The organism is Cryocola sp. 340MFSha3.1 (assembly GCF_000383315.1).
Taxonomy (GTDB): domain Bacteria; phylum Actinomycetota; class Actinomycetes; order Actinomycetales; family Microbacteriaceae; genus Leifsonia.
Genome location: NZ_KB911087.1, coordinates 110,999 through 568,780 on the forward strand (window position 1 = coordinate 110,999; position 457,782 = coordinate 568,780).

The 457,782-nt window shown below is 70.2% G+C and carries 415 protein-coding genes, 10 tRNA genes, 2 pseudogenes and 1 riboswitch (2 of these 428 only partly in view); of the genes and pseudogenes, 148 read left to right on the forward strand and 279 right to left on the reverse strand.

The window, feature by feature from the left end; all coding sequences use genetic code 11:
* A protein-coding gene (locus H284_RS0100585; RefSeq protein ID WP_020074780.1) for an FBP domain-containing protein crosses the window boundary here: on the forward strand, positions 1 to 139 show its final stretch. 347 nt of this gene lie to the left of the window's left edge; the window shows 139 of its 486 coding nt (coding positions 348–486); the start codon falls outside the window, past its left edge; it ends in the stop codon at positions 137 to 139.
* Between the two features lie 49 nt (positions 140 to 188).
* Here the strand turns inward: H284_RS0100585 and H284_RS0100590 are convergent, their stop codons facing one another.
* The gene (locus H284_RS0100590; protein ID WP_020074781.1) at positions 189 to 1,076 is read right to left on the reverse strand and encodes a class II glutamine amidotransferase; all 888 of its coding nucleotides are present in this window, start codon (positions 1,074 to 1,076) and stop codon (positions 189 to 191) included.
* 119 nt (positions 1,077 to 1,195) lie between these two features.
* On the opposite strand from H284_RS0100590, the gene H284_RS0100595 reads away from it, so the two are divergent.
* A complete protein-coding gene (locus H284_RS0100595) occupies positions 1,196 to 1,420 on the forward strand; it encodes a hypothetical protein (RefSeq protein ID WP_231371032.1) in 225 nt (74 codons plus the stop codon).
* Here H284_RS0100595 and H284_RS0100600 read toward each other — a convergent pair.
* The 7 genes from H284_RS0100600 to H284_RS0100630 all read right to left on the reverse strand — a co-directional run bounded on the left by H284_RS0100600 (position 1,385) and on the right by H284_RS0100630 (position 8,966).
* Positions 1,385 to 2,071, reverse strand: a complete 687-nt coding sequence (locus tag H284_RS0100600; RefSeq protein WP_020074783.1) for a YrhK family protein — start codon at positions 2,069 to 2,071, stop codon at positions 1,385 to 1,387. The two genes, H284_RS0100595 and H284_RS0100600, sit on opposite strands and share 36 nt — an antisense overlap.
* A gap of 50 nt (positions 2,072 to 2,121) precedes the next feature.
* Positions 2,122 to 2,706 (reverse strand): universal stress protein, encoded by a 585-nt coding sequence (locus H284_RS0100605; RefSeq protein ID WP_231371033.1) that lies wholly within the window; start codon positions 2,704 to 2,706, stop codon positions 2,122 to 2,124.
* A 28-nt stretch (positions 2,707 to 2,734) separates the two neighbouring features.
* A complete protein-coding gene (locus tag H284_RS0100610; RefSeq protein WP_018190973.1) occupies positions 2,735 to 3,163 on the reverse strand; it encodes a VOC family protein in 429 nt (142 codons plus the stop codon).
* Between the two features lie 116 nt (positions 3,164 to 3,279).
* The gene (locus tag H284_RS0100615) at positions 3,280 to 4,347 is read right to left on the reverse strand and encodes a zinc-ribbon domain-containing protein (protein WP_020074785.1); all 1,068 of its coding nucleotides are present in this window, start codon (positions 4,345 to 4,347) and stop codon (positions 3,280 to 3,282) included.
* A 119-nt stretch (positions 4,348 to 4,466) separates the two neighbouring features.
* Positions 4,467 to 5,219: a methyltransferase gene (locus H284_RS0100620; protein WP_020074786.1), complete on the reverse strand. Its 753-nt coding sequence runs from the start codon at positions 5,217 to 5,219 to the stop codon at positions 4,467 to 4,469.
* A gap of 80 nt (positions 5,220 to 5,299) precedes the next feature.
* Entirely contained in the window at positions 5,300 to 7,588 is a 2,289-nt protein-coding gene (locus H284_RS0100625) for a beta-glucosidase (protein WP_020074787.1), read from the reverse strand.
* Between the two features lie 61 nt (positions 7,589 to 7,649).
* Positions 7,650 to 8,966 (reverse strand): MFS transporter, encoded by a 1,317-nt coding sequence (locus H284_RS0100630; RefSeq protein WP_020074788.1) that lies wholly within the window; start codon positions 8,964 to 8,966, stop codon positions 7,650 to 7,652.
* A 99-nt stretch (positions 8,967 to 9,065) separates the two neighbouring features.
* Here H284_RS0100630 and H284_RS0100635 point away from each other — a divergent pair, with 99 nt between their 5' ends.
* Positions 9,066 to 9,668: a TetR/AcrR family transcriptional regulator gene (locus H284_RS0100635; RefSeq protein WP_029042763.1), complete on the forward strand. Its 603-nt coding sequence runs from the start codon at positions 9,066 to 9,068 to the stop codon at positions 9,666 to 9,668.
* On the opposite strand, the gene H284_RS19835 is transcribed toward H284_RS0100635, so the two are convergent.
* From H284_RS19835 to H284_RS0100650, 3 genes are all read right to left on the reverse strand, one after another.
* Positions 9,658 to 10,950 (reverse strand): acyltransferase family protein, encoded by a 1,293-nt coding sequence (locus H284_RS19835; RefSeq protein ID WP_039731158.1) that lies wholly within the window; start codon positions 10,948 to 10,950, stop codon positions 9,658 to 9,660. The genes H284_RS0100635 and H284_RS19835 overlap by 11 nt on opposite strands.
* A 127-nt stretch (positions 10,951 to 11,077) precedes the next feature.
* Positions 11,078 to 11,150 (reverse strand) — tRNA-Val (locus H284_RS0100645).
* A 123-nt stretch (positions 11,151 to 11,273) separates the two neighbouring features.
* Positions 11,274 to 11,744 carry a peroxiredoxin gene (locus tag H284_RS0100650; RefSeq protein ID WP_018190968.1) on the reverse strand — a complete coding sequence of 157 codons (471 nt, stop codon included), beginning with the start codon at positions 11,742 to 11,744 and terminating at the stop codon, positions 11,274 to 11,276.
* Between the two features lie 156 nt (positions 11,745 to 11,900).
* On the opposite strand from H284_RS0100650, the gene aceE reads away from it, so the two are divergent.
* The 6 genes from aceE to H284_RS0100680 all read left to right on the forward strand — a co-directional run bounded on the left by aceE (position 11,901) and on the right by H284_RS0100680 (position 19,524).
* Complete coding sequence (gene aceE / locus H284_RS0100655) at positions 11,901 to 14,627, forward strand: pyruvate dehydrogenase (acetyl-transferring), homodimeric type (protein ID WP_029042764.1); 2,727 nt, start codon at positions 11,901 to 11,903, stop codon at positions 14,625 to 14,627.
* Between the two features lie 23 nt (positions 14,628 to 14,650).
* Complete coding sequence (locus H284_RS0100660; RefSeq protein ID WP_020074792.1) at positions 14,651 to 15,850, forward strand: helix-turn-helix domain-containing protein; 1,200 nt, start codon at positions 14,651 to 14,653, stop codon at positions 15,848 to 15,850.
* A gap of 84 nt (positions 15,851 to 15,934) precedes the next feature.
* Positions 15,935 to 16,855 (forward strand): ACP S-malonyltransferase, encoded by a 921-nt coding sequence (locus H284_RS0100665; RefSeq protein ID WP_020074793.1) that lies wholly within the window; start codon positions 15,935 to 15,937, stop codon positions 16,853 to 16,855.
* A gap of 20 nt (positions 16,856 to 16,875) precedes the next feature.
* The gene (locus tag H284_RS0100670) at positions 16,876 to 17,880 is read left to right on the forward strand and encodes a beta-ketoacyl-ACP synthase III (RefSeq protein ID WP_020074794.1); all 1,005 of its coding nucleotides are present in this window, start codon (positions 16,876 to 16,878) and stop codon (positions 17,878 to 17,880) included.
* A gap of 46 nt (positions 17,881 to 17,926) precedes the next feature.
* On the forward strand, positions 17,927 to 18,178 hold the full coding sequence (locus H284_RS0100675; RefSeq protein WP_018190963.1) for an acyl carrier protein: 252 nt from the start codon (positions 17,927 to 17,929) through the stop codon (positions 18,176 to 18,178).
* A gap of 110 nt (positions 18,179 to 18,288) precedes the next feature.
* Positions 18,289 to 19,524 (forward strand): beta-ketoacyl-[acyl-carrier-protein] synthase family protein, encoded by a 1,236-nt coding sequence (locus tag H284_RS0100680; RefSeq protein WP_020074795.1) that lies wholly within the window; start codon positions 18,289 to 18,291, stop codon positions 19,522 to 19,524.
* A 106-nt stretch (positions 19,525 to 19,630) separates the two neighbouring features.
* On the opposite strand, the gene H284_RS0100685 is transcribed toward H284_RS0100680, so the two are convergent.
* Positions 19,631 to 20,134 carry a DUF3145 domain-containing protein gene (locus H284_RS0100685; RefSeq protein WP_026307170.1) on the reverse strand — a complete coding sequence of 168 codons (504 nt, stop codon included), beginning with the start codon at positions 20,132 to 20,134 and terminating at the stop codon, positions 19,631 to 19,633.
* Between the two features lie 187 nt (positions 20,135 to 20,321).
* Between H284_RS0100685 and H284_RS0100690 the strand changes: the two genes are divergently transcribed.
* Positions 20,322 to 20,933, forward strand: coding sequence for a PadR family transcriptional regulator (locus tag H284_RS0100690; RefSeq protein WP_020074796.1), 612 nt, complete (start codon positions 20,322 to 20,324; stop codon positions 20,931 to 20,933).
* Here H284_RS0100690 and H284_RS0100695 read toward each other — a convergent pair.
* Both H284_RS0100695 and H284_RS0100700 read right to left on the reverse strand, forming a co-directional pair.
* Positions 20,930 to 21,778 carry a DUF1684 domain-containing protein gene (locus tag H284_RS0100695; protein WP_020074797.1) on the reverse strand — a complete coding sequence of 283 codons (849 nt, stop codon included), beginning with the start codon at positions 21,776 to 21,778 and terminating at the stop codon, positions 20,930 to 20,932. The genes H284_RS0100690 and H284_RS0100695 overlap by 4 nt on opposite strands.
* Before the next feature lie 67 nt (positions 21,779 to 21,845).
* Complete coding sequence (locus H284_RS0100700; RefSeq protein ID WP_020074798.1) at positions 21,846 to 23,573, reverse strand: bifunctional 3'-5' exonuclease/DNA polymerase; 1,728 nt, start codon at positions 23,571 to 23,573, stop codon at positions 21,846 to 21,848.
* A gap of 116 nt (positions 23,574 to 23,689) precedes the next feature.
* Between H284_RS0100700 and H284_RS0100705 the strand changes: the two genes are divergently transcribed.
* Positions 23,690 to 24,025: a hypothetical protein gene (locus tag H284_RS0100705; protein ID WP_020074799.1), complete on the forward strand. Its 336-nt coding sequence runs from the start codon at positions 23,690 to 23,692 to the stop codon at positions 24,023 to 24,025.
* Positions 24,026 to 24,145: 120 nt separating this feature from the next.
* Here the strand turns inward: H284_RS0100705 and H284_RS0100710 are convergent, their stop codons facing one another.
* A complete protein-coding gene (locus tag H284_RS0100710) occupies positions 24,146 to 24,604 on the reverse strand; it encodes an NUDIX domain-containing protein (protein ID WP_020074800.1) in 459 nt (152 codons plus the stop codon).
* A 76-nt stretch (positions 24,605 to 24,680) separates the two neighbouring features.
* On the opposite strand from H284_RS0100710, the gene H284_RS0100715 reads away from it, so the two are divergent.
* The 4 genes from H284_RS0100715 to H284_RS0100730 all read left to right on the forward strand — a co-directional run bounded on the left by H284_RS0100715 (position 24,681) and on the right by H284_RS0100730 (position 30,917).
* Positions 24,681 to 25,160 carry an NUDIX hydrolase gene (locus H284_RS0100715; protein ID WP_020074801.1) on the forward strand — a complete coding sequence of 160 codons (480 nt, stop codon included), beginning with the start codon at positions 24,681 to 24,683 and terminating at the stop codon, positions 25,158 to 25,160.
* A gap of 62 nt (positions 25,161 to 25,222) precedes the next feature.
* Positions 25,223 to 25,585, forward strand: a complete 363-nt coding sequence (locus tag H284_RS0100720) for a hypothetical protein (RefSeq protein WP_018190954.1) — start codon at positions 25,223 to 25,225, stop codon at positions 25,583 to 25,585.
* Positions 25,586 to 25,635: 50 nt separating this feature from the next.
* Complete coding sequence (locus H284_RS0100725; protein WP_020074802.1) at positions 25,636 to 29,616, forward strand: Pls/PosA family non-ribosomal peptide synthetase; 3,981 nt, start codon at positions 25,636 to 25,638, stop codon at positions 29,614 to 29,616.
* Complete coding sequence (locus tag H284_RS0100730; RefSeq protein WP_020074803.1) at positions 29,613 to 30,917, forward strand: M1 family metallopeptidase; 1,305 nt, start codon at positions 29,613 to 29,615, stop codon at positions 30,915 to 30,917. Before H284_RS0100725 ends, H284_RS0100730 begins: the two co-directional genes overlap by 4 nt.
* A gap of 11 nt (positions 30,918 to 30,928) precedes the next feature.
* Here the strand turns inward: H284_RS0100730 and H284_RS0100735 are convergent, their stop codons facing one another.
* The 7 genes from H284_RS0100735 to H284_RS0100765 all read right to left on the reverse strand — a co-directional run bounded on the left by H284_RS0100735 (position 30,929) and on the right by H284_RS0100765 (position 38,323).
* Complete coding sequence (locus tag H284_RS0100735) at positions 30,929 to 31,522, reverse strand: 4'-phosphopantetheinyl transferase family protein (protein ID WP_020074804.1); 594 nt, start codon at positions 31,520 to 31,522, stop codon at positions 30,929 to 30,931.
* A 112-nt stretch (positions 31,523 to 31,634) separates the two neighbouring features.
* Positions 31,635 to 32,222, reverse strand: a complete 588-nt coding sequence (locus tag H284_RS0100740) for a hypothetical protein (RefSeq protein WP_020074805.1) — start codon at positions 32,220 to 32,222, stop codon at positions 31,635 to 31,637.
* 33 nt (positions 32,223 to 32,255) lie between these two features.
* Positions 32,256 to 34,481, reverse strand: a complete 2,226-nt coding sequence (locus tag H284_RS20460) for a glycosyltransferase (RefSeq protein WP_020074806.1) — start codon at positions 34,479 to 34,481, stop codon at positions 32,256 to 32,258.
* A gap of 105 nt (positions 34,482 to 34,586) precedes the next feature.
* Complete coding sequence (locus H284_RS0100750) at positions 34,587 to 35,828, reverse strand: MATE family efflux transporter (protein WP_020074807.1); 1,242 nt, start codon at positions 35,826 to 35,828, stop codon at positions 34,587 to 34,589.
* Between the two features lie 89 nt (positions 35,829 to 35,917).
* Positions 35,918 to 35,991, reverse strand: a tRNA-Ile gene (locus H284_RS0100755).
* Positions 35,992 to 36,010: 19 nt separating this feature from the next.
* Positions 36,011 to 37,264, reverse strand: coding sequence for a glycosyltransferase (locus H284_RS0100760; protein WP_020074808.1), 1,254 nt, complete (start codon positions 37,262 to 37,264; stop codon positions 36,011 to 36,013).
* 93 nt (positions 37,265 to 37,357) lie between these two features.
* The gene (locus H284_RS0100765) at positions 37,358 to 38,323 is read right to left on the reverse strand and encodes a DMT family protein (RefSeq protein WP_018190947.1); all 966 of its coding nucleotides are present in this window, start codon (positions 38,321 to 38,323) and stop codon (positions 37,358 to 37,360) included.
* 40 nt (positions 38,324 to 38,363) lie between these two features.
* Between H284_RS0100765 and def the strand changes: the two genes are divergently transcribed.
* Entirely contained in the window at positions 38,364 to 38,930 is a 567-nt protein-coding gene (def, locus tag H284_RS0100770) for a peptide deformylase (RefSeq protein WP_018190946.1), read from the forward strand.
* Positions 38,931 to 38,981: 51 nt separating this feature from the next.
* On the opposite strand, the gene H284_RS0100775 is transcribed toward def, so the two are convergent.
* Positions 38,982 to 39,857, reverse strand: coding sequence for a sensor histidine kinase (locus H284_RS0100775; protein WP_020074809.1), 876 nt, complete (start codon positions 39,855 to 39,857; stop codon positions 38,982 to 38,984).
* A gap of 125 nt (positions 39,858 to 39,982) precedes the next feature.
* Entirely contained in the window at positions 39,983 to 40,294 is a 312-nt protein-coding gene (locus H284_RS0100780) for an SHOCT domain-containing protein (protein ID WP_018190944.1), read from the reverse strand.
* Between the two features lie 186 nt (positions 40,295 to 40,480).
* Between H284_RS0100780 and H284_RS0100785 the strand changes: the two genes are divergently transcribed.
* The 3 genes from H284_RS0100785 to H284_RS0100795 all read left to right on the forward strand — a co-directional run bounded on the left by H284_RS0100785 (position 40,481) and on the right by H284_RS0100795 (position 42,718).
* On the forward strand, positions 40,481 to 40,681 hold the full coding sequence (locus tag H284_RS0100785; RefSeq protein ID WP_039731160.1) for a hypothetical protein: 201 nt from the start codon (positions 40,481 to 40,483) through the stop codon (positions 40,679 to 40,681).
* A gap of 94 nt (positions 40,682 to 40,775) precedes the next feature.
* Positions 40,776 to 42,059 carry a histidine kinase gene (locus H284_RS0100790; protein WP_020074811.1) on the forward strand — a complete coding sequence of 428 codons (1,284 nt, stop codon included), beginning with the start codon at positions 40,776 to 40,778 and terminating at the stop codon, positions 42,057 to 42,059.
* On the forward strand, positions 42,056 to 42,718 hold the full coding sequence (locus H284_RS0100795) for a response regulator transcription factor (protein WP_020074812.1): 663 nt from the start codon (positions 42,056 to 42,058) through the stop codon (positions 42,716 to 42,718). Before H284_RS0100790 ends, H284_RS0100795 begins: the two co-directional genes overlap by 4 nt.
* A 132-nt stretch (positions 42,719 to 42,850) precedes the next feature.
* On the opposite strand, the gene H284_RS0100800 is transcribed toward H284_RS0100795, so the two are convergent.
* The 11 genes from H284_RS0100800 to dusB all read right to left on the reverse strand — a co-directional run bounded on the left by H284_RS0100800 (position 42,851) and on the right by dusB (position 56,715).
* Positions 42,851 to 42,923 (reverse strand) — tRNA-Asn (locus H284_RS0100800).
* A 79-nt stretch (positions 42,924 to 43,002) separates the two neighbouring features.
* Positions 43,003 to 44,019 carry a D-isomer specific 2-hydroxyacid dehydrogenase family protein gene (locus H284_RS0100805; protein WP_020074813.1) on the reverse strand — a complete coding sequence of 339 codons (1,017 nt, stop codon included), beginning with the start codon at positions 44,017 to 44,019 and terminating at the stop codon, positions 43,003 to 43,005.
* A gap of 11 nt (positions 44,020 to 44,030) precedes the next feature.
* Positions 44,031 to 44,951 (reverse strand): ATP-binding cassette domain-containing protein, encoded by a 921-nt coding sequence (locus H284_RS0100810; RefSeq protein WP_020074814.1) that lies wholly within the window; start codon positions 44,949 to 44,951, stop codon positions 44,031 to 44,033.
* A 10-nt stretch (positions 44,952 to 44,961) separates the two neighbouring features.
* Complete coding sequence (locus H284_RS0100815) at positions 44,962 to 46,650, reverse strand: ABC transporter ATP-binding protein (RefSeq protein ID WP_020074815.1); 1,689 nt, start codon at positions 46,648 to 46,650, stop codon at positions 44,962 to 44,964.
* Positions 46,647 to 47,717 carry an ABC transporter permease gene (locus H284_RS0100820; protein ID WP_020074816.1) on the reverse strand — a complete coding sequence of 357 codons (1,071 nt, stop codon included), beginning with the start codon at positions 47,715 to 47,717 and terminating at the stop codon, positions 46,647 to 46,649. The genes H284_RS0100815 and H284_RS0100820 overlap by 4 nt, the downstream gene beginning before the upstream one ends.
* Position 47,718: 1 nt before the next feature.
* Positions 47,719 to 48,816, reverse strand: a complete 1,098-nt coding sequence (locus H284_RS0100825; RefSeq protein ID WP_018190936.1) for an ABC transporter permease — start codon at positions 48,814 to 48,816, stop codon at positions 47,719 to 47,721.
* Between the two features lie 95 nt (positions 48,817 to 48,911).
* On the reverse strand, positions 48,912 to 50,543 hold the full coding sequence (locus H284_RS0100830; RefSeq protein ID WP_018190935.1) for an ABC transporter substrate-binding protein: 1,632 nt from the start codon (positions 50,541 to 50,543) through the stop codon (positions 48,912 to 48,914).
* Between the two features lie 209 nt (positions 50,544 to 50,752).
* Positions 50,753 to 52,624, reverse strand: coding sequence for a DNA primase (dnaG, locus tag H284_RS0100835; protein WP_020074817.1), 1,872 nt, complete (start codon positions 52,622 to 52,624; stop codon positions 50,753 to 50,755).
* A 72-nt stretch (positions 52,625 to 52,696) separates the two neighbouring features.
* Positions 52,697 to 54,103, reverse strand: a complete 1,407-nt coding sequence (locus H284_RS20465) for a DUF4282 domain-containing protein (protein WP_155885432.1) — start codon at positions 54,101 to 54,103, stop codon at positions 52,697 to 52,699.
* Positions 54,104 to 54,224: 121 nt separating this feature from the next.
* On the reverse strand, positions 54,225 to 55,535 hold the full coding sequence (locus H284_RS0100850; protein ID WP_018190932.1) for a deoxyguanosinetriphosphate triphosphohydrolase: 1,311 nt from the start codon (positions 55,533 to 55,535) through the stop codon (positions 54,225 to 54,227).
* Positions 55,525 to 56,715, reverse strand: coding sequence for a tRNA dihydrouridine synthase DusB (gene dusB / locus H284_RS0100855; RefSeq protein WP_020074819.1), 1,191 nt, complete (start codon positions 56,713 to 56,715; stop codon positions 55,525 to 55,527). The genes H284_RS0100850 and dusB overlap by 11 nt, the downstream gene beginning before the upstream one ends.
* Positions 56,716 to 56,748: 33 nt before the next feature.
* On the opposite strand from dusB, the gene H284_RS0100860 reads away from it, so the two are divergent.
* Both H284_RS0100860 and H284_RS0100865 read left to right on the forward strand, forming a co-directional pair.
* Positions 56,749 to 57,267 carry an aminoacyl-tRNA deacylase gene (locus H284_RS0100860; RefSeq protein WP_051092443.1) on the forward strand — a complete coding sequence of 173 codons (519 nt, stop codon included), beginning with the start codon at positions 56,749 to 56,751 and terminating at the stop codon, positions 57,265 to 57,267.
* Between the two features lie 246 nt (positions 57,268 to 57,513).
* Positions 57,514 to 58,305, forward strand: a complete 792-nt coding sequence (locus H284_RS0100865; RefSeq protein WP_020074821.1) for an endonuclease domain-containing protein — start codon at positions 57,514 to 57,516, stop codon at positions 58,303 to 58,305.
* 136 nt (positions 58,306 to 58,441) lie between these two features.
* Here H284_RS0100865 and H284_RS0100875 read toward each other — a convergent pair whose 3' ends face one another.
* The 3 genes from H284_RS0100875 to recO are packed head-to-tail and all read right to left on the reverse strand — an operon-like array spanning position 58,442 to position 60,704.
* Entirely contained in the window at positions 58,442 to 59,113 is a 672-nt protein-coding gene (locus tag H284_RS0100875) for a DsbA family oxidoreductase (RefSeq protein WP_018190927.1), read from the reverse strand.
* Between the two features lie 29 nt (positions 59,114 to 59,142).
* Positions 59,143 to 59,967, reverse strand: coding sequence for an isoprenyl transferase (locus H284_RS0100880; protein WP_020074823.1), 825 nt, complete (start codon positions 59,965 to 59,967; stop codon positions 59,143 to 59,145).
* A complete protein-coding gene (gene recO, locus H284_RS0100885; RefSeq protein WP_020074824.1) occupies positions 59,964 to 60,704 on the reverse strand; it encodes a DNA repair protein RecO in 741 nt (246 codons plus the stop codon). Before recO ends, H284_RS0100880 begins: the two co-directional genes overlap by 4 nt.
* Positions 60,705 to 60,923: 219 nt before the next feature.
* On the opposite strand from recO, the gene H284_RS0100890 reads away from it, so the two are divergent.
* On the forward strand, positions 60,924 to 61,685 hold the full coding sequence (locus H284_RS0100890; protein ID WP_018190924.1) for a trimeric intracellular cation channel family protein: 762 nt from the start codon (positions 60,924 to 60,926) through the stop codon (positions 61,683 to 61,685).
* 215 nt (positions 61,686 to 61,900) lie between these two features.
* Here the strand turns inward: H284_RS0100890 and leuA are convergent, their stop codons facing one another.
* The 15 genes from leuA to hrcA all read right to left on the reverse strand — a co-directional run bounded on the left by leuA (position 61,901) and on the right by hrcA (position 79,999).
* Positions 61,901 to 63,673, reverse strand: coding sequence for a 2-isopropylmalate synthase (gene leuA, locus H284_RS0100895; RefSeq protein WP_020074825.1), 1,773 nt, complete (start codon positions 63,671 to 63,673; stop codon positions 61,901 to 61,903).
* A gap of 138 nt (positions 63,674 to 63,811) precedes the next feature.
* Positions 63,812 to 66,298: a bifunctional lysylphosphatidylglycerol flippase/synthetase MprF gene (locus tag H284_RS0100900; protein WP_020074826.1), complete on the reverse strand. Its 2,487-nt coding sequence runs from the start codon at positions 66,296 to 66,298 to the stop codon at positions 63,812 to 63,814.
* The gene (locus H284_RS0100905; RefSeq protein ID WP_020074827.1) at positions 66,295 to 67,536 is read right to left on the reverse strand and encodes an alpha/beta hydrolase; all 1,242 of its coding nucleotides are present in this window, start codon (positions 67,534 to 67,536) and stop codon (positions 66,295 to 66,297) included. Before H284_RS0100905 ends, H284_RS0100900 begins: the two co-directional genes overlap by 4 nt.
* A gap of 177 nt (positions 67,537 to 67,713) precedes the next feature.
* The gene (locus tag H284_RS0100910; RefSeq protein WP_020074828.1) at positions 67,714 to 69,159 is read right to left on the reverse strand and encodes an ABC transporter permease; all 1,446 of its coding nucleotides are present in this window, start codon (positions 69,157 to 69,159) and stop codon (positions 67,714 to 67,716) included.
* Entirely contained in the window at positions 69,156 to 69,911 is a 756-nt protein-coding gene (locus H284_RS0100915) for an ABC transporter ATP-binding protein (RefSeq protein ID WP_029042766.1), read from the reverse strand. The genes H284_RS0100910 and H284_RS0100915 overlap by 4 nt, the downstream gene beginning before the upstream one ends.
* A gap of 122 nt (positions 69,912 to 70,033) precedes the next feature.
* Positions 70,034 to 70,726: a response regulator gene (locus tag H284_RS0100920; protein ID WP_018190918.1), complete on the reverse strand. Its 693-nt coding sequence runs from the start codon at positions 70,724 to 70,726 to the stop codon at positions 70,034 to 70,036.
* Positions 70,723 to 72,591 (reverse strand): sensor histidine kinase, encoded by a 1,869-nt coding sequence (locus tag H284_RS0100925; protein WP_020074830.1) that lies wholly within the window; start codon positions 72,589 to 72,591, stop codon positions 70,723 to 70,725. Before H284_RS0100925 ends, H284_RS0100920 begins: the two co-directional genes overlap by 4 nt.
* An 80-nt stretch (positions 72,592 to 72,671) precedes the next feature.
* Entirely contained in the window at positions 72,672 to 73,565 is an 894-nt protein-coding gene (gene era / locus H284_RS0100930; RefSeq protein ID WP_018190916.1) for a GTPase Era, read from the reverse strand.
* Positions 73,562 to 74,989 (reverse strand): hemolysin family protein, encoded by a 1,428-nt coding sequence (locus H284_RS0100935; protein WP_018190915.1) that lies wholly within the window; start codon positions 74,987 to 74,989, stop codon positions 73,562 to 73,564. The genes era and H284_RS0100935 overlap by 4 nt, the downstream gene beginning before the upstream one ends.
* Positions 74,990 to 74,997: 8 nt before the next feature.
* Positions 74,998 to 75,459, reverse strand: a complete 462-nt coding sequence (ybeY, locus tag H284_RS0100940) for an rRNA maturation RNase YbeY (protein WP_018190914.1) — start codon at positions 75,457 to 75,459, stop codon at positions 74,998 to 75,000.
* Between the two features lie 7 nt (positions 75,460 to 75,466).
* Positions 75,467 to 76,558 (reverse strand): PhoH family protein, encoded by a 1,092-nt coding sequence (locus tag H284_RS0100945; protein ID WP_020074831.1) that lies wholly within the window; start codon positions 76,556 to 76,558, stop codon positions 75,467 to 75,469.
* Positions 76,548 to 76,916 (reverse strand): histidine triad nucleotide-binding protein, encoded by a 369-nt coding sequence (locus H284_RS0100950; protein WP_020074832.1) that lies wholly within the window; start codon positions 76,914 to 76,916, stop codon positions 76,548 to 76,550. Before H284_RS0100950 ends, H284_RS0100945 begins: the two co-directional genes overlap by 11 nt.
* 152 nt (positions 76,917 to 77,068) lie before the next feature.
* Positions 77,069 to 77,797, reverse strand: a complete 729-nt coding sequence (locus tag H284_RS0100955; protein WP_020074833.1) for a 16S rRNA (uracil(1498)-N(3))-methyltransferase — start codon at positions 77,795 to 77,797, stop codon at positions 77,069 to 77,071.
* Positions 77,798 to 77,803: 6 nt separating this feature from the next.
* Positions 77,804 to 78,919, reverse strand: coding sequence for a molecular chaperone DnaJ (dnaJ, locus tag H284_RS0100960; RefSeq protein WP_018190910.1), 1,116 nt, complete (start codon positions 78,917 to 78,919; stop codon positions 77,804 to 77,806).
* A 57-nt stretch (positions 78,920 to 78,976) separates the two neighbouring features.
* Positions 78,977 to 79,999 (reverse strand): heat-inducible transcriptional repressor HrcA, encoded by a 1,023-nt coding sequence (hrcA, locus tag H284_RS0100965; protein WP_018190909.1) that lies wholly within the window; start codon positions 79,997 to 79,999, stop codon positions 78,977 to 78,979.
* Positions 80,000 to 80,159: 160 nt separating this feature from the next.
* Between hrcA and H284_RS0100970 the strand changes: the two genes are divergently transcribed.
* Together H284_RS0100970 and H284_RS0100975 are read left to right on the forward strand one after the other, a co-directional pair.
* Positions 80,160 to 80,672 carry a DUF4870 domain-containing protein gene (locus H284_RS0100970; RefSeq protein ID WP_018190908.1) on the forward strand — a complete coding sequence of 171 codons (513 nt, stop codon included), beginning with the start codon at positions 80,160 to 80,162 and terminating at the stop codon, positions 80,670 to 80,672.
* 127 nt (positions 80,673 to 80,799) lie between these two features.
* On the forward strand, positions 80,800 to 81,183 hold the full coding sequence (locus H284_RS0100975; protein WP_018190907.1) for a DUF4870 domain-containing protein: 384 nt from the start codon (positions 80,800 to 80,802) through the stop codon (positions 81,181 to 81,183).
* Positions 81,184 to 81,197: 14 nt separating this feature from the next.
* Here the strand turns inward: H284_RS0100975 and hemW are convergent, their stop codons facing one another.
* Together hemW and H284_RS0100985 are read right to left on the reverse strand one after the other, a co-directional pair.
* Positions 81,198 to 82,433 carry a radical SAM family heme chaperone HemW gene (gene hemW, locus H284_RS0100980; protein ID WP_020074834.1) on the reverse strand — a complete coding sequence of 412 codons (1,236 nt, stop codon included), beginning with the start codon at positions 82,431 to 82,433 and terminating at the stop codon, positions 81,198 to 81,200.
* Positions 82,433 to 83,098: a DUF1990 domain-containing protein gene (locus H284_RS0100985; RefSeq protein WP_231371035.1), complete on the reverse strand. Its 666-nt coding sequence runs from the start codon at positions 83,096 to 83,098 to the stop codon at positions 82,433 to 82,435. The genes hemW and H284_RS0100985 overlap by 1 nt, the downstream gene beginning before the upstream one ends.
* A gap of 63 nt (positions 83,099 to 83,161) precedes the next feature.
* Between H284_RS0100985 and H284_RS20625 the strand changes: the two genes are divergently transcribed.
* On the forward strand, positions 83,162 to 85,543 hold the full coding sequence (locus H284_RS20625; RefSeq protein ID WP_081630358.1) for a KAP family P-loop NTPase fold protein: 2,382 nt from the start codon (positions 83,162 to 83,164) through the stop codon (positions 85,541 to 85,543).
* A gap of 172 nt (positions 85,544 to 85,715) precedes the next feature.
* On the opposite strand, the gene lepA is transcribed toward H284_RS20625, so the two are convergent.
* Both lepA and H284_RS0100995 read right to left on the reverse strand, forming a co-directional pair.
* Positions 85,716 to 87,566, reverse strand: coding sequence for a translation elongation factor 4 (gene lepA, locus H284_RS0100990; protein WP_020074835.1), 1,851 nt, complete (start codon positions 87,564 to 87,566; stop codon positions 85,716 to 85,718).
* A 72-nt stretch (positions 87,567 to 87,638) separates the two neighbouring features.
* A complete protein-coding gene (locus H284_RS0100995; RefSeq protein WP_020074836.1) occupies positions 87,639 to 88,859 on the reverse strand; it encodes an amidohydrolase in 1,221 nt (406 codons plus the stop codon).
* A gap of 87 nt (positions 88,860 to 88,946) precedes the next feature.
* On the opposite strand from H284_RS0100995, the gene H284_RS0101000 reads away from it, so the two are divergent.
* Together H284_RS0101000 and rpsT are read left to right on the forward strand one after the other, a co-directional pair.
* Positions 88,947 to 89,828 (forward strand): NAD-dependent epimerase/dehydratase family protein, encoded by an 882-nt coding sequence (locus H284_RS0101000; protein WP_018190902.1) that lies wholly within the window; start codon positions 88,947 to 88,949, stop codon positions 89,826 to 89,828.
* A gap of 150 nt (positions 89,829 to 89,978) precedes the next feature.
* Complete coding sequence (rpsT, locus tag H284_RS0101005) at positions 89,979 to 90,239, forward strand: 30S ribosomal protein S20 (protein WP_018190901.1); 261 nt, start codon at positions 89,979 to 89,981, stop codon at positions 90,237 to 90,239.
* 141 nt (positions 90,240 to 90,380) lie between these two features.
* On the opposite strand, the gene holA is transcribed toward rpsT, so the two are convergent.
* Entirely contained in the window at positions 90,381 to 91,421 is a 1,041-nt protein-coding gene (gene holA, locus H284_RS0101010) for a DNA polymerase III subunit delta (protein ID WP_029042767.1), read from the reverse strand.
* Positions 91,422 to 92,029: 608 nt separating this feature from the next.
* Positions 92,030 to 93,817, reverse strand: a pseudogene (locus H284_RS21240) (ComEC/Rec2 family competence protein); the annotation flags it as partial.
* Positions 93,818 to 94,000: 183 nt separating this feature from the next.
* On the opposite strand from H284_RS21240, the gene H284_RS0101020 reads away from it, so the two are divergent.
* Positions 94,001 to 95,065: a hypothetical protein gene (locus H284_RS0101020; protein ID WP_231371036.1), complete on the forward strand. Its 1,065-nt coding sequence runs from the start codon at positions 94,001 to 94,003 to the stop codon at positions 95,063 to 95,065.
* Between the two features lie 9 nt (positions 95,066 to 95,074).
* On the opposite strand, the gene H284_RS0101025 is transcribed toward H284_RS0101020, so the two are convergent.
* From H284_RS0101025 to pabB, 3 genes are all read right to left on the reverse strand, one after another.
* Entirely contained in the window at positions 95,075 to 95,737 is a 663-nt protein-coding gene (locus tag H284_RS0101025) for a ComEA family DNA-binding protein (RefSeq protein WP_020074840.1), read from the reverse strand.
* 235 nt (positions 95,738 to 95,972) lie between these two features.
* Positions 95,973 to 98,597 (reverse strand): leucine--tRNA ligase, encoded by a 2,625-nt coding sequence (leuS, locus tag H284_RS0101030; protein ID WP_020074841.1) that lies wholly within the window; start codon positions 98,595 to 98,597, stop codon positions 95,973 to 95,975.
* Between the two features lie 129 nt (positions 98,598 to 98,726).
* Positions 98,727 to 100,127 (reverse strand): aminodeoxychorismate synthase component I, encoded by a 1,401-nt coding sequence (gene pabB, locus H284_RS0101035; RefSeq protein ID WP_020074842.1) that lies wholly within the window; start codon positions 100,125 to 100,127, stop codon positions 98,727 to 98,729.
* Positions 100,128 to 100,144: 17 nt separating this feature from the next.
* Here pabB and H284_RS0101040 point away from each other — a divergent pair, with 17 nt between their 5' ends.
* On the forward strand, positions 100,145 to 100,945 hold the full coding sequence (locus tag H284_RS0101040) for an aminotransferase class IV (protein ID WP_020074843.1): 801 nt from the start codon (positions 100,145 to 100,147) through the stop codon (positions 100,943 to 100,945).
* A 25-nt stretch (positions 100,946 to 100,970) separates the two neighbouring features.
* On the opposite strand, the gene cydC is transcribed toward H284_RS0101040, so the two are convergent.
* The 4 genes from cydC to H284_RS0101060 are packed head-to-tail and all read right to left on the reverse strand — an operon-like array spanning position 100,971 to position 106,853.
* Positions 100,971 to 102,701: a thiol reductant ABC exporter subunit CydC gene (gene cydC, locus H284_RS0101045; RefSeq protein WP_020074844.1), complete on the reverse strand. Its 1,731-nt coding sequence runs from the start codon at positions 102,699 to 102,701 to the stop codon at positions 100,971 to 100,973.
* Positions 102,691 to 104,379: a thiol reductant ABC exporter subunit CydD gene (gene cydD, locus H284_RS0101050; RefSeq protein ID WP_020074845.1), complete on the reverse strand. Its 1,689-nt coding sequence runs from the start codon at positions 104,377 to 104,379 to the stop codon at positions 102,691 to 102,693. The genes cydC and cydD overlap by 11 nt, the downstream gene beginning before the upstream one ends.
* Before the next feature lies 1 nt (position 104,380).
* The gene (cydB, locus tag H284_RS0101055; RefSeq protein ID WP_020074846.1) at positions 104,381 to 105,427 is read right to left on the reverse strand and encodes a cytochrome d ubiquinol oxidase subunit II; all 1,047 of its coding nucleotides are present in this window, start codon (positions 105,425 to 105,427) and stop codon (positions 104,381 to 104,383) included.
* 13 nt (positions 105,428 to 105,440) lie between these two features.
* A complete protein-coding gene (locus H284_RS0101060; RefSeq protein WP_020074847.1) occupies positions 105,441 to 106,853 on the reverse strand; it encodes a cytochrome ubiquinol oxidase subunit I in 1,413 nt (470 codons plus the stop codon).
* 90 nt (positions 106,854 to 106,943) lie between these two features.
* On the opposite strand from H284_RS0101060, the gene H284_RS0101065 reads away from it, so the two are divergent.
* The 3 genes from H284_RS0101065 to H284_RS0101075 all read left to right on the forward strand — a co-directional run bounded on the left by H284_RS0101065 (position 106,944) and on the right by H284_RS0101075 (position 109,041).
* The gene (locus H284_RS0101065; protein WP_029042769.1) at positions 106,944 to 107,312 is read left to right on the forward strand and encodes a BlaI/MecI/CopY family transcriptional regulator; all 369 of its coding nucleotides are present in this window, start codon (positions 106,944 to 106,946) and stop codon (positions 107,310 to 107,312) included.
* Positions 107,309 to 108,265 (forward strand): M56 family metallopeptidase, encoded by a 957-nt coding sequence (locus H284_RS0101070; protein WP_018190887.1) that lies wholly within the window; start codon positions 107,309 to 107,311, stop codon positions 108,263 to 108,265. The genes H284_RS0101065 and H284_RS0101070 overlap by 4 nt, the downstream gene beginning before the upstream one ends.
* Positions 108,266 to 108,351: 86 nt before the next feature.
* Entirely contained in the window at positions 108,352 to 109,041 is a 690-nt protein-coding gene (locus H284_RS0101075; protein WP_020074849.1) for a DedA family protein, read from the forward strand.
* Here H284_RS0101075 and H284_RS0101080 read toward each other — a convergent pair.
* The 5 genes from H284_RS0101080 to H284_RS0101100 all read right to left on the reverse strand — a co-directional run bounded on the left by H284_RS0101080 (position 109,034) and on the right by H284_RS0101100 (position 113,282).
* The gene (locus H284_RS0101080; RefSeq protein WP_018190885.1) at positions 109,034 to 109,960 is read right to left on the reverse strand and encodes an ABC transporter substrate-binding protein; all 927 of its coding nucleotides are present in this window, start codon (positions 109,958 to 109,960) and stop codon (positions 109,034 to 109,036) included. The two genes, H284_RS0101075 and H284_RS0101080, sit on opposite strands and share 8 nt — an antisense overlap.
* Positions 109,961 to 110,023: 63 nt before the next feature.
* Positions 110,024 to 110,761 (reverse strand): ABC transporter permease, encoded by a 738-nt coding sequence (locus H284_RS0101085; protein WP_020074850.1) that lies wholly within the window; start codon positions 110,759 to 110,761, stop codon positions 110,024 to 110,026.
* Positions 110,758 to 111,447, reverse strand: a complete 690-nt coding sequence (locus H284_RS0101090; protein ID WP_018190883.1) for an ABC transporter permease — start codon at positions 111,445 to 111,447, stop codon at positions 110,758 to 110,760. The genes H284_RS0101085 and H284_RS0101090 overlap by 4 nt, the downstream gene beginning before the upstream one ends.
* Positions 111,444 to 112,343, reverse strand: a complete 900-nt coding sequence (locus H284_RS0101095) for an ABC transporter ATP-binding protein (protein WP_020074851.1) — start codon at positions 112,341 to 112,343, stop codon at positions 111,444 to 111,446. The genes H284_RS0101090 and H284_RS0101095 overlap by 4 nt, the downstream gene beginning before the upstream one ends.
* Before the next feature lie 282 nt (positions 112,344 to 112,625).
* Positions 112,626 to 113,282, reverse strand: coding sequence for a TetR/AcrR family transcriptional regulator (locus H284_RS0101100; protein ID WP_020074852.1), 657 nt, complete (start codon positions 113,280 to 113,282; stop codon positions 112,626 to 112,628).
* 201 nt (positions 113,283 to 113,483) lie between these two features.
* Here H284_RS0101100 and H284_RS0101105 point away from each other — a divergent pair, with 201 nt between their 5' ends.
* From H284_RS0101105 to H284_RS0101115, 3 genes are all read left to right on the forward strand, one after another.
* Positions 113,484 to 114,584: an App1 family protein phosphatidate phosphatase gene (locus tag H284_RS0101105; protein WP_018190880.1), complete on the forward strand. Its 1,101-nt coding sequence runs from the start codon at positions 113,484 to 113,486 to the stop codon at positions 114,582 to 114,584.
* Positions 114,585 to 114,657: 73 nt separating this feature from the next.
* Complete coding sequence (locus tag H284_RS0101110) at positions 114,658 to 115,749, forward strand: winged helix DNA-binding domain-containing protein (RefSeq protein ID WP_020074853.1); 1,092 nt, start codon at positions 114,658 to 114,660, stop codon at positions 115,747 to 115,749.
* A gap of 9 nt (positions 115,750 to 115,758) precedes the next feature.
* The gene (locus H284_RS0101115; protein ID WP_018190878.1) at positions 115,759 to 116,844 is read left to right on the forward strand and encodes an FUSC family protein; all 1,086 of its coding nucleotides are present in this window, start codon (positions 115,759 to 115,761) and stop codon (positions 116,842 to 116,844) included.
* A 21-nt stretch (positions 116,845 to 116,865) separates the two neighbouring features.
* On the opposite strand, the gene H284_RS0101120 is transcribed toward H284_RS0101115, so the two are convergent.
* Positions 116,866 to 118,632: a proline--tRNA ligase gene (locus tag H284_RS0101120; RefSeq protein WP_029042771.1), complete on the reverse strand. Its 1,767-nt coding sequence runs from the start codon at positions 118,630 to 118,632 to the stop codon at positions 116,866 to 116,868.
* Between the two features lie 58 nt (positions 118,633 to 118,690).
* Between H284_RS0101120 and H284_RS19855 the strand changes: the two genes are divergently transcribed.
* Positions 118,691 to 120,166 carry an RNB domain-containing ribonuclease gene (locus H284_RS19855; protein ID WP_020074855.1) on the forward strand — a complete coding sequence of 492 codons (1,476 nt, stop codon included), beginning with the start codon at positions 118,691 to 118,693 and terminating at the stop codon, positions 120,164 to 120,166.
* A 21-nt stretch (positions 120,167 to 120,187) separates the two neighbouring features.
* Here the strand turns inward: H284_RS19855 and ispG are convergent, their stop codons facing one another.
* From ispG to H284_RS0101145, 4 genes are all read right to left on the reverse strand, one after another.
* Complete coding sequence (gene ispG / locus H284_RS0101130) at positions 120,188 to 121,321, reverse strand: flavodoxin-dependent (E)-4-hydroxy-3-methylbut-2-enyl-diphosphate synthase (protein WP_020074856.1); 1,134 nt, start codon at positions 121,319 to 121,321, stop codon at positions 120,188 to 120,190.
* A gap of 61 nt (positions 121,322 to 121,382) precedes the next feature.
* Positions 121,383 to 122,705 carry a M50 family metallopeptidase gene (locus tag H284_RS0101135; protein WP_020074857.1) on the reverse strand — a complete coding sequence of 441 codons (1,323 nt, stop codon included), beginning with the start codon at positions 122,703 to 122,705 and terminating at the stop codon, positions 121,383 to 121,385.
* A 101-nt stretch (positions 122,706 to 122,806) separates the two neighbouring features.
* Complete coding sequence (locus H284_RS0101140) at positions 122,807 to 123,898, reverse strand: 1-deoxy-D-xylulose-5-phosphate reductoisomerase (RefSeq protein ID WP_020074858.1); 1,092 nt, start codon at positions 123,896 to 123,898, stop codon at positions 122,807 to 122,809.
* A gap of 360 nt (positions 123,899 to 124,258) precedes the next feature.
* Positions 124,259 to 125,605 (reverse strand): aminotransferase class III-fold pyridoxal phosphate-dependent enzyme, encoded by a 1,347-nt coding sequence (locus tag H284_RS0101145; RefSeq protein WP_020074859.1) that lies wholly within the window; start codon positions 125,603 to 125,605, stop codon positions 124,259 to 124,261.
* 75 nt (positions 125,606 to 125,680) lie between these two features.
* Here H284_RS0101145 and H284_RS0101150 point away from each other — a divergent pair, with 75 nt between their 5' ends.
* The 3 genes from H284_RS0101150 (at position 125,681) to H284_RS0101160 (ending at position 128,364) form a co-directional block, all read left to right on the forward strand.
* Positions 125,681 to 126,670 (forward strand): FKBP-type peptidyl-prolyl cis-trans isomerase, encoded by a 990-nt coding sequence (locus H284_RS0101150; protein WP_020074860.1) that lies wholly within the window; start codon positions 125,681 to 125,683, stop codon positions 126,668 to 126,670.
* A gap of 7 nt (positions 126,671 to 126,677) precedes the next feature.
* Positions 126,678 to 127,535, forward strand: coding sequence for a LasA N-terminal domain-containing protein (locus H284_RS0101155; RefSeq protein ID WP_018190870.1), 858 nt, complete (start codon positions 126,678 to 126,680; stop codon positions 127,533 to 127,535).
* 70 nt (positions 127,536 to 127,605) lie between these two features.
* Positions 127,606 to 128,364, forward strand: a complete 759-nt coding sequence (locus tag H284_RS0101160; RefSeq protein ID WP_018190869.1) for a lysophospholipid acyltransferase family protein — start codon at positions 127,606 to 127,608, stop codon at positions 128,362 to 128,364.
* Between the two features lie 6 nt (positions 128,365 to 128,370).
* Here the strand turns inward: H284_RS0101160 and H284_RS0101165 are convergent, their stop codons facing one another.
* A complete protein-coding gene (locus H284_RS0101165) occupies positions 128,371 to 128,850 on the reverse strand; it encodes a CGNR zinc finger domain-containing protein (protein WP_020074861.1) in 480 nt (159 codons plus the stop codon).
* Between the two features lie 67 nt (positions 128,851 to 128,917).
* On the opposite strand from H284_RS0101165, the gene H284_RS0101170 reads away from it, so the two are divergent.
* Positions 128,918 to 129,154 carry a hypothetical protein gene (locus H284_RS0101170; RefSeq protein WP_020074862.1) on the forward strand — a complete coding sequence of 79 codons (237 nt, stop codon included), beginning with the start codon at positions 128,918 to 128,920 and terminating at the stop codon, positions 129,152 to 129,154.
* Between the two features lie 126 nt (positions 129,155 to 129,280).
* On the opposite strand, the gene H284_RS0101175 is transcribed toward H284_RS0101170, so the two are convergent.
* Entirely contained in the window at positions 129,281 to 129,754 is a 474-nt protein-coding gene (locus H284_RS0101175) for an OsmC family protein (protein WP_018190866.1), read from the reverse strand.
* A gap of 37 nt (positions 129,755 to 129,791) precedes the next feature.
* Here H284_RS0101175 and gabT point away from each other — a divergent pair, with 37 nt between their 5' ends.
* Together gabT and H284_RS0101185 are read left to right on the forward strand one after the other, a co-directional pair.
* Positions 129,792 to 131,153 (forward strand): 4-aminobutyrate--2-oxoglutarate transaminase, encoded by a 1,362-nt coding sequence (gene gabT, locus H284_RS0101180; RefSeq protein WP_029042775.1) that lies wholly within the window; start codon positions 129,792 to 129,794, stop codon positions 131,151 to 131,153.
* Positions 131,150 to 132,169, forward strand: coding sequence for an asparaginase (locus tag H284_RS0101185; protein ID WP_020074864.1), 1,020 nt, complete (start codon positions 131,150 to 131,152; stop codon positions 132,167 to 132,169). Before gabT ends, H284_RS0101185 begins: the two co-directional genes overlap by 4 nt.
* A gap of 83 nt (positions 132,170 to 132,252) precedes the next feature.
* On the opposite strand, the gene H284_RS0101190 is transcribed toward H284_RS0101185, so the two are convergent.
* The 4 genes from H284_RS0101190 to H284_RS0101205 are packed head-to-tail and all read right to left on the reverse strand — an operon-like array spanning position 132,253 to position 136,435.
* On the reverse strand, positions 132,253 to 133,104 hold the full coding sequence (locus H284_RS0101190; protein ID WP_018190863.1) for an ABC transporter permease: 852 nt from the start codon (positions 133,102 to 133,104) through the stop codon (positions 132,253 to 132,255).
* A complete protein-coding gene (locus tag H284_RS0101195) occupies positions 133,101 to 134,021 on the reverse strand; it encodes an ABC transporter permease (RefSeq protein ID WP_018190862.1) in 921 nt (306 codons plus the stop codon). The genes H284_RS0101190 and H284_RS0101195 overlap by 4 nt, the downstream gene beginning before the upstream one ends.
* Entirely contained in the window at positions 134,022 to 135,221 is a 1,200-nt protein-coding gene (locus tag H284_RS0101200; RefSeq protein ID WP_018190861.1) for an ABC transporter ATP-binding protein, read from the reverse strand.
* On the reverse strand, positions 135,221 to 136,435 hold the full coding sequence (locus H284_RS0101205) for an ABC transporter substrate-binding protein (RefSeq protein WP_020074865.1): 1,215 nt from the start codon (positions 136,433 to 136,435) through the stop codon (positions 135,221 to 135,223). Before H284_RS0101205 ends, H284_RS0101200 begins: the two co-directional genes overlap by 1 nt.
* A gap of 397 nt (positions 136,436 to 136,832) precedes the next feature.
* Here H284_RS0101205 and ald point away from each other — a divergent pair, with 397 nt between their 5' ends.
* Positions 136,833 to 137,948 (forward strand): alanine dehydrogenase, encoded by a 1,116-nt coding sequence (ald, locus tag H284_RS0101210; protein ID WP_020074866.1) that lies wholly within the window; start codon positions 136,833 to 136,835, stop codon positions 137,946 to 137,948.
* Positions 137,949 to 138,055: 107 nt separating this feature from the next.
* Here ald and H284_RS0101215 read toward each other — a convergent pair whose 3' ends face one another.
* From H284_RS0101215 to H284_RS0101260, 10 genes are all read right to left on the reverse strand, one after another.
* Positions 138,056 to 138,664, reverse strand: a complete 609-nt coding sequence (locus H284_RS0101215) for a zinc-ribbon domain-containing protein (RefSeq protein WP_029042776.1) — start codon at positions 138,662 to 138,664, stop codon at positions 138,056 to 138,058.
* Positions 138,661 to 140,970 (reverse strand): transglutaminase-like domain-containing protein, encoded by a 2,310-nt coding sequence (locus tag H284_RS0101220; RefSeq protein ID WP_020074868.1) that lies wholly within the window; start codon positions 140,968 to 140,970, stop codon positions 138,661 to 138,663. The genes H284_RS0101215 and H284_RS0101220 overlap by 4 nt, the downstream gene beginning before the upstream one ends.
* Entirely contained in the window at positions 140,970 to 142,310 is a 1,341-nt protein-coding gene (locus H284_RS0101225; RefSeq protein WP_018190857.1) for a DUF58 domain-containing protein, read from the reverse strand. Before H284_RS0101225 ends, H284_RS0101220 begins: the two co-directional genes overlap by 1 nt.
* Positions 142,307 to 143,278, reverse strand: a complete 972-nt coding sequence (locus tag H284_RS0101230; protein ID WP_018190856.1) for an AAA family ATPase — start codon at positions 143,276 to 143,278, stop codon at positions 142,307 to 142,309. Before H284_RS0101230 ends, H284_RS0101225 begins: the two co-directional genes overlap by 4 nt.
* A gap of 100 nt (positions 143,279 to 143,378) precedes the next feature.
* Positions 143,379 to 149,291 (reverse strand): Ig-like domain-containing protein, encoded by a 5,913-nt coding sequence (locus H284_RS0101235; RefSeq protein ID WP_020074869.1) that lies wholly within the window; start codon positions 149,289 to 149,291, stop codon positions 143,379 to 143,381.
* On the reverse strand, positions 149,288 to 150,739 hold the full coding sequence (locus H284_RS0101240) for a serine/threonine-protein kinase (protein WP_018190854.1): 1,452 nt from the start codon (positions 150,737 to 150,739) through the stop codon (positions 149,288 to 149,290). Before H284_RS0101240 ends, H284_RS0101235 begins: the two co-directional genes overlap by 4 nt.
* 110 nt (positions 150,740 to 150,849) lie before the next feature.
* A complete protein-coding gene (locus H284_RS0101245; protein WP_018190853.1) occupies positions 150,850 to 151,686 on the reverse strand; it encodes a PP2C family protein-serine/threonine phosphatase in 837 nt (278 codons plus the stop codon).
* Complete coding sequence (locus tag H284_RS0101250) at positions 151,683 to 152,891, reverse strand: FHA domain-containing protein (protein ID WP_020074870.1); 1,209 nt, start codon at positions 152,889 to 152,891, stop codon at positions 151,683 to 151,685. Before H284_RS0101250 ends, H284_RS0101245 begins: the two co-directional genes overlap by 4 nt.
* Positions 152,892 to 152,983: 92 nt before the next feature.
* Positions 152,984 to 153,700: a cache domain-containing protein gene (locus tag H284_RS0101255; RefSeq protein WP_020074871.1), complete on the reverse strand. Its 717-nt coding sequence runs from the start codon at positions 153,698 to 153,700 to the stop codon at positions 152,984 to 152,986.
* Positions 153,693 to 154,478, reverse strand: a complete 786-nt coding sequence (locus H284_RS0101260; protein ID WP_020074872.1) for a FadR/GntR family transcriptional regulator — start codon at positions 154,476 to 154,478, stop codon at positions 153,693 to 153,695. Before H284_RS0101260 ends, H284_RS0101255 begins: the two co-directional genes overlap by 8 nt.
* Before the next feature lie 66 nt (positions 154,479 to 154,544).
* Between H284_RS0101260 and H284_RS0101265 the strand changes: the two genes are divergently transcribed.
* From H284_RS0101265 to H284_RS0101275, 3 genes are read left to right on the forward strand one after another with little or no spacing between them, the layout of a single operon-like run.
* On the forward strand, positions 154,545 to 155,720 hold the full coding sequence (locus H284_RS0101265) for a CaiB/BaiF CoA transferase family protein (protein WP_020074873.1): 1,176 nt from the start codon (positions 154,545 to 154,547) through the stop codon (positions 155,718 to 155,720).
* Positions 155,721 to 155,770: 50 nt separating this feature from the next.
* Entirely contained in the window at positions 155,771 to 156,934 is a 1,164-nt protein-coding gene (locus H284_RS0101270; protein WP_020074874.1) for an acyl-CoA dehydrogenase family protein, read from the forward strand.
* Positions 156,931 to 158,343 (forward strand): aldehyde dehydrogenase (NADP(+)), encoded by a 1,413-nt coding sequence (locus tag H284_RS0101275; RefSeq protein ID WP_020074875.1) that lies wholly within the window; start codon positions 156,931 to 156,933, stop codon positions 158,341 to 158,343. The genes H284_RS0101270 and H284_RS0101275 overlap by 4 nt, the downstream gene beginning before the upstream one ends.
* A gap of 85 nt (positions 158,344 to 158,428) precedes the next feature.
* Here the strand turns inward: H284_RS0101275 and H284_RS0101280 are convergent, their stop codons facing one another.
* Both H284_RS0101280 and H284_RS0101285 read right to left on the reverse strand, forming a co-directional pair.
* Entirely contained in the window at positions 158,429 to 159,130 is a 702-nt protein-coding gene (locus H284_RS0101280; protein ID WP_231371037.1) for a trypsin-like serine protease, read from the reverse strand.
* A 102-nt stretch (positions 159,131 to 159,232) separates the two neighbouring features.
* Entirely contained in the window at positions 159,233 to 160,699 is a 1,467-nt protein-coding gene (locus H284_RS0101285; RefSeq protein ID WP_020074877.1) for a gamma-aminobutyraldehyde dehydrogenase, read from the reverse strand.
* 89 nt (positions 160,700 to 160,788) lie between these two features.
* Between H284_RS0101285 and H284_RS0101290 the strand changes: the two genes are divergently transcribed.
* The 3 genes from H284_RS0101290 (at position 160,789) to H284_RS0101300 (ending at position 164,147) form a co-directional block, all read left to right on the forward strand.
* Entirely contained in the window at positions 160,789 to 161,271 is a 483-nt protein-coding gene (locus H284_RS0101290) for an Lrp/AsnC family transcriptional regulator (protein WP_018190844.1), read from the forward strand.
* A gap of 2 nt (positions 161,272 to 161,273) precedes the next feature.
* A complete protein-coding gene (locus H284_RS0101295; protein WP_018190843.1) occupies positions 161,274 to 162,689 on the forward strand; it encodes an aspartate aminotransferase family protein in 1,416 nt (471 codons plus the stop codon).
* A gap of 69 nt (positions 162,690 to 162,758) precedes the next feature.
* Positions 162,759 to 164,147, forward strand: a complete 1,389-nt coding sequence (locus H284_RS0101300; RefSeq protein ID WP_020074878.1) for an NAD(P)/FAD-dependent oxidoreductase — start codon at positions 162,759 to 162,761, stop codon at positions 164,145 to 164,147.
* Positions 164,148 to 164,290: 143 nt separating this feature from the next.
* Here H284_RS0101300 and H284_RS0101305 read toward each other — a convergent pair whose 3' ends face one another.
* The 7 genes from H284_RS0101305 to H284_RS0101335 all read right to left on the reverse strand — a co-directional run bounded on the left by H284_RS0101305 (position 164,291) and on the right by H284_RS0101335 (position 172,454).
* Complete coding sequence (locus H284_RS0101305; RefSeq protein WP_018190841.1) at positions 164,291 to 164,839, reverse strand: YceI family protein; 549 nt, start codon at positions 164,837 to 164,839, stop codon at positions 164,291 to 164,293.
* Positions 164,840 to 164,947: 108 nt separating this feature from the next.
* Positions 164,948 to 166,135, reverse strand: a complete 1,188-nt coding sequence (locus H284_RS0101310) for a glycoside hydrolase family 3 N-terminal domain-containing protein (protein ID WP_020074879.1) — start codon at positions 166,133 to 166,135, stop codon at positions 164,948 to 164,950.
* 23 nt (positions 166,136 to 166,158) lie between these two features.
* Positions 166,159 to 167,154, reverse strand: a complete 996-nt coding sequence (locus H284_RS0101315) for a carbohydrate ABC transporter permease (RefSeq protein WP_020074880.1) — start codon at positions 167,152 to 167,154, stop codon at positions 166,159 to 166,161.
* Positions 167,151 to 168,080, reverse strand: coding sequence for a carbohydrate ABC transporter permease (locus tag H284_RS0101320; RefSeq protein ID WP_231371038.1), 930 nt, complete (start codon positions 168,078 to 168,080; stop codon positions 167,151 to 167,153). Before H284_RS0101320 ends, H284_RS0101315 begins: the two co-directional genes overlap by 4 nt.
* 30 nt (positions 168,081 to 168,110) lie before the next feature.
* Positions 168,111 to 169,487 carry an ABC transporter substrate-binding protein gene (locus H284_RS0101325; RefSeq protein ID WP_020074881.1) on the reverse strand — a complete coding sequence of 459 codons (1,377 nt, stop codon included), beginning with the start codon at positions 169,485 to 169,487 and terminating at the stop codon, positions 168,111 to 168,113.
* A 61-nt stretch (positions 169,488 to 169,548) separates the two neighbouring features.
* Entirely contained in the window at positions 169,549 to 171,318 is a 1,770-nt protein-coding gene (locus H284_RS0101330; protein ID WP_020074882.1) for a glycoside hydrolase family 13 protein, read from the reverse strand.
* Between the two features lie 122 nt (positions 171,319 to 171,440).
* Positions 171,441 to 172,454: a LacI family DNA-binding transcriptional regulator gene (locus H284_RS0101335; RefSeq protein ID WP_029042779.1), complete on the reverse strand. Its 1,014-nt coding sequence runs from the start codon at positions 172,452 to 172,454 to the stop codon at positions 171,441 to 171,443.
* Between the two features lie 73 nt (positions 172,455 to 172,527).
* Between H284_RS0101335 and H284_RS0101340 the strand changes: the two genes are divergently transcribed.
* Positions 172,528 to 173,361 carry a UbiA family prenyltransferase gene (locus H284_RS0101340; protein WP_020074884.1) on the forward strand — a complete coding sequence of 278 codons (834 nt, stop codon included), beginning with the start codon at positions 172,528 to 172,530 and terminating at the stop codon, positions 173,359 to 173,361.
* Here the strand turns inward: H284_RS0101340 and H284_RS0101345 are convergent.
* Both H284_RS0101345 and H284_RS0101350 read right to left on the reverse strand, forming a co-directional pair.
* On the reverse strand, positions 173,343 to 174,740 hold the full coding sequence (locus H284_RS0101345; protein ID WP_018190833.1) for an MFS transporter: 1,398 nt from the start codon (positions 174,738 to 174,740) through the stop codon (positions 173,343 to 173,345). The genes H284_RS0101340 and H284_RS0101345 overlap by 19 nt on opposite strands.
* Positions 174,741 to 175,013: 273 nt before the next feature.
* Positions 175,014 to 176,330 carry an LCP family protein gene (locus H284_RS0101350; protein WP_231371039.1) on the reverse strand — a complete coding sequence of 439 codons (1,317 nt, stop codon included), beginning with the start codon at positions 176,328 to 176,330 and terminating at the stop codon, positions 175,014 to 175,016.
* Between the two features lie 261 nt (positions 176,331 to 176,591).
* On the opposite strand from H284_RS0101350, the gene H284_RS0101355 reads away from it, so the two are divergent.
* The 3 genes from H284_RS0101355 to H284_RS19865 are packed head-to-tail and all read left to right on the forward strand — an operon-like array spanning position 176,592 to position 179,858.
* Complete coding sequence (locus H284_RS0101355; protein WP_020074885.1) at positions 176,592 to 177,809, forward strand: epoxide hydrolase family protein; 1,218 nt, start codon at positions 176,592 to 176,594, stop codon at positions 177,807 to 177,809.
* 44 nt (positions 177,810 to 177,853) lie between these two features.
* A complete protein-coding gene (locus H284_RS19860) occupies positions 177,854 to 178,825 on the forward strand; it encodes an alpha/beta fold hydrolase (protein WP_051092445.1) in 972 nt (323 codons plus the stop codon).
* On the forward strand, positions 178,815 to 179,858 hold the full coding sequence (locus tag H284_RS19865; protein ID WP_020074887.1) for a redoxin domain-containing protein: 1,044 nt from the start codon (positions 178,815 to 178,817) through the stop codon (positions 179,856 to 179,858). Before H284_RS19860 ends, H284_RS19865 begins: the two co-directional genes overlap by 11 nt.
* 37 nt (positions 179,859 to 179,895) lie before the next feature.
* Here the strand turns inward: H284_RS19865 and H284_RS0101370 are convergent, their stop codons facing one another.
* From H284_RS0101370 to H284_RS0101385, 3 genes are all read right to left on the reverse strand, one after another.
* The gene (locus H284_RS0101370) at positions 179,896 to 180,918 is read right to left on the reverse strand and encodes a helix-turn-helix transcriptional regulator (protein ID WP_020074888.1); all 1,023 of its coding nucleotides are present in this window, start codon (positions 180,916 to 180,918) and stop codon (positions 179,896 to 179,898) included.
* A complete protein-coding gene (locus H284_RS0101375) occupies positions 180,911 to 181,537 on the reverse strand; it encodes an MEDS domain-containing protein (protein WP_020074889.1) in 627 nt (208 codons plus the stop codon). Before H284_RS0101375 ends, H284_RS0101370 begins: the two co-directional genes overlap by 8 nt.
* 209 nt (positions 181,538 to 181,746) lie before the next feature.
* Entirely contained in the window at positions 181,747 to 182,370 is a 624-nt protein-coding gene (locus tag H284_RS0101385) for a GNAT family N-acetyltransferase (protein WP_020074890.1), read from the reverse strand.
* 34 nt (positions 182,371 to 182,404) lie between these two features.
* On the opposite strand from H284_RS0101385, the gene H284_RS20975 reads away from it, so the two are divergent.
* Positions 182,405 to 182,551 carry a hypothetical protein gene (locus H284_RS20975; protein ID WP_020074891.1) on the forward strand — a complete coding sequence of 49 codons (147 nt, stop codon included), beginning with the start codon at positions 182,405 to 182,407 and terminating at the stop codon, positions 182,549 to 182,551.
* A 118-nt stretch (positions 182,552 to 182,669) separates the two neighbouring features.
* Positions 182,670 to 183,845 (forward strand): RtcB family protein, encoded by a 1,176-nt coding sequence (locus H284_RS0101395; RefSeq protein ID WP_020074892.1) that lies wholly within the window; start codon positions 182,670 to 182,672, stop codon positions 183,843 to 183,845.
* Positions 183,846 to 183,919: 74 nt separating this feature from the next.
* Here the strand turns inward: H284_RS0101395 and H284_RS0101400 are convergent.
* The 11 genes from H284_RS0101400 to rplU all read right to left on the reverse strand — a co-directional run bounded on the left by H284_RS0101400 (position 183,920) and on the right by rplU (position 191,692).
* A tRNA-Ala gene (locus H284_RS0101400) sits at positions 183,920 to 183,992 on the reverse strand.
* A 94-nt stretch (positions 183,993 to 184,086) separates the two neighbouring features.
* Entirely contained in the window at positions 184,087 to 184,422 is a 336-nt protein-coding gene (locus H284_RS0101405) for a TFIIB-type zinc ribbon-containing protein (protein WP_018190822.1), read from the reverse strand.
* A 78-nt stretch (positions 184,423 to 184,500) separates the two neighbouring features.
* Positions 184,501 to 184,878: a ribosome silencing factor gene (gene rsfS, locus H284_RS0101410; protein ID WP_018190821.1), complete on the reverse strand. Its 378-nt coding sequence runs from the start codon at positions 184,876 to 184,878 to the stop codon at positions 184,501 to 184,503.
* Positions 184,879 to 184,939: 61 nt separating this feature from the next.
* The gene (locus tag H284_RS0101415; protein WP_231371040.1) at positions 184,940 to 186,382 is read right to left on the reverse strand and encodes a hypothetical protein; all 1,443 of its coding nucleotides are present in this window, start codon (positions 186,380 to 186,382) and stop codon (positions 184,940 to 184,942) included.
* Positions 186,379 to 186,981: a nicotinate-nucleotide adenylyltransferase gene (nadD, locus tag H284_RS0101420; RefSeq protein ID WP_020074894.1), complete on the reverse strand. Its 603-nt coding sequence runs from the start codon at positions 186,979 to 186,981 to the stop codon at positions 186,379 to 186,381. Before nadD ends, H284_RS0101415 begins: the two co-directional genes overlap by 4 nt.
* A gap of 12 nt (positions 186,982 to 186,993) precedes the next feature.
* A complete protein-coding gene (locus tag H284_RS0101425; RefSeq protein WP_018190819.1) occupies positions 186,994 to 187,230 on the reverse strand; it encodes a hypothetical protein in 237 nt (78 codons plus the stop codon).
* Between the two features lie 53 nt (positions 187,231 to 187,283).
* Positions 187,284 to 188,564 (reverse strand): glutamate-5-semialdehyde dehydrogenase, encoded by a 1,281-nt coding sequence (locus H284_RS0101430; RefSeq protein WP_020074895.1) that lies wholly within the window; start codon positions 188,562 to 188,564, stop codon positions 187,284 to 187,286.
* A 9-nt stretch (positions 188,565 to 188,573) separates the two neighbouring features.
* The gene (gene proB / locus H284_RS0101435; RefSeq protein WP_020074896.1) at positions 188,574 to 189,443 is read right to left on the reverse strand and encodes a glutamate 5-kinase; all 870 of its coding nucleotides are present in this window, start codon (positions 189,441 to 189,443) and stop codon (positions 188,574 to 188,576) included.
* Complete coding sequence (gene obgE / locus H284_RS0101440) at positions 189,440 to 191,011, reverse strand: GTPase ObgE (RefSeq protein ID WP_018190816.1); 1,572 nt, start codon at positions 191,009 to 191,011, stop codon at positions 189,440 to 189,442. Before obgE ends, proB begins: the two co-directional genes overlap by 4 nt.
* A gap of 88 nt (positions 191,012 to 191,099) precedes the next feature.
* Positions 191,100 to 191,357, reverse strand: coding sequence for a 50S ribosomal protein L27 (gene rpmA / locus H284_RS0101445; RefSeq protein WP_018190815.1), 258 nt, complete (start codon positions 191,355 to 191,357; stop codon positions 191,100 to 191,102).
* Between the two features lie 26 nt (positions 191,358 to 191,383).
* Positions 191,384 to 191,692, reverse strand: coding sequence for a 50S ribosomal protein L21 (gene rplU / locus H284_RS0101450; RefSeq protein ID WP_029042780.1), 309 nt, complete (start codon positions 191,690 to 191,692; stop codon positions 191,384 to 191,386).
* 288 nt (positions 191,693 to 191,980) lie between these two features.
* Here rplU and H284_RS0101455 point away from each other — a divergent pair, with 288 nt between their 5' ends.
* Positions 191,981 to 192,259, forward strand: coding sequence for a DUF4031 domain-containing protein (locus H284_RS0101455; protein WP_018190813.1), 279 nt, complete (start codon positions 191,981 to 191,983; stop codon positions 192,257 to 192,259).
* Between the two features lie 34 nt (positions 192,260 to 192,293).
* Here H284_RS0101455 and H284_RS19870 read toward each other — a convergent pair whose 3' ends face one another.
* Positions 192,294 to 194,897 (reverse strand): Rne/Rng family ribonuclease, encoded by a 2,604-nt coding sequence (locus H284_RS19870; RefSeq protein WP_020074898.1) that lies wholly within the window; start codon positions 194,895 to 194,897, stop codon positions 192,294 to 192,296.
* Positions 194,898 to 195,206: 309 nt separating this feature from the next.
* On the opposite strand from H284_RS19870, the gene H284_RS0101465 reads away from it, so the two are divergent.
* Entirely contained in the window at positions 195,207 to 195,824 is a 618-nt protein-coding gene (locus H284_RS0101465) for a vitamin K epoxide reductase family protein (RefSeq protein WP_020074899.1), read from the forward strand.
* Between the two features lie 324 nt (positions 195,825 to 196,148).
* On the opposite strand, the gene ndk is transcribed toward H284_RS0101465, so the two are convergent.
* From ndk to H284_RS0101490, 5 genes are all read right to left on the reverse strand, one after another.
* Positions 196,149 to 196,571 (reverse strand): nucleoside-diphosphate kinase, encoded by a 423-nt coding sequence (gene ndk / locus H284_RS0101470; protein ID WP_018190810.1) that lies wholly within the window; start codon positions 196,569 to 196,571, stop codon positions 196,149 to 196,151.
* Positions 196,568 to 197,008: a DUF4233 domain-containing protein gene (locus H284_RS0101475; protein ID WP_018190809.1), complete on the reverse strand. Its 441-nt coding sequence runs from the start codon at positions 197,006 to 197,008 to the stop codon at positions 196,568 to 196,570. Before H284_RS0101475 ends, ndk begins: the two co-directional genes overlap by 4 nt.
* Positions 197,005 to 198,372: a bifunctional folylpolyglutamate synthase/dihydrofolate synthase gene (locus H284_RS0101480; protein WP_020074901.1), complete on the reverse strand. Its 1,368-nt coding sequence runs from the start codon at positions 198,370 to 198,372 to the stop codon at positions 197,005 to 197,007. Before H284_RS0101480 ends, H284_RS0101475 begins: the two co-directional genes overlap by 4 nt.
* Positions 198,369 to 201,716: an isoleucine--tRNA ligase gene (gene ileS, locus H284_RS0101485; RefSeq protein ID WP_020074902.1), complete on the reverse strand. Its 3,348-nt coding sequence runs from the start codon at positions 201,714 to 201,716 to the stop codon at positions 198,369 to 198,371. Before ileS ends, H284_RS0101480 begins: the two co-directional genes overlap by 4 nt.
* Before the next feature lie 349 nt (positions 201,717 to 202,065).
* Entirely contained in the window at positions 202,066 to 202,683 is a 618-nt protein-coding gene (locus H284_RS0101490) for a TetR/AcrR family transcriptional regulator (RefSeq protein WP_020074903.1), read from the reverse strand.
* A gap of 66 nt (positions 202,684 to 202,749) precedes the next feature.
* On the opposite strand from H284_RS0101490, the gene H284_RS0101495 reads away from it, so the two are divergent.
* The 6 genes from H284_RS0101495 (at position 202,750) to H284_RS20470 (ending at position 214,360) form a co-directional block, all read left to right on the forward strand.
* A complete protein-coding gene (locus tag H284_RS0101495) occupies positions 202,750 to 204,072 on the forward strand; it encodes an MFS transporter (RefSeq protein ID WP_020074904.1) in 1,323 nt (440 codons plus the stop codon).
* A gap of 141 nt (positions 204,073 to 204,213) precedes the next feature.
* Positions 204,214 to 206,832, forward strand: coding sequence for a valine--tRNA ligase (valS, locus tag H284_RS0101500; protein ID WP_020074905.1), 2,619 nt, complete (start codon positions 204,214 to 204,216; stop codon positions 206,830 to 206,832).
* Positions 206,829 to 207,275 carry a GNAT family N-acetyltransferase gene (locus H284_RS0101505; protein WP_020074906.1) on the forward strand — a complete coding sequence of 149 codons (447 nt, stop codon included), beginning with the start codon at positions 206,829 to 206,831 and terminating at the stop codon, positions 207,273 to 207,275. Before valS ends, H284_RS0101505 begins: the two co-directional genes overlap by 4 nt.
* Positions 207,276 to 207,345: 70 nt before the next feature.
* Positions 207,346 to 207,819 (forward strand): GNAT family N-acetyltransferase, encoded by a 474-nt coding sequence (locus tag H284_RS0101510; protein WP_039731167.1) that lies wholly within the window; start codon positions 207,346 to 207,348, stop codon positions 207,817 to 207,819.
* Positions 207,819 to 208,085, forward strand: a complete 267-nt coding sequence (locus H284_RS0101515; RefSeq protein ID WP_020074908.1) for a hypothetical protein — start codon at positions 207,819 to 207,821, stop codon at positions 208,083 to 208,085. The genes H284_RS0101510 and H284_RS0101515 overlap by 1 nt, the downstream gene beginning before the upstream one ends.
* A gap of 125 nt (positions 208,086 to 208,210) precedes the next feature.
* The gene (locus H284_RS20470; RefSeq protein WP_020074909.1) at positions 208,211 to 214,360 is read left to right on the forward strand and encodes a CLIPPER-2 domain-containing protein; all 6,150 of its coding nucleotides are present in this window, start codon (positions 208,211 to 208,213) and stop codon (positions 214,358 to 214,360) included.
* A 27-nt stretch (positions 214,361 to 214,387) separates the two neighbouring features.
* Here H284_RS20470 and H284_RS0101525 read toward each other — a convergent pair whose 3' ends face one another.
* Genes H284_RS0101525 through H284_RS0101535 form a run of 3 tightly spaced genes read right to left on the reverse strand, consistent with a single transcriptional unit; the run spans position 214,388 to position 216,506 of the window.
* Positions 214,388 to 214,573, reverse strand: a complete 186-nt coding sequence (locus H284_RS0101525; RefSeq protein ID WP_018190800.1) for a hypothetical protein — start codon at positions 214,571 to 214,573, stop codon at positions 214,388 to 214,390.
* The gene (locus H284_RS0101530; protein ID WP_020074910.1) at positions 214,570 to 215,841 is read right to left on the reverse strand and encodes an MFS transporter; all 1,272 of its coding nucleotides are present in this window, start codon (positions 215,839 to 215,841) and stop codon (positions 214,570 to 214,572) included. Before H284_RS0101530 ends, H284_RS0101525 begins: the two co-directional genes overlap by 4 nt.
* Positions 215,841 to 216,506, reverse strand: a complete 666-nt coding sequence (locus H284_RS0101535; RefSeq protein WP_020074911.1) for a helix-turn-helix domain-containing protein — start codon at positions 216,504 to 216,506, stop codon at positions 215,841 to 215,843. The genes H284_RS0101530 and H284_RS0101535 overlap by 1 nt, the downstream gene beginning before the upstream one ends.
* A gap of 119 nt (positions 216,507 to 216,625) precedes the next feature.
* Here H284_RS0101535 and H284_RS19880 point away from each other — a divergent pair, with 119 nt between their 5' ends.
* Both H284_RS19880 and H284_RS0101545 read left to right on the forward strand, forming a co-directional pair.
* A complete protein-coding gene (locus H284_RS19880; protein WP_020074912.1) occupies positions 216,626 to 218,665 on the forward strand; it encodes a M3 family metallopeptidase in 2,040 nt (679 codons plus the stop codon).
* 141 nt (positions 218,666 to 218,806) lie between these two features.
* Positions 218,807 to 220,108, forward strand: a complete 1,302-nt coding sequence (locus H284_RS0101545) for an ion channel protein (protein WP_018190796.1) — start codon at positions 218,807 to 218,809, stop codon at positions 220,106 to 220,108.
* On the opposite strand, the gene clpX is transcribed toward H284_RS0101545, so the two are convergent.
* The 6 genes from clpX to H284_RS0101575 all read right to left on the reverse strand — a co-directional run bounded on the left by clpX (position 220,065) and on the right by H284_RS0101575 (position 225,094).
* Complete coding sequence (gene clpX / locus H284_RS0101550) at positions 220,065 to 221,339, reverse strand: ATP-dependent Clp protease ATP-binding subunit ClpX (protein WP_018190795.1); 1,275 nt, start codon at positions 221,337 to 221,339, stop codon at positions 220,065 to 220,067. The two genes, H284_RS0101545 and clpX, sit on opposite strands and share 44 nt — an antisense overlap.
* A 177-nt stretch (positions 221,340 to 221,516) precedes the next feature.
* Complete coding sequence (locus tag H284_RS0101555) at positions 221,517 to 222,185, reverse strand: ATP-dependent Clp protease proteolytic subunit (RefSeq protein ID WP_018190794.1); 669 nt, start codon at positions 222,183 to 222,185, stop codon at positions 221,517 to 221,519.
* Between the two features lie 30 nt (positions 222,186 to 222,215).
* Positions 222,216 to 222,809, reverse strand: a complete 594-nt coding sequence (locus H284_RS0101560) for an ATP-dependent Clp protease proteolytic subunit (RefSeq protein ID WP_026307152.1) — start codon at positions 222,807 to 222,809, stop codon at positions 222,216 to 222,218.
* 113 nt (positions 222,810 to 222,922) lie between these two features.
* Positions 222,923 to 223,408: a tetratricopeptide repeat protein gene (locus H284_RS0101565; RefSeq protein WP_020074913.1), complete on the reverse strand. Its 486-nt coding sequence runs from the start codon at positions 223,406 to 223,408 to the stop codon at positions 222,923 to 222,925.
* 138 nt (positions 223,409 to 223,546) lie between these two features.
* Positions 223,547 to 224,959 (reverse strand): trigger factor, encoded by a 1,413-nt coding sequence (gene tig, locus H284_RS0101570; RefSeq protein WP_020074914.1) that lies wholly within the window; start codon positions 224,957 to 224,959, stop codon positions 223,547 to 223,549.
* A gap of 60 nt (positions 224,960 to 225,019) precedes the next feature.
* A tRNA-Pro gene (locus H284_RS0101575) sits at positions 225,020 to 225,094 on the reverse strand.
* A 122-nt stretch (positions 225,095 to 225,216) separates the two neighbouring features.
* Here H284_RS0101575 and H284_RS0101580 point away from each other — a divergent pair.
* Together H284_RS0101580 and H284_RS0101585 are read left to right on the forward strand one after the other, a co-directional pair.
* Positions 225,217 to 225,290, forward strand: a tRNA-Gly gene (locus tag H284_RS0101580).
* Between the two features lie 100 nt (positions 225,291 to 225,390).
* Positions 225,391 to 226,476, forward strand: coding sequence for a restriction endonuclease (locus H284_RS0101585; protein ID WP_196802815.1), 1,086 nt, complete (start codon positions 225,391 to 225,393; stop codon positions 226,474 to 226,476).
* Positions 226,477 to 226,501: 25 nt separating this feature from the next.
* On the opposite strand, the gene H284_RS0101590 is transcribed toward H284_RS0101585, so the two are convergent.
* Positions 226,502 to 227,788, reverse strand: coding sequence for a coiled-coil domain-containing protein (locus tag H284_RS0101590; protein WP_020074916.1), 1,287 nt, complete (start codon positions 227,786 to 227,788; stop codon positions 226,502 to 226,504).
* A gap of 204 nt (positions 227,789 to 227,992) precedes the next feature.
* Between H284_RS0101590 and H284_RS0101595 the strand changes: the two genes are divergently transcribed.
* Positions 227,993 to 228,280, forward strand: a complete 288-nt coding sequence (locus H284_RS0101595) for a DUF3892 domain-containing protein (protein WP_020074917.1) — start codon at positions 227,993 to 227,995, stop codon at positions 228,278 to 228,280.
* A 62-nt stretch (positions 228,281 to 228,342) separates the two neighbouring features.
* Here the strand turns inward: H284_RS0101595 and H284_RS20980 are convergent, their stop codons facing one another.
* Complete coding sequence (locus H284_RS20980; protein ID WP_051092461.1) at positions 228,343 to 228,603, reverse strand: tyrosine-type recombinase/integrase; 261 nt, start codon at positions 228,601 to 228,603, stop codon at positions 228,343 to 228,345.
* A gap of 146 nt (positions 228,604 to 228,749) precedes the next feature.
* On the opposite strand from H284_RS20980, the gene H284_RS21285 reads away from it, so the two are divergent.
* Together H284_RS21285 and H284_RS0101605 are read left to right on the forward strand one after the other, a co-directional pair.
* Positions 228,750 to 229,163, forward strand: coding sequence for a DUF3892 domain-containing protein (locus H284_RS21285; RefSeq protein WP_353597351.1), 414 nt, complete (start codon positions 228,750 to 228,752; stop codon positions 229,161 to 229,163).
* Positions 229,164 to 229,253: 90 nt separating this feature from the next.
* On the forward strand, positions 229,254 to 229,928 hold the full coding sequence (locus H284_RS0101605; protein WP_020074919.1) for a hypothetical protein: 675 nt from the start codon (positions 229,254 to 229,256) through the stop codon (positions 229,926 to 229,928).
* Positions 229,929 to 229,931: 3 nt separating this feature from the next.
* On the opposite strand, the gene H284_RS0101610 is transcribed toward H284_RS0101605, so the two are convergent.
* The 4 genes from H284_RS0101610 to H284_RS0101625 form a co-directional block, all read right to left on the reverse strand.
* Entirely contained in the window at positions 229,932 to 230,144 is a 213-nt protein-coding gene (locus H284_RS0101610; RefSeq protein WP_018190789.1) for an Rv0909 family putative TA system antitoxin, read from the reverse strand.
* Between the two features lie 16 nt (positions 230,145 to 230,160).
* Positions 230,161 to 230,820 carry a response regulator transcription factor gene (locus H284_RS0101615; protein WP_018190788.1) on the reverse strand — a complete coding sequence of 220 codons (660 nt, stop codon included), beginning with the start codon at positions 230,818 to 230,820 and terminating at the stop codon, positions 230,161 to 230,163.
* Positions 230,821 to 230,932: 112 nt separating this feature from the next.
* Complete coding sequence (locus H284_RS0101620; RefSeq protein WP_231371041.1) at positions 230,933 to 232,333, reverse strand: sensor histidine kinase; 1,401 nt, start codon at positions 232,331 to 232,333, stop codon at positions 230,933 to 230,935.
* Positions 232,323 to 233,891 carry a multicopper oxidase family protein gene (locus tag H284_RS0101625; protein WP_020074921.1) on the reverse strand — a complete coding sequence of 523 codons (1,569 nt, stop codon included), beginning with the start codon at positions 233,889 to 233,891 and terminating at the stop codon, positions 232,323 to 232,325. The genes H284_RS0101620 and H284_RS0101625 overlap by 11 nt, the downstream gene beginning before the upstream one ends.
* A 177-nt stretch (positions 233,892 to 234,068) precedes the next feature.
* On the opposite strand from H284_RS0101625, the gene H284_RS0101630 reads away from it, so the two are divergent.
* Positions 234,069 to 234,551 (forward strand): Dps family protein, encoded by a 483-nt coding sequence (locus H284_RS0101630; protein WP_020074922.1) that lies wholly within the window; start codon positions 234,069 to 234,071, stop codon positions 234,549 to 234,551.
* 195 nt (positions 234,552 to 234,746) lie between these two features.
* Here H284_RS0101630 and H284_RS0101635 read toward each other — a convergent pair whose 3' ends face one another.
* Genes H284_RS0101635 through H284_RS0101650 form a run of 4 tightly spaced genes read right to left on the reverse strand, consistent with a single transcriptional unit; the run spans position 234,747 to position 238,334 of the window.
* Positions 234,747 to 236,216 (reverse strand): amidohydrolase, encoded by a 1,470-nt coding sequence (locus tag H284_RS0101635; RefSeq protein WP_020074923.1) that lies wholly within the window; start codon positions 236,214 to 236,216, stop codon positions 234,747 to 234,749.
* Positions 236,213 to 236,851 (reverse strand): FMN-binding negative transcriptional regulator, encoded by a 639-nt coding sequence (locus H284_RS0101640; RefSeq protein ID WP_020074924.1) that lies wholly within the window; start codon positions 236,849 to 236,851, stop codon positions 236,213 to 236,215. The genes H284_RS0101635 and H284_RS0101640 overlap by 4 nt, the downstream gene beginning before the upstream one ends.
* Before the next feature lie 8 nt (positions 236,852 to 236,859).
* On the reverse strand, positions 236,860 to 237,846 hold the full coding sequence (locus H284_RS0101645) for an Fpg/Nei family DNA glycosylase (RefSeq protein WP_020074925.1): 987 nt from the start codon (positions 237,844 to 237,846) through the stop codon (positions 236,860 to 236,862).
* A complete protein-coding gene (locus tag H284_RS0101650; protein WP_018190781.1) occupies positions 237,846 to 238,334 on the reverse strand; it encodes a ribose-5-phosphate isomerase in 489 nt (162 codons plus the stop codon). Before H284_RS0101650 ends, H284_RS0101645 begins: the two co-directional genes overlap by 1 nt.
* A 100-nt stretch (positions 238,335 to 238,434) precedes the next feature.
* Between H284_RS0101650 and pepN the strand changes: the two genes are divergently transcribed.
* The 8 genes from pepN (at position 238,435) to H284_RS0101690 (ending at position 248,344) form a co-directional block, all read left to right on the forward strand.
* Positions 238,435 to 240,978 carry an aminopeptidase N gene (gene pepN, locus H284_RS0101655; RefSeq protein ID WP_020074926.1) on the forward strand — a complete coding sequence of 848 codons (2,544 nt, stop codon included), beginning with the start codon at positions 238,435 to 238,437 and terminating at the stop codon, positions 240,976 to 240,978.
* 146 nt (positions 240,979 to 241,124) lie between these two features.
* Positions 241,125 to 242,036 (forward strand): ATP-binding cassette domain-containing protein, encoded by a 912-nt coding sequence (locus tag H284_RS0101660; RefSeq protein WP_018190779.1) that lies wholly within the window; start codon positions 241,125 to 241,127, stop codon positions 242,034 to 242,036.
* The gene (locus H284_RS0101665; protein WP_020074927.1) at positions 242,033 to 242,899 is read left to right on the forward strand and encodes an ABC transporter permease subunit; all 867 of its coding nucleotides are present in this window, start codon (positions 242,033 to 242,035) and stop codon (positions 242,897 to 242,899) included. Before H284_RS0101660 ends, H284_RS0101665 begins: the two co-directional genes overlap by 4 nt.
* Before the next feature lie 8 nt (positions 242,900 to 242,907).
* Positions 242,908 to 244,281: a sensor histidine kinase gene (locus H284_RS0101670; RefSeq protein WP_020074928.1), complete on the forward strand. Its 1,374-nt coding sequence runs from the start codon at positions 242,908 to 242,910 to the stop codon at positions 244,279 to 244,281.
* Positions 244,278 to 244,952 carry a response regulator gene (locus tag H284_RS0101675; RefSeq protein WP_020074929.1) on the forward strand — a complete coding sequence of 225 codons (675 nt, stop codon included), beginning with the start codon at positions 244,278 to 244,280 and terminating at the stop codon, positions 244,950 to 244,952. Before H284_RS0101670 ends, H284_RS0101675 begins: the two co-directional genes overlap by 4 nt.
* A 59-nt stretch (positions 244,953 to 245,011) precedes the next feature.
* A complete protein-coding gene (locus H284_RS0101680) occupies positions 245,012 to 246,265 on the forward strand; it encodes a mechanosensitive ion channel family protein (RefSeq protein WP_020074930.1) in 1,254 nt (417 codons plus the stop codon).
* Positions 246,262 to 246,660, forward strand: coding sequence for a globin (locus H284_RS0101685; RefSeq protein ID WP_020074931.1), 399 nt, complete (start codon positions 246,262 to 246,264; stop codon positions 246,658 to 246,660). Before H284_RS0101680 ends, H284_RS0101685 begins: the two co-directional genes overlap by 4 nt.
* A gap of 37 nt (positions 246,661 to 246,697) precedes the next feature.
* Complete coding sequence (locus H284_RS0101690; protein WP_020074932.1) at positions 246,698 to 248,344, forward strand: FAD-binding dehydrogenase; 1,647 nt, start codon at positions 246,698 to 246,700, stop codon at positions 248,342 to 248,344.
* Positions 248,345 to 248,471: 127 nt separating this feature from the next.
* On the opposite strand, the gene H284_RS0101695 is transcribed toward H284_RS0101690, so the two are convergent.
* Entirely contained in the window at positions 248,472 to 249,179 is a 708-nt protein-coding gene (locus H284_RS0101695) for a DUF8185 domain-containing protein (RefSeq protein WP_029042783.1), read from the reverse strand.
* A gap of 42 nt (positions 249,180 to 249,221) precedes the next feature.
* Here H284_RS0101695 and H284_RS0101700 point away from each other — a divergent pair, with 42 nt between their 5' ends.
* Positions 249,222 to 250,097: an acyl-CoA thioesterase gene (locus H284_RS0101700; protein ID WP_020074934.1), complete on the forward strand. Its 876-nt coding sequence runs from the start codon at positions 249,222 to 249,224 to the stop codon at positions 250,095 to 250,097.
* Here the strand turns inward: H284_RS0101700 and H284_RS0101705 are convergent.
* Both H284_RS0101705 and H284_RS0101710 read right to left on the reverse strand, forming a co-directional pair.
* Positions 250,094 to 250,813, reverse strand: coding sequence for an anti-sigma factor (locus H284_RS0101705; protein WP_020074935.1), 720 nt, complete (start codon positions 250,811 to 250,813; stop codon positions 250,094 to 250,096). The two genes, H284_RS0101700 and H284_RS0101705, sit on opposite strands and share 4 nt — an antisense overlap.
* Positions 250,810 to 251,367 (reverse strand): sigma-70 family RNA polymerase sigma factor, encoded by a 558-nt coding sequence (locus H284_RS0101710; RefSeq protein WP_020074936.1) that lies wholly within the window; start codon positions 251,365 to 251,367, stop codon positions 250,810 to 250,812. Before H284_RS0101710 ends, H284_RS0101705 begins: the two co-directional genes overlap by 4 nt.
* Before the next feature lie 77 nt (positions 251,368 to 251,444).
* Between H284_RS0101710 and H284_RS0101715 the strand changes: the two genes are divergently transcribed.
* Together H284_RS0101715 and H284_RS0101720 are read left to right on the forward strand one after the other, a co-directional pair.
* Positions 251,445 to 251,897 carry a QcrA and Rieske domain-containing protein gene (locus H284_RS0101715; RefSeq protein WP_018190768.1) on the forward strand — a complete coding sequence of 151 codons (453 nt, stop codon included), beginning with the start codon at positions 251,445 to 251,447 and terminating at the stop codon, positions 251,895 to 251,897.
* Between the two features lie 8 nt (positions 251,898 to 251,905).
* Positions 251,906 to 252,427 (forward strand): hypothetical protein, encoded by a 522-nt coding sequence (locus tag H284_RS0101720; protein WP_018190767.1) that lies wholly within the window; start codon positions 251,906 to 251,908, stop codon positions 252,425 to 252,427.
* A gap of 19 nt (positions 252,428 to 252,446) precedes the next feature.
* Here H284_RS0101720 and H284_RS0101725 read toward each other — a convergent pair whose 3' ends face one another.
* The 5 genes from H284_RS0101725 to msrA form a co-directional block, all read right to left on the reverse strand.
* Positions 252,447 to 252,956 carry an acyl-CoA thioesterase gene (locus H284_RS0101725; protein WP_018190766.1) on the reverse strand — a complete coding sequence of 170 codons (510 nt, stop codon included), beginning with the start codon at positions 252,954 to 252,956 and terminating at the stop codon, positions 252,447 to 252,449.
* Positions 252,957 to 252,967: 11 nt separating this feature from the next.
* Positions 252,968 to 254,650 (reverse strand): energy-dependent translational throttle protein EttA, encoded by a 1,683-nt coding sequence (ettA, locus tag H284_RS0101730; protein WP_029042785.1) that lies wholly within the window; start codon positions 254,648 to 254,650, stop codon positions 252,968 to 252,970.
* Positions 254,651 to 254,733: 83 nt separating this feature from the next.
* Complete coding sequence (locus H284_RS0101735) at positions 254,734 to 255,240, reverse strand: DUF6993 domain-containing protein (protein WP_331272602.1); 507 nt, start codon at positions 255,238 to 255,240, stop codon at positions 254,734 to 254,736.
* 10 nt (positions 255,241 to 255,250) lie between these two features.
* The gene (locus H284_RS0101740; RefSeq protein ID WP_020074938.1) at positions 255,251 to 255,667 is read right to left on the reverse strand and encodes a single-stranded DNA-binding protein; all 417 of its coding nucleotides are present in this window, start codon (positions 255,665 to 255,667) and stop codon (positions 255,251 to 255,253) included.
* Positions 255,668 to 255,793: 126 nt separating this feature from the next.
* The gene (gene msrA / locus H284_RS0101745) at positions 255,794 to 256,318 is read right to left on the reverse strand and encodes a peptide-methionine (S)-S-oxide reductase MsrA (protein ID WP_020074939.1); all 525 of its coding nucleotides are present in this window, start codon (positions 256,316 to 256,318) and stop codon (positions 255,794 to 255,796) included.
* Positions 256,319 to 256,451: 133 nt separating this feature from the next.
* Between msrA and H284_RS0101750 the strand changes: the two genes are divergently transcribed.
* Positions 256,452 to 257,162: a hypothetical protein gene (locus tag H284_RS0101750; protein WP_231371042.1), complete on the forward strand. Its 711-nt coding sequence runs from the start codon at positions 256,452 to 256,454 to the stop codon at positions 257,160 to 257,162.
* Positions 257,163 to 257,248: 86 nt separating this feature from the next.
* Here H284_RS0101750 and nadE read toward each other — a convergent pair whose 3' ends face one another.
* Positions 257,249 to 258,088: an NAD(+) synthase gene (gene nadE / locus H284_RS0101755; protein WP_020074941.1), complete on the reverse strand. Its 840-nt coding sequence runs from the start codon at positions 258,086 to 258,088 to the stop codon at positions 257,249 to 257,251.
* A gap of 99 nt (positions 258,089 to 258,187) precedes the next feature.
* Here nadE and H284_RS0101760 point away from each other — a divergent pair, with 99 nt between their 5' ends.
* Positions 258,188 to 259,405: a cation:proton antiporter gene (locus tag H284_RS0101760; protein ID WP_020074942.1), complete on the forward strand. Its 1,218-nt coding sequence runs from the start codon at positions 258,188 to 258,190 to the stop codon at positions 259,403 to 259,405.
* 6 nt (positions 259,406 to 259,411) lie between these two features.
* Here H284_RS0101760 and H284_RS0101765 read toward each other — a convergent pair whose 3' ends face one another.
* A complete protein-coding gene (locus H284_RS0101765; RefSeq protein ID WP_020074943.1) occupies positions 259,412 to 260,266 on the reverse strand; it encodes a LysR substrate-binding domain-containing protein in 855 nt (284 codons plus the stop codon).
* A 162-nt stretch (positions 260,267 to 260,428) separates the two neighbouring features.
* On the opposite strand from H284_RS0101765, the gene H284_RS0101770 reads away from it, so the two are divergent.
* Complete coding sequence (locus tag H284_RS0101770; protein ID WP_020074944.1) at positions 260,429 to 261,733, forward strand: MFS transporter; 1,305 nt, start codon at positions 260,429 to 260,431, stop codon at positions 261,731 to 261,733.
* A gap of 39 nt (positions 261,734 to 261,772) precedes the next feature.
* Positions 261,773 to 261,845, forward strand: a tRNA-Arg gene (locus tag H284_RS0101775).
* Between the two features lie 144 nt (positions 261,846 to 261,989).
* Here H284_RS0101775 and H284_RS0101780 read toward each other — a convergent pair.
* The 3 genes from H284_RS0101780 to H284_RS0101790 form a co-directional block, all read right to left on the reverse strand.
* Positions 261,990 to 262,065 (reverse strand) — tRNA-His (locus H284_RS0101780).
* A 48-nt stretch (positions 262,066 to 262,113) separates the two neighbouring features.
* A complete protein-coding gene (gene orn / locus H284_RS0101785) occupies positions 262,114 to 262,737 on the reverse strand; it encodes an oligoribonuclease (protein ID WP_029042786.1) in 624 nt (207 codons plus the stop codon).
* A 9-nt stretch (positions 262,738 to 262,746) separates the two neighbouring features.
* Positions 262,747 to 263,610, reverse strand: a complete 864-nt coding sequence (locus tag H284_RS0101790; RefSeq protein ID WP_020074946.1) for an SGNH/GDSL hydrolase family protein — start codon at positions 263,608 to 263,610, stop codon at positions 262,747 to 262,749.
* A gap of 95 nt (positions 263,611 to 263,705) precedes the next feature.
* On the opposite strand from H284_RS0101790, the gene H284_RS0101795 reads away from it, so the two are divergent.
* Positions 263,706 to 264,008, forward strand: a complete 303-nt coding sequence (locus H284_RS0101795; protein ID WP_020074947.1) for a thioredoxin family protein — start codon at positions 263,706 to 263,708, stop codon at positions 264,006 to 264,008.
* Here H284_RS0101795 and H284_RS0101800 read toward each other — a convergent pair.
* A complete protein-coding gene (locus H284_RS0101800; protein ID WP_020074948.1) occupies positions 264,005 to 264,592 on the reverse strand; it encodes an ArsR/SmtB family transcription factor in 588 nt (195 codons plus the stop codon). The two genes, H284_RS0101795 and H284_RS0101800, sit on opposite strands and share 4 nt — an antisense overlap.
* A gap of 73 nt (positions 264,593 to 264,665) precedes the next feature.
* On the opposite strand from H284_RS0101800, the gene H284_RS0101805 reads away from it, so the two are divergent.
* The 4 genes from H284_RS0101805 (at position 264,666) to H284_RS0101820 (ending at position 268,534) form a co-directional block, all read left to right on the forward strand.
* Positions 264,666 to 265,934 carry an MFS transporter gene (locus H284_RS0101805; protein WP_020074949.1) on the forward strand — a complete coding sequence of 423 codons (1,269 nt, stop codon included), beginning with the start codon at positions 264,666 to 264,668 and terminating at the stop codon, positions 265,932 to 265,934.
* A 353-nt stretch (positions 265,935 to 266,287) separates the two neighbouring features.
* A complete protein-coding gene (locus H284_RS0101810; protein ID WP_020074950.1) occupies positions 266,288 to 267,067 on the forward strand; it encodes an aggregation-promoting factor C-terminal-like domain-containing protein in 780 nt (259 codons plus the stop codon).
* A gap of 47 nt (positions 267,068 to 267,114) precedes the next feature.
* On the forward strand, positions 267,115 to 268,173 hold the full coding sequence (locus tag H284_RS0101815) for a hypothetical protein (protein ID WP_020074951.1): 1,059 nt from the start codon (positions 267,115 to 267,117) through the stop codon (positions 268,171 to 268,173).
* A 43-nt stretch (positions 268,174 to 268,216) separates the two neighbouring features.
* The gene (locus H284_RS0101820) at positions 268,217 to 268,534 is read left to right on the forward strand and encodes a metallopeptidase family protein (RefSeq protein ID WP_039731272.1); all 318 of its coding nucleotides are present in this window, start codon (positions 268,217 to 268,219) and stop codon (positions 268,532 to 268,534) included.
* 56 nt (positions 268,535 to 268,590) lie between these two features.
* Here the strand turns inward: H284_RS0101820 and H284_RS0101825 are convergent, their stop codons facing one another.
* The 7 genes from H284_RS0101825 to H284_RS0101855 all read right to left on the reverse strand — a co-directional run bounded on the left by H284_RS0101825 (position 268,591) and on the right by H284_RS0101855 (position 274,216).
* On the reverse strand, positions 268,591 to 268,869 hold the full coding sequence (locus H284_RS0101825; protein WP_018190748.1) for a hypothetical protein: 279 nt from the start codon (positions 268,867 to 268,869) through the stop codon (positions 268,591 to 268,593).
* Positions 268,866 to 269,498 (reverse strand): nucleoside/nucleotide kinase family protein, encoded by a 633-nt coding sequence (locus tag H284_RS0101830; protein ID WP_020074952.1) that lies wholly within the window; start codon positions 269,496 to 269,498, stop codon positions 268,866 to 268,868. Before H284_RS0101830 ends, H284_RS0101825 begins: the two co-directional genes overlap by 4 nt.
* Positions 269,482 to 270,261, reverse strand: a complete 780-nt coding sequence (locus H284_RS0101835) for an energy-coupling factor transporter transmembrane component T family protein (RefSeq protein ID WP_020074953.1) — start codon at positions 270,259 to 270,261, stop codon at positions 269,482 to 269,484. The genes H284_RS0101830 and H284_RS0101835 overlap by 17 nt, the downstream gene beginning before the upstream one ends.
* Entirely contained in the window at positions 270,258 to 271,760 is a 1,503-nt protein-coding gene (locus H284_RS0101840) for an ABC transporter ATP-binding protein (RefSeq protein ID WP_020074954.1), read from the reverse strand. The genes H284_RS0101835 and H284_RS0101840 overlap by 4 nt, the downstream gene beginning before the upstream one ends.
* A 5-nt stretch (positions 271,761 to 271,765) precedes the next feature.
* Positions 271,766 to 272,395: an ECF transporter S component gene (locus tag H284_RS0101845; RefSeq protein WP_018190744.1), complete on the reverse strand. Its 630-nt coding sequence runs from the start codon at positions 272,393 to 272,395 to the stop codon at positions 271,766 to 271,768.
* 33 nt (positions 272,396 to 272,428) lie between these two features.
* Positions 272,429 to 272,539: riboswitch (TPP riboswitch) on the reverse strand.
* Between the two features lie 26 nt (positions 272,540 to 272,565).
* On the reverse strand, positions 272,566 to 272,898 hold the full coding sequence (locus H284_RS0101850; protein WP_018190743.1) for a spore germination protein GerW family protein: 333 nt from the start codon (positions 272,896 to 272,898) through the stop codon (positions 272,566 to 272,568).
* A gap of 43 nt (positions 272,899 to 272,941) precedes the next feature.
* Positions 272,942 to 274,216, reverse strand: a complete 1,275-nt coding sequence (locus tag H284_RS0101855) for a DNA polymerase IV (RefSeq protein WP_231371043.1) — start codon at positions 274,214 to 274,216, stop codon at positions 272,942 to 272,944.
* A 130-nt stretch (positions 274,217 to 274,346) separates the two neighbouring features.
* On the opposite strand from H284_RS0101855, the gene H284_RS0101860 reads away from it, so the two are divergent.
* Positions 274,347 to 275,351 carry an aldo/keto reductase family protein gene (locus tag H284_RS0101860; protein ID WP_018190741.1) on the forward strand — a complete coding sequence of 335 codons (1,005 nt, stop codon included), beginning with the start codon at positions 274,347 to 274,349 and terminating at the stop codon, positions 275,349 to 275,351.
* Between the two features lie 15 nt (positions 275,352 to 275,366).
* Here H284_RS0101860 and H284_RS0101865 read toward each other — a convergent pair whose 3' ends face one another.
* The 4 genes from H284_RS0101865 to H284_RS0101880 form a co-directional block, all read right to left on the reverse strand.
* Positions 275,367 to 276,095: a hypothetical protein gene (locus H284_RS0101865; protein WP_018190740.1), complete on the reverse strand. Its 729-nt coding sequence runs from the start codon at positions 276,093 to 276,095 to the stop codon at positions 275,367 to 275,369.
* A gap of 78 nt (positions 276,096 to 276,173) precedes the next feature.
* Entirely contained in the window at positions 276,174 to 276,386 is a 213-nt protein-coding gene (locus H284_RS0101870; protein ID WP_231371044.1) for a hypothetical protein, read from the reverse strand.
* A gap of 166 nt (positions 276,387 to 276,552) precedes the next feature.
* Positions 276,553 to 277,326: a YidC/Oxa1 family membrane protein insertase gene (locus H284_RS0101875; protein ID WP_020074957.1), complete on the reverse strand. Its 774-nt coding sequence runs from the start codon at positions 277,324 to 277,326 to the stop codon at positions 276,553 to 276,555.
* A 90-nt stretch (positions 277,327 to 277,416) separates the two neighbouring features.
* Positions 277,417 to 277,719 (reverse strand): DUF6412 domain-containing protein, encoded by a 303-nt coding sequence (locus tag H284_RS0101880; protein ID WP_018190737.1) that lies wholly within the window; start codon positions 277,717 to 277,719, stop codon positions 277,417 to 277,419.
* A 98-nt stretch (positions 277,720 to 277,817) separates the two neighbouring features.
* Between H284_RS0101880 and H284_RS0101885 the strand changes: the two genes are divergently transcribed.
* Complete coding sequence (locus H284_RS0101885; protein WP_020074958.1) at positions 277,818 to 278,480, forward strand: SDR family oxidoreductase; 663 nt, start codon at positions 277,818 to 277,820, stop codon at positions 278,478 to 278,480.
* A 10-nt stretch (positions 278,481 to 278,490) separates the two neighbouring features.
* Positions 278,491 to 280,236, forward strand: coding sequence for a long-chain-fatty-acid--CoA ligase (locus tag H284_RS0101890; protein ID WP_020074959.1), 1,746 nt, complete (start codon positions 278,491 to 278,493; stop codon positions 280,234 to 280,236).
* Positions 280,237 to 280,251: 15 nt separating this feature from the next.
* Here H284_RS0101890 and H284_RS0101895 read toward each other — a convergent pair whose 3' ends face one another.
* The 12 genes from H284_RS0101895 to H284_RS0101950 all read right to left on the reverse strand — a co-directional run bounded on the left by H284_RS0101895 (position 280,252) and on the right by H284_RS0101950 (position 294,512).
* Entirely contained in the window at positions 280,252 to 280,788 is a 537-nt protein-coding gene (locus H284_RS0101895; protein ID WP_020074960.1) for a PaaI family thioesterase, read from the reverse strand.
* Positions 280,789 to 280,835: 47 nt separating this feature from the next.
* Positions 280,836 to 281,756 (reverse strand): oxygenase MpaB family protein, encoded by a 921-nt coding sequence (locus H284_RS0101900; protein ID WP_020074961.1) that lies wholly within the window; start codon positions 281,754 to 281,756, stop codon positions 280,836 to 280,838.
* A 10-nt stretch (positions 281,757 to 281,766) separates the two neighbouring features.
* Positions 281,767 to 282,321 (reverse strand): YbaK/EbsC family protein, encoded by a 555-nt coding sequence (locus H284_RS0101905; protein WP_020074962.1) that lies wholly within the window; start codon positions 282,319 to 282,321, stop codon positions 281,767 to 281,769.
* 4 nt (positions 282,322 to 282,325) lie between these two features.
* Entirely contained in the window at positions 282,326 to 282,898 is a 573-nt protein-coding gene (locus H284_RS0101910; protein ID WP_020074963.1) for a GNAT family N-acetyltransferase, read from the reverse strand.
* A gap of 8 nt (positions 282,899 to 282,906) precedes the next feature.
* Positions 282,907 to 284,427: an Asp-tRNA(Asn)/Glu-tRNA(Gln) amidotransferase subunit GatB gene (gene gatB, locus H284_RS0101915; protein ID WP_020074964.1), complete on the reverse strand. Its 1,521-nt coding sequence runs from the start codon at positions 284,425 to 284,427 to the stop codon at positions 282,907 to 282,909.
* Positions 284,427 to 285,974: an Asp-tRNA(Asn)/Glu-tRNA(Gln) amidotransferase subunit GatA gene (gene gatA / locus H284_RS0101920; RefSeq protein WP_020074965.1), complete on the reverse strand. Its 1,548-nt coding sequence runs from the start codon at positions 285,972 to 285,974 to the stop codon at positions 284,427 to 284,429. The genes gatB and gatA overlap by 1 nt, the downstream gene beginning before the upstream one ends.
* A 6-nt stretch (positions 285,975 to 285,980) precedes the next feature.
* The gene (gatC, locus tag H284_RS0101925) at positions 285,981 to 286,292 is read right to left on the reverse strand and encodes an Asp-tRNA(Asn)/Glu-tRNA(Gln) amidotransferase subunit GatC (RefSeq protein WP_018190728.1); all 312 of its coding nucleotides are present in this window, start codon (positions 286,290 to 286,292) and stop codon (positions 285,981 to 285,983) included.
* A 65-nt stretch (positions 286,293 to 286,357) separates the two neighbouring features.
* Positions 286,358 to 288,115, reverse strand: coding sequence for an alkaline phosphatase family protein (locus tag H284_RS0101930; RefSeq protein WP_020074966.1), 1,758 nt, complete (start codon positions 288,113 to 288,115; stop codon positions 286,358 to 286,360).
* Between the two features lie 53 nt (positions 288,116 to 288,168).
* Positions 288,169 to 289,470 carry an alpha/beta hydrolase gene (locus tag H284_RS0101935; RefSeq protein ID WP_020074967.1) on the reverse strand — a complete coding sequence of 434 codons (1,302 nt, stop codon included), beginning with the start codon at positions 289,468 to 289,470 and terminating at the stop codon, positions 288,169 to 288,171.
* 235 nt (positions 289,471 to 289,705) lie between these two features.
* The gene (ligA, locus tag H284_RS0101940) at positions 289,706 to 291,964 is read right to left on the reverse strand and encodes an NAD-dependent DNA ligase LigA (RefSeq protein WP_020074968.1); all 2,259 of its coding nucleotides are present in this window, start codon (positions 291,962 to 291,964) and stop codon (positions 289,706 to 289,708) included.
* A gap of 148 nt (positions 291,965 to 292,112) precedes the next feature.
* Complete coding sequence (gene mnmA, locus H284_RS0101945) at positions 292,113 to 293,213, reverse strand: tRNA 2-thiouridine(34) synthase MnmA (protein WP_026307143.1); 1,101 nt, start codon at positions 293,211 to 293,213, stop codon at positions 292,113 to 292,115.
* A gap of 117 nt (positions 293,214 to 293,330) precedes the next feature.
* On the reverse strand, positions 293,331 to 294,512 hold the full coding sequence (locus H284_RS0101950; protein ID WP_020074969.1) for a cysteine desulfurase family protein: 1,182 nt from the start codon (positions 294,510 to 294,512) through the stop codon (positions 293,331 to 293,333).
* Positions 294,513 to 294,557: 45 nt separating this feature from the next.
* On the opposite strand from H284_RS0101950, the gene glgX reads away from it, so the two are divergent.
* From glgX to H284_RS19890, 3 genes are read left to right on the forward strand one after another with little or no spacing between them, the layout of a single operon-like run.
* Positions 294,558 to 296,636: a glycogen debranching protein GlgX gene (gene glgX / locus H284_RS0101955; protein ID WP_020074970.1), complete on the forward strand. Its 2,079-nt coding sequence runs from the start codon at positions 294,558 to 294,560 to the stop codon at positions 296,634 to 296,636.
* Positions 296,636 to 297,124, forward strand: a complete 489-nt coding sequence (gene ybaK, locus H284_RS0101960) for a Cys-tRNA(Pro) deacylase (protein WP_020074971.1) — start codon at positions 296,636 to 296,638, stop codon at positions 297,122 to 297,124. Before glgX ends, ybaK begins: the two co-directional genes overlap by 1 nt.
* A complete protein-coding gene (locus H284_RS19890; RefSeq protein WP_020074972.1) occupies positions 297,121 to 297,606 on the forward strand; it encodes a GNAT family N-acetyltransferase in 486 nt (161 codons plus the stop codon). The genes ybaK and H284_RS19890 overlap by 4 nt, the downstream gene beginning before the upstream one ends.
* Before the next feature lie 103 nt (positions 297,607 to 297,709).
* Here the strand turns inward: H284_RS19890 and glgP are convergent, their stop codons facing one another.
* The gene (gene glgP, locus H284_RS0101970) at positions 297,710 to 300,283 is read right to left on the reverse strand and encodes an alpha-glucan family phosphorylase (protein WP_020074973.1); all 2,574 of its coding nucleotides are present in this window, start codon (positions 300,281 to 300,283) and stop codon (positions 297,710 to 297,712) included.
* Positions 300,284 to 300,443: 160 nt separating this feature from the next.
* Here glgP and H284_RS0101975 point away from each other — a divergent pair, with 160 nt between their 5' ends.
* Together H284_RS0101975 and glgB are read left to right on the forward strand one after the other, a co-directional pair.
* On the forward strand, positions 300,444 to 302,408 hold the full coding sequence (locus H284_RS0101975; RefSeq protein ID WP_081630395.1) for an alpha-1,4-glucan--maltose-1-phosphate maltosyltransferase: 1,965 nt from the start codon (positions 300,444 to 300,446) through the stop codon (positions 302,406 to 302,408).
* Between the two features lie 31 nt (positions 302,409 to 302,439).
* Positions 302,440 to 304,647 (forward strand): 1,4-alpha-glucan branching protein GlgB, encoded by a 2,208-nt coding sequence (gene glgB / locus H284_RS0101980; protein ID WP_020074975.1) that lies wholly within the window; start codon positions 302,440 to 302,442, stop codon positions 304,645 to 304,647.
* A 22-nt stretch (positions 304,648 to 304,669) separates the two neighbouring features.
* Here glgB and H284_RS0101985 read toward each other — a convergent pair whose 3' ends face one another.
* The 3 genes from H284_RS0101985 to H284_RS0101995 form a co-directional block, all read right to left on the reverse strand.
* Entirely contained in the window at positions 304,670 to 305,455 is a 786-nt protein-coding gene (locus H284_RS0101985; protein ID WP_020074976.1) for an SDR family oxidoreductase, read from the reverse strand.
* Between the two features lie 82 nt (positions 305,456 to 305,537).
* Complete coding sequence (locus tag H284_RS0101990) at positions 305,538 to 306,500, reverse strand: tetratricopeptide repeat protein (RefSeq protein WP_020074977.1); 963 nt, start codon at positions 306,498 to 306,500, stop codon at positions 305,538 to 305,540.
* A gap of 156 nt (positions 306,501 to 306,656) precedes the next feature.
* Positions 306,657 to 308,555: a hypothetical protein gene (locus H284_RS0101995; RefSeq protein WP_020074978.1), complete on the reverse strand. Its 1,899-nt coding sequence runs from the start codon at positions 308,553 to 308,555 to the stop codon at positions 306,657 to 306,659.
* Between the two features lie 189 nt (positions 308,556 to 308,744).
* Between H284_RS0101995 and H284_RS0102000 the strand changes: the two genes are divergently transcribed.
* Positions 308,745 to 311,579, forward strand: coding sequence for a DivIVA domain-containing protein (locus tag H284_RS0102000; RefSeq protein WP_020074979.1), 2,835 nt, complete (start codon positions 308,745 to 308,747; stop codon positions 311,577 to 311,579).
* A 13-nt stretch (positions 311,580 to 311,592) separates the two neighbouring features.
* Positions 311,593 to 312,630 (forward strand): AI-2E family transporter, encoded by a 1,038-nt coding sequence (locus H284_RS0102005; RefSeq protein WP_018190712.1) that lies wholly within the window; start codon positions 311,593 to 311,595, stop codon positions 312,628 to 312,630.
* Positions 312,631 to 312,643: 13 nt separating this feature from the next.
* Here the strand turns inward: H284_RS0102005 and H284_RS0102010 are convergent, their stop codons facing one another.
* The 10 genes from H284_RS0102010 to H284_RS0102055 form a co-directional block, all read right to left on the reverse strand.
* Complete coding sequence (locus H284_RS0102010) at positions 312,644 to 313,408, reverse strand: alpha/beta hydrolase (protein WP_020074980.1); 765 nt, start codon at positions 313,406 to 313,408, stop codon at positions 312,644 to 312,646.
* Positions 313,405 to 313,704, reverse strand: a complete 300-nt coding sequence (locus H284_RS0102015) for an Rv1322 family protein (RefSeq protein ID WP_020074981.1) — start codon at positions 313,702 to 313,704, stop codon at positions 313,405 to 313,407. Before H284_RS0102015 ends, H284_RS0102010 begins: the two co-directional genes overlap by 4 nt.
* An 81-nt stretch (positions 313,705 to 313,785) precedes the next feature.
* On the reverse strand, positions 313,786 to 314,490 hold the full coding sequence (locus H284_RS0102020; RefSeq protein ID WP_231371045.1) for an aggregation-promoting factor C-terminal-like domain-containing protein: 705 nt from the start codon (positions 314,488 to 314,490) through the stop codon (positions 313,786 to 313,788).
* A gap of 54 nt (positions 314,491 to 314,544) precedes the next feature.
* A complete protein-coding gene (locus H284_RS0102025) occupies positions 314,545 to 315,090 on the reverse strand; it encodes a DivIVA domain-containing protein (protein ID WP_018190708.1) in 546 nt (181 codons plus the stop codon).
* A gap of 12 nt (positions 315,091 to 315,102) precedes the next feature.
* The gene (locus H284_RS0102030) at positions 315,103 to 316,158 is read right to left on the reverse strand and encodes a phosphatidate cytidylyltransferase (protein WP_020074983.1); all 1,056 of its coding nucleotides are present in this window, start codon (positions 316,156 to 316,158) and stop codon (positions 315,103 to 315,105) included.
* Between the two features lie 3 nt (positions 316,159 to 316,161).
* Positions 316,162 to 316,716 carry a ribosome recycling factor gene (frr, locus tag H284_RS0102035; protein ID WP_018190706.1) on the reverse strand — a complete coding sequence of 185 codons (555 nt, stop codon included), beginning with the start codon at positions 316,714 to 316,716 and terminating at the stop codon, positions 316,162 to 316,164.
* 102 nt (positions 316,717 to 316,818) lie between these two features.
* A complete protein-coding gene (gene pyrH, locus H284_RS0102040; protein ID WP_018190705.1) occupies positions 316,819 to 317,547 on the reverse strand; it encodes a UMP kinase in 729 nt (242 codons plus the stop codon).
* Between the two features lie 128 nt (positions 317,548 to 317,675).
* Positions 317,676 to 318,506 carry a translation elongation factor Ts gene (gene tsf / locus H284_RS0102045; RefSeq protein ID WP_018190704.1) on the reverse strand — a complete coding sequence of 277 codons (831 nt, stop codon included), beginning with the start codon at positions 318,504 to 318,506 and terminating at the stop codon, positions 317,676 to 317,678.
* A gap of 48 nt (positions 318,507 to 318,554) precedes the next feature.
* Complete coding sequence (rpsB, locus tag H284_RS0102050; protein ID WP_018190703.1) at positions 318,555 to 319,517, reverse strand: 30S ribosomal protein S2; 963 nt, start codon at positions 319,515 to 319,517, stop codon at positions 318,555 to 318,557.
* Between the two features lie 228 nt (positions 319,518 to 319,745).
* Entirely contained in the window at positions 319,746 to 321,248 is a 1,503-nt protein-coding gene (locus tag H284_RS0102055) for a sugar porter family MFS transporter (protein ID WP_081630361.1), read from the reverse strand.
* A 253-nt stretch (positions 321,249 to 321,501) separates the two neighbouring features.
* On the opposite strand from H284_RS0102055, the gene H284_RS0102060 reads away from it, so the two are divergent.
* A complete protein-coding gene (locus H284_RS0102060) occupies positions 321,502 to 322,128 on the forward strand; it encodes a murein hydrolase activator EnvC family protein (protein ID WP_231371046.1) in 627 nt (208 codons plus the stop codon).
* Positions 322,129 to 322,400: 272 nt separating this feature from the next.
* Here H284_RS0102060 and H284_RS0102065 read toward each other — a convergent pair whose 3' ends face one another.
* The 8 genes from H284_RS0102065 to H284_RS0102100 all read right to left on the reverse strand — a co-directional run bounded on the left by H284_RS0102065 (position 322,401) and on the right by H284_RS0102100 (position 329,610).
* Positions 322,401 to 323,519 (reverse strand): tyrosine recombinase XerC, encoded by a 1,119-nt coding sequence (locus H284_RS0102065; protein ID WP_020074986.1) that lies wholly within the window; start codon positions 323,517 to 323,519, stop codon positions 322,401 to 322,403.
* 103 nt (positions 323,520 to 323,622) lie between these two features.
* Positions 323,623 to 325,011: a DNA-processing protein DprA gene (gene dprA / locus H284_RS0102070; protein WP_231371047.1), complete on the reverse strand. Its 1,389-nt coding sequence runs from the start codon at positions 325,009 to 325,011 to the stop codon at positions 323,623 to 323,625.
* A 254-nt stretch (positions 325,012 to 325,265) separates the two neighbouring features.
* The gene (locus H284_RS0102075; protein WP_020074988.1) at positions 325,266 to 326,807 is read right to left on the reverse strand and encodes a YifB family Mg chelatase-like AAA ATPase; all 1,542 of its coding nucleotides are present in this window, start codon (positions 326,805 to 326,807) and stop codon (positions 325,266 to 325,268) included.
* Complete coding sequence (locus H284_RS0102080; protein WP_018190697.1) at positions 326,807 to 327,163, reverse strand: YraN family protein; 357 nt, start codon at positions 327,161 to 327,163, stop codon at positions 326,807 to 326,809. The genes H284_RS0102075 and H284_RS0102080 overlap by 1 nt, the downstream gene beginning before the upstream one ends.
* A gap of 136 nt (positions 327,164 to 327,299) precedes the next feature.
* Entirely contained in the window at positions 327,300 to 327,623 is a 324-nt protein-coding gene (locus tag H284_RS0102085; RefSeq protein ID WP_018190696.1) for a DUF2469 family protein, read from the reverse strand.
* A gap of 85 nt (positions 327,624 to 327,708) precedes the next feature.
* On the reverse strand, positions 327,709 to 328,434 hold the full coding sequence (gene rnhB / locus H284_RS0102090; protein WP_018190695.1) for a ribonuclease HII: 726 nt from the start codon (positions 328,432 to 328,434) through the stop codon (positions 327,709 to 327,711).
* 104 nt (positions 328,435 to 328,538) lie between these two features.
* Positions 328,539 to 328,886: a 50S ribosomal protein L19 gene (gene rplS, locus H284_RS0102095; RefSeq protein ID WP_018190694.1), complete on the reverse strand. Its 348-nt coding sequence runs from the start codon at positions 328,884 to 328,886 to the stop codon at positions 328,539 to 328,541.
* Between the two features lie 226 nt (positions 328,887 to 329,112).
* A complete protein-coding gene (locus H284_RS0102100; RefSeq protein ID WP_020074989.1) occupies positions 329,113 to 329,610 on the reverse strand; it encodes a hypothetical protein in 498 nt (165 codons plus the stop codon).
* 96 nt (positions 329,611 to 329,706) lie between these two features.
* Here H284_RS0102100 and map point away from each other — a divergent pair, with 96 nt between their 5' ends.
* Positions 329,707 to 330,471, forward strand: coding sequence for a type I methionyl aminopeptidase (gene map, locus H284_RS0102105; RefSeq protein ID WP_020074990.1), 765 nt, complete (start codon positions 329,707 to 329,709; stop codon positions 330,469 to 330,471).
* Between the two features lie 83 nt (positions 330,472 to 330,554).
* Here the strand turns inward: map and trmD are convergent, their stop codons facing one another.
* On the reverse strand, positions 330,555 to 331,238 hold the full coding sequence (trmD, locus tag H284_RS0102110) for a tRNA (guanosine(37)-N1)-methyltransferase TrmD (protein WP_018190691.1): 684 nt from the start codon (positions 331,236 to 331,238) through the stop codon (positions 330,555 to 330,557).
* A gap of 27 nt (positions 331,239 to 331,265) precedes the next feature.
* Entirely contained in the window at positions 331,266 to 332,477 is a 1,212-nt protein-coding gene (locus tag H284_RS0102115; RefSeq protein ID WP_020074991.1) for an MFS transporter, read from the reverse strand.
* Between the two features lie 46 nt (positions 332,478 to 332,523).
* Here H284_RS0102115 and H284_RS0102120 point away from each other — a divergent pair, with 46 nt between their 5' ends.
* Positions 332,524 to 333,192: a GntR family transcriptional regulator gene (locus tag H284_RS0102120; protein WP_020074992.1), complete on the forward strand. Its 669-nt coding sequence runs from the start codon at positions 332,524 to 332,526 to the stop codon at positions 333,190 to 333,192.
* Positions 333,193 to 333,195: 3 nt separating this feature from the next.
* Here the strand turns inward: H284_RS0102120 and H284_RS0102125 are convergent, their stop codons facing one another.
* The 4 genes from H284_RS0102125 to rpsP all read right to left on the reverse strand — a co-directional run bounded on the left by H284_RS0102125 (position 333,196) and on the right by rpsP (position 335,044).
* Positions 333,196 to 333,588 carry a PIN domain-containing protein gene (locus tag H284_RS0102125; protein WP_020074993.1) on the reverse strand — a complete coding sequence of 131 codons (393 nt, stop codon included), beginning with the start codon at positions 333,586 to 333,588 and terminating at the stop codon, positions 333,196 to 333,198.
* Between the two features lie 74 nt (positions 333,589 to 333,662).
* Positions 333,663 to 334,364 (reverse strand): ribosome maturation factor RimM, encoded by a 702-nt coding sequence (gene rimM, locus H284_RS0102130; RefSeq protein ID WP_020074994.1) that lies wholly within the window; start codon positions 334,362 to 334,364, stop codon positions 333,663 to 333,665.
* Entirely contained in the window at positions 334,327 to 334,557 is a 231-nt protein-coding gene (locus H284_RS0102135; protein WP_018190686.1) for an RNA-binding protein, read from the reverse strand. Before H284_RS0102135 ends, rimM begins: the two co-directional genes overlap by 38 nt.
* Positions 334,558 to 334,561: 4 nt before the next feature.
* Positions 334,562 to 335,044, reverse strand: coding sequence for a 30S ribosomal protein S16 (rpsP, locus tag H284_RS0102140; RefSeq protein ID WP_018190685.1), 483 nt, complete (start codon positions 335,042 to 335,044; stop codon positions 334,562 to 334,564).
* Between the two features lie 180 nt (positions 335,045 to 335,224).
* Here rpsP and H284_RS0102145 point away from each other — a divergent pair, with 180 nt between their 5' ends.
* From H284_RS0102145 to H284_RS0102160, 4 genes are all read left to right on the forward strand, one after another.
* Positions 335,225 to 336,361: a glutamate--cysteine ligase gene (locus tag H284_RS0102145; protein ID WP_018190684.1), complete on the forward strand. Its 1,137-nt coding sequence runs from the start codon at positions 335,225 to 335,227 to the stop codon at positions 336,359 to 336,361.
* Positions 336,362 to 336,440: 79 nt separating this feature from the next.
* A complete protein-coding gene (locus tag H284_RS0102150; RefSeq protein ID WP_020074995.1) occupies positions 336,441 to 337,127 on the forward strand; it encodes an SGNH/GDSL hydrolase family protein in 687 nt (228 codons plus the stop codon).
* A gap of 35 nt (positions 337,128 to 337,162) precedes the next feature.
* A complete protein-coding gene (locus tag H284_RS19895; protein ID WP_039731172.1) occupies positions 337,163 to 337,852 on the forward strand; it encodes an SGNH/GDSL hydrolase family protein in 690 nt (229 codons plus the stop codon).
* 83 nt (positions 337,853 to 337,935) lie between these two features.
* Complete coding sequence (locus tag H284_RS0102160; protein ID WP_020074997.1) at positions 337,936 to 338,682, forward strand: SGNH/GDSL hydrolase family protein; 747 nt, start codon at positions 337,936 to 337,938, stop codon at positions 338,680 to 338,682.
* Between the two features lie 16 nt (positions 338,683 to 338,698).
* On the opposite strand, the gene ffh is transcribed toward H284_RS0102160, so the two are convergent.
* The 3 genes from ffh to ftsY are packed head-to-tail and all read right to left on the reverse strand — an operon-like array spanning position 338,699 to position 341,716.
* Entirely contained in the window at positions 338,699 to 340,276 is a 1,578-nt protein-coding gene (gene ffh, locus H284_RS0102165; protein WP_018190680.1) for a signal recognition particle protein, read from the reverse strand.
* A 49-nt stretch (positions 340,277 to 340,325) separates the two neighbouring features.
* A complete protein-coding gene (locus H284_RS0102170) occupies positions 340,326 to 340,829 on the reverse strand; it encodes a DUF2004 domain-containing protein (RefSeq protein ID WP_018190679.1) in 504 nt (167 codons plus the stop codon).
* 11 nt (positions 340,830 to 340,840) lie between these two features.
* Entirely contained in the window at positions 340,841 to 341,716 is an 876-nt protein-coding gene (gene ftsY / locus H284_RS0102175; RefSeq protein ID WP_020074998.1) for a signal recognition particle-docking protein FtsY, read from the reverse strand.
* 35 nt (positions 341,717 to 341,751) lie between these two features.
* On the opposite strand from ftsY, the gene H284_RS0102180 reads away from it, so the two are divergent.
* Complete coding sequence (locus H284_RS0102180) at positions 341,752 to 342,558, forward strand: CHAD domain-containing protein (RefSeq protein ID WP_231371048.1); 807 nt, start codon at positions 341,752 to 341,754, stop codon at positions 342,556 to 342,558.
* A 17-nt stretch (positions 342,559 to 342,575) separates the two neighbouring features.
* Here the strand turns inward: H284_RS0102180 and smc are convergent, their stop codons facing one another.
* From smc to H284_RS0102210, 6 genes are all read right to left on the reverse strand, one after another.
* Positions 342,576 to 346,118, reverse strand: coding sequence for a chromosome segregation protein SMC (smc, locus tag H284_RS0102185; protein WP_020075000.1), 3,543 nt, complete (start codon positions 346,116 to 346,118; stop codon positions 342,576 to 342,578).
* 153 nt (positions 346,119 to 346,271) lie between these two features.
* The gene (locus H284_RS0102190; protein WP_018190675.1) at positions 346,272 to 346,985 is read right to left on the reverse strand and encodes an ABC transporter ATP-binding protein; all 714 of its coding nucleotides are present in this window, start codon (positions 346,983 to 346,985) and stop codon (positions 346,272 to 346,274) included.
* On the reverse strand, positions 346,972 to 347,883 hold the full coding sequence (locus H284_RS0102195) for an ABC transporter ATP-binding protein (protein ID WP_018190674.1): 912 nt from the start codon (positions 347,881 to 347,883) through the stop codon (positions 346,972 to 346,974). Before H284_RS0102195 ends, H284_RS0102190 begins: the two co-directional genes overlap by 14 nt.
* Positions 347,880 to 349,115, reverse strand: coding sequence for a branched-chain amino acid ABC transporter permease (locus tag H284_RS0102200; protein ID WP_018190673.1), 1,236 nt, complete (start codon positions 349,113 to 349,115; stop codon positions 347,880 to 347,882). The genes H284_RS0102195 and H284_RS0102200 overlap by 4 nt, the downstream gene beginning before the upstream one ends.
* Positions 349,112 to 350,119: a branched-chain amino acid ABC transporter permease gene (locus H284_RS0102205; protein WP_018190672.1), complete on the reverse strand. Its 1,008-nt coding sequence runs from the start codon at positions 350,117 to 350,119 to the stop codon at positions 349,112 to 349,114. Before H284_RS0102205 ends, H284_RS0102200 begins: the two co-directional genes overlap by 4 nt.
* A gap of 116 nt (positions 350,120 to 350,235) precedes the next feature.
* On the reverse strand, positions 350,236 to 351,459 hold the full coding sequence (locus H284_RS0102210) for a branched-chain amino acid ABC transporter substrate-binding protein (RefSeq protein ID WP_018190671.1): 1,224 nt from the start codon (positions 351,457 to 351,459) through the stop codon (positions 350,236 to 350,238).
* A gap of 192 nt (positions 351,460 to 351,651) precedes the next feature.
* On the opposite strand from H284_RS0102210, the gene H284_RS0102215 reads away from it, so the two are divergent.
* Positions 351,652 to 352,743 (forward strand): GNAT family N-acetyltransferase, encoded by a 1,092-nt coding sequence (locus H284_RS0102215; RefSeq protein ID WP_018190670.1) that lies wholly within the window; start codon positions 351,652 to 351,654, stop codon positions 352,741 to 352,743.
* Between the two features lie 33 nt (positions 352,744 to 352,776).
* On the opposite strand, the gene mutM is transcribed toward H284_RS0102215, so the two are convergent.
* The 10 genes from mutM to H284_RS0102265 all read right to left on the reverse strand — a co-directional run bounded on the left by mutM (position 352,777) and on the right by H284_RS0102265 (position 363,442).
* Complete coding sequence (gene mutM, locus H284_RS0102220) at positions 352,777 to 353,700, reverse strand: bifunctional DNA-formamidopyrimidine glycosylase/DNA-(apurinic or apyrimidinic site) lyase (RefSeq protein WP_020075001.1); 924 nt, start codon at positions 353,698 to 353,700, stop codon at positions 352,777 to 352,779.
* Positions 353,678 to 354,391: a ribonuclease III gene (rnc, locus tag H284_RS0102225; protein WP_018190668.1), complete on the reverse strand. Its 714-nt coding sequence runs from the start codon at positions 354,389 to 354,391 to the stop codon at positions 353,678 to 353,680. Before rnc ends, mutM begins: the two co-directional genes overlap by 23 nt.
* A gap of 25 nt (positions 354,392 to 354,416) precedes the next feature.
* The gene (gene rpmF, locus H284_RS0102230; RefSeq protein WP_018190667.1) at positions 354,417 to 354,620 is read right to left on the reverse strand and encodes a 50S ribosomal protein L32; all 204 of its coding nucleotides are present in this window, start codon (positions 354,618 to 354,620) and stop codon (positions 354,417 to 354,419) included.
* A 2-nt stretch (positions 354,621 to 354,622) separates the two neighbouring features.
* Complete coding sequence (locus H284_RS0102235; protein WP_020075003.1) at positions 354,623 to 355,174, reverse strand: YceD family protein; 552 nt, start codon at positions 355,172 to 355,174, stop codon at positions 354,623 to 354,625.
* A gap of 11 nt (positions 355,175 to 355,185) precedes the next feature.
* A complete protein-coding gene (locus H284_RS0102240) occupies positions 355,186 to 357,453 on the reverse strand; it encodes a transglutaminase TgpA family protein (RefSeq protein WP_020075004.1) in 2,268 nt (755 codons plus the stop codon).
* Complete coding sequence (locus tag H284_RS0102245; protein ID WP_020075005.1) at positions 357,443 to 358,774, reverse strand: DUF58 domain-containing protein; 1,332 nt, start codon at positions 358,772 to 358,774, stop codon at positions 357,443 to 357,445. The genes H284_RS0102240 and H284_RS0102245 overlap by 11 nt, the downstream gene beginning before the upstream one ends.
* 1 nt (position 358,775) lies before the next feature.
* Positions 358,776 to 359,852 (reverse strand): AAA family ATPase, encoded by a 1,077-nt coding sequence (locus tag H284_RS0102250; RefSeq protein WP_020075006.1) that lies wholly within the window; start codon positions 359,850 to 359,852, stop codon positions 358,776 to 358,778.
* 11 nt (positions 359,853 to 359,863) lie between these two features.
* A complete protein-coding gene (gene coaD, locus H284_RS0102255; protein ID WP_018190662.1) occupies positions 359,864 to 360,346 on the reverse strand; it encodes a pantetheine-phosphate adenylyltransferase in 483 nt (160 codons plus the stop codon).
* A 73-nt stretch (positions 360,347 to 360,419) separates the two neighbouring features.
* On the reverse strand, positions 360,420 to 362,651 hold the full coding sequence (locus H284_RS0102260; protein WP_020075007.1) for an ATP-dependent DNA helicase RecG: 2,232 nt from the start codon (positions 362,649 to 362,651) through the stop codon (positions 360,420 to 360,422).
* Positions 362,648 to 363,442 (reverse strand): tetratricopeptide repeat protein, encoded by a 795-nt coding sequence (locus tag H284_RS0102265; protein ID WP_020075008.1) that lies wholly within the window; start codon positions 363,440 to 363,442, stop codon positions 362,648 to 362,650. The genes H284_RS0102260 and H284_RS0102265 overlap by 4 nt, the downstream gene beginning before the upstream one ends.
* A 49-nt stretch (positions 363,443 to 363,491) precedes the next feature.
* On the opposite strand from H284_RS0102265, the gene rsmD reads away from it, so the two are divergent.
* A complete protein-coding gene (gene rsmD, locus H284_RS0102270) occupies positions 363,492 to 364,070 on the forward strand; it encodes a 16S rRNA (guanine(966)-N(2))-methyltransferase RsmD (protein ID WP_020075009.1) in 579 nt (192 codons plus the stop codon).
* Between the two features lie 125 nt (positions 364,071 to 364,195).
* Here rsmD and thiL read toward each other — a convergent pair whose 3' ends face one another.
* Positions 364,196 to 365,197, reverse strand: coding sequence for a thiamine-phosphate kinase (gene thiL / locus H284_RS0102275; protein ID WP_020075010.1), 1,002 nt, complete (start codon positions 365,195 to 365,197; stop codon positions 364,196 to 364,198).
* Positions 365,198 to 365,222: 25 nt separating this feature from the next.
* Here thiL and H284_RS0102280 point away from each other — a divergent pair, with 25 nt between their 5' ends.
* A complete protein-coding gene (locus H284_RS0102280; protein ID WP_018190657.1) occupies positions 365,223 to 365,720 on the forward strand; it encodes a DUF3515 family protein in 498 nt (165 codons plus the stop codon).
* A gap of 33 nt (positions 365,721 to 365,753) precedes the next feature.
* Here the strand turns inward: H284_RS0102280 and H284_RS0102285 are convergent, their stop codons facing one another.
* The 18 genes from H284_RS0102285 to H284_RS0102370 form a co-directional block, all read right to left on the reverse strand.
* On the reverse strand, positions 365,754 to 366,848 hold the full coding sequence (locus tag H284_RS0102285; protein ID WP_018190656.1) for a D-alanine--D-alanine ligase family protein: 1,095 nt from the start codon (positions 366,846 to 366,848) through the stop codon (positions 365,754 to 365,756).
* A complete protein-coding gene (locus H284_RS0102290) occupies positions 366,760 to 367,890 on the reverse strand; it encodes an NAD(P)H-dependent glycerol-3-phosphate dehydrogenase (protein WP_172823204.1) in 1,131 nt (376 codons plus the stop codon). Before H284_RS0102290 ends, H284_RS0102285 begins: the two co-directional genes overlap by 89 nt.
* Positions 367,883 to 368,638, reverse strand: coding sequence for a lysophospholipid acyltransferase family protein (locus tag H284_RS0102295; protein WP_018190654.1), 756 nt, complete (start codon positions 368,636 to 368,638; stop codon positions 367,883 to 367,885). The genes H284_RS0102290 and H284_RS0102295 overlap by 8 nt, the downstream gene beginning before the upstream one ends.
* A 70-nt stretch (positions 368,639 to 368,708) precedes the next feature.
* A complete protein-coding gene (locus tag H284_RS0102300) occupies positions 368,709 to 369,116 on the reverse strand; it encodes a type II toxin-antitoxin system VapC family toxin (RefSeq protein WP_018190653.1) in 408 nt (135 codons plus the stop codon).
* Positions 369,110 to 369,346: a type II toxin-antitoxin system Phd/YefM family antitoxin gene (locus tag H284_RS0102305; protein ID WP_026307139.1), complete on the reverse strand. Its 237-nt coding sequence runs from the start codon at positions 369,344 to 369,346 to the stop codon at positions 369,110 to 369,112. The genes H284_RS0102300 and H284_RS0102305 overlap by 7 nt, the downstream gene beginning before the upstream one ends.
* Positions 369,347 to 369,401: 55 nt before the next feature.
* Positions 369,402 to 370,772 carry a UDP-N-acetylglucosamine 1-carboxyvinyltransferase gene (murA, locus tag H284_RS0102310; RefSeq protein ID WP_166645316.1) on the reverse strand — a complete coding sequence of 457 codons (1,371 nt, stop codon included), beginning with the start codon at positions 370,770 to 370,772 and terminating at the stop codon, positions 369,402 to 369,404.
* Complete coding sequence (gene leuD / locus H284_RS0102315; protein WP_018190650.1) at positions 370,769 to 371,368, reverse strand: 3-isopropylmalate dehydratase small subunit; 600 nt, start codon at positions 371,366 to 371,368, stop codon at positions 370,769 to 370,771. Before leuD ends, murA begins: the two co-directional genes overlap by 4 nt.
* Positions 371,368 to 372,852, reverse strand: coding sequence for a 3-isopropylmalate dehydratase large subunit (gene leuC / locus H284_RS0102320; RefSeq protein ID WP_018190649.1), 1,485 nt, complete (start codon positions 372,850 to 372,852; stop codon positions 371,368 to 371,370). Before leuC ends, leuD begins: the two co-directional genes overlap by 1 nt.
* Positions 372,853 to 373,005: 153 nt before the next feature.
* Positions 373,006 to 373,488, reverse strand: a complete 483-nt coding sequence (locus H284_RS0102325; protein ID WP_018190648.1) for an FHA domain-containing protein — start codon at positions 373,486 to 373,488, stop codon at positions 373,006 to 373,008.
* A gap of 58 nt (positions 373,489 to 373,546) precedes the next feature.
* Positions 373,547 to 375,910, reverse strand: a complete 2,364-nt coding sequence (locus H284_RS0102330; protein WP_018190647.1) for a transglutaminase-like domain-containing protein — start codon at positions 375,908 to 375,910, stop codon at positions 373,547 to 373,549.
* Positions 375,907 to 377,223 (reverse strand): DUF58 domain-containing protein, encoded by a 1,317-nt coding sequence (locus H284_RS0102335; protein ID WP_018190646.1) that lies wholly within the window; start codon positions 377,221 to 377,223, stop codon positions 375,907 to 375,909. Before H284_RS0102335 ends, H284_RS0102330 begins: the two co-directional genes overlap by 4 nt.
* Positions 377,224 to 377,270: 47 nt before the next feature.
* Entirely contained in the window at positions 377,271 to 378,233 is a 963-nt protein-coding gene (locus H284_RS0102340; protein ID WP_020075011.1) for an AAA family ATPase, read from the reverse strand.
* 18 nt (positions 378,234 to 378,251) lie between these two features.
* A complete protein-coding gene (locus H284_RS0102345; protein ID WP_020075012.1) occupies positions 378,252 to 383,525 on the reverse strand; it encodes an Ig-like domain-containing protein in 5,274 nt (1,757 codons plus the stop codon).
* 131 nt (positions 383,526 to 383,656) lie between these two features.
* Positions 383,657 to 384,427 (reverse strand): FHA domain-containing protein, encoded by a 771-nt coding sequence (locus tag H284_RS0102350; protein ID WP_018190644.1) that lies wholly within the window; start codon positions 384,425 to 384,427, stop codon positions 383,657 to 383,659.
* Positions 384,415 to 386,121 (reverse strand): serine/threonine-protein kinase, encoded by a 1,707-nt coding sequence (locus tag H284_RS0102355; RefSeq protein WP_018190643.1) that lies wholly within the window; start codon positions 386,119 to 386,121, stop codon positions 384,415 to 384,417. The genes H284_RS0102350 and H284_RS0102355 overlap by 13 nt, the downstream gene beginning before the upstream one ends.
* A gap of 5 nt (positions 386,122 to 386,126) precedes the next feature.
* The gene (locus tag H284_RS0102360; protein ID WP_018190642.1) at positions 386,127 to 387,422 is read right to left on the reverse strand and encodes an FHA domain-containing protein; all 1,296 of its coding nucleotides are present in this window, start codon (positions 387,420 to 387,422) and stop codon (positions 386,127 to 386,129) included.
* 7 nt (positions 387,423 to 387,429) lie between these two features.
* Complete coding sequence (locus tag H284_RS0102365; protein ID WP_018190641.1) at positions 387,430 to 388,245, reverse strand: PP2C family protein-serine/threonine phosphatase; 816 nt, start codon at positions 388,243 to 388,245, stop codon at positions 387,430 to 387,432.
* Positions 388,242 to 389,309: a TerC family protein gene (locus H284_RS0102370; RefSeq protein WP_018190640.1), complete on the reverse strand. Its 1,068-nt coding sequence runs from the start codon at positions 389,307 to 389,309 to the stop codon at positions 388,242 to 388,244. The genes H284_RS0102365 and H284_RS0102370 overlap by 4 nt, the downstream gene beginning before the upstream one ends.
* A 211-nt stretch (positions 389,310 to 389,520) precedes the next feature.
* On the opposite strand from H284_RS0102370, the gene H284_RS0102375 reads away from it, so the two are divergent.
* The 6 genes from H284_RS0102375 to H284_RS20990 all read left to right on the forward strand — a co-directional run bounded on the left by H284_RS0102375 (position 389,521) and on the right by H284_RS20990 (position 393,246).
* On the forward strand, positions 389,521 to 389,748 hold the full coding sequence (locus H284_RS0102375; RefSeq protein ID WP_020075013.1) for a KTSC domain-containing protein: 228 nt from the start codon (positions 389,521 to 389,523) through the stop codon (positions 389,746 to 389,748).
* A gap of 105 nt (positions 389,749 to 389,853) precedes the next feature.
* Positions 389,854 to 390,669 carry an alpha/beta fold hydrolase gene (locus H284_RS0102380; protein ID WP_018190638.1) on the forward strand — a complete coding sequence of 272 codons (816 nt, stop codon included), beginning with the start codon at positions 389,854 to 389,856 and terminating at the stop codon, positions 390,667 to 390,669.
* Positions 390,666 to 392,066, forward strand: a complete 1,401-nt coding sequence (locus tag H284_RS0102385; protein WP_018190637.1) for a sensor domain-containing diguanylate cyclase — start codon at positions 390,666 to 390,668, stop codon at positions 392,064 to 392,066. Before H284_RS0102380 ends, H284_RS0102385 begins: the two co-directional genes overlap by 4 nt.
* 42 nt (positions 392,067 to 392,108) lie before the next feature.
* Positions 392,109 to 392,681, forward strand: coding sequence for a helix-turn-helix domain-containing protein (locus H284_RS0102390; RefSeq protein ID WP_018190636.1), 573 nt, complete (start codon positions 392,109 to 392,111; stop codon positions 392,679 to 392,681).
* Position 392,682: 1 nt separating this feature from the next.
* Positions 392,683 to 393,051, forward strand: coding sequence for a DUF6036 family nucleotidyltransferase (locus H284_RS0102395; protein WP_018190635.1), 369 nt, complete (start codon positions 392,683 to 392,685; stop codon positions 393,049 to 393,051).
* Between the two features lie 27 nt (positions 393,052 to 393,078).
* Positions 393,079 to 393,246: a hypothetical protein gene (locus H284_RS20990; RefSeq protein WP_166645308.1), complete on the forward strand. Its 168-nt coding sequence runs from the start codon at positions 393,079 to 393,081 to the stop codon at positions 393,244 to 393,246.
* A gap of 98 nt (positions 393,247 to 393,344) precedes the next feature.
* Here the strand turns inward: H284_RS20990 and H284_RS0102405 are convergent.
* From H284_RS0102405 to H284_RS0102415, 3 genes are all read right to left on the reverse strand, one after another.
* Positions 393,345 to 393,420 (reverse strand) — tRNA-Glu (locus H284_RS0102405).
* A gap of 74 nt (positions 393,421 to 393,494) precedes the next feature.
* Entirely contained in the window at positions 393,495 to 394,397 is a 903-nt protein-coding gene (locus H284_RS0102410; protein ID WP_020075014.1) for a diacylglycerol kinase family protein, read from the reverse strand.
* 76 nt (positions 394,398 to 394,473) lie between these two features.
* Positions 394,474 to 396,567, reverse strand: coding sequence for a copper-translocating P-type ATPase (locus H284_RS0102415; protein ID WP_020075015.1), 2,094 nt, complete (start codon positions 396,565 to 396,567; stop codon positions 394,474 to 394,476).
* A gap of 86 nt (positions 396,568 to 396,653) precedes the next feature.
* Here H284_RS0102415 and H284_RS0102420 point away from each other — a divergent pair, with 86 nt between their 5' ends.
* Complete coding sequence (locus tag H284_RS0102420; RefSeq protein ID WP_020075016.1) at positions 396,654 to 397,292, forward strand: MBL fold metallo-hydrolase; 639 nt, start codon at positions 396,654 to 396,656, stop codon at positions 397,290 to 397,292.
* Entirely contained in the window at positions 397,289 to 398,665 is a 1,377-nt protein-coding gene (locus H284_RS0102425; protein ID WP_020075017.1) for a cryptochrome/photolyase family protein, read from the forward strand. Before H284_RS0102420 ends, H284_RS0102425 begins: the two co-directional genes overlap by 4 nt.
* Before the next feature lie 13 nt (positions 398,666 to 398,678).
* Here the strand turns inward: H284_RS0102425 and H284_RS0102430 are convergent, their stop codons facing one another.
* Positions 398,679 to 398,942 carry a hypothetical protein gene (locus H284_RS0102430; RefSeq protein WP_018190629.1) on the reverse strand — a complete coding sequence of 88 codons (264 nt, stop codon included), beginning with the start codon at positions 398,940 to 398,942 and terminating at the stop codon, positions 398,679 to 398,681.
* Positions 398,943 to 399,061: 119 nt separating this feature from the next.
* On the opposite strand from H284_RS0102430, the gene H284_RS0102435 reads away from it, so the two are divergent.
* Both H284_RS0102435 and H284_RS0102440 read left to right on the forward strand, forming a co-directional pair.
* Positions 399,062 to 399,250: a hypothetical protein gene (locus H284_RS0102435; RefSeq protein ID WP_020075019.1), complete on the forward strand. Its 189-nt coding sequence runs from the start codon at positions 399,062 to 399,064 to the stop codon at positions 399,248 to 399,250.
* 63 nt (positions 399,251 to 399,313) lie between these two features.
* Positions 399,314 to 400,093, forward strand: a complete 780-nt coding sequence (locus tag H284_RS0102440) for a nuclease-related domain-containing protein (RefSeq protein ID WP_231371049.1) — start codon at positions 399,314 to 399,316, stop codon at positions 400,091 to 400,093.
* 95 nt (positions 400,094 to 400,188) lie between these two features.
* Here H284_RS0102440 and H284_RS0102445 read toward each other — a convergent pair whose 3' ends face one another.
* A complete protein-coding gene (locus tag H284_RS0102445; protein WP_020075021.1) occupies positions 400,189 to 401,067 on the reverse strand; it encodes an alanyl-tRNA editing protein in 879 nt (292 codons plus the stop codon).
* Positions 401,068 to 401,152: 85 nt separating this feature from the next.
* On the opposite strand from H284_RS0102445, the gene H284_RS0102450 reads away from it, so the two are divergent.
* Positions 401,153 to 402,118 carry a Dyp-type peroxidase gene (locus H284_RS0102450; protein ID WP_020075022.1) on the forward strand — a complete coding sequence of 322 codons (966 nt, stop codon included), beginning with the start codon at positions 401,153 to 401,155 and terminating at the stop codon, positions 402,116 to 402,118.
* A gap of 635 nt (positions 402,119 to 402,753) precedes the next feature.
* Here the strand turns inward: H284_RS0102450 and H284_RS0102460 are convergent.
* Entirely contained in the window at positions 402,754 to 403,665 is a 912-nt protein-coding gene (locus tag H284_RS0102460; protein ID WP_020075024.1) for an EamA family transporter, read from the reverse strand.
* 75 nt (positions 403,666 to 403,740) lie between these two features.
* On the opposite strand from H284_RS0102460, the gene H284_RS0102465 reads away from it, so the two are divergent.
* Entirely contained in the window at positions 403,741 to 404,250 is a 510-nt protein-coding gene (locus H284_RS0102465; RefSeq protein ID WP_020075025.1) for a MarR family winged helix-turn-helix transcriptional regulator, read from the forward strand.
* 125 nt (positions 404,251 to 404,375) lie between these two features.
* Positions 404,376 to 404,657 carry a hypothetical protein gene (locus H284_RS0102470; RefSeq protein WP_018190622.1) on the forward strand — a complete coding sequence of 94 codons (282 nt, stop codon included), beginning with the start codon at positions 404,376 to 404,378 and terminating at the stop codon, positions 404,655 to 404,657.
* Positions 404,658 to 404,672: 15 nt separating this feature from the next.
* Here H284_RS0102470 and sufU read toward each other — a convergent pair whose 3' ends face one another.
* The gene (sufU, locus tag H284_RS0102475) at positions 404,673 to 405,110 is read right to left on the reverse strand and encodes a Fe-S cluster assembly sulfur transfer protein SufU (protein ID WP_018190621.1); all 438 of its coding nucleotides are present in this window, start codon (positions 405,108 to 405,110) and stop codon (positions 404,673 to 404,675) included.
* Entirely contained in the window at positions 405,107 to 406,396 is a 1,290-nt protein-coding gene (locus H284_RS0102480) for a SufS family cysteine desulfurase (protein WP_020075026.1), read from the reverse strand. The genes sufU and H284_RS0102480 overlap by 4 nt, the downstream gene beginning before the upstream one ends.
* Positions 406,397 to 406,576: 180 nt before the next feature.
* On the opposite strand from H284_RS0102480, the gene H284_RS0102485 reads away from it, so the two are divergent.
* The 4 genes from H284_RS0102485 to H284_RS0102500 all read left to right on the forward strand — a co-directional run bounded on the left by H284_RS0102485 (position 406,577) and on the right by H284_RS0102500 (position 411,346).
* The gene (locus tag H284_RS0102485) at positions 406,577 to 408,250 is read left to right on the forward strand and encodes an HAD family acid phosphatase (protein ID WP_020075027.1); all 1,674 of its coding nucleotides are present in this window, start codon (positions 406,577 to 406,579) and stop codon (positions 408,248 to 408,250) included.
* 53 nt (positions 408,251 to 408,303) lie between these two features.
* Complete coding sequence (locus H284_RS0102490; protein ID WP_018190618.1) at positions 408,304 to 408,501, forward strand: hypothetical protein; 198 nt, start codon at positions 408,304 to 408,306, stop codon at positions 408,499 to 408,501.
* Between the two features lie 66 nt (positions 408,502 to 408,567).
* On the forward strand, positions 408,568 to 410,520 hold the full coding sequence (locus H284_RS0102495) for an MSCRAMM family protein (RefSeq protein ID WP_020075028.1): 1,953 nt from the start codon (positions 408,568 to 408,570) through the stop codon (positions 410,518 to 410,520).
* Positions 410,521 to 410,542: 22 nt separating this feature from the next.
* Positions 410,543 to 411,346 (forward strand): alpha/beta fold hydrolase, encoded by an 804-nt coding sequence (locus H284_RS0102500; protein ID WP_020075029.1) that lies wholly within the window; start codon positions 410,543 to 410,545, stop codon positions 411,344 to 411,346.
* Between the two features lie 178 nt (positions 411,347 to 411,524).
* Here H284_RS0102500 and H284_RS0102505 read toward each other — a convergent pair whose 3' ends face one another.
* Both H284_RS0102505 and H284_RS0102510 read right to left on the reverse strand, forming a co-directional pair.
* The gene (locus tag H284_RS0102505; protein WP_020075030.1) at positions 411,525 to 412,925 is read right to left on the reverse strand and encodes an MFS transporter; all 1,401 of its coding nucleotides are present in this window, start codon (positions 412,923 to 412,925) and stop codon (positions 411,525 to 411,527) included.
* A 125-nt stretch (positions 412,926 to 413,050) separates the two neighbouring features.
* A complete protein-coding gene (locus tag H284_RS0102510; RefSeq protein ID WP_020075031.1) occupies positions 413,051 to 413,929 on the reverse strand; it encodes an oxidoreductase in 879 nt (292 codons plus the stop codon).
* A 102-nt stretch (positions 413,930 to 414,031) separates the two neighbouring features.
* Here H284_RS0102510 and H284_RS0102515 point away from each other — a divergent pair, with 102 nt between their 5' ends.
* From H284_RS0102515 to H284_RS0102525, 3 genes are all read left to right on the forward strand, one after another.
* Positions 414,032 to 414,916 (forward strand): helix-turn-helix domain-containing protein, encoded by an 885-nt coding sequence (locus tag H284_RS0102515; protein ID WP_020075032.1) that lies wholly within the window; start codon positions 414,032 to 414,034, stop codon positions 414,914 to 414,916.
* Between the two features lie 69 nt (positions 414,917 to 414,985).
* A complete protein-coding gene (locus H284_RS20475; RefSeq protein WP_020075033.1) occupies positions 414,986 to 417,562 on the forward strand; it encodes a DUF4062 domain-containing protein in 2,577 nt (858 codons plus the stop codon).
* Positions 417,559 to 418,371, forward strand: coding sequence for a hypothetical protein (locus H284_RS0102525; RefSeq protein ID WP_020075034.1), 813 nt, complete (start codon positions 417,559 to 417,561; stop codon positions 418,369 to 418,371). Before H284_RS20475 ends, H284_RS0102525 begins: the two co-directional genes overlap by 4 nt.
* A gap of 71 nt (positions 418,372 to 418,442) precedes the next feature.
* On the opposite strand, the gene H284_RS0102530 is transcribed toward H284_RS0102525, so the two are convergent.
* On the reverse strand, positions 418,443 to 419,279 hold the full coding sequence (locus H284_RS0102530) for an alpha/beta fold hydrolase (RefSeq protein ID WP_018190611.1): 837 nt from the start codon (positions 419,277 to 419,279) through the stop codon (positions 418,443 to 418,445).
* A gap of 99 nt (positions 419,280 to 419,378) precedes the next feature.
* Between H284_RS0102530 and H284_RS0102535 the strand changes: the two genes are divergently transcribed.
* The 8 genes from H284_RS0102535 to H284_RS0102570 all read left to right on the forward strand — a co-directional run bounded on the left by H284_RS0102535 (position 419,379) and on the right by H284_RS0102570 (position 427,497).
* Complete coding sequence (locus tag H284_RS0102535; RefSeq protein ID WP_018190610.1) at positions 419,379 to 419,948, forward strand: TetR/AcrR family transcriptional regulator; 570 nt, start codon at positions 419,379 to 419,381, stop codon at positions 419,946 to 419,948.
* 122 nt (positions 419,949 to 420,070) lie between these two features.
* Positions 420,071 to 420,856 carry a 2-oxo-hept-4-ene-1,7-dioate hydratase gene (hpaH, locus tag H284_RS0102540; protein WP_018190609.1) on the forward strand — a complete coding sequence of 262 codons (786 nt, stop codon included), beginning with the start codon at positions 420,071 to 420,073 and terminating at the stop codon, positions 420,854 to 420,856.
* Positions 420,841 to 421,653: an HpcH/HpaI aldolase family protein gene (locus H284_RS0102545; protein ID WP_018190608.1), complete on the forward strand. Its 813-nt coding sequence runs from the start codon at positions 420,841 to 420,843 to the stop codon at positions 421,651 to 421,653. The genes hpaH and H284_RS0102545 overlap by 16 nt, the downstream gene beginning before the upstream one ends.
* 77 nt (positions 421,654 to 421,730) lie before the next feature.
* Positions 421,731 to 423,164 (forward strand): fumarylacetoacetate hydrolase family protein, encoded by a 1,434-nt coding sequence (locus H284_RS0102550; protein ID WP_018190607.1) that lies wholly within the window; start codon positions 421,731 to 421,733, stop codon positions 423,162 to 423,164.
* Positions 423,146 to 423,841, forward strand: coding sequence for a GntR family transcriptional regulator (locus H284_RS0102555; RefSeq protein ID WP_018190606.1), 696 nt, complete (start codon positions 423,146 to 423,148; stop codon positions 423,839 to 423,841). Before H284_RS0102550 ends, H284_RS0102555 begins: the two co-directional genes overlap by 19 nt.
* Before the next feature lie 26 nt (positions 423,842 to 423,867).
* Entirely contained in the window at positions 423,868 to 425,415 is a 1,548-nt protein-coding gene (gene hpaE / locus H284_RS0102560; RefSeq protein WP_018190605.1) for a 5-carboxymethyl-2-hydroxymuconate semialdehyde dehydrogenase, read from the forward strand.
* A gap of 51 nt (positions 425,416 to 425,466) precedes the next feature.
* Positions 425,467 to 426,600 (forward strand): 3,4-dihydroxyphenylacetate 2,3-dioxygenase, encoded by a 1,134-nt coding sequence (gene hpaD, locus H284_RS0102565; protein ID WP_018190604.1) that lies wholly within the window; start codon positions 425,467 to 425,469, stop codon positions 426,598 to 426,600.
* Between the two features lie 57 nt (positions 426,601 to 426,657).
* Entirely contained in the window at positions 426,658 to 427,497 is an 840-nt protein-coding gene (locus H284_RS0102570; protein WP_231371051.1) for a hypothetical protein, read from the forward strand.
* 18 nt (positions 427,498 to 427,515) lie between these two features.
* Here the strand turns inward: H284_RS0102570 and H284_RS0102575 are convergent, their stop codons facing one another.
* Entirely contained in the window at positions 427,516 to 428,004 is a 489-nt protein-coding gene (locus H284_RS0102575) for a GNAT family N-acetyltransferase (protein ID WP_018190602.1), read from the reverse strand.
* Between the two features lie 47 nt (positions 428,005 to 428,051).
* On the opposite strand from H284_RS0102575, the gene H284_RS0102580 reads away from it, so the two are divergent.
* The 3 genes from H284_RS0102580 to H284_RS0102590 are packed head-to-tail and all read left to right on the forward strand — an operon-like array spanning position 428,052 to position 429,161.
* Positions 428,052 to 428,264, forward strand: a complete 213-nt coding sequence (locus H284_RS0102580; RefSeq protein ID WP_231371052.1) for a hypothetical protein — start codon at positions 428,052 to 428,054, stop codon at positions 428,262 to 428,264.
* Positions 428,264 to 428,542 carry a hypothetical protein gene (locus tag H284_RS0102585; protein ID WP_018190600.1) on the forward strand — a complete coding sequence of 93 codons (279 nt, stop codon included), beginning with the start codon at positions 428,264 to 428,266 and terminating at the stop codon, positions 428,540 to 428,542. Before H284_RS0102580 ends, H284_RS0102585 begins: the two co-directional genes overlap by 1 nt.
* 10 nt (positions 428,543 to 428,552) lie before the next feature.
* Entirely contained in the window at positions 428,553 to 429,161 is a 609-nt protein-coding gene (locus H284_RS0102590; RefSeq protein WP_018190599.1) for a DUF1349 domain-containing protein, read from the forward strand.
* Positions 429,162 to 429,168: 7 nt separating this feature from the next.
* On the opposite strand, the gene H284_RS0102595 is transcribed toward H284_RS0102590, so the two are convergent.
* Entirely contained in the window at positions 429,169 to 429,558 is a 390-nt protein-coding gene (locus H284_RS0102595) for a VOC family protein (RefSeq protein WP_020075036.1), read from the reverse strand.
* A gap of 67 nt (positions 429,559 to 429,625) precedes the next feature.
* Positions 429,626 to 430,753, reverse strand: a complete 1,128-nt coding sequence (locus H284_RS0102600; protein WP_020075037.1) for an FAD-dependent oxidoreductase — start codon at positions 430,751 to 430,753, stop codon at positions 429,626 to 429,628.
* Positions 430,754 to 430,878: 125 nt separating this feature from the next.
* On the opposite strand from H284_RS0102600, the gene H284_RS0102605 reads away from it, so the two are divergent.
* On the forward strand, positions 430,879 to 431,196 hold the full coding sequence (locus H284_RS0102605; protein ID WP_020075038.1) for a ferritin family protein: 318 nt from the start codon (positions 430,879 to 430,881) through the stop codon (positions 431,194 to 431,196).
* A gap of 98 nt (positions 431,197 to 431,294) precedes the next feature.
* Here H284_RS0102605 and H284_RS0102610 read toward each other — a convergent pair whose 3' ends face one another.
* Both H284_RS0102610 and H284_RS0102615 read right to left on the reverse strand, forming a co-directional pair.
* On the reverse strand, positions 431,295 to 431,774 hold the full coding sequence (locus H284_RS0102610) for a hypothetical protein (protein ID WP_231371053.1): 480 nt from the start codon (positions 431,772 to 431,774) through the stop codon (positions 431,295 to 431,297).
* Positions 431,775 to 431,776: 2 nt separating this feature from the next.
* Positions 431,777 to 432,490, reverse strand: a complete 714-nt coding sequence (locus H284_RS0102615; RefSeq protein ID WP_020075040.1) for a DUF1275 family protein — start codon at positions 432,488 to 432,490, stop codon at positions 431,777 to 431,779.
* A gap of 206 nt (positions 432,491 to 432,696) precedes the next feature.
* Here H284_RS0102615 and H284_RS0102620 point away from each other — a divergent pair, with 206 nt between their 5' ends.
* Complete coding sequence (locus tag H284_RS0102620; RefSeq protein WP_020075041.1) at positions 432,697 to 433,386, forward strand: alpha/beta fold hydrolase; 690 nt, start codon at positions 432,697 to 432,699, stop codon at positions 433,384 to 433,386.
* 49 nt (positions 433,387 to 433,435) lie between these two features.
* On the opposite strand, the gene H284_RS0102625 is transcribed toward H284_RS0102620, so the two are convergent.
* The 8 genes from H284_RS0102625 to H284_RS0102660 form a co-directional block, all read right to left on the reverse strand.
* Positions 433,436 to 433,507, reverse strand: a tRNA-Gln gene (locus tag H284_RS0102625).
* 57 nt (positions 433,508 to 433,564) lie between these two features.
* Positions 433,565 to 434,530 carry an NAD(P)/FAD-dependent oxidoreductase gene (locus tag H284_RS0102630; protein ID WP_020075042.1) on the reverse strand — a complete coding sequence of 322 codons (966 nt, stop codon included), beginning with the start codon at positions 434,528 to 434,530 and terminating at the stop codon, positions 433,565 to 433,567.
* A 4-nt stretch (positions 434,531 to 434,534) separates the two neighbouring features.
* Entirely contained in the window at positions 434,535 to 436,052 is a 1,518-nt protein-coding gene (gene gltX / locus H284_RS0102635) for a glutamate--tRNA ligase (protein ID WP_020075043.1), read from the reverse strand.
* Positions 436,053 to 436,076: 24 nt separating this feature from the next.
* Complete coding sequence (locus tag H284_RS0102640; RefSeq protein ID WP_020075044.1) at positions 436,077 to 436,862, reverse strand: fumarylacetoacetate hydrolase family protein; 786 nt, start codon at positions 436,860 to 436,862, stop codon at positions 436,077 to 436,079.
* Positions 436,859 to 437,734 carry a ketopantoate reductase family protein gene (locus tag H284_RS0102645; RefSeq protein WP_020075045.1) on the reverse strand — a complete coding sequence of 292 codons (876 nt, stop codon included), beginning with the start codon at positions 437,732 to 437,734 and terminating at the stop codon, positions 436,859 to 436,861. The genes H284_RS0102640 and H284_RS0102645 overlap by 4 nt, the downstream gene beginning before the upstream one ends.
* 153 nt (positions 437,735 to 437,887) lie before the next feature.
* Positions 437,888 to 439,018: a branched-chain amino acid aminotransferase gene (locus tag H284_RS0102650; RefSeq protein WP_020075046.1), complete on the reverse strand. Its 1,131-nt coding sequence runs from the start codon at positions 439,016 to 439,018 to the stop codon at positions 437,888 to 437,890.
* 25 nt (positions 439,019 to 439,043) lie between these two features.
* Positions 439,044 to 440,099, reverse strand: a complete 1,056-nt coding sequence (locus H284_RS0102655; RefSeq protein ID WP_020075047.1) for a 3-isopropylmalate dehydrogenase — start codon at positions 440,097 to 440,099, stop codon at positions 439,044 to 439,046.
* A gap of 73 nt (positions 440,100 to 440,172) precedes the next feature.
* Positions 440,173 to 441,699 (reverse strand): MFS transporter, encoded by a 1,527-nt coding sequence (locus tag H284_RS0102660; protein WP_020075048.1) that lies wholly within the window; start codon positions 441,697 to 441,699, stop codon positions 440,173 to 440,175.
* 59 nt (positions 441,700 to 441,758) lie between these two features.
* On the opposite strand from H284_RS0102660, the gene H284_RS0102665 reads away from it, so the two are divergent.
* Positions 441,759 to 442,397, forward strand: coding sequence for a TetR family transcriptional regulator (locus tag H284_RS0102665; RefSeq protein ID WP_020075049.1), 639 nt, complete (start codon positions 441,759 to 441,761; stop codon positions 442,395 to 442,397).
* Between the two features lie 74 nt (positions 442,398 to 442,471).
* On the opposite strand, the gene serA is transcribed toward H284_RS0102665, so the two are convergent.
* A complete protein-coding gene (gene serA / locus H284_RS0102670; RefSeq protein ID WP_018190582.1) occupies positions 442,472 to 444,064 on the reverse strand; it encodes a phosphoglycerate dehydrogenase in 1,593 nt (530 codons plus the stop codon).
* Between the two features lie 147 nt (positions 444,065 to 444,211).
* On the opposite strand from serA, the gene H284_RS0102675 reads away from it, so the two are divergent.
* Complete coding sequence (locus H284_RS0102675) at positions 444,212 to 444,595, forward strand: DoxX family protein (RefSeq protein ID WP_020075050.1); 384 nt, start codon at positions 444,212 to 444,214, stop codon at positions 444,593 to 444,595.
* A gap of 21 nt (positions 444,596 to 444,616) precedes the next feature.
* Here the strand turns inward: H284_RS0102675 and H284_RS0102680 are convergent, their stop codons facing one another.
* The 9 genes and pseudogenes from H284_RS0102680 to H284_RS0102720 form a co-directional block, all read right to left on the reverse strand.
* On the reverse strand, positions 444,617 to 445,348 hold the full coding sequence (locus H284_RS0102680) for a copper homeostasis protein CutC (RefSeq protein WP_020075051.1): 732 nt from the start codon (positions 445,346 to 445,348) through the stop codon (positions 444,617 to 444,619).
* Positions 445,349 to 445,432: 84 nt separating this feature from the next.
* Positions 445,433 to 446,476: pseudogene (ilvC, locus tag H284_RS0102685) on the reverse strand (ketol-acid reductoisomerase); the annotation flags it as partial.
* A 45-nt stretch (positions 446,477 to 446,521) separates the two neighbouring features.
* A complete protein-coding gene (gene ilvN, locus H284_RS0102690) occupies positions 446,522 to 447,031 on the reverse strand; it encodes an acetolactate synthase small subunit (protein ID WP_026307135.1) in 510 nt (169 codons plus the stop codon).
* Positions 447,032 to 447,033: 2 nt separating this feature from the next.
* Positions 447,034 to 448,848, reverse strand: a complete 1,815-nt coding sequence (locus H284_RS0102695; protein WP_442911254.1) for an acetolactate synthase large subunit — start codon at positions 448,846 to 448,848, stop codon at positions 447,034 to 447,036.
* A gap of 44 nt (positions 448,849 to 448,892) precedes the next feature.
* Complete coding sequence (gene ilvD, locus H284_RS0102700; RefSeq protein WP_018190576.1) at positions 448,893 to 450,587, reverse strand: dihydroxy-acid dehydratase; 1,695 nt, start codon at positions 450,585 to 450,587, stop codon at positions 448,893 to 448,895.
* A 72-nt stretch (positions 450,588 to 450,659) separates the two neighbouring features.
* Positions 450,660 to 451,484, reverse strand: coding sequence for a trehalose-phosphatase (gene otsB, locus H284_RS0102705; RefSeq protein WP_020075053.1), 825 nt, complete (start codon positions 451,482 to 451,484; stop codon positions 450,660 to 450,662).
* A 52-nt stretch (positions 451,485 to 451,536) separates the two neighbouring features.
* Positions 451,537 to 453,009, reverse strand: coding sequence for an alpha,alpha-trehalose-phosphate synthase (UDP-forming) (otsA, locus tag H284_RS0102710; protein WP_020075054.1), 1,473 nt, complete (start codon positions 453,007 to 453,009; stop codon positions 451,537 to 451,539).
* Between the two features lie 161 nt (positions 453,010 to 453,170).
* Positions 453,171 to 454,088, reverse strand: a complete 918-nt coding sequence (locus H284_RS0102715) for an SGNH/GDSL hydrolase family protein (RefSeq protein ID WP_020075055.1) — start codon at positions 454,086 to 454,088, stop codon at positions 453,171 to 453,173.
* Between the two features lie 35 nt (positions 454,089 to 454,123).
* The gene (locus H284_RS0102720; protein ID WP_020075056.1) at positions 454,124 to 454,810 is read right to left on the reverse strand and encodes a TetR/AcrR family transcriptional regulator; all 687 of its coding nucleotides are present in this window, start codon (positions 454,808 to 454,810) and stop codon (positions 454,124 to 454,126) included.
* 120 nt (positions 454,811 to 454,930) lie between these two features.
* Between H284_RS0102720 and H284_RS0102725 the strand changes: the two genes are divergently transcribed.
* Positions 454,931 to 457,782, forward strand: partial view of an MMPL family transporter gene (locus tag H284_RS0102725; protein WP_020075057.1) — the 5' portion only. The gene runs 67 nt beyond the window's last position; the window shows 2,852 of its 2,919 coding nt (coding positions 1–2,852); the start codon lies at positions 454,931 to 454,933; the stop codon falls past the right edge of the window.

Consider the following 457,782-nt stretch of genomic DNA (forward strand, 5'->3'; position numbering starts at 1 on the left):
GTTCCAGTGCTCGGCCAACGTCCGGAAGCGACCGCCGACCGCTTACGTCGGCTTCGACGTCGAGGCGGCCCGGCTCGCCCGCATCGAGGCTCTGCGGGAGCACGTCGACGCGTTCGTCCGCAGGGTGATGGCCGAGTGAGAGCCGCCCGGTGAGAGCCGGCGAGTAGGACCTGGGTGAGGCGGCCCCGTCAGGCCGCCTCACTCAGGAACGGCTCGTGCCGGTATCCATCGTCGTCCAGCACGGCGACCGTGTTCTCCGGCACCTCCACGAAGGCGCCGGGCATGTCGTTGAGCGGCTCGGAGACGACGACCTTGGCGTGGTCGCCGAACACGTCCAGCCGGGCGGCATCCGGGAACATCTCCCGCAGCTCCGGCACGGCCACCGAGTGGAAAAGCGAGCGGCTGCGCTGGGCGGACGAGTAGCGGAACGCCCACATCCTGGTCCCGTCGGACACCGCGAACGTCCCTTGCACCGGGAACTGGATGCCGTGCTTGTGCCCGGTCTCCTCGACGAATCGCAGCGCCCGCCCGAGGCCGGCGACCGGGTCGTCCATCAGGCCAATCGTGAGGGCCACGTAGAACAGGGTCTCCGTGTCGGTCGTCCCCTGGATGAGCGGGAACAGCTCCGAGTCGACCGAGAATGCCAGGTCGCGCTTCATCTTCGTGAAGCCGTCGAGGAATCCGTTGTGCATGAACAGCCAGTTCTCGTAGCGGAACGGATGGCAGTTCGACTGCTGGATGGGCGGATGCGCCGCGGCCCGCACGTGCCCGAAGAACAGCGGGCTGGCGATGGCGTTGGTGAGCTCGTGCAGGTTCTCGTCGTGCCACGCCGGCTCGATGCTGTGGAACAGCGCGGGGATATTGCCCTCGCTCGTATCCTCCGGGTACCAGCCGAAACCGAAGCCGTCGCCGTTCACGGTCTCCGCGCCGAGCGGCGAGTTGAGCGACTGGGCGACCAGGGAGTGCTGCGCGTCCAGGATGAGGACGGCGGGTTTCAGGGGCTCCCCCGAGTATGCAAGCCAGCGGCACATGACGACCTCCTCGAACGTGGTGGGCCCTGCGGACGGCTTGACCATAACCCCGGTCCGGCAGCCGCGGGAATACACCACTTCCGCCGACGGCGCGGCAGGCGACCACGCCGTCCTGGAGCTGTCAAGGGATGGCCGCGGAACGCTCGGTCTACTTGGCTGGACACATGAAGACGCACGCACGGTTCCTCCGTCAGGGGCTGGAGGTGACGGAGATCTCGAACCGCGAATGGCGGGTGAGTGACACCCGGTTCGCCGAGATCGGTGCTCCGGACGTGGTCGGCTTCATCCTCCAGCTGGAGGGGATGTTCGAGGTGACGCAGATCGGCCGGCCCGGCCAGCGCACCTATTTCCGTTCATTCGACGCCGCTCTGGACGCTCTGCGGGCCTGATCGCCTCCGGTCCCGGCGGCGCGTCCGTACGGGGATCGAGCGACGGCTGAGCACAGCGGCCACCAGGAAGCACGCCGCGCCGAGGAACGTGCCAACGTTCGCCCAGAACAGGCTCACCAGCGACCCCGTCGACGGGATGACGTAGGCGCCGACGGCGGAGAACGCGAACAGCACGGAGCCGAGCATGTTCAGCCAGGTGCCGTGCCAGGTGCGTGCGCGGGGATCCCACAGGCGGTCCCGGTCGACGGTCGCGACGACGGCGAGGGCGCTGGCGACCAGGAAGCAGATCGAGCCGAAAGCGTCCGGCCGCCAGCCGCTCCCCACTCGGGCCGCATCGTTGACCGCGGTGAGGAGCGCCTCGGTGGTGCTGACGTTGAAGAACAGGGTGCCCGCGAACTGGATGGCGGCCGCCCACCAGTCGAACAGGTCGGGGCGCTCGCCTCCGCGTCGTGGCGGCTTTCGGCCGCTCAGCGCCAGCTGTACGAAGGCGGCGGCCGTGAAGAACAACGCGCCGACGAAGAACGTGACGGCGGCGATGACCGGGCCGACCGCCTCCTGGTAGTAGGGCACTGCGCCGATCAGGAAGAACAGCGACCCGATCGCGAACCCCCAGGCCTCCCGCCTGAGTCGGATGGCGCGTTCTGCCGGCATGGTCGAAGACTAGAGCGCGGGATGCGTTCGGCGGCAGTGGGTCGTTCGGCTCACGCGAGCGTCGGACCGTTCCGGTCTTTCGTCACCGGCACGACCACGACCGGGACGGTCTGGTCGTGCGTCAGGTGCGCTCCGACCGATCCGGCCAGCCAGTTCTCCAGGGTGTGCGAGAACCCGCGGCGGTGCGTGCCGACCACGATGATCCGCGCGTCGACCTCGACGGCCAGCCGTGCGAGCGCCTTGGCCGGATCGCCGGCGAGCAGGCGGAGCGCCCAGTTCGAGGGCTTGTCCGCTCTTTCGTCGAGCGCTGATCCGATGGCGGCCGACAGCGCGAGGACCGCTTCGCCCTCGCCGGATCCGACCTCCGTGGGGTGCAGTGACTCCCCCGCGACGTCGGATGGATCCCATTCGGTCAGGTAGCTGTCCTCCGAGACGTACGCGCACAGCAGCGGACGCTCGAACTCGACCGCCAGGCGCGCCGCTTCGTCGAGCACCGCCCGGGCCTGGCCGCGGTGCACCCCGACGATGATCGCGCCGCGGAGGTCCGGGTCGCTCGGGTCCGGGTCGCTCGGGTCCGGGTCGCTCCGGTCCGGGTCGCTCCGGTCCGGAGCAGCATCCGCGGGAGGCTCGTCCATCTCGACCACCGCCCGATCCGGCGCCGGCCTAGGCCTCCGCCGCCTGCGGCGTCCCGGCGATGTTCACCAGCCACTGCACGCCGAAGCGGTCGACCGCCATGCCGAAGCTGTCGCCCCAGGGAGCCTTGTTAAGCGGCTCGACCACGGTTCCGCCGTCGATGAGCTTCTCCCAGTAGCCGGTGAGCTCTGCCTCGTCGTCGCCGCTCAGCGAGATGCTGATCGCGCTGCCCTCGGTGAAGTCCATGTGTGCCGGGACGTCCGCAGCCATGAGCGTGAAGCCGCCCGGTGTCGTCAGCTGCGAGTGCATGATCAGGTCGTTGTCGGCCGGGTCTTGAGCCATCTGGAACTCGGCGAAGGTGCTGCGCTGCACCTCTCCGCCGAAGACCGACTGATAGAAGTCCATCGCTTCGCGCGCGGACGAACGGAAGTTCAGGTACGGGTTGAGTGTCGACGGCATGGTGTCCTCCTTGTGAGAGCTCCGGAGAGCCGGTAGGTGCCGGTTCGCCGCCCAGCGTAGCGAGCACCCGCCGCCCGGGACCAGAGCCTTCACGCACGAGAAGGCATGCGATGCGGTCAGCGCAGGTACGCCGCGACGAACAGGTCGCCGCGGATCTCCCCCAGCCGCGCGACGATCCGGTCCGCCAACGCGTCGGTGATTCCGCCGGCGTGCACGTCGTAGGGGCCGATCGGCTGGAGCTTGCCACACCGGACGCGCACCACCTCCCATCCCGAGGCGCGCAGCAGACGGTCCTTGCGGCGGTCCGAGGTCTCACGCGGACCGACGTGCTCCAGACCGTGCCTCCCGGTGGTGTCGTACTCGATCGCGACGCGGAGTTCGGGCAGCAGGATGTCGGGCCATACCTCCAGATGGGAGTGGAACGGTTTCGCGACCCGGACGGCGTTCTTCGACAAGTCGATGTCCAACCGCTCGGCGAGACGCCGCTTCAGTTCCGGTTCGGCTGCGGAGGCGGGCGTCGGCGCCCAGCGGCTGACGAACGCCTCGCCGACCGGCACTGCGTCCGCCCCGGCACGGGCATGCCGGCAGATCGGGCACCTCCTTCCGCCGAGGATGCGCTCGATGCTCGTCTGGTACGACGGATGCCCTTTCTCGCACTGCCAGGAGAACGTCCCCGCCGTGCTGTTCGCGTTCGACACGGCGACGCGCGATCCGAGGGCGGCCATGCTCACCAGCTGCTCGCGCGTCAGCGCTTCGCGATCGAGCCGGCGGCAGAGATAGCAGCGGTCGTCGCTTGGGTCGTTCTCGATCCTCCGCAGGTCGCGAGCGTGGCCGCACACGTGCAGTCCGGCATCCGGCTCCGCTGCCCGCACCGGTTTCGGCGCCGCAGCCTCGGCGCACCGCGGGCACCACGCCGAGCGGCGTCGCGTCCCGCCTGGCCGAGCCCGCTGCTCCTCCGGGGTCGCGACGAACCGGTGGCCGGAGTCGCACTCCCACACCAGGTAGACGTCGGCCGCGGGCGGCACCTGCGTCAGCGTGATCCCGTGGTTGAGGTCGGGATGGTACTGGCGGACGAGCACGGGATACCGCTCCCAGTCGGTGCGGTACCGCCCGACCTCGTAGGGCACGGCGACGCCCTTCGACCACTGGCGGCGCGCCCACCACTGCTCGACGCTCTCCGGCACGGCATCCCTCCTCATCCCGAGGCTAGAACGCACCACCGTCACTGCACCCCCGCAGATTCGTGCCGAATGTGCGCTTTCGCGGCGCCAGAGCGCACATTCGGCACGAATCTGCGCGCGGCTCAGAGCACGAACGGGAGGAGAGCGCGCCGCTCGGAGGGGTAATCCGGGAACGTCTCCCGGTACCAGCGGTGGTTCGCGAACGCCCGGGGCGCCAGGTTCGCGAACGTGTACAGCGCGAATGCGGTGCCCGCGAGAGACCAGGTGGCGATCGCCCATCCCGTCCACTCGATCATCTCGCCGAGGTAGTTCGGGCTGGAGACGTACCGGAAGCCGCCGCCCTGAGGGATGCGGTACCCGCCTCCCGACCGTCGCAACAGCCGCAGGGTGCGGTCGGAGCGCGCATTCAGCGTCAGCCCGCCCGCGAACAGCACGACGCCCGCCCAGAAGCGCCAGTCCGCCAGCCACGACACGGGATAGCTCCCGTACTCCGAGATCCACCGCGCGTTGACCCACGCGTTCAACAGGTTGAAGCCGATCGCCAGCAGCATCACGAGCACGGGCATGCGCGACCCGGAGCGCATCAGGAACGGGTAGACGAACGCCCGGTAGACGTAGTGCACGAGCCAGAGCGCCAGGAACAGCAGCGGCACCGGGTCGAAGCGGTGCGATCCGAGCAGGTAGAACACCACGAAGAGGATGGACGCGGGCGCCTCCATGACGACCCAGCCGACCCGCGCGGGCACCGTCGGGCCCCATCCACCGCGCCCATGCCGCCCGCCGTACGGCGCGACGATGAACAGCAGCGCGACGAACGTCACGACGGCCAGCGCGATCTCGGCGTAGACGAACCAGCGGTAGGGTCCCTCGGGCATGCGGCCAGCCTATCCACGCGGCAGCCCGGCAGGACGATGCCTCGGTCCGCCGAGCTGGACTCGACGGACCGGGGCCGGCGTCACTGCTGCTGCGCGTTCGCGGCGGCGAGCAGCCCGTCGATCATGTCGGGCGTCACCTGGCCACCCGACATCATGCCGACGCGTCCGATCGGGAACGACGCCATCATCCGCTCCATCGACACGCCTTCCGGCATGATCGACGACGCGCCGTCGAACAGTTCCGACATCCCCGCCAGCGCTCCCTGCACCATGGGACCGGCGACGGGATGCGCGAGCACCTCGCCGAGCGACGACTCGCGCGTGAGCGGCAGCCGCACCTCGTCTCCGTCGACCGCCGCAGCCACCGTGGCCCGCAGGTCACGACTGGAGGCGCCCACCTCGATCGTGTACTCGCCGCCCTCGACCACCCAGCGGTCGGCGCGAACATCCCAGTACGCCAGGTCCTCCCGCCGGACCGTCACCGCGACCTCACCGGAGGCGCCCGGTTCGAGCTCGATCACGCCGAAGCCCTTGAGCTCGCGGGGTGGACGCTGCACGTGCGACCCCGCCAGTGACGTGTACACCTGCACGACCTCGCGACCGGAGCGCTCCCCCGTGTTCGTCACGGTGACGCGAACCTCGATGTCGCCGGATGCGGTCACGGATGCGCTTGCATCGCCGTACGAGAAGGTCGTGTACGAGAGGCCGTGTCCGAACGGGTACTCGACCTCCATCCGGCGCGCGTCGTACCAGCGGTAACCGACGAACAGGCCCTCGCCGTACCGGACGTGTCCCTCCTCGCCCGGGAAGTTGAGGAACGCCGGGGTGTCCTCCAGCCGCAGCGGCACGGTCTCGGTGAGCTTGCCCGACGGGTTGACCGCGCCGAACAGCACGTCCGCGGTCGCGGAGCCGCCTGCCTGGCCGAGCAGCCAGCCCTCCACGATCGCCGGCACGGTCCGCGAGAACGGGAGCGTCACCACGCCGCCGTTGGACAGCACGACGACCGTGCGCGGGTTGGCCGCGACCACTGCATCGATGACGGCCAGCTGGTCCGCCGGCAGGTCGATGTCGTCGCGGTCGTAGCCCTCGGACTCCAGCCGTGCGGGCAGCCCGGCGAAGACCACGGCCACGTCGGCGGCGGATGCGGCCCCGACAGCTTCATCGCGCAGTCGCGACGACTCGTCCGCATCCACCTCGGCCGCGAGCGAGAACCCGGGAGCGTAGACGACATCCCCGGCGACCGCGCGGATGCCCGTGAGGGCGTCGTCGAGCCGGGTGGGGCGGATCATCGACGAGCCGGCGCCCTGGTACCGCGGCTTCTCGGCGAACGCGCCGATGACCGCGATCGACCGGTCGGCGGCGAGCGGGAGAAGCGGGCGGTCATCGGACGCCGGGACGTCATTCTTCAGCAGCACGATGGAGCGGCCGGCTGCCTCCCGGGCCAGCGCGTGGTGGGCGTCCACGTCGAGCGGACCCTCCACGCGCTCCGTGTCGGCCCACCGGGTCGCGAGCTCGGCCACCCGGGCCGCCGACGCATCGAGCACGGACTCGTCGAGCGAGCCGTCGCCCACGGCCGCGACGACCGCGGCATCGCTCAGCCCGGCGTTGCCCGGCATCTCGAGGTCGAGCCCGGCGCGCAGGGCGGCCACGCGGTCGCTGACCGCACCCCAGTCGGAGACGACCAGGCCCTGGAAGCACCACTCATCACGCAGCACGTCGGTGAGCAGCCACCGGTTCTCGGACGCGAACACGCCGTTGATGCGGTTGTACGAACACATCACGGTGTGCGGCTGAGCGTCCTCGACGACGCGCTGGAAGCCGCGGAGGTAGATCTCGCGCAGCGGGCGCGGGTCGACGTCGGAGGAGGAACGCATCCTGTCGTCCTCCTGGTTGTTGGCCGCGAAGTGCTTCAGCGACGCACCGACCCCCTGCGACTGGATGCCGCGCACGAGCGCAGCGCCGAGAACGCCGGAGACGATGGGATCCTCGCTGAGGTACTCGAAGTTGCGGCCGCACAGCGGCGACCGCTTGATGTTGATGCCCGGGCCCAGGAGGACGGCGACATCCTCGATGGACGACTCGACCCCCAGCGCGGTGCCGACGCGCTCGACCAGCTCCACATCCCACGAGGAGCCGAGGGCCACCGCGGGCGGGAAGCAGGTCGCCGGAACGCTGTCGCCGATCCCCAGGTGATCGCCGCCCTCCCGCTGCTTGCGGAGGCCGTGCGGGCCGTCGGTGAGCATGACGGACGGGATCTCGCCGACCGCCTTCGTGCGCCAGAAGCTCTCCCCGCTGGTGAGCGAGGCCTTCTCCTCGACGCTGAGCCCGGAGATGTCGGCGGCGGTGGCCGCCGTGGTCGTGTCTGTCATGTGTTTCCTTCCGTGTGGTGCGTGGAGCAGTGAGACTGAGAAGCGGTGAGGTCGGTCGGGGTCAGCGGGTCGCCTTGATGGGCCAGACGGCCAATGCCCCCAGGATGCCGAGGACGATCCCGATGGGGAAGAGCCCGGCGTATCCGAAGGCGAGAACGATCGCGCCCGCGACACCGGGAGCGAGGGTCTGCGGCAGCGTCGCTGCGATGTTGACGACCCCGAGGTCCTTGGCGAAGGACTTCGCCGACGGCAGCACCTCGCTCATCAGCGCCGTATCCACTGCCTGGAACATCCCGAAGCCGAATCCCGAGATGGCCGTCATGATGAACCAGGCGGTCAGGTCGGGCCAGAGCCACGGCAGCAGGAAGGCGACGCTGACGACGGCGGCGGAGGCGAACACGAAGGGCTTGCGGCGGCCGAAGCGGTCGGAGAGCGGGCCGGAGATCACGGTGGAGATGATGATGCCGGCGAGGCTGATCAGCCCGAGCAGCGGGATGACCTGCTCCGGGTGTGCGACATGGAAGTAGTCGGTGAGCAGGAACAGCTGGTAACCCGTGACGGCGAAGTAGCCGGTGTAGAGCAGCAGCCGTCCCGTGAACGCCCAGAAGAAGTCGGGATGCGCGATCGGGTTGACCCAGAACGTCCGGAGGAACTCGCCCAGGGTGAACGGCTCCCGCTCGAGTGCCCGGCTTGAGTAGTCAGGGTTCGCTAGTACGAAGAGGGTCAGGACGACGAGCGAGAACACGGCGAAGAAGACATACCCGACCGCGATGCTGTTGAAGAACAGCGAACCGACGATCTGGCCGCCGAGCGCGCCGACCATCAGGCCGATCCCGGAGAGCGCGGCGAACGTGCCGCGGCGCTTCAGTGGCACCCGGTCGGGCATGACCGCCGTGAGCGGGCCCTGGGCGAAGTTGTAGCAGATCTGGACGAGGGTCCAAGCGATGATCACGCCGACGAGCGAGTTCGCGAACGCGAGGCCGATCAGCGACAGTCCGCCGGCGAGGGAGCCGAGGAGGATCCACGGCGCTCTGCGCCCGAAGCGCGAACGGGTGCGGTCGGAGATCTGGCCGGCGATCGGCTGCGCGATCATGGCCGCGAACGCGCCGATGGTGGCCACGATCGTGAGGTTGGCGACCTTGTCCTGCTCGCCGAACAGCTGCGTGATCTGCTGCGGGAGGAGGATGCCGGGCAGCGCGCCCCAGATCAGATAGATGCCGAGGTTGGCGGGGATGATCCACACCATCAGGCGGCGGAGGCCCTTGATGGGCGCGGGCGGATCGTCGTTGCCGGAGGCGGTGCCGACGAAAGTGTTGGTCGTGATCGGTGTCGGCTCGGCGGCGGGTTCGCCGAGCGGAACGGAGGTGTCTGACGTCATTGTCGAAGGGGTTCCTCTCACCATCCACCGTGGACGGTGGGAAAACCATACGTCACTCGGTTTTCAGAAAGCAAGCGCTGTTCGGTTTATGGTGGAGGCATGGCACGACGAGGTTCCTACGCGAAAGGCGTGGCGAAGCGGGACGAGATCCTGGAGCGCGCGCTCGAGGTGATCGCCCGCGAGGGCATCCGCGGAGCGTCGGTGAAGGAGCTGGCGGATGCGGTGGGCCTCAGCCAGGCCGGCCTCCTCCACTACTTCGACAGTAAGGAGGAGCTGTTCACGGCGATCCTCCGCAAGCGCGACGAGGTCGACAGCCGCCGCTTCGGCGACGTGGACGAGGAGCCGTCGCTCGACCGCATCCGCGACGGGTATGTCGGAATCGTGCGGCACAACGCCGAGGTTCCGGGCCTGGTCCAGCTGTTCTCACGCCTGGCGGTCGACGCGGGCGACCCGCAGCATCCCGCTCACGACTACTTCGTCGAGCGCAGTGCGGCCCTCCGGCAGACCTTCGCCGCGGCGCTGGAGGAACGGCAGGCTGGCGAGGCCGTCGGGAGCAGGGTGGACCCGGACACGCTCGCGCGCATCCTGCAGGCGGTCTCCGACGGCATGCAGCTGCAGTGGCTGCAGGACCCGTCGGTCGACATGGCCGCGACGGTAGACGCGCTCTTCGAGCTGCTCGCGCCCGCGGCGCCTAAGGCGTAGTCACGGACTGTCGGACGACGACGACCCGGGCAAGCAGCATCACAGCGCCATAGGAGACCAGCGCGAAGACCGCGTTCCAGAGGTCGAGCCCCCAGCACATGATCGCGAACGCCGGGAGGAAGACGCACGCAGAGGCCAGGTGGATGCGCCAGGGGGCGATTCGCGTGACCGTCATGCCAGAGGCGCGTGCCAGCGGCGGAGTGCGCTCGAACCGGACGACGAGGAGGGAGAGGGCTCCGACCAGAACGGCCGCGGCGATCAGCACCAGCGGTCGGCTCGACCACCAGGCCGGGCTGCCCGGCTGCGGCGTCCAACCCGGCACCAGAAGGCACACCCCGATGATGACGACGATGCAGGTCAGGTGCCAGAGGTACACGGTCATCAGGCGACTTCCGACGAGGAACGTCACCGCCTGGGCCGCGCGCCCACGCATGACAGCCGTGAGCGCGGGATGGAGCAACGCGAGTACGCAGAGCTGCGTGACGCCAAGGAGACCGAGGGCGAACAACGGAGGGTACTGGTTGCGCAGCATGTCCGGTGAATAGATATCCGACGCCATTCCGGCGACGAGGAGCGCGGCCGTGACAGTACCCGCGGCCGCGAGCAGCACACGCGGTGCGCGAAGGAGGCGCCCATCGGCGTAGAAGAACCCCAGCTGCTGGGCGAACAACCAGACGAATGCGGTGTTGAGGAGCCCGATCGCCTCGATCCCTGTCGCCGAACGGGCGGCGTCGACCGTGAGCGCGGCGGCGGCCAGCGCGGCCAGTGTTCGATAGGGCGCTCGTTCGTGCAGTGCGATCATGGCCGGCGCCGCCCACTGACACAGCACGAAGGCCGCCAGAAACCAGAGGGGCGTGCCCACGCCCGCGGCGACCGCCCGGACGAGGGCCGTGGGTGCACCGGCAAGCGCGGCGATCGAGAGCGTTGCCGCGAAGAAGGCGAAGAGCGGCAGGCTGGGCCGGGCGAGGCGGAGGACGCGTGCCCGGACGAACTCCGTCCACTCTCCTCCCCGCGAGCGTAGAGACCGCCACCCCGTGTACGCGGTGAACCCCCCGAGCGCGAAGAAGAGCGGCATCACCTGCCCGAGAACGGAGACCACAGGAAACCACGGCTGTTCAGCGAGAGGCTTCGTAATCGTCAGCGAGCCGTCGGCGTCCCGTCCGACGCCGATCAGGAGAAGATGGGCGACGACCACGACCACGACGCTGGCAACACGAGCGCCGTCAACGACGAGGTCACGCCCGCGCAGATCGAGTGGGGCGCTCCCGGGGTCCGATTTCATGCGACGAGCATAAGTGGAGAGCGAAAGCCGCCCGGAAGCGATGGCCGCAATGGCTCGACGACCGGCTTACAAAGTGTGGGCCCTGCCTCCGGGCACAGCATCGAACCGACGATCAATCCGAAAGAAGTGGGCCCTGCCGGGATCGAACCGACGACATCCACGGTGTAAACGTGGCGCTCTACCAGCTGAGCTAAAGGCCCCTAACGCCCCTCCACCCTACCGAACCCCTCACCTCGCGAGAGATTTGCGCCAAATCTCTGTTATGCGTGTCTCATAACCGAGATTTGCGCCAAATCTTCCCCACGCGGAGGGCGTAAGGCGGGTCAGACGTGGGCGGGGAGGCGGTCGAGCGCGGCGCGGTACGACTCGATCGAGCGGGCCTCGCCCGGCGCCGTGATGAAGGACGCGCGGATGATGCCGCGCTCGTCCACCAGGAAGGTCGCGCGGTTCGCGAAGCCCTTCTCGGGCAGGAAGACGCCGTACTCCTTGGCGATGTCGCCGTGCGGCCAGAAGTCCGCGAGCAGCGAGAAGCCGTAGCCCTCCTGCTCCGCCCACGCCCGCAGCGTGAACTTGGAGTCGACCGAGACGCCCAGCAATTCGACCCGGTGATCCTCGAACAGGGAGATGTTGTCGCGCAGAGCGCACAGCTCGCCCGTGCAGGTGCCCGAGAAGGCGAGCGGGAAGAAGACGATCGCGACGGCCTTCCGGCCACGGAAGTCGCTCAGTCGAACCGTCTCCCCGTACTGGTTGAGCAGTTCGAAATCGGGTGCGAGCGTGTCGTTCTCTAGAGCCACGATGACACAGCCTAGACCTCGGTTCTCGCAGCACCAAGTGACGGTCAACGACGGCGTCGGAGTGAGGCTAGGCTGGACGATGGTGCCCGCGCTTGTCGAAACCCGACAGCGCTCCGGCTTGTCCACGATCCATCCGACACAAGAAAGAGGTCGAGGGTGACTGTAAACGACCAGGACCCGTACTCGATGAATAACATCGATTCGGACCCGGAGGAGACCGCCGAGTGGCGCGAATCCCTCGACCAACTGGTTGCGGCCCATGGCCATGAGCGTGCTCGCGAGATCATGCTCAGCCTGCTCAAGCGCTCGAAGGAACTGCACGTCGGCGTGCCGATGGTTCCGACGACGGACTACATCAACACGATCTCCCCGGAGAACGAGCCCGAGTTCCCCGGCGACGAGGAGATCGAGCGCCGCTACCGCGCGTGGATCCGCTGGAACGCCGCCGTGCTCGTCCACCGTGCGCAGCGCCCCGGCATCGCCGTCGGCGGCCACATCTCGACCTACGCGTCGAGCGCCGCCCTCTACGAGGTCGGCTTCAACCACTTCTTCCGCGGCCAGGACCACCCCGGCGGCGGCGACCAGATCTTCGTCCAGGGCCACGCCTCCCCCGGCACCTACGCCCGCGCGTTCCTCGAGGGGCGCCTGAGCGCCGACCAGCTCGACGGCTTCCGCCAGGAGAAGTCGCACGCCGGCGGCGGCCTCTCCAGCTACCCGCACCCGCGCCTCATGCCGGAGTTCTGGCAGTTCCCGACCGTGTCGATGGGCCTCGGGCCGATCAACGCCATCTACCAGGCGCAGCTCAACAAGTACCTCACCAACCGCGGCATCAAGGACGCCTCCGACCAGCACGTCTGGGCGTTCCTCGGCGACGGCGAGATGGATGAGGTCGAGTCGCGCGGTCAGCTCCAGGTCGCGGCGAACGAGAAGCTCGACAACCTCACGTTCGTCATCAACGCCAACCTGCAGCGCCTCGACGGCCCGGTCCGCGGCAACGGCAAGATCATCCAGGAGCTCGAGAGCTTCTTCCGCGGCGCCGGCTGGAACGTCATCAAGGTCATCTGGGGCCGCGAGTGGGACGACCTGCTCGCCCGCGACGCCGACGGTGCGCTCGTCAACCTCATGAACGAGACGCCCGACGGCGACTACCAGACGTACAAGACCGAGAGCGGCGCGTACGTCCGCGAGAACTTCTTCGGCCGCGACCCGCGGACGCTGGAGCTCGTCAAGGACTACAGCGACGACCAGATCTGGAACCTCAAGCGCGGCGGCCACGACTACCGCAAGGTGTACGCGGCCTTCAAGGCGGCCGCGGAGCACAAGGGCCAGCCGACCGTCATCATCGCCAAGACCATCAAGGGCTACGGGCTCGGCCCGTCGTTCGAGGGCCGCAACGCGACCCACCAGATGAAGAAGATGACGCTGGACAACCTGAAGACGTTCCGGGATGCCATGCGCATCCCGATCACTGACGCCCAGCTCGAGGAGAACCCGTACCTCCCGCCGTACTACAACCCCGGCGCGGACGACGAGGCGATCCAGTACCTGCACGACCGCCGCCGCGCACTCGGCGGCTACGTGCCGGAGCGCCGCGCGAAGTACACGCAGCTCAACCTGCCGGACGACTCCGCGTACGCGATCTCGAAGAAGGGATCCGGAACGCAGGAGGTCGCCACGACCATGGCGTTCGTCCGCCTCCTGAAGGACCTGCTCCGCTCGAAGGACTTCGGCCACCGCATCGTCCCGATCATCCCGGACGAGGCGCGCACCTTCGGTATGGACGCCTTCTTCCCGAACGCGAAGATCTACAACCCGAACGGCCAGCACTACACGTCGGTCGACCGCGAGCTGCTCCTCGCCTACAAGGAGAGCCCGCAGGGCCAGATCATCCACGTCGGCATCAACGAGGCCGGCGCGCTGGCCGCGTTCACCAACGTCGGCACGTCGTACTCGACGCAGGGCGAGCCGCTCATCCCGGTCTACGTCTTCTACTCGATGTTCGGCTTCCAGCGCACGGGCGACGCCCTGTGGGCGGCGGGCGACCAGATGGCGCGCGGCTTCCTCGTCGGCGCCACCGCCGGTCGCACCACGCTGACCGGTGAGGGTCTGCAGCACGCGGACGGCCACTCGCCGCTGCTCGCATCCACCAACCCGGCCGTCGTCCAGTACGACCCGGCGTACGGCTACGAGATCGGCCACATCGTGCGCGCCGGCCTCGAGCGGATGTACGGCGGCAACCACCCGGACCCGAACGTCATGTACTACCTCACGGTGTACAACGAGCCGATCGTCCAGCCGGCCGAGCCGGAGGGCGTGGATGTGGACGGCATCGTCCGCGGCGTCTACAAGCTGCGCGCCGGCGAGGGCGACGGGCCGAAGGCCCAGCTGCTCGCGTCGGGCGTCTCGGTGCCGTGGGCCCTGGAGGCCCAGCACCTGCTCGCGCAGGACTGGGGCGTCTCCGCCGATGTGTGGAGCGTCACCTCGTGGGGCGAGCTGCGCCGCGACGGTCTCGCCGCCGAGGAGCACAACTTCCTCTACCCGCAGCAGGAGAAGCAGGTGCCCTACGTCACCCGCAAGCTGCAGGATGCGGAGGGCCCGTTCGTCGCCGTCACCGACTACTCGCACGCCGTGCCGGACATGATCCGTCAGTTCGTCCCGGGCGAGTACGCGACCCTCGGCGCCGACAGCTTCGGCTTCTCGGACACCCGCCCCGCGGCTCGCCGGTTCTTCAAGATCGACGGACCGTCGATGGTGGTGCGGACGCTGGAGCTCCTCGCCGCGCAGGGCAAGGTCGACCCGAACGCCCCCGCCTGGGCGATCGAGAAGTACCTCCTGCACGACGTCAACGCCGGCACCACGGGCAGCGCGGGCGGCGAGGCGTAACGGCTCCCGTGGCTGGCGGCCAGGTGGAGAGGACGAAGCCCGAGACGCTCGCGTGGCTGCGCAAGATCTCGGGTGAGCTGGCGACGACCACGCTCAAGCGGCTCGAGGACACCCTCCCCTGGTACCGCGACATGCCACCGGGCCGGCGCAGCGCCGTCGGCCTGGTGGCCCAGGCGGGCATCTCGTCGTTCATCTCTTGGTACGACGACCCCCGCTCGACGCCGTGGATCGCCGCCGACGTGTTCGGCGCGGCCCCCCGCGAGCTGCTCCGCAGCGTGAGCCTGCAGCAGACGCTGCAGCTCATCAAGATCACCGTCGAGGTGGTCGAGGAGCGCGTGAAGACGGCGGGAAGCGAGGATCTGCGGGAGGCCATCCTGCTGTACTCCCGCGAGATCGCGTTCGCGGCGGCCGACGTCTACGCGCGTGCCGCTGAGGCCCGCGGCCTGTGGGATGCACGCCTCGAAGCCCTGGTCGTCGACAGCATCCTGACCGGCGAGTACGACGACGAGCTCCCCAGCCGCATCGCCGCGCTCGGCTGGCACGGGCACGGCGAGGTCAGCGTCCTCGTCGGCACCGCGCCGAAGATGCTCGACGTCGACCAGCTGCGCCGCACCGCCCGCCACATGTCGGCCGACGTGCTGATCGGCGTGCAGGGCAGCCGGCTGGTGTTGGTGATCGGCCGCGCCTGGCCGAGCAACAGCACGCCGGAGGAGGCGATCGGCGCCGCCCCTGTGGTCTCGTTCATGGAGATCGCACAGCAGCTGGAGCCCGGCTTCGGCCCCGGCCACCTGGTGCTCGGCCACGAGGTCCCGAGCCTGGTGGATGCGTCCAAGAGCGCGAAGGCGGCCCTCGCCGGCTTCGCGGTCGCCCGGGCCTGGCGCAACTGCCCTCGCCCGGTGCACGCGGACGACCTGCTCCCGGAACGCGCTCTCGCCGGCGACGGCCTCGCCCGCGCGACGCTGATCAGCCGCATCTACCGCCCGCTGCAGGGCTACTCCACCGAGCTGCTCACCACCCTGTGGTGCTACCTCGACAACGGCCGGTCGCTGGAGGCGACGGCGCGCGAGCTGTTCGTGCACCCGAACACCGTCCGCTACCGCCTGAAGCGCGTCTCCGAGGTCATCGGCTGGGATGCGACCGGCGCGCGCGAGGCCCTGATCTTGCAGGCGGCGCTGATCGTCGGCTCGATCAACGAGCCCGACTCGCCCCGCCGCGGCGACTGAGTTGTAGACAACCACAAAGCATTCTCGAATAGTTCGTATCCATCCGACACATCCGCCTGGCGGAAGATTGGCAGACTGGAAACCGTGATCGTCATCGTGTGCCCGGGTCAGGGATCCCAGACCCCCGGCTTCCTGGACCCCTGGCTCAGCGAGTCCTCGTTCCGCGACCAGCTCACCGGCATCTCCGACGCGGTCGGCATCGACCTGGTGGCGCACGGCACCGTGAGTGACGCCGACACCATCCGTGACACCGCGATCGCTCAGCCGCTCATCGTCTCGGCCGGACTGCTGACGCTGTCCGCACTCTTCGCCGACGGGCGCCGCGATCGGGTCGGCGGCATCGCCGGCCACTCCGTCGGCGAGCTCACCGCGGCCGCCGGAGCCGGTGTCCTCAGCGAGACCGACGCCGTCGCCTTCGTGCGCGAGCGCGGCGCCGCCATGGCCCGCGCGGCCGCCGAGGCGCAGACCGGCATGAGCGCCGTGATCGGTGCCGACGAGACCGAGCTCCTCACCCGCCTCGACGAGCTGGGCCTCTCCCCCGCCAACTACAACGGCGGCGGCCAGATCGTCGTCGCCGGCGCTCTGGATGCGCTCGCCCAGCTGGCCGAGGACCCGCCGGCCCGCGCGCGTGTCATCCCGCTGCAGGTCGCCGGTGCATTCCACACCCGGTACATGGCGTCCGCCGTCCCGGCGCTCGAGCAGTTCGCCTCCACTCTGACGACGAACGACCCGACGCTGCGCCTCTGGACCAACAAGGACGGCTCCGAGGTGACCGACGGCGCCGAGTTCCTGCGACTCCTCGTCGGCCAGGTCTCGTCGCCGGTGCGCTGGGACCTCGACATGAAGGCCTTCGAGGAGGCCGGCGTCACCGGCCTGATCGAGGTCGCCCCCGCCGGCGCGCTCGTCGGCCTCGCCAAGCGCGGCCTGAAGGGCGTGCCGACCGTCGCCATCAAGACCCCCGACGACCTGCCGGCCGCCTTCGACCTCATCGACCAGGCCGCGTAAGGCCGCAAGGAGCTCCCCCGATGACCCACCCCACCCTGCAGCAGTCGCACGGCCCGCAGTACACCCGCATCCTCTCGATCGGCGCCGCCCGCGGCGAGAACGTCGTGCCGAACGACGACCTGGTCGGCCCGATCAACTCCTCCGACGAGTGGATCCGGCAGCGCACCGGCATCATCACCCGCACCCGCGCCGGCCGTAACGTGCTCGCCGTCGACCTCGCCACCGAGGCGTCGAAGGAGGCCATCGCGAAGTCGGGCGTCGACCCGAAGCTGATCGACGCCGTCATCGTCGCGACCGTCTCGAACGTGCAGCAGACGCCGTCCATCGCCGCCGTGCTCGCCGACCGCGTCGGCGCCAACCCGGCCGCCGCGTACGACATGAACGCCGCCTGCGCCGGGTACGCCTACGCGGTGGCCCAGGCGGATGCGCTCATCCGCACCGGCGCAGCGCACTACGCGCTCGTCGTCGGCGCCGAGAAGCTCTCCGACGTCGTCGACCCGACCGACCGCACCATCTCGTTCCTGCTCGGCGACGGCGCAGGCGCCGTCGTCATCGGCCCGAGCGACTACCCCGGAATCGCCAAGACGGTGTGGGGCTCCGACGGCTCCAAGGCCGACGCGGTCGGGATGGGCAACACGCTCCTCGAGTTCCGCGACGGCGAGAAGCTGTGGCCGACCCTCCGCCAGGAGGGCCAGACGGTCTTCCGCTGGGCGGTCTGGGAGATGGCCAAGGTCGCCAAGCAGGCGCTCGACGAGGCCGGGGTCTCCCCCGACCAGCTGGCCGCGTTCATCCCGCACCAGGCAAACATGCGCATCGTCGACGAATTCGCCAAGCAGCTGAAGCTTCCGGAGACCGTCGCCATCGCCCGCGACATCGAGACGACGGGCAACACGTCCGCCGCATCCATCCCCCTCGCGACCCACCGACTGCTCCAGGAACACCCGGAGTTGAGCGGCGGCCTGGCGCTCCAGATCGGCTTCGGGGCCGGTCTGGTGTTCGGCGCGCAGGTCGTCGTGCTGCCCTAGACTGTTTCCCGGTCACAACGACACCCCCCTCAAGGAGAGAAAAACCATGGCATTGTCCACCGAAGAAGTTCTTGCCGGCCTGGCCGAGCTCATCAACGACGAGACCGGCATCGCGACCGACACGGTTGAGCTGGACAAGTCGTTCACCGACGACCTCGACATCGACTCGATCTCGATGATGACCATCGTGGTCAACGCCGAGGACAAGTTCGACGTGAAGATCCCCGACGAGGAGGTCAAGAACCTCAAGACCGTCGGAGATGCGGTCGAGTTCATCGTCAAGGCGCAGAACGCCTAGGCGCAGAGCCAGGATTCTTCCGCGCGGGCGGCGCGCGACCGTGTCGCCGCCCGCGCGTGCGGCAGCGCTCTGACCGAGCGCCGCCATCCTCATTCAGGAGAGTTGCCGTTATGACCAAGAAGATCGTCGTCACCGGTATGGGCGCGTCCTCGCCCCTCGGTGGCACCGCCCCCGAGAGCTGGAGCGCCCTGCTCGCCGGCGTCTCCGGCGCCCGCACCCTCGAGCACGACTGGGTCGCCCAGTACGAGCTGCCGGTCACCTTCGCCGCAGAGGCCAAGGTGCGCCCGGAGGAGGTGCTGGAGCGTCCCGTCGCCAAGCGTCTTGACCCGTCCAGCCAGTTCGCCCTCATCTCCGCCATGGAGGCCTGGGAGGACGCCGGCCGTCCGGATGTCGCGCCTGAGCGCCTCGGTGTCGACTACGCCACCGGAATCGGCGGCGTGTGGACGCTGCTCGACGCCTGGGACACGCTGCGTGAGCGCGGCCCGCGCCGTGTCCTCCCCATGACCGTCCCGATGCTCATGCCGAACGCGGCATCGGCCGCGGTCTCCATGCACTTCGAGGCGCGTGCCTACGCCCGCACGGTCGCCTCCGCCTGCGCCTCCAGCACCGAGTCGATCGTCAACGCCTACGAGCACCTGCAGCTGGGTCTCGCGGACGTGGTCATCGCCGGTGGCACGGAGTCCGCCATCCACCCGATCACCGTCGCGTCGTTCTCGTCGATGCAGGCGCTCTCGCGCCGCAACGACGACCCGGCGCACGCCTCCCGCCCGTACAGCGTCGACCGCGACGGCTTCGTGATGGGTGAGGGCGCGGCCAGCCTGGTGCTCGAGACCGAGGAGCACGCCCTCGCTCGCGGCGCCCGGATCTACGCCGAGCTCGCGGGCGGTGGAGTGACCGCCGACTCGTATCACATCACCGCGAACGACCCGGAGGGCCGCGGCGCCAGCCGTGCTCTGCGCATCGCCCTCGACCGCGCAGGTGCTGTGCCGGACGACGTCACCCACATCAACGCGCACGCGACCAGCACGCCGGTGGGCGACCCGTCAGAGTACGTGGCGCTGCGCGAGGTGTTCGGTGAGCGCGTCCACGGCATCCCGGTTTCCGCCACCAAGGCGTCCACCGGACACTTGCTCGGCGGCACGGGTGCGCTGGAGGCCGTGTTCAGCATCCTCGCGATTCGCGACCGTCAGGCACCGCCGACGATCAACATCACGGAGATGGACCCGGCGATCCCGCTGCAGGTGAAGAGCGAGCCGCAGCCGCTCGGCGACGAACCCCAGCTCGTCATCAGCAACTCCTTCGGCTTCGGCGGCCACAACGCCGTCGCCGCGTTCCGCAGCTACTGAGTCGACGCACGGACACAGGAAGGCCCCGCTCGTCATGAGCGGGGCCTTCTCTGTTTCACCGCAGGCGGGCGGCCGTGCCAGGCCCGCCGCGGGAGTCGTACGCCGGTCAGCCGACGTTGTGCAGCCAGATGACCGATGTGTCGTCGTGGGCGTGCCTGAAGGGCTCCAGCTCGTCGTCCCACGCCTGACCGAGGGCCAGCCGGAGCTCGCGGTGCAGCTCGAGGGCGTTCGCACCCGCGATCTCCATGGCGTAGCGGATGCGGTCCTCCGGCACGACCATGTTGCCGGCCGTGTCGACCTGGGCGAAGAAGATGCCGAGATCGGGCGTGTGCATCCACCGGCCGCCGTCGGTGCCGTGACCGGCGTCCTCCGTCACCTCGTAGCGCAGGTGCTCCCAACCGCGCAGGGCGGACGCGAGGCGCGCGCCGGTGCCGGGAGGGCCGTCCCAGAAGAACTCCGTGCGCTGGGAGCCCTTGAGCACGGGCTGCGACTCCCAGGTGAAGTTCACTGCACGCCCGAGGGCGCGACCCGCCGCCCACTCGATGTGGGGGCAGAGCGCGCTGGGAGAGGAGTGCACGTAGAGCACCCCTCGAGCGACGTGTGCCGACATGGTTCTCCTCCGTTCGTTGGTGCGTCTTCCCCTACGACCAGGAACGGATGGAAATCTTCGGCGTGTGAAGTTGCGGTAGCGCTCGCGCGCGTTGCCACGATTATGCCCGAGAACCGCGGGGAGTTACAAGATTGTGATTCGGCGATTCGCTCGCCGGGCGAACACCGGACGTAATAGCATACCGAGTATGTCGGTCCAGAACGGTTTCCTCGCACTCCTCACCCAGGGCGCTGCCTACGGCTCGCAGCTCCAGAGCGAGTTCCTCTGCCGTGCCGCACACCGACGGCAGCTCAATCCCGGCCAGGTGTATTCGACGCTCGACCGGATGACGGATCAGGGTCTCGTCGCTTCCGCAGGCGCCACCGACGACGGCCTTCCCCTCTACGAGCTGACCGCGGCGGGACGGGCGGCGGCAGCAGCCTGGCTCGGCGGTGCACCCACCGACGGCCGCCCGGACTGGGACGAGATGCAGGACCAGGTGCTGATCGCCGCCTCCCTGGAGGGGGTGGATGCGCTGGTCGTCATTGACGGCTATCGCGCCGCCTACGCAGAGAAGATCCGCTACCTCACCCACGAAGCGGACTCGCGCGCCCTGCTCGCGGCGAACCGCGCGGCCGAACTGGGCGCGAAAGCGGCCATCGAGTGGCTGGACGAGGTCGCGGCCACCCTGCGGTCACATCCCGGCGCGCTGGTGCAACCGCGCTCCCCCGAGCGTCCGCGGCGCGGCCGTCGGCCGGCCTCCGAGGCGGCTGCTCCGCCGGCAGCCGCACCGCAGGCGGAGAGCCGCAGCGCGCCCTAGTGCAGCAGCTCGCCCTGCGTGTTGAGGACGTTCTTCTCGCCGGCCTCGATCGGCACGGCGAAGCGGTTCTGCGCCGGCGGCAGTGGGCAGTTGAAGTTGTAGCTGAACGCGCACGGCGGCAGGACCGCGAGGTTGAAGTCCAGCGTGACCGTGCCGTCCTCGTTCGGCACCACGAAGAGGAACCGGCCGACCGAGTAGGTGCTGTCGCCGTTCGTGGTGTCCGCGAAGACCAGCTGGAGGGCACGGCCGGCCTTGAACGCGGCGAGGTTGTAGTCGACGCCGTCCTTGGTGAAAGTGATCTCGCCCGGGATGACCATGTCGCGCGTTGCGCCGTCGTCCTTGAGGTGCTCGAAGCCGACGGTCTTGCCGCCCTCGATCGGGGTGAACGCGGCCTGGATGATCCACTCCGGGTTGAACGGGAAGGCGTCGATCGAGCCGAACTCCTGGATCGCCTCGGAGTTCGCATCCCACACGCGGAGCGCGTAGTCGCCGTCCTCGCTGGCGATGACGAATCCGCTGACCGTGTCGCTGAAACGGATCGTGCCGGGGTTGGGGTCATCCTTGCCGCGGACGATCGCCGAGCCGTCGACCAGGACGTCGTCGACGAAGATGTTGTCGGTCGCCGCGGCGGTGACCTTGAGGCCCGACTGGCCCTTCGGCAGCGGAGACCAGAGACCGGGGACGCCCCAGATCGGCTGCTCCGAGTCCGGCTCTCCCGTGATCCACTGGGTGTTCACCAGCGCCAGGTTGCCCTGCGGCGCGGTCACGGCCTGTTCGCGGCGGGCGCGGTAGCGGGCCAGGACGGCGTTCGGGTCGGTGGGAGCGGCAGCGGCGGTGTCGGTCATGGTCTCCATCCTCGGTCAGGTCGGAGGTGACAACCAACTCCGACACTCGGGCATTCCGCGGGCGATGTCATTTCGCCTCAGCGTAGCTGTCGACGATCGCGGCCGTCACCGGGAACTCCACCGGGAATCCGCCGAACAGCAGCCTGCCCGCCTGCTGCGCCGCGGCGTGCACGGCGGCAGCGACCTCGTCCGCCAGCGCCTCCGGGGTGTGGACGATGACCTCGTCGTGCAGGAAGTAAACGAGATGCGGGGATGCGGTGAGGGGTTCATCCGGCGCGAGAGCGGTCAGGCGGTTGCGGAGCTCGGCCATCCAGCACAGCGCCCATTCGGCGGCGCTGGCCTGCACGACGAAGTTGCGGGTGAACCGGCCCCAGTCACGGGACAGGCTGCGGGCGCGCCGTTCGTCGGCCTCGGTCGCATCGGACGCCGACGCCGCCGATTGAGCCGCAGCCCATCGGCCGCCCGGAACCGGCGAACTGCGGCCGAGCCGGGATGTGACCTTCTCGCCGCGCTCCCCCGCCCGCGCCGCCTCCTCCACGAGCCGGACGGCCCGCGGGAAGGCGCGCGTGAGCCGCGGCATCAGTCGGCCGCTCTCCCCCGTCGTCGCCCCGTACATCGCGCCGAGCATGGCGACCTTCGCCTGCGCGCGGGCTTCGACGGCGCCGGACGCGACGATGCCCTCGTAGAGGTCTTTGCCCCGGCCGGCGGCGGCCATCGCCTGGTCGCCGGAGAGTCCGGTGAGGACGCGCGGCTCGAGCTGGGCGGCATCCGCCACCACCAGCTTCCAGCCGGGATCGGCCACGACGGCCCCGCGGACCTGTCGCGGCAGCTGCAACGCGCCGCCGCCGCGGGTCGCCCAGCGGCCGGTGACGACGCCGCCGGGAACGTAGTCAGGCCGGAAGCGGCCGTCGTGCACCCAGGCGTCCAGCCACGTCCATCCGTTCGCGGTCAGCAGCCGCGACAGCTTCTTGTAGCGCAGCAGCGGGTCGATGACGGGGTGCTCGATGCGCCGGAGCTCCCACGACCGCGTCGAGGTCGCCATGATGCCGGCGCGCTGCAGGGCCTTGAGCAGGTCCGGCGGACTGTCGGGGTTCAGATCGGGCGCATCCAACTGGTCGCGGAGTTCCCGCGCGAGGGTCTCCAGTACGGCGGGACGACCGTACGCGGGACGGGGGCCGAGCAGGTCGGTCAGCAGTTCGTCGTGCCGCTCGGCGCTGTAGGGCAGGCCGGCGTGCTGCAGCTCCACTCCGATGAGCGCGCCTGCGGACTCGGCCGCGAGCAGGAGCCGCAGGCGGCGCGGGTCGGCGCTCGCGGCGACGGCCTCCTCCTGCGCTGCGAACTCGTCGCGAATGGATGGCGTGGTCGCGTTCGCCGTCTCGGCCGGCTCCTCAGAATCGAAGAGGGCCTCGTCGAAGTCGAAGAGAGCAGTATGCGCGGTGGGGGCCTCCGCCTCGGGCTCGACCGCCACATCCCAGCGGCCGGGCTCGGCACGCGCCAGAGGTGTGGATGCGGTCAGCGTGGAGTTGCGGAGAATCACGTGGCAGAGCCGCAGGTCGACGCAGCGCTCCACCCGCACCCCGGCGGAGAGGAGCGCGGGATACCAGGCCCGTGTGTCATCCCACACCCAGCGCGGCCGATCGCCGCCGCCTCCCGCGCCCGTCTCCTCCGTGCGCACGAACTCCGGCAGGGCGTCGAGCGCGAGCGTCTCGCTCCGCCCGGCCCCGCCGCCGTGCGACGAATCGAGCCACGTCGCGCGGACGTCGCCGCGCCCGACGCGCTCAAGGAGGATGTGCACCCTCCCATTCTCGCCGCGACCGCCGACACGGACCGACGCCCCAATGCTTGCGTGCGCGCCCGCAGCTGAGGATAATTCACGGAACGACGATGCCGACCCGAAAGGCATGATCGACGATGACCGTCTACCTGCACGACAGCCAGGGGGTCTGGATCGCGTTCCGAAGCGACCTGACCTCCCGCGACCTCTTCAACCCCGATGGCGACTGGATCGGATGGTTCCCCTGGGGCGACGACGACGCCGTCACGCCCGATGGCGACTATCTGGGAACCGTCCGCGGCGACCGGCTGTTCGCCCGCGCCGACGCCCCGTACCGCGGCCGGCCCGGCTATCCCGGGGCACCGGCGTACCCGGGCACGGTGCCGTATCCCGGTGCCGCGTCGTACACGGGTCTGCCCGACGGCTGCGAGGACGTCGCCGGCGCCCTCCTCTGGCCGCGCGTAGCCTCGTAACCCACGCCCCCAGCGAACAGCTCCTGAGTTTTCCGGCCCGATCCCGCGTGTCGACCCGAAAAACTCAGGTGCTGTTGGCTGGGGTGTCAGGTTGGCTGGGGCGTCAGGTTGGCTGGGCGGTCAGTCCGAGAGGGCGGTGAGGCGCGCGCGGAGCTGGGGCCACGACGCCGCGAAGCCGGGATGCAGTGGGAGCGCGTTCACCTCGTCGACCGGCACCCAGCGCAGCTCGATGCTCTCCACGTCCGCCATGTGCGGCTCGAACGGGCGCACGGCCTGACCGACGACGGTGGTGTACGACCAGAAGCCGAGGTCGAGCACGCTCTCGAACAGCACGTGCACCGCGTCGGGCGGTACGGCCGCTTCCTCCGCGGCCTCCCGCAGCGCGCCGTCGACAGCACTCTCACCGGCGTGGCGCGCTCCGCCCGGGAGCCCCCAGGTGCCGCCGAAGTGACTCCAGTCGGCCCGGTGCTGCAGCAGGATGCCGCGCCGCAGGTCGTGCACGAGCAGCCCGGCGGCGCCGAACCGACCCCAGAACCGCTGGCCGTCCGGCCCTTCCACCCACGCGTCTCCCGAGTCCACAGCTCCACGTTAGTCGCCGCCGGCCGCCGCTCTCGCCGCGCTGTCATACGGAGACGCGGCGTGGGAGGCTGGACGCATGCCCGTCCGCAGCGCCGCCCTCCTGCTCTACCGCCGTCGCGCGACCGTCGAGGTGTGGATCGCCCACATGGGCGGGCCGTTCTGGGCGCGCAAGGACGAGGGGGCGTGGTCGCTGCCGAAGGGCATCGTGGAGTCCGACGACCTGGGCGACGAGCTGGCCGCCGCGCGCCGCGAGTTCGCCGAGGAGATGGGCTCCCCCGCGCCGGATGCCGACTACGTTCCGCTCGGCGAGTTCCGTGGTTCGGGCAAGACGATCGTCGTGTTCGCCGCCGAGTCGGAGTTCGAGCCGGACGCGATCGACAGCAACACGTTCGAGCTGGAGTGGCCTCCGCGATCCGGGCGGATGCAGGAGTTCCCGGAGATCGACGACGCCCGGTGGTTCTCCGTGGACGACGCGCGCCTGAAGCTGACGAAAGCCCAGCGGCCCATTCTGGACGCGCTGCTCGGCCGCCTGGAAGAGGACGCGGAAATCCACTAGTCCCCACAGCTTCCCCGCGCCGTAGGGTAAGCCCCAGCAGGGCGGAACCCGAAGGAGGGGCTGTGGCGAAGAGCAAGGCCGAGAAGGCCGCCGAGAAGGCACTCGACGCGGCGCGGGTCGCCGTCGGCGAAGCGGAGCAGGCGGTCAAGAAGCTCGACAAGAAGACACGGCGCGAGGCGGAGGATCTGGCCGACCGCCTCCAGCAGGCCGCGAAGGATGCGAAGAAGGCGGTCCGCCGGGCGAAGAAGACCGCGGACGACGCACGGACCTCGGCGAAGCAGATCGTCGAGCACGTGGCGGCGCCCGCGTCGAGCACCGGCATCCCGACGTTCCGCGAGCTGCGCGACCGGGCGAAGGCTCGCGGCATCCAGGGGTACTCGCGCATGAACAAGGCCCAGCTGCTGCACGCGCTGGGCGAGGGGTGATCGGGGCGTCCGTTCACCGGCGCTTTACCGGGCACCCGTAGCGTGCGGCCGTGGCCGATGCTCCCCTGACCGATGTGTCCGACGGCGACGTGCCGACAGCCGGCAGCCCGCGCGCCGGTCTGCTGCTGCGGTCGGAGGATGCGCCTTCCGCGCGAACGCTGATCGACATCCTGACGGAGACGGCGCGCCGTTTCCCCGACTCGTCGGCACTGGAGGACGCCGCGGGAGCGCTGAGCTATCGCGAACTCCTGGCGCGGGTCGCGGCCGGCGCGGCCCGTCTGCGCGAGCACGGCGTGAGCCGGGGCGACCGGGTCGGCGTGCGGATGAGCTCGGGCAGCAGGGAGCTGTACCTGGCGATCCTCAGCGTGCTCGCGGCCGGCGCGGCGTACGTGCCGGTGGACGCTGACGACCCGCAGGAGCGCGCCGACCTCGTCTTCGGCGAGGCCGCCGTCCGGGCGGTCCTGACCGATGCCGGACTGGTCCTGGCGGGCGAGGACGCGCCGCAGCAGGTGCTCCGCGACGCGCCGCATCCCTCAACGGCTGCGCTCCCCGTCGTCGCCCCTCCGGAGCCGGAGGACGACGCCTGGATCATCTTCACGTCCGGCTCGACGGGAACGCCGAAGGGCGTCGCCGTGCGGCACCGGTCCGCGGCCGCGTTCGTGGACGCCGAATCCCGGCTGTTCCTGCAGGAGGAGCCGATGGGCCCGCAGGATCGCGTGCTCGCCGGGCTCTCGGTCGCGTTCGACGCATCCTGTGAGGAGATGTGGCTGGCCTGGGCGCACGGCGCCTGCCTCGTGCCCGCCCCGCGCGCGCTCGTTCGCACAGGGATGGACCTCGGCCCCTGGCTCTCCGCCCGTCGCATCACCGTGGTCTCCACCGTCCCGACCCTCGCGGCGCTGTGGCCGGTGGATGCGCTGGACAACGTCCGGCTGCTCATCTTCGGCGGGGAGGCGTGCCCGCCGGAGCTGGTGAGCCGGCTCGCCGTACCGGGGCGCGAGGTGTGGAACACGTACGGGCCGACGGAGGCGACCGTCGTCGCGTGCGCGGCACCGCTGGTCGCGGGCGAGCCCGTGCGCATCGGGTTGCCGCTCGACGGTTGGGATCTGGCGGTGGTGGATGCGGAGGGCCGCCCGGTCGCGGACGGCGAGAGCGGCGAGCTCGTCATCGGAGGCGTCGGCCTCGCCCGCTACCTCGATCCGGCGAAGGACGCGGAGAAGTACGCACCGATGCCCACGCTCGGCTGGGAGCGCGCGTACCGGAGCGGCGACCTGGTGCGGTTCGACCCGGCCGGGCTGTTCTACCAGGGCCGCGCCGACGACCAGGTGAAGGTCGGCGGCAGGAGGATCGAGCTGGGCGAGGTGGAGTCGGCGCTGCAGCAGCTCCCCGGCGTCTCCGGCGCCGCGGCCGCGGTTCGCCGATCCACCGCGGGCAACGACATCCTGGTCGGCTACCTGGCCGTGCCGGATGCCGCATCCTTCGACCGCGCGGCCTCGCTTGCCCAGCTGCGCGAGACGCTTCCTGCCGCGCTCGTTCCGCTGCTCGCCGTGGTCGACGAGCTTCCGGTACGTACCTCCGGCAAGGTGGACAAGGCCGCGCTGCCGTGGCCGCTGGAGGACACCGCGTCCGACGGCGCGACCACGGACGACCCCGTCGCGGCCGCACTGGCGGACGACTGGCGCAGTGTTCTCGGGCTGCCGGTCACCGGGCCCGACGACAACTTCTTCGACCTGGGAGGAGGTTCGCTGGCGGCGGCGCAGCTGGTGTCGCTGATCCGCCGGCGGCATCCCGACATCACGGTCGCCGACGTGTACGCGACGCCGCGCTTCGGGGCGATGGCGCAGGCGCTGGCGGAGAGCTCGCCGTCGTCGTCGGCCGCGTCCACGCACGTGGTCCCGCCGACCCCGCTGCGGATGCGTGCACTGCAGACCGTCCTCGGCATCCCGCTGTTCATCCTCGGCGGCATCCGCTGGCTGCTGTACCTGCTGACCGCATCCGCGCTGCTGCGGCCCTTCGGCGGGTTCGACGTGCTGCCCGCGGCCGACCCGGTCTGGCTCATCCTCGGGCTCGTCGTGTTCGTCACACCGTGGGGCCGTATGGCGATCGCGGTGGTCGCCGCCCGGCTGCTCCTGCTCGGGGTGCGGGCGGGCGACCATTCCCGTGGCGGCGGCGTACACCTCCGGCTGTGGCTGGCCGAGCAGGTCGCCCACCAGATCGGCGCCGCCAGCCTCGCGGGAGCCCCGTGGATCCTGTACTACGCCCGAGCGCTCGGTGCGACGATCGACCGCGGCGTCGATCTCCACACGCTGCCGCCGGTGACCGGGATGCTGCGGATCGGCGCCGGCGCATCCATCGAGCCGGAGGTCGACCTGGCCGGCTACTGGATCGACGGTGACGTGGTGCGGATCGGCGAGATCCGCATCGGCGCCGGCAGCTCGGTCGGCGCACGCAGCTCGCTCATGCCCGGTACGAAGATCGGCCGCAACGCGACCGTCGCCCCGGGGTCGGCCGTGTTCGGCCGGGTGCCAGCGGGCCAGAACTGGTCGGGCTCCCCCGCGGTCCGCGTCGGCCGGGCGCACGACTGGTGGCCGCAGGAGCGTCCGCAGCGCCGGACCCGCTGGCTCGCCGCGTACGCGCTGTCGTCGATCGTCGTCTCGCTCGTCCCGGTCGTCGCCCTGGCGGCGGGTGCCGCGGTGGTCGCCGCCTTCCTCCGTGGTGCGGCCGGCTGGGGCGACGTGATCGCCCGCGCTGCCGCCGGCCTGGTTCCCGGCACGCTCGTCGCCGGCGTCGTGCTCGCCGCGCTGGTCGTCGTGTTGGTCCGGCTGCTCGGCATCGGGATGCGCGAGGGCATCTACCCGGTCCGCAGCAGGACGGGGTGGCAGGCATGGTCGACGGAGCGTCTGCTCGACCAGGCCCGCACGATGCTCTTCCCGCTGTACTCGAGCCTGTTCACTCCGGTCTGGCTGCGGATGCTCGGTGCCCGGGTGGGCTCCGATGTCGAGGCGTCGACCGTGCTGCTCCTCCCCCGGATGACGCGCATCCGCGACGGCGCGTTCCTCGCCGACGACACGCTCGTGGCGTCGTACGAGCTCGGTGGCGGATACGTCCGCATCGCCGCGGTCGACATCGGGGCGCGCGCCTTCCTCGGAAACTCGGGGATGGCCGGAGCGGGCAACCGCGTCCCGCGCGACGGGCTGGTCGCCGTGCTGTCGTTCGCTCCGCGCAAGGCGAAGGCCGGCACGTCGTGGCTGGGTTCTCCTCCCGTGAAGCTCCGCCGCCAGACGCAGGACGCCGACCTTTCGCGCACTTTCGAGCCGCCGACGCGCCTGCGGGTCGCCCGCACCGCATGGGAGCTGCTGCGGATCGTGCCCGTCATCGTCACGTGCGCCATCGGCCTGGCCGTCGTCATCGCGCTGGGCGCCGTGGACGTGACCTGGGGGCCGATCTGGGCGATCATCCTGAGCGGGCCCGTCCTCCTGCTCGCGGGCGCCGTCGCCGCAGCGCTCAGTACCGCCGCCAAGTGGGCGCTGATCGGGAGGCTGAAGCCGGGCGAGCATCCCCTCTGGTCGTCGTTCGTGTGGCGCAGCGAGGTGTCCGACACGTTCACCGAGATGGTCGCGGCGCCCTGGTTCGCCTGGGCGGCCTCCGGAACCCCCGCGCTGGTGTGGTGGCTGCGCAGCCTCGGCGCACGGATCGGCTCCGGCGTCTGGATCGACAGCTACTGGCTCCCGGAGGCCGATCTGGTCACGCTGGGCGACGCATCCACCGTCAATTGGGGCTGCGTCGTGCAGACGCACCTGTTCCATGATCGAATCATGAGCATGGACCAGGTCACCATCGAACGCGGCGGAACGCTCGGGCCGCACAGCGTCATCCTGCCCGCAGCCGATATCGGCGCAGACGCGACCGTCGGGCCCGCCTCCCTCGTGATGCGCGGCGAGACCGTCCCCGCGGGCAGCCGCTGGAGCGGCAACCCGATCGGTCCGTGGCGCGAAGTCGTCGTGCGCGAGTACCGGGCGCGGGCCGGCGGATGAGCGACGGAGCACCGCACACCTACCTGCCCCGCTCCGGCACCCACGACTTCTCGGTCCTCCGGTACGACCTCGACCTCGACTACCGGGTGACGACGAACCGGTTGGATGCGACGGCGCTGATCCGCGCGCGGGCGGAGGTCCCGCTGACGTCGATCATGCTCGACCTGGTGCACCTCAAGGCCAAGAAGGTGCGGGTGGACGGGCAGAAGCGCGCCCGGTTCAGCCAGAGCGCGACGCACCTCCGCATCCTTCCAGCGTCGCCCATCCCGGCTGGCGAGGAGTTCGTCGTCGAGATCGCCTACGACGGCTCGCCCGTGCCGCGCAGGACCCGCTGGGGCACGCTCGGCTGGGAAGAGCTGACCGACGGGGTCATCGTGGCCTCGCAGCCCTCCGGAGCGCCCACCTGGTTCCCGTGCAACGACCGGCCCTCCGACCGCGCCGCCTACGGCATCCGCGTGTCGACCGAGCAGGCGTACACGGTGCTCGCGACCGGCGAGCCGACCGGCCACAGCGTCAGCGGAGGTCGCGGGACGTGGACGTTCGAGCGCGAGGAGCCGACGGCGACCTACCTCGCCTCGGTGCAGATCGGCCGCTACACGCTCGAACCGCGGCGGACGGCCGGTGTGGAGTGGATGGTCGCCTATCCGCCCGCTCTCGCACGCCGCGTGCTGCACGACTTCGAACCCGTCGGGCGGATGCTGGAGCGCTTCCAGACGCTGTTCGGGCCATACCCGTTCCCGTCGTACACGGTCGTCGTCACGGAGGATCCGCTGGAGATCCCGCTCGAATCCCAGGCGATGGCGACCTTCGGCTCGTCGCACGCCGACGGACACAACGGTTCGGAGCGCCTTGTCGCGCACGAGCTGGCGCACCAGTGGTTCGGCAACAGCGTCGGGCTGGCTTCCTGGCACGACATCTGGCTGAACGAAGGATTCGCCTGCTACGCCGAGTGGCTGTGGTCGGAGGTCTCCGGCGGGATGTCCGCGGCGGCGCACGCGCGCATCCACCACGCCGCTCTGCGCGTCACGCCCGGCGACCTGTTGCTCGGCGACCCCGGGCCCGACTCGATGTTCGACGACCGCGTGTATAAGCGGGGAGCGTGCCTGCTGCACGCACTCAGGCTGCGGCTGGGCGACGACGTCTTCTTCGAGCTGTTGCGGACCTGGACGCGGGAGAACCGGTTCGGGACGGTCACGAGCGCCGACTTCGAGGCACTCGCGGAACGCTTCTCGGAGGAGCCGCTCGGCGGCTTCTTCGATGCCTGGCTGCGGGAGACGCGGCTGCCGTCGCTCGGGCGCTGAACTCGCAGCGGTCACACGTTGCGACGTAGGCCCGTCGCCACGGTGACCAGGCAGTCGCCCGCGCGCGTGGTGCGCAGCGTGTAGAGGCGGCCGTCGAGGCGCGCGGAGAACCGCCTGACACTCACGGCACCGGGATCCCGTCGCAGCCCCCTCCCGTCGGCTTTGAGCACGGCCTCGACGGCCGTCCACCGACGTCCGGGGTCGCCGTGGCCGGGAGCGAGCTCGTCGATCGCCTGTGCGCGCGCGTGCAGGCCGTCCATCGTCTCCGCGTCGATGCCGACAGGATGCCGGGCAGCGACCGCGAACGCCTGTCCGTCCGCGTGCGAGACCGAGACTGAGAGGCGCCCGGAGCCGTCCACGACCACCGGCCGGCCGTGCGACAGTCCGCAGTCCGGGCAGGTCGCGTCGATGCGCGCATCCGGGGCTCCCGCATCGCTCAGCACGCGCTGGAGGGCTGCCCGCCCCGCGACGAAGGCCGCGAGACCGTCGAGGTCGTGGTGCAGCGACGACAGCCGCGCGAGATCGCCCTCCGAGAGACGGGATGCGACGCGCGCGACGAGGGCGGCATCCACTGAGCGATGCGGGACGATGACGAGGGCGGGCATCGCACCTCCGTCCCGTGTGCCGGTCGTGACGATGCTAGCGCGGTGCGCGCCGACGACAGAGAAGTGCGGGCCGCCGGTCTCGCTTCCGACGGCCCGCAGCTGGGGGCGGGACTCAGCGGGCGGTGCCGTCCGTGCCGTCGTCGAAACGGGGCGCCTCGTGACGTGCGGCACGGCGCGGCGAGTCGTCCACCGCGCCGTTCGGGTCCTGCGGCCGATCGGCGACAGGTGCCGCATCGGGAGCGGGAGCGGCCGGTGCCGCGGTCGTCCCGGGTGCGGCGGCCGGAGCCGCCGTCGTGCCGGGTGCGGCCGCCGGTGCAGCGGTGTCGGCACGCGCGCCGTCGTCGACACGGTTGCCGTGACGGTCGGTGCGCACGTCGGGGTCGACATGGTCGGCGCGGCGCAGGGCCTCCTCCGACTCGGTGCGGGCGTCGGCGGCGGCGCTCTGACGCTCCTCCGCCTCCCGGCGCAGACGTTCGGCGTCGACCTCGGCCTGCTTCGCGTCGGCGGCGGCCCGGGCGGCCTTCGCCTCGCGCTCGCGCGCCTCGAGTTCGGTCTGCGCGGCAGACTGCCGCATCTCCTCCGCCTTACGACGATCCGCCTCGCGCTTGCGGTTGCGGCCCACCGTGGCGGCGATGATGGCGATCACGATGATGACGACCACCACGACGACGATGAGGACGATCCATCCGGTTGTGTTCATGCCGTGTCACGGTACCCCCGGCTCCCGGAATAGCTAGGGGATTGAACCATCCGACCGGACGGATACCGGCGGATGGAGTGGCACGACCCAGTTCTCGTCGCTGTAGTCGTCCTTGTACACGGCCAGTCGGGTGAACCCGACGACCGACCGCCAGGCGTCTCCGAAGCGGAACCGGCTCGAACCGGTCTCGTGCGACTCACTGAGCACGACGGGCACCTCGACGACCCGGAGCCCCTGCTGCTCGGCCGCGAGCACGAGCTCCGTCGTCCACATCAGGCCGGACTCCCGCGACACCACCGCGAGCGAGCGGCACCAGTCGCCGTCGGCCCAGATGGTGCCCTGGCTGTCGCCGACCTTCGACTGCAGCAGCGCCTCACGGAGGAACCGGAAGATGCGCGACTGCACCGAACGCCGCCAGGAGCGGCGCACGCGCGAGTCTGGGTGCGCCTTCGATCCGATGGCGACCACGACGTCGTCCGGCAGCTGCTCGAACTGCTCGTAATCGGACATCCCGAACGGGAGGTCGTCGGCCGTCAGCAGGACGCGGTTCCCACGGCTGTTCATGACTCCGGTGCGCAGGGCCTCGCCCAGGCCCGGCTGGGACTGCCGCAAGACGAGCTGGGGGATGCCGCACCACGACGCCTGCTCACGCTGCAACATCTCCCAGGTGTCGTCGGTGGAGCCGTTCTCGACGACGATGATCTCGTCGCGGGAGGTCAGGGCGGCGCCGAGCGTGGCCAGTGTCCCGCCGAGCACGGCCGAGCCGTTGCGGGTGGGGACGATCACGCTGAGGCGGACGGGCGACTCCGGCCGAGGCTCGCCGGGCAGCGCGCGCGTGCTCAGGCGGTTGCGCTCCGAAGCCCGCACGTGTGCCGGCATCGACGTGAGCGACCAGACGAGGCCGCCGAGGCTGATCGCGACGAGGATGCTCAGGGCCGCGGTGAGCTCGGAGTAGTAGTACAGCAGCGGCATCACGAGCACCGGTGGGATGAGACCGAGCAGGATCGTGGGGATCGTCACGGCGATCGCCGCCCCCAGCGGCCGGCGTTGCGGCGCCCGTCTCATCAGTGCCAGCACGAGTCCGACGAGGATGAAGGCGAGCATCGCCCCGAAGTGCTTGACCACGTAGAGGAACTTCTGCAGGTAGAGCTTCGCGACCGTGAGCGGGTGCTCCTTGACCTGGTCGAGGTAGAGGTCCTTGATGATCAGGTCGTACTTGTCGCTCGCGATCACGACGTCCGGGTCGACGGCGCGCGCCTTGTCCCAGCCGAACTTGTCCGACCACACGATGCCGAGCGGCGACGGCTGGCCGGTGATCGGCTGCGGGTAGGCGAGGCCGAGGTACAGCGGATGCCACGTGCCGTGCGCGTTCGGGAGATCCGCCATGCTCTGGCCCGTCGTCGCGCTGCGTGCGGCGTTCAGGCCCGTCATCGTCGCCGTCTGCAGCCCGAAAGTGAGGACGACCGCGACCACGGCGGCTCCGAGCCCGGCCAGCCAGCGCCACTTCTTCCGCACGTGCAGCCACCACAGCACGCCCACACCGGCCGCGACGCCCATCCCGGACAGCGAGCGGGAGAGGTCGCCGATCGCCGCAAGCACGACGAATCCGCAGCTCACCGCGATGAGGAGGCTGGTTCGGAGCCGGAAGGTGCAGAAAAGCACCAGCAGAGAGAGCGACAGGAAGGCGATGGACGCGGCGATGCCGTACAAGGCGTAGACCCGCGTGGTGCTCACCGAGTCGGACAGGCCGTACTCCGTGCCCGCGAGGATGGTGCCGTTGTTCAGCAGCCACATCAGCGGAGGCAGCAGCACGACGGCGTACCCGGCCCTGGCTCGCTTGAAGATACGAGCGACGGCGGTCGGAAGCCAGAGCAGCGGCAGGGCGACGAGGAGCGCCTCCGCGATGCCCAGCCCCGGGTAGGCCGAGGCGGAGTGCGTGACGAGGCTCATCAGGCTGGCGACGATATACGCGCCGGGGTCGTCATCCCAGGCGGCGGAGACCCACGGGCCGGGCGCCGGGACCTGCGTGTAGTAGGAGCCGGAGTGCACGGCCTTGATGAGCAGCGTCCCGGTCTCGCGGAACGCGTCGTAGGTCGCCTGCAGCTCGTCCGAGCGCGCCGGGTGCCACGGCAGCGCCGGCATGTTGATGACGACGATGAACGAGAGGACGCTCAGCACCACCCCGACGAGGATGAGGAAGATGCTGGTGGATCGTGGCCACAGACGGTTCGCCGAATCGGCTCTGATCTGGAGAGACATGCTGGAGCGGAAATCCTCGCGGTGGTCGTGCCCGATGGGGCGCCTCGGGTGCCGGCCTGTCCGTACACCCCCGCGGAGTCTAACAGCGGGCCGCACGCGCCCTGGTCATCCGCGCGGCGTCTCCACGAGCCCCTGTGTCTCCGCGCCGGACGCGCGGCCCTTTGTCCTCCGCAACTCCACGACGATCCCGACGACGACGAGGACGGCAGCGATCACCGATGTGCAGATGACGATCGCTGAGACCGATTGATGCGCCCACAGGGAGACGACCACCACCTGGCAGATCAGCGCGCAGCCGGTGAGGATGCCCAGAGCGCGCGCCTCCGACGAAAAACCTGCATAGAGGATCACCTGGACGACGGCGAACAGGCTGCCTTCGAGCGCGAACAGCCACGCGAGCGACGCGAACTCCGCGTACTTGTCGCCTCCGATCAGCCACACGAGCGGACCGGCGAGGACGGCGGCTCCGACGGTCGCCACCGCCCCGATCGCGGCCGACAGACCGGTCGCAAGGGCGAACGCGTGGCGCATCGTCCCCGCCGACATCTTCGGGAAGAACACCGTGATCACGGCATACGGGAGGAAGAAGGCGATCTTCGCCACAAGGGAGCCCAGCGCGTACTCCCCCGACCCCGTCCCGTCGAGGAAGATGCGAGCGAGCAGGAGGTCGACGTTGGAGAGGGCGTACAGCGCGACGAGCGAACCCGTTGTCGCGGCGAACTCCCGGGCGAGCCGCGGCGTCAGTCGCAGCCGGGGCCGCGATGGCCCCGCGATGATGACGGCTGCGACGGTGCCCGCGATGCTCCCGACAAGGATCCCCGCGCAGGCCGAGGTCACATCCGGGTGGATGAAGAGGGCGACGATTCCTCCGGCGGCACGGAGGCAGCCGATCGCGGCGTACGCGTACCCGTAGTGGCCGTGGCGCTCGTTCCCCTGCACCAGACCGAGCGCTCCGAACCCCATCACCGACGCAGCCACCGACAGCACAGTGAGGGCGACGGCGGCGAACGGGACGTCGAAGAGGACGGCCAGCGGCCAGCTGAGGGCGAGCCCCACGACAGCGATCAGAGCGGTGAGGCGTAGGCCGAGGGATACGACGGCCGCCCGCTCCTCGTCTGCTCCCGACCCCGAGCTCGCGATGCGGCGTGCCGCGACCGCCTGAATGCCGAGTGCTGCGGTCCCCCCGATGATCGACACGCTGAGCATCGCGCCGAGCGCCCCGTACTCGGGAACGCTCATGAGTCGTGCAGCGAACATCGACAGCAGGTACGACGCCGCGTTCGCGAGCATGGTGGCGACACCGACGAGGAGGATTCCGCCGGCGATGGCACGACGGGTCTGACTCACCCGAGGACTCTACCAGCCCGCCCGTCGTCCCCTCCGCTAAGTGCGCCCGAGCGTCCTGCCGAGTGCCCGCTGCGTCATCACACGAGAAGTAGGGCGGACGGGACTTGAACCCGTGACCGAGGAATTATGAGTTCCCTGCTCTGACCAGCTGAGCTACCGCCCCGATCGTGCGCCGGCTCCGGTCACTCGGGAGCGGGCACGCTGGGGGCCGCGTCCGTCACCGGCTCGGCCACCGGCTCCCCACGATACAGGCTTTCGAAGGTGCTGATCGTGGTCTGGATGTCGTGCGCGGCGACGATGCGGAGGGACGCGCGCTTGAGCACATCCAGCTCCTCCTGGGGCAGCCGCAGCACGCTCTCCAGCTTGTCCGCGAGGTCCTGCGCGTCGCCCGGGCGGAACAGGTGGCCGTTCTCGCCCTCGTGCACCAGGTGCGGCAGCGCCATGGCGTCGGCGGCGACCACCGGGAGGGCGGACGCCATGGCCTCCATCGTCGCGATCGACTGGAGCTCGGCGATCGACGGCATCGCGAAGACCGTTGCGCGCGTGTACGCCTGGCGCAGCTCCTCGTCGCTCACGTAGCCGAGGAACTCGACGCGGTCGGCGATACCGAGCGTCTCGGCCATCGACTGCAGGTTCTTGAGCTGGTCGCCGCCGCCGACGATCTGCAGGCGCGCGTCCAGGTCGTCGGGCAGCAGCTTGACCGCATTGAGCAGCACGTCGATGTGCTTCTCGCCGGTGACACGGCCGACGAACAGGATGCGGTTGCCGGTGCGCGGGGTGAAGTCGGGGGTGTAGTTGTGGGCGTCGATGCCGCACGACACGGCGTGAACGCCGCGGAGTCCGGTGGACGCCTCGAGGAACTCGGCCGCCTTGCGGGTGGGCGTCGTGACCGACTCTGCGCGGTCGAAGCTCTTACGGGCGTCCGCCCAGGCCAGCCTGACGAACGTCTTGCGCAGGAACTTCGGCAGCAGCGTGAACTCGACGATGTTGTCCGCCATGACGTGGTTCGTGGCGACGATGCGGATGCCGCGCTTCTCGGCCTCGGCCGCGAGACCGCGGCCTACCACGATGTGCGACTGGAAGTGCACGACATCCGGCTTCACCTCGTCGAGCACCCGGCGCGCGTTCGCCTTGCTCATCCACGGCAGGGCGAACCGCAGCCAGTCGTGCGGGTACCAGCGCCAGCTGCGGAGCCGGTGCGCCGTCATCTTCTGGCCTTCGTGCTCCTCGATCCAGGTGCCGTGCTTGCGGCTCGCGGCCGGTGCGACGATGTGCACGTCGTGGCCGTGCTCGACCAGGCCGGCGGCGAGGCGCTCGGCGAAACGTGCAGCGCCGTTGACGTCGGGGGCGAAGGTGTCGCACCCCATCACGATGGTCAGCGGCTTCTTCTCAGCCGGGGCGGCAGGGGTGGGATGCGGTCCGCTCGAGTCAGGCACGTGGTTCGTTCCCTCGGTCGTGGGCTTCGGATGGCGAATCCGGCGACGGCGTTCGCGGCCCGGGCGGATGGTCGCGCCCGGTCGTTCAACGGCCTAGTCTAAGCGGGTTTGCTCCGCGGCGTCGGCAATGCGGTCGGCTACCGGCGCGTCCGACGCGCTCTGTGGATGGTACTTCGCCAGCTGGAACACGCCGAGGATGGCGACCGCGCCCGTCAGCGCGAACCCGACCATGGCCCACCAGGGCGCCCCGGCCGCCTCGTTGAGCACCAGGATGCCGATCGTGACGGCGACCAGCGGGTCGATGACCGTGAGGCCGGCGATGACCAGGTCCGGCGGGCCGGACGAGTAGGCGTTCTGCACGAAGTAGGCGCCGAGCACTGCGGCGAGCAGCAGCGCGACGATGCAGGCGACCAGCAGCCAGTCCCACTCCTGATTCGAGATGCGGTCGATTGCGACCTTGGCGAGCGTTGCGACGAAGCCGTAGAGCACGCCGGCGCCGACGATGTAGATGATCGCCTTGAACTTGTGGCGCAGGAACCAGAACAGGGTGCCGAACGCGATCAGCACGACGGCGAGGATGATCAGGATGACGATCAGCGCGCGACTGGTGACCGGCAGATCCCGCGCGAACACGGCAGCAAGCAGCACGAACGCGCCGACGCCGCTGACGCAGAGGGTGACCGCGATCACGGATTGATGGTTCAGCTTCACCCCGCTGACCCGGGCGTTGAGGATGCTCGTGATCACGAGACCGACCACGCCGAGCGGCTGCACCAGGATGATCGGCGACAGCTTCAGGCTGACGAGCTGGAAGACGATGGCGAGGCCGAGCAGCAGCGTCCCGATCACCCAGGACGGGCGGGCGAGCAGACGACCCATCTGACGGCCGCTGAGTCCGCCGTCCGCGTGGCCCGCTGTCGCCTCGACCTTGGCAACGCCGTGGTGCTGCAGCTGAGCGCCGACGGACAGGAAGCAGGCACCGACGAGCGCGACCGGGATGCCCAGGAGCTGGCTGGGCTGATACGACAGGTCGAACGCGTCCATCAGTTCCGTGCCCACCCCACGACCCTACCGGGAATGATCCGGATAGTCTTGCTGAATGGCCGTCATCCCCATCCGAATCACCGGTGACCCCGTCCTCCACTCCCCCGCCCTCCCCGTAGCCGAGATCGATGACGACGTGCGCACCCTGGTCGCCGACATGTTCGAGACGATGGATGAGGCCCCCGGCGTCGGGCTCGCCGCACCCCAGGTGGGTGTGCCGCTCCGCCTGTTCGTCTACGGCTGGACCGACGACGACGGCGTCTCGCACCGCGGTGTCGCGATCAACCCGACGCTGTGGCTGAGCCCGCTGCGCGTCGGCGAGCTGGACGAGGACACCGAGTCGGAGGGATGCCTGTCGTTCCCGGGCGAGCGGTTCCCTCTGCGGCGGGCCGAGCGCGCCATCCTGCAGGCCACCGACCTCGACGGCGCCGAGTACGAGGTTCAGGCCACGGGCTGGCTGGCACGGATCTTCCAGCACGAGTACGACCACCTCGACGGGGTGCTCTACGTGGACCGGCTGACGCATCCCTTCGGGAAGGCGGCCCTCAAGACGCAGAAGAAGAACAGCTGGGGCGTGCCCGGGCTGAGCTGGCTGCCGGGACGCGACCACCTCGAGGACTGACCCGGCCGCGATCGACGGCCCTGGGACCGCTGCTGCTTCGGCGGATTGCGGTCAACGCCGCAGGTCGACCCCGTGGATGCCGTTGTGATGGCGCAGTGCGGGGAACACCGCAGACAGGGTGAAGCCGACCCCGGCGACGGTCTGCGCATTCAGGGTGCCGCCGAATAGGGCGGCACGATCGCGCATCTCGATGATGCCCGCTCCCTCGTAGTGCTCGGTGAGCGCCCGGACGTCGTCGGCGATCGAGTACGCGGTGGCCTGGTCGACGCCCTCGCGGTCGAGACCGAGCCGACGCGCGGCTGCGCGGATGCCGTCGTCCTCGACGCTCACGGCCAGGCCCTCGGGCGTCCAGGCGAAGGCGACCGCCGCGTTCGTGCCGGGACCCCCGTGCTTCAGCGCGTTCTCCAGGCTCGTCTGCAGGATGCGGAAGACGGCGAGCTCGGCACCGGGCCGGAGTTCGAAGCGCTCCCCGCTCTCGGTGAACGTGACCGCGAGCCCGGCGTCGCGCATGACGCGGAACAGGTCGCGTGCCGAGTGGAGACTGGGCTGCGGTGACGAGGCGTCCTGCGCCTCTCGGGCGACTGCCTGCAGCCGGCGGAGGTCGGCCAGAGCATCGCGGGCAGAGGTTTCGAGCACGCCGGCCGATCGCGCGGCCGCTGCGGGGTCGGCGGCAGCGGAGTACCGCACGCCCTCGGCCTGCGCGACGAGCCGCGAGACCGACTGGATGGCCACATCGCCCAGGTCGCCGATGATGCGGAACCGTCCGGCCTGCTCGGCGAGATCGAGCTCGCGGTCGATTCGATCCCACTCCGATTCCTGACGAGTGTCGCGGAGGCGGATGCGGCGGCTGCGCTCCCACAGCCAGAGGCCCAGGAAGACGAGCGCGACGAGGCCGAGCGCGGCGGCCGCGATCACCATGACGTCCATCTTCCGTCTCCTTCCGCCGCATGGCTGTGCGGCCCGGTCAACACTACCGGGCCGCACACGGGGGCGGACGGGACCGGACGCGGCTGTGGATGACTCCGCGTCCGGCCGCCCTGTGGAGAAACCGATCAGGCGCTGTCGCGGTTCGCGCGCAGCACCTCCAGGCGCGCCCGGTACTCCTGCTCGTCGATGTCTCCGTTGGCGTACCGCTGCGCGAGCGTCTTCTCGGCGGAGCGGACGCCGCCGTTCGGGCCCCAGCCGTCGTATCCACCGCGTGCTGCGGCAGCGCGACGCCAACGTCGACCGGCGAATCCGAAGATTGCGACGAAGACGAGGATCCAGAAGATCGGGATGAAGATCCACCACCAGCCGACGAACGGCGGGCCGTACGCGACGGCGCAGGGCGCGGCGGCGACGACGGTGGCCAGTGAGCTGAGCATGATGCGTGTCCAATCGTGAGTGGTCCGCGCCTCTCGCGGACCGACACCCTCAGCCTCGCCGCCGGGCCCCCTCGCCGAATCCGCCCCCGGGTGCGTTCCGCCCTACTCCCCGGGGAGCACATTCGCGACCCCAGCACGAGAAGCGCGCACTGTCGCGTGGGCGGCATGCGGCCGTACGATGCCCGCATGGAGCACGAGGACGGCCGCCACGAGGCCGACGACGAACAGCCGGATGACGCGGTCACCGAGTACGAGAACGATCAGGCGGAGAACCGGGAGTCCCTGGAGCGGGAGGCCGGACTGACGGCGTTCGGCGGCCCGACGTTCGGCCACCTGTTCGGCCAGCAGCAGGACGACGGCGGGTTCGACGCCGAGCACAACCCGTGAGCTCGCCGCACGCCGCCCTCATACTCCCTCGGGAGTAGCCCCGAGACACCCGCCGGGGGACGTGACGCCCAGGTGCCCTGGCTAGCATGAGGAGATGCCCTGGAACGCGCCCCTCGATCAGGGAGCGAACGCGCGCTTCGGAGACACCCCCACCGAGCCGCCCGGCTGGGAGCGAACGCCCTGGACCGAACGCGGACGCCCGCGCGGCGCTCGCTGGTTCGCCGTCATCGTCGCCGCTCTCATCCAGCTGCCCTTCATCGTCATTGCGGCACGGGATGCGTCGCACGACCCGCTGACCCTCGCCTTCTCGCTGCTCGCCTTCGCCTCCTCGTTCGTCCTTCTCGCATCTCCCCGGCATCCCGGCCCCACGGTCGTCGCCGTCGCCGTGCTCTGCGCCCCGGCCATCGCGGTGACCAGCGGACCGCCGTTCTCCGCCGTCCCGCTGGCCTTCGCCGTCGTCACCGCGGTGGTCCGAGGCGCGCGCGTGTGGGCGTGGTGGACGCTCGCCGGATTCGCCATCGCCGCGCCGGTCGCCGCCTACCTGCTGCGCGGGCAGCCGGCCGCCATGCTGCGGCCCCTGATCGTCGCGCTCATCCTCTGCCTTCTGCTGGGCGTCGGCGAGGCCCTGCGCAACCGCCGGGAGCGGTTCCGTGAGGTCGCCCGCCAGGTTGCGGCGCGGCGGGAGGCGGCGGCGGAGGCCGAGCGCCTCCGCATCGCCCGCGAACTCCACGACGTGCTCGCGCACTCGCTCTCGCAGATCAGCGTCCAGGCGGGGGTCGGCCTCCACCTGTTCGACTCCCGTCCGGAGAAGGCCCGCGAGAGTTTGGAGGCGATCAGGACCACCAGCAGCCAGGCACTGGAAGAGGTGCGCGGCGTGCTCGGCTTCCTCCGGGGTACCGAGGAACAGGCCGCTCGCTCCCCCGAACCCGATCTCACGCGCATCCCGGTCCTCGTGGAGACGTACCAGAAGGCCGGCCTGAGCGTCAGCTACGAAACCGACCTGACCTCGACCCCGTCGGCCGCGGCGCAGCTGGCGCTGTACCGGATCGTCCAGGAGTCCCTGACCAACGTCGGCCGGCACGCACAGGCGTCGAGCGTTGCGATCCGCCTCACCGAGATCGACGGCTGGTACGTGCTGACCGTGCGCGACGACGGCCGCGGTCTGCCCACCACCGCGAGCGGAGACGGCCGCACCTCGGCCCAATCCGCCGCCGCGGGCATCGGGCGAGGCGGCCGGGGCATGGTCGGGATGCGCGAGCGCGCCGAGCTGCTCGGTGGCCGCTTCGATGTCCGCCCGGCCGACGGCGGAGGGCTCCTCGTCGAGGCGCGCATCCCGTCGTCGGCGCCGCGGACGGCGCCGAGCAGGGCCGCATCGTGATCCGCGTCCTCCTTGCCGACGACCAGCTCCTGGTCCGCGCCGGCTTCCGTGCTCTCCTGGAGGCGGAGGACGACGTCGAGATCGTCGGGGAGGCCGGGACCGGCCGCGCGGCAGTCGACCTCGTGCGCGAGACGCATCCCGACGTCGTGCTGATGGACATCCGGATGCCCGACGGCGACGGGCTGTGGGCGACCGGCGAGATCGTCGGAGACCCGGCCCTCGCGGGCACCCGTATCGTCATCGTGACGACGTTCGAGCTGGACGAGTACGTCGCGCAGGCGATCATCGCCGGCGCCAGCGGCTTCCTGGTGAAGGACACCGAACCGGTGGAGCTCATCCGCGCTGTCCACGTCGTGGCCGACGGCGACGCGCTGCTCTCCCCCGGTGTGACCCGGCGGCTCATCGAGCGCGTGTCGGGCGGCCTCCGACCGGCTCCGGATGCGGCAGCGCTGCAGCACCTCACCGAGCGCGAACGCGAGGTGCTGACCCTGGTCGCACACGGCCTGACGAACACGGAGATCGGCGAACGGCTCTTCCTCAGCCCGCTCACCGCGAAGACGCACGTGTCGCGGATCATGACGAAGCTGGATGCGCGCGACCGCGTCCACCTCGTCGTCCTGGCCTACGAGACCGGCCTCGTGCAGCCCGGCTGGCAGTAGCTGCGGGCCGCAGATTTGCGCCAAATCGTCGTTCTGCGCGCGCCATAACAGAGATTTGGCGCAAATCGCAGGCCCGAAGGGCGCACAACGAAAACCCCCGGCCTTCCGAAGAAGACCGGGGGTTTCACAACGCTCCCCGACTTGGACTCGAACCAAGAACCTGCCGGTTAACAGCCGGCTGCTCTGCCAATTGAGCTATCGAGGAATGCTTGATCAGCGAAGCTACTCTAGCAAGGTTCGCGGCCACGGGAGAAATCGGGCGTGCATCCCGCGCGCGTCCAGCCTCAGTACCCTGCCGACGGGTCGACCACCCCCACGAACCTGCCGTCGTCGAGGAAGGCGTGGACGTTCAGACGGATGCGCTCGGCGAGCAGCGGGGCCGTCATCTCGGGGGTGTCCGCCTGGTGAGGCGTGATGATCACGTTCGGCTCGTCCCAGAGGGGATGGCCGTCCGGCAGCGGCTCCGGGTCCGTCACATCGATGCCCGCGCCCGCGATCGTGCCGGAGCGCAGCGCCTCCAGCAGGGCATCCGTGTCGACGAGTCCGCCGCGCGCGATGTTCACCAGGTACGCGGTGTCCTTCATCGCCGCGAACTCGTCCGCGCCGAACAGGTGCCGCGTTCCACCGGTGAGCGCGGCGGCGACGACCACGAGGTCGGCCGAGGGCAGCACCTCGCTGAGCCGGTCGGCGGTCACGGTGCGGACGGCACCCTCCACCGGTGATGCGGTGCGCCGGACGATGGTGACGCGCACACCGAACGGCTCCAGCAGCCGCATCAGCTCCAGGGCGATGCCGCCGGCGCCGACGATGACGACGTCGAGGCCGTACAGCGACCGTCCCTCCTGCTCCGTCGCCCACGACCGGGCACGAACGCGCTTCGGGATCACCCGCAGCAGCGCGAGGCTCAGCACCAGGGCGTGCTCGGCCACGGGCTGCGCGTAGGCGCCCTTCGCGCTGGTCCAGATCAACCCGGGGCGATCCTCGGTCGCGAGGACGTCGGCGAACGCATCCACTCCGGCCCACGGAAGCTGCACCCAGCCGATGCCGGGATGCGCGTGAAGCACCGCCGGGAAGTCCGCCGCCTGCGTGTTCGACAGCCAGACGACACCGCGGGTGCGCTCGGAGAGCGGCTCGACCGTCCCGCCGGCCGACTCGACGGCATCCACGAAACGCTGCGACGGCTGCGGCAGGACGGCGATCGGTCCGGGCTCCGGCCGCTGGTCCTCGGGAAGCGCGGTCACCTCGACGGCCAGCACGGCCCGGTGATGCGACGGCGCCCCGGTCTGCTCGGTCTCGTCCATTCCCTCTGCGCTCATCGCGTCTCCACTCCGTGCTGGTCCACCGTTCCCGTGCTCTCCGCCGCCGTGCTCTCCGCCGCCGCGCGCCGGGTCGCCCCGCGCTGGGGTCGCCGCTCCGTGCGCTGCGCCGGCGGCTTCAGCGCTCGCGCGAGGCCCGCGACGAAGGGATGCGTCGGATCGGCGAGCACCTCCTCGATCGGCCCGTAGCCCACCGGCCGGCCGCCCTGCAGCACGAGCGACACATCCGTCGCCCGGCGCAGCACGGCCAGGTCGTGGCTCACGACGACCGCCGAGAAGTCGGGATGCCCGCGCAGCTGGCCGAGCAGGTCGATCACCGCGTCGCGCACGGTCGCGTCGATCCCGGCGGTCGGCTCGTCGGCGACGAGGATGGTGGGGCCGAGCACGAGCGCCCGCGCCAGCGCGACACGCTGCCGCTGTCCCGAGCTCAGCTCGTACGGGTACTTGTTGAGCACGCTCAGCGGCAGGTGAACGGTGTCGAGCATGGTCGCCGCCCGGGCTCCCGCCGTCCGCCGCGGGTAGTGCTCGTCGCGCTCGAAGATCGGCAGCGTGACGTTGTCCTGCACGCTCAGCGACGGCTCCAGGGTCGCGGCGGCCTCTTGAGGCAGGTAGCCGACGTGGAAGGTCACCTCGGCCAGGTCGCGCTTGCGCGCCTTCCGCAGCGGGTGGCCGAGGACGGACGCCTCTCCCCCGCTGATCCGCGGGCCCGGATCGGACGCACGCGGAGGGAGGACCCGTCCGGAGAGCACCTGCGCAAGCGTGCTCTTGCCCGAGCCGGTCTCGCCCAGCACGCCGAGCACCTGGCCCTGCTCGAGGCGGAAACTCACCCCGCGCAGGGCCACGCATGACGCGCTCGGGCCCCGCGCAGGGTATTCGACGGACAGGTCGCTGACGACGATGGCGGGGACGGAACTCACATCTTCGACCCTAGGCGTTCTCCGCCTGCAACTCCCGCAGCGCCTCGCGCCGGTCGGCCTGTTCGACCGGGTCCGGGACGGGCAGGGAGGCGAGAAGCCGCTGGGTGTACGCCTCCCGCGGGTTGCCGAGCACCTCGGCGCCTGTCCCCTCCTCGACGAGCTTTCCGCGGTGAAGCACCGCGATCCGGTCGGCGAGCAGGTCGACCACGGCGAGATCGTGGCTGATGAACAGCGACGCGAAGCCGAACTCCCTCTGCAGGTCGGCGAACAGCTCCAGCACGCGCGCCTGCACCGACACGTCGAGTGCGGAGGTCGGCTCGTCGGCGATCAGGAGGCTGGGCTCCAGCGCGAGCGCACGCGCCAGACTGGCGCGCTGCCGCTGACCGCCGGACAGCTCGTGCGGGTACCGATCGCCGTAGGCGCGCGGCAGCTGAACCGCCTCGAGCAGCTCGTCGACGCGGCGACGGGCCTCGGCGGCCGAGCTCGCGCGCCCGTGCACCACGAGAGGTTCGGCAACGCACTCGGCGATCGTGAGCAGCGGATTGAAGCTCGACGCCGGATCCTGGAACACGAACCCGATGTCGCTCCGCACCTTGCGGAACCGCCGCTCGCGGACGCCGTTCATCTCGATCCCGAGCACTTCGAGCGACCCGCCGGTGACCTTGTTGAGGCCCGCGATGGCCCGCCCGATGGTCGTCTTGCCCGAGCCGGACTCGCCGACCAGGCCGAGCACCTCGCCCGGACGGATCTCGAAGGAGACCCCGTCGACGGCCACGAACCCGGGGCGACCGAGCCGGCCGGGGTACTGGATGCGCAGGTCGCGCGCCTGGACGACCGGCGCCTCGATCGGGCGCTCGGCCCGGGCGATGGCACGATCCTGCGTGGCGATCAGGCCCTGGCCGATCTTCGGCACCGCGGCGAGCAGCTTGCGCGTGTAGTCGGCCTGCGGGGAGGAGAACAGCGTCCGCACATCCGCCTGCTCGACCAGCTTGCCCTGGTACATGACCGCGACGCGGTCCGCCAGGTCGGCGACGACGCCCATGTTGTGCGTGATGAGCACGATGGCGGCCCCGAACTCGTCGCGGCAGCGCCGCAGCAGGTCGAGGATCTCGGCCTGGACCGTCACATCCAGAGCGGTCGTCGGCTCGTCCGCCACGATCAGCCCGGGGTTCAGCACGAGCGCCATCGCGATGACGATGCGCTGCTTCTGGCCGCCGGAGAACTGGTGCGGGTAGTACTTGACCCGCTTCTCGGGCTCCGGGATGCCGACCCGGCCGAGGATCTCGATGGCGCGCTCGCGCGCCTCCTTCTTCGACAGCTTCGCGTGCGCCCGCAGACCTTCCGCGATCTGCCAGCCGACGGGGTAGACCGGGTTCAGCGCCGTCGACGGCTCCTGGAACACCATGGCGACGTCGGTGCCGCGCACCTCGCGCAGCTTGCTCTTGCCGATGGAGACGATGTCCGCCTCGGTCTTGCCGTCGCGGCTGCGCAGGATGACGGCACCGGAAGCGGTCGCCGTCTCGGGCAGCAGCCCGAGGATCGTCTTGGCGGTGACCGTCTTGCCCGACCCGGACTCTCCGACGATGGCGAGCACCTCGCCGGGGGCGACGCTGAGGCTCACTCCGTCGACCGCCTTCACGGCGCCGGCGTCGGTGGAGAAGGAGACCGAGAGGTCCTTGATCTGTACGACGTCGCTCATGGACGCACCTCGATTCCGTGCTCGTCGAACGATTCGCCGCCCTCGAGGCCGTCGACCCCGCCGGGTCCGGCAGTGAGGGTGCCGCCGGGGACCACCGAGGTCTCGGCGACCTCGCCGGACGCCGCAGCCGCACGGCGGCGGCCGCGCAGACGCGGGTCGGCCAGGTCGTTAAGGCTCTCGCCCACCAGGGTGATGCCCAGCACGACCAGCACGATGGCGAGACCCGGGTAGATGGAGGTCCACCAGATCCCGCTGGTCACGTCATCCACGGCCTTGTTCAGGTCGTAGCCCCACTCGGCCGCGGCGGTCGGCTCGATGCCGAAGCCGAGGAAGCCGAGGCCGGCGAGCGTGAGGATGGCCTCCGACGAGTTCAGGGTGAAGATCAGCGGAAGCGTCCTGGTCGAGTTGCGCAGCACGTGCCGGAACATGATCCGGCTATTGCTCGCGCCGACGACCCGCGCCGACTCGACGTACGCCTCCGCCTTGATCCGGACGACCTCCGAACGGATCACGCGGAAGTACTGCGGGATGTAGACGACGGTGATCGAGATCGCCGCCGCCAGGATGCCGCCCCACAGGCTCGACTGGCCGCCGCTGATCGCGATGGCCATGACGATGGCGAGCAGCAGGGAGGGGAAGGCGTAGATCGCGTCGCAGATGACGACGAGCACGCGGTCGAGCCAGCCGCCGAAGTAGCCGGAGACGAGTCCGAGCAGCACACCGAGGAAGATCGACAGGAGGACGGCGATGATGATGACGAGGATCGCGGTCTGCGCTCCCCAGATCACCCGCGAGAACACGTCGTATCCCCCGGACGTGGTGCCCCAGATGTGCGCGGCGCTCGGCGGCTGCTGCGCGCCGAACGACTTCCCGTCGGCCTTCGCCTGCGCGAAGCCGTACGGCGCGATGACCGCGGCGAAGATCGCGGTCAGGATGAACAGGGCGGTGAGCACGAGGCCCACCACGAGCATCCCGCGCTGCAGGCCGACGCTCTGGCGGAGCTGGTGGACGACGGGCAGGCGGTCCCAGAGGGAACGCTTGCGGGAGGTCAGCGATGCGGTCGACATCTCAGTACCTCACTCTCGGGTCGATGAGGGCCGCGATGACGTCGACCACGAAGTTGGTGAGGGTCACGATGACGGCGAGCAGCACGACCATGCCCTGCACGGCCACGAAGTCGCGCGCCTGCAGGTAGTGGACGAGCTGGAAGCCGAGGCCCTTCCACTCGAACGTCGACTCCGTCAGCACGGCACCGCCGAGGAGCAGGGCGATCTGCAGGCCGATGACGGTGATGATCGGGATGAGCGCCGGACGGTAGGCGTGCTTGCGCAGCAGCCGCGATTCGCCGACACCACGCGATCGTGCCGCGTCGACGTAGTCGGTGGACAGCGTCCCGATCACGTTGGTGCGGACCAGCCGGAGGAAGATGCCGGCGGTCAGCAGACCGAGGGCGAGCCCCGGCAGGATGGCGTGCATCAGCACGTCACCGACCACGGCCGGGTCGCCGGTCTGGAACGCGTCGATCAGGTAGATGCCTGTCTTGTTGTCGAGCGTCTGCATCTCCAGTTCGGAGCTCGTCGACGCGCGTCCGGCGACCGGGAGCCAGCCCAGCCAGATGGAGAAGATGAGCTTCAGAACGAGGCCGACGAAGAAGACCGGGGTGGCGTAGAAGAGGATCGCCATGATCCGCAAGCCCGCATCCGGGGCCTTGTCACGGAAGTAGGCGGCGATCAGGCCGAGCGGGATGCCGACGATGAACGCGACGATGAGCGCGTAGAACGCCAGCTCCAGCGTCGCGGCGCCGTACGTCAGCAGCACCTGCGTGACCGGCTGGTTGTCGGTGAACGTCGTCCCGAAGTCGCCGCGCAGCAGCTGGCCCAGGTACTCGAGGTACTGGACGATGATCGGCCGGTCGTATCCGGCCTCGTGCACGCGCTGGGCGAGCTGCGCCGGAGGCAGCTTCCCGCCGAGGGCCGCGGTGATCGGGTCTCCGGTCGACCGCATCAGGAAGAAGACGACGGTGACCAGGATGAAGATGGTCGGGATGATGAGAAGGGCGCGGACGAGGATGTAGCGGCCGAGGCCGCCTCCGGATCGTCGCTTCGCCTTCGTTCGGTCCGGCCCGGGGGCGGTCCCGGCCGCCGGGGCGCTGACAGTCGCTGTCATGGAAGCCAATCGTGGTGGTTCGTGGAAAGGGGGCGGCTCGCTGCGTGAGCGAGCCACCCCCCGGTTCGGCTCAGAGCTGGTGGCTCAGGGCCGGATTACTTCGAGAGTGCCGCGTAGCGGAACTTGAAGGACGGGTCGAGCGTCTTGTCGGCGCCCGAGACACCCTTCGCGACGACCGCGATCTGCGAGCCCTGCAGCAGCGGAAGCGTGCTGAGGTCCGCCCCGACCTTGGCCTGGATCTCCTCGATCAGCTTGGTGCGCTCGGCCTTGTCGGTCGTGCCCGCCTGCTTCGCGATGAGGTCCTGGACCTCCGGGTTGTCGTAGTGGTTCGCGAGGAAGTTGTCCTTGATGAAGAACGGCGACAGGTAGTTGTCGGCGTCCGAGTAGTCCGGGAACCAGCCGAGCTGGTACGCCGGGTAGACGTCCTTCGTGCGGTCCTTCGAGTACTGCACCCACTCGGTCGACTGCAGGTTGACCTTGAACAGGCCGCCGTTCTCCAGCTGCTCCTTGACCAGCGCGTACTCGTCACCGGAGGACGGGCCGTAGTGGTCCGGGTTGTACTGGAGGTTCAGCGAGACCGGGGTGGAGACGCCGGCCGCCTGGAGGGCCTGCTTGGCCTTGTCGAGGCTGGGGCCGCCGTTGCCGTCGCCGTACAGCTCCTTCAGCACCGTGGTGGCGCCGGTCAGGCCGTCCGGGACGAACGAGTACAGCGGGGTGTAGGTGCCCTTGTAGACCTGGTCGGCGATCGCCGAGCGGTCGACGAGGTCGGCCGCCGCCTGACGCACGGCGAGGGCCTTCTTCGCGTCGGCCTCCGGCGTGGTCGCGCCGTACGGCTGGGTGTTGAAGTTGAACACGATGTAGCGGGTCTCGCCACCCGGGCCCTTGACGACCTTGACCTTGTCGTTGTTCTCGAGGCTCGCGACGTCCGTGGCCGAGAGGCTGCGGAAGGCGACGTCGATCGCTGCCTTCTGGATGTCGAGCTTCAGGTTCGACGACTCGGCGTAGTACTTGACGTTGACCTTGTCGGTCGCGGGCTTTCCGAGCAGACCCTTGTATCCCGGGTACGCCTTGTAGGCGATCAGGTTGTTGAAGTCGTAGCTCGTGATGTCGTACTGACCGGCGAACGGGTGGCCCTTGACGATGGTGTTGTCGGGCGTGACCTTGTCGGCCGAGAAGACCTGCTCATCCACGATCGGACCGGCGGGGCTGGAGAGCACCTGCGGGAAGGTCTGGTCGTTCGGCACCTTGAGCTTGAAGACGACCGTGGTCTTGTCCGGCGCGGAGACGCTGTCCAGGTTGGCCAGCAGCGATGCCGGGCCGTTGGGGTCGTTGATCTTGATCTGGCGGTCGAACGTGAACTTGACGTCCGACGAGGTGAGGTCGTGTCCGTTGGCGAACTTCAGTCCCGGCTTGAGCTTGACCGTGTACTCGGTCGGCGAGGTGAAGTCGGCGCTCTCGGCGATGTCCGGCTTGACATCCGGGCTGCCGTACGGGGTGTTCAGAAGGAACGGGTAGACCTGGTTCATGACGGCGAACGAGCCGTTGTCGTACGAGCCGGCGGGGTCGATCGACGTGATCTTGTCGGTGGTGCCGACGGTGATGGCGCCACCGCCGCCGCCGCCCGAGCCGTTGTTGTTCCCGGAGCAGCCGGCGAGCACCAGTGCCGCGGCCGCGAACGCGGCGGATACGGCGAGCAGGCGCCGTCCGCCGTTGTGTGCGGATGTCATATCCGATTACCTCTTCCTGGTGTGGGATGCGCAAGCGGCGTCGTCACGGGCGTGCGGGATCGCCGTTCGCGTGAGAACTTTCCTAGCACGGAATGCTCGTTCTTCCTGCATTCGGATGCGGATCCGGGCGCGATCTTTACACGGACGCAACAAAAGAGCGCATCTGCAGGCATTCGTCTGCGGATTCCACAGGCGGCGCTTCCGGCGTGCTATTCGCCGCGCAGGCGGCGCCGTTCGCTCTCGATCGCGACCATGGCGAGCGAGATCTGGCGACGCAGCTCCGGGTCCTCCGTGCGGCCGAGGCGTGAAGTGAGTTCCGCCTTCTCGCGGAGCAGGTCGCGGTCGATCAGTCCGTCGACGATCGACCGCGCGTACCGCCCGGGATCGCCGCCCTGCGGGAGTTCCGCCACCGCCAGAGCGTTGACCGTCGGCGCGTACGCCTGCGGGACCTCGGCGAGCACGCGATCCACCCAGCCGGGCTGTTGCAGCGTTGCCAGTTGGCTGGCGATCGCGTCGCGGACCACGGCGTGAGTCGGGTTGACGAACGGGACCTGCACGGCGCGCGCGGCCCGCTCCTGACCCACCTCGCCGGGGAGCTGCAACAGCACCATGAGGCTCTCGCGCTCGGTGCGCTGCGTCGGGTCGGCGAGGTCGGCCTGTGCGAGGGGACGCGGCTGCTCGGCGGAGCCGGATTGGCCGTCGCCGCCCGGGTACGAGCGGGTGCGGCCGTCGTCGCGCGAGCCCTCCCGTGAGCCGGAGCCCCGCTGGGCGGCGCGGACGGCGCGGATCGCATCCTGCAGGTCGGCGCCGGAGAGCCGCGCGAGCTCGCGGGTGTAGCCGTTCTGCGACGCGGGGTCGCGGATCGTGGCGACGATGGGGGCTCCCGCGCGCAGGGCCGCCGCCCGGCCCTCGACCGAGTCGAGGTCGAACCGCTCGACGGTCCGGCGGATCATGAACTCGAACATTGGCTTGCGTGCGTCGATCATTCGGCGCACCGCCACATCCCCCTGGGCCAGCCGCAGATCGCACGGGTCGAGGCCGTCCGGTCCGACCGCGACGTAGGTCTGCGCGGAGAACCGCTGCTCCTCGCCGAACGCGCGGGACGCCGCCTTCTGGCCGGCCGCATCCGGGTCGAATGTGAAGATCACCGAACCCTGGCTGTTGTCGTCGCCCATCACCCGGCGGATCACCTTGATGTGGTCGACGCCGAACGAGGTGCCGCAGGTGGCGACGGCGGTCGTGATCCCGGCGAGGTGGCACGCCATGACGTCCGTGTAGCCCTCGACCACGACGACCTGGTCCTGCCGGGAGATGTCGCGCTTGGCCAGATCCAGCCCGTAGAGCACCTGCGCCTTCTTGTACACGGGCGTCTCGGGGGTGTTGAGGTACTTCGGGCCCTTGTCGTCGTCGAGCAGGCGGCGCGCGCCGAAGCCGATGGTCTGGCCGGTGACGTCGCGGATGGGCCAGATCAGCCGGCCGCGGAAGCGGTCGTAGACGCCGCGGTCGCCCTGCGAGACGAGCCCGGCGGCGAGCAGCTCCTCCTGGCTGAAGCCCTTGCCGCGCAGGTGCTTGGTCAGCTCGTCCCAGCTCTTCGGGGCGAACCCGACGCCGAAGTGCGCTGCGGCCGCGGCGTCGAAGCCGCGTTCGCCCAGGAACCGGCGCCCGGGGTCGGCATCGGGAGCGGACAGGCGGTCGCGGAAGAACTCCTCCGCCGCGGCGTTGGCCGCGAGCAGGCGGGCGCGGTTGCCGGAGCTCTCGGAGGGACCGCCACCGCCCTCCTCATAGTGGAGCTGGTAGCCGATGCGCGCGGCGAGCCGCTCGACCGCGTCGGTGAAGGAGACGTGGTCCATCTTGAGCAGGAACTCGTAGACGTCGCCGCCCTCGCCGCAGCCGAAGCAGTGGTAGCGGCCGACGCCGGGGCGCACGTAGAAGCTGGGGCTCTTCTCGTCGTGGAACGGGCAGAGGCCCTTGAGCGCTCCGACGCCGCCGGTCTTGAGGCTGACGTAGTCGCCGACGATGTCGCCGATGTTGGTGCGGGCTTTGACCTCTTCGATGTCGCTCTGTCGAATCCGGCCTGCCATGCTCTCGATTCTAGTGAGCCGGACCGACGCTCCGGCCCGAACGGCGAAACCCGGAGGGCCCGCCGGCCGCGGTCACTCCCCCGGCGGACGGCGGCGGCGCGTGTTCTGGGCGATCTCGATGATGGCGCAGAACACCTCGATGCCGACGCGCAGCAGGAGCACGCTCAACATCGCCCCGACAAGGGTGATGAGGACGCCGAACAGGAACACGAACGCACCGATCGGCGCGTGCGTCGCGATCGCCGAGGTGAGCGAGTTGGCGAAGCCGACGATGATGCCGAGCGCGATCAGGACAAGCCCGACGACGTATACGGGACCGGCGAGCTTGCGCGTGACGTAGTTCGTGAACGTGAAGTCGAACAGGGAGGAGAAGAACCGCGAGTCGTCCAGGCGGTCGGCGAGGTCGCCGACCGTGCGGCCGTGAGCGGCCTGTGCGCCGGGGCCGGTGGTCGCGCCGGCGCCGGTGGTCGCGCCGGCGGCGGGTGTCGCGCCGGTGCCGGCGGTCGGGCCGGTGGCGGCGGGTGCGCCCCGGGTCGCATCCGGAGCGGTTGCCTCGGGTGCAGCGGTGGTGGGCGGTTCGGTGGCGTCGGTGGGCTGGTCGCCCGTCTCGCGCGCCGTCGTCGAGTCCACAGCGGCCTCCTGGTCGGTGTCGGTCGTGTCGGCAGCGAGCCGCTCGGTCGGAGTGTCTGCGGGCGCGGCGGCAGCTGCACCGACGGGAGCCGCGGCGACAGGAGGTGTCGTGTCTGTGGATGCGACGTCAGCCGCTACGGCGGCCGCACCGGCGTCGGTGGACGCGGGTGCGGCGTAGAGCTCCTTGGCCGTCGGGAGACGCTTGGTCGCTGCGACGCCGGTGTCGTCGGACGTCTCGGCGGTTCCCGTGCTCTCCTCGATCAGGGGCTCGGCGGGCGAGGTGGACGTGTCACGGGCCGACGCACTGCGGCCCCGGCTCGACCCGCCGCTGGGCGCGAGCGGCTCGCGGGCGCCGAGGGTCGCATCCATGATGTCGGGCGCTTCCCCCTCCGGTGCGATCGGGGTGGTCTTCGCGGTCGTCCGGCGAGTCCGAGGCGTCGTGGCCTTCTTGGCGGCGGGCTTTCGCGCAGCCCCAGACGCAGACGCAGACGTCTCGCCGGTCGGGGCGGCGGTTTCGGTCGCCTGATCCGTCTCAGAGGTCTGCGCAGTGGTGCTCCTCGTCGCCCGCGGCTTCGTCGTCCGCGCTGCGGGCGTGCCCGCGGTGGACGACGAGGTCGTCTTGGCGCCTGTCGTCGAGGCACCTGTCGTCTTGGCGGCAGTCGTCTTGGCCGTTCGGGTCGTCGAGGAGCCGGTCGTTCGCGGGGTCCGGGTCGTGCCTGAGCCCGCGGTCGCACCGCCGCCCGCCGCCGGCGTGGCGGCTCCGGTCCCCTCCGGTGGGGCGCCGGCCGTCTCCGTCGACTCCCCCTCTGCGGGGCGGTCGCCGTCGGACGGTGGTAGTGCGGTGCTCATTCGTCTCCTCCCGAAGCCTGACTCCCAGCATTCTGCACTGCGCCGCGGTATACAACCCCGGCGCGCGGAGCATGCGGTGCTTCACAGCGGTTCTGCGCCGAAGCCCCCGACCTTTCCGTGCTCAGTGCTGCACGAGACGCTCGTACCAGCTGAGCGCGGACTGATCGGTCAGGCTGGCGACCTGATCGACGACGACGCGTCTCCGCGCATCGTCCGTCGCGGCCGCGCGCCAGTCTTCCGCGAATCCCGGGTCGAGCTCGGCCGGACCGCGCTGGTAGAGCAGGTCGGCCAGCGTCGTCAGGATCTGCCGCTGCTGGGCGTAGATCGGCTGCCGTGTGTTCCGTGACATGACGAACGTGGCGACGATGCCCTTCAGCACAGCGATCTCGGCCTGGATCCCGGCCGGCACGACCACGTCGGCGCCGAAGCGGATGAGGTCCACCCGTCCCGCGGCCTCCTTCGTGGCGTGGACGGCCGCGTGTGCGAAGCGCCCGATCAGCTGGCTCGTGAGGTTCTTCAGGCGCGCCTGGGACCGGCGCGAGCCGTCCCACCCGTCGAGCCAGATGTCCATGCTGTCGAGCCGGTCGAACGCCTCGATGAGCTCTTGGTGGCTGACTTCGCCGCCGATCCACTCGTGCATGGACTCGACGAGGTCTTCGTGGTCGACCCGGCTTCCGAGGGCCGCGACGTCGATGTAGCCGTTCACCACGGCGTCCTCGAAGTCGTGGACGGAGTATGCGATGTCGTCGGAGAGGTCCATGACCTGCGCCTCGATGCAGCGCTGGCGCTCCGGGGCGCCCTGGCGCATCCACTCGAACACGGCGCGGTCGTCGGCGTAGAAGCCGAACTTCGCCCGCCCGCTCGGGTCTGCCACCGACGAGGCCGCAGGCCACGGGTACTTGCAGCTCGCGTCGAGGCTGGCGCGGGTGAGGTTGAGCCCGTACGGCCGGCCGTCGCGGCCGAACACCTTCGGTTCGAGGCGGCTCAGCAACCGCAGTGTCTGCGCGTTGCCCTCGAAGCCGCCGATGTCGTCGGCCCAGGTGTTGAGGGCCCGCTCGCCGTTGTGGCCGAACGGTGGATGCCCGATGTCGTGTGCGAGGCAGGCGGTGTCGACGATGTCCGGGTCGAGTCCGAGGCTGTTGGCCAGCTCGCGGCCGACCTGGGCGACCTCCAGCGAGTGCGTCAGTCGGTTGCGTGCGAAGTCGAGCCCCGCAGTGGGGCTGAGCACCTGCGTCTTCGCCGCGAGACGGCGGAGCGCACTGGAGTGCAGCAGCCGTGCCCGGTCGCGGGCGAAGTCGCTGCGCCGGTTCGAGTGCTGCTCGGGGAGCCAGCGCTCCCGGTCGTGCTCGGAGTACCCGCGCTCGGCGGACGCCTCGGCCGTCTGCACCGCACCGGCACCCGTGCTCGTGGTCGCTGCGATGTCATCCACCACTGTTGTGCACCTCCGCATCGGCGACCTCGGCGCGCTGCACGCCGTCGAGGTCCCGGCTCTCGAGCCAGCCGTCCGGCAGCGCCGGCCGCTTCGGGGAGCCTGCACGACCGCGCTGACCCTCTGCCGCCTCGCCCGGGTACTCCTGGTCGGGGTCGAGCGTGGCGAGCAGCTCGTCGAGGTGCTCGAGCGTGTCGACGGTCGCGAGACTCGCCCGCAGGTCGCCGCCGACCGGATAGCCCTTGAAGTACCAGGCCACGTGCTTGCGGATGTCGCGGCAACCGCGCTCCTCGCTGTCGAAGAACTCGACCAGCAGCTCCGCGTGGCGGCGGAACGTCTGCGCCACCTGCCCGAGCGTCGGATGCGCCTGGGCGGCCTCCGCCTCTGCTGCCGAGATCTCGCCCGCCCGCGCGCGGAAGGCGGCGGCCAGGTCGCCGAACAGCCAGGGACGCCCGAGGCAGCCGCGGCCGACCACGACGCCGTCGCACCCGGTCTCCTCCACCATCCGGATCGCGTCGGCGGCCGACCAGATGTCGCCGTTGCCGAGCACGGGAGTCGAAGTCACCGTCTCCTTCAGCTTGGCGATGGCGGACCAGTCGGCGTGACCCGAGTAGAACTCCGCCGCCGTGCGCGCGTGCAGGGCCATCGAGGCGACGCCGGCGCCCTCGGCGATGCGGCCGGCCTCGAGGTAGGTCAGGTGGTCGCCGTCGATGCCCTTGCGCATCTTGATCGTGAGCGGGATGTCGCCGGCCGCCTGCACAGCGCCTTCGACGATCTCGCGGAACAGCCCGAGCTTCCAGGGAAGCGCCGCTCCCCCGCCCTTGCGGGTGACCTTCGGCACCGGGCATCCGAAGTTGAGGTCGATGTGGTCGGCGCGGTCTTCGGCGACGAGCATCGTCACGGCCTCGCGCACGGTGACGGGGTCGACCCCGTAGAGCTGGATGGACCGCGGCATCTCCGACTCGTGGTGCGTGATGAGGCGCAGCGACTCCGGAGTGCGCTCGACGAGGGCGCGGGACGTGATCATCTCGCTGACGTAGAGACCGGCTCCGAACTCACGGCAGAGCCGACGGAACGCCGTGTTGGTGATCCCGGCCATCGGTGCGAGGACGACCGGCACGTCGAGCCCCAGCGGACCGATGGTCAGCTGAGGCGCGTGGCTTAGGGTGGCAGTGGTAGACATCTCACTCGATTCTCCCAGAAAGCGTGCTGAGCTATGGCCGAGAGCCCGGAATCCGTGGACAACTCCCCTGTTGGCGCACCTGTGAGCACCGGTCGGGAGCGCGTCGCCGCCGACGCGCACGCCCGCGGCATCGAGGTCGACATCGTGGAGCGTCCCGCCGCGCGGAGCCTCGAGGAGGCCGCCGAGCTGCTCGGCATCCAGCCCGGCGACATCGTCAAGACGCTCGTGGTGAAGCGGAGCGATGACACGTTCGTGTTCGCCCTCGTGCCCGGCGGCCGCAAGATCGCCTGGCCGAAGCTGCGCTCGGTGCTGCAGGTGAACAAGCTGCAGCTCCCGGATGCGTCGGTCGCGTTCGCCGCCACCGGCTACGAGCGCGGCACCATCACGCCGTTCGGCAGCACCACCGCGTGGCCGGTCGTCGCCGACGCCACCATCCCGGGCCGTCGCGTGTCGATGGGCGCCGGCGAGCACGGCTACTCCCTCTTCGTCGACGCGGACGCCCTCATCACGGCCTTCGACGCGACCGTCGCCGACATCACCGACCCCGAGTAGCGCGCCTGTGGGTCGCAACACGCCGTTATGCCCTCCGCATAACGGCGTGTTGCGACCCACACATGTGTGGCCTGTGGATAAACACCCAGCGGGAAGGCGCGGTCGGGCAGGGTGTTGGGCATGCGTCACCCAGCAGAGCTCCCCGCCCCGGTCCGATCCGGGCCGTTCTCGACGGCGTCCGCGCGTCGGGAGGGGGTGGGAGCCACGCGACTGGGGCGACGGGATCTCTCCGCGCCCTTTCACGGGATGCGGCAACCGGGGACCGAGCCGGTCACCCTCGAAGAGCGCTGCCGCGCGTACGCCACCGTGATGCCGCACGGGATGTTCTTCAGCCACACGACCGCGGCCGAGCTCTATGGCCTCCCACTTCCGAAGGCGTTGTGCGGCGTCGTCCATGTCGCGGCCGCGCGGCCTCGTCGAGCGCCGCGCGCGGCGGGGATCGTCCGCCACCGCGTCACCCTTGAGCCGGATGCGGTGCGCGACTTGGCCGGTCTGCCCGTTCCTCCACCTGTCGAAGTGCTCTGCGAGCTGGCACCGATGCTCGACCACGACTCCCTCGTCCAACTCGGTGATGCGCTGCTCCGGCGGACCGACCCGTTCACGACCGCAGCGGAACTGCGCGAGACGGTGGACGCAGCTGTGGGGCGGCCGGGCATCCCTCGACTCCGCACAGCGCTCGAGGCGGTCCGGGCTCGAACCGACTCACCGATGGAGACAGTGCTTCGGTTGGCGATCGTCCGAGGTGGGTTGCCCGAGCCGCACGTCAACTACCGTGTCGATCTCGGTGAGCACGCGGCCCACCTGGACCTGGCGTATCCGGACCGCCGTATCGCGATCGAGTACGACGGCGATCATCACCGCACGAACGCGCGACAGTTCCACCTCGACGTGGACCGGCTCTGGCGGATCGAGGCCGGCGGGTGGCGGATCGTCCGGGTGAACCGCTCACACCTGACCGCCGGTGCCACCGAGGCCGTCACGCGAATCCGTCTCGCGCTGGCGACTGTGGGTCGCAACACGCCGTTACCCGGGTGGTGAAACGGCGTGTTGCGACCCACGGATCACGGGAAGGTGCAGGTGTCGCCGTCGCAGACGGCGCCGGCGGCGCCGAGCTGGACGAGCGGCACGACGGGCGCGGGAGTCGCGTCGGCCGCGACGCCAGGCTCCGCGCCGGTCACGCGGTCACCGCCGCGCGCTCCGACCAGACCTGCTCCAGCACCTGGGCGAACGTCTGTGCGTCCTGCGCCCCCGAGACGCCGTACTTGCCGTCGATGACGAAGAACGGGACGCCGTTGATGCCGTACTCTCCGGCCGTCGCCTGGTCGGCGCGCACATCCTGAAGGTACTGCTCCGATTCGAGCGCCTGGAGCGCCGCATCCCGGTCAAGGCCCACCTCTGCGGCCAGGTCGGCGAGGTCCTCGACCCGGCCGACGTGACGGCCCTCGATGAAGTAGGCGCGGAACAGGCGCTCGGCCAGCTCCAGCTGCTTGCCGTTCGCCTTCGCGAAGTGCAGGAGCTCGTGCGCCTTGACGGTGTTGGTGTGCTTGAGGTTGTCGAAGTCGTAGTCGAGCCCGACGGACGAGGCGATCCCGGTCACGCGCTCCAGCATCTGCTGCACCTGCTCGGCCGGAAGGCCCTTGTGGCCGGCCAGGAAGTCGATCTCGCTGCCGTCGAAGTCGACGGGGGTGTCCGGGGACAGTTCGAAGGAGTGGTACTCGACCTCGACCCCGCGTCCGTCGCCCGCGCCGGCGAACAGTCCGCTGCCGGCCTCGAACTTCCTCTTTCCGATGTAGCACCACGGGCACGCGATGTCGGACCAGATGTCGATCTTGATGGGTTCGCTCACCTCAGAGGCAACGCGAGGCACGCCGCGGTCTATTCCGAGGTGGATGCCGTCTCGGCCGTCGGCGCGTCCACCGCACCGCCGAACCGGCGGTTGCGCCGCAGGTACAGCTCCACCGCATCCCACAGGTCGGTGCGGCTGAAGTCCGGCCACAGCGTGTCGAGGAACACCATCTCGGCGTACGCGCTCTGCCACAGCAGGAAGTTGCTCGTGCGCTGCTCCCCCGAGCTCCGCACGAACAGGTCGACGTCCGGCATGTCCGGCAGATAGAGGTGGCGCTGGATGGTCTTCTCGCTCACCGCGGACGGCCGCAGCCGGCCCGCAGCGACGTCGTCGGCGATCGACCGCACGGCGTCGGCGATCTCCGTCCGTCCCCCGTAGTTGACGCACATCGTCAGCGTCAGCACGTCGTTCCCGGCCGTGAGCTGCTCGGCGTACTGCAGCTCCTTGATGACCGACGACCACAGGCGCGGCTTCCGGCCCGCCCAGCGCACCCGCACGCCCCACTCGTTGAGCTGGTCGCGGCGCCGGTGCAGGACGTCCCGGTTGAACCCCATCAGGAACCGCACCTCGTCGGGCGACCGCTTCCAGTTCTCGGTCGAGAACGCGTAGACGCTCAGGTGCTTGACCCCCGCCTGGATGGCCCCCGCCACCACGTCAAGCAGGGCGGCCTCCCCCGCCCGATGACCCTCGATGCGGGTCAGGCCCCGGCGGTTCGCCCACCGGCCGTTGCCGTCCATGACGATCGCCACGTGCGACGGAACGCTCCCCGCCGGGAACGCGGGCGGATACACGCCGGTCCAGTCGAGCGGGCGGTACTCGACCGCATCCTTGTGCGTGTAGGGCTTCGGACTCATCCACTCGCCTTCTGGTCGTGCTGAACGTGCTGGAGCGAGCGCAGCCCGCGCTCAAGATGCCACTGCGTGTACGCCGCCACCACGCCGTTCGCGCGGTTCCGCGTGCCGTCGGGTGCGGCCTCGGCGGCCTCCCAGTCGCCGGACAGCAGCGCCCCGAGCAGGGCGATCGTGTCGGCGTCGACCTTCGGGGCGCCCTGCGGTGCGCAGTCCGCGCAGACGACGCCGCCGAGCTGGACGACGACGGAGGTGTGCGGGCCCGGTGCGCCGCACCGCGAGCAGTCCTGGAAGCTGGGCGCCCATCCCGCCAGCGACAGCGCACGGAGCAGGTACGAGTCGAGCGTCAGGCCGGCCCCGTGCTCGCGCCGCGACAGGGAGCGCAGCGCCCCGACGAGCAAGAGGTACTGCTGGATGGACGGTTCGGCATCCGTCAACCGGTCGGCCGCCTCGACCATCGCGTTGGCCGCGGTGTAGCTAGCGTAGTCATCGGCGATGAGGGCGCCGTATGCGCCGAGAGTCTCGGCCTGCGTGATCACGTCGAGGCTGCGCCCCTCGTAGAGCTGGACGTCGGCGACCATGAACGGCTCGAGCCGCGACCCGAACCGGGAGGCCGTCCGCCGCACACCCTTCGCCACCGCACGGATCTTGCCGTGCTGCCTGCTCAGCATGGTGACGATCCGGTCGGCCTCGCCCAGCTTGTGGGTTCGGAGCACGACGGCTTCATCACGGTAGACAGGCACACTCCAGTATCGCGCGCCCGGCTGACAGTGCGGCGGATGCGGGGTGCGGCACTTACTGTTACCTCGGTCGCAGGCTCTGACCTCGGTCGCAGGCTCCCTCGGCGCTGGGGTCGCGGCATCGCTCCGCGCTGCCCTGAGCTCCACCGCGCGGCGCTGGGGTCGCGGCATCGCTTCGCGCTGCTTCCCAGCTCCACCGCGCGCGCGTGATACACATGGGGGGTGAGCACGACCCCCGTCGACATCGGCGCCCTGTCGATCCCGCTGTGGGGCGACCTCATCGCTGTGGGCGTCGGCAGCCTCCAGGGCGCCATGTTCGCGTCCGGATTCCGCGACCGGCGGCTCGACCTGCTCGGCGTCGCGATCATCGGCGTCGCCACGGGTGTCGGCGGCGGACTCCTCCGCGACCTCCTGCTCAACGTCACGCCTGTCGCCCTGCAGTCGAACTGGTACCTGCCGATCACCGTCGTCGCCGCACTGCTCGGGATGCTGCTGATCCGGCTGTTCCGCCGTCTCGACCCGGTCATCACCTTCCTCGACGCGTTGACGATCGGGCTGTTCGGCGCGATCGGAGCGAGCAAGGCGCTCGCGCTCGGGCTGCCGGAGGTTCCCGCGGTGTTCGTCGGCGTGGTGGCCGCAGTCGGCGGGTCGATCCTGCGGGACGTGCTGCTGAACCTGCCCATCGCGCTCATGCACGTCGGCTCGCTCTACGCGGTCGCGGCGGGCGCGGGCACGATCGTCCTCGTCGTCATGCTCGACTTCGGTGTGCCGTTGACGGTCGCGGCGGTCGTCTGCGTCGTCGTGACCCTCGTCATCCGGCTCCTCGCCGTGCGCTTCGGGTGGAGCCTGCCGGAGCAGCGGGAGCTGGGCCGCATCCCCCGTCCGCGCTGGCCCCGCTTCACGCGCGCGCCCAGCGCCGCCCGCACGGCCGAGCGCACCGACACCGGCGCGATCCCGCGCTACCGCATCGACAAGCCCGAGTAACCCCGCGCACATTCGTGCCGAATGTGCGGAAAGCCGCGGAGATACCGCACATTCGGCACGAATCACGCCGCCCCCGAGACGCAGCGGAGCCGCACATTTGGCGCAAATCTCGGGAATGGCGGCCGCTTTCGCGAGATTTGGCGCAAATCTCGCGCCCCCACACGCAGCGAAGCCCGAAATTCGGCACGAATGTCGGGCTCCGCAAGCGCGCTACGTCAGGCCGAGACGAGCTCCTGCGCCGACTGGCCGGCAGCCGAGCGCACGGCCCGGTTCACCGCCGACACGACCGCCTTGAACGACGCCGTGGTGGTGTCCGCGTCGATGCCGACGCCCCAGCGGCGCTGGCCGTCCACATCCACCTCGACGTACGCCGCGGCGAGAGCGGACTCGCTCGCCGACAGCGTGTGCTGCGAGTAGTCGTAGAGGTGGGCGTCCACCCCGTGCTGGTGCAGGATGTCGAAGAACGCCGCGATCGGACCGTTGCCCTCACCGGTGGCCTTCGAGACGGTGTCCCCGTCGCGCAGCGTCACCGTGAGCACGACGTGCTCGCCCGTCTCGTTGGACGTGGTGGTGCTCCCCAGCTCGAAGCGGCCCCACTTGGCGTCCGGGTCGGAGGCGGGAGCCGGCAGGTACTCGTCCTGGAAGACGGCCCAGATCTGGTCGCTGGTGACCTCGCCGCCCTCGGCGTCGGTCTTGGCCTGAACGACCCCGGAGAACTCGATCTGCAGCTTGCGCGGCAGGTCGAGCGAGTGGTCGGTCTTCAGCAGGTACGCGACGCCGCCCTTGCCCGACTGCGAGTTGACGCGGATGACCGCCTCGTAGCTGCGGCCCAGGTCCTTCGGGTCGACGGGCAGGTACGGGACCGCCCAGACCAGGTCGTCGACCGGGACACCGGTGCGCTCGGCCTCGGCCTCCATGGCCTCGAAGCCCTTCTTGATGGCGTCCTGATGGGAGCCGCTGAAGGCCGTGAACACCAGGTCGCCGCCCCACGGGCTGCGCTCGCCGACGGGGAGCTGGTTGCAGTGCTCGACGGTGCGCTTGATCTGGTCGATGTCGCTGAAGTCGATCTGGGGGTCGATGCCCTGCGTGAACAGGTTGACGCCCAGCGTGACCAGGTCGACGTTGCCGGTGCGCTCGCCGTTGCCGAACAGGCAGCCCTCGATGCGGTCCGCTCCGGCCATGTACCCGAGCTCGGCGGCGGCGACCGCGGTCCCGCGGTCGTTGTGCGGGTGCAGCGACAGGATGACGTTCTCGCGGTGGTTCAGGTGCCGCGACATCCACTCGATGGAGTCGGCGTAGACGTTGGGCGTGGCCATCTCGACCGTCGCGGGCAGGTTGATGATGACCTTCCGCTCCGGCGTCGGCTCGAACACCTCGAGCACCTGGTTGCAGATGTCGGCGGCGAACTCCAGCTCGGTGCCCGTGTAGCTTTCGGGCGAGTACTCGTAGTAGATCGTGGTGCCGGGCACGAGCTCTTCGAACTTCCGGCACAGCCGCGCACCGTTCAGCGCGATGTCGACGATGCCCTGCTGGTCGGTGCGGAACACGACGTCCCGCTGCAGGATGCTGGTCGAGTTGTAGAGGTGCACGATCGCCTGCTTGGCGCCGACCAGCGACTCGTACGTGCGCTTGATCAGGTGCTCGCGCGACTGGGTCAGCACCTGGATTGTGACGTCGTCCGGGATGGCGCCCTCTTCGATCAGGCTGCGCACGAAATCGAAGTCGGTCTGGCTCGCGGACGGGAAGCCGACCTCGATCTCCTTGTAGCCGAGCCGCACCAGCAGGTCGAACATGATGCGCTTGCGCTCGGGGCTCATCGGGTCGATGAGGGCCTGGTTGCCGTCACGCAGATCGACGGCGCACCAGCGGGGCGCCTGGGTGATGTGCTTGGACGGCCAAGTCCGGTCCGGCAGGTCGACGCGGATCTGCTCGTGGAACGGCCGGTAACGGTGGATCGGCATGGCGCTCGGCGCCTGTGTGTTCTTCATGGTCTTCAGGAATTCTCTGCTCGTGTGGTGTGGAGAGCCGACGACGAACTCCGCGACGAGTGAGGCCCGGAACTAGGACTCGTCGCGGCAGCTAAGGAGGAGCAGACCGTACACAGGACCGAGAGTACCACCTCGGCGTCAGCCGCGCCCCCGCACGAACGTCGCCGCCTGCCGCATGGACAACCCCGGCAGGTACGCGCGGACCAGCGCGATGCCGATCGCGGGCAGGGCGACGGGGTCCGGGTAGGCCATGATCAGCGGGTGCAGCTCCGGCTGGAACTTCTGCTTGAACTTGAGCAGCGAGCGGAAGCCGTACACGGGCTCGAGCGACGAACTGAGGTAGCCGAGCAGCCGGTCCATGGTGTCCTTGCCGCCCTCCTGGGCCGCCGCCGTGTGGGCGAGAGGCGCGGCGGAGAGCGACATGAACTCGATGCCGTCGTCCTTCATCCGCGTCGCGGCCTCGGCGATGAGGAACTCCATCACACCGTTGATGCTGTCGGGCCGCCGACGCATGAAGTCGAGCGTCCAGCCGACGACGATCCCGGCGCGGTAGGTGGGCAGCCAGCTCGTGACGGCCTCGATCCGGCCGTCCTCGTCCACGGCCAGCATCAGGCGCACCTCTGGGTCGCGGAGTTCGTCGAGCCCGCCGAGCGTGAACCCCATCTCGGGCAGGTCCTTCTCGGCGACCCACTGCTCCGAGATGTCCGAGAGCTGGACCGCCGAGGTGAGCGGGAGGGCCGCATACGTCGTCCACTCCGAGCGGATGCCGGCGCGCTGCGCACGGTTGATGGACGAGCGGACGTCCTGCCACTTCTTGCCCGTCGTCGCCCACAGCTGCGGACGGATGACGGTCTCCTCCGCGACGGTCATGGTCGACCAGCCGAGACGCTCGAACAGCGACGTGTAGCGAGCCTCCACGCTGTAGAACACCGGGATCCAGCCGTTGTCGTCGCAGAACCGGGCGAATCCCTGGATGGCGCCGTCGTGCGGACCGAGCGCACCGAACGGACCGCCGGTGGTCAGCGCGACCCGCCCCTCGACGCGATACGCGATCGCACCGCCGCCGATCGGGTCGAACCAGTACGAGTTGCCGGGCCAGGTCGCCATGAAGGAGATCGCGTCGCCGCCGCCGCGGTGCAGCAGTTCGCGCACGTGCGCATCCTCCGTGGTGCCTCGCCGCCGGAGTCCGCGACCGAGCATCGGCGGGATGGCCCCGATGATCGCGACGAGCCAGAACACCGTTCCGATGTTGTGGTAGACGATCGTCGCCAGCGGCGTCGTCGGGAGGTACTGCAGGGGCTCGCGCCGCAGGAAGCTGACCGGCACGAACCGCTCGAGCACATCCGCGAACAGGTCACTGATGTCGATCGGGCGCGTGAAGCCCGTGTCGCGCTGCAGCCAGCCGACGAGCACGTAGACCGCGACCAGTCCGACCCCGGTCCCGAGCACCAGGAAGACATACCTCCGAACCGCCTTGGCGGACGGCATCACGGTGAAGTGGCGCCGGAACACGACGAGCAGTATCGCCATCGCGAGCGGCACGAGCGTCGACAGCGCGAGGATGAACGTCACCTCCCAGTACCGCGGGGAGACCGACGGACGGGCGGATGCGATTGGCAGGATGCCGTAGTACAGCGCCGACAGCAGCGCAAGCAGTCCGTTCACGGCCACCGCCAGCCACACCGCGAACCGCCGCCCGCGCAGGAGGCCGTACGCCGCGACCAGCAGGAGGAGAAGCGGGAGGACCGACAGCAGCACCGGCCCGAGCCCGTTGATCCGTTCCAGCGTCAGCTCGCGGAAACAGTTCCGCGTCACGGCGAACGCCTGGCAGCGCTGGATGACCGAGGTCGCGCTGGGCGCCTCGTTGCTGAACAGCAGGCCGACCGGAGAGAGCAGGCCGTAGCGCGTCGACCCGAGGAGCCCGATGACAGGCCCGACGGCGGTGATCGTCAGCGCCGAGGCGAGCAGCACCCGGACCTCGTGATGCGAACTGCGCAGCCATCCGCCCGACACCTTCGCCTGCCGCAGCAGCGGGCCGAGCGCCAGCCCGGTCAGCACGGCGAGCAGCCGGTAGAAATCGGACGGCAGACCCGAGTACAGCAGGTACATGATCGCGACGAGCAGCGTGATCACGCGGATGCGGCGCCGCCAGAGCGTTCCGGCGAAGGCGCTCGCCGTCATGATCGTGCCGCCGATCGCCGTGAATGCGTCGAGCACGAGCAGCCCATGGACATTGCGCGCCCACAGCTCGCCGATGTCGTTCGCCGCCACCTGGATGACAGCGCCCACGACGATGCCGACGACGGCCGTGCCGAAGAACGCCAGCGCCGTGCGCCAGGTGCCCATCAGGCGCTCGGAGGTGCCCACCAGCGCGACGGTGAGGACCAGGACGACGATCAGTTCGAGCAGATCGTCGGTGAAGAGCACGGCCGTGAACGGCGACCACCAGTGCCCGTCCAGCAGCTGGACGGCGCCCGCGCCCAGCCATCCGCGGAGCGGTCGGTGCGGCCCGCGGATCGGCCCCGTGATGAGCGCGAGCACCAGGATGAGCAGCGTCACCCCGGTCGTGAACGGGTGGCTCGCGATGAGCCGCGCGGTCCGCTGCGCGAGAGCGGCCGGCTTCACGACCCGAGCCCCAGCTGCCGCGCGATCGTCGGGAAGCCATGCGCGAGCACGTAGCGCACGGTCTTCCAGTCGTGCGCGGTGCCGGGCGAGCTGAGCAACTCGGCGTGGATACCGGCGCGCTCGGCGTCGGCGTACAGGGTGCGGGCGAAACCGGAGTACTTCGCGTCGTCGGCGCCCGCCCCGAGGACCATCACCGAATCGCGGTACGGCGCGTTCGCCTTCATCATCGCGGCCGGCTGCGCCTTCTCGTACGCCTGCTTGGACTCGCCGAATCCCGTGCTGATGGTCAGCTCCTCATCCCCCAACGTCGGCCCGAGTTCGCTCGACGACGCGAGCGCGGAGCCGAACAGGTCCGGCCGCCCGCTCGCGAACTGCACAGCGCAGGTCGCCCCCTGCGAGTAGCCGAACACGCTCCATCCTGCCGGGTCGCTGCTCACTCGCAGGTGAGAACGCACCCAATTCCGCACATCCGTCAGGAGATACGTCGCCGACTCGCCGTAATCGCGGGAATCGACACACATCGGGTTGCGTCCGGGGCCGCCCAGCTGGTCGGCGGCGACCACGATCGGGGCGTAGCCGTCGTGCTGAGCGGCGAACGCATCCATCGCCGTGGCGACTCCCCCGGCGGTGAACATGTCGACCGGCGCCCCCGGCTGACCCGAGAGCGCGTACATCACCGGAAGCGCGGGAGGGTTCGCCGTCAGCGCGACCGGCGGGAGGTAGACGACAGCCTCGCGCGCCGGGAACCGGGACTCGGTGGCCGGGATGCGGACGGTGCCGACCTCGCCCTTCGCCGGGAGCTCCCCCGCGACCACCGGCGTCGTCGTCGCCTTCCAGTCGGTGCCGGCCACGACCTCGCCGCGCTCCGAGTGCAGCTGGAGCGCCCCGTACGGCACGACACCGAGCACATCGTTCAGGTTGCGGTAGGCGCCGAAGTCGGCGTTGATGCCGCAGAACGCCGCCGCGAGGAACACCGGGATGCTCACGATCGCCACGACCTTCCGCCACCAGCGGGAACGGAACAGGTTCGCCACCGCGAGGCTGACCCCGCCGAACCCGAGGGCGGTCCACAGCGTGGTCACCGGCGTCAGGGCGACGCCGAACACGTCGAAGACGTCGGTGACCAGCCACACCACGAACCAGCCGACCAGACCGCCGACGAGCGCAGCGATCAGCCCGACGAGCGTCCGGCGCCAGGTGGGACGCACGAGGAGGTAGAGCGCGAGGATCGCGGCCACGACATCCAGCGTGATGAGGAACGGCGGCTCGTCGATCCTCAGCGTGTTCAGCCAGTTCAGGGATGGATCCTCTCGGGGGCGGCCCGGTGGACGGGACGCGACGGACGCCTCATTATTCCGGGCTCAGTTCATCGATAGCTGAAGCTCCGTGAGAGTTCAGCCAACATCCAGAGTCCGTCACTCCACGGCGAGGGCGGCGACAGGCGAGACGCGCGTGGCCCGGCGGGTCGGCGCGAGTGCGGCGACGACGGCGAGAAGGGCGGCACCCAAGACGATCGCGGCCAGGAACGGCCAGGGAAGGACCGGGGCGAGGATCCCTCCGCCGGGGATCATCCCGAGCAGTGACTGCGCGCCGATCCAGCCGTAGAGCGTTCCCAGCACGAGCCCAGTCAGCACAGAGGCGACGGTCAGCTGGGCGCTCTCGGCGAGCACCATCCTCCGCACCTGACCGGCCGTGAAGCCCAGTGCGCGCAGGAGTCCGAGCTCGCGGCCGCGCTGCAGCACGCTGAGCGAGAGTGTGTTGACGACGCCGCACGCCGCGATCATCGCCGAGAATCCGACGAGCACCGTGAACACGGCCATCGTGCCGCCGATGATGCCGTCGGCGCCCTCGTACATCCCGGGCTCGCGCGCCTCGGCATCGCGGATCAGCGACTGCCACGTGGATGCGGCCACCACGAACATCGTGATCAGCGTGACCCCGATGACCAGCCCGATCGCGGTACGGGAGCTGCGCTCGGGATTGCGCACGGCGTTGGCGGCGGCCAGCCGGCCCGCGGCGCCCCGGCCGAACAGCAGGCCGACCGCCCGCAGCACGGCGGGCAGGAAGAACGGCGCGGCCAGAACGATCCCCGTGAAGGAGAGGATGCCGCCCGGCAGTGCGATGAGCACCCCATAGGACGACAACTGGGCAAGAGTCGCGCTGACCCGCACGAACGCACCCGTGCCGAGGAGGAGTCCGAGGACCAGCAGCGCGGCGCCCGACAGGATCAGAGCGAGCGAGACCGCCAGCCTGCCGCGGCTCCGCACCGCGGCGGCGGGGCGCTCCTGCGCAGCACCGAGCGCCTGCACCGGCGTCACCGTGAGCACGCGTCGGCTGCCCACCCACGAGGCGAGCCAGGTGGTGAGGACGACGATGATCGCCGGCGGCACCATGAGCACGCTGAGGACGGGATACTGCGCCTCCGGGAGGACGCCCGTCATCATCAGGAGCCGCACCGCGAGGAGCGAGAGCGCGGCGGCAGCGGCTCCCCCGACCGCGGCCCCGATCAGACCGACCGCGAGGCCTTCGCCGGCGACCGATCGGCGCTGTGTCCGCGCGCTGGATCCAATCAGCCGCAGCAGGGCGATCGTGCGGGTTCGCCCGGCGATGACGGTGGCGAAGGTGTTCGTCGTGACGATCGCGCCGACATAGACCGCGACGACGAAGAAGATGCCGGCGACGATCCCCAGCGCGACCTGGACGCTGGCGCGCTCCCCCATCGACGATCCGCCGATGAAGGCGGCCATCACATCCACCCCTCCGACAAGGGCGACACCGAAGGCCGAGCTCAGTGCCGCCACGAGGATCCCAGCGCGGTGGTCGCGCGCGTTCGCTCGGAAGGCCGAGAAGGGCCGGCTCACGCGCGCGCCTCCATCCCGAGCATGAAGGACGAAATCTCCTCGGCCGACGACTGAGGCCGCTCGGCGGCGACCCGCCCGTCGGCGAGGAACACGATGTGGTCGGCGTAGCTCGCCGCCACGGGGTCGTGGGTGACCATGGCGATGCTCTGGCCGAACGTGCGCGCCGCCTCCTGCAGCACACCGAGCACCTCGCGGCCGGTGCGGGAATCCAGGTTGCCGGTCGGCTCGTCCGCGAAGACGAGGTCGGGCCGGGTGGCGAGCGCACGCACGATCGCGGCGCGCTGCTGCTGTCCGCCGGAGAGCTCGTGCGGGCGGTGGGTCAGGCGGCCGCCGAGGCCGAGCGTGTCGACGAGGTGGTCGATCCACTCGTTCTGCTCGCGGGTCGGCCGGCGGCCGTCCAGCTCGAACGGCAGCAGGATATTGCCGCGCACGTCGAGCGTCGGTACCAGGTTGAACGACTGGAACACGAAGCCGATGCGACGACGGCGCAGCAGCGTGAGCTCCGCATCCCCCATGGCTGTGATCTCGGTGTCGCCGAGGAACACGCGACCCCCGGTCACCGAGTCGAGCCCCGCCATGACGTGCATCAGGGTCGACTTGCCCGATCCGCTCGGGCCCATGACGGCCGTGAACCGGCCCGCCGGGATGCCCAGCGTGACGCCGTCCAGCGCGTTCACCCGGCCCGCGCCGGTGCCGTAGGTCTTCGTGGCCGCTTCGACGCGCGCCACCGTTTCTGTGAGAGTCAGCTCCATACCCTCAACGCTAGGGAGGCGGGGCCCGCGCCCGAATCGGGCGGTGGGGCTATCCTGTGTCCTCCCTGAGGATGACGCGGGATGGCACCGGCCGGTCGGCCCCGTCGGCGCCGTCGGCCCCGCTACTCGGCGGCGGTCAGGCCGTGCTCGAAGGCGTAGACCACCATCTGCACGCGGTCGCGCAGTCCCAGCTTCGCGAGGATGCGCGAGATGTGCGTCTTCACGGTCGCCTCGCTGAGGAACTCCGACCCTGCGATCTCCGCGTTGCTCAGCCCGCGCGCGGCGAGAACGAAGATCTCGCGCTCGCGGGAGGTGAGGGAGGCGAACTCCGGCGGCTCCGGCCGCACCGGCTGTGCGGACGAGAAGTACTCGAACAGCTCGCGCGTGGCTCCTGCCGCGATGACCGCGCTGCCCGCGTGCACCGTCCGGATGGCGGCGAGCAGGAACTCGGGCTCCGCATCCTTCAGCACGAACCCGCTCGCCCCGCCGCGGATCGCGCGGGCGGCCGCCTCGTCCAGGTCGAACGTCGTCAGCACCACGATGCGGGGCGCCGTGCGCCCCGCGCGCTCGGCGTCGGCGATGATCGCACTGGTGGCGGCGATGCCGTCCATCACGGGCATCCGGATGTCCATCAGCACGACGTCCGGACGCGTCTCCGCAGCCAGGCGCACACCCTCCTGCCCATTGCCGGCCTCCCCCGCGAACTCGAGGTCGTCCTGCGAGCTGAGCAGCATCCGCACGCCCGCGCGGAACAGCGGCTGGTCGTCGACGAGCAGCACCCGGATCGGCGCCGCCTCGACCGTCGCGCCGCTCACGCGACCGCCCCCGGGAGGAAGGCCGTGACCACGAACTCCCCGTCCTGCGGCCCGGCCGTGAGCGATCCCCCGGCGAGGGAGGCGCGCTCGCGCATCCCGGGCAGCCCATGGCCGATCCGGGGCAGCGAGCCGGTCATGGTGGGTTCGAGGGCGGTGTCTCTCATGGTGTTCCTCACGGTGATGACGATTCCTGGTCCGCGGTGGGTCGGCGCCTCCGCGAGCACGACGCTCGCCGGGCGGCTGGTGTCGCCGTGGCGCAGGGCGTTGGTCAGAGCCTCCTGCACGATGCGGAAGGCGGCGAGCTGCTGCGCAGAGCCCAAGGCGGTGACATCCCCCTGCCGTTCCAGGTCGACGGGAAGACCGGCCGAGCGGATGTGCTCGACCGTCTGATCGAGGTCGGCCAGCGACGGCTGCGGTCCGTCGTGGGCACCCGGTTCGCGGGCGGCGTCGGCGGGATGCGACTGGCGCAGCTCGGCGAGCAGCACACGCACATCGCCGAGCGCGGACCGGGCGGTGGATGCGATGGTCGCGAGCGCCTCATCCACCGCGTCCGGGTCGGTGCGCCGGGCGTACCGCGCCCCGTCCGCCTGGGCGATGACGACCGCGAGCGAGTGGGCGACCACGTCGTGCATGTCGCGCGCGATGCGGGTGCGCTCCTGCTCGACCACGACGTCCTCGACCGCCCGGTTGCGGTCGAGTTCCGCCTCCGCGCGGGCGCGGCGAGCGACGCGGGCGTTGCGCCAAGTCCGCATGAGCAGGCCGAGCACCCACGAGAGGCCGAGCACCGTGACGCTCACGACGAACAGGAACGCGAACTGCAGCGCGACGCTCGCGATCGCGCTCGACAGGAGGTCGTAGTAGCCCTGCGCGACGGCGGCCGTCACCGTCAGGTACAGGGCGGCGACCAGCGCGCCGATCCCGGCCGAGATGAGACCGGCGGCACGGACGATCCGGTCGCCGTAGGCCGCGGTCGCGTACAGCACGATGAGCACGGCGACATTGCTGACCAGGATGCTGTGCCCGGTGGTCATCTGCAGCACGGCCGCCAGCCACGCGACCGAGAGCGCGACCGCCGGCGACATCCGGCGCAGCGCCACGGCCACCGCGAACGCGATGGTCACGAGGAACGCCGAGCGGTCGGCTCCGGCGATGATCAGGGAGAACACGGCCAGCGCGATGGCGCCGGCGACATCGGTGGTCAGCTGCGTCCGGGTCAGCCGTCTGACGAGCTCCGGGCGCGACGGGTCGTCCTCGCCGGACTCGATCCCGCCGTTGGACGCCAGCCAGACCAGGACGGACGGCCCGCGGGAGCCCGAGGCGGTCACGTTGGCCGCACGCTGCCTCGCGACCAGGAACCCGAGGAGCCAGGCGGCGACGAAGATGACCGCGACCAGCAGGCTCATCAGCAGGAACCCGATGCCCTGGCTGGTGTAATACCCGCCGATGACCGGGCCGAACTGCGGGAACTTCAGGTCGCCGCGCACCGTGAACAGGTAGGCGACGGCCGGGGCGAGCAGGATCGCCGACGAGAAGTCCAGCCAGCGGAGCACCCGCCCGCCGTGCGCGGCGACGCCGACCAGCGAGGCGACCACGGCGACCGCCGAGATCACCCGGAAGGCGCCATCCAGCGACTCCTGCTCGGTCAGCTCCAGCAGCACGGCGACCCAGACGAGCCCCAGCGCGACACCGGGGAGGATCCGCGACAGCGCGACGGCGGCGCAGTAGAACACCAGCGCGAGCCCCGCCGCCAGGTCGTACGGCAGGCCGGTCACCAGCCACGCCGCGAATAGCACGACGGCCAGCGCAGGCTCCAGCACCCAGCGGTGCGGAGCGAGCGCGCTCAGCAGTCTGCGGCGGTCGGGCATGCTTCTACCGTACGGTCCGGGTGTGCGCGGCCGGGCATCCAGCGGCCGGAATCATCCTCGGGATGTACGGCCTCCTCCGCCTAGAACCCGAGCCGCCCCAGCTGCTTCGGGTCGCGCTGCCAGTCCTTCGCGACCTTCACCCGGATCGACAGGAACACCTGGCGGCCGAGCAGCTTCTCGATCGGCACCCGCGCCGCGGCGCCCACGTCGCGGATACGGCTGCCGCCCTTTCCGATCACGATCGCCTTCTGGCTGTCGCGCTCGACGAAGAGGTTGGCGTAGACCTCGACGAGGTCCTTGTCGTCGCGCTCGATGATGTCGTCGATCGTCACCGCCAGCGAGTGCGGCAGCTCGTCCTCGACACCCTCCAGGACGGCCTCACGGATGTACTCGGAGATGCGGTCTTCGAGTCCCTCGTCGGTGATGGCCTCGTCCGGGTAGAGCGGTGCCGACGACTCCGGCAGCAGCTTCATCAGCTCCGAGGTCAGGGTCTCCAGCTGGATGTGGCTCACCGCCGACACCGGGATGATCGCCTCCCACTCGCGCAGCGCGGACACCGCGAGCAGCTGCTCGGCGACCTGCGTCTTGCCCGCCGCATCCACCTTGGTCACGATCGCGACCTTCTTGGCGCGCGGGTACTCGTCCAGCTGCTCGTTGATGAAGCGGTCGCCCGGTCCGATCTTCTCGTCGGCGGGGACGCAGAAGCCGATCACGTCGACATCGCCGAGGGTGGACTGGACGAGCGTGTTGAGGCGCTCTCCGAGCAGCGTTCGCGGCCGGTGGATGCCCGGCGTGTCGACCAGGATCAGCTGGCCGTCCTTCTGGTGGACGATCCCGCGGATCGCGCGCCGGGTGGTCTGCGGCTTCGAGCTCGTGATGGCGACCTTCTCGCCGACGAGGGCGTTGGTCAGCGTCGACTTGCCCACGTTGGGGCGGCCGACGAACGAGACGAATCCGGCGTGGTACTCGGTCACGATCTGCTCTCCTGGGTGTGTCGGGTGTCGCGGCGGGAATCGCCGACGTCACCGTGGCGGTTGTCGCCGTGCCGCGTGTCGCCGTGGCGGTCGTGCCGCGCGCCGCGTCGGTCGTCGTCGCGGGAGTCGCGCGAGCCGGCGGTCTCGGCGTCCGCCGCGGGGAGCAGGGCGGCATCCCGCTCGACGATGACCGTCGCGACGTGCTTGTGCCTGCCCTCGATGCGGTCGACCGTGAAGCGCAGCCCGTGCACGGTGACCGCCGAGCCGACCTCAGGCAGGCGCCCGAGCGCCTTGGTGACGAGACCGCCGACACTGTCGACGTCCTCCTCCTCGATCTCGGTGTCGAACAGCTCCGCCAGGTCGTCGATCGGGAGCCGGGTCGCGATGCGGTAGCGGCCCTCCCCGATCGCCTGGATGAGCGCGACCTCGTGATCGTACTCGTCCGAGATGTCGCCGACCAGCTCCTCGATGAGGTCTTCGAGGGTGACCAGTCCGGCGATGCCGCCGTACTCGTCCACGACCATCGCCAGGTGGTTGGACTCGCGCTGCATCTGGGCGAGCAGGGCGTCGGCCTTCTGCGACTCCGGCACGAACAGGGCGGGGCGGGCCAGGTCGCGCACGGTGAGCTCGTCGGCGCCGAGGGGGCGCTCGAAGCTCAGCTTCGCCGCATCCCTCAGGTAAAGGATGCCCACCACCTCGTCCGGGTCGCCGCCGTCGATGACGGGCATGCGCGAGACGCCGGTGCTGAAGAACAGCCCCATCGCTGTGCCGAGACCGGCGGTGGAGTCGACGGTGATCATGTCCGTGCGCGGGATCATCACCTCGCGCACCACGGTCGCGTTGAACTCGAAGATCGAGTGGATGAGCTCGCGGTCGTCCTCCTCGAGCACGTCGAACTCGGTCGCCTCGTCGACGATCGACAGCAGCTGCTCCTCGCTCGTCACCGGCGCCGAACGGGCGCGCGACGGCGTGACGCGGTTGCCGAGGGCGACCAGTCCGCCGGGGATGGGGCCGAGCACCACCCGCACGAAGCGCACGATCGGCGCCGTGAGGCGGAGCAGCAGCGTGGAGTTGGCCCGGCCGACACTGCGCGGGCTGACGCCGACGAGCACGAACGACACCGCCGTCATGATGAGCGCGGCCAGGATGAGCGAGATCCACCACTGCTCGAAGATCTGCTCGAAGGCGAGGGTGACCAGGACCGCCGCCGTCGTCTCCGCGATGATGCGGGTGAAGCTGATGGCGTTGAAGTAGGCGCCCGGGTCCTCCGCGATCGCCCGGAGCGACTTCTTGGCCCGGGAGGTCTCGGCGAGGTCGGCGATGTCGGCGCGCGACTGCACCGCGAGAGCCGAGTCGACGGCGGCCATCAGACCGCCGAAAGCCACCAGCAGGAACGCGACGATGAAGAACAGCGCCTGCAGCATCCCGCCCCCTACCGCTGTCGGTCGTAGCGCGAGAAGCCGACGAGGATGTCGCGCTGGATGGCGAACATCTCGCGCTCCTCGGCCGGCTCCGCGTGATCGAAGCCGAGCAGGTGGAGGATGCCGTGCGTGGTGAGCAGGAGCAGCTCGTCCATCAGCGAGTGGCCGGCCGTCTCGGCTTGCACTTGGGCGACCTGCGGGCACAGCACGACGTCGCCGAGGAGACCCGCGGGCGACGGCTCCTCCTCGGTTCCCGGCCGCAGCTCGTCCATCGGGAAGCTGAGGACATCGGTCGGGCCGGGCTCGTCCATCCACTGCACGTGCAGCTGCTCCATGGCGGCCTCGTCGACCAGAACGATCGCGAGCTCCGCGTCGGGGTGGACGTGGAGGATGTCGAAGGCGTAGCCGGCGAGGCGCTGCAGGGCGGCCTCATCGACCTCGATGGTCGACTCGTTGTTGATCTCGATGCTCACTGCGGCCCTATCGTCGCTTCGGGAGGTGGTCGCGCGGTCCGCCGGAGCGGCGCTCGGCGCGGTTGGCGAACTCCGCCGCCTGCTCGCGCTCGTAGTGCCGCGCCTGCTGACGCGCGTCGTATTCGGTGTACGCGTCGACGATGCGCCCGACCAGGCTGTGGCGCACCACGTCTTCGCTCGTCAGCCGCGCGAAGTGGATGTCGTCGATGTCGTTGAGCACCCGTGTCACGAGCCGCAGCCCGCTGGCCGAGTTCGGCAGGTCGATCTGCGTGATGTCGCCCGTGACGACCATCTTCGAGTTGAAGCCGAGACGGGTCAGGAACATCTTCATCTGCTCGGGCGTGGTGTTCTGCGCCTCGTCGAGCACGATGAAGGAGTCGTTGAGGGTGCGGCCGCGCATGTAGGCGAGCGGGGCGACCTCGATGGTGCCTGCGGCCAGCAGCTTCGGGACGAGCTCCGGATCCATCATCTCGTTGAGCGCGTCGTACAGCGGGCGCAGGTACGGGTCGATCTTGTCGGTCAGCGTGCCGGGCAGGTAGCCGAGCCGCTCGCCCGCCTCGACGGCCGGCCGCGTCAGGATGATCCGGTTGACCTCCTTGCGCTGCAGCGCCTGGACGGCCTTCGCCATCGCGAGGTACGTCTTGCCGGTTCCGGCGGGGCCGATCCCGAAGACGATCGTGTTGTGGTCGATCGCGTCGACGTACTGGCTCTGGCCGAGCGTCTTCGGGCGGATGCTCTTGCCGCGCGCGGTCAGGATGGCCTGGCCGAGCACGTCGGACGGGCTCAGGTTGAGGTCAGTGCCGAGCATCCGGGCGGAGCTCGTCACCTCGGCAGGCGACAGGTCTTGCCCGTTGCGCACCATCTGGAGCAGCTCCTCCACGAGCCGTTGCGCCTCGGCCACCTGGCCGGCGTCGCCGCTCAGGGCGATCTCGTTGCCGCGCACGTGGACGCTGACGAGCGGATACTGCCGTTCCAGCGTGGTGAGCAGGCGATCCTGGGGTCCGAGAAGACGGACCATCTGCACGCCGTCGACGCTCAGGCGCACCTCGGCGCCGTCGCCCGGAGTCGCTCCGGAGGCGGTGGATTCGCTAGAGGGCAAGGCTTCCTTCCTCGAGGCCCGGGCCGTCACCCGGCGCGCTCAGTACGTGTGCGTGGACGTGGAACACGGTCTGACCCGCGCGCTCGCCCGTGTTGAAGACAAGACGGAAATCGCCGTCGCCGAACTCGTCGGCGAGCCGCTTCGCCGTCGCGACCAGTTCGGCCAGCAGCTCGGGGTCGCCGGCCGCCAGCTCGGCGACGTCTCGGTACTGCTCCGTCTTGGGCACGACGAGGAGGTGCACGGGGGCCTTCGGGGCGATGTCGCGGAACGCGATCAGGCGCTCCGAGTCGTACACCACGTCGGCCGGGATCTCGCCCGCGATGATGCGGGAGAAGATCGAACGCTCCGTCTCTGCCATACCCCTATCCTATTCGCCCCCTCCGACGCTCGGCCGAGTCCGTCCCCTTGGCCGTCCGCCCGCCGTCGAGTCCGCAAACTTTGCACACGGAACCCCCTCAGAGCGTGCAAAGTTTGCGGACTCGACGGTGGGGGTGAGTGCGAGGGGTAGGGTCACCAGCGGTGGAGAGACGCGTTGAGGACGGCGAGGGCTGCGGGGCCGGCGGTCGAGGTGCGGAGCACCGTGGAGCCCAGGCGCACGAGTTCGGCGCCCGCGTCGCGGAAGGCGGCCAGCTCTTGCGGCGCGATCCCGCCCTCCGGACCGACGACGAGCACCAGGTCACGGCCGTCCGGCTCGACGGCGGTCAGGGGCTCCGTCGCGTCCGGCTCGAGGACGAGCACCCGCGCCGACGCCGCCAGCGCAGCGATCTGCTTCGTCGTCGCCAGCTCGCCGACCTCGGGCGTCCAGGCCCGGATGGACTGTTTGGCTGCCTCCCGCACGATCGTCGCCCAGCGCTCCCGGCCCTTCGCGACTTTGGTGCCCTCCCAGCGCGAGACCGAACGGGATGCGGCCCACGGCACCACCGCATCCACACCGAGCTCGGTAGCGGCCTGGATCGCGAGCTCATCCCTGTCGCCCTTGGCGAGCGCCTGCACCAGCGTGATCGTCGGGGTCTCGCGCTCGACGCGCGAGACCGACTCGACGTCGATCGTCAGCTCGGTGTTCGTCGAGACGAGCACCTCGCCCGACGCGACGAGCCCGCGTCCGTTGCCGATGAGCACCGACTCCCCCGGTCGCGTGCGGTTCACGGTCGCGGCGTGCTTCGCTTCGGCGCCGGTCAGCGACAGCCGGGAGCCGACCTCGACGTCGTCGAGGTCCTCACGCAGGTAGAGGGACGCCATGACCCGCTAGAGGTTCAGGAACCGGTCGCGCAGCTTCGCGAACAGCCCCTGCTGGAACCGGGCCAGCGACGGCTCCGGACCCTTGTGGGCCGCGGCGAACTTCTTGATCAGGTCCTTCTCCTTGTGGTCGAGCTTCGTCGGAGTGACCACCTGGATGCCGACCCGGAGGTCGCCGCGGCCGGTGCCGCGGAGGTGCGTGATCCCGCGGTCCTTCACCGTGATGATGTCGGCGGACTGCGTGCCGGGCTTGAGCTCGAGCCGGATGTCGCCGTCGAGCGCCTTCACCGTCGCGGTCGTTCCGAGGATCGCATCCGTCATCGACAGCTCCAGCGTGCAGAGCAGGTCGTCGCCGTCGCGGCTGAAGACGTCGTGGTGCTTGACCTTGATCTCGAGGTAGAGGTCGCCGTTGGGGCCGCCGGCCGGGCCGGCCTCGCCGCTGCCCGGCATCTGCAGGCGCAGGCCCGTGTCGACGCCCGCGGGGATGTCGACCGGGACGGTCCGACGCGCGCGCACCCGACCCTGCCCCTGGCAGGTGACGCACGGCGTCGCGATGACGGTGCCGTAGCCGCGGCAGGTGCCGCAGGGGCTCGACGTCATCACGTTGCCGAGCAGCGACCGGACGGAGCGCTGGATGCTGCCGGTGCCGTGGCAGATGTCGCACGTCACCGGCTGCGTGCCCGGCTGGCAGCACGAGCCGTTGCAGGTCTCGCAGACCACGGCCGTGTCGACCTCCAGGTCGCGGTGGGTGCCGAAAATGACCTCGTCGAGGTCGACCTCGACGCGCAACAGGGCGTCCTGTCCGCGCTCCCGGCGGGACCGCGGACCGCGGCTCGCACCGCCGCCTCCGCCGAAGAACGTCTCGAAGATGTCGCTGAAGCCGGCGAAGTCGGCTCCGCCCGCGCCTCCGCCGAAGCCGCCGGAGCCGCCCAGGTCGTACTGCTGCCGTTGCTGCGGGTCGCTGAGCACGTCGTACGCGTGCGTGACGAGCTTGAAGCGCTCCTGCGCCTCGGCGCTGGGATTCACGTCCGGGTGGAGCTCGCGCGCCAGTCGGCGGTACGCCTTCTTGATCTCATCGGGGCTGGCGTCGCGCTCGACGCCGAGGACTTCGTAGTGGTCGGCCACGTGGGGCTGTTCCTTCTTCTTTCGTCGCGTGTGGTGATCGCCGGATGCTGGTGCGGCCTACTGGTCGCCGAGCAGCCGGGAGAGGTAGCGGGCGACCGCGCGGACGGCGGCCATGTTGCCCGAGTAGTCCATGCGGAGCGGTCCGAGGAGCCCGACGCGGGCCACATCCGATCCCGCCGCACTGTAACCGCTGGAGAGCACGGATGCTTCCGTCAGCCCGAAACCGGCGTTCTCGCGGCCGATGCTGACGGCGACGCCGTGCTGGTCGGTGGCCATCTCGTCGAACAGCCGGAGCAGGACGACCTGCTCCTCGATCGCTTCGAGGACCGGGGTGATGGTTCCGGGGAAGTCGAGCTCGGTGCGCACCAGGTTCGCCGCGCCTGCCATGACCAGCTTCTCCTGCCGATTGGCCGCGATCTGGTCGAGGAGTGCGCTCGCCACGGGCTCCACCAGGGCGCGCGTGCGCTCCGTGAGGGCATCGGGCAGTTCGCGCAGCCGCGTGGCGGCCTCCGCCAGGGTCAGCCCCGCCGCCGCGCCGTTGATCGCGCCGCGGATCTCGGCCACATCCTCATCGCTCAGATCGGCCGGGAGCTCGATCACGCGCTGCTCGACGGCGCCGGAATCGGTGATGAGCACGCTCAGCAGGCGGTGCGACGCGAGCGCGACCAGCTCGATGTGCCGGATGCGGGAGCGCGCGACCGACGGATACTGCACCAGCGCGACCTGATTGGTCAGCTGGGAGAGCAGCCGGACGGTCCGCGAGAGTACATCGTCGAGGTCGACCGACTGGCCGAGGAACGTCTCGATCGCGGTGCGCTGGGCCGAGGTGAGCGGACGCATCTCTGCCAGGTGATCGACGAACAGCCGGTAGCCCTTGTCGGTGGGGACGCGCCCGGAGGACGTGTGCGGGGCCGCGATCAGCTCCTCTTCCTCCAGCAGCGCCATGTCGTTGCGGATCGTCGCGGCGGACACACCGAAGGAGTGGCGCTCGACGATGCTCTTCGAACCGACCGGCTCGCGCGACGCCACGTAGTCCTGGACGATGACGCGCAACACTTCGAGGCTGCGTTCCGAGACCATCTCCGCCTCCCGTCGACCGTTTAGCACTCGCTCTTCCTGAGTGCCAATCCTACCGCGTCGAAACGCGGCGCGGATGATTGCTGCCTGTGACACGGCCGCAGTACCGTATGCTCACCGGTTCGACGCACCGTCGCAGCCGATCACGAAAGGGTTCCGCCGAATGACCGACCCGAACCAGCCGACCGACCCTGCGGGTGGGGTCCCCCCGCAGCAGCCCGGCGGCGTTCCGCCCCAGCAGCCCTACTCCAACGTCCCTCCCCAGCAGCCGTACGGCCAGCCCGCCGGGCAGCAGCCGTACGCCGCCGCACCCGCCGCCCCGCTCGACGCCGCGCAGGACAAGCAGTGGGCCGCATTCGCTCACCTCGGCGGCATCCTCTGGATCCTCCCGTCGCTGATCATCTGGCTCGTGTTCAAGGACCGCGGCCGCCTCACCAACCAGGAGGCCAAGGAGGCCCTCAACTGGCAGATCACGTGGATCATCGCCTGGGTGGCCTCGCAGATCATCGGCGTGATCATCGGCAGCTTCACCTACGGGATCGGCTACCTGCTGTTCGGCCTGCTCATCCCGTGGGCGCTGTACATCATCAACCTGGTGTTCTCGATCCTCGGCTTCGTCCGCGTGAACAGCGGAGGCACGTACCGGTACCCGGTGAACTTCCGCTTCATCAAGTAGCTCCAGCCGGGCGGCATTCGGTCCCCAGCCGGGCGTCGGCGCGTTCAGGCTCTTTTCAGCCTGCGCCCCCGCGCCCTAGGCTGGGGGCCGAACACGTCCATCCCCAGCTCTTGAGGAGAACCGCGCCATGTCCGCGACACCCCCGCCGCCGCCACCCCAGCAGCCTTACGGAGGCGGCGCGCAGCAGCTCAGCCCCGCCGACGAGAAGCTCTGGGCGACGCTCGTCCAGATCGGCGGCATCCTGTTCAACTGGATCCCGGCGCTCATCGGCTACCTGGTGCTGAAGGACCGCGGGCCGTTCGTCCGCGCCCACACCGCGACCGCCCTGAACTTCCAGATCACCATCTTCATCGCGTACGTCGTCGGCGGACTGCTCTCGATCGTCTTCATCGGGATCTTCGTCATCCTCGCCGCGTGGGTGCTCAACATCGTGTTCAGCATCATCGCAGCTGTGAAGGCCAACCAGGGCGAGTACTACACGTACCCGATCGCCATCCGGTTCGTCAGCTAGACGCGACGCACCTCTCAGGCGGCCTCGTCCGCCAGCAGCCGCCGCACCACCGCGTCGGCCAGGAGCCGCCCCCGCAGGGTCAGAACGATCGATCCGCGGAGGGCGGCTCTTCCGTCCACCAGACCGTCGGCGATCAGACCGGGCACCTCGTGCCGGCCCGCCTCTCCCAGTTCGGCCGTGCGCAGCCCGTCGCGGATGCGCGAGAGCAGCAGCACCCGCTCCACCCGCCGGGTCTCGGCGTCGAGTGTCTCCCGGCCCGCTGCGGGCGACTCCCCCGCCAGCACGCGCTGTGCGTAGGCCGCGGGGTGCTTCACGTTCCACCAGCGGACGCCGCCGACGTGGCTGTGCGCCCCGGGTCCGACCCCCCACCAGTCGTGGCCGAGCCAGTAGGCGAGATTGTGGCGGGACCGGTGGGATGCGCCGGTCGCCCAGTTGCTGACCTCGTACCACTCGTAGCCGGCGTCGGAGAGGCGCGTGTCCGCCAGCTCGTACATGTCGGCTTCGAGGTCGTCGTCGGGCTCCGGCACCTGCCCGGAGCGGATCTGTCGTGCCAGCTTGGTGCCCTGCTCGACGATCAGCGCGTAGGCGGACAGGTGGTCCGGCTCGCAGGCGAGGGCGGTGTCGAGGCTGCGCGACCAGTCGTCGAGCGACTCCCCCGGCGTCCCATAGATCAGGTCGAGACTGACCTGCAGGCCGGCTTCACGCGCCCAGCCGACCACCAGCGGGATGCGAGCAGGGTCGTGCGTACGCTCCAGCGTCTCCAGCACGTGTGGGACGGCGGACTGCATCCCGAACGACACCCGGGTGAACCCGGCGTCGGCGAGTCGCTGCAGGTCGTCCGCATCCACGGAGTCCGGATTCGCCTCGGTGGTGACCTCGGCGCCGTCGGCCAGACCCCACGCGTCGCGCACGGCGCCGAGCATCGCGGCGAGGTCGCCGGGCGGAAGCAGTGTCGGCGTCCCGCCGCCGAAGAACACCGTCGACACCGTGCGGTCGGGCACGCCGCTCGCGCGCAGGGCATCGGCGGCGAATCCGACCTCACGCACGGCATGACCCGCGTAGTCCGACTGCGAGACTCCGCGGAGCTCGGTCGCCGTGTACGTGTTGAAGTCGCAGTAGCCGCAGCGCACCCGGCAGAACGGCACGTGAAGGTAGACGCCGAAGTCGCGTTCGTGCGCGCCGTCGGCGGCGCTCGCGGGCAGCAGGCCGTCGGCCGGCGCGGGGTCGCCGATGGGGAGGACGCTCGGCATCAGGCAGACCGGACGGGGTGGAGCGCGCGCAGGTACTTCGCCGTGTAGCGGCGCTGGACCATCGCCAGCACCGGCGCGACCAGACGGTAGAACGCGTTGGAGGGCCGCGACAGGGCGCGCAGCACGAACCAGACCGTGCCGTCGTCGCGCTGCTCGACCAAGAACAGCTCCTCGCCGCTCTCGGGATGCCCGTGAAGAGTCCCGTAGGCGAACCCGCGCCGGTGCGGCTCGTCGACGACGTAGACGACGCGGATCGGTGCGGACACGCGGAACGGGCCGAACGGGATCTTGAGCACAGCGGTCATGCCGTTGCGGACGAACGGGGTGCCGTCGTCGGCGAACACGTCCTCCTCCGGACGGTTCTCGCGCATGCGGACGGGCGTGCCGTCCGGACCGAACTCGACGCCCTCGTACTGCACGCCGGTTCCCTCGCGCACATCCGTCACCTGGATCCCGCTGCCCTTCTGCACGCCCCACGCCATGAGCGCGGTCGCCGCGGTCTCGAACCGCTCGTCCCCGCTGCCCAGCCGGATGCTACGCTCCAGCGGCTTGTAGCCCTTCGGCGGGTAGTACAGCAGATCGGCCGCCTGGGTGCCGCCGACCGCCCCGTACGTGACGGGTTGGTCGGTGAACGTCGAGCGGCGCATATATTCATCATCCGCCATGTCGAGCGGGTTCGCGAAACGGGGGTTCGCCAGCCGGAAGGTGTCACAAAGTATCGTGGGCACATGCGCCTGGTAGTCCGCTTAGCAGTTGCTATCTCGGTCTTGTATTTATGTGGTATCGCGATCATCGCGCTTTCCGAATGGGACCATCACTCAGACGGTGCCGTGCATCAATGGATTATCGGCGTGCTGTATGCGAGCAGTCCGTTCGCGCTGGCTCTCATATCCGTGTTAGTCATCGCCGTCGGCTACAGAATCGCGCCGAAGCTCCCTGTCGACCACGCAGAACCAAGTCCTAAAAGACCGCAAGCTTGGGCTGATCAGCCTGTCGACCTCGAAGCCACGGACGATTACGACCGACTTGCGTTCGTGAACTCGCTGGTGCGCGTCCTGAGCGAAGTCCGCGTTAGCCGAGACTCAAGTGTGATTGGTCTCGCCGGCCCGTGGGGTGCCGGAAAGACTTCGGTACTCGTCACTGTTATGAACGAGTTGGCTCGTTCAGGGAAGTCGAGTGAGGCCTGGGCAATTGGCCAGCTGAACCCGTGGCGCTATTCGTCTCTCGATTCCTTGACGGCGGCGTTCTTTGTGCAACTTCGCGCGGCAATCCCGACCGGGCAACGCTGGGACGACTCGCGCGCGGCCCTTGGGAGGCTGCTTGCCTCCTTGGCGCCGTTTGGCTCGCTAACGGCAGCCGCCGGCTTGGACTCATCAAAGGGGCTTGAGGCGCTTGCCCATCAGATGGGAGTCGGCGATTGGTGGCGCACCCAGAGCCAGGCGGAGACAGCGCTCCGCAGGTTAGACACACCAATCTTGATGGTCATCGATGATATAGACAGACTTACGCCCGCCGAGGTATTGGAACTAATGCGGCTAATCCGTCAAGTGGGGCGCCTCCCAAACGTCCACTACCTACTCGCTTACGACGAAACGTCCCTTCTCGATCTCATCGCCGAATCTGGGATCGTTGGAAAGTCAGCTCATCGGGCACGCGAGTATCTCGAAAAGATGGTTCAAGTTCGCGTTGACATGCCGCCGCTGAGGCCGCGACAGCTGAATATGGCGGTGGATAGCGTGCTCGATCCGATAGTTGAGAGCGACCTGACCGGTCGCACCACGCAACGGGGGGCAGAGTTCGCGTTCACTTTCCAGCTATACATGGCGCCCGCGCTGACTACTCCTCGCAAGGTCGAGAGATGGCTGACACACGTTCGACTGCTCTACCCGCCACTCAAGGAGGACGTTGACTTCTTCGATTTTGCAATCATCCGCTGGGCATGCCTGGAATGGCCGCGTCTTGCCGAATTCCTAGTCAGCCATAGATCTCGATTGTTTCCAGACGCCATCTGGTTCGCGGAACATCGTAACGATGACCCGGCGGAAGCGAGTGAATGGTGGAGGGAGCACCTCGACACCGTCGCGGGTTCCCGCGAAGACGGCGAACTCCTGTTCGGAGTCCTGGCGCGAATATTTCCTACCGTAGAGGGTGCCCGGAACGCTCGGGCGGTGAGTTCCAGCTTGGACAGCGTGCGCAATCGACGCGGGATTGGTCACCCAGACTTCTTCGAGCGCTACTTCGCATTGGATGTACCCGTAGAAGAGCTCACCGAACGGGTGCTTGCGACTGGTTTAGAAGAAGTAGTGCTCCACACCGCGGCGCGTGAAGCTATTGAGGCGAGGGCCAAAGTTGAGGCCGCACTGCTCGAACAGTCTTCTCAGATCGCTCCTCGAGTCGAGCGCTGGGTGCAAGAGAACCACTCACGGACACAACCAATCTTGCAGTGGGTCGCGGACAAGTCGCAGCTCGCGGACGACGAGGATCTGCTTTCGAGCAGGCAGACACTCCGTGGGCTCTTGTTCCGTTTGGCGATCGCGGACGATCGAGTTGTCGCGCTCGCGAACGAACTGTGGGACTGCCCGGGAGACCCAGTCGTCGCAGCGCAGCTAACTGCGGATCTACTTTCAGAAGCCAGGCTGAATCAACGGCAACTTGACGACCTCAGGAGTTATGCGAGCGTGCGGATCAGCGATCGCCTGTCCGCAGACGGCCGTCCTGAGCGACTCAGAACTCGCGAGACCCGAAGATTGCTGTGGCTCTGGCTAGCTATCGACCCGCAAGCGTCACGCGAGTGGTACCGCCAGCAAGTCACGTCCGGGGCCTCAGATGTAGTGGACGCACTAGCAGCCCTGGTCGGCTCCGCTCATCCGATAGGCGTGCAGGATCCAGTCTCAAGTCTCACCGGTCTGCCAGATGCGACTATCGAGGCATTCCTAGGGCTCGACTGGTTAGCGACACGAGCTAAGCTCAACCCTCACGAACTTAGCGGACCAAGAATGACCGCCAACGACTTCGATGGCCCTGAGGACACCTGGCAGAACCGCCGGGCTGTGGCTCTCGCAGCACTAGACCAGCTGCGCGGAGCGGCGGAGGACGAGCCGCGTGAATAAGGGCACGGGCGGGCTATTTCGATATTCGTCCCAACTTGGGCGCTCCCGAAGTAAGGGACTCCGTCGTCCAGCAATTTCGGGTGACTCATGTCCCTATTTCCTGGACATTCGCTGGGGTGGGGCCGTCGATCCTGACATCAAAGCCCCTCCTTCACGAATGATTCGGCTCTAGCTACTTCTTGTCCTTCTTCTCCGTGTCGCCGGAGAGCGCCGCGATGAAGGCCTCCTGGGGGACCTCGACGCGGCCCACCATCTTCATGCGCTTCTTGCCCTCCTTCTGCTTCTCGAGGAGCTTGCGCTTGCGGGTGATGTCACCGCCGTAGCACTTGGCAAGAACGTCCTTGCGCATCGCGCGGATGTTCTCGCGCGCGATGATGCGGGCGCCGATGGCGGCCTGGATGGGGACCTCGAACTGCTGGCGCGGGATCAGCTCGCGCAGGCGGGACGCCATCATCGTGCCGTAGGCGTAGGCCTTGTCGCGGTGGACGATGGCGCTGAACGCATCCACCGTCTCTCCCTGCAGCAGGATGTCGACCTTGACGAGGTCGGACTCCTGCTCGCCGAACGGCTCGTAGTCGAGGGAGGCGTAGCCGGCCGTCTTCGACTTCAGCTGGTCGAAGAAGTCGAAGACGATCTCGCCGAGCGGCATCGTGTAGCGGATCTCGACGCGGTCCTCACCGAGGTACTCCATGCCGAGCAGGGAGCCGCGGCGGCTCTGGCAGAGCTCCATGATGACGCCGACGTAGTCCTTCGGCGCGAGGATGGCGGCCTTGACGACCGGCTCCTCCACCTTCTCGATCTTGCCGCCCGGGAACTCGCTCGGGTTGGTCACGGTGACGGTCTTCTTGTCCTCGGTGGTGACCTCGTAGATCACGCTCGGGGCGGTGGTGATGAGGTCGAGGCCGAACTCGCGCGACAGCCGCTCGGTGATGATCTCCAGGTGCAGGAGGCCGAGGAAGCCGCAGCGGAAGCCGAAACCGAGCGCGACCGAGGTCTCCGGTTCGTAGACGAGCGCGGCGTCCGACAGCTTCAGCTTGTCGAGGGCCTCGCGCAGCTCCGGATAGTCGCTGCCGTCGATCGGGTAGAGGCCCGAGAACACCATGGGCTTCGGCTCGGTATAGCCGGGGAGCGCATCGGTGGCGGGCTTCGCGGCGGTCGTGATCGTGTCGCCGACCTTCGACTGGCGGACGTCCTTCACGCCGGTGATCAGGTAGCCGACCTCGCCGACTCCGAGACCCTTCGACGGCGTGGGCTCTGGAGCGGACACGCCGATCTCGAGGATCTCGTGCGTGGCGCGGGTGGACATCATCTGGATGCGCTCGCGCGGCTGGAGCTTGCCGTCCACCATGCGGACGTAGGTCACGACGCCGCGGTAGCTGTCGTAGACGGAGTCGAAGATCATCGCTCGGGCCGGGGCGTTGGCGTCGCCCACCGGGGCCGGGATCTCGGCGACGACGCGGTCGAGGAGCGCCTCGACGCCCATCCCTGTCTTGCCGGACACGCGGAGCACGTCCTCGGGCTTCCCGCCGATGAGGCTCGCCAGCTCTTGCGCGTACTTGTCCGGGTCGGCCGCCGGCAGGTCGATCTTGTTGAGCACGGGGACGATGGTGAGGTCGTTCTCCAGTGCCAGGTACAGGTTCGCGAGCGTCTGCGCCTCGATGCCCTGGGCGGCGTCGACGAGCAGGATGGCTCCCTCGCACGCGGCGAGGGACCGGGAGACCTCGTAGGTGAAGTCGACGTGCCCCGGGGTGTCGATCATGTTGAGCGCGAAGGTGTCGCCGTCGACCTGCCACGGCATGCGCACGGCCTGGCTCTTGATCGTGATGCCGCGCTCACGCTCGATGTCCATGCGGTCGAGGTACTGGGCGCGCATGTCCCGGTCGGACACCACGCCGGTGATCTGCAGCATCCGGTCGGCCAGGGTCGACTTGCCGTGGTCGATGTGCGCGATGATGCAGAAATTGCGGATGGAGGCCGGGTCGGTCGCGGCGGGCTCGAGGGCCTGAAGAGCTCGTGGTGACATCGTCCGGCCATTCTCCCATGAACGTCCGGCCACCGGACGCACCGGTGACCGGACGCACTGCGGGCCGCGTGCTCAGGCGAAGCGCTCATTGCGCTCCACCACCTGCCCGCGACCGTCTTCGAACCGGTAGACCTCCGCGCCGTTGATGTAGACGCGCTCGGCGCGCGAGTTCACGTCCAGCGGATCGCCCGACCAGACGACGACGTCGCCGTCGAGACCCGGCGTGAGCGAGCCGACCCGGTCGTCGAGGCGGAGGAAGGCGGCCGGGTTGACCGTCAGCGCCTCGAGCGCGGTCTGCCGCGGCAGGCCGTCCTTCACCGCGAGGGCCGCCTGGTACACGAGGAAGTTGATCGGGACGACCGGGTGGTCCGTGGTGATAGCGACACGGACTCCCGCCTTGGCCAGGGTCGCCAGATTGGCGATCGCCCGGTCGCGCAGCTCGACCTTGGACCGCGAGGTGAACATCGGGCCGAAGATGACCGGGATGTCGCGCTCGGCCAGCACGTCGGCGATCTTGTGCGCCTCGGTGCCGTGGTTGACCACCAGGCGATAGCCGAACTCGTCGGCGAGGCGCAGCGCCGTGGCGATGTCGTCGTGGCGGTGGGTGTGCTGGTCCCAGGCGAGCTCGCCGTCGAGCACGCGCGCCAGGGTCTCCTTCGCCAGGTCGCGCTCGAACGGCTTGCCCTCGAGCTCGGCGTTCTCGCGCTGCACCCGGTAGTTCTGGGCGGCGACGAACGCCTCGCGGATGATCATCGCGACCCCGAGCCGCGTGCTCGGCGTGGCGTTCTTCGCCCCGTAGACCCGTTTCGGGTTCTCTCCCAGAGCGGACTTGACGCTCACCGCCTCGTGGATCACCTGCTCGTCGATGATCCGGCCGCCCCAGGTCTTGATCGCGACGGTCTGACCGCCGATGGGGTTGCCCGACCCGGGCTTCACGACCACCGAGGTCACTCCGCCGGACAGGGCGTCGCGGAAGCCCTCGTCGTCGATGTTGATGGCGTCGATGGCGCGCACCGCGGCCGTGTTCGGCGTTGTCATCTCGTTGGTGTCGTCGCCCGCGGGACCGTTCGCCTCCTCATGGATGCCCACGTGCCCGTGCGACTCGATGAACCCGGGCAGAACCCACTTGCCTGCCGCATCCACCACCGTCGCGCCGTCCGGCACGGTGACGTCTGACGCGGTTCCGACCGCTTCGATGACCCCGTCCGTGACGAGGACCACGCCGTTCTCGATCGGCTCCTGGGAGACGGGGACGACGTAACCGTTGACGATGGCGATGCTGGAGGTGGTCATGGAACGAGCCTACGCGCGCCCTTCCGCCGGGCCGCGCCGAACAGCGGCCCTGGGGAATGTTCGAAGGACGGTCGTGTTGTGGACGATATGAACATCCTGCTCACCGGCGCGACCGGCTTCATCGGATCCTCTGTCCTCCCCCGGCTCCTCGACGAGGGCCACAGCGTCACAGCGCTCGTGCGCGACGACCAGAAGGCGGACGTCGTGCGGGCTGCCGGCGCGACAGCACTCGTGGGTGACGCGGCCGACGCCGCCCTGGTGGAGCGCGCGGCACGCGAGAGCGACGGCGTGATCCACCTGGCGTCGTCGAAGGATGTCGATGCGGTGCTCGTGCCGGCGGTCCTCGCCGGACTCGCCGGCACCGGCAAGCCGTTCGTGCACACCGGAGGAATCTGGACGTACGGCGACAACGACGACATCACCGAGGAGTCGCCCGCGCAGCCGCCGGCGCTCACGGCATGGCGCGCAACGGCCGAGCAGCTCGTCCGCGACGCGGAGGGTGTGCGGGGCACCGTGGTCGTCCCGTCGATCGTCTACGGACACGGCAAGGGCCTCGCAAACGTGATCGTGGATGCGCCCCGCGGCTCCGGCACGGTACCCGCCCTCCGCCTGATCGGCGACGGATCGCAGCACTGGGCGACGGTGCACGTGGACGACCTCGCCGCCCTATACGTGCTCGCACTGGAACAGGGCGCGGCCGGCGCGACCTACATCGGGGCGGGCGGGCAGAACCCGACCGTTCGGGAGCTCGGGGAGGCCGCCGCACAGGCGGCCGGGATCGCCGGAGGGGTCGCCGCCGAGTCGGTCGACGAGTCGCGCGGCCGCCTGGGCGAGGCGCTCACGGACGCGCTGCTGCTCGACCAGCAGGCGCGCGGAACCCGCCCGCGCATCGACCTGGGCTGGGAGCCGAACGGCCCGAGCCTGCTTGAGGAGCTGCTCGTCGGGTCCTACGCGCCGGCTCGCGTCTGACCGCGATCCGCACCGTTTTGCCGCTGGGCGGTCTGCGCTGGTAATGTTGTTTGTTGGCTTGCGTGTGGATGTGTCCGCACGAAACGCCGCAAGGCGCCCTCTCCGCTGAGCGGCACATCCCTAACTCATCCAGAACGAAAGTGACCATTCGTGGCAAACATCAAGTCGCAGATCAAGCGCAACCGCACCAACAAGAAGGCCCAGGAGCGCAACAAGGCCGTCAAGAGCGAGCTCAAGACCGCCATCCGCGCCACCCGTGAGGCCGTCACGTCGGGCGACAAGGACAAGGCGACCGCGGCGCTGCGCGTCGCCGCCAAGAAGATCGACAAGGCGGCCAGCAAGGGCGTCATCCACAAGAACCAGGCGGCGAACCGCAAGTCGGCCATCGCCAAGCAGGTCGCCGCGCTCTAAGCGACGACCGCCAGCGGGACCTGTCCCGCGCCGCGAGAGAGCCCCCTCCTGGACTTCGGTCCGGGCGGGGGCTCTCTGCATGTGCGGGGCAGGCGCGACAGACTCGCGTACACGAGAGTGCGACCGTGCCCGCCGTCCGCGTCAGCCGCGGCCGCGCGCGCTGATGATGCGGATCATGTGCTCGAGCGCGAACACCGGATCGCGGCCGCCGCCCTTGACGCTGGCATCGGTCTCGGCGAGCAGTTCGATGCAGCGACCGAGCCCGTCCTCCGTCCAGCCCGCCAGGTCACGGCGGGCGCGGTCCACCTGCCACGGCGCCAGGCCGAACTGCTGCGCCAGTTGACCGGAGCCGCCGCGTGCGCCGGAGATCTTGGCCATGGTGCGGATCTTGCTGGCGAAAGCGGCCACCATCGGGACGGGGTCGGCACCTGACGCCAGTGCGTGCCGCATGGTGACCAGAGCCTCGCCGTGCCGGCCGGCGATCGCCGCGTCGGCGACCTGGAAGGCGTTCGTCTCGACGCGACCTCCGTAGTACTTGTCGACGGTGGCTTCGGTGATCTGCTCCGACGAGTCGGAGAGCAGCTGCTGGCAGGCGGCAGCCAGCTCGGCGAGGTCGTCTGAGAAGGCCGATGTGATCGCCCGCAATGCGCCCGGGGTCACCTTGCGACCGGCCGCCGCGAACTCGGCTTGAGCGAAGTCGTACTTCTCGGCGTCCTTCTTGAGCTCGGCGCAGACGATCTCGATTCCGCCGCCGGTACCGGAGCGGATCGCATCGAGCAGCTTCTTGCCCCGGACGCCTCCCCCGTGGCGGAGGGTGACGACGGTGCCGTCGGCCGGAGATTCGAGGTAGGCGAGCATGTCCGAGAGGAACGCGTCGTTGAGCTTCTCGACGGCCTCCACACGGATCAGGCGCGGCTCGCCGAACAGGGAGGGGCTCGCGAGTGTGAGCAGCTCGCCGGGGGCATAGTCGCCCGCGTGGAGGTCGCTGATCTCGAGGCTGGGATCTTCGGCCTTGAGTGCGTCACGGAGCGTGCGGACGGCCCGGTCGGCGAGGAAGGCCTCGGCCCCGGTGACGAGGACGATCGGCGCGGCACGTACCTGGTTCCAGGGAAGCTGCGGGATCGCGCTCGTGGCGGCACGCGTCTTGCCCGCACCGGTTCTGCTGCTGCTTCGGGTGGCCACATTCCTCCTCGTCCGTATCCAGGATACGGGCGGCCACTGTCAGTGCTGTCCGGCGTGCGTTCGCTCCAGAGCCGCACCGCCGGACCCGTGCGGGCCGGAGACGTCGCCGACACCAGGAGCATCCCCTGATCGTCGGTGCGAGCGACGGCCGTTCCGCTGTCTGCCAGCATCCGGAGCGCGGACGCCGTCGGATGCCCGTAGCCGTTGCGGACGCCGACCGACACCAGCCCCAGCCTGGCGTGAAGCCGACGGTAGAGGTTCGGACTCTGGTCCGCGGATCCGTGGTGCGCGACCTTCACGACATCCACCGGGTGCACCGCGCCGGCCGCGATGAGCGTATCCTGCGCTTCCTCGCCGAGGTCGCCCAGGAAGACCGTACGGAGGCCGCGGCCGTCGGTCTCCAGCGTGATGCTTCCCGCATTGCCTGTGTCCTCCTGGCCGCCTGTGGGCTGCGCCGGCGGCCAGAGCACGCGCCAGCTCACGCCTCCTAGCCGTCCCGACAATCCTGCGTAGCCGTGCTCGGTCGGCACTCCCGCCGCCCGGAGGATCGCGAGCGTGCGCTCGTCGGCATCGCGCACCGGGCGCTGAACGATCGCGTGCTCGACGCGACCGGCGACAGCGGACAGCCCGCCGACGTGGTCGGCGTCGAAGTGGCTCAGCACGAGGAGGTCGATCCGGGTGATGCCCAGGCGGTCGAGACATGCCGCCGCGGGCTCCGGCTCCCGCCCGACATCGATCATGGCGACGGCGTCGCCGTCGCGGATCAGTAGGGCGTCCCCTTGGCCGACGTCGCAGGCGGCGAGCTGCCAATCGGGCGGAAGTGCGAGCGCGCGCCCGACGAGCCCCCCGCCCAGCGTCGCGAGGTAGACCACCGCTCCCCCGCACAGGGCGACGACGGCGACGATCGAGACGACCCGGGAGGAGTTCCGCCCGAGAACGATCACGGCGACCGCGACGAGGACCGCCGCACTCAACAGCACTCCGACCAGCCCCGGCGCCCACGGCGCCGCGACACCAGGAAGCCGGCTCGTGAACACCGCGACCTGGGCGATCCAGGCAGAAGGCAGCCACGCTAACCAGATGACCGCCTGACCGAGCCCGGGCGCCAGCGGAAGCAACGCGCACGCGATGCAGCCGAGCATCGTGGCCACCGGTGCCGCCGGCTCGGCGAGCAGGTTCGCCGGCACGCCGTATAACGGCAGCGTCGGCGCGAGCAGGAGCAGCACCGGCTGGCAGGCGAGCTGGGCGGCCGTGGGGACCGCGACGGCGATGGCCAGCGACTGCGGCATCCAGCGAGTGAAGAGTCGGCTCAACGGTCCCGCGAGGACCAGCAGCCCGGCTGTGGCGAGTACCGACAGCACGAAGCCGTAGTCGCGCGCCAGCCAGGGGTCGTGGACCAACAGAACGACCATCGCGAGAGCGAGGGCAGGAATGCCGTCCGCAGGCCGGCCGCGCGCCAATCCGATCAGCAGCACCGCCGCCATGACAGCCGCCCGGATGACGCTCGCTCCCGGTCCGACCAGCGTCACGAAGGCCGCCAAGGCTGCGGCGGCCGCCAGGATGCGCGAGCGGCGTCCGAGCCCCGCCAGACGCGCGAGGCCGAAGACCAGGGCGATGACGAGAGCGCAGTTGGCACCCGAGACGGCCGTGAGGTGGCTGAGCGATGCCGCCTTCATCGCCTCGTCGAGGTCGACCGACACAGCGGTCTCGTCACCGATCGCGAGTCCGGGGAGCAGCGCGCCGCCGTCACCCGGTGTCGACGCCGCGGCTCGCGCGAAGGTCTCGCGCGCGGACGCCGCCCAGCCGAGCCACGGCGGCGGAGCAGTGGCCACGGCCACGTCGTCTCGCGCGCTGACCGTGTATGTCGTCGGCTCTCCAGGCTCCTCACGCCGGACGGTGCCGTGGACGCGGACGACAGCTCCGAACGCGCAAGCACGGGCGTCGTGCGCGCTCGCGCCGAACAACACCGACACCGGGATAGACGCCCCTCCGCCCTCCGTCCGGCCGCGCAGACTCCAGCGTGCGCCCCCGTCGAATCCTGCGGCGACCCGCTGCGGGGCCCGCTCTACCCGCACCAGGATCGAGACCACCTCCGACTCCGACACCGCGGATTCGAGTCCCGGGGACTGCCGTGACGGCGTCTGCGCGGTAACCGCGACGGCACCGACGGCCACCCCGACGAGCGTCAACGCGACGAGCGGGACCCCACCACGCGAGGAGCGTGCCGACGACCGACGTCGAGGACCGACCGCCAACCGGACACGCCATGCGAGAGCACCGATGGCGATCGCGCTGGACGCGAGAGCGACGACCGGGGCGAGCTCCGGTACGCCGATGAGCACCGCTACCGCGATCCAGAGCGCACACGCGGGCAGGGCGAGCCGCAGATCAGGCATCGGACGACTTCTCGCCGCCCACGATCAACCGAACCAGCCCGGTTGCGGCGACGTCTGGTGCGGAAGCGCCGCGGGGTCGGGAAAGGGAGTCAGGTGGGTGTCGCATCCCTTCACGCTAGGAACCGACTGAGGTGCCCCATCCCGACGACCACTGATCAGTGGATAACTGCCAGAGCAATCGGAGTGTGGACGATACAGCCGCTAAGTCTGCGTGAACGAGAACATCACACCGTCATCGATCGGCCCCACACCTCGGACGCTGTGCTCGGTAGTGAGCATATTCGGGTCGTCGATGCGACGCCCGGACCGCACGCGCTTGCTACGCTGACGACGACACAGGGAGGACCATTGGGATTGTTTCGACGCCGCAAGGACGAGCCGCAGCCTGCGGATCGCATCGAATGGGTGACTTCAACAGCCAGACGGATTCTCGCTGAGCGAGGCGTCGAGACGACGATCGAATACGGTGCCGAACCGGAGGACGTCAGGCTGATCGCCGCCGACGGCCAGCTGTATCCGCTCTTCAACGCCTTCGCCAAGACCCACGGTGCGACCGCAGATCAGGCTGTGACGGTGGTCACCCAGCACATCGACAATCTGCTCGACGCACGAAACACCCCGGCAGCCACGCAGCTGTCCGCCGACCAGTTGCGACGGCAGGTGCGAACGCGGATCCTCCCCGGCGGCGTGGGCGGCCCGAACGAACCGACGTTCTACTATGCGCGACCGTTCACCGATGATCTGATTCTCGCCCTCTGCGTCGATTTTCCAACCACGGTGAAGTTCATCGACGACTCTGACATCGACGACCTCGCTCTGAGCGTGGACGAGCTGTACGCGTACGGGCAGCTCAACACCGACCGGGAACCCGTCGACGAGCGCATCGAGCCTGTCGAGGGGATCCACGTCATCGCCGGGGACTCGCTGTTCACGGCGTCGAAGGCCGCGAACCTGCCCGCCGTGCTCGGCGCCGCTCCTCTGGGGACGCTTTTCACCCTGCCACACCGTCACATGATCATCGCTGTCCCCATCACCGGGCCGGAGACGATGGCCGCCGTCGAGCACCTGGTGAGTCTCACCCAGCATGTCCTCAGCGGTGGCCTTCCCCCTGGCGGCGTCATATCCGCCGACGTGCTGTTCTCACGCAATCAGCAGGTCACCCGAGTCTCATCGATGGATGAGAACGGCAAAGTGTCGATCATGGTCGACGACCGCCTTCAGGAAGCACTGGAGGAAGCCCTCGGCTGACCGCGGGCATCAGACGACCACCCGATCCTTGAGGCCGTCGACTAGCTTCTGCCCGATCCCGGAGACCTTCAGGAGGTCCGTGACGGCGCCGAACCGGCCGTTCGCGGCCCGCCAGTCGACGATCCGCTGAGCGAGCGTCGGGCCGATCCGCGGCAGCGTCTCCAACTCCGCCGGCGTCGCCGCGTTGAGATTCACCGGCACGCCAGGCGCACCCGTCGCACCGCCCGCGCCGCCCGTCCCTGCGGCCGGCCCACCGGATGCAGCTCCGCCCACCGGGGGCGGGTCGCCGATCCGCGGCACCACCAGCTGCTCTCCGTCGGCGACGGGCCGCGCGAGGTTCACCGCGGCGATGTCGGCGCCGTCGGCTGCTCCCCCGGCGGCGGCGACCGCATCCACCACCCGGGACCCCGCCGGGAGGTCGACGAGCCCGGGCTCCCGCACCGCGCCCGTGACGTGCAGGAGCAGCCGCCCGCCAGCCGCGGACGGCCCCGACGTCGGCAGGCCGCTCGCGCCGGCGGACGGCGGCAGCGTCGCTCCGAGGTCGATCGACGCCCCCCGCTGCGCGGTCGCCGACACCAGTACGGCGACCACCGCTGCGACGATCGCCAGCACGATCGCCGCGCCCACACCGATACGAACCCGCCGCGAACCCCGGCCGTCGGCCGCCTCCATCGGCTCGAGACTCTCGGCACCGACGTCCGGCTCCGGCCCCGGCTCCGAACCGGACCGCTCGGGTACGCCGGAACCGACGGCTGAGGGCTCGGCACGGTGTCGCATCCCCTCACGCTACGAAGCACCGTCGCCACAGAGCCCCACCACCACCGCATCCGTGGAGAGACGACGGAAGCGCCGGGCTGTGAACAACCCGGCGCTTCCGACGACGTGCCCGCTCAGACGGGCGCTGCGCTCAGCCGCGCGGCTTCGTCGCGATGTTGACCAGTCGCGGTGCGCGCACGATCACGTTGACGATCTCGCGGTCGCCGACCGAGCGCACAACGGCCTCGGAACCGCGCGCCAGGGCCTCGAGCTCGTCCGACGCGATCTTCGGCGAGACCTCCAGGCGGTCGCGCACCTTGCCGTCCACCTGCACCACCGCGGTCACCGACTCCTCGATGAGCAGGGTCGGGTCGGGCTTGCGCCACTGCGCCAGTGCCACCGAGGGCTCGTAGCCGAGCTTCGCCCACATGTCCTCCGCGGTGTACGGGGCGAACAGGTTCAGCGCCATCGCGATGACCTCGGCGGCCTCGCGGACGGCGGCGTCGCCCGCACCGGGCCCGGAGTCGATCGTCTTACGCGTGGCGTTGACCAGCTCCATCAGCCGGGCGACGACCACGTTGAACTTGAACGACTCGACCAGTCCGGGCGCGTCGGCCAGGAAGCGGTGGGTGACGCGGCGCAGGGCCGGGTCGCCCGTCTTCCAGACGACGTCGGGCGCGCTGGTCACGTCGTCCGCGATCCGCCAGGCACGCGCCAGGAACTTCGCGCTTCCCGACGGCGAGACGTCCGCCCAGTCGATGTCGTCCTCCGGCGGGCCGGCGAACGCCATGGTCAGGCGCACCGCATCCACACCGTGCTCGTCCAGCTGCTCGGACAGCTTCACCAGGTTGCCGCGCGACTTCGACATCGCCGAGCCGTCCATCAGCACCAGGCCCTGGTTCAGCAGCGCCGTGAACGGCTCCGTGAAGCTGATGTAGCCCAGGTCGAACAGCACTTTCGTGATGAAGCGCGCGTACAGCAGGTGCAGGATGGCGTGGGTCACGCCTCCGACGTACTGGTCGACCGGCGCCCACTTCTCCGCCTCGCGCGGGTCGAACGCCTGGGTGTCGTCGTTCGCCGACAGGAACCGCAGGAAGTACCAGGAGCTGTCCACGAACGTGTCCATCGTGTCCGTGTCGCGCTTGGCCGGTCCGCCGCAGTTCGGGCAGGAGACGTTGACCCAGTCGGTCGCTCCGCCCAACGGGCTGGTGCCCTTCGGCTGCAGGTCGAGGCCGTCTGCCGGCGGCAGCAGCACGGGCAGCTCCGACTCGGGCACCGGCACCTCGCCGCACTGCTCGCAGTGGATGATCGGGATGGGCGTGCCCCAGTAGCGCTGTCGCGAGATCAGCCAGTCGCGCAGGCGGAAGTTCTTCGCCGGTGCGCCCAGGTTCGACGCCTGCAGCGCCTCCGTCACGCGACGGATCGCGTTGGACTTGCTCAGGCCGTCGAACGGCCCCGAGTTGATCAGGCGCCCCTCTCCGGTCAGCGCGACGCCCGTCTCGGACGGGTTCTCGAGCGCTGCCTCCTCCGGCAGGATCGGCTCTCCGGTCTCCGGATCCGTGTGGATGACCGGGATCGCACCGGTGACCGGCTGCGTCGTGTCGACGACGACCCGCACCGGCAGGTCGAAGGCGCGCGCGAAGTCGAGGTCGCGCTGGTCGTGCGCGGGCACGGCCATGATCGCGCCGTGACCGTAGTCGCTCAGCACGTAGTCGGCGGCCCAGATCGGGATGCGCTCCCCGGTCAGCGGGTTGATCGCGTGACGCTCCAGGAACACGCCGGTCTTCTCGCGCTCCGTGCTCAGGCGGTCCATCTCGGTGGTGCCGCGCACCACATCCAGGTAGTCGTCGAAGCGCTTGCGCACCTCGGGACGCGCGCCCTCGACCAGCTCGCTGGCCAGGTCGGAGTCGGGCGCGACCACCATGAACGTCACGCCGTACAGCGTGTCCGGACGCGTCGTGTAGACGGTCACCGGCTCGTCGCGGCCCTCGATGCGGAACGTGACGTCCGCGCCCGTGGAGCGACCGATCCAGTTGCGCTGCATCGAGATCACCTTGGACGGCCAGGCGCCCTCCAGCTGGTTCAGGTCGTCCAGCAGGCGGTCGGCGTAGTCCGTGATCCGGAAGTACCACTGCGTCAGCTTCTTCTTGGTGACCAGGTTGTCGCATCGCTCGCAGCGGCCGCCGACGACCTGCTCGTTCGCCAGAACCGTCTGGTCGAACGGGCACCAGTTGACCTGGCTCGCCTTGCGGTACGCCAGGCCCTTCTCGTACAGCTTCAGGAACAGCCACTGGTTCCAGCGGTAGTACGCCGGGTCGGAGGTCTGCAGCACGCGGTCCCAGTCGAAGCTGGGCGCGTAGCGGCGCATGCTCGCCTTCTGCTGGGCGATGTTGTCGTTGGTCCAGCCGGCCGGGTCGAGGCCGCGCTTGATGGCGGCGTTCTCGGCGGGCAGGCCGAACGAGTCCCAGCCGATGGGATGCAGCACGTTGAAGCCCTGCTGGCGCCAGTAGCGCGCGATCACGTCGCCCAGGGCGTACGCCTCGGCGTGACCCATGTGCAGGTCGCCCGACGGGTAGGGGAACATGTCGAGGATGTACTTGCGCGGGCGGCTGTCGGCGGGGTCGTCGGTCGCGAACGGCCGCAGTTCTTCCCAGACCGGGAGCCACTTGTCCTGGATGGCGGCGAAATCGTAGGCGGCGCGCTCGTCGTGGGCGCGACCGGTCTGCTGGGGGGTGCTCGCTGCCGTGGTGCCGGCTGCGTCGTGCTCGTGTGCCACGTGACTCTCAATCTCGGTTCCGTCGTGCCGCGTCGGGATTTCTGGCGGCACGGAAGAGGACGGGCGGCGCGCGCCCGGTACTCCAGACTACTAAACGTCGGCGACGTCCAGTCCGTTCCCAGCGCGCCCTCAGTTCGCCGTGGGCGTGCTCCCGCCGCTGAGTCCGGCCGCCGCCAGCAACGCCGCCGCCTTCACGCGCACCTCCGCCAGCTCCTCCGCAGGGACCGAGAGCGCGGTGATGCCGCCTCCCGCGCCGATCACGACGGCGTCGCCGCTGAAGTGGATGCTGCGGATCACCATCGCGAGATGCGCGGTGCCGTCTACTCCCAGGTAGCCGAAGCACCCGGCGAACGCCCCGCGCGGGCCGCCCTCCAGCCGGTGCAGGATGCGCATCGCACTCAGCTTGGGCGCCCCGGTCATCGAGCCGGCCGGGAAGCACGCGGCCACCGCATCCACCGCGCCGAGCCCGGGGCGGAGCCGGCCCTCGACCGTCGAGACCAACTGGTGGACCTGCGCGTAGCTCTCCACCGCGAGCAGGTGGGTGACCTCGACGGAGCCGACCTCGCACACCCGCCCGAGGTCGTTGCGCATCAGGTCGACGATCATCACGTTCTCGGCGCGCTCCTTCTCGCTCGCCTCCAGCTCCGCGCGCAGTTCGACATCGGCGGCGACGGTGGCTCCGCGCGGCCGCGTGCCCTTGATCGGGCGGGTGCGGACGCGACCTCCGTCGACGCGCAGGAACTCCTCCGGTGACGAGCTCACGAGCGTCTCCCCGGCGATCCGCACGAAGCCGGCGAACGGCGCCGGGCTCGCCCGCCGCAGCCGCAGGTGCACGGCGAGCGGGTCGGCGGCGCTGCGCGCGGAGACGCGGTTGGTGAGGCAGAGCTGGTAGGCGTCGCCCGCCCTGATCGCCTCCTGACACGCCTCGATCGCGGCGAGGTAGGCATCGTCGTCGTGGCGCCAGTGAGCGACGGACTGCGGGATGGGGTGCGCGGCCAGGTAGGCGTCGGCGGTACCAGCGGCGGTCGCCAGCGCCCTCACGGTCGCGTCGATCCAGGCCGTTCCCTCGGCGTCGTCCGGGGCGACGATCTCGATCGTCCGGTCGGCGAGGTCGAAGGCGACAACGCGGTCGACGAAGAGCAGGGATGCGTCGGTCGTGCGGCCGTGCTCCGGCACCGCGACCGGCGCACCGGCTGCCGACGCACCGGCCTCGTAGCCGAGACGCCCCCACCAGCCGATCGGAGCGGCGAGGCGCTCGGCCTGCTCGCCGTGCCACAGTCCCAGGTCGGCGCCCAGGGCATCCAGCACGTCCCCGGGCTGCGTCACGCCGTCGACGGTGACCGTGCCGTCGGCGACGGACGCGGTCATCCGCACACGGCCCGTCCCGATGTATGACCGGCCGCTGAGGGCCTCCGGCCCGCTGTCGAGCCAGACCGCATCCACACCGTCCGAGCCGCCGAACAGCGTCGCGAACGCGTCGGCCGAGTCGACCCAGGTGTCGAGCGGCTGCACGCGGAGCGGGGTGAGCACCGGACTAGCCTAGGCGAGTGGACACGCACAGCACCGGACCGGTCAGCTCCCTCGCCGACTGGGCGGGCGGTGAGCTCCGCGTGCGCGACGACTGCGAGGTGACGGAGACCGAGCTGCTCGGCGCCGACTCGTTCCTGGTCCGCGACGGCCGAGTGCTGGCGCTCGGGCTGCACCGCAGCCGGTTCGCCGAGACCGTGCGCGAGCAGGGCTTCGCCGACCGCGCCGAGGTGGACGCCTTCTGGGATGCCGCGATCGGCTCGCTGCCGCGCGAGGGCGACTGGTTTCCACGGTTGGAGCTCGTGCGTACTCGCGACGCCCTGCGCCTGCGGTTCCGGCTTCGGACGGCACCAGAACTGACCTCCGAACTGGTGGTCGCGACCGCCGACGCCGACCCGCGCGTCGTCCCGCACCTGAAGGGGCCGGACCTCGATCGGCTCAGCGCACTCCGTCAGCGGGTGCAGCGCCGAGGGGCGCAGGAGGCGATCATCCTCGACCACGGCCGCGTGTCGGACGGCACGACGACCGCACTGCTCTGGTGGCGCGGTGATGCACTGTTCGCGCCGCCCTTCTCGCTCCCGCGGGTCGACAGCGTCGCCGCGCGCACGGTACGGGGTGTGGCCGCTGCGCTCGGCGTCCCGGTCGAGGATGTGGCCGTCCGGCCGTCGGAGTTGGAGGGCGCGGTGCTGTGGGCCGTGAACGCGCTGCACGGCATCCGCGCCGTCACCGCATGGGTGGGCGGGCCGGCTCTCGCGCAGGATCCCGCGCGGACCGACGCCTGGCGCGCGCGGTTCGCCGCGCTGGCGCGACCGCTGCCCTGATCCGCTCGGCCCGGCAACGACCCCGCTACCCGACCAGCGCGCCATCCTCCAGCCGCACCACCCGATCCACCAGCTCGGTCGGAACGTCCGTGTGCGAGATCAGGAGCACCGTCCGGCCGTCCTCCGCCGCGGTCCGCAGCACATCCCGCACGATCGCATCGGCGACCGCGCTGTCGACGTTCGCGGTTGGCTCGTCGACGACGAGCACCGGAAAGTCGGCGAGGAGCGCGCGGGCGAGCGCGATCCGCTGGGCCTGACCGCCCGACACCAGGGCGCCGCGCTCGCCGACCGGCTCAGACAGTCCGCCGCGGGCGAGAGCCCAGTCGCGCAGTCCCACCCGGTCGAGCGCATCCAGCAGTTCGTCATCGGTCGCCGTGTCGCGTGCGAACAGCAGGTTCTGGCGCAGGTCGGAGTCGAACAGGTAGGGACGCTGCTCGACCAGCCCGATCACGCGTCGCACGTCGTCCTGGCGCAGGTCGCGGGCCGGGACGCCGTCGATGGAGTAGTCCCCGGTGTGATCGATCAGGCGCGTCAGCACGTGGGCGAGAGCCGTCTTGCCTGCACCGGTCGGGCCGGTGAGCAGCACGCGCTCCCCCGGCCGCAGCCGCAGGTCGAGCTCGCGCAGCACGTCGTGATCGTCGTCCGGCCAGTGCGCCGACACACCGTCGAGCAGCACCTCCGGGACGCTGCCGGCAGCACCGCTCACGTCCAGCGCCCGGGCGCCCGGCGCATCCACCGGGACGCCGTCCGGCACCTCGATCGGCGCCGCCGACGCGATCCGCTCCGCGCTCGCGCGCACCCGTCGCCAGGCACCGAACGCCAGCGGCACGGTGCCGAAGACCTCGAAGACAGCGAGCGGGAGCAGGGCCACGACGGCGAGTCCCGGGGCGTCGAGCGAGCCGCCGATCACCGCGGGGATGCCTCCCGAGAGCCCGAGGACGGTCGCCGCGCCCGCGAGGAGCGACACCACGCCCGCGGTCAGGCCGAGACCCACCGCCCGCGTGCGCGACGCCGCCGTCAGCCGCTCTCCGGCCGCGCGCACGCGCTCCTGCGCCGCGGGAAGCGCCCCGTACGCGGTCAGGACATCGAGGTTCGCGACCAGGTCGTGCAGGGCGTCGTTCAGCTCGGCCCGGAGCGGCGCGATGCGACGCTCGGCAGCCCCCGCGACCCACCGGTTCACCAGCATCCCCGCGACCAGGGCCACCGCCAGCGTGACCAGCAGGGCGACGCCCGCCGCCGGGAGGATCAGGAACGCGGCGACGATGCTGCCGACGGCGACCAGACCCGCGCTCACCAGCGGCTGGATCACCCGCAGCGCCAGGTTCTGGAGCTCGTCCACGTCGTCCGCCAGCCGCGCCAGCAGGTCGCCAGAGCGCACACCGCGCAGTCCGTCCGGCGCGAGCGGCTCCAGTCGTGCGTAGAGGCGCGAGCGCACCGTCCCGAGCTGCCGGAAGGCCGCGTCGTGCCCGGCCAGCCGCTCCAGATAGCGGAAGAACGCGCGCCCGAGGGCGAACGCCCGGACGCCGACGACAGCGGCCGACAGGTACATCAGCGCGGGCTGCTCCGAGGCCCGCGTGATCAGCCACGCCGAGACGCCCAACAGCGCGACCGCGCTTCCGCCGCTCAGGAAGCCGAACGCGATGGCGGCCCACAGCCGACCTGCGGAGGGGATGGCCAGCCGGAGGATGCGGCGCACCTCCGCGGGGTCCGCGGCACCCTGCGCCTGCGTCTCTCGGAGCCTCGATTCAGCGGACACCGGACACCTCGCTCTCCTCGGACTGCGTGCTCGCGGCGGCCTCGTCCGACGCATCGCGGGCGGGCAGCGTCAGCACGACGTCCGCCGCCTCCGCCACCGCCGGCCGGTGACTCACGACCAGCACCGCCGCGCCGTCGTCGGCCGCACGCCGCACCGCGCGCAGCAGGCGGGCCTCCGTCTCCGCGTCGAGCGCCGAGGTCGGCTCGTCCAGGATCAGCACAGGGCACCGACGCCACCGCAGGCGATACAGTGCTCGGGCGACCGCGACCCGCTGGGCCTGGCCGCCGGACAGCCCCGACCCGCCGGGGCCGAGCTCCAGAGTCGTGTCGAGCTCGGTGGCGGCGGCATCCCGCAGCGCGTCAGCGACCCATGCATCCGTGCCGGCGGCGTCCGGCGCATCGCCCAGCGCGACGTTCGACGCGATGCTCCCGGCGAGCAGCCCGGGCCGCTGCCCGGCCCATGCGATCGCCTCGCGTCGCCCCACCGCGTCGGTGCGGCCGCCCGCGTGGATGCGGCCCTCGAACGCAGTGAAGCCCAGCACCGCGCTCACCAGACTCGACTTGCCGGCCCCGCTCGGCGCCCGGAGCACGGCGAGCGTCCCCGGCGGCACCGCGGCACTGAAGCCATCGACGATCGTGCGTCCGTCGTACGCGATCCGCACGTCCTCGAACACCAGTCCGGTCCCGGCGGCGACATCCGCATCCGGCGTCACAGCGTCCACGGCTTCCGCCGCCTCGATCACCTCGAACGCGTTCGACGCGGCCTCGATGCCCTCCGCGGCCGCGTGGTAGCTCGCGCCCACGTTGCGCAGCGGCAGGAACGCCTCGGGCGCGAGCAGCAGCACGAACAGTCCGACCGAGAGGTCGAGCGAGCCTCCCAGCAGTCGCAGACCGATCGCGACAGCGATCACCGCGACGGACAGGCTCGCGGCCAGTTCCAGCACGAACCCGGAGAGGAACGACATGCGCAGCACCCGCATGGTGTGAACGCGATACTGCTCGCTCACCTGGCGGATCCGCGCCTCCTGGCGGTGCTGCCGCCCGAACAGCTTCAGCGTCGAGAGCCCGGCGACCACATCCAGGAAGCCGCTCGAGAGGGTGGAGAGCGCCCGCCACTGCCGCTTCTGCGCCGCCTGGGTCGCCCAGCCGACCAGCACCATGAACACCGGGATGAGCGGGAGAGTGATCACGAGGATGATCCCGCTGGTGAGGTCGCGCCAGCCGATCGTCAGCACCAGGAGCGGCGTCGCGATGGCGGTGCCGATCAGCTGCGGCAGGTACTTCGCGAAATAGCCGTCGAGCGCATCCATGCCGTGGCCGGCGACGAGCGTGACGTCGGCGGTGCTCCTGCGGGCGACCCGCACCGGGCCGAGCCGTCCGACCGCCGCGACCAGGCGCTCCCGCAGCTGCCCGACGACGCGCGCTCCGCCGCGGGACGACACCGACTCGACCGCCCACAGCAGCCCCGCGCGCACGACCACGACGAGACTCAGCAGGCCGATGGTCGGGCTGAGGCTCGCGAGCGGCTCCCCGGCGATCGCGCGCACCACGACATCCGTCAGCAGCCAGGCGAAGGCGATGATGGATGCGGTCTGCAGCATCGCAAGCCCGGCGCCCGCGGCGAGGGTGCCGCGGGTCGCCGAGGCGTACCGCAGAAGTCGGGGGTCGAGCGGGCGCACGTCAGGCCGTCACGGGTTGCTGCGTGTCGTCGGTGCCACCGGCGTCCGGCGCCTCCTGCGGGATGTGGTCGCGCGTCACCCGCTTGCGGAAGATCCAGTAGGTGAAGCCCTGGTAGACGAGGATCAGCGGAAGGAAGATCGCCGCGACCCACGTCATGATCGTCAGCGTGGTCTGCGAGCTGGACGCGTTCGCGATGGTGAGGCTGTTCTCCGGGTTCGGCGAGGAGGGCATCACGTCGGGGAACAGCGCACCGAACAGGGACACGACGGCGAGGGCGATGGTGGCCGCCATGAACCCGAACGACCATCCCTCGGCCCCGCGCAGGTTGGCGATCCAGGAGGCGACAAGCGCCACCGCGGCGAAGATCGCGAGCGCGAGGAACACCGGCGAGAAGTGCGAGATGGCCGTCCAGCCGAGGAACACCGCCGCGACCACGATGGCGACAGCTCCCGAGCGCGCGGCGAGCCGCCGTGCCCGGACGCGGAGGTCGCCATCCGTCTTCAGCGAGATGAAGACGACGCCGTGGGTGAAGAACAGCAGGAGGGTCGTCAGGCCGCCGACGATCGCGTAGCCGTTCAGGAGGTCGAACAGCGTCCCCGTGTAGTCGTGGTTGGCGTTGAGCGCGACGCCCTGCACGATGTTCGCGAACGCGACGCCCCAGAGGAACGCGGGGACCGCGGAGCCGACGATGATCATCCCGTCGAACCACTTCTTCCACCGGGCGCCGGCGCGCTGGTGCCGGTACTCGAACGACACGCCGCGCACGATCAGCGCGAGCAGGATGAGCAGCAGCGCCAGGTAGAAGCCGCTGAACAGCGTGGCGTACCACTCGGGGAAGGCCGCGAACAGCGCGGCGCCTCCGACGATGACCCACGTCTCATTGAGGTCCCAGACCGGGCCGATGGTGTTGATCATCACGCGGCGGTCGACGTCGTCGCGGCCGAGGAACGGCAGCGCCATCCCCACCCCGAAGTCGAAGCCGTCGAGCACGAAGTAGCCAACGAAGAAGAAGGCGACGATGCCGAACCAGAGAACTGCGAGATCCATTGTCGTGATCCTCCTAGTAGACCGTGGCGACGGGGATGGGCTCGCCGGCGTCGTCGAGGTGCTTCTCGATCGGCTCGGGGCCCTTCTGGGCGGCGCGCTTGATGAGCTTGAACTCGACAACCGCGAGGGTGCCGTAGATGGCGGTGAAGGCGACGAGCGAGATCAGCACCTCGAGTCCGGTCGTGCCGGGCGAGACGCCGTCGGCCGTCTTCATGAGGCTGAACACGATCCACGGCTGCCGCCCCATCTCGGTGAAGATCCAGCCGACGATCATCGCCAGCAGCGAGAGCGGCATGGCCCAGATCGCGATCTTCCACTGCCAGGCGCGGGTCGGGGTGCGGCCCTTGCGGGTCAGCCAGAGGCCGATGACGGCGATGGCGACGTGGAGCATCCCGAGCCCGATCATCCAGCGGAACGCCCAGTAGGTGATCCAGATGGTCGGCGTGTAATCGCCGGGGCCGTAGAGCTGCGTGTACTGCGCCTGCAGGTCGTTGATGCCCTCGACGGTGCCGTTCAGACTGTGCGTCGACAGGAACGACAGCAGGTACGGCACGCGGATCGAGAACAGTTCGTGGACGCCGTCCGGGGTGCCGAGGGTGAAGATCGAGAAGGAGGCGTCGGCTCCGGTCGAGGTCTTGTAGAGCGCTTCGGCGGCGGCCATCTTCATCGGCTGCGTCTCGACCATGGCGAGACCGAGCTGGTCGCCGCTCAGGACCGTGCCGATCCCCGCGCCGACCATCAGCCAGAGGCCGAACGTGAGCGCTGGCCGCATCGTCTCGAGGTGCTTGTTGCGCGAGAGGTGCCAGGCGGCGACGGCGATGATGAGGCCGGCCGAGACCATGAAGCAGCCGAAGATCGTGTGCGGGAAGGCGGCGAGGGCGACCTTGTTCGTGAGCACGGCCCAGAGATCCGTGAGCTCCGCCCGGCCCTTCGCGGCGTTCAGGTGATAGCCGACCGGGTTCTGCATGAAGGCATTCGCCGCGAGGATGAAGTAGGCCGAGAGGATGCTGCCCACCGACACGATCCAGATGGTCGCCAGGTGCAGCCCCTTCGGGAGGCGGTCCCACCCGAAGATCCACAGCCCGATGAACGTCGCCTCCAGGAAGAACGCGAGCAACCCCTCCAGGGCGAGCGGAGCGCCGAAGATGTCGCCGACGAAGCGCGAGTAGTCGGACCAGTTCATGCCGAACTGGAACTCCTGCACGATGCCGGTCACCACGCCCATCGCGAAGTTGATCAGGAAGATCTTGCCGAAGAAGTGGGTCAGCTGCAGGTAGTGCGCCTTCCCCGTGCGGTACCAGGCCGTCTGGAAGATCGCGGTGCAGGTGACCAGGCCGATCGTCAGCGGCACGAACAGGAAGTGGTAGATCGTGGTGAGCCCGAACTGCCAACGCGAGAGTAGGAGCGGGTCCAGCAGTTCGTTCACGTGAGTTCCCTTCGCCTCTTCTACACATTGTAGAACTGAACTTCTACGAAGTGTAGAACATTCTCAGCCTGTTCGCGCTACTCTGGATTCGTGGCCAATCTCGGAGAACTCGAACGGGCCGTCATGGACGCCCTGTGGGACGGCGGCGCCCCCATCACCGCGGGTGAGCTACGCGACAAGCTAGCGGCGGCCCGCGAGACCGGCAAGGCACCGGCGCTCACGACGATCCTCACCGTCCTCTCCCGGCTCGAGGCCAAGGGGTTCGTCGCCCGCGACCGCGACGCCCGGCCGCACCTGTACTACGCCGCCCTGACCCGCGCCGGTCACGTCGCCGATCTGATGCGCGAAGTGCTGGAGTCGTCCTCCGACCGCACCGAGGCGCTCGCCTACTTCGTCGGCTCGGTCGACGAGTCCGAAGCCGAGGTGCTGCGCCGCCTGCTCGACGCCCGCAGCGTGTGAGCAGCGACCCCGCCGCCGGGCTCGCCGGCGCGATCTTCCTGGGCGCGCTCGCCATCGCGCTCGCCTGGCCTGTGCCGTTGCTGCTCGCGCGCGCCAAGTGGCCCTCCGCCGCCCCTGTGCTGGCCGTCGCCCTCTGGCAGTCGATCGCCCTCGCGGGAGGCATCTCGATGATCGGCTCACTGCTGCTGGCGGGGCTGCAGCCGTTCGGCGACGACCTGTGGTCGCGCATCGGCGGAGCGGCCGCGTCGCTGTTCCACGGACCCCTGCCGCCGGACGCCAGCCTCCTCAACGCCTTCCTCCTGAGCGCGGCCGTGCTGCTGACAGCTCACCTCCTCCTGAACCTCGCGCTCACCTCCGTTCGCAGCCGCAACCAGCGCCACCGGCACATGGAGCTGCTGCGGCTGCTGTCCTCTCCCCTGCCGGACGCTCCGACAACCAGGGTGATCGACCATCCTGCGCCGGCCGCGTACTGCCTGCCGGGCGCGCGCAGCGTAACGGTGCTCTCCGAGGGCATGATCGCGCTGCTCTCCCCCGACCAGCTGGATGCCGTGGTAGCCCACGAGCGCGCCCACCTGCGGCAGAAGCACCACCTGCTGCTGGATGCGTTCCGCTCCTGGAAGCGCGCCCTCCCCTGGTTCCCCATCGCCACCCGGGCGCAGGACGCCGTCGCGCTGCTCCTGGAGATGCTCGCCGACGACACCGCGCGCCACGAGGCGGGAGACCGCGTGCTCGCGGGGGCGATCCGGCTCGTCGACGAGACAGGGCAGGCGGGCGCCGTCCTCGGCGCTCCCAAGGATCGCCGGACGCCGGAGCAGCGGCGCGCCGCCCTCGTCGCGCGCGAGGAGCGCCTGGCCGACGGCCGCCGGACGGTCGGGCCCGTGCTGCGCGCGACCGTGGTGGTGACGACGGTGCTGCTCGTCGTCGTGCCGCCGGTGGTCGTGCTCGTCAGCTGATCCGGCCGCTGGTCGCATCCGGCTTCGCAGCAACGAGCCAGCCCGCGCCGCTACGCTTCCGCTATGCCGCAGCCCGGAGGGACGACATGAACGACGCGCTGACCTGGGTGCTCGACCTCGTGCAGAGTGTGGACCCGGTCCTCCGGACGCTGCTGGCCGGGCTCGGCATCCTGCTCGAGACGTCCATCCTGATCGGGCTCATCGTCCCGGGCGATACGATCGTGCTGGTCGCGAGCACCGGCGTGGCCAACCCGGTCGAGTACGTCGCACTGGTCGCCGTCGTCATCGTCGGAGCACTCTGCGGCGAGTCGCTCGGATTCGCGCTCGGTCGCTGGTTCGGCCCGCGCATCCGCACCAGCCGGCTCGGCAACCGCGTCGGCACCCGCAACTTCGACCGCGCCGAAGCGTACCTGGCGCGCCGCGGCGGGATCGCCGTGTTCCTGTCGCGGTTCCTCCCGGTCCTGCACTCGCTCATCCCGCTCACCGTGGGCATGAGCCCGATGCGGTACCGCACCTTCATGGCCTGGACGGCTCCCGCCTGCGTGCTCTGGGCGTTCGCCTACGTGAGCGTCGGCTCGGCCGCGGCCGGCGGCTATCGCGAGCTGTCGCGTGACCTGCACTGGGCGGGATACGCCTTCGTCGCCGTCATCGCGCTGTTCATCATCGCGGTGTTCGTGGTCAAGAAGGTGCTCGGCAAGCGCGAGAGCCGGCACATGGAAGCGGCGGCCCGGGAACCCGAGCCGCCGCTTGATGGAGCCGACCGAACCGTTACTTGATCGGGTGGTCCTGGAGCCACTTCTTGGCGACGGCGTCCGGCTGGGTCTTGCTCGACCCCTGGTTCTCGCCGTTCATGTCGATGAGGTCCTCGGTAGTGAGTTCCTTCGACACCTTGTTCAGCACGTCCTTGACCTTGTCGGACGCCTTCTTGCTGTTGATCAGCGGCACGATGTTCTGCGCGGCGATCAGGTTCTTCGGGTCCTTCAGGGTCACGAACCCGTTGTCCTTGATGGCCGGGGTCGTCGTGTAGATGTCGGCCAGCTGGACGTCGCCGTTCTTGAGGGCGGCGACGGTCAGCGGTCCGCCGGAGTCGCTGATCGGCTTGAGCGTCGCGGTGACGCCGTACGCCGACTTCAGCCCGGGGATGCCGTACGGGCGGGTCTGGAACTCCGGGTTGGCGCCGACGGTCAGCGGGTCGGTGACCTTCTTGAGGTCATCGAGGCTCTTCACGTCCCACTTCTCCGAGAACTCCTTGGTGACGTTGTACGAGTCGGCGTCCTGCGCCTCCGACTGGTCGAGCACCTCGAAGCCCTTCGGCAGGGCGTCGTTGAGTCCGGCGTAGACGTCGTCGCTGGAGGTGGCGGTGCTGTTCTTGTCGTAGAACTGGAGCAGGTTGCCGCTGTACTCGGGGATGAGGTCGATGGAGCCGTCCTGCAGCGCCTTCAGGTAGACGTCGCGCTGGCCGATGCTCGGCTTGTACGCGACCTTGACGCCGTTGGCCTCGAGCGCCTGGCCGTAGATCTGCATGAGGATCTCGGACTCGCCGAACGCGGCCGAACCGACCGTGACGGTGTCGCTGGAGGACGAGGCGGAGTCGCTGCTGAACGCGCCGCCACCGGACGAGCAGGCGCTGAGGGCGAGCAGCGCCCCGGCGGCGAGCACGCCGGCCGCGAGGCGGCTCTTCTTCGATGCGAACATGATCTTCTCTTCTCTTGGGTGCTCCCGGTCGGGAGGCTGGTGTGCTGGGTTGGACAGGACGGGTCAGGTCGTTGGGGCGCCTTCCGGCACCGGGCGGGCGGCCGAGCGGCCACCTTCCGCGCTGTCGCGGACCCGTCCGGCGGTGACACCGCGGGGCACGACGAGGCGCTGGACGATGGCGAACAGCCCGTCCGCGACGAGGGCGAGGGCGACCACGATGATGGAGCCGCCCAGGATCTCCGGGTAGTTCTGGACGGCGATGCCGTCGAATAGGAACCGGCCGAGGCCGCCGACCGGCAGGATGGCCGCGACGGTCCAGGTGGCGATCACCTGCAGGCCGCCCGAACGGATGCCGCCGATCACGAGCGGCAGCGACAGCGGCAGCTCGACCTTCGTGAACACCTGCCAGCCGGTCATCCCGATCGCCCGGGCGGCGTCGATGGGAGCGCGGTCCACCGACTCGAGGCCGGAGTACGCGCCGGCCAGGATCGGCGGGATCGCGAGGATGGTGAGCGCGATCAGCGGCGGGACGATGGTCAGGTTGGTCGTGAGCAGCGCCAGGTAGATGACGAGGCCCAGTGTCGGCAGCGCACGCAGCGCCCCGGACACGCCGACCGCGAGTCCGCGGAAGCGACCGGAGTGACCGATGGCGAAACCGATCGGCAGGGCGATGATCGCAGCGAGCAGCAGCGTCAGCAGCGAGTAGGCGATGTGCTCGCCCAGACGCGCCGGGATACCGCTCGGCCCGGACCAGTTGGTCGGGTCGCCGATCCACCCGAAGGCGGCCAGGATGTCGGTCATGCGCCGGTCACCGCCCTCATCGCCGCGCGCCTGCTGAGGCGGCCGGCGCGCCGGTTGGATCGCGTCCAGGGCAGCAGCACGCGCCCGAGACCCACGAGGATCAGGTCGAAGACGAGCGCCACCACCATGATGAGGATGATGCCGACCAGGACCTCCTCGGTGTACGACCGGTTGAGGCCGTCCGTGAACAGGTAGCCGAGGTTCGGGACGCCCAGAAGCGCTCCGACGCTCACGAGGCTGACCGTGCTGACCGACACCACCCGGAGGCCCGCGAGCAGCACCGGTCCGGCCAGCGGGAGCTCGACGGACCAGAAGCGGCGCCAGGCCGAGAACCCGACGGCGGTCGCCGACTGCAGCACATCACCGGGCACGGAGCCCAGTGCGTCCGCTGTCGTGCGGACCATCAGCGCGAGCGCGTAGATGCTCAGCGCCACCACGACGTTGAGCGGCGACAGGATCTGCGTGCCGATCAGGGCGGGCATCGCGAAGAACAGGGGCAGCGACGGGATCGTGTAGAGGATGCCGCCGATCGTCAGCAGCACACCGCGGCTCCAGCGATAGCGGTTCGCGACCCACCCGATGGGAAGCGACACCACGAACCCGATGATGATCGGGAGAGCGGCGAGCCACACGTGGGTGACCGTGAGATTCCAGACCTGGCCGAGATTCGACCACAAGAAGCTCACGACGCGTCCTCACCCTGCGCCGGAGCACCCGCGACCGAGACGGTCGCGGCCTTTGCCTCGGAGGGAGCGGCGGCGCCACGCGACGAGCCGGAGAGGACGCCCGCGGCGCGGCCGTCGCTGTCGACGAGCACCGAACCGGTCGGCGTCTCCTCGACGTGGAGTGCCCGTCGTCCGCGGTCGGCGCCGACGAAGGACGCGACGAACTCGTCGGCCGGGTCGGCCAGGATCTCGGCGGGCGTGCCCTTCTGCGCGACGATGCCGCCCTTCCGGAAGATGACGACCTGGTCGCCGAGTTTGAAGGCCTCGTCGATGTCGTGCGTGACGAACACGACCGTCTTGTCGAGATCGCGCTGCAAGCGGAGCAGCTCGTTCTGCAGATCGTCGCGGACGATCGGGTCGACGGCGCCGAACGGCTCGTCCATCAGCAGGATGTTCGGGTCGACCGCGAGCCCGCGGGCGACGCCCACACGCTGCTGCTGGCCGCCCGACAACTGGCTCGGGTACCGATCGGCGAGCGAGCGCTCGAGCCCAACCGTGTCCATCAGTTCGAGTGCACGCTCCCGCGCATCCTTCTTCTTCACGCCTTTGAGCAGCGGGACGGTGGCGATGTTGTCGACGACCTTGCGGTGCGGCAGCAGCCCCGAGTTCTGCATCACGTAGCCGATCGAGCGGCGCAGGGCGACGGGCTTGAGCGACAGCACATCCTCGCCGTCGATCTCGATCTGCCCGGAGGTCGGATCGACCATCCGGTTGATCATGCGGAGGATCGTCGTCTTGCCGCTGCCGGACGATCCGACGAGCACCGTGATCTTGCGCGATGGGATCACCAGGGAGAAGTCGTCGACGGCCAGCGTCCCGTCCGGGAAGCGCTTCGTGACATCGCGGAACTCGATCACGAGCGCGCTCCCGTCGCCGGGGTCGCTGCGATATCGGTGTCGCGGGATGCGGAAGCTGGTGCGGCCATCTCACCCAGCCAAACAGCGTCCGGCCGTTTGCGCAATGGAATGCGTCGAATTGTGGCATTCAGGGTCGGTCGCACTGCCGGCCCCCCTTCTGTCGGTGTCACGGCCGTTCGGCACGTGCGCTCCTTGTTCGGAACGCGCGCCCGTGTGGATGGCAACTTGCCACCGACCACCGACATTCCCGCCGGAAGAGAATCCGGCGAACGGGTCACCGAGTCAGGACTCGGGGCCGAACCGGCGCTCCAGGTACTCGCGGGCGACCGTCCTCGCCTCGGCGATGTAGCGCTCGTCGCCGTTCGGGTCCTCCACGAAAGCGCGCGTGATCAGGGAGTCCATGATCTCGACGACGACCTGGAGGCGGAAGGCCAGATCCTCTCCGGCCGGGAGCCCGTACTCGTCCGCGAGGATCTGCGCGAACTGATGGGCGAAGCCGGTGTCCTGGGCGAGGTCCTCCTCGCCGGCACCCGCGCGCTCAGCGCCCGAGAAGCGGATGATGCGGAAGCCGCTCTCGGTGCGGAACATGTCGACGAACGCGTCGATCGCGCACTCCACGGCGTTCCACCAATGCTCGGGCGACTGGGCGTCGATCGCCTCGACGACCGAGCGGCGGTACCGCAGCAGCGCGCGGTCGCGCAGTGCCTGCAACAGCACGATGCGGTCCGGGAAATACCGGTACACGGTCCCGATGGAGGCACCGGCTCGTTCGGCCACCATCGCGGTGGTGAGCCGATCGAAGCCGATCTCGTCGACCACTTCGGCGGCGGCGTCCAGGAGGGCGTCGATGCGCGCTGCGCTGCGCTCCTGGATCGGTTCCGTGCGCACGAGCGGCGCTCCGACGGTGTTCTGACCGGCGACCAGATCGTTGATGGGCACGAGGGCGGCTCCTTCTTTCTCTCGAACAAGGTGGTGGTGCGGGTCCCCAGCCCGGCGACGGGATCACCGTCGCACTAACGGGATCATATTCGGGGAAACCTCACTTCCGCTGGGGAATACCCTTCGACGCGCCGCAGAAATGTCCCCCAGATCTGGGGGATGCATTCGTGTGCACGTTCACTCCATGAGAAAATGACTCAGATGCCCTCCCCCGAATCGCGCCCCGAGCACGTCTCCGGCGACTCCGTCGTCCGTCGTAGCGCAGCGGTCGAGCCCATCATGCACCGCGCCGCGCGCATCGAGGACGCGTTCCACGAGTTCCGTGCGCGCCGCGCCCGCAAGCGCGGATTCCTCGCGACGATCGTCCCGTACACCGGATACGGCTCGCCGAGCTGGGTGCGCATCCTGGGCCGTGTCGTGCTGGCGAAAGACCCGCGGCCAGGAAGTCGCGCCGAGCGTCTGCACCGCAAGCGCGAGGAGTCGGTGCGCGGCTGGCGCTCCTTCATCAGCGTCCCGCTGGCGGAGACGACGGTGACGGTCGAGATCGAGGGCGACCGGCACGAGGTCGTCACCGACCGTGGCGGCGTCATCGACACGGTCGTCCCGGTTCAGCTCGCGCCCGGGTGGCACACGATCAAGCTCTCGACCTCGGAGTCGGCACGGGTGTTCGAGGCTCCGGTGTTCATCGTCGATCCGAAGGCGACCTTCGGCATCATCTCCGACGTCGACGACACGGTGATGGTCACCGCGCTCCCCCGCCCGCTGCTCGCGGCCTGGAACACCTTCGTTCTGGATGAGCACGCCCGCGTGCCCACGCCGGGCATGGCGGTCCTCCTCGAGCGGCTGGCCGCATCCCATCCGGGCGCACCCGTGATCTACCTCTCGACGGGCGCCTGGAACGTCGCGCCGACGCTCACCCGGTTCCTGAACCGCAACCTCTTCCCCGCCGGTCCGCTGCTGCTGACGGATTGGGGCCCGACGCACGACCGCTGGTTCCGCAGCGGGCGCGAGCACAAGCGCACGAGCCTCGCCCGCCTGGCCGAGGAGTTCCCCGGGCTCAAGTGGCTGCTCATCGGCGACGACGGCCAGCACGACGAGGACCTCTACGGCGAATTCACCACGGAGCATCCGGAGAACGTCGCCGCCGTGGCCATCCGCCAGCTGTCCAGCGGCGAGGCGGTGCTCGCCGGCGGCCGGTCGAAGGCCGACAAGCACGCGGAGCTGTCCGGGACGCCGTGGGTGTACTCGCCGGACGGCGCCGGTCTCAGCGAACAGCTGACCGAGCTCGGCCTGCTCCGCTAGCCGCCCGGAGCGCCCACCGCGCCTCGCCTCGCGCGGGATGCGGGTGTCGGCGGTCCCTGGCAAGCTGACTCCCATGCCCGCCCGCCGCTCCGATCTGCTCCGCCTCCGCCGGCTCGCCCAGGCGATCGACGGTCCGCGCGAGCCGGACGTGACCTCGGTCGCGCGGCGCATGCTTGCCCTCCAGGGTCAGGACTTCGCCGCGGGCTGCTGGGCGCTCGCACTGCGCACCACGGGCGCGGCCCAGAGCGACGTGCTGGCCGCGCTCGATGCCGGCCGCATCATCCGATCGTGGCCCATGCGCGGAACACTGCACTTCGTCCCGCCGGAGGACCTGCGCTGGATGCTGTCGGTCACCACCGACCGCATCGTGGCCGGTCTTGCGCGGCGTCAGCAGCAGCTCGAACTGACCGCAGCCGACTTCACGCGCGCAGCCGACATCGTCACAGCGGCGCTCACCGGCGGCGGGAGCATCGGCCGCGCCGAAGTGATGCAGCTGTGGGAGGACGCAGGCATAGCGACCACGGGCCAGCGCGGCTATCACCTGATCTACTACCTCGCCCAGACCGGGCTGCTGTGCTGGGGTCCCGTCGTCCGGTCGGGCAATGGCAACCCGACGCAGGCGCTGGTGCTCCTCGACGAGTGGGCGCCCGCACCACCGGCCCTCGAACCGGACGAGGCGGTCGCGCAGTTCCTCCTCCGCTACCTGCACGGGCACGGTCCGGCGACGGTGAAGGACTTCGTGTGGTGGACGAAGGGGACGGTCGCGGGCGCGAAGACGGCGCGCGCGGTGCTCGGGGACGCGCTGACGACCCTCGAGGTCGACGGTGTGGAGTACCTGCTGACCGCCGAGCTAGCCGACCGTGCGGCATCCACTCCCCCGACCCGCGGCGAGAAGGATGCGGTGCACCTGCTGCCCGGGTTCGACGAGTACCTGCTCGGGTACCAGGATCGCTCTCCGATCCTCGACGAGGGGCACTGGGAGCTGATCGTCCCGGGCAACAACGGCATCTTCCAGCCGATCATCGTGGCCGGAGGCCGGGTCGTCGGAACCTGGCGCCGCGACGGCGGGCGCGTCACGCCCCTGCCGTTCGCCCCGCTGAGCGCCGCCCGGGAGGCGCAGCTGCAGCGGTCGGTGCGCGCGTACACGTCGTACGCCGCCGGGTAGCGTTGAGGGGTGGCACGCACCAGATCGTCCGGAAGCCGGCTCCCGGCGGGGATCGCCCTCCCCGCCACCATCCGCACCTCGACCCGCGCGCCGTTCCTGCAGGTGGTGAAGACCGCCGTCGCCATGATCCTCGCCTGGGCGGTGGCGAGCATCTTCGTGCACGGCGAACTGCCGATCTTCGCGACGATCGCAGCGCTGCTGGTCGTGCAGCCGAGCGTCAACCAGTCCGTCGGGCGCGCGATCGAGCGCTCGATCGGCGTGATCGTGGGCGTCGTGATCGCCTACCTGATCGGTCTCGCCTTCGGGACGAACAGCTGGATCGTGCTGCTCGCGGTCGTCGTGTCGGTCCTCCTCGCCTGGGCGCTACGGCTGACGCCCGGAACCGCGAACCAGGTGCCGATCACGGCGATGCTGGTGCTGGCGATCGGCGCATCCGACCCGGAGTACGCGCTCGCCCGGATCGTGGAGACGGTGATCGGCGCGGTCATCGGCGTCGTCGTCAACGTGGCCATCGTGCCGCCGGTGCTGACGGCGCCCGCACGTCAGGCCGTGATCGCGCTCGGGCGCGAGACCGCCTCCACTCTCGAGCGCCTGGCGGACGCCCTGACCACGACGCACACGCGTGGCGAACTGGATGCGCTCCTCATCGAGGCGCGGCTGCTCCGCCCGATGGAGACCAAGGCGCAGTCGGCGTTGACCGCGGCAGACGAGAGCCTGTCGCTGAATCCGCGGCAACGCAAGCACCGGGTCTTCCTGCAGCACGACCAGGAGCTCTTCGACCGGTTGCGGCCGTTGATCAACCGCACACTCGGGATGACGCGGGCCTACCACGACCATTACGACGACAGCCTCGCGGGCGAGCCGACCATCCACGCGATCGCCGACGAGCTCGATCGCGCTGCCCATGACCTCCGGCTGCTGGCGCGCGACCCCGACGAACCGATCGTCGAGCCCGGGACCGAGACGGCCGGCATCCCGGTGCTCACCGCACCTCTCACGGTCGCGACGCCCGACCCGCGCCACTGGGTGCTGATCGGCTCCCTGGTGGAGGATCTCCGCCGCATCCACGTAGAGATCGCCGGCGACGACGCGTGACCGGCTGACCTCCCTCGTCCGCTACGCCGTGAGCTCCGCCACGGCTTCCGCGATGGACAGCGTCCGGCGGTCGCCCGAGCGGCGGTCCCACAATTCGACCTCGCCCTCGGCGGCGCCGCGGCCGACGACGAGAACGCGCGGGATGCCGATCAGCTCGGCGTCGCCGAACTTCACACCGGGCGAGACCTTCGGCCGGTCATCGTAGAGCACGTCGAGGCGGGCGTCCTCCAGCTGGGCGACGACCTCCTCCGCCACGTCGTAGGCGACCTGCTCACGTCCGGCCGCCACGACGTGCACGTCGAACGGCGAGACCGACTCGGGCCACACCAGGCCGCGGTCGTCGTTGTTCTCCTCCGCGATGATCGCGAGGATGCGCGTCACGCCGATGCCGTAGGACCCCATGGTCACGGTGACCAGCTTGCCGTTCTCGTCGAGCACCTTGAGCCCGAGGGCCTCCGCGTACTTGCGGCCGAGCTGGAAGACGTGGCCGATCTCCATGCCGCGGGCGAGCTCGACGGGTCCGGAGCCGTCGGGTGCCGGATCGCCCGCCTTGACCTCGGCGGCCTCGACCACGCCGTCCCAGCCGAAGTCGCGGCCGGCGACGAGTCCGAAGACGTGCTTGCCCTCGATGTTCGCGCCCGTGATCCAGCCGGAGCCGTCGACCACGCGCGGGTCGACGACATAGCGGATGCCGGTCGCGGACTCCTCGCCCAGGACGGGGCCCTCGGCAGACCAGGGTCCGATGTACCCCTTCACGAGGCCGGGATGCTTGGCGAAGTCCTCGTCCGTCGCGGCCTCGACCTCGGCGGGCGCGAAGGCCACCTCTGCGCGCTTCATGTCGACCTCGCGGTCGCCGGGAAGCCCGACGATCACCAGGTCGCGCGTGCCGTCGAGGTGCGTCAGCGCGAGCACGACGTTCTTCAGCGTGTCTGCAGCCGTCCACGAGCGGCCGTCGGGCCGCGGGTGCTTCTCGTTGGCGAGCTCGACAAGCGACTGGATGGTCGGCGTTCCGGGGGTGTCCAGCACCTCCTGGGGCGTCAGCTTCTCGTAGGAGCGCGTGGGCGGCGCGAGCGTCGTGAACGCCTCGACGTTCGCCGCATAGCCCCCGGGCGACCGAACGAACGTGTCTTCTCCGACGACGGTCGGGTGGAGGAACTCCTCCGACCGCGAGCCTCCCATCGCTCCGGCATCCGCCTGGACGATCACGTACGAGAGGCCGAGACGCGTGAAGATGCGCTCGTAAGCGTCGCGCTGCGCCGTGTAGCTCGTGTCGAGGCCCGCGTCGGTGTAGTCGAACGAGTAGGCGTCCTTCATCGTGAACTCGCGCCCGCGCAGGAGTCCGGCCCGCGGACGTGCCTCGTCGCGGTACTTGTCCTGGATCTGGAAGATCGTGAGCGGGAGGTCCTTGTACGACGAGTAGAGGTCCTTCACCAGCAGGGTGAAGACCTCCTCGTGGGTCGGAGCCAGCAGGTAGTCGGCGCCCTTCCGGTCTTTGAGGCGGAAGATGCCGTCGCCGTACTCCTCCCAGCGACCGGTGGCCTCGTAGGGCTCGCGAGGCAGCAGCGCGGGGAAGTGCACCTCGTGCGCTCCGGCGGCCGCCATCTCCTCGCGGATGATCCGCTCGATCTTCTCCTTCACGCGCAACCCCAGCGGCAGCCACGCGAAGATCCCCGGCGCCTGGCGGCGGATGTACCCGGCGCGGACCAGCAGGCGGTGACTGGTGACCTCGGCGTCGGAGGGGTCTTCACGGAGGGTGCGGAGGAAGTAGTTGCTCAAGCGTGTAGGCACCGTTCCATGTTAGAGGGCACGCGACAGCCCGCACGCGCGTGGAGACTACGGTGGGGGCATGCCCGACCGCCGGACCCGCGTCGTCGATTCCGCCTCCGCCGCTCCCCTCGCCGCCTCGCTCGCGGCATTCCGGCACGAGCTCGGTCTCCCGGACGGCTTCCCCGAGCCGGTCGAGGCGGAGGCGCGCGCGGTCGCCGCCGCGCCTCCCCTCCCGGACGCGGATCTCACCGACGTGCCGTTCCTCACCATCGACCCCGCCGGATCCACCGACCTCGACCAGGCGCTCCACCTCGCCCGCACCGCCGACGGCTTCCGCGTGCTCTATGCGATCGCGGACGTGCCGGCCCTCGTGCGTCCGGAAGGCGCCGTGGATGCGGAGGCCCGCCGCCGCGGGCAGACCCTGTACGCGCCCGACGGCCGGGTCCCGCTGCACCCGGCGGCGATCGGCGAGGATGCCGGCTCGCTACTGCCCGATGTGGTCCGCGGCGCGTACGTCTGGGACATCGCGCTCGACGCGACCGGCCATGAGACCTCGGCGCACGTCTCTCGCGCCCGCATCCGGTCCCGTCGCCAGTGGAGCTATGAGGAGGCGCAGGCCGCGATCGACGACGGCTCGGCACCGGAGGAGCTGGCACTGCTGAGGGTGGTCGGGCCGCTCCGGATCGCCTGCGAGCGTGAGCGCGGCGGGGCGAGCCTGAACACGCCGGATGAGGAGATCGTCTTCCGCGACGGCGCCTACACCCTCGAGCGGCGCGCCACGCTCCCGGTCGAGGAGTGGAACGCCCAGCTCTCGCTGCTGACCGGGATGGCGGCCGCTGCACTAATGCTGGAGGGCCGGGTCGGCATCCTGCGCACGATGCCCGCGCCGTCACCCGAGGCGTTCGCCGCGTTCCGTGCCCAGACGATCGCCCTCGGGCTGCCGTGGGCGGAGGGCGTTCCGTACGGCGAGTACCTGCGTTCGCTCGACCGCGCGCAGCCGCACGCGGCCGCCGTGCTCCAGGCCGCCACGGCGCTGTTCCGCGGGGCGGGCTACGTCGTCCTCGACGGCGAGCCGCCCGCCGACCCGCAGCAGTCGGCCATCGCTGCCCCGTATGCCCACGTCACGGCGCCGCTCCGCCGGCTCGTCGACCGCTGGGGTCTCGTCGTCTGCGAGGCGCTCTGCGCCGGGCGACCGGTGCCCGACTGGGCGCGGGCGTCGCTCGGTGAGCTGCCGTCGATCATGGGTGCATCGAACCGGCTGGCCGCGCAGCTGGACGCCGGTGCCGTGGACCGGGTGGAGGCTGCGCTCCTCAGCTCGCGCATCGGAGCGGTGCTGGAGACCACGGTGCTCGCCGTTCGCAACGGCACCGTGCTGGTGCAGCTCGACGATCCGGCCGTCACGGCGTCCGTCCCGCGCTGGGACGGCGTCCAGCCCGGCGACCGCGTGCGTCTGCGGGTGACGGCCGCCGACATCCCGAGTGGCCGCATCCACTTCGAGCCGGTGGGTGCTGCGCAGCCGGGTGCTGAGCAGCCGGACGCGACGGCCGCCGGGTGACGGGTAGCCGGCCGGCCGAGGTCAGTGCGCGCCGACGCTGACGGTGGGCTCGCCCGACGAGCGGTCCTCCATCTCGTCGGCGAGACGGTTGGCCTCGGCGATGAGCGTCGCAACGATCTCCGACTCGGGGACGGTCTTGATGACCTCGCCCTTGACGAAGATCTGGCCCTTGCCGTTGCCGCTGGCGACGCCGAGGTCGGCCTCGCGGGCCTCGCCCGGACCGTTCACGACGCAGCCCATGACGGCGACGCGGAGCGGAACGCTCATGCCCTGCAGACCCTCGGTGACGCTGTCGGCGAGCGAGTAGACGTCGACCTGGGCGCGACCGCAGCTGGGGCACGACACGATCTCGAGCTTCCGCTCGCGGAGGTTGAGCGACTGCAGGATCTGCAGGCCCACCTTGACCTCTTCGGCGGGAGGCGCGGACAGCGAGACGCGGATCGTGTCGCCGATGCCCTCACCGAGCAGGATGCCGAACGCGGTCGCCGACTTGATCGTGCCCTGGAACGCCGGGCCGGCCTCGGTCACGCCGAGGTGGAGCGGCCAGTCGCCCCGCTCGGCGAGCATCCGGTACGCCTTCACCATGACGATGGGGTCATTGTGCTTGACCGAGATCTTGAAGTCGTGGAAGTCGTGCTCCTCGAACAGGCTCGCCTCCCAGACGGCCGATTCGACCAGGGCTTCGGCGGTCGCCTTGCCGTACTTCTCGAGCAGACGGCGGTCGAGGGAACCGGCGTTGACACCGATGCGGAGCGAGACGCCCGCAGCCTTCGCGCGGCGGGCGATCTCGCCCACCTGGTCGTCGAACTTGCGGATGTTGCCCGGGTTGACGCGGACGGCCGCACACCCGGCATCGATGGCCGCGTAGACGTAGTTCGGCTGGAAGTGGATGTCGGCGATGACCGGGATCTGGCTCTTCTTGGCGATGATCGGCAGCGCCTCGGCGTCGTCGCGGCTGGGCACCGCGACGCGGACGATGTCGCAGCCGGATGCCGTCAGCTCGGCGATCTGCTGCAGAGTGGCGTTGATGTTCGTCGTCGGCGTCGTGGTCATCGACTGAACGCTGATCGGGGCGTCACCGCCGACCAGGACTTTGCCGACGCGGATCTGACGGGACTTGCGACGGGGTGCGAGGGTTTCGGGGACCTTGGGCATCCCCAGATTGATTGCTGCCACGGGCTCAATCCTACGCGGCACGGTGGGAGGCGGCTGGATGTCAGCCGAAGAGATTGACCGGCTTCACGATGTCCGCGTACATCAGCAGGACGCTCATCCCGCCCAGCACGATGACGACCGCGAAGGTGAGCGGCATGAGCTTCGCCATGTCCACCGGTCCCGGATCGCGGCGGCGGAAGATCTTCGCGAACGTGCGCCGCAGACCCTCCCAGAGCGCCCCGGCGATGTGGCCGCCGTCGAGCGGCAGAAGCGGTACCAGGTTGAAGACGAACAGGGCGATGTTCAGCGACGCCAGCATCCCGATCATCGTGTAGACCTTGTCGACGACGGGGACGCCGTCCAGGGCCGTCAGCTCGCCGGCCGCCCGGCCGATGCCCACCACACTGATGGGGCCGTTCGGATCGCGCTCGGCGGAGCCGAAGGCGGCGTTCCAGACGTCGACCATGCGCTGCGGCAGGTGGAGGAAGACGTTGAAGACGGCACCGGTCTGCGCTCCGACCGCCGGGAGCACGGCCGTGATCGGCTGCGGCACGAGCTTCGCCACCGGCCCGATGCCGACGAACCCGACTGTCAGGGTCTCGATGCCGCCGGCGGCGTCCTTCACGACGGCGCCGTTCGCATCCGTCTTGGCCACCTTGTTGACGACAGGCGTCAGCTGGACGGTGCGCTCCTCCCCGTCGCGGCTGAGCACGACGGTGAGAGTGCGGCCCGCCGACTCGCGGATGATCGCGGTGGACTGGTCCCAGCTGGTGATCTTCTGACCGTCGATGCTGACGATCGTGTCGCCGGGCTTGAGCCCGGCCGCGGCCGCCGGACCCTGCGGTGCGTCATCCGGGCACGTCTTGGCGGTGCTTCCGGCAGGCAGCACGCACTGGCTCACGGTCGCGAGCGTCGTCGAGCTCTGCGGCGCGCCGAACCCCATCAGCAGCACGCCGAACAGCACGACGCCGATCACGAGGTTCATGAACGGACCGCCGAACATGATGACGATGCGCTTCCAGACCGGCAGGCGGTAGAAGGTGCGCTCCTCCTCGCCGACGGCGACGGTCTCCGAGCTCGCGACGCGCGCATCCTGCACCATCTGCTGCATGAACCCGGTGGTCGCATTGCGGCCACGGCCGCCCTCCTTGCCCGGAGGGAACATCCCGATCATCGAGATGTAGCCGCCCAGCGGGATGGCCTTCACGCCGTACTCCGTCTCGCCGCGGCGGAACGAGAACAGTGTCTTGCCGAAGCCGATCATGTACTGCGTCACCTTGACGCCGAACAGCTTGGCCGGAACCAGGTGGCCGATCTCGTGCAGAGCGATCGACAGAGCGACGCCGATCAGGATGATGACGACGCCCAGCACGAACAGGAGCACGGAATCCACGGGTTCAGGCTAGCGGCGTGCGCCTTGGAAGTGGCCGCGAGCCGCCTCGGTGACCGCTATGACCGGGCAGCTCCCGTCGTCAGCACCCGTCGTCAGTGTGCGGCGATCAACGCATCCGCTTTCGCGCGCGCCCACCGCTCCGACTCGGCGAGGGACTCGCGCGTCAGCTCGCCCGCCGGCACGTGCGCATCCACCACCCGCTCCACCGTTCCGAGGATGTCGAGGTAGCCGATCGCGCCGGCGTGGAACGCGGCGACCGCCTGCTCGTTAGCCGCGTTGAAGACGGCGGGATACGTCCCGCCCTGCAGGCCGACGCGCTTCGCCAGCGACACGGCCGGGAAGGCGTCGTCGTCGAGCGGCTCGAACGTCCAGGTGTGCGACGTGGTCCAGTCGAGCGGCGCCCCGACGTCGGCCACCCGGTCGGGCCAGCCGAGGCCGAGGGAGATCGGGAGGCGCATGTCGGGCGGCGACGCCTGCGCGATCGTCGAGCCGTCGACGAACTCCACCATCGAGTGGATGACGGACTGCGGGTGCACCGTCACGTCGATGCGGTCGTACGGCACGTCGAAGAGCAGATGCGCCTCGATCACTTCGAGGCCCTTGTTGACCAGGGTCGACGAGTTCGTCGTGACGACGAGCCCCATGTCCCAGGTGGGATGCGCGAGCGCCTGCTGCGGAGTGACGTCTCTCAGAGAGTCCCGCGACCGACCCCGGAACGGGCCGCCGGACGCGGTGAGCACAAGCCGCCGTACCTCCTCGCGGGTGCCAGACCGCAGTGCCTGCGCGATGGCGGAGTGCTCGGAGTCGACCGGCACGATCTGGCCGGGCGCCGCCGCGCGCTTGACCAGTCCCCCGCCGACGATCAGCGACTCCTTGTTAGCGAGCGCCAGCATCGCGCCGACCTCCAGCGCCGCGAGGGTCGGCCCGAGCCCGACGGATCCGGTGATGCCGTTGAGCACCACATCCGCCTCCACCGAGCGAACCAGCAGCTCGGAGTCATCGGCGCCCAGAGCGGTGTCCACGACGCCGAACCGCTCCGCCTGCGCCGCCAGCTCGTCGGCGTTGCGCCCGGCGCTCAGACCGACGACACGGAACCGGTCCGGATTGGCCGCGACGACGTCGAGCGCCTGCGTTCCGATCGAACCGGTGGACCCGAGGATGATGACTCTGCGCACGAGGGACATCGTACGCACGCGGTGGGGCGGCGGCGTGTGGGCATTCCGCCGTCGGCCTGTGCCGTGACAAAGGGAGGATACGTGGACAGGTCGTGCCCCGGCCTCCTCCGTTCGCCGCCCGAGACCGGCGTGTCGACCGGATCCGCCTCCCTTTCCGCCCGCCGTCCGAGAGCGGCGCTCCCGGATCATGCCGCGCGCGGAGGCGGCCGGAGACGGGCGGAGGCGTGCGAAAGGGAGGTCGGCACGCGCGACACGCCGAGAGAACGCGAGAAACGGAGGAGCGGCGACCGGATTGCCCGAGGAACACCCCTCCCTCGGCGACCCTGGCAGGCCGCCCCGTCTCGCGGCACGTCCGGCCGGGACGCGGACTCAGCCGAGGCGGCCGAGCGCCTCCTCGAGCACGGTCGCGGCGTCGTCGATGAGCTCCTCGCTGATGACGACCGACGGGAGCAGACGGAGGACGCTGTCCCAGCTGCCCGCGTCCAGCGGGATCACGCCGTTGCGGGTCGCGTGGCGGAGCACCGAAGTGAGGGCCTCCGGGTTGGGCTTCTTCGTTCCCGGCACGACGAGCTCGATGCCGAACATCGCACCCTTGCCGCGCACCTCGCCGACGACGGAGAAGCGCTCGGCCCAGTCGCCGATCCGCGCCCACAGCGCCTTCTCGACGCGGCGGGCCTCGCCGAGGAGGTCCTCGTCCTCGAACGCCTGGAACACCGCGAGGGCCGCGGCGGTCGACACCGGGTTGCCGCCGAAGGTGCCGCCGATGCCGCCGGGCTGGACCGCATCCATGATCTCGGCGCGGCCGGTGACGGCTGCCAGCGGGAAGCCGCCCGCGATGCCCTTGGCGCTGGTGACGAGGTCGGGAACGACGCCGTGGTGCTCGATCGAGTACCACGTTCCGGTGCGGCCGATGCCGGCCTGGATCTCGTCCGCGACGAAGACGATCCCGTTCTCGGCGCAGAACTCGGCCAGGCGCGCGAAGTAACCCGGCGCCGGGATGATGATGCCGCCGTCGCCCTGGATGGGCTCCACGAACAGGGCGGCCAGCTCGGTCGCACCGATGTGGGTGCGGATGTAGTCGATCGTGCGCTCCGCGGCCTCCTCGCCCGTCATCCCCTCGGGGTCGCGGAACGGGTAGCTGATCGGGAGGCTGTAGATCTCGCCGGGGAACGGCCCCATTCCCGCACGCTCCGGCCAGGGGCGATACGTCATCGCCATGGTGAGGTTGGTGCGGCCGTGGAAGGCGTGGTCGAGGGTCGCGATGGCGCGACGGCCGGTGTACTTGCGGGCGATCTTCACGGCGTTCTCGACCGCCTCCGCGCCCGAGTTCACGAGGATGCTGTGCTTCTCGAAGTCTCCGGGGGTGATCTCGGCCAGCTTCTCGGCGACGGCGACGTAGTTCTCGTACGGCGTCACGGTGAACAGCGTGTGAGTCAGCTTCGCGGCCTGCTCCGCGGCGGCAGCGGCGACAGCGGGATGCGCGTGGCCGATCGTGGTCACGCCGATACCGCAGCCCAGGTCGATGAGCCGGTTGCCGTCGACGTCCACGAGGATCGCACCGGACCCCGACTCCATGTAGATGTTGGCCAGCGTGCCCGCGCCGCGGCTCACCGCGGCGACCCGGCGCTGCTGCAGTTCGACCGAGCGCGGGCCGGGCAGCTCGGTGACGAGATGGCGGGACTGGGGCACGGAGAATTCGCGGGTCATGTCCTCCATCGTAGGTGGCGCATCCAGCGGACCCATGACCTGCTGTCAGGTACGGCGGAGGCGGATAGGGCAGGATGGACGACCGTGCGTACCTCTCTCAAGGCCCTGACCGCCACCGCCACGGCCGCTCTGCTCGTCTCCGGGCTCGCCGCCTGCAGCTCCGGCTCGCCGGCGCCGTCGTCGACCCCCGCGGCGAACGCCTGCCAGAACCTGAAGTCCGGCGACACGTCGAAGTCGGTGAAGGTGACCGGCGACTACCGTGCGACGCCGAAGGTGACCATTCCCGCGCCGCTCAAGGCGACGGACATGGAGCGCACTGTCGTGATCACTGGCAAGGGCCCCGAGGCGAAGGGCGGGTCGAACGTCGCCATCGCACTGGCCGCCTACAACGGCACCACCGGCAAGGAGCTCACCGCGGCGCAGGGCTTCGACGGCACCGAACCGGCAACCATCCAGGTCGACGACAAGGCCTACGTCCCGGGCCTCGTCCGCGCGGTCGAGTGCCTGCACGTCGGATCGCGTGTCGTGCTGACTTCTCCGGCCAAGGCGGCCTTCGGCACCCAGGACATCTCCAAGCTCAGCCTCACCGACAAGGACAGCGTGGTCTTCGTGGCGGATGTCGTCGACATCCCGCCGACACCTCCGACGCGCGCGACCGGCGCCCCGGTAGCACCGCAGGCCGGTTTCCCGACAGTGAAGCTCAACGCCAAGACCGGCGAGCCGGACATCACCGTACCCAAGGCCGACCCTCCCACGGAGACGAAGATCGCCGTGCTGAAGCAGGGCGACGGCGAGACGGTGCAGCCGGGCGACACCGTCACCCTGCAGTACAAGGGCGTCCTCTGGAAGAACGGCAAGATGTTCGACTCCAGCTGGAGCCGCGGCACCCCCGCCTCCTTCCCGACGACCGGCGTCGTCGCGGGCTTCCAGAAGGCGCTCGAAGGCCAGAAGGTCGGCTCGCAGGTCATCGCGATCGTCCCGCCGGCCGACGGCTACGGCGCCAAGGGATCGGGCGAGATCACGGCGACGGACACCATGGTGTTCGTCATCGACATCCTGCAGACCTCCCGCTAGGCCCGTCATGCGGCTCCCCCGCCTGCGCGTGATCGCCGCGGCGTCCGCCGCCGCGGCGGCGCTCGCGCTCGTGCCGGCCGCCGCGGTCGCCGAGCCGCCGACGCCGTTCTATCCGGGCTACATCATCAGCGACGACAGCTTCTACAACCCGGACGCCATGACGGCCGGGCAGATCCAGTCGTTCCTCGACGACCGCACCTGCCGCCCGAAGGACGACTCGCCGTGCCTTGCGGACTTCCGGATGGATGCGCCCGCGCAGAAGGCCTCGAAGGACCGGTGCACGGCGATGCCCGCACGCTCGAACGAGCGGGCCAGCAGCATCATCGCGCGGGTCGCGAAGGCCTGCACGATCAGCCCCCGCGTGCTCCTCGTGCTTCTACAGAAGGAGCAGTCGCTGCTCACCGCGCCGAGCGCATCCGGTTACCAGAAGGCAACCGGGTACGCCTGCCCCGACACCGCCGAGTGCGACGCCCGCTACTTCGGGTTCTTCAACCAGGTCTACCGGGCGGCGTGGCAGTTCCGGGAGTACACGGTGCACCCCGGCGACTGGCGGTACAAGGTCGGCGGCAACCGCATCCAGTACCACCCGGATGCGACGTGCGGCGCCGGCAGCGTCAACATCCTCAACCAGGCCACCGCGAACCTGTACAACTACACGCCGTACCAGCCGAACGCGCAGACGCTGAAGACGTCGTTCGGCGGCGACGGCGGGGCATGCGCGGCCTACGGAAACCTCAACTTCTCGCGGATCTACACGGCGTGGTTCGGGAGCCCGCTGGCTGTGCGGTACACCGGCATCGTCGAGGCGTGCCTGGTGTACACCGCCGGCTTCGGCTGCCCCGAGAAGAACCCCCTGAAGCCGTGAGCGCGGGAGTTCGACACGCTCGCAGAGCAGCATGCCGTCATCGGCATACGACCGCGCTTAACCTCGATAGGTGAGCATCGACGAGCCCGACGATGGTGCCGCCGAGGTGAAGAGGCCCGGCGCACTGTACTTCCTCGGCCGCGTCCTGATGGCGCCGCTGCTGAAGCTGGTCTACCGGCCGCGCGTGATCGGCAAGCGCAACGTTCCCAAGCAGGGACCGGTGATCCTCGCCAGCAACCACCTCTCGTTCATCGACTCGGTCGTCATCCCGATGACAGCTCCGCGTCGCGTGCAGTTCTTGGCGAAGTCCAGCTACTTCGAGGGCACCGGGCTGAAGGGACGGGTCTCCCGCGCGTTCTTCACCGCGATCGGCGCCGTCGGCGTGAAGCGCGGCGCCGGTGCGGCCGCCCAGGAGGCGCTGGACCAGTCCCGCAAGATCATCGACACGGGTGCGGCGTTCGCGCTCTACCCCGAGGGCACCCGGTCGCTCGACGGCCGGCTGTACCGCGGCCGCACCGGGATCGGCTGGCTGGCCCTGACCACGGGCGCCGTCGTCGTCCCGGTCGGGCTGATCGGCACCGACCAGATGCAGCCGGTGGGGGCGCGCTTCCCCAAGCCGCACCGCATCACGGTCACCTTCGGCACGCCCATCGACGTGTCGCACTTCGGCCCGGCGGAGTCCGGGCGGGCACGACGTCAGGCGACGGATGCGATCATGGCGGCCATCCACGAGCTGACCGGGCAGGAGCTCGCCAACGCCTACAACGAGGCGCCGCCCGCGAACACGGTCGAGCGGGTCAAGCGGGCGCTGCGGCCCGAGCGGCTGTAGCGACGGTCAGGCGCCGTCGCGTTCTTTCGAGCGGTACGTGCGCGCCTTCTGGCGGTTGCCGCACACCTCCATGCTGCACCACTGCCGGGAGCCGTTCCTGGACGCGTCGTAGAACGCCCAGCGGCAGTCCTCTCCCCCGCAGAGCCTCACACGGCCGAGCTTGCCCTGGATGCTGAGGACCAGCGCGCTGGCGACGGCCGCGTCCGCCGCGGTGCGGGGGCTCAGTCCGACCGCACCCGGTGCGGCGTCGACGGGGAGCGTGAGAGCCGGAAGTCCCGCCGGGGATGCGTCGCCGTCGACGATCGCGCGGAGCGCATCCCGAGCCTGCTGGGTGGTCGCGCGGTCCCCCGGCTCGAGGCCGTGCTCGGACGCCCAGCGGCGGTGACCCTCATCGTCGGCCAGCTGGTCGACGTCGTCCTCCACGTCGAGCGTGTTGAGGAAGTCGACCAGCAGGTCGGCTCCGAGCTCGGGAGCATTCGTACGCATGTAACCATTGTAACTCAATAGCGGGTTACGGTACTGTGTAACCTGTCAACGCAGATAGGTGGTTATCATGCATCCGCTGTTCTTCTGGTCCATCTCCGTCGCCGACCTCGCCGAGCGCCAGCGCGAGGAGGCGCTGCTGCAGGCGCAGCGCGACTCGGGCGTCGTGCAGCCGCCGCCGCTCACGCGCGACGAGCGCTGGCGCGCCGCGATCCAGCGCTGGGCGGCCGCCGAGCCGCAGCAGTCCGCCGCCCCGGCGCCGTCGGCCCCCGCGCCGACCGCCGCTCCGCGCCTCGGCTGCGCCTGACCCCCTCTGTCCCTCCCTCGCTCCGCTCATCCCCCACCGTCGAGTCCGCAAACTTTGCACGCTCGGTCGGCGTGCCGTGTGCAAAGTTCGCGGACTCGACGGTGGGGGTAGAGAGCAGGAGAGGGGCTAGGCGAGGGTGAGGGTCTCGGGGACGTGGTGGACGGGGAAGTTCACACTCGCGGCGATGAAGCACTTCTCGGAGGCTGGACGGTGCAGAGAGGCCGCGAGGTCCGCCTGAGCGGGATCGGCGATCGTCACGCGCGGGTGCAGCGTCACCTCGGTGAAGTGGCCGCCGCCGTTGCCCGTCTGCTCCATGGTCCCGGTCGCGGCGTCGGTGTAGCCCACGACGACGACGCCGGCGCCCGCCGCTTCGGCGAGGTAGCTCAGCATGTGGCACTGCGCGAGGGCGGAAAGCAGCAGTTCCTCCGGGTTCCAGCGGTCGCGGTCGCCGAAGAACACGCGGTCCGCCGACCCCTCGATGGGGAGCTTGCCCTCGGCGCTCACGACATGGTCGCGCCCGTAGTCCTTGTAGCCGCTGGTGCCCGTCCCGCGGTTGCCGGTCCACTGCAGGTCGATCGCGTACGCGTGCTCGAGCTTCATGCTCCGATTCTCGCACCGCCGCTAGACTCAGATGACCATGACTGACACCGTGAGCACCCCCGCGCCCGTCTTCTCCGTTCCACAAGAACGTCGCATCGTCACGGCCGTACCCGGCCCCAAGTCGCAGGAGCTCCACGAGCGACGCCTGGCCGTCGTGCCGACCGGCGTCTCCTCGGCGCTGCCCGTGTACATCGCGCGCGCCAACGGCGCCATCCTCGTCGACGTGGACGGCAACCAGTTCGTCGACTTCGGCGCCGGAATCGGGGTCACCACCGTCGGCCACACCGAGACCGCGGTCGTGGAGGCCGCGGCAGGCCAGCTGCAGGACGTCATCCACACGCTCTTCACCATCACGCCGTACGAGGAGTACGTGCGCGTCGCTGAGCTCCTCTCCGAGCACACCCCCGGCGACCACGCGAAGAAGAGCGTGCTGGTCAACTCGGGCGCCGAGGCCGTCGAGAACGGCGTGAAGATCGCGCGCAAGTTCACCGGCCGCCGGGCCGTGGCTGTGCTGGACCACGCCTACCATGGCCGCACCAACCTCACGATGGCCATGAACTACAAGGCCATGCCGTACGCCACCGGCTTCGGCCCGTTCGCCGGCGACGTCTACCACGCGCCGAACTCGTACCCGTACCGCGACGGTCTCAGCGGCGCCGAGGCGGCCGCGCGGACGATCGCGTACCTCGAGAAGGTCGTCGGCGCCTCCGACCTGGCCTGCCTCGTCGCCGAGCCGATCCAGGGCGAGGGCGGCTTCATCGTCCCGGCCGAGGGCTACCTCTCGGCCCTGCAGGACTGGTGCACGGCCAACGGCGTCGTCTTCATCGCGGACGAGATCCAGAGCGGGATGGCGCGCACCGGCGCCTTCTACGCCAGCGAGCACTTCGGCGTCGTCCCTGACCTGGTCCTCAGCGCGAAGGGCATCGCCGGCGGTCTGCCGCTCGCCGCCGTCACCGGCCGCGCCGAGATCATGGACTCCGCTCAGCCCGGCGGACTCGGCGGAACCTTCGGCGGCAACCCCGTCGCCGCGGCCGCCGCCGTCGCCGTCTTCGAGACGATCGAGCGCAACGACCTCCTCGCCGAGGGCCGCCGAATCGAGAGCGCACTCAAGCCGGCACTCGAGAAGCTGCAGCAGAAGTACGACATCATCGGCGACGTCCGCGGCATCGGCGCGATGATCGCCGTGGAGCTCGTCAAGCCGGGCACCGCGCAGACGACCAAGGAGCCCAACCCCGAGGCCGTCAATGCGATCATCCAGGCGGCAGCGCAGCATGGCATCCTGTTCCTCAACGCCGGCACCTGGGGCAACGTCCTCCGCTTCCTGCCCAGCCTGGCCGTCTCCGACGAGCTCATCGCCGACGCCGTGTCGGTGATCGACGACGCCATCGCCGCGCTGTGAGCGCCGAGCCGCACGCAGGAGCGTCACCGGCGGTCTTCAGCACCGCTGAGTCCGTCGAGCTCGCCGTCGTCGAGCGCAGCGGGTTCGTCGAGTCGCGGCACGCCGGGTCGGCGGTCGTGCTCGGGCCTGAGGGTGACATCGTCCGCACCCTCGGCGCTCCCGACAAGCCGGTCTTCCCTCGCTCGAGCATGAAGCCGTTCCAGGCGGTCGCCGTCATGGGCGCGGGTGTTCCGCTGGAGGGTGCGAGCGCCGTGCTCGCCACCGCCAGCCACGCGGGCACCCCGGCGCACCTGTCCGTGGTGCGCAAGCTGCTCGCGCAGGCGCAGCTCACCGAGGACGCGCTCCGCTGCCCCGCCGACTGGCCGCTCGACACGGCTGCCCGCGATGAGCTGGTCCGCGCCGGGGAGCACAAGCATCCGCTCTACATGAACTGCTCCGGCAAGCATGCCGCGATGCTGCTCGCCTGCCGGGTGAACGGCTGGCCGACCGAGAGCTACCTCGATCCGCAGCATCCCATCCAGCAGCACATCCGCGACACGGTCGAGCGATTCACCGGCGAGAAGGTCGTCGCGACCGGGATCGATGGATGCGGTGCGCCGGTGCACGCCATGTCGCTGCTGTCGCTCGCGCGCGGCATCCAGCGCATTGCGACCGCGTCGGAGGGCTCCCCGTTCGCGCTGTTCCGGAACGCGGCGCTGCTGAAGAACGCGGTGCTCGCGGACGGCTGGGCGATCGACGGACCGGGGCGGGCGAACACCGTCGTCATCGACGAGCTCGGCGTCTTCGCGAAGGGCGGGGCGGAGGGCGTGATGGTCATGGCCGCGCCCGACGGCACGACCGTGACGCTTAAGGTGCTCGACGGCAGTCTGCGGGCCGCATCCATCGTCGCCCTGCGTCTACTCGCCGACGCCGGCGCGCTCTCGCACGACGACGTCGACCGCGTCGCCCCGAAGCTCGACCTCGCCGTGCTCGGCCGCGGCGAGCCCGTCGGCGCCATCCGCCCCTCCTACGCCTGACCCCCGCCGTCGAGTACACAAAAACTGCACGCTCCGGAGGGAAGAAGCGTGCAGTTTTTGTGTACTCGACGGTGGGTGGGGGGCTATTGGCGGGCTAGGCGCTTGGCTCGGGCGGCGGCGGTCAGCTGCGAGATCAGCACCACGAGGATCGTCAGGATGAAGACGGCGCTCGCGATCACGTTCGCCTGGGCCGGGATGCCACGAGAAGCCGCGATGTAGATGTACATCGGGAACGTGGTCACCGCACCGGCGTTGAAGTTCGTGATGATGAAGTCGTCGAAGCTCAGCGAGAACGACAGCAGCGCCGCCGACGCGATGCCGGGGAGCAGCAGCGGGAACGTGATCCGCCAGAACACGGCGTTCGGCGACCCGTACAGGTCGCGCCCCGCCTCCTCCAGGGCCGGATCGAGCGACGCGACGCGCGCCTTCACCGTCACCACGACGAAGCTGATGCAGAACATCACGTGCGCGATGATGATCGTCATGAAGCCCTTGTTGACCCCGAGGCTGAGGAACTGCGCCGCGAGTCCGGCACCGAGCACGACCTCCGGGCTCGCCATCGGGAGGAACAGCAGGAGGCTGGTCTGCGACCGGAAACGGAACCGGTAACGCATCAGGGCGATCGCGATCATCGTGCCGAGCACCGTCGCGACCACGGTCGAGATGATGCCGATGATGATGCTCGCCATGAACGCGTCGCAGATCCCGGCCGCGTCGCACACGTTCGTCCAGTTACGGAGGGTGAACCCGCGCCACGCGATGTTGTTCTTGATCGCGTCGTTGAACGAGAAGACGAACGTGTAGATGATCGGGATGAGCAGGAAGGCGAGCGCGAGGAACGCGTAGACGCCGAGCCCGATCCCCTTGTACCGCCGCCGGCCCTTGGTGGCACTGGGCGGGGTGCTCGTGTCGGTGGGTGTCGCCATGGTGGTCACAGCAGCTCCTCCGTCCCACTCCGTCGCACGTACACGCCGACGATCACGAGGATGACGGCCATCAGCACGACCGACATCGCCGCCGCCGTCGGATAGTTCTGCAGCACGAGGAAGTTGCTCTCGATGACGTTTCCGATCATCGAGGTGTCGGCGGCGCCGAGGAAGTCCTGCGATGCGTTGATGTAGTCGCCGGCCGCCGGGATGAACGTGAGCAGCGTCCCCGAGACGATGCCCGGCATCGACAACGGCACGGTGACCTTGCGGAACGTCGTCCATGGGCTCGCGTACAGATCCTGTCCGGCCTCGAGCAGCCGGATGTCCAGCCGCTCGAGCGTGGAGTAGAGCGGGAGGCACATGAACGGGATGAAGTTGTACGTCAGACCGAAGATCACCGAGAACGGTGTGCCGGTGATGTGCGCGTCCGGGGGCAGGATCGACACCGCTTTGAGCGAGCTGGCGATCCAGCCGTCATCGCTGAGGATGGCCTTCCAGGCGAGGGTCCGCAGCAGGAAGCTGATGAAGAACGGCGCGATGACGAGGGTCATCAGCAGGTTCTGCAGCACGGGACGTCCGCGCATCTTGACGCCGATGAAGTACGCCAGCGGGTAGCTGATGAGCAGCGCGGCCGCGGTCGCGATCAGGGCGTAGACGAACGAGCGCAGCACCTGCGGCCAGTACTCGGCGAGCGAGTCGGTGTAGTTGCTCCACTGGAACGCCGTCTGGTACTGCCCGATGTCGCCGTCGACCACCGGCGCCTGGAACGACGTGATGATCAGCGAGATCAGCGGGGTGAGGAAGAACAGGACGAGGTAGAGGACACCGGGGAGGAGCAGGACGAGCGCGATGCCGCTCTTGCGGCGGACCGCGGGCTCCTGATCCTGCGTCGGCGGCGCCCCCGTGAATGCGGCGAGGGCCATCTACGCCTCCTCCAGCTCCGTCAGCATCCGCTCGCGCGCCTGCGCGGCGATCGCCTGCGTGTCGGCGTCGTCGGAGAAGCGGCCGTCGGCCGGCGGCTCGTCGGCGAGCACGAACGTGTGCCCGGGGTCCCAGGCGACCCAGACCTCGGCGCCGAGGGCGGCGACGGGTCCGCTGGTGGTGTTCTGCGCGAAGACCACGATCGTCCCGAGACCGGGAACGTCGACGAGGTACTGCGTGCTCACGCCGCTGAACGACACGTCGGTGACGCGGCCGGGGCCGAGGCGGTTGGCGCCGGACGGGATGGTCTCCGGCGTCTCGTGCAGCGTCAGCTTCTCCGGGCGGACGCCGACCGTGACGTAGCCGCTGGTGCGCTGCGCGCGCGACCGGGGAACCTGGATGCGCTCCCCGCCGACGTCGACGCCGATCGTCTCGCCGCCGGACTCCTGCACAGGACCCGCGAACAGGTTCGACTGGCCGAGGAAGTTCGCGACGAACACGGTCGCCGGGAGCTCGTACAGGATCTCGGGCGAACCCATCTGCTCGATGCGGCCCTTGTTCATCACGGCGACCGTGTCGGCCATGGTCATGGCCTCCTCCTGGTCGTGCGTGACGTGCACGAAGGTCAGACCGACCTCGGTCTGGATGGACTTGAGCTCCAGTTGCATCTGCCGGCGGAGCTTCAGGTCGAGCGCGCCGAGGGGTTCGTCGAGCAGGAGCAGCGCCGGCCGGTTCACGACCGCTCGGGCCAGCGCGACGCGCTGCTGCTGACCGCCCGAGAGCTGCGCCGGGCGTCGGGCCGCGAGGTGGTCGAGCTCGACCAGCCGCAGCGCTTCGTGCGCCTTCGCGACCGGGTCGCCGATGCGGCGGCGGCGGAGGCCGAACGCGACGTTCTCGAGGATCGTCATGTGCGGGAACAGCGCGTAGCTCTGGAACACCGTGTTCACCGGGCGCTGGAACGGCTTGGTGCGTGTCACATCCTGACCGCCGATGAGGATGCGCCCCTCCGTCGGCTCCTCCAGCCCGGCGACCAGGCGCAGGGTCGTCGTCTTGCCGCATCCACTCGGCCCGAGCAGCGCGAAGAACGAGCCGGCCGGGATGGTGAGGTCGAGCTCCTCGATGGCGGTGAAGCCGGGGAACCTCTTCTTGATGCCCTCCAGGCGCAGGTCGGCGCCGGACTCGGCGAAAACTCCCTTGGCCATCAGGCCCCCAGGATCACTTTCTGGAACGCCGCCTGATACTTCTGCTCCTCGGCCGGGGTGAGCGACCGGAAGATCTTCACCTTCGACAGCGTCTCCTCGTCGGGGAAGATCAGCTGGTTGTCCGCGAGCTTCGGATCGATCTTGGCGGCCGCATCCTTCGCGCCCTCGACCGGGGTGATGTAGTTCACCCAGGCGGCGACCTCGGCCGCCACCTCCGGCTGGTAGTAGTAGTCGATCAGCTTCTCGGCGTTCGCCTTCTGCGACGAGCCGATCGGGATGACGAAGTTGTCGCTCCACAGGGTGCCGCCGGCCTCCGGGATGGCGAACTGCCAGTTGTCGCCGGCCTCGGCGTTGAGCTGGGTGATGTCGCCCGACCAGCAGATCGCGGCGAGCGTGTCTCCCGACTTGAGGTCGTTGAGGTACGAGTTGCCCTTGATGTTGCGGATCTGCCCGTTGCTCACCTGCTTGGTGATGGTGTCGATCCCCTTCTCGAACTCCGCGTCGCTGAAGTCCTTCGAGATGTCGACGCCCTGCTGCATCAGGATGAGGCCCATCGTGTCGCGCATCTCGCTGAGCACGCCGACCTTGCCCTTGAGGTCGGACTTCCAGAGGTCGTCGACCGACTTGAGGCCGCCCGGGAGCTTCTCCTTGTTCCAGCAGATGCCGGCGAATCCGCTCTGCCACGGGAGGGATTTCTTGCGTCCGGGGTCGAAGTCGACGTCCTGGAGGTTCGCCACCAGGTTCTTCTTGTTCGGGATGGCGGACTCGTCGAACGCCTGCACGTAGCCGAGGCGGATCCACCGGGCGATCATCCAGTCCGTCAGACAGACGGTGTCGGCGCCGATGTCCTTGCCGAGGGCGAGCTGGTCCTTCACCTTGGCGTAGTAGGTGTTGTTGTCGTCGACGGCGACGTCGTACTTGACCTTGAGGCCGCTCTGCTTCTCGAACGCCTCGAGCGTCGGATACTTGCCCGCGTCGTCCTGGTCGAGGTACGCCTGCCAGTTCGCCCAGGTGAGGGACTTGTCGGTGGCCGACTCGTCCTTGGCCGGAGTCGGCTTGCCGCTCGCTCCGCCCGTGGAGCAGGCGGCGAGGGCGAGGGCCGCAGCACCGGCTCCCGCACCGGCGAGGAGGCCGCGCCGCGTGAGCTGTGACGCACGCGCCGACTGCACGAGCTGACGGATCATCGGGTCTTGCGGAAGGTTGCTCGGTTTCACTGGAGTGCTCCTTGGGGGATCGAACTCGGACCACGGGCGACGGCGCTTGGGCGGCACACCGATGTGCCGTCGCGGTGGACCCGATCCTGACACACAACCGTCGCGATCCGCATCAGAAAGTGGCCGGATCGTCCATTCGGAAACACAATCTTTACGAAATCCGTGCCGGATCGGTCGAATCGCCCGGGAAACCGCAGACCGGGTGTTCTGCCGCGACGAGTGGATGACGGGGGGATGCTGTCGAGCGGCCGCGCGATGCCGTCGCTGCGGAAACCGTCTGCGAGAGGGGCGTCCGTCCGCGAAATCAGCACCGCTTCATCCAGAATTCAGTCGAAATCCTCCGTGAACCCCGCTATGGTGAGAGCGAACCACCACGTCGAAGTGTCGAAGGAGCCCCATGAAGGTCGCGATCCCCCGCGAGATCAAGAACAACGAGTTCCGGGTGGCGATCACGCCGGCCGGTGTGCACGACCTGGTCGGCGCCGGTCACGAGGTCTTCGTCGAGTCCGGCGCGGGCGTCGGGTCGTCGATCCCGGACGAGCTGTACGCCGGAGCCGGCGCGACCATCCTGCCGGACGCCGCCGCCGCCTGGGCCGCCGGCGACCTGATCCTCAAGGTCAAGGAGCCGATCGAGAGCGAATACGGCTACTTCCGGCCGGGACTCGTGCTCTTCACCTACCTGCACCTCGCGGCCGACGAAGCCCTCACCCGTGCACTGATCGACGGCGGCGTGACCGCCATCGCCTACGAGACGGTGCAGCTGTCGACCCGCGCGCTCCCCCTGCTCGCCCCGATGAGCGAGGTCGCCGGACGCCTCGCGCCCATCGTCGGCGCCAACACCATGTTGAAGCCGAACGGCGGCCCCGGCCTGCTCGTCCCCGGCGTCCCGGGCACCCACCCGGCGGTCGTGACCGTGCTCGGCGGCGGCGTCGCGGGCACGAACGCCATCTCGGTCGCCGTCGGCCTGGGTGCGGAGGTCACGGTGCTCGACACCAACATCCAGCGCCTCCGCGAGCTCGACGCCCTCTACGCAGGCCGGATCAAGACGATCGCGTCGAACAGCTTCGAGATCGACAAGGCGGTCGTCGCCTCCGACCTCGTCATCGGCTCGGTGCTCGTGCCCGGTGCGAAGGCGCCGAAGCTCGTCACCAACGAGATGGTGTCGCGGATGAAGGCGGGCAGCGTCCTCGTGGACATCGCCGTGGACCAGGGCGGCTGCTTCGAGGACTCGCACCCGACCACGCACGCCGACCCGACGTTCACGGTGCACCAGTCGCTGTTCTACTGCGTCGCGAACATGCCGGGTGCGGTCCCCCACACCTCCACGTACGCGCTGACCAACGCGACGCTCCCCTACGCCCGGGCGATCGCGAACCGCGGCTGGCAGGAGGCGCTGCGGGCGGACGCATCCCTCGCGCTCGGCCTCAACGTCCACGACGGTCACGTCACGAACGAGGGCGTCGCCTCCGCGCACGGCCTCGATTCCCTCCCGGTGGCCGACGCCCTCGCCTGAGCCCGCTTCGCCCGCCGTCGAGTACGCAAAAACTGCACGGAATCCCGCTGGGGACCGTGCAGTTTTTGCGTACTCGACGGGGGACGGAGAGCGCGGACGGAACGGGGTCAGGAGACGTCGAACCAGTGGTCGCCGATTTCTACGCGGGTGCCGCGGGTGACGCGGTAGCGACGGCCGGCCTCGCATTGGCGGGCCACGCCGCCGAGGGGATGCGCGATCGTGCCGTTGCCGGAGTAGCGGTCGCAGATCCACAGTTCGTCGCCCTCGAGGCCGAACTCGAGGTGGGTCTTCGAGACGCTGCGCCCGGGGTCCGAGACCACCACGAGCTGGTCGATGTGCTCCCCCGGCTGCGTGATCGGGCGGCGGCCGATGAGCCCGGAACCCGACACCTCCACGACATCGCCGGTCGAGAAGCTCAGCGTGTACGCCCGCTGTGCCGGCTTGTGCGCCGGCGGGGCCTCCTCCACGGGCAAGATCGTCATCGCCTGCGTCGGCGGGAGTCCGTCCTCATCCAGGAGGACATCCTCCGGAAAGCGTCCGGCGACCGCAGGGGCGGGTCGCGACTCGGCGAGGCGGTCGGAGATGATCGACGTGTCGGATGGACGCGGGTCGGCGATCTCGGGAGCGCGCACGCGAGAGGACGTGACCGAGCTGCCGCACAGCGGGCAGAACAGCGTGCCCTCGGCCAGCTCCGCTCCGCACACCCGACAGTTCATCGTTCCCGTCCCTTCCCGTTCCGTCTTCCACGGTAGCCGAGCGATCGCAGGGAGACGGCCGCGAGCAGCCGCTTCCAGCGCGTGTCGCGCTTCGCGAGCTGCGATCGGAGCTCGTCGACCGCCTTCCAGACCGTCTCCGCCTCCGCGGGCGTCGGCGCGATGCCGCTGAACGTCGCCCGGTCGGCGACCTTGGCGAGCGCGTTCGCGCGCGATCCACCGATGGTGTCGGCGAACTCCACGCGCGTGGCGGCCGGCGGCGGATCGTAGCCGTGGTCGACGGCCGCGTCGGCGAACTCGCGCCACCCGCCGACGATGCGTTCGCGCGCCGTCGGCGCCGATCGGCGGATCGCGCGCCTCCGCCACTTGGCGGCGAGCACGGCGAGGAACGGCGACGCGACGAGCGCCAGGATGAGCAGCGTCCACCCGACGACGATCAGCACGGCCAGGAGCGTCTCCAGCACCGGGTTCGGCTGCGGCTGGTTGGACGGGTCGACCTGGGCCTGCGGCGGTTCGTCGTTGCGCTGCGGGTTCTCGTCGACCGGCGGCTGCACGTTGGTCTGCGGCCGGGAGATCTGCGTGGGCTGGTCCGGCTGCTTCGGCGGAACCGGGCGCAACGGCGGAGTGGGATCGACGGTCACCCAGCCGGAGGTCGTCTGCACTTCGATCCAGGCGGAGATGTCCGATCCGACGAACGTCAGGTTGGAGCCGGCCGCGTCCTTCGGCGCCACGAACCCGACGACGACCCGCGCCGGGAACCCGAGCTGCCGGGCCATGAGCGCGGCCGTGACCGCGTACTGCTCCTGGTCGCCGAGCATGGGGACGTCGGTCAGCAGCTCGGTGATCCGGTCGGCACCGTGCCCCGACCGGCTGGCGGGCTCCTTCGGGCCGACGCCGTGGCTGATGTAGCCGTCCTGCGCGAGCCCGCGGAGGGCCGCCGCGAGCTTGGCTCCGGCGCCGTCGACCCCCGCGGTGTACTTCTGCAGCACGGACGCGAGCTCGTCCGGGATGACGCGCGGGCGCGGTACGGAGTCGGTCCCCGGCTCGACCTTCTCGAGCTGATCCGCCGTCAGCTGCGGCTTGACGACCGTCTCCTCGGTGTAGGTGTCGCCGCTGCGGAGCGCGGTGGTCACCGCGCCCGTCCCGGTCACGTCGTTGTAGAAGAACGCTCCGGCGAGGCGCTGGGCGTCCTCGCCGCTGAACCGCACCTGCTCCAGCTGGCCGCTTCCGGGAAGCCACGGGCCGCGGTAGTCCCGCACGACCACGCTCGTCGTCGTGCGCTTGCCCTTCGTCGCGCCCTGGTCGATGCGATACGGGACACGGGTGAACGACCCCGATGCGCTGGTCTCGTCGCCGCTCCCGACCGCGTAGGTGACGCCGTCGTACGTGTCGAGGGTCGCGATCCGCAGCCGTCGGTCGGCGGGGAGGCCGGTGACGGTCAGCATCGCCTGGTCGGCGTGCTCCGGCTCGAAGTAGGAGCGGAAACCGCTCAACGGGCTCGGGTACTCGCGCGGGTCGAAGGGCTGCTCCACCGCGGTCCGCGCGACCTGCCGCGCGCCGGCCGGCGGGATGAACGCCGCCGCGGCGATCCCGGCAGCGGCCGCCGTGATGAGCATCACCGTGGCCCCCGCCGTGGTCAGCAGGGCCGTCGAGCGCCGCTCCCGCCGCGACTCCACCAGCAGTCCGCTCTGCTCCCGCAGCGACCGGATGGATGCGGCACGCCGCTGCAGCCGGAACCGGATCAGCCACGACAGCAGCACGACGAACAGTGCGAACAGCAGCGGAAGGGGCAGCGACGAGACCGACGATCCGAGCACGATCCCGGCGACGAAGAGCAGCGCCGGTGGGAGCGTCGCGAGCTCCGGCCGCGACGACCGGAGGGCGATGGTGACGGTCAGGACGGTGGCCACCAATGTCAGCAGGAACGCGGGGACGAGCAGCGCCTGATACGACCCGACCGGGATGCTGATGGTCACCAGTTGCTTCCAGCTGAGCCAGGTGCCCTGCACCAGGTCGACGAACCCCGCTCCGGTCGGCAGCAGACCGCCGGCGGTCGCCTCGGACGGCACGGCGAGCTGGACGCCGAGCCCCAGGTAGACGGTCGCGATCAGCCCGGCGACCGCGATGCTCGGGAGGCGGAACGCCCATCCCACCGCTGCCACGGCGGCCCCCGCCAGCAGCGTCACGGCCAGCATCAGGACGAACTCGGGCGACTGGTAGACCGGCCAGAACGACCACGCGCCGAGCGTGACGGCGACGAGCGCGAAGAGCACGTCGATCAGGACGGCGGCGGAGCGGCGGGCGGGCATCAGAGGGCCAGCCTTTTCGCGAGGCTGCGCTGGAGGTCCTCCAGGTAGCCGATGGTGAGAACGCTGAGGTCCGCGACCCGTCGCATCGACGGCACCGCGCCCTCGTCGCACACGATCGCGACGACGTCCACGCCGAGCGGGAAGTGCCCGGCGGCGGCGCGCAACTGCGCGGCCGACGGCGTGGAACCGCAGATCAGGAAGGCGATCGAGATGCCTGCCGAGCCGTCGGAGGCGACCTGCGCCAGCTCGGGGAGCCGGAGGGCGGATTCGGCGGTCTCCACTCCGGACAGATCGTCCAGCAGCCGCCCGCGGTTGACCGTGCTCAGCCGCCGGGCGCTGAACACCATCCGCTTGGCGAAGTCCGGGGTCTCCGCGCTCGCGACGACCGAGACGGTCCGCGAGTCCTGCATCGCGCGTACGCCGAGCGACCCGGTGACGCTCACGGCCAGCTCGAACTCGTCCTCGGTGGCGTAGTCGGCGGCCGACAGGCTGAGCGCGACCAGGAGATGGCTGCGCCGGGTCTCCTCGAACTGGCGCACCATGTAGCTGCCGGTCTTCGCGGTCGACTTCCAGTGGATGTAGCGGCGCTCGTCGCCGGGGACGTACTCGCGGAGCGCGTGGAACGCGATGTCGCTGGCCGTGAGGTCGCGGGTCGGCGACCCCTCGAGGTCGCGCACGAAGCCGGTGCTCATGCTCGGGATGGCGATGGTGCGGGGATGCACGAACAGGTCGAGCGAGTCGGCCCAGACCACCTCGCGGCGGAGCAGCCCGATCGGGTCGGCGCGGACGGTCCGCACCGGACCGATCGGCACGATCCCGCGCCGGGTGGTCGGCACCACGAAGACATCGGAGTGCTCTTCGCCCGCCGCGAGCGGAGGGGCGGCGAACTCGGCGAGTCCCTGCCCGACGGGCACCTCGACACGGACGCCGGGGAGCCCGCGGCGCAGGGTGTTGCGCACGGCCACCTCGCCGGGCGCCCGATCCCCCACCACGACGCGGTTCGCCGGAAGGGAGAGCCCGACGTCGTACGCCGTGCGGCCGATGAGGTAGCCCGAGGCGACGACGAGCAGCACCAACGCCGTCCATCCCGCCACCACCGCCTCCACCCAGCCGAAGACGTAGCCCGCGGTCAGCGCGACGAGCGCGAGCAGCAGCATCGACCAGCCGAGCGCGGTGACCACCGCGCTGATCCGCCGGGCGAGCGTCGCGACCGCGCGCCCGGCCGTCGCCGACGTGCGGACGACCCACACGATCGCGTCGGCCAGGAAGCCATCGCGCTCCCCGACGATGCGGGCGCGCGCGTTGGTGAGCTCGGTCTGCGAACGGGTGACGGTGGTCACACGGCGGCCCGATCGCTCGGCGGCGGGGTCTCGATCAGCAGCTGGCCGATGAGGCTGGACGAGCTGACGCCCTCGAACTCGGCCTCCGGGTCGAGCACGAGGCGGTGGGCGAGCACGGGCTCCGCGAGGGCCTTCACGTCGTCCGGGGTGACGTAGTACCGGCCGGATGCCGCGGCCATGGTCTTGGCCGCGCGCAGGAGGGCGAGGGCGCCGCGCACGCTGACGCCGAGCCGGATCTCGTCGGCCGTCCGGCTGGCCTCCACGAGCCGCGAGACGTAGTCGTTGATCGTCGCGTCGACATGGACACCGCGGGCCATGGTGGCCATCTCGACGACCGTGGAGGCGGAGATGACCTCCGGCACGACGACCTCGTGCGCTCGGCGCTCGGACCCCTCGAGGATGCGCAGGGTCGCCTCGTGGTCGGGATAGCCGATGGACGCCTTCATCAGGAAGCGGTCGAGCTGCGCCTCCGGCAGCCGGTAGGTGCCCGCCTGCTCGATCGGGTTCTGGGTGGCGATCACCATGAACGGAGCGCCGACGGAGTGCCGGACGCCGTCGACCGTGACCTGCTGCTCCTCCATCACCTCGAGGAGGGCGGACTGCGTCTTCGGGCTCGCCCGGTTGATCTCGTCGGCGAGCACGATGTTGGCGAAGACGGGACCGCGGTGGAACTCGAAGGCGCCGCTCCGCTGGTCGTAGATGTTGACGCCGGTGATGTCGCCGGGAAGGAGGTCGGGGGTGAACTGGACGCGGTTGGTCGTCCCACGCACGCTCTCGGCGATGGCGCGGGCGAGCGAGGTCTTGCCGGTGCCCGGGAAGTCCTCGAGCAGCAGATGCCCCTCGCTGAACAGCGCGGTCAGGGCCAGCCGGATCACGTGGGTCTTGCCCAGGAGCACCCGGTCGATGTTGGCGACGAGCCGATCGAAGACTCCGGAGAACCACGTCGCCTGCTCGGGGGTCATCGTCATGCTCCGGCCTCTTTCGGTTCGGGGCGCGGCCGGTCGGGCCGCTGGGAAGGGGATGCGGGCCGCACGGAGCGGCACATCTCATCAGTATGGCGTCCTGCACTCATTGCAGACTCGATCCCGGGTACGGCTGGCTGTACGTGTCGGACCCGCTGACAACGCGCACGACCAGCGTCGGCGACGGGTCGTTCGCCGGCGCCGTGCAGGACGCGGTCTGCCCGACCGGCGGCATGGGCAGCTGGGTCGTCCCGTCGCAGCTGTAGGTGACGGCGTCGTACTGTCCGGTCGGCCAGCTGGTCCAGGTGAACACGTGGCTGGCGGGGTCGTAGCGGCCACCGCCGATGGCGAGGCTCACCGCGACGCCGAGGTCCTGCGTCGCCGATTGGTCGGAGCAGAGCGGCGCACTGTCCGTGTAGCTCTCGCAGACCCGGGTGATCCTGACGGTGAGCGGCATCCCGTAGTGGTTGCCGCCGGAGCCGGTGAGGACGCCGGACGTGCCCGCGAGCTGGCCCGAGTCCACGACGGTGTTCCCGCTGAGCAGCTGATAGTCGAAGACCGGGTTGGACCCTCCGCCCGCACGGTAGGAGATGGAGACGCCGAAGTCGACGGTGTCGCCGTTCTGCGTGCGTCCGGTGACCGCGATCTGGTTCACGTCGCCGGGCGCCTGGCGCGGAGTCGCACTCACGACGGCGGCGGGTGTGCAGCCCTGGCCGTTGTAGGCGTAGACGATGAAGTTGTAGGTGCGGTTCGGGTTGAGCCCGTCGAAGGTCGTGCTGCCGCCCTGCACGCGGGTGAGGCCGCCGGTGCTGAGCGTCGGCTGGCCGTCCTCGACGCCGTCCACCCGGCAGAAGGTGGGATTGCCGCCCTGGAACACGGCGACGTAGTACGCCGTGATCGCCGTGCCGTTGTCGCCGAAGACGTTCGACCAGCTGAGCGTGGCGCTGGTGCCGTCCGTCGTGCTCGGGGTGGCGACGGGTGCGATGCCCGTCGTGGTCGGCGCCCCCGCAGGCACACCGCTCCCCTGGCTCTGGTTCCAGGTGGTCCTGCCCTGGTAGAAGTCGTTGCGCGAGGCGACCGTGAAGCCGATCGCCGCGCCGTTCGCGATCCCCGGGTCGGTCACGTTGAGCGCGTACCGGGTGCCGACCGGATCGGTGCCCGCCACCTGGATGGCCTTCGTCACGCCGCCCACCGACACAACGTACGACGTGATCGGGCTGGCCCCCGCGGCGTCGGCCGGCTTCGCCCAGGTGACCCGGAGGCCCTGGTCGAGCGGCGTCGACGAGAGGGCGGCAGGAGCGTTCGGCACCACATCCGACCACACCGGTTCGGCATACGTCGTCGGGTCCGAGAGCCCCAGCGCGTTCTTCGCGCGCACGCTGAAGGTGACGGAATTGGACGGCCCGTTGCCCGGTGTGGTGATCGCGCAGGTCGTCGTCGCGCACGGCGTGGTGGACAGCACCGCGCCGGTCGACGCCGACGCCATGGTCACCTCGAAGCCGGTGATCGGCGAGTTGTTGAAGGCACCGGGGATCCAGGTGAGCGTCAGGCTGCGGTCGGCGATCGCGCTGATCTGCACGTTCGACACCGGAGCGGGGCGGTCCTGAACCGAGACCGTCACCGTTCCCCAGACGTACCGGTCCGGGTCGCCGGTCGCGTCGGCGACCTCGTACTGCAGCGTCGTGTCGGCGGCCGCCGCGGTCTGCGAGACCGTGATCTGGAGCTCCGAGTTGTCGGCGCTCGGCGTGATGCTGACGCCGTCCGGCAGCCCGGCGCCGAGGCCGCGCACGGCGACGACGCGCAGCGGCTTGCCCGGGAACGGGTTGGTCGCGCCGTCGTTGGCCAGCACATCCACCGTCGACGTCTGCCCGCGCGGCGCGATCACCCGGTCGGGTTGCGGACTCGCGAGCGGACGCGTCGAAGGCACGACCGAGATGTCGATGCGCCCGGCCTGGCCGGCGTTCACGGCATCCTTCACGCCGATGGAGAGCGACGGCCGCGTGCCCTTCTCGGCGTCCGCCGCCACGGTCACCGTCAGCTTCTGCCCGTTCAACGACGCGGAGACACCGGCGGGTCGTGGATCCTGGATGGAGTACACCAGCTCGCCGACGTCCTTGGCATACGGGTACTTGGTCACCTTGGTCAGGTCGATCGTCTTCGTCTGGCCCGGCTCGAAATCGATGAGCGCCCCGGTGAACACCGGCGGCTGGTTCTCGCGCGGCGTCACCTCGATCGGGAGCACGATCGTCGCGACGTTGCCGTCCGGGTCGGTCGCGCTGGTGCCGTCCGTCACCTGGAACGAGATGGAGGCCGGCCCGAAGTACCGTGGCGACGACGTGAACTGGAGGGTGTCGCTCCCGGCGACGAGGTCGTCCCCGTTGGCGTGGGTGGCACGCACGGTCGCGGCGTCGGTCAGCCGCACCTTCCGGTCGCCGACGGCCACGATGTAGTCGTTCAGGTGGATGGTCAGGGTCTTCTCGCTGACCACCGTCAGCTTGGGCGCACCCCGCTTCAGCTGGGGCAGGGCGTCGTTATAGCCGGGCACTCGCACGAACCCGTAGGCGACGACGGTCTCGTCCTCCGGGTTCGCGACCCGGAACGGCACGATCTGGCTTTTCGCGCCGATCGCGATCCGGATGCGCTTCGACGAGGTGACCTGCGCATCGCTGGTGTAGCCGGGCACCAGCGACAGCTTCAGGCTGGAGACGGGACCGTCGGCGAAGAACACGTTGGCCAGCACGTTCACGTCGACCCGGTCCTTGCCGAGGATGTCGGAGAGGCCGAGGGTGGTGTCGGAGACGACGGGACGAGCGGGAGGCGCGTTCCTGTCGACCGTGAGCCGCAGGAAGGCCTGGCTCGTGCCGCCTCGCTCGTTCTGGATCGTGTAGAGGAAGCCGTAGGCGCCCTCGGCCTGCGGCGCGGTGACGGTGACGACCTCGCCGCTGATCTTCGCCTTCGCCTTGCCGTCGAGCGACGTCACCGCCGTCACGCTCAGCGGGCTGCCGTCGGGGTCGCTGTCGTTGGCGAGCACCTGCACCGACAGGGTCCGGCCCGGCCGGGCCGTCACGTCGTCCTCGACCGCGATGGGGTTGCGCGCGCCCTCGACCCGCGCCGCGATGCCGACCCGGACCGTCCCGGTGGCACGGGCTCCGAGCGCGTCGACCACGGCGTACGTGAAGGTGTCGGTGCCTGCCGCGTAGTCACCGGCCTGGAAATCCATCCAATCGGGCCCGGACGCGATCACGGCGCCCTTCTGCGGGTTCGTCTCCTGGCCGATGAACTGGACGGAGTCGCCGTCGGGGTCGATCCCGGACAGCGGGACGGTGATGCGGACCGTGTCGCCGGCGAGCACGCGGGCGGTGACGGTCTTGGGCACGGGCGGGTTGTTGGTGGCGGCGTCGCGCTCGCGCACCGCGATGGTCACCTCGGCCGTCGCCCACTGGCCGTCGGCGCCGTAGACCTTGTACGCGGCGGTGTAGTTGCCGGGCTTCCCGGGCGCGAGGTATCGGAGGTGGTCGCCGCTGGCGAACAGCAGGCCGGCGCCGCTCGGCAGCGGAGTGGCCAGCGTCGGGTCGAGGGTCAGCTTGTCGCCGTCCGGCTGCACGTCGTTGGCGAGCACGGGGATGTCGACCACGTCGTTCACCCGGACCGAGACGCTGTCGGGAGCGGCGATCGGCGGCTGATGCACTGTCAGCGGCGGGAGCTGGACGACGGTGACCGTGCCGGTCGTGTCGGCCAGGCCGTTGCTGAGCCGGTAGTGGAAGTCGACGGGACCTTCGAGCGGTCGGCTCAGGGTGACGCGGAGGGTGCGCTGCTGCAGCACCTGGACGCGGACGCCGGTCGCGGCGTCCGGCTCCGTCACCCCGGTGACGAGCAGCACGCCGCCGGACGGGTCGATGTCGGTCGCCAGGACGTCGACGTCCTGTGTCGACTGCTCGCGGATGAACGCGGTGTGCGGCACCGCGATCGGTGCGGTCTTGGCTCCGGGCGGCGCCTTCACCTCGACCCGGACGACGCCCGTCGCCGTCACGATGCCGTCGGTGACCGAGTACTCGATGTTGTGCGTCCCGGCCTGGTCGGACTCGAAGCGGAAGGTTCCGCCCTGATAGTCCGGCGTGATCGTCGCGTCCGCCTTGGTCGGGACGGTGCTCAGGCGAACGGTGCCGTTGCCGCCGCGCACGTGGTCGAGCGGCGCGACCGTCACCTCCTGCCCCTGATAGGCCACCACGGCGAAGGGATCGGCGATGATCGGCACCTGGCCGGGGGCGCGCACGGTGACGGCGAGCAGGCCGGCGGCCTCTGCGCGCCCGTCCGAGAGCGTGAGAGCGACATCCTTCACCCCCTCGCCATCGCCGTGGTCGGAGTAGGCGACCTGGCCCTGCGGCGTGAACGTCACGGTGTCCGGAGCGGGGACGGATGCCCCGGCGAGGTAGAAGGAGTCGCCGTCGGGGTCGTAGCAGTCGCCCAGCACCGGAGCCGACACGCGGCCTCCGGACTGCACGACGGCCTTCGCGTTGCGTACGCACACCGGCGGGCTGTTCTCGGCCGAGGTCCGCACCGCGACGGTCACATGAGCGGTCGCCGTCCCGCCGCGGCCGTCCGAGATCGTGTAGTCGAAGGCGATCGTCCCGGTGGCCGTGTCGGGGAGGGAGAGCTGGAGCTGCTGGTCGGCGTTGGTGAGCTCGATCGTGCCCTGGTTCGACGGCACTGCGGTGAACGAGTCGATCGTCAGCACGTCGCCGTTGGGGTCGTAGTCGTTCAGGAGCACCGGCAACGGCGTCACGCGTCCGGGCCGGGCACCGAAGGAGTCGGCGACGGCGACGGGAGGCTGCTCCTGCTTCTCGTACTGCGGAGCGTCATCCTGTTTGGTCTGGTTGACGAGCTCCTGCGTGGTCTTCTTCGACACCAGCTCGTCCCAGTTGTCGATGCGGGCGTTTCCGCTCTGCACCGCCCAGGAGACGCCGGACCGGGCGTCGTTCAGCACGACGCGGTCGCCGTTCACGCGGAAGCCGAGCACGGCGCCGGACGGCACATCCTTCAGCGTCGACCGCTCGCCCGAACCCGACGCGGAGCACGACCGCCAGGCCGTCCCGTCGTTCCAGGCGGCGTAGGTACAGCCGTCGACCGTCACCGGCGCGGCCGGCGCGCCGGACTGCCGGGCGAACGCCCGCGTCGCCGAGCCGCCGTCGAGCGGCACCCGGATCAGTCCGGCGGTGGAGGCGATGAACACGGCGTCCCCATCCGCCGACGGCTGCTGCAGCACCGGATCGTCGCCCTCGGGCAGGAGGGCTGCGAGGCTGACCGTCCGGCCCTCCATCGACAGCGTGCGCGCCGACGGGTCGAGCAGGGCCCAGTGGCCGCCCACCGAGGTGAGCGAGACATCCGCTCCATCGCCCCGCGTGCGCAGAGTCTCGGTCGTCGTGGACGGCTCGGCGCCGTCGAGAGCGACACGCACCAGCGCACGGGTCGACGGCTGGTACGCGAACAGCACGCCGGACGGGTCCATCGCCGACACCGCGCGGCCGCCGAGGTCGATCGTGGCCGCCGAGCCGGAGTTGAAGTCCTCCAGCTGGTCGACGCCGGTCAGCCACAGCTGGCCCGTCGTCTGGGACAGCAGCGCGACGTGGCCGTCGGCCAGCGACACCTGCGGTGCACGCGGCGGGAGCGCGACCGACTTGCCGGCCTCCGCGGTGGCCGGGTCCACGACCGCGACCGTGTTCGCCTCCCGGTCGAGCAGGAGTACGTCGGTGCCGTCCTGGACGACGTCGAGCGCCTCGCCGGTGCCGGCCACCACCGAGTTGAGCTTGTCGATCTCGGTGTTCGCCCGCCCGAGCGACTTCTTGGCGTCGCTCGCGACCCAGACCGAGGCGTCATCGAGTCGCAGGTGCTGCGCGCTGTAGCCGCCCGAGACGACGGCGAGCGTCGTCACCAGAGCGGCCACCGCCGTCCCGCTCACGGCTGTCGCCGCGATGGACTTGTGCGCGGCGAGCCACGAGCCGATGGCGCCGAGGCGGGTCACGTCCCGCCCGTCCCTTCGACGCATTTCTGCCCGCTCGGCGTACCGGTCTTGCCGTCGCGGTTCACCGTGACCGTGACGCAGACGGTCTGACCCGACTTCGCATCCACGCGGAACTCGGTCGCATGCTGGCTGCTGGGCGGCTGGTCATCGACCGTGACCTGGTACGTGTCGCCCTCCTGCAGCCCTGGGTCGGTCCAGGTGAACACGATGGTGCTGCCGGTCACGCGGCCGCTGAGGTCGCGGACGGTCGGGATGTCGTCGCTGGCCCCGGCCCGAACGAGCACGATGGAAGCCGTCACGGCGAGCACGACGACGAGCACGGCGCAGGCGACGAGCGAGAGCACGAGAGCGCGGGAGGTCTTCGACGGGGCGGCCTGCTGCGGCGTCTGCGCGCTTCCGCTCTCGCGGACGACGGTCCGGGTCGGTGCGCGGGTGACCGTCGCCGAGGCAGGGGCCGCTCGGCGGCGACGGCGACGTGCTCCGGGGTCGACGGCCACCACGCCCTTCACGCGGGTGCGGTCCTCCGGGTCGCCGGCCGTCGCCAGGGCCCAGTCGTCCATCGCGACCTCGATGGGCGTCTGCGGCAGCCCGAGCTCGCTCTCCACCGCCTGCAGCTCGCGGATGAACTCCAGCGCGCTCCGCTGTCGTTGGGAGGGGCGGCGAGACATCGCGCGCATCAGCACCTGCTCCAGCCGCGGCGGGACGTCGGCCCGCCCGATCGGGAGCGGCCGGCTCTTGGTGATGCGTTGGATGAGCTCGGCGGACGTGTTCTCCTTGCCCGGCACCTCGAACGGCGAACGCCCGGCGAGCAGCGAGTACAGGGTGGCGCCGAGCGACCAGACCTCGCTCGCGATCGTCCCGCTCGTCTCGTCGAGCAGCACCTCGGGAGCCGACCATGGGATGGAGAGGCCGATCGCCTCGGTGACGTCGGCCTCGCTCAGGGTGGCCGCGATGCCGAAGTCGCTCAGCACCGGGTGACCGTAGGCCGTGCTCAGGATGTTGGACGGCTTGATGTCGCGATGCAGCACTCCCGCCCGGTGGGCGGTCTCGACCGCGCTGGCGATGCGCACGCCGGTGCTCAGCGCCTCCGGCACCGACAGCGGCTCGGTGCGGTACCGCTGGCCGATCGCCGCCGAGCAGAGCTCCATGACCAGGTACGGCCGCCCGTCGGAGGAGACGCTGGCCTGATAGACGGTGAGGATCGAGGGATGCGTGCTCAGCTGCGCCATCAGGTTGGCCTCGGCCTGGAACATCTGCTTGACCTGGCTCGTGACCACCTCGGCGAGCATCACTTTGACCGCCACCTGACGTCGCGGCATGTTCTGCTCGTACAGGAAGACGTCGGCGAAGCCGCCGGAACCCAGCACCCGGACGTAGGAGAAACCGGGGAGGTTCGGCGGCTGGGACGGCAAACGCCGGGCCATCGGCTCCTCCCGTTCGTCGATCACGCCTTCGCCGCTGCGAGGCGTCTGACAATTGTAGGCAGCCGGATACCGCCGCCGACCGGCCCGGACCCGCACTGGGGACAACTCGATTACCCCCAAGTCGGGGGGCAGAATCAGTGGCGGCGAGCGGCCCTGCGGGAGACGCCTTCGCGGTGCGCTCCGGACTCCGGGGTCGCCAGCACGTCGACGACCACGACGGTCACGTTGTCGCGCCCGCCGTTGCCGAGTGCCGCATCCATCAGCTGCTGCGCCGCGTCGAGCGGAGAGGACCCTTCGCCGAGGAAGTAGCGGATGCCGTGCTCGGTGAGCTCCTTCGTCAGGCCGTCCGAGCACACCAGCAGCCGGGAGCCGGCGACGATCGGCAGCAGGAAGTAGTCGGGGACCGGGTCCTCGTTGAATCCGACCGCGCGCGTGATGACGTTGCTGTGCGGGTGCACCTCGGCCTCCGCCGGGGTGATGGCACCGGCATCCAGCAGCTCCTGGACGATCGAGTGGTCGACAGTGAGTTGCTCCAGCGTCCCGTCGCGATAGCTGTAGACGCGGGAGTCGCCGATGTTGAACACCAACCAGTACGGGTTGCCGTCGACCAGGGTGAGGGCGATGCCGGTGACGGTCGTGCCCGTTCCGAGGTCGGTCTGGCCCACGCCGCGGGTCATGTCGTCGACCGCCGAGCGGAGCGCCTCGGTGAGGGCGAGCTCCCCGACGAAGTCGGCCTTCACCTTCTCGGCGAGACGCGTGACAACCGCGGTGCTCGCGAAGTCCCCCGCGGTGTGGCCGCCCATCCCGTCGGCGACGGCGAAGATCGGCGACCGCGCGAGGAGGCTGTCCTCGTTCACGCTCCGGCGATATCCGGTGTCGCTGAGGGCGGCCCAGGAGAGGCTGATGCGGGCGTCGGGATCGCCGGGGACAGCCACGGTGTGGCGTCTGCTGCTGCGACCGATCTGGGTCACTCGCGTCCTTCGTCTCTGCGGGCGGTGATCTCGATGATATTACCGTCGCCGATCTCCACTCTCGCTCCGGCGAGCACGACGGACGACTCCCCCGGCCGCAGCCGCCGCGCGCCGGTGGGACCGGTCACCACCGTCCCGTTCGTGGAGCGGAGGTCGGTGACGACGACCGCGTCCCCCGACTGCTCGATGCGGACGTGGGTCGACGACACCTCCTGGCTGGGCGACGGGACGGTGATGAGGCGCGGCTCCACGCCGGAGTCGACACGCTGCGGGGCCGGCCGTCGACCGATCAGGACGGGCACGTCGAGCGCGATCGTGTCCCCCGACGGCAGGCGGGCAGCGAACGTCGCGCGGGGCGGCGGCAGCACCACCGGCTCCGTCGGCGGAAAGACCTCATCCGTGCGGATCGTCAGCGGCCCAGCGGGCGCGACCGGCGTGTCGCGAGCCGGGGCGATGATGGCCGGGGTCGCGGGTTCGTCGATGTCGACAGCGCCGGGGAGCTCGTGCGGGGCGGGATGCGCGGCGGGCGGCACGATCTCCGAGTCAGCTCCGGCATCCCCCGCGCCCGCGTCGCCGGCATCCCCAGCGCCTCCGGCTCCCCCGAACAGGCTGGAGCTCTGATTGCGGTCACGGATGATCGTCTCTTCCGCGGCCGGTCCCGTCACGGCTGCGGCCGCGACCGGAGCCTCCCGGCTGCGCTCGGCGCGCTCGATCGGCTGCAGCGTCCAGGTCAGGAGCTCGCCGTCGGTCACCCCGACCCGCAGCGGCAGCGACCCGATGGAGAGCCGGGCGACCGGTCCCGTCGGCGCATCGTCGCCCTGCAGAACCAGGCCCGTCACGGTGCGGAACTCGGCCAGCACCCACGGCTGGACGCCTCCCGCCGAGAACCGGCGTGCACCGCCGACGGAGAACACGTCGACGGCGGCCGAGCCGCGCACCACGGCCGTCACGGTGACTTCGCCCGCGGCGTTGGGCTCGGCGATCTCCGCGACGGCGAAGGAGCGGACGCTGTCCGGCCCGGCGAGCGGGAAGGCTCCGACGACGGATTCGATGGTCGCGAGCTCGGAGTCCGCCAGCCAGTACACCGCATCCACGATCTCGTCGGAGGCCGTGCTCTCGACCGCGGCAACGAACCGGCGACCCGCGATGAGCAGCCACCGGGACGGACCGGCCGTCGGCGCATACCGGATGAAGCCGCCAGTCATCGTCGGCTCCTCCTGGTCGTCCGTGTGGTCCCCGGCGGCCGTCGGCCGGCCGGTCGCGCGTTGCGCTGGTCGATGCGAGTGTAGCCCGCCGCTCAGACTCCGGTCGCCACCAGCCGGAACGTCGTCCCCGCGCACTCTTCCGCATCGGGGCCGACGGGGATGACCGTCCCGGCCGGCACAGCCGGATCCGTGGACACCGTCACGCGGCCGTGCTCATTGACGAGCGCCAGCGGCCGGTCGCTCGCGAGCATGGCCGGGAGCAGCTCCCGCTCGAGGCGCTTGACGTACACATCCACACCCACGACGCCGAGCATCCGCCCGTCGTACTCGACCGGCGACGTCACCGTGACGATGTAGTCGCACGCGCACAGGTGGTCGACGTACGGGCCGGTGATGTGCGTCCGGTGGGTCGACTGGGGGACGCTGTACCACTCCAGCGACCGGAAGTCGCGCAGGTAGTCGGAGTACGAGCGCGCGGCGAGGTCGAGCTTCGAGGGCGCCCGCGTCGCGCCGAACACCGGGTTGTCGTCGAGCGGACCGAGCCACCAGCAGAACCGGACGTCGGTGCCGCCGGTCAGTTCGGGCGCGGCGACGAAGCCCGCGCCGATGAGCAGCGGGTCGTCGGCCGCGAGGGCAGGGAGCACCAGCGCGGCGACCCGGTCGTCGAGCGAGGTCGCCCCGGCCGGCTCGTCGGCGAGGATCGCCTCGCGCCAGCCGCCGAGGGTGTCGTGGATGCGTGAGAAGAGCTCCGAGACCCGGACTGCCGCGGTCGGGGCCGTCGACACGCCCGCTGTCGTCGCCTCAGCCATCGATCGTCCCTCCGCGCTCGATCCGCGCCTTCGCCGAGAGCAGCCACCGGGCCACCTCATCCAGCAGTCCGCTCACCCGGGCACGAGCGGTCGCGGCGTCGCGCGCGGCGATCGCCTCGGTGACCTCCCGAGCGGCGGATGCGGTCGCCGTACGCAGCGCCGGGTCGCGCATCCCGAGCCACAGCAGCGGACCGAACTCCGCCTGCAGCCGTAGCTGCTCCCGCACCAGTCGTGCGGACTGGCTGAGCACGGCGAGCTCGAGCAGGAACCCGCCGGCATTGCGCCGCGCCTCGGCGGGCGCGGAGAAGTCCGCGGCCGCGACCCAGGAGCGCAGCCGGTCGTCGTCGGCGGGCGTCGAACGCTCGGCGGCGCGGTCGGCGCACCCGGCGGCGATCGTCGTCACGTAGACCGCGAGGTCGCTGAGCTCGACCTGCGAGAGCCCGCGCAGCCGCGCAGAGAGAAGGGTGTCGTCGGCTTCACCGGGATGCACGACGAAGCTGCCGCCGTCGCGCCCGCGCCGCGTCTCGACGAGCCCGGCCTGCCGGAGCATCCCGAGCCCCTCCCGCGCCGTCACGAGCGCGACACCGAAACGGCGGGCGAGCTCGGCCTCGCTGGGGAGGCGCTCGCCGGCCCCCAGCACCCCGAGCACGATCGCATCCGTCAGCCGCCGGGCTACCTGCTCCGCCCGTCCCGCGTCGTCGAGCTGGGCGAACACAGCATCGCGTGCGCCCGGCGCCGCGCGGCCGGTCCGTGCTGCTTCGCGCGTGGAGGTGGTCACCCGTCCACGATAACGCGATCGAATCATTCGCTATAGGATGAATTCGTGTCGAGCGAAGGAGCGAGCATGGCCGACGACCGCGGCCCCACCCCCGAGAAGCCGGAGGCGGGTGTGCTGAGCGGGGTCCGCGTGGCCGACTTCTCGCGCGTGCTCGCCGGGCCGTACGCCACCATGATGCTGGCCGACTTCGGCGCCGACGTGATCAAGATCGAGAGCCCCACCGGCGACGACACCCGCGCCTGGCGTCCTCCGGTGGACGACGCGGGCGAGTCCACCTACTTCGGTTCGGTCAACCGAAACAAGCGCTCGGTCGTCTGCGACCTCTCCACCCCCGACGGGCTCGCGACGGCCCGTCGCCTGGCGAGCACGGCCGACGTGGTGATCGAGAACTTCCGGCCGGGCGTCATGGAGCGCTTCGGCCTCGACGAGCAGACCCTTCGAGAGACGAACCCGCGGCTGGTGTTCTGCTCGATCACCGGCTTCGGCCGCGATGCCGGAGCGGCGCTCCCCGGCTACGACCTGCTCGTGCAGGCGGTCGGCGGCCTGATGAGCATCACCGGCGCGCCCGACGGCGAACCGAGCAAGGTCGGCGTCGCCCTGGTGGATGTGCTGACCGGCCTCAACGCGTTCTCCGGCATCCTGCTCGCCCTCCGCCAGCGCGACGCGACCGGACGCGGCTCCCGGGTGGATGTGGACCTGCTCGGGTCGCTCCTGGCCGCCCTCACCAACCAGGCGTCCGGCACGCTCGCGACCGGACGCTCCCCCGCCCGCCTCGGCAACGCGCACCCGAGCATCGCGCCGTACGAGCTGTTCCGGGCGGCGGACCGCGAGCTCGTCGTCGCCGTGGGCAACGACCGCCAGTTCGCCGCCTTCGCCGACGTTCTCGACCGTCCCGGACTCGCCGACGACGAGCGCTTCGCCACCAACGAGGCGCGTGTGCGCGACCGCGACGCGCTGCGAGGCATCCTCGAACCGCTGCTGACCTCACGGACCGCCGCCGACTGGGTGGATGCGCTCACCCGTGCCCGCGTCCCGGCAGGGCTCGTGAACGACATCGGCGAGGCGTTCGCGTTCGCCGAGTCGCTCGGGCTGGAGCCGGTCGTGACGAGCGTCGACCCGGAGACCGGGCGCACCTCCCGCCAGCCGGCGACGCCCATCCGGTTGGACACGGCCTCGGCCGCCCACCGCACCCCGCCCCCGCTGCTCGGCGCGCACGAGGCGCGCTGGACGGATGAGCGCTAGCGGCCGCACGACCACCACCCCCACCTGTATCACCCGCGAAAGGACCGATCGTGACGACGACCCTCGACGACGCGTTCAGCATCGACCACCTGCTCACCGACGAGGAGCGCGGCTGGCGCGACCGTGCGCGCGCGTTCGCGACCGAGCGCATCCGTCCGGTCATCGAGCAGGACTTCGAGGACAAGCACTTCCGCCGCGAGCTGGTGGCGGAGCTCGGCGCACTCGGCGTGCTCGGCATGCACCTGAAGGACGAGGGATGCGCGGGCGCCGGCGCCGTCAGCTACGGTCTGGTCTGCCATGAGTTGGAGGCCGCCGACAGCGGCTGGCGCACGTTCGTCTCCGTGCAGGGCTCCCTGGCGATGAGTGCGATCTCGAAGTTCGGCTCCGACGAGCAGAAGGCAGAATGGCTGCCGCCGATGGCCCGGGGCGAACGGATCGGCTGCTTCGCGCTGACCGAGCCGGAGGGCGGGAGCGACCCGGCCGCCATGCGCACGACGGCCCGCCGCGACGGCGACGACTGGGTGCTCGCCGGCGTCAAGCGCTGGATCGGGCTGGCCGCCCTCGCCGATGTCGCCGTCGTCTGGGCGGCCACCGACGAGGGTGTCCGCGGCTTCCTGGTGCCGACGTCGACGCCCGGGTTCTCCGCGACCGCGATCGACGGAAAGCTCTCGATGCGCGCCTCGGTGCAGTGCGATGTGGTGCTGGAGGAGGTCCGCCTCCCCGCTTCGGCGCTCCTCCCCGGAGCACGCGGTCTCTCGGGCCCCTTCTCGTGCCTCAACGAGGCGCGCTACGGCATCGTGTGGGGTGCGATGGGCGCCGCCCGCGACTGCCTGGAGGTCTCGATCGAGCGCGCGACGACGCGCGAGGTGTTCGGTCGCCCGATCGGCGCGACGCAGCTCATCCAGGAGAAGCTGGCGAACATGCTGGTCGAGTACGAGAAGGGGATGCTGCTGGCGCTGCACCTGGGCCGGCTGAAGGAGTCGGGGCGGCTCACCCCGACGCAGATCAGCGTCGGCAAGCTGAACAGCGTGCGCGAGGCGCTGACGATCGCCCGCGAGGCGCGCACCATCCTGGGCGGCGACGGCATCACGAACGCCTTCCCGGTCATGCGTCACATGGCCAACCTGGAGTCGGTGCGCACCTACGAGGGCACGGACGAGATCCACACGCTCGTGCTCGGCCGGGCGCTGACCGGGCTGGCGGCGTTCGCATGAGCGGAATCGCCGGCGTGTCCGCGACCGCCGTGGCGGATGCCGCGATCGCGGCCGCCCGTGCCGCCTCCACCCCCACGACCCGGGAGGCGCGCGCCGGCTGGCTGGAGGCCATGGCCGCCGCCCTCGACGACGACCGGGCGGAGCTCGTCCGCCTCGGCAACGAGGAGACACACCTCTCTGTCGCACGGCTCGACGGAGAGGTCACGCGCACCGCCGCGCAGCTGCGGTTCTTCGCGGGGGTGATCCGTGAGGGCGGGTACCTCGAGGCGGTGGTCGAATCGCCCGACCCGTCGCTCATCCCGCCGCGTCCGGACCTCCGCCGCATCCTGCGCCCGCTGGGCCCGATCGCGGTGTACGCGGCGTCGAACTTCCCGTTCGCGTTCTCGGTGCTCGGCAACGACACCGCGTCAGCGCTGGCCGCCGGCTGCCCGGTGATCGTCAAGGCGCACCCCGGCCACCCCCTGCTCTCCCGCCGGACGGCTGCTCTCGCCACGCGCATCCTCCCGCCCGGCTGGTTCGCGCTCGTCGAGGGGATGGACGCGGGCACCGAACTGGTCCGCCACCCGCTCGTCCGCGCGGCCGGGTTCACCGGCTCGACCCGCGGCGGCCGGGCCCTGTACGACCTGGCCGTCTCGCGCCCCGACCCCATTCCCTTTTACGGGGAGCTCGGCAGCATTAACCCGGTCGTCGTGACCCGGACCGCCGCCGCGGAGCGCGCAGACGCGATCGGAACAGGCCTGGTCTCCTCCTTCACCCGTGACGCGGGTCAGTACTGCACCAAGCCGGGACTCGTCTTCGTGCCGTCCGGCGGCGGCGTCGAGGACGCCGTGCGGAACGCGCTCGGCGACGCGCCGTCGAGCCGTCAGCTGACCGACGGGATGTCGGCTGCCTTCGCCGACGGCGTCGCCGCATTCTCTGCGCGTCCGTCGGTCGAGGTGCTGCGCGGGAATGCTGCCGACGGCGCGTCCGCACCGACCGTCGTGCTCGTGGACGCCGACACCTTCCTGGCCGACCCCGCACCATTCCTCGCGGAGTGCTTCGGACCGGTCACCGTGCTGGTCCGCTACGACGACCCCCAGCAGCCGGCGCTGGTCGCGGCGCTGGAGCCGTCCCTCACCGCGACCATCCACCGCGGAACGGAGGAGGACGTCACCGCACTGGCCGCCGCTCTCTCCGCCGTCGCCGGACGCCTCCTGTTCGACGGCTGGCCGACCGGTGTCGCCATCGGCTGGGCGCAGCACCACGGCGGTGGCTGGCCGTCGACCACCGCGACCATCCACACCTCGGTGGGCGCGACGGCCCTCCGCCGCTGGCTGACTCCGATCGCCTACCAGGACGCCCCGCAGCTTGTGCTCCCGCCCGAACTGCGCGACGGCAACCCCCTCCGCATCCCGCGCCGAGACTCCTGACCCGCCGCCCACGCCAACAGCTCCGGACTTTTTCCGCCCGACACGCCGCGGCGGGGGCGAAAAACTCAGGAGCTGTTGGCGGGGGTCAGGAGGTGGCGCCTCCGGTGACCGACGCGATCCACTGGCGGGTCGCGGGATACCAGACGTTGTAGCTGCGCGATCGTGTGGTCGGTCCGCAGGTCTGCGGGGTGATCCCCCAGGCGACGCCGACCAGGCGGTCTCCGGCCGGCGTCTCGATGATGTCGGGGCTCCCGGAGTCCCCGTAGCAGTTCCCCTCCGTGCCGGTGGCTCCCTTCGCCGTGAACTCCCAGTACGGGCTCGCCCAGTCGATTCTGAAGCGGCCCTCCGTGAGGCGCTCGCCGCTCCCCTCACCTGCGCCCACGCTGATATAGCTGTCGCCCGCCACGAGCGGTGCGTCGGCCAGGGGAACGGTCGCGATACCCGGCGTCGCCGGCACGCGGATCAGCGCCATGTCGACGGTCGGATGCCAGTACGCCTGGATACCGTGGAGGGTGACCGGACGACCCTCGCCGGCCCTGGTCCATCCCGCCGTCACGACGACGTCGCGAGCGTCCCCCTGTGCGACGCAGTGGCCGGCCGTGATCGCCCACTCCGTGCCGATGATCGCGCCGCCGCACACGCCGGCAGGCCCGGACACGGTCGCGAAGTAGGGACGCTCGCCGACCGCAACCGGCGTCCCGCCGATCAGGGCGCCCGCGGGCGCGGACGGCGCGAGAGCCACGACGAGGGCGCCGGCGACAGCCGCCGCCACGGCAGCCGCACGCACGCACCGGCGCACACGGGAGCGAGAGGACAGGGTGCTGGAGTTACGAGAGAGAATCACCCGGGGAGTCTAGAGAGCACGCGCGTTGTGATAACGCGCTCTGACCTAAATTCCGATGTACGACATGACGTGCTTGATGCGCGTGTAGTCCTCGAAGCCGTACGCCGACAGGTCCTTCCCGTAGCCGGAGTGCTTGAACCCGCCGTGCGGCATCTCCGCAACGATCGGGATGTGCGTGTTGATCCACACGCAGCCGAAGTCGAGCCCCTTGGCGAACCGCATCGCCCGGCCGTGGTCCTTCGTCCAGACCGACGACGCCAGCCCGTACTTCACGCCGTTCGCGTTCGCCAGCGCCTCCGCCTCGTCGGTGAACCGCTGCACCGTCTGCACCGGGCCGAAGATCTCGTTCTGGACGGCCTCGTCGTCCTGCCGGAGCCCGGACACGATCGTCGCCTCCCAGAAGTAGCCGCGGTCGCCCTGGCGGTTGCCGCCCAGCTCGACGCGGGCATGGCTGGGCAGCCGGTCGACGAATCCCGACACCTGCGCCAGCTGGTTGGCGTTGTTCAGCGGACCGTAGAGGATGCCGTCATCCCGCGGAGCGCCGGTGCGCGCGTTCTCGCGGGCGTACTGCGCGAGGGCCGCGACGAACTCGTCGTGGATGCCGTCCTGCACGAGCAGGCGGGTCGCCGCCGTGCAGTCCTGACCGGCGTTGAAGTATCCGGCCGCGACGATTCCGGCGACCGCCTTCTCGATGTCGGCGTCGTCGAACACGATCACGGGCGCCTTGCCGCCGAGCTCGAGGTGCACCCGCTTGAGGTCGAAGGAGGCCGCACGCGCCACCTCCATGCCGGCCCGCACCGATCCGGTGATCGAGATCAGCTGCGGGATGGGGTGCGCGGTCATCGCCGCGCCGGTCGTCCGATCGCCGAGCACGACGTTGAGCACGCCCGCCGGCAGGAACTCGGCGGCGACCTCCGCGAGCAGCAGCGTCGACAGCGGGGTCGTGTCCGACGGCTTCAGCACCGTGGTGTTGCCCGCGGCCAGAGCCGGGGCGAACTTCCACACCGCCATGTTCAGCGGGTAGTTCCAGGGCGTCACCTGACCCACGACGCCGATCGGCTCGCGCCGGATGAACGAGGTGTGCTCGGGCATGTACTCCCCCGCCGACCGCCCCTCCAGGTTGCGGGCGGCCCCGGCGAAGAAGCGGATCTGGTCCACCGACAGCAGGATCTCGTCCTCCACCAGCGTGGCGCGCGGCTTGCCGGTGTCCTGCGACTCGGCGTCCGCGAACTCCTCGGCCCGCGCCTCCATCGCGTCGGCGATCCGGAACAGCGCGAGCTGGCGTTCGGCCGGCGTGGTCTGCCCCCACGTCTGGAAGGCGCGCTCGGCGGCGGCGTACGCGTCCGCGACGTCCGCCTCGGTGGAGACGGGCGCGGTGGCGTAGACCTCCTCGGTCGCCGGGTCGATCAGCGGGATGCTGCCCGTGCCGCGCGCTTCAACGGAGCGGCCGTCGACGAAGTTCCGGAGTTCGCGTGCTGAGGAGTCGGGAGCAAAGCCTTCACGAGCAGTCATGGCGGTTAGCCTACTGATTTCGTCAGCGAAACGGTCAAATTCGTGCGGAATCGCTTGCCAGACATCCAATCCACTGACAGAATCGCTCCATGAGTACCCCTCGGGCAGCGAACGGCCAGAAGGCTGCGGTCATCGACGACGTCTCCAAGGCGATCATCGAGCAACTGCAGGCGGACGGCCGCAAGTCGTACGCGGAGATCGGCAAGGCCGTCGGTCTCAGCGAGGCGGCGGTGCGCCAGCGCGTGCAGAAGCTGACCGAGTCGGGCGTGATGCAGATCGTGGCCGTGACCGACCCCATGCAGCTCGGCTTCTACCGTCAGGCGATGATCGGCGTGCGCTGCACGGGCGACACGCGTGCGGTGGCCGACAAGCTGGCAGCCATGCCGGCGGTGGACTACGTGGTGCTGACTGCCGGCACCTTCGACATCCTCGCCGAAGTGGTGTGCGAGAACGACCTCGACCTCATCACGATGCTCAACTCCGAGATCCGGACGCTGGAGGGCGTGCTCTCCACCGAGACGTTCGTGTATCTGAAACTCCACAAACAGTTCTACAACTGGGGAACGCGATAACCATGACGACAACCGTAGAAACGTTCGGCGAGCCGATCGCGGCCGAGGAGGCGGCGCTGCAGGCGAAGGCGCGCGACCACCTCTGGATGCACTTCGCCCGCCAGTCGGTGATGGAAGAGGGCCACGGCGTCCCCATCATCACGCGCGGCGAAGGCCACCACATCTGGGACTCGCACGGCAAGCAGTACATCGACGGGCTCTCCGGACTGTTCGTGGTGAACGCGGGCCACGGCCGCAAGCGTCTCGCCGAGACGGCGGCGAAGCAGGCCGAGCAGCTGGCGTTCTTCCCGATCTGGTCGTACGCCCACCCGAACGCGATCGAGCTGGCCGACCGGCTGGCCTCCTACGCGCCCGGCGACCTCAACCGCGTCTTCTTCTCCACCGGCGGCGGTGAGGCGGTCGAGACCGCCTTCAAGCTGGCCAAGTACTACTGGAAGCTGCAGGGCAAGCCGACCAAGCACAAGGTGCTGTCGCGCGCCGTCGCCTACCACGGCACCCCGCAGGGCGCCCTGGCGATCACCGGCATCCCGGCCATGAAGGAGATGTTCGAGCCGCTCACCCCCGGCGGGTTCCGCGTCCCGAACACCAACTTCTACCGTGCGGGCGAGATGGGCGCGCCGACCGACGACATCGAGGCCTTCGGCGTCTGGGCGGCGAACCGCATCGAGGAGATGATCCAGTTCGAGGGTCCCGACACCGTCGCGGCGATCTTCCTCGAGCCGGTGCAGAACTCGGGTGGATGCTTCCCGCCGCCTCCCGGGTACTTCCAGCGCGTCCGTGAGATCTGCGACAAGTACGACGTCCTCATGGTCAGCGACGAGGTCATCTGCGCGTTCGGCCGTATCGGCCACATGTTTGCCTGCGATGAGTACGGCTACGTCCCGGACATGATCACCTGCGCGAAGGGCATGACCAGCGGGTACTCCCCCATCGGCGCCACGATCATCAGCGACCGCATCTACGAGCCCTTCAAGCACGGCAACACGTCGTTCTACCACGGCTACACGTTCGGCGGTCACCCGGTCTCGGCCGCGGTGGCGCTGGAGAACCTCGACATCTTCGAGGAGGAGCAGCTCAACGAGCGCGTCCGCGAGAACTCCCCGCTGTTCCGCGCCGAGCTCGAGAAGCTCCTCGACCTGCCGATCGTCGGCGATGTCCGGGGCGCCGGCTACTTCTTCGGCATCGAGCTGGTGAAGGACAAGAACACCAAGGAGACCTTCAACGACGACGAGTCGGAGCGTCTGCTCCGCGGGTTCCTGTCGAAGGCCCTGTTCGACGCCGGCCTGTACTGCCGCGCCGACGACCGTGGAGACCCCGTGGTGCAGCTCGCCCCGCCGCTCACCATCGGCCCGAGCGAGTTCGTCGAGATCCGCCAGATCCTGGAATCGGTGCTGACGGAGGCCTCGAACCACCTGTAAGACCCCCAAAGGACGAATCCGGGACTGCTCACGCGGTCCCGGATTCGCGCCTTAACGAGAAGGAGCGCAATGGACTACCGCACGGTCGGCTTCTGGTTCGACTCCATCGCCGCCGACGAGGACGGCTTCCGCCCCCGGCCCGGCCTCGACGCCGATGCCGATGTGGACGTCGCCATTGTCGGCGCCGGTCTCACCGGCCTCTGGACCGCCTACTACCTGCAGGAGCGCGACCCGTCTCTGCGCATCCTGCTGCTGGAGAAGGAGGTCGCCGGTTTCGGTGCGTCCGGCCGCAACGGCGGCTGGTGCTCCTCCCTCTTCCCGTGGTCCGCCTCGAAGCTCGACGCACGGTACGGCCGGGATGCGGCCGTGGGCATGCGCCAGGCGATGGTCGACACCGTCGACGAGGTGGGCCGGGTCGCCGAGACCGAAGGCATCGATATCGACTTCGCGCGCGGCGGCACCGTGACGTTCGCCCGATCGACGCCGCAGGTCGCGGCCGCGCGCGCCGAGTTCGAGGAGTCGGAGCGCTACGGCGTCGACCGCGTGGCGCTGTGGGGCACCGAGACGGTCCGGTCGCGGTTCGGGGTGCGGGATGCGCTGGCCGCGACGTACACGCCGGCGTGCGCGCGCATCCACCCGGCCAAGCTCGTGCGCGGTCTCGCCCGGGTCGTCGAACGCCGCGGAGCGACCATCGCGGAGGGCACCGAGGTGCTGTCGTGGGACGCCGGGACGGTGCAGGTGCGCTCCGGCGGTTCCGCGCGCACGGTCCGAGCGGGCACCGTGGTGAACGCGACCGAGGGATACGGCTCGCAGCTTCCGCAGGTGGGCCGCCGCATCCTCCCGCTCTACTCGCTGATGATCGCCACCGAGCCGCTGCCCGACGCCACGTGGGAGCGCATCGGCATCGAACACGGGCAGACGTTTACCGACTTCCGGAACCTCATCGTCTACGGGCAGCGGACCGCCGACAACCGGTTCGCGTTCGGGGGCCGCGGCGCGCGGTACCACCTGGGGAGCGCCATCCGGCCGGGATACGACCGGTCGCTGCGCGTGCGCGACCACCTCATCCACACGCTCCACGACCTCTTCCCGGACGCCGCGGGCGCCAGGATCACGCACCACTGGGGCGGGCCGCTCGGCGTTCCGCGCGACTGGCACGCGAGCGTCGGCTACGACCGCGATGCACGCGAGGCCTGGGCCGGCGGTTACGTCGGAGACGGGCTGAGCACCACGAACCTGGCCGGACGTACGCTCGCGGACCTGCTCACCGGATCCCGCACCGACCTGACCATGCTGCCGTGGGTCGGGCACCGCTCACCGCGGTGGGAGCCCGAGCCGCTCCGGTTCGCCGGGGCCAACGCGGGCCTGGTCGCGATGGAGTCCGCCGACGTGGAGGAGTCGGTCACCGGTCGCGGCTCCGTCATCGCGCGCACCCTCTCCCCCCTCATCGGCCACTGACGCGCCCCCTCTCAAACGCCTCCGCCCACCGTCGAGTCCGCAAACTTTGCACGCACGCGTGGCGTGTCGTGTGCAAAAGGTGCGTACTCGACGGTGGGCGGAGGGGCGCTGGGGGCGGGGCGCAGGGCGCGAGGCGCAGGGGGTCAGGAGGCGAGGACGGCCTGGAGCTCGAGGGTGATGGTGACCTCGTCGCCGAGCAGCATGCCGCCGGTCTCGAGCGCGGCGTTGTAGGTGAGGCCGAAGTCCTCACGGTTGATCTTGGTCTTCGCGGTCGCGCCGGCCTTGTAGTTGCCGTACGGGTCCTGGCCGAAGCCGCCGAAGTCGAACTCGAAGGTGACGGGCTTGGTGATGCCCTTGATGGTGAGGTCGCCGTCGACGAGGAACTCGCCGTTCTCGTGGCGCACGCCGGTCGAGACGAAGTCGATCGTCGGGTGCTCCTCGGCGAGGAAGAAGTCGCCGGTGCGGAGGTGCGCGTCGCGGTTCTTGTCCTTGGTGTTGATGGAGGCGACGTCGGCCTTCGCGGTGACCTTCGACTCGAGCGGGTTCTCGGCGGTCACGAAGGTGGCGTCGAAGTTCTCGAAGACGCCCTTCACCTTGCTGATCATCAGGTGACGGATGCTGAAGCCGACCTCGCTGTGGGCGGGGTCGATGGTCCAGGTGCCAGCCTTGTAGCCGGGGATCTCGATAGTCACGGTGTCTCCTAGAAGTCGCGCGCCGGGCGGCCCATCCGCCCCGCGTCGAATACATGCAAGCGTATGGACTCCCGGACTATTCCGCGATTCGCGAAAAAAGTTGACGCGTCACTCTTCCGCGGAGAGCGATCGGCGCAGCTGCAGCAGCTTCAGCGCGTCCGTGTCGATCTGCGCGACCGGGATGCGTCCCTGCTGCACAGCAGTGACGACGGCATCGATGAGCGCATCCGGATCGCCTCCGGCCGGCAGCACGTCGAGCACCATGGTGTTCCCCGCCGCGATCGCCTGCACCGCGTTCTCCCCCGGGTCCTGGTACTGCGGCAGCCCCGTGTCCTGCAGCATCCGCAGATCGTCGGTGATGCTCGCGCCGCGGAACCCGAGCTCGTCGGTCAGGATGCGGTGCCAGGCCGCCGAGAGCGACGCGGGCGCCGCATCCACCTGGGTATAGGCGAGGTGCCCGAACATCACCAGCTCGGCTCCCGCGGAGATGCCCGCCTGGAACGGCGGGGCGTCACGCGTCGACCAGTCCTGCTTGCTGACGGCGGTCGACGGCACGGCGTGGTGCGAGTCGGCCTCGCTCTCGCCGTGGCCGGGGAAGTGCTTGAGCGTGCTCAGCACCGTCCCGCGCTCCCCCGTCACCGAGGCGGCGACACGGGCGGCCGCCGCGCCAGGCTCCGTCCCGAGCACGCGGTCGGCGATGAAGGAGGCCGGGTCGGCGGTGACGTCCGCGACGGTCCCGAAGTTAACGGAGATGCCGGCCTGTTTCAGGAGCGTCGCGCGCCGGGCGAAGGCGTCGCGCGTCGCCGCCGGGTCCTGGTCCCGCAGGGTGTCGGCGCCGGGCTGATCATCCCAGCCGAGGCGCGTGACGTCGCCGCCCTCCTCGTCCACACCGATCAGCGGAGGGAGGCCCGGGTCGGAGGCCGCCATGGCCGCCGTCTGCGCGGCGAGCTCGGCGGGGGTCGACGGGATGTTGTCGCCCATCAGGATCATGCCGCCGACGCCGTACCGGTCGACGTATCCGCGCAGCGCCGCCGGGTCGGTACCGGGTGTGTGCAGCATGAACAGGCTCGCCACCTTCTGCCGCAGGGTCAGGTTGGCGAGGCGCTGCCGGGCATACGCTTCGACCGGGTCGACGGTCGGCGTCGGCGACGGGGTCGGAGCCGCGCCCGCGGTGTGGGTGGCGCCTATCGTGTGGGCAGGAGCGGCGCCCCCGCATCCGCTCAGCCCCGCCATCAGCAGGGTCGCCGAGAGCGCCACGGCGACCACCGCGGCCGTCCGGCGTCGGGCTGCGCGCATCCCTCGATGCTAACCCAGCCGTCTCATCCCTTCACGGCGCCGCCGAGCCCCGCGCTCCGCAGGAACAGGCCTTGGAACACCAGGAACAGCACGATCGGGATGAGCGTCGAGATGGCCAGGGCGGCCAGGTACACGTCCAGCTGGATCGCCGCCTGCAGCGTGGGCAGCCGCACCGACAGCGGTTGGATGGCCGGGTCGCGCAGCACGAGCAGCGGCCAGAGGTAGTCCTTCCACGCCGCGATGATCGCGAACACGGACACCACACCCAGGATCGGCTTCGACATCGGCAGCACGATCGACCAGAACAGCCGGAAAGGCCCCGCCCCGTCGGTCCGCGCCGCCTCGAAGATCTCCCGCGGCAGGTTGTCGAAGAACCGCTTCACCAGCACGACGTTGAAGGCGCTGGCACCGGCCGGCAGCCACACCGCCCAGAACGTGTTGATGAGCGACTGGCCGAGCAGCGGCGGGTTCAGGATGGTCAGGTACAACGGCACGAGCAGCACCACCGACGGCACGAACAGCGTGGTCAGGATGAGGCCGTACAGCACCTTCCCGTACGTGGGCCGGAGCACGCTCAGCGCATACCCGGCCGTCGTCGCCACCAGGATCTGCGCCGCCCACGAGCCGGCCGCGACCCAGATCGTGTTCATGAACTGCACGTCGATGTGGACCGTCGACCACGCGGTCGACAGGTTCGCCCAGTCCACCCCGTTCGGGAACAGCGCCATCGGCGTGCGGAGGGTGTCCTCCGTCGGCGTGATCGCCGACTTCGCGAGCCACAGCAGCGGCCCGAGCCCGACGATCACGAGGACGACGAGCAGCGCCCCGTGGATGACGCGCGCGCTCCACCGCACACCGCGCTTCCGCCGGTCGGAGATCGAGAGGATGCCGCGGTCGCCCGCGTCCTCCCGCTCACGTCGTCGGGTCCGCTGCCTTCTCTCCGGCTCGTGGGGAGCCGGCGCGAGGAGCTCCTGCGCGTTGGCCGCCGCCTCGCGCGGCAGCTCGGTCGAGGTCGTCAATTCTGGCTCCAGGACTTGGTGAGGCGGAAGTACACGAGGGACAGCACGGCGAGGAACGCCGCCAGCATCAGACTGAGCGCGGTGGCGGCGCCGTAGTCGCCGCCGAGCGAATTCTGGAACGCGTACCGGTAGATGAGCAGCAGGATGGTGACGGTCGAGTCGACCGGCCCGCCGCCGGTGAAGAGGAACGGTTCGAGGAACACCTGCGCCGTGCCGATGATCTGCAGGATGAGCGTGATCAGCAGGACGCTGCGCAGCTGCGGCAGCGTGACGTGCCAGATCTTGCGCCAGATGCCCGCGCCGTCGACCTCGGCCGCGTCGTACAGCTCCGGCGCCACTCCGGTGATCGCGGCCAGGTAGATGATGATCGTTCCGCCCGCCGCGGCCCAGGTCGCCTCGACGACGAGAGACGGCATCGCCTGCGTCGCCGACTGGATCCACGGCTGCGGCGGGATCCCGACCCAGCCGAGGATCGTGTTGAACACGCCGTCCGGGCGGGCGTCGTAGAAGAACTTCCACAGCAGCACCGCCACCACCGGCGGTACGACCACGGGCAGGTACGCGAGCGCGCTGTACAGGCCCTTCGCGCGCTTCACCTCGCTCATCAGCACCGCCGCGATGAGCGGGATGGGGTACCCGAGCAGCAGCGCGAGGAAGGCGAACCAGGCGGTGTTGCCGACCGCCGTCCAGAACAGCGGATCGTTCACCACCTGCACGAAGTTGTCCCAGCCGACCCAGGTGGGCGCGCTCACCAGATTGGTGTGCTGGAAGCTCATGACGACGCTCCGCACGATGGGCCACCAGGAGAAGATGCCGAAGATCAGGAGCATCGGCAGCAGGAACAGCAGGGAGCTGAGGCCCCCGCCGCGCACCCAGGTCAGGGGTGTGCGGCGGGGACGGCTCAGCTGTCGATCGTGTGTTGTCACTTGTCTGTGTTCGTCACTTGTTCGTGTTCGTCACTTGTCTGCGTCGACGAGCTTCTGGATGTCGCTGTCGACCTTCTTCAGCAGCTGGTCGATGTTCGCGTTCTTGTCCGTCAGCACGGCCTGGACGACGGAGTCGAGCGCGCCGTACAGCTCCTGCGTGTGCTTGTTCGGCTCGGGGACCAGGTTGGCGTCGAAGATCTTGTCGGTGAACGGCGCCACGTTCTCCTGCGGCACATTGATCTCGCCCGCGATCCACTCCATGTTCTGGTCGTACGTGGCCTTGTCGAAGAGCGGCAGGGTGGGAACGCCGACCGGCTGGTTGGACTTGACGAGCACCTTCGCGTCGGCGATCGCCTGATCCTTGTCGAGCAGCTTCTGCATGTAGTAGAAGTCGATCCACTTCACCGCGGCCTCCTTCTGCGCCTGCGATGACTTCGGGCTGACGGCCGCGACGTTGCCGCCGCCGAGGACGCCGGCATCATTGTTCGACGAGTCGATCGGCAGCATCGTCAGTCCGTAGTTGGCCGGGTCGACGTTGTTCTGCTGCACCAGTGAGGTAAGCACATCGGATCCGGACGGGTACATGGCGATCTGCCCGGCGCCGAACGCCTGATTGATGCCGCTCCAGTCGAGCAGGAAGTTGCTGCCGACCGAGTCGTCCTCCCAGCGGAGGTCGTGCAGCCACTGCAGCGCCTCCTTGGTGATCGGGTTGTCGGTGGTGACCTTCGTCTTCCCGCCGTCGGTGGTCTCCATCCGGCCGCCGCGGGCGTACACGGTCGTGATCAGCTGCCAGCCGCCGGTGTTGCCCTGCGTCATCTGCATGTAGCCGGCGACACCCGGAACCTTCTCGGAGATGGTCTTGGCGGCCGAACGGACCTCGTCCCAGGTCGTCGGCGGCTTGTCCGGGTCGAGCCCGGCCTTCTGGAAGATCTCGCGGTTGTACGACAGTCCCATGGCGTACGGGCCGTACGGGACGCCGTAGATCTTGTCGCCGGACTTCGCCACCGCGAGCACCTTCTCGTTGAACTTGTCCGCGTACGGCAGCTTCTTCACCTCAGCGGTGATGTCGGCGAGCTGACCCGCCTGGAGCAGCGACTGGGAGTCGGTGAACGGAACGTTGAAGACATCCGGGAGAGTTCCGCCGGCGAGCTGCGTCGCGAACGTCGGCCCCGTCCACTGGTACTCCTCGGACTTGATGTCGATGTTCGGGTTGGCCTTCTCGAACTCCTTGACCCGGTCGTCGAAGGCCGTGAACGCAGCCTTGTCGCTGCCCGGGATGAGGCTGGCGACGGTGATGTGGACCTTCCCGTCGCCGGAGTCGCCGCCGGATGAGGAGCATCCGGCAAGGAGCCCCGCTCCGGCGAGGGTGACCGCGGCGACCGCCGTGATCCTGAGTGATGACTTCATTGTCTGGACCCTTTCGAGTGATGGTGCAGTGCGTGGATGGTGCAGTGCGTGGATGATGCGTTCAGGTGGTGAGGTGTCCCGTCGGCCGGTGCTGCGTCCGCAGCCAGACCGTCGAGTCGGGTGGCAGCTTCCCGTCGACGAGCGGACGGCTGCTGAGGAGGATCGCCTGGTGCTCCGGGAGGTCGACCGGAGCGGCGGAGAGGTTGGTGACGTTCGCGAAGGCGGCGCCGCGGGCGAAGGCCAGCACACCGTCCGGCGCATCCAGCCAGGTCAGCGGTCCGTCGCCGAGGCCGGGCTCTGCGCGGCGGATCCGGAGCGCCTGCCGGTAGAGCCACAACATGGAGGCGGGGTCGCTCTGCTGCGCCTGCACGGTCAGCGCCGACCAGCCGGCCGGCTGCGGCAGCCACGGCTCGGCGTCGGCTCCCTCGGGGCTGAATCCGAACGGCGCCTGCGTCCCCCGCCACGGGAGCGGGACCCGGCAGCCGTCGCGGCCGGGGTCGACGCCGCCGGAGCGCTCGTGCATCGGGTCCTCGCGGAGCTCGTCGGGAAGGTCCTCGACCTCCGGCAGCCCCAGCTCGTCGCCCTGGTAGATGTACAGCGAACCGGGCAGCGCGGCCGTGAGAAGCGCCGCGGCGCGTGCCCGGCGCGTCCCGAGGGCGAGGTCGGTCGGGGTGCCTTTGCGCTTGGTGGCGAAGGCGAACGAGGTGTCCTCGCGGCCGTACCGGGTCACCGCTCGGGTGACGTCGTGGTTCGAGAGGACCCACGTGCTCGGAGCGCCGACCGGCGCGTGCGCCGCGAGCGTCTCGTCGATGGAGGCGCGCAGCTCCACCGCATCCCAGGGCCGGGCCAGGAAGTCGAAGTTGAACGCGGTGTGCAGCTCGTCCGGTCGCAGGTACAGCGCGAACCGCTCGATGTCGGGCAGCCAGATCTCGCCCACCAGCACCCGGGTTCCCGGATACCCGTCGGCGAGGGCGCGCCAGCCGCGATAGATGTCGTGGAGCTCGTCGCGGTCCTGGTTGGGATGCTCCCCCGCCCCGGGATGCTCGGGCACCTCTGGCAGCGCCGGGTCCTTCACGAGCAGCGCGGCCGAGTCGATCCGCACTCCGGCGACGCCGCGGTCGAACCAGAACCGCAGGATGTCCTCGTGCTCGCGCCGCACATCCGGGTGGTCCCAGTTGAGGTCCGGCTGCTGCGGGCTGAACAGGTGCAGGTACCACTCGCCGGGCGTCCCGTCGGGGTTCGTCGTGCGCGTCCAGGTGTCTCCGGAGAAATTCGACGGCCACGATGTCGGCATCTGCGAGCCGTCGTCGCCGCGGCCGGGCCGGAACCAGAAGCGTTCGCGCTCGGGCGATCCCGGGCCGGCGGCGAGGGCCTCCTGGAACCAGCGGTGCCGGTCGGAGACGTGGTTCGGTACGACGTCGATGATGGTGCGGATGCCGAGGGCGAGCGCTTCGCCGATCAGCGCCTCGGCCTCGGCCAGGTCGCCGAATGCCGGGTGGATGCGGCGGTAGTCCGCGACGTCGTAGCCGCCGTCGGCGAGCGGCGAGTCGTACCAGGGCGTGAACCAGAGCGCGTCGACGCCGAGGTCGGCGAGGTACGGCAGGTGCTGCCGCACGCCGGCGAGGTCGCCGACGCCGTCGCCGTTCCCGTCCGCGAAGCTGCGCGGGTAGATCTGGTAGATCACCGCGCTGCGCCACCACTGCGGGTCGTCGGACGGCGGTGCGGATGCGGCACGCGCCGTCGCACCGGCGCTCGCCGGCTGCGGAGCGGCGACGGGTGCGGCGGTGCCGCCGTCCATCACGGTGAGATCCACGCTGAGCCCTTCGGTCATCTGTCGTCGCGACGGACACCGCGGCGCCGTCGTCGTTCACCGAAATGTAGCTAGTTCGACAGAATGACGCAAGAACTCAACAATACGTAATTCATTTGCGCACTTTTGCGTGCGCTTGCGGCTCAGCTCGCGTGCGGAGCGGGCCCGGTGGAACCGCGCACCACCAGTTCCGGCTCGAAGAACAGTTCGTCCCGGATGGCCGAATCGCTGGAGATCTGACGGAGTAGGAGCTCGATGATCGTGCGGCCCATCGGCTCGATCGGCTGCCGGATCGTGGTCAGCGGAGGCTCGGTGCAGTTCATCAGCGCGGAGTCGTCGTAGCCGACGACGGAGACGTCGCGCGGCACCGAGAGCCCGGCCCGCCGGACGGCCCGGATCGCCCCGAGCGCCATCGGGTCGCTCGCGCACACGATCGCCGTGACGCCGGCGGCGAGCAGCCGGGTCGCCGCCGCCTGGCCCGCCTCGAGGGAGTAGAGCGAGTGCACGACGAGGGACTCATCCAGTTCGTCGCCCCATTCCGCCGTGACACGGCGGGCCGCCGCGAGTTTACGCTGCGACGGGATGTGGTCGCGCGGCCCCAGCAGCAGCCCGATCCGCTCGTGGCCGAGCGACCGCAGGTGCGTCAGCGCCTGGGTCGTGGCCACCGTGTCGTCGCAGGAGACCGTGGCGAACCCGAGCGAGTCGACGGGTGCGTTCACGAGGACGGTCGGGAGGTGCAGGTCGGTCAGCCGGCCGTAGTGGCTGTGGTCCGCATCCTGCTGGGCATAGGCGCCGCCGACGAAGACCACGCCGGAGACCTGCTGCTGCAGCAGGAGCTCGACATAGTCGGCCTCCGAGATGCCGCCGGCGGTCTGCGTGCAGAGCACCGGGGTGTAGCCGTTCTGCGCGAGCGCTCCCCCGATGATCTCCGCGAAGGCGGGGAAGATCGGGTTCTGCAGTTCGGGGAGCACGAGCCCGACGAGCCGCGCGCGCTCTCCGCGCAGCTTGGTCGGCCGCTCGTAGCCCAGCACATCCAGGGCGGTCAGCACCGCCTGACGGGTGGCGTCGGACACTCCCGGCTTGTCGTTGAGGACGCGGCTGACGGTGGCCTCGCTGACACCGACCTTGCGCGCCACTTCGGCGAGTCGTTTCGACATGACCACAGTGTACGCAAATCCTTGCAGATCAACGCAAGTAGTTTGCATCCCGGGCGCGGGCTACGATGACGGCATGGCGAAGAAGGTGCTCTCCCTCCTGCTCGCCAGTCACCCAGGGCCGACCGTCGTGGTCACGGTGATCGCGACGCTGCTCGGCGTCGGCCTCGGCTATCCACCCGGCCGGCTCGTGATCCTCGCTCTGGCCGTGCTCTTCGGCCAGCTGTCCATCGGCTGGTGCAACGACTGGCTGGATGCGGCCCGCGACCGCGCTGTGGAGCGCAGCGACAAGCCGGCCGCGCGCGGAGACGTATCGGTCTCGACCGTCCGCGTCGCCGCCTTCGTGGCGCTGGCGGCGGCGATCCTGCTGACGATCCCGCTCGGGCCCGGCGCGCTGATCGCCCACGTGGTCGCCATCGCCGGCGGCTGGGCGTACAACCTGGGGCTGAAGGCGACCGTCTTCTCGTTCGTCCCGTTCGCGGTGTCGTTCGGTGTGCTGCCCGCCATCGCCACCCTGGGTCAGGAGCAGCCCGCACTGCCGCAGTGGTGGGTGTTCGCCGCCGGCGCTCTGCTCGGCGTCGCCGCGCACGTCACCAATGTGCTCCCGGATCTGGAGGATGACGCGCGCACCGGCATCAGCGGGCTCCCGCACCGGCTGGGCGCGCGGCTCAGCGGCCTGCTCGCTTTCGCGGCGCTCGCGATCGCGACTCTGCTCATCACGTTCGGCCCGGGCCTCCCTGTCCGCCCGCTCCTCATCGTCGGCCTGGTGATCGGCCTCGCGGCGACAGTGACCGGTGTGGTCCTGCTGTTCCGCCGGAGTCCGACGCGCCTCCTCATGCAGCTGATCATGACGTGCGCCATCGTGGACGTCGCCATGCTCGCGCTGACGGGTCAGTCCGTCACTGTCTGAATCTTGTCGGCGACCGGAGCCTTGTTGCGGATGCCGATCGCCGACACCACGCCGCCGACGAGCAGCAGCGCGGCCGCGGCGATCATGGCGCGATGGAGTCCCTCGGTGTCGAGCGTGCCGCCGATGATCATGCCGGCGGCGGCGACCGCCAGCAGTCCGGCGATGCGCGACACGGCGTTGTTGACGGCCGACGCGATGCCCGCCTGCTCCGGGTGGATGGCGCCCAGGATCGCGCTCGTCAACGGCGCGACGGTGATCGACAGGCCGACTCCGAACAGGAGGACCGCGGGCAGCAGGGTCGTCCAGTAGTCGACGTCCGTCCCCATCATCAGCAGCCAGAGGAAGCCCGCGGAGGCGATCATCGGCCCGACCGCCATGAACAACCGGGGCCCGTAGCGCCCGGCGAGCCCGCCGAACAGGCCGGAGAGCAGCAGCATGCACAGCGTGGACGGGATGAACACGAACCCGGCCGCGATCGCCGAGAACCCGGCCACCTGCTGCAGGTACAGCGTGACGATCAGGGGGCCGAACGAGAGCGCCCCGTAGACGAAGAACGTCGAGACGTTGCCGACCCAGAAATTGTGGACGCTGAACAGCCCGAGCGGCAGCATCGGCTGCTTCACGCGCGTCTCCACGATGAAGAACGCCACCAGGCTGAGGATGCCGACGACGAGCGGGATCCAGACGCGCGGATTGCCCCATCCGTACGTCCCCTGCTCGATCAGGGCGAACACGGTCCCGGCGAGACCGACCGATCCGAGGATCGCACCGGCGTAGTCGACGCGGCCGCCCATCCCCTTGTCCTCGCCCTTCAGGGTCATCATGAGGATCAGCGTGATCGCGATCGGGATCACGTTGATGACGAACACCCACCGCCACGACAGCGTGTCGACGAAGATGCCTCCGACCACCGGGCCGGCGATCATGGCGACACCGGTCCACGCGGTCCAGCGGCCGATCGCCTTGGCCTGGGCCGGGCCGTCGAAGCGGGAGATGATGATCGCGAGCGAGCTGGGCACCAGCAGCGCCCCGGCGACGCCCTGCAGCGCGCGGGCGATCACGAGGAACACCCCGGTCGGCGCGAACGCGCACATCAGTGACGTGATGCCGAAGCCGATCAGCCCCGCGTAGAGCACGCGTTTGCGCCCGAACACGTCGGACAGCGACCCGGCGATGAGGATGAGCGAGCCGAGCGTGACGAGATACCCATCGACCACCCACTGCTGCAGCGGGAGCCCTCCACCGAGCTCCTTCGAGATCGCCGGAAGGGCGACGTTGATGACGGCGCCGTCGAGGAAGGCGACGAAGCTCGCGAGGATCGCGATGACGAGCACTCTCAGCTGGAGCGACGACATCCGCTCGATCCGCACGTTGGTCATGGACTCATTCAACGTGGTCGCGGGGATCGAGGCAACATCCCCCGATCGCCCCGTGTCGCAACCGGAGGTGGATGCGGCCGCTCGCCGCCGCATCCCCTCCGTTTCCCGTCGACACGCCGTCGCAGCCCGCCGAATTCCTCCCTATTCTTCACGAAACGGCGCGCGCGACGAACGGAGGAGATACCGACCTGCACCCCGGCGTTTCGCCACGAACGGAGGTGGATGCGAGGCCGCGGAGTGCGCAGCTCCTCCGTTCCGAGCACCGAGACGGGGCTAGTTGTTGCCCTTCGTGCAGGTCTGCTGCGCCGCCGTCTGGCCGGTGATGGTCGACGGCAGTTCGACCGCTCCCCCGGCGGACGGATCCGTCGTCGCGGGCGCGGCCGGCGTCGCGGGCGCGGTGGGGGTCGCGGGCGACGGTTCGCCGCCCGGGTCCGGCGCGGGCGACGCGGTCGCCGTCGGGTCCTCGGCTGCTCGGCCGGTCGAGCCGGTCAGCTTCACCGGCTGGTCGTTCACGAGGGCCTCGTTGAGCGCGTCCGCCGCCGACTCCTGCGGAACCACGCGGTTGGGGTTGTCCGGGTCGGTGACCGCCGGGTACTGCACGAACACCATGTTCTGGAGTCCCGTGTCCTTGAGCGCCAGCGCGATCTGCACCAGCGTCGTCGGGTTCGTCAGGGTGTCCGACGGGGTGATGTTGTTCACGGCCGCCTTCGCCAGTGCGTACAGCTGTACCGGGTTCGAGAGCACCCCGCCGTCGACGACCTTGCGGGCGAGGGCCGACAGGAAGACCTGCTGGTTGGAGATGCGGCCGAGGTCGCTGCCGTCGCCGACTCCGTGGCGGCTGCGCAGGAACGAGAGCGCCACATCCCCGACGATCGTGTTCTCGCCGGCGGGGAGGTCGAGCGGCGGGTTCGTGTAGTCGTCGGTGACGGGCGAGGCGAGGCAGACGGTGACGCCGCCGACCGCGTCCGACATGGCGCTGACGCCGTTGAAGTTGATCACCGCCGCGAAGGGGATGCTCAGCCCGGTCATCTTCGACACCGTCGCCACCACGCAGTTGAGACCGCCGCGGGACAGCGCCGTGTTGAACTGCGCGTACGAGCTGCCGTCGATCGTCCCGCCGTTCGGGTCCGGGCAGTCCGGGATGGGCACCATCAGGTCGCGCGGGAAGCTGACGACCATCATGCTCTTGTGGTCCTGGGCGATGTGCAGCAGCATCGTGACGTCGTTGTTGCCCGCGCCGCTGCTGGCGTCCTGCTCGTCCTCGCTGTTGTAGATGCCGCCCAGATCGCTGCGGCTGTCCGTGCCGGCGAGGAGCAGGTTGACTCCGCCGGGGAGCGCGCCGACGTTCGGGATGTCCTGCGGGATGGGGGTCTGCCCAGGCAGCGCCTGCAGGTGGACGCCGGTCTTGATGGAGTGGGCCACATCCCACACCGCGTACGCGGCGACGGAGCCGATACTGACGAACGCGACGACGAGCGCACCCGCGAGGAGCTTGAGCGCGGCGATCGCCGCACGCCGCCGCGGCAGCCGACCGTGACGGACACCCTCCGGCCCCCGGGCGCGCTGATGCCGTCGCGGCAGATCGGTCATCGGCATCCCTCGGTTCGGCGGACGTTGCTGAAATCCTAGCGACCCTCCCTTTCCGCGTGCTGCGAGGCGCGCATACGGGATGAGGGCGTTCACATGCCCGCAGGCGGTGAGGGGTTCCCGCCACCCCGCGGCGGCGCAGGCGTTCCGTTGAGTGTTCTCCCCGATGCCAGGGCCGACCGGGCGGCGTCACCATCGACTCGCGACGGCCGCTCGACCGCCGAGAACCGCCCGGAAACCACGGAGACCACCCCAGGAGCACCCATGACCATCGCCGAACACCGCCACGACGCCGACAGCGCCCGTGCGGAGGAGATCCGCCCGTTCACCTACACCGCCACCGACGAGGAGCTCGACGACCTCCGACGGCGGATCCGCGCGACCCGCTGGCCGGAGCGCGAGACCGTCGACGACAGCTCGCAGGGCGTTCAGCTCGACGTCATGCGCGCCCTCGCCGAATACTGGGCCGACCAGCACGACTGGCGCACGGTCGAGGCACGGCTGGCCGAGATCCCGCAGTTCGTGACGGAGATCGACGGCCTCGACATCCACTTCCTGCACATCCGCTCGCCGCACCCGGATGCCCTTCCGATGATCGTCACGCACGGCTGGCCGGGCTCCGTCATCGAGCAGCTGAAGATCATCGGCCCGCTCACCGACCCGACTACCTACGGGGCCGAAGCCTCCGACGCCTTCGATCTCGTCATCCCCTCGCTTCCCGGCCACGGCTTCTCGGGAAAGCCGGATGCGACCGGCTGGGACCCGATCCGCATCGCCCGAGCGTGGGCAGAGCTGATGCGGCGGCTCGGCTACGACCGGTACGTCGCCCAGGGCGGCGACTGGGGCAACGCCGTCACCGAGCAGCTGGCCCTGCTCGCCCCTCCCGGGCTCATCGGCATCCACACCAACATGGCCGCGACCATCCCGCCTGCCATCCAGGAGGCATTGGATGCGCACGAGGAGCCGCCGGCCGACCTCGACCCCGAGGAGCGCGGGGCGTGGGACCAGCTCGCGTTCTTCTACGCGCACGGTCTCGCCTACGCGCAGGAGATGGGCAACCGGCCGCAGACCCTCTACGGGATCGCCGACTCCCCCGTCGGGCTGGCCGCGTGGATGCTCGACCACGACGCCCGCAGCTACGACCTCATCTCCCGGGTCTTCGCCGGCGGCTCGGAGGGGCTGACCCGCGACGACATCCTCGACAACGTCACGCTGTACTGGCTGACGAACACGGCGGTGTCCTCGGCCCGGCTCTACTGGGAGAGCAAGCTCGCGTTCTTCGCGCCGAAGGGGGTCACCCTCCCGGTCGGCGTGAGCGTGTTCCCGGATGAGATCTACGCCGCACCACGGAGCTGGGCGACCGCCGCCTACCCGAACCTCATCCACTTCAACCGCCTCGACCGCGGCGGGCACTTCGCCGCATGGGAGCAGCCGGAGCTGTTCTCGCAGGAGCTGCGCGCCACATTCCGGTCTCTGCGCTGAGCACCGTCGGGGGCAGGATCGGATCAGACGACGGGAGCGCGACGATGGCGGGAATCGACGGGACATCCGAACCCGATGGGATGGACGCGGTGCGGCAGGTGGACGCCGGCGAGCTGAACATCGGGTACACCGACAGCGGGCCGGCCGACGGACCACCGGTGCTGCTGCTGCACGGCTGGCCGTACGACATCCACAGCTTCGAGGGGGTCGTGCCCGCACTCGCCGACGCCGGCCTCCGCGTCGTCGTGCCGTTCCTCCGCGGCTACGGCACGACGACGTTCCGCAACCCCGGCGCCCTGAGGACCGGTCAGCCGGCCGCGCTCGCAGCCGATGCGATCGCCCTGCTGGATGCGCTGGGCATCGAACAGGCGCTGGTCGGCGGCTGCGACTGGGGAGCCCGGACGACGAACATCCTCGCCGCCCTGTGGCCGGAGCGTGTGCGCGGGCAGGTGACCGCGAGCGGGTATCTCGTCGCAGGACAGGCCGCCAACGCGAACCCGCTGCACCCGGTGGACGAGCTGACGTGGTGGTACCAGTTCTACTTCGCCACCGAGCGCGGCCGGGCCGGCTACGACCGGTACCGCGACGAGTTCGCGCGCCTGATCTGGCGCACGGCGTCCCCGCGCTGGGACTTCGACGACGCCACCTTCGAGCGCAGCAGGCCGGCGTTCGACAATCCCGATCACGTCGACATCGTCATCCACAACTACCGGTGGAGGCTGGGGCTGGCCGACGGCGACCCCCGCCTCGACGAGGTGGAGACCCGCATCGCGGCCCGTCCGGCGATCCCGGTCCCGGCGATCACCCTGGAGGGCGACGCGAACGGCGCCTTCCACCTCGATCCGGCCGCCTATCGCGACCGCTTCACCGGACGGTACGAGCATCGGCTCATCACCGGCGGTGTCGGGCACAACCTGGCGCAGGAGGCGCCGCGCGCGTTCGCCGACGCCGTCCTGGACGTCGCGCGGATGGCCGACGAGGTCGCCACCCGAGCGGAGAACGACCGTGTCGGCTGACGACGACCGCGAGCGCGGCCTGTTCCGCACCATCGCGCACCGGCTCGCGGGCGACGAGGAGCCGCTCCCCGACGAGGGCCGGCTCCCACCGTTCGCCCGCGCCACCGGCTGGCTCAACTCCGAGCCGCTGACGCCAGAAGGCCTGCGCGGCCGCGTCGTCCTCGTCGGCTTCTGGACCTACACCTGTGTCAACTGGCTCCGCACGCTCCCGTACCTGCGCGCCTGGCACGAGAAGTACGCCGCCGACGGGCTCACCGTCATCGGAGTCCACACGCCCGAGTTCGGGTTCGAACACGACCGCGCCAACGTGATCGAACGCACCCGTGCCCTCGGCGTCGAGTACCCGATCGCGGTGGATGACGACTACGGCGTCTGGGACGACTTCGCCAACCACTACTGGCCGGCCGTCTACCTGGCCGACGCCGACGGGCGGCTGCGGTTCCACCACTTCGGCGAGGGCGAGTACGAGCGCACCGAGATGATGATCCAGCGGCTGCTGATGGCGGCCGGCGCCCGCGACCTGGATCTGAACCTCGTGATGGTCGAGCCGCACGGACTGGAGGTGGCGGCGGACTGGCGTGACCTCCGCTCGCCCGAGACCTACCTCGGCTACGGCCAGAGCAATGACTTCGTCTCCGAGTCGGCCGACCGCTACGACCGGAGCGAGTCCTACGACGGCACCGGCGCGCTGCCGCTGAACGGCTGGGACCTGACGGGCCGCTGGACGCACGCCCGGCACGCGGCCGTACTCGACGAGGCCGGCGGCAGCGTCGCGTTCGCCTTCCACGCGCGGGACGCGAATCTCGTGATGGGACCGACCCCGGCCGGCACCCACATCCCGTTCCGTGTGCTTCTCGACGGCCGGCCGCCCGGCGACGCGCACGGCACGGATGTCGACGCCGACGGTCGCGGCGTGGTCGACCGCCAGGACACCTTCCAGCTGATCCGGCAGCAGGGCCGCGTACAGGATGCAGTGCTCCAGCTGGAGTTCGACCGCCCGGGGCTCGAAGCGTACTGCTTCACCTTCGGGTGATCCGCGCTCGGGTGATCCGCGCTCGGCTGGCTCCCGGTCAGATGACGCCGTGCCGGAGCGCGAACGCCGTCGCCTCGCTGCGCCGACCGACCCCGATCTTGCGGTACAGACTCGTGATGTGGCGCTCGACCGTCCGGTCGCTCAGCCACATCACACCGGCGATCTCCTTGTTGCTCAACCCCTGCGCGAGAAGGCCGAGCACCTCGAGTTCGCGCCGGGTCAGCGTCTCGTCGAGCGGCGCCATGTCGTCGGCCGCCGAGCCGCGCACAGGATCCGGATCCAGAGGTGAGCCGCGCAACGCTACGACCGCCCGCTCCCCCGCATCCGGTGCCGAGAGAGGATGCGTCCCAGCGGCACCGAGCGACACGTTCGGGTCGTCCGCCTCCTTCGCCGCCTGACGGACCCGGCGCGTCGCCTCCGTCAGTGCCGGGCCCAGGTCGTCGAGGAGGGCGTGCAGGGCGTTCTTCTGACGATCGCGCTCCCGCTCGGCCGCCCGGCGGGCATCCTGCTCGGCCGCCAGGCGCCGTGCCGTGTGGAGGGCGATCGCCGCCTGCCCGACCGCGACCCGCAGCAGGTGCGTCTCCCGCTCGGTCGGGAAGTCGGCCCGGGATGCCGCCACCAGCACGCGCGCCGACTCCCACGGCAGCGCCAGGCTGAGCCCGGCGACCCGGGTGATCCGTCCGGTCGTCGCACCGCCCACCTCGGCCGTCCGCACTGCGGCTGTCGCGAAACCGGTCGTACCCGGCTCCGTGCCGCCGGAGTCCGGGAACGCACGACCGGACCGCAGCGCCTCCACCAGGGAGTCCGGCGCCGGCGCCCCGGACGGGCGCCAGGCCTCGAGCCGCTCCTGACCGCCGGGGATCTCGAACCGGGCGAAACCCGCCTCCAGCCGCAGGACGCCGACCAGGACGCTCAGCAGGCCGTCCGCGATCTCGGCGGGACTGTGATCCACCCACAGCGACGGCAGCGCGAGCATCGCCCCGAGGTCGCGCATCCACCCCCGATCGTCGGGTGCGAGGGCGGGCGCGAAAGCGGGCTCGAGGGCGGGGTCGTCAGCCACGGGCGCTCCGTTCCTGCACGAACTCCTCCGGCGGTACGAAGAACGGGTTCTCCTGCAGCAACCCGCCGATGAGGACCATCGGATGCGTGCGCAGGATGTCGATGATGAAGGCGCCGTCGAAGCGGGACGTGTCGTAGGCGCAGATGACCACGTGCTGGTGGCGGGCGTGCAGGAAGTTCGCCCGCGCCTCGAACTCGATCAGGTCGTCCGCGACGCCGTCCCGGTCGACCGCCCACCCCATGTCGGCGAGCAGCCGGATGCGCGGGCGGGCCGACGCGCCGAGCATCGCATCCAGCTGGTCCAGCATGTCTGCCTGGTCGAAGTCCCCGCTGCGCAGGTACGTCTCGGCCCAGGTCCGCACCTCGCAACGCCTCTCCTCGAGGAGCGCGCCCGTGTCGAACCCCAGGCGACGGAGACGGCGGAGCGGAGCACCGGGCGTCGCGGTATCAACCAGGTACAGGAGGCGGTCGCCCGCATCAACGCCGTCCCGCAGGAACGGATCGAGCACGGCGTCGGCCTCCGCCTGCCCGTTCACGAAGGCGCAGACATGGCGGTAGCGGTCGAGCACCCCGCCGGCGAAGGTGACAGGGTCTGTTGCGCGTGGGATCTCGGCTGCCATCCACGACTCCCGTTCCGTGCGGGAGGATAGCCCAGCGATGACGCGACGCACAACGGGCACCGACCGTTCCGCGCACCCCGGCTTGCGGCTACGCTCGCCTCATGACGAACAAGACCCCGCGCGAAGAAGAGATCCAGAAGGAGCAGGAGGCGAAGGACGCCGAGAAGGAGCGTCTGGAGCAGGAGGAGGAGCGCCGCCTGCGCTGAGGCTCAGCCTCCTTCTGCAGGGTTGCGCGCATCTCGCCACATCGTGGTGACGGCAGCCCCGTCGATGACGGACGTGAAGCCGCCGACCGCCCGGAAGCCCGCACGCTCATACCGGTGGTCGTTGGTCGGATTCGTCGACTCCAGGTACGCCGGCAGCCCGTCCGCATCGAACCGGGCGAGGTCCTCGGCGAGAAGCCGCTGACCGATCCCGCGCCCGCGATGAGCGGGATGCGTGGCCAGCAGGCTCAGGTACATGTGCGGTTCGCCGTGCGGGTGCGTCTCGTCGAACCGCTGCCACAGCCGCCGGTACGCCTCGAAGCGCTCGGGCGTGAGCGTGCGCGCCATCAGGGCGTCCACCTCCGCCTCCTGCTGCTCGGTGAGTTCGTCGACCCCGGGCGGTAGCCAGACGGCGACGGTCGCTGCCTCGCCCGCGGGGCCCTGCTGCATGGACACCGTTCGATAGCCGATGGCGCCCTCGACGAAGTACCGCCAGAACCGCTCCAGGTGCGCGGTTCCGCCGTCCGGCGCCGCAAGAGCGGGCCCCCACACCGGGTCGTCACGGAAAGCCAGGGCGATCGTCGTCGTGATGGCGTCCGCGTCGGCCGGGCCGGCGATCCGAGTGTCCATGGATGAGACTGTACTTCCCAGAATCACTGCTGGCATGTATAGTCGTGAATCCTGCGCCGACCGGCGCAGACAGCCCACGCTGAAGAACGCCGAACGGAAGGACACCGGGATGCTCAGCCTGCAGTACCCGAAGCGCGAACAGCGCACCTTCCGCGCGCTCGAGCGCCCGCGGGGTCTGTAGCACCGCACCTTCCGGTGTGTCGCAGCCCCGCCGTTCGAGGTCCGGGGCTGACCTCCTCCTTCGCATCTCCGCGGGGAACGGCCGTCCCGGCCGCACCCCGATGAGAAACGAAAGGATCATGGAAAGAATCTCGAACCGCCTGCTGAGCTGGGCCTCCCTGCTGGAGGACTCCACGCGCGAGCAGGCGGTCACCACCTCGCGGATGCCGTTCATCCACCCGCACCTCGCCCTCATGCCGGACGCCCACCTGGGCCTCGGCGCCACGGTCGGGTCGGTCATCCCGACCCTCGGCGCCGTCATGCCCGCGGCCGTCGGCGTGGACGTCGGATGCGGGATGATCGCCGTGCGGACGCAGTTCACCCGCGACGACGTGGCGGCCTCCTCGGCTCCGCTCTCGGAGCTGCGCAGCCAGATCGAGCGCGCCATCCCACTGTCCGCCGGCGCCCGCAACCGGAAGATCGTCGCGACCGCGGAGCCGCGCATCCAGGAGCTGACAGAGCTGGCCGAGCAGGCAGCATTCGACCCGTCGACGCACCTGCGCGACTGGGAGCGCCAGCTGGGCTCGCTCGGCTCCGGCAACCACTTCATCGAGGTCAGCCTCGACGAAGAGGACGTGGTGTGGCTGTTCCTTCACTCCGGCTCCCGTGGCGTCGGCAACCGGATCGCCGGTCACCACATCAAGGTCGCGCAGGCGCTGATGGAGAAGTGGTGGATCGAACTCCCCGACAAGGACCTCGCCTACCTGGTCGAGGGCACGCACGAGTTCGACGAGTACATCGCGCAGCTGCGGTGGGCTCAGCACTTCGCGCTGCTGAACCGTGAGGAGATGATGGACCGTGTGGTGCGTCAGACGTCGGAGTGGTTCGGCGTGGACGTGATCGAGTCGGAGCGCATCAACTGCCACCACAACTTCACGCAGAAGGAGAACCACTTCGGCAAGGACGTCTGGGTGTCGCGGAAGGGCGCCATCTCGGCGCGCGTCGGCCAGGCGGGCCTGATCCCCGGTTCGATGGGGACGGCGTCGTACGTGGTCTCCGGGCTCGGCAACCCGCTCGCGCTGCATTCCTCGCCGCACGGCGCTGGACGCCAGTTCTCGCGGACGGCCGCGCGCAGGCGGTTCACCATCGAGGAGCTGCGTGAGGCGATGACCGGGATCGAGTTCCGTGACACGGAGGCGTTCCTGGACGAGATCCCGCAGGCGTACAAGCCGATCGACCAGGTGATGGCCGACGCGGCCGACCTCGTCGAGATCCGCCACACGCTTCACCAGCTGGTCAACGTGAAGGGCGACTGACCGCCAGCGGCCAGACACCGACCGTAACAGCACAGAAGGCCGGCCCTTTCGGGCCGGCCTTCTGTCATCTTCGGTGGATCTGAGGGGACTCGAACCCCTGACCCCCTGCATGCCATGCAGGTGCGCTACCAGCTGCGCCACAGACCCAGAGTGTGCGCCGTTCGGGCCTTTCGGACCTCCCGGAACAACTCATTCAGACTACTACATCGCGCCCGCCAGAAAAAACTGAGCGCCGCTCGTGTCAGTCGAACAGCTCGCTGAGCCAGTTCTCCTTCTTCTTCTTGTAGGGGCGCTGGCCCTGCTGGTCGTAGCGGGGGTCGCTGTAGCGCTGGTCGCCATACCGGGGCTCACGGTACTGCGGCTCCGCGTACGGCTGCGGCGCGGCGTACTGCGGCGGCACCGGCTGCGGGGCGGCCTGGGGGCCGGGAGCGGCCGGAGCCGAGGTCCCGGCGCGGTCGATGATCTTGTCGAGCTCACCGCGATCGAGCCAGACTCCCCGGCACTCGGGGCAGTAGTCGATCTCGATGCCGTGGCGTTCGCTCATGACCAGGGTCGCGTTGTCATTGGGACACTTCATGTGCCCATCAAAGCGGCCCTTCATGAGAGGCCTCTCAGGTGAACCCGACAGAACGCTGGGAGCCGGGTGCGCGGCGCCCTACTCGGCGTTCTCGTGGACGGGCAGCTCGATCGGGATCGTCGGGCAGTCCTTCCAGAGGCGCTCGAGCGCGTAGTACATGCGGTCCTCTTCGTGGAAGACGTGCACGACGAGGTCGCCGAAGTCGAGGAGCACCCAGCGGCCCTCTCCCTTGCCCTCGCGGCGCAGCGTCTTCACTCCGGCCTCGTTGAGGCGGTCCTCCACCTCGGAGGCGATGGCGACGACGTTGCGCTCGACGCGTCCGCTGACCAGCAGGAACGCATCCGTCAGCGGCAGCGGGCCCGACACGTCGAGGGCCACGAGGTCCTGTCCGCCCTTCGAGTCGGCGGCGGCGGCAGCCACCTGCAGAATCTCCCGGGCGTGCTGGGATGCGGTCACGGAAGGTCCTCCGGTCGTGGGGTCGCGGTCGGTGCGAGAAGAGCGGCGCAGGTGCGGATGATCAGAACACCTTCAGCACGTAGGCGGCCACGAGCAGCGCGGTGACGCTCACCGCCAAGACGCCGGCCGTGACCATCAGGATCACCGGCAGCGTGTTGCCGCGCTTCTTCGGCGGAGCGATGACGCCCCGGGTGGAGGTGTGTGTGCTGATGGCGCGCGACGCGCGGACCGGCTGAACCTCCGAGGTGTTGAACTCGTTCTCCTCGCCGTCGAGCAGACGGTCGAGGTCCGAGGAGTCGATGCGGTCGGGGTGGGCGCCGGTGGCTCCCATCCCGCGCGGCAGGTCGATCGAGCCGGTGACCAGGATCTCCCCCGTGCTCGTCAGCGGCGCGCGGGTATCCGGCTGCGGGATGACGGGCAGGATGAGCGCATTGGTCGTCGTCGCGGCGGTCGACTGGGCGACGTTGCGCGAGATGATCGGCTGGTTCTGGTCGTCCAGTTCGGCGGCCGTCGACCAGTGCCCGGTCGGCGGGGTGAACGGCCGGCGCTCCTGTGCGGCAGTCTCGCCCGGCTCCTCATTCTTCGCCGGGGCGGGCGCGGACGGGGCCTCGACAGCGGGGGCGTCGGCCTTCGGCTCCGCAGTGCCGAAGGCGGCGAAGGGAGAGGTGGAGCTCTGGGTGACCGTGGTCTCGGACTGGCCGGAACGGGATGCGGTCGGCGCTGACGACGGAGTCAGCGGGGCGAACGGCCAGGCCGACTTCTCGCTGGTCGGGGCGGGCGTCGCGGGATCGGCTACGAGCGGATCGGCGGCGGGAGCAGCAGCAGCGGCCTGCGGAGCCGACGAGCCGGACTCCGCTGCACCTTCCTTGGCGCCGGACTCTTCGGGACCGGACGTGAAGGACACGGGGAAGACCTGCTCCCCGGCGGCCGGCGCGTGATTGGCCTGGGCGTTGGCCTCCTGAGCCTGCAGCATCGCGCGGAGCTCGCGGCGCGTCAGAGTGCGCTCCGACCCGGCGTTCGCTGAAGCCGGCGGGGTGGACGCGGGTGCCGCGGGCGGCGTGGTCGGCTGGAGGATGGCCATCGGCTGCGTGACGGGCTCGGGCTGCGTGGTGTCCGGACCCTGACGGAACAGGTCGAAGGCGTCACGCGACGGCGACGAGACGCCGGGTTCAGCGAACGCGCTGGCCGGAATGGCCGGACGCTCCGGCTGGGTCGGCGCCTGCTCGGCCTTCGGGGCGGCGGGCTCGGCCTGCTTCGACTCGGCCTGCGGCTTCTCGGCGCCCTGCGCCTCAGCCTGCGGCTTCTCGCTCTGCTGCGCCGTGTCGGCCGCGGCAACATCCTCTTCGGGCGCGCGCGGGGGCACGGTGGTGGTCATCTCGGGGATCTGCCCGCCGGGTGTCGGCTCAGCGGTTCCGGCACGTCGGGAGGCGGAGCGCTCGAACTCCCTCGCCTGTCGCCGCGTCTGCGGCTGGCCCGTCGGCGGCTGTTCAGGCCACGATGTCATGCCACGCTCCGATACAGATGGTGTTTGGAGATGTATTGAACAACCCCGTCCGGTACCAGGTACCACACCGGGAATCCCCTGCTCACCCGGCTCCGGCAATCGGTCGACGAGATCGCCAGGGCCGGAACTTCCAACAAGCTTACGTCTTGCTCCGGCAATCCAGAAATACTCAAGTCATGTCCCGGGCGACTCACAGCCACGAAGTGGGCGAGCTCCCAGAGCTCCGCGACGTCGCGCCAGCTGAGGATCTGGGCGATGGCGTCCGCGCCGGTGATGAAGAACAGCTCGGCGTCCGGACGCTCGCGGTGCAGGTCGCGCAGGGTGTCGATGGTGTAGGTCGGACCGACCCGGTCGATGTCGACCCGGCTAACCGTGAACCGCGGATTGGATGCGGTCGCGATGACCGTCATCAGGTAACGGTGCTCCGGCGGGGTGACGGCGCCCTTCTGCCAGGGCTGACCGGTCGGGACGAAGATGACCTCGTCGAGGTCGAACGACTGGGCCACTTCGCTGGCGGCCACCAGGTGGCCGTGGTGGATGGGGTCGAAAGTGCCGCCCATCACACCGATCCGCGGCCGGCCCGTCTCCTTCAGCTCCATGCCCGGATCGGCTCAGTGCCCCTGGGTCGGGTGGCCGGTGCCGTGGTGCGTGGCACCCGGAGCGCCCGCGTGGGCGGCGGCGTCGGGGGCGGAGCGGTGGCTGTGCCGGTTGGCGACATCCTTGAAGCTCCAGGCGACGAAGGCGAGGGCGATGAAGAGGACGATGGCGATAGCGCCGAACGCCCAGGTGGGCATCGGCAGTTCGACGTGGGTCTCCGCCTCGGCGAGGACGGTCGTCAGGAATGACATCGTGCGTGATCCTTTCTCGGGGCCTTCGGCCCGCCGTCAAGTCTAGCGGTCGGTCACGCCCGGACCTGGCCGGACCCGCGGACGATCCACTTGGTGCTGGTGAGCTCCGGGAGTCCCATCGGCCCGCGCGCGTGCAGCTTCTGCGTCGAGATGCCGACCTCGGCGCCGAACCCGAACTCTCCGCCGTCGGTGAAGCGCGTCGAAGCGTTCACCATCACGACCGCGGAGTCGACCTCGGCCAGGAAGCGCTCGGCGTTCTGCAGGTCGTTCGTGATGATCGACTCCGTGTGCTGGGTGGAGTACCGGCGGATGTGCTCGATCGCCTCGTCGAGGTCGTCGACCACCTTCACGGAGATGTCGAGGCTCATGTGCTCGGTGGCGTAGTCCTCGTCCGTCACCGGCACCGCATCCGGCGCGAAGGGCAGAGCGCGGTCGTCGGCGTGAATGGTGACGCCCTCGGCGCGCAGCGCGGAGAGCACGGGCGGCAGCAGCCGCTCGGCGGCGGCGCGGTGCACGAGCAGCGTCTCGACGGCGTTGCACACGCTCGGCCGCTGGACCTTGGCGTTCCGGACGATGTCGACGGCCCAGTCCTCACGGGCCGACTCGTCGAGCACCACGTGAACGACACCCGCGCCGGTCTCGATCACCGGCACCGTCGACTGGGTCACCACGGCCTGGATCAGGTCGGCGCTCCCCCGCGGGATGAGCACGTCGACGAAGCCGCGCGCCGTCATCAGCTCGGCGGCGCCCTCGCGGCCGAAGTCGTCGATCGTCTGCACGGCATCCGACGGAAGGCCGGCGCTCGCCAGCGCCTGCTGGATGACGTGCACGAGTACGCGGTTGGTCTCGATGGCCGCGCTGCCGCCGCGCAGCACCGCGGCGTTGCCGCTCTTGATCGCGAGCGCGGCGATGTCGATCGTGACGTTGGGGCGGGCCTCGTAGATCGCGCCGACGACGCCGAAGGGGACGCGCACCTGCGTGATCTTCACGCCGTTCGGCAACGAGCTGCCGCGCACGGCCTCGCCGACCGGGTCGGTCAGGCCGACGATCTCGAGGACGGCGTCGGCGAGACCCTGCAGGCGCGCCGGGCTCAGCGTCAGGCGGTCGAGCAGGCCGGTGGAGAGGCCGTTCTCACGGCCGTTGGCCAGGTCGAGCTCGTTGGCGGAGAGGATCTCGGCCGACGAGGCGAGCACACCGTCGGCGATGGCGCGCAGCGCGCGGTTCTTGCGATCCGTGTCGGCGATCGCGAGGTCGCGCGACGCGGTCTTGGCGGCGGCGAGCCGTTCGTGCAGGGAGAGCGCGGCCGTGGGCAGCGCACCGGTCAACGAGGACATGCGTCGATTCTAGGACGCCGCGGCGTCGGAGGTGACGGCCGCGGTCGAACCGGTGGAGAGCCCGGACCTGGGGACGGAAGCGTCGGCTGCGTGCGTGTCGGGCGCGGGCGCGAACCACGTGCCGACCTGCTCGCCGCGCAATGCCTGCGACACCAGCGATGTCGCGGTGAGCACCACGGCGGTGCCGCGCTCGGCGGCCTGGCGGGCGGCCGAGACCTTCGTGACCGCTCCCCCGCTGCCGACGCCGGAGAGACCGGTCGACCCGATCTCGACGCCCTCCAGCTCGTCGTCCCAGCCGACGACCTCGATGCGCTCGGCACCGGGCTCGTGCGGCGGACGGGTGTAGAGCGCATCCACGTCGGACAGCAGCACCAGGAGGTCGGCGTCGACGAGCAGCGCGACCAGCGCAGCCAGACGGTCGTTGTCGCCGAACCGGATCTCGTGCGTCGCGACGGTGTCGTTCTCGTTCACGATGGGCAGGATGCGGAGGTCGAGCAGCCGCTCCATCGCACGCTTGGCGTTGCTGCGGTGGGTCGGGTTCTCCATATCGCCCGCGGTCAGGAGCACCTGCCCCGCGACGATGTCGTAGCGATCGAAGCTGTCCTGGTAGCGGTAGATGAGCACGGTCTGACCGACCGCGGCCGCCGCCTGCTGCGTCGCGAGGTCGGTGGGGCGCTCCGAGAGCGACAGGAAAGGCGTGCCGGTCGCGATGGCGCCGGACGAGACGAGGATGACCTGCGTACCGCGGCCGTGGGCCTCGGCGAGGGCGTCGACCAGCGGCACGATCTGCCCCGCGTTCTCGCCGCTGATGGACGACGAGCCCACCTTGACGACGATGCGTCGGGCGGAGGGGATCTGGCTGCGGTCGTCGATGGTCATTCCTCTGCGGTCTCCTCGTCTCCACGGCTGCCGTCGGCCGCGCTGCGCACCACGTTGTCGTCGTAGCTGTCGTCCTGCCACAGCCCGGCCTCGCGCTCACGCAGGAGCTCTTCGCGGGCCTCGGCCTTCGCATCCATCCGCTCGAAGTAGTCGTCGCGGCGCTGAGCGCGGGTCGGACGCGCGTTGGTGTCCAGACGCACGTCGCTTCCGCGGGGCGAGGTGATGAGTTCCGCGGTGGAGGTGAGCGTGGGCTCCCAGTCGAACACCACACCGTTGTCACGGCCGATGACGACGGTGGAGCCGGCGACGGCGCCCGCGCGGACCAACTGGTCCTCGACGCCGAGCTTCGCGAGGCGGTCCGCCAGGAAGCCGACGGCCTCGTCGTTGGCGAAGTCGGTCTGGGCGACCCAGCGCTCCGGCTTCGCGCCCAGGATGCGGTACACCGGGCCGTCCGTGCCGCCCTCGACCTTGACGACGAATCCGGAGTCGTCGACGGCCTTCGGGCGGATGACGATGCGGGGTCGTGCCTGCTCCAGCGCGGCCTGCTCGGCGCGCGCCTGCTCCACGATCTCGGCCAGGGCGAACGACAGCGGGCGAAGGCCTTCATGGCTGACCGTCGAGATCTCGAAGACGCGGTAGCCGCGCTGCTCGAGCTCCGGGCGGACGAAGTCGGCCAGCTCGCGCGCGTCCGGGACGTCGATCTTGTTCAGGGCGATCAGCTGCGGACGCTCCAGGAGCGGCGTCTGCCCCTCGGGGACGGGGTAGGCGGCCAGCTCGCCGAGAATGACGTCCAGGTCGCTCAGCGGGTCGCGACCGGGCTCCAGCGTCGCACAGTCGAGCACGTGCAGGAGCGCCGAGCAGCGCTCGACGTGACGCAGGAACTCCAGGCCCAGCCCGCGTCCCTCGCTCGCGCCCTCGATGAGACCGGGGACGTCGGCGACGGTGTAGCGGACGTCGCCCGCCTGCACGACGCCGAGGTTCGGGTGGAGCGTGGTGAAGGGGTAGTCGGCGATCTTCGGCTTCGCGGCCGACATGGCAGCGATGAGGCTCGACTTGCCCGCCGAGGGGTATCCGACCAGAGCGATGTCGGCGACCGTCTTCAGCTCGAGCTGGACGTCGCCCTCCCACCCGGGGGTGCCCAGCAGCGCGAAGCCCGGCGCCTTGCGCTTCGGGTTCGCCAGCGCGGCATTACCGAGGCCGCCGACGCCGCCGGGAGCGACGACGTAGCGCATGCCAGGCTCCGACAGATCGACGAGCTCGTCGCCGTCGGCGCTCTTGACGACCGTGCCCACCGGGACGGGCAGTTCGAGGGTCTCGCCGGTGTGGCCGCTGCGGTGGTCGCCCATGCCGAAGCCGCCGTTGTCACTCGAACGGTGCGGGTGGCGGTGATAGCCGAGCAGCGTGGTGACCTGCGGGTCGGCGACAAGGACGATGTCCCCGCCGTTGCCGCCGTTCCCGCCGTCGGGACCGGCTAGCGGCTTGAACTTCTCGCGCCGGACCGAGACGCACCCGTTGCCGCCGTTGCCGGCGCGCAAGTGCAACGTCACGCGATCAACGAACGTCGCCATGGTGCTCTCCTACTGCTTGTGGTGCTGAAACGGCGGATGGGCGGGCCGAAGCCCGCCCATCCGGAAGAGTGGTGCTCGTGGTCGAGGCTCAGGCCTCGGCCGCCACGATGTTGACGACCTTGCGGCCGCCCTTGGTGCCGAACTCGACCGCGCCGGCGGCGAGGGCGAACAGCGTGTCGTCACCGCCACGACCGACGTTCACGCCGGGGTGGAAGTGGGTGCCGCGCTGGCGGACCAGGATCTCGCCCGCGTTGACGGTCTGGCCGCCGAAGCGCTTCACGCCGAGGCGCTGCGCGTTGGAGTCGCGGCCGTTGCGAGTGGAGCTTGCTCCCTTTTTGTGTGCCATGGTGTCTTCTCCTCGAGAGCCGTCGGCTACTTGATGCCGGTGATCTTGACGCGCGTGAGCTCCTGACGGTGGCCCTGGCGCTTCTTGTAGCCGGTCTTGTTCTTGAACTTCTGGATGACGATCTTCGGGCCGCGGAGGTCGCCGAGGACCTCGGCGGTCACGGTGACCTTCGCGAGGGACTTGGCGTCGGAGGTGATCTTGTCACCGTCGACCAGCAGCACCGGCGCGAGCTCGATCTTGCCGTCCTTGTCGGCCTTGACGCGGTCCATCGTCACGATGGTGCCGACCTCGACCTTCTCCTGCCGGCCACCGGCGCGCACAACTGCGTAAACCACTTTCACGTACCTTTTCGTCGGGGAACAGTTCCCGGCGCTGCCGCGGACCTGGTCCTGCTTCTTCAACTGTTTGGAAGTCACTGGCGAGTCCCGCCGGTAGCGACATGCTCCCGGCTGCTCTCAGAAAACCATGATGGCTGCGCGGGTCATACCCGGCACACACCAACGGTCAACTTTACCCGACGCCCGACAGGCCGTCAATTCAGCGGCCGTCGTCACGGTGGCGACACCGTTCCGGCTTCGGGACCGTCCGGCTCAGACTTCGGAACCGGTTCCTAGAATCATTCTATGACGGTCCTGATCGATCCCCCGGCATGGCCGGCCCACGGCATGTTGTGGTCGCATCTGGTCAGCGACGCGTCGCTTGACGAGCTGCACGCCTTCGCCGAGGCGAACGACATCCAGCGCCGCGCCTTCGACATCGACCATTACGACGTGCCCGACCGGCGCTACGACGAGCTCGTGGCGGCCGGAGCGCATCCCGTCTCCGGCAAGGAGCTCGTGTCGCGGCTCATCGCCAGCGGGTTGCGGGTGCGGGCGCGCGACCGGGTCCGCCGCCGACACTGACGGCGTCCCGGTCGCTCCAGCCCGGTGGTGGAGGCTACTCGCCCCTCGGCGCCAGCTCACCGCCGGCGATGACCGCCGTGCTCGCGCGTCGGCTCCGGTTGCGGCCCTGACCCGGCTCCTTCGGCGCGGGCAGCGCCTCGAGGACGGAGTCGAGCAGGAGCTCGGCCTCCTCCGGCGACGGACGCGCCGCGGGCGGGCGCACCTCCGCCGGCTCCGGGAGGTCGAGGAGCGGGAGGATCGGCTCGGCCGACGGCTCCGAGGACCCAGCCTCGGGCGCAGCCTCCGCCGAGACCTCGGTCGGCTGCTCCGACGCGGGCTCGCTGACCGTGTCCTCGGACGGCGTGGTCTCGGCCTGCTGCCGGTCGGCACCGCCCTTGCCCTTGCGGCGGCGCTTCTTCGTGGCGGTGACCTCGGTCAGCGTCACCTCGGTCACGCTGATCTGCTCGACATCGGCCGACGCGGCGCTCTCCTGCGCCTTCGCCTCCTCGTCGTGGTGGATGGTCGACGCGGCGATCTTGGCCAACGCGTTCTTGGCGTCGTCGGTGATGGCGTGCGTGCCGTTGTGGCCGCCTGCGCCGTTTCCGCCGTTTCCGTTGCCGTTCCCGTTCGAGCCGCCGTTGCTGCTGGCGCCTGTGCTCCCACCGCGGCCACGGCGACGCTCGTTCTGCGGCTGCTGCGGCTGGCGGTGCTTGACGACCGGGTCGTGGTGGACGATGACACCGCGGCCGGCGCAGACCTCGCACGCCTCGCTGAAGGTCTCAAGCAGGCCGAGGCCGAGCTTCTTGCGGGTCATCTGCACGAGACCGAGCGAGGTGACCTCGGCGACCTGGTGCTTCGTCCGGTCACGGCTCAAGCACTCCACCAGACGGCGGAGCACCAGATCGCGGTTCGACTCCAGCACCATGTCGATGAAGTCGACGACGATGATGCCGCCGATGTCGCGCAGCCGGAGCTGACGGACGATCTCCTCGGCCGCCTCCAGGTTGTTCTTGGTGACGGTCTCTTCGAGGTTGCCGCCCGAGCCGACGAACTTGCCGGTGTTCACGTCGACGACCGTCATGGCCTCGGTGCGGTCGATGACGAGCGAACCGCCCGACGGCAGCCACACCTTGCGCTCCAGCGCCTTCTCGATCTGCTCTGTGATGCGGAACTCGTCGAACGCGTCGCGCTCCCCCATGTACGGCTCGACACGGTCGAGCAGGTCGGGGGCGACCTGGCGGAGGTAGTTCTCGATCGTCTGACGCGCGTCGTCGCCGGCGATGACGAGCTTCTGGAAGTCCTCGTTGAAGACGTCGCGGATGATCTTGATCAGGAGGTCCGGCTCGCTGTGCAGCAGAGCAGGAGCCTGCTGGGTCTCGACACGCGTGCTGATGTCGGCCCACTGCGAGGTCAGGCGGGTGACGTCGAGCGTCAGCTGCTCCTCGGTCGCACCCTCGGCGGCGGTGCGCACGATCACGCCCGCGTTCTCGGGCAGCACCTCCTTGAGGATCTTCTTGAGGCGCGAACGCTCGGTGTCCGGGAGCTTGCGGCTGATGCCGTTCATGGATCCGCCCGGCACGTACACGAGGTAGCGGCCTGGGAGCGAGATCTGGCTGGTGAGACGGGCGCCCTTGTGGCCGACCGGGTCCTTGGTGACCTGGACGAGCACGCGGTCGCCCGGCTTCAGGGCCAGTTCGATGCGGCGCGGCTGGTTGCCGGTCTCGACCGCATCCCAGTCCACCTCGCCCGAATACAGCACGGCGTTGCGGCCACGGCCGATGTCGACGAACGCGGCCTCCATGCTGGGGAGCACGTTCTGCACGCGGCCGAGGTAGACGTTGCCGATGAGCGACGCCTCCTGCGAGCGGGCGACGTAGTGCTCGACGAGCACCTTGTCCTCGAGCACGCCGATCTGGATGCGGCCGCCCTTCGAGCGGACGACCATCTGCCGGTCGACCGACTCGCGGCGGGCCAGGAACTCGGCCTCGGTGATGACCGGGCGGCGACGGCCGGCGTCGCGACCGTCGCGGCGGCGCTGCTTCTTCGCCTCGAGACGCGTGGACCCCTTGACCTTCTGCGGCTCGGTGATGAGCTCGGGCTCGCGCGGCGTGCGCACCTTGACGACGGTGTTGGCCGGGTCGTTGGCGTTGTCGCGCGACTCGCCCGCGCGGCGGCGGGACCGACGGCGGACACCGCCGGCCGGCTCCTCGTCGCCCTCGGGGAGCGGCGGGAGCGGCAGGACGTCCGGCGCCTGGAAGAGCAGGGTCGTCGGGGGCAGGCCGGGCGCGGCGGCGCCGACGACGGGTGCCTCCGCCTCGCCGTGCTTGTCCGGGAGCGCTGGAGGCTCGAGGCCCGCCGCGGGCTGCACGCCGTCGGCGGCGAGGGCGGGCTGTGCCGCGGCCTCACCGGCGGCGGGCGCCGTCTCCTCGACGGTGGCAGCCTGTGGCGCTTCGGGCTCGGCGACCGTCTGCTCGGCGGTGGGCTCGCCGGCGGCCTGCTCGGCCGCTATCTGTCCGGAGGAAGGCGGGAACGCGTCGGCCTGTGCGGCCTGGAAGGGCTTCTTCACGACGCGTCGTGCGCCGAAGAGCCCCTTGCGCTTCCGTCCTCCCGTCTCCGTCTCGTTGTTGTCCGTGTTGTCGATATTTTCGTTATCCACCATCGCTGGTGCACTCCTCGACCGGTGGCGGTTGCCCGCTCACCGGGTCTCTCCGTCGGGAGGCGGCGCGAGCGGCGCCTCCCTCAATCCTGTTCGGATACCGCCGGGCTCGTGGCGCGGCCTGCATCCGGCTCATGTTCTCCACCGGCCATCACGGCCGGCATTTTTCACGGACGCTCTGGGCGCCCTCAAGCCTTCTGTCGGTGCTCCCGGCCTCGGCCGGGACGACTGCTGCAACGATTATCGCACGGGCGCGGGCCCACCCGAGTCTCCTCCCAGGACGGCACGCAGACGTCATGCCATAATCCGAGGGTGCCAGACAGCCCCGCCGAGGTTTCCTACCGCCGCCCGACCGCTCTCGCCGTCTTCCTGATCGTCGCCGGACTCATCGGAGTCTGGGCGGCGTTCATGCTCACCGTGGACAAGTTCCACCTCCTGGAAGATCCGAACGCGCAGCTCTCCTGCAACTTCTCCGTTCTCGTCGGGTGCGCCAAGAACCTCAACTCCTGGCAGGGATCGCTGCTCGGCTTCCCGAACCCGATCCTCGGTCTCGGCGGCTGGACGGCCACGATCGCCGTCGGCGCCGGCCTGCTGGCGAACCGTGCGCGCTTCGCCCGCTGGTACTGGATCGCGTTCAACATGGGCGTGCTGCTCGCGCTGGTGCTCGTGATCTTCCTGATCACCCAGTCCATCACCGTGCTCAACGTGCTGTGCCCGTGGTGCATGGTGACCTGGCTCGTGACCATCCCCACCTTCTGGGCGGTGACCCTCTACAACCTCAAGGAGGGCAACATCCCCGTGCCGGAGCGCGCCCGCCGCGTATTCCGCACCCTGTACGGCTGGGTGCCGCTGATCACCATCGTCTGCTACGCGATCGTCGCGATCCTGGCTCAGATCCAGCTCGACTGGATCCACCGCGCCTTCGTCTGATCCGGTCGCCTGATCGGTCCGCTTGGCCGGACCGCCGGACCGCCTAACCGCCTACTCTCCGACCGGAGACGGCGCGTCAAATCCTCGTCTGCGCCGTGGGAAGCAGCGCGAGAAACGGAGGCATTCCGGGCACTCCTTCTCGGAAGATCCCTCCGTTCGCAGCGCTTCCCCGGCGTGTCTGACCGATGTGCCTCCCTTTCCGCGCGCAAGACAAGGCGGCGGGAAACGGAGGAGCATCCGGTGCGACACGCCGGTGGATGCGCGAAAGGGAGGCGCCCGGGGCCGTAGCGGCCGGGGGCGCCTCCCTCTCGTGTAGGTGTCGGCTCAGCCGAACCAGAGACCGAGCTCGCGCTGTGCCGACTCGGGCGAGTCGGAGCCGTGCACGAGGTTCTGCTGCACCTTGAGGCCCCAGTCGCGGGCGAGGTCGCCGCGGATGGTGCCCGGGAGCGCGGTCGTCGGGTCGGTGGCGCCGGCGAGGGAGCGGAAGCCCTCGATCACGCGGTTGCCCGCCAGGCGGATGGCCACGATCGGGCCCGACTCCATGAACTCGACCAGCGGCTCGTAGAACGGCTTGCCCTCGTGCTCGGCGTAGTGCTGCGCGAGCAGGTCGCGGTCGGCCTGCAGCATCCGCAGGTCGACGAGCGAGTAGCCCTTCGCCTCGATCCGGCGCAGGATCTCGCCGGTCAGCCCGCGGGCCACTCCATCCGGCTTGATGAGGACGAGGGTCTCTTCGACGGCACTGGTCATGGGTTCTCCGTTCCATTGTCGGCCGCGGCAGCCGCGGCCCGGTTGTTTCGGTCGATGCGTGCGGCGGCGATCATGCAGTACGCCCACATGGCGGTGAAGATCGCGCCGACGATGAAGAAGGCGGGGACGAGGAGGCCGGCCGCCACGATGACGACCTGGACGATCCAGCCGAGGACGACGCCGACGGTGTTCCGCAGCAGCCCGATCGCGACGATCATCAGTACGATGAGCGCCGCTCCCCCGCCCAGTGCGACGCCGGCGGGCAGCGAGCCCAGGCCGAACAGCACGAGCGCGCCGAGGAAGACGACGAGCAGCTCGAAGCCGAGGACGATCGAGCCGAGGAGCTCGCGGAGCGATCGCTGACGGCGCGGGCGGCCGGCGCGCTCCTGGCTCGCGGGCTGCTCGGGCGCGTCGCCCGCGGATCCGGCGTCGGTCACGTCGCCGCCTTCTTCCACTCCTGCTCCTCGGCGTACGCCATGGCCTGGCCGACCAGCACGATGCTGCCGGCCACGACGACCGCGCGGCGGCCCTCCTCGCCCGCCCAGTCGCGGGCGGACTCGAGCGCGTCGATGGGGTCCGAGTAGACGATGGTCGCCTCGTCGCCCACCTCCTCGCGCACCAGCTCGCCGAGGTCCTCCGCCTCCCGCGCCCGCTCCGAGTCGGGACGCGTGACGAAGAACTGCGTGGCGACCGGCGCGAGCGCTCGGATGACGCCGCGCGCATCCTTGTCGCCCAGGATGCCGACGACGAAGGTGATCTCGTCGAAGTCGAAGTAGCTGCGGAGCGCCTCGGCCAGCACCGCGGCGCCGGCGGGATTGTGCGCGGCGTCGACGAGGATGCTCGGCTCGATGCCGATCAGCTGCAGGCGGCCGGGCGAGGTGGCCGTGGCGAACCCCTCCTCGACGAGGGCGGGATTGAGCGGCTGGGTCCCGCGCCCGAGGAAGGTCTCCACCGCTGCAACGGCGACGGCTGCGTTCTGCGCCTGGTGGTCTCCGTAAAGCGGGAGGAAGACGTCCTCGTAGGTCGCCGCGCGCCCACGGACCGTTACCAGCTGTCCGCCGACGGCGACGCGGGTCGATGCGACATCGAAGTCGCCCGGCTGCTCGGCGAAGGTCGACTCGGTGAGCAGCGCGGCATCCCGCAGCACCCGGTCGGCCTCGGGAGTCTGCGCCGACGACACGACGTCGGCCGACGGCTTCACGATGCCGGACTTGGTGCGCGCGATCTCCTCGACGGTGTCGCCGAGCGCCTTGGTGTGGTCGAGCGCGATCGGGGTGAATACGGCCACCTGGCCGTCCCCGACGTTGGTGGAGTCCCACTCGCCGCCCATGCCGACCTCGATGACCGCGACGTCGACCGGCGCATCCGCGAACGCGGCGAAGGCCAGGGCCGTCAACGCCTCGAAGAACGTCAGCGGTGCCTTGCCCGCCTCCGTCAGCTCCGCATCCACGATCTCCAGGTACGGGCTGATGTCCTCCCAGTTGCGTACGAGCGCCTCGTCCTCGATCGGCTCGCCGTCGATCACGATGCGCTCGTTGAAGCGCACCAGGTGGGGGCTCGTGAGCAGTCCGGTACGGAGGCCGTAAGCGCGCAGCAGGCTCTCGGCGATGCGGCTGGTGGACGTCTTCCCGTTGGTTCCGGTGACGTGGATGATCGGGTACGCGCGCTGCGGGTCGCCCAGCAGCTCCACCGCACGGCGGGTGGCGTCGAGCCGCCGTTCTGGCGCTCCCTCGCCGACCCGGGCGAGCAGCGCTTGGTAGACGGCCTCTGCGCGGTCGCGGTAGTCGTCCTCGTCGGTCACGACTCCTCCTCGTTCAGCTTGGTGACGCCGACGGTGAACGCCCCGGCGTTGGCGAACTGTCCGGCGCCGAACTGCTGCTCGTACGCGGGCTGCTCCGGTGTCGATGCTCCCGCGGCCGACACCTGCACCGCCAGAGCCAGCGTCTCGGTCGCGATGTCGACGTCTCCCGCGAGGTCGAGCGCGCGCGCGTCGTCCTCGTGCTCGAACGTCAGGGCGAGCCGGATACGGTCGCTGACGTCGAGTCCGGCCGCCTTCCGGGTGTCCTGCACGGCACGGATGATGTCGCGCGCAAGCCCCTCCGCCTCGAGCTCCGGGGTGGTCGCGGTGTCGAGCAGGACGAACCCGCCGCCGGCGAGCAGCGCCAGGGCCGACGTCCCGTCGCCGTCCGACGCGGTCTCGAGCACCAGGTCGTACTCCCCCTCGACCAGTTCGACCCCGCCGACGGTGACGACACCGTCGGTCTCCGACCAGTCGCCGGCCCGGGCGGCCTGGATGACCTGCTGCACCTGCTTGCCGAGTCGCGGACCGGCAGCGCGGGCGTTCACGGTCAGCTTGCTCGTGATGCCGTAGTGCGCAGCGCTGTCGTCCTGCAGCTCGACCAGCTCGACCGCTTTCACGTTGAGCTCGTCGCGCAGGATGCCCTCGAACCGGGCCAGCGCGGCGGCGTCGTGCGCCACGACGGTGAGCGAGGCGAGCGGCAGCCGGACACGCTTGCCGGCCTGCTTGCGCAGCGACAGCGCGGTGGAGCTGATGGCGCGGATGCGGTCCATCGCATCCACCAGGGCGTCGTCCGCCGGGAACTCGGCGGCCTCCGGCCAGTCGGTGAGGTGGACGCTGCGGCCGCCGGTGAGGTCCTTCCAGATGCGCTCGCTGACGAGCGGGAGGAGGGGCGCGGCGACGCGGGTCACGGTCTCGAGCACGGTGTAAAGCGTGTCGAAGGCCTCGGTACCGCTGCCGTCCTCGCTGACGCCCTCCCAGAACCGGTCGCGCGAGCGGCGCACGTACCAGTTGGTGAGCACGTCGGCGAAGTCGCGCAGCTTGGCGGCGGCGAGGGTCGAGTCCAGGGCATCCAGGTCGGCGGTCACGGCCTCCACCAGGTCGCGCGTCTTGGCGAGCAGGTAGCGGTCGAGCACGTCGGTGGACGCGGTGGAGCGCTTCGCCTCGTACCCGGACGCGTTGGCGTACAGCGAGAAGAAGTACCAGGTGTTCCACAGCGGCAGCAGCACCTGGCGGACGCCCTCGCGGATGCCCTCCTCGGTGACCACCAGGTTGCCTCCGCGCAGCACGGGGCTCGACATCAGGAACCAGCGCATCGCGTCGGAGCCGTCGCGGTCGAAGACCTCGTTGACGTCCGGATAGTTGCGGAGCGACTTCGACATCTTCTGTCCGTCGCTGCCGAGCACGATGCCGTGGCTGATGACGTTCTTGAACGCCGGGCGGTCGAAGAGGGCCGTCGCGAGCGTGTGCAGCAGGTAGAACCAGCCGCGCGTCTGCCCGATGTACTCGACGATGAAGTCGGCCGGATTGTGGCTGTCGAACCAGTCGCGGTTCTCGAACGGGTAGTGCACCTGCGCGAACGGCATCGACCCGGAGTCGAACCACACGTCCAGCACGTCCGGGATGCGGCGCATGGTGGATCGGCCGGTCGGGTCGTCCGGGTTCGGGCGCGTGAGCTCGTCGATGAACGGGCGGTGCAGATCCGGCTCGCCCGCAGCATTCAGGGGAAGGCGGCCGAAGTCGCGCTCCAGCTCCTCGAGCGACCCGTAGACGTCGACCCGCGGGTAGGCGGGGTCGTCGCTCTTCCAGACCGGGATGGGCGATCCGAAGTAGCGGTTGCGCGACACCGACCAGTCGCGGGCGCCGGCGAGCCACTTGCCGAACTGGCCGTCCTTGACGTTCTCGGGCACCCAGGTGATCTGCTGGTTGAGCTCGCCCATCCGGTCGCGGAAGTCGGTGACGCGGACGAACCAGCTCGACACCGCCTTGTAGATGAGGGGATTGCGACAGCGCCAGCAGTGCGGGTACGAGTGCTCGTAGCTCGCCTGGCGCAGCAGCCGGCCCCGCTCCTTGAGCAGGCGGGTCAGCGGCTTGTTCGCGTCGAACACCTGCAGGCCGACGACGTCGGGCACGTCCGGGAGGAAGCGTCCGCCGTCGTCCACGGAGATGATGACCGGGATGCCGGCCTTCTCGGTCACACGCTGGTCGTCCTCGCCGTAGGCGGGCGCCTGGTGCACGATGCCGGTGCCGTCCTCGACCGTGACGTAGTCGTCGACGAGGATGCGCCACGCGTTCTGCGTGCCCCACTTCTCGGTGTCGGCGTAGTAGTCCCAGAGCCGGTCGTACTCGACGTCGGCGAGCTCGGAACCGTTCAGCGTCCCGGTGATCGCGGCCAGCGCGTCGGCCGGCGACTCATAGCCGAGGTCCTTGGCGTAGTTGCCGACGAGGTCCTTCGCCAGCAGGTAGCGGCCGCTCAGGACTTCCTGGTCCGGACTGCCGTTGGAGTCGGCGGCGCCGTTCGGGCCAGAGGGCAGCACCGCGTACTCGATGTCGGGGCCGACCGCGAGCGCGAAGTTGGTGGGCAGTGTCCACGGGGTCGTCGTCCAGGCGAGAGCGCGCACGCCGGTGAGCCCGAGAACCTCGGCCTTCTCGCCGACCAGCGGGAACGTGACCGTCACGGTCTGGTCCTGACGCATCTTGTAGACGTCGTCGTCCATCCGCAGCTCATGGTTCGACAGCGGGGTCTGGTCGCGCCAGCAGTACGGCAGCACGCGGTAGCCCTCGTAGGCGAGGCCCTTCTCGTGGAGCTGCTTGAACGCCCAGATCACCGACTCCATGTACGTGGTGTCGAGTGTCTTGTAGTCGTTGTCGAAGTCGACCCAGCGCGCCTGGCGGGTGACGTACTCGCGCCATTCGCGGGTGTACCGCAGCACCGAGTCCTTCGCCGCCTGGTTGAACGCGGCGAGACCCATCTCCTCGATCTGGCTCTTGTCGGTGATGCCCAACTGCCGCTCCGCCTCCAGCTCCGCGGGCAGACCGTGGGTGTCCCAGCCGAAGCGGCGCTCCACCTTCTTGCCGCGCATCGTCTGGAAGCGCGGGAAGACGTCCTTCGCGTACCCGGTGAGCAGGTGGCCGTAGTGCGGGAGGCCGTTGGCGAACGGCGGGCCGTCGTAGAAGACCCACTCCTCGGCGTCGGCGCGGTTGTCGATGGAGGCGCGGAAGGTCCCGTCCTTGTCCCAGAACTTCAGGACGTCGGTCTCGATCTCCGGGAAGACGGGACTCGGCGTGACGTCGGGGCGCTGCTCGCCGTCGTGCGGCGAGTCCGGCGCGGACTTGGGGTACGGCATCTCACTCCTGGCAGGTTCTCGTGCTGGACGAGGACGCCGGACGCTCGCACGCCCGTCGCGGTACCACCCCGCTTGCCCCACCCGCCGCCGGTGGCGGAAAGGGCCTCTCATTCTTCGGCTGTGACGGGCCGGCCCCGTTCGGTTCTACTGAGCGCCGCTCGCGCGTCCGCCGTTCTTCCGAAGACTCCCCGGCGATACCCGGATCTATGCCTGTGCCCTCCATCCTATCCGCTCCACGCCCCTCCGCGTCCGGCTTTCCGTGAAGTGCACCTTGTTGCGGTCGACACGCCGTCCGAGACCGCAACGACGTGCACTTCGCGACGAAGTGCGTCGCGAGGGGCCGAGCACCTCAGAGGGCGGAGGCGTAGCCGCGGCAGACCGGCGCGACGGCCGTCCGGACGAGCGGGGTGAGGGCGCCGCGGCGGACGCCGGCACGCGCCCACGCGGTTGCGGCCGAGACGGCGGCTCCGACGACCGCGGTGGCGGCGGCACGCGGGAGGAGCGCGTCGGCGCCGAGCGCCGCGCGGGAAGCGATGAACGCCTGGAGGCTGCGGACGAGCGCAAGGAACCGCGGGAGCGCGGAGGCCTGCAGTTCCGCGTCGGTTCCCATCAGTTCCACCTGGGTCACCGCGAGCGGCAGCCGCCCGGGGCCGAAGGTGTCGGCGAGGCGCGTGACAGCGTCGAGCACCGCATCCATCGGCGCCAGCTCGGTCGGGACGGACGCGAGTGTCGTGTCGAAGGCGGCGAGCGCCTCATCCACCTCCAGCCACAGCAGGTCGCTCTTGGAGCCGAAGTAGTTGAAGAAGGTGGCCCGGCTGACGCCGGCGCGTCGCGCGATGTCGTCGACCGTGGTGCCGGTGTACGTCTGCTCGAGGAAGAGCTCGGCGGCCGCCTCGGCCAGCATTTCGCGGGACGAGGAGCGCGGCCGGCCGGAGCCGGACGAGCGCGGGGAATGCGGCAGCGCCATCGTGCGTTCCCCTCTCGTGCCATTATTGGACCCGGTCCACATATTAATCCGTTCTGAAGGACACCCGTGACAACCACCACCAGCCCCGTCCGCAGCGAGACCGACCGCCCGGGCATCACCCCCGGCACCGCACGCCGCGTCACCATCGCCTCGTTCGTCGGCACGGCGCTCGAGTCGTACGACTTCTACCTCTACGCGTACTTCGCGGCCTTCTTCGTCGGCCCCCTCTTCTTCGCGCCGCTCGGTGCCTTCGGCGGAGCGCTGGCCGGGTTCCTCGCCATCGCCGCCGGCTTCGTCATCCGCCCGATCGGCGCTGTTGTGTTCGGCAACCTGGGCGACCGGATCGGACGCCGCCCGACCCTGCTCATCACCATCCTCATCATGGGATTGAGCACCGGCCTGGTCGGACTGCTCCCGACCTACGCGGCGGCCGGATGGTTCGGAGCGATCGCGATCGTGCTGCTGCGTCTGCTGCAGGGCTTCTCGGTCGGCGGCGAGTGGGGCGGCTCCATCCTGCTGGCCACCGAGTACGCCAACCCGAAGCGGCGCGGCTTCTACGCGGCACTCCCCCAGTTGGGCTCGCCGGTCGGCTCCATCCTGAGCGCGGTGGTGTTCATCGTCCTCACCCTCACCATGTCGACCGCGGACATCGCGGCCTGGGGATGGCGCATCCCCTTCTTGACGGCGTTCCCGCTGCTGCTCGTCTCGCTCTACCTGCGGTGGTCGATCGACGAGACGCCGGTGTTCCGCAAACTGCTCGAGACGGGAACGCGCGACCGCTTCCCGGTGATCGACGTGTTCCGCAAGGCGCCTTCGGGCTTCGTCATCGGGATCGGCGCCGCCGTCCTCGGTATCGGCTCCTACTCGCTGATGAACACCTACATGGTCGACTACGGCACGTCGGTGCTGGGCTTCAAGTACCAGGATCTGCTGGTCGCCACGACCATCGGCGGTCTGCTGCAGCTGGTCACCATCCCACTGTTCGGCCTCTGGGCGACGCGGATCGGTTCGGCGAAGGTCGTCGCCATCGGCGCGGTCGGAACCCTGATCGTCGCCTTCCCGATGTACTTCCTGCTGCAGTCCGCGTCGTTCGCGATCCTCGTGGGCAGCATGATCATCGGCGGCATTCTGCCCACCCTGTCGTGGGCGGGGCTCGGCGGGCTGATGTCGGACCTCTTCCCGAGCGAGGTGCGCTACAGCGGGCTCTCGGTCGCTTACAGCCTCGCCGCGCTGCTCACGTCGTTCGTCCCGGCGCTCACCCTGATCTTCGGCAAGGCCACCGGCAACGCCTGGTGGCACCCGGGGATCGTGCTCGCGGTGATGTCGGCGATCACCCTGGTCGCGGCCCTGCTCGCCGCGCGCCGGAAGCCGATCATCGACGAGGTCTGACGCACGGTCTGACGCTTGGTCTGGCACCCGGCCGGGTGCCGTCCTGACGCGTTCGCACCCGAGGTTCGGTACTCTGGAGGGGATCCCACACTCAGGCACCCCGTGGACACGGTGCCGCACATATCGACTCGGAGGACCCCTATGAGCGAGAACACGCCCGCCGCTCGCGTACCGGACAAGCCCGCACTGGAAGGTCTCGAGTCGAAGTGGGGTGACCGCTGGCAGCACGACGGCACCTTCCTGTTCGACCGTGACGCCGCCCTCGTGGCCGGCCGCGACAGCGTGTACTCGATCGACACCCCGCCGCCGACGGCCTCCGGGTCGCTGCACATCGGCCACGTCTTCAGCTACACCCACACCGACGTGATCGCACGCTTCCACCGCATGCGCGGCAAGAAGGTGTTCTACCCGATGGGATGGGACGACAACGGCCTGCCCACCGAGCGCCGGGTGCAGAACTACTATGGCGTGCGCTGCGACCCGTCGCTCCCCTACGAGCCAGACTTCCAGCCGCCGTTCGAGGGCGGCGACAACAAGAGCACGAAGGCCGCCGACCAGAAGCCGATCTCGCGCCGCAACTTCATCGAGCTGTGCGAGCGGCTGACCGAGGAGGACGAGAAGCAGTTCGAGGCGCTCTGGCGCACGCTCGGCCTCTCCGTCGACTGGTCGCAGACCTACCGCACCATCGGGCGCGACTCGATCCGCACCTCCCAGCTGGCCTTCCTCCGCAACATCGCGCGCGGTGAGGCGTACCAGGCGCAGGCGCCGACGCTGTGGGACATCACCTTCCGCACGGCCGTCGCGCAGGCCGAGCTGGAGGACCGCGAGCAGCCGAGCGCCTACCACCGCGTCGCGTTCCACGGCGCCGATGGCCCTGTTCACATCGAGACCACCCGCCCGGAACTCCTGCCCGCCTGTGTGGCGCTGGTGGCGCATCCCGACGACGAGCGATACAAGCCGCTGTTCGGCACGACCGTCCGCACCCCGCTGTTCGACGTCGAGGTGCCGGTCGTCGCCCACCACCTGGCCCAGCCGGACAAGGGATCGGGCATCGCCATGATCTGCACCTTCGGCGATGTCACCGACGTCACCTGGTGGCGCGAGCTCGACCTCCCGAACCGGGCGATCATCGGCTTCGACGGCCGCATCCTCCCCGAGCCGCCCGCGGCGATCATGTCGGAGGCCGGCAGGGAGGCCTACGCCCAGCTGGCCGGCAAGACCGTGTTCTCGGCGAAGCAGGCGGTCGTGGAGCTGCTGCGCGCCTCCGGCGACCTCGAGGGCGAGCCCAAGCCCATCCAGCACCCGGTGAAGTTCTTCGAGAAGGGCGACAAGCCGCTCGAGATCGTCTCCACCCGCCAGTGGTACGTGAAGAACGGCGCGCGCGACGAGGAGTTGCGCGCCCGGCTCATCGAGCTGGGTCGCGAGATCGACTGGCACCCCGACTTCATGCGCATCCGCTACGAGAACTGGGTCAACGGCCTCACCGGCGACTGGCTGATCTCGCGCCAGCGCTTCTTCGGTGTGCCGATCCCGGTCTGGTACCCGCTCGACGCGGTCGGAAACCCGCTGTTCGACGAGCCGATCCTCCCGTCGGAGGAGATGCTGCCGGTCGACCCGTCCTCGGACACCGCGCCCGGCTTCGACGAGGCGCAGCGCGGCCAGGCCGGCGGCTTCGTCGGCGAGCACGACGTGATGGACACGTGGATGACGTCCTCCCTCACCCCACAGCTGGCGGGCGGCTGGATGCGCGACCCGGAGCTGTTCGACGCCGTCTTCCCGTACGACCTGCGGCCCCAGGGGCAGGACATCATCCGCACCTGGCTGTTCTCGACCCTGCTGCGGGCGAAGCTGGAGGCGGACGTGGCTCCGTGGCGCAACGCCGCCCTCTCCGGCTTCATCGTCGACCCCGACCGCAAGAAGATGTCGAAATCGAAGGGCAACGTGGTGACGCCCGCCGACATCCTCGAGCGGCACGGCTCCGACGCGGTGCGGTACTGGGCGGCCTCCAGCAAGCTCGGCACCGACGCGGCGTTCGATCCGCAGAACCCGACGCAGATCAAGATCGGCCGTCGCCTGGCGATCAAGCTGCTCAACGCGGCGAAGTTCATCCTCGGCTTCGACGCGCCCGAGTCGCTCGACCTCGACCGGGTGACCAGCCCGCTCGACCGCAGCATGCTACAGAACCTCGCCGGGGTCGTGGCGGACGCGACGGCCGCGCTCGACAACTACGAGCACTCCCGGGCGCTGGAGATCGTCGAGCCGTTCTTCTGGACGTTCTGCGACGACTACCTGGAGCTCGTGAAGGAGCGCGCGTACGGCGAGGCCGGCGCAGAGCAGGCCTCCGCGGTTGTGGCCCTCCGGGTCGCGCTCTCCACGTTCCTCCGGCTGTTCGCCCCCGTGCTGCCGTTCGCGGCCGAGGAGGCGTGGAGCTGGTCCGAGGAAGGCTCGGTGCACGTGGCGCCGTGGCCCGAGGCCCGGGAGGTGGCGCTCGACTGGAGCGCGGACCGCGAGGTCCTCGCCATCGTCGGACGCGCCCTGACGGGCATCCGCGGCGCCAAGACGGCCGCGAAGGCGTCCCAGCGCACGCCGGTCGACTCGGCGGTCATCGCCGGCCCAGCCGACGAGATCGCGGCCGTCGAGTCCGCCGCGGGCGACCTCCGCTCTGTGGGCAGAATCGCCGACCTGCGGTTCGCCTCCGCCGACGAGCTGCAGGTGACCGATATCCTGCTCGCCGCAGCCCCGAGCGAGGAGGAACGATGACGGCGACGGTCCGGCGCGTACGAGACAACGAGTTCTTCACCTGGCTCGACCTGTACGCAGGCTACGGCGACTTCTACGAGCGACCGGTCACCGACGAGAAGGCTTTGCTCGTGTGGAGCTGGATCTCGGACCCGGACAACGAGCTGGAGGCGTACTTCGCCGTCGACGAGGAGGACACGCCGATCGGCCTGGCGCACGTGCGCGAGTTCCTCCGCCCCCTCGACGGCAGCAAGGGCCTGTACCTCGACGACCTGTTCGTGAGCCCCGACGCGCGCGGCGCCGGAGCCGGCTCCGCCCTGCTGGAGACCCTGCGCGAGAGCGCCAAGGAGCGCGGCCTGTCGGTCGTCCGCTGGATCACAGCGAAGGACAACGAGACCGCTCGGCGCCTCTACGACAGGTTCGCTGAGAAGACCAAGTGGGTCACCTACGATCTCGTCCCCTGAACGTGACCGTTATATGGTCGGAGGACGCACCGGTCTCGCGACCGGGCGCGAAACGCGAACGGAGGAATCCATGTCGATCGAGGTTCGACCGGTCAAGGACGGCGATTTCTTCGCCTGGCTCGATGTGTACGCCAAGTACGCCGAGTTCTACGACACCCAGTTGACGGACCAGAAGGCCCTGGTCCTGTGGTCGTGGCTCACCGCCGACGACCACGAGGAGGACGGCTACGTCGCCGTCGACGGCGACCGCATCCTCGGGCTCGCCCACATGCGCGAGTTCGCCCGCCCGCTCGAAGGAGACCGCGGCCTGTTCCTGGACGACCTGTTCGTCGTCGAGGAGGAGCGCGGCAAGGGGGTCGGCGGCGCACTCATCCAGAAGGCCCGTTCCCTCGCCGAGGAGCGCGGGCTCGGTGTCGTGCAGTGGATCACCGCGCAGGACAACTCGACAGCACAGAAGCTCTACGACCAGGTCGCGAGCCGGACGTCCTGGGTGACCTACGAGATCGACCTGGCGTCCGCCCGCGTCGAGGCGGGACGCGCCTGATGCAGCTCGGAACCCGCTGGGCGGTCGGCGAGCAGCCTCCCGCCTCCCTGCCCGAGGTCGTGGCGTACGCCGTGCAGACCGTCGAGGAGGAGCTTGTCGCCACCGATGTGGAGACGAACGGCTGGAGCTGGACGCTCACCTGGCTGGAGGGCAAACCGGTCGTCACGCTCGACGACGGCACCGAGATCCGTTACAACGCCCAGGAGGACTCGGCCACGATCACGCAGACGATCGAGGCCGACGCGTCCGACTACGACGAGGCCTGACCCGCCGTCAGCACGTGCCGCTCGGCGCGGCCACCTCACACGGGGCCCTGTCCCCGCTGGCCCAGCGCGGGGGATCGCGACCGCTGTCTTTCGGGCACACTCCTCATCTCCATAACCTCCGTTAGGTGAGCACCCGCACCACCTGGATCCACAACGGTCGCCCCCGACGCAGTCGGCGAGGCGGTTCTCGGCCGCTCTGGCCCGCGCGCCGTGCGGTCACCCTCGCCCTCACTCCCCTGCTCCTGCTCTCGGGCCTCGGCCTGGCGACCGTGGCGACGGCGCCTCCCGCCGCGGCGGCCAGCAACGCCCAGCTGCTCGTGGCTGCAGTGGCAGTCGACCCGGCGACCGGGACTCCGCTGACCACCACCGGTCCTGGACAGTTCGGCAATAAGATCGCGTTCCGGGTCGACTTCTCCTGCATCGTCGAAGACTGCGCGAATGCGGTGGTCCGGTTCGACCCCACGCAGCTCGACCCGAACCAGTCCTTCTACCGCCTGCTGGTGCAGTCTGGGTTCACGCCGCCCCTCACGGGCGGCACGCTGACGGGGTCGGCGACCACCGGATACAGCGTGGCACTCGGAACGCTGCCCGCCGGGTCGTCGGGGTCCCTGACGCTCGAGTACACGCTCGCGACCGTCGGTGCGCTCTCCCTCGGACCGGAGCGTTCCGACCACCCGGTGTCGAACTTCCCGGACGGCTTCCCCATCGTGCAGGGGGTGCACGGCACCGCGGACGGGGCGGTGGTCTCGGGCTCCGCGTCTGCCCCGGTGACCTGGCGGATCGGCACTCCGGACCCATGGGTCGTCTACGGCAACCTGTTCGACCCGCAGGGCCGCGAGGTGGCTCAAGGCGGCGTGCTGGCGACGGACACCGACTATCGGCTCCCCGTCCAGCTCGCCAGCAACTGCGTGTCGTCCACGGTCAGCGGGAACAGCACGGTCACACTTCGGCGAGACCTGCTCTGCGCCAGCGCCTTCACCGTGACGCAACGGCTCCCACCGGGAGCCGAGTTCGTCGCCGCGGACGGTAACCCGCAGGTCTCCGGCTCGGTCGCCTCCGGACTGCTGCTCACCTGGCAGGGCCCCGCCTGGGCGGCGACCGGCAACACCTCGCAGATCGGATGGGGCGCTCAGATCGCCCAGGGCAACAGCAACGCCACGCACCCGCGCTTCGTGACGATGCGCTTCCCGCGGGAGAACCTCGCGCCGCCGGGGCGCACCTGCGACTTCGACGCCACGGTGAACGGGCTGACCGCGAGCGCGACCGTCACGTACATCAGCATGCCGGGGACACCGGGGACGGTGAAGACCGCGAACCGCGGTCCCGGCGCCGGATACGTCGTGCGGTGCACCGATCCTTTCCCCCGCGCGATCATGGACCCGAAGACGTCGACGTTCGACGGCGCGACCCGGACGGTCGCGGGCGAGTCGAACGTCCTCGTCCCGGCGTCGGGCGAGAACCTGAAGGAGTGGCGGGTCACCGTCGCGAACACGGCCAACATCCCCGGCGTAGCGGTCGTCACCGACGATGCCCTCGACCTGGCGGGTCTGCCTGTGTACCAGATCGTGGCTCCGGTGGGCTCGACGATCGTCTGGACGGCCACAGACGGAACGACCACCGTCTCCGGGACCTCCACCGGAACGGCCGACGCTCCGGCGGGCTTCCGATTCGCCGCATCCACCGTGACCTCGCCCGTCCTCACGGCGCCGAACCGGCTCCGTGAGGAGACGCGCCGCACCGATTTCTCCGTGGTGTACCGATACCGGGTGACCCCGGACGCACCGTGGGGAGCCCGGCGGACCGACACGGCGAGCGCCGTGATGCAGTGGCCGGCCAATCCCGAGTTCGCTCCGACGACGCTCGGACCGGTCTCGCACACCGTCGTCCTCGTCGGGCCGTTCGCCCGGCTGAACACCTACAAGCGGGTCTACACGGACATCGGCGTCACCGTCGAGTCGGACCTCCCCATCCCCGGTACAGGCACCCGAGGCGGCTGGTGGAACGTCTACGTGGGCAACTCCGGCAATGCACCCGCGATCCCCCGGGTCACCGACACGACGATGGACGACCCGAACATGCCGGTCACCCGGGTGCGGCCGATCTTCCAGGATCCGGCCGGAAACTTCACCGACGTCGTGTCGACGATCCGGTACACGCTCGATGACGGGACGACCGGAACCGTCAACGCGACCTCGTACACGGCGCCGGCCGGACGGCATATCGTCGCGGTCACAGCGACCGGTCCCCCGTTGCCCGGGGGCTCGACGACGCCGCAGCAGAACCAGTCGTGGTTCTACATCGTCACGCTGAATTTCACGATCTCCGCCGACGCGATCCCGGAGACCCGTCACACCAATACGGCCCAGACGTCGCTCGACTACCAGCGGGACGGCGTCACGAACCCATCGGGCGAAGCGACGCGCACAGCGCATCTGGTGGGTCCCAATCCGGTCGTGTCGGCGACGATGGGCGTTCCACAGATCCCGGGCGGAGCGACGAGCGCGACGACGACCTCGAACGTGACGTTCACCGTCGGCGGCGGGACGAGCGACGTGAGCCGGACGAGGGATATGACGCCTCAGTACGTCTTCGTCGCCCCCGCGCAATGGAACATCGCCCCGAGGTCCGCCTCTTTCCCGGCAGGCTCGGTGCCGGCGGGCGTGACCTTCGCGTACCGGACCGTGACCATCGCGGGCGTCTCGCGCCAAGCCGTCGTCGCCTCCTGGCCCGACGGGACGGTGTTCGGCAAGAACCGCTCACTGCCGACCATGTCGGTGATCGCCCGCCCGTCAGCGTCCGCGCCGGCCGGTTCGGTCGGCGTCCCCAATGCGTTCGTCGGAAACTCGGCGGCCGTACTTCCCGGCGATGTGTTCAACCGGTCCTTCACAGACGTACCGGACCTGGATGGCGACGGCAGCACCTCTGAGCGCTTCAGCCAGGCCGACAACACCGGCCGCGGCGTCCCGGTCGCGGCCGTCGCCGCCATGCAGGTGCTGAAGGAGATCTGCCTGCCCAGCACGACTGCTCCCGGCGGCTGCCAATGGTTCGCCGACCCGAACAACCATGTGGGGGTGCCTCCGAACTCGACAAGCATCCGCTACCGAGTCACCGTCACCAACACCGGCAACACGGCCCTCAGCAACGTCACCGGGTACGACATCCTGCCCTACCCGGGCGACACCGGCACCAGCGACCCGACCGGCTCCATCCCTCGAGGCTCCACGATGCGCGAGAGCATCTCGACCGTCTCGAACGTCAGCGGCGGCCCGACCCTGTCGTACAGTGACGCGACGCAGCCGTGCCGCCTCGAGGTCGACGCGTCGGTCCCGGGATGCGTGGACGACTGGGATTCGACCCCGACCGGTGCGCAGGCCATCCGCCTCTCCGTACCCGGGACCCTGGCCCCAGGTGCCGGCGTCTCGCTGCAGTACACCGCGACAGTGCTCGGCAACCCTGGTGACGGGGCGGTGGGCTGCAACTCGATCGCCGTTCGGGCGACAGGGCTCGCGAACGTGTCCGAACCGGCTCCGGTGTGCGCGTCGATCGAGGAGACCGACCTCCGGATCGTGGCCGGCACCCCCCGCCTGCAGCTCGGCCGGCCCGGGGTCCTGCCCTGGACGGTCACCAACCTGGGCGGAGCCGCCAGCACGCAGGCAGCCGTCACGGTCGCGCTGCCCGAGGGGCTGTCCGTCACGAGCTTCGCCTTCGGAGGGTGGACCTGCACGGCGACCGACGCAGGGGGCACACCGGTCTTCGGCACGGCCGTCGGCCCGGCGACGCTCAGCTGCACCGCCGCCACGTCACTGCTGCTGGGCCAGCCGCGGGCTCTCGACGTTCCCGTCGTGCCCACTCGGAGTTCGATCACCGTCGGCGCCGAGGTGACCGGGCGGCTGTACGACGGCCACCTCGCCAACAACCACGACGACATGCGGGTCACCGCGGCCCCGGCCGCCGGTGCTGTCGGGGTGACGAAAGACGACGGGAGGACGACGGCCGCACCCGGCGACCTCCTTACGTACACCGTCACGGCGCGCAACCCGCTGCTGTTCGAGACGCTCACCGGCGCGGTGCTGACCGACGTGCTGCCGGGCGGGGTCCAGTTCGTCTCCGCATCCGGCGGCGGCTCCCTCTCCGGGACGACGGTCACGTGGAACCTCCCAGCCCTGCCCGGTGACGGCACGGTCACGCGGACTCTCACCGTCCGGGTGCTCCCCACGATCGCCTCCGCACGACTGGACAACACCGCCTGGATCTCCGTCCCCGACCCGGCGAACCCGGCGATCACGCTGGACGGCGACGCCACCGACTCGGACGCCGTCCGAACCACGCCGGCGATCGTCCTCGAGAAGGGCTCCATCAGCAACACCTTCGCCACCGTCGGAGAAACGGTCCAGTACACCTTCCGCATCCGAAACACCGGCGATGTCACCCTCTCCGGGGTCGCGATCGCCGATTCACTGCCGGGACTCTCAGCCGTCTCCTACGTCTGGCCCTCCCAGCTCGGAGTGCTCGCCCCCGGTCAGGCCGCGACCGGCTTCGCCACGGTGGTCGTGACGCAAGCGGATCTGGATGCCGGGCGCATCCACAACACCGCCACGGTCACCAGCACGACACCGGGCGGCACGCCCGTCACGGACAGCGACGAGCACACCGTCACCAGCACGGCGGCTCCCGCTATCGCTCTCGACAAGACCGCCTCCGGCACCGTCTCCGCAGCGGGCGACCTGGTCGAGTACCGCTTCACGATCACGAACAGCGGTCCGCTCACTCTGACGGATGTAGAGGTGCGCGACCCGATGCCCGGCCTGAGCGACATCCGCTACCAGTGGCCGGGAGCGGTCGGGATCCTGGTGCCCGGACAGGTCGTCATCGGCACGGCGACCTACGCGGCGACGCTCGCCGACGTGAACGCGGGCAGCATCCTGAACTCCGCGACGGCGAACGGGCACTCTCTGACCGGCGTCGATGCGACAGCCGCCGATGGGGAGACGATCACCGTCGTTCGCACTCCTGGGATCGCTCTCGAGAAGAGCGCGCACTATCGACCGGGCCAGCGCGGTGAGGCTGGTGACACCGTGGTGTTCGACCTCGTCGCCACGAACACCGGCAACACCACTCTCACCGACGTCGTCATCGCCGATCCGCTGCCCGGACTGTCCGACCTGGACTACACCTGGCCCGGAGCCAAAGGCGTCCTCCTGCCCGGTCAGTCGGTCAGCGCGACAGCCCGATATGTGGTGACCCAGACCGACGTCGACGGTGCGGGAAGCGTGACCAACGCGGCGACCGTCACCGGCTCCGCACCGGACGGGAGCTCCCCGACCGCGGCGGCCACCACGACCATCGCGACTCCGGCCGACTCCGCCATCCAACTGGTGAAGACCGGCATGACGAACCCGTTCCAACCGCTTCGCGCAGGAGACGCGATCACCTACCGGTTCGAGGCCACCAACACCGGGGTGGTCACCCTGTCCGGCGTCACCATCGCCGACGGGATGCCCGGGCTCTCGACGCTGACCTTCGAGTGGCCCGGCGCGGACGGGACGCTCGCGCCCGGCCAGACGGTCACTGCTTCAGCGACGTACGTTCTCACCCAGGCCGACATCGACCGGGCCACGGTCGTCAATACCGCGACGACCTCCGGAACCACGCCGGACGACGCGTCGGTCACCGACGACGACACCGCGACGACGATCATCCCGTCGGACGCCCACCTGGCGTTCGACAAGACGGCAGCAATCGACGCAGGGACGTGGACGGTCGGCGACACGGTGACGTACGGCTTCTCGCTGAGGAACACCGGGACCGTCACGCTCACCGGAGTGCGCGTCCGCGACGACCTGCCCGGGCTCTCGACGATCGACTACAGCTGGCCCGGAGCGCCCGGAGTGCTCGCGCCCGGCGACGCCGTAACCGGTGCGGCGACGTACCGGCTGACGGCCCACGACCTGCAGAGCCGACGTCTGACCAACGTCGCCACGGCGTCCAGCGACGAGACGACCGGGACACAGGATGCGGTGACACTGGACGCACCTGCCGACCCGGGCGACCCGCCGGTACCGCCGGCGACCGGACCCGGGGCCGGCTCAGAGGCCGGCCCCGGGTCGGGTCCGGCGGCCGAGGGTCCGGTCGTCCCGGCGGCCGGGAGTCCGCTCGCCGCCACCGGCGCCGCGGGAGACGGCGGCGCATCGTTCATCGGCGGAATGCTGATCCTCTGCGGCCTCGCCTTGCTCGTGATCCGGAGGCGCCGACGCGCCGCTGGTCCGACGGAGTGACGGCGCCTGCAGAAGTCGTCGTGCCGCTCAGCGCGGCAGCTGCGGCAGGGTGTGTGCGGCCGCGTCGCGCGTGCGCTCGATGAGCTCCACGCGGTCGGCGTGCCGGACGCCGCGCGGCAGTGGACGGGCTCCCCACGCGGTGAGGGCGGTGCCGACCCGCAGGGCGACGCGGTGGGTGAACGGGCGGTACGGCGTGACCAGGACGGCGGTCATGAGGGTTGTCCTTCCGGGACGGGTTCGTGGGCCGGCGTCTGCACGGACGCCGACAGGATCAGGCGCGACGCGACGAGCGTCAGGACGACCACCAGCCCGCCGCCGATGACGAACGGCAGCCGGAGGTCGATGCGGGCGACGAAGCCGCCCAGGACGGTGGCGATGGGCGTGAGGCCCCAGCCGAGCGTGCGAACGATGCCGAGTGCGCGCCCGAGCATGGCGTTCGGGATGATCGCCTGGCGGAGCGCGCCCCACGGCACGTTCCAGACGGCGACGCCGAACGCGCCGATGGCGTAGGCGGCGATCGCGATGACGACGTTGGCGGTGACGCCGACGCCGAGGATGCCCACGCCGCTGATGAGGATCGCCCAGAACATCACGCGGCCGCGGCCGAAGCGCTCGACGAAGCGGCTGGAGACGAGAGCGCCGACGAGCGCACCCACCCCGACGGCGGCAGTCACAACGCCGACCAGGGCGGCCGGCACCGAGAACGTCTGCAGCAGCAGGAGCACGACGCTCCCCTGCGCGAAGGCCAGAGCGGACGCCGTGGTCGACGTGAGCAGGATCATCCACCGCAGGAACCGCTGCTGCCAGAGGAAGCCGACGACCGCGGAGAGCGTCGGCCGCGGCTCGGCCGCTCCCGCCTCCCCGTGATGAGCCGCATGGGCCGCGGCTGCCGGGATGGTCAGCGCCAGCATCCCCGCGACGAGGAAGCCCGCGCCCGTCAGCCAGACGGGCAGCACGATGGCCACGGCGAACAGGAAGCCCGCGACCGGGGTGGCGATGAAGTTCTGGATGGTGATCTCGGCCGACTGCATCCGCCCGTTCGCCCGATCCAGCTGATCGCGCGATACGAGCGCGGGGACCACGGTCGAGGTCGCGTTGTCGAAGACGGTCTCCCCCAGCCCGAACGCCAGCACGCAGGCGTACAGCAGCCAGATCGTCAGGGCGTCGGTGGTGATGAGGATGGCGAGCACAGCGGCGACCGCGAACCGCAGCGAGTTGGCCACGGACATGGCGACGCGGCGGTCGACACGGTCGAGGAGCATGCCCGCCGGGATGCCGAACAGCAGCCACGGCAGGAAGGTCACGGCGCTGACGCCCGCGATCAGCGCCGGGTCGCGGGTCAGGGTCGTGGCGATCAGCGGGACGGCCGTTCGGCCGAGACCGTCGGCCAGGTTGCTGGCGATCGCGGCGGTCCACAGGCGGCCGAAGCCGGCGCCGAGCGGCGTGCGCGCAGCGGCAACGGTGGAGGTGGATGCGGACATCAGCGGTCCTCCTGCTCCACCAGCGGGAACGCGTTGAACTGGATCTGGACCCGCTTGCGGTCGGCGACCTCGCCTCCGGCCTTCTCGACCTCGGCGTTCTCGGCCTTCCACTTCTCGCGGAGGCGCTCCTGCAGCACGTAGTACTCGCGGCCGAACTCGGCCAGCTGCTCGCGCGTGAGCTCCTGGTGCGACGTCGACAGGGTGCTCGACTGCATCCAATGGAACCCGAACGTGTCGAGACCGCGACGCAGGAAGGAGGCGAGGCGGCGCTCGTTGTTCTGCTGCCAGCCGAGCGAGATCAGCTCGCTGGCCTCCCGGCCGGCCGGCGTCGACAGTGTCTCTGCGGAGCCGATGGTCACGCCGCCGGGCGCCATGCGCCACCAGCGCTCGCGGCCGGAACCGCGCTCGGTGTCCTCGACGATGATGTCGTGCTTCGCGAGTTGACGGAGGTGGTAGCTGGTCGCCCCGCTCGACTCCCCCAGGCGCTCGGCGAGCATGCTCGCGGTGGCCGGCCCGAAGTCGGACAGCTCGTTCATGAGCTCGACGCGGAGTGGATGGGCGAGCGCGCGCAGCGCCGCCATCCCCAGAGCGTCTTCGTAACGCGAACTGCCGCCCGCGACGCCGGCGGCGGGTGCGGTCTGCTCGGGCTGTTCCTCGTTCGTCATGTGACCAGAGTACGACTGCAAAGACTTCTTTGCAACTGCTTCTTTGCAATACTTCCTTTGCAACACTGTCTTTGCAATCGTTCCTTTGCTCAGCGCCACGGGTTGTCTAGGCTGGAGCAATGGCCGAGACCGCGAATCCCTTCTTCACCCCCAGCACCCTCCCCTACCAACTGCCTCCGTTCGCCGAGATCCGGGATGAGCACTACCGGCCCGCGTTCGAGCACGGTTTCGAGGAGCAACTGGCCGAGATCGACGCGATCGTCGCCACCGACGAAGCCGCGACCTTCGAGAACACGATGCTTCCGCTGGAGCGCTCCGGTCAGACGCTCCTGCGCGTCGCCGAGGTCTTCTTCAACAAGAGCTCCAGCGACAGCACCGACTTCACGAACGCCCTCGAGGAGGAGATGGCACCGCGCCTGGCCGCCCACCAGGACGCCATCCGCCTGAACCCCGCCCTCTACGCGCGCATCGCCTCCCTGCACGAGCAGCTCGACGAGCTCGGCCTCGACCCGGAGTCGCGGTACCTCGTCGAGCGCTACTACACCGAGTTCACCCTCGCGGGCGCCGGCCTCGACGACGCCGACAAGGAGCGTCTGCGCGAGTACAACCAGCGGCTCTCGACCTTGACCACGCGCTTCGAGAAGAACCTGCTCGCCGACACCAACGACCTCGCGGTCGTCTTCGACAGCGCCGAGGAGCTCGACGGCCTCGGCGAGGGCGAGCTGTCCGCCGCAGCGCAGGCCGCCGCCGAGCGCGGGCTGGACGGCAAGTTCGTGGTCACCCTCGTCCTGCCCACCGGCCACCCGTGGCTGGCCGACCTCACCCGGCGCGCGAGCCGGGAGCGGATCATGGCCGCATCCCGCGCCCGCGGCATCCGCGGCGGCGACAACGACAACCGCGACCTGGTCCTGGAGATCACCCGACTGCGTGCCGAACGCGCACGCCTGCTCGGCTTCGACACGCACGCCGCCTACGTCACCGCCGACCAGACCGCCCGCACGCCCGAGGCCGTCGCCGACATGCTCGGCCGCCTGGCACCGCCGGCGGCGCGCAACGCCCGCACCGAGCAGGCGGACCTGCAGCGCCAGCTCGGCGACGACGAGACCGTGGAGGCCTGGGACTGGGCCTACCTCACCGGCAAGGTGCGCGCCGAGAAGTTCGACGTCGACTTCGCCGCCATGCGCCCGTACTTCGAGGCGGAGCGCGTGCTGCGCGATGGCGTCTTCTACGCGGCGAACCGGCTCTACGGCATCAGCTTCACCGAGCGTCCCGACCTCGTCGCCTACCACCCCGACGCCCGCGTGTTCGAGGCCCGCAACGAGGACGGCTCCGAGCTCGGCCTGTACATCCTCGACCTCTACACGCGTGACTCGAAGCGCGGCGGCGCGTGGATGAATCCCCTCATCTCGCAGTCCGCCCTGCTGGACACCCCCACGGTCGTCGTGAACAACCTCAACGTGCCGAAGCCGGCCGCCGGGGAGCCGACGCTGCTGACCTACGACGAGACGAACACCCTCTTCCACGAGTTCGGGCACGCGCTGCACGGCCTCTTCGCCCGGGTGACGTATCCACGCTTCGCCGGCACGAACGTGTTCCGCGACTTCGTCGAGTTCCCGAGCCAGGTCAACGAGATGTGGATGCTGTGGCCGGAGGTGCTCGAGAACTACGCCGTTCACTTCCAGACGGGCGAGCGGATGCCGCAGGAGCTCGTGGACAAGCTGCACGCCGCCGAAGGCTTCAACGAGGGCTTCGCGACCAGCGAGTACCTGGGGGCCGCGTTGCTCGACCAGGCCTGGCACCGGATCACCGCCGACGATACGGTCGACGACGTCGCGGCATTCGAGGCGCGCGCGCTCGCGGATGTGGGGCTCGACAACCCGGCCGTCCCGCCGCGCTACGCGAGCACCTACTTCGCCCACACATTCTCGGGCGGCTACGACGCCGGGTACTACTCCTACATCTGGAGCGAGGTGCTCGACGGCGACACCGTGGAGTGGTTCCGCGAGAACGGCGGCCTCACGCGTGAGAACGGCGACCGGTTCCGGTCGCGGCTGCTGGGCGTCGGCGGGTCGAAGGACCCCCTGGAGGCGTACCGCGACTTCCGGGGCCGCGACGCCGAGATCGAGCCGCTGCTGAAGCGTCGCGGGCTGGACAACTGAGCCTAGCCGCCTCACCGGCCACCCTCTACGCTGAGCCCATTCGAGCGCTGAGCCCAGTCAAGCGCTGAGCCCAGTCGAGTGCTGAGCCCAGTCGAGCGCTGAGCCCAGTCGAGCGCTGAGCATTGCCGAGAGGGGGTGGCCATGACCGCCACGCAGCCGGAACTCGCAGCGCCGTCCGTTCGCCAACTCGTCCTCCTCAGCATCCCCGCCGTCGTCGTCGGCGTGGTCAGTGCCCTCGCCCTCTGGGCGATCGAGTCGCTGGCCGGCCTGATCGAGGACGGCGTGTGGACGAACCTCCCGAAAGCCCTTGGCATCGACCCGTCGTCGGGGTGGTGGATCTTCGCCGTCCTCACCGTGACCGGTGCCGCGGTCGGGCTGACGGTGTGGCTGGTACCGGGCCACGCGGGCCCCGACTCCGCGACGACCGAGCTCGTCGCCCCGCCCCTGCGCCCCGCGGTGGTGCCGTCGCTGGCGCTGGCCGCGGTCCTGGGCCTCGCCGGCGGTGTCAGTCTGGGGCCGGAGAACCCGATCATCGCCATCAACATCAGCCTGATGGTCGCGCTGGTCGGTCGCCTGTGGAAGGCCGTGCCGGTGCAGCTAGTGCTGACGATGGCCGCATCCGGCACCATCGGCGCCCTGTTCGGGACGCCCGTCGCCGCGGCCCTGGTGTTCACCGGGATGGTCGCAGCAGTGAAGGGCGGTGGTGCGCTCTGGGACAAGCTGTTCCTGCCGCTGGTCTCGGCGGCGGCCGGCTCCCTGACGATGACGTTCCTGGCGCATCCGCATTTCGCCATCCCGATGCCCGCGTACACGACGATCACCGGGTGGGATGTGCTGGCCGCGCTGATCATCGCGGTGCTCGCGACCGCGGTGGGGCTCGTCGGGGTGTACCTGTTCCCGCTGGTCCACCGCGGTTTCCACGCCCTCCGCCACCCGCTGCTGATGACGTTGATCGGCGGCGCGGTGCTGGGAGGCCTGGGGGCACTCGGCGGACCCATCACGCTGTTCAAGGGGCTGACGCAGATGAACCAGCTGGTCACCTCGCGGGGCGACTACACCGCGGGTCAGCTAGCGCTCATCCTCGTGGTCAAGCTGGCCGCACTGCTGGTGGCCGCCGGAGCCGGGTTCCGCGGCGGTCGCATCTTCCCTGCCGTGTTCATCGGCGCAGCGGTCGGGACGCTCGCGAACGCGCTCGTGCCAGCCGTGCCGGTTCAGATCGCTGTCGCTGCCGGCGTGCTCGGGCTGACCCTGGCGATCGCGCGCGATGGATGGATCGCCATCTTCATCGGCGTCGCGGTCACGCAGAACCTACTCATCCTGCCGATCCTGTGCCTCGCCGTGCTGCCCGCGTGGCTGCTGGTGACGAAGGCGCCGGAGATGCTGATCAAGCAGCCGGTACTTACGCCGACTTCTCCTCGCGCCGCGGGCGGTGCGGGACGATAGTCGGCGCCGCGTTCTCGAGCACCGCCTCCTTCGTCACGACCACACGAGCCACTTCGGAGCTGGACGGCACCTCGAACATGATCGGGCCGAGCACCTCCTCCATGATCGCGCGGAGGCCGCGGGCGCCCGTCTTGCGGAGCACCGCGAGATCGGCGATCGACTCGAGCGCCGCGTGGTCGAACTCCAGCTGAACGCCGTCGAGCTCGAACATGCGCTGGTACTGGCGGACCAGGGCGTTCTTCGGCTCGGTCAGGATCTGCATGAGCGCTTCCTGGTCGAGCTGCGTCACCGTCGTCACGACCGGGAGACGGCCGATGAACTCCGGGATCAGGCCGAACTTGTGCAGGTCTTCCGGCAGCACCTCGCTGAAGAGGTTGATGTCGTCGCCCTTGGAGTGCAGCGGGGCGCCGAAGCCGATGCCCTTCTTGCCGGCACGCGAGGAGATGATCTCCTCCAGCCCGGCGAAGGCGCCGGCCACGATGAACAGCACGTTCGTCGTGTCGATCTGGATGAACTCCTGGTGCGGGTGCTTGCGGCCGCCCTGCGGCGGGACCGAGGCGACCGTGCCCTCGAGGATCTTCAGCAGCGCCTGCTGCACGCCCTCGCCGGAGACGTCGCGCGTGATCGACGGGTTCTCGGCCTTGCGGGCGATCTTGTCGACCTCGTCGATGTAGATGATGCCCGTCTCGGCCCGCTTGACGTCGTAGTCGGCGGCCTGGATGAGCTTGAGGAGGATGTTCTCGACGTCTTCTCCGACGTAGCCGGCCTCGGTGAGGGCGGTCGCGTCGGCGACGGCGAACGGCACGTTGAGGCGCCGGGCCAGCGTCTGAGCGAGGTACGTCTTGCCACAGCCGGTGGGGCCGATCAGCAGGATGTTCGACTTCGCGATCTCGACGTCGTCCATCGTGTCGGCGGCCGTGAGGCTCTGCCGGGCACGGACGCGCTTGTAGTGGTTGTACACCGCGACGGCCAGAGCGCGCTTGGCCTGCTCCTGGCCGATGACGTACTCCTCCAGGAACCCGAAGATCTCCTTGGGCTTCGGAAGGTCGAACTCACTCGACGCCTCCTCACCCGCCTCGGCGAGCCGCTCCTCGATGATCTCGTTGCAGAGCTCGACGCACTCGTCGCAGATGTACACGCCAGGACCGGCGATGAGCTGCTGAACCTGCTTCTGGCTCTTGCCACAGAAGGAACACTTGAGCAGATCGGCGCTTTCCCCGATGCGTGCCATCCCTCTCCCCTCCTTCTTCGGGTCTGTTCTGACGAGCCTAACCCGTGCGGACGACAATGGTGCGCAGCCCGGCCGTTTTCGTTCACGCGGCGGTTCTGCTCACAGCAGATGGCCTCCCGGACACACGAACGGGGTGGCCGTCCGTGCGGACGACCACCCCGTTGCGGGTGCGGCTGGTTACTTGACCAGCGCCGGAAGCGACTTGCGGCTGGTGAGCACCTGGTCGATCAGGCCGTACTCGAGGGCCTCGGCCGCCGACAGGATCTTGTCGCGGTCGATGTCCTTGTTGACCTGCTCCACCGAGCGGTTGGAGTGCTTCGAGAGCGTCTCCTCCAGCCAGGTGCGCATGCGCATGATCTCGTTGGCCTGGATCTCGATGTCGGACGCCTGCCCCTGACCGGCCTCGCCGACGGCGGGCTGGTGGATGAGGATGCGGGCGTTCGGCAGCGCCAGACGCTTGCCGGGGGTGCCGGCGGCCGTCAGCACGGCGGCGGCCGAGGCGGCCTGGCCGAGCACGACGGTCTGGATCTGCGGGCGGATGTACTGCATCGTGTCGTAGATCGCCGTCATCGCGGTGAACGAGCCACCGGGCGAGTTGATGTACATGACGATGTCACGGTCCGGGTCCTGGCTCTCGAGCACGAGGAGCTGGGCCATGATGTCGTCGGCGGACGCGTCGTCCACCTGCACACCGAGGAAGATGATGCGGTCCTCGAAGAGCTTCGCGTACGGGTCCTGGCGCTTGTAGCCGTACGCCGTACGCTCCTCGAAGCTGGGGAGGATGTAGCGGGCGCCGGGCGCCTGAACGCCGCTGAAGGCCTGACCGCCGAGCATGGGGGTGTTCATTCTGTTGTCCTTATCCTTTTCAGCGGCCTGCTACTTGGACTCCGGCTCGGTCCCGCCGCCGCCCGAGACGTCGAGGGCCGACTCCCGGATGTGGTCGACGAAGCCGTACTCCAGCGCCTCCTGGGCGGTGAACCAGCGGTCGCGGTCGCCGTCGGCGTTGATCTGCTCGACCGACTTGCCCGTGGCCTCCGCGGTGATCTGCGCGAGGCGGTTCTTCATGTCGATGATGAGCTGAGCCTGGGTCTGGATGTCACTCGCCGTTCCGCCGAAGCCGCCGTGCGGCTGGTGCAGCAGAACGCGGGCGTTCGGGGTGATGTAGCGCTTGCCCTTGGTGCCTGCGGTGAGGAGCAGCTGCCCCATCGACGCGGCCATTCCGATTCCGACGGTGACGATGTCGTTCGGGACGAACTGCATCGTGTCGTAGATGGCCATGCCCGCGGTGATCGAGCCACCCGGGGAGTTGATGTAGAGGTAGATGTCCCGCTTGGGGTCCTCCGCGGCCAGGAGCAGCAGCTTCGCGGCGATCTCGTTCGCGTTCTCGTCCCGGACCTCCGAACCGAGCCAGATGATCCGGTCCTTGAGAAGTCTGTCGAAAACACTGGGCTGGATACCCATATCGGCCATGTTCGCTCCGTTTCCTTTGTCGCTTGGTGTCGAATCTATCGGAGCGCCGAGCGCATTTCGGCGCTGTTCGCCCTCGGCAGAGAGAGCAGCGCGCCGCGGAGTGGATGCGGGGGTCAGTCGTCGTCGAGGGCGGCCGCGTAGGCGGTCACCGCGCGGCCGTACCGGGGCAGGTGCGGGGCGAGTGCACCGAGCGCCTCGCGGAGCGCGTCGGCACGCATCCCGTCGTCGAAGAGGCACAGCGCGGCGAACGCGCGGGCCGCGTCGGCGAGGGGATGTTCGGGCTCCGCGCCGAGGAAGTCGCGCAGCAGGCTGAGCGCTTCGGCCGGACGGTCGAGGTTGCGGAGGGTGCTCGCCAGCTGCACGATCGCCTGCCCGCGGTACGGCTCGGACAGACCGTGCGCGAGGGCTGCGCGGTAGAAGGGCTCGGCGTCGGCTTCGCGGCCGGCGAAGTCACGGCCGCTGGCCGCTTCGAACAGCGCCTCCGGGTCGTTCGCGGGGCGTTCGGCGACAAGGGCGTCGATCGCGTCGAGGGTGGCCTGCTCGCGCGTGTCGTCCGCGTCGGCCCAGACCGCATCCACTCGCTGTCGCCAGTCGTCCATCCCGCTCTCCTTCGTCCCGTTCGGTCTGTGGGGCGCAACACGCCGTTCTCATGCTGCCAGAACGGCGCGTCGCGTCCCACAGATGCACGAAAGCCGGGCCGCGCGGATGGCGCGGCCCGGCTTCGTGACAGCGGGACGTTACTTGTCGTCGGCCTTCTTCTTGGTCGAGCGCTTCTTCGGCTTCTCCTCGGCGGCGGGGGCCTCCTCAGCGGGGGCCTCCTCCGTGGCGGGCTCGGCGGCGGGAGCCTCGTCCGCAGCGTCGGTGTCGTCGCCGTCGGCGATGGCGGTGAACTCGGCCAGGTCGACCGGCTTGCCGTCGGTGTCGACGACCTTCACCTTGCCGAGGATGATCGCGAGCGCCTTGTTGCGGGCGACCTCGCCGACCATCGACGGGATCTGGCCGTTCTCGCTGAGGATCTTCACGAACTCGTTCGGGTCCATGCCGTACTGGGCGGCACCCTGCACGAGGTACTGGGTGAGCTCGTCCTGGCTGACCTTGACGTCGTTCTCCTGCGCGACCTCGTCGAGGAGGATCTGCGTCTTGAAGGTCTTCTCGCTGGACTCCTTCACCTCGGCGCGGTGCACGTCGTCCTCGAGGCGGTTCTCCTGCTCCAGGTGGCGGTGGACCTCGTCCTCGACCAGCTGCTCCGGGACCGGGATCTCGACCAGCTCGAGGAGCTTGTCGACCAGCTGGTCACGGGCGGCCGTGCCCTGGCCGAACACCTTGGCGCGCTCGACCTGCGTGCGCAGGCTCTGGCGCAGCTCGCCGATGGTGTCGAACTCGCTGGCGATCTGGGCGAAGTCGTCGTCGGCCTCGGGGAGCTCGCGCTCCTTGACGGCGTTCAGCGTGACGGTGATCTGCGCGTTCTCACCCTCGTGGTCGCCGCCCATGAGCGGCGCCTCGAACGTGGTGGTCTCGCCGGCGGTGAGCGTGTCGAGGGCCTCGTCGATGCCGTCGATGAGCTCGCCGGAGCCGATCTCGTACGAGATGTTGGCGGCGGTGTCGACCTCCTCGCCGCCGATCACGGCGACCAGGTCGATCTGGGCGAAGTCGCCGGTCTTGGCGGGACGGTCGACCGTGACGAGGGTGCCGAAGCGGCTGCGGAGCCGGTCCAGCTCCTCCTCCACGTCATCCACGCCCACCTCGGCCGCGTCGACCGTAATGGTGATGTCGTCGAAGTCGGGCAGCTTCACCTCGGGGCGGACATCCACCTCGATGGTGAGCAGCAGGTCGCCCGAGAAGTCGGACTCGTTCGGCCACTCGGTGATGTCGGCCTCCGGGCGGCCGAGGGGACGCACGTCGTTCTCCTCGATCGCCTGACGGTAGAACCCGTCGAGACCCTCGTTGACCGCGTGCTCCAGGACGGCGGCCTTGCCGACCCGCTGGTCGATGATGGGCGGCGGCACCTTGCCCTTGCGGAAACCGGGGATGGTCACCTGCTCGGCGATGTGCTCGTACGCGTGCTTGATGGAAGGCTGCAGCTCCTCCGGCGTCACCGAGATGGTGAGCTTGGTCCGGGTGGGGCTGAGCTTCTCGACCGTGGTCTTCACGATGTCTGGGTTCTCCTGAATGATCGAACGATGGTCTTCTCGCAAGGAACGAGGTCCTCGTCGGGGCGACAGGATTCGAACCTGCGACCTCCCGCTCCCAAAGCGGGCGCTCTAGCCAAGCTGAGCTACGCCCCGGCTTGAAGCGGTGCGAAAGACCGTGGGCAAGTCTACTGCACGCGTGCTCCCCCGCGCGTGTACTACGATGGTCGTCGGCCGCCGCACAGATCGGGCGGCCACCGTGCCGCACCTGCGGCGCCGGGGATGTAGCTCAATGGTAGAGCCTCAGTCTTCCAAACTGATTACGCGGGTTCGATTCCCGTCATCCCCTCCATTGGAAACACTGGTCGAGCGGCCCGTCGAGCGAAATGCTCCGGAACGCGATCCCCGTCAAAACCCCGTCTCACGCGGCGCGCTTGCGGCAGTATGACGTCATGACCGATCCTTTCGACGAGGCGACGCTTAGCGCCATAGGCGAACTGCTGGCTGTAGGCGAGCAGGAAGGCTTCGCTATTACACTCGCCCCCGACGCACAAGGCTGGACTGTTGGCTACATGCGAGGAATGGGCGGCGGAGACCTTATTAGCGGCTATGACCTCGAAGAGACCGCCAAGGCGGCCATGCGCCCCCTACTCGACCTCGCAGCCCGATACGCCGAGCGGCGTCGCGAGCGTGAGGAACGAGAGCGCAAGGGAAGCGAGTGGGCAGATGGTGAGGGTCCCAGGGACGACGTCGACGCGCCGCCGCTGGGTTCCCTTCCGTCGACGCAATCGCTGGATGTGTCGTTTGCAAACCTCGACGCCACAGAGTTCGAAGAGTTCATATACGACCTGCTCGTAACGCTCGGTTTTAGGAACGTGGACTGGCGCAAGGGGACGTCAAAGAAGTCAAGCCCCTCTGACCGCGGCAGAGACATTGTGGCGCAATCGTTGGTGACCGACGTTGATGGTCACACGAGATTTGAGACGTGGTTCGTAGACGCGAAACACTACGAGAGGGGTGTGCCGCCGGAAGCCTTGCAGGGCCTCATGACATGGGCCGAGTCCGAGCGGCCAGACGTGGCGTTGGTGGCCTCTTCGGGCTTCCTTTCAAATGCAGCTAAGGACTGGATCGAGAATTATCGAAAGAACCGCGCACCAGCATTCCGAATTCGACATTGGGAGAAGCCGGAGCTATCTCGAATGCTCGCGGTCAATCGCGATCTGATGGCCAGGCACGACATCATTGAAGCGGAGTCCATGCGGACAATTGCAGAGCTCCGGGCCGCTGAGCAGGAATTCTTCGACAAAGTTTGGTATGTCCGCAGTCTTATCCATGACGAAGCGATTGCAACGGGCGATAAGCCCCCTTTGGACGATAAGCTCCGCGCCCAGGTCGATGCCGCCCGAAGTGCAGTGATTGCCCGCTACGGCGAGGACGAGGTTGGCCCATGGGATGACTGGGACTGGGGCTACGTCAACGGGAAGCTTGCAGCCGTACGCTGGATGCTCGGCAACGAATGGGATTTTCTCGACACCTGAGCGGAAGAGCGAAGTAGCTCGCAGCCTAAGAAGACGAAATCTTGCTGGCCTTTTGGATCAGATCGAGTACCTGTGATGCGAGAGTCACGGGGGTGTTCTCGTCATGTGAGTCTTTTGAGGCGGACGGCGACCCTACATATGCATTGCCGAATGCCTTCGTCACCAGGTCCACGAATGCATCGTCCACCTTCGGCTTGTCGGCAACATTGGCCAGGAACGGGCCGATCGCACGCAGTTCCAGCTCCATCCGCTTTACTGCGTTCGCGTTCCCGATCAGCCTTCCTCCCAGGCGAATGGCGATTGTCGCAGCCGAGCCGGCTAGGACGCCGACAGCAAGTCGAATGACTATCGCAGTCCAATCGACTGCTCCGCCGTTCGTTCTGCTGCCCTCGAAAATCAGCCAGATGAGCGGGAGGGCGGCAACGATCAGCAGGCTGAACCCCAGTAGATAGAACCGGTTGCCGACTCTGCGTCCCCACTCGGCTTCAGACTCGAACTGTGAGGCGACCTCATCGGCAGCGATAGCACTCACAAGCTTCGTGTACTTTTCCTTTGCCGCAAGGAGCTCTTCATATTCCTGGTCGGCTGAAGCGAGCTTGGCAGAAATGTCCTCGCGAAGCGGGTCGAAGTCAGCTAGAAATGCAGCTTCCTTCTCGGCCGTCCACTTCGTAAACGCCGTCGCATTTCTCTCGGTCAATGCATCTACTGCGGCCTCGGCATCTTCCACCGCTGAAGCAAGCTCGGCCTTTTGAGACTCGATTGTCGTCTTAAGGCTCGACTGGGCCGCCTGGATGCTGCGCAGTTCCGAAAGGGCTTCGTCTCGCCTGGACTCAACTTCCTCCCCATACGAGGTCATTTCCTCGCGCAGCTTCTCGTGCTCTGCACCTAGCGCCTCGATGCTGATGCGCTGCGCTTCTAGTAGCTGCTCGAACAGCGTGTCCATCTGCTTGACCTCGCCACCCTTGCCATAAGGGCGAGGCCAGGCAGCCATTTGCATCAAGCCCGTTTCCGCTTGATCCGCGGCTTGGCTGACGTAATTGGCGTAACCAACCCCGTTACTTATTCGCGAAGACAGAGAAGAGGAAACTTGATTCCAGATCGAGTCAACGTCGTTGAGCATGGAGGGGTGGAAGAAGGCCGCGCGAGTAGAGGCTACGACGTCGAAACTGCGGACGTATGCCATCTGAGTCTTTATGCGCTCGATGTCGGGCAGCTCTTCCGGCTGATGGTCGGCCACCACTTCCTGCAGTTGCCCGTCGATGGTGTCAAGCACCGCCCACAATGGATGATTGTCAAAGTCTGAGCGCAGCATGCGACCTCCCTGGGAGTCATGTTAGGGGCGGGTTGCGACAGTCGAACGTCGCGGCGCGCTGTTATGCATGCTCTGCTCCAACGGTGCAGAGTCGCCAGATCCAGCCCCGGCAGGTGAGTTCCGTCGGTGATGTCAGTGGCGGCAGACAGACTGGTATGTGTTAGCTGCATTTCAGCGGCTCGCTTACCAGAGGAGTTAGAAACAATGGCGATTGAAATCACTCGCGTACATTTCGAGGGGTTCTCCAAAACGCACGAGTCGATCACCCGTTACGAGTACACGGACCTCAGTACGGGGTACACCGGTCGCACCGTTGACAAGCCGACCCTTGTGTCATGGATCGACAACAAGCAGGAGACCGCATTTGTCGGCAGCGGCTACAACCGCGTGAATGTCGGCACCGTTCATCCCAATGACGGCCGCCGGCCGTTCGTGCGCACGTATGCAGACGGCAACTGGACCAACAACTTGTTGTCGCTGCCGACGTTCTAGTCGGTGCTCAGCCCCGGCGTACACGTCACCCGAATCGACATGTACGTCGGAGCTCCCCCATGTCAGAGCTCGACTGCAAGCCGGTCGCCGACCACTACCGCGCCGCTGGTGAACGCCTCGAACTGGGCGATCTCCGCGCTGTAGTCGCTTGGGTACAGGTGCGAGTACACCGTGTCCGTTGTGACGAGGGAGGCGTGCCCCATCCACCGGCTCACCTTGTATGGCGGGATGCCCGCGGCGAGCATCAGGCTCGCGTACGTGTGGCGTAGATCGTGCCACCGCATCTTGGGCGGCAGCCCCAGCCCTGGCAGCAGCGGCCGCATGTAGTACTGCAAGACAGAGCCGCAGTCGACGTTGCGGTAGAAGTCGAGCCGTCGAGAGCCGTTGCTCCGAGCCGGCCAGAACAGTGCGTCAGGGTCGCCAGAGTGCGGGTGCTGCAGGACGTACAGCTTCAGGTCCGCGCGACGGAATGGTTGCGGACGATGTTGGGTACCTTGCCCGCGACGACCAGAACGATACGAGCAACGGCCCCCCATGGATCTACGCCTTTCGGCACATACCCCATAGCTCAACACCCGTGCCAGTCTCTCGTGTGATCGAGGAGGATCCCGTGTACGAAATCACTGGCATTAAAGTGTCGAGCCGCCCGCCTCAGTTGGGAACTATCACCAGCTACTACTTTCAGGGGAGAGACGGGGAGGCCAGCGACTGGGTGACGAAGGAGAGAGCGGTCGCGTACGTAACGAACAATCCTTCCTCGGTTTATGTGACGGGAGGCGGGGCAACTGCGTACGTCGAAGTTGTTGCTGGCTCACCGAACTACCTACGGACCCGTGGTGACGGAACGGCGAGCGATAACCTCCTCTCCCTGCCGATCTACTGACAGCTAGCGGGGACTACGCCGGAGCCAGGAGCGACTGGTGATTCGGTGCATCTAGTGCGCAGCGTCATCCAGCAGGGCCACAATTGCGGCATGACGGCGACTCCGCCCCCACCCGACGACGGGCTCACGGACGCGCAGCGCAGCCTGCGCGCGCAGCTGCTCGCGACAGAGCACTGGAGCCTGCTGGCGTCGCGCAGTACGACGCAGAGCGAGGTGCTGACGCGGATCGCGATTTTCTTGACGCTCGTGTCGGCGGGGCTGGTGACGCTCGGGTTCATCGGGCAGGCGAGCGGGTTCCGGGGATGGTTCGGGCTGGCGGCGCTCGGGGTGCTGCTCGTGCTCGCGCTGTTGGGGCTGATCACGATGGTGCGCGTCTTCAACACGTCCGACGAGGACATGATGTACGTGGTCGCGATGAACCGGCTGCGGGCGGCGTACCTGGAACTCGATCCGGGACTCGACCGGTACCTGTACGCGTCCGCGAACGACGACGAGGCCGGCATCCGGACGACCTACCACTTCTTCTACGAGCGCGGCGGGAGCTCGGTATTCGGCAGCTCCATGATGCTCATCGCGGTCGTGGAGTCGATCGTGCTCGGCCTGCTGGCAGGCGGGGCGACGGCGGCGTTCGGTGGGCCGCCGGTAGTCGCCATCGTCGTGGGCGTCGTCGTCGCACTCTCCTCGGTGGCGCTGGCGATGCGGTGGGGCTACTCGATCTACCGGCGCGCGATCAGGTCGCTTCAGCCCATCCGACCGACCGCGTGACCGCTATTCGTTGCCGACGTGCTTGTCGGCCTCGTCTCGCGCGCCCTCGATCTTGTCGTCGAACTTGCCGCCCGTGACCTTCTTCGCGGCGCCGGCGACGCCGTCGAGGAGCTTGTCGCTGACGTCTTCCGCCTGTTCGGAGTTGAGCGCGTCCTTGACCTTCGGGTCGTTCAGGAACTCCTGCGCCTTCTTGGTGATGTCGTCGAATCCAGCCATGCGGCCATCCAACACCTCAGCGCTGCAGGAAGGCCAGTACCGCCAGCACCCGGCGGTGGTCGTCGCCGGAGTCCTCCAGGCCCAGCTTCTGGAAGATGGAGGTGACGTTCTTCTCCACCGCACCGACGCCGACGACCATGCGCGCGGCGATCGCCGCGTTCGTGCGTCCCTCGGCCATCAGCTCCAGCACCTCCCGCTCGCGCGGGGTGAGGCGCTCCAGCGGGTCGGTCCGCCGGGTCAGCAGCTCGCGGACCACCTGCGGGTCGAGCACCGTGCCGCCCGCAGCGACCCGGGTGACCGCATCCCGCAACTCGTCGAGGGAGGCGATGCGGTCCTTCAGGAGGTAGCCGGTGCCGCCTTCGCCGCCGGCGAGCAGCTCCTGCGCGTACGTGCCCTCGACGTACTGCGACAGCAGCAGGACGGCGATCGACGGATGCTCGCGGCGGATGCGCAGCGCAGCCCGCACGCCCTCGTCGCGGAAGGTCGGCGGCATGCGCACGTCTAGCACCGCGACGTCCGGCATCAGGTCGGGCACCGCCTCCAGCAGCGTGTCCGCGTCGCCGAACGCGCCGACAGTGTCGAAGCCCGCCTCGTCGAACAGCCGGATGAGGCCCTCGCGCAGCAGGACGGAGTCGTCCGCGACGACGACACGCAGGGGGACGGATTCGCTCGGCACCCACCCAGCCTAGAGCGCGGGCCAGACGCACCGGGTTGACGCGACACGCCGTCGCGCCAGGGTGGCGGACGGCGTGTTGCGTCAACTGGATGGGCCGGGCACGGCCCGCGGCTCAGGCGAGCGGGATGCGCGCACCGATGCGGGTGGGGCCGCCCACGGGGCTGTCCACCACGAGCTCGCCGCGCAGGCCGCGCACCCGCTCCTCCAGTCCGCGCAGGCCGTGGCCCTCGACGAGGGAGGCTCCCCCGCGGCCGTTGTCGGTCAGCCAGACGCTCAGCCAGGCGCCGCCCGACGCATCCACCGACCGCTCCAGGAAGAGGCGGCCGGCCTGCGCGCCGGAGTGCTTGGCCAGGTTCGCGGCGAGTTCCGCGAGCACGTAGTAGGCGTTCCGCTCGATCTCGGGGCTGAAGCGCTCCCCCGGCTGCAGCGACGACTCCACCGTGACCGGGATGGGGCTGCGCGCGGCGAGAGACTCGGCGGCGGCGACCAGGCCGCGGTCCTGCAGGATCGGCGGGGCGAAGCCGCGCGACAGGGCCCGCAGCTCCTCCAGGGTGTCGCCCGCCTGCTGCCGCGCCTCGGCGAGCAATGTCGCGGCTGCGTCCGGGTCGTCGGCGAGTTTGCGCTCGGCGGCGGCGATGTCCATCTGCAGCCGGATGAGACGCTGCTGCGGACCGTCGTGCAGGTCGCGCTCCAGCCGGCGCAGCGCCTGATCCTCCGCCGCGACGGCCGCACCGCGCGAGGCGGAGAGGTCGGCCACCTCCTGCTGCAGCTCCTCCGACGGCCACCGGCCGAGCAGGCCGCGCGCCACCGCCTCGTGCAGCAGCGTCAGACCGCGCGTCACGAACGGCAGGGTCGCGGCGAACAGCACGCCCGCGATCAGGTACAGGATGCGGTCGCCCACGGTCGGGTCGAACGTCGACGTGGTGCGGAACACCGCATCCACCACCGTCTGGGAGAGGAAGAAGTCGCGATCGCCCTGCGGGATGAACGGCTCCCAGATCCACCCGGTCAGCCCGCCCAGCGCGACCGACGCCCACACGATGGTCAGCGTCCACGAGACGATGCTGACGATCGGGTTGATGAGCATCCCGTGCAGCAGGTACAGCCAGTAGTGGCCGTTCGCGAACGGCCCGAACACGGAGCGGAGGAACGTGCGCGGGGTGCCCGGCTTCTCCCATACCGGGCGAGGGATGGACGGCCGGCCCGCCCAATCCAGTCGCGTCAGCTCGACCAGGCCGAACCCGCGAGCGGTGTAGAAGGCCGCGACGATGATGAAGAAGCCGACATAGATCACGATGGTGCCGACGCCGGTCCAGAACAGCGACATCAGCACCGACAGTCCGACGATCGCGATCGGCATCGTCAAAACCAGGAAGCCGAGCTCGCGCGGCACACCGCGCCACAGCGAGCCGTAGTTCGCGCGGGCGGGATGGGGCTGGGATGGCGTCACAGCATCCAGCGTGGCAGAAGGTCGGGCGGCGCCGGGCTGCCCGGTGTCCGTTTCAGTGGTCATGACTGGTGTCCTTTCGTGGGCCGCTCCCGCCGTGCGGAGCGGTGGTGTCTTCCGGAACGACGCCCGCGTGCTCGCCGGGGCGGACCACGACGAACTGGCCCATCATTCCGGCGTCCTCGTGGGCGAGGAGGTGGCAGTGGTACATGTACGGAGCGTCGGGGTCGGTGTAGTCGGCGAACTGCAGCAGCAACCGGAACTCGGTCTGCGGCGGCAGGTAGACGGTGTCCTTCCAGCCGGCGAGCTCGGGCGGCGGCGGTGCGCCGCCGATCGACGCGATGCGGAACTGGACGTCGTGGACGTGGAAGCTGTGCGGCAGATCCATCGTGTTGGTGACGACCCACTCCTCCGCCGTGTCGACGGTGACGGTCTCGTCGATGCGACCGGACTCCATCTTCCGGCCGTTGATCTCGTGGCCGTCGAGACGGAAGGTCCGTGTGACCTGCGGTTTCGGCAGCGGTTCGGCGGGCGCCAGGACGGCCGGCACGTCGGGGCGGTGCTCGAGGGACGCGGCGGCGCGGAGCTGCAGCACGTCGAGGGTGTCGGTGCCCGCATTCATGCCCGGCAGCGGACCGTCGAGCCCCAGGTCCGGTGGGAACGACCGGAGCACGGCGCGCTCCCCCGGCTGCACGGCGACGACGATCTCGGCCCGCTCGCCCGGAGAGAGCCGGATGTGGTCGAGAGCCGCCGGGGCCGGGAGGAGTCCGCCGTCGGTCGCGATGAGCTGCACGGTCCGCCGATCCGAGAATCCGAAGTCGTAGGTGCGCGCGGCGGAGGCGTTGAGCAGACGCAGGCGGACGCGGTCGGTGGTCACCTCGGCGTACGGCCCGATGGCCCCGTTCACGACCAGGGTGTCGCCGATCGGGCCGATGAACCCCGAGCTGGAGTCGGTGAACTGCCCGTCGGAGCCGAAACGCTTGTCCTGCACGATCACCGGCAGGTCGTCGACCCCGTACGTCCGCGGGAGGGCGAGCGCCGCCTCCTGCGGGTCGCGGAGGAGGAACATCCCCGCCATCCCGAGCTGGACGTGCTGTTCAGTCCGCCCGTGCAGGTGCGGGTGGTACCAGAGGGTCGCGGCGGGCTGGTCGATGCGCCAGCGCGGCTCCCATACTTCGCCCGGTGACACCATCTGGTGCGGGCCGCCGTCCATCCGGGCCGGGAGGTGCATCCCGTGCCAGTGCACGCTGGTCTCCTCGGTGAGGTGGTTGGTGACGCGTACGCGCACCTCGTCGCCGCGGTCGGCGACCAGGGTGGGGCCCAGGTAGGAGCCCTCGAAGCCCCACGTGGTCGTCTTCTTGCCGGGAAGGAACTCGGTCGTACCGGCGCGGGCGTCGAGCTCGAAGGTCTTGGTGCCGTCGGCTTCCACGGTCGGGACGGCGAGGGCCGGGACGGGCAGTCGGGTGTAGAAGTCGACCTTTCCGGCGGTGTCGATGGTTCCCGCGCCGAGCCCGCTGCAGGCGACAAGCGTCGCGGCCGAGGTCACCGCCAGGGCGACCGTCAGGCCGAGGGCGATGAGGGATGCGCGTGGGCGGCGGAGCCTCGGCGGCGGTGTGGATGTCATGGTTCGAGCCTCGTCGCACGCGGCTCAGCACCCCATCCCGGGCGCCGCCGAACCCGTACGGGGGTTAACCCGAGACGTGTGGATGAGAGGGCAGGCTAACTAAGCGCAGCCTTCGCTTCGTTGCGGAATTCGCGGGCCTGAGTAGCGTTATCGCAGGCAGAAGAAAGGACGCCAATCATGACGGACATCGCCGCAACCCAGAGTGTCTCGAACCCGGACGTCGCCGCCGGGGTCGCCCAGTTCCTCACCCCCGTCGTCATCGACCTGACCGCCATCGTGGTCAACGGCAAGCAGGCGCACTGGCACGTGCGCGGGGCCAACTTCATCGGCGTGCACGAGCTGCTCGACACGATCGTCGACCACGCCCAGGAGTGGGCCGACCTCGCCGCGGAGCGCATCGTCGCCCTTGGCCTCCCGGTCGACGCGCGCCTCGGCACCGTCGCCGCCAAGACCACCACCGGCGAGCTCACCGCCGGCTTCCGCCCCTCGAACGAGACCATCGCCGAGGTCATCGCGCAGCTCGACGCCGCCCTCGCCGGGGTGAACACCGCGGTGCGCGAGCTCGCGGAGCTCGACCAGACCAGCCAGGACGTCGCGATCGAGATCGCTCGCGGGCTCGACAAGGACCGCTGGTTCCTGTTCGCGCACATCAGCGAGTAACGACTGCCGATTCTCGCCACGAGGGGCCGTCCGCGGATGCGGGCGGCCCCTCCGTCGTTCAGGGCGTGGCTAGCGGTCTGCGTCGGCCCGCGCGGCGCGAGATTTGCGCCAAATCGTCGTTATGGCGGCGCCAAAACCGAGATTTGGCGCAAATCGTGCCCCTGCCGAGCTGCGAGAGGCGCGAGGGCGGGGCGGTCAGCGGAGGGTGTCGTGAGTGGTGCGGCCGGCGACGAACGTGGCGGCGACCGGCATGGTGCGGAGGTCCACTGGCGGCGCCGTGAGGGGGTCGCGGTCGAGCACCGCGAGGTCGGCCGGCTGACCCGGCGCAAGCGTAGAACGCGCGGATGCCCGGAGCGCGACCTCCGCCGGGATCGACTGCTCGGGATGCCACGGGGCGCGGCCGTCGCGGGAGCGGCCGACCGCCGAGGCGATCGCCGCCCAGGGGTCGAGGGGCGCGACCGGCGCGTCGGAGCCGAAGGCGAGGCGGGCGCCGGCGGCGTACAGGTCGGCGAGGGGGAACGCACGGTCGGTGCGCTCGAGCCAGAGGCGGTCGGCGACGTCCCGGTCGTCCATGGCGTGCTCGGGTTGGACGCTCGCGGTCACGCCGAGGCGCGCGAAGCGCGGGATGTCGGCGGCATCGATCAGCTGGGCGTGCTCGATCCTGCCGCCCGAGCCGACGGTCTCGAAGGCGTCCAGCGCGCGACGGTTCGCCTCGTCGCCGATGGCGTGGACGGCAGGCACCAGGCCGTGTTCGACGGCGAACCGCATCCGCTCGACCAGTTCGTCCGGACTCAGGTTCGCCACACCGTGGCCGCCGTCGGGATAGGCGTGCGAGCACAGCGCCGTGCGAGTGTTCAGCGAGCCGTCGGAGATCACCTTGAACGGGCCGACCGTGAGCAGGCCGGCCGTGTCATCCACGACGTCGTCGGTGCGCAGGCCCAGCTCGGCGGCGCGCTCCAGGTGCTCCCCATAGACACCGAACTCGACACGAAGATCGGCGGAGCCGGATGCGCCGCCCGCGATACGCCGCCGCCAGACGTCGAGGTTCCAGCCGTACTCCAGGTCGACGATGCCGACCACGCCCCGGGCCGCGGCGACCCGTGCCGCGTCGGCCGCCCAGCGGTCGAGCGTCGCGTCATCGGCAGCGGTGAGGAGGCTGGTCACGGCGAAACTCGCGTCTTCCCGGAGCACAGCATCCAATGTGCCGGGCGCGAACCGCGCGGCCGCGGCCGAGTTCAGCCAGGAGCAGTGCAGGTCGCCGGCGATCAGCACGACCGGACGGTCGCCCGCGGCGGCATCGAGCAGCTCGCGCGTCGGCACGTCCGGCCAGAGCGCGTCGTGGAAGCCGAAGCCGACGAGCACGTCGTCCGCCGCATCCGCCGCCGCCGCCGACGCGCGCTCCCGGACCAGCGCGGCGGCCTCGGCGGCCGACCCCGCCCGGGACACGTCCAAGCGGCGCGCGGTCTGCGCCCACTGCGTGAAGTGCACGTGCTGATCCCATAGACCCGGCACGAGCCAGCGACCGTCGAGGGGGATGCGCTCCCCCGCCGCACGGCCGCCCGCCGACCCGGCCGGCTCGACCGAGACGATCCGATCGCCGTCGAGCACCACATCCACCAGTCCGTCGCGCGCGGGAAGCCGTGCGCCGGCGAGCAGCAGCGTCATCGTGCGGCGCGGCGCCGGTCGTGCACGAGACGCATCTCGCGCAGCAGGCCGGCGCTGGCGTACGGGCCGTCGCCGCCGAGCTCGTCCATGATCGCGTCGACGATGTGGTCCGGGCGGTTCTGGCTCATCTTCTGCTTTGCGACCACGCGCGTGGGCGTCAGCCGCAGGCCGACCGTGCCCGAGACGATGCGCTCGGCGTAGGCCGCATCCTCCAGCGTGCCGCGCATGCGGCGCGGCTCGGGCAGCTCGTCCTCGAAGTGATCCACCAGCCGGGCCAGCACGTCGAGGTTCTCCTCGTCGCCGAGCAGCTCGGGAACACCGGAGAAGTGAGCGGCGATGAAGTTCCAGGTCGGCACCGCGGGCTTCTCGTCGTACCAGCCGGACGAGATGTAGCCGTGTGGACCCTGCACGATCACGAGCAGCTCGTGCTCCCCTAGTTCGTGCAGCTGCTCGTCCGGACGGCCGACATGGCTGAGCAGCGTGAGCTCCTCCCGCGACTCGTCGAGGATCACCGGATAGTGGGAGGCGACCAGCCCGGCGGACGTGTTGCTCACGAACGTGGCCCACGGGTTCTCGCGCACGAGCCGTTTCAGCTCGGCCGCGTCGGTCAGGGTGAAGCTGGGATTCTGTCGCACGGGTCCTCCTACGCCTGGTCCACCGGACACCAGTACAGCTTGCGACCGCCCAGCTCCTCCATGACGATGTTCGTGCCGCAGACCCGGCACGGCAGTCCCTCGCGCTTGTAGACCCAGTGGCGGTCGTCGCGGTTCGCCATCGCCTTGCGGTAGGACTGCTCGTCGAGGTCGTCCATCGTCATCATCTGGCCGGTCTCGACGCCGATCCGCAGCAGATGCACCCAGTCGCGCCACAGCGCCCGCACCGTCTCCTCCGGCACCTGCTTGCCCGGCGTGTGCGGGTTCTGCCTGGCGCGGAAGAGCAGCTCGGCGCGGTAGACGTTGCCGATGCCGCTGACGACGCTCTGGTCCATCAGCAACAGCGCGATCGCGGTCGGCTTGCGGCGAACGATCGAGACGAAGCGGTCCTCCGCCTCCTGGCTGTCGTCGACCTGGGGATCGGGCCCGAGCTTCGCGATCACCGCATCCACCTGCGCCGGGTCGAGCACCTCGCAGGCCTTCGGCCCGCGCAGGTCGGCGACCGCGGTGTCGGTCAGCAGCCGCACACGCACCTGGCCGATCGGCTCGGGCGGGAAGGACGTGATCTCGGCCTCCACCTTCTCGGACTCGGCCATGCGCAGCCGCGTGCGCCGGGGCGCGCCGATGGAGTGGAGGGAGTTCTCGCCCGCGCTGTCGAGCACGGGCTCGAGGTCGGTGCCGCGCTGGTTCGTCTGACCCATCCGGCCGTTCGCGCTCGCGATCGTCGGGTCGATGCTGATGTCGCCCGCGAAGTCCCACGCGCCGTACAGGCCGAGGTGGACGCGCAGCCAGAGGCCGTTGTCGAACTCGAGGAACATCTGCTTGCCGACCGCCTTGGCGTCGGTCATCACGTGGCCGTCGATGCGTGTCGCGTCCGCGGCGAACCGCCCCTGCGGCGACGAGACGGAGACCCGGTGGCCGACGAAATTGACCGCGAACTGCCGGGCGATGCGATGGACGGAGTGACCCTCGGGCATCAGCGGTCCACGTGCTTGCCCGCGATGTCGCCGGTGGCCTCGTACTCCGCCAGCTGGGCGATGCGGCGGACGTGGCGCTCCTCGAACGAGAAGGGCTCGGCGATGAAGGCGTCGATGAAGCCGGTGGCCTCTTCGACGGTGTGCTGGCGGGCGCCGATCGCGATGACATTGGCGTCGTTGTGCTGGCGGGCGAGCAGCGCGGTGGACTCGCTCCAGACCAGGGCGGCCCGGGCGCCGCGGACCTTGTTGGCGGCGATCTGCTCGCCGTTGCCGGAGCCGCCGAAGACGACGCCGAGCGCCTCGACACCGGCCTGCTGGTCGCGCACCACGGCGGCGGCGGCGTTGATGCAGAACGCCGGGTAGTCGTCGATGGGGTCGTACTCGACCGGTCCGTGGTCGATCACCTCGTGACCGGCAGCGGTCAGATGCTCCTGCAGGTGCCTGCTGAAGTCGAGTCCGGCATGATCGGTGGCGATGTGGATGCGCATATCCACAGTCTAGGGACGGCCACCGACGGCGTCGGAACCGGTGGCTAAGGTGGACGGGTGGACACCATCCACCCGTCCGATCCCCTCGAAGGAGTCAGCGTTGCCCGGAGAAAACCTCACCCGCATCGAAGCACAGGAGCGCGCGTCGCTCGTCCGCACCCACAGCTACGACGTCGGCCTCGACTTGACGACGGGTCCGGAGACCTTCCTCAGCACCACCACGGTGCGGTTCTCGGCCACCGCGGGTGCGTCGACCTTCATCGACGCGATCACGCGGACGGTCCACAGCGTGACGCTGAACGGTGCGGAGCTCGACCCGGCGACCGTGAGCGACGGGGTGCGCATCCAGCTCGACGGCCTCCAGGAGGAGAACGAGCTGACCGTGGTCGCCGACGCGATCTACACCAACACCGGTGAGGGCCTGCACCGCTTCGTCGACCCGGTCGACGGCGAGGTCTACCTCTACAGCCAGTTCGAGGTGCCGGACTCGCGGCGCATGTTCGCGGTGTTCGAGCAGCCGGATCTGAAGGCGCAGTTCACCTTCACGGTCACCGCCCCGGCGCACTGGGCCGTCGTGAGCAACTCCCCCACCCCCGAGCCGCAGGATGCGGGCGACGGCACGAAGGTCTGGTCGTTCGCTCCCACCCCGGTCATCTCCTCCTACATCACCGCGCTGGTCGCCGGCCCGTACGAGTCGGTGCACAGCGAGCTGACCAGCCGCGACGGCCGCACCATCCCTCTCGGCGTATACACGCGCAAGAGCCTCGCCGAGTACCTCGACGCCGACTACATCTTCGACAAGACCCGCGAGGGCTTCGCCTTCTACGAGGAGCGCTTCGACTACGCGTACCCCTTCGAGAAGTACGACCAGCTCTTCGTGCCCGAGTTCAACGCGGGCGCGATGGAGAACGCCGGAGCCGTCACCTTCACTGAGACGTACGTCTTCCGCTCGAAGGTCACCGACGCCATCAAGGAGCGCCGGGTCGTCACCATCCTCCACGAGCTGGCGCACATGTGGTTCGGCGACCTGGTGACCATGAAGTGGTGGAACGACCTCTGGCTGAACGAGTCGTTCGCAGAGTACGCCTCCACCCTCGCGACCGCCGAAGCCACCGAGTGGACCGAGGCGTGGACGACCTTCGCCGCTATGGAGAAGAGCTGGGCATACCGCCAGGACCAGCTGCCCTCGACGCACCCGATCGTCGCGACGATCAACGACCTGGAGGACGTGCAGGTCAACTTCGACGGCATCACCTACGCGAAGGGCGCCTCCGTCCTCAAGCAGCTGGTGGCGTGGGTCGGCCAGGACGACTTCCTCGCCGGCGTCGCGCAGTACTTCAAGAAGCACGCGCACGGCAACACGGAGCTCAAGGACCTCCTGGTCGAGCTGGAGGCCACCAGCGGCCGCGACCTCACCGACTGGTCGAAGAAGTGGCTCGAGACCGCCGGCGTCAACACCCTCCGCCCGGAGCTGACGGTGGATGCGGACGGCACCATCACCTCCTTCGCCGTTCTGCAGTCGGCGGCCGCCGATTACCCGACCATCCGTCCGCACCGCCTTGCGATCGGCCTGTACAACCTCCGCGACGGCAAGTTGATCCGCGACGAGCGCTTCGAGCTGGACGTCGACGGAGAGCGCACCGAGGTCGCCGACCTCGTCGGCACCCGCCGCCCGGACCTCGTGCTCATCAACGACGACGACCTCGCCTACGCGAAGATCCGCCTCGACGAGGAGTCGCTCAAGGTCGCCATCGAGCACCTCTCCGACATCGAGAGCCCGCTCGCCCGCTCGCTCGTCTGGGGTGCGGTGTGGGATGCGACCCGCGACGCCGAGACGAGCGCGAGCGACTACGTGCACCTGGTGCTCGGCAATATCGCGTCCGAGACCGAGTCGACGACCATCCGCACCACGCTCAACCAGCTGGTGCTCGCGGCGTCCGCGTACGTCGCGCCCGAGCGCCAGAAGCAGACGGCTCAGGATGCGGCGTCCGCGCTGTGGGAGCTGGCGAAGGGCGCGGAGGCCGGCAGTGACGCGCAGTTCCAGTTCGTGAAGTTCTTCGCGGCGCTCGCCTCGACCGACGAGCAGCTGGAGACGGTCGCGGCGCTGCGCGACGGCTCCGTGACGCTCGAAGGCCTGACGATCGACACCGACCTGTCGTGGGAGCTGCTCATCGCGCTCGTTGCGGGCGGCGCGGCCGGCAACGCCGAGATCGACGCGGCCCTCGCCGCCGACAACACCGCGAACGGCGGCCAGTTCGCCGCGCAGGCCCGGGCCAGCATCCCGACGCTGGAGGGCAAGCAGGCGGCGTGGGACTCGGTGTTCGGCTCGGACAGCCTGCCCAACACGATCGTCCGGTACACCGGCATCGGCTTCCAGCGCGCGAAGGACAAGAGCGTGCTCGCCCAGTTCGTCGAGCCGTACTTCGCCGCGCTGCAGCAGATCTGGACCTCGCGCACCTACAAGATCGCGGAGTACCTGGTCGAGGGCATGTACCCGGCTCCGCTGGCGAACGAGGCCCTGCGCGACGCCACCCGCGCCTGGCTCGACGCCAACCCGGAGCCGGCTGCGCTGCGCCGGATGGTGGTGGAGAACCTCGCGGGTGTCGAGCGCGCGCTCGCCGCTCAGAAGCGGGACGCGCAGTAACGGGCGCGCACTGACCATCCCGCCGCAACGAACGACGGAACGAGGGGCCTCACCGCGGTGGGGCCCCTCGTTCCGTGCCCGGGGCCGACCCGCCGTCGTACCGCGGGACGATGACGAGCCGACCCGTCACCCCTAGTCTCGGAGTCATGATCCAGCTCGATCACCTCACCAAACGCTTCGGCGCGAAGACCGCCGTCGACGACATCACCGTGACCATCCAGCCCGGCAAAGTGACGGGCTTCCTCGGCCCGAACGGCGCCGGCAAGTCGACCACCATGCGCATGATCATGGGGCTCGACCGCCCGACCCGGGGCCAGGCGCTCATCAACGGCAAGCGGTACGCCGAGTTCCGCTCGCCGCTCACCGAAGTGGGCGCCCTGCTCGACGCCAAGGCCATCCACACCGGCCGCACCGCCTACGCGCACCTGCTGTCGCTGGCGGCGACTCACGGCATCCCGAAGTCCCGCGTCCACGAGGTGATCGGCATGACCGGTCTCGAGTCGGTCGCGAGCAAGCGCGTCGGCGGATTCTCGCTCGGGATGGGACAGCGGCTCGGTATCGCCGCGGCCATGCTCGGCGATCCGGCGACGCTCATCCTCGACGAGCCCGTGAACGGACTCGACCCCGAGGGCGTGCTCTGGGTTCGCCAGTTCGCTCGGCATCTCGCCTCGCAGGGCCGGACGATCTTCCTCTCGTCGCACCTGATGAGCGAGATGGCGCAGACCGCCGACCACATCGTGGTGCTGGGCCGCGGACGCGTGCTCGCGGACGCGCCAGTGGACAGCATCCTCGCCGCCGCCACCCGCCACGCGGTCCGCGTGCGGACACCGCAGCCGGAGCAGCTCGCACGGGCCGTCGCCGGCGCGGACGTCGCCGTCACCGGTGTCGAGGCGCAGCTGCTCGAGATCACCGGCCTCACCGCCGCCCAGATCGGCGAGACCGCCGCGCGCGACGGGATCGTGCTCCACGAGCTGACCCCGATCAGCGCATCGCTCGAGGAGGCTTACCTCGAGCTCACCCAGGACGACGTCGAGTACCGCACGGAGGTCAGCCGATGAGCACCGCCACATCCCCCGCCACCCCGGTCGGGCACCCGCACACCTCGCTCGGCCGGCTCAGCTTCCCGCGCGTGATCCGGTCGGAGTGGATCAAGCTCCGCACCCTCCGGTCGACCTTCTGGACGCTGATCAGCGCCGTCGTGCTCGTGGTCGGAATCGCCGCCCTCGTCGCGGTGGCCATCCCCGAGAAATCGTTGCTCGTCGACCGGGTGCCTGAGGGTCAGCGCGCCGCCATCGAGGCGCAGAGCGCGGCGTTCGCGACGACCGCCGCGACCGCCGGGCTGACCTTCGCGTCCCTCGTGATCGCGGTACTGGGTGTGCTCGTGATCAGCGGCGAGTTCTCGACGGGCCAGATCCGCTCGTCGTTCACCGCCGTCCCGCGCCGCTTCCCGGTGTTCGCGGCGAAGACGCTCGTGCTGTTCGTCGTGGCGTTCCTCGTCGGCCTCGTGTCGTCCGCCGCATCGTGGGCGGTCGCCGTCCCGATCCTCAACGGAAAGGGATACGAGGGCGACCTGCTGTCCTCCGACACGCTGTGGGCGATCCTCGGCGCCGGTGCGTACCTCGGTCTCGTCGCCGTCTTCGCGCTGGGAGTCGGCGCCGTCCTCAAGTCGACCGCCGGCGGCATCGCCGGTGCTCTCGGCGTGCTGCTCGTGCTCCCGATCATCGCGAACCTCGTCAGCGGCCTCACCCGCACCCAGTGGGTGGCCGACGCGGGGCATTACCTCATCAGCAACGCCGGACAGGGCCTCGCCGGAGTCGGCAACGGCGACCTCGAGCCCTGGGCGAACGTGGTGACCGTGCTCGTCTGGGCGGTCGTCGCCTTCATCGCCGGATCGGTGCTGCTGCAGCGCAGGGACGCCTGACCCTCGTCGTGACCTCGGAGGCGACCACCACGCAGACCCCGGACGGACTCGAACTGCCGAGACCGCCCGGGGTCGTGCGTCGTTTCTTCGGGGCGCATCCCCTCGCCGTCGACATCTTCGTCGCGGCGTTCTACCTCATCCCCTCGGTCGTCGGGGCGCTCGTCGTCTCGGCCGTCCACCCGACGCCGCAGGAACTCATCCACCTCGTCCTGTCGGCCGTGGCCGGCGCTGCCCTGCTGGCACGGCGGCAGCAGCCCGCGGTCGTCTTCGCGATCGCGACCGTGCTGCTCGGCACCAGCGTCTTCCTCGGCCGCGACATGGATGTGGTGCCCACCCTGTTCGCGCTGTACGCGCTCGCGGTCTACCGCTCCATCCGCTCGGCGTGGGTGGCCTTCGCCGTGACCTCCGCCGTCACGGTCTCAACGCTCATCGTTCAGGTGCTGCTCACGCAGGCGAAGGTGTTCACGCCGCTCGAGACGGCGGCGATCCCGTCGGGCATCCTGGTGCTGTCGTTCAGCGTCGTCTCCGTCCTGATCGGCAGCAACGTCGGAAACCGCCGGCGCTACCTCAACGCCCTCATCGACCGCGCCCGTCAGCTCGCTCGCGAGCGGGACCAGCAGGCGGAAATCGCCGCCGCGGCGGAGCGGAGCCGTATCGCACGCGAAATGCACGACATCGTCTCGCACAGCCTCACGGTGATGATCACGCTGGCGGACGGCTCCGCGCGGATGGCGGATACGGCATCCGATCGTCCGGAGTCCGAGCGGATGGAACAGGCCGAGCGGTCGGCGCAGGCCATGCGCCTCGTCGCCGAGACGGGGCGCGGCGCTCTGGCCGACATGCGCCGCCTGCTCGGCGTGCTGCGCGACGGCGAGGACGGAGCCGCAGCCCGGGAACCGCAACCGGGCGTCGGCGAGCTGGCGGAACTGGTCGAGACGTTCCGTGCCGCTGGTCTGCCGGTGCGGATCACCGTCACCGGTCTGCCCCCGGAGGACATCGGGCAGCAGCTCACCATCTTCCGCGTGGTGCAGGAGGGACTCACCAACGCCCTCCGTTACGCCCCGACCGCGACGGCCGTGCGCGTCGTCATCGTCTTCCAGCCGGGAACGGTCATCGTGACCATCGATGACGACGCTGCGTTGCATCCCTCAGCCGGGCAGGGCTCCGGACGCGGGCTGATCGGCCTGCGCGAACGCGTCGGACTGTACGGCGGGACGCTGGAGGCGGGCCCACGACCCGGTGGAGGCTGGCGGGTGCGGGCGGTGTTCGACGCCGTCCGTGCGGCAGCGCCCGCCTCCGCAGCGCCACCTCCTCCTCCGCCTCCGCCTCCAGACATGACGACGACGCCCGCCCCCGCGACGACCCCGAAGGAGAACCCGTGACCGACGCCCCCATCCGCATCCTGCTCGTCGACGACCAGCAGCTGGTCCGCATGGGCTTCCGGATGGTGCTGGAGGCCGAACCGGACCTCGCCGTGGTCGGCGAGGCGGCCGACGGTGCCGAGGCCGTCCGGCTCACCGCACAGGTGCGTCCGGATGTGGTGCTGATGGATGTGCGGATGCCGGTACTCGACGGCATCGAGGCGACCCGGCGCATCGTCGAGACCGACCCGGGCGCGCGGATCATCATCCTCACCACCTTCGACCTCGACGAGTACGCGTTCGGCGGGCTCCGCGCGGGCGCGAGCGGATTCCTGCTCAAGGATGCGCGCCCCGACGAGCTGATCGGCGCCGTGCGCGCGGTGGCGGCGGGTGACGCGGCGGTGTCCGGCCGGGTGACCCGGGCGATGCTGGAGATGTTCGCCGACCGGCTCCCGTCGGGATCGTCGCCGAACCCGGCCGGGCACGACCCGGCGGCCGCCCTCACCCCGCGCGAGCGCGAGATCCTGCTCGCGATCGGCGAAGGCCTGAGCAACGGCGAGATCGGCGCGCGGTTCTACCTCACCGAGTCGACGGTGAAGACGCATGTCGGCCGCGTGCTCTCGAAGCTGCAGCTGCGCGACCGCGTGCACGCCGTGATCTTCGCGTACGAGCACGGGCTGCTGGAGCGATGAACCGCCGCGCCCCCGATTCCAGCGACCGCCAAGGCGCGGCTCGCTAGGCTCGACGGGGTATGGAAATCCTCAAAGCGAACTTCTGGACCGATCTCGGGTCCTGGGCGGTCGACGCCGGCTGGAACATCGTCAACGCCGTCTGCATCGTCGCCGGTGCCTTCCTCCTCAGCTGGATCCTGCGCGTCGTCATCCGCAAGGTGGTCGGCCGGATCGTCAGCGGCGTCAAGAAGGGCCAGAACGTCAGCGATACCCAGGCGCTCGTCGCGTCGCCGCTCGCGGCCGTCCGCGTGGTGCAGCGCACCCGGACGCTCGGCTCGGTGCTGACCAACATCGTCAACGTGACGATCGGCATCATCGCGATCATCCTCATCCTCAACGTCTTCGTTCCCGATGTGCTCGGATCCTTCGCCCTGCTCACGGCCGCGATCGGCGCCGGTCTCGGTTTCGGCGCGCAGAACATCGTGAAGGACGTGCTCAACGGCCTGTTCATGGTCATGGAGGACCAGCTGGGCGTCGGCGACGTCGTCGACCTCGGCTCTGCGACCGGCGTCGTCGAGGCGGTCGGCATCCGCGTCACCCAGGTGCGCGACGTGAACGGCACGCTGTGGTTCGTCCGCAACGGCGAGATCCTCCGCGTCGGCAACATGTCGCAGGGCTGGGCGCGCGTCATCATCGACCTGGCCGTGCCCTACGAGGCCGATGTCGAGGCGGTCGAAGCCAAGATGCTGGAGACCGCGACGGCGCTCGCGACGAGCGCCAAATGGCGCTCGCGCATCCTCGAGAAGCCGGAGCTGTGGGGAATCGAGTCGATCTCGGCCGACGCGATCGTCATCCGCATCGTGCTGAAGACCCGCACGACCGCGAAGGACGACGTCTCGCGCGAACTGCGCCTCCGCCTCAAGCAGGCGCTGGACGAGATGGGTGTGAAGCTCCCGTCGCTCTCGGCCGTCGTACTGAGCGGATTCGACAGCGCGGGGAGCGTCACGGGCGCGAAGCCGCCGCGGACCCGGCCGAGCCAGGCGGTGACGCCCGAGCCGCCGCTGAAGGGACGCAAGGCGCGCGCGGCGGCGAAGCGGCAGCAGGCGGCGGGCGGACGGGTGGCGGATCCGGGCGCGATCCGAATCACGCCGGCGGTCGAAGGCGGTGCGTCGGTGCGGACCGCGGCGGAGAAGGCGGGCGCGGAGAAGCCGGTCGAGAAGCCGGCGGGCGACAAGCCGGCGGACAAGCCCGCGCCCCGCAAGCCCGCGACGCCGAAGCCGGACGCCGACGCCGCGCCCGACGCCCGCCCCGACACGGACGGACCCGCGCGATGAGCATCCCCGTCGGCCCTCAGCCGAGCTTCTACGACCAGATCGGCGGACACGAGACGTTCGTCCGGCTGGTGGACGCGTTCTACCGCGACGTCGCCGACGACCCGGTGCTGCGACCGATGTACCCGGAGGAGGACCTCGGGCCGGCGAAGGAGCGGCTGACGCTGTTCCTGGAGCAGTACTGGGGCGGCCCGACGACGTACAGCGAGCAGCGCGGGCACCCGCGGCTGCGGATGCGTCACAACCCGTTCAAGGTGAACCCGGACGCCCGTGACCGCTGGCTGACCCACATGCGGACCGCGGTCGGCGAGCTCGAGCTCCCGCCGCTGCAGGAGGAGACGCTCTGGAATTACCTCGAGCGGGCCGCGTTCGCTATGGTCAACACATTCGAGGAGTAGCGCTCCTCCCGCCATCCCGGTGCCGAAGGAGACACGGATGACCTACGAACCCGACGCGATCGTCGTCGGCGCGGGCCTTGCGGGCCTGGTCGCCGCATCCGAACTGCTGGACGCGGGGCGCCGGGTCACGATCGTGGAGCAGGAACCGTCGGCGTCGTTCGGCGGGCAGGCGTGGTGGTCGTTCGGCGGACTCTTCCTCATCGACTCCCCCGAGCAGCGCAGGATGGGCGTGCACGACTCCCTCGCGCTCGCCCGCGACGACTGGTTCGGCACCGCCGGCTTCGACCGCGACGAGGACCACTGGCCACGGCAGTGGGCGGAGGCGTACCTGCAGTTCGCGGCCGGCGAGAAGCGCGCGTGGCTGCACGAGAAGGGCGTCCGCTTCTTCCCCGTCGTGGGATGGGCGGAGCGCGGCGACGGCAGGGCCGGCGGTCACGGCAACTCGGTCCCCCGCTTCCACATCACCTGGGGAACGGGACCCGGCGTCGTCGAGCCGTTCGCCCGCCGGGTGCAGTCGGCGGCGGCGAACGGACGCGCGGCGATCAGAAACCGGCACCGGGTGGACGAACTGATCGTCGAGGACGGCCGGGTCGTCGGCGTGCGCGGTGCGGTGCTCGCACCCGACATCGCGGGCCGGGGGGCTCCCAGCAACCGGGACGTCGTCGGCGACTTCGAGCTCCGCGCGCCGGTCGTCATCGTCGCCTCCGGCGGGATCGGCGGAAACCACGACCTCGTCCGCGCCGCCTGGCCTGCACGGCTGGGCGAGCCGCCCGCATCCATGCTCTCCGGAGTGCCGGCCCACGTCGATGGCCGCATGCTGGGGATCGCGGAGAGCGCGGGCGCTCACCTGATCAACGGCGACCGGATGTGGCACTACACCGAGGGCATCCAGAACTGGGACCCGGTGTGGGAGCGGCACGGCATCCGCATCCTGCCCGGCCCGTCATCCCTGTGGCTGGATGCGCACGGCGACAGGCTGCCGTCGCCGTTGTACCCGGGATTCGACACGCTCGGGACGCTGGAGCACCTGCGGCGGACGGGTTCGGACTACAGCTGGTTCGTGCTGACCCAGAAGATCATCGAGAAGGAGTTCGCGCTCTCCGGGAGCGAGCAGAACCCCGACCTGACCGGCAAGGACGTGCGGCTGCTCGCCAAGCGGGTCGCTCCCGGCGCGCCCGGGCCGGTGGAGGCGTTCAAGGAGAAGGGCGCGGACTTCGTGGTCGCCGACACGCTCGACGAACTGTTGGCCGGGATGCAGCGCATCGCGGACGTCCCGCTCGACACCGAGCTGGTCGCACGGCACGTGCACGAGCGCGACCGCCAGCTGGACAACGAGTTCGGCAAGGACCTGCAGCTCGCCGCCATCCGGGCGGCACGGCGGTACCGGGGCGACAAGCTGATCCGCGTCGCAACGCCGCACAAGCTCCTCGACCCGGCGGCGGGGCCCTTGATCGCGGTGAAGCTGCACATCCTGACCCGGAAGAGCCTCGGCGGGGTCGAGACGGACCTCGACGGGCGGGTGCTGTCGGCCGACGGCGCGGTCGTCCCGGGCCTGTACGCGGTCGGCGAGGCGAGCGGCTTCGGCGGTGGCGGGATGCACGGCTACCGCGCCCTGGAGGGCACGTTCCTCGGCGGCTGCCTCTTCTCGGGCCGCCAGGCCGGCCGAGCCGCCGCCCGCGCCTGACGCCCCGCTCCCGTCTCGTTCCCTCCCGCCTCGCGCCTCTCCGCCCGCCGTCGAGTCCGCAAACTTTGCACGCTGAAGACCCGCCGAGCGTGCAAAGTTTGCGGACTCGACGGTGGGGGGGTGTGGGTCAGCGGCGGAGGGTCCAGGCCTGGCGGCGGACGAGGGTGTGGCCGCGGCGCGTGGTGAGGCGCGTCCAGGGGCCCGTCTCGTAGATGGTGACGGTGTCGTCGTCCCCAACGAAACCGAGGCTGTCCGCGGCGAATGCGGCGCCCGCCGGGATGTACTCGAGGTCGTCGATCGGACGGCCCCACACCTCGGCGCGGACACGCTGCACCAGCTGCTCGCCTGTGCCGGTCGGAACGGCCTCGGCGACCTCGGCGACGCCTGTCTTCGCGGTCGACTGCAGCAGCGCCGACGATGTCTCGCCGACCTTCTGCCAGCCGCCACGCGGCGGCGAGATGCCCGCCCAGGTCACGGTCGAGACCTCGAGCGGCAGGCGGATCTCGATGGGCTCGGCGGCCCCCTCCGCGCCCGCGCCCTCGGACCCGGCGGCCTCTGCGTTCTCGCGCACCCGCGCGACCCGGTCGAGCAGCGAGCGGATGGGCACGACGACGTCGAACTCGACATCCGCGCCCGTCGCGAAGGTCCGCAGGCCCAGCACGGTCGGCGTCTCATCCATCAGCCCGCGCGGATACAGGATCGCCGTGTAGACGGCCAGCACCCCCGATCCGGCGATCAGGCGCACGGAACCCTCCTCGACGCGGGCGGCCCGCGACAGATAAGTCTGCAGATCGGCGACGGCGAGGAGATCGACTAGAGAAAACGACTGGCTCATCGGATGTCTAAACTACCAACACACCACCGACTTGGAGGCACCGTGACCGAGCCCCTGGCTTCCCTACTGACCGCGCTCGATCTGACCGACACCGGCGCCCGCACCAGTGAGGACATCTTCACGGGCCCGTCGCAGTGGATGCCGCTGGGCCGCGTGTTCGGCGGCCAGGTGCTCGCCCAGTCGATCATTGCGGCCACTCGCACGGTCGAGGACGACCGCAGCATCCACTCCATGCACGGCTACTTCCTGCGTCCGGGCGACGTGAACTTCCCGATCACGTTCTCGGTCGACCGCATCCACGACGGCCGTTCGTTCTCCACACGCCGCACCCAGGCGTACCAGAACGGGCTGCCCATCCTGTCGATGATCGCCTCGTACCAGACGGAGGACGAGGGCATCGAGCACCAGGATGCGATGCCCGAGGGACTCCCGGAGCCGGAGAGCCTGCCGTCGACCGCCACCTCGCTCGAGGATGTGCGCCATCCCGTCGCGCAGTACTGGGCCAGCCAGCGCCCGTTCGACATGCGGCACGTCACCTCGCCGATCTACCTCTCGGTGGAGGGCGATCGGGTCGCCCACCAGGCGGTCTGGTTCCGCACGATCGGCGACATGCCCGATGACCCGGGGCTGCATCGGGCCGCGCTGGCGTACGCGAGCGACTACACGATCATGGAGTCGGTCATGCGCCGGCACGGGATCGCCTGGGCGACGCCGGGGCTCAAGGCCGCGAGCCTCGACCACGCGATGTGGTGGCACCGACCCGCTCGGGTGGACGAGTGGCTGCTCTACGTGCAGGAGTCCCCCACGGCCGGTGGCGGGCGCGGGCTCTCGCAGGGCCGCATCTTCACGCGTGACGGAGTCTTGGTGGCGAGCGTCGCTCAGGAGGCGACGATCCGCCTTCCGCGCGCCGACGACTAGTCGAACGTGCTGCGCAGCAGCACCGTGCCTCCTGCTGCGCGGATGTCGACCGACGCGATGTCGGCGATCGGGATGCTCGTGGTCGCGACCGGGGTGGCGACGGTTCCCGCCTCGGCCGTCCACGTGGAAATCTGGTGCTGCTTGCCGGAGCGGTCGGTGACCACCATCGCGTAGGTCCACGCGCGGTCGTCGTCGTCGCCCCCGAGGTGGGCGTAGCGGCAGTCGGAGTCGATGCGTGTGCCCCAGGGCTCGGCGGTCAGCCGGAGGTCGGCGGTGAGCGGGCTCGGTTCGACCTGCTTCATGACCACGGCTGCGGTCGGCGTGGATGCGGGCTGCAGGATCGCGGGCAGGGCGAAGGCGGCGAATCCCACCACGATCGCGGCAGCGGCCGCCGACAGCCCGGCGACCAGCCAGCGGGAGCGGATGCGGCGCCGGCGTGCCTGGTGCAGCAGCGACGGGAGCACGTCGGGCCCCGGGCCCGCGGGCTCGGGCCGGTCGGTCGCGATGGGCGCCGGCAGCGGCTCCTCCAGGAGCGCTGCGGCCTGCTCGCGCGGGACGCGGCTGAGGATGCCGGGCATGCCCGCCAGCTCGGCGACCGCCTCCGAGCACCGGTCGCATTCGCGCAGGTGCGCCTCGAAGGCGCGGCGTTCCGTCGGTGAGAGCGCGCCGAGCACGTACGCGGCGTCCCAGGTGGCGAACTCGTCGTGTGTGGTCATCGTTCCGTCACCCCTCTCTCCTGAAGTGCGAGCCGCAGGGCTCGCAGGCCGTAGTGGAGGCGCGACTTGACCGTGCCTTCCGGGATGTCGAGCTCGCGTGCGATCTCTGCGATCGAGCGTCCGCCGTAATAAGCGTGCACGATGACCGCGCGATGCTCGACGGACAGCTCCGCCAGCGCGTCCGACACCAGCCAGGCGTCGAGGACGGCGTCCGCCTCGCTGTCCGGTGCTGGATGCTCGGGCAGTGTGTCCGTGCCGAACTCGTGCCGGTGGGCGGCGCTGCGGCGGCCGTCGATGACAAGGTTGCGGGCCACGGTGAAGAGCCAGGTGCGCGCGGACTGCTGCGACTGGTCGAGCACGGAGGGCTTCCGCCAGGCGCGCAGGAGTGTCTCCTGCACCACGTCGTCGGCCATCGCACGGTCGCCGGTGAGGTGCACGACGTACCGCCATACGGCTTGCGCGTGCTGGTCGTGCAACTCGCGCAGCAGGCGGGCGTCCTCCTCCGGCATGTTCACCTCCACCTCGTACACGATGCAGCCGACGGAAAGGTTCATGCGGAACGGTTGAACCGACCGCGCGACCGTCTCGTGATAACCGTAGAAGACGTATCCGCCGAACGGGAGGAATCCGCATGAACGACCACGCACCGCTCACCCGCCGCACCCTCGTCACGATCGGCGGGGCTTCCGCCGGCGCGGTCCTGCTCGCCGCCTGCACACCCGGTGGCGGACAGGACGCGAACGGATCCGGATCCGGGTCCGGGGACGGCGGCTCGTCCGCGGGCGGCGGCGGTACGGCCGAGGTCTCGCTCGCGTCCATCCCCGTCGGCGGCGCCGTGTCGGCCACGCTCGCGGGAAAGCCCATCGTGGTGTCGCAGCCGTCCGCCGGTCAGGTGGTGGCGTTCAGCGCCGTCTGCACGCATCAGGGGTGCACGGTCGCGCCGCAGGGCAAGGAGTTCGACTGCCCGTGCCACGGCTCGAAGTTCGACGCGACGACGGGTGATGTCCTCAACGGCCCGGCGCGCGATCCGCTGCCGAAGCTGAAGGCGACCGTGTCGGGCGACTCCGTCACCGTCACCGCGTAGGGCGCGCCGTGGAGGTCAACGGACTGCCGCTGCACGTCCTCCTGGTCCACTTCGTCATCGTTCTGGTACCGCTGACGGCGATCGCCGCCCTGCTGGTGCCGATCTGGCCGGCAGCACGCCGTCGGCTCGGGATCGTGGTGCCACTGCTCGCGCTGGCGGACCTGATCCTGGTCCCCGTGGTCATGGAGGCCGGCGAGTGGCTGCAGGCGCGTCTGCCCGTTACACCGCTGATCCAGCAGCACGCGGCCCTCGGGCGGATGCTGCTGCCGTGGGTGATCGCGCTGTTCGCGTTCACCGTCGTGCAGTGGGCGTGGTTCTTCTTCTTCGACCGGCCGGAGTCGCCGCGCCGCCCGAGCGTGACGGTGCGCCGAATCGCGATCATCGTGCTGACGGTGATCGCGGTCGTGCTGGCCGTCGGAACGGTCGTCGAGGTGATCGTGATCGGCGAGGCGGGGTCTCGGGCGGTGTGGGAGAACTCCTTCAGCCCGAACCCGGTGCAGAGCAACCCGGCGCCGACGCCGGCCCCGTGAGCGAGGAGCGGGGCGTCGTCTAGGAGCGCTTGGCGAACGCCACCGGCTCGTCGACGTACGGCGTCCAGGCGTCCCGCTCGCGCTCGTTGATCCGGCGCGGCCGCTGTGTGGTCGCGTCGACGAGCACGATCGTGGTGGCCGCGCGCGAGAACAGCGTCTTCGGCTCCGTGCCCTCCGGCGACCAGACCTCGTAGCAGACCTCGAGGCTCGCGCCGCCGAGGCGGCCCAGCCAGAGCTGCACGTCGAGCGGCTGGCGGAGGTACGGGATGGGCGCCAGGTACTCGATCTCCTGCCGCGCGATCAGCGTGAGCGTGTCCGCACCCGGACGGCCGTCGAGGACCGCGGTCGACCCGCCGACGGCCTCGCCGCTCCCCGCCGCCGCGCCGTTGGCGTCGCCATCGGAATCGTCCGTCGCCCAGAACGCCTCGATGCGCGCCTCCTCCAGGAGGCGCAGCATCTCGGCGTTGTTGACGTGGCCGTAGGCGTCGAGGTCGCTCCAGCGGAGCTTGATCGGGACGTGCAGTCGCATGGCCGGCCGACTCAGTCGCGCGTGAGCTTGCGGTACGCGGAGCGGTGGGGCTTCGCGGCGTCGGGGCCCAGACGGTCGACCTTGTTCTCCTCGTACGCCTCGAAGTTGCCCTCGAACCAGTACCAGTCGGCCGGGTTCTCCTCGGTGCCCTCGTAGGCGAGGATGTGGGTCGCGATCCGGTCGAGGAACCACCGGTCGTGGGTGATGACCACCGCGCAGCCGGGGAACTCGAGCAGCGCGTTCTCCAGGCTGGACAGCGTCTCGACGTCGAGGTCGTTGGTCGGCTCGTCGAGGAGAAGCAGGTTGCCGCCCTGTTTCAGGGTGAGGGCGAGGTTCAGACGGTTGCGCTCACCACCGGAGAGCACGCCCGCCTTCTTCTGCTGGTCCGGTCCCTTGAAGCCGAAGGTGGAGACGTAGGCCCGCGACGGCACCTCGGTCTTGCCGACCTGGATGTAGTCGAGCCCGTCGGACACGACCTCCCAGACGTTCTTGTTGGGATCGATGCCGCCACGCGTCTGGTCGACGTAGGAGATCTGCACGGTCTCGCCGACCTTCAGGTCTCCGCCGTCGAGCGGCTCGAGGCCGACGATCGTCTTGAACAGCGTCGTCTTTCCGACACCGTTCGGGCCGATGACGCCGACGATGCCGTTGCGGGGCAGCGTGAACGTGAGGCCGTCGATGAGCTTGCGGTCGCCGAAGCCCTTCTCGAGGTTCTTCGCGTCGATCACGATCTGACCGAGGCGCGGGCCCGGCGGGATCTGGATCTCCTCGAAGTCGAGCTTCCTCGTGCGCTCCGCCTCGGCTGCCATCTCCTCGTAGCGGGCCAGACGGGCCTTCGACTTGGCCTGGCGACCCTTGGCGTTGCTGCGCACCCAGTCGAGCTCCTCGGAGAGGCGCTTCGCCAGCTTCGCATCCTTCTTGCCCTGGACTTCGAGGCGCTCGCGCTTCTTCTCGAGGTAGGTCGAGTAGTTGCCCTCGTACGGGTACAGGTGACCGCGGTCGACCTCGGCGATCCACTCGGCCACGTGGTCGAGGAAGTACCGGTCGTGGGTCACGGCGAGAACGGCGCCGTGGTACTTGGCCAGGTGCTGCTCGAGCCAGAGCACGCTCTCGGCATCGAGGTGGTTGGTGGGCTCGTCGAGGAGCAGGAGATCCGGCTTCCGCAGCAGCAGCTTGCAGAGCGCGACACGGCGCTTCTCACCACCGGAGAGCGTGTGGACCGGCCAGTCCCCCGGCGGGCAGCGGAGCGCATCCATCGCCTGGTCGAGCTGGGAGTCGAGGTCCCAGGCGTCGGCTGCGTCGATCTGCTCCTGCAGCGTGCCCATCTCGGCGAGGAGCGTGTCGAAGTCGGCGTCCGGGTCGGCGAGCAGGCCGGAGATCTCGTTGAAGCGGTCGACCTTCTGCTTGATCTCTCCGACGCCCTCCTGGACGTTCTCGAGCACGGTCTTGTCCTCGTCGAGCTCGGGCTCCTGCATGAGGATGCCGACCGTGTAGCCGGGGCTGAGCTTGGCGTCGCCGTTGGAGGGCGTGTCCAGACCGGCCATGATCTTCAGGATGGTGGACTTACCGGCGCCGTTGGGACCCACGACGCCGATCTTCGCTCCCGGCAGGAACGCCATCGTGACATCGTCGAGGATCACCTTGTCGCCGACCGCCTTGCGGGCGCGCACCATCGAGTAAATGTATTCGGCCACTCTTCTTCTTCAACTCCCTGTCGTCGGCTTACTGCCGTATTCGAGGATACCGGCCCTGCGCCGCCTCCCGGGCGGCTCCGGCCCTACCAGTCGATCGGACGGGTCTGCCCGATGAGGCAGTTCCCGGTGGACAGCACGGGCGTCACCATGCTGGAGTATCCGCCCGCGTCGGCGCCGTTCTGGCCGATCAGGCAGCTGTCGCCCATCCGCACCGAGAACTGGATCGAGTTCGCCTTGAGCCCGATGGTCGTCGTGTCGACGGTCACCTGCATGTCGGCCTTGGTGAAACCGGCCTTGACGAGCGCGTCGATGAAGTCACGACCCTGGGCGTTCGGGTTCGCAGCGAGCGTCGCGTGGTTCACCGTGTCGAAGTAGGCGAGGTTCTCCTGCGCCGTCCCGCCCGGCACCAGCCCTGCGGTCGCGGTGGGCGTGGCCGTGCTGGTCGCCACCGGCGTCGCGGTGGGCGTCGCAGACGCCTTCGGCGTGGAGCCCGTGCACCCGGCGAGGGCGAGCGCAACGGTCAGTCCGGCCACCAGGGTGAGAGCTGACGCGGCGGGCGAACCAGCCCGGCGGACCACGGAAGACGGCATATCCGGCATCTTAGGGTGCCGCCGCTGGGATTCCCTCGGGAGGTGCCGATACAGGATCACCGTCGGTATCCGCTCCGGCCGCCCGCGTGAACCGCGATCGCCCCCAGGTGAGGTCGTGCCCGATCGACTCCGCCTCGATCTCGACCGTCATGCCCTGCTTCTCGCCCGTCCACTCGCGCAGGCACAGCCGCCCGGCGACCAGCACGGGATCGCCCTTCGTGATGGACTCCGCGGTGCCCAGAGCGAGACGCCGGAAGGCGCTCACGGTGTACCAGTTGCTGCCGCCGTCCTCCCAAGAGGACGCCTGGCGGTTGTAGCGGCGGTGCGTGGTGACGAGCCGGAAACTCGTGATCGGCACGCCGCCCTCGGTGACGAGGTGACGGGGCTCGGTGGCGACGAAGCCGCGGACGGCCACGGTGTCGGACATGTTCTCCTCTTCTCTGCGCCCGCTCCTGCGGCGGGCACAGCCCCAGCCTCGCCGGTCGCGTGCGTCGGCGGCCGGCGATCAGCGGATCTGTGGAGAACGGGCGGAACCCGGAAGAGGTGGACGGATTCAGGCCGCCACGTAGTCCGAGTAGGAGGCGCGGATCTTGTTCACCTTCGGCAGGGCGACGGCGAGACAGTACCCCTGGCCCGGGTTCTTCGCGAAGAAGTCCTGGTGGTACTCCTCGGCGCGGTAGAACGGCCCGAGCGGGTCGATCGTGGTCACGATCCCGCCGTCCCAGTACTCGGCGGCGCGGTCGCGCGCACCCTCGAAGAGCTCGCGCTGGTGCTCGCTGTCGTAGAACATCGCCGAACGGTACTGGGTGCCGATGTCGTTGCCCTGCCGGTTCAGCTGGCGCGGATCGTGCAGCGTGAAGAACACGTCGAGGATGACGCTCGGCGGGATCACCTCGGGGTCGAACGTGACCGCCACCGCCTCCGCGTGACCGGTGCGGCCGGTGCACACCTCCTCGTAGGTCGGATCGACGGTCGTCCCGCCGGTGTAGCCGGACACGACATCCTGCACGCCGCGGAGCACGCGGTACACGGCATCCAGGCACCAGAAGCATCCGCCTGCCAGCACGAAGGTCTGCATGGGGTCCCCTTTCGATCGTCGCCTCCATTCTGCCGCGCGGCGCGGACGTCGTGCGCGGCGGACGCCGTGCCCGTTTGACGACACGACGGGGAGGGTCCGCGGCGAGGTGGACAACCGCGGCTACCATCACGGCATGCAGTGGTGGAATGACTTCGTCGATTGGCTCACGTCGCCGGCCGCGCGCCCGGCGATCTTCTACGCGGCGGTCCTCGCGGTCGCCGTGATCGTCTCCGGCCTGATCTCCGCATGGATCGCCCGAGGCGCCCTCAAGGGACTCCTCTCCCGCACCGACCGCCAGCAGAAGGCGTCCGCGATCGCCGCGCTCGTCGACGCCGCGACCGAGGCCTCCGTCTGGAACTCCCTCACCCCTGCCGAGCAGGTGCTCTCCGACCGCGCCGTCGGCCAGGCCGACATCATGGTCCGGCTGCTCCCGATCAAGACGGCAGGCCTCGCGGCCACCTGGGCGGGCCACCAGCTCGCCGAGATGAAGCGCGCGTCGGCCACCTTCGGCTACCAGCTCGATCCCGCGATCGCGGAGTTCCGCGACCGCCTGCTCGAGTGGCAGAACAACCCGCGCCGCGGCCGCCGCATCTTCCAGAGCGACCTCGAGCGGTGGCGGTTCGAGAACACCGACACCGAGCGCTCGCTCATCGCCCAGCAGGATGCCTGGGTCGCCCAGCAGCACCACGAGCAGTACGCCGCACCGGCGACCGCTGCGGCTCCCGCAGCGGCTGCGCCCGCGCGGGACGACACCGCCGAGACGAACCCGTTCGTCCAGGCCGCGGCGGCCGGCGCTCAGCAGCAGGACACGTCGCCCACCAGCCGCTTGGGCCAGCCCGTCTGACGATCTCCGCTTCGGCGGCAACGCACTCCACCCGACACGAAGGGCGCCGGCATCACGCCGGCGCCCTTCGTCGTTCCTCGGACAGCTCAGCGGCTGTAGGCGGTCTCGCCCCACCACGAGTCGAACATGCTCGCCGGAGGCTGCCGCTTGTGCTCGGTCGCCCGGTACCGCGCCTCCAGCGCCTCCGCGACCTCGTCCGACACATCCTTCCCCTCCAGGAAGTCGTCGATGTCGACGTACGTCAGCCCGAGGTTGTCCTCGTCGGTCTGACCCGGGTTGAGGTCGAGCAGGTCGGCCGTCGGCGCCTTCTCGTACAGCCGGGCGGGCGCACCCAGGTGCGCGAGCAGCTGCTTTCCCTGCCGCTTGGTGAGGCCGCTGAGCGGGAGGATGTCCGTGCCGCCGTCGCCGTACTTGGTGAAGAAACCGGTCACCGCCTCGGCCGCGTGGTCCGTGCCGATCACGAGCAGAGTGCGCTGGCCGGCGATCGCGTACTGGGCGACCATGCGGATGCGCGCCTTGACATTGCCTTTCACGAAGTCGGTCATCGGCTCCCCGAGCGCATCCGCGTACTCGTCCTCGACGCCGTCGGTGCCGCGCTGGATGTTGAAGACGACCGAGCTCTTCGGCTGGATGAAGGACAGCGCCAGCTGCGCGTCCTCCTCATCCCGCTGCACGGCGTAGGGCAGACGGACCGCGATGAAGTCGGCGTCCGTCCCCTCCGCGGCGAGACGCTCGACCGCCAGCTGGGCGAGTCGCCCGGCGAGGCTGGAGTCCTGGCCACCGCTGATGCCGAGGACGAAACCGGCCGCACCCGTCGACCGGAGGTAGTCGACCAGGAAGCCGACGCGTCGCTCGATCTCGGCGGCCGGGTCGATCTCCGGACGGACGTGCAGCTCTTCGATGATCTGTGCCTGAAGTTCGCGCATGACGCCAGATTATCCCCGTCCGGTTTCGCCCATGTGAACGCGCCCGTTCTCCCACGAACGGTCTGCCGCGAACGCCGTGCCGGTCGCTACCATGCGCCCATGGAACCCGCCGTATCGAGCGTCGTGCTCGTCCCCCTCCTCGGCGTCCTGGCCGCGCTCCTCACCACGGCGGTCGGGCGGTTCGTGAAGATCCCGCTCGTGGTGTTCGAGATCGTCCTCGGCCTGATCATCGGCCCCAGCGTCCTCGGCTGGGTGCCGGAGACGGCCGGCCTGGATGCGATCGCCAACTTCGGCCTGGCCTTCCTGTTCTTCATGGCGGGCAACGAGATCGACTTTCCGGCCATCGCCGGCCGGCCGCTGCGGCGAGCATCCCTGGGGTGGCTGTTATCTCTCGTGTTCGCGATCGTGCTCGCCACGGTCATCGCCGGATCGATCGTCCCCGGGGTCTACGTCGGCATCGCCCTCACCTCGACGGCCCTCGGGACGCTGATGCCGGTGCTGCGCGACGCCGGGGAGATGCACACGCCGTTCGGACGCGTCGTCACCGCGGTCGGCGCCGTCGGCGAGTTCGGCCCGCTGCTCGCGATCTCGCTGTTCCTCAGCGGCCGGAAGCCGCTCGCCGCCGCGCTCGTGCTGATCGGGTTCGCCGTGATCGCCGGCGCCGCGATCTGGTTCGCCTCCCGCGGCGGTCACGAGCGCTTCCACCGGCTCGTCCGGGCGACGCTGCACACCAGCGGACAGTTCGCCGTACGGTTCGTGGTGTGCGTCATCGCGGCCCTCGTCGGGCTGAGCATCGCCCTCGGACTCGACATGCTGCTCGGCGCGTTCGCCGCGGGGGTGCTCTGCCGCATCCTGCTCTCCGGAGCGAAGCCGGAGGACGCGCATCACATCGAGAGCAAGCTGGAGGCGGTCGCCTTCGGCGTGCTGGTGCCGGTGTTCTTCATCAACACGGGTATCGGCTTCGACCTGAAGGCCCTGCTCGGAGACCCGCGGGCACTGATCCTGCTGCCGATCTTCCTCGTCCTGCTGCTCCTTCTGCGCGGTGTCCCTGCGTCGTTCCTCGTGCCACCGGGTTCGACGTTCCGCGACCGGGCGGCACTGACGCTGTTCAGCGCGACCGGGCTGCCGATCATCGTCGCGGTGACCGCGATCGGCGTGCGGGAGCACGACCTGCAGGTCGGGACCGCGACGGCCCTGGTCGGAGCGGGGATGCTGTCGGTGCTGCTCTTCCCGCTGATCGCGCTGACCCTCCGCAGAAAGTCGGCGGACGGCGGCGTGCGGCCGTCCGATCCGGACGCCGTGCCGATCGAAGGCTGAGCCGGCTCAGGCCACGCGGCTGACGGCGCGGGCCAGGATCGCGGTGGTCAGCGCATCCACCGGCTCCCGAGCGGCCGACGGGTTGGACAGCAGGGTGAAGTCGACGTGGCCGAGTTCCGGCAGCCCGAAGCGGTTGGTCACCTTGATCAGATCGGTGGGGATGAGCGACCGCGGGAAGACGGCGACACCGATTCCCGCCCGGACCGCGGCGAGCACGCCGTTCACCTCGCGGGTGTTGCACGTGATCCGCCAGGTACGTCCTGAGGCCTCCAGCGCGTCGATCGCGACCTGACGGCTGAGGCTCGGACCCTGGTACGAGATGAGCGGCACGGGCCCGTCCGGATCGAGCACGGTCTTCTCCTGCCCCATCCACACCAGCTCGTCGGTCGCCACGACCGCACCTTCCGTCGTGCCCGGCGTCTGCTTGATGAAGATGAGGTCGAGCTGGCCTGCCTTCAGTTTCCGGTGCAGCGGGCCGGACTGGTCGACGGTCAGCTCGAGGTTGATCTGCGGGTTCTGCTGGCGGAAATGACGCAGGATGCGCGGGAGCGTCGTGATCGCGAGATCGTCGGCCGCGCCGAAGCGCAGGCGCCCGCGCATGGCCGACCCGCTGAAGTAGCTCTGCGCCTCGGCGTGTGCGGCCAGGATGGTGCGGGCGAAGCCGGCCATCGCATCCCCGTTGTCCGTCAGCCGCACCTCACGCGTGTCGCGGGCGATGAGCTGACGCTTCGCCGCCTGCTCGAGTTTGCGGATGTGCTGGCTCACGGTCGGCTGGCTGATGCCCAGCCGCCCGGCGGCCTTGGTGAAGCTCCGCGTGTCGGCGACGGCGAGGAAGGTCTGCAGCAGCACCGGGTCGAACATTCCGCATCCATTCGAAAAGCCAATGGGACTTATACCCGTGATCGGCTCCAAGAATAGTCCGGATTGCGTAATGTCGAAGGGAGACTTCATACGGAACCAGCGACGACATCGAGGTAACACGCAGTGGCGCACTCCCCCGCAGCCGCCCCGCCCACCGGACCCATGCCGGTCCTCTCCACCCGGCCGCCGTGGCGCGAGACGTTCGCCTCGCTGCGGGTGCCGAACTACCGCCGGTTCGCGGCAAGCAACCTGGTCGCCAACACTGCGGTGTGGATGCAGCGCATCGCGATGGACTGGTTGGTGCTGCAGCTCTCCGGAAGCGTCGCGGCCGTCGGCGTCACCGTGTTCATGCAGTTCACGCCGATGCTGCTCTTCGGCCTCTGGGGCGGAGTGATCACGGACCGCTACTCCAAGCAGCGGCTGCTCGTCATCACGCAGTCGTGCGCGGCCGCGCTCGCGGCGCTACTCGCCGTGCTCACGCTGACCGGCGCCATCGAGGTCTGGCACGTCTACGCGATCTCGTTCACCCTCGGTCTCGTCACGGTCGTGGACAACCCGGCACGTCAGGTGTTCGTCAACGAGCTCGTCGGTCCGCGCTACCTGCGCAATGCGATCAGCCTGAATTCGTCGATCTTCCAGCTCGGCGGGCTCATCGGGCCGGCCGTCGGCGGCATCCTCATCACCGCGGTCGGCGGCGGATGGTCGTTCGCCATCAACGCCGTCGCGTGCCTCGCCGTGGTGTTCGCCGTGGCGACGCTCAAGCGGTCAGAGCTGCACGCGTCGCCTGCGGCTCCCCGCGGCAAGGGGCAGCTCGCCGAGGGGATGCGGTACGTACGCCGCAAGCCGGTGATCTTCTGGACGATCGTCATGGTCGCCGTGGTCGCCGTGTTCGCCTTCAACATGCCCGTGTTCCTCGCCGCCTACGCGAACGACGTCTACAACGTCGGCGCGCAGGGCTACGGGATGTTCAACGCGCTCGTCGCCGCCGGCGCGCTCACCGGCGCACTCGCCTCGACGCGCCGCACCAGCGTCCGGCTGTCCATGGTCGTCGGAACCGCCGCAGCCCTCGGGATCGTGCAGGCACTCGCCGGATTCGCGCCGGGCGAGCTGGCCTTCGGGCTGCTGCTCGTCGCCATCGGCGTCGGCAACCTGCTCTTCATCACCGCGGCCAACTCCCTGGTGCAGATGTCGTCGAACGTGCAGATCCGGGGGCGCGTGATCTCGCTGTACATCCTCGTGCTGCTCGGCGGGCAGGCCCTCGGCGGCCCGCTGATGGGGTGGATCGTGGAGCAGGTCGGCCCGCACGTCGCCATGGCGATCTCCGGGCTCGTGCCCGCCGCGGCGGCTGCCGTCGTCGCCGTGCTCATCGCCCGGCAGGCGAGCCTCCGCCTTCGTTTCGGCCTCCGCGGGCGCCGCCCCGTGATCGCGATCGTCAACCGCGCGGGGAAGACCGGCCAGACGCTCTGACGCGGCGGCAGCGGAGCGCTCCGGTATCGTTGACTCGACGCCCCCGTAGCTCAGCGGATAGAGCAGGAGCCTTCTAATCTCTTGGTCGCAGGTTCGATTCCTGCCGGGGGCACCGTCCACTTCTGCGCATCCCCCCACCGTCGAGTACACGAACTTTGTACGTTTTCGGCGCCCCGAGCGTGCAAAGTTTGCGGACTCGACGGTGGGGGCGTGGGGATGCGAAAAAAGGGCCGGACTACGGGAGTCCGGCCCTGTGTGGGGTGAGTAACGGGGCTTGAACCCGCGACCTCCTGGACCACAACCAGGCGCTCTACCAACTGAGCTATACCCACCACGGCACCTCGCCGATCACGCGGATCGACCGAAGCAACTCACCGATTCTAGTACATGCGGGGAGCCCATTTTTCCACCACGCCCGCGGCCAGCGCCTGGGTGTCTTCCGTGGTGGGCCCGGGCGGAGCGACGAACGCGGCCGAGCGGTAGTAGTCGAGCTCGCGGATCGACTCGAGGATGTCGGCGAGCGCCCGGTGGCCGCCGTTCTTCTCCGGGGCGTTGAAGTAGATGCGCGGGAACCAGCGGCGAGCGAGCTCCTTGATCGAGGACACATCCACGTTGCGGTAGTGCAGGTGGTTGTCGAGCCGCGGCATGTACTTGGCGATGAACATGCGGTCGGTACCGATTGTGTTTCCGGCGAGCGGGGCCGTCCGAGCGGTCGGCGCGAACTTCAGCACGTACTCGAGCACCTCGTACTCGGCCTCGGCGAGGCTCTTGCCGTTCGGGATCTCCTCGATCAGGCCCGAGGTGGTGTGCATCTGCCGGACGAAGTCGCCCATGTTCTCGAGCGCGGAATCGTCGGGCTTGATGACGATGCTGAGACCGGGGTCGAGCACGTTCAGTTCGAAGTCGGTGATGACCACCGCGATCTCGACGAGCTCATCGACCTCGAGGTCGAGGCCGGTCATCTCGCAGTCGATCCAGACCAGTCGATCCGAGGAAGTAGCCATAACAGGAGTCTAATGCTGGCCCCCGACACCCCCGGACAGACCGGCAGGGCCGGACAGACCCGAACCCGCGGACAGCGCCCCGAAGTCGACCCGCTGCGGCACCGGGAGCTTCGGCCCCATCCCGTCGCCGGTCGACACGTGCCGCACCCGCCGGGCGATCCACGGGATGGCGTACACCCGCAGCCAGGTCCGGAACGGCACCGAATCGGGCGGCACCGGCGCCGTCGCCTCCGGCGCGACCGTCGTCTCCGGCCCGCTCACCTCGGCGTACGGCACCCCGAGGGCGTGGGCGGCCTGCGCGGCGAGCAGCCGGTGGCCGCGCGTGCTCAGGTGCACCCGATCGGATGCCCACATCGCCGGGTCGCGGAACTCGCGGACGCCCCACACGTCGAGCACGATCGCGCGCTGATCCCGCGCGATGCTCCAGATGTTCGCGTTGAAGACGGCCGCGCGCCCACGGAACGGCTTGAGGAAGAAGGCGAACTGCGGATCGAAGATGTTGGCGAGCAGGACGGTCGTCCCCGCGGCCCGGAGGTCGCGGATGCCCGCTTCGAGCCGGGTGGCGAGCGCGTCCGGGTCGGCCGCGGGGCTCATCAGGTCGTTCCCGCCGATCATCACGGAGACGAGGTCGGGCCGCAGGTCGAGCGCGTGCGGGATCTGCGCATCCACCACGTCCGCGATTCGGCGGCCGCGCACGGCCAGGTTGGCGAACTCCAGCGAGGCGCCGGCCAGCCGGGCGTCGCCGTCGAGGATGCCGGCCAGGCGGTCGGCCCAGCCGAGGAAGGCGTCCGCCTGCCCCGGGGCGCGGTCGCAGAGACCCTCGGTGAGCGAGTCTCCGAGGGCGACGTAGCGCGTGAAGGTCGTTCGGCTCACGGGACGATTCTGTTGGTCCCGCCCGCACAGCGGTGGTGCCGACGGCCCGCACCGCGCGATCGTCGCCCCGATTTCCCCGGACGTACACTGACGGTGTGGATTCGACACCGGCCGTTGTCCCGGAGGTCACCGGGAAGGCGCAGCTCACTCTCTACACGTCCGCCTTCTGCGAGCCGTGCATGCAGACGCGTGCCGTGCTCGCCGAGGCGACGCGACTCGCGCCGCGGATCGTGGTGACCGAGCTGGATGTGGCACGCAACCTGGAGCGTGCCGAGCGCGACCGCATCCGCTCCACCCCGACGGTGATCGTCGAAGCGCCGGACGGCACGGAGGTGTTCCGCGCGGAGGGTGTCCCGACCCTGGCGCAGGTGCTCGCGGCCGCCGCGACGGCGCTCTAGGGCGCCTTTCCCGCGTCCTCTCCCTCATCGTCGCCCGGGGAGGCCGTCCTGTGCAGCAGGAACAGCCCGCCGTGCGCGGGCAGGTGCCGCCGCTCGGCGTCGGTCTCCACGTACTCGTCGATGACGGCGACGATGCGCCGGTCGAGTTCGGCCACATGCTCGGGCGAGAGATGCAGCGAGAAGCGGGCGTACGTCGCGATGGATGCGGGACCGGCCTCGGCGAGCTCCTGCTGGAACGCATCCACCGGCGCGAAGCCGTCGCTCAGGTCGAGGTCCTCCAGGGGCACGGACAGCCACCAGGTCCGCCCGGTGGAGCGGTAGGGCTTCTCGAGAGCGCCCGTCTCCCCCGTCCGCACCTCCGCCGGCTCCAGGAACCCCGCGTCGACCAGCTGGCGCACGTGGTAGTACGCCGTGCCCGGGTCGACGCCCAACCGGTCGGCGAGTTGCTTGTTGGTGAGCTCGCGGTCGCCGCAGAGCCGAACGATGCGCACGCGCAGCGGATGCGACAGGGCCTTGAGCTCCTGCGGCGTCGCCGGGCGGCGCTTCGCGTCCGGTCCTGCGTCGGTGCTGGCTTCGTCGGTCACGCTCCGACTTTAGCGCGGATTGGGGTTTCATCCATCGATTGAGTTTTCTCAATCACTGTGCAACCCTTGCCGTATGACCGCGAACGGACTCGGCGCACGCTACTGGAAGCTGTGGACGTCGGCAGGCCTCTCGAACCTCGCCGACGGCGTGATGAAGGTCGCCCTGCCGCTCGTCGCCATCCGCTACACCGACTCCCCCGCGCTCATCGCCGGCCTCACGTTCGCCTTCACCCTCCCCTGGCTGCTGTTCGCGCTGACGGCCGGAGCGCTCGCCGACCGGCTCGATCGCCGTCGCCTGATGCTCGTCGCGAACGCGGCCCGCGCGCTCTTCCTCGCCTTCCTGACGGTGGCCACCCTGACCGGGATCGGGTCCATCTGGATGCTGTACGCGGCGGCGATCTGCATCGGCGTCGCGGAGACCGTGTACGACACGTCGTCGCAGTCGATCCTGCCGCAGCTCGTCCCGCGCGACCGCCTCTCCCGGGCGAACGGGCGCCTCTACGCGGCAGAGCTGACCGCGAACGAATTCGTCGGCCCTCCGCTCGGAGGCTTCCTGGTGGCGACCGGCGTCGCACTCGCGTTCGGCGCGCCCGTCCTGCTGTGGCTCGCGGCGATCGGGATGCTGCTGCTCGTCCGCGGGCATTACCGGGCCGATCGCCCAGAGCGCACGACGATCCGCGCCGACATCGCCGAGGGCCTCCGCTTCCTCCGCCGCAGCACGCTGCTGCGCACGCTCGCGATCATGGTGGGCGTCTTCAACTTCGCCAGCTCCGCCGTTTTCACCGTGTTCGTGCTGTACGCCGTCGGTCCGCAGTCGGCCATGAAGCTGACCGACCCGGGATACGGGCTGCTGCTGACGGCATCGGCCGTCGGAAGCGTGCTCGGCACCTTCCTCGCGGAGCCCGCAGAGCGCCTGCTCGGACGGGCGCGCGGCCTCGCATTGACCATCGTCGGCTCCCTCTTCACCGTCGCGACGCCGTTCTTCACCACGAACCCCTTCGTCATCGCGGCGGGCATGCTGATCGGGGGCGTCACCGTCTCGATCTGGAACGTGATCACCGTCTCGTTGCGGCAGCGCGTCACCCCCACGCGCCTTCTCGGGCGCGTCAACAGCGCGTACCGCCTGCTCGCCTGGGGCACGATGCCGCTCGGCGCACTCGCCGGCGGTCTGATCGGTCAGCTGTTCGGCGTGCGCTGGGTGTTCCTCGTGATGGGCATCCTGGTCGTGCTGCAGCTCATCCCGATGCTCTGGGTCACCGACCGGCGCATGGATGCGGCAGAAGCCGAGGTGGAGGCCGAGGAGCGCGCGGAGGCTCCGACCGACTCGCCGACAGGTCGTTGACGCGTACACGACTTTGCCAGGATCCATGCCCGAACCGTCCAGAAACAGCGCCTAGGGTCGTTTACCGACGGCAGTGAAAGCCGTCCGTGCCGCGCAGGCGCGCATCCAGGCCCCGAACCCGTAAGGCCCCCAACCTGAGACGTCCCCCGGCGTCGCCCTGGACACGCAGCCCTTCCCACGCCCGGCACACCCGCGCCGCATGCCGCGCCTTCCGGACCACGGGTCCACGAGGCGCTTCCGCGCGTGCCGCGCGGCAGTCAGCCCGCAGGACCACCCGAAAACACACGGTCCGGTCGCATGGACGCCCACGGCGTCGCCATGCGTCAGGCGGGGAAGCCCGATCCAGGAAAAGCATGCTGAGTTCTCTCCGTACCACCCTCAAGAGCAGTCCCATCCCCTTCGGCCGCATCGTCTCCGGTGCCGCCGCCGTGCTGGTCAGTGCCAGCCTCCTCGCCCCCGCGATGGCCCAGCAGCAGGAGAGCGAGCGGAAGACCCGCGAGCTCTCCGAGGCCACCGGGATGCGCCACGAGCAGCTCTCCGTGTACGACTCGATCGTGCGCGACCGCCTCGAGCGCCAGGCGAAGACGACGCTGACCGGAGCAGAGGCCACCGTCAACGCGAACCAGGCCAAGGCCGACGCGTCGGCGGCGAAGACCGCGATCGCCGGCCTGAGCGGCTACACCAAGCTCGACGAAGACACCCTCCGCGACAGCATCGTGGCGACCCAGGCCGCGTCCGACGCCCTGGCCGCCGCCGGCGCCGATGCCGACCGCCGCGCCGCAGAGGCCGCTGCCGCTGCTGCCGCGGCTCTCGCCAACGCCAACACACCGGCGGGCGCGAAGGCGACCGCCGCGAGCCTCGCCGCCAGCCAGTACGGCTGGGGTGCCGACCAGTTCCAGTGCCTCGACAAGCTGTGGCAGCGCGAGTCGGGGTGGAACTACCAGGCGTCCAACTCCGGCAGCGGTGCGACCGGCATCCCGCAGGCCCTCCCGGGCAGCAAGATGGCGTCGTTCGGCACCGACTGGGCGACCAACGCCACCACCCAGATCAAGTGGGGACTCGACTACATCTCCCGCGGGTACGGAACCCCGTGCGCCGCGTGGGGCCACTCCGAGGCCGTCAACTGGTACTGACCTGAGAGCCGGGAAGGCGGGCGGCGGCCGCCGGTAGACTCGCGCGAGTGAGCACCGAGCACGCCCCCGCCTCCCCCGCCATCCGCGGAGCCCATCTCGTCGGCAGCGTCAACCTGCCGGACGCCGAGACGGTGTTCCGCACCGTGAACGCCCATCTCGGCGACCGGATGCGCCGCATCCCGGACGGCGAGGTGGGCGAACGCTTTTACTGGGTGCAGTTCCAGACGGGCCGCCTCGACACGATGAGCGGCCTTTCGCGCATCCCCGGTGATGCGCCGCTGCTGCGCGGCGTGTTCGACCCGCGTCCGTTCCATCTCGATGAGGGCGTGTCCGCCGACGACCTCGTCTTCCCCGACCTCGGCTATGCGGAGGCGGCTCTCGACTCGTACGGCGTGTTCCGCAGCCTCCGCGAGGATGGCGTGATCCCGGCGGGCGTGCGCTTCCAGGTGTCCCTGCCGACACCGGCCGGCGTGGTCGGGCCGTTCATCGTGCCGGAGGACCGCGCCGCTGTCGAACCCGCCTACGAGCGGGCACTCTTCGGCGAGCTGCAGCGCATCCTCGACGGCATCCCGCACGACGACCTCGCGATCCAGTGGGACACCGCCGTCGAGTTCGCGCTGCTCGAAGGGCGGATGCCCTCGTGGTTCGGCGACGACGTGCTTGCCGGCGTCGTGGAGCGCGCCGCCCGGCAGGCCGCGGCGGTGCCCACCGACGTGCAGCTCGGCTATCACCTCTGCTACGGCGATGTGGAGGAGCAGCACTTCGTGCAGCCCACCGACGCCGGGCGACTCGCTGCGGTGCTCCGCGGCATCCTCGACGCCGCTCCGCGCCCGGTCACCTGGGTGCACCTCCCGGTGCCGATCGAGCGGGACGACGCGGCGTACTTCGCGCCGCTCGCCGATGTCGTGGTCCCCGCGGAGACCGAGCTGTACCTCGGGCTGCTGCATCACGAGGACGGCGTGGAGGGCGCCCGCCGCCGGGCGCAGGCGGCCGCGACCGCGCAGCCCCGCTTCGGCGTCGCGACCGAGTGCGGGTTCGGCCGCGGCCCGAGCGAGCGCACGGCCGGGCTGCTCGACCTCCACGCCGCCGTCGCCGAGGCGTGGTGAGCCGCGCGTGACGCTCGACCTCGACCAGGACGCCTTCGAGGCGATGGTCACCGACGAGCTCGATCAACTCCCGGATGAGATGGTCGACGGCCTCGACAACGTCGTGTTCGTCGTGGAGGACCGCCCGGAGGACGGCTCCCTCGACCTGCTCGGCCTGTACGAGGGTGTCGCCCTCACCGAGCGCGACACGTACGGCTTCGGCGAGATGCCGGACCGCATCGTGCTCTACCGAGAGCCGCTCCTCGCGATCAGCGCCGATGAGGACGAACTGCGCGACGAGATCCACATCACGCTCGTGCACGAGATCGCCCACTACTACGGCATCGACGACGAGCGTCTGCACGAGCTGGGCTGGGCTTAGCCAGGACGACCGGCGTAGCCCACGGGAATCAGCGGGAGGCCGGCATCAGCGGGAGGTCAGGCGCCGTTCCCGAAGATCGACTCGTCTTCCTTGTCGGCCTCCACCGGGTCGGAGTCCGGAGCGTCGAAGTGGTACGACACCAGCTTCTGGCCCTCGACCTCGCGCTCCTCGCCCGCGACGTACCAGAACGTCGACTCCAGGCCTTCGACGGCGGCGATCACGCCGATGCGCTCGTCCACCTTGCCGTCTACGAGGAAGCGGCGGTCGCTCTGGCCGACGAGCGGCCCGTCGGCGTACTCGACGATGTATTCGGGGTCCTGTCGTGCGTCGGTCATGACTCCACCGTAGTACCCGATCGGACCTCGGTGATCCCACCCGGCAAGTCGAGTCCCGTCACGTCCAGGACGAGGTTCGCGGCGGCACGTGGATGCTCGCGGGCGACGAACCGCTCGAACTGCGCCTGCCAGCGGTCCCACTCCGCCGCGAAGGTCTCACCGTCACGCGCGAGCGCACGCTCTTTGCGCAGGGCGTCGTCCGCTTCCAGCCAGACGGTCAGGTCCGCGCAGGCGGTGTTCCGGCGCGAGAGGGTGCCGCATCCCTCGACCACGAGCGGCTCGCCGCCGGCCACCAGCTCGACCCCGGCCGGGTGATGGCCCGCCCAGTCCCAGCGCTGCCAGCTGCCCGCGCCGATCGCCCGGAGCGGCTCGAGGAGGTCACGGCCGAGCGCCTCGCTTCCCGCATCGAGGCCGTCCCATCCCGGATACAGGTCGTCCATGCGCACGAGCCGCGGGCGCCCCTCCGCCGGCCAGCGCGCGATGAGGAGGTCGGCGAGGGTGCTCTTGCCGGCGCCGCTCGGTCCGTCGATCAGGACGATCGGGGTCCGGCCGGCGCTCGTCGCGTCGGCGACGGCCCGTGCGACGGCTGAGCGGAGCACGCCGATCGGGTCGTCAGCTGAGCGGTGCATTCCAGCTCCCCGCTGCGACGGCCGCCGCGATCGCGAGCCCGGCGACCAGCGCCGCGACGACCAGGGCGGCCCAATCGCGCCCGCGGAAGACGGAGGGGCGCGCCCACGTGCGCGTGCCGGGCGCGCCGAAGCCGCGCGCCTCCATCGCCGTCGCCAGCTTCGTCCCGCGGCGCAGCGACAGCACGAACAGGGCGAACGACTGCCCGAGGAACCGGCGGAAGGCGCCCGACTCCGCGACGCCGCGCGCGCGGCGCGCCAGGGTCAGGGCGCGCCAGTCCTCCGCGAACAGTCCGACCAGACGGAGAGCAGCGAGCCCGCCGATCACGAAACGCGCGGGCAGGCGCACCAGCTGCGCCAATCCATCCGCCAGGTCGGTCGGGTCGATGGTGACGAACAGCAGCACGGCGGGCAGGCCGATGGCGAGCACGCGCAGTGCGGTCGCCACGCCGAGGGCGATCGAGCCGTCACTGATCGCGACCGCCCACCACTGCACGTAGACGGTGCCGGACGTCTGTCCATACAGCACGGTCGTGAGCCCGGCGAGCGGGGCCGCGATCCACACCGGGGCGGTCCGCGCGACGACGGAGCGGAGCGGGATGCGCGCGAGCGTCAGCAGCACGAGCTCCAGCCCCAGGGCGACGCCGGCCGAGACCGGGTCGATCGACAGGAGCAGCGCGACCGTGACGATGAGCGCCGCGCCCAGCTTCGCGACGGGGTTGAGCGTCGCCAGCGGGCCGGTGCGGAGGGGCTGCAGCAGGGTCATGTGCGCACCTCCGCGACGTCGAGGCGGAGCGCGGCGGCACCGACGGCCTCGATGAACTCGGCGTCGTGCGTCGCGGCAACGATGGCGTGGCCGTCCCGGCGCAGCTCGGCGATCATCCGCACGAGGCCGTCCCAGGTGCGCGCGTCCTGACCGAAGGTCGGCTCGTCCAGCACCAGGAGGCGTGGCCGGGTCGCGAGCGCGGTGCCGACCGAGAGCCGGCGCTTCTGACCGCCGGACAGCGTGAACGGATTCGCGTCGGCCACGTTGGTCAGCGCGAGCCCGTCGAGCAGCTCGTCCACCCGGCGCTCGACATCGTCGGCCGCCAGACGCAGTGCCCGGGGCCCCGCGGCGAGCTCCTCCCGCACCGTGGAGGCGATGAACTGGTGCTCGGGGTTCTGGAAGACGCTGCCGATCCGGGTGAGCAGCTCGCGCGAGCGCCAGATCGCCGGGTCGGTGGATGCTCCGGCCGCCAGCTCCGGCTCGGCGACGAGCGCGCCGCCGAGCGGCGGCAGCAGGCCGCCGAGAGTCAGCGCGAGGGTCGACTTGCCGGCTCCGTTCGCTCCGGTCAGCGCCAGGGCCGAACCCTCGCGGACGTCGGCGTCGACCGGACGGCCGACCGGGGCCCCGACCGGCGGACGCCCGCGCTTCCGGCCCCGTGTCACCGCCGGCCCCCGGCCGAACACGAGCGAGCGCGCCGTCAGCAGCGGGGCGCCCTCGGCGACCGACGGCGAACGTGGCACCGGCGTGCCGGGCAGCCACACGCCGGCGCGCCGCAGCTCCCCGGCCGTATCGGCGAGGACCTGTTCGGGTTCGCCGTCGGCCAGCACACCGCCGTCGGCTCCGAGCACCACGACACGCGTCACCAGGTCGCGCCACACCGCCACGCGGTGCTCCACGACGACCAGGGTGGCGCCGGTGGCGTCGAGGGCCGAGTGAACCGCATCCCGAACCTCCAGCACCCCGCCGGGGTCGAGGTTCGCGGTCGGCTCGTCGAGCAGCAGCAGTCCGGGCCGCATGGCGAGCAGGCCGGCCAGCGCCAGGCGCTGCTTCTGACCGCCCGAGAGCTGGCTCGTCGAGCGGTCGAGCGGCACGTCGAGACCGACGTCACTCAGTGCCCGCCGGACGCGGCCCCACAGCTCGTCCCGCGGCACTCCGAGGTTCTCGCACGCGAAAGCCACATCGTCGCCGACCCGAGCGAGGATGACCTGGGCGTCCGGATCCTGCAGCAGCAGTCCCGCCGTCCCCCGCGCCGACGCCGGCGGTCGGCCGCCGACGGTCAGCGACCCTTCGGCCTCGCCGTCGTCATCCCCGCCGAGCACACCGGCCAGGCCCGCGAGCAGCGTGCTCTTGCCCGCGCCGGACGCGCCGAGCAGCAGCACGCGCTCCCCCGGCTCGATCCGCAGATCGACCCCGCGGGCCGCCCAGGCGTCCCGTCCGGCGTAACGCCAGCCCCAGCCGTCGACCCGGACCGCGGCCGGGGCGGTCAGTCCCGACTCCACGGCCGTCAGGCCCGCGACGCCGTCCGCGACTCGCGGCCCGCGGCGAAGCGGCTGAGCGCCCCTGTCTTCGCGAGTGCGCGGACGAGCAGCCACGAGCCGAGGCCTGCGACCACGATGCCCGAGATCGTCGTGGTGATCGCATACGTGATCGCGAACTCCGGCTTGGACCCCGGGTACCAGTACAGGAGGTCGAGGATCGACTCGGCGATCCCGGCGCCGGCGCCCGCCAGGAGGGCGGGCACGAGGCGCCAGTTCGCGTAGAGGAACAGCGCGAAGACGATCTCGGCGCCGAGCCCCTGCACGACGCCGGAGAGCAGGGTGGCGAATCCCCACTGCGTGCCGATCAGCGCCGAGACGGTCGCCGCGACGACCTCGCCGAACAGTGCGGCGCCGGGCTTCCGCACGATGAGCGCGACGAGCACCCCGGCGAACAGCCACGGACCGTTCAGGATGCCCTGGAAGCCTGGAAGGAGGGCTCCCACGGGCTCTGAGATCGGGTTCTGGACGATGCCCCAGACCCAGAAGACGACGCCGGACGCGACGGCGACGACGCTGGCGACGACGATGTCGACGACGCGCCAGCGGAAGACGCGCGAACGCGCGCCGGTGGACGTGGAGGTGATGGTTGCATGCACTGGACGTGCCCTTTCATTCAGCGAAACAGGGCACGGGATGTGAGATGGCCTCCCTGCGCTGGCATGACCCAGATCAGGTTCGACGGTCGAGACTTGGAGAAGTCTCCTCTCAGCCCGGCTCACCGGACTCCCGTGTTCGCCCCCAATACTAGTCCGCTGAGGGCACGGTGCTACTTCTTGAGCGCGCGGATCACGCGCGACCAGGCGTGACCGGCCACCCAGACGAACGGGATGCCGATCGCCAGCAGCGTGATCAGGTTCGGACGGAACCGGACCCCGGTCTCGTCGGAGACGTACGCGCCGAACGGCACGGCCCATCCGCCGCCGCCACCACCGCCGGGGGCGTCCTCGCCGCCCTCGCCCACGACTCCCGCGCCGAAACCGAACTGGACGGCCGCCACCGGCACGATCGTGGTCCCGTCGACGACGACGGGCTCGCCGTAGACCGACTTGATGCCGGAGGCGCTGAGCGTCTCCGCGAGCTTGAGCGAGATGTTCGTCATACGCCTGAGCGTAGCCCCCGGCCTTCCGTGCGACCAGGCCCGTTCAGTCGCTCACGTACTTCGGGTTGCGGCCGTCGCGCTCCTCCTCGTCGGCATCGCGCGCACGGCGCACCAGCGAGGCCGGTCCGATCATCCCGCGGCCGAACCGCGCGCTCACCGCGTCGAGGGTGCGCTCGGTCTCGCGCCACTCCTCGTCCGGATCCCAGAGCGCGACCGCGTCGCCGCCCGCATCGAGCAGCTGCTCCGCGCGGACGCCGATGAGCCGCAGCGGCGTCTGCCGCACGTCGAGGTTGAGGGCGCCGAACACATCCCACGCCTCCTCGAACAGGCGCCTGCCGACGTTGGTCGGCTCCGCCAACGTGCGCGACCGCGTGATCGTCCGGAAATCGGAGAACCGCACCTTGATCGACACCGTGCGGGCGATCATCGCGTGCTTGCGGAGCCGCTCGCCGACCCGGCCAGACAAGCGCAGGAACTCGCGGCGGAGGACGTCGAGGTCGCCGACATCCGTGCCGAAGGTGTTCTCGTGGCCGATGCTCTTCTCGCGCGACTCGGTCACGATGCCACGGTCGTCCCGGCCGTTCGCGAGCTCGTGGAGCTTGCGACCGCTCGCGTCTCCGACGGCTTTCTGAAGCACGTGCAGCGGGGCGTCCGCGAGGTCGCCGACCGTGAGCAGCCCCATCCGCTCCAGCGACGCCTGCGTGCTCGCACCGACGCCCCACAGCGCGCCCACCGGAAGCGGGCGGAGGAAGGCGAGCGTCTCGGAGCGCGGGATGACCAGCAGGCCGTCCGGCTTGGCGCGGCCCGAGGCGAGCTTCGCCATGAACTTCGTCGCCGCGACCCCGACCGAGCAGGTCAGCCCGGTCTCCTCCTGCACCCGCGACCGGATCAGCTCGGCGATGCGGCGCGGCGACCCGAGCAGGCGGCGGGCGCCCGAGACATCGAGGAACGCCTCGTCGATGCTGAGCGGCTCCACCAGTGGCGTGACCTCCCGGAAGATGTCCATCACCTTCGCCGAGTACTCGGTGTACCGGTCGTAGTGGGGCGGGAGGATGATCGCGTTCGGACACAGCCGGAGTGCCTGCGACATGGGCATCGCGCTGCGCACGCCGTACCGCCGCGCCTCGTAGGTCGCGCTCGTGACGACGCCGCGGCCGCCCGCATGCCCGACGATCGCCGGCTTGCCGCGGGCGTCCGGGCGCTCCAGCAGCTCGACGGACGCGAAGAACGCATCCATGTCGACATGCAGGATGGCGGACTCGGAGTCGTCGACGTCGGCCGCGCTCACCTGCCGCTGGCTGCCATCCGCTCGTCCCACGACTCCAGCTTCTCACCCGCCGCCGACACGCGGGACACTCCTCCGCCGAAGTGCACGTCGTGGCGCCTAAAACCGGCGAATAGCGACCACGACGTGCACTTCGCGGACTCGGCGACGTACGTTTGGGGGCATGGAATTCAGGTACCTCGGCAACAGCGGTCTCAAGATCTCGGAGATCATCTACGGCAACTGGCTCACCCACGGCTCCCAGGTCGAGAACGACACGGCGACCGAGTGCGTGCACGCCGCCCTCGACGCGGGGATCACGACCTTCGACACCGCGGACGCGTACGCCAACACGGTCGCGGAGCAGGTGCTCGGCGACGCCCTGAAGAGCCAGCGCCGCGCCTCACTCGAGATCTTCACCAAGGTCTACTGGCCGACAGGCCCCAAGGGCCACAACGACGTCGGGCTCTCGCGCAAGCACATCCTCGAGTCGATCGACGGATCGCTGCAGCGCCTCGGCACCGACTACGTCGACCTGTACCAGGCGCACCGGTATGACCACGAGACCCCGCTCGAGGAGACGATGCAGGCGTTCGCCGACGTCGTACGCGCCGGCAAGGCCCTCTACATCGGCGTCAGCGAGTGGACGGCCGACCAGCTGCGCGCGGGACACGCGCTCGCCAAGGAGCTCAACATCCAACTCATCTCGAACCAGCCGCAGTACTCGATGCTGTGGCGCGTCATCGAGAAGCAGGTGGTGCCCACCTCGGGCGAGCTCGGGATCTCGCAGATCGTCTGGTCGCCGGTCGCCCAGGGCGTGCTCACCGGCAAGTACAAGCCGGGACAGCAGGCGCCGGAGGGCAGCCGCGCGGCCGACGAGAAGGGCGGCGCCGACGCCATCCGCGGATTCATGCGCGACGAGGTGCTGACCGCGGTTCAGGGGCTCCAGCCGATCGCGGACGAGCTCGGCATCACCATGGCGCAGCTCGCCGTGGCGTGGGTGCTGCAGAACCAGAACGTGTCGGGCGCGATCGTCGGCGCGTCGCGCCCGGAGCAGGTGCGGTCGAACGCCGCGGCCGCCGGTGTGCGTCTGTCCGGCGACGTCATGGCGCGCATCGACGAGGCCGTCGGGGATGTCGCCCAGACCGACCCGGCGCTCACCGTCTCCCCCGCCAAGCGCCCGGCCTGATCCGCCGCTCGGGCGTCAGACGAGGGCGGCGACAAGCGGGCGCAGCCAGTCGCGGAAGGCGACGGAGTCGTTTCGCAGCGACGCGCTGACCACGACGGTGTGCGGGCCGACGATCCAGGTGCCTTTCTCGGCGAGCGGCAGCACGTCGATGTCGAGCCGGAAGTACCCGGCCTGACGGCGGAGCTCGTGCTCGCGCTCGCGCACCACGTCCACGATGTCGGCGGCGCGGCGGGCGTGGTGCTCGGCGCTGTCCACCAGATACTCGGCGTGCCGCGCTGTCGCCCACTCGGCGGCCGCCTCGTAGTGGGCGATCACCGCATCCTGCAGTTCGATCACCCGGTCGAACGCCTCGAAATGCGGAGGCCGCAGCAGTGGCGCCGTGAGCCGGCGGTGCCGGTCGGCCGCCGCCTCGAACCACGCCTCCCACTGCCGGGCGAGGGCGGCAGCGCCCTCCTCCCGCGCAGCATCCGGGTCGGCGGCGGGCGCAGCCGGTCGTCCGGCGGGACGAGCGGGATGGATGAACGGAGCCGGTCGGGTGCGCGGCACCGGTGCGGATGCACTACGCCCGTCCACCGCTTCCGCCCGCCCGGAATGCAGCACCGGGAGCACCGTCGGCTCGAGTCGCGGAAGCGCGGGCTCCACCCGGCCGTGGAGACCGGCGAGCTCGCGCACGGCGAGGGCGACGAGCAGGTCCCACGGGCAGTCCTCCGTGACCTGCCATCGAAGGGTGCCCTCGACGAACATGCCGACATTGTAGGTTCGCGGCGCGCCGGGAGGTAGTGGGTGCCGAACCGGTTCAGCGGAGCGGCAGGATGCGGGACCTCAGCGGTCGTACGGTTCCTCGGCCACGAGGAGCGACGCCGGGATGATCGCCGTCTCGTACGGTCCGCGTCCGTCGCGTCGGTGCTGGGGCTCGAAGAACGACACCGTCCACGTCGTCAGGCCGTCCTGCGGCCCGTAGACGTTGCGCAGCCCGCGGTCGCCCGGCGCGATGATCACGCCCGTCGGCTCGCCGATCCAGTCGTCCGACGACACAGGATCATGCTCACGGACGTAGACCTGCACTCCGACACCGAGCCCGGGACTGCGGCGGCCCGTTGTCTCCGGACTCCCGCCCGTCGCCGATCGATCACCGGATGCGCGTCTCCACATGCCGTCCATCGTGCCACCCTCGGGCTGTGCGACCGCTCAGTGCTACCCGTCAGTGCGACGTCGTCGGCCGCGTCGAACCCCCTGCGCGGCGCGCCGGGTCGAGGAGCCGGCGCAGCGTCCACCGCTCGGCGACCGTCCACGTCGTCGACGTGAGGATGTAGACGGCGGCCGCCAGCGGGACGAACGCCGCGAAGACCACGGTCACATAGGGCAGGAACGACAGCGCGCGCAGCATCCCGACCGGTGCCGTCGAACCTTCCGGCTGCGGCAGCGTCAGCACCCGTCGGGACACCGTGGTCACGATCGCGATCAACGCGAGGACGCCGAAGTAGACGAGGATCCCCGGCCAGACCCCGGCCCCCGCGCCGGTGAGCCCGACGAAGCTGGTTCCGAGAGGCGCCCCGAAGGCGTGCTCCCCGAGCAGCGTGTTGGCGTGCCCGGCGATGGTGGGATGCGTGAACACGGCGTACAGCAGCGTCACGACGGGGATCTGCGCGAGCAGCGGCAGCATCCCGGCGAACGGCGACACCTGCTCCTCGCGGTACAGCTCCATCGTCTTCTGGGCGAGCGTCTCGCGGTCGCCCTTGTGCCGGCGCTGCAGCTCGGCGAGGCGGGGGGCGATCCGCCGGCGGCTGTACTCGGCGCGCACCTGGCTGACGCCGACGGGGACGAGGACGACGCGGACGAGCATCGTCAGGACGACGACGGCGACGAGGCCGGCGGCGGTTCCGGCGATCGGTTCGACGGCGGTGGAGAGAGCGGTGACGAGGCTGTATGCCCCGTCGAGGAGGGCCGCGATGGGCGGCCAGGAGTAGAAGTCCATGAGTGTGTGATCCCTGCGATTCGGACGGATGCGGACGCGTCTGGTCGCGAAGGCGCCGCCGTCCGCCCGGTGGCGGGATAGGGGGTGCGGTTACGCGGCCGGCAGGGAGACGCCGGGCGCTCTGGGGCGCGGCCGGCCGTCGGCGTCCGGAGCCGACTGGCTCTCCGCGAGCCATCCCGCGACGGGGAGGATCGGCCGGGACCACGCGGAGCGCACCCGCAGGGAGGCGGCGAGAGCCGCCACCGACCGGAGTGCCGCCGCAGCGACGACCGCAACGAGGCCGAGGGCGCCGGCCACACCGGCCAGCGCGACGACGCCGGCGGGGCTGCCGCCGCCGAGCATGCCGAGCGCGGACGCGAAAGCGCGTCCGAGGAGCTCGAGCAGGGCGGTCATGCAGACGACGGTAACAGAGCCCGGCCCGAACGCCGAGAGCGTTCGCGCGAGGCGGACGCGTGTCGCCTCCCGCCGACGCTCGGTGGAAGGATGGGGTCATGACTCGAGTCGCGATCATCGGAGCCCACGGAAAAGTCGCCCAGCAGCTCATGCGGGTGCTCTACGACCGCGGTGACGACTTCGTCGGTGTCGTCCGCAACGACGAGCACGCCGAGGACGTCTACCGCCTCGGCGGTCTCGGGGCGCTCGTCGACATCGAGAAGGCGGATGCCGACACCCTCGCCGAGGCGATCCGCGGTTGCGACGCGGTCGTGTTCACCGCCGGGGCCGGAGCCGGCTCGGGCATCGAAAGGAAACGGACCGTCGACTACGGCGGCTCCGTGAAGTCGCAGGAGGCGACCGCGAAGGCGGGCATCCGCCGGTTCGTGCAGGTCTCGGCCTGGGGCGTCGACGCTCCGGTCGACGACGCCGACCCGGTCTGGAAGGCGTACGTCGAGGCCAAGCGCGACGCCGACACGGCGCTCCGCGCCTCCGGGCTCGACTGGACCATCCTCCGCCCGGGCGGCCTCACCACCGACGAGGGCACCGGGAGGATCACGCTCGGCGACAGCGTTCCGCGCGGCAGCATCGCCCGCGAGGATGTCGCCACCCTCATCGCCGTCGTGCTCGACGAGCCGGCGGCGATCGGCCGGCAATGGGAGGTCATCGGCGGCGACACCCCGATCGAGGACGCCGTGCGGGCGCAGGTCACCTCCGCGTAGGCTTGCCGCCGTGACCACCGACAGCGCGACGAGCGACGGAGCCGCGACCGCGGGCGCCGAGCACCTCCCGTACAGTACGAAGCCCTGGATCGCCGGCTATGCGCCCGGCGTCCCGGCCGACGTGGAGGTGCCCGCCGGGTCCCTCTCGCACCTCATCGACGAGTCGGTGAAGACATACGCCAAGCACGTCGCCCTGGAGTTCTTCGGCGCGACCACGACGTACGCCGAGCTGGGCGACCAGATCGCGCGCGCCGCCGAGGGCCTGCGGAAACTCGGCGTCTCGAAGGGCGACCGGGTCGCGCTCGTGCTGCCGAACTGTCCTCAGCACGTCGCGGCGTTCTACGCCGTCCTGCGCCTCGGCGCCGTGGTCGTCGAGCACAACCCGCTGTACACACCGCGCGAGCTCCGCCACCAGTTCGAGGACCACGGCGCGACCGTCGCCATCGTCTGGGACAAGGTCGCCGCCACCGTGCAGGACCTCCCCGCAGACCTCGGCGTCACCACGGTCATCTCCGTCGACCTCACCCGCGCGATGCCCGCCTCCAAGCGGTTCGCGCTGCGGCTCCCGGTCCCGGCGGCGCGCACGGCCCGCGAACAGCTGACCGCGAAGGTGTCCGGAACCATCTCCTGGGATTCGCTGGTCGCCTCCCGCCGGATCGCGAAGTCCTCCCCGCGGCCGGAGCGTGACGACCTGGCCCTCATCCAGTACACCTCCGGCACCACCGGTGTGCCGAAGGGCGCCATGCTCAGTCACGGCAACCTGAACGTGAACGCGGCGCAGTCCCGCGCCTGGGTGCCGACCATTGAGCGCGGCACGTCGGTCGTCTACGCGGTCCTCCCCCTGTTCCACGCGTACGGGCTCACCCTCTGCCTCACCTTCGCGATGAGCATGGGGGCGCGGCTGGTGCTGTTCCCGAAGTTCGACCCCGACCTGGTGCTGGATGTGGTGAAGAAGCACCCGGCGACCTTCCTGCCCGCTGTCCCTCCGATCTACGAACGGCTGGTGCAGGCGGCCGAGAAGCGGAAGGTCTCCCTGTCGGGCATCCAGATCGCGATCTCGGGCGCCATGAGCCTGCCGCAGGGCATCGTCGACCTCTGGGAGCACGAGACCGGCGGCTACCTCGTCGAGGGCTACGGCCTCTCCGAGTGCTCGCCGGTGCTGATGGCGAACCCGGTCGGCGCCACCCGCCGCGAGGGCACGGTCGGCCTCCCTCTGCCGAGCACGGAGCTGCGCGTTGCCGACCCGGACGACCCCTCGGTGGACCGCCCGTTCGGCGAGGAGGGCGAGCTGCTCGCGCGCGGTCCGCAGGTGTTCTCGGGCTACTGGCGGAAGCCCGACGAGACCGCCAAGGTGTTCTCCGACGACGGCTGGTTCCGCACCGGCGACATCGTCACGATGGATGAGGACGGCTTCGTCCGCATCGTCGACCGCATCAAGGAGCTCATCGTCACCGGTGGCTTCAACGTGTCGCCGACCGAGGTGGAGGACGCCCTGCGCTCCTTCCCGGGCGTCGCCGACATCGCCGTGGTCGGGCTCCCCCACCGCCGCGGCGGCGAGGACGTGGTCGCCGCCGTCGTGATGGAGCCCGGCGCATCCTTCGACGAGGAGGCCATCCGCGCATTCGGCCGCGACTGCCTCACCCCGTACAAGGTCCCGAAGCACGTCGTGCAGGTGGACGAGCTGCCGCGCTCGATCGTCGGCAAGGTCATCCGCCGCAAAGTGCGCGACCAGCTGCTCGCCGCACAGGCGAAATAGCCGCGCGGTCGGGCGTCAGCCGCCGATCGGGAACACCAGCAGCGAACCGGTCGCCGTAGCGACCGTCTTGCCCGCAGCATCCGTGATGACTCCGTCGGCGAAGGCGACGCGGTTGCCGGGCTTCGTCACGGTCGCGGTGCAGGTCAGTGGACCGGTCCCCGCGTGCACCGGGCGCAGGTAGTTGACGGTGATCTGGATGGATGTGTACCCCTGACCCTGCGGCAGCGTCGTCTGCACCGCGCACCCGAGCGCGGAATCGAGCACGGTGCACACGAACCCGCCGTGCACCGTCCCGATCGGGTTGTCGTGCGACTCGTCCGGCTCGCACACGAACGTGGCCGTCCCCGGGTCGGCGGCCACCAGCGTCATGCGCATCAGCTCGGTGATGGGAGGCGGCGGCAGCTCACCGCGCAGCATCGACCGGAGGTACTCCAGCCCGGTCATGCTGGGCATCCGGGCGACGCCCGGAGCCGGGTCCTCCCAGTGGACGGTGCGAGTGCGGGTCTGCGTCTCGGTCTGGGTCTGGGTCTGGTCGGCGCCGGCGTCGCTCATGCCGTCATCCTCGCACGCGCGGGCGCCGGCAGGTCAGGCTGGGCGGGTCAGGCCGCGCCGAGCCGGGCGAGCCGTCGCCGTGCCGCCAGCTCCGCCTGCGGCTGCGGACCGAGCAGAGTGCGGGCTCCGGCGAGCACCGCGGAGGTCGCACCGTGGAGCGGAAGCACGCGCTCGGCCGCCGTGGTCGGCAGTCCGAGGACGTCGCGGTGCCGCGGTTCGAGCGTGGACACGGCGGCACGGAAAACGATGCGGTACGACGGTCGCAGCGTGCGGCGGAGCGGAGCCCGGCGGATGAACCGCACGATCTCCTCGACCTCCGGACCGCCGCGCAGCTCCCCCGCGTCGGTGACCGCGTCGATCTCGGCCCGCAACGCCGCTGCGGATCGCGGAGCATCCGGCACCCCCATGAGCTCCGCCGCCGTGGCCCACTCGGCCACGTAACCGTCCGCTCCGCCCGGGATGGGACCGCCCCAGTGCTCGTGCGCCGTCAGGAACGCGTCGGTGAAGGCGAGGTGCACCCAGCGGGCGAGGTCGGGGTCGTTGGCCGAGTACGGCCGCTCGACGCCGTGCCCGTCGACGTAGGTGCCGGTGACCCGGCGGTGCAGGGACCGCACCATCTCACTCCCCGCGACGGCCTGTCCCCGGCTGCCGAACGTGACGGTGTGGATCCATTGGATGGTCCCCGCCAGCCGGCCGAGCGGGTCCTCCCGGTAGCGGGAGAAGTCGCGCACTCCGGCCAGCGCGCCCGGGTGCAGGGCCTGAAGCAGCAGGGCGCGCACCCCGGCGACGAGCGTCGGCATGCCGCCGTGCACCGCCCAGGCAGCGCTGTCGGGACCGAAGAAGCCCTCGTCCCCGCCGTCCTCCAGCCGCAGGATCCAGGCAGGCACCTCATCCGATCGCCCGGCCAGGGTCTCGATCAGACGCGAGCGGACGGGTGCGAGCACCCGTTCGACGGCGGCTCCGGTCATGCGGCCACGCTCATCCCGGGATCTCGAGGCCGAGACCGTCGATGACCTGCGCGTCGGGCAGCTCCCCGAGCAGGCGGCCGGGGAGAAGGATCTTGGAGCGGCGGACGCCGGACCCGATGATCACTACGCCGTCGTCGATCACGCGCGCGTCGACGAGCACCGGCCAGCCGGCGGGAAGGCCGATCGGGGTGATCCCGCCGTACTCCATGCCGGTCAGCTCCACGGCGCGGTCCATCGGCAGGAAGGACGCCTTGCGCACGTCCAGGAAGCGCTTGACGGTGTTGTTGACATCCGCCCGGGTGGTCGACAGGACGACGCACGCGGCGATCCGCTCCACGCCCTCGCGCTTGCCCGCGACCACCACGCAGTTGGCGAGGTCGGCGGCATCCAGACCGAACTGATCGCGCGTCGCGGCCGTGTCGGACACGTCGGGGTCGATCTCGACGTTGCCCACCTCGTCCAGCCAGCCGAGCGCCTCGAGCGCTTCGAGGGTGGCCGGAGCGAGGAGGTCGGTGCGGGAGGAGGCCGGTGCGGAGGTCAGACCGCCGAGAGTGAAGACGCCCATGCGCCTACTCTGCACGCGCCGCCTGGGAGTCCGCAAACAGCTCCGGTGCCGGGGCCGCCGGGCCCAGACGCTTGTACATGATCGTCGTGGCGCCGAGCAGTCCGGACGGGCGGACGGCGAAGTCCGGGATGCTGCCGACCGCGCTCCAGCCCCACCGGCGGTACAGCGTCTCCGCCAGGCTGCCGGTCTCCGTGTCGAGCACGAGGAGGGTCAGCCCGGTCTGCTCCGCGTGCCGTTCGAGCGCCGCCATCAGTGCCGGAGCGACACCGCGGCCGCGGGCGGCGGGATGCACCATGAGCTTGACGACCTCCCCGCGGTGAGGGCCGTTCGGCTTCGGGGAACGCAGCAGCGTGATCGTGCCGATGGTGCGCCCGTCCGGCTCCCGGGCGACCCAGGTCGTGGCTCCCGCATCCGCGAACAGCGCGCGCCACCAGGCGGTCGCCTCCTCGGGCGACGGCGGCACGATCCAGCCGACGCTCGCGCCGCCCTCCACCGTCTCGGCGAGCACGGCGGAGAGCGCGGAGGCGTCGGCCTCCGCACTCTCCGCCGTCACCCGTTCGACGAGGATCCCGCCCACGCGCCTGGCTACTCCGTGGCGCTCGCGCGCTCGAGCACCAGCTCGCGCACGCGTGCCGCATCCGCCTGGCCGCGCATCGCCTTCATGACGGCGCCGATGACGGCTCCGGCGGCCTGCACCTTGCCGTCGCGGATCTTCGCGAGCACATCCGGCTGCGACGCCAGCGCCTCGTCGATGGCCGCGATCAGCGCGCCGTCGTCGGAGACCACCGCGAGGCCGCGGGCATCGACGACCTCCTGGGGCCGTCCCTCCCCCGCGATGACGCCCTCGAGCACCTGGCGAGCCAGGCGGTCGGTGAGCGTCCCCGCCTGGATCAGGGCGGCCAGTTCGGCGACGTTCTGCGGGCTGACCAGCGTTCCCGCCGGAACGTTCTGCGCGTTCGCGAGGCGGGCGATCTCGCCGGTCCACCACTTTCGGGCGGCAGCGGGGTCGGCGCCGGCGGCGATCGTGGCCTCGACCTCGTCCAGCAGGTCGGCGTTGGCGACGTCCTGGAACTCGAGAGCCGTGAAGCCCCACTCCGCGGTCAGGCGCTTGCGGCGCAGCGACGGCTGCTCCGGGAGCGTGCCGCGGAGCTCGTCGATCCACTCGCGGGCCGGGGCGACCGGCACGAGGTCGGGCTCCGGGAAGTAGCGGTAGTCGTCGGCGTCCGACTTGGGGCGGCCGGCGCTCGTCGTGCCGGAGTCCTCGTGCCAGTGGCGCGTCTCCTGCACGATGGTGCCGCCCGCCTCGAGGATCGCGGCCTGGCGCTGGATCTCGTAGCGGACCGCCCGCTCGATGGAGCGCAACGAGTTCACGTTCTTCGTCTCGGTGCGCGTGCCGAGCTTGGTCGACCCACGGCGGCGCAGGGAGACGTTGGCGTCGCAGCGCACGTTCCCCTCCTCCATGCGGGCGTTCGAGACGCCGAGCGCCTTCACGATGTCGCGGATGGCGCGCACATACGTGCGGCCGACCTCCGGCGCGTCCGCCTCGGCGCCCTCGATGATCTTGGTCACGATCTCGACCAGCGGCACACCGCCGCGGTTGAAGTCGACCAGCGAGTAGTCGGCGCCCTGGATGCGGCCGGTGGCGCCGCCGACGTGGGTCAGCTTGCCCGCGTCCTCCTCCATGTGCGCGCGCTCGATCTCGATCGTCAGCTCGCGGCCGTTCTCCAGCTCGATGGTGATCGACCCATCGTGCGCGATCGGCTCGTCGTACTGCGAGGTCTGGAAGTTCTTGGCCAGGTCCGGGTAGAAGTAGTTCTTCCGCGCGAACCGGCTCGACTCGGCGATGTCGCAGCCGAGGGCGAGGCCGAGCCGGATGCTCGACTCGATGGCCTTCTCGTTCACCTGCGGCATGCCGCCGGGGAGTCCGAGACAGGTCGGGCAGGTGTTCGTGTTGGCGCCAGAACCGAACTCGTTGGCGCAGCCGCAGAACATCTTGGTCTTGGTGTTCAGCTCGACGTGGACCTCGAAGCCGAGAACGGGCTCGAACAGTTCGAGCGCCTTCTCGTAGTCCATCAGCTCTGCTGTGTGGGCAGTGGCGTTCGCCATCAGACGGCTCCCTCTTCGCTCGCGAACATCTCGGTGGCGCTCAGATCCGGCGCCTGGCTGAGCAGTGTGCCTCCCCACTTCTGCTCGAGCAGCTGCTCGAGCGCCGCCCCGAACGTGTAGAGGCGGGCATCCGCACGGGCGGGCGCCATCAGCTGCATGCCGACCGGCAGCCCGTCCTCCGGTGCGAGGCCGATCGGCAGGCCCATGCCCGGAACGCCGGCGAGGTTCGCCGGGATGGTGGTGATGTCGTTCAGGTACATCGCCATCGGGTCGTCGATCTTCTCGCCCAGCTTGAAGGCGGTGGTCGGCGCGCTCGGGCTGACCAGCACATCCACCTTCTCGAACGCGGCGGAGAAGTCGCGCTGGATGAGCGTGCGCACCTTCTGCGCACTGCCGTAGTAGGCGTCGTAGTAGCCGGCGCTCAGGGCGTAGGTGCCCAGGATGATGCGCCGCTTGACCTCCGGGCCGAAGCCGGCGTCGCGGGTCGCCGCCATCACGCGCTCGACGGTCACCGGCGGGTCGGCCGGGTTGACGCGCAGACCGAAGCGCACCGAGTCGAAGCGCGCCAGGTTGCTCGAGGCCTCCGCCGGGAGGATCAGGTAGTACGCCGAGACCGCGTACTCGAAGCTCGGAGCGCTGACCTCGACGATCTCGGCCCCGGCGGACTCGAGCAGGGCGAGCGCCTCGTCGAAGCGCTGCTTGACGCCCGACTGGAAGCCGTCACCGGCGATCTCGCGGATGACGCCGACACGGACGCCCTTCAGCGCCCCGTCCCGGTGTCCGGCGCGGGCGGCATCGGCCATCGACGGCCAGGTGTCGGCCAGCGAGGTGGAGTCGAGCGGGTCGTGACCGGCGATCACGTCGTGAAGGAGGCCGGCGTCGAGCACGCTGCGGGACACGGGGCCCACCTGATCGAGCGAGCTCGCCAGGGCGATCGCGCCGTACCGGCTGACGCCGCCGTACGTCGGCTTCACGCCGACCGAGCCGGTCACCGCGGCGGGCTGGCGGATCGAGCCGCCGGTGTCGGAGCCGAGCGCGAGAGGGGCCTCGAAGGCGGAGACGGCCGCGGCCGAGCCTCCACCCGATCCACCGGGGATGCGCTCCAGGTCCCACGGGTTGCGGGTCGGGCCGTACGCCGAGTGCTCCGTCGAGGAGCCCATGGCGAACTCGTCCATGTTCGTCTTGCCGAGCGGCACGAGGTCGGCCTCGCGCAGCCGCCGGACGACGGTGGCGTCGTAGGGCGGGATCCAGCCCTCGAGGATCTTCGAGCCGGAGGTCGACGGCATGTCCTCCGTCGCCAGGACGTCCTTGATGGCGATGGGCACACCGGCGAGCGGGCCGAGCGGGTCGCCCGCCGCACGGCGGCCGTCGATCTCGGCGGCGGTGCGGATCGCCTTCTCGCCGGCGACGTGGAGGAACGCGTGCACGTCCGCGTCGACGGACTCGATGCGGTCGAGGTGGGCGCGGACGGCGTCGACGGAGGAGACCTCGCCCGCGGCGAGCTTCTCGGCGAGGGCGGAGGCGGAGAGCCTGATCAGGTCTGTCATGTCGTCCTACTCCTCGTCCAGGATGGTGGGCACCTTGAAGCGGTCGCCCTCGCGCTCGGGAGCACCGGACAGCGCCTGCTCCACGGTCAGCGACGGCCGGACCTCGTCCTTCCGGAACACATTGGTGAGCGGGAGCGGGTGGCTGGTCGCCGGGACGTCGGGCCCGGCCACCTCCTGGACCTTCGCGACGGACTCGACGATCTGGCCGAGCTCCTTCGTGAGGCTCTCGAGCTCTTCCGGGCTGAGGTCGATCCTGGCGAGGTTCGCCAGGTGCGCGACCTGCTCTGCGCTGATCTCGCTTGCGCTGGTTTCAGACAAGGTGCGTCTCCGTGGATTCGGTGTTGGGGTGACGGGAGCTCGCGTCGCGGCCCGCCCTATCGATTCTAGGGCGCGCCGAACAGCCCGCGCCCCAGCCCGTTGACCGCTTGGTACGCCTCCTTGTAGGTCCGCGGCACCGACGCGCCCGGCGCGCCGTAGCGTGCCATCAGCAGACCGACGAGGCCGATGCCCGGCGGGCTGAGCGGACGGTCCTCGTCCTCCGGCGCCGGCGCGTCGGACTCCGGGTTCGCCGGGAGGTACTGGGGATGCGTGTCCGGCCAGGTGCCCGGCTGCCGCGGGGTCGTGCGGTTGATCGCGTTGTCGATCGTCCTGGCGCCGCGGTCGCGCTCGGTGAGGTGCTTCATCCCGAACTTCTTGCACAGTGTCGCGACGACCGCCGAGTGGTGCATCTCGTCGTGGATGATCGTGTTGCGGGCCGTGTACGCCGAGATCGCGATGGCGGGCACCCGGACACCGAGGCGGTCGAAGCAGAAGCCGTTCTCGCCCGGGCCGCTGTCGTCCGGCGGCGTAGCCGGACCCGGCGGGACGTGGTCGTAGGTGCCGCCGTGCTCGTCGAACGTCACCAGCAGCAGGGTGTTGAGCGCGTTGGAGCCCTTCGCGCTGCGCGCGGAGCGGATGGCCGAATAGACCTTGTGCAGCAGCAGGTCGCCCGCACGGACGTCCGAGATCGCGCCTCCGACGACGACCTCGCCGGCCACGTCCTCCCCCGTCATCGGGCCGCCCGGGGGATGCATGTCGTTGTGGTCGTAGAGCAGCCGCGGCTCGACGAAGGCGTAGTCCGGCAGGGTTCCCTCGGCGACATCCGCGTAGAACTGCGACATCGTCCGGAAGTGCGTCTTCCAGTAGGGCTCCAGCGCGGGGGCGTGGATGAATCCGGTCAGGGAGATCAGCTGCCGGTCGTCGAAGTAGACCCGCCAGCTGCGACCCGCCTCCTCCAACCGGTTGAAGATGGTCGGCGCGTCGTTCTTCGGGTCGAACCACTTGCGCAGCCCCTCGGCGCCGCCGTTGTCGACGTAGCCGTGCGAGGTGGACGCGTTGAAGAACGACCGGTTGCAGAACGTCTGCGAGGGAACGGCGCAGTGCCAGTCGTCGTAGACCGCGAACTGGCGGGCCAGGGTCGAGAAGACCGGGAGCATGTCGGGCGAGAATCCGCCCATCACGCGGCGGTAGTCGTCCACCGCCGGTTCGCGCCCGGTGTCCTTGCGGAGCACGCCCATGTAGTCGCGTACGAAGCCGCGCATGCCCGGCCGCGCTCCCGGAGGCGGTGCGTTGTAGGGCGGCTGCATCTCGCGCACGCGCGCATCGGCGTTCGACGGCGGGTCGACGACGTCGTACAGCTGCGTGTTGACATGCGGGTAGACCTCGCCGGGGTCGGGCGACGGCTGGCGCATCACGAAGTCGGTGGTGCCCTGGTAGATGTGCGCGGGGATGTCGGGGCCGCCCGCCGGGTCCGGGTTGCTGTAGTCGCCGAACGCCAGCCCCTCGAACCGCTTGCCCTTCGGCAGGGTCTCCTCGTCGTAGAGATGGCCGAGCAGGTTGTCGAAGGAGCGGTTCTCGTACATCAGCACGACCAGGTGGTCGAACCCCGGCCCGTCGCCGCGCGGAGGAAGTGGCGGGTACTCCTCGCCGGACTCGTCCGCGGTCGGAGAGGTGCGGCCCGCTGCCGCGCCGAGACTCGCGCCCGCTGCACCGCCGGCCGCGCCGCCCGCGACCGCACCGGCGGCCACCAGGCCGGCGCCCTTCAGGAAGGCGCGGCGGCTCGATCCCCGCTGGGTGGGGGAAGGGTCGTCGTCCGGTCGCATCCCATCCATTATGTGCTGCGCCGCCGACAACAGGGCGGAGGCTCGGGATGCGGTCAGCGGGAGGACGCCGCGAGGGCCTTCGGGTCCGAGGCGCCCGACGTCGTCCCGCTGATCACCAGGTCGCCGCGGTCGATGCCGATCATGGACAGGTTGCGCATGCACTCGGTCCCCGCGGTGAAGTACTCGTTGTGACCGGTCGACCCGGCCAGCGACGCATGCGTCAGCGGGTCGACGGCGCCGCCCACCCCCATCGGCTTCGCGCCGTACCCCGGCGAGCCGGGGTCACTGCCGAAGAAGGCGCTGTTGACGATCGGATCCATCGGGGCCTCGCCCACGAAGACGTTCCCGTTGCTCACCGCGAGTCCGGCGACCGACTGCGCGGCACTCCCCGGCGATCCCATCAGCGCCAGCGCATCCACCGTGACGGTGTGCCGTTCGAGCGCCATCAGGGCGGCCGTGGAGCCGTAGGAGTGGGCGAAGACGCTCAGGTACGGCTGGTCGGCGCCGCGGAGCGCCCGGATGCCCTCGAGCGTGCGCTCCAGGCTGTCGGCGCCCTGCTCCGCCAAGGCGGTCCCGCCGATGTTGGTGAGCACGGGCGTCTGGTAGCCGATCCACGCGACGACGGCGACGCCCGGCGCTCCCCCGTTGCCGCGCGGACCGAGGACGCGCCGCAGGAACCCGGTCTGCAGGTCGTACTGCTCCTGGGCGACCTTCGCCCACGACTCGATCTGCTCGCCGACGGACATGTACATGCCGGGCACCAGCACGCTCACGTACTTCGCCGTGCGGATGTCGCCGACGACGATCGCGGCCTTCGCGTCGGCCGACGGGTCGAGGGTGACCAACGTCCGCTTGACCCCGTCGTGCTTCGAGAGCGCGGTCGAGACGTTGTGCAGGGTGTCGAGCTGGCGCTGCAGGGCCACGCGCTCCGCGCGTCCGTGCTCCGTCTTGAGGGTCTTGGTGATGCTCGCCATCGTCTGCTTGAGGTCGACGGTGTTCGCGCGGCCCCGCACGTCGTACGGGACGCCCTCCAGGTTGCCGATGACATGTGGCGCGGCCTGGATCAGCGCCTTCTGCTTGTCGGGGTCGATCAGGTTCCAGAGGCGGCTCACATCCACCGCCGCCGGGGCGTCGAGGAGGAGCGCGTCGAGCTTCGCGCGGTTGGCGTCGAGGAAGGACGGCAGAGCCGAGGCGTCCACGCTGGCGATGGCGCCGAGGAATGCGGTCGACGCGGAGCGGGCCGCTGGCCCGGCGGGGACGTCGGAGACGGGGCCGGAAGCGGAGGTGTTCAGGGCCGGGACGGACGCGTACGAGACCGCCGAGATGGGTGCCGCCGGGGTGTCTGCGGGCAGCACGGAAACCCCAGTCAGTCCGGAGACCGCCGAGGTAACAGTGAGAACAGCTGCAAAGCCGACCAGCACTCCGTCCGGGTCCCTCCGAGAGCGAGCGAGCTAAGCCCTTTTGCGTGTGCGTCCGGGGGGAGCGCACATATCGACTCTACCCATGAACGGGTGGCCGACGGCGAGCCGTTCTACCCCCGATTCAGGGGGAGAATTTCTCTCCTGTCCGCGAGAAGGAGGACCGAAAACGTCACAAATCGAGTGCTGCGGGCCCTTCTTCGACCAGCGTCTTGAATTGGGCGGCGTCGATGATGCGCACGCCGAGCTCCTCCGCCTTGGCGAGTTTCGACCCCGCGCCCGGCCCCGCGGCCACGAAATCCGTCTTCTTCGAGACACTGGATGCCGCCTTGCCTCCCGCGGCGATGATCGCCTCCTGGGCACCCTCCCGGGTGAAGCCCTCGAGCGACCCGGTCGCCACGATCGTGAGGCCGGCGAGCACGCCGCCCGCGTCATCCGCTCGGCCAGGACCGGGGTGCCCCGGCGTGGTGAACTGCACGCCGTCCGCGGCCCATTTCTCCACGATCTCGCGGTGCCAGTCGACCTCGAACCAGGCGAGGACGGCGTCCGCGATGATGCCGCCGACGCCATCCACCGCGGCCAGCTCATCGCGCGAGGCGGACCGGATCGCGTCGAGCGATCCGAAGTGGTTCGCGAGCGCGCGGGCCGCCACCGGGCCGACGTGGCGGATGTTCAGGGCGACCAGGATGCGCCAGAGCGGCTTCTCGCGGGCCGCAGCGAGGTTGGCGAGCAGCTCGACCGCGTTCTTGGACGGGACGTACAGTTCGTCGCCGAAGAACTCCTCCGCGGCCGGGTCGAACTCGCCGTCCTTCTTCTGGCGGCGACGGCGGAACGGAGTGTCTACCTTCTCCTCCCCCGCGTCGGTCAGTTTCGGCAGCCCGGTCTCCGAATCCCGCACCACGACCTCGATCGGGAACAGGTCGGCGAGGGTCAGCCCGAACAGCCCGGCCTCCGTCGGGAGCGGCGGCTCCGCGGGGAAGCGCGGCTGGGTCAGTGCGGCGGCCGCGACCTCCCCGAGCGCCTCGATGTCGAGGGCGCCGCGCGAGCCGATGTGCTCGACACGGCCGCGCACCTGCGCCGGACAGAACTCGGCGTTGGGGCAGCGCAGGTCGATGTCGCCCTCCTTGGCGGGCGCGAGACGCGTGCCGCACTCGGGGCAGTTCTCGGGCATGACGAACTCGCGCTCCGTGCCGTCGCGCAGCTCGACCACCGGGCCGAGGACCTCGGGGATCACATCCCCCGCCTTGCGCAGCACGACGGTGTCGCCGATGAGGACGCCCTTCGCCTTGACGACCTCCTGGTTGTGCAGGGTGGCCTGGCGCACCTCGGACCCGGCGACGCGCACCTTCTCCATGACGGCGAACGGCGTCGCCCGGCCGGTGCGACCGACGCTGACGACGATGTCGAGCAGCTTGGTGTTCACCTGCTCCGGCGGGTACTTGTACGCGATGGCCCAGCGAGGCGCACGGCTGGTGGCGCCCAGCTCGTCGTGCAGCGCCAGCTCGTCCACCTTGATGACGATGCCGTCGATCTCGTGCTCGACCGCGCCGCGGTGCTGGCCGTAGTACTCGATGAACTCGTCGACCTTCCTCACCTCGTCGACAACGCGGTAGTGCGTAGAAGTCGGGAGGCCCCATCCCTTCAGCAGGTCGTAGACCTTCGACTGCGCATCGACGGGCGGGTTGTTCCAGGCGCCGATGCCGTGGACGAGCATGTGGAGGCGGCGCAGGCGGTTGCGCATGAGTTCCAGCTGCGCGGGGTTCTTGCCCTCGGCCTTCTGCCGGAGCGACCCGCTCGCCGCGTTGCGGGCGTTGGCGAACACACGTTCACCGGCCTCCTGCTGATGCGCGTTGAGTTCCTCGAACTCGGCGACGGGGAAGAACACCTCGCCGCGCACCTCCACGAGCGCCGGGGGCTCGTCGGTGGCGAGCCGGCTCGGGATCGCCGGGATCCAACGGATGTTCTCGGTCACGTCCTCGCCGACCACGCCGTCGCCGCGGGTGGCCGCCGTGACGAGCACGCCGTTCTCGTAACGCAGGTTGATCGCCAGGCCGTCGATCTTGAGCTCGCACAGGTAGTCGACGCGCCGGCCGGCGTCACGCTCGACCTTCGCAGCCCACGCCTCGAACTCCTCCAGCGAGAAGACGTTGTCGAGGCTCAGCATCCGCTCGGCATGCTGCACCGGCGCGAACAGGGTCGTCTGGGCGCGGCCGCCGACCGTCTGCGTCGGGCTGTCCTGCGACTGGAGCTCCGGATGCAGCCGCTCCAGCTCCTCGAGCCGCCGCATCATGCGGTCGTACTCCTCGTCGCTGACGAGCACCGTGTCGCGCTCGTAGTACGCGTCCCGGAGCTCCAGGATGCGGGTGGTCAGCTGCTGCGCCTCGGCTCGCGCTTCCGCGAGCTGGTCGTCGGTCGTCGTCTCGATCGCCACCCCCCAAGCTTATTCGCGACCTCCGACGCCGCGGCCTCAGCCCTCCGTCTCCCCTCGCGGCCTCCGCCCACCGTCGAGTCCGCGAACTTTGCACGCGAAACGCCGTCGCAGCGTGCAAGGTTCGCGGACTCGACGGCGGGGCGGAGGGTCAGGCGGGGACGGCGGAGACGGTGCGGTCGATCGTGGTCTGGCCGAGGACGCGGGTGCCGACGTAGACGACGGCGGTCTGGCCGGGGGCGACGCCGTTCAGGGGCACATCCGGGCGGATGAGGAGCTCGCCGCCGGTGACGGACGCGACGGCGGGCACCGGGTCGGCGTGGGCGCGGATCTGCACCTCGCAGGCGAACGGCGTGGACGGATCGGCTGGGGGCATCCCGGCCCAGGTGAAGCGGGAGCCGGCGATCTCGGCGATGTCGAGCGCCTCGCGCGGGCCGACGACGACCGTGTTCTCTTTCGGCCGCACCTCCAGGACGAACCGCGGGCGGCCGTCCGGAGACGGGTAGCCGACGTTCAGGCCCTTCCGCTGACCGACCGTGTAGGCGTGCGCACCCTCGTGCGTGCCGAGCCGGTTGCCCTCGCGGTCGACGATGTCGCCCGTCGCGGTGCCGACGCGCTCGGCCAGCCAGCCGCGGGTGTCGCCGTCGGGGATGAAGCAGATGTCGTGCGAGTCCGGCTTGTTCGCGACGCTCAGGCCGCGCGCGGCGGCCTCCGCCCGCACCTCCGCCTTCGACGGAGTCGCGCCGAGGGGGAACATCGCGTGCGCCAGCTGCTCGGCGGTCAGCACGCCGAGCACGTACGACTGGTCCTTCGCCCACGCGCTCGCTCGGTGAAGCTCGCGGTTGCCGTGCTCGTCGGCGACGATGGCCGCGTAGTGGCCAGTGCAGACCGCGTCGAAGCCGAGGTCGAGCGCCTTCTCGAGGAGCGCCGCGAATTTGATGCGCTCGTTGCAGCGCATGCAGGGGTTGGGCGTCCGGCCCGCCGAGTACTCCGCTATGAAGTCGTCGACCACGTCGAGCTTGAAGCGCTCGGAGAAGTCCCAGACGTAGTACGGGATGCCGATGATGTTCGCGGCGCGCTGCGCATCCATCGAGTCCTCGATCGTGCAGCAGCCGCGGCTTCCGGTGCGCAGCGTCCCGGGCATCCGGCTCAGCGCCAGGTGCACTCCGACCACGTCGTGCCCCGCTTCGACGGCCCGCGCCGCCGCCACTGCGGAGTCGACACCACCGCTCATCGCCGCCAGAACTTTCACCCGCCGATTCTACCCGCCGTCCACCACGCGAGAGATTTGCGCCAAATCTCGGTTATCGCGGCCGCATAACGACGATTTGCGCCAAATCTCGGTCCACACGGACGAGAACGGCGGACGCTAGCGGCCGAGGCGCGGCGCCCGCTCCGCGAGCCCCGCGCGCGATGCCTGCGCGTACGCGCCCGGCAGGGCCGCGAGCAGCGCATCCACGTCGGCGTCCGTCGACCCCCGCCCCAGCGTGAACCGCAAGGCGCTGCGCGCCTCCGTCTCATCGCGTCCCATCGCGAGCAGCACGTGCGACGGCTCCGGGATGCCCGCCTGGCACGCCGAACCGGTCGACACGGACACGCCCGCCAGATCGAGCAGGAACAGCAGCGAGTCGCCCTGCGCGCCGGGGAAGGTGAAGTGCGCATTCGAAGCGACGCGCTCCCCCGACACCGGATCGGGCCCGCTGAGCACCGCCTCCGGCACCGCCGCGCGCACGCCCGTGATCAGACGGTCGCGCAGCGCGGAGAGCCGCGCCGTCTCCGCCTCGCGTTCCGCTTCGGCCAGCTGGGCGGCCGTGGCGAACGAGACCGCGGCCGCGACGTCCTGGGTCCCGCTGCGCACCTGCCGCTGCTGGCCGCCACCGTGGATCAGCGGGACGACGGTGGATGCACGGCTCAGCACGAGCGCACCGATCCCCACCGGCCCGCCGATCTTGTGCGCCGAGACGCTGAGCGCATCCACTTCCAGCCCGGCGAAGTCGATGGGCAGGTGCCCGTACGCGGCCACCGCATCCACATGCACCGGGACGCCCGCCGACCGCGCGACCGCGGCGAGCGCCGTCACGGGCTGGATGGTGCCGACCTCGTTGTTGACCGCCAAGAAAGTCAGCAGAGCAGCGTCGTCTCCCGCGATCCGCTCCGGCATGAGGATGCGGCCGTCACCGTCGAGGGGCAGCCACGAAATCTCGGCCCCCTCGGCGCGCTCCAGCCACTCGACGGTGTCGACCGTGGCGTGGTGCTCCCCTCCGGGGGCCAGGATGCGCGGCCGGCGCGCCCCGTCGTTGCGTGCCCAGAACATGCCCTTGATCGCGAGGTTGATGGCCTCCGTGCCGCCGGAGGTGAACACCACCTCGATCGGGTCGGCGCCGAGGCTCGCTGCGACGGTCTCGCGGGCCTCCTCCAGCATCCGCCTGGCCTGCTGCCCCTGACTGTGGATGCTCGACGGGTTGCCGACAACGCCCATGGCCTCGGTGTAGGCGGCGATCGCCTCCGGGCGCATCGGCGTGGTGGCGGCGTGGTCGAGGTAGACCGGCACGGTGCCCTCCGAAGTATCCAGGCGTGTGTCACTACTCTAGATCGCATGACCTCGACCGATCCCCTGCGCAACCTGGGTGTCCGTGTCGGGCCGCACGGGGGTGAGCTGAGGGTCTTCTCGGCCAACGCGGATGCCATGGAGCTGTGCCTGTTCGACCAGCACGACCCGGATTGGCTGGTCAAGACCGTGCCGATGACCCGGGATGCGAACAACGTCTGGGTGGGCCGCTCGCGCTCGCTCACCGTCGGCAGCCGGTACGCCGTCCGCGTTTCCGGCCCACAGGCGCCCGGCAATCTGTTCGACCCGGAGGCCCTGCTCATCGACCCGTACGCGCGCGGCCTCCTTCACGTGAGCTCGGACGGCTGGCGTTCCGTCGTCGTGGCCGACGGCTTCGACTGGGGCGATGCACGCAAGCCCGGCACCCCGCTCGACCACACGGTCATCTACGAGGCGCATGTGAAGGGCATCAGCCGGCTGAACCCGTCGGTTCCCGAGGAGCTGCGCGGCAGCTACGCCGGGCTCGCGCACGAGTCGACCATCGCCTACCTGAAGGATCTGGGCGTCACCGCGGTCGAGCTCCTGCCGATTCAGGCCTTCGTCTCGGAGCAGCGCCTGCAGCAGGAGGGCCTCACCAACTACTGGGGCTACAACACGCTGAACTTCTTCACGCCGCACGGCCCCTACGCGTCGCGCGCTGCGCAGGCTGCCGGTCCGGAGGCCGTGCTCGCCGAGTTCAAGGGCATGGTCAAGCTGCTGCACCTGGCCGGCATCGAGGTGATCCTCGACGTGGTCTACAACCACACCGCCGAAGAGGGCATGGGCGGTCCGCGGACCAGCTTCCGCGGCATCGACAACGCGACCTACTACCGGCACGACGAGACCGGCGCGTACATCGACGTGACGGGATGCGGCAACACGGTCGACTTCGGCAACCCCGTCCCGCAGCGGCTCGTTCTCGACTCGCTCCGCTACTGGGCGAACGAGATGCAGATCGACGGCTTCCGGTTCGACCTGGCGGCGACACTCGGGCGCGGCACGGACGCGTCGTTCCATCGCGACCATCCACTGCTCGTCGCCGCGGCCGCCGATCCGGCGCTCCAGGGGGTCAAGCTGATCGCCGAGCCATGGGATGTGGGGCTCGGCGGATGGCAGACCGGAAACTTCCCCGGGCCGTCCGACGGACACGCCGGCTGGTCCGAGTGGAACGACCGCTACCGCGACCGCGTGCGCAACTTCTGGCTCGCCGACATCGCCGAGGCCCGCCGCAACGGGCAGGCGCCGGTCGGCATCGGCGGGTTCGCCACCCGGTTGGCCGGCTCCTCCAACACCTTCTCGCCCGAGCGCGGGCCGCTCGCCTCGGTGAACTTCGTCACCGCGCACGACGGCTTCACCATGGCCGACCTCACCGCCTACGACGTCAAGCACAACCTCGGCAACGGCGAGAACAACCGGGACGGAACCGACAACAACCGGTCGTTCAACCACGGCGTGGAAGGCCCGACGACGGATGAGGCCATCCTGCTCATGCGCGGCAAGGCGATCAGGAACCTGCTGGGCACCCTGCTGCTCTCCGCCGGCGTCCCGATGATCACCGCGGGCGACGAGTACGGACGCAGTCAGCGCGGCAACAACAACGCGTACTGCCAGGACAGCGAGCTCACCTGGCTGAGCTGGCTGCGCACACGCGAGCAGCGAGAGCTGTACGACACCACGAAACGGCTGCTGCAGCTGCGGCGCGAGAACCCGGCGCTCCGCCCGAGCCGGTACGCCGTCGACGGGCAGACGACGCCGAACGCCAGCCACATGGACTGGTATGACGCGACAGGTCAGCGCATGGACGACGAGGACTGGAACTCCCCGGAGAACCGCACGCTGCAGTACCTCGCGGCGTCGACGCCCGACAAGGAGGAGTTCAACCGCATCCTGCTCATCGTGCACGGTGTGGAGGACGACGTGGAGGTGTCGCTCCCTGCGGCTCCCGGCGTCACCTCGTACCAGCTGCTGTGGGACTCGGCGACCGAGGTCCCGATCCCCGAGGACGCGACCGAGTTCGCCCCCGGCGACACGAGACTCGTCGGAGGCACGTCGATGCAGCTGTACCGGGCGAACGGACCGCGCGTCTGATGGCCCGGCAGAAGGCGCCGGCGGGGACTCCGGCGACTGTTGCGCTGACCGCTGCCGGCATCCCCTTCACCGCGCATCCCTACGATCACGACCCGGCCGCGCCGTCGTTCGGGCTGGAGGCGGCGGAAGCACTGGGCGTCGAGCCGGACCGCGTGTTCAAGACGCTGCTGGCCGACACGGACCTCGGACTCGTCGTCGGCGTCGTCCCGGTGACCGGGATGCTCGACCTCAAGGCGCTTGCCGCAGCGGTCGGCGCAAAGCGGGCGATCATGGCCGACCCGGCGGTAGCTGAGCGCCGCACCGGCTACGTGGTCGGCGGGATCAGCCCGATCGGTCAGAAGACGCGCCACACCACGGTGGTGGATGAGACGGCGCAGCTGTTCGACACCGTCTTCGTCTCCGGTGGCAAGCGCGGCTTCGATGTGGAGCTCTCCCCCGACGACCTGCTGCGGGCGACCGACGGGACCTTCGGGGCGATCGCGAAATGACCGCGGTGACGGTGCGACGGGCGACCGTCGAGGACGCGCGCGGCATCGCGGAGGTGCACGTCACGGCGTGGCGCGAGGCGTACGCCGGACGGATGCCTGCCGACTTCCTCGCCTCCCTCGATGTCGATCGTCGCGCCGCCGGCTGGTCCCGCATCCTGGAGCGCGGCGAGACGGACGCCTTCGTCGCCGAGCGCGACGGCACGATCGTGGGCTGGGCGACCGCAGGCCCAGGACGCGACGACGACGCGCCGCGCAACCGCGAGCTGGAGGGCATCTACCTGCTCGCCAGCGCCTACGGCTCCGGCGTCGGCCAACAGCTGCTCGACGCCGCGATCGGCGACGCACCCGCGTACCTCTGGGTCATGGACGGCAACGGTCGGGCCGAGTCCTTCTACCGCCGCAACGGCTTCACCCGCGACGGCGCGACCATGACGCATCCCGCCGGCGACGCCACCATCCTCGCCGTCCGCATGACCCGCTGACCCGTCCGCCCACCGTCGAGTCCGCAAACTTTGCACGCCGGATGGGGCGTGAGCGTGCAATTTGTGCGTACTCGACGGCGGGCGGACGGGACGAGGCGGAGGGTCAGGAGGCGGTGGTCACGAGACCGAGTTCGGCAGGGGTGAGCAGCAGGTCGTTCACCGGCACCACGCGGACCGTGTAGCCGAAGGATCCCGCCCAGCCCAGGCGGACCGTGCCGACGAACTCGTGCGCGACCGACGCGTCGTGCGTACCCGGCACGCCGTTGTCGACCGTCAGCGCCTGCCGATGCACGTCCGTGAGCTCGTCGCCCTCCTGGCTGCGGCCGTAGACGACCTGCACCTCGACGTCGTCCGGCGAGAGCCCGTTCAGCTGGACCAGGGCGCGCACGTGCAGCTCGTCGCCGACCTGCGGCACCGCATCCACTCCGCCCGCGTCCACGTGCGTCACCGCGACGCCGGGCCACGCGGCCTCGACCCGCTGCTTCCAGGCGGCGAGCGACCGCGCCTCGGCGTAGTCGTTCTCGCTCAGCCGGTTCTCGTAGTTCGAGGCCGGCAGGTAGAGCCGCTCGACGTACTCGCGCACCATGCGCTCGGCCGAGAGCGGCGACGACAGCGTGGCGAGCGTGTGGCGGATGCGCGAGACCCACGCGGTCGGGATCCCGTCGCCGTCGCGCTCGTAGAAGCGCGGCGCGATCTGGTGCTCGATCAGGTCGTACATCGCCTCGGCCTCGAGCGCGTCGCGCTCGGCGCCGTCTCCGGCCGCATCCGCGGACGGGATCGCCCAACCGTTCTCGCCGTCGTAGAACTCGTTCCACCAGCCGTCGAGGATCGACAGGTTGAGCGCGCCGTTGAGGGCCGCCTTCATGCCGGACGTCCCGCACGCCTCCAGCGGTCGCAGCGGGTTGTTCAGCCAGACGTCGGTTCCGGGATAGAGCAGCTGCGCCATCCCGATGTCGTAGTCGGGCAGGAACACCATGCGCTGGCGGATGTCCGCCTCCGACGCGAACTGCACGAGCTTCTGGATGAGGCGCTTGCCTTCGTCGTCGGCGGGATGCGACTTGCCGGCGATCACGAACTGCACGGGCCGCTCGGGGTCGGTGAGGATGCGGCGCAGCCGGTCCGGGTCGTGCAGCATCAGGGTGAGCCGCTTGTACGTCGGGACGCGCCGCGCGAAGCCGATGGTGAGGACGTTCGGGTCGAGCAGGTCGCTCATCCACGCCGGCGCGATGCCGCCAGGGTTCTGGTCCTCCCACGCCGCCATGAGACGGCGCCGCGCATCCTGCACCAGCTGCTCGCGCATCCGGGTCCGGACGCCCCACAGGTCGGCGTCGCCCACGGCCGACGCGTTGCCCCAGTCGGCGTGCGTCGTGTCCTCGGTGCCCAGGCGCTCCAGCGCGAGGGCGCGCAGCATCGGGTCGGTCCAGGTGGGCGCGTGGACGCCGTTGGTGACCGAGTCGATCGGCACCTCCTGCGGGTCGAATCCCGGGTAGAGGCCGTTGAACATGTGACGGGAGACGTCGCCGTGGAGTTTGGAGACGCCGTTCGCGTGCTGGCCGAGGCGTAGGCCCATGACCGCCATGTTGAACACGTCGGGCGAGCCGCCCGGGTAGTCCTCCGCGCCGAGCGGCAGCACCTGGTCGGCGCTCACGCCCGGGAGGAGCGACGTGGAGAAGTACCGCTGGACCAGCGCCCTGTCGAACCGGTCGATGCCGGCCGGGACGGGCGTGTGCGTCGTGAACACGGTCCCGGCGCGTACGACCTGCAACGCCTGGTCGAAGGTGAGCCCCTCGCCGATCAGGTCGGAGATGCGCTCCAGTCCGAGGAAGCCGGCGTGCCCCTCGTTGGTGTGGAACACTTCCGCCTCGGGCGCGCCGGTCAGCTCCGTCCACGCCTTCACGGCGCGGACGCCGCCGATGCCGAGCAGCAGCTCCTGCAGGAGCCGGTGCTCACCGCCGCCGCCGTACAGGCGGTCGGTGACCGAGCGCAGGCGCTCCTCGTTGTCGGGGATGTCGGTGTCGAGCAGGAGCAGTTTCACCCGGCCGACCGCCGCCTGCCAGACGCGGGCGTGCAGCACGCCGTCCGGCAGGGCCAGCGAGATCTGGACGGGCGTGCCGTCGGGGTTGCGGAGGACGCTGAGCGGCAGCCCGTCCGGGTCGAGCACGGGGTAGCTCTCCAGCTGCCAGCCGTCAGGCGTGATCGCCTGCGAGAAGTACCCGGAGCGGTAGAACAGCCCGGCGGCGACGAGCGGCACGCCGAGGTCGCTGGCCGCCTTCAGGTGGTCGCCGGCGAGGATGCCGAGGCCGCCGGAGTACTGCGGCAGGGTCGCGGCGATGCCGAATTCGGGCGAGAAGTAGGCGATGGTCTGCGGCGCAGCATCCCCGAGCGACTGGTACCAGCGCGGGTCGTGGATGTACGCGCGCAGGTCGTCGCGGATGTGGTTCGCCCAGTCGACGTAGCCCTGGTCGGCGGCGAGCTCGGCGAGCCGCGACGGCTCGACGGCGCCGAGGAGGGCGATGGGATCATGCCTCACCTGCTGCCACAGCTCGGGTGAGATGCGGGCGAACAGCTCCTTGGTGGGCTCGTGCCAGGACCAGCGGAGGTTGCCTGCGATCTCCTCCAATGCTGAGAGGTTCTCGGGGAGGACGGCGCGGACGGTGAATCTTCGGATGGCCTTCACTCGGTCCACTGTAAACGAGCCTCATGACGGGCGGGTTAATGAGTGTACGGTCGGGTGCGTGGTGAAGAACGCAGCGACCAGGTCATCAGCCGCCGCGACGGAGGCGGCCCCGAGCGCCCCGGAACCGGGCCCGTACGAGCCCCTGCTCGGCCGCATCCCTATTCTCGAGCTCTCCCCCCAGGTGGATGAGGGGCTCTGGGCGGCGACCGCGTTCAGCGGGGAGGTCATCCCGTTCCGCGCGACCGCGTTCCGCGAGGGGCACGACAAGATCGGGGTGGACCTCATCCTGCTCGACCCCGCTGGGCAGCAGACCGAGCACCACATGCACCCGCTGACCGCCGGTACCGACCGGTGGGAGGTGGAGGTGCAGCTCGACCAGACCGGTCTCTGGCGCTACCGCGTTCAGGCATACGCCGACGAGTACGCCACCTGGCACCACAACGCCGAGGTGAAGGTCCCGGCCGGGATCGACGTCGAGCTGATGCTGCGGATGGGCCACGACCTCCTGGTCACCGCATCCAAGGACAAGCGCCGCAGCACCGCAGAGCGTCGCCATCTCTCCGAGGCGGCCAAGGTCGTCGCGGACACCAAGCGGCCGGTGGATGAGCGCTTCGCCGCCGCCGTCGACGAGCGCATCCAGCAGGTCCTCACCGAGCGCCCGGTCGTCAGCCTTCCCACCCTCTCGGCCACGCGCGCCATCCAGGTGGAGCGGACCCGCGCGGGGGTCGGCAGCTGGTACGAGTTCTTCCCGCGCTCCGAGGGCGCGAAGCAGCTGCCCGACGGCTCCTGGAAGTCGGGCACCTTCCGCACCGCGGCGAAACGCCTCCCCGAGGTCGCCGCGATGGGCTTCGACGTCGTGTACCTCCCGCCCATCCATCCCATCGGCCGCACGTTCCGCAAGGGCCCCAACAACACGCTCGACGCCGGCGAGAACGACCCCGGTTCGCCCTGGGCGATCGGCAGCGCCGAGGGCGGCCACGACGCCATCCACCCGGACCTCGGCACCGAGAAGGACTTCGTCTTCTTCCTCGGCAAGGCGAAGCAGGCAGGTCTCGAGGTCGCCCTCGACCTCGCCCTGCAGGCCTCGCCCGACCACCCCTGGGTGACCGAGCATCCCGAGTGGTTCACGACCCTCCCCGACGGCACCATCGCATACGCGGAGAACCCGCCGAAGAAGTACCAGGACATCTACCCCATCAACTTCGACAACGACTACGAGGGGCTCCGGCAGGAGGTGCTGCGCATCGTGCGGCACTGGATGTCGCTAGGCGTCCGCATCTTCCGCGTCGACAACCCGCACACCAAGCCGCTGCACTTCTGGGAGTGGCTCATCCACACGGTCAACGCGACCGACCCGGATGTGGTGTTCCTCGCCGAGGCGTTCACCCGCCCTGCACTCCTCCGCACCCTGGCGAAGGCCGGATTCCAGCAGTCGTACACGTACTTCACCTGGCGCAACACGAAGGAGGAGCTCGAGGAGTTCCTCCACTCGCTCGCGCACGAGACCGCTGACTACCTGCGGCCGAACCTGTTCGTGAACACGCCGGACATCCTCACCGAGTACCTGCAGTTCGGCGGGCCGGCCGCCTTCAAGGTGCGCGCCGCCATCGCCGCGACCGCAGCGCCCACCTGGGGCGTCTACTCCGGCTACGAACTGTTCGAGAACGTCGCCCGGCCAGGCGCCGAGGAGTACATCGACAACGAGAAGTACGAGTACCGCCCGCGCGACTACGCCAGGGCGCAGTCGCAGGGCCGCTCGCTCGCGGGCTACCTGACCATGCTGAACCGGGCGCGCAGCGAGCACCCGGCGCTGCGGCAACTGCGCAACCTGCACCTCCACTACAGCGAGGACGACAGCATCCTCGTCTACTCGAAGTACCTCGACGGCAAGTTCACCCGCACGGGCAAGCCGGATGCGGTGATCGTGGTCGCCAACGTCGACCCGCACTCGGTGCGCGAGACGGTCGTGCACCTCGACGTGACCGCGCTCGGCCTCCCGCTCGGCTCCCAGTTCGAGGTGAAGGACCGGGTGACCGGCCAGCGCTGGACCTGGGGCGCCGACGACTACGTGCGCCTCGACGCATTCACCGAGCCCGTGCACATCCTGGCCGTCCGACCGCTCTGACCGACCAGAAGACAACCTGAGGAGTACCGCCATGTCCCCGATCCCCGAAGGTGCCGCCGCCGTCGACCTGCCCACCCTGGACGACGCGCTGCTCGCGGCCGTCGCGACGGGCAGCCACCACGACCCGCACACGGTCCTCGGCCAGCACCAGGTCGCGGCGCCGGGGGTGGCCGACCCGATCACGGTCATCCGGGCGCTCCGCCCGCTTGCGACCGAGGTCTTCGCGGTGCTGCCCAACGGCGCCCACATCGAGCTGGCGCACGTCGGCCACGGCATCTGGCAGGGAATCGACATCGTCGGTCCCGGGGCGTACCTGATCGAGGCGCGCTACGACGACGGGAGCACCTGGACCGCCGACGACCCGTACCGCTTCCTGCCGACCATCGGCCAGCTCGACCTGCACCTGATCGGCGAGGGCCGGCATGAGACGCTGTGGACGGCGCTCGGAGCGCACGTGCGCGACCTCGGCGGCGTCGTCGGGACGGCGTTCACCGTCTGGGCGCCGCACGCCCGCGCCGTCCGCGTGGTCGGCGACTTCAACGGCTGGGACGGCACCCTCCACTCCATGCGCAACATGGGCGCCTCCGGCGTGTGGGAGCTTTTCGTCCCCGGCCTCGGCGAGGGCGAGATCTACAAGTTCGACCTGCTGGCGCAGGACGGCCGCTGGGTCCGCAAGGTCGACCCGATGGCCCAGTTCGCCGAGACACCGCCCGCGACCGCCTCCCGCATCACCGTCAGCCGCCACGAATGGGCGGACGACGAGTGGATGCGCGGTCGCGCCGAGACGGACCCGCACGCCGGCCCGATGAGCGTCTACGAGCTGCACTTCGCGTCGTGGCGGCCCGGACTCGGCTACCGCGACGCAGCCGACCAGCTCATCGACTACGTCGGAGCCCTCGGCTACACGCACGTCGAGTTCCTTCCGCTCGCCGAGCATCCCTTCGGCGGGTCGTGGGGCTACCAAGTCACCGGCTACTACGCGCCGACGAGCCGGTTCGGCTCCCCCGACGACCTCAAGTACCTCATCGACCGGCTGCACCAGGCGGGCATCGGCGTGATCCTCGACTGGGTGCCCGGGCACTTCCCCAAGGACGACTGGGCGCTCGCCCGCTTCGACGGCCAGCCGCTCTACGAGCACGCCGACCCGCGCCGCGGCGAGCACAAGGACTGGGGCACGTACATCTTCGACTACGGCAACTCGCAGGTGCGCAACTTCCTGGTCGCGAACGCCCTGTACTGGCTGGAGGAGTTCCACATCGACGGCCTGCGGGTCGATGCCGTCGCCTCCATGCTGTACCTCGACTACTCGCGTGCCGACGGCGAGTGGGTGCCCAACATCCACGGCGGCCGCGAGAACCTGGAGGCGATCGGCTTCCTGCAGGAGGTCACCGCGACCGCCTACAAGCGCAACCCGGGCACCGTGATGATCGCCGAGGAGTCGACCAGCTACACCGGTGTGACCGCCCCGACATCGTCCGGCGGCCTCGGCTTCGGGCTGAAGTGGAACATGGGCTGGATGCACGACTCGCTGCAGTACATGCACGAGGACCCGATGTACCGCAGCTACCACCACAGCGAGATCACGTTCTCGTTCGTGTACGCCTGGAGCGAGAACTTCCTGCTGCCGATCAGCCACGACGAGGTCGTGCACGGCAAGGGCTCCCTGCTGACCAAGATGCCCGGCGACCACTGGCAGCAGCTGGCGAACGTGCGCGCGTTCCTCGCGTACATGTGGGGGCACCCGGGCAAGCAGCTGCTGTTCATGGGTCAGGAGTTCGGCCAGCCGTCGGAGTGGAGCGAGGAGCGCGGGCTCGACTGGTGGATCCTCGACCAGCCGGCTCATCAGGGCCTCTGGAATCTCGTTTCGCAGCTGAACGCCCTCTACCGCGAGCACCCGCAGCTGTGGGCGCTGGACAACGAGCCGGCCGGTTTCGAGTGGATCGACGGGTCCGACGCCCAGGGCAACGTCATCGCGTTCCTCCGGAAGGACCGCGACGGCGACCCGATCGTGATGCTGTTCAACTTCTCCGGGGCGCCGCACAGTGGGTACCGCGTGGGGCTGCCGTTCGCCGGCGAGTGGGAGGAGCTGCTCAACACCGATGCGGAGGCCTACGGAGGCTCCGGGGTCGGCAACCTCGGTTCTGTGGCGGCGCTCGACGAGCCGTGGATGGGTCGCCCCGCGTCGGCGGTGCTCACGCTTCCGCCGCTCGGCGCCCTCTGGCTGAAGCCGCGCCGCTAGCCGGGTCGCCGGTCGGCGGCTGTCAGGTGCCGGTCTCGAGCCAGGTGCCGTAGCCGACGCCGTCGACGGCGTGCTCCGGAGCCAGGTTGCGTCCGGCGCGCCATGTCGTCCCGAGTGCGCCGCCCAGCCGGACGGGCAGGATGTAGCGGCGGCTCCCGCTGGCCCGCTTGCGCTGCTCGGCCAGATCGCGTGCCGACTCCACGCGGGGGCCGCCGATGCTGGTCACGCTGTCCGGCTCCCCCGCGCCCTCGGCGACGTCGACGAGCACGCGAGCGACATCGGTCACCGCGATCGGCTGGAACCGCACGCCGGACGGCGACAGGATGGCGCCCAGCGGCCTCCCCCGGTCGAAGATCGCGGTGACGAAGTCATGGAACTGCGTCGCGCGCACCACCCGGGTGTCGAGCGGCGACTCGAGATAGGCGCGCTCCTGTGCCGCCTTCGCGCGGTAGTAGCCGTACGCCGAGCGGTCGGTGCCGACCACGGAGAGCAGCACGGCACGCTGCACGCCGAAGCGGGCGGCGGTGTGCAGGAGGTTCTGCGCTCCCGTGGCGAAGACGTGGGCGGCCTGCTTGCCGACCGCGTTGCTGGCGTCGATCAGGACGTCGACGCCGTCCACCGCCTCCTCGAGCCCGTCGCCGGTCACGATGTCCGCCGTGACGTAGGTGGCGCCGAGGACGAACCGGTCGGAGTCGTCGTCCGGCACGCGGCGGGCGGCGACGACCACCTGGTGGCCGCGTTCGACGGCTTCGGCGGTCACGGCGCGTCCGGCCAGGCCGGTGCCTCCGATGACGAGCACACGGGACATGCGGGGTCACTCCCTCAGCTTCGACTGCCGGAGATCGCCGGCACGACGATGGGCCGCCGCCCGGTGCCCGGTGGGGACGGGCTCAGTACAGCAGCGAAGCCAGCCTAGCCCTGGCCTTGCCCACACGCGGGTCGTCGACGCCGACGATCTCGAAATAGTCGAGGATGCGCGTGCGCACGGTCTCCTTGCCACTCGCGTCGAGCTTCGGGAAGAGCGTGAGCAGGCGGTCGAAGGCGTCGTCGACGTGGCCGCCCGAGATGTCGAGGTCGGCGACGCCGAGCTGCGCATCCACGTCGTCGGGCGCCTGCGCCGCGGCCGAGCGGAGTTCGTCGGCGGTGTGGCCGCTGAGGCGTGCCAGGAGGCTCACCTGGGCGAGGCCGGCGACCGCCAGGGTGTCGCGCGGATCCTGCGCGATCGCGGTCTTGTAGGCGCGGATCGCTCCGTCGTAGTCGCCGCGCTCGATGGCGTCGTACGCCTCGGCGTGAAGTGGAGGGAGCGGCGGCTCCGGCGCGGGCTCGGCCGCCGCTGCGTCGGCATCGGGGGCCGCGCCGCCCTCGACGGTCACGGTGTCGGTCACGCCGTTCTGCGCGGCGAGCTGCAGGAGCTGCTCGAACACGTCCGTGATCTGCGACTCCGGCAGGGCGCCGACGAAGAGCTGGACGGGCCGCCCGGCCACGAGCGCGGCGACCGCAGGAACGGACTGCGCCTGGAAGGCCTGCGCCAGCTGGGGGTTGGCATCCACATCCACCTTCACCAACACCAGACGCCCGCCGAAGCCGGCGACAACGCGGTCGAGGAGGGCGGTGAACTGCTTCCACTGGTCGGACCGCTCGGTGCCGAGGTCGACGACCACCGGCACCCGCATGGACAGGTCGATGAAGTCGTTGAAGTTCGCGTCCGTGCCCTCGAAGTAGAGGCTCGGAAGAGTCAGCGCCCCGGCGGGTGCCTGGCCCTCCGGTGCCTCGCCCGCGGGCGGACGGTTGACGAGGGAGCTCAGATCGACAGCTCCGCGCAGGTTCGTGGGCGGCGGCGGGACGTTGCTCATTGTTCCTCCAGATGCGTGCGCACGAGAGTCAAGGATACTCGCGTCCCTGCCGCCCGCGCGCGCCCCAGCACCCTCCGCCCCCCCGTCGAGTACGCAAAAACTGCACGCTCATCGGGGGGAAAGCGTGCAGTTTGTGCGTACTCGACGGTGGACGGATCAGAGCTGCTTGGCGGAGATCATGCCCTGGGAGAAGCCGAGCAGCGTGATCTTCGCATTGGAGCCCGCGGGCGGCACGTAGAACGCCAGCTGGTAGCCGAACGTGGACTCGATGCCGGTCTTCGACGAGGCGACGCCGGTCAGCGCCGCAGCGGTCGCGCCCGCGCTCACCTCGGCACCGGCCTCGACGACCTTGAGCACCTGCGATTCCTGCAGATCGGTCCAGACGATCGCACCGGAGTCGTTCGTGGCCATGGCCACGTCCGTCCCTGCCCCGGGCTGGCTCGTGAACTCGAGCGATGCGGTCGCGGGGACGGCGGCCTTCTGCTTGGCCTTCCACTCGGCTCCCACCTGGGTGCGCAGGGTGTCGCCCTCCGCGCTGAACAGGCTCGCGTACTGGCTCTTGTCGCCGTTCATCAGGATGTCGCCGTAGGCGGCGGCCACCTTCTGCGGCGGCAGGGCGAGGAGCTTGGAGTCGGGCGGCACGACCGCGGAGCCGATGCTCGCCGGCGCCAGGTTCGGGACCTTGGCCTTCGGCTCGAGCGAGACGGCGTACTCGACCTGATAGTTGTCGCGCGGTGTCTTCTGCACCATGGTGATCGCGATCGGAGCCTGAGCGGTTCCCTTGGCGTCCTTCGGCGTCTCGATCACCGCGGCGACGGTGCGCGGCCAGGCGTCGGTGGCCTGCGGGAGCGACAGGACGATCGGGCTCGCCGGGATGGCGGGCAGCGGCGGCTCGTCGGTCTTCTTCGCGCGGATGGCGTAGTTGGCCTCGCGGAGCTGCAGGGCGGGCCCGGTGAAGCGCTCCTTGGCCAGGTCGGGGCTCGCCTTGGCATCGGCCTGGGCGGCGGACTCGGAGACGCGCTTCACGATGCGCTCCAGCTGGGGCACAGTGACGGCGGGAGGCAGCTGATCCTTGGCGTCGGGCGCCTCCGTGGCCAGAGGGGTCGAGGTCTTCGTCGGCGTCGTCGCGGCGTCGGTACCCGTGGTGCAGCCCGTCAGCGCGAGGACTCCGGCGAGGGCGACGGGGATGATGACGCGGGCACGGCGGGTCGAGCGGCGGCCGCGCGGGGTGGTCTCGATCATGGCGGTGGGCTTGTACTTAGGGGCCTTGGGCAGCTTGGGCATCTTCGGTCCGCTCTTGCGGCGGGGCCCGCGCGAGCGGCGGTGCGTGTAGAGACCCCAGAGGTAGAGGGCGATGCCGATGAGGAGCAGGACGATGCCGCCGATGATCAGCGGGAACGCCCACGGGGTGCTGGAGTCGACGGGCCAGGTGACGGTGACGCGCGACGGTGCGGCCTTCGTGCCGTCGGAGGCGACGATGACGCTGACGTCGTCGGGGATGTTCATGCGGGTGACCTGGGCGGCCTGGCCGTCGAACTCCTCGAGCCACAGGTCGGAGCCGGCCGGGTTGGGTCCGGCGGTCGTCGCGGCGGCACCGCTCGTCGACCCGGATGCGGCCCCGGCGGACGGAGACGGCGTGGCAGCGGGAGTCGGCGTCGCGGTCGAGCCGGATGCCGCGCCCTCGTCATCCTTCGTGCCGTCGCCCTTCGTGTCGGCCGCCTTCGGCGTCACGTTCTTGGTCGTCAGCTTGCCCGTGGCGGTGCGGTAGCCGACCTCGACGTACTTCTGATCGTCGAGCCAGGCCTTCACGTCCGCTGTACGGCCGTAAGCCACGACCTGCTTCGCGCCGTCGGGGGCGCCCGTCACGGTCAGCGTCTGCTGGCCCGGGTGCGCGTTCAGCACCGACCCGTCGACGACCACATACCGAGGGTCGCCGGAGACGGAGGTGCCGGCCTCGATGTGGGTCGGCGGAGCGAAGACGGTGCGTTGCGCGATGCCGGCCACGATCATGACCGCGGCGACGACGAACGCGACGATGGCGAGTACGAAACGCAAACAGGACTCCTCGTGTGCCGAAGTTCGGGGGCGGGCACAGTCACACGACGATACCGGACGTGCCTGAAAGGCAGCTAACCCTTGTCTGGACGCTCACGCAGCCCCCCGTGCGGGCGTAGACCCGCGAATTGTAGGATCGACCCGGCACGCGCGCAGCGGGTCGACCCGAATCCCTCAGGAGTAACAACAGTGGCCACCGACGAATCCAACTTCACACAGGTCTTCCGCGGCTACGACAAGGACGAGGTCGACAAGGCTCTGCAGGAGTTGCGGCGCGAGCTCATCAAGTCGAATACGCAGTCCGCGGAGTCGGCGAAGGAGATCAAGCGGCTCCAGGCGCGCATCGAAGACCTCAACGCCGAGATCGAAGAGGTCGGCAGCCCCACCTACTCGGGCCTCGGCACCAAGCTCGAGAACACGCTGCGCGTCGCGGAGGAGCAGTCCACCCGCCTGATCGCCCAGGCCGACATCGACGCCGAGAAGCTGCGCGCCGGCGTCGCCGCCGAGATCGAGAAGGTCAAGAAGGCGGCCGCCGCGCAGGCCGAGCGCATCCTGGCCGACGCGCAGGCGCGCGCCACCACGCTGCTGGAGGATGCGCAGATCGAGTCGGGCGAGCTGCTGGCCAAGACGCGCTCGGACAAGGAGACCCTGCTCAACGACGCCATGCGCGAGGCCGCGGCCATCCGCGGCGCCGTCGCGACGGAGGCCGCCGAGCTGCGCGCCACCAGCAAGCGCGAGGCGGCGGCCGTCCGGACCGAGGCCGACCGCGAGGCGGCGGAGCTCAAAGCGGTCGCGTCGCGCGAGGCCGAGGCTGCCCGCGCCGAGGCGGCCGAGCTCGACCGCACGATCGCCGCCCGGAAGGCGGAGCTCGAGAACGCCCTCGCCGACGACCGCGCCGCGTTCGAGCGCGAGGCCGCGCAGATCCGTCTCGACCTCGACAAGCGCGTGGCCGAGACCGCCGACCGGCTCGCGGCCGAGGAGGCCGAGACCCGCAACGCGCTGGCCGCCGAGGCCGCCCAGGCGCGCGCAGACCTCGCCGCAGAGGTCGAGGAGCAGCGCTCCTCCCTCGCCGCCGAGGCCGCACAGACCCGCGCGGACCTGGAGAACGAGGACAAGACGACCCGCCTCGCTCTGGCCACCGAAGTCGAGCAGACGAAGAAGGCGCTCGCCGCCGAGGTCGCGCAGACCAAAGCCGCCCTGGCCGCCGAGGTCGAGCAGACCCGCTCGGCCCTCGACGCCGAGGTGACCGGCGCCCGAAGCGCCCTGACCGATGAAGTCGACCGCACGAAGGCCGAGCTCGCCGACGAGGTCACCCGCACGCGTTCCGCCCTCACCGAGGAGGTCGAGCGCACCAAGTCGGAGCTGGAGACCGAGGTCACCACGACGCGCTCCGCGCTCGAGAACGAGGTGACCTCCGCCCGCGCCGCCCTCGAGAACGAGGTCACCACGACCCGATCCGCCCTCGCAGAAGAGGTCGAGCGGACTCGCAAGCAGCTCGCCGACGACACCCTCCAGACCCGCACCACCCTGGAGAAGGAGACGACGGAGACGCGAGCACGACTGGAAGCCGACCGCGCCGCGACCGCGGCCCAGCTCGCCGCCGACCGCGAGCAGACGGCGAGCGAACTGGCCGCCGAGGTCGACAGCACGCGCGCCCGCCTGGCCGCGGAGGCCGACCGTCAGCGCCGCGAGCTGGAGGCCGAGGCCGCCGAACTGCGTGCACAGCTCGCCTCCGAGGTGGATGCCGCCCGCACCTCGCTCGCCGACGAGATCGCTCGCGAGCGGAGCGCCGTCGAGGCCGAGCTCACCGCCGAGCGCGCCCGTCTGGCCGCGGAGGTCGAGTCGACGACCTCCGCCCTCGCCGCCGAGGTCGAGCAGACCAAGTCCGCCCTCGAGACCGAGGTCACCACGACCAAGGCCGCACTCGCCGCGGAGGTCGAGCAGACCACGTCCGCTCTGGAAACCGAGGTCACCACGACGAAGTCCGCTCTGACGGATGAGGTGGAGCGGACGCGGACCGAGCTGGCCGCGGAGGTCGACCAGACGAAGAAGGCGCTTGCCGCCGAGGTGGAGCAGACGAAGTCCGCTCTGGAGACCGAGGTCACCACCACGAAGTCCGCGCTTGCCGCCGAGGTCGAGCAGACCAAGAAGGCGCTCGCCGCCGAGGTGGAGCAGACGAAGTCGGCGCTCGCCGCCGAGTCCGAGGAGACGCGCAGCCGGCTCGCGGAGGACGTGCGCCGGACCACGGTCGAGCTCGCCGATCAGCGCGAGGCGACCGCGAACGAGCTCGCCGACCAGCGCGAGCAGCAGAGGCTGGAGCTCGACCGCGAGGCGGAGCGCACCCGCGTCGCGCTCGCCGACGAGGCCCAGCAGACGAGGGTCGCCCTCGAGAAGGAGACCGCGGAGGCCCGCGCCGAGGTCGCCCGTGAGACCGCCGAGGCCCGTACGGCGCTCGAGGCGGAGATCGCTCAGCGCACGGCCGAGTTCGAGCAGGAGGCGGCGAACGCCCGCGCCGCGCTCGACAACGAGCTCACGCAACTGCGCACCTCCACTCTCGAGGAACTGGATGCGCGCACGCGAGAGATCGCCCAGGCCCGCATCGACCTGGACGTCGAGCTGAAGGCCCGCCGCGACGAGGCCGAGAAGGAGTACCTCACGCGGCACCAGGAGGCGGTCGCCCAGACGCAGAAGTACCTCGACGAGGCCAACGTGCAGCTGGCGGACGCCGTCAAGCGCACCGCGCAGGCGCGTTCCGAAGCCGAGGCGTTCGAGGCGGAGGCCCGTCGCACGGTCACCGAGGCGAGGAAGAAGGCCGAAGAGACCGCCACGCAGGTCATCCACGACGCCGAGGAGCGGGCCGCGGCTCTGCTCGAGGAGACGGAGGAGCGTACACAACGCCTCGTGGCGGACGCGGAAGAGCGCCTCGCCCAGATTAGGATTGAGCGCGAGGCTGTGGCCGGGTACTTCGAGAACCTGCGCGGCGTCCTTCAGCAGGCCGAAAGTGTGACTGCCGACCGCGACTGACCCAGGGGGAACCATGAAGATCCAGAACCCGTTCCGCCTCGGCCTCATCGGCGCCCTCGGAGTCGGGCTCGGGATACTCATCCTCAGCGCGATCACCAGCCTCGCGACGATCATCACCTACATCGGTGCGGCGCTGTTCCTGGCGCTCGGAATCGAACCGCTGATCTCATTCCTCGAGCGCCGCAAGTTCCCGCGCTGGCTGGCCCTCGTCGTCGCGCTCGTGGTGATCATCGGCGCCTTCATCGGCCTGATCTGGGCGATCGTCCCGATCGCGATCAGCCAGGCAACCCAGCTCGTCCAGAACACCATCACCTGGGTGAACAACGGCGACGCCGAGAAGTGGTTCCTCAGTCTCCAGCATCAGTTCCCCGGCATCGTCAACCAGCAGAACATCGACGCGGTCACCGAATGGCTGCAGAAGAACCTGCCGGACATCACGTCCAAGGTGCTGCAGACCGGTGTCGGCATCGTCCAGGGCGTGTTCGGCGTCATCATCGTCGTCATCCTGACCATCTACTTCACGGCTTCGCTGCCGGCGATCAAGCGCTCCGCCTACCAGCTCGTGCCGGCTTCCCGCCGGGCGCGGTTCGCCGACCTGGGCGACCAGATCACGGACTCCGTCGGCAAGTACGTCATGGGGCAGGTCCTGCTGGCCCTCGTCAACGGCATCCTGAGCGCGATCTTCCTGACGGTGATCGGCGCGAAGTTCCCCATCCTGCTCGCGTCGATCGCGTTCTTCTTCTCGTTGATCCCGCTGGTCGGAACGATCACCGGCTCCGTGATCATCGTCGCGGTCTGTTTCCTGTCCGGAACGCCGACCGCAATCGCCGCGGCGATCTACTACCTGATCTACATGCAGGTGGAGGCGTACGTGCTCAGCCCGCGCATCATGAACCGCGCGGTCTCCGTTCCTGGCGCCCTCGTCGTCGTCGCCGCTCTCGCCGGCGGCACGCTGCTCGGTATCCTCGGGGCGCTCGTCGCGATCCCGTTCGCGGCGGCCATCCTGCTGATCGTCAAGCAGGTCGTCATCCCGCGCCAGAACGAGCTCTGACGACCTTCACGCTCTAAGACGCGGGCGGCGGCCACTCGGTCGGCAGCGGCAGAGCGGCGGGGTTGATCCGCTGAACGATCTCGCTGAGCACCCGGCGGGTCTGGTTCTCCCCCACCCACAGGTGCTTCCCGCCCTCCACATCGACGAGCTCGATCTGCGGAAGCGGGCGGAACCGCTCGGCCGCCTCCGCCGGACGCAGATAGTCGTCCAGTTCCGGGATCAGCGCGACGATCGGGCGGTGGTCCCCTGCCCACGCGGCCAGGTGCTCCGGCTTCGCCCGGTGCAGAGGCGGAGACAGCAGGATGACGCCGTCGACCGGGAACTCGCGCCCGTACATGAGAGCCAGCTCCGTGCCGAACGACCAGCCGAGGAGCCAGGGATGCGGGAGGCCGCGCTCGGCGACGAACGCCATCGCCGCCTCCACGTCGAACCGCTCGCCGACACCGTGGTCGAAGGACCCCTGGCTGCGTCCGCGCGGCGAGGTGGTGCCGCGTGTGTTGAATCGCAGCACCGCGATGTCCGCCAGTGCGGGAAGCCGGCCGGCCGCCTTGCGCAGGATGTGCGAGTCCATGAACCCGCCGCCGGTCGGGAGCGGGTGGAGCGTGACCAGGGTGGCGACCGGCTCGCGGTCGAGCGGGCTCGCCAGCTCACCGACCAGCGTGAGGCCGTCGGCGGTGTGCAGCTCGATGTCCTCACGGCGGGCGGGAAGCTCGACCCCGCCGCGGATCTCGACGGGCTCGTCGCTCGTGCTCTGCGTGCTCACGTTCTCGGTCGTCATGCGATCCTCCAGCAGGACTCGTGCCAGTGCCGTCGTGCGGCCAGGTCGGCCGCATCCCCCAGCACGCCGTCGGCGCGCCACGCGACCAGGTGCGCGATGCCCGGCGCGATGTCACGTCCGCAGCCGGGGCACCGATAGCTCTTCTGCGCCTGCGCGGCCGAGACCGGTTGGACGTTCCACTCCACACCGCGCCGCACCTCGGTGCGCCGCCAGCCGGAGAGCAGCCGCTCCAGGCCGTCCGGCTCGTCGTCCTTGCGACCGCCCTGACGGCCTCGGGGACGGTTGGAACGCGGCATACGACCAGTTTAGGCACGCGGATCGTGCGTGCCGGTCACGGGTGATCGCGGGTCAGCGCGACGCTCAGCTCGAGCCGAGGCTCAGTACCAGCCCTGGCTCTGCCACACGCCCCAGGCGCCGCACGGCGTGCCGTAACGCCCGGCGATGTAGCCGAGACCCCAGTTGATCTGCACCGACGCGTCGGTCTCCCAGCCTGGCCCCATCTTGCTGCCGGGGAGCGCCTGCGGGATGCCGTACGCGCCGCTCGGGTTCGACGCGTTGACGCGCCAACCGGATTCGTGGCTCCACAGGGTGTCGAGGCAGCCCCACTGGTCATCGCCCCACCCGCGCGCCTGCATCATCTGGTAGCCGATGTCCCGGGCGGTGCCGGCGGTCGGAATCGGTGCGCTCGGGGCGGCTCCTCCCCCGGACGACTTCTTGGCGGACGGCTTCGGCGTGGGTGTCGGAGTCGGAGTGGGCTTCGGCTTCTCCTTGACCGTGACCGCATCGCGCGTGATGGTCGGGCCGGCCGCATCCGGAGCCGTCAGGTTCTGGGTGGGAGCGCCGTCGTAGCGCTGCGTGGTGGGGATCTCCTGAAGCGACTCGGCATAGGCCGGCGTCGTGGTCGTGCCGGAGAACGGATCGACCACATTGACCAGTGCGAACCCCACGGCGGCGGTGAACGCGAAGCCCAGAAGGGTCGCTCGCGACCGGATGTGCGGTCGCCGGGATCGCTTGAACGCGACGCCGACCGGGTTGGCCGGAGTCAGCGGCACGATCTCTGCTGCTGCTGCTCGTCTACCCACGATCACAGAACGATAACGGACATCGGGCTCAGAACCAAGAATCGACGCCCGCACTCAGCGAACCGCCAGCATGACATCGGTGACGCTGTCGAGCAGCAGATCGACCTGGACCTCCCGGTATCCGCCCCGCTGCTCGCGGAACGTGACCGTCCGGACCTCCTCGACGCTCATCGGCCGGCCGTCCTGGAAATAGCGGACCAGACGGTTCGCGAACCGGTCGACGTCGTTGCGGTTGTAGCCGAGCGTGAGGAAGCTGACCCGGTCGAACCGGTGCCCGAGCGGACGGTCGAGGCGGTTCAGGACGACCTGCGCGGTCGTGCGCGCCTCCTCGAACCACGAGGCATCGCCCTGGCGGCTGCGGATGGCCTCGCGCTCCCGGGCCGCGAACGCGTCCTCCAGACGCTCCAGCGCGGCATCCACGTGCGTCGTGGAGTATCCGCCCTTGGCCATCGAGAACGCCGCGTGGCGGATGTCGGCGGCCGTCAGCGAGGGAGCGTCCTCGTCGGCGTCGTACGCCCGGCGCGCCAGCTTGAGGAACTCATCCACCTGTTCGACGTCATAGCCCGGCTTGGACTTGGGGCTGCGGGGGAAGGTGCTCACTCCCCCATTCTGTCATCGGAAGATGAGGAACAGGACGTAGGTGGCCGCCGCTGACGGCAGGATCGAGTCGAGCCGGTCGAGGAAACCGCCGTGGCCGGGCAGCCACGAGCTCATGTCCTTGATGCCCAGATCGCGCTTGATGAGCGACTCGGCGAGGTCGCCCGCTGTCGCGGTCAGCAGCAGGACGACGCCGAAGACGATGCCGAACCACCAGACCTCGCCCAGCATGAACACCGACAGCAGGACGCCCGCGATGATCGCCGCGGCGGCCGCTCCGGCGAACCCCTCCCACGTCTTCTTCGGGCTGATGGTCGGCGCCATCGGGTGCTTGCCCCACGACAGGCCGCTCACGTAGGCGCCGGTGTCGACCGAGACAACGAGGATGAGGAACGCGAGCACCCACCACTCGCCGCCCGGCTCCGCGAGGAGCAGGATGACGAAGCTGGCCAGCAGGGTCACGTACAGCTGGGCGAAGACCGACCACAGCAGGTCCCGGCCGAGGGCGCCGGGGCCGCGCCGGGAGGCGGGCACGAACAGCTCCTCGACCAGACGCCAGACGACGACGAGCAGGATGCCGGCGGTGAGCGCGACGAGCATGCCGCCCGCGTGCAGGAAGAACGTGGCCGGGACGATACCGACCGCGGCGATCACGGTCGGGATGCGGGGCACACGGCGTCCGGACCCGCGGAACGCCTGCGCCAGCTCGAAGCTGGCGAAGCCGGCCATCGCCATCCCGAACACGAGGAAGAGCTCCTTGATGAAGATCAGGCTCACGAGGACCAGCGCGCCGACGGCGAGGCCGATCACGATCGCAAGGATCAGGTTGCGGCCCGTGCGCTCGGCGATCCGCTCGTTCGTGGCATCGAGCTGCGCCTTGCGTGCCTGAACCTGCCGCTCGAAGTCGGCGCGGGTGGCCTGCACCTGGGCGCGGAACTCCTCCCGCGAGCGTGCCTTGCCCTTGCGACCGTGCAGTTCAGGCGCGTCGGGAGGCAGCGGTGCTCCCGGCGTCGGTGCTCCCGGCGTCGGCGCCCCCTGCGTCGGCGCCCCGGGGCTGCTCTCGTCGGTCATCGGCTAGACCTCGAGGAGTTCGGCTTCCTTGCGCTTCAGGGCGTCGTCGACCGCGTCGACGTGGGTGCGCGTGATCGCCTCGAGCTCCTTCTCGGCGCGGGCAAGCTCGTCGTCGCCGACCTCGCCCTTCAGCGCATCCAGGTCGTCCTTCGACCGGCGGCGGATGTTGCGCAGCGCGACCTTGGCGTCCTCGCCCTTGCCGCGGACGATCTTGACGAACTCCTTGCGACGGTCCTCGGTGAGCTCGGGCAGGGTGACCCGGACGATCTCGCCATCGTTGCCGACATTGGCCGAGAGGTTGGGCATGTTGACGATGGCCTTCTCGATGTCCTTCAGCGCCGACTTGTCGTAGGGCGTGACCAGCAGGACGCGGGCCTCGGGGTTCTGGAGGCCGGCCAGCTGGGCGAGCGGCGTCGGCGAACCGTAGTAGTCGACCAGCACCTTCTGGAACAGTGCCGGGTTGGCCCGGCCCGCGCTCACGGTGCCGAAGTCCTCCCTCGCCGCGTCCACGGTCTTGCTCATGCGCTGACGGGCATCGGAAATCACATCCGCGATCACGGTTTCTCCTTCAGATCGGTGGGTCGCTGTCTAGTCTATTGCGCGGTCACGCCGCCGCCGGTGCCGGACCGGCGGCGGCGCCCGAAGACCCGCACTGGCCGTTCAGCCGAGGAGAGTGCCGATCTCGGCGCCGAGCAGAGCAGCCGTGACATTGCCGGCCGGCTCGATCCCGAAGATGCGCATCGGCATCCCGTTGTCCATGCACAGGCTGAGGGCCGTCGAGTCGACCGCCTTCAGGTTCTGCTGCAGGGCCTCCTGGTGGCTGATCTGGTCGATCTTGCGCGCATCGGGGTTGGTGCGCGGGTCGTCGTCGTACATGCCGTCGACGCCGTTCTTGGCGACCAGCACGACGTCGGCGCTGATCTCGAGCGCCCGCTGCGCGGCGACCGTGTCGGTCGAGAAGTACGGGAGCCCTGCGCCGGCGCCGAAGATGACGACCCGGCCCTTCTCGAGGTGCCGCTCCGCCCGGCGCGGGATGTACGGCTCGGCGACCTGGGTCATCGAGATCGCCGACTGGACGCGGGTCTCGGCACCCGCCTGCTCCAGGAAGTCCTGCAGCGCGAGCGAGTTCATGACCGTGCCGAGCATGCCCATGTAGTCGGCGCGACCGCGGTCCATGCCGCGTTGCGAGAGCTCGGCCCCGCGGAAGAAGTTGCCGCCGCCGACGACGATGGCGATCTCCACATCCTGTGCCGCCTGCGCGATCTCACGCGCGATGCTGCTGACGATGTCCGGGTTGACGCCGAGCTGTCCGCCGCCGAACGCTTCGCCGGAGAGTTTGAGAAGGACCCTGCGTCGCTGTGAAGGATGTCTCTGGGTGGCTGCCGACATGCGTGAATAGCGTCCTTCCGTGCGTGGTTCTGGTTAAAGCTAGTGGGTGCTCGCGGGAGAGGGACATCCTCCCGCGCACAGAAAAGGAGTCCGGATCGTGTTCACGATCCGGACTCCTTCATGATCTGTTACGCGCCGACCTTGAACCGGGCGAAACCGGTGATGGTCAGGCCCGCATCCTTCACCACCTGGGCGATGGTCAGCTTGTTGTCGCGGGCGTACTCCTGCTCGAGCAGGGCGACCTGCTTGAAGTAGGCGCCGAGGCGGCCCTCGATGATCTTCGGGAGCGCGGCCTCCGGCTTGCCCTCGTTGCGCGAGATCTCCTCGACGATGCGACGCTCGTTCTCGACCTCGTCGGCCGGGACGTCCTCGCGGTTGAGGTAGGTCGGGTTCGCGAACGAGATGTGCTGCGCGATGCTGCGAGCGGTCTCCGCGTCGTCACCGGTGTAACCGAGGACGACACCGACCTGCGGCGGCAGGTCCTTGGAGGTCTTGTGCAGGTAGATCGCGAAGTTCTCGCCGTTCACGACGGCGATGCGGCGGAGTTCCACCTTCTCGCCGAGGATGGCGGCCTCGTCACCGATGAGCTCGGCGACGGTCTGGCTGCCGGCGGGGGCCGCGAGGGCCTCCTCGACGGTGGTGGCGCCGGCGGCCGCAGCCGCGTCGAGAACCTTCTCGGAGAGGGCGATGAACTTGTCGCCCTTCGCCACGAAGTCGGTCTCGCACGCGAGCTCGATCATGGTGGCGGTGCCGTTGCCGTTCTCCTTGGCGGCGACGAGACCCTCGCTGGTGGAGCGGTCGGCACGCTTCGCGTTGCCCTTCGCACCCTTCAGGCGCAGGATCTCGGTGGCCTTCTCGATGTCGCCACCGGCCTCCTCGAGGGCCTTCTTGGTGTCGACCATGCCGGTGCCGAGCTGCTCACGGAGAGCCTTGATGTCGGCGATGCTGATGTTTGCCATGTTCTGACTGGAACCTTCTTTTTCTCGAAGACTTCTGGTTGACGCGGGTTACTTGGACTCGGCGTCCGCAGGTGCGTCGGTCTCGACGGTCGACTCGGCCTCGGCGGCGTCGGCCTCGGCGGCCACGACGGCGTCAGCCTCGACAGCGTCCGCCTCGCCCTCGGCGACGACCTCGGCGGAGTCGGCCTTCGCGGCCGCCAGGTCCGCGTCAGCGGCCTTGGTGGTCTCGGCGCTCGACTGCACCTCGTCGGACGACTGCTGCAGGAGCTCCTGCTCCCACTCGGCGAGCGGCTCGGCCGGCTCGGCGCCCTCTTCGGGCTTCTGGTGACGCTGGATGAGGCCCTCGGCCGCAGCGTCGGCCACGATGCGAGTCAGCAGGGTGACGGAGCGGATCGCGTCGTCGTTGCCCGGGATCGGGTACTGGACCTCGTCCGGGTCGCAGTTCGTGTCGAGGATGCCGATGACCGGGATGCCCAGCTTCTTGGCCTCGTCGATCGCGAGGTGCTCCTTCTTGGTGTCGACAACCCAGAGCGCGCTCGGCGTCTTGCTGAGGTTGCGGATGCCGCCGAGCGACTTGTGGAGCTTGTCCAGCTCGCGCTTCTTGATCAGCAGCTCCTTCTTGGTGAAGCCGCTGGTGGTGCCCTCGAAGTCGAGCTCCTCGAGCTCCTTCATGCGGGCGAGGCGCTTGGACACGGTCGAGAAGTTGGTCAGCAGACCACCCAGCCAGCGCTGGTTCACGTAGGGCTGGCCCACGCGGGTCGCCTGCTCGGCGATCGCCTGCTGGGCCTGCTTCTTGGTGCCGACGAAGAGGATGGTGCCGCCGTGGGCGACGGTCTCGCGCACGAAGTCGTACGTCTTGTCGATGTACGCGAGCGACTGCTGCAGGTCGATGATGTAGCTGCCCGAGCGCTCGGTGAGGATGAAGCGCTTCATCTTCGGGTTCCAGCGACGGGTCTGGTGTCCGAAGTGGACGCCGCTGTCGAGCAGCTGGCGCATGGTGACGACGGCCATTGCCGTTTCTCCTTTGGTTGCGGTTGTCTGCGACGGCCGGCGGCCGCCACTCCTGGTGCCCCGCGCGCATCCGCATCCCACCGCCCGCACGGCGAGGCCGTCGAGTGGAGTGGGAGACCGGTGGATGCGCGCCCCGCCCGGTGAAAGGCGCCTCTTGCGAGGATCTACGGGCACGCGTAGTCACTCCGACGAGCGGAGTGCTTCAGACATCCTATCAGGAAGCGCGGGTCAGGCGGAGTCTCCGCTGGAGCGCACCTGGACACCCCGGCGCTTGCCGCCCGCCTCGCGGAAGAGGGTCTCGGCGTGCTCCAGCGCCATCCCGTTCGTCTCCGGGATCTTGAAGAAGACGAAGAAGAACGAGAGGGCGGCGAAGATCGCGTACATGCCGTACGTGAACGGCAGCGAGAAGTCGGCCATGGGCGGGAACGAGACCGTCACCAGGAAGTTGGCGATCCACTGCGCGGCCGCCGCGACGCCGAGCGCCTTTCCGCGGATCTTGGTCGGGAAGATCTCACCGAGGAGCACCCAGACCAGCGGTCCCCACGACGCGCCGAAGCAGATGACGAAGATGTTCGCGGCGATCAGGGCGATCGGGCCCCACGGGTTCGGCAGCGACACCGCGCCGTCGACCTTGACCGCGAAGGCGAAGGAAAGCGCCATGACGCCGAGCGACAGGGCCATGCCGACCGAGCCGGTCAGCAGGATGGGGCGACGGCCGACGCGGTCGACGAGCACGATGGCGACGATCGTCACGACGACGTTGGTGACCGACGTGATCACGGTGATGAGCAGCGAATTGCTCTCGGTGAATCCGACCGCCTTCCACAGCGTGGTCGAGTAGTAGAAGATCACGTTGATGCCGACGAACTGCTGGAAGACGGAGAGGATGATGCCGATCCAGACGATCGGCTTGAGGCCCAGCCGGCTGCCCGCGAGGGTGGCCTTCGCGCCCTCCTTGTCCTCCTGGATGGCGCGCTCGATGTCGCCGATCTGGCGGTCGATGTCCTCTTCGGGGACGAGCGTGGTGAAGATCTCCCGTGCCTCGTCGTGACGCCCGTTGGCGAGCAGGAAGCGGGGCGACTCGGGCAGTGTCAGGGCGAGGATGCCGTAGACGACCGACGGGATCACGCCGACCAGGAACATCCACCGCCACGCCTCGAGCCCGAACCAGAGCTGCTGGGATGCGGACCCGGCCACGCCGGCGAGGAGGGCGTCCGAGAGCAGGGCCACGAAGATACCGATGGTGATGGCCAGCTGCTGCAGGGAGGCCAGTCGGCCACGGGACTGCCGCGGCGAGATCTCGGCGATGTAGGCGGGCGCGACGACGGACGCGATGCCGATGCCGAGACCGCCGATGACGCGCCAGAACCCGAGGTCCCAGGCGGAGAACGCGAGGCCGGCTCCGATTGAGCTGGCGAGGAACAGCACCGCGCCGAGGAGCATCACCTTGAGGCGCCCCCAGCGGTCGGCGAGGCGACCGGCGATGAAGGCGCCGACGGCGCAGCCCAGCAGGGCGATGGCGACGATGAACCCGGTGACGAAGGCGTTCAGCGCGAAGCTCTTCTGGATCGAGTCGACCGCGCCGTTGATGACCGACGAGTCGAAACCGAACAGGAACCCGCCGACCGCCGCTGCGATCGCCAGTCCGGTGACTCTCCGCCGCATCGCCGCCGTGGGCCGTGGTGCGTTCTCGTCGCTCGTGGCGGCTGCGTTCCTGCTCTCTTCAGTCATGTCATCCCTTTTTCGGTTGTGCGGCCCACTGTTCGCGGCTCCCGGTCGGGGGGGCGGCGAGGGCGAATCTCACGGTACGCCGCGAACGGGCCGGGGAGAACCGTCGGCCACTGGCGTGTCCACAGACGGGTCCCGCGCGGACTTGTCCACTGGTTCGGGATGCGCCCGAGCGACCGGTGGCCGCGCCAGAGAGGGTGGTAAGGACGGCTCGACGGAAGGCGGACGGATGCGATTGCACGACGAGACTGGTGGCATGCGGCTCAACCGTGGTGCGCGCGGGCGACGAAGGCGATCGCGGGCGGCCCCGTCGCGTTGGCGTGTCGTGCTCTGCGTGCTCATCGCGTGCGTGCTGTCCCTGCCGGCCGGGGCCGCCGGTGCGACTGCGATGGGTGATTCCGTCAGTCCGCCGACGGACCTCGTGGCCGACCGGGCGGCTTCTGCACAGCGGCCGGCGGCGTCCGATCACGGGGCGCAGTGGATGTGGCCCGTCGCCGACCCCGCGGTTTCAGCGCCGTATGCGGCACCTCCGACGCGGTACGCCGCGGGTCATCGCGGCATCGACCTGACGGCGACGGCGGGCGCTCCCCTGATCGCGCCGGATGGCGCGACCGTACGCTTCGCCGGGATGGTCGTGGATCGCCCGGTGCTGACTCTCGACCACGGCGGCGGGGTCCTGTCGAGCTTCGAGCCGGCGTCGTCGGACTTCCCGGTGGGTTCGCGGGTCGCCCGAGGCGAGGTCGTCGGAGTCGTCGCGTCGGGCGGGCACTGCGGCACGGCGTGCGTCCACGTGGGTGTCCGCATGAACGGAGAGTACGTGTCGCCGATGCTGTTCTTCGGGCGGGTGCCGCCCGCCATCCTCCTGCCGCTCGGAGGCGGGTGAGTTCCGCCTGGCGGCAGCCGATGGAGCCAGGTCCGGGTGGGTCGGGGATGTGCTTGTGGGGCAGGCCTGTCAGCCCGGTCCGGGCGGGTCGGGGATGTGCTTGTGGGGCAGGCCTGTCAGCCCGGTCCGGGCAGGTCGGGGATGTGCTTGTGGGGCAGGCCTGTCAGCCCGGTCCGGGCAGGTCGGGGATGTGCTGGTGGGGCAGGCCCGCAAGCCCAGCCGGCCGAACGCGCGGGTGGGTGGAGGGGCCCGGGCGGGCAGAGCGGCCCGGTTCAGGCGCGCGGGTGGGCGATCCGGTACGCCTCTTTGAGCCGTTCGGTCGAGACGTGGGTGTAGATCTGGGTGGTGCCGAGGCTGGCGTGGCCGAGCAGCTCCTGCACCCCTCGGAGGTCTGCCCCGCCGTCGAGCAGGTGCGTGGCGGCGGTGTGGCGGAGGGCGTGGGGCCCGGACGGCCCTCGCCCCGGCACGTCGGCGAGAAGACCGGCGACCAGCTCGTAGACGGCGCGGCTCCCGAGCCGCGCCCCTCGCGCACCGAGGAACAGCGCGGGCCCTGACCCGGCAACGGCGAGCCGCGGACGGCCGCCCGACAGCCAGGCACGGATGGCCCGCAGTGCCGGCACCCCGAAGGGCACGACGCGTTCCTTCGACCCCTTGCCGATCACGCGGACGGTCAGTCGGCCGAGGTCCACATCGTCGACGTCGAGCCCAGTGAGCTCGGACACGCGGATCCCGGCCGCGTAGAGCAACTCGATCACCGCCACATCACGCAGCGAACCCGGGTCCCCATCCTCTGCCCGTGCGGCGAGCGCCGCGAGGATCTCGTCCATCTGCTCCCGCGTGATGACTCTCGGAAGCGTCTTGTCCGCTTTCGGGGACCGCAACCGCGCGGCCGGGTCCACGACCGCATGTTCGGCGGCGGTCCCAGCCGCTTCCGGATCCAGGGCCGCGCGACCTGGAGCCGACGCTGCCGGGGCCACGACCGCGTGATCCCGAGCCGTCCCCGCGGGCTCGCTGCCTGCCGCGGACGCACCCCCGATCCCGTCGCCTGCCCCGGCAGAACTGTCGGGTGCAACGCGTCCACCGAGCGCCCCACCGGTCGAGCCGGCCTTTCCGGGCGTCTCGGCTTGGCGCGTGACCCAAGCACTGAAGCCGCGGACCGACGCCGCCCGACGCGCCAGCGTCGACTTCGCGAGGCCCCGCTTGGAACCCTCCCAGAGCCAGTCACGGTAGAGGTCGAGAGTCAGTGCGTCCGCGGTCGCGACGCCCCGTTCCGCCGCAAAGGCGGCAAGCGCCCCCAGGTCCGACCGGTAGGCACGGATCGTCTGCGGCGAGTACCCGCGCTCCACCCGCAGGTGCCGCTCGTACTGCTCGATGGCCGCATCCAGACTCACCTCCCCAGCTTGACCCCGGACCGTCTCCGGGGTGGGCAGCGACGCGCGTTCTGCGAGACGCGACGGACCGGAGCCACTTTGCCTCTCGTCCACGGACGGGCTGTCACGCATGCCTCCGTTCGCTGAGCGACCAACCTCCGCGGCTCTCCCGGGCTCGGCCGGCGAGGTCGAGCCGGCCGAGGATCGCGGCCACAGTCGTGAAGGGCAGCGACGACCGCGCGGCGATCTCGTCTGCGCTGGCGCCCCGCGCGGATGCCAGAGCCGACAGAACGGCGCCCTCCGCATCTCCGCAGTCCGGCGGCACCTCCACGGTGTCGACGGCCGCCGCGCCCGGCTCGCCGCTCGGGCCGGTTCCCAGGGGGTCTGCGAGCTCCGCCATCTCGTCGGCCGACGTGACGCAGATGGCCGCGTATTCCCGGATGAGACGGTGGCACCCGGCCGACGCGGGCGAGAGGACGCTTCCCGGCACAGCGCCCAGCGGTCGCCCGAGCTGGGCGGCGTGACCTGCGGTGTTGAGGGATCCGGACCGTCGCCCCGCCTCGACCACCACCGTCGCACTCGCCGCTGCGGCGATCAGCCGATTGCGCATCAGGAACCGCCACCGGGTCGGCGCGTTTCCCGGAGGGAGTTCGGCCGCGAGCACACCCTCCCGGGAGACACGGCGGAGCAGATCGCTGTTGCCCGCCGGATACAGACGGTCGACTCCTCCGGCGAGGAACGCCACGGTCAGCCCGCCGCTCGCCAGCGTGGCGCGATGTGCTGCCGCGTCGATCCCGTATGCACCGCCGGACACGACGGCGAACCCCCGCCCGACCAGTCCGGCCGCCGCCTCCATCGCCACGTGCTCCCCGTAGTCGGTCGACGCGCGTGCCCCGACGAGAGCGACGGAACGGTCCAGCCGCGCCAAGCGCTCAGGATCGCCGCGGATCCACAGCGCGAGCGGTTCGCCGTCCTCAAGCGCCGCGAAACCCTCTGGCCAGACTTCCGTGTCGGGTGTCAGCAGGACCGCACCCAGCCGCGCCGCCCGCTCGAGGGCTCGGCACGACTCCTCCAGGGAGAGCCGCACCCGCCACCGTGCGAGGCACTCGGCGATCCGACGAACCGCCCGCGCATCGACCTGCGGCCGCTCCGGCGAGAGGCTCTCGAACGCCGACAGCAAACTGCCGCCCGCTCCCCCGCTGCCGTCGGTGTCGAACCGGTGCCCGAACTGCTCGCCTGCACCCTCCAGAGAGAGCGCCAAGTCCTCCCCAGGAGGGGGCGGCACCACGTCGGCGTGACGCGTGAGGCGCAGCACGTGCTCCGCATCATGCTCCTCCACGATCGCTCGAAGCAGGCCGACCGCGCCCAGCGCACCCACCAGGCGCCCCGCCTCCAGGTCTCCTGGTTCGATCGCCGTCGTCAACGCGGCTCTGGCGAACCGCTCGGCGCTCAACTCGGACGACTCCGCTCCCCTGTCGGGCGAACTGGACACCGCTGCAACCAGGCGCGCCACGTCGCCATCGGACAGGCCCGCGAAGACGGATCCGGAGCGACGTCCCCCGCAAGGTGGCGACGTCATACTCCTGCGTGCGCCCGCGACCGGCGGGTCATCCACCGCTCCCGGCACCTCCGCCCTTCTCTCGTCCGATGCGTTCGCCCCGTCGCACGCCGGCCCGTTCGTCGCGTCCGTATCATCCGGCAGCGCCCCGCTCCCGCTTCGCCCAGCAGTCGCAAGCCGGGAGACCGCGCACGCGCCGCACGCGGCGCTCATGCGCTGATCCCGCGCCGCAGGAACAGCGCCCGGCCGACGTGGTCCACATCCGGTGACCCCGCTCCGTCGAGGTCGGCGAGGGTCCACGCGAGGCGCAGGGTCCGGTCGTAGCCGCGCATCGTGATGCCGCCGCGCTCCAACGCCCGGTCGAGCGGCGCGATCGCGGACGGCCCGAGCCGGCGCTCGCCGGATCGCAGCCAGCTGCCGGCCACGTCGGCGTTGCGCACCCAGCCCGTCCCGCGGAGTCGTTCGAGCGCGCTGGCCCTGGCCGACTCGACGCGAGCTCGGAGTTCGCTGCTGGTCCAGCCCGGGGCGTGGACGTCCGAGGCCGCATGGAGGGCGGCCAGACCCAGTCGCCGTACGGTGAGACGGATGTCGACGCGATCCATCAGCGGCCCGGACATCCGGGCGAGGTAGCGTCTTCGGGCCATGGGCGAGCATGTGCACTCCGCATCCGCCGAACCGTAGTGGCCGCACGGACAGGGGTTCGATGCGAGCACCAGCTGGAACCGCGCCGGAAACGACGCGGCACCACGTGCACGATGGATGGTGATGCTGCCGTTCTCCAACGGTTGCCGGAGCGCATCGAGCACGGATGGCGGGAACTCCGCCGCTTCGTCGAGAAACAGCACCCCGTGCGTAGCCCGGACGATCGCGCCGGGGGTGATCCGCCCGCTGCCGCCGCCGACCAGCGAGACGGCCGATGCCGTGTGGTGAGGCGCTTCGAACGGCGGTCTCCGCACCAGTTCTGCGCCGACGCCCAAACCGGTGAGCGAACGGATGCACGTGGCTTCCAAGGCCTCGGCACCGGCCAGGTCCGGCAGCAGGGACGGAAGGCGCCGGGCGAGCATCGTCTTGCCCGCCCCCGGGGGACCGACCATCGCCAGATGATGACCGCCCGCCGCGGCGGCGACCAGCGCTTCGACGGCTTCGCCGTTGCCGGACACCTCGGCCATGTCCGGCTCCGGTGCTGCTCGTTGTTCCGACACCGCCGGGAGAACCGGTTCCTCATCCACCGGGTCGAGTTCGGCGCCGTGCACGATCGCCGCGGCGCGCAATCCCGTCACCCCCACCACCTCGATGCCCTCGACGAGACATGCCTCGTCGAGGTTGCCCGCGGGAACGAGGACCCGCTCGAACCCTGCTTCGCGTGCTGCGAGGACGGCCGGGAGCACGCCCGCCACCGGACGCAGCCGCCCGTCAAGTCCCAGTTCACCGAGGTGGACCGCTCGCCCCGCCGAGACCGGCGGCACGACGCCCGCCGCAGACAGCGAGGCGATCGCGATGGCGAGATCGAAGCCGGACCCCTGCTTCGGGAGCGCGGCCGGCGACAGATTGACCGTCAGCTTCTTCTGCGCCAGGGAGCAACCGGCATTCACCGCGGCCGCTCCGACCCGCTTCCGCGACTCGCCCAGCGCCGTGTCGGGCAGCCCGATGAGGACGAATGCCGGCAGTCCCGCCGAGATGTCGGCCTCCACTTCGACCACGTGGCCGCGCAACCCGTCGAGAGCGATGGCGAACGTGCGTGCGAGCGCCATCAGGCGATCCCGGTCAGGTGCTCGACGACCGGCCGGTCGCTCCATGCATCGGTCACGGCGACCGCATCGATGCGGACCGCGACAGCCCCGGGCTCCCGTTCGCGACACCACGCGGCCGCCAGTCGCCGCAGGCGGGCCGCCTTACGCGACGTGATCGCCTCGAACGGATGCCCGAACGTCAGCGACGACCGCGTCTTCACCTCCGCGAACACCATCGTGGTGCCGCGCCGCAGCACCAGATCGAGCTCACCCGACGGGCACCGCCAGTTGCGGTCGATGAGGGTGTACCCGTTCTCCTGCAGCCACTCCGCAGCGACCTGCTCGCCGCGACGGCCCAATTCGTCTTTCTCAGCCATGTCAACCTCCGCATCCAGCCTCGGCTGGTGGGCCGGTCGGCGGAGCGGGAAGGACAGATCTGTGGAAAGACCGCGAGGAGCAGGGGCTGTGAACAGGTGGAGCGTGAACGCTCAGTCGCTCACGAGAGCACGGCGATCACTCGTCGAGCGCGAGCTCCTTGGGCAGCTCGAACTCCTTGGAGGAGAGCTCCTCGATGTTGACGTCCTTGAAGGTCAGGACGCGCACGGACTTCACGAAGCGGTCGGCCCGGTACACGTCCCATACCCAGACGTCGTTCATCGTCAGCTCGAAGTAGAAGTCGTGCTCCGTATCGCGGCGCACGAACTCCACCTCGTTCGCCAGATAGAAACGTCGTTCCGTCTCGATCACATACTTGAACTGCGAGACGACGTCCCGGTACTCGCGATACAAAGCCAACTCGACCTCGCGGTCGTAGTCGTCGAACTCGTCTTCATCCATCGTCCGTCAAGTCTATGCCGCTCGGACGACTCGCGCGTCGGTCGCGGTCACGCTGTGGACGAACCGACGGACCAACCAGGCCGGATCACTCGGGGATGTCGATCAGCGCCGGCTGCTTCAGCCACGTCATCCGGTGCAGCGCGCTCGGGCCCAGCTCTGCGATGGCGGCGAAGTGCTCCGGGGTCGAGTACCCCTTGTTGCTCGCCCAGCCGTAGCCCGGATACTCCATGTCGTGCGCGATCATCATGCGGTCACGATGCACCTTGGCGATGACGGACGCGGCGGCGACGGAGGCGCAGTCCCGGTCGGCCTTGATGCGCGTGACGACCTTCGCCGGCCTCATCAGCGCCGGGTTCAGATAGTCGTAGTTGCCGTCGAGGATGAGCGTGCTGTCGTGCACGACGGCGCCCTGCTCCTCCAGCTGGGCGAGGGCGCGAGCTCCCGCCAAACCCAGGCAGCGCATGATCCCGAGCGAGTCGACCTCGGCGGCCGTCGCCAGACCGACCGCATGGTGCATGGCCCACTTGCGGCACAGCGGGTCGAGCGATTCCCGGACAGGCTCGGGCAGGAGCTTGGAGTCGCGCAGCCCCGGCGGGATGCGCTTCACGGCCGTGTCGATGACGACCATCCCGACCGCGACGGGGCCCGCGAGCGCTCCGCGGCCGACCTCGTCGACGGCGACGATGGAGGTCACGCCCTCTCGATAGAGGGCCTTCTCGAACCGCAGAGACGGCGACACCGGGGTCATCATGCGTTCCTCGTCCTCCGCCCTCTCGATCTGCGGGAAGCCTCGCGTTCCATTGTCACTCATCGGCGGGTGCCGTTCGTACACGACGCGGCCAGCAGCTCCGGAAACGACAGAACCCCCGGATCCATACAGGATTCGGGGGCTCTCGACGCTTGGGGGCGCGGAGATCAGTTCTCGCGCTTCTCCTTGATCTTCGCCTTCTTGCCGCGGAGCTCGCGCAGGTAGTAGAGCTTCGCGCGACGGACGTCACCGCGGGTGACGACCTCGATCTTGTCGATGACCGGGGAGTGGACCGGGAAGGTGCGCTCGACACCCACCTGGAAGCTGATCTTGCGGACCGTGAAGGTCTCGCGGACGCCCTCGCCGGAGCGGCCGATGACGACGCCCTGGAAGACCTGGACGCGAGAGCGGTTGCCCTCGATGATGTTCACGTGCACCTTGACGGTGTCGCCGGCGCGGAACTCGGGGATGTCCTGCTTGAGGGACGCGGCGTCGAGCTGGTCGAGGATGTGCATGGATGTTCGCTCTCTGTACCCGCCACAGGTCGGGAACGGACTCGGGGCCGGCTCCGATCAGGAGTGTCGGCCGTCTGGGTTCGGTAAGTGGGTGTCCGCGAGAAGTGCTGGCTCCCCCGTGGCAGAGCCTGGCCGCGGCACAAGGGTCAATTCTGCCATGCGTGGCACCTGTTTGCCAAAGCGCACGGAATCGGATGCCGAAACAGCACACCCGACGCGCGGGTCGTCACTCGCGGTCGCGGCGCTCCTCGATGACGATGTACTCGCCTCCGTCGACCGACTCGCCGGGTGGCGGCGGGACCTCGCGGGGCTGGGCGGCACGCTGGTAGGCCTCGAACGTCATGGCGACACGAGCGCGCGTCTCGGTCAGGAGCTCCCACAGCACCACCCAGAAGATGGCGATGAACAGCAGGATGCCCAGCACGGCCAGCCAGCCGGTCCACCCGGCCGGGAAGAACCCGAACGCGATGATCGCCAGATGCCAGGCGCCGAACAGGCCGACGTCGTACCAGGAGACCGCGCGACTCTCGCGTACGCTGCGCCGGGCCATCACGATGCCGCCCACGACCAGCATGGCGACGAACAGGATGGGGCAGAGCAGCAGGAGGCCGAGGAACGACCAGCCGCTCCCCTGGCTGAAGGCGGCCCAGCCGACCAGCAGCCACGCCGGGAGCACCACGGCGGACGGGAAGAGCCACCAGTAGAACGCCTTGCGGATGATCACGCGCCCAGCGTAGCCGGGGCCGGCTGTGCTGCGGCTGCGCGTTTGCCGGACGCCCACCTGCGAGACTGGTGGGGTACGACACCGAGAGGAGCCACCGTGATCGAGCTGAGGACGCCCGCCGAGATCGAGCAGATGCGGCCGGCCGGCCGCTTCGTCGCCGATGTGCTCGCGCAGACGGCTGCGGCTGCCCACGTCGGCGTGAATCTGCTGGAGCTGGATGCGCTCGCGCACGACATCATCCGTCGCCGCGGCGCCGAGTCCTGCTATATCGACTACCATCCGTCGTTCGGGGCGAGCCCGTTCGGCAAGGTGATCTGCACCTCCGTCAACGATGCCGTGCTGCACGGCCTCCCGCACGACTACCGGTTGCAGGACGGCGACCTGCTGACCCTGGACTTCGCCGCGAGCGTGGACGGCTGGGTCGCCGACTCGGCCGTGAGCCTGGTCGTCGGCACGCCGCGGGACGAGGACCTCCGTCTGATCGACACCACCCGCCGCGCGCTCACGGCGGGCATTGAAGCGGCGCAGCCCGGCGGCAGGATCGGCGACATCTCCGCCGCCATCGCCGCCGTCGCTCACGCGGAGGGCTACTCGATCAACACGCAGTTCGGCGGCCACGGCGTCGGCCGGACGATGCACGGCGACCCGCACATCTCGAACGACGGACGCGCCGGCCGCGGCTATCCCCTGCGCCCGGGCCTCGTCGTCGCGATCGAGCCGTGGTTCCTGGAGACGACCGACGAGATCTACACCGACCGAGACGGCTGGACGCTCCGCAGCGCCGACGGCTCCCGCGGCGCGCACTCCGAGCACACCGTCGCCATCACCGACGACGGCCCCCTCGTCCTCACCGCCCCCTGACCTCACCGTCGAGTACACGAAGACTGCACGCGAATCACGTTGCGAGCGTGCAATTTGTGCGTACTCGACGGGGGCGGAAGGGGTTACGGGAGGAGGTCGGGGCGGACGGCTCGCGTGCGCTCGAGCTGCTGCTCGCGACGCCACGCGTCGACGGCCCCGTGGTTGCCGGAGAGCAGCACGGGAGGCACCTCTCGGCCACGCCAGACGGCGGGCTTGGTGTAGCTGGGGTACTCGAGCAGGCCGTCCTCGTGCGACTCCTCGACGAGGCTCTCGGGGTTGCCGACGACGCCCGGGATGAGCCGGCCGACCGCCTCGATCATCGCCATCGTCGCGACCTCGCCGCCGTTGAGCACGTAGTCGCCGATGCTCATCAGCCGCACCCGGGCACGAGCAGCGGTGTCGTCGAAGACGCGCTGGTCGATCCCCTCGTAGCGTCCGCAGCCGAACACGATGTGCTGCTCCTGGGCCAGCTCGCGCGCGATCGACTGGGTGAAGACCTCGCCGGCGGGCGACGGGAAGATCACGACGGGATCGGACGCGCCGTCCAGGATGCCATCGAGCGCCTCGCCCCACGGCTCCGGCTTCATGACCATCCCGGCTCCCCCGCCGTACGGGGTGTCGTCGACCGTCCGGTGGCGGTCGTGCGTGTAGTCGCGCAGGTCGTGGACGCCGAGCTCGATGAGCCCGGACTGCCGGGCCTTGCCGAGCAGGGAGATGTCGAGCACATCGAAGAAGGTCGGGAAGATCGTGACGATGTCGATGCGCATGGGGAAAGTCTAGAAGGGCACCCGGCGCTAGGCCGGGACGACCGCCAGCTCGCGGTCTCGCGGGACGAGCGGGGTCGCCACCGCGGGACACAGCGCGACGACCGCGAACGCGACGGGATACCCGACCCAGCCGATCAGCGCCCCGACGGCCGGTCCGACGACCGACGCGGCGAGGAACTGGCCGGTGTTCTGCGCCCCGAGGGCACGCCCCGACCAGAAGGGCCCGGCGATCTCGGCGACCGACGTGTAGGCCAGGCCGTTGTCGGCGACCGTGACGATCGCCGCGACGATGAGGATGACGGCGGCCGCGACGGACCCGAGGGCGGACGCCGCCGCCATCAGCAGCATGATCGCCACGGCGCACACGCTGACCCACCGCAGCGGGCGCAGGTGGCTGCCGACCCGGTCGCTCAGCACGCCGACCCCGATGCGGCCGATGGCGCCGGCGAACTGGCTCACCCCGATGACGATGCCCGCGGGCAGCGACGAGAAGTGTAGCTGCGACACGAGCCAGACCAGCCCGAAGGTGGAGACCGTGAACTGCGGGACGACGAGCAGCATGGAGACGGCGTGGATGCGCCAGAGCAGCGACGTCTCGCGGTACGGCCGCCACCCGGCCTGAGGATGCGCGTCCTCCCCTTCGGCGGCCTTCCGCGGCGGTCGCGGCGGGTCGACGATCCCGATCGCGCAGAGCACCGCGGACACGCCACAGAGGACGGCCGGCACGATCAGCGCGGCGGCGATCCCGCCGTTGGCCGCGAGCAGCGGCACGCTGACCGCGGCGATCGCCACGCCGAGCGGCTGGCACATCTGCCGGATGCCCATCGCCAGCCCGCGCCGCTCTTTCGGGAACCAGCCGATGACCACGCGCCCGCTCGCCGCGTTGGGGCTGGCCGACGCCATCCCTCCGACCAGGAACAGCGCGCCGAGCGCGACGTACGAGTCGACGAACATCGCGGCGACGGCCGCGAGTGCCGTGAGGGCGAGCCCCGACGCGATGACCCAGCGCTCGCCGATCCGGTCGCTCAGCGCACCCCACGCGATCAGGGTGAGCACGAGGCCCAGAGTGGGAGCCGACGCGAGCAGACCCGCCTGTGCCAGGCTCAGCCCGCGCTCGGTGTGCAGTAGCGGGATGAGGAACGCCGGCGTGGAGACGAAGACGGTCGAGCTCGCCTGGGCGAGGACGCCGAAGGCCAGCATGAGCCACGGACGGGGACGGCGCACGGTTCGGGCGAACATGGGTATACCTTAGCGGTATACCAAGCCGGTATACCAAAGGAGCCCCATGTCCGAGCAGCTGCCCGTCGCCGAGGCCTCCCGCGTCTACGACCGTCTCCGCGCCGAGATCCTCGACCTCGACCGCGTGCCCGGCTCGCGCCTCACCGAGCGCGGACTCGAGGGGGAACTCGGCGCCTCCCGCACTCCCCTGCGGTCGGCGCTCATGCGGCTGGAGTCCGAAGGACTGGTGGGCCGGGATGGGCGCGGCTGGCAGGTCACGCCGATCGACCTCGGCGAGATCGCCCGCCTGAGCGAGTTCCGGGATGCGGTCGAGACCGCCGCCGTCCGGCTCAGCTGCGCGCGCGCAACGGACGCCGCGATCGCCACCCTGCGCGAGCACCTGGACGGGTGGGCGGAGGACCACTCCCCTGACGGCGCCGTGCGGACCGGCACCGAGTTCCACGTCCGGCTCGCCGCCCTCTCGGGCAACCCGTTCTTCGCGGATGCGGTCGCGGACGCCATGACCCGCCTGGCCCGCGCGCGGTGGCTGGTCGCCCGCGATGAGGACGCCGCGAGCGAGCACCGGGAGATCCTCGCCCTGGTCGCTGCGCGACGGGCGGACGAGGCTGCTGCACGCATCCATGAACACGTCGTCGGAACCCATGACCGCCTGGTGGCCGCTTTGGGCGCCGATGCGCGCTCGCTGCGCGGACGCGGACTCGCGATCGTCTCCTGACCGTCAGCCGACGAGGTCGGTGACTGGCACGAGCCGGACGAGTGCATCAGCGCCCGCATAGATCTGCGGCTCGCCGCTCACCAGGGCATCGCCGTGCAACCGGGTCAGCGCGACATACTCCGCGGCCTCCGTCTGCGCCCAGCCCAGCTCGTCCGCGACCAGCCAGGCGTTGCGCCGCAGCACGCGGTCACCGAGCAAGCGCACAGGAAGCCGGTCGACGGCCGTGAGCAGGGTTCGGGCTTCCGCCGGTTCACGCCGCCCTGAGCGCGCGTCCGCGTGCAGGAGCGACAAGGTCTGCGACCGCAGCAGCGTCGGAGCCAGCAGCGCCTCCGATCCACTCCACCCGGACTCGGCCAGCCGGACGGCAGCGGGAGCGTCGATCACGTACGCGGTCATGCCGCATTCTGTCCACGACCCGGCGGCAAAAGGAAGAGGGCGACCCGTTCGGGTCGCCCTCTTCGGGTCGTGGATCAGTCGTCGGACGCAGGCGCGGCGGGTTCGCCTTCCGAATCCGCCTCCGGCTCGGCGTCGCTCTCCGGCTCCGCCTCCGGCTCGTCGTCCGGCAGCTCCTCGAAGAGCCCGGCGGGCGGAGTCAACGTGACGGTCCCGGCGGCGATATCGACCTCCGGGACGATCGCCTTCACGAACGGCACGAGCACTTCGCCGCCGGCCGTCGCGATCGCCAGCAGGTCCTGCGCGGGCAGATGGTCGACGCGAGCCACGCGTCCGACCGTCACGCCGTCGCGCACCGCGTCGAGGCCGACCAGCTGGTGGTCGTACCAGGCGTCCTCCTCGTCGGGGAGCTGCGTGGCGTCCTGGCTGACCCAGAGGATCGCCTTGATCAGCGTCTCGGCCTCCGTGCGGTCGTCGACGCCGGCGAAGAACCCGACCGGGTGGCCGTTGTACCAGCGGAGTTCGCGGAGTTCGAGCGTCTTGCCGTGCCACTTGGACGCGGTGGGCACCTGCAGGGTGAACACCGCCCCCGGGACGAACCGCTTCTCCGGTTCGTCCGTGTAGAGCTCCAGCTTGATGGCGCCCTTGAGGCCGTGCGCCTTCGTGAGGCGCCCGACGCGCAGCTCGGTCTGACCGGGCCGGGGGGCGACCTCCTTGCGAGGCAGTTTGTGGTCCGCCACCTCAGTCGTCGACGACGTCGACACGGACGCGCCGGCCATCGGCCAGCGCGGCAACGAGCGTGCGGAGAGCCTTCGCCGTGCGGCCGGACCGGCCGATCACCCGGCCGAGGTCCTCGGGGTTCACACGAACCTCGAGGACCTCGCCACGCGGAGAGCTCTTGGCCACGACGTGGACGTCGTCAGGGTGATCGACGATCCCCTTGACCAGGTGCGTGAGCGCGGGTGCGAGCAAGACGTCAGGCCTTCTCGTCGGACGCGTCGTCAGCGATGGCCTCGGCCTCGGCGACGACGTTGGCCTCGTCGGCCTCCTCGCGCTCGACCTCGGCCTCGACGACGGCCTCCGCCTCGGCGGCGACCTCGGCCGGCTTCTCAGCCTTGGGCTTGAGGACCGGCTTCTTCTTCTCGTCGGCGACGAACTCGGCCTTGCCCTCGGCGACCTTGACGGTGCTCACGGCGTTCTTGTCGCCCTTGAAGCGACCCCAGTCGCCGGTGAGCTTGAGCAGCGCGGTGACCTGCTCGGTCGGCTGGGCGCCGACGCCGAGCCAGTACTGCGCACGCTCGGAGTCGACCTCGATGCGCGAGGGCTCCTCGGTCGGGTGGTACAGACCGATCTCCTCGATCACGCGACCATCGCGCTTGGTGCGCGAGTCGGCGACGACGATGCGGTAATACGGAGCGCGGATCTTGCCCAGGCGCTTCAGACGGATTTTGACAGCCACGATTCTCCTGTGTGAGTGGATGAGTTGTATCGAACTGACTGCCGTGGGCGTGGGGGCACACGCGGCAGGAGGTCTATGTTCGTCCGCCGCACCGGATAGAGGGTCGGGTACGTCGAACTCAACTAGCTATTCTGTCAGATACTGCGCTGCTTTGAACAATCGGACGGATGGAACGACCGCATGCAGATCGATTTCTCGGAGTCCGAGCGCTCCACCGTCGGCATCGAGTGGGAGATCGCCCTCGTCGACGGCTCGACGGGCGACCTGGTCCAGATCGCCGACGATGTGCTGCGCGAGCTGGGCACGCCCGACGGCCGGGAGCATCCCCAGATCACCCATGAGTTGCTGATGAACACGGTGGAGCTGGTCAGCCGGGTCCACCGCACGGTGCCTGCGGCGATCACCGACCTGCAGGAGCTCATCAGCCTGGTCCGGGGCGTCACCGACCCGCTCGGCGTCGAGCTGATGTGCGCGGGGACGCATCCCTTCGCCCAGTGGTTCGACCAGAAGGTGACGCCGAACGAACGGTACGACCGGCTGCTCGACCGCACCCAATGGTGGGGGCGGCAGATGATGATCTGGGGTGTGCACGTGCACGTCGGCATCGACTCGGTCGACAAAGCTCTGCCGATCGTCAACGGCCTGCTTACCTATTACCCGCATCTGCAGGCGCTCAGCGCGTCCAGCCCGTTCTGGGCGGGCGCCCGCACCGGCTATGCCTCCAACCGCGCGCTCATGTTCCAGCAGCTGCCCACCGCCGGGCTGCCCTGGCAGTTCGGCACCTGGGCAAACTACGAGGCCTACGTCCAGGACCTGGTCACGACGGGCGTCGTGGAGGACCACTCCGAGGTGCGCTGGGACATCCGCCCCTCGCCGAAGTGGGGCACGGTCGAGATGCGCGCCTGCGACGGGCTGTCCACGGCCGACGAGGTCGGCGCCGTCTCCGCGCTGATCCACTGTCTGACCGACCGGATGTCGGGACAGCTGGACGCGGGCGTCGAGCCGGTCACGCTGCAGCCCTGGTTCGTCCGTGAGAACAAATGGCGCGCCGCACGGTACGGCCTCGACGCCGAGATCATCCAGGCGCCGGACGGCAGCGAGCGGCTCGTCTCCGACGACCTCCGCGACCTGGTGGACGACCTCCAGCCGGAGGCCGAGCGACTGGGATGCGTCGACGAGCTGGCGACGGTCCTCACCATCCTCGACACGGGCGCCAGCTACCAGCGCCAGCTCGCCGTCGCGGAGCAGAACGGCGGCAGCCTGCAGGCAGTGGTCAGCTCGCTGACGCACGAGCTGCGCAACGGCCTCGCCCGCTGATCGATCAGCGAACGGGCCCCGAGCCGATCCACCGATCCGGCAAAGCCCATCCATAGCCTCCGGGCGTACGGTGTCTGTCATGCTCGCCCGACGCCCCCTCGCGGCAGCGGCCACCGCGATGACGGCCGCCCTGCTGGCGCTCACCGCCCTTTCGGGCTGCGCGTCGGCCAACGCGGCCTCGAACGCCGCTCTGGGGAAGCAGTCCGCCGCGACATCGTCCGCAGCCACGGCGGAGCACGTCGCGGTGATCGGCGACTCGATCGAGTCCGGGCTCGGGCTCGATCCCTCCGAGGCATGGCCGGCCCTGGTGGCCTCCGACCATGACTGGCGGCTCGACAACCTCAGCGTGCCCGGTGCCGGCTTCGTCGCCCAGGGGTCCGACGGTCACGACTTCTCCGCCCAGGTGGATGCGGCGATCGCCGCCCAGCCGGACCTCGTCCTCATCGGCGCGTCCGACAACGACCTCGGTACGGACCCCGACCAGCTGAGCACGGCCATCCGCTCGACGGTCGACCGTCTCGCGGCAGCCCTGCCGGATGCGCGGATCGCCGGGTTCAACGCCCTCAGCGGTCAGGCGAGCGACGAGGAGCTCGCCGGCGGCGACGCGGCGCTGCGACAGGCGGTCCTCGACGCCGGTGGCACGTGGCTCGACCTCGGGCAGCCCTATCGCGGCAAGGCCGGACTGGTGCAGGACGACGACGAGCATCCCACCCTGCCCGGCCAGCAGGCGATCGCGGCGGTCGTCGCCGCGAAACTGAGCCGGTGAGAGCCTTCCAAGCCCGCCTGTTTATCCTGTAACCCGTGACGGCCCGACGTTCTCTCCTCACTCTCCTTGCCGCCGCCCTCGTGGCCGCATCGCTGGTCGGCTGCATAGCACCGGCGCAGCCCGCCTCTCGAACGGCGAGTCCGACAGCCTCCCCCACGTCCACTCCGGCGCAGGTCACAGCCGTGGCCATCGGCGACTCGATCGCGATCGGCAACGGCGTGCCGGCCGAGGACGCCTGGCCGCTCCTGGTGGCCGATCGTCTGGGATGGAGGCTCACCGACTTCGGAGAGAGCGCCGCCGGTTTCACCGTCAAGGGGCTCAACACGCACACGTTCGACGACCAGGTCAGCGCGACGATCCGGCTGCGACCGGACGTGGTGATCGTCGCGGCGACCCGCAACGACCTGTTCGCCTCGACCGCCTCCCTGCGCACGGCCGCGACCGCCGCACTGGAGCGCCTGCGCAGCGCCCTCCCCGAGGCGCGCATCATCGGTGTCGGGGCCATCTGGGGATCGGACGCGGCCCCTGCTCAAATCGCGCTGATCTCCTCCACCGTGAAGGCCGCCGTTCTCGGGGTCGGCGGGTCGTGGATCGAAGTGGGCCAGCCGTTCGCCGGGCGCCCCGACCTCGTGCTGGCGGACCATGTCCACCCCACCGTGGAGGGTCAGCGGCTGCTGGCGTCGACCATCTCGGCGGCCATCTCTCGCCGCCTCGTGATCGGGTGACCCGGCGTCGGATACCACCGGCCCGACACGCCGAGAAGTGAGACACAGCGTTCTCGCAGGTTGGACCGTTTAGCCTCGCACCCGTGCGCACCCTCACCCGACGCCGCTCGCGCCCGCTGAGCACCCGGCTCCCCCTGCTCGCGCCCGCGGCCCTGACGGTGGCACTTCTCGCCCTCGCCGGCTGCGCACCCGCGCCGGCCGCACACCCCGTCGCCGCTCAGGCGACCGCCGTCGCCGCCCCGGACGCCGGCAGCGCCGGACGGGATGCCTCCGGCATCGTCGACGCCGTCGCGATCGGCGACTCGATCGCCTTCGGCAAGGGCGTGACGGCCGATCAGGCGTGGCCCGCTCTCGTCTCGGAGGCGCACGGCTGGCAGCTGACGGACCTCGCGGTGTCCGGCTCCGGCTTCGTCAAGCCGGGCTGGAACGGCACGACCTACCGCCAGCAGGTGGATGCGGCGCTCCGCCTCCACCCGCAGGTGATCCTCCTCGCCGCCACGCGCAACGACCGCGAGCAGGACCCGGCCACGGTGACCGCAAACGCCGACCGGATGCTGCGAGAGCTGCGCGTGCGCTTCCCGGACGCCACGATCGTCGGCATCACCGGCATCTGGGGCTCCGACCAGCCGCCCGCGACCATGACCCGCGTCGACGACATCGTCGGGGACGCGGTGCGCGGCGTCGACGGCACCTGGCTCGACATCGGCTTCCCGCTCGTGGGGCACCCGGAGCTGCTCCAGGCGGACGGCATCCACCCGAACGCGGCCGGTCAGAAGGTCGTGGCGCAGACCATCGAGTCGAAGCTCCAGCCGCTCAACCTGGCGCTGTAGCGCAACGAGTCCCGGGTCAGCGACCCAGGAACTTCTGCAGAGCGGCCAGCTCCTCCTCGGACGGCCCGCCCGCGGGCGCCCCCTGAGGTGCTGCAGCGCCACCACCGAGCCCGAACCCGCTTCCGCTCGGCGCACCGGCCGTCTTGACGCCGGTGGCCAGCGCGGCGTTCTCCGCCGCGCGCTTGGCCGGGTTGCCCGAACGCGAGCCCTTCTTCTTGTTCTTCTGCTGCTTGCGGCCGGCGTACGAGGCACCGGGGATGGGACCCATGCCGGGGACGTTCGGTACGCCGCCCTTCGCGACGGTCTTCATCATCTTGGCGGCCTGCTCGAAGCGGCTGACCAGCTGATTGACCTCGGTGACCGTCGTGCCCGAGCCCTTCGCGATGCGCAGGCGGCGGGACCCGTTGAGCAGCTTCGGGTTCGTGCGCTCGGCCGTCGTCATCGACTGGATGATGGCCTCCGTCCGGACGATCTCGCGCTCGTCGAACTGGTCGAGCTGCTGCTTCATCTGGCCGGCGCCGGGCAGCATCCCCATCATCTTCTTGATCGACCCCATGTTGCGCAGCTGCTGCATCTGCTTGAGGAAGTCGTCGAGGGTGAAGCTGTCAGTCGCGAACTTCTCGGCGACCTTGCGCGCCTCCTCCTCGTCGAAGGCCTGCTGGGCCTGCTCGATGAGGGTGAGGATGTCGCCGAGGTCGAGGATGCGCGACGCCATGCGGTCCGGGTGGAACGGCTCGAAGTCGTCGAGGTTCTCACCGGTCGAGGCGAAGATGATCGGACGGCCGGTGACCGAGGCGACCGAGAGCGCGGCACCGCCTCGGGCGTCGCCGTCGAGCTTGGAGAGCACGACGCCGGTGAAGTCGACGCCGTCCTGGAACGCCTTCGCTGTCGCGACGGCGTCCTGACCGATCATCGCGTCGATGACGAACAGCACCTCGTCGGGGTCGGTCGCCTTGCGGATGTCGGCCGCCTGCTTCATCAGCTCGGCGTCGACGCCGAGACGGCCGGCGGTGTCGATGACCACCGTGTCGTACTGCTTGGTCTCCGCGAACTTGAGGGCGTCCTTGGCGACCTTCACCGGGTTGCCGACGCCGTTGCCGGGCTCTGGCGCGAACACCGGGACACCCGCCTGCTCGCCGACGATCTGGAGCTGGGTCACGGCGTTCGGGCGCTGGAGGTCGGCGGCGACCAGGAGCGGCGTGTGCCCGTCCTTCACCAGCCACTTGCCGAGCTTGCCCGCGAGCGTCGTCTTACCGGCGCCCTGGAGGCCGGCGAGCATGATGACCGTCGGGGGCCGCTTCGCGAACTGCAGCCGGCGCTGCTGGCCGCCCAGGATGGCGACGAGCTCCTCGTTGACGATCTGCACGACCTGCTGGGCCGGGTTGAGAGCCTTGTTGACCTCGTCGCTCAACGCGCGCTCGCGCACCTTCGCGGTGAAGTCCTTGACCACCGGGAGCGCCACGTCGGCGTCGAGCAGGGCGCGACGGATCTCGCGCACGGTGCCGTCGACATCCGCCGGCGACAGCTTGCCCTTGGTGCGCAGGTTCTTGAAGGTGTCCGCAAGACGGTCGGACAGCGTGCCGAAAGTAGCCATGATCCGTATATCTTATCGGGCGACGTCGGCTAAGCGCCGTGAGGGTCAGTCAGTCGCCCGACGTCTCCACCGAGACCACGTCGCCCCGCACGTCGAAGGCGACGGTGAGCAGCGCATCCGACTCGTCCGGGGCGATGGAGTAGTCGAACGTCGCGAACACCTCGTCCTCGTCTGAGTGGTCGGCCTGGATGATCACACTCATCAGCTGCAGGGAGCGCAGCACGTCGATGGCGATGTCACCCGAGTTGTAGACCAGCAGGTCGACCAGGCTGTCTCCCAGCTTGTCGACGTGCTCGTCGATGTAGCTGGAGGTCGCGGACTGCCGCGAGCTCAGCTCGGCGACCAGCGCATCCCTGGCCCGCGCGTCGAAGCCCTCGAGCGCCTGGATGAGCGCAGCAGCAGAGTCGAGGGCGAACTCGGGGACGCCGCTCTCGTCGTCGGCCAGGAGCTCGACGTCGACGGTCTGGTCGCCCAGCTCGACGGTGTCGTCCCAGGCGAGTCCACCGCTCGCCGTCTCGTCGATGAGGCCGAAGAAATCATGCTCGATCGCCATGACGGGCCTCCCTATCCGACCAGCTGCTGTGCGAAGACGTGCGGTGTGAAGCCGGTCAGGTCGTTGATCCCCTCGCCCTGCCCCACGAGCTTGATCGGGATGCCGGTGCGCTCCTGCACGGCGAGTACGAATCCGCCCTTCGCGGAGCCGTCGAGCTTCGTGAGCACCAGCCCGGTCACGCCGGCGTGCTCGAGGAACGCCTCCGCCTGCGCCAGGCCGTTCTGCCCGGTCGTCGCGTCGAGGACGAGGAGCACCTCGGCGATGGGCGCCTGCTTCTCGACGACGCGCTTGATCTTGGAGAGCTCGTCCATGAGGCCGCCCTTGGTCTGGAGGCGCCCCGCGGTGTCGATGATGACGATCTCCGTGCCGTCGCGCTTGGCCTTCTCGACGGTCTGGAAGGCGACGGAGGCCGGATCCTGCCCCTGCTGCTGCGGCCGGACGATCTCGGCGCCCGCGCGCTCGGCCCAGGTCGCCAGCTGCTCGACGGCGGCGGCGCGGAAGGTGTCGGCCGCGCCGACGACCACCGAGCGGTCGTAGGTGCGCAGGAACTTCGCGAACTTGCCGATGGTGGTCGTCTTGCCGACGCCGTTGACGCCGACGACCAGCACGATCGCCGGGCGGTCGCTCAGCTTCAGCGTGGTGTCGAGCTTCGAGAGCCGCTCCTCCATCGTCTCGCGCAGCATCCGCTGCAGGTCGGCCGGATCGGTCGTGTGATACCGCTCCACCTTCGCGCGCAGGTCGTCGATGACCGCCTCTGTCACGCCCGGACCGAAGTCCGCCGTGATGAGCGCCGTCTCGAGGTCGTCCCAGGTGTCGTCGTCGATGGTCTTCTTGGCGAACAGCCCGCGGAGGGCGCCCGACAGAGACCAGGGGGTGCGGTCAGCCATGACACTCAGACTAGCCGCGGTTGTACGGTGTGCTCATGTACGCGCTCGTGGGGGTCTCGGCGGAGCTGGCCGAGCAGCTGGTGGCGATCGAGACCGGCGGAGAGGATGCGGTGCACCAGGCGCGCACGCGCGTGCGGCGGCTGCGCAGCATCCTGAGCGTGTACCGTTCGGCGTTCGACCGGGAGCAGCAGCGGGCGATGCGTGCCCGCCTGAAGCGGCTCGGAGAGCGGCTCGGCCGGGTGCGCGACGCCGAGGTGCGGGCGCGCGACCTCGACGGACTGCTGGGCGCCGAGTCGACGCCCGAGCTGGTGGATGCGGTGGAGGCGCTGGCAGCGGAGGCCCGCGCCGAGCACGATCGGGCGCTGGAGGGGCTGCTGGAGCACCTGCACGGTCGGGCCCACCGGACCCTCCTGGCCGACCTGCAGGCGTTCGCCGCCGATCCCCCGCTGGCGAAGCCGGGACGGAAGCACCCGCGGCGGGTGGTCAGGAAGGGGCTCGCGAAAGCCGCGCGGCGCGTGAGGAAGCGCTCCGGCCAGACGCTGGAGCAGCGGCACGAGACGCGCAAGGCGGCGCGGCGGCTGCGCTACGCGGCCGAGGCCGTCGTCGACGACCTCGGCCGGGAGGCGGTGCGGATCGCCGCGGCAGCGGAGGCGGTCCAGGACGCGCTCGGCGACCATCGCGATCTGGTGCTCCTGGCACGCCACCTGCGCGACAAGGCCGACGAGCAGCAGCTCAGTGCGTCGGCCGTCGCCGGGATCGCGCTCCTCGCCGCCGAGTGCGACGTGAGGGCGGAGGAGCTCCTGGCCGGGCTCGACGACAAGCTCGCCGCGATCGAGCCCTGAGCGCGCCTGCTCGCTCCCTAGCTCGCCTTCTCCTGCGCCACGCGCTGGCCGACCACCGCCGAGACGCCGTCCTGGCGCATCGAGACGCCGTACAGGGCGTCCGCGATCTCCATGGTGCGCTTCTGGTGCGTGATGACGATCAGCTGGCTGCTCTCGCGGAGGTCTTCGAAGATCGTGAGCAGGCGGCCGAGGTTGGCGTCGTCGAGCGCCGCCTCCACCTCGTCCATGATGTAGAACGGGCTCGGTCGCGCCTTGAAGATCGCGATCAGCAGCGCGACCGCCGCCAGCGACCGCTCGCCGCCGGAGAGCAGCGAGAGCCGCTCGATCTTCTTGCCTGCCGGCTTCACCGAGACCTCGATGCCGGTCGTCAGAAGATCGTCCGGATTGGTCAGGCTGATGCTGCCCTGGCCGCCCGGGAAGAGGATCGGGAAGACCTTCGTGAAGGCCTCTTCGGTGTCGGCGAACGCGGACTCGAAGATGGTCTGCATCCGCTCGTCGATGTCCTCGATGATCGTCAGCAGGTCCTTGCGGGTGTTCGTGAGGTCGGTCAGCTGCTCGGTGAGGAACTTGTGGCGCTGCTCCAGCGCGGCGAACTCCTCCAGCGCGAGCGGATTGACGCGACCCAGCTGCGACAGCTTGCGCTCCGCCGCGGCCAGCCGCTTCTGCTGCTGCTCGCGCGAGAACGGAACGGTCTCGACCTCGGCGTCGGGCTCGCGTTCCTCGTCGCGCGCACGGTCGACCGGTACCGGCACCTCCGGCCCGTACTCGGCGACCAGCACATCCTCGACAAGGCCCAGCTCGCTGCCCGCCCGCTCCAGCAGGCTCGACAGGTGCAGCTTCTTCTCGTAGATCTGCAGCTCCAGGCCGTGCACCGACTCCGTGATGGCCTGCAGGCGCTCGCGCACCGCGTTCTCGTCGCGACGCAGGGTCGCGAGCTCGTCGTTGCGGCTCGCGCGCTCCGCCTCAGCGGTGGCGAGCTCCAGCCGCGCCTGCGCCACGGACCGGTCGACGGATGCCAGGACGGCCGGGAGGGCGCCGATGACGCTCTGGGCCGCATCCAGCTGGCGACGACGGATCACAGCGCGCCGAGCGGCCTCCTCGGCGGCGGCGCGCTCGGCCTCCATCCGCCGGGCGAGCGCCTCGCCGCGCGCCTGCTCGGCCCGGACGCGCTCCTTCGCGGTCTCCACCGCCAGGCGTGCCTCGACCTCGGCCTCGCGTGCGGCGTCGAGCTCGGTCGACAGCGCGTCGCGGGCGCTGACGTCGAGGATGGGACGGGGACGCGAACGCGCCGCCTCCAGCTCCGCCTTCGCCTTCTCCGCCGCCTGCTCCGCCTCGGCGACCCGCTCTCCCGCCTGCTCGAGCGCCCGGCTGAGCCGGTCGAACTCGGCCTGGGAGGCCTCCAGCTGGACCTTGAGCCGGTTGACCTGCTCGGTCTGGGCCGCGAGCTTGGCGTCGAACTCGCGGAGGGTCGCGAGCGCGGCCTGCGACTGCTCCTTGGCGACCTGCAGCACACCGCGCTGCTCGGCCAGGGCGAACTTCGCCCGGTCGATCAGCGAGGTGACCTCGGTGAGCCGCTCCTGCGCGGCGTCGCGGTCGGCGATCAACTCGATGCGGCTCTGCTTCGCGCCGGACCCGCCGCGCAGCACATGCTCGGTGAGCACGTCGCCGGTGGTCGTGATGATCGTGATCGGGCCGCCGGTCCCCCGGCCGCCGAACGCCTCGAAGGCACGCCGCGCGGAGTCCAGGTCGTCGGCGATGGCCGTGAACGCGAGGATGCCGCGGACACCGTCGGGCGCATCCACCACGCCTGTGGCCGGAACGACGCCGGCGACGCCGCTGAGGTCGACGTCGGCGGCGGGCGCGTCGGCGATGACCACCTCGACCCGGCCGAGGTCGTCGGCGGCCGCGTGCGTCACCGCGGCGACGGCGGCGTCCCGATCGTCGGCGAGCACGGCATCGGCGAGGGTTCCGAGAGCCGCAGCGATGGCCGCCTCATACCCGGGATGCACGCGGATGTGCTCCGCCACGAGCCCGCGTACGCCGGGCAGGCGCGCGGCAACGAGAGCCGACGATCCGTCCTTCTGGTCCAGTGCGAGCGAAAGGGCGCTGACCCGGGCAGCAAGCGCGTCGCGCTCGCGCTCCAGGGTGTGCAGCTCCTCGCGGAGCCGCTCGATCTCGCCCTCCGCCTCGAACACCGTCGCCTGCGCCAGCTCGTACGCCTCGTCGAGGTCGCTCTCTCCGACGTCGGCCGTCGCGGCCTCGGCCTCCCGGGCGGCGAACTCGGCACGGGCGCGCTCGCGGCGCTCGGTTGCAGCATCCAGCGCGTTCTGCTGACGAAGCACTTCGCCGCGCACCGCCGCCAGCCGCTGCGCGGCCGCGTCGGCCTGGCCGTTCAGCTTCGAGATCTCCAGGTCGTGGCGTGAGACCAGGGCGCTCTGCGCTGCGATCTCCTCGTCCACCGCGTCCAGACGCGACCGTGCGCTGCGGGTCGCCGCCTGGGCGGCCGTCCACGCGGCCTCGGCCTCGACGACCACACCGCGCAGACGCTCGACCTCGTCGCGGGCGTCCTGCACGTTCTGCGGGGTCACGCTCGGGTTCGCGTCCGGCGCGTCACCCTGGCTGCCGAGCAACGCGACCCGCTGGTTGGCGAGGGTGAACAGCCCGCGCAGGCGCTCCTGCACCGACTCCAGCGCGAAGGCGGTGCTGCGGGCCGCATCCACTGCATCCCCCACCAGCGCCTGCTCGAGGCGCGTGCGGCGCAGCTGCTTCTGCTCGAGCTGCTCCTGCAGCACGATCTGCTCGCTGTGGCGCTCGGACTCGGTGCGACCGTGGTCGTCGAGGGTACGGCGCAGCGTGACGACCTCGTCGGCGAGCAGACGCGCCCGCGCATCCCGCACGACGGCCGCGATGGACTGCGCCTCGCGCGCGATCTCCGCCTGGTGTCCGAGCGGCTTCAACTGGCGGCGCACCTCGCCCGCCAGGTCGCTCAGACGGGTCAGGTTGGTCTGCATCGCCTCCAGCTTGCGGAGCGTCTTCTCCTTGCGGCGACGGTGCTTCAGGATGCCGGCAGCCTCCTCGATGAAGCCGCGGCGATCCTCGGGGCTGGCGTGCAGGACGGCGTCGAGCTGACCCTGGCCGACGATGACGTGCATCTCGCGGCCGAGACCCGAGTCGCTCAACAGCTCCTGCACATCCAGCAGCCGGCAGGACTGCCCGTTGATCGCGTACTCGCTGCCGCCGTTGCGGAACAGCGTGCGCGAGATCGTCACCTCGGAGTACTCGATCGGCAGCGCGCCGTCGGCGTTGTCGATGGTGAGCTGCACCTCGGCACGGCCGAGCGGACCGCGCGTCGCCGTTCCGGCGAAGATGACGTCCTCCATCTTGCCGCCGCGAAGCGTCTTGGCGCCCTGCTCGCCCATCACCCAGGCGAGCGCGTCGACCACGTTCGACTTTCCGGACCCGTTGGGGCCGACGACGCAGGTGACGCCCGGCTCGAAGGCGAACGTCGTCGGCTGAGCGAACGACTTGAAGCCCTTGAGCGTCAGACTCTTCAAGTACACGCAGGCGAATTTACCGGACGTTCACGCCGCCGCCGCGCCGGAGCGCCGCACGACTCCCCCGTCGAGTACACGAAAACTGCACGCCATCGAAGTGGATGGCGTGCAGTTTTCGCGTACTCGACGGGGGTGGTGGGAGGCGGTGGGAGGCGTGGGTCAGGCGACGCCCAGGTAGGCCTCCTTGATCGCGGGGTCGGCGAGGAGCTCCTTGCCGGTGCCCGCACGGGTGATCACGCCGGTCTCCAGGACGAAGCCGCGATGCGCGCGGGCCAGCGCCTGATTCGCGTTCTGCTCCACCAGCAGGACCGTCGTGCCCTGCTTGTTGATCTCCGTCACGATCGAGAAGATCTGCCGGATGAACTGCGGCGCCAGACCCATCGACGGCTCGTCCAGGAGCAGGAGCCGCGGGTTCGACATCAACGCGCGGCCGATGGCGAGCATCTGCTGCTCGCCGCCCGACATCGTGCCGCCCACCTGCGTCTTCCGCTCGGCGAGTCGCGGGAACAGCGCGAACACCCGGTCGAAGTCCTCGCCCATCTTCGAGCGGTCCTTGCGGCCGAACGCGCCCATGTCGAGGTTCTCCATGACCGTCATTCCCGGGAAGATGCCCCGGCCCTCCGGCGCCTGCGAGATGCCCCGGACGACGCGGATGTGCGCCTTCATCTTGGTGATGTCCTCGCCGTCGAACAGGATGGACCCCTTCGACGGGTTCAGGATGCCCGAGATCGTCTTCATGGTCGTCGACTTGCCTGCGCCGTTCGCACCGATCAGGCTGACGATCTCGCCCTCATCGACCGAGAAGGACATGTCGTGGATGGCCTCGATCCGGCCGTACGAAACGCTGATGTTCTTCAGCTCAAGCAACGTCATCTTCGGGCTCCCCGAGGTAGGCGGCGATCACGCGAGGGTCGTTCCGGATGGCCTCCGGAGTGTCGTCGGCGATCTTGCGTCCGAATTCCAGCACGACGATCCGGTCGGTCACTCCCATGACCAGCTTCATGTCGTGTTCGATCAGCAGAACGGTGTACCCGTCGGCCCGAATGGTGCGGATGAGCTCCATGAGCTCCTCCTTCTCCGCCGGGTTGAAGCCGGCGGCCGGCTCGTCGAGGCACAGCACCTTCGGGTCGGTCGCGAGCGCGCGGGCGATCTCCAGACGACGCTGGTAGCCGTACGGGAGCGACCGCGACAGCGAACCCGCCTGGTCGGCGATGCCGACGAACTCGAGCAGGGCCATGCCGCGCTCGATCGACGACTTCTCCTCGCGCGTGTGCCGCGGGAGGCGGAGCAGCGCGCCGGGGACCGACGTGCGGTGCCGCGCATCCAGTCCGACCACGACGTTCTCGAGCGCCGTCATCTCACCGAACAGCCGGATGTTCTGGAACGTCCGCGAGAGACCGAGCCGGGTGATCTGGTGCTGCTTGCGGCCCTTGATCGTCTGGCCCTCCAGCAGCACGTCGCCGCTGGTCGGCTTGTAGACGCCCGTCATGGCGTTGAAGCAGGTCGTCTTGCCTGCGCCGTTCGGGCCGATCAGACCGAGGATCTCGCCGCGGCGGATGTCGAAGGTGACATCGTCGAGGGCCGTCAGGCCGCCGAACTTCACCGTGAGGTTGCGCACCTCGACGATGTTCTCGCCGACCTCGACCGCGATCTCGCGGTCGGGCGCTGCAGCCTCGGCGACCTCCAGGTCGATGCCCGCGGCCTCCAGTTCGTCCTCGTTCACGCCGAGGGCCGGCTCCTCCTCCGGAACCGTGTTCTGTGCATCCGTCATCGTGCGCCTCCCTTCGCGCTGCCATCCGCATCCAATGCCCCGCTGTCGACGACCGGAGTGGCCCCGGTCCGCGGGCCCGGACGTCCCTTCGCCGCGTCCGCCACCCGGCGATACGCATGCCTGCCATACGCCAGCAGCTTCTGCCGCGCCGGGAACAGTCCCTGCGAGCGGAAGATCATGATGAGCACGAGGGCGATACCGAAGATCAGGTACTTGTAGTCGGCGATGACGGTGAACCGCAGCGGGATGTACGCCACGATCGCGCCGCCGAGCATGGCGCCGACCTTGTTGCCCGCGCCGCCGAGGACGACGGCCGCGAGGAACAGGATCGAGGTCTGCACGTCGAACTTCTGGTTGTTCACGAAGCCGACCTGACCGGCGAACAGCGCACCGGAGAGGCCGCCGACGCCGGCGCCGATCGCGAACGCCCACACCTTGTACTTGAAGGTCGGGACGCCCATGATCTCCGCCGCGTCCTCATCCTCGCGGATCGCGACCCAGGCGCGGCCGACGCGGCTGCGCTCCAGGTTGCCGACCAGCAGCAGGATCACGATGATGACGGTGATCGTCAGCCAGTACCACGGCACGCCGTTGGAGTTGGAGAAGATCGGGATGCCGTCGGCGTTCTCCCCCGGCGGGTGGCCGACGTTCTGGAAGCCGACCTGGCCCTTCATCGCCGGGATGATCGTGGCGAGGATGCGCACGATCTCACCGAAGCCGAGCGTCACGATCGCCAGGTAGTCGCCACGGAGGCGGAGCGTCGGGACACCCAGGATGATGCCGAACGTCATCGTCACCGCGATGGCGACCGGGATCGTCCACAGGTACGGGATCTTCACGAACGGCGAGTCGGGGCTGGTCAGCATCGCCGCCGTGTACGACCCGACCGCGAAGAACGCGACGTAGCCGAGGTCGAGCAGGCCGGCGTATCCGACCACCACGTTCAGGCCGATCGCGATGAGCGCGTAGACCGCCATCGAGAAGCAGGCCAGCGCCCAGTCGTTGCCGGGAGCGGTGGAGAGCGGGAAGAAGTTCAGATACGGCAGGGCGTAGGCGAGGGCCACCACGATGAGCAGCCAGGCCCACTGCACGGCGCGCGGGAGGTTGTTCCAGCGGTCGCGGAGCTGACCGAACGGGCCGGTGCTGCGCTTGCCGCGGGACGCCTCGAGGGCGTCGACCGCCTGCTCTTCGCGAGCATCGGGCAGGACCCTGGGTCCTTCTGACATGCTCATGCGCGGCTCCTTCCGAGCGAGGTGCCGAGAATGCCGCTCGGCTTGATCAGCAGCACCAGGACGAGGACCACGAAGGCCACGACGTCCGTCCACTGCGAGTCACCGAGGAGGATCTGGCCGTAGTTGCCGATGACGCCGAGCAGCAGACCGCCGAGCAGCGCTCCGCGGACGTTGCCGATGCCGCCGAGGACGGCCGCGGCGAATGCCTTGACGCCGAGGATGAATCCGCCGTTGTAGATCACGCCGGAGGGGACCAGCATCACGTAGAACAGCGCCGCGGCGCCGGCGAGGATACCGCCGGTGATGAAGGTGATCTGGATGATCCGCTCCTTGTTGACGCCCATCAGCGTCGCGGTGTCCGGGTCCTGCGCGACCGCGCGGATGCCGCGGCCGGTGCGGGTGCGTCGGATGAACCAGTCGGTCGCGATCATGAGGATCACCGACGCGATGACGATGATCAGCTGCTGGCTGTTCACGATCGTCCCGAACACATCGAAGATCGGCTGCGGGATGAACATGGTCACCGAGGGCTCGGCGTTCGCGCCACGGATCAGGAAGATCCCGTACTGGATCGCGAACGAGGCGCCGATGGCCGTGATGAGGAACACCAGGCGTGGCGCGTTGCGTTTTCGCAGCGGCCGGTAAGCGACGCGTTCCAGGAGCCATGCCGTCACGGCGGAGGCCAGCACGCCGACGATGAGGGCCAGGATGAGGTCCCCGACGATGGCGCCGGCGCTCAGATTCGGCGCGCTCGGACCGAAACCGAGCGTCGTGAGGGTCACGACGACGCCGTAGGCGCCGACGATGAAGACCTCGGAGTGGGCGAAGTTGATCAGGTTCAGCACACCGTAGACCAGCGTGTAGCCGACGGCGATGAGGCCGTAGACAGCGCCGAAGGTGAGCCCGTCGAACGTTGCGCTCCAGAAGTTCTGGACCAGCGCGTTGACGTCGAAATTGATCCAGGAGCTGTCGAGGGCGGGATGAAGGAGGAGGGTTTCGAGCATTCGAGCATCCAGGGTTCAGTGTCGGATCTTCGTTGATCCGGCGAGCAAAGCGAGCGTAGTCGAAAAACGAGGGTGCCGCGGGCCGTCGTGTCCCGCGGCACCCTTCAGGTGTCGCCTCAGCCGATGGTGCCGATCGGCACGATCTTGCCGTTCTCGACCTTGTAGCCGTAGACGGCCGGCGCCTGGAGCTCACCGGTGGAGTCCCACTTGTAGTGCTTGCTCAGGCCGTCGGCGTCGTAGTCCTTGACCCACGACAGCAGGTCGGCGCGGGACGTCTTGCCCTTGTCGATGCCGGCGAGGAGGACGGTGGCGGCGTCGTAACCCTCGATCGAGTAGGTGCCCGGCTCGGCGTTCGCGAGCTTCTTGTAGGCGGACTCGAAGTCGGGGATCAGCTCGCCCGGGATGCAGGGGCAGGTGAAGTACGCGTTGCCGGACGCGTCACCGGCCAGCTTGATGAACTGGTCGTCCTTCACGCCGTCCGGGCCGACGAACGTGCCCTTGTAGCCCTTGTTGACCAGCTGCTGGTCGAACGGAGCACCCTCGGCGTAGTAGCCGGCGTAGTAGACCGCGTCGGGCTTCGCGTTGATGATCTTCGAGATCACCGCGGAGAAGTCCTTCTGGCCGGTGGTCACCTTGTCGGTGCCGACGAGCGCGTCGCCGAGAGCCTTGGAGGTCTGGGTGCCGAGGCCGATGCCGTAGTCGGAGTCGTCCTGGACCAGGTAGACCTTCTTGGCCTCGAGCTTGTCCGTGAGGAACTTCGCGGCGGCAGGACCCTGCACGGCGTCGTTGCCGAGGCCGCGGAAGAAGGTCTTCCATCCGTTCTGCGTCAGGCCCGGGTTGGTGGCCGACGGGGTGATGTGGACGAGGCCCTGCTGCTCGAAGATGTTGCCGGTGGCCTTCGACTCACCCGAGAACGGGAGGCCGACGACGCCGACGATGTCCGACTCGTTCACGGCCTGGGTCACCGGACCGGTGGCCTTGTTCGGGTCGCCCTCGGTGTCGAACTTCTTGAAGCCGACCTGGCACCCCTTGTTGGACTCGTTGTGCTGGTCGATGGCCAGCTGGATGCCGTTGTAGATGTTGATACCGAGCTGGGCGTTCGGGCCCGTCTCCGCGCCCACGTAGCCGATGGTCAGGCCAGCAGGACAGGTGGCCTTTCCGTCGCCCGCGGGGAGCACCGCGTCCTTGGGTACATCGACCGACGTGATCGCCGGGATGTCGACCTTCGACGAATTGCCGTTGGTGGATCCTCCCGTGGACGGCTGGTTCGCACATCCCGCGAGGAACAGTGCGACTGACGCTGCAACAGCCGCACCGATGGTGACTTTCTTCCGTAGCATCTCTTGCCTCTCGACGTTAATCCGTCACGAACTCGCCGTTTTCGCCGGTTCGTGCCACGAATATGTGTGCTGAGAATACAGGGCTCGCAACGTTTTGCAACCACGATCGGAACGCAGATTTACACGATCGAAACCAAACCGTGCGGGATCCTTCACACGGTGCTCCGCGCCTGGGTAGGCTGATCCTTCGGCGTGGAACGGCTCGAGGAGGTGTCCGATCGGATGCGTGTGACCCGGCTGGAGATCCCCGACGAGCTCGGCACCCCCGGGTCCGCCGCCTTCGAGGAGCTGGTCGGCGTCCTCAACGGCATCGTGGTCGATATGTGGGGGGACGACGACTTCGTCGAGACCGCCGAGCAGGCGCTGGCTGCCCATCGTGAGCAGGACTATGTCGACCGGATCGTCTTCGTGGCGATCGAGGACGGCGTGATCGTCGGCCGTGTCGAGGCGATCTTCCCCCTGGACGAGGACTCCGAGACGGTGTCGCTGCTGGTCGACGTCGTCCCGGCGCTGCGCGGTCGCGGGATCGGCTCCGCGCTGCTCGAGAAGGGCGAGGAGCTCGCCGCGGAGGGCGGCCGCCGGATCATCTCGACCTACACCGAGCACCCCATCCGGACTCTGGAGGGCGCCGACCGCCTGGTGCGGGCTCCCGCGGGCACGGCCGGCCTGCCGGCGACGTCACGGGATGTGCGCTTCGCGCTGCGCCACGGCTACCAGCTGGGCCAGATCGAGCGGTCGAGCGAGCTGCACCTTCCGCTCCCGCCGGAGCGCGAGGCCGGGCTGACCATGACGCTGAACGGCTTCCGCCTCGTGTCCTGGTGGGGTGCCGCCCCCGAGGACCTGCTGGAGCGGTTCGCCGCGATGAAGGCCCGGATGTCGACCGACATCCCGCAGAGCGGCATCGCCGTGGACCCGGAGGACTGGGACGGCGAACGGGTGCGCTCGCAGGAGCGGACGCTCGTCGCCCGCGGCGAGCCGCTGCTCGTGACGGCTGCGGTGCACGAGACGACCGGCGAGATCGCGGCGTACACCGAGCTGGCGGTCCCCGCCGACGGCACGAAGGCGGAGCAGTACGACACCCTCGTGGCCCGCGCCCACCGCGGTCACCGGCTGGGCACCGCGGTCAAGCTGCGGAACATCCAGGAGCTCGGCCGGCGCGCCCCGCACATCCGCCGCATCCTCACCTGGAACGCCGACGAGAACGACCCGATGCTGGCGATCAACCGCGCGTTCGGCTTCCGCCCGCACGCTCTGACAGGGCACTGGCAGAAGACCCTCGGCTGATCGACCGAGGGATGGGCGCGGACGCTCCGGCGGTCAGCTCGCGGCAGGCAGGGAGGGTGACCGCCGCAGCCGCTGGCAGTGCGGGCAGAAGTGCGAGCCGCGGTTCATGAACTGCTCGCGCACGATCGGTGTGCCGCAGCGCGGGCACGGCTGGCCCTGACGACCGTAGGCGTTGAGGCTGTGCGAGAAGTAGCCGGAGGCGCCGTTCACATTCACGTACTGCGCGTCGAAGCTGGTGCCGCCCTCGGCGAGGGCCTTCTCGAGCACGTGGCGCACCTCCGCGAGCAGTGTCCGCACCTTCGTGCGGCTGAGCGAGTTCGCCGGTTGGGCGTAGTGGATGCGCGCGGCCCAGAGCGCCTCGTCGGCGTAGATGTTGCCTATACCGCTCACCAGGGTCTGATCGAGCAGGGCGCGTTTGATGCCGGTGTTCTTTCGGGCGAGCGCGGCGGCGAAGCCGGCGTCGTCGAAGGCGGGATCCAGCGGATCGCGGGCGATGTGGGTCACCTGTGTCGGCACGAACGGCTCGTCGGTTCCGAGGCCACCCGGCGCGCCGTCTGCCGTGGGGACGAGCGCGTCGACCGCCATGGACCCGAAGATCCGCTGGTCGACGAAGTGCACCCACAGCTCGCCATGCAGTGGATGCTCGATGTGCAGCCGGATGCGGAGCAGGCCGGCTTCTTCGGTGCCGGGTTCGCGCAGGAGGATCTGCCCGCTCATCCCGAGGTGGGCCACGATGGCGCGTCGCGGGACGCCTGCGAGCGGGATCCACAGGAACTTGCCGCGCCGGACCGGCTGCTCCATCACCCGTCCGGTGAGTAACGTCTCGAACGCCCCGGCGACCGGATCGTGGCGCTTCAGCGACCGCGGCTCGAAGACCTCGACGCCGAGGATGGTCGCACCGGTGACTGCGGGTGCGAGACCCGCACGGACGACCTCAACCTCGGGAAGCTCGGGCACGTCGTCTCGTCAGTTCCGTCCAGGCGCTCAGCGCCGCGGCCATCTCGGCCTGCTTCTTGCTCGTCCCCTCGCCGGTGGCGGTGACGAGGCTGCCGACCTCGACGGTGGCGTGGAACGTCTTGGAGTGGTCGGGGCCGCTGTTGGTCACCGTGTAGACCGGCAGGCCGGCACCGCGGTGGGCGGCGACCTCCTGCAGGCTGGTCTTCGGGTCCATGGCGGCGCCGAAGCGGTCCGGGTCGTCGAGCAGCGGCTCGATCAATCGCAGCACGAGCGCCGTCGCAGCGTCGCCCCCGGCATCCAGGTAGGTGGCGCCGATGAGCGCCTCGACCGTGTCGGCGAGGATGGATGCCTTCTCTCGACCGCCGCTCTGGTTCTCGCCGCGGCCGAGCCGGAGGTACTCCCCCAGGCCGATGCCGCGCGCGACCTCGGCCAGTGCGACCGAGCTCACCAGACTGGCCCGCCGCTTGGCGAGCTCGCCCTCGTCGAGGTCCGGGTTCTCGCGGAACAGTTTGACCGTCACCGCCTGCCCCAGGATGGAGTCGCCGAGGAACTCGAGACGCTCGTTATTGGGGATGCCGCCGTGCTCGTACGCGTACGAGCGATGAGTCAGCGCAAGCTCGAGAAGCTCGGGGTCGATGACGACCCCGAGCTTCTCCAGAAGTGCTGTGCGGTCAGCGTTCTCTCCGACCACAGCGTTCACCGATCGTCAGCGACGATCAGACGTCGGCGACCTTGCGGCCCTTGTACTCGAGGAAGAGGGCGGTGCCCGCAGAGTCCTCGACGACCTTCGCGCGGTGCGGGAGGCTGTAGGTGACCTTGCCGTTCTCGATCGTCTTGACGAGCGTGGGGACCTCAGCCTTCCACTGCGAACGACGGGCGTGGGTGTTGGCGCGCGACTGCTTCCGCTTCGGGACGGCCATGACTATCTCTTCTCTGTGTTCGGTCGGGGTTCATCGGTGTCGGAAGCCTGGAAGGCCGCAAGCGCAGACCAGCGCGGATCGACGATCTGCGACGGCTCGCGGTCCGGTACATCCGCCAGCCTCTCCCCGGTCTCGGGGTCGAGACCTGGGCAGTCCGGCCGGCACACCGGCTGGAACGGCAGTGCCAGCACTACCGCATCCCTGATCAGAGGTTCAAGATCCACGTGGTCGTCGTGAACCTCATGATCGAAAGCTTCGTCAGAAGAATACGCGAAAAGTTCCTGGAAATCGACTTGGACAGGCTGCTCGATGTCGATCAGGCAGCGGCCGCACACGCCGATGGCGGTCGTCTGAGCGTCGCCCGTCGCGAGAATCCCCTCGTGCATCGACTCCAGCCGGAGGTCGAGATCGATGGTCTCGCCCTCCGGGACGCTGATCAGGCCCTCGCCGAGTTTCTCCGCAACAGGGATGGTGACGCGCTGTTCGCGCATCGTGCCTGGGCGGCGGATGAGGTCGTACACATTGACGGTGTACGGCGAGTTCTTGGTGGTCACGAGCGACTATTTTACGCCGCTCCACGGGGACGGACGGCGGAAGGCCAGCCCGCTGGCAGCAAGGACACAGGAATGAGCAGCGCTTTCGTCCGCAGCACCGGGCCCGCCTGCGCCTCCAGGGCCGACAGCACCGTCTCGAGGTCGTCCGAGAGGCCGCCCGCCCAGCGGCGGGTCGGCGGGCCGTATGCGTCGCGTTCGAGTTCGCCGAGGAGGCGGAGGACAGCATCCTCCGCCGGCGTGCCGGCGACCGCGGTGGCCACCCGGCCGGCGAACACGCGCGGGGTCTCCGTCGGCGGCGCCGTCCAGCCGAGATCGCGGACGGTGTCGCGCAGCTCGTCCCAGACGAGCGACGCCCCTCCCCACTCGTCGGTCAGCTCGCGCAGCCGTCTACGCCGTCGCATCCTGCGCCACACCGCGGGGATGAGCAGGACGCCGATGACGAGGAGGGCGACGCCGATGCCGGTCGCGAGCGGCTGGGCTCCCGATGTCGGTGTGAAGGTGGCCGAGCCGGCCGGGTTGGCGGGGTCGGTCGGAACGAGCGCCCGCGGTGCGGAGCTGGAGGTGGCGGCCGAGCTCGGGGGCGCCGCGGCGGGGTCGGTCTGCGGCCGGGTGTAGTCCGGGACCGTCCCTCGGCCGACCGTGGGCTCGAACGGCACCCAGCCCACTCCGGCGAAGTACAACTCGGGCCAGGCGTGCAGGTCGTCGCTCGTCACCGTGTACTCGCCCGGGTTGGTCGCCGTCCCCCCACTGGTCGCGCCGGGCAGGTAGCCCTCCGCGACGCGCGACGGGATGCCCAGGGTGCGCGCCATCAGCGCCATCGCCGAGGCGAAGTGGACGCAGTATCCGCTCTTGACCTCGAGGAACTTCGCGATCACTCGCGCACCGTCGCCGTCGTATCCCTGCTTCAGCGGTGTCTGCGTGGAGTACACGAAGCTGTTGTCGCGGAAGTAGTCCTGCAGCGCGACCGCCTTGTCGTACTCGGTGATCGCATCCTTCGTCGCCGTGAGCGCCGTGTCCTCGATGATCGACGGCAGATTGGGCGGCAGGAACAGGTCGCGCTGCACCTCCACCGGGACGAAGCCGCCCGCGGCCTTCAGCTGGTCGGCCGTCGGCTGGAGCAGGAGGCTGGTCGCCGTGTACTTCTGCCCCTGCGTCGTCGAGTTGATGCCGCCGATCGTGAGGTCGTCCGGATCCCACGACCACGTGCCGTTCAGTCCCTTCACCGACTGGACGGGCGCCGGGGCCGGCAGCCACCGGCTCGTCATGTTGTCGATCGCGACCGTCGTCGTGATCTTCGTCGTCTTCACGGTGTCGGAGAGTCCGGCGACCGGCCCGATCTTGGCGCCGTCGCTCAGCCGGTTCGTGTCGCGCTCCCGGTGCTTCCAGACGGAGCCGGTGAACTGGTCGAGCGACGCGAGCTTGAGGTACTGCCCGTTCGCCGCGCTCGTCGTGTACGTGAGCGCGCGCACCGCGGCGGGGCGGCGGAGATCCTTTCCGAGGTCGACAAGCGGCGTGACCGTGCCGCCGATGGAGATCCCCCCGGCGGTGAAGGAGGTCGCACCGCCCTGGTCGAAGCCCGGCGCGGTCCCGGCGAGGACGACCGCGATGGTCACGGCCGAGGCGCCGACCGACAGGGCGGCTCCCGGACGCGGTGTGCCCGGGCGTCTGCTGCGCACATCGCAGCGCAGCAGCCACAGGTACGCAGCCGCCGACGCTGCCAGAGCCAGGGGGTCGAGCCCGTCGCCGAGCAGCGCGCCCGGCACGACGAGCACCGCGGCGATGCCCACGGCGGTGAATGCCGGCGTCCGGATAGCCACCGCGAACGTGTCGAGGATGAGCGCGAGCAGGCATCCGCCGCCCACGACGAGGAACAGGAACTCGGGGAGCGCCTCCGCCGGAGTGCCCTGCTGATAGATGGAGAGCATCGCCTGCTGGAGGTACTGCAGCCAGTTCGTCACGGTCGTCGGCGTGGGGATGACGCCGAGCAGCCCCGAGCCTCGGCCGAACGCCGCCGTCATGATGGCCGCGGACTCCACCAGCAGCAGCACCGGCACGACGCCCTTCGGGACGCCGAGGCTGCGGAGCCCCGCGCCGGTGACGAGCACCAGCGAGGCGGTCGCCACGAGCGCGAACCACCAGCCGATGCCCTGGATGAGCCCGGAGAGCGCATAGCTCAGCGCCACCACCTGCAGCACGAGAGCGCCGGTGATGCGCCAATAGCCGACCCGGCGCCGCACGCCGACGCGAGCGACGGGGAACGCGACGGACTCAGTCGCCACGCGCCACCACCCCCGCCCGCTGTCGCCGCAGGGCGCGCTGCCAACATTCCGCGGGGTCGTCGCCCGCGGCGAAGGTCACGCAGAGCCATCCGGCGTCCGCGAGCACCTCGGCCGTCTCGGTCGGCAGGGAGGCGCCGACGAACGCGACGGCGGGGTCGCCCATCGAACGCAGTGCGGCGAGGGCGCCGAGCTCCGCGGGCGGCGCACCGGCCAGCACGGCGAACACGGGGACCGCGCGACCGGCCCGGCGCAGACCGGCGCCGAGCTCGGCGACAGCGTCGTCACGGGCCGTGACACTGGTCTCGACCGCCGCCAGGTCTGCGAGGAGCATGCGGTCGGCACTCCCGACGTCGTAGGTCGCCGTCGTCGCGCCCATCGTCCCTGTCCGTCCGGCGCCGCTGCGCCCCGACAGCTGACGGTCGCCGGTCTCGACGACGCTCACCGCGAATCCCTCGTCCAGCAGGTGCACGCCGATCGAGGCGACCAGGTCGACCAGCGTCTCGAACTCCTCGGCCGCCTCTTCCGCGTGCGCGGGCAGCGGGCGGGTGTCCATCAGAATCCACGCTTCGGGGTTGCTGCGCTGCTCCTCCTGCCGCACCATCAGCTGGTCGTGCCGCGCGGTGGCCCGCCAGTGCACGCGCCGCAGCGGGTCGCCCGGCCGGTACTCGCGGGCGATCAGCTCGTCGGCGCTTGGGATGCTGTGGCGCAGCAGTTCGTGCTCGGTGCCCTCGCTGTGGGCGACATCCAGCTCGCCGCGCGACAACGGCACGACGCGCGGCGTCACCAGCAGTTGCCGTGGCTGGCCGATCGCGTACTCGGCGTACGCGATCGCGAACGGGTCCGTGCGGCTCACCACCAGCGGCCCGATGGGATGCGCACCGCGGCGCTCGGGGACGACATCCTGCCGGAGGACGACCGTGTCGCGGCCCAGCATGCCGTCGGGCTGGTGCGCACCGAGCCGTGGGAACGGCGCGGAGTCCTGCACGCCGACCGCGGCGGGAGCGGACTCGCGCCATCGAGCTGCGGGGCTGGGGCGCGGCGCCTGATTGCGCGCCGTCGTGACGATGGTGGCCTTCTCCCCCGCCGCCACGACATCCGGATGGAAGCTGCGGGTGACGGTCAGCCGGGGGCGGTCCACCGTCACGGAGATCATGGCGGCGAGCGGGAGCACGGTCAGGAACACCCCGACGAACAGCACGTCCGTGCGCCCGAACACGGCCGACGCGACGAGCGCCACCACTCCGACGGCGCCGAGCGTCCAACCGCGGGCGGTCGGGCGCGGCCGCTTCAGCGGCGACGAGGAACGGCCGCCCGGGGGCATGTCAGCGTCCCGTGGCGCCCGCTGCGCCGGCGCCGACCGAAGAACCGGAGCCGACGGGCACCGGCGTCGACGCGACGATCCGCCGGACGATGTCGGCGATCACCGGCGCACTCTCGTGGTGGTGCCCGAGCGCCCGGCTGGTCGGCAGCAGCCGGTGGCCGAGCACCGGCACGGCCAGCGCATCCACGTCGTCCGGGAGCACGAAGTCGCGGCCGGCGAGAGCCGCCATCGCCTTCGCCGCACGGATCAGCTGGAGCGTGGCACGTGGACTCGCGCCGAGCCGCAGGTCGCGGTCCTCGCGCGTGGCCCGCACCAGGTCGACCGCGTACTGCTTGACCGGCGTCGAGGCGAACACGGCACGAGCGGTCACCATCATGGCCCGCAGCTCGTCGGAGCTGACCACCGGGCGGATGCGCGACAGCGGACTGGACGTATCCCGCGTCGTCAGCATCGCGAGCTCGGAACCCTCGTCCGGGTAGCCCATGGCGATCCGGGCCATGAAGCGGTCGCGCTGCGCCTCCGGCAGGGCGTACGTCCCCTCCATCTCGACCGGGTTCTGCGTCGCGACCACGATGAAGGGGGCGGCGAGTGGATAGGTCGAGCCGTCGACCGTGACCTGGCGCTCCTCCATGCACTCCAGCAGGGCGGACTGCGTCTTCGGGCTCGCGCGGTTGATCTCGTCGCCGATGACGATGTTCGCGAAGATGGCGCCCGGCTTGAACTCGAACCGGCGCTCCGCCTGGTTGTAGACCGAGACGCCCGTGACGTCGGACGGCAGGAGGTCCGGGGTGAACTGGATGCGGCTGACCGTGCAGTCGACCGACTTCGCCAGAGACTTCGCCAGCATGGTCTTGCCGACACCGGGAACATCCTCGATCAGCAGATGCCCCTCGGCCAGCAGCACCACCAGCGCGGTCTGCACGGCCTCATGCTTTCCGTCGATGACGGACTCCACGTTGGCGGTGATCTGCTCCGCGGCGCGCCTCAGCTCGTCGAGGTCCATGCGGGTGACATCCCCCGCCTCCTCCTCGGGCGCGACGGAGGATTCGGTGGGCTGGCGCGTCGCGTAACTGTTCATGACTCCCCCGGCTAGGTCTCTTGGAGGTACTCGTGCACGGCCGGCGGCACGTACGGGCTCACGTCGCCGCCGAGCGCGGACACCTGACGCACCAGCGAGCTGGAGACGTGGGCGTTCGCCGGGTTCGGCAGCAGGAAGACGGTCTCGACATCGGCCAGGTGGCGGTTCACGATGGCCATCGGCGTCTCGTAGGCGACGTCGACCGACGAGCGGATGCCTTTCACCAGCACGTGGGCGCCGACGTCGGTGCAGTAGTCGACGAGCAGCCCGACCGACCAGGAGGCGATGACGATATTGCCGACGATGCCGGCATCCTCGATCGACCGCTCCAGCAGGGCCACCCGCTGCGCGATGGGCAGCAGGGCCGACTTGTCCGGATTGTGGACCACCACGACGTGGACCTCGTCCCACAGACCGGCAGCACGCTCGATCACATCGAGGTGCCCGAGGGTGACCGGGTCGAACGATCCAGGGACAACGGCGATCCTGTTCATAGACCCCCAGACTATCCCGCGGTTCCCGGCATTTCGTTGTGAATCCGTTACCAACGCGTTTCGTCCGTGCGACTCAGGACTTGCCGAGGAACGCCCGCTCGCTCTCGTCGAGCCGGCGGGCCAGCGCCGCTGCGAGAGCAGGATGCGCCGCGAGCGACGGGTCCGCCTCCAGCGTCTCCTCGGCGGCGACCCGCGCCTCCGAGATCAGCTCGCCGTCCGTGGCCACGCGCAGCAGCCGAAGCGACGACCGGCCGCCCGACTGACGGCTTCCGAGCACATCGCCCTCGCGGCGCAGCTCCAGGTCGATGTTCGCCAGCTCGAAGCCGTCGAGCGTCGCCGCGACGGCCTCCACCCGCTCGCGCGCCAGGCTCCCCTGCTCCGCGGCTGTGACCAGCAGGCAGAGACCCGGGATGTCGCCCCGGCCGACGCGGCCGCGCAGCTGATGGAGCTGCGAGACCCCGAAGCGGTCCGCATCCAGCACCACCATCGCTGATGCGTTCGGCACGTTGACGCCGACCTCGATGACCGTCGTCGCGATCAGCAGGTCGATGTCGCCGCCGGCGAACGCGCGCATGACCTCGTCCTTCTCGTCCGACGGAAGACGGCCGTGCAGCACGCCGATCCGTGAGCCGGCGAAAAGCGGATCGGCGCGCACCTGCGCGGCGACGGACTCGACGTTGGCAATCGGCCGAGGCGGAGCGCCATCACCCTCTGGTTCGTCGGGCTCCGGCTCCTCGCCGTCGTCCTCCGCATCCTTCCCCGAGATCGCCGGGCAGACGACGAACACCTGACGGCCCTTCGCGATCTCCTCCGACGCGCGCTCCCAGATCCGGCGCTCCCATCCGGGCCGGTCGGCGAGCGGCACCACGAAGCTCTCGATGCCCTGCCGGCCGGCGGGCAGCTGCGCGATGGTCGACACATCCAGGTCGCCGAAGACGGTCATGGCGACCGTGCGCGGGATGGGCGTCGCCGTCAGCACCAGCACGTGCGGCGGGGTGCCGCCCTTCGCGCGGAGGGCCTCCCGCTGCTCCACGCCGAAGCGGTGCTGCTCGTCGACGACGACGAGTCCGAGGTCGAAGAAGGTCACCGCGTCGCCGAGGAGCGCGTGGGTTCCCACCACGATGCGCGCCTGCCCGGACACCGTCCGCAGCAGTGCGCGCTTCCGCTCGGCGGCGGAGAGCTGGCCGGTGAGGAGCGTCGGCATGAGCTGGGCCGAGAGGTCGGGGCCGAGCATCGCGGCGATCGACCGCACGTGCTGCGCGGCGAGCACCTCGGTCGGGGCGAGCAGGGCCGACTGGCCGCCGGAGTCGGCCACGGCGAGCATGGCACGGAGGGCGACGAGGGTCTTGCCCGAGCCGACCTCACCCTGCACCAGACGGTGCATCGCCGCAGTATCGGCCAGATCGCGCGCGATCTCGCCTCCCACCACATCCTGGTCGCCGGTGAGGGCGAAGGGCAGCGCCGCGTCGAACCGTTCGAGCAGCCCACCGGGGACGGCTACGCGGGGCGTCGCCGCCGCCTCCCGCGATGCTGCACGCTGCTGCAGCAGCGCGGCCTGGAGGACGAAGGCCTCCTGGAACCGCAGCGTGTCGCGAGCGCGCTGCCACTGCGCATCCTTCTGAGGTCGGTGGATGCTCTCCAGCGCGTCCCGATACGGCACCAGCCCGCGCTCGACGACGATCGCATCCGGCACCGGATCGGGCACCGGCCCGAGCGCGTCGAGGGCGAGCCCGACGGCCTTCTGCACCTGCCAGCTGGCCACGGTCCCCGTCGCCGGATAGATCGGGATGGGCGTCTGCGCCCAGTCCTTCGCGGCCGCGCTGCCCGGGCTCACGGCGTTCTCCGCATCCGGCTCGAACAGCTCGTAGTCGGGATGCGCGAGCTGCAGGGCGCCGCGGTACGCCGACACCTTGCCGGCGAAGATGCCGCGAACGCCGGGCAGGAGCTCGCGGGAGCGCCACGCCTGGTTGAAGAAGGTGAGAGTGAGGATGCCCTCGCCGTCCGAGATCTTCACCTCGAGGATGCTGCCGCGCCGCGCCCGCATCGGGCGCTCCTGCACTCGCAGCACCTCGGCGATGATCGTCACGTTCTCGTCCAGCGGGAGGTTCGCCAGTGCCGTCAGCTCGCCGCGCTTCGCGTAGCGCCGCGGGAAGTGGCTGAGCAGGTCGGCGACCGTGCGCATCCCGAACGCCTTCTCGAACGCGGACGCGGTGCGGCCGCCGAGGACGCCGCTCAGCCGGGTATCGAGGCCGACGGTGCCGGCGTCAGCGGACCCGGAGCCGGCCGGGGCGGGGACGGAGGTCATGACTCGATCGTATGCTTCCCCTCCGGCATTCCGTCGTCGGGTGCGCGCGCCTCGGGTGCGTCGTCGTCGGGTGCGTCGGACAGCGCCTCCAGCTCGGCCAGGACGGCCGGCTCGTCCGGGCGCTCCGACGCTAGCCGCCGCTGGATCTCGCGCGCCTCGGCGGTCCGGCCCGCTTCACGGAGGCCACGCGCGAACGCCCACTGCGCGGCGAACTGCTGATCCAGGGTGCCGTACGCCTCGGCGTGCTCCACCGCGTTCTCGAACGACACCAGAGCGGCCGCCGCATCCCCCTCGCGCAGCAGTGCCCACCCGCGCAGCTCGTGCAGCACGACACCCCAGCGGAGGGTGCGCGGGTCGCCGGTGGCCGACAGGTCGGAGAGGCCTTCGTCGATCCACTGCAAGGTGTGCGGGCGGTCCGCATCGGCGAGCGCCAGCGCCGACTCGACGGCCAGCGCCACGTCACCGTCCCGGCGGGCCGTGCGCAGGGCGGCCTCCAGCACCGGCACCGCCTCCCCGGCGAGGCCGGCGGCCGATCGGAGCCGTCCCCGTTCGAGCAGGACGCGCACCTCCAGCACGCCACTCGCCGGCTCCAACGACTCCAGGAGGGCCTCCGCCTCGTCGAACCGCCCCTGCAGTCCGAGCGCGCGGGCGCGCTGGGTCTGCAGCTCGGCCCGGACGACCTCCGACCGGTCCGGTTCTGCGGCAGCCGCGGCCAGCCGTTCTGCGGAGGCGATCGGGTCACCGGGGAGCCACAGGGCGTCGAGCTCTGGCTGCTCCAGGCGTTCCTCCATCCCCATATCTTGGCGGCACTCCGGGTGCCGACGCTAGGCTCGGGGGGCCATGACCCGCATCGTCTCCGGATTCGCCGGCTCGCTCAGCCTCCAGGTGCCGAAGAGCGGCACCCGCCCCACCAGCGACCGGGTGCGCGAGGCCATCTTCTCGGCCTTGGATGCGCGCGACGCGCTGCACGGAGCCCGGGTGCTCGACCTCTACGCCGGATCGGGTGCCCTGGGCCTGGAAGCCGCCAGCCGTGGCGCCGTCTCCGTCGTTCTCGTCGAGAAGGGCGCGGCGGCGGCGCAGGTCTGCAAACGGAACGCCGCGGCGGTCGTCTCGGCAGCGCGGGCTGCGCGGGTCCCCGTTCCGGAGATCGATGTGCGGTCGTCCACGGTGCAGTCCTACCCCTCCGGAGCGCGCGGGCCGTTCGACGTCGTGTTCATAGACCCGCCCTACGACGTGCCGGACGCCGAACTGCTCGCCGTGCTCACGGCCCTGGAGCCGTTGCTCTCCGACGACGCCGAGGTCTGCGTCGAGCGGAGCGCCCGCACGCCGGATCCGAGCCTCCCCGCCGGTCTCACCCTCGTGCGCCGCAAGTCCTACGGCGAGACCGCCATCCACTGGCTCGCCCCCCTCCGTCCCTAGCCCCTCTTCTCGCGGCTCCGCCCACCGTCGAGTCCGCAAACTTTGCACGCTCTCGGGATGGATCGTGTGCAAAGTTTGTGGACTCGACGGTGGGGGTGTGGGGGTTCAGCGGGAGGCGGAGGGGGTCAGCCGCGGCGGCCGTCCCATTCGAGGTAGGGGTCCCAGCCTCCGCGCTCGTCGAAGGGGGCGCCTGCGACGAGGAGGCCCCGGCCGTCGCGGACGGTGCCGATCGGGCGGAAGCCTCCGGGGAGGGCGGTGCCGGGCGGGAAGGTCGCGAGGAGGCCGTGGTCCTCTCCCCCGGTCAGCGCCGTCCGAGGGTCCGGGCCGAGGGCGGCGGGGTGGAGGTCGATCGCCACGCCGCTCGCCTCGGCGACGCGACGGGCGTCCAGCGCGAGACCGTCGCTCAGGTCGAGCATCGCCGTCGCGCCGGCGTCGGCCGCGAGCGGTCCGTCGGCGATCGGCGGACGCGGCCGCAGCTGTGCGGAGACGGTGTCGGGATGCGCGGCCACGACGGCCGCGAGACGGGCGGCATCCGGCTCTCCCGCCGCATCCACCGCCTCCGTGAACAGCGTGCGCAGGCCGGCGGCCGCCTGCCCGAGAGCGCCTGAGACGGCCACGACGTCTCCCGGACGTGCGCCGCTCCGGAGCACGGGGCGACGTCCGCCGAGATCGCCGAACGCCGTCACCGCGATGGTCAGCGTCTGCGACACCGACAGGTCGCCACCGACCACGCCGCACCCGGGAGCCAGCTCAGTGCACGCCAGCCGGAAGCCGTCGGCGACGCCCTCCAGCCACGCGACCGGGGTCTCGGGCGGCGCCGCGATCGCGACGACGAGGGCGGTCGGGACGGCGCCCATCGCCGCCACGTCGGACAGGTTCGTCGCCGCGGCCTTCCAGCCGAGATCCACGGGGCCCGACCACGCCAGCCGGAAATCCGGGCCGTGGACCATCATGTCCGTCGTGACGACGAAACGTCCATCGGGGGCCGCGAGCACCGCCGCGTCGTCACCCGGTCCGACGAGCGTGGCGTCCGACTCCGGGAGCCGCGGGAAGATGCGCTTGAGCGCCTCCCGCTCCGACGCCTCCCCGATGGTGATGCCGGCCGCGTCGCTCCCAGAGATTCCCATGATCTGAAACGGTAGCCTGAAACCGATGAAGTCCCGTCGCCGCGCCGTCCCGGCCGTCCTGCTCGCGGGCGCCGCCCTGCTCCTCGCGGGCTGTGCGCCCACCGTCTCCCTCGACCCCGCGGCGAACAGCAACGCGCCCGGCTGTGCCGAGATCAGTGTGCGCCTGCCCGACTCGGTCGCCGACAAGGCGAAACGCGAGACGGATGCGCAGGCGACCGGTGCATGGGGCGATCCGGCGGTCGTTCTCCTGCGCTGTGGCGTCCCGCCGATCGGGCCGACCACCAAGCCGTGCGTGAACGTCAACGGCGTCGACTGGGTGCTCATGACGGACCCGGCCGCCAAGACGATCGTTTACCAGACCTTCGGCCGCGTGCCGGCAACGGAGGTCATCATCGACCACGTGTCGGGAGTGTCCGACTCGTCGGTGCTGCCAGAATTCGCAAGCGCCGTCTCCACCGTCAAGCAGACGCAGAAGTGCCTGTCGACGCTCGACACCGACCCGACGGCGACGCCGAGCCCCTGACGCTGGACCCTTACCCCTGACGGCTGACCCGCGTCAGGCCGCGCGGGCGATGGCGACCTGGATGAGCTCGTCGATCAGTGCCGGATAGCTCAGCCCGGACTCCTGCCAGCAACGCGGGAACATCGAGATCGGGGTGAAGCCGGGCATGGTGTTGATCTCGTTGATGACGAAGCCGTCGGCCGTCAGGAAGAAGTCGACGCGCGCGAGACCCTCCCCGCCGATGGCGTCGAAGCCCCGGATGGCGAGCTCGCGCATCTCCGCCAGCTGCGCGTCCGTGAGATCGGCCGGGCACACCAGGTCGATGCCGGGCGCATCCAGGTACTTCGCCGCGAAGTCGTAGAAGTCGCGTCCGCTGACGACGATCTCACCGGCGACCGACGCCCGGGCGGGCTCACCGGGCCGGCCGCCCAGGACGGCGATCTCGACCTCGCGGCCGGTGACCATCGACTCGATGAGCACGCGGTCGTCCTCCGCCAGCGCGATCTCCATCGCGGCGTCGAGCTCCGACCAGTCCTTCACCTTCGTCACGCCGACGCTCGAACCCGCGCGGGCGGGCTTCACGAAGGCCGGGAGCCCCAGCCCCCGCGTGGCATCGCGCACGGCGCCCGCATCGGTGTTCCACTCGTAGGCGCTGACCGTCACCCACGGCGCCACGGGGATGTCGGCCTGCTGCAGCACGGTCTTGGTGAAATGCTTGTCCATCCCCAGGGCGCTGGCGAGCACGCCGCTGCCGACGTACGGAAGGCCGACGAGCTCCAGCATCCCCTGCAGGGTGCCGTCCTCGCCCCACGGGCCGTGCAGGATCGGGAACACGATGTCCACGTCGCCGAGGGACGAGCGGACGCCGTCGCGGTCGACGACCGTCAGCTCCCGGGTGGCAACGCTGTCCGGCCACAGGATGCGCGAGCCGTTGTCTTCGACCTCGGGCAGCTTCTCGGCGTTCAGCGCGAAAAGCGTTGCGTCGTCCGGCTGCAGCGTGAAAGCTCCGTCATGCGTGATCCCGATCGGGATGACGTCGTACCTGTCGCGGTCGATCGCCTCAAGGACGCCGGCCGCCGTCGCGCAGCTGATCGAATGCTCGCTTGAGCGACCCCCAAACAGAAGTGCGACCGCGACCTTGTCCGTCATCCGTTGTCCTTTCGCCTTGCGGCTCGTCCGAATCCGTCGTGAGATGCGGTGCGATGTCTTTCGGATCGAGCGTACCGGCGAGCACCTGGCTCACCTGTCGCACGATCGGCATTTCCACCCCGCGGGCCTCGGCGAGGTGCAGGATGGGCGCGACGGAGGCGAGACCCTCCGCCGTCTGGTTCATCTGCTTCACGACGTCGTGGAAGCCGTAGCCCTGGCCCAGCAGCCGGCCGGCGGTGTTGTTGCGGCTCAGCGGCGACTCGCACGTCGCGATGAGGTCGCCGAGGCCGGCGAGGCCGGACAGCGTCTCGGCCTTCGCGCCGTACGCCACGGCGAAGTCGGTCATCTCGACCAGGCCGCGCGTGATGATCGAGGCCTTGGTGTTCTCGCCGTAGCCGACGCCGTCGACGATGCCGATCGCCACGGCGATCAGGTTCTTCAGGACGCCCCCGAACTCCGTGCCGATGACGTCGGTGTTCACGAAGCTCCGGAAGTAGCGGTTGGTCGCCGCGATGGCGACCGCCTGCGCGGTCTCGAGGCTCGCGGACGAGACGACGGCCGCTGTGGGCTGTTCGCGCGCGATCTCCAGCGCCAGGTTCGGGCCGGAGGCCACCGCGATCCGTTCCAGCTCGATCGGAAGGCCCTGCGCGATGACCTCGCTCATCCGCAGCCCGGTGCCCTTCTCGACGCCCTTCATCAGGCTGACGACGACCGTCTCCGGTCCGAGGAACGGGATCATCGCCTCGAGGTTGGAGCGGAGGGTCTGGCTCGGGATGGAGACGAACACCTGCTCCGCTCCGCTCATCGCCTCGCCGAGCCGGCTGGTGGCGCGGAGGTTGCGCGGGAGGTTGATGCCCTCGAGGTAGTCGCTGTTGCGCTTCACCTCGTTGATCTCACGGGCGAGCTCCGGCCGTCGCGCCCACAGCACGACATCGGATCCGCCGTCGGCGAGGATCTTCGCGAACGTGGTGCCCCAGCTGCCGGCGCCGAGGACGGCGATGCGGCGGGGACGCGCGATGGGAGCCTTCACTGCTTTAGCCATCGAAGCGGCCGGTCTCCTTCTGGTTGTGCTGCGACGGGTCCCAGCGTTCGGCGGGAGCCTTCTCGCCGCGCAGGTCTTCGAGCAGAGCGGTGATCGCATCCATGATGACCGCTGTCGCCTCGGTGAGGGTGGAGTTGTCGAGGGGTCTGCCGCGGAACGCCGACAGGTCCACCGGGTCGCCCACCTTGACGTCGATCGTCTTGCGCGGGAACCAGCTGATCTTCTTCGCGTAGCGCGCCATCACCTGCTGGGTTCCCCAGTGCGCGATCGGGATGACCGGGAGGTCATGCTCGAGAGCCATGCGGGCAGCCCCGGTCTTGCCGCGCATCGGCCACATGTCCGGGTCGCGGCTGAGCGAGCCCTCGGGATAGATGACGACGATCCTGCCCTCGTCGGCGATCTTCTGCGCCGCCTCGAGCGGAGCCGAGCCGCGTGCGCTGCCTCCGCGCGACACCGGGACCTGGCCCGACCGCCGCAGGAACCAGCCCAGGACCGGAACGTGGAACAGGCTCTCCTTCGCGAGGAACCGCGGCAAGCGCCCCAGTTTCCAGGCGACCATGCCGATCATGACCGGGTCGATCTCGCTGTAGTGGTTGGGCGTCAGGATGAACGCCCCCGTGCGCGGGAACTTGTCGCCGTCGACGATCCGGAAGCGGGCGAGCAGGCTCCCGATCGGCACGATGAGGCCGGCGAGCACCCAGAACACCGACGGTCTGCTCTTCTCCGAGCGCTGCTTCTTCACGGGCATAGCGGTTTCTGGCACCGTCCCATTATCGGTGACCGGGCATCCCGCACCGAGCATGCCGCACGGCGCCCCGTCATGCCGACACGGGCACGGGCCGGACGTCGAGCGCCGGGATCCCCACGAAATCGGCCGGATTGCAGGTGTGGAGCGGAAGTTCGCGCGAGATCGCCGTGGCGGCGATGAGCGCGTCGAAGGCGCGGGCCGACGGCTTGCGCCCCGCTTCCCGGAACGACTGCGCCACGCGGGCGAACGCCCGCGCCGCCGCCGCATCGAAGGGGATCGGGTCGAAGTCGGCCTCCGCCAGCTGCAGATGCGCCTGCCGAGCCGCCCGCTCCTCCTCCGAGCGTGCGACGAGCGGCCCGACGGAGAGCTCGGCCAGGGTCACCGCGCTGATCGAGGGGATGTCGGGCAGCGCCTCCGGATCCGCTCGCGCCAGCAGGATCAGGGTGGACGTGTCGAGGAGCCCCGGACGCATCACCATCGCTGGTCGACCATCTCGTCGATGTCGGCCCGGAGCGCGGCCGGGTCGATGGCGGGAAGGCTGCGCCGGCTCTCGACGAGCACCGACAGCGCCCTGCGGGGCACGGCCAGGGGCGACAGCTCGGCGACGGGCGCGCCGTCTCGTGTAATGGTCACGTGCTCGCCGCGGGCGACTCGGTCGAGGATGTCCCCGCCGTGGTTTCGTAGATCTCTCACGCTGACAGTCTCCATGAGGGGACTGTATCACGGGTGATACAGGAGGGGATCTGTGGATAACCTCGCGGGATCAGCCTTCGAGGACGAAGTCGGCGCCGAGGAGTTGGAGCTTCGTGATGAAGTTCTCGTATCCGCGGCTGATGATGCCGACGTTGCTCACGGTCGAGCGGCCCTCGGCGGTCAGAGCTGCAATCAGGTGGCTGAATCCACCGCGAAGGTCCGGGACCTCGATGTCGGCGCCCTTCAGCTCCACCGGGCCCATGATGACGGCCGAGTGGTTGAAGTTGCGCTGACCGAAGCGGCACGGGTGGCCGCCGAGGCACTCCTTGTGGACCTGGATCTTCGCGCCCATGTCGATGAGCGCGTCGACGAAGCCGAAACGCTGCTCGTACACGGTCTCGTGGACGATCGACACGCCGGACGCCTTGGTGAGCGCCACGACGAGCGGCTGCTGCCAGTCCGTCATGAAGCCGGGGTGCACGTCCGTCTCGATGACGACCGGCTTGAGCTCGCCGCCCGGGTGGTAGAAGCGGATGCCGTCGTCGTGGATCTCGAAGGCGCCGCCGACCTTGCGGAAGACGTTGAGGAAGGTGAGCATCTCGGGCTGGCGTGCGCCGCCGACGAAGATGTCGCCGCCGGTCGCGAGCGCGGCCGCAGCCCAGCTCGCGGCCTCGTTGCGGTCGAACAGCGAGGTGTGGGTGTAACCGGAGAGCGAGTCGACGCCCTCGATGCGGATGACGCGGTCGGTGTCGACCGAGATCACGGCGCCCATCTTCTGGAGCACGTTGATGAGATCCATGATCTCCGGCTCGATGGCCGCGCCCTTGAGCTCGGTGATGCCGTCGGCCCGCACGGCGGTGAGGAGCACCTGCTCCGTCGCGCCGACGCTCGGGTACGGGAGCTCCAGCTTGGCGCCGTGAAGGCCGTTCGGGGCCGTCATGCGGATGCCGCTGGGAAGCTTGTCGACGACCGCGCCGAACTTCCGCAGCACCTCCAGGTGGTAGTCGATCGGCCGGTCGCCGATGCGGCAGCCGCCGAGGTCGGGGATGAACGCTTCGCCCAGGCGGTGCAGCAGCGGGCCGCAGAACAGGATCGGGATGCGGCTGGAGCCGGCGTGCGCGTCGATGTCGGCCATGTGCGCCGACTCGACCGCGCTGGGGTCGAGCAGCAGCTCGCCCTCTTCGGCGCCGTCGGTCACCTTCACGCCGTGCACCTCGAGCAGCCCGCGGACGACGCGGACATCGGAGATGTCCGGGACGTTGCGGAGGACGCTCGGGCTCTCGCCGAGGATCGCCGCGACCATGGCCTTCGTGACGAAGTTCTTGGCGCCGCGCACCTCGATGCGGCCCTCGAGGGGCCGGCCGCCGTTGATCGTGATGCGATCGCCCTTGAGGCCCACGCGTGCTCCTGCTGCCTGTGCGTCCTGAAGAAGAGATGTCAAAGTTTCACCGGGAGGGTCGTGGGCCGCCAGCTTGCGCGGCCCGATTCGTATTCGGAGATTCGCGCCTCGTCGCGCAGGGTGAGGGCGATGTCGTCCAGCCCTTCGAGCAAACGCCAGCGAGTGTAGTCGTCGATGTCGAAAGACACCTGGACCTCACCGACGGTCGCAGTCTTGGCAACCAGATCAACCGTCGCCGCTATTCCCGGCTGGGCCTCGATCGCCTCCCACAGCCGCTCGGCGTCCTCCTCCGTGATGATGCCGGTGAGAAGCCCCTGCTTGCCCGCGTTCCCGCGGAAGATGTCGGCGAACCGCGGGCTCAGCACGACCCGGAAACCGAAGTCGCGAAGCGCCCAGACGGCATGTTCGCGTGACGAACCCGTGCCGAAATCGGGCCCGGCGACGAGCACGGTCGCGCCCTGGTACTCCGGTCGGTTGAGGATGAAGTCCGGGTCCTGGCGCCAGGCGTAGAACAGGGCGTCCTCGAAGCCGGTCTTGGTGACGCGCTTGAGGAACACCGCCGGGATGATCTGGTCGGTGTCGACGTCGGAGCGCCGGAACGGGACGGCCGTTCCGGTGACGGTCTCGAACTTCTCCATCAGGCGCCCACCTTCTCTCCGATTCGCGTGCTGGTGCCGCCATCGCGCGGCGTGTCGCCGCCTTCGGCCTCGAGGTCCCAGGGGCTCGAAAGTGTTCCGCGGATCGCCGTGGCCGCCGCGACGAGCGGCGAGACCAGATGCGTGCGGCCGCCCTTGCCCTGCCGGCCCTCGAAGTTGCGGTTGGAGGTGGACGCGCAGCGCTCCCCCGGAGCCAGCTGGTCCGGGTTCATGCCGAGGCACATGGAGCAGCCCGCGAAACGCCACTCGCCGCCGAACTCCTCGACGATCTTGTCGATCCCCTCGGCCTCGGCCTCGATGCGCACGCGCGCCGAGCCGGGGACGACCATGACGCGCACGCCGTCCGCCTTCTTCCTGCCCTTGATGATGGAGGCGAAGGCGCGGAGGTCCTCGATCCGGCTGTTCGTGCAGGAGCCCATGAACACCGCATCCACCGGGATGCTCTTCATCGGAGTGCCCGGCTGCAGGTCCATGTACTCCAGCGCGCGCTCGGCAGCGGCCCGCGCGTTGGGGTCGGCGATCGCGGCCGGGTCCGGGACGGCCTGGCTGAGCGAGACGCCCTGGCCCGGGTTGGTGCCCCAGGTGACGAACGGCTCGATCTCGTCGGCGTCGAGGTACACCTCGGCATCGAAGACCGCGTCGTCGTCGGTCTGGAGCGTCTTCCAGTAGGCGACGGCCTCATCCCAGTCGGCACCCTCCGGAGCGTGAGGACGCCCCTTCAGGTAGGCGAACGTGGTCTCGTCGGGGGCGACCATGCCGGCGCGCGCACCCGCCTCGATGGACATGTTGCAGATCGTCATCCGCCCCTCCATGGAGAGCGAACGGATGGCGCTGCCGCGGTACTCGAGCACGTAACCCTGGCCGCCGCCGGTGCCGATCTTGGCGATGACGGCGAGGATGACGTCCTTCGCGGTCACGCCGGGGCGCAGCTCGCCCTCGACGGTGATGGCCATGGTCTTGAACGGCTTCAGCGGGAGCGTCTGAGTGGCGAGCACGTGCTCGACCTCGCTCGTGCCGATGCCGAACGCCATGGCGCCGAACGCACCGTGGGTGGAGGTGTGCGAGTCGCCGCAGACGACGGTGATGCCCGGCATGGTGAGGCCGAGCTGCGGGCCGACGACGTGCACGATGCCCTGCTCGACGTCGCCCAGCGAGTGGAGGCGGATGCCGAACTCCTCGGCGTTGCGGCGCAGCGTCTCGATCTGGGTGCGGCTGGTCAGGTCGGCGATGGGCTTGTCGATGCCGATCGTCGGGGTGTTGTGGTCTTCGGTCGCGATGGTGAGGTCGGGGCGGCGGACCGGCCGGCCGGCCATGCGCAGGCCGTCGAAAGCCTGCGGGCTGGTGACTTCGTGCACCAGGTGCAGGTCGATGTAGATGAGGTCGGGCGAGCCCTCCTCGCCTTTGGCGACCAGGTGGTCGTTCCAGACCTTCTCGGCCAGTGTCAGTGGCCCGGTGGGGTTGCTCATGCTCTTACGAACTCCTTAGCGTGTGAACGGATCAGCCGTCGACGGACTCCGCGGCGAGAGTGGCCTGAGACTAGGACTCGCCGCGGCGGCTAAGGAGGAGAAGACCCGCGTACACGTTTGACAGGGTATCACCCGATCGCGGGCGGGCCTCTGTCAGGCGAGCTCCGCGCGGATGCTGAGGTCGCCGAGAAGCAGCTCCGCCCCGTCGGGCACGGCGGCGGGCTCTCCTGGCTCGGCGCGGGTTCCGTCGACGACGACTCCGTTGGTCGAATAGAGGTCGGTGACGGTCAGCGTGTCGCCGTCGACGACGAGCAGCGCGTGCGTCTTGGAGACCGTCGATGTGGGGTCGTCGAGGGCGATCGGCTCGGCGTCGCCGGCGTGCGCGCCTCGGGACGGATTGCGGCCCAGGAGCACGGCCCGGGTCAGCGGGACGGCGCGGCCACCGGGCAGGAGGAGCCGCCAGACGGGGCGCGCGGGCGCCGTGGGCCCGTTCGGCCCGGTCGGCGGGGTGAAGGCCGGAAGTGCCCGGCCGGGAGCGACCGCCTCGATCCGTTCGGCGGCGGGCGCGGGCGTCGGCTCAGATGGACGTGACGGGATGAGGCCCGGTGGCGGAACGATGAACCCGCGGTCGTCCATGCCGCCCACTATACGGAAACCGGGCGGCCGGTCGAGGGGTCTGCGGCGCGCGCCCGCCTCACGCGCGGCGGGCGCGCCGGTAGCGGAACGCCGCGAGCCGCGAGCGGAGCGGGCCGGCCGCCTTCGTGGCACGGGTCAGGGCCTCGTCGGCTGTCGTCCATGCGTGCTGGACGCGCTCTTCCGCGACGACGCTGCCGTCGAACACCGCGGCGTCGACGTGCCGGGCGAGGTCGCGCAGGCCGCCGTCGGGAACGGGGAGGTCTTGGGCTGCGGACTGCTCCTCCAGTGCTGCGGCCGCCTGGAGCCGGGTCGCGCGGTCCGGGACGGCGAGCCCGAGCTCGGCGTATCCGTCGGTCAGCTCATCCCAGGCGCCGGCCGCGCGCCGGTCGGGAGGTCCGGCGCCCTCGCGCTTCCGCCGTCGCCGGCGTTTGAGGCCGGCGATGATCAGCAGGGGGATGAAGTACGCCAGAAGCGGGATACCGATGACACCGAGCACCACCCACGCCCAGACGGGCAGGCGGAACGCTGACGCCTTATCCTTCGGGTCGTTGTCTTTCGTCTTGACGGGCGTCAAGAGGTCTTCGGCGCGCGGGTCGGCGGGCGGCGGCTGCCGGACCTGGGGTTGCGGCTCGAGCTTCGGCTTCGTGGTCTGGTTCTTCGGCGCATCCGTCTTGGTCGGCGTCGGGAAGAACGGGACCCATCCGACGCCCTCGAAGGCGACCTCGTCCCAGGCGGTCACATCGTCGCCGGTGACCGTGGTGGTGCTGCCGGAGACCTTCGGTGCGAAGCCCATCACGACGCGGGTCGGATAGCCCAGCCGACGGGCCATGAGCGCGAAGGCGCTGGCGTACTGCTCCTGGTCGCCGACCATCGGCGATTTGGACAGCAGGTCGGTCATGCGGTCGGCGCCCTGTCCGGCGCGCGACGGCACCGGGTCGGACGCGCGCCCGTGGCTGAGGTAGCCGAGCGACTTGAGCGACCGCTCGATGTTGCGCAGCTTCTGGATGGCCGTGTCGGCCGATCCCGCGTACTCCTCGGCCTTGGCGGACACGACGTCGGGCACGTTGGTGACCGACGGAAGCGTGAGTTTCGCCGGCGGGACCTTCGCGAGAGCGCGATCGTTCGGGATCTTCTGCGCCGTCGCCCGGACCGTGTAGTCGAGGCCGTTGCGCACGCCGCTCGTGACGGCCGCCGTTCCCGTCGCGGTGTTGACGCGCACCGTGGACGTCGGATCTTGCCCGGTGTGCGCGTCGAACGTGAGCGTGTTCGTGTAACCGAGAGTCGGCAGCCACACGTCCGAGTAGCCGAGCACGTCGATGGCAGCCGTCGACGAGGCGCCGGGCGTGAACAGCGGTGGTCGCGGGATGGTGCTGCCGAGCAGTTCGAATGCTCCGGACGCGTCGCTGTCGCTCCCCGGCGACGCGACGGACCAGACGATGCCGTCGTAGCTGTCCATGGTGGCGAGCCGGATCACCTGGCCCTGTTTGAGTCCGGTCACCGTGAAGAGCTTGGTCTTCTGCAGCTCCTTCGTGTACTTCCGGAAGCCGGCGAGCGGGCTCGGGTAGTCGAGCGGGTCGAACGGCGGCGTGATCTCGTCGCGCACGACGAACCGCGACGCGGCGGGTGGTGCGAGAACCGACCCGGCCAGCGCACCGACGAGCACCGCACCGAGCACCACCGCGGCTCCGCCGAGCAGGCGGCTGCGTCGGACTCCCGAGTCGGTCTCCACCCGGTCGCGGGCGAAGCGCGCCCGGCGCCAGGCCAGCCAGACGAGGGCGACCCCGGCGAACAGGACGCCGCGCACCCCGGCGAAGAACGCATCCCGCGTACCGAGCAGGATGGCCGCGAGCAGGAGGAGGGCCGGCCCGGCGAGCAGCACGGCCGCCCGCCCCGCCGACGGACGCCGCGCGCGCGGCAGCCAGCGCACGGCGAGGGTCACGGAGACCAGGGAGACCAGCCACCCGGCGACGTAGGGAACCACCGCGACGTAGGGAGGCGCTTCGAGCGGCGCCTGGAGGGTCACCGCGTCGGACCAGCCGAACACGGCGCCGATGACCAGCCCGGACAGACTGTCGAGCGATGGCAGCACCCCGTACAGCGCCTCGCCGGGAAGCGCGAGCGGTGTGCCGAACAGGAAGTAGGCGGCCAGTGCGATAACGGTCGTCAGCGGCCACGACAGTCGCAGCAGCCGGCCGAGCAGCGCGACTCCCCCGCCGACCACGATGCCGCCGATGGCGGCCTGAGCGAAGGCGTAGTGCCCGAACGCCGGCTCGAATCCGGCGACAGCGAGCAGGCTGAGGCCGGTGAGGACGGCGACGTCTATCCATGTCGTCCGGGGCAGCGAGTCGAACAGCGGGGTCGTCGCGGGTGCCGGTCGCGCGTCCCGCCGACGGCCCGAGCCGGTGCCCGTCGCCGCGCTCATCGGCCGGCCCGCTTCAGCAGGGACGGCAACTCGGGCAGAGCGGAGACGGTGATCAGCATCGAGCGCCCGAGCCGGGTGAGGCGCGGCTCGGCGGACTCGTCGACGCGGATCACGATGGTCTCGGTGTCGGCCGACCACAGGGCGGACGCGCCGCGCAGTTCCGCTGCGTCGACCTGCGAGCCGACCACCGTGACCGCCAGGCTCGGCGCGGGCAGCCTCAGGGTCGCCTGGCGCAGGAACTCGCGCAGGGTCGGGTGCACCCCATCCACCGATTGGATGCGGCAGGAGTCGTCGAGCAGAGCCGTCGGCGTCTCGACGCGCATCGGCCCGCGTTGCCACAGCGCGCGGATCTCGGTCTCCTCGCGGATGACCTGGCAGCCGACCGAGGCGAGGACGGAGACGCCCAGTTCGAACTCATCGTCGGAGGCGAAGTGCGAGCGTTCAGCATCGAACGCCAGAAGCAGCTGCGAGCGGCGGGTCTCCTGATACTGGCGGACCATCAGCTGCCCCGTGCGGGCAGAGGTACGCCAGTGCACGTTGCGGATGTCGTCGCCCGGCTCGTACGTCCGCAGCGCGTGGAACGCGAGGTCGCTGTCGGTGATGACCTTGGTGGTCTGCCCCTCGAGGTCACGGACGAGGCCGCGGGCGGTCGCGGCGAGCCGCACCGTCTTCGGATGGACGAACAGCTCGATCTGCTCGGTCCACTGGTTCGTTCGTCGCAGCAGACCCAGTTGGTCGCCACGCACGGACAGCGCTGGACCGGCCAGGATGAGCGCGCGCCGCTCGGTGGGGACGGCGAAGAGCTCCTCCGTCTCGGCCCCGGGGGCGAGTCGCGGGATCGTGAAGTCGGCCTGTCCCTCCCCGACGGGCAGCTCCATCCGTGTCGGCAGCACTGGCCGGGTTCCGCTGTTGGCGACGGTCAGCCGCCCGAGGGCGCGCCCGCCGGCGACGACACGCCGCGGGTTCAACTCGATTCCGACGCGGTACGTCGAGCGGCCGAAGACGAAGGCGGCCGCGATCACGAAGGCGGCGAGCAGCGTTGCGGCGATGTAGACGAACTCAGCCCACCCGAGCCAGACGGCCAGGGCGATCGACACCGCGGCGCTGGCGAGAACGATCCAGCCGAGGGTGCTGACCACGCCGACCACCGGCGCGATTCGACGACCGACGGCGCGCCCGAACGGTGCGACCCGCGAGGTCACCGCTCCGGCCGCGCGCGCGACCGCTCCCCCGACGAGCTCCGCCGCGATGCGCGCCTGGTCGGCGCCGGGCGCGCGACGACGCCGTCCGCGAGCGGGGCTGTCGGTGGTCATGGCTGCAGGATCCTGTCGGGTCGGCGTCAGAAGGGAGCGGCGGCAGCTCAGGCCGCGCGGTAGGCGGGCGGGGTGGCCGAGGCGACGGCCCGCTCGACGATGTCGGCCGCGCGCACCCCGGCGAACTCGGACTCGGGGTCGACGATGACGCGGTGCGCGAGCACCGGCTGGGCGAGATCGCGGATGTCGTCCGGTGTCACGAACGTGCGGCCGGCCGAGATCGCCCACGTCTTCGCCGCACGCGCCAGCGCCAGGGCGCCGCGGATGCTCACGCCGAGCGCAGCATCCTTATCGTCGCGCGTAGCGGTGACGATCTCGCTGAGGTATCCCATGACGCTGGCGTCGGTGTGCACTTCGGACGCCAGCTGGGCGAGCGTGGTGACGGAATCGGACGCGATGATCGGACGCACGGCCGACGCGCGCGACCGGTTGGAGGAGTCGAGCAGCAGGTCGACGGTCGTCGCGTGGTCCGGGTAGCCGAGCGAGGTCTTGATCAGGAAGCGGTCGAGCTGCGCCTCGGGGAGCGAGTACGTTCCGGCCTGCTCCACCGGGTTCTGCGTCGCGATCACGATGAACGGCGCGCCGACCGAATGGCCGACGCCGTCCACCGTCACGACGCCCTCTTCCATCACCTCGAGCAGTGCGGACTGCGTCTTGGGGCTCGCCCGGTTGATCTCATCCGCGAGCACCACCGACGCGAAGATCGGGCCGGGATGGAACTCGAACCGGCCGCTGGACTGGTCGTAGATCGTGACGCCTGTGACGTCGGACGGCAGCAGGTCCGGAGTGAACTGGATGCGCGACTGCGTGCCCTCGACCGTGTTGGCGAGCGCCTTGGCGAGCACCGTCTTGCCGGTGCCCGGCACGTCTTCAAGCAGCACGTGGCCGCCGGAGAGCATGGCCGTGATCACCAGGCGGATGCTGTGCTCCTTGCCGAGGATCGCCTTGTCGACGTTCGCCACCAATTGCGCGAACGCCCCGGCGAACCAGTCCGCCTGCTCCTGTGTCACTGCCACTGCTGCATCTCCTTACTTGGACCAGTCCTGAACACTGCTCTGCACGCCGTTCACGACCACATATGCGCCCGGGTAGCCGCACCACGGGTCGAGGTCGCTCCCCGGGTTGCCCCGGTAGTGGCCGTACCCGTTGCCATCGGTCGAGATGGACTTGTTGGACAACGTCCCTCCATTGCAGTGCACCTGCATGGAGAACGATCGATTCGCCGGGAAATTGTGGAGAGTCACGTCGTACGTGTAGCTGTGGACGAAACCGGGCTTCAGGTCGCCCTTGCTCAGATCGATCGACGGCGAGGGCGGCGGCGGATCCTTGACCTCGACGCTGTTGGAGGTCGCGTGCGGTCCATCCTTGCCGCCCGCGTTCGACGCGTAGATCTCGAAGGAGTACGTTCCCGCGCCCTTGTTGTTCGCCTTCGCGCTCGTGCCCGTCGTGGTCTGCCACGAGCCGCCATTGAGTCGATAGTGGTAGGTCGCCTGGCCACCACCCGTGCCATTCGGGTCCGAGAGCGCGTTCCAGCTCATGGTCAGGTCGCTCGGGGCGTTCCCGCTGCTCTTGATCGAGACGCCGCCCACCTTCGTCGGCGTGCCGTACGGGGTGACCGGCGTGCTCCCGGCGGACCGTTCGCTCCATCCGTCCGCGTTCTGCGCCCGCACGGTGAACGAGTACGACTTGCCGTTCGTCAGCCCGCCGATGGTCACGTCCCCGACAGACGCCGTGTTCACCGTGTGCCCATTGCCGTCCGTCACCTCGTACTGCGTGATCGGCTTCCCGTTGTCCGCCGGCGCCTTGATCGAGACGGTCACCTTGCCGTCGCTCGCGCGCGGGTTGGATGGCGCGCTCGGCTTCGACGGGACGTCGTGGATGGTCACGCGCAGCTGCCCGATGGCCGACGCGGTGCGCTTCGGGTCCTTCGTCGCATCCTCGACGTGGTAGACCACGTTCACCGCACCGATCGCGGCCCCCGAGGACGCGCTGACGCTGATCGACGACCCCGTGTGCGTGACCGTCACCCCGGCCGGGGCGCTCTGCGCGGTCGCGTCAGTGATGGTCAGCGGCTGCCCGGGGAACGGGTTCACCCACTGGGCGTCGCTCGACGCGCCGTCGACCGTCGCGGTCTGTCCGCGCTTGACCTCAGCCGTCTGCGGCGGGTTCTTCTGCGTGGCGACCGGCCTGCTCGAGCTCACCACCTGCACGTTGACGGTTCCCGAGATCGTGTGCGTCCCCGAGCTGATCGTCACCGCGATCGTCGCCGTCTCCCCCGCCTGCACGCCCAGTGGCGCGGAGAGGGTCAGCGTGGACCCGCTCAGGCCCGACTGGATCTTCGGGTTGGACGACGTGCCGCCCGAGTACGTCAGCTTGTTGAGGATCTCGGGATTGGGGTGGAAGCTCGACGCCCGCAGGTCGACCGAGAGCGGTGCCTCCCCCGGCTCGATCTTCTCGCTGGGCGACGTGAACGTCGGCGCGACGTCGGACTGGTCCGGCTCGCCGACCGTGATCGGTAGGACCACCGTGGTGACGCGGTCCGAGCTCTGTCCGGCCTCTCGACCGTCGCTGACCTTGAAGGTGATGGCCGCGGGCCCCCGATACCCCTTGGCCGCCGTGAACGTGAGCGTCTGCTCGTCGCCGTATGACGATCCACCCGAACTGTTGGTGGCGCTGACGCCCGAAGCGCCCGTGAGCTTGTAGTCGCGCCCGGAGGGGACGGTGAGGATGTCGGACAGCTTCCAGCTCTTCGACCCGTCGGCCTGCACGATCTGCTGCGGCAGGCCGTCCTTGAGCCGCGGCGGTGCCGTGGCGTCGCCCTTCGGCGGAACCACGATGAACGCGGTCCCCTTCAGCCCGGTGACGGTATCGGTCAGCGTGTAGGCGATCGCGATCCGCTGCTCGCCGGGCTTCACCGTGATGGAGCCGTCCTGGCCCACCTCGGCAGCGGAGGCGTTCGGCCCGGTGACCTCGACCTTCAGGTCGTCGACCAGTCCTGACGGGTTGGTCGCGCCCTCGAGCGCGTTCACTTTGACGTTCTGCTTGTTCGCCACCTCGTCCGGCTCCAGGACGTGGTCCACGGCGGACGGCGGCACATCCTTCGCGTTCGGGGTCACCGTCACCTGGATGAACGCGCTGGCGACGCCGCCCTGCCCGTTGGTGATCTGGTAGCGGACGACGAACGAGCCCTCCTCCTTGGGCGCCGTGACGAGCACGATCTTGCCGTGCACGGATGCCTTGAGACCCTCGTCCACCTGCAGCAGCTTCTTCTGCAGGGCGATCGCGTACCCGTTCGGGTCGGAGTCGTTGTCGAGCACGGGAACGGCGATCGTCCGGCCGGGCTTCACCTGCACCGGATCGTTGACCGCGATCGGCGGCCGCACCTGGTCCGGGCGCGGGATGACGGCGATCGACACCGTGCCGGTGGCCGTCTTCCCGTAGGTGTCCTTCACCTGGTACGTGAAGGTGTCGGTGCCCGCGGAGTCCGGGTACGCCTGGTATGTGAACGAGCGGCTGGTGGAGTCGGAGATCCGCCCGAGGGTGGGCTGCGTCGCGAGCCCCGAGAGCGAGACGGAGTCGCCGTCCGGGTCGATGCCGTCGAGCGGCACCTCCACCGGCACCGACGAGCCCGCGAAGGCGCGGACGGTGAGCGGCTGCGGCTGCGGCGCACGGTCGGAGCCCTTGTCGGGGGCGCCGACGACGAAGGTGACGGTCGCCTGCGCCTTCTGGCCGTACTTGTCAGTGATCCCGTAGACCACGTTGTACTGGCCCGGCGTCGTCGGCGCCTGGTAGCGGACGGTCTCGCCGCTGACGAACGCGGTCGCGCCCTGACCGGCGCCGCTCGCGTCGCGCAGCTGCGTGTCGAGGGTGAACGGTGCGTTGTCCGGCGAGTAGTCGTTGTCCATGACGGGAACGGTCGCGACGTCGCCGGCGCGGACCGGCACCTGATCGTCGACGGCCACCGGCGGCTGGTGCTGCACGAGCGGCGGGACGGGCACGACGGTGATGCCGGCGGTCGCCTCGTTGATCCCATCCGAGACGACGTAGGACAGTTGCACCTGCTGGGTGAGGACGGTCGGCGCCGTGATCTTGACCACGGCGTTGTCGAGCACCTCCACGTTGAGGTCCTCCGCGCCCTTGCCGACCGACACCGAGCGCACGGCGAGCACCCGGCCGGACGGTGACACGTCGTTCTCGAGGACGGCGACGGACGTCGGTTCGCCGGGCCGGACGTACGCCTTGTCGGTGACGGCGATCGGCGGAGCCTCGCTCGCACCCTGCGGCGCGATGTCGACGCGCGCGAGTCCTGTCGTCGTCTTCGGCCCCGCCCCGAGCGTGTAGACGAGGTAGTACTCCCCCGGCGCGTTGCTGCGGACCGTGATCGTGCCGCGGGTGCTGTCCGCGGTGACCTGGGCGCCGCTGCCGCCATCGAGGCCGGCGCCGACCAGCGACAGGGGCTCACCCGACGGCGACTGGTCGTTGTCGAGGGGATGCAGCACGACCGGACGGCCGGTGAACCCATCGGCGAAGTCCGTCACGGCGACCGGGTCGAGCGTTCCGGCGGGCTTCACCGTCACGATCAGGCTGCCCGTGGCCGACGCGCGCCCGTCGGAGATGGTGACGCGCACCTCCTTGGAGCCCGCCTGACCCGTCTTGCTGGTGAAGGTGACGTCGCCGTTGGGCTTGAACCGCACGTCGTCCTCGGTGGTCGCGGACGCGGCGACCAGGCTCAGGTCGTCGCCGTCCGGGTCCGCCCAGTCGTTGAGTACGTTGTAAGTGGCCGACTGGCCGACCTCGGTCTGGGCGGTGCTCGACCGGGTGGAGGCGGGAGCCTCGTTCACGGCGGGCTGCTTGAGCGTGGCATCCACCTGGGCGGATGACGTTCCGCCGCGGCCGTCGTCGACCGAGTAGCGGAACGAGATCGTGCCGCTCAGCCCGTCCTTCGGCGTGAACTGGATGGCGCGGCCGCCCTCGACGAGCTGAAGCACGCCCTGATCCACAGGGATCGCCGAGACGTCCGAGATCGTCAGGACGTCGCCGTCCGGATCGGTGTCGTTCGTGAGCACGTGCAGCACCGTCGACCGCCCGGGGCGCACGCCGTAGGTGTCGTTCACGGCGATGGGCGGCCGGTTCTGGTCGGTCCGCTGCGCCAGAGTATCGGCGAAGGACTGCACGACCGGCTTCTCCTCGCCGGTCTCGCCCTGCACGGTGGTGTCGTTCGGCTTCAGCTGCGCCCAGTTCTGCACCAACCGCATGTTGGAGGAGACGACCCACGCGTTGCCGTCGCGCAGGTTGTTCAGCGCGATGACGCCGTGGTTGACCCGGAACTCGAGGTCGTCGCCCGCGACCGGCTGGTCGATGTCGATGCCGACCGGTTTCTTGCCGTCGCACGCGTAGAGGTAGCGGCCGGAGCCGGACCATGCGCCGTACGAGCAGGTCCCGAGACGCACGGGGGCCGACACCGCGTCGGCGCCGCCCTTGGAGGTCGCGCCGGCGGGGCTCGCGGTGACGGTCCCGCCGCCGAGCGGGACGCTGAGGAGGCTGTTCGCGGTCGCCACGACGGCGGCGTGGTCGTCTGGCCCGGGCTGCTGGAGCCTGAGACCCTTCGCGGGGAGGTCGACCGTGGTTCCGCCGCCGGTGATCATCCGGTTGCGCTGTGTGTCGAGCACGACCGCCTGGTCGCCGACGGCGCTCACCTGGAACGCGCCAGGCACCGCGAAGTCGCGGGTCTGCGGCTTCGCGCCCGGCCCGTCCACCGTGATCAGCCGCTTGCCCTTCGGCGCGACCACGAACGTCGTGCCCGACTTCGCGACGGCGAGCTTCGCGCCGGCTCCCGCCTTCACGACCGGCTTGGTCTTGGACTTGTCGAAGTCGAGACGGCCGGATGCATCCAGCACCCAGAGGTTGCCGTTCGGCGCCAGCACGGAGAGCGTCGTGCCGCCGTAGCCGACCTGCGAGTCCTCCGGAACCTGGATGCGCCCACCGAGCGAGACGAAGGCCGGGTCGATCTTGTCCACCGTGCCGTGCGGAAGGTCGGTGAGGAAGTACGCGGAGCCGTCCTGCAGGACGTCGAGGTCGGCGCTCGCGCCGGTGACGGCGGCATCCAGCTCGTCGATCTGATGGTTGAGCCGGCCGCCGAGCAGCTTCTCGCCGTTGGTGACCCAGACGTCGCGGGTGTCGAGCTCGACCGCGTTGACGGGGAAGCCCTTGTGGAGGACGGCGATCGTCAGCGGGACCCCGGCGACCACGGCGACTGCGGTGATGACGGCGGCGGTCTTCCGCTGCCGGAACCACGCACTCACTGAAACCAAGACTCTGCAATCCCTCGGGCCGGAAAACGCGTCTACGCTAACACGACCCCCCGACGCGTCCGGAATGGGGAGCACTCCCCATGCACACCGGGCCGATCCCGCCGGGCCACGCGGGAAGCGCCTCAGTCGTCGGTGCCACGGTCCTCCCCGGATGCCGTCCGGTCAAGTGCGGCCTGGGCATCGGTGTCGTCGTGCTGGTCGAGCAGCGGGAGGTCTTCGACGCCGACCAGACGCGTCGTCACCGCGTACTCGACGAGCCGCGCCCGGCGGTTCGTCGCGAGCTTGCCGCGGCCGCCGCGCAGCCCGGCGACGCCGAGTTTGTCGAGCTTGTCGCAGACGTTGTCGAGCTTGCGGTTGAAGGTCGTCATGCTCCAGCCCAGGCGCTCGGCCGCCTCGGCGGAGGTCGGGATGGTGCCGCGGCCGGGAACGGTCTGCGTCAGGACTCCCTCGGCGAGAGCGACGATCAGTTGGCGCTGGCTGGTGGTCAGCGTCACCGGGAGGACGGTGGTGGAGCCGGCCGCCGCATCCACCTGGACCGCCGTGTTGAAGTAGTCCTCGTCGCTCGAGATGGTGAAGTCGTACGTCGTCGCACCCGCGCTGAACATCACGTGCATCGTCTGGAAGACGATCGGCAGCTTCGCTCCCGGTGCGAGCCAGGCCTGCATCGTTCCCGTCGCATCGGTGACCGTCGCGGTCAGCAGCGTGCCGACGTTGCTCAGCCACCACATCCCGTAATCGTGCCCGACGGTGAGGAAGCGGCGGTGCAGGTACGGGTTGTCGTCGATGGTGAGCTCGGCCTCGCGGCCGATCCCGAACTCTGTACCCGGCTCGACGCTGTAGAGCTCGCCGCAGAACTCGACCGTGAGCGGCTTCGCGGCGGTCACGGCGTGCACGCCTTCAGCTGCTCGGAGGTGCGGCCGGCGCGGACCGTCGCGACATCGATGCACACCGGGACGCCTGGCGTCAGATTCGTGAGGGTGACCTTCCGCTCCGCCGTGACGGACGGCCCGTTGGTCGTGCCCTCCTGCTGCCAGGTGAATTGGTCGTCCTTCTGCGCGTCCGCCGTCTTCCAGGTGAAGGTGGCGCTGGCGCCGTCCGGGGCGCGGACGGCCGAGACCAGCACTGGCGGCGGCACGACGGTGACAGCGATGCTGCCGCCGTCGCTCGGCTGCGCTCCGGGGCCGGTGGATGCGGAGGGAGCGGCGACGAGGTTGGCCACGACGGCCGCCGCGACCGCCAGGACGACGACCGCTGCGGCGCCGACGCCGATCCACGTGAGGAGGCGTCGACGCGGGTCGCGCGGACCAGTTGATGCGTCCTGGCCGGATGCGTCCTCCGCCCCGGACCGCGCCGTCCCGTCGCCCTCTTCGGCGGCCGGGCGCGATCGGAGGATGGTGTGCTCCTGCACGGGCTCGGCCGACGGGTTGTCGTCGGTCGTGGCGGAGCGCGCGGGCGGCTGCGCCGAGATGGGAACGACCCCGCGGATGCGGGTGGGCTCGGGCTCGGGCGCCGCGGGCGCGGCAGGGGCGGGCGGGCGCTCGGCAGAGGGCGCGTCGACCGTATTCGGCGCGGGCGCCGGCTGCTGCGCCCGGATCGTGGCCACCGACCGCGCGCGGGTCTCCTGCTCCCCGCCGTCCGCGGACGGTCCCGGCCGAGCATCGCCCACGCTGAGGTTCGGCACGTCGATGCTGGTCGGCGCGAGGCCGAGCTCCAGCTCGACGCGCTGCAGTGCCCGGGCGAAGTCGACGGCCGTCTGGTAGCGGTCCTCCCGGCGGGTCGCCATGCCCCGCCGCAGGACGGAGGCGAGCGACGCCGGCACATCCGGCCGGTCGAGCGGCGTGATCATCCCGCGCTCGATGCGCCCCATCAGGTCGAGGGTGCCGTTGGAGCGCCCGGGGACCTCGAACGGCGTCCGCCCGGCGAGGAGGGTGTGCACGGTCGCGGCGAGCGAGAAGATGTCGCTGCGCACATCCGGATCCGGGTCGTCCGAGAACATCTCCGGCGGCGACCACGGCACACTGAGACCGACGCTGCGGCTGCCGGAGGTCGCGGTGTCCGACGGCGAACTCCGCAGTTCGGACAGCGTCGTGGTGTGCACCGGCAGCTCCTCCAGCGCGGAGGCGATGCCGAAGTCGGTGAGCGCCGGCCAGCCGAGCGCGTTGGTGAGCACGTTCGCGGGCTTGATGTCGCGATGCAGGATGCCCGCCGCGTGGGCGGTCGCGACCGCGCTGGACAGCCGGACGCCGGTGCGCAGGGCGTCCTCGACGCCGATCCGCTCCCGCTTCAGCCGGTCGGCCAGCGACGGCCCCGAGCAGTACTCCATGACCAGGAAGGGGCGGTCGTCTCCGGCCACGCCCGCGTGGAAGATCGTGACGATGTAGGGATGCGCGGAGAGCCGGGCCATGACGTTCGCCTCGGCGACGAAGCGCGCGCGCGCCGACTCGTCCACGCCATCCGTCAGCAGCACCTTCACGGCGACGCTGCGCTTCGGCAGCTGCTGCTCGTAGAGGAAGACGTCCGAGAAGCCACCGGATCCGAGCAGGCGGATGAAGTGGAAGCCGTCGAGCTCGGGCGGCTGCGAGGCCATGCGCCTCATCCGGCTGCCTCGACGGTCAGCGTCGCCCCGCTGCCCAGGTCGATCACGGTCCCGAGGACGACCGTTGTCGGCTCGCCGCTGCGAAGCTTCTGCGGCGTCTTGCCGGGCAGGACGATCATGGTGCCGTTGCGCGAGTGCAGGTCGGTGACGACGACACTGTCGCCCTCGACCGCGACGGCGACATGGGAGCGCGAGATGTCGTCCTCGGCGGTGGTCAGCGTGACGGGACGTGCGCCGCGGAGTGCTGGCACGGCCGACACGCTCGGTGCGCGGCCGACGACGACCGGCGCCGACAGCGGCTCCCGGCGGCCGTCGGACAGCAGCACCGCGAACGTCTGCGGCGCGGGCTCGCGCGCAGGCTCCTGCTCGGTCTCCGTGGGTCGCGCACGCTGCGGCAGGTCGCCGCTCATGACGGTTAGCCCGTCGTGATCGCCCGCGAGGCGGCCGGCGGCCGGCGGGAAGGAGTCGGTGATGAAGCCGGGGAGGTCGATCTTCGGCGGGGCCGCGTCCTCCTCCTCCGGGCGGACGGCCGCGTCCTCGACGCTCCGCACCATCGTCGCCCCGAAGAGGTGGTCGTAGCCGGGCGCCTCGGACGGCTGCGCGGGCGCCGGGGCTGCGTCGGCGGACGGGACGTCGGTGAAGGTCGCCTCGGGGACGCGTGTATGCGGGTCGGGCTCGGCCGGCGCTTGCTCCGCGGGCGCGGGCTCGAACGCCTCGACGGCCGGTCCGGCGATCACCGGCTCAGGATCGACCTGCTCGGTGGATGCCGATTCGGAGCCGGCCGCGCCAGTGTCCACAGCCAGCGCGTCCACCGGTCCGGTCTCGCGCTCGCGACGCGGCGGGGCCGCGACGGTCGCGCCGACATCCTCCGTCTGCTCCGCGGCGGACCAGACCACACCGCCGGACCGCACGACGCCCTCCACGAGCGGGAGCGTCTCCCCCGCGGCGGCGCCCAGCGTCACGGCGGTCGCGTCGGTCAGCTGCGTCTCGACCCACGACGACACCCCGGAGGCCCGCACGGTGCGCTCGGGTCCGCCGTCCGCGATGGTCGCGCTGGCCGTACCCCGCACCGCCAGCAGCACCGGACCGGTGGATGCGTCCAGCAACGCGAAGGACGGCGTGCGGCTCAGCCCACCGGCGACCAGCGCATCCAGTGTCTCGGCGAAGCCCGCTCGGACCGCCTCGAAGAGCGCCCGCAGCCGCGCAGGGTCGGACTCGGCCACCAGCAGTGCCCGCGCACCCCCCGCGACGACCGCCCACTCCCCGGCTGCCGCCTGCTGCACTTCGAACACGGACGACCTACTCCCTCGGCTGCGTGTCTTCGAACTCCCGACCGCTGCCGTCGGCGCGTTCGCGCGTGTCGACGGGGGCCGGGGCGTCTTCCCCGGTCACCGATTCAACCACGATCACGGTGATGTTGTCGTGGCCACCGGCCTCGTTCGCCGCATCCACCAATGCGGACGCCGGGTCGGACGGCCCCTGCGCGAGGATCTCGGCGATCCGCTGATCGCTGAGCTCGCGCGTCAGTCCGTCGGAGCAGATCAGGAAGATCTGGCGGCCGGTCTCGGCGACGAGCCCGCTGTCCGTGTCCACGAAATCCTCGGCCCCGAGCGCGCGGGTGATGACGTTGCGCTCCGGGTGCACCGCCGCCTGCGCCTCGGTGATGAGGCCGGCATCCACCAGCTCCTGGACGGCGGAGTGGTCGACGGTCAGCTGCCGCAGCTGCCTGCCGTCCCACGCGTAGACGCGCGAGTCGCCGACGTTGACGACCATCCACTGCTCGGCCGCCAGCTCGGGCACGCGGACGCGGACGATCCCGGCGAGCGTGGTGCCCGCCACCGCAGCACCCGACTCATCGGCGCCCGAGAGCGACCGAACGGCGGCGTTCGCCTCGTCGATGGCGCGGATCACCTCGTCCGGTGTCGGCCGAGAGCCCGGCTGCAGCGTGCGCGCGAGGCTCTCCACGGCCGTCCGGCTGGCCAGGTCGCCGCGCGCGTGACCGCCCATGCCGTCGGCCACGACGAACACCGGATCCTGCGCCAGAGCGCTGTCCTCGTTGACGTGCCGGACCGCACCCGTGTCGCTGCGGACGGTCACGCCGACGAGAGAGCTCATGTGCGGGGGTCCTCCTGCGTGCCGTCGGCGACCGTTTCCTCGGCCTCGTCCTCGTCGGATTCGTCACCGTGAATGGCCTCGGCGACGCTGGTGCCGCTCATCCGCAGCTTCACCAGACTTGCAATCGTAGCGACAACCATGGCGCCGACGATCACCAGCAGCGAGGTCCAGGTGCTGATGTCGGGCGCCCACTCGATGTGCTCGCCGCCGTTGATGAACGGCAGCTCGTTCTCGTGCATGGCGTGGAACACCAGCTTCACACCGATGAAGGCGAGGATGAACGCGATCCCGTACTTGAGGTACACCAGCTTGTCGAGCAGGTGCCCGAGCAGGAAGTACAGCTGCCGGAGGCCCATCAGCGCGAACACGTTCGCCGTGAACACGATGAACGGGCTCTGGGTGATGCCGAAGATGGCGGGGATGGAGTCGAGGGCGAACAGCAGGTCGGTGGTGCCCAGGGCGATGAACACGATGATCAGCGGCGTGAACATCCGTCTGCCGTCCACCACCGTGCGCAGCTTGTTGCCGTTGTACTGGGTCGACACCTTCAGGTGCTTGCGGGCGAACTTGATGAACCAGGAGTCCTCCGCGCCCTCGTCGTCGTGCTTGCCGAAGGCCTGGTTGAACGCCGTCCACAGCAGGAACGCGCCGAACAGGTAGAAGATCGCGCTGAAGCTGGCGATCAGACCGGCCCCGAGCAGGATGAACACCCCGCGGAAGATCAGCGCCAGGATGATGCCCACCATCAGCACTTCCTGCTGATACTTCCTCGGCACCGCGAACCGGCCCATGATGATCACGAACACGAACAGGTTGTCGATGCTGAGGCTGTACTCCGTCAACCACCCGGCGAGGAACTGCCCGGCGTGCTCCGCATCCCCCACCACCAGCATCAGCAGGGCGAAGATCAGCGCCAGCGCCACGTAGAAGGCGACCCAGAGGGCGGACTCGCGCGGGCTCGGGATGTGCGGCCTCTTGAAGATGATCAGGAGGTCGAAGGCGAGGATCAGCAGGAGGACGACGAAGGAGCCGATCTCGAACCAGAGGGGAAGCGCGGTGTGCAACGGGGGACCTTTCGGAGGGCGCGGAAAAACACCGAAAGTCTCTCCTGCACCTCGTGGGTGCCGCTGTGCCCGGGTCCGCTGCCTCGCAGACCGTGTTGACGTGCACAGCGCCGACCGGGCACAGGTTCTCACCTGCCGCCGAGCCGTCCGGGATACTCCCCTTCGCTTCGGACATCCTAGTGCCGTCGGAGGTCCGGCGTAGGGTGCGGACGTGGAGCGGGTGGCATTCGACAGCACGGTGATCGCGACGGCGGGCTACGACCCGTCCGTGCGGACGCTCGAGGTCGAGTTCGTGTCCGGCGAGGTGTACCGCTACTTCCTCGTGCCCGCGCGGGTGTGGCGTGAGCTGCGCGGCGCCGAGTCGGCGGGCTCCTACTTCAACGCCGCAGTGCGCGACCACTACCCGGAGGAGTGGATGCCGGGCGGCGCGAAGGACTGACCGGCACGGCTCCCGGTCCCCTGCGAACCCGGATAGGCTCGGGATGCGGAGACGGCCCAGTGACGCCGGAGAGGGGCCGTTCCTCACACCGAGATGGGACCCGGGATGCTGCAACCGACCGAAGCTGTCGACGTCCGACGTCGCAACAGCGTTCGCGAGTCCGGTGATCCGTCCGGCCGCCCGATCGTCTTCGCGCACGGCTTCGGCTGCAGCCAGGAGATGTGGCGGCGGGTGGTCCCGCATTTCGAGTCCGACTTCCGGGTGATCGTCTTCGACCACGTCGGCGCGGGCGACTCCGATGTGAGCGCCTACGACCGGGCCAAGTACGACTCGCTTCACGGCTACGCCGACGACGTGCTCGAGATCTTCGAGGCCCTCGACCTCCGCGACGCCGTCTTCGTCGGCCACTCCGTCAGCGCGATGATCGGCGTGCTGGCCGCCAACCGCTCCCCCGAACGTTTCGGGCGCCTGGTGCTCGTCGGTCCGTCGCCGCGCTACATCGACGAGGGCGACTATGTGGGCGGTTTCACGCGTTCCGACATCGATGGCCTGCTCGACACCCTCGACGACAACTATCTGGGGTGGTCGGAGGCGATCGCGCCCGTCATCGCCGGCAACCCCGACCGACCGGAGCTCGGCGCGGAACTGACCGCGAGCTTCTGCCGGACCGATCCGGCGATCGCCGGCCACTTCGCCCGCGTCACCTTCCTCTCCGACAACCGCGCCGACCTCCCCGACGTGACCGTGCCGACCGTCGTGCTCCAGTGCGCGGAGGACGCGATCGCCCCCGGCCCGGTCGGGCGCTACGTTCACGAGCGAATCCCCGGCAGCGTGTTCGTCCAGCTGAACGCCACCGGCCACTGCCCGAACCTGTCCGGTCCCGATGAGCTGGCCGCGGCCATCCGGAGCTCGCTGGCATGACGGCGGAGGAGATCACGTCCGAGGGACCCGCCGCGGATGCGCTCTACGACCGCGCGCCCTGCGGTCTCGTCACGCTGACCGAGGGCGGCCGCATCCTGCGCGTCAACGCCACCTTCGCCGCGTGGACCGGTCGCCCGGCCGACGAACTCGTCGGGGCGCCTCTCACCGATCTGCTCGAGCCGGGAGCGCGGATCTTCTACGAGACCCGCTTCCTCCCCGTCCTCCATCTCCAGGGTGAGGTGCGTGAGGTCGCCCTGTCGTTGCGCACGACCCACGACGACGCCCTGCCCGTACTCGTCAACGCAGTGGTCGACGAGGCCGAGGCCGGCCCGCTCATCCATGTCGCCGTCTTCGACGCCAGTCGCCGCCAGGACTACGAGCGCCAGCTGCTCGCCGCCCGCCGCATCGCGGAGGGGTCGGAGGCGCGCACCCGCGTGCTCCAGAACGCGACCACCGCCTTCGGCGAGAGCGACACCGTGGAGATGCTGGCGCAGGCTCTGGCGGAGAGCGCGCAGCAGGGTCTGGGCGCGATGGCGGCCGCCGTCTTCCTCGACGACCACGAACCGCATCTGGTCGGAGGGACGGTCCCGCTGGATGCCGCTCTGCTGCCCGGCGGACTGCCTGCGCTCGGCGCGGTCGGACCCGCGCTCGCGACCTGGTCCGTGCGGGATGAGCTGGCGCACCCGGACGTGGCGACCGCCCTCCGCGCAGCGCGCCTCGACTCCATGCTGACCGCTCCCCTCGTGCACGCGGGCGCGGCGATCGGGACGCTGGCCTGCTACTTCTCGCGGCCGCCGGAGCTCGACGAGCATGCGGTCGAGCTGCTCGGCTCGCTGTGCCGTCAGGCGGCGCAGACCGTCGCCCGCCTGACGCTGCAGGCGCAGCTGGCCGCGATCGCCCTGCACGACCCGCTGACCGGGCTCGCCAACCGGGTGCTGCTCCGCAGCCACATCACGGCGAGTGTCGCCTCGGCGATGGAACGGCAGGAGCCGCTCGCCCTGATCTTCGTGGACCTGGACGACTTCAAGTCCGTCAACGACGAACTCGACCACACCGCCGGCGACACCGTCCTCAAGCTGATCGCCGCGCGCCTCGTCTCCGCGGTCCGCGGCGACGACCTGGTGTGCCGGTACGGCGGCGACGAATTCATCATCGTCTGCCAGAACACGGACCACGAGCGCGCCTCCGCGATCGCCGAGCGCATCCGCGTCGCGGTCAAGCAGCCCCTCCACGACGACGGCTGGCAGCGCGTCATCACCGCCAGCGTCGGCGTGACCGTGCATGCGGCGGGACCCGCTCGCGTCCTGAGCGGCCCGGAGCTGCTGCGCGTCGCCGACAAGGCGATGTACCGGTCGAAGGATCGCGGCAAGGACCAGGTCAGCGTCATCACGCTGTAGGTCACCGGCTGTTACACTTATCGGAAACGATAAGGAGGCCGGATGTCGATCGCAGAGATCGCCGGATCGGTGCGGCGCGCGCGGAGGATCCCGCAGACAGTCGTCGCATCGCGAACCGGTGAGGCCGCCTCCAACCTGTCGGTCATCGAGAACGGCCGCCGCTCCCCGCGCGCCGACAAGCTCGACAGCATCCTGCGCGCGTCGGATGCTCGGCTGGCCGCTATCCCGACCATCCGTCCCGGTGCGCTCGAGTCGAGTGCAGCCATCCGCCGCGAACTGCTGGGGTCGGACGCTTCCGCCGCGTTCCGCGCCTGGCTCACCTACAACGACGCTCTCGCTGCCGAGGATGCCGTCAATCGCGTCGTTCTCGCCGCGTTTCCTCCCGAACCGACCGGCAGCAGCCTGTTCGACGCGGCCCTTGCCGCGATAACCGAGTATCGCCTGTCAGAGACGCGGTCACCGATCCCGCCCTGGGTCGCAGAGGCGCCCACGCTCGATGAGCCGACCATCTTCGCCGGCTCGCGCTACGTGACTCACGTAGCTGCGGAAGAGGTTCCCGACGCATTCCTGCGCCGAGGCGTGTTGATTCCCGAAGCCACCCTGCGGAGCGTGTGACGTGAACTCTCTCGGTCGCGAGGACATCATCGTCGGGTTGCGCCAGGTCGTTCATGAGCTCCACGCCCGAGGAGCGCGCGCGACGATCAGGATCGTCGGCGGAGCTGCGATCATGTTGCGCTACTTCGAGGACCGTCGGATCACCCCCGATGTGGACGCGTCGATCAGCACGGACATCGATCTCGAAGAGATCGTCCGCACGATCGGAAACGCCCACGGCTGGCCGCTCGACTGGCTGAACACCGCTGCGGCAGGATTCATCCCTTTCGCCGGCGAGAATCACTGGGAGGCCATCCACGATGACGACACGGTCTCCGTGTGGGTGGCCACACCTCCGTGCCTGCTCGCGATGAAGCTGAAGGCGGCGTGACGAGGTCGTGACGACGATGATGTGGCGGTGCTCCTCGCGTACCTCGACATCGACACGATCGACGAAGCGGAGGCGGTGTTCGAGTCGCAGTACCCCGGTGAGCTTCCGCCGCAGCGCGCGTACGACATGCTCGCCGATATCCTCCGGATCGGGGTCCCCGAGATTCAGAGGCCTCCGGCGGTCGACCTGCGGTAGCCGTCGAGTCACCGGTCCATGCGTGGGAAGCTCCCGACGGCCCGGTTTGACCCAAGAAAAAAGCCCGGACGCCAGTCAGTGACTGGCATCCGGGCTGTTGGTGACCCCAGCGGGATTTGAACCCGCGTTACCGCCGTGAGAGGGCGACGTCCTAGGCCGCTAGACGATGGGGCCGTCTGGCAACTAGAAGATCATGCCACAGATGGGCGTGCTGTGCCAAAACGGGGACGGCGTCCCGGGCGCGTCGCTCAGGCGAGCACGCGGAGCGCGCCGGCGGCGACCGAGACCTCGATGGGGAGGGGTCCGATCCGCTCGCCGTCCGCGTAGGCGACGACGCCCTCCGCCTCGATCCGGACGGACGAGACGCGCAGGATGCTGACCTCCGGAAGGCCGGTGTGCTCGCCGCGGAAGACCTTCGGAAACATGCGGAGGAAGCGCACGCGCGACATCGGCCCGACGACGAAGAGGTCGAGGAGGCCGTCGGAGAGGTCCGCGTCCGGGACGATGCGCATCCCGCCGCCGAGCGACCGGTTGTTGGCGACCGAGACGAGCATGGCATCCACGTCGATCGTCCGGCCGTCGGCGTGGATGCGGTACGGCCGGGGTGTCAGCGTCGCCAGTTCGCGCAGCAGCGCGATGATGTACCGGCTGCGACCCCGCGGTCGCGACATCAGGTTGGCCCGCTCGTTGACGGTCGCATCGAAACCGGCGGAGACGACGCAGCCGAACCACGTGGTCAGTTCGCCGTGACGGATCGTCCCCGCGTCGATCGTCCGCGGCTCGCGCTGCAGCGCATCCAGCAGCCGGTCGATGGCCGCCTCGGTGTCGTCGATCGGGATGCCGAGGCCGTCGGCGAGGTCGTTGCCGGTGCCGCTGGGGACGATGCCGAGCGGAGTGCCCGTGTTCGCGACGAGGTCGATGCCGAGGTTGGCCATCCCGTCGCCGCCGACCACGACGAGCGCGTCGGCGCCGTCCGCCAGCGATCGGGCGGTCTCGCGACGGAGCAGCTCGATGTTCGCCTCCCCCATCGCGACGACGCGGTGACCGGCGTCGCGCAGGCGCTCGATGACACGCGGGCCGACCTCGCGGCGATGGCCGAAGGACGCCATGGGGTTGACCGCGACGACCACGGCCCGCGGGAGTGCGGTCACGGTCCCGATGATGGCACAGGCGGCGCCCCGCCTGCCGAAGGCGGGGCGCCGGTGCGTCGGAGCAGACGGCCGGCCGTCAGAGGCGGACGCGGCGCAGCAACTGGGCGTTGATCGCGACGACGATCGTCGAGAGCGACATGAGCACCGCGCCGAACGCCGGCGACACCACGATGCCGACCCCGATCGCGACACCGGCCGCCAGCGGGAGGGCGATGACGTTGTAGCCGGTCGCCCAGGCGAGGTTCTGCAGCATCTTCCGGTAGGTCGCGGCGGAGAGTGTGATCACCTTCGCGACGCCGCGCGGGTCGCTGGAGGCGAGGACGACGCCGGCCGACTCGATGGCCACGTCCGTCCCGGCGCCGATCGCGATCCCGACGTCCGCCTGCGCGAGGGCCGGGGCGTCGTTGACGCCGTCGCCGACCATCGCCACGCGGGAGCCGTCCGCCTGGAGGCGGGCCACCGTGCCGGACTTGTCCCCAGGCAGGACCTCGGCGAACACCTCGTCGATGCCCAGCTGGGCGGCGACCGCGTCGGCGACGGCCTGCGCGTCGCCGGTCAGCATGGCGACGCGGACACCGCGATCCCGCAGCGACCGGACGGCCTCCCGCGATTCCGGTCGGACGACATCGGCGAGAGCGATCATGCCGGCGACGTGGTCGCCGCGCAGAACGTAGACGACGGTCTGCCCCTCGGTGGAGGCTCGATCGGCGGCCGTGCGCACGGCATCTCCTGGGGTCAGGCCGCCCTCGGTCAGCAGCCGGGGCGCGCCGACGGCGACCCGCTCGCCGTCGACGGTCGCGGCGGCTCCGCGGCCCCCCAGAGCCTCGAACCCGGACACCGGTGCGATCGTCAGGCCGCGCCGGCGCGCCTCGCGGACGATGGCAGCGCCGATCGGGTGCTCCGCCGGCGCCTCCACGGACGCGGCGAGCGCCAGCAAGGCGTCGGCGTCGCCGTCGTCGGCGACCACCGCGGCCACGCCCTGGCGGCCCTCGGTGAGCGTCCCGGTCTTGTCGAACAGCACGACGTCGACGCGGCGGGCGTCCTCCATGGCATGCCGGTCGCGGATCAGCAGCCCGTTGCGAGCACCGATGGCGGTGGAGATCTGGGCGACCAGGGGGATGGCGAGGCCGAGCGCGTGGGGGCACGCGATGATCAGCACGGTCACGACCCGCTCGAGAATGAATGCGGGGTCGCCCGGCCGGAGCAGTGTCCACACGATCAGGGTGACGGTGGCGACGGCGAGCGCGACGTAGAACAGCCACGCCGCCGCGCGGTCTGCGAGAACCTGGGTTCCGGACTTGCTTGCCTGCGCATCCGCGACGAGCTTCATGATGCCGGCGAGCGCGGTGTCGCCGCCGGTGCGACCGACCCGGACGACGAGCGAACCGCTCCCGGAGATGCTTCCGGCGACGACCTGCTCCCCCGGCCCGCGTGTCACCGGCTTCGACTCCCCAGTGAGGAGGGACTCATCCAGATCGCTCCGGCCGTCGACGATCTCGCCGTCGGCAGGCACAGCCGCACCGGGGCGCACGCGCACCAGCTCGCCCACGCGCAGCTCGGAGACCGGCACGGAGACGGGCTCGGCGTGGATGTCGGACACCCGCTCGGCCGTGTCGGGCAGGAGCTTGGCGAGCTCGCCGAGCGCGTCCTGCGCGCCCATGACAGCGGACATCTCGATCCAGTGACCGAGCAGCATGATCAGGATGAGGGTGGCGAGCTCCCACCAGAAGTCCATGCCCGGGAGGCCCAGGGTCACGGCGACGCTGTAGCCGAACGCGACCACGATGGCCAGCGAGATGAGGGTCATCATGCCCGGCTGCTTGGCTCTCAGCTCATCCACGGCGCCCCGCAGGAAGACGAGCCCGCCGTAAAAGAAGATGATGACGCCGAAGACCGCGGGGATGTACTGGCTGCCGGGGAATCTCGGCCCGTCGAGCCCGAGGATCTCCTGCAGCCCCTGCGAGAAGACGAGGGTCGGGATGGTGAAGACCAGCGTCAACCAGAACTTGCGCTTGAAGATCGCGGGGTCGTGGCCCGCGTGACCGGAGTGGTCGTGCCCGGAGTGGTCGTGCGCCGCGTGATCGTGCTCCGCGTGACCGGAGTGGTCATGCGCAGCGTGATCGTGCCCGGCGTCGTCGTGGACCGTCGTGTGCTCGTTCTTCTCGTCCATGTCATCCGCAACAGTACCCCCTAGGGGTATATTCCTCAATCGTGTCGTCCTTGCATGCGCATCCCATCCGGTATTTCCTGGGAACCATGAGACTCACCAAGTTCGAGCACGCCGGCCTCCTCCTCGAGCAGGACGGACAGAAGCTGTTCGTCGACCCGGGCAGCTTCACCTCTCCCCTCACCGACACCGCGAACGCCGTCGCCGTGGTCATCACCCACGAGCACCCCGACCACTGGACCCCGGAGCAGTTGAATCGCGTTCTCGACCTCTCCCCCGACGTGAAGATCTTCGGCCCGGAAGGCGTGGCCGCCGCAGCCTCAGACTTCGACATCACCGTGGTCCACCCGGGCGACACAGTGGAGGCCGGCCCGTTCACCCTCCGCTTCTTCGGCGGGCGCCACGCCGTCATCCACGAGAGCATCCCGGTGGTCGACAACGTCGGCGTGCTCGTCAACGACGTGCTCTACTACGCCGGCGACTCGTTCTCGGTACCGGAGGGCGTCGAGGTGGATGTGCTCGCTGCCCCCGCGGGCGCACCCTGGATGAAGATCGCCGAGACCATGGACTACGTGCTCGCGGTGAAGCCGAAGCGGGCCTTCCCCATCCACGAGATGGTGCTTTCGCGCGCCGGCAAGGACATGTCGAACGGACGCCTGACCTGGGCGACCGAGCAGAACGGCGGCACCTTCTACCCGCTGGAGCCCGGCGACTCCCTCGACCTGTGAGCGAACGCCCCGCGGTCGTCTGGTTCCGCGACGACCTGCGGGTCGCGGACAACCCTGCCCTGCACGCAGCCGTCCAGACGGGCAGCCCGGTGCTCTGCGTCTTCGTCTGGGACGACGAGACGCCGGAGCTCCGCGCTCCCGGCGCCGCCAGCCGGTGGTGGTTGCATCATAGCCTGGCGTCGCTGACCGAGTCGCTGGAGCGCCTGGGCGCCGGGCTCGTCCTGCTGCGCGGGCGGAGCGAGACCGTCATCGAGACGGTGCTGCGGGAGACCGACGCATCGGCGATCTTCTGGAACAGGCGGTACGGCGGCGCGGAGCGACGCATCGACGAGGCGGTGAAGACCGCGGCGCGTGCCTCCGGCGTCGAGGCGGCGAGCTTCGCCGCCACCCTCCTCTTCGAGCCGTGGACGATCCGGACCGGCCAGGACACCCCGTTCTCGGTCTACACGCCGTTCTGGCGGGCCTGTCTCGCGGCCCCTGCGCCGCGGAAGCCGGGGCCGGCGCCGCGGGGAGTGCATGGCGGAAGCCTGCCCCGGTCGCTCGAGACCGTGACGCTCGACGAACTCGGGCTGCTTCCGACGCATCCCGACTGGGCCGGCGGCCTGCGCGAGACGTGGGAGCCGGGCGAGAAGGCGGCGCAAGCCCAGCTGAAGCGCTTTCTCGCCGACGATCTGGGCGACTACCGCGAAGAGCGCGACGTACCCGGTGTCGACGCGACCTCGCGGCTCTCTCCCCGGCTCCGCTGGGGAGAGCTCAGCCCCCACCAGGTGTGGCACGCGACGATCGAGAAGCGCCAGGGCGCGACGGCGCAGAGCGCGTCGACCTTCCTCTCGGAGATCGGCTGGCGCGAGTTCGCCTACAACACACTCTTCGAGCACCCGGATCTGGCGACCGTGAACATCCATCGCGAGTACGACTCCTTCCCGTGGCCGCGGCTGCATCCGTCTGCGCTGCGGGCCTGGGAACAGGGTCGCACCGGCGTGCCTTTGGTGGACGCGGGGATGCGCGAACTGTGGAGAACCGGAGTCATGCACAACCGGGTGCGCATGGTGACCGCATCGTTCCTGATCAAGAACCTGCTCATCGACTGGCGCCACGGCGAGCAGTGGTTCTGGGACACCCTGGTCGACGCCGACCCCGCCAACAACGCCTTCAACTGGCAGTGGGTCGCCGGCAGCGGCGCGGACGCGGCGCCGTACTTCCGCATCTTCAACCCGGAGCTGCAGCGGCAGAAGTTCGACCCGCAGGGCGACTACGTGCGCCGCTGGGTTCCCGAATGGGACACCCCCGACTACCCGGAGCCGATCGTCGACCTCGCGGAGACGCGTCGCGCGGCCCTCGCCGCCTACGACGTGGTCAAGCGCTCACGCTGACGCGAGCGGGAGCTCAGCGCCCGTGCTCGGCGAGGATCTGGTCCACATCGATGCTGCGCAGCAGCGCCTCCCAGTCGATCGCGCGCGCCTCGTCGGCGACCTCCTCGTCGGCGAGCACGCGTCCGGAGCGCTCGACGACGACCCCGCGCGGCAGCATCCGGTTGAGCTCGGCCAGGATGGCGTCGTCCACCGCCTCCGTGTCGAAGTCGGCGCCGACGCGCGCGTAGTAGTCGCCGGACAGCGTGTAGGAGACGATCCCGGTTTCAATGCGGCTCATGTGCCGCATGCTAGCCCGTCCCGGCTGCGAATCGTCAACCGGCTCCCCGATCCGGGCGCGGGCGCGGGCCAGGGCGGCGGGCGTGGGCCGGTGCGACCGACGCGGGTACAGTGCGCCGCATGACCGATCGATCGGATGACACCGCAGCACCCCGCGACGCCGACGAGCTCACCGATGCCGTCAGCGACCTCGGCAAGACCGACACCGACCGCCTGGAGACGGTGCAGGAACGGAACGACTCGCTGGAGGAACGCCTCCCGGACAAGAGGGACCTCCCCCGCACCCACGGCACCCCCGGGCAGGGGTAGCCGCGTCGATCCGTCCCCGACCGGGGACTGGGGCACCGCCCGCCGGCTCGATACCGTGGCCGGATGAGTACACAGCGGATGCGCGACCGCGCCCCCGGGACGGCCGTGATGGAGCAGGTTGTGCGGCTGCAGGAGGCGTCTCCGCCGCGCTCACCGCTGGCCCGCGCGTTCGGGATGGACCCGCTGCCGGCCGACGCCCAGCCGTGGTTCGCCGGTGCGCTCGGAGAGCGTCAGGTCGGCGCGACGCTCGCACGGCTCCCCAAGGGATGGAGCGCATTCCACGCCGTCCCGGTCGGCTCCGGCGAGGCGGACGTCGACCATCTCGTCGTCGGCCCGGGCGGCGTGTTCGTCGTCAACACCAAGCACCACCGCGGCGCGCGCCTGGCGGTGTACGACCGGTCGGTGCTGGTCAACGGCGTCAAGCAGCCGTACCTGCGCAACTCCGACCTCGAGGCCTCGCGCGTCCGCGGGCTTCTGCTGCGTGCCGGGATCGAGGCGCCCGTCCACGCGGTGATCGTGGTCGTCGGGGCGAAGGAGGTGCGCCTCCATCGCAAGCCGGTCCGCACCGCCGTGGTGCGCTCGGAGTCGCTCGTGCGCTGGCTCACCCGCCGGCCGGCGGCTCTGGATGACGAGACCGTCGCGCGGGCGGCTCGCCTGTTCGACGACCCGGCCAGCTGGCGGGCCGTCGAGTCGCCGGGCGACACCGCGGAGCGCTTCGGCGCGATCGAGCGCGAGGTGCGCAGCGCGCAGCTGGTGCGCGCCGGCTGGGGACTCGCGGCCGGCCTGGGCCTCCTCGCCGTCGCCCTCCCGTTCCTCCCGTTCCTCCCGTTCCTCCCCCACTGACGGTCCCACGCCGACAGCTCCTGAGTTTTTCCGCGTTTTCGACGAAGAAAGGCCGAAAAACTCAGGAGCCGTTGGTGTGAGAGGCGCCGCGGGGGTCAGGCGAGGTGCGCGGTCGTGCGCATCGTCAGCGTGACGGCTCCCTCCGCCTCGGCGAGGTCGAGCTGGATGTCGGCGCCGGTGAGCTCGGTGAGCGAGCGCAGGTGGGTGCCGCCGCACGGGATCTCGACAACGCCCTCCGGCAGCTCGGCCCGCCAGCGGCGCCGGTCGCCGAGACCCTGGCGAGCGCCCTCCCGCACGATGGAGATGGCGGCGCCGCTCGCGATCCAGTCGGCGAGGGTGCGATTCGCCGCGGCGGTCACCTCGTCCAGCTGCGCGGGGAGGTCGGCGGCCGCGAAGCCCTTCTTCCGCAGGCTCTTGCCGATGCGGTACTCGTCGAGCGAGCCGCCTTCGAGGATGCGCGAGCTGGTGATCGCGAGCTGGTCGAAGTTGGGGCGGCCACGACCGTCGACGGCGACCTCCTTCGTCCACAGGCCGGCGAGCGCGTCGTTCAGGGCGAGGGACGCCAGATGGCAGGCGGTGTGCCCGGCGGAGAGGGCTCGGCGTCGGGACGGGTCGACGCTGACGGCGACGGCCGCTCCCGGCTCGATGCCCGCGGCGTCCTCGACCAGGTGGCACACGACGAAGGCCCAGCCCTCGGTCCCGGTGCGGACCGGCGCGTCACCGACGTGCAGAGTGGTGCCGTCGGTCGCGCCGACCACCCCATCCACCACCTCGTAGGCACGCCCGTCGACGGTCAGAGTCCCGGCGTCGGCGGGCTGATCCGGCCACACCGGGTCGACGGGATGGAACGCGGTCCGGTCCACCACGACCGCCGAGCGGCCGTCGGGCAGAGGCTGGACGAGGACGACGGTTCCGGTGGAGGTCAGGTCGCCGTCGGGATAGGTGACGGCGGTGTCGATGGAGGGCAGGCTCATCCCTCCAGCCTAGGTCGGCGCAGACGGCACGCCCGCGCGTCCGCCCGAGTGGCGACGCGACGCCCCGATACGGCAGCATGGCGGCATGGCGAACACCGGCGACCAGCCCTGGCAGCGCGTCCCCATCGATCCGCAGAGCGTCGACGCACCGCTGTCGCGCGCCGCCGTCTTCCTCGTGGTGACGGTCAACGACACGCCGGAGGCGCTCGCCACCGTGAAGGACGTGCTCGGCGGCATCACCGATCAGGTGAAGACGGTCGGATTCCGCGACCTCGGTGCCCGGCTCTCGTGCAACGTCGGCATCGGCGCCGCCCTCTGGCCGCGCCTCACCGACACGCCCCTCCCGCGCGAGCTGCACCCCTTCCGCGAGATCGCCGGATCGGTCCACACGGCCGTCTCGACGCCGGGCGACCTGCTGTTCCACATCCGCGCCGAGCGGAGCGACTTCACGTTCGAGCTGGAGCGTCAGCTCCTCGACTCCCTCGCCGGCGCCGTCGAGGTGGTGGATGAGGTGGTCGGGTTCCGCTACTTCGACGCCCGCGACCTGCTCGGCTTCGTCGACGGCACCGCCAACCCGGCGGGCGGCGACATGACGGAGGCGACCGTCGTCGGCGACGAGGACCCGGAGCACGCGGGCGGCAGCTACGTCGTCGTGCAGAAGTACCTGCACGACCTGGGCGCCTGGAACCGGCTGCCCGTGCCGTCGCAGGAGGGCGTGATCGGCCGCACCAAGGTCGAGAACATCGAGCTGCACGACGCCGAGCACGGCCAGAAGTCGCACAAGACCCTCGCGACGATCGTCGACGAGGCGGGGGTCGAGCACGACATCCTGCGCGACAACATGCCGTTCGGACGCCCCGGACACGGCGAGTTCGGCACCTACTTCATCGGGTACTCCCGCGCGCTCTGGGTGATCGAGCGGATGCTGGAGCGGATGTTCGTTGGCGACCCGGAGGGCAGCTACGACCGCATCCTCGACTTCTCGACCGCGGCGACCGGCTCGACGTTCTTCGCGCCGACCCGCAGCTTCCTGGAGTCCCTCGGCAGCTGAGGGCAACGTCACGTCAGAATCAGCGCGGCAAACGTCAACCACGCTGCAGCACCGACGAAACACGCCATCGCGTGCCTCGGTTTACCTCGGCTCGCCTGTTCCACGCCCATCAGGACGCACAGAAGTGAGAACAGGGCGTACACCGCAGCGTCCAATGGGCTGTTGAGAAACCCAGGGAGAGTGCCTGTCATCGACAGGATGACGCGGAGCGCCAGGAAGCTGCCCATGGCCGCCGCCACAACAGTCTCCGCGACTCGCAAACGTCTCCCTCTGGCGGCTTCCTGTGTCGGTCCCATGGGTTATCCCGCACAGGATTTCAGGCCGTAAACCGACGTCCCCAGCCCCAACCAGGCGACGGCACCTTTCGCAGTGAGCACCACAGCGCCCCCGATTCCGTAGACGCCGAGCAGCGCAACCGCCCTCATCGCAGGAGCTTTCCGCATGGATTCCCTCTCGTTCGTCGTCGAACGCGTGGACTCGTTGCTCCTCACCCGCTGAGGGGAAGGGGCTTCGTCCACGACCGGACGGGATATCCCGTCGTATGAATACGACGAGGGAGTCGGCGGATCGTGATGCGGGTTCTCGATGAGATTCACGAACGCCGCCGCCGAGCAGGTGGGCGACCCGGAGGGCAGCTACGACCGCATCCTCGACTTCTCGACCGCGGCGACCGGCTCGACGTTCTTCGCGCCGACCCGCAGCTTCCTGGAGTCCCTCGGCAGCTGACCGGCCTTCGGCAGCCGGCCGAGGGCGATCCCGGAAAGCACGATCGCGAGTCCGAGCAGCTGCCGCCCGCTCAGCGCCTCCCCCGCGACCACTGCACCGAGCACCACGCCGGTGACGGGGTTGAGCAGCCCGATCAGTCCGACCGTTCCGGCCGGCAGGTGCCGCAGACCCGCGAACCACGCGACGAACGCCAGCGCGGTCGCCACGACCGTGACGTAGGCGAATCCGGCGATTGCCGCGTCGTCCAGGGCCGGAGGCGCGCCTTCGACGATCACAGCGACCGGCAGCACGAGCAGTCCGCCGGCCAGCAGCTGCCAGGCGGTGGATGCGACCAGATCGGTCGATCCCCAGCGCGTCGCGAGCGCATAACCGATCGCCGAGCCGACCAGGGCGGTCACCGCGAGGACGACACCGAGTCCGTCGACGGCGTCCGCTCCCCCGAACAGCATGAGCGCGACGCCCACGATGCCCGCGGCACCTCCCGCGAGTGCCAGCGCGCGCGGCCGCTGCCCGAGGATCACCCGTCCGGCCGCCATCATCACGAGCGGCGACGCCGCCATGACCGTCGAGGCCACACCGGAGGGCAGCCGCTGTGCGACCGCGTAGACGAGCGCGAAGAAGCCGCCGGTGTTCAGCACGCCCAGCACGGCGGACCGCCACCACCAGGCGCCGTGCGGTCGGCGTCGGCTGATCGCCAGCAGGATCACCCCGGCCGGGAGCGCGCGGATGACGGCTCCCCAGAGCGCCTCGTCGGGCAGCACGGCCCGCGTGACGACGTAGGTGGAGCCCCACGCGACGGGCGCGATGGCGGTGACGAGCATCCATCGCCAGGTCGCGGCGAACCGATTATCTTCCATGGAAGCTACTTTAGCTTCCAAGGAAGGTATTGTGAAGGGATGGAGCAGGAAACCGGAGAGCAGACCGACGCCGTCGCGCGCATCCAGGCCGAGTGGCGCCGTGAGCGTCCCGACCTCGACCCGTCGCCGCAGGGCATCATCGGCCGACTGCACCGTGTCGCCGCCCGGCTCACCGACGAGCTGGTGGCCGTCTACGAGGCGCACGGACTCGCCGAGGGCGACTTCGATGTGCTCGCCACCCTGCGCCGCGCGGGCGCGCCCTACGAGCGGACCCCCGGCGACCTTGCCGACCACACCATGATCACGACCGGCGGCATGACGAAACGCATCGACAGGCTGGAGCGTGCCGGCCTCGTCACCCGCCGCGTCTCGGAGACTGACGGCCGCGGCCGGGTCGTCGCGCTCACCCCGCGCGGACGCGAGGCGATCGACGCGGCGTTCACGGATCATCTCGCCAACGAGCACCGCCTGGTCGACGAGCTGAGCCCGCGGGATGCCGCCGAGCTCGAGCGCATCCTCACCGTCTGGCTCTCCCGGCTGGAGCCCTGACCAGTACCGGAAGCACCCGCGGAAGACGCCCCGACACACCTCCCGCGTAACGCGACGCAGGTTTTCGCAACAGGTCGTCATCTTCATGGCGGCGGCGCGCGGCCACGCGGTACAAACGGTCGATCATGTCGCGCATCTTCACGAGCAAGTTCAGTCCGGGACGGGCCCGCTGGGAGCTGGTCGTCAGCCCGCAGGGCGACGTGTACGCCTTCCCGCTCACCCTGCCGCTCGCGCAGCGGCAGGTGCTGGGCGGCCATCGCCGCTACCTCGTGGGACGCGTCACGCGGGGCGCCCAGGCGTGGACGGCCGCAGGTCCCTCGGGGCTCGTCTACGGCACGACGTTCCCGTCGCTGCCGTCAGCGCTGGAGGCGATCGCCGACGAGGTGGACCTGGCACCGGTGCCGTGACGGCGACCGCTCCGATCAGGCGGACTTGAGCAGCGCGTCCTCGAGGGCCACCCACGGCAGCATCGCGCACTTCACCCGCGTGACGTACTTGGAGACGCCGGCGAGGGCGACCGCGTCGCCGAGCAGTTCCTCGTCGCCCTCCAGTGCGCCCTTCGAGTGCATGAGCTCGCGGAAGGCGGCGATGGATGCGGACAGCCGCTCGCGGTCCACCTCCTCGACCAGGTCGCTCAGCAGCGACGCGGAGGCCGTCGAGATCGAGCAGCCGTGCCCCTCCCAGCCGATCGAGAGGATGCGCCCGTCGGCCGCAGTGCGCACGCCGACGGTCACCTCGTCGCCGCAGGTGGGGTTGAACTGGTGCGAGGTCGCGGCCTCGTCGCCCGCGATCCCGTAGCCGTGCTTCTCGCGGGCGTGATCGAGGATGACCTGCTGGTACAGGTTCTGCAGGTCGCTCATCGGACTCCTCCGCTCGTGACGCCGAAGAAGACGCGGGCGTCCGCGATCGCCTCGACGGCCGCATCCACCTCGTCGGCGGTGTTGTAGAGATAAGTGCTGATTCGCGTGCTGGCGGTCGCGCCGAACCGGCGGTGCACGGGCTGCGCGCAGTGGTGGCCGACCCGCACCGCGATGCCGCGGTCGTCGAGGAACTGGCCGACGTCGTGCGCGTGGATGCCATCCACCACGACGCTCGCGAGGCCGACCCGCGGCACACCGGCACCCGGGCCGAGCACGCGCACGCCCTCGACCTCGTCGAGGCGCGCGAGCAGCCGCTCCCCCAGCGCCTCCTCGTGCGCTTCGATCGCGGGCATCCCGACCGCATCGAGGTAGTCGACGGCGGCGGCGAGGGCGACGGCCTGCGACACGCGCTGGGTCCCGGCCTCGAACCGCTGCGGTGCCGGGAGGTACTCGGCGCCCTCCAGCGTCACCTGCGTGATCATGGAACCGCCGGTGAGGAAGGGCGGGAGGGCGTTCAGCAGCTCGCTGCGGCCGTAGAGGGCGCCGACGCCGGTCGGACCGAGCATCTTGTGGCCCGAGAACACGGCGAAGTCGACGTCCAGAGCGGGCAGGTCGACAGCCAGATGCGGGACGGACTGGCAGGCGTCCAGCACGACGAGCGCGCCGTGTTCGTGGGCCAGCGCGACGAGCTCGGCGACGGGGTTGATGCCGCCGAGCACGTTGGAGACGTGCGCGAACGCGACGACCCGCGTGCGCGGGCCGATGATCTCGGCCGCCTGATCGAGCCGCAGCATCCCGTCGTCGGTCAGGCCGATCACGCGCAGGGTCGCGCCGGTGCGCGCGGCGAGCTCCTGCCAGGGAATGAGGTTGGCGTGGTGCTCCGCCTCCGTCACGACGAGCTCGTCGCCGGGGCCGAGACGGAAGCGCTCGGCCGCCGCGCCACCGCGTCCGAGCGAGGCGTTCGACATCCCGTACGCCAGCAGGTTGATGCCCTCGGTCGCGTTGGAGGTCCAGACCAGTTCCTCCGGCCGTGCGCCGACGAAGCCGGCGACGCGCGCCCTGGCGTCCTCGAACAGCTCGGTCGCCTCGCCCGCCACCGTGTGCGCCCCGCGGTGCACGGCAGAGGTGAAGCGCTCGGCGAACTCGCGTTCGGCGTCGAGCACCTGGCGCGGCTTCTGCGACGTGGCGCCGGAGTCGAGGTAGACGAAGGGGTGCCCGTTCACCTCTCGCGAGAGGATCGGGAAGTCCGCACGGAGGGCGGCCGTGTCGAGAGTGTCGGTGCTCATACGGGCGTCAACGTTACCGGCGCCGACTTCAATCCCGCTGAGTGTGTCGTTCGGTTCGCGACCGCCGGCGACGTCCCTTCGCTTCCGCTCGCGTCGACCCTTCGCTAGGCTGCTCCCGGCCCCCGAACGGGGGCAGACATCCAGGCCACACGACGGCCGCCCGATGGCGAAGGTGCGATCATGTCCGACTCCCTCCACTCCCCCTCCCGGTTCCGCCGCGTGTTCGTCGGCGCTGCGAGCGCTCTCGTCCTCGCGCTCGGCGTCGGCCTGGCGGACGCCCCCGCAGCGCTCGCCTGGGATCCGGGGCCCGGAAATGGGCACGGCCACGGCGACACGGCTCTCACGCCGCGCACCTCGTTCACCATGGCGCCCGACGGCTCGAGCGGAGCGACCCAGGGCGGCGAAGGCATCCCGAACATCGACTCCGACAAGAAGACGATCGCCACCTACTACGGCGACCCCGGCACCGGCATCGCGAACAAGACCGACTCGCCGTACATCCGCGAGCTCGGCGGCATCCTCGCCCGCGAGAAGGCGGAGCTCAAGGCCGAGTACGACCGCGCCGTGCAGCAGGGCCAGAAGCCCGCGATCGTCTTCGACGCGGACGACACGACGCTCTGGACGTACGACATGGAGGTCGCGGACATGCACTTCCAGTTCAACCCGGCCGAGCAGGATGTGTGGGTCCAGGGCCAGCGCTTCCCCGCCACTCCCGGAATGGTCGACTTCGTGAACCAGGCCGCCGCGCTCGGGTACACGGTGTTCGGGCTGACCGGGCGAAACGACAACCAGAAGGCCGCCACCCTGGGCAACCTCGACAAGGTCGGCTACACCGCGTTCACCTCCGACCGCTTCTACACGAAGTGGACGGGCACCGGCGCCTCCCAGCAGCCCTCGTACATCACGTGCGCGGCGGCCAGCTGCACGACCGTCGAGTACAAGGCGCTGACGCGGAAGCACATCCAGGACCTCGGCTACACGATCACACTCAACGTCGGAGACCAGTGGTCGGACCTTCAGGGCGGCTACGCGGAAGAGGCGCTCAAACTCCCCAACCCGACCTACTACCTGCCGTCTCCGGACCTGCCCGGCGTCTCCGAGCCGCAGCTCGCCCCGCGCACCCACTTCACCATGGCACCTGACGGGTCGAGCGGAGCCACCGAGGGCGGCGAGGGCATCCCGAACATCGACTCCGTCAAGAAGAGCATCGCCACCTACTACGGCGACCCGGGCACGGGCATCGCGAACAAGACCGACTCGCCCTACATCCGTGAGCTCCGCTCCATCGTGCTCCGCCAGGCGCCGGTGCTGGCCGCGACCTGCTTCGTCGAGAAGAAACTGCACAAGAACCCGGCGATCGTGCTCGACACGGACGACACCACGCTCTGGACATACGACATGGAGGTCGCGGACATGCACTTCCAGTTCAACCCGGCCGAGCAGGATGTGTGGGTGCAGCAGCAGCGCTTCCCGGCCACGCCGCACATGACGACCCTGGCGGCCGTCGCCCAGAAGGCCGGCTGCACGCTGATCGGCCTCACCGGGCGCAACGACGACCAGAAGGCGGCGACGCTCGGCAACCTCGCGAAGGTCGGCTACACCGGCTTCACCGCGCAGAACTTCTACACGAAGTGGACGGGCGTCGGCGCCTCGCAGCAGCCGTCGTACATCACGTGCGCGACGGCCAAGTGCACGACCATCGAGTACAAGTCGCAGACGCGGGCGCACATCGAGTCGCCCTCCGGCGGCCGCTATGACATCGTCGCCAACTTCGGCGACCAGTTCAGCGACCTGATCGGCGGTTACGCCGACCGGACCGTGAAGCTGCCGAACCCGACGTACTACCTGCCGTAACCCGCCGTCCGCTCGGCCGTGACCGAACCATCCCGCCCGGATAGGCTCGAAGCATGGTCGAGCGGACGAACGGTTCCCCCTGGTTCTTCATCCTGGGAGTCGCACTCGTCGTCATCGGGCTCGCGGGTCCGCTGCTGGTGGATGCGCTGGCCGGAGAGACGCAGTGGCTCGTGCGCGGCGCCGGTGTGCTCGTGGCGATCGGCGGCGCGGTGCTGATCGGATTCGGCGTGAGGCGGCGGCAAGGGCGCTGAGGTCCTCGTCGGCGCCTGCTCCGCTGGTGCTAGACGCGGCCTGAGGCCAACGGCTAGCCTCGCCGGGTGAGCCGTCCGACGCGCACCACCGCCCGATCCGCCCTCGCCGGCACCGTGGCCGCCGGCCTCGTCGCCGCGTCGGTCCTCCTGACCTCCCCCGCCTCCGCGGCCACTGCCGCCCAGTGGGCGTCCTGGTCCACGACCGGACCGGGGTCGTACACGATGCAGGTCGCGAACACCCCGCGCCTCAGCGCGACCGTCAGCACCGACTCCCGGAGCGGGCAGATCGGCGTGATCTCCGGAACCAGCACCTGGCTCGCCGCCGGCACCCCGGTCGGCCAGAAGTACGGCTCCAGCCAGAACCAGCCGTACCTGAACCTGCGGCCTAAGGCGGACACCCCGACCGCGCCATCCACGACGACCTACGCGTTCGCGGCAGCGACGCCGACCAGCGGTTGGGCCTTCGTGCTGGGTGACATCGACGCCGACGCCGTCCAGGTACACGCGATCGGGCCGGATGGGATCGCGCTGGCGGCCGCGCAGCTGGGCTTCCGCGGCGGCTTCAACTACTGCGCTCCCGGACTCGCCGGCAAGCCGTCCTGCACCGGGTCGGCCACCGACGTGCCCGTCTGGGACACCGCGACGACGACTCTGACCGGCAACGCAGCCGCGATCGACACCAGTGGTGCCGCCGCGTGGTTCGAGCCGAGCGCGCCGATCAGCGCTCTCACCTTCGTGTACCGACAGCGCTCCGGATTCCCGGTGTTCCAGACCTGGTTCACGGCACTGACGCGCGACATCACCGGAACCGTCACCGCCTCCACGGGGTCGATCACCGGCACCGTGCTCACCCTCCGCGACGCGGACGGCGAGGTGGTCGCAACCACGACGCCGCTCGCCGATGGCACGTATGCCTTCACGGGCGTGCAGGCGAGTGCGGGCTACACGGTCTCGGTCACCCCGCCCGCCGGGTCGATCGCCGACGGCGCGGTCACCCTGCCCGCCGACCTGTCGACACAGGATGCGGTGGCCGACTTCGGCATCCACGTGATCATCCCGGTCGGCGTCAGCGGCACCGTGCGCGACACGGCCGGAGATCCGATCGCCGGAGTCACCGTGCAGCTCGACACCGGCGAGACGACCACCACCGGCCCCGACGGCGTGTACCGGTTCGAGGAGGTGCCGACCGGTCCGCACACGGCGACCGTGACGGTCCCGGCCGGGTACACGCTGGCCGTGCCGCCTCCGCCGTTCGCCGTGCCCATCGGCAGTGAGGACCCGATCGACGGCGTGGATGCGGTGCTCCAGGAGAACCCGGACGTCACCGGTCGCGTCACCGACGCGGGAGGCGGGGTGGCCGGTGCGGTGATCACCGCAGTGCTCGCCGGCGGCGGCACCGTGAGCGTCGTGACGGGCGCCGACGGCAGCTACACGCTCCCGCGCGTGACGCCGGGCTCGTACACGATCAGCGTCACGCCCCCGCCCGGGACGACGGTGGTCGGCCCTGGGTCGCAGAGCGTGACGGTCGCATCCACCGACATCGGCGGCGTGGACTTCGCCCTCGCACGCGCGGGTGCGGTCGAGGGTGTGGTGAGCGCCGGCGGCACTCCCGTGGCCGGCGCCGCGGTGCAACTGACCGGCCCGGTCAGCGCTGCGTTCACCACGGGCGCCGACGGAGCCTTCGCGCTCGGCGGTCTGCCGGCGGGGACCTACACCCTCACGGTGACGCCTCCCGCGGGCTACACCGTCACGGGTGCGGCGACGCGCACGTTCACGATCACCGCAGCGGGCGAAGCGGTCGGCGACCAGGACTTCGCGCTCGTCGCACCGGTCACCCCGCCGCCGACGAGCGTCGGGCCCGCGGGTCCCGGGGCGGGGACGAGCTCGTCGGAGACGGTCGAGCTCGCCGAGAGCGGTTCGGATGCAGCGACGGGCGTTCCGGCCGGGCTGCTTGCGGTCGTGGCGCTGACGCTCGGGCTCGTCTCGCTCGTCGGCTCGCGCCGGCGTCGGCACTCCTGAGGACAGGGCTACGCTGCACACCATGAGCACCCTCGCCTCCGCCGACGGCAGCACGATCGCATACGAGATCGACGGGACAGGTCCCGCCGTGATTCTCGTCGACGGCGCGATGTGCTTCCGGGATGCCGGGCCGATGCGCCCGATCGCCGCCGCCCTCCGCGACCGGCTCACGGTCGTCCTCTACGACCGCCGCGGTCGCGGCGAGAGCGAGGATCGGCTCGCGGATCCGACCGCACGCGCGGATGCGGTCGCGCGCGAGATCGAGGACATCGCCGCGCTCGTGGATGCGGCGGGCGGTTCGGCGACGCTCTTCGGCATGTCCTCGGGCGGCGCCCTCGCCCTGGCCGCCACCGCAGCCCTCGGCCCGGACCGCATCCCGCGCGTCGCCGTCTACGAGCCGCCGTACCTGCCCGACCCGATGCTCTCCTCGGCGACCGCCTACACGAGCGAACTTGCGGCGGCGCTCGCGGCGGACGACCGCGCCGGCGCCGTCGAACTGTTCCTCCGCCGCGTCGGTGTGCCCGACGCCGGGATCGAGGGGATGCGCCGCTCGCCCGGGTGGGACAGCACGCTCGCCCTCGCGCCGACCCTCGCCTACGACGACGCCGCGATGGGCGACAGCCGCATCCCGGACGACCTGCTGCAGGCGATCAGCGTGCCGGTGCTCAGCCTCGCGGGCGAGCAGAGCCCCGGCTTCCTGCGCTTCGGCGCGGAGGGCGTGGCCGCTGCCGCCCAGGACGGCGAGTTCGCGATCGTGGCGGGCCAGACGCATGACGTGTCGGGCGAGGCCGTGGCGCCCCACCTCATCCACTTCGTCGCGGGCTGACCCCTCGACATTCGTGCCGAATGTGCGCTTTCAGCGCGCCATTCCGCACATTCGGCACGAATCTCAGCCCTCCCGGGACACCCCCGCGTCACGATTTGGCGCAAATCTCGGTTTTGGGACGCACATAACCGAGATTTGGCGCAAATCTCAGGCCCGATGGGCGAGACGAGGTGGCGCGTCAGTTGCGCACGGGCTCAGGCGCCTCGGCGCGGCGGCCGACGCCGCGGATCGGGCTGGCCGCCTGCTCCGCCTCGTGGTCGGGGCCGAGCGGGATGCCCGTGCGGTCGCGCAGCAGCAGGGTCGCGATGAGACCGAGCACCGTCATCCCGGCGAGGTACCACGTGACCGAGAGGGTGCTCCCGGTGGCCTGCACCAGCGCCGTCGCGATGGTCGGGGCGAACGCACCGCCGAGGATGGCGCCGATCGCGTACGAGATCGAGACACCCGAGAAGCGGATGGATGCCGGGAACAGCTCCGAGTACAGCGCCGCCTGCGGTCCGTACGTGAAGCCGAGTCCGATGGTGAGGATGGCGAGGCCGAGGAACAGCAGGCCGATATTCCCGCTATTCACCAGCGGGAACAGGGCGAACACGCCGACCAGCTGCAGGATCCACCCGATGATGTAGGCGGTGCGGCGGCCGATGCGGTCGCTCAGCCAGCCTGCGAACCAGGTGGCGGCCAGCCAGGTCACGGCGGAGGCCGCGACCGCCCACAGCACCGGTCCGCGGTCGAGCTTCAGCGGCCCCTCCGGGTTGGTCGCGTAGTTCTGGATGTATCCCCCGGTCGTCATGTAGCCCACCGCATTGTTGCCGGCGAAGACCAGGGCGGCGACGATCACGAGCAGCGCGTGCTTGCGGAACACCTGCACGATCGGCATGCGGGTGCGCTGGCGCCGCTCCGCGATCTCGGTGAAGACCGGGCTCTCCTCGACGCGACGTCGCACCCAGTATCCGATCGCGATGAGCACCACGGAGAACAGGAACGGCACCCGCCAGCCCCAGGCGAGGAAGGCGTCGCCGGGGGCGATGACCGTCATCAGGGCCATCGCGCCAGAGGCGAGCAGCAGGCCGAGGGGAACGCCGATCTGGGGCGAAGCCCCGAACAGCCCGCGCCGCGCGGTCGGCGCGTGCTCGACCGCCATGAGCACGGCGCCGCCCCACTCGCCGCCGGCCGAGATGCCCTGGAGCACACGAAGCAGGACCAGGAGGATGGGCGCCGCGATGCCGATCGCCTCGTACGTCGGCAGCAGGCCGACGAGGGCGGTGGCGAGTCCCATCAGGATCAGCGTGACGACGAGCACCTGGCGCCGCCCGTAGCGGTCGCCGAAGTGTCCGGCGAGGAATGCCCCCAGCGGACGGAACAGGAAGCTCACGCCGACCGTCAGGAACGACAGGACCGTGGCGAACTGCGGCCCGGCCGGCGCGAAGAACAGCTGGCCGAAGACGAGGCCGGCCGCGGAGGCGTAGATGAAGAAGTCGTACCATTCGACCGTCGTTCCGATGACGGTGGCGAAGACGACCCGGCGGCGATCCGTCTGCGAGCGGATGCTGCCCGTTGGCGTGAAGGGGGATGTGCTCATCGTTGTGTACTCCCAGTGCTGCGACATCGTTGTCCCGGAGCGGCGCTCCGATCCGCCAATGATATACGATTTCGCATTCGAAGCAATGGGGTCCGTGAGATCGAGCGAGCACATCCCCCCAGGGGTCAGCCGACCGCGTCCAATTCGGCGATCGCGTCCTCCGGCAGCTGGAGCCCGGCGCCCGCGATGTTGTCGCGCAAGTGCGCCACCGACGAGGTGCCCGGGATCAGCAGGATGTTCGGCGAGCGGTGAAGCAGCCACGCCAGGGCCACGGCGAGCGGCGTCGCACCGAGCCGCTCGGCGACCGACGCGAGCGTGCCCGACTGCAGCGGCGTGAAGCCGCCGAGCGGGAAGTACGGCACGTACGCGATCCCCTCGCGCGCGGTCCGGTCGACCAGCGCGTCGTCCTCCCGGTTGGCGATGTTGTAGAAGTTCTGCACGGTGACGACCGGGGCGATGGCCTGTGCCTCGGCCAGTTGCTCCGCACTGACGGTGCTCAGCCCCAGGTGCCGGATGAGCCCCTCCCGCTGCAGGTCGGCGAGGGTGCCGAACTGCTCGGCGATCGAGCCGGGCTCCGGGCGGTCGAAGCCGCCGACGCGCAGGTTGACCACATCCAGCGCGTCGACCCCGAGCGAGCGCAGGTTCTGGTGCACCTGGTCGCGCAGCTGCTGCGGTGAGCGCGCGTGCGGCCAGTTGCCCTCCGCATCCCGCTCCGCCCCGACCTTCGTGACGATGTGGAGCGTGTCGGGATACGGCGCGAGCGCCTCGCGGATGAGCTCGTTGGTCACGTGCGGGCCGTAGAACTCGGCCGTGTCGATGTGGGTGATGCCCGCCTCCACTGCGGCTCGGAGCACCGCGATGGCCCCGTCGCGGTCGGCCGGCGGGCCGAAGACACCCGGACCGGCGAGCTGCATGGCGCCGTATCCGAAGCGGGTGAGGTCGAGGTAGCCGGTGCGATAGCTGCCGCCGGGGAGGGCGGCGCGAGTAGCGTCGATGTCTGTCATGGCATCCACTCTCCGGCCTCGCCCGCGCGCCAGGCAGTACCGCGACGATCCTGGGGATGGGAGGACCTGGATGCGCTCACCGCGCGCTCCTAGACTCGCGCTGTGGCCACCTCCCGCTCCGAACCGAACTCCCTCGGCGAGTATCTCCGCGCCCGGCGCGAGCTCGTCGATCCGGCGTCCGTCGGCCTCCGGGTCACGGGTGTCCGACGCACACCCGGGCTCCGCCGCGAGGAGGTCGCGACGCTCGCCGGTATCAGCGCCGACTACTACCTGCGGCTCGAGCAGGGCCGCGACCGCCACCCGTCCGCGCAGGTGCTGACCGCGCTCGCGCGCGTCTTCGCGCTCGACGCGGCGGCCACCGAGTACCTCCTGAGTCTCGGCGAGCCGCAGCCCGCGCGCGTCCGCCGCCCTGCTCGTCGCACGGTGCCGAAGGGCATCCTCCAGTTGCTGGAGGTGATCGAGCTTCCCGCGTTCGTGGAGGACCGCATGTTCGACGTGCTGGCCGCGAACCCGCTCGCGACCGCCCTCTCCCCCAGCATCCGCCCGGGCGAGAACCGCCTGCGCTCCCTCTTCCTCGACGAGGACGAGCGGGCGCTGTATCCGGACTGGGAGCAGGCGACCGCCGGGCTGATCGCGTCGTTCCGCGCCTCGATCGGCAGCGACGTCGACGACCCGCGCATCGCCCAGCTCGTCGGCGAGCTCTCGCTGGGCAGCGAGCACTTCCGCAAGCTCTGGGCGCGGCACGATGTGCGGGGGCTCGGCGGTGGCGCCGCCCGGCTCGACCATCCCCGGGTCGGGATGCTGGAGCTCACCCGGCAGAAGCTGCCCATCGGCGACTCGGGCGGGCAGCTGCTGGTGATCTATCACGCCGAGGCGGGCTCGGCGTCCGCCGCAGCGCTGCGCGAGCTGGGTGCGTCGGCGTCCGCCCTCGAAGCGACCACGCAGTCGGAGCCCGCGCCCGTCCGCTCGTCCCACCGCTCGCGCTGAGTCCGACCTGTCGGGGCCGTCCGCACAGACCTCTGGTGCACCCCGGGGTGCGTGCAACAGAATGCGTGCATGAACGGCGTCCCGCGGGTGATCCGCACGCCGGACCAGCGGCTGCGCGTCTTCGTCAGTTCGACCCTCAAAGAGCTCGCCCCGGAACGCCGGGCCGCGCGAGCCGCCATCGAGCGCCTGCATCTCGCTCCGGTCATGTTCGAGCTCGGCGCCCGGCCGCATCCCCCGCGGGAGCTGTACCGCGCCTACCTCGACCAGAGCGACGTGTTCGTCGGGCTCTACTGGGAGCGGTACGGCTGGGTCGCGCCGGACGAACAGGTCTCGGGCCTGGAGGACGAGTACAACCTGTGCCCGCCGCAGCTGCCGCGCCTGATCTACATCAAGGATCCGGCCCCCGCCCGCGAGGCGCGGCTGACCGAGCTGCTCGACCGCATCCGTGCCGACGACCGCGCCTCCTTCAAGTACGTCGAGTCGGCCCAGGAGCTGCAGGTGCTGCTGGAGGCGGACCTCGCCACCCTCCTCGCCGAACGTTTCGAGCTGAGCAGGCTCGCGACCTCGCCGCCGCATCCCGTCGCCTCGACCGCGCCCGTCACGACGCCGGCCCTTCCGTCGCCGCTGACCCGCCTGATCGGGCGCGAGGCCGACGTCGAGGCGGTCCGCGCGATGCTCGGCGGCGGCGCCCGGCTGGTCACGATCACGGGTCCCGGCGGGATGGGCAAGAGCCGGCTGGCCATAGCGACCGCCTCCGACCCGGGCGACCGCTTCCCGGACGGCGCGGTGTTCGTCGACATCTCCCCCGCGCACGATGCCGCCGGTGTGGTCGGCGCGCTCGCGCAGGCTCTCGGGGTCCGCGACACCGGCGACGCACCGCTCGCGGACAAGGTCACCACCGCGCTGCGCGATCGCCGCGTGCTGCTCGTGCTCGACAACTTCGAGCAGGCGCTCCCCGCGGCACCGGTCATCACCTCGCTGCTGGCTGCCGCGCCCGGCGTGTCGGCGATCGTCACCAGCCGGTCGCTGCTCCGCGTCGGCGGCGAGCGGCGGTACGAGCTCGAGCCCCTCCCGCCTGACGAGGCGATGTCGCTGTTCGTGGAACGCGCCCACGCCGTCCGGCCGGATTTCGAGCTCACGTCGTCGAACCGTGGCGACGTCGGCCGTGTCTGCACGGCACTGGACGGCGTCCCTCTGGCGCTCGAACTCGCCGCGGCGCGCGTGCGGGTGCTGCCGCCGTCCGAACTCGCGCGGCGGCTCGACCACCGCCTCCCGTTGCTCGTCGGAGGCGCCCGCGACCTCCCGGAGCGCCAGCGGACCCTCCGCGCCACGATCGACTGGAGCGCCCAGCTCCTCGACCCGCCCGAGCGCGCCCTCCTCGCCCAGCTCGGCGTCTTCGCGGGCAGCTTCTCGTTGGAGGCGGCGGAGTCCGTCGCCGGGGCGGTGGCCGCCGACGGCGAGGCACCCGACGTGCTCTCCGCCCTGGCCGTCCTCGTCGACAACAGCCTGGTGAGCCAGCACGAGGACACCGCCGCCGCGCGCTTCTCCCTGCTCGCCGTCGTGCGCGAGTACGGGATCGAGCAGCTGGAGCGGGAGGGCACGCTCCCCGCCGTCCGCGACGCGCACGCCGCCTTCTTCCTCGCGCTCGCCGACCGGGCCGACGCGGGGCTCGAAGGCGCCGCGCAGCACGACTGGGTGGTGCGGCTGGGCGCCGACACCGGCAACCTCCGTGCCGCCGTCCGGCACCTCCTCGACCGGAGGGACTGGTCACGGGCCGCGCATCTGGCCTGGGCCCTCTACGTGTACTGGTGGGTCGCGGGCCTGCTCGGCGAGGTGCGCGGATGGATGGACGAGGTCCTCGCCGCCGACGAACCGCTGGACGACCGCACGCGCGCCATCGCCCTCTACTTCACCCAGGCGATCACGTTCTGGCAGGATCCGGGCGGCACCGTCGCCGCGGGCCTCACCGAGAGCGCCGAGCTCTTCGGGCGTTCCGACGACCCGGACGGCGAAGCGCTCGCCCTCATCTCGTTCGCACTGGCCGTGCTCGCCTCGCCGCAACCGGATCCGTCCGCCGCGGACGACGCGATGGACACCAGCCTGCGGCTCTTCCGCGTCCGCGGCGACCGCTGGGGCCAGGCGATGGCGCTCGTCATGCTCGGGAGGGTCGCCCTGCTGCGCGAACGCGTGGATGCGGCCCTTGGGCACTTCGAGGAGAGCCTGGCACTCGCCCACGACAACGGCGACGAGCTGGGCGTGACGATCGCCCAGCACCACCGCGGCTGGGCTCGGCTGCTCCTCGGCGATGCGGCCGGGGCGACATCCGACTTCTCTGCCTGCCTGGCGCTCTCCACCAGGCTGGGCCACGTCGAGGGCATCGCCTACGGTCTGGAGGGGATGGTCGCGGTCGCCGCGCTCTCCGGTGACGTCCGCCGGGCCGGCCGCCTGCTCGGGGCGTCGCGTTCGCTGCGGGAGCGCACCGGGCTGTACAACGTGCCCGTGTTCTCCTTCCATCAGCTGTTCGTCGACCGGATGCTGGCTGCCGCCTCCCCCGCAGATGCCGTCGCCTTCGAGTCCGCCATCGGGGAGGGCCGGTCCCTGCCCGCCGATCGCGCCGTCGCCGAGGCGGAGGGACACGACGCATGAGCGACCGCGTGCACCCGTACACGCGCGTCGTCGGCGCGATCATCATCCCGTTCCTGGTCGCCGCCTTCGTGCTGCTCTATCCGCTGGCCGACACCACCGACCGGCTGTTCGCCTGGACCATCCGCCCGCCGATCACCGCGATGCTGCTGGGCAGCGCCTATGCGGGAGGCATCGTGTTCTTCGTCCACGTGGTTCGGCCGAACCGCTGGCACGCCGTCCGCCACGGCTTCCCCGCCGTCCTGCTGTTCGCCACCCTGCTCGCGGTCGCGACGTTCCTGCACTGGGACCGCTTCCATTTCGGGCACCTGTCGTTCATCGTCTGGGTGACGCTGTACGTGACCACGCCGTTCCTGGTGCTGGCCGCGATGATCGTGAACCGCGGGGAGGACTCCGGCGCGGTCGACCGGCAGGATGCCGTCCTGCCCGGCTGGGTGCGCATCCTGCTCGCCCTCATCGGGCTCTGCTCGCTGGTCGTCGGGCTGGTGCTGTTCGTGGCTCCGCAGCTGGCCATCTCGATCTGGGCCTGGCCGCTGACGCCGCTCACGGCGCGGGTGTGCGGTGCCATCCTGACCCTGCCCGGCATGGTCAATCTGTGGATGCTGGGCGACTCCCGGTGGAGCGCGTTCCGGCAGATCTTCCAGGCGCAGCTGGTGGCGCTCGCGCTGATGCTGCTCGCCCTCCTGCTCCGCGGCGGCGAGCTGCTGTGGTCTCGGCCGTCCGCCGCTCTGCTCGTCTGGGGACTCGTCGGTTCGTTCGTCGTCTACGCGGCGCTCTACGTGTGGGCGGAGCGCAGGCGGCTGCGCACCTGACGCACGCACGACGAAGCGCGGCGCGGACCGCCCGAGGTCCGCGCCGCGCCACTCCTGGCCCGTGGGGCGGGTTACTTCCGGAGGAAGGTCAGGAGCGCCTCGGTGACCTCGGCCGCGTGGGTCCACAGCAGGCCGTGCGGCGCACCCTCGACCTCCACGTAGTCCGCCTGCGGCAGGAGCTTGTGGAAGGGACGGGCGGTCGCGTCGATCGGGAGGATGTTGTCGGCGGTGCCGTGGAGGATGAGCGCAGGGACGTCGATCTTCGCGATGTCGGCACGGAAGTCGGTGAACCAGGTGAGCGGAGCCGCGGCCGAAGCCACCGCCCCGCTGCCGGCGGCGACGTTCCAGCTGTTGCGCACGGCCTCCTCGCTGATGCGGGTGCCGAGGTTCTCGTCGAGGTTGTAGAAGTCCTTGTAGAACTGCGTGAAGTACGCGTAGCGGTCGGCCTTCACCGCATCCACGATGCCCTCGAAGAACTCGCGCGGCGCGGCGCCGTCGGGGTTGTCGTCGGTCTTGAGCAGGTACGGCTCGAGAGAGGCGAGGAAGGCGACCTTGGCGACGCGCTCGGAGCCGTAGAGCCCGAGGTAGCGGCCGACCTCGCCGGTGCCCATCGAGAAGCCGACGAGCACCGCGTCCCGCAGGTCGAGGGTGTCGAGCACGACCTTGAGGTCGGCGGCGAACGTGTCGTAGTCGTAGCCGGTAGTGGCCTGGCTGGAGCGGCCGAATCCGCGGCGGTCGTACGTGATCACGCGGTAGCCGGCGTCGAGCAGTGCGGCTGTCTGCTTCTCCCACGAGTGGCCGTCGAGCGGGAATCCGTGGATCAGCACGACCGGCTGGCCGGAGCCGTGGTCTTCGTAGAAGAGCTCGATGGGAGTGCTGTTCTCGGTCCCGACGGTGATGTACGACATCGTGTCGCATCCTTTCTTCGACTGGGCGAGAACGATCGTTCTCGCCGGTGATCCGACTCTAGCGAGAACTATCGTTCTCAGTCAAGCTACAATCGGAGAATGGCGGATGAAGAGATGTGGACCCGGATCGTGGACGCTGCCGACGCGCTCTACTACGCGCGCGGTTTCCACGCCGTCGGCATGGATCAGGTACGGGATGCGGCGGGCGTGTCGCTGCGACGGCTGTACCAGCTGTTCCCCTCGAAGGACGACCTCGTGCTCGCGGTGCTCGCGAAGCGTCACGATCTCTGGACCGACGGCGTCGCCGCGAGGGTCGCGACCGTCGACGGCGCCGAGGCGCGCCTGCTCGCGATCTACGACTACCTGGCGGACTGGTTCATCGAGGACACCTTCCGCGGGTGCGGCTTCATCAACGCGTTCGGCGAGCTCGGCGCGGCCGACCCGCGCGTGGCGGAGGCCGCCCGGCGGCACAAGGAGTCGTTCCAGACGTTCGTCGCCGAGCTCGCCGCCGAGGCGGGGGCGTCGCCCTCGCTCGCGCCGCAGCTGGCGATCCTCGCCGAGGGCGCGCAGACCACGGCCGCGATCGCCGGGACGCCCGACGCCGCGGCCGACGCGCGCGCGGCCGCCCAGGTCCTCATCCGCGCGGCGCTCCCAGCCCCCACGGCCTGACCGCCTTCCCTGCCTCCCGGCCGGAGCGCATTCACAGGCGGGGCGCCTGGCCGCGGTGTACAGGAAGATATACGATCCACTCGGGGCATCGCGCCCCTCCTCCGACGTCGAAGGGACTCCGAGTGCTCGATCGCCCGACCATCCAGGCCATCGCCGACGAACTCGCGACCGCCGAACGCGACCGCACGACGGTCCCGCTGCTCACCGCCCGCCATCCGGACATGACGGTCGAGGATTCGTATGCGGTCCAGCGTCTGTGGGTCGAACGCGGACTCGCCGAGGGACGCAGGCTCGTCGGCCGCAAGATCGGCCTCACCTCCAAGGTCATGCAGCAGGCGACCGGCATCACCGAGCCCGACTACGGCGCGATCTTCGCCGACATGGTCTACGAGACGGGCTCCGTCATCCCGTTCGACCAGTTCTCGAACGTGCGCATCGAGGTCGAGCTCGCGTTCGTCCTCGGCGAGCCGCTCGAAGGCCCCGACGTCACCCTGTTCGACGTGCTCAGCGCCACCCGGTACGTCGTGCCCGCCCTCGAGATCCTGTCGTCGCGCATCGAGATGCAGGGCCGCACGATCGTCGACACCATCTCCGACAACGCGGCGATGGGCGGCATGGTCGTCGGAGGCCGGCCGGTGGCGGCGGATGAGGTGGACCTGCGCTGGGTCTCCGCCCTGCTGTACCGCAACGAGACCATCGAGGAGTCCGGCGTCGCCGCGGCGGTGCTCGACCATCCCGCCACGGGCGTCGCCTGGCTCGCGAACAAACTCGCCCAGCATGGCGGCCGACTCGAGGCCGGCGACATCGTGCTCGCCGGTTCGTTCACCCGCCCGATGTGGGTCGAACGCGGCGACACCGTCCACGCCGACTACGGAACCCTGGGAGCCGTCACATGCCGATTCGTCTAGATGCCGCGCCGACGTTCGCCGACCGTCTGCGCGACGCCGACCGCACGCTGTTCGGGATGTGGTCCTGCGCGGGCAGCCCGCTGGTCGCCGAGATCTGCGCGGGCAGCGGGCTCGACATCGTGCTGATCGACGGGGAGCACTCCCCCGTGAACCTCGAGTCGATCCTCGCCCAGCTGCAGGCGGTCGCGCCGTACCCGGCGGTTCCGGTGGTGCGCGCCCCGATCGGCGACCCGGTCGTGATCAAGCAGCTGCTCGACCTGGGCGCCCAGAACATCCTCGTCCCGATGGTCGACAGCGTCGCCCACGCCGAGGCCATGGTGCGCGCGGTGCGCTACCCGCCGCACGGCGTCCGCGGCGTCGGCAGCGCACTCGCACGATCTTCGCGCTGGAGCCGCATCCCCGACTACCTCGCCCGCGCGAGCGACCTCGTCTCGCTTACCGTGCAGATCGAGACGACCGAAGGGCTCGAGCAGGCGGCGGCGATCGCGGCGGTCGACGGCGTGGATGCGCTGCTCGTCGGCCCCGCCGACCTCGCGGCCTCGATGGGCCTGCTCGGACAGCAGAACCATCCCGACGTCGTCGCAGCCGTCGAGTCCGTGATCGCCGCCGGCCGCGCGGCGGGCACCCCCGTCGGCGTGAACGCCTTCGACCCGGCGACGGCCGACCGCTATGCGGCCGCCGGTGCCGCGTATGTGCTCGTCGGCGCCGACGTCACCTTGCTCGCGCGGGCGTCGGAGGCACTTGCGGACCGTTTCATCGGCGCGACGCCCGACTCTCCCGCTCCGGCCGCGTACTAGCTTGAAGAGGCTCCAGCGATTGTATATGATCTCGAATACGGTCCCAGACCGTCCCCGACGATGAGGAGGCACCACCCGTGACGGACATCCCCCGCCCCGGCAAGATCATCGCGGTACACCTGAACTACCGCTCGCGCGCCGCACAGCGCGGACGCACCCCCGCGCAGCCCTCCTACTTCTTCAAGCCCTCCTCCTCCATCGCCGAATCGGGCGGCGAGCTGGAGCGCCCCGCCGGCACCGAGCTCCTCGCCTTTGAGGGCGAGATCGCGCTGATCATCGGCCGCCCGACCCGCCGGGTCTCCCCCGAGGACGGCTGGGCTGCCGTCTCCGGCGTCACCGCCGCGAACGACTTCGGCCTCTACGACCTCCGCGCCGCTGACAAGGGCTCCAACGTCCGCTCGAAGGGCGGCGACGGCTTCACGCCCCTCGGCCCCGCGGTCCTCCCGGCCGCCGACCTCGACCCGGACGCCCTCCGCGTCCGCACCTGGCTCAACGGCGACCTGGTGCAGGAGGGCACGACCGACGACCTGCTCTTCCCGTTCGGCCGCCTTGTCGCCGACCTCTCCCAGCTGATGACCCTGGAGCCCGGCGACGTCATCCTGACCGGCACCCCGGCGGGCTCGTCGGTGACGACCCCCGGCGACACGGTCGAGGTCGAAGTGGATGCGCCCACAGCGCCGGGCGCGCCGACCACCGGCCGCCTGGTCACCCGCATCACCGAGGGCAGCATCCCGTTCGGCGACTTCGGAACCACACCCAGCGTCGACGACCATCAGCGCTCCGAGGCGTACGGCACACCCCCGGAGCCGTCGTTCACCCTGACGGACGAGCTGCGAGCGAAGCTCGCGAGCGTCGCCACCGCCACCCTCAGCTCCCAGCTCCGCAAGCGCGGTCTCGACAACGTCTCCATCGACGGCCTGACCTCCACCCGGCCCGGCACCCGGGTCGTCGGCACCGCTCGCACGCTCCGTTACATCCCGAACCGGGAGGACCTCTTCGCCTCGCATGGCGGCGGGTACAACGCGCAGAAGCGCGCGTTCGACTCGGTCGGGCCGGGTGAGGTGCTGGTGATCGAGGCCCGCGGCGAGCGCGGAAGCGGAACCGTCGGCGACGTCCTCGCCCTGCGCGCGCAGGTCAACGGCGCGGCCGGCATCGTCACCGACGGCGGCGTGCGCGACCTCGCGGTGGTCGCCTCCCTCGACATCCCGACCTACCACAACGGCCCGCATCCGGCCGTGCTCGGCCGCAAGCACGTGCCGTGGGACACCGACGTGACCATCGCCTGCGGCGGCGCGGCCGTGCAGCCGGGCGACGTGATCGTGGGCGACGCGGACGGGCTGCTGGTCATCCCGCCCGCCCTGGTCGAGGAGGTCGTCACTGACGCGATCGAGCAGGAGCGCGAAGAGGAGTTCATCGCCGAGCAGGTGGCGGCCGGCCACCCCGTCGACGGGCTGTTCCCGATGAACGCCGAGTGGAGAGAGAGGTACCGCGCATGGCAGACGCAGCGCTGAAGGCCGCGGCCCCGAGCAAGTCGCAGCTCGCGTACGAGTTCATCCGGGCCCGCATCGACGACGGCCGGTACGTCTCCGGATTCCGGCTCGTGCTCGGGCAGATCGCTGGCGAGTTGGACATCAGCGTCGTCCCCGTGCGGGAGGCCATCCGCCGGCTGGAGGCGGAGGGGCTGGTGACGTTCGAGAAGAACGTGGGCGCCCAGGTCGCCCTGCTGCACGAGGCCGAGTACACGTACACGATGGAGACGCTCGCCCTCGTCGAGGGCGCCGCGACCCAGATGTCCGCTCCCCTGCTGACCACCGACCACCTGGAGCGGGCCAGGGCGATCAACCGCGAGATGATCGCGTGCCTCGACGACTTCATCCCGCACCGGTTCACCGAGCTCAACCAGCAGTTCCACGCGGTGCTCTTCGAGGAGTGCCCGAACCCGCACATCCTCGACCTGGTGCACCGCGGCTGGAACCGCCTGACCGTGCTGCGCGACTCGACGTTCAGCTTCGTTCCCGGCCGTGCCCGCGAGTCCGTCGACGAGCACGAGCACATCGTCGAGCTGATCGAATCCGGCGCCGAGCCGCTCGAGATCGAGCTCGCCGCCCGGCGCCACCGGCTCGCCACCCTGGACGCCCTCCACCGCCGCCAGGAGCAGGCGGCCGCGAGCGAACAGCAGCAGCCGTGACCGTTACGACCGACAGGAGGCCGCGCATGGCGCAGCACCACATCCCCGAGAACCTCCCGGACACCATCCGGCACTTCATCGACGGCCGCTTCGTCGACAGCGTCTCGGGCGCGACGTTCGACGTGCTCGACCCGGTGTCGAACGAGACGTACGCGCAGGCTGCAGCCGGTCAGAAGGAGGACATCGACCTGGCCGTGGCCGCCGCCCGCCGCGCCTTCCGCGAGGGTCCGTGGCCGCGGATGAAGCCGCGCGAGCGGGCGCGGGTGCTTAACCGCATCGCCGACGCGGTCGAAGAGCAGGATGCGCGCCTCGCCGAGCTCGAGACCTTCGACACCGGCCTCCCGATCACCCAGGCGCTCGGTCAGGCGCAGCGTGCCGCGGAGAACTTCCGCTTCTTCGCCGACCTGATCGTGGCGCAGGCCGACGACGCCTACAAGGTCCCCGGCAGCCAACTGAACTACGTCAACCGCAAGCCGATCGGCGTCGCCGGACTCATCACCCCCTGGAACACGCCGTTCATGCTGGAGAGCTGGAAGCTCGCCCCGGCGCTCGCCACCGGAAACACGGTCGTGCTGAAGCCGGCCGAGTTCACGCCGTTGTCGGCGAGCCTGTGGGCGGAGATCTTCCGTGAGGCCGGCGTGCCGGACGGCGTGTTCAACCTCGTCAACGGTCTCGGCGAGGAGGCGGGTGACGCGCTGGTGAAGCATCCCGACGTCCCGCTCATCTCGTTCACCGGCGAGAGCCGGACCGGGCAGCTGATCTTCGCGAACGCCGCGCCGTTCCTCAAGGGCCTGTCGATGGAGCTGGGCGGCAAGTCGCCCGCTGTCGTGTTCGCCGACGCGGACCTGGATGCGGCGATCGACTCGACGCTGTTCGGCGTGTTCTCGCTCAATGGCGAGCGCTGCACGGCCGGCTCCCGCATCCTGGTCGAGCGTCCGATCTACGACGAGTTCCTGGAGCATTACGCCGAGCGGGCGAGGAACATCGTCGTCGGCGACCCGCACGACCCGAAGACCGAGGTCGGCGCGCTCGTGCACCCGGAGCACTTCGAGAAGGTCATGTCGTACGTCGAGCTCGGCAAGCAGGAGGGACGTCTGCTCGCGGGCGGCGGACGCCCGGAGGGTCTCGAGCACGGCAACTACGTCGCGCCGACCGTTTTCGCCGACGTCGCGCCTGACGCGCGGATCTTCCAGGAGGAGATCTTCGGCCCGGTCGTCGCGATCACCCCGTTCGACTCGGACGAGGAGGCGCTGGATCTCGCCAACGGCGTGAAGTACGGCCTCGCCGCCTACATCTGGACCAGCGACCTGGAGCGCGCGCACACCTTCGCCCAGAACGTCGAGGCCGGGATGGTGTGGCTCAACTCGCACAACGTCCGCGACCTGCGCACGCCGTTCGGCGGCGTGAAGGCCTCCGGACTGGGGCACGAGGGCGGATACCGCTCCATCGACTTCTACACGGATCAGCAGGCCGTGCACATCACGCTGGGCCCCGTCCACACCGCCCGCTTCGGTGCGAGTGCGCACCAGCCGGAGGAAGCGGCGGAAGCGGCCGAAGACGCCGGCGACGCCTGACCCCGCATCCATCACAAACCCGCACAGACTCAACGCAGAGGACGCACCACCATGACCATCACCCCCGACTCGCCGGAGCCCACCGTGACCGGCAGCGACCCCATCCCGGCGCCGACCGACCGCATCCCGACGCCGAAGGCCACCCCGCCGGACGTCGTGCGGTGCGCCTACATGGAGCTCGTCGTCACCGACCTCGCCGCCAGCCGCGAGTTCTACGTCGATGTGCTCGACCTCGTCGTCACCGAGGAGGACGAGAACGCCGTGTACCTGCGGTCGTTCGAGGAGTTCATCCACCACAACCTCGTGCTGCGCAAGGGACCGGTGGCGGCCGTCGCCGCATTCGCGTACCGGGTGCGGACGCCGGAGGACCTGGACCGCGCTGTCGCGTTCTACACCGAGCTGGGCTGCCGCGTGGAGCGTCGCGCCGAGGGCTTCACGAAGGGCGTCGGCGACTCGGTGCGCGTTGAAGACCCGCTCGGCTTCCCGTACGAGTTCTTCTACGAGGTGGAGCACGTGGAGCGCCTCGCCTGGCGCTACGACCTGTACACGCCCGGCACGCTCGTCCGGATCGACCACTTCAACCAGGTCACCCCCGACGTGCCGCGCGCCGTGAAGTACATGGAGGACCTCGGCTTCCGCGTCACCGAGGACATCCAGGACGAGCACGGCACCACCTACGCCGCGTGGATGCGCCGCAAGCCGACCGTGCACGACACCGCGATGACCGGCGGCGACGGCCCGCGCATGCACCACGTCGCATTCGCCACCCACGAGAAGCACAACATCATCGCGATCTGCGACAAGCTGGGCGCCCTCCGCCGCAGCGACTGCATCGAGCGCGGACCGGGCCGTCACGGGGTCTCCAACGCGTTCTACCTGTACCTGCGCGACCCCGACGGCCACCGCGTCGAGATCTACACGCAGGACTACTACACCGGCGACCCGGACAACCCGGTCGTCACGTGGGACGTGCACGACAACCAGCGCCGCGACTGGTGGGGCAACCCCGTCGTGCCGTCCTGGTACACGGAGGCGTCGACCGTCCTCGACCTCGACGGCAACCCGCAGCCGCTGACGAGCCGCACCGACGACTCCGAGATGGAGGTCACCATCGGCGCGGACGGCTTCTCGTACACCCGCAAGGGCGAAGAGGCGCAGGGCTTCAAGCTCGGCGCACAGGTGTAGTCCGGTGCGCGTGCCGCTGGTTCTACGTGGGCCAGCGGCGTGCGCTAGGGTCGAGCCATGATTCATCGGGGGGTGGGTCGCGGCGCCGCGGCTCTGTTCATCGTGGCGGTCACCGCGGTCGTCTCGGGATGCTCGTTGCTCGCGCCGGCCGCATCCCGCCCGACGTCGACGCCGACCGAGACGCCGGATCCCGTCCCCATCGCGCAGCAGCTCCCTGACCTGCGCGTGGCCGGGCAGACCATCGCGACGGGTCAGCTGCAGGCCGTGGAGCACGACCCCGGCGACGGGATGCCTGCAGAGCCACCGCTGACCGGCGCGGTGCGAGTGGTCGTCAACTCGTGGCTCCGGGTCGAGGTGCACGTGCGGCCCGACGCCCCGCTTCCGGCGGGGAGCGCCGACGCCTCCCGACTGCACGGCTACTCCCTCCTCGTGACGAACGCCCGCCACGATGGCAAGCCGGATCCGGTGCAGCCCATGGTGTTCGGCCTGGACTCGGACCTCGTCAGCGTCACGCCCGACGGCGAGCTCGTGCTGCCCATCCCGCCGGGCTTCACGTCCGAAGGCGATCCGTCGTACCTGCACTCCATCGAGGAGACGGTCGGCGGCTCCGGCGTCATCGCGGCCGCGCCGTTGACGTGGACCCTGCCCTCCCCGTTCCCGGAGCTCCAGGCCGCCGACCACGGCCCCGTGTCCTTTGCCCGGGGGAAGGCGATCGTGAAGGACGGCGTGCTGACCGGTTACGTCCCCAACCCCTACGACACCCTCTTCGCCGTATCGCGTCGCTTCGGCCTCACCGAGGTCGAGCTCGTCTGGCTGAACCCCGCCCTCCTGTTCGGTTCCCCGGAACCGCAGCTGAAGTACGACGTCGAGATCACCCTCGACCCGGCGAACCGCTGACGCGACGACGGCCGTCGTTCAGCCCGATGCCCCCGGCGCATCCCGATGCACGACGTAGACGTGGAGCAGTCGCCCCTCCGAGCTGAAACCGTGCCGCTCGTACACGGGCACCGCCCGCGGGCTGGAGTGCACCGTCACGCGCTCGAGCCCCCGCTCGCGAGCGCTGTCCACGACGGCGTCGATCAGCCGGCCGCCGATCCCGCGGTTGCGATGTCCGGGGGCGACGTACGCGCACTGCAGGTCGCCGGACGCGCGGTCGAACGCGCGCGCGCTCGGGACCCGCGGGATGACGGCCAGCCACGTCATCCCGATCACCGCGCCGTCCGCGACGGCGACGAAGCACTCGTGCGTGTCCTGATGGTCGCTCGCCCACTCGGCGAACTGCTCCGCGAACACCTCGCGTGGATCGAGGGCCTCACCCCCGAACTCGAACACCGAGTCCCAGCGCAGCCCGCCGACCGCCGCCCACTCCGTCGGCCGCGCCGGCCGCACGTCGATATCGCCCATCCCGCCAGCCTATGACGGGCCCGTGAGCGCGGGCGTAGTGTCGCCGCATGAATCCGCGTCGGCCTCGCAGCCAGTTCGTGGCGCTTGTCGTCATCGGTCTGGTGGTCGCCGTCGGCGAGACGCTGTCGTTGCTCTTCCTCACCGGATCGGGAGGAGTGGATGCGGTGGGCGTCCTCATCGTCGCCGCGGCCCTCGCCATGGCGATCGTGGGCGTGATCGGGCTGCGACGGCGGTCCGCCGAGCAGGATCGGAAGCGCTGATGGTCTTCCTCCATCGGGCTGTCGAGCTGTGGTTCCGGATCATCTCGCCTCTCGGCGGTCTGCTGTTCGGCGTCGTCTTCCTCCTGTGGGGCTTAGGGGTGCTGCCGGGTCAAGATGGGCGTGTGGACGGGCGTCTGGAGTTCGCGATTCTGGGCGCCGTCCTGATGCTTCTGGCGCTGACCGGCTTCGTCCTGGCCAACACCAAACGTGCTCGGCGCGCCTGGAGGACGAGTCTCGGCGTGGTGCCGGAGGACGACTCGGTGGAGAGGGTGCCGTAGCGTTCTCGGTATGCCGATCAGCATCTCCGCCCTGCCCGAACTCTCCTGGACCCACACTCCCGGCGACGCCGACGTCGACCCCTCGACCGAGGTGCTCACTCTGACGGCCGCCGCCGGGGTCGACTGGTCGAACGACGCGCTCGGCGCGCACTCGCAGCACGCCGCGACCGCGCTCACGCTCGAGGCGCCCGCGGGCGACTTCGCCCTGTCCGCCCGGGTTCGCGTCGCGGAGCCCCGCACGACCTTCGACGCCGGCGCCCTCGTGCTGTGGAGCGACGACGACCACTGGGCGAAGCTGTGCTTCGAGTTCTCGCCGCAGGGTCAGCCGATGGTGGTGAGCGTCGTCACCGACCGTTACTCGGACGACTGCAACAGCACCCACGTCACCAGCGGCGAGGTCTTCCTGCGCGTCGCGCGCGTCGGGGAGGCGTGGGCGTTCCACTCGTCGACGGACGGCGTCCAGTGGGACTTCGTCCGCCTGTTCCGGCTGGACGCCGGCGCGGACGCCTGGAGAGTCGGCTTCCTGTCGCAGGCACCGATGGGCGACACCTGCACCGCGACCTTCGACCGGATCGCGCTCCGCCACGACGGGCTCGCTGACCTCCGCAACGGGGAGTGAGCGGGCCTCAGACGCGCTCGACCACCTCGAACCGGTTGCCGTCGGGGTCGTGCGCCGCGAACATCGCCGGGACGTCCGGCCAACGGAGCACCTCTCCCACGTCGGCGCCGGCTCGAACCAGGGTCTCGTGGGTGCGCTCCGCGTCGAGCGTCTCGAAGCGGATGCCCGTCTCGACGCCCGCGGGAGCATCCGGCTGGGCCGGCACCAGGGACACCGACACCGCGGAGCCGGGTGGCGCGAGCATGATCCAGCGGCTCCCGAGTTGCGGGAGCGGCGCGTCGACCCGCACCTCGAACCCGAGGACATCGCGGTAGAACGCGAGCGCGCGATCCTGGTCGGAGACCGGGATGCCGATGGTGCTGACGCCGACGATGCCGGCGCCTTCCGTGTCCGTCATAGGCGACATCCTCCACCATCGAGCGCTCGGCGGGGAGGGTCGCCGCCGCGACGAGCGGACGATGCGGCTATGCGTCGGGAGGGGCGACCGCCACACGGAAGCGCGGTGCGGCGGGCTCGCCGTGCAGCGCCAGACGGGCGAGCACATCGCCGAGCGCAGGACCGAACTTGAATCCGTGACCCGAGAACCCGGTTGCGATGACGACCTTCCCGACGCGGTCGAGCACGAAGTCCTCCTGCTCGGTGCTGTCGTAGAGGCAGCTGATGCCCTCGGGATGCGTCGCATCGACACCCGGCACCCACTCGGCCACGTACTGCTTCAACTGTTCCAGTCTGTCGGGATCGATGCGCCGATCGCGACCGTCCGGGTCCACCTCCGGGCCGACGCCGTGGAACCCGACCTTGACGCCCTCCCCCGGTGTCAGCAGTCCGTAGGCACTGGCCACGCCGTCACGGGTGGGGTGGTGCACGAAGCTCGGCCACGCCGTCTCCGTGTCCGCCAGGCCAGGAAGTACCGGGAAGTGCGCCGGTTGTTCCTCCGTCACGCGTACCTCGGGAAGCTCCACATTGTGAGCCGAAAGCCAGGGACGCAGGAGTGACGGCGTCCACGAGCCTGCCGTGACGACCACCAGGTCGGCTGTATGGGCGCCGCCGTCGATCACCACCGTCACACTGTCGCCGGAGTCCTCCACTCCCATCGCACGGACGCCGAAGCGCAGCTCCGCTCCCGCGCCTTCGGCTGCATCGAGAAGGGCGTCCAGAGCGTCGGCCGCCCGCAACCGGCCGCCGCCCGGGCTGAACAGCACATGGTCCTCGAACCGGAGGCCCGGCCAGCGCGTCTCGGCCGCGGCACCTGTCAGCCACTCGTAGGGCAGCCCCGCCGCATCCTGCGCCTCGGCGATCGCCTTCAGCACCACCGGATCGCCGTGGTCGACCGCTCCCGTCGCGTCGAGCAGCGTCCGGCCGCTGATCCGCTCCAGCTGCTTCCACCCGGTGAGCGCGCGGACGGACAGATCCACATAGTCCTGCTCCGCGTAGCCGTGGCGGAAGATCCTGGTCGCACCGTGCGACGACCCGCGATCGTGGCCGCGTTCGAACGCCTCCAGCAGCAGCACCGACGCTCCTTCGCGCGCCAGCGACAAGGCCGTCGCCGCGCCGACGACACCCGCGCCGATGACGATCACGCTCGTTGCCATGCCGCCACCCTATCGAGCGGCGGACGACGATCCCGCCGTGCCTCTGCGCATTCGCAGCGGGTGGCCCTTGAGGGATCCGGCATCCGGACATTGGATGGAGTCCCACGATGAAAGGACGGCAGGCGATGTCGACTGATCAGTACCACGAGCCGCCAAGCGAGCTCAGCGAGGAGACGCGGACGTTCGCGCGGATGTGCGCGAGCCTGTCCGAGGAGGCGGAGGCGATCGGCTGGTACGAGCAGCGCATCGCCGTCGAGAAGGACGAGGTCGCGAAGGCGATCATGCTCGACTCGCTCGCAGAGGAGTACAAGCACTTCAGCATGGAGCTCGAGTTTCTGCTGCGGGCGAAGCCGCAGTGGCGGGAGACGGCGAAGGGCATCCTCTTCCAGCACGGCGACATCGTCCAACACGGCGAGGAGGCCGAAGAAGCCGCCTCCTCCTAAGCCTCCCTCCTTTCCTCCGTCGAGGTGCACGTTGTTGCGGTCGACACGCCGCGCGAGACCGCAACAACGTGCACCTCGGCGAGCCTTGCCCGACCGACTCACGCGTCGACGTGGATGAGGAACACCCAGGCGCTGAGCACCCCACCGACGAAGGCCACGAACACCGCCGGGACGAGCACATACACGCCGGCCTCCCCGACGACGACCATGAGGATGCCTGCCGCGAGCAGAGTCACGGAAGTCACCACGTTCGGGTTGATCCGTTGAATCGCGCGCCCGAGCGGGGTCGGCGACGGCGCAGTCGCCCGCCGGTCCAGCACGAGCAGCGTGACAGCCGTCAGCACCGCGAGGACGATCACCTCGATGCCGAGAACCCTCGCAGGCTGACCGGGCACGGCGAGGAGCACCGCCACCAGCAGCATCGCGGTGAAGAGGCTCAGCGTCTGAGCCGCCCGGAGGCGCAGTTCGGTGGACCTGGCGATGGCCTGGATTCGGATGGACACGGCCACGAAGAGCAGGCCGAGGAGCGCCGCCGCCGCGCCGCCGACGATGGTGGCGAACACACCCCAGTCAGCCATCGTCACTCGCCGAAGTCCGAACCGCGGCCGGGGATGAGGAGGCCCGTCGCAAGGAGAGCCGCCACCCACGCGACGACCGGTCCGAGGACCGGCGCGAGTGCCAGCGCGGCCGTCGCGCACACCGCGCCGACCGGCAGAGCGAGCACCGAGAGCACCCGGACGCCCTGGCCGTGGGCGGTGCGCAGCGCAAGGTCCTGCATCGTGGTGGTCAGCGTTCCCGTGACGTAGGTGGTGGTCACGCCATCCACATCGGAGAGCTTCTTCGCCGCCACGGTCTGCAGTGCCAGCGCAGCCGCGGAGAGAGCGATCACCACGCAACGCTCCACCGTGCTGTCGGCGCCGGGCAGCACCATCCAGATCACGACGACGACGGTCTGCACGGCCGCAGACGGCAGCACCAGGCGACGGAACGCCCGTCGTGCCGTCGCTGAGACGGTCGTCGGGGCGCGCGTGAGCCGGAAAGCGGTGTAGAGCACGCCGACGAACGAGACGATGGCCACCCCGGCCGTCAGAAGGGTCAGCGCGAACTGGGGCCGGGTGAACATACCGCTCAGGATGAGGTTCCCGGTCATGTTCGCCGTGAAGATCCCCCCGAGGGCGAGGAAGGCGAAGGCGTCGGCCGCTCCCGCCGAGAAGGACAGCAGGACCAGGGCCAGATGGATGCGGCGCACCCGTCCGGGATGCGTCGACGGGACGAGTTCCGGCGTACCGGTCACATCGGGCCGATCGGAGACGGTTCGTCGGTCATGGGTCGCTCTCCCCTGGGGCGATGGTGCCGGAGCGGTGCTCGTTCGGGTGGCCGTCAAAGTAGCAGGTTCGGCCCGCGCCCCGCCAGATCCGTCACGATCTGCTCCTGTTGTCGCAGCGATCCTCCCTGCTACCGTGCTGCCACGCTCCACCCGCTCGGCTGAAAGAGGTCGGAATGCCTGAAGCTGCCACCAACGTCGTTCTCGTCCACGGCGCCTACGCCGACGGATCGTCCTGGTCGAAGGTGATCCCCCGCCTGCAGGCCGCCGGTCTCGGGGTGACGGCGGTGCAACATCCCCTCACCACGCTCCAGGACGGCGTCGAGATCACCCGACGCGCCATCGCCCTGAACCCCGGCCCGACCGTGCTCGTCGGGCACTCGTTCGCCGGGATGATCGTCACAGAGGCCGGGGTCGACCCGGCCGTGTCAGCGCTCGTCTACGTCGCGGCTCGCGCCCCCGACGCCGGCGAAGACTACGGCGCGCTCGCCAAGACCTACCCTCTGCCGCCCGCGTCCGCCGGGGTGGTGTGGTCGGAGGGGTGGGGCCGCCTCAGCGAGGAGGCGTTCCTGCGCGACTTCGCCGGCGACCTCCCGCCGGAGGAGGCGCGGGTGCTGTGTGCGGTGCAGGGACCGATCTCCGACACGCTTTTCTCCGGCAGGACGACGCACGCCGCCTGGCGCGACAAGCCCAGCTGGTACGCGGTCTCGACGGAGGACCGGACGATCAACCCCGACCTCGAGCGCTTCATGGCGAAACGGATGGGCGCCACCACCATCGAACTCGCCGCCAGCCACGTCTCGCTCGTCTCGCACCCAGCGGAGGTCTCTGACCTCATCCTCGCTGCGGCTGGACGGGCGGCCTGACCCCTCACGAGGGCAACAAAAAAGCCCCGGAGAACCGGGGCGCTTCTTGCTGGGGTACCTGGACTCGAACCAAGAACAACTGAACCAGAATCAGCCGTGTTGCCAATTACACCATACCCCACCGGCCTGAACCGTAGTCCGGGCACGAGAAACAACTCTAGCCTACCGGCAGGCCGGACTACAAAACGGGGGCGTCCTCCAGGGAGAGCCCGATGAGGTCGCGGTTGACAGCCGCCGCGACCACCGCACCGGAGCCCGCGGCGACGATCAGCTGCTGCGGTCCGGGCGCCGTCGTCTCCCCCGCCGCGTACACGCCGGGCAGTGACGTGCGGCCGTCAGCGTCGGTCAGCAGGTAGCCGTCGGCGTCGCGATCGAGGTCGAGCGAATCCACGAATGACAGGGAGGGCGACCACACCGGGCGCAGGAACCCGCCGGCCCGCTCGACGAGGGTGCCGTCCGCGAGACGGACGCCGGTCATGACGCCCTTCTCGCCGACCACGTCGTCGATCGGGCGGCGTTCGACCCGCACACCGAGGCGGGCGAGCGTGCGCTCCTCGTCGTCGCCGATGGGAGCGACGCCGTTGGTGAAGACGATCAGATCGTCCGTCCACTGGGTGAGCAGCAGAGCCCGCTCGGCCAGGTCGTCGGTCTCGCCGATCAGGGCGAGCGGCTGACCGGCCGACTCGAAACCGTCGCATTCGATGCAGCTGTGCAGCTGGGTGCCGTAGAACGCGCGGATGCTCGGGATGGCCGGCATCGTCTCCGTCACACCGGTCGCGATGAGCACCGTGTCGGCGCGTACGTCGACGTCAGAGCCGCCGCGCACCCCGCGGGCCGTGACCCGGAAGCCGTCGTCCTCCACCGAGACCGCGCCCACCTGGGCGAAGACGACGGTCGCGTTGTCGTACGCGTCCACTTCCTCCCGGCCCATGCGGCGCAGCTCCAGCGGGCTGACGCCGTCGCGGGTGAGGAACCCGTGGGCGAGCAGTGTCGCAGCGTGGCGCGGGCGGTTGCCGTCCACCACGAGCACACGGCGCCGGGCGCGGGCCAGGTTGAGTGCCGCGGACAGGCCCGCGGGGCCTCCGCCGATGACGACGACCTCGTAGGACGGCTCGAGAGCCGGCGGCGCGGTCACACCGGTCATCGCGCTAGCCCAGGTCCGCCGACAGCCGGTCGAGCCGGGCGATGGTCTCCGCCTTGCCCAGGATCTCCATCGACTCGAACAGTGGCGGCGACACGCGGCGGCCCGAGAGCGCCACCCGCAGCGGGCCGAACGCGACGCGCGGCTTCAGCGCCATCCCCTCGACCAGGGCGTCGCGCAGCGCGGACTCGATGGCCTCGTGGTTCCACTCCGCCTCGGGCACCAGCTCCAGCGCGCCGAGGGATGCGGCAAGCACCTCGCCCGCGTTGTCCGGCAGCGAGGCGCGCGCGTCGGGCTCGACCACGAGCGAGGCGGCGTCGGTGAAGAGGAAGCCGAGCATCCCGGGCGTCTCGCCCAGCAGCTGCACGCGCTCCTGAACCAGCGGCGCCGCCTTCGCGAGCACCTCGCGCTGAGCAGGCGTCAGCGGCTCCTCCACCACACCGGCCGCGGCCAGGTACGGGATGGTGCGCTCGGCGAAGTCGGCCACATCCAGGAGTCGGATGTGGTCGCCGTTGATCGACTCCGCCTTCTTCAGGTCGAAGCGGGCCGGGTTCGGGTTGACGTCCTTCACGTCGAACGCCGCCACCATCTCCTCCAGCGAGAAGACGTCGCGGTCGTGCGTCAGCGACCAGCCGAGCAGCGCCAGGTAGTTGACCAGGCCCTCGTGGATGAAGCCACGGTCGCGGTGGTGGAACAGGTTCGACTCGGGGTCGCGCTTGGAGAGCTTCTTGTTGCCCTCCCCCATCACGTACGGGAGGTGGCCGAAGCGCGGGACGAACGTGGTCACTCCCGCGTCGATCAGCGCGTGGTACAGCGCGATCTGGCGCGGGGTCGACGACAGCAGGTCCTCGCCGCGGAGCACGTGCGTGATGCCCATGAGTGCGTCGTCCACCGGGTTCACGAACGTGTACAGCGGGTGACCGTTCGGGCGCACCACGACGAAGTCGCTGAACGAGCCGGCCTTGAAGGTGATCTCGCCGCGCACCAGGTCGTCGAAGCTGAGGTCGTCGTCCGGCACGCGCAGGCGCAGGGCGGGCTCCCGGCCCTCGGCACGGTAGGCGGCCTTCTGCTCGTCGGTGAGGTCGCGCTCGAAGTTGTCGTAGCCGAGCTTCGGGTCACGGCCGAGCGACACGTTGCGCGCCTCGATCTCTTCCGCCGTCGCGAAGCTCTCGTAGATGTGACCGGAATCGCGCAGCTTCTGGATGAGGTCGCGGTAGATGCCGTACCGCTGCGACTGCCGGTAGGGTCCGTCAGGGCCTCCGACGTCGATGCCCTCGTCCCAGTCGAGGCGCAGCCAGCGCAGCGCATCCAGGATCTGCTGGTAGCTCTCCTCGCTGTCGCGGGCGGCGTCGGTGTCCTCGATGCGGAACACCATCTTCCCGCCCGTGTGGCGCGCGTACGCCCAGTTGAACAGGGCGGTGCGGATCAGGCCGACGTGCGGAGTACCGGTCGGCGACGGGCAGAAGCGCACGCGCACATCGGCGCCGGTGGCCTCGGAGAACGGGTGAGCGATCGAGTCAGACATACGTCTTCGATCCTACCGGGGAGGCTACTTCGGGGCGCGCACCGGATTCACCAGCGACCCGACGCCCTCGACCTCCACCTCGACGGTGTCGCCGGGCTTCATCGGGCCGATCCCGGACGGCGTCCCGGTGAGGATGACGTCGCCCGGCAGCAGCGTGAACACGCTCGACGCGTACGCGATGATCGACGGGATGTCGTGGACCATGTCCGAGATCGGCGCCTCCTGCTTGAGCTCGCCGTTGAGGCGGGTCCGGAGCACGGCGTCGGGCGCGAGCTCGGTCTCGATCACCGGGCCGAGCGGGCAGAAGGTGTCGAAGCCCTTCGCGCGCGTCCACTGGCCGTCCTTCTCCTGCAGGTCGCGGGCGGTGACGTCGTTCGCGACGGTGTAGCCGAAGATGTGGCCGGTGGCGTCCTCCGCACGGACGTTGCGGGCGATCTTGCCGATCACCACGGCCAGCTCGCCCTCATAGTCGACGCGCTCGGACTGCGGCGGCACCACGATCGCGTCGCCGAGGCCGATCACGGCCGTGTTCGGCTTCAGGAACAGCAGCGGCTCTCCCGGCGCCTCCCCGCCCATCTCGGCGGCGTGCTCGTGGTAGTTCTTGCCGACCGCGACGACCTTCGAGCGCGGGATGACCGGGGCGAGCAGCGAGCCGACTTTGCCCAGCGGGACGCGCTCCCCTGTGGTCTCGAATCCCACGAACATCGGGTCGCCGGCGAGCACGACCAGGGCGTCCTCGTCGACGATGCCGTAGTCGATGGCGGGCGTCGACGAGCCTTCGCGGGTGTGGCTGAAACGTGCGATCTTCACGCGTTCGAGCCTAGCGCCGACAGGATGCGAGCAAGGGAGGGAGTCGCGATGCCGTGCCGCTCGCCGATGCGGAGGAGCGCTCCGCCGATGGCATCGAGCTCGCTGGGGGCGTCGGCGGCGAGGTCCTCCTGGAGGGAGGTGCGCATCCCGCCGGGCACGCTGCGGAGAGCGCGGACCAGGTCGAGCTCGGACGCGGGGACTCCGTCTGCGGCCGAGCAGGCGACCACCTCACGGACGACCCCTTCGGTCAGCTCGGGGTCCTCGCTGAGGGCGGGGCCGGCCGGCTGCCGCCAATACGAGGTGAGAAGGGCGAGCGAGGCCAGCAGGCGGAATTTCGCCCAGAGGACCTCCGCCTCGCTCCCGCCGACGCGGACGCTCGGCCCGGCGTCGGTGAGCGCGAGAACCGAGGCGAAGCCGGCCGCCGCCTGCGGCGCCTCGATGCGGACGAAAGGGCTCCGGTGGTCGATGACGGTGGTGGATGCGCGCAGCGCCGACACCGCGATGGATGCGCCCGCGACCGGCACACCCGGAAGCGCAGAACGCAGCGGCTCCATGTGCTCGACGCCGTTGAGGAAGGAGATCACCTCGGCGGGTCGCGCCGCCACGACGCCGGGGAGCACGTCATCCAGTCCGTAGGCCTTCGTCGCGAGCAGGACGCTCGCGCCGGCGGGCACCTCCGTCGCGGCCGGGATGCGCTCGACCCCGTCGCCGAACAGCTCGCTCCGCACTTCGATGCCGTCGCGCCGGATCGCCTCGACCGTGGCCGGGCGGCCCACCGCGACCACGTCGTGTCCGGCCCGGTGCAACAACCACGCGAGGAGGCCGCCCACCGCACCCGGTCCGACGACGGCGAACACGGTCCCGTTACCCATGCCTCGATGCTAGCCAGGGTTCGGCCCGAGGGCATCGCGTTCCCGCGGTATGCGAAAGGGAGGAGCCTGCGGGCGAACCGGCCGCAGACTCCTCCCTCTCACGCGAAACACCGACGGACGGACCGCGACCTCCTCCGTCCGCACAACTGCGAACTACGCGTCGAGGCGGTACATCCAGTTGTGGCGGTCGCGCTCGCGGCCGTACTGGATGTCCGTCAGCTCCTGGCGCAGCGACATGGTCAGCTCTCCGGGAGGCGCGGTGATGTCGCCGACGGTGAACGTGTCCGACTTGAGCTCGCCGATCGGGGTGATCACCGCGGCCGTGCCGCACGCGAACACCTCGACGATCTCGCCCGACTCCACGCCGTCGCGCCACTCGTCGAGCGTCACCTTGCGGCGCTCGACGGCGTGACCGCGGTCGCGGGCGAGCTGCAGCACCGAGTCGAGGGTGATGCCCTCGAGGATGCTGTCGGACTCGGGCGTGACCAGCGTGCCGTCCTTGCGCACGAGCACCACGTTCATCCCGCCGAGCTCTTCGAGGTACTTGCCCTCGACCGAGTCGAGGAAGAGCACCTGGGCGCAACCGTGCTCGTACGCCTCCGACTGCGGGAGCAGGCTCGAAGCGTAGTTGCCGCCGGTCTTCGCCGCACCAGTTCCGCCCTTGCCGGCGCGCGACCAGCGGTCGGACAGCCAGATGGACACCGGGGCGACGCCGCTCGGGAAGTACGCGCCCGCCGGGCTCGCGATCAGGTAGTACGCGACCTTGTTGGCCGGGCGCACACCGAGGAACGCCTCCTTGGCGAACATGAACGGCCGGAGGTACAGGCTCGTCTCCGGGGCGTCCGGCACCCAGTCGCCGTCGACGGCGATCAGCTGCTTGATCGAGTCGAGGAAGTGCTCCACCGGCAGCTCGGGGAGCGCGAGGCGGTAGGCCGAGCGCTGCATGCGGGCGGCGTTCGCCTCCGGGCGGAAGCCCCAGATCGAGCCGTCCTCGTGGCGGTACGCCTTCAGACCCTCGAAGATCTCCTGCGCGTAGTGGAACACCGCGGCCGACGGCTCCAGCTGGATGGGGCCGTAGGGCGAGACACGCGGACGGTGCCAGCCGCCCTTGGCCGACCAGCAGATGTCGACCATGTGGTCGGTGAAGTGGTTGCCGAAGCCGGGGTCCGCGAGGATCTCGGCCCGGGTCGCCGCGTCTGGGGCGGCCTCGTTGCGGGTGACGTTCCAGAGCAGGCCCGAGGTCTCGGTGGGTCCGCTGGTGAGGGAGATGCTGGTCGAAGTCATGACAGGTCCTTTATGCGACGGTGAATCAATTCTGCGCCACTCGCGCGGCGATCGCTGCGCCGATCTCGGAGGTCGTTCGCGCAGCGCCCGTGCGGGCGGCGAGGTCGGCGGTCACCGCCTGCTCCACGCGTTCGGCCAGCTCCTTCTCGCCGAGGTGGCGGAGCAGGAGCGCCGTGGAGAGGATGGCGGCGGTGGGGTCGGCCTTCTGCTGGCCGGCGATGTCGGGGGCCGATCCGTGAACCGGCTCGAACATGCTCGGAAAGGCCCCGGCCGGGTTGATGTTGCCCGAGGCCGCCAGCCCGATGCCGCCGCTGATCGCGGCCGCGAGGTCGGTGAGGATGTCGCCGAAGAGGTTGTCCGTGACGATCACATCGAATCTAGCAGGATCCGTGACGAGGAAGATCGTCGCGGCGTCGACGTGGAGGTAGTCGACCGTGACGTCCGGATGCTCGGCGGCCACCGCATCCACGATCCGCTTCCACAGCGAGCCCGCGAAGGTGAGCACGTTGGTCTTGTGCACGAGCGTCAGCTTCCGCCTCCGCTGCGCGGCCTGCTCGAACGCGTAGCGCGCGACGCGCTCGACGCCGTACGCGGTGTTCACCGAGACCTCGTTGGCGATCTCGTGGGGCGTGCCCTGCCGGATCGCGCCTCCGTTGCCGACGTACGGACCCTCTGTACCCTCGCGCACGACGACGAAGTCGACATCGCCGGGGTTCGCGAGCGGGCTGGCGATGCCCGGGAAGAGCGTCGTCGGGCGCAGGTTCACGTAGTGGTCGAGGGAGAACCGCAGCTTCAGCAGGAGCCCCCGCTCGATGTTCGCGCCCGCCAGGCGGGGGTCGCCCGGCACGCCGCCGACCGCTCCGAGCAGGATGGCGTCGTGGGCCGTGATGGACTCCAGGTCGGCATCCGTCAGGACGTCGCCCGTCTCCAGGTAGCGGTCCGCGCCGAGCGAGAAGTGCGTCTTCTCGAACGAGAGCCCGCTCCCCTCCGTCACCGCGTCGAGCACCGTGACGGCCTCGGCGATGACCTCCGGACCGATTCCGTCCCCGGGGATGACGGCGAGCTTGACGGTACGGGACATGGCACTCCTGCGCTGGTCGATGGGCGGAATCAGTAGTGCCACCCTATCGCCGCGCCACGACATCCACCCGCGCTCAGGAGCGCACGTGACGCAGGGTGATGAGGGCGACCAACGCGGCGCTCGCCACCAGGACGATGCCGATCACCGCGGTGACCCCGACGCCGCTGTCGAACGCGGCGCGCGCCGACGCCAGCAGCTGCTCGCCCAGCGGGCCTGGCAGGCCGGCCGCGACGGTGACCGCCCCGCCCAGGGTCTCCCCTGCGGCGTCGGCCTGCGCGGCGGTCAGCCCCTCCGGGACGACGAGCGTAGCCCGGTACGAGGCCGTGATCAGGGTGCCGAGCGTCGCCGTGCCGAGCACGGCGCCCAGCTCGTACGCCGTCTCCGACACCGCCGACGCGGCGCCGGCCTTGGCTGCGGGAGCGGTCGAGATGACGAGCTCGTTCGAGACGGTCTCGGCCCCGCCGATGCCCGCGCCCAGGAGGACGAAGGCGGCCAGCAGGATGCCCCACGGCGCTCCCCCGCCGGTCAGCGCGACCAGCAGGTAGCCCGCGGCGGAGAGCGTCAGCCCGCCCGCGATCACGACACCCGGCCGGATGCGGCGCGCGATCGGGACGACGACGAGGCCGGCGACGATCATCGTGAGGAGGCCCGGCACCAGCACGAGCCCCGACTGCAGCGGCATCAGCCCGATCACGAGCTGCAGGTGCTGCGAGACGAAGAACAGGAAGCCGACCAGCGACACCACGCTCAGCAGGTTGACCACGACGGCTCCGCTGAAGGCGGGTCGCGTGAACAGCCGCATGTCGAGCATCGGAACAGGGCGCCGCAACTGCCGCCGCACGAACAGGAAGCCGCAGCCGGCGCCGAGCGCGATCGCCACCACCGCGACCGGCGAGAAGCCGTCGACCGCCAGCGCCTTGATGCCGTAGACCATGGGCGCCATGGTCAGGAGCGAGAGGACGATGCCGGGCACATCCACCGGTCCCGGCGCCGGGTCGCGCGACTCGCGCACCAGCAGGGGTGCGAGCACGAGCAGCGGGATGAGGACGGGCACCGCCAGCAGGAACACCGAGCCCCACCAGAAGTGCTCGAGGAGCACCCCTCCGACGATCGGGCCGAGCGCGGAGCCGGCCGCGAAGCCCGACGCCCAGATCGCGATCGCGAGGCGGCGCTGCTCGCGGTCGAGGAAGACGCTCCGTAGCAGCGACAGGGTGGACGGCATCAGCATGGCGCCGAAGACGCCGAGCGCGGCGCGGGCGGCGATGAGCAGTTCGGCGGTCGGGGCGAAGGCGGCGACGGCCGACACGGCGGCGAAGCCGGTGGCGCCGATGAGCAGCAGCCGTCGGCGGCCGATGCGGTCGCCGAGGCTGCCCATCGCCACGAGCAGGCCGGCGAGGACCAGCGGGTAGATGTCGACGATCCACAGCATCCCGGTCGCCGACGGGCGCAGCGCCTCGGAGATCGCGGGCAGGGCGAAGCTGAGCACGGTGTTGTCGACGGAGACGAGCAGCGTCGGCAGCATGAGGACGCCGAGCGCCGCCCAGCCGCGCACGCCCGCACGCGTGATCGCCGGGGCCGGGAGGGTCGGTGTCGTGGTCATGCGGATTACTGTACCGTCTGGACGGTACAGTATCAAGGCGGTGCGGCTACCATGGGGTCATGCCGCCTGCCGCAGCGCCCTCCTCCCCCGCTCCGCGCGAGTCCGCCGCACCCGCCGCGGCCACGGCCGCCTCAGCTGCTGCGATCACGCCGTCGGGCGCTCCGGTCTCCGCCCGTGACCGCGTGCTCGACGCCTTCGAGGAGCTGCTCGCCGAACAGAGCGAGCGCGCCGCGACCCTCGACGCCGTCGCTGCCCGCGCCGGGGTCTCCAAGGGCGGGCTGCTCTACCACTTCGCCTCCAAGGAAGCCCTGGCGGCGGGCGTGCTCGACCGCTTCGCGGCGCTCATCGACGAGGACGTCGCCGCGATGCGCGCGGCGCCGGACGGCCCGGTGGACTACTTCCTCCGGACGTCGATCCCGACGGATTCGCGCTTCGAGCGCGCGATCGTGGCGATCGCCCGGCTCGCGCAGGCGGCCGACCCTCAGGCCCGGGATGCGCTCGCCCGCGCACAGCGGCGCTGGCTGGAGGTGCTGCAGGAGGCCGTCGGCGATCCGCTGGTCGCACGCACCATCATGCTGATCGGCGACGGGATGTACTACAACACGGCGCTGCTCCCCGCAGCGAACAACGTGCTGCGCGACGAGACGGACATCGACGACCTGGTCGCCCTGATCCGCCGGTTCGCCGGCGACGTCTGAGCGCACGCGGCGCTCAGCCCGGCTGACGCGTGGCGGGCCTCCGACCGTAGTGGGCCGGAGACCCGCGACACCGGTCAGGACTCGGTGATGTCGATCTCCTGCATCAGGTCGGCGTCGATCGCGAGCCGCACCTTCTCGAGCAGGCCGTCCGGCACGCGTGAGTCGACGGTGAGGACGCTGAGCGCCTTGCCGCCGGCCGACGTCCGCGCGACCTGCATGCCCGCGATGTTGATCGCGGCCTCGCCGAACTCGCGGCCGTAGACCGCGACGATGCCCGGGCGGTCGTCGTAGACCATGACCACGAGGTGCTCGGCGACCGGGACCTCGACGTCGTAGCCGTTGATGCCGACGATCTTCTCGATCTGCTTCGGCCCGGTCAGGGTGCCCGACACGGAGATCTGCGAGCCGTCGCTGAGCGCGCCGCGCAGGGTGATCAGGTTGCGGTACTCCTCGCTCACCGAGTCGGTGATGAGGCGCACCTCGATGCCGCGCTGGTCGGCGAGCAACGGTGCGTTCACGTACGACACCGTCTCGCTGACGATGTTGGTGAAGATGCCCTTGAGCGCAGCGAGCTTCAGCACGCTGACGTCGTAGTCGGCGAGCTCGCCGCGCACCTCGACGTCGACGCTCGTCACCGGGCTGCTGGCGAGCCCGGAGAACACCTGGCCGAGCTTCTCGACCAGCGGGATGCCGGGACGCACGTACGGGTCGATGACGCCGCCAGCGACGTTCACGGCGTCGGGCACGAGTTCGCCCGAGAGCGCCAGCCGCACGGAGCGCGCGACCGAGACGCCCGCCTTCTCCTGCGCCTCGTCGGTGGAGGCGCCCAGGTGCGGTGTCACGACGACGTTCTCGAGCGCGAGCAGCGGCGAGTCCTGCGGCGGCTCCGAGACGAACACGTCGAGGCCGGCGCCGGCGATCGTGCCGGTGGTCAGGGCGCGGTAGAGCGCATCCTCGTCGATCAGGCCGCCGCGGGCGACGTTGACGATGAACGCCGTCTTCTTCATCAGCGCCAGCTGGTCGTCGGAGATCATGCCGGTCGTCTCGGGCGTCTTCGGCATGTGGATCGTGATGAAGTCGGACTGCGCGAGCAGCTCGTCGAGGGTGACCAGCTGGACGCCGAGCTGCTGCGCCCGCGCGCTCGTGACATAGGGGTCGTACGCGATGACGTTGGTGCCGAACGACTGCAGGCGTGCGGTGATGAGCGCGCCGATCCGGCCGAGGCCGATGATGCCGATCGTCTTCTCGTACAGCTCGACGCCGGTGTACTTCGAGCGCTTCCACTGCCCCTGAGCGAGCGCGTTGTGCGCGGCCGGGATGTGGCGCGCGAGGCTCAGGATGTGGCCGACCGTCAATTCCGCGGCCGAGATGATGTTCGAGGTGGGCGCGTTGACGACCATCACGCCGGCATTGGTCGCCGTCTTGATGTCGACGTTGTCGAGCCCGACGCCCGCGCGGGCGATGACCTTCAGCACCGGTGCGGCCGCGATGACCTCGGCATCCACCTTGGTCGCGGAGCGCACCAGGATGGCGTCGGCGTCGGCGACCGCCGAGAGGAGCGCCGGCCGGTCGGTCCCGTCCACCGAGCGGATCTCGAAGTCGGGCCCGAGGGCGTCGACGGTGGCGGGCGAGAGTTCTTCGGCGATCAGGACGACCGGCTTTGTCACGTGGCAGTTCCTTACAGAGTGCGAGGGCTGGCTTGGGAGGACTGCGCCACGGTCGGTGGGGCGCGGAACGGCTTAACTCTAGCGGGACGCCACCCCCGCCTTTCGCCGCGTTACGCCCGCCTGTGGACAACCGCAGGAGAGGATGGCATGGTGACACTTCTCGAGATCGCACAGCTCATCGTCCGCATCCTGCTCGCGGTGGTGTTCGTCGCGATGGGGACGCTGCACTTCGTCCCGGCGCCGGCTCGCGGCATGGCTGCGATGGTCCCGCCGGCCCTGCGGGTGGTGCGTCCGAGCCTCCTGGTGGCGTTCACCGGTGTCTGCGAGATCCTCGGCGGCATCGGGCTCCTGATCCCGGCCACGCGCGTCCCCGCCGCCCTCTGCCTGGCGGTCTTCCTGGTGGCGGTCTTCCCGGCGAACGCCTACGCCGCAGGCAAGACCGAGCGGTTCGGCGTCTTCGCGACGCCTCTCGTCCCCCGACTCATCCTGCAGATCGTGCTGATCGCGCTCTGCGTGTTCTGCGCGCTCTAGCCGCATGTTCAGCGGAGCGCCTCAGCGCCGACGCTTCGCCGTCTCCACCGCCGCACGGACGATCCGGGCATCCGTGATGTCGTAGGTCGCCGCGCCTCCGCCCGGGCCGCTGGGCGACCCGTGCACCGCGTCGCGCGCAGACAGGTGCACCGCATCCGCCCCGGTCGCCACGATCTCGGGGATGTCGTCGACGCGCACTCCCCCGCCCGCCATCACCTGCACCCGGCCGCCAACGCGGTCCGTCAGCTGCCGCAGCATCCCGACGCCGTCGATGCTGCGCTCCGCGCCGCCGGAGGTGAGGATGCGCGCGACGCCGAGCTCCGCCAGCCGCTCCGCCGCACGCACCGGGTCCGGCGCGACGTCGATCGCGCGATGGAACGTCACGCTGAGCGGACCGGCCGCGTCGACGATGGCCGCGACGGCCTCCGCATCGACGGCCCCGCTGTCGTTCAGCGCGCCGACGACCACGCCCGCAGCGCCGGCCTCGCGGGCGAACCGCACATCGGCGACGGTCAGCGCCACCTCGTCGGCGTCGTAGACGAACCCGCCGCCGCGCGGGCGGACCAGCACGTGGACGAATCCGTCACGACCCGTGTCGCGCGCCTCGGCGACCGCGCCGGCGATCAGGGCCGCGGAGGGCGTGAGCCCGCCCATCCCGAGCGCGCTGCACAGCTCGACCCGGTCGGCTCCCCCCGCCAGCGCGACGCGGACGCCGACGACGTCCTGCACGGCGATCTCGACGGCGATGCCCATGTGGCTCCTGACGCAGAAGGGTGCCGCACGCGTCGCGTGCGGCACCCTGAGACTACTGCGCAGTGCGGGAGGTGCGTGCTGCGGTCAGCGCGCGACCTCGCCGTCGACGTAGTCGTCGTCGTTCGACGCGTTCCACGCGAAGAGCTTGCGCAGCTCGCGGCCGGTGGCCTCGATGGGGTGCTGCTCGCCCTTCTTGCGGAGGGCCAGGAACTCCGGCGCGCCGGCGTCCTGGTCGGCGATGAAGCGCTTGGCGAAGGTGCCGTCCTGGATGTCGGAGAGCACCGCCTTCATGTTCTCCTTCACGTGCGGGTCGATGACGCGCGGGCCGGAGACGTAGTCGCCGTACTCGGCCGTGTCGGAGACGCTCCAGCGCTGCTTGGCGATGCCGCCCTCCCACATGAGGTCGACGATGAGCTTGAGCTCGTGCAGCACCTCGAAGTAGGCGACCTGCGGCTGGTAGCCGGCCTCGGTCAGGGTCTCGAAGCCGTACTGGACGAGCTGCGAGACGCCGCCGCAGAGCACGGCCTGCTCGCCGAAGAGGTCCGTCTCGGTCTCCTCGGTGAACGTGGTCTTGATGCCGCCGGCGCGGAGGCCGCCGATCGCCTTCGCATACGAGAGCACGAGCGGCCAGGCATTGCCCGACGCGTCCTTCTCGACGGCGACGATGACGGGGACGCCACGGCCGGCCTCGTACTCGCGGCGCACCGTGTGGCCCGGACCCTTCGGGGCGACCATGATCACGTCGACGCCCTCGGGCGCCTCGATGTAGCCGAAGCGGATGTTGAAGCCGTGCCCGAAGACGAGGGCGTTGCCCTCCTGCAGGTTGTCCTTGATGTCGTCGGCGTACAGGTGACGCTGCACCTGGTCCGGCGCGAGGATGACGATGACGTCGGCCCAGGCCGCGGCGTCGGAGGCGCTGAGGACGCGGAAGCCCGCCTCCTCGGCCTTCGGCTTCGACTTCGAGCCCTCCTTCAGGCCGATGACGACCTCGACGCCCGAGTCGCGGAGGTTCTGCGCGTGCGCGTGGCCCTGTGAGCCGTAACCGATGACGGCGACCTTCTTGCCCTGGATGATCGAGAGGTCCGCGTCGTTGTCGTAGTAGATCTCAGCCACTGCTGCTTCTCCTTGCTGGTTGGTTCGTGCGTGAAATGGTCGGCTCGCCGTGCGGCGGGCTCAGTTCCGGAAGACGCGCTCGGTGATGGACTTGCCGCCGCGGCCGATCGCGAGGAGGCCCGACTGGGCCATCTCCTTGATGCCGTACGGCTCGAGCACCTTGAGCAGCGCCTGCGTCTTGCCGCTGTCGCCGGTGACCTCGATCACCAGCGCATCCGTCGCGACGTCGACGACGCGGGCGCGGAAGAGGTTCACGGCCTCGAGCACCTGCGAACGCGTGGAGTTGTCCACCCGCACCTTGATGAGCAGGTGCTCGCGCTGCACCGACTGCGCAGGGTCGAGCTCCACGATCTTGATGACGTTGATCAGCTTGTTGAGCTGCTTGGTCACCTGCTCGAGCGGGAGGTCCTCGACGTCCACCACGACGGTGATGCGCGAGAGGCCGTCGACCTCACTCGTGCCCACCGCGAGCGAGTGGATGTTGAAGCCGCGACGGGCGAACAGCCCGGCCACGCGGGTCAGCAGACCCGGCTTGTCCTCCACGAGGAGGCTCAGAACGTGCGTGCTCATGGTCACTCCCCTCCGAACGACGGGCTGTGGTCGCGGGCGTACTGGACGTAGCTGTTGCTGACGCCCTGCGGGACCATCGGCCACACCATGGCGTCGGCGCTGACCACGAAGTCGATCACGACGGGGCGGTCGTTGGTCTCCAGCGCCAGCTTGATGGCGGCGTCGACCTCCTCCTCCTTGGTGACGCGGATGCCGAGGGCGCCGTACGCCTCGGCCAGCTTCACGAAGTCGGGGACGCGCACGGTGTCGTGGCCCGTGTTCAGGTCGGTGTTGGAGTAGCGCCCGTCGTAGAACAGGGTCTGCCACTGCCGCACCATCCCGAGCGACGAGTTGTTGATGATCGCCACCTTGATGGGGATGTTGTTGATCGTGCAGGTGGCGAGCTCCTGATTGGTCATCTGGAAGCAGCCGTCGCCGTCGATCGACCACACCACGCGGTCCGGCTGCGCGACCTTCGCACCCATGGCAGCGGGGACCGAGTAGCCCATGGTCCCGGCTCCGCCCGAGTTCAACCACGAGTTGGGGCGCTCGTACTTGATGAACTGGGCGGCCCACATCTGGTGCTGGCCGACACCCGCCGTGTAGATGCCCTCGGGCCCGGTGAGCTCACCGATCCGCTGGATGACGTACTGCGGTGCCAGCAGGCCGTCGCTGGTGGCCGAGTACCCGAGCGGGAACTCCTCGCGGAGTCCGTTCAGGTAGGTCCACCACTCGACGAGGTCGGGCTTGGCGGAGCGGGTCGCGTCCTGGAACGCGGCGGTCAGATCGACGATGACGTCCTTGGCATCGCCGACGATGGGGACGTCGGCGACACGGATCTTGGAGATCTCGGCAGGGTCGACGTCGACGTGCACGATCTTCGCGTTGGGCGCGAACAGGGAGGTGTTGCCGGTGACGCGGTCGTCGAACCGCGCGCCGAGCGACACGATGAGGTCGGACTCCTGGAGCGAGAGCACGGCGGGCACCGTCCCGTGCATGCCGGGCATGCCGAGGTGCTGCTTGTGCGTGTCCGGGAAGGCGCCGCGCGCGGTCAGCGTGGTGACCACGGGGGCGCCCGTCGCCTCGGCGAGTTCGAACAGCTCCTGCGACGCGCGGGCGCGGATCACTCCGCCGCCCACGTAGAGCACGGGCTTCTTGGCCTCGGCGAGCAGCTGGGCCGCTGCGAGCACCTGCTTGCCGTGGGCCTTCGTGATCGGCCGGTAACCCGGGAGGTCGACCTTCGGCGGCCACACGAACGGGGCGGTGTTCTGCTGCGCGTCCTTGGTGATGTCGACGAGGACGGGGCCCGGACGACCGGTGCCGGCGATGTGGTACGCCGCCGCGATCGTCGCGGGGATGTCCTCGACGTCCTTCACCAGGAAGGAGTGCTTGGTGATCGGCATCGTGATGCCCACGATGTCGGCCTCCTGGAACGCGTCCGTGCCCATCAGCGTGGAGAAGACCTGGCCGGTGATGAACACGACGGGGACGGAGTCCATGTGCGCGTCCATGATCGCCGTGACGAGGTTGGTGGCGCCGGGGCCGGAGGTCGCCATGGCGACACCGACCTTGTTGGACGCCACCGCGTAGCCCTCGGCGGCGTGGCCGCCGCCCTGCTCGTGACGGACGAGGATGTGACGGATCCGGGTGGAGTCCATGATCGCGTCGTAGATGGGGAGGATGGCACCCCCGGGGAGCCCGAAGACGTCGGTGACGCCGAGGAGCTCGAGGGTGCGGACGACCGACTGCGAGCCGGTCAGGATCTCGGGCGACGCCTTGGACGGCGTCGCGGACGGCAACACACTGCTGGGGGTTGCATCCGTGGACATGCCTGTCATCAGTCCTTACATACTGCGGTGGTGGGTGGTGGTGCGAACGGCCCCTACCCGGTGACGGCTCCTTCAGCTGCGGAGCGCACTAGCTTGGAGAACTTCGCGAGAACGCCACGGGTATAGCGCGGGGGAAGAGGCGCCCAGCCTTCACGGCGGGCGGTCAGCTCAGACTCGTCGACAAGTAGGTCGAGGGAGCGAGCCGCGATATCGACCCGTATCAGATCACCATCGCGCACGAAGGCGATGGGACCTGCGTCCACCGCTTCGGGTGCTATGTGGCCGATGCACAGGCCGGTTGTGCCGCCTGAGAATCGTCCGTCCGTCAATAGTAGTACATCCTTGCCGAGGCCTGCGCCCTTGATGGCGGCGGTGATGGCGAGCATCTCGCGCATGCCCGGGCCGCCCTTCGGGCCCTCGTAGCGGATGATCACGACATCGCCTGCCTTGATGCTGCCCTCGGTGAGGGCGTCCATGGCGGCACGCTCGCGCTCGAAGACCCGTGCGGGGCCCTCGAACACCTCGGCGTCGAAGCCGGCGGTCTTGACGACGGCGCCCTCGGGGGCCAGCGAGCCCTTGAGGATGGTGATGCCGCCGGTGGGGTGGATGGGGTTGTCGAGCGAGCGCATGACCTCGCCGTCCGGTGCGGGCGGGTTGATCTCGGCGAGGTTCTCGGCGACGGTCTTGCCGGTGACGGTGAGGCAGTCGCCGTGCAGGAGGCCCGCGTCCAGCAGCGCCTTCATGACGACCGGGACGCCGCCGTGACGGTCGACGTCGTTCATGACGTACTTGCCGAACGGCTTCAGGTCGCCGATGTGCGGCACCTTGTCGCCGATGCGGTTGAAGTCGTCGATGGTGAGGTCGACCTCGGCCTCGTGCGCGATCGCGAGCAGGTGGAGGACGACGTTGGTCGAGCCGCCGAACGCCATGGCGACGGCGATGGCGTTCTCGAACGCCTCCTTTGTCAGGATGTCCCGCGCGGTGATGCCCTTCTTGAGAAGGTTCACGACGGCCTCGCCCGAACGGTGCGCGTAGTAGTCGCGGCGGCGGTCGGCCGAGGGCGGCGCGGCCGAGCCCGGCAGGCTCATCCCGAGCGCCTCGGCGACGGAGGCCATGGTGTTGGCGGTGTACATACCGCCGCACGCGCCTTCGCCCGGGGCGATGGCGCACTCGATGCGCTTGAGGTCCTCTTCGCTCATCTTGCCGGCCTTGCACGCGCCGACCGCCTCGAAGGAGTCGATGATCGTGACGTCCTTCTCCGTGCCGTCGGAGAGCTTCACCCAGCCGGGAGCGATCGAGCCGGCGTAGAGGAACACCGCGGAGAGGTCGAGGCGGGCGGCCGCCATCAGCATCCCGGGGAGCGACTTGTCGCATCCCGCGAGCAGGACGGTGCCGTCGAGGCGCTCGGCCATCATGACGGTCTCGACCGAGTCGGCGATGACCTCGCGCGACACGAGCGAGAAGTGCATGCCCTCGTGACCCATCGAGATGCCGTCGGAGACGGAGATGGTGCCGAACTGGAGCGGATACCCGCCGCCCGCGTGGACGCCTTCCTTGGCGCCCTGCGCGAGTCGGTCGAGGGAGAGGTTGCAGGGGGTGATCTCGTTCCAGGAGCTGGCGATGCCGATCTGCGGCTTCTCCCAGTCTTCATCACCCATACCGACGGCGCGGAGCATCCCGCGGCTGGTGGTGGCTTCGATCCCGTCCGTGACGACGCGCGAACGCGGCTTCCAATCGACTTCTGGCATGGAACAACTCTAGGACGTCTCGAATGCCGCTCCGACCATGCGTCCCGTGCCTGGGGAGAGCTCGCGAAGGCGTCAGTCTGTGGACGAGTTCGTGTGCGCCTCGCGCGCCTGCGCCAGCAGGCCCAGCAGGGTGGCGATCGCGCGCTCGTCCGCGACCCGGTACTGCGCGGCCGTCTCGCCCGTCCCGACCTTGATGCCCACGTCGCCGCGCTCGGGGTGCAGCACCGCGAAGCCGTCCTCGTCGGTCACGTCGTCGCCGGCGAACAGCACCGCGGTCGCGTGCGTGTACTCGCGCAGTCGCTCGACCCCGTCGCCTTTGTTCGCGCCGCGCACGGAGAACTCGATGATGTCCTTGCCGTCGCGGATGGTGAGGCCGTCGCTGACCGCAGCAGCGGCCTCGCGGGCGCGGGCGCCGACCTCCGGTCCGCGCTCGGCGGCCACGAGGCGGTAGTGCACGCCGAAGCCGACCGGCTTGATCTCGAGCTTGGTGCCGGGGATGGCGTCCACGAGCGCCTGCAGCGCCTCGCCGAGCCGCCCCAGGGTCTCCTGCTCCTCCGGGCTCAGGTCGAGGGAAACGCCGTCGCGGCCGAAGCGGATCTCCACGCCGTGCGAGCCGATCAACAGCGCGTCCTCGTCCGCCTCCGTGACGGTCTCGAGGCTCGACAGCGGGCGGCCGGAGACGTACGCGACCCAGGTGTCCGGCAGGTGCTCGAGGCGGTCGAGCGCAGCCTTCGACTCGGGCAGCGCTCGGGCGCCCCGCGGCACGTCCACGAAGGGGGCCAGCGTCCCGTCGAAGTCGAGGGCGAGCAGCAGTCGGTCGGCACGCGCCAGCTCCTGCAGTGCCGACGCGAGGGCGATGGCGGAGGCGGGCGGGCGGTGCGAAGCGGTGTCGGTCATGCGTCTTTCCTGCAGGGAGTGGGGCGAGGGATGCGGCTCAGCGCCGGCCGGTTCAGCGCCGGTTGACCGGCGGGTTCTGCAGCGGGTGGTCGCCGTGCGCGCTGCGGGTCAGCGCGTCGAGGAAGGACGCGGACCAGCGGGCGACGTCGTTCGTCAGAACTTTCTTGCGCAGTGCGCGCATCCGCCGCGTGCGGTCTCGCCGCGGCATCGCGAGCGCCTGCAGCACGGTCTCCTTGAGGCCCTCGATGTCGTGCGGGTTGATGAGGAGCGCCTGCCGGAGCTCGTCGGAGGCGCCGGCGAACTCGCTCAGCACGAGCACGCCGTCCTCGTCCACCCGGGTCGCCACGTACTCCTTCGCGACGAGGTTCATGCCGTCGCGGAGCGCCGTGACGAGCATGACGTCGGCGGCGAGGTACAGCGCCACCATCTCCTCGCGCGGGTAACCGTGGTGGAGGTACGCGATCGCGGTGTGGCCGAGGGTGGAGTAGTCGCCGTTGATGCGGCCGACGGTCAGCTCGATCTCGTCACGCAGCTGCCGGTAGGTCTCGACGCGCTCCCGGCTGGGGCTGGCGACCTGGACGAGCGTGACGTCCTCCGCGTTCAGCCGGCCCTCTTCGAGCAGCTCGCCGAAGGCCTTGAGCCGGTGACCGATCCCCTTCGTGTAGTCGAGGCGGTCGACGCCGAGCATGATCTTCTCGGGGTTGCCGAGCTCCTCGCGGATCTCACGGGCGCGGGCCTGGATCTCCGGCTTCCTCGCGAGCTCCTGGTACTGGTCGGCGTCGATGGAGATCGGGAACGCGCGGGCGAGCACCGTGCGCACCAGGCCGCCGCGGCGGTCGGTGGTGACGTGTCGGTGCGAGCCGGCCTCCGGGTCGTCCGTGTCGATCGGCACCTCGATGATGGGGCCGCGCGTCTCGAAGCCCTTCAGGCGGCGGACCGCGCGTGAGAAGTTGCCGGCGTCGGCGACGCGCTGGAAGCCGATCACGTCGGCTCCGAGCAGGCCGTCGATGATCTGGCGGCGCCAGGGCAGCTGCGAGTAGATGCCGTACGGCGGGAACGGGATGTGGTTGAAGAAGCCGATCACGAGGTCCGGCCGCAGCTCGCGCAGCATCGCGGGGACGAGCTGCAGCTGATAGTCGTGCACCCAGACGACGGCGCCGGGCGCCGAGACGGAGGCGGCGGCCTGGGCGAACCGGCGGTTGACCTTCACGTAGGTCTCCCACCACTCGCGGTGGTAGCTCGGCTGCGCGATCACGTCGTGATACAGCGGCCAGAGGGTGTCGTTGGAGAAGCCCTCGTAGTACTCCTGCAGGTCCTGATCGGACAGCGGGACGGGCAGGATGTTGATGCCGCCGGCCTCGAAGGGCTCGATCTCCTCCCCCGCGACGCCGGCCCAGCCGATCCAGATGCCATCCTGCGACCGCATCACCGGCTCGAGCGCCGCCACCAGCCCGCCGGGCGATGGCCGCCAGTCGGCGTTCCCGCTCTCGTCGATCACCCGGTCGACGGGCAGTCGGTTGGACACGATGACCAGGTCGTACGTGTCGTCGTTCTCGGTGGTGCTCGCGGCGGTCGTCGTCGATTCAGGCGTTGCGGTGATGGTGGGTCAACTCCCTCGAGGGGTCGGGACGTGGACACCAGCCAGGGTACCAGCGTCCTCCGAGCCCCCTCACGGGGCGTTCGCGGCTAGTGCGCCTTCCCGAGCAGCTGGATGAGCCGGCTCGCGTATTCGGCGTATCCGGCGCCGGTGGGGTGGAAGACGTCCGGGCCGGTCGTGTTGAGCCACGGCTTCCGGTCGCCGATCGCGTGCCCGGCGAAGTCGACGGGAAGGTAGGTCATCGCCTTGCCGGCCGCCCTCTGCTCGTCGACCGCCTGGCGGATCACCTCGTTCAGCCCGAGCGTCGCGGCATTGATCGCCGCCGCCGTGCCGAAGTCGGGTGCGTTCGGGTCGGACGCGTCGTACAGGAGGGTGTAGCCGGTCACGACGATGCGCGCGTTGGGCGCGGACTGCGCGATCGCGCTGTAGACCGTGTCGAGCCGGTCGGGCAGCACGTTCAGCAGCGAGAGGGCGGCCGTGACCTCGTTGCGGCACGCCGTGGCCTTGCCCGCCGCGCAATCCCCCGCGATCGCGGCGACGCCGAGGTCGTTGCCGCCGATGCTGACGGTCACGAGGTCCGTACGGTCATCGAGCGCGATCAGCTGGTGCTTCAGGAGGTCGGAGGTGGTCGCTCCGGCGCAGGCCGCGTTGACGACGAGGTCGATGCCGGCGTCGCGCGCGAAGACGGTGGGATAGGCGCGCGGGCTCAGCCGGCACTTCCCCTTCTCGTCGCCGCCGCCCATGCCTGCGGCGAACGAATCGCCGAGGGCGACGTACCGGGTGGATGCGGTGAGCGGCTCCTTGGGGAACGGGTCGGGAGTCGCCGTCGGCGTCGGGACGGCGGTCGACTCGGCATGCGGCGTGTCGGCGCTGGTCGGCGCGGACGAGCACGCTGTCAGGACTGCGAGGACGGCCGCCGTGGCGAGCAGTGCGACCGAGCGGAGCACACGCGAGGAGCGCGGCGCGCGCAGGAGCGCACGGGAGGTCCGGGATGCTTCGGGTCGCATCCCATCGAGGGTAGTCGCCGACGCTTGGCGAACGCTCAAACGCGCTCGGTCAGCGCCAGCAGGATCGCGGGAACCGACTCCGACAGCCGCTCGGTGAACGTCCGCTCGTCCCCGGCGAGCACCGCGCGGGCCTCGCCGCTCGCGCAGAGCTCGGCGATCACGCGGACGGCCTCCTCCGGGGCGATCGTGAAGCGGCGCCGGGCGCTCGCGAGCGCTTCGACGACGATCTCGGTGAGGTCGGCGAAGAACTCGTCGTGATAGCGGAGGTAGTCGGCGGCGATGGCGTGGTCGCGGAGCGCCATGAGCTGGAACTCGGCCTGCACGAGCCACCATCGCCGGTCGTCGGACTGCAGCTCGAGGATGTGCGTGATGGTCTGCAGCACATCCTCGTCGGAGAGCCCGGCTCCCCCGGCACCGACGAGCGGTGCCAGGAACTGCGCGACGCCGGTGTTCAGCTGTTCGAGCCGCATGGTCTTCTCGCGCTCCATCAGCGCGAAGAACAGCTCCTCCTTGCTGGAGAAGTTGGAGTAGAACGCGCCGCGGGTGAAGCCGGCCGCCTCGGCGATCGTCTCGACGCTGGCGGCGCGGACGCCCTGCTCCGCGAACACGTCGAAGGCCGCGTCGAGCAGGCGCGCGCGGGTGCGTTGACGCCGCGCCGACTCGGCCGGGATGTCCTCGGGAACGCCGGTGGTGACGCCCTCGCTGAGAGTCGTGCTGTCCAAGCTGAAACCTTCCTGAAGGAGCTATCGATACAGGAGTGTATCCGATACGGTCGTGTACGGATACAAAGGTGTATCGAACCGCTCCTCACCCCTTTTCGGTACTCATCCACTGGAGAACGCGTGTCCTCGCTCCTGTATTCGGTCGGCCGGTGGGCCTACCGCGCCCGCGCCCTCGTCGTCATCGTCTGGATCGGCCTGCTGGCCCTCCTCGGCGGCGGCGCTCTCCTCTTCAATCAGGGTACGGACAACAGCTTCAGCATTCCGGGCACCGAGTCGCAAGAGGCACTCGACACGCTGAGCCGCACCTTCCCGCAGGTCAGCGGCACCACCGCCCAGATCGTCGTGGTCGCGCCGGACGGCCAGACGGTGGACGACGGCGACATCAAGCAACCGATCGAGGACACGGTCGACCAGCTGAAGGACGTCAATGGCGTCTCCGGCGTCAGCTCGCCCTACTCCACCCAGGTGAAGAACCTGATCTCCGACGACCGCTCGGCGGCCATCATCACGGTCCAGTTGAAGGGCCAGATGACCACGGTCACCGACGCGACCAAGACGGCCGTCAAGGATGCGGGGGCCGATCTCGCGAAGCAGCTGCCGGACGGCTCGAAATCGGCCGTCGGCGGTCAGCTGTTCTCGCAGAACCTGCCGACGCTCTCGGTCATCGAACTCGTCGGCGTGCTCATCGCGCTCGTCGTGCTCATCCTGACGTTCGGCTCGTTCCTCGCGGCCGGGATGCCACTGCTCACCGCGATCCTGGGCGTCGCCATCTCGATGTGCCTGATCTTCATCGCGACGCTGTTCGGCTCCATCTCGTCAACGACGCCGATGCTCGCCCTGATGCTCGGCCTCGCCGTCGGCATCGACTACTCGCTCTTCATCATCTCGCGGCACCAGGCGCAGCTGAAGTCGGGGGTGCCGCCGGAGGAGTCCGCCGCGCGCGCGGTCGCGACGGCCGGATCCGCCGTGCTGTTCGCCGGCATCACGGTCATCATCGCCCTGGCCGGCCTCGCCGTCGCCAACATCCCGTTCTTGACCACGATGGGCATCGCGGCGTCCGTCGGCGTGGCGGTCGCCGTGCTCGTCGCACTGACCATGACGCCCGCGCTGCTCGGCTTCGCCGGGGCGCGCCTCACGCCTGGTCGCCGGAAGGCGGCGCGCGCCGCGAAGCGCGGGGCGACGGCGGCTGCGGTCGAGGGGGCGACGGAGGCCGAAACGGCACAGGCCGCTCCTTCCGCCACGGACTCCCCCCAACCCGTGGATGCGTCCGCCCCGTCGTTCGCCCACGCCGCGAAGGCCGACATCCCGCCCGGGTTCTTCCGCGGCTGGGTGCGTGCCGTCATCCGCTTCCCGATCGTCACCGTGGTCGCCGTCATCGTCGCCCTCGGGATCGCCGCCCTGCCCGCCCTGCAGCTGCGGCTCGCCCTTCCGGACGCCGGCTCGCAGCCCGAGGGCGCCCCGGCCCGCGTCGCCTACGACCTCGTCTCCGACCACTTCGGCCCCGGCTACAACGGTCCCCTGATCGTGACCGGCTCGATCATCTCCAGCACCGACCCTGTCGGTCTGATGACGAAGATTGGAGATGAGATCGCCGACCTCCCCGGCGTCGCCTCCGTCCCGCTCGCCACGCCGAACGCGACCGCCGACACCGGCATCGTGCAGGTCGTCCCGACCACCGGGCCGAACGACCAGAAGACCGCCGACCTGGTCGCCGAGATCCGCGCGAAGCACCAGCACTTCCTCGACGAGTACGGCGTCGACCTCAAGGTCACCGGCAACACCGCCGCTCAGATCGACGTGTCGTCGCGGCTGGCCGGCGCGCTCCTGCCCTTCGGCATCCTCGTGGTCGGGCTCTCCCTCATCCTGCTGACGATGGTGTTCCGCTCGATCGCGGTCCCGATCAAGGCCGCACTCGGCTACCTGCTCTCGGTCGGCGCCGCGTTCGGAGCGGTCACGGTCGTGTTCGAGTGGGGCTGGCTGGCCGACCTCCTGCACGTCGACAAGACCGGGCCGATCATCTCGTTCATGCCGATCATCCTGATGGGCGTGCTCTTCGGGCTCGCGATGGACTACGAGGTGTTCCTGGTCAGCCGCATGCGCGAGGACTACGTGCACGGCGGCGACGCCAGGCGCGCCATCCAGAGCGGGTTCGTCAGCTCCGCCAAGGTCGTCACCGCGGCCGCGATCATCATGATCTCGGTGTTCGCCGCCTTCGTCCCGGAGGGCGACGCGTCCATCAAACCCATCGCGCTCGGCCTCGCCGTCGGCGTGTTCGTCGATGCGTTCATCGTCCGGATGACGCTCGTCCCGGCGGTGCTGCAGCTGCTCGGCGAGAAGGCGTGGTGGATGCCGCGCTGGCTCGACCGCATCCTCCCCTCGTTCGACGTGGAGGGTGACGGCCTGCAGAAGGAGCTGGAGCTCGCGAACTGGCCCGAGGGCGGGGAGAACCTCGTCGCCGCTGCGGACGGGCTGACGGTCAGCACGCGCAAGCGGCGCCTGGTGGGCGACGTGTCGTTCCGTCTCGCCGACGGCGAGGTGCTCGTCGTGCACGGCGACGACCGGACGGCAGCCGTCGCACTGCTCATGGCGATCACCGGCCGCACGCCGGTCGACGGCGGAACCGTCAAGGTCGCGGGCCTGGTGCTGCCCGTCCGGGGCGCCGCCGTCCGCTCGCGCACCGCCATCGTGCGGCTGGATGCGGCCGAGACGCCGGTGGAGGACCTCCGCCACGCGCTCGCCGGCCGCCCGCAGCTGCTGGCCCTCGACGCCGTCGACTCCGTCACCGACCCGATCGAACGCCGCCGCATCCGGGCAGAACTGACCGCGGCGCTGAGCCGTGCCCGGGTCGAGGAGCGCCCGTTCGCGCTCGTCGTCAGCTGCGTCGAGCCCGCAGGCCTCGACGATCTGCTGCCCGAGAGCGCCGAGCCGACCGAGGTCGACCTCTCCGCCGGCCCCGGCCCGCGCGCCGTCAC

Bases quoted from the DNA above. Each gene is read 5' to 3' on its own strand.
- H284_RS0100590 (WP_020074781.1), bottom strand. From the start codon at position 1,076: ATGGTCAAGCCGTCCGCAGGGCCCACCACGTTCGAGGAGGTCGTCATG.
- H284_RS0100595 (WP_231371032.1), top strand. From the start codon at position 1,196: ATGAAGACGCACGCACGGTTCCTCCGTCAGGGGCTGGAGGTGACGGAG.
- H284_RS0100600 (WP_020074783.1), bottom strand. From the start codon at position 2,071: ATGCCGGCAGAACGCGCCATCCGACTCAGGCGGGAGGCCTGGGGGTTC.
- H284_RS0100605 (WP_231371033.1), bottom strand. From the start codon at position 2,706: ATGGACGAGCCTCCCGCGGATGCTGCTCCGGACCGGAGCGACCCGGAC.
- H284_RS0100610 (WP_018190973.1), bottom strand. From the start codon at position 3,163: ATGCCGTCGACACTCAACCCGTACCTGAACTTCCGTTCGTCCGCGCGC.
- H284_RS0100620 (WP_020074786.1), bottom strand. From the start codon at position 5,219: ATGCCCGAGGGACCCTACCGCTGGTTCGTCTACGCCGAGATCGCGCTG.
- H284_RS0100625 (WP_020074787.1), bottom strand. From the start codon at position 7,588: ATGACAGACACGACCACGGCGGCCACCGCCGCCGACATCTCCGGGCTC.
- H284_RS0100630 (WP_020074788.1), bottom strand. From the start codon at position 8,966: ATGACGTCAGACACCTCCGTTCCGCTCGGCGAACCCGCCGCCGAGCCG.
- H284_RS0100635 (WP_029042763.1), top strand. From the start codon at position 9,066: ATGGCACGACGAGGTTCCTACGCGAAAGGCGTGGCGAAGCGGGACGAG.
- H284_RS19835 (WP_039731158.1), bottom strand. From the start codon at position 10,950: ATGAAATCGGACCCCGGGAGCGCCCCACTCGATCTGCGCGGGCGTGAC.
- H284_RS0100670 (WP_020074794.1), top strand. From the start codon at position 16,876: ATGACCCACCCCACCCTGCAGCAGTCGCACGGCCCGCAGTACACCCGC.
- H284_RS0100675 (WP_018190963.1), top strand. From the start codon at position 17,927: ATGGCATTGTCCACCGAAGAAGTTCTTGCCGGCCTGGCCGAGCTCATC.
- H284_RS0100680 (WP_020074795.1), top strand. From the start codon at position 18,289: ATGACCAAGAAGATCGTCGTCACCGGTATGGGCGCGTCCTCGCCCCTC.
- H284_RS0100685 (WP_026307170.1), bottom strand. From the start codon at position 20,134: ATGTCGGCACACGTCGCTCGAGGGGTGCTCTACGTGCACTCCTCTCCC.
- H284_RS0100690 (WP_020074796.1), top strand. From the start codon at position 20,322: ATGTCGGTCCAGAACGGTTTCCTCGCACTCCTCACCCAGGGCGCTGCC.
- H284_RS0100695 (WP_020074797.1), bottom strand. From the start codon at position 21,778: ATGACCGACACCGCCGCTGCCGCTCCCACCGACCCGAACGCCGTCCTG.
- H284_RS0100705 (WP_020074799.1), top strand. From the start codon at position 23,690: ATGACCGTCTACCTGCACGACAGCCAGGGGGTCTGGATCGCGTTCCGA.
- H284_RS0100715 (WP_020074801.1), top strand. From the start codon at position 24,681: ATGCCCGTCCGCAGCGCCGCCCTCCTGCTCTACCGCCGTCGCGCGACC.
- H284_RS0100730 (WP_020074803.1), top strand. From the start codon at position 29,613: ATGAGCGACGGAGCACCGCACACCTACCTGCCCCGCTCCGGCACCCAC.
- H284_RS0100735 (WP_020074804.1), bottom strand. From the start codon at position 31,522: ATGCCCGCCCTCGTCATCGTCCCGCATCGCTCAGTGGATGCCGCCCTC.
- H284_RS0100740 (WP_020074805.1), bottom strand. From the start codon at position 32,222: ATGAACACAACCGGATGGATCGTCCTCATCGTCGTCGTGGTGGTCGTC.
- H284_RS20460 (WP_020074806.1), bottom strand. From the start codon at position 34,481: ATGTCTCTCCAGATCAGAGCCGATTCGGCGAACCGTCTGTGGCCACGA.
- def (WP_018190946.1), top strand. From the start codon at position 38,364: ATGGCCGTCATCCCCATCCGAATCACCGGTGACCCCGTCCTCCACTCC.
- H284_RS0100775 (WP_020074809.1), bottom strand. From the start codon at position 39,857: ATGGACGTCATGGTGATCGCGGCCGCCGCGCTCGGCCTCGTCGCGCTC.
- H284_RS0100780 (WP_018190944.1), bottom strand. From the start codon at position 40,294: ATGCTCAGCTCACTGGCCACCGTCGTCGCCGCCGCGCCCTGCGCCGTC.
- H284_RS0100785 (WP_039731160.1), top strand. From the start codon at position 40,481: ATGGAGCACGAGGACGGCCGCCACGAGGCCGACGACGAACAGCCGGAT.
- H284_RS0100790 (WP_020074811.1), top strand. From the start codon at position 40,776: ATGCCCTGGAACGCGCCCCTCGATCAGGGAGCGAACGCGCGCTTCGGA.
- H284_RS0100805 (WP_020074813.1), bottom strand. From the start codon at position 44,019: ATGGACGAGACCGAGCAGACCGGGGCGCCGTCGCATCACCGGGCCGTG.
- H284_RS0100815 (WP_020074815.1), bottom strand. From the start codon at position 46,650: ATGAGCGACGTCGTACAGATCAAGGACCTCTCGGTCTCCTTCTCCACC.
- H284_RS0100820 (WP_020074816.1), bottom strand. From the start codon at position 47,717: ATGTCGACCGCATCGCTGACCTCCCGCAAGCGTTCCCTCTGGGACCGC.
- H284_RS0100825 (WP_018190936.1), bottom strand. From the start codon at position 48,816: ATGACAGCGACTGTCAGCGCCCCGGCGGCCGGGACCGCCCCCGGGCCG.
- H284_RS0100830 (WP_018190935.1), bottom strand. From the start codon at position 50,543: ATGACATCCGCACACAACGGCGGACGGCGCCTGCTCGCCGTATCCGCC.
- dnaG (WP_020074817.1), bottom strand. From the start codon at position 52,624: ATGGCAGGCCGGATTCGACAGAGCGACATCGAAGAGGTCAAAGCCCGC.
- H284_RS20465 (WP_155885432.1), bottom strand. From the start codon at position 54,103: ATGAGCACCGCACTACCACCGTCCGACGGCGACCGCCCCGCAGAGGGG.
- dusB (WP_020074819.1), bottom strand. From the start codon at position 56,715: ATGTCTACCACTGCCACCCTAAGCCACGCGCCTCAGCTGACCATCGGT.
- H284_RS0100860 (WP_051092443.1), top strand. From the start codon at position 56,749: ATGGCCGAGAGCCCGGAATCCGTGGACAACTCCCCTGTTGGCGCACCT.
- H284_RS0100865 (WP_020074821.1), top strand. From the start codon at position 57,514: ATGCGGCAACCGGGGACCGAGCCGGTCACCCTCGAAGAGCGCTGCCGC.
- H284_RS0100880 (WP_020074823.1), bottom strand. From the start codon at position 59,967: ATGAGTCCGAAGCCCTACACGCACAAGGATGCGGTCGAGTACCGCCCG.
- leuA (WP_020074825.1), bottom strand. From the start codon at position 63,673: ATGAAGAACACACAGGCGCCGAGCGCCATGCCGATCCACCGTTACCGG.
- H284_RS0100915 (WP_029042766.1), bottom strand. From the start codon at position 69,911: ATGGAGCTGACTCTCACAGAAACGGTGGCGCGCGTCGAAGCGGCCACG.
- H284_RS0100925 (WP_020074830.1), bottom strand. From the start codon at position 72,591: ATGCCCGACCGCCGCAGACTGCTGAGCGCGCTCGCTCCGCACCGCTGG.
- H284_RS0100935 (WP_018190915.1), bottom strand. From the start codon at position 74,989: ATGCTGCAGGCGCTGTTCTTCATCGTCGCGTTCCTGCTGGTGGCTTTC.
- H284_RS0100950 (WP_020074832.1), bottom strand. From the start codon at position 76,916: ATGGCAGAGACGGAGCGTTCGATCTTCTCCCGCATCATCGCGGGCGAG.
- H284_RS0100955 (WP_020074833.1), bottom strand. From the start codon at position 77,797: ATGGCGTCCCTCTACCTGCGTGAGGACCTCGACGACGTCGAGGTCGGC.
- hrcA (WP_018190909.1), bottom strand. From the start codon at position 79,999: ATGGTCTCGGAACGCAGCCTCGAAGTGTTGCGCGTCATCGTCCAGGAC.
- H284_RS0100970 (WP_018190908.1), top strand. From the start codon at position 80,160: ATGACCGACCCGAACCAGCCGACCGACCCTGCGGGTGGGGTCCCCCCG.
- H284_RS0100975 (WP_018190907.1), top strand. From the start codon at position 80,800: ATGTCCGCGACACCCCCGCCGCCGCCACCCCAGCAGCCTTACGGAGGC.
- hemW (WP_020074834.1), bottom strand. From the start codon at position 82,433: ATGCCGAGCGTCCTCCCCATCGGCGACCCCGCGCCGGCCGACGGCCTG.
- H284_RS0100985 (WP_231371035.1), bottom strand. From the start codon at position 83,098: ATGGCGGATGATGAATATATGCGCCGCTCGACGTTCACCGACCAACCC.
- H284_RS20625 (WP_081630358.1), top strand. From the start codon at position 83,162: ATGCGCCTGGTAGTCCGCTTAGCAGTTGCTATCTCGGTCTTGTATTTA.
- lepA (WP_020074835.1), bottom strand. From the start codon at position 87,566: ATGTCACCACGAGCTCTTCAGGCCCTCGAGCCCGCCGCGACCGACCCG.
- H284_RS0100995 (WP_020074836.1), bottom strand. From the start codon at position 88,859: ATGACCACCTCCAGCATCGCCATCGTCAACGGTTACGTCGTCCCCGTC.
- H284_RS0101000 (WP_018190902.1), top strand. From the start codon at position 88,947: ATGAACATCCTGCTCACCGGCGCGACCGGCTTCATCGGATCCTCTGTC.
- H284_RS0101025 (WP_020074840.1), bottom strand. From the start codon at position 95,737: ATGGAGGCGGCCGACGGCCGGGGTTCGCGGCGGGTTCGTATCGGTGTG.
- cydB (WP_020074846.1), bottom strand. From the start codon at position 105,427: ATGGATCTCGCAGTTCTCTGGTTCGGCATCGTCGCCTTCTTCTTCGTT.
- H284_RS0101075 (WP_020074849.1), top strand. From the start codon at position 108,352: ATGAACGACGCGCTGACCTGGGTGCTCGACCTCGTGCAGAGTGTGGAC.
- H284_RS0101080 (WP_018190885.1), bottom strand. From the start codon at position 109,960: ATGTTCGCATCGAAGAAGAGCCGCCTCGCGGCCGGCGTGCTCGCCGCC.
- H284_RS0101085 (WP_020074850.1), bottom strand. From the start codon at position 110,761: ATGACCGACATCCTGGCCGCCTTCGGGTGGATCGGCGACCCGACCAAC.
- H284_RS0101105 (WP_018190880.1), top strand. From the start codon at position 113,484: ATGCCCTCCCCCGAATCGCGCCCCGAGCACGTCTCCGGCGACTCCGTC.
- H284_RS0101110 (WP_020074853.1), top strand. From the start codon at position 114,658: ATGCCCGCCCGCCGCTCCGATCTGCTCCGCCTCCGCCGGCTCGCCCAG.
- H284_RS19855 (WP_020074855.1), top strand. From the start codon at position 118,691: ATGCCCGACCGCCGGACCCGCGTCGTCGATTCCGCCTCCGCCGCTCCC.
- ispG (WP_020074856.1), bottom strand. From the start codon at position 121,321: ATGCCCAAGGTCCCCGAAACCCTCGCACCCCGTCGCAAGTCCCGTCAG.
- H284_RS0101140 (WP_020074858.1), bottom strand. From the start codon at position 123,898: ATGTCCCTCGTGCGCAGAGTCATCATCCTCGGGTCCACCGGTTCGATC.
- H284_RS0101145 (WP_020074859.1), bottom strand. From the start codon at position 125,605: ATGGAGGACATGACCCGCGAATTCTCCGTGCCCCAGTCCCGCCATCTC.
- H284_RS0101155 (WP_018190870.1), top strand. From the start codon at position 126,678: ATGCGGCTCCCCCGCCTGCGCGTGATCGCCGCGGCGTCCGCCGCCGCG.
- H284_RS0101165 (WP_020074861.1), bottom strand. From the start codon at position 128,850: ATGCGTACGAATGCTCCCGAGCTCGGAGCCGACCTGCTGGTCGACTTC.
- H284_RS0101170 (WP_020074862.1), top strand. From the start codon at position 128,918: ATGCATCCGCTGTTCTTCTGGTCCATCTCCGTCGCCGACCTCGCCGAG.
- H284_RS0101175 (WP_018190866.1), bottom strand. From the start codon at position 129,754: ATGAAGCTCGAGCACGCGTACGCGATCGACCTGCAGTGGACCGGCAAC.
- gabT (WP_029042775.1), top strand. From the start codon at position 129,792: ATGACTGACACCGTGAGCACCCCCGCGCCCGTCTTCTCCGTTCCACAA.
- H284_RS0101195 (WP_018190862.1), bottom strand. From the start codon at position 134,021: ATGGCCCTCGCCGCATTCACGGGGGCGCCGCCGACGCAGGATCAGGAG.
- H284_RS0101200 (WP_018190861.1), bottom strand. From the start codon at position 135,221: ATGGCCAAGGGAGTTTTCGCCGAGTCCGGCGCCGACCTGCGCCTGGAG.
- ald (WP_020074866.1), top strand. From the start codon at position 136,833: ATGAAGGTCGCGATCCCCCGCGAGATCAAGAACAACGAGTTCCGGGTG.
- H284_RS0101215 (WP_029042776.1), bottom strand. From the start codon at position 138,664: ATGAACTGTCGGGTGTGCGGAGCGGAGCTGGCCGAGGGCACGCTGTTC.
- H284_RS0101220 (WP_020074868.1), bottom strand. From the start codon at position 140,970: ATGCCCGCCCGCCGCTCCGCCGCCGTCCTGATCGACGTGCTCTTCGCG.
- H284_RS0101230 (WP_018190856.1), bottom strand. From the start codon at position 143,278: ATGACGATGACCCCCGAGCAGGCGACGTGGTTCTCCGGAGTCTTCGAT.
- H284_RS0101250 (WP_020074870.1), bottom strand. From the start codon at position 152,891: ATGACTGGCGGCTTCATCCGGTATGCGCCGACGGCCGGTCCGTCCCGG.
- H284_RS0101255 (WP_020074871.1), bottom strand. From the start codon at position 153,700: ATGGCTGAGGCGACGACAGCGGGCGTGTCGACGGCCCCGACCGCGGCA.
- H284_RS0101265 (WP_020074873.1), top strand. From the start codon at position 154,545: ATGGCCGACGACCGCGGCCCCACCCCCGAGAAGCCGGAGGCGGGTGTG.
- H284_RS0101275 (WP_020074875.1), top strand. From the start codon at position 156,931: ATGAGCGGAATCGCCGGCGTGTCCGCGACCGCCGTGGCGGATGCCGCG.
- H284_RS0101285 (WP_020074877.1), bottom strand. From the start codon at position 160,699: ATGACTGCTCGTGAAGGCTTTGCTCCCGACTCCTCAGCACGCGAACTC.
- H284_RS0101290 (WP_018190844.1), top strand. From the start codon at position 160,789: ATGAGTACCCCTCGGGCAGCGAACGGCCAGAAGGCTGCGGTCATCGAC.
- H284_RS0101295 (WP_018190843.1), top strand. From the start codon at position 161,274: ATGACGACAACCGTAGAAACGTTCGGCGAGCCGATCGCGGCCGAGGAG.
- H284_RS0101300 (WP_020074878.1), top strand. From the start codon at position 162,759: ATGGACTACCGCACGGTCGGCTTCTGGTTCGACTCCATCGCCGCCGAC.
- H284_RS0101310 (WP_020074879.1), bottom strand. From the start codon at position 166,135: ATGCGCGCAGCCCGACGCCGGACGGCCGCGGTGGTCGCCGTGGCGCTC.
- H284_RS0101325 (WP_020074881.1), bottom strand. From the start codon at position 169,487: ATGAAGTCATCACTCAGGATCACGGCGGTCGCCGCGGTCACCCTCGCC.
- H284_RS0101330 (WP_020074882.1), bottom strand. From the start codon at position 171,318: ATGACCGAAGGGCTCAGCGTGGATCTCACCGTGATGGACGGCGGCACC.
- H284_RS0101335 (WP_029042779.1), bottom strand. From the start codon at position 172,454: ATGTCGAAACGACTCGCCGAAGTGGCGCGCAAGGTCGGTGTCAGCGAG.
- H284_RS0101340 (WP_020074884.1), top strand. From the start codon at position 172,528: ATGGCGAAGAAGGTGCTCTCCCTCCTGCTCGCCAGTCACCCAGGGCCG.
- H284_RS0101345 (WP_018190833.1), bottom strand. From the start codon at position 174,740: ATGACCAACGTGCGGATCGAGCGGATGTCGTCGCTCCAGCTGAGAGTG.
- H284_RS0101350 (WP_231371039.1), bottom strand. From the start codon at position 176,330: ATGACCGATCTGCCGCGACGGCATCAGCGCGCCCGGGGGCCGGAGGGT.
- H284_RS0101355 (WP_020074885.1), top strand. From the start codon at position 176,592: ATGACCATCGCCGAACACCGCCACGACGCCGACAGCGCCCGTGCGGAG.
- H284_RS19860 (WP_051092445.1), top strand. From the start codon at position 177,854: ATGGCGGGAATCGACGGGACATCCGAACCCGATGGGATGGACGCGGTG.
- H284_RS0101375 (WP_020074889.1), bottom strand. From the start codon at position 181,537: ATGGCAGCCGAGATCCCACGCGCAACAGACCCTGTCACCTTCGCCGGC.
- H284_RS0101385 (WP_020074890.1), bottom strand. From the start codon at position 182,370: ATGGACACTCGGATCGCCGGCCCGGCCGACGCGGACGCCATCACGACG.
- H284_RS20975 (WP_020074891.1), top strand. From the start codon at position 182,405: ATGTATAGTCGTGAATCCTGCGCCGACCGGCGCAGACAGCCCACGCTG.
- H284_RS0101395 (WP_020074892.1), top strand. From the start codon at position 182,670: ATGGAAAGAATCTCGAACCGCCTGCTGAGCTGGGCCTCCCTGCTGGAG.
- H284_RS0101405 (WP_018190822.1), bottom strand. From the start codon at position 184,422: ATGAAGTGTCCCAATGACAACGCGACCCTGGTCATGAGCGAACGCCAC.
- H284_RS0101415 (WP_231371040.1), bottom strand. From the start codon at position 186,382: ATGACATCGTGGCCTGAACAGCCGCCGACGGGCCAGCCGCAGACGCGG.
- nadD (WP_020074894.1), bottom strand. From the start codon at position 186,981: ATGGAGCTGAAGGAGACGGGCCGGCCGCGGATCGGTGTGATGGGCGGC.
- H284_RS0101425 (WP_018190819.1), bottom strand. From the start codon at position 187,230: ATGTCATTCCTGACGACCGTCCTCGCCGAGGCGGAGACCCACGTCGAA.
- H284_RS0101430 (WP_020074895.1), bottom strand. From the start codon at position 188,564: ATGTCCTCGTTGACCGGTGCGCTGCCCACGGCCGCGCTCTCCCTGCAC.
- proB (WP_020074896.1), bottom strand. From the start codon at position 189,443: ATGACCATCGACGACCGCAGCCAGATCCCCTCCGCCCGACGCATCGTC.
- obgE (WP_018190816.1), bottom strand. From the start codon at position 191,011: ATGGCGACGTTCGTTGATCGCGTGACGTTGCACTTGCGCGCCGGCAAC.
- rpmA (WP_018190815.1), bottom strand. From the start codon at position 191,357: ATGGCACACAAAAAGGGAGCAAGCTCCACTCGCAACGGCCGCGACTCC.
- H284_RS0101455 (WP_018190813.1), top strand. From the start codon at position 191,981: ATGACGGTCCTGATCGATCCCCCGGCATGGCCGGCCCACGGCATGTTG.
- H284_RS19870 (WP_020074898.1), bottom strand. From the start codon at position 194,897: ATGGTGGATAACGAAAATATCGACAACACGGACAACAACGAGACGGAG.
- ndk (WP_018190810.1), bottom strand. From the start codon at position 196,571: ATGACCAGTGCCGTCGAAGAGACCCTCGTCCTCATCAAGCCGGATGGA.
- ileS (WP_020074902.1), bottom strand. From the start codon at position 201,716: ATGCCGTACCCCAAGTCCGCGCCGGACTCGCCGCACGACGGCGAGCAG.
- H284_RS0101490 (WP_020074903.1), bottom strand. From the start codon at position 202,683: ATGGCGCTGCCGCATTCCCCGCGCTCGTCCGGCTCCGGCCGGCCGCGC.
- valS (WP_020074905.1), top strand. From the start codon at position 204,214: ATGAGCGAGAACACGCCCGCCGCTCGCGTACCGGACAAGCCCGCACTG.
- H284_RS0101505 (WP_020074906.1), top strand. From the start codon at position 206,829: ATGACGGCGACGGTCCGGCGCGTACGAGACAACGAGTTCTTCACCTGG.
- H284_RS0101510 (WP_039731167.1), top strand. From the start codon at position 207,346: ATGTCGATCGAGGTTCGACCGGTCAAGGACGGCGATTTCTTCGCCTGG.
- H284_RS0101515 (WP_020074908.1), top strand. From the start codon at position 207,819: ATGCAGCTCGGAACCCGCTGGGCGGTCGGCGAGCAGCCTCCCGCCTCC.
- H284_RS0101525 (WP_018190800.1), bottom strand. From the start codon at position 214,573: ATGACCGCCGTCCTGGTCACGCCGTACCGCCCGTTCACCCACCGCGTC.
- H284_RS0101530 (WP_020074910.1), bottom strand. From the start codon at position 215,841: ATGTCCGCATCCACCTCCACCGTTGCCGCTGCGCGCACGCCGCTCGGC.
- H284_RS0101535 (WP_020074911.1), bottom strand. From the start codon at position 216,506: ATGACGAACGAGGAACAGCCCGAGCAGACCGCACCCGCCGCCGGCGTC.
- H284_RS19880 (WP_020074912.1), top strand. From the start codon at position 216,626: ATGGCCGAGACCGCGAATCCCTTCTTCACCCCCAGCACCCTCCCCTAC.
- H284_RS0101545 (WP_018190796.1), top strand. From the start codon at position 218,807: ATGACCGCCACGCAGCCGGAACTCGCAGCGCCGTCCGTTCGCCAACTC.
- clpX (WP_018190795.1), bottom strand. From the start codon at position 221,339: ATGGCACGCATCGGGGAAAGCGCCGATCTGCTCAAGTGTTCCTTCTGT.
- H284_RS0101555 (WP_018190794.1), bottom strand. From the start codon at position 222,185: ATGAACACCCCCATGCTCGGCGGTCAGGCCTTCAGCGGCGTTCAGGCG.
- H284_RS0101560 (WP_026307152.1), bottom strand. From the start codon at position 222,809: ATGGCCGATATGGGTATCCAGCCCAGTGTTTTCGACAGACTTCTCAAG.
- H284_RS0101565 (WP_020074913.1), bottom strand. From the start codon at position 223,408: ATGGACGACTGGCGACAGCGAGTGGATGCGGTCTGGGCCGACGCGGAC.
- H284_RS0101585 (WP_196802815.1), top strand. From the start codon at position 225,391: ATGACCGATCCTTTCGACGAGGCGACGCTTAGCGCCATAGGCGAACTG.
- H284_RS0101590 (WP_020074916.1), bottom strand. From the start codon at position 227,788: ATGCTGCGCTCAGACTTTGACAATCATCCATTGTGGGCGGTGCTTGAC.
- H284_RS0101595 (WP_020074917.1), top strand. From the start codon at position 227,993: ATGGCGATTGAAATCACTCGCGTACATTTCGAGGGGTTCTCCAAAACG.
- H284_RS20980 (WP_051092461.1), bottom strand. From the start codon at position 228,603: ATGCGGCCGCTGCTGCCAGGGCTGGGGCTGCCGCCCAAGATGCGGTGG.
- H284_RS21285 (WP_353597351.1), top strand. From the start codon at position 228,750: ATGGTTGCGGACGATGTTGGGTACCTTGCCCGCGACGACCAGAACGAT.
- H284_RS0101605 (WP_020074919.1), top strand. From the start codon at position 229,254: ATGACGGCGACTCCGCCCCCACCCGACGACGGGCTCACGGACGCGCAG.
- H284_RS0101610 (WP_018190789.1), bottom strand. From the start codon at position 230,144: ATGGCTGGATTCGACGACATCACCAAGAAGGCGCAGGAGTTCCTGAAC.
- H284_RS0101620 (WP_231371041.1), bottom strand. From the start codon at position 232,333: ATGACCACTGAAACGGACACCGGGCAGCCCGGCGCCGCCCGACCTTCT.
- H284_RS0101625 (WP_020074921.1), bottom strand. From the start codon at position 233,891: ATGACATCCACACCGCCGCCGAGGCTCCGCCGCCCACGCGCATCCCTC.
- H284_RS0101630 (WP_020074922.1), top strand. From the start codon at position 234,069: ATGACGGACATCGCCGCAACCCAGAGTGTCTCGAACCCGGACGTCGCC.
- H284_RS0101635 (WP_020074923.1), bottom strand. From the start codon at position 236,216: ATGACGCTGCTGCTCGCCGGCGCACGGCTTCCCGCGCGCGACGGACTG.
- H284_RS0101645 (WP_020074925.1), bottom strand. From the start codon at position 237,846: ATGCCCGAGGGTCACTCCGTCCATCGCATCGCCCGGCAGTTCGCGGTC.
- H284_RS0101650 (WP_018190781.1), bottom strand. From the start codon at position 238,334: ATGCGCATCCACATCGCCACCGATCATGCCGGACTCGACTTCAGCAGG.
- H284_RS0101660 (WP_018190779.1), top strand. From the start codon at position 241,125: ATGATCCAGCTCGATCACCTCACCAAACGCTTCGGCGCGAAGACCGCC.
- H284_RS0101665 (WP_020074927.1), top strand. From the start codon at position 242,033: ATGAGCACCGCCACATCCCCCGCCACCCCGGTCGGGCACCCGCACACC.
- H284_RS0101680 (WP_020074930.1), top strand. From the start codon at position 245,012: ATGGAAATCCTCAAAGCGAACTTCTGGACCGATCTCGGGTCCTGGGCG.
- H284_RS0101685 (WP_020074931.1), top strand. From the start codon at position 246,262: ATGAGCATCCCCGTCGGCCCTCAGCCGAGCTTCTACGACCAGATCGGC.
- H284_RS0101690 (WP_020074932.1), top strand. From the start codon at position 246,698: ATGACCTACGAACCCGACGCGATCGTCGTCGGCGCGGGCCTTGCGGGC.
- H284_RS0101695 (WP_029042783.1), bottom strand. From the start codon at position 249,179: ATGAGCCAGTCGTTTTCTCTAGTCGATCTCCTCGCCGTCGCCGATCTG.
- H284_RS0101705 (WP_020074935.1), bottom strand. From the start codon at position 250,813: ATGACCACACACGACGAGTTCGCCACCTGGGACGCCGCGTACGTGCTC.
- H284_RS0101710 (WP_020074936.1), bottom strand. From the start codon at position 251,367: ATGAACCTTTCCGTCGGCTGCATCGTGTACGAGGTGGAGGTGAACATG.
- H284_RS0101715 (WP_018190768.1), top strand. From the start codon at position 251,445: ATGAACGACCACGCACCGCTCACCCGCCGCACCCTCGTCACGATCGGC.
- H284_RS0101725 (WP_018190766.1), bottom strand. From the start codon at position 252,956: ATGCGACTGCACGTCCCGATCAAGCTCCGCTGGAGCGACCTCGACGCC.
- H284_RS0101735 (WP_331272602.1), bottom strand. From the start codon at position 255,240: ATGCCGTCTTCCGTGGTCCGCCGGGCTGGTTCGCCCGCCGCGTCAGCT.
- H284_RS0101740 (WP_020074938.1), bottom strand. From the start codon at position 255,667: ATGTCCGACACCGTGGCCGTCCGCGGCTTCGTCGCCACCGAGCCCCGT.
- msrA (WP_020074939.1), bottom strand. From the start codon at position 256,318: ATGCAGACCTTCGTGCTGGCAGGCGGATGCTTCTGGTGCCTGGATGCC.
- H284_RS0101750 (WP_231371042.1), top strand. From the start codon at position 256,452: ATGCAGTGGTGGAATGACTTCGTCGATTGGCTCACGTCGCCGGCCGCG.
- nadE (WP_020074941.1), bottom strand. From the start codon at position 258,088: ATGCGCGAACTTCAGGCACAGATCATCGAAGAGCTGCACGTCCGTCCG.
- H284_RS0101760 (WP_020074942.1), top strand. From the start codon at position 258,188: ATGGAACCCGCCGTATCGAGCGTCGTGCTCGTCCCCCTCCTCGGCGTC.
- H284_RS0101765 (WP_020074943.1), bottom strand. From the start codon at position 260,266: ATGTTCGACCCGGTGCTGCTGCAGACCTTCCTCGCCGTCGCCGACACG.
- H284_RS0101770 (WP_020074944.1), top strand. From the start codon at position 260,429: ATGCCGGTCCTCTCCACCCGGCCGCCGTGGCGCGAGACGTTCGCCTCG.
- orn (WP_029042786.1), bottom strand. From the start codon at position 262,737: ATGGCTACTTCCTCGGATCGACTGGTCTGGATCGACTGCGAGATGACC.
- H284_RS0101805 (WP_020074949.1), top strand. From the start codon at position 264,666: ATGACCGCGAACGGACTCGGCGCACGCTACTGGAAGCTGTGGACGTCG.
- H284_RS0101810 (WP_020074950.1), top strand. From the start codon at position 266,288: ATGCTGAGTTCTCTCCGTACCACCCTCAAGAGCAGTCCCATCCCCTTC.
- H284_RS0101820 (WP_039731272.1), top strand. From the start codon at position 268,217: ATGGTCACCGACGAGCTCGATCAACTCCCGGATGAGATGGTCGACGGC.
- H284_RS0101825 (WP_018190748.1), bottom strand. From the start codon at position 268,869: ATGACCGACGCACGACAGGACCCCGAATACATCGTCGAGTACGCCGAC.
- H284_RS0101830 (WP_020074952.1), bottom strand. From the start codon at position 269,498: ATGCACCGCTCAGCTGACGACCCGATCGGCGTGCTCCGCTCAGCCGTC.
- H284_RS0101835 (WP_020074953.1), bottom strand. From the start codon at position 270,261: ATGACCCTGCTGCAGCCCCTCCGCACCGGCCCGCTGGCGACGCTCAAC.
- H284_RS0101850 (WP_018190743.1), bottom strand. From the start codon at position 272,898: ATGACGAACATCTCGCTCAAGCTCGCGGAGACGCTCAGCGCCTCCGGC.
- H284_RS0101860 (WP_018190741.1), top strand. From the start codon at position 274,347: ATGGAATTCAGGTACCTCGGCAACAGCGGTCTCAAGATCTCGGAGATC.
- H284_RS0101865 (WP_018190740.1), bottom strand. From the start codon at position 276,095: ATGTTCGTCGAGGGCACCCTTCGATGGCAGGTCACGGAGGACTGCCCG.
- H284_RS0101875 (WP_020074957.1), bottom strand. From the start codon at position 277,326: ATGGACTTCTACTCCTGGCCGCCCATCGCGGCCCTCCTCGACGGGGCA.
- H284_RS0101880 (WP_018190737.1), bottom strand. From the start codon at position 277,719: ATGACCGCCCTGCTCGAGCTCCTCGGACGCGCTTTCGCGTCCGCGCTC.
- H284_RS0101885 (WP_020074958.1), top strand. From the start codon at position 277,818: ATGACTCGAGTCGCGATCATCGGAGCCCACGGAAAAGTCGCCCAGCAG.
- H284_RS0101895 (WP_020074960.1), bottom strand. From the start codon at position 280,788: ATGAGCGACGCCGGCGCCGACCAGACCCAGACCCAGACCGAGACGCAG.
- H284_RS0101900 (WP_020074961.1), bottom strand. From the start codon at position 281,756: ATGACCGGAGCCGCCGTCGAACGGGTGCTCGCACCCGTCCGCTCGCGT.
- H284_RS0101905 (WP_020074962.1), bottom strand. From the start codon at position 282,321: ATGGGCGTCTTCACTCTCGGCGGTCTGACCTCCGCACCGGCCTCCTCC.
- gatB (WP_020074964.1), bottom strand. From the start codon at position 284,427: ATGGCGAACGCCACTGCCCACACAGCAGAGCTGATGGACTACGAGAAG.
- gatA (WP_020074965.1), bottom strand. From the start codon at position 285,974: ATGACAGACCTGATCAGGCTCTCCGCCTCCGCCCTCGCCGAGAAGCTC.
- H284_RS0101930 (WP_020074966.1), bottom strand. From the start codon at position 288,115: ATGCGACCGGACGACGACCCTTCCCCCACCCAGCGGGGATCGAGCCGC.
- glgX (WP_020074970.1), top strand. From the start codon at position 294,558: ATGACCTCGACCGATCCCCTGCGCAACCTGGGTGTCCGTGTCGGGCCG.
- ybaK (WP_020074971.1), top strand. From the start codon at position 296,636: ATGGCCCGGCAGAAGGCGCCGGCGGGGACTCCGGCGACTGTTGCGCTG.
- H284_RS19890 (WP_020074972.1), top strand. From the start codon at position 297,121: ATGACCGCGGTGACGGTGCGACGGGCGACCGTCGAGGACGCGCGCGGC.
- glgB (WP_020074975.1), top strand. From the start codon at position 302,440: ATGTCCCCGATCCCCGAAGGTGCCGCCGCCGTCGACCTGCCCACCCTG.
- H284_RS0101985 (WP_020074976.1), bottom strand. From the start codon at position 305,455: ATGTCCCGTGTGCTCGTCATCGGAGGCACCGGCCTGGCCGGACGCGCC.
- H284_RS0101990 (WP_020074977.1), bottom strand. From the start codon at position 306,500: ATGAGCAACGTCCCGCCGCCGCCCACGAACCTGCGCGGAGCTGTCGAT.
- H284_RS0102005 (WP_018190712.1), top strand. From the start codon at position 311,593: ATGAAGATCCAGAACCCGTTCCGCCTCGGCCTCATCGGCGCCCTCGGA.
- H284_RS0102010 (WP_020074980.1), bottom strand. From the start codon at position 313,408: ATGACGACCGAGAACGTGAGCACGCAGAGCACGAGCGACGAGCCCGTC.
- H284_RS0102015 (WP_020074981.1), bottom strand. From the start codon at position 313,704: ATGCCGCGTTCCAACCGTCCCCGAGGCCGTCAGGGCGGTCGCAAGGAC.
- H284_RS0102030 (WP_020074983.1), bottom strand. From the start codon at position 316,158: ATGACCGACGAGAGCAGCCCCGGGGCGCCGACGCAGGGGGCGCCGACG.
- pyrH (WP_018190705.1), bottom strand. From the start codon at position 317,547: ATGTCGGCAGCCACCCAGAGACATCCTTCACAGCGACGCAGGGTCCTT.
- tsf (WP_018190704.1), bottom strand. From the start codon at position 318,506: ATGGCAAACATCAGCATCGCCGACATCAAGGCTCTCCGTGAGCAGCTC.
- rpsB (WP_018190703.1), bottom strand. From the start codon at position 319,517: ATGGCCGTCGTCACCATGCGCCAGCTGCTCGACAGCGGCGTCCACTTC.
- H284_RS0102055 (WP_081630361.1), bottom strand. From the start codon at position 321,248: ATGACTGAAGAGAGCAGGAACGCAGCCGCCACGAGCGACGAGAACGCA.
- H284_RS0102060 (WP_231371046.1), top strand. From the start codon at position 321,502: ATGCGGCTCAACCGTGGTGCGCGCGGGCGACGAAGGCGATCGCGGGCG.
- H284_RS0102075 (WP_020074988.1), bottom strand. From the start codon at position 326,807: ATGGCGCTCGCACGCACGTTCGCCATCGCTCTCGACGGGTTGCGCGGC.
- H284_RS0102080 (WP_018190697.1), bottom strand. From the start codon at position 327,163: ATGGCTGAGAAAGACGAATTGGGCCGTCGCGGCGAGCAGGTCGCTGCG.
- H284_RS0102085 (WP_018190696.1), bottom strand. From the start codon at position 327,623: ATGGATGAAGACGAGTTCGACGACTACGACCGCGAGGTCGAGTTGGCT.
- rnhB (WP_018190695.1), bottom strand. From the start codon at position 328,434: ATGAGTGACAATGGAACGCGAGGCTTCCCGCAGATCGAGAGGGCGGAG.
- rplS (WP_018190694.1), bottom strand. From the start codon at position 328,886: ATGCACATCCTCGACCAGCTCGACGCCGCGTCCCTCAAGCAGGACATC.
- trmD (WP_018190691.1), bottom strand. From the start codon at position 331,238: ATGCGCATCGACATCGTCACGATCTTCCCGACCTTCTTCGATGTGCTC.
- H284_RS0102115 (WP_020074991.1), bottom strand. From the start codon at position 332,477: ATGTTCGCCCGAACCGTGCGCCGTCCCCGTCCGTGGCTCATGCTGGCC.
- H284_RS0102120 (WP_020074992.1), top strand. From the start codon at position 332,524: ATGTCCGAGCAGCTGCCCGTCGCCGAGGCCTCCCGCGTCTACGACCGT.
- H284_RS0102125 (WP_020074993.1), bottom strand. From the start codon at position 333,588: ATGACCGCGTACGTGATCGACGCTCCCGCTGCCGTCCGGCTGGCCGAG.
- rimM (WP_020074994.1), bottom strand. From the start codon at position 334,364: ATGGCCGGCGCGTCCGTGTCGACGTCGTCGACGACTGAGGTGGCGGAC.
- H284_RS0102145 (WP_018190684.1), top strand. From the start codon at position 335,225: ATGCAGATCGATTTCTCGGAGTCCGAGCGCTCCACCGTCGGCATCGAG.
- H284_RS0102150 (WP_020074995.1), top strand. From the start codon at position 336,441: ATGCTCGCCCGACGCCCCCTCGCGGCAGCGGCCACCGCGATGACGGCC.
- ffh (WP_018190680.1), bottom strand. From the start codon at position 340,276: ATGGCTACTTTCGGCACGCTGTCCGACCGTCTTGCGGACACCTTCAAG.
- H284_RS0102170 (WP_018190679.1), bottom strand. From the start codon at position 340,829: ATGGCGATCGAGCATGATTTCTTCGGCCTCATCGACGAGACGGCGAGC.
- ftsY (WP_020074998.1), bottom strand. From the start codon at position 341,716: ATGGCTGACCGCACCCCCTGGTCTCTGTCGGGCGCCCTCCGCGGGCTG.
- H284_RS0102180 (WP_231371048.1), top strand. From the start codon at position 341,752: ATGTACGCGCTCGTGGGGGTCTCGGCGGAGCTGGCCGAGCAGCTGGTG.
- H284_RS0102190 (WP_018190675.1), bottom strand. From the start codon at position 346,985: ATGACGTTGCTTGAGCTGAAGAACATCAGCGTTTCGTACGGCCGGATC.
- H284_RS0102195 (WP_018190674.1), bottom strand. From the start codon at position 347,883: ATGACGGATGCACAGAACACGGTTCCGGAGGAGGAGCCGGCCCTCGGC.
- H284_RS0102200 (WP_018190673.1), bottom strand. From the start codon at position 349,115: ATGAGCATGTCAGAAGGACCCAGGGTCCTGCCCGATGCTCGCGAAGAG.
- H284_RS0102205 (WP_018190672.1), bottom strand. From the start codon at position 350,119: ATGCTCGAAACCCTCCTCCTTCATCCCGCCCTCGACAGCTCCTGGATC.
- H284_RS0102210 (WP_018190671.1), bottom strand. From the start codon at position 351,459: ATGCTACGGAAGAAAGTCACCATCGGTGCGGCTGTTGCAGCGTCAGTC.
- rpmF (WP_018190667.1), bottom strand. From the start codon at position 354,620: ATGGCCGTCCCGAAGCGGAAGCAGTCGCGCGCCAACACCCACGCCCGT.
- H284_RS0102245 (WP_020075005.1), bottom strand. From the start codon at position 358,774: ATGCCCCCGGGCGGCCGTTCCTCGTCGCCGCTGAAGCGGCCGCGCCCG.
- H284_RS0102250 (WP_020075006.1), bottom strand. From the start codon at position 359,852: ATGAACAGTTACGCGACGCGCCAGCCCACCGAATCCTCCGTCGCGCCC.
- coaD (WP_018190662.1), bottom strand. From the start codon at position 360,346: ATGAACAGGATCGCCGTTGTCCCTGGATCGTTCGACCCGGTCACCCTC.
- H284_RS0102260 (WP_020075007.1), bottom strand. From the start codon at position 362,651: ATGACCTCCGTCCCCGCCCCGGCCGGCTCCGGGTCCGCTGACGCCGGC.
- H284_RS0102265 (WP_020075008.1), bottom strand. From the start codon at position 363,442: ATGGAGGAACGCCTGGAGCAGCCAGAGCTCGACGCCCTGTGGCTCCCC.
- rsmD (WP_020075009.1), top strand. From the start codon at position 363,492: ATGACCCGCATCGTCTCCGGATTCGCCGGCTCGCTCAGCCTCCAGGTG.
- thiL (WP_020075010.1), bottom strand. From the start codon at position 365,197: ATGGGAATCTCTGGGAGCGACGCGGCCGGCATCACCATCGGGGAGGCG.
- H284_RS0102280 (WP_018190657.1), top strand. From the start codon at position 365,223: ATGAAGTCCCGTCGCCGCGCCGTCCCGGCCGTCCTGCTCGCGGGCGCC.
- H284_RS0102285 (WP_018190656.1), bottom strand. From the start codon at position 366,848: ATGACGGACAAGGTCGCGGTCGCACTTCTGTTTGGGGGTCGCTCAAGC.
- H284_RS0102290 (WP_172823204.1), bottom strand. From the start codon at position 367,890: ATGGCTAAAGCAGTGAAGGCTCCCATCGCGCGTCCCCGCCGCATCGCC.
- H284_RS0102295 (WP_018190654.1), bottom strand. From the start codon at position 368,638: ATGCCCGTGAAGAAGCAGCGCTCGGAGAAGAGCAGACCGTCGGTGTTC.
- H284_RS0102300 (WP_018190653.1), bottom strand. From the start codon at position 369,116: ATGGTGATGCGTCCGGGGCTCCTCGACACGTCCACCCTGATCCTGCTG.
- H284_RS0102305 (WP_026307139.1), bottom strand. From the start codon at position 369,346: ATGGAGACTGTCAGCGTGAGAGATCTACGAAACCACGGCGGGGACATC.
- leuD (WP_018190650.1), bottom strand. From the start codon at position 371,368: ATGGAGAAGTTCGAGACCGTCACCGGAACGGCCGTCCCGTTCCGGCGC.
- leuC (WP_018190649.1), bottom strand. From the start codon at position 372,852: ATGAGCAACCCCACCGGGCCACTGACACTGGCCGAGAAGGTCTGGAAC.
- H284_RS0102325 (WP_018190648.1), bottom strand. From the start codon at position 373,488: ATGGACGACCGCGGGTTCATCGTTCCGCCACCGGGCCTCATCCCGTCA.
- H284_RS0102330 (WP_018190647.1), bottom strand. From the start codon at position 375,910: ATGAGCGCGGCGACGGGCACCGGCTCGGGCCGTCGGCGGGACGCGCGA.
- H284_RS0102335 (WP_018190646.1), bottom strand. From the start codon at position 377,223: ATGACCACCGACAGCCCCGCTCGCGGACGGCGTCGTCGCGCGCCCGGC.
- H284_RS0102355 (WP_018190643.1), bottom strand. From the start codon at position 386,121: ATGGCCTCGCAGCCGCCCGAGCTCGACGGCTTCCACTTCATCCGCCTG.
- H284_RS0102365 (WP_018190641.1), bottom strand. From the start codon at position 388,245: ATGAGCTCTCTCGTCGGCGTGACCGTCCGCAGCGACACGGGTGCGGTC.
- H284_RS0102380 (WP_018190638.1), top strand. From the start codon at position 389,854: ATGCTGCAACCGACCGAAGCTGTCGACGTCCGACGTCGCAACAGCGTT.
- H284_RS0102385 (WP_018190637.1), top strand. From the start codon at position 390,666: ATGACGGCGGAGGAGATCACGTCCGAGGGACCCGCCGCGGATGCGCTC.
- H284_RS0102390 (WP_018190636.1), top strand. From the start codon at position 392,109: ATGTCGATCGCAGAGATCGCCGGATCGGTGCGGCGCGCGCGGAGGATC.
- H284_RS0102415 (WP_020075015.1), bottom strand. From the start codon at position 396,567: ATGGACGAGAAGAACGAGCACACGACGGTCCACGACGACGCCGGGCAC.
- H284_RS0102420 (WP_020075016.1), top strand. From the start codon at position 396,654: ATGAGACTCACCAAGTTCGAGCACGCCGGCCTCCTCCTCGAGCAGGAC.
- H284_RS0102430 (WP_018190629.1), bottom strand. From the start codon at position 398,942: ATGAGCCGCATTGAAACCGGGATCGTCTCCTACACGCTGTCCGGCGAC.
- H284_RS0102435 (WP_020075019.1), top strand. From the start codon at position 399,062: ATGACCGATCGATCGGATGACACCGCAGCACCCCGCGACGCCGACGAG.
- H284_RS0102440 (WP_231371049.1), top strand. From the start codon at position 399,314: ATGAGTACACAGCGGATGCGCGACCGCGCCCCCGGGACGGCCGTGATG.
- H284_RS0102445 (WP_020075021.1), bottom strand. From the start codon at position 401,067: ATGAGCCTGCCCTCCATCGACACCGCCGTCACCTATCCCGACGGCGAC.
- H284_RS0102450 (WP_020075022.1), top strand. From the start codon at position 401,153: ATGGCGAACACCGGCGACCAGCCCTGGCAGCGCGTCCCCATCGATCCG.
- H284_RS0102460 (WP_020075024.1), bottom strand. From the start codon at position 403,665: ATGCTCGTCACCGCCATCGCGCCCGTCGCGTGGGGCTCCACCTACGTC.
- H284_RS0102465 (WP_020075025.1), top strand. From the start codon at position 403,741: ATGGAGCAGGAAACCGGAGAGCAGACCGACGCCGTCGCGCGCATCCAG.
- H284_RS0102470 (WP_018190622.1), top strand. From the start codon at position 404,376: ATGTCGCGCATCTTCACGAGCAAGTTCAGTCCGGGACGGGCCCGCTGG.
- sufU (WP_018190621.1), bottom strand. From the start codon at position 405,110: ATGAGCGACCTGCAGAACCTGTACCAGCAGGTCATCCTCGATCACGCC.
- H284_RS0102480 (WP_020075026.1), bottom strand. From the start codon at position 406,396: ATGAGCACCGACACTCTCGACACGGCCGCCCTCCGTGCGGACTTCCCG.
- H284_RS0102485 (WP_020075027.1), top strand. From the start codon at position 406,577: ATGTCCGACTCCCTCCACTCCCCCTCCCGGTTCCGCCGCGTGTTCGTC.
- H284_RS0102490 (WP_018190618.1), top strand. From the start codon at position 408,304: ATGGTCGAGCGGACGAACGGTTCCCCCTGGTTCTTCATCCTGGGAGTC.
- H284_RS0102500 (WP_020075029.1), top strand. From the start codon at position 410,543: ATGAGCACCCTCGCCTCCGCCGACGGCAGCACGATCGCATACGAGATC.
- H284_RS0102505 (WP_020075030.1), bottom strand. From the start codon at position 412,925: ATGAGCACATCCCCCTTCACGCCAACGGGCAGCATCCGCTCGCAGACG.
- H284_RS0102510 (WP_020075031.1), bottom strand. From the start codon at position 413,929: ATGACAGACATCGACGCTACTCGCGCCGCCCTCCCCGGCGGCAGCTAT.
- H284_RS20475 (WP_020075033.1), top strand. From the start codon at position 414,986: ATGAACGGCGTCCCGCGGGTGATCCGCACGCCGGACCAGCGGCTGCGC.
- H284_RS0102525 (WP_020075034.1), top strand. From the start codon at position 417,559: ATGAGCGACCGCGTGCACCCGTACACGCGCGTCGTCGGCGCGATCATC.
- H284_RS0102530 (WP_018190611.1), bottom strand. From the start codon at position 419,279: ATGTCGTACATCACCGTCGGGACCGAGAACAGCACTCCCATCGAGCTC.
- H284_RS0102535 (WP_018190610.1), top strand. From the start codon at position 419,379: ATGGCGGATGAAGAGATGTGGACCCGGATCGTGGACGCTGCCGACGCG.
- H284_RS0102545 (WP_018190608.1), top strand. From the start codon at position 420,841: ATGCCGATTCGTCTAGATGCCGCGCCGACGTTCGCCGACCGTCTGCGC.
- H284_RS0102555 (WP_018190606.1), top strand. From the start codon at position 423,146: ATGGCAGACGCAGCGCTGAAGGCCGCGGCCCCGAGCAAGTCGCAGCTC.
- hpaE (WP_018190605.1), top strand. From the start codon at position 423,868: ATGGCGCAGCACCACATCCCCGAGAACCTCCCGGACACCATCCGGCAC.
- hpaD (WP_018190604.1), top strand. From the start codon at position 425,467: ATGACCATCACCCCCGACTCGCCGGAGCCCACCGTGACCGGCAGCGAC.
- H284_RS0102570 (WP_231371051.1), top strand. From the start codon at position 426,658: ATGATTCATCGGGGGGTGGGTCGCGGCGCCGCGGCTCTGTTCATCGTG.
- H284_RS0102575 (WP_018190602.1), bottom strand. From the start codon at position 428,004: ATGGGCGATATCGACGTGCGGCCGGCGCGGCCGACGGAGTGGGCGGCG.
- H284_RS0102580 (WP_231371052.1), top strand. From the start codon at position 428,052: ATGAATCCGCGTCGGCCTCGCAGCCAGTTCGTGGCGCTTGTCGTCATC.
- H284_RS0102585 (WP_018190600.1), top strand. From the start codon at position 428,264: ATGGTCTTCCTCCATCGGGCTGTCGAGCTGTGGTTCCGGATCATCTCG.
- H284_RS0102590 (WP_018190599.1), top strand. From the start codon at position 428,553: ATGCCGATCAGCATCTCCGCCCTGCCCGAACTCTCCTGGACCCACACT.
- H284_RS0102595 (WP_020075036.1), bottom strand. From the start codon at position 429,558: ATGACGGACACGGAAGGCGCCGGCATCGTCGGCGTCAGCACCATCGGC.
- H284_RS0102600 (WP_020075037.1), bottom strand. From the start codon at position 430,753: ATGGCAACGAGCGTGATCGTCATCGGCGCGGGTGTCGTCGGCGCGGCG.
- H284_RS0102605 (WP_020075038.1), top strand. From the start codon at position 430,879: ATGTCGACTGATCAGTACCACGAGCCGCCAAGCGAGCTCAGCGAGGAG.
- H284_RS0102610 (WP_231371053.1), bottom strand. From the start codon at position 431,774: ATGGCTGACTGGGGTGTGTTCGCCACCATCGTCGGCGGCGCGGCGGCG.
- H284_RS0102620 (WP_020075041.1), top strand. From the start codon at position 432,697: ATGCCTGAAGCTGCCACCAACGTCGTTCTCGTCCACGGCGCCTACGCC.
- H284_RS0102630 (WP_020075042.1), bottom strand. From the start codon at position 434,530: ATGACCGGTGTGACCGCGCCGCCGGCTCTCGAGCCGTCCTACGAGGTC.
- gltX (WP_020075043.1), bottom strand. From the start codon at position 436,052: ATGTCTGACTCGATCGCTCACCCGTTCTCCGAGGCCACCGGCGCCGAT.
- H284_RS0102645 (WP_020075045.1), bottom strand. From the start codon at position 437,734: ATGGGTAACGGGACCGTGTTCGCCGTCGTCGGACCGGGTGCGGTGGGC.
- H284_RS0102650 (WP_020075046.1), bottom strand. From the start codon at position 439,018: ATGACTTCGACCAGCATCTCCCTCACCAGCGGACCCACCGAGACCTCG.
- H284_RS0102655 (WP_020075047.1), bottom strand. From the start codon at position 440,099: ATGTCCCGTACCGTCAAGCTCGCCGTCATCCCCGGGGACGGAATCGGT.
- H284_RS0102660 (WP_020075048.1), bottom strand. From the start codon at position 441,699: ATGACCACGACACCGACCCTCCCGGCCCCGGCGATCACGCGTGCGGGC.
- H284_RS0102665 (WP_020075049.1), top strand. From the start codon at position 441,759: ATGCCGCCTGCCGCAGCGCCCTCCTCCCCCGCTCCGCGCGAGTCCGCC.
- H284_RS0102675 (WP_020075050.1), top strand. From the start codon at position 444,212: ATGGTGACACTTCTCGAGATCGCACAGCTCATCGTCCGCATCCTGCTC.
- H284_RS0102680 (WP_020075051.1), bottom strand. From the start codon at position 445,348: ATGGGCATCGCCGTCGAGATCGCCGTGCAGGACGTCGTCGGCGTCCGC.
- ilvN (WP_026307135.1), bottom strand. From the start codon at position 447,031: ATGAGCACGCACGTTCTGAGCCTCCTCGTGGAGGACAAGCCGGGTCTG.
- H284_RS0102695 (WP_442911254.1), bottom strand. From the start codon at position 448,848: ATGACAGGCATGTCCACGGATGCAACCCCCAGCAGTGTGTTGCCGTCC.
- ilvD (WP_018190576.1), bottom strand. From the start codon at position 450,587: ATGCCAGAAGTCGATTGGAAGCCGCGTTCGCGCGTCGTCACGGACGGG.
- otsB (WP_020075053.1), bottom strand. From the start codon at position 451,484: ATGACCGACACCGCTTCGCACCGCCCGCCCGCCTCCGCCATCGCCCTC.
- H284_RS0102715 (WP_020075055.1), bottom strand. From the start codon at position 454,088: ATGCGACCCGAAGCATCCCGGACCTCCCGTGCGCTCCTGCGCGCGCCG.